Source organism: Bacillus sp. TSO22 (assembly GCF_020223595.1).
GTDB classification, from domain to species: Bacteria; Bacillota; Bacilli; order Bacillales; family Bacillaceae; genus Bacillus; species Bacillus inaquosorum.
Window position 1 is genome coordinate 114,699 of record NZ_JAHAWO010000001.1, and the last position, 461,373, is coordinate 576,071.

At 42.5% G+C, this 461,373-nt stretch carries 471 protein-coding genes, 1 tRNA gene, 1 other RNA gene, 27 pseudogenes, 1 riboswitch and 6 other annotated features (2 of these 507 running past the window's edge); of the genes and pseudogenes, 387 read left to right on the plus strand and 113 right to left on the minus strand.

Features of this window, described 5'->3' with window-relative positions; all coding sequences use genetic code 11:
• The 9 genes from KHQ79_RS00670 to motS form a co-directional block, all read left to right on the plus strand.
• Positions 1 to 1,830 carry the 3' portion of a DNA translocase FtsK gene (locus KHQ79_RS00670; RefSeq protein ID WP_225514021.1) on the plus strand. Its footprint begins 1,026 nt before the window's first position, so only the last 1,830 of its 2,856 coding nucleotides appear in the window; the start codon falls outside the window, past its left edge; it ends in the stop codon at positions 1,828 to 1,830.
• A gap of 250 nt (positions 1,831 to 2,080) precedes the next feature.
• Positions 2,081 to 3,379 (plus strand): UDP-N-acetylmuramate--L-alanine ligase, encoded by a 1,299-nt coding sequence (gene murC, locus KHQ79_RS00675; protein ID WP_003237911.1) that lies wholly within the window; start codon positions 2,081 to 2,083, stop codon positions 3,377 to 3,379.
• A 162-nt stretch (positions 3,380 to 3,541) separates the two neighbouring features.
• Positions 3,542 to 3,964 (plus strand): DUF948 domain-containing protein, encoded by a 423-nt coding sequence (locus KHQ79_RS00680; protein WP_003237910.1) that lies wholly within the window; start codon positions 3,542 to 3,544, stop codon positions 3,962 to 3,964.
• A gap of 30 nt (positions 3,965 to 3,994) precedes the next feature.
• Positions 3,995 to 4,450: a YtxH domain-containing protein gene (locus tag KHQ79_RS00685; protein ID WP_019259197.1), complete on the plus strand. Its 456-nt coding sequence runs from the start codon at positions 3,995 to 3,997 to the stop codon at positions 4,448 to 4,450.
• A 23-nt stretch (positions 4,451 to 4,473) separates the two neighbouring features.
• Positions 4,474 to 4,800: a bacillithiol system redox-active protein YtxJ gene (gene ytxJ, locus KHQ79_RS00690; RefSeq protein ID WP_003237908.1), complete on the plus strand. Its 327-nt coding sequence runs from the start codon at positions 4,474 to 4,476 to the stop codon at positions 4,798 to 4,800.
• Positions 4,801 to 5,035: 235 nt separating this feature from the next.
• Positions 5,036 to 6,112, plus strand: coding sequence for a bifunctional 3-deoxy-7-phosphoheptulonate synthase/chorismate mutase (locus KHQ79_RS00695; protein WP_003223454.1), 1,077 nt, complete (start codon positions 5,036 to 5,038; stop codon positions 6,110 to 6,112).
• Positions 6,113 to 6,387: 275 nt separating this feature from the next.
• Positions 6,388 to 7,392, plus strand: coding sequence for a catabolite control protein A (gene ccpA, locus KHQ79_RS00700; RefSeq protein ID WP_003237907.1), 1,005 nt, complete (start codon positions 6,388 to 6,390; stop codon positions 7,390 to 7,392).
• Positions 7,393 to 7,455: 63 nt separating this feature from the next.
• Positions 7,456 to 8,274 (plus strand): flagellar motor protein MotP, encoded by an 819-nt coding sequence (gene motP, locus KHQ79_RS00705; RefSeq protein WP_060400050.1) that lies wholly within the window; start codon positions 7,456 to 7,458, stop codon positions 8,272 to 8,274.
• Positions 8,264 to 8,986 carry a flagellar motor protein MotS gene (motS, locus tag KHQ79_RS00710; protein ID WP_019259195.1) on the plus strand — a complete coding sequence of 241 codons (723 nt, stop codon included), beginning with the start codon at positions 8,264 to 8,266 and terminating at the stop codon, positions 8,984 to 8,986. The genes motP and motS overlap by 11 nt, the downstream gene beginning before the upstream one ends.
• A gap of 11 nt (positions 8,987 to 8,997) precedes the next feature.
• Here motS and KHQ79_RS00715 read toward each other — a convergent pair whose 3' ends face one another.
• Genes KHQ79_RS00715 through acuA form a run of 3 tightly spaced genes read right to left on the minus strand, consistent with a single transcriptional unit; the run spans position 8,998 to position 11,464 of the window.
• On the minus strand, positions 8,998 to 10,164 hold the full coding sequence (locus KHQ79_RS00715) for an acetoin utilization protein AcuC (RefSeq protein ID WP_003237901.1): 1,167 nt from the start codon (positions 10,162 to 10,164) through the stop codon (positions 8,998 to 9,000).
• Positions 10,161 to 10,805: an acetoin utilization AcuB family protein gene (locus KHQ79_RS00720; RefSeq protein ID WP_084992905.1), complete on the minus strand. Its 645-nt coding sequence runs from the start codon at positions 10,803 to 10,805 to the stop codon at positions 10,161 to 10,163. Before KHQ79_RS00720 ends, KHQ79_RS00715 begins: the two co-directional genes overlap by 4 nt.
• Before the next feature lie 26 nt (positions 10,806 to 10,831).
• The gene (acuA, locus tag KHQ79_RS00725) at positions 10,832 to 11,464 is read right to left on the minus strand and encodes an acetoin utilization protein acetyltransferase AcuA (protein ID WP_003237895.1); all 633 of its coding nucleotides are present in this window, start codon (positions 11,462 to 11,464) and stop codon (positions 10,832 to 10,834) included.
• A 159-nt stretch (positions 11,465 to 11,623) separates the two neighbouring features.
• Here acuA and acsA point away from each other — a divergent pair, with 159 nt between their 5' ends.
• The 3 genes from acsA (at position 11,624) to sr7p (ending at position 15,211) form a co-directional block, all read left to right on the plus strand.
• Positions 11,624 to 13,342, plus strand: a complete 1,719-nt coding sequence (gene acsA / locus KHQ79_RS00730) for an acetate--CoA ligase (RefSeq protein ID WP_225514022.1) — start codon at positions 11,624 to 11,626, stop codon at positions 13,340 to 13,342.
• Positions 13,343 to 13,396: 54 nt separating this feature from the next.
• Positions 13,397 to 13,634: a binding site (T-box leader), on the plus strand.
• Between the two features lie 50 nt (positions 13,635 to 13,684).
• Positions 13,685 to 14,953, plus strand: coding sequence for a tyrosine--tRNA ligase (gene tyrS / locus KHQ79_RS00735; protein ID WP_019259191.1), 1,269 nt, complete (start codon positions 13,685 to 13,687; stop codon positions 14,951 to 14,953).
• 129 nt (positions 14,954 to 15,082) lie between these two features.
• Positions 15,083 to 15,211, plus strand: a complete 129-nt coding sequence (gene sr7p / locus KHQ79_RS22200) for a small protein SR7P (RefSeq protein ID WP_003237888.1) — start codon at positions 15,083 to 15,085, stop codon at positions 15,209 to 15,211.
• 21 nt (positions 15,212 to 15,232) lie between these two features.
• Here sr7p and rpsD read toward each other — a convergent pair whose 3' ends face one another.
• A complete protein-coding gene (gene rpsD / locus KHQ79_RS00740; RefSeq protein WP_003237886.1) occupies positions 15,233 to 15,835 on the minus strand; it encodes a 30S ribosomal protein S4 in 603 nt (200 codons plus the stop codon).
• Positions 15,836 to 16,130: 295 nt separating this feature from the next.
• On the opposite strand from rpsD, the gene KHQ79_RS00745 reads away from it, so the two are divergent.
• Positions 16,131 to 17,870: a diguanylate cyclase domain-containing protein gene (locus KHQ79_RS00745; RefSeq protein ID WP_225514023.1), complete on the plus strand. Its 1,740-nt coding sequence runs from the start codon at positions 16,131 to 16,133 to the stop codon at positions 17,868 to 17,870.
• 37 nt (positions 17,871 to 17,907) lie between these two features.
• Here KHQ79_RS00745 and KHQ79_RS00750 read toward each other — a convergent pair whose 3' ends face one another.
• Positions 17,908 to 18,399: a GAF domain-containing protein gene (locus tag KHQ79_RS00750; protein ID WP_003237879.1), complete on the minus strand. Its 492-nt coding sequence runs from the start codon at positions 18,397 to 18,399 to the stop codon at positions 17,908 to 17,910.
• A 126-nt stretch (positions 18,400 to 18,525) separates the two neighbouring features.
• Between KHQ79_RS00750 and refZ the strand changes: the two genes are divergently transcribed.
• Complete coding sequence (refZ, locus tag KHQ79_RS00755) at positions 18,526 to 19,149, plus strand: transcriptional regulator RefZ (RefSeq protein WP_225514024.1); 624 nt, start codon at positions 18,526 to 18,528, stop codon at positions 19,147 to 19,149.
• On the opposite strand, the gene hisJ is transcribed toward refZ, so the two are convergent.
• Positions 19,146 to 19,952 (minus strand): histidinol-phosphatase HisJ, encoded by an 807-nt coding sequence (gene hisJ / locus KHQ79_RS00760; RefSeq protein ID WP_003237875.1) that lies wholly within the window; start codon positions 19,950 to 19,952, stop codon positions 19,146 to 19,148. The genes refZ and hisJ overlap by 4 nt on opposite strands.
• 196 nt (positions 19,953 to 20,148) lie before the next feature.
• Here hisJ and ezrA point away from each other — a divergent pair, with 196 nt between their 5' ends.
• The gene (gene ezrA / locus KHQ79_RS00765; RefSeq protein WP_060399282.1) at positions 20,149 to 21,837 is read left to right on the plus strand and encodes a septation ring formation regulator EzrA; all 1,689 of its coding nucleotides are present in this window, start codon (positions 20,149 to 20,151) and stop codon (positions 21,835 to 21,837) included.
• 93 nt (positions 21,838 to 21,930) lie between these two features.
• On the opposite strand, the gene brnQ is transcribed toward ezrA, so the two are convergent.
• Complete coding sequence (gene brnQ, locus KHQ79_RS00770) at positions 21,931 to 23,268, minus strand: branched-chain amino acid transport system II carrier protein (protein WP_225514025.1); 1,338 nt, start codon at positions 23,266 to 23,268, stop codon at positions 21,931 to 21,933.
• A gap of 194 nt (positions 23,269 to 23,462) precedes the next feature.
• Between brnQ and KHQ79_RS00775 the strand changes: the two genes are divergently transcribed.
• The 5 genes from KHQ79_RS00775 to KHQ79_RS00795 all read left to right on the plus strand — a co-directional run bounded on the left by KHQ79_RS00775 (position 23,463) and on the right by KHQ79_RS00795 (position 29,493).
• The gene (locus KHQ79_RS00775) at positions 23,463 to 24,608 is read left to right on the plus strand and encodes a cysteine desulfurase family protein (protein WP_100275526.1); all 1,146 of its coding nucleotides are present in this window, start codon (positions 23,463 to 23,465) and stop codon (positions 24,606 to 24,608) included.
• A 3-nt stretch (positions 24,609 to 24,611) separates the two neighbouring features.
• Entirely contained in the window at positions 24,612 to 25,817 is a 1,206-nt protein-coding gene (thiI, locus tag KHQ79_RS00780; protein ID WP_225514026.1) for a tRNA uracil 4-sulfurtransferase ThiI, read from the plus strand.
• Positions 25,818 to 25,909: 92 nt separating this feature from the next.
• Positions 25,910 to 26,119 carry an alpha type acid-soluble spore protein SspA gene (sspA, locus tag KHQ79_RS00785; RefSeq protein ID WP_003223491.1) on the plus strand — a complete coding sequence of 70 codons (210 nt, stop codon included), beginning with the start codon at positions 25,910 to 25,912 and terminating at the stop codon, positions 26,117 to 26,119.
• A 177-nt stretch (positions 26,120 to 26,296) separates the two neighbouring features.
• The gene (gene mbcS / locus KHQ79_RS00790; RefSeq protein ID WP_019259183.1) at positions 26,297 to 27,886 is read left to right on the plus strand and encodes an acyl-CoA synthetase MbcS; all 1,590 of its coding nucleotides are present in this window, start codon (positions 26,297 to 26,299) and stop codon (positions 27,884 to 27,886) included.
• Between the two features lie 20 nt (positions 27,887 to 27,906).
• Positions 27,907 to 29,493, plus strand: coding sequence for an amidohydrolase (locus tag KHQ79_RS00795; RefSeq protein ID WP_225514027.1), 1,587 nt, complete (start codon positions 27,907 to 27,909; stop codon positions 29,491 to 29,493).
• Between the two features lie 35 nt (positions 29,494 to 29,528).
• On the opposite strand, the gene KHQ79_RS00800 is transcribed toward KHQ79_RS00795, so the two are convergent.
• On the minus strand, positions 29,529 to 30,332 hold the full coding sequence (locus KHQ79_RS00800; RefSeq protein ID WP_003237863.1) for an NAD kinase: 804 nt from the start codon (positions 30,330 to 30,332) through the stop codon (positions 29,529 to 29,531).
• 185 nt (positions 30,333 to 30,517) lie between these two features.
• Here KHQ79_RS00800 and sppA point away from each other — a divergent pair, with 185 nt between their 5' ends.
• From sppA to KHQ79_RS00860, 13 genes are all read left to right on the plus strand, one after another.
• Positions 30,518 to 31,525, plus strand: a complete 1,008-nt coding sequence (gene sppA / locus KHQ79_RS00805) for a signal peptide peptidase SppA (RefSeq protein ID WP_225514028.1) — start codon at positions 30,518 to 30,520, stop codon at positions 31,523 to 31,525.
• Between the two features lie 12 nt (positions 31,526 to 31,537).
• Complete coding sequence (locus tag KHQ79_RS00810) at positions 31,538 to 32,032, plus strand: RDD family protein (RefSeq protein WP_225514029.1); 495 nt, start codon at positions 31,538 to 31,540, stop codon at positions 32,030 to 32,032.
• A 74-nt stretch (positions 32,033 to 32,106) separates the two neighbouring features.
• A complete protein-coding gene (locus tag KHQ79_RS00815; protein WP_225514030.1) occupies positions 32,107 to 32,787 on the plus strand; it encodes a DUF2953 domain-containing protein in 681 nt (226 codons plus the stop codon).
• 13 nt (positions 32,788 to 32,800) lie between these two features.
• Positions 32,801 to 33,256 (plus strand): GerW family sporulation protein, encoded by a 456-nt coding sequence (ytfJ, locus tag KHQ79_RS00820; RefSeq protein ID WP_003237853.1) that lies wholly within the window; start codon positions 32,801 to 32,803, stop codon positions 33,254 to 33,256.
• A gap of 108 nt (positions 33,257 to 33,364) precedes the next feature.
• Positions 33,365 to 33,868: a thiol peroxidase gene (tpx, locus tag KHQ79_RS00825; RefSeq protein WP_003223506.1), complete on the plus strand. Its 504-nt coding sequence runs from the start codon at positions 33,365 to 33,367 to the stop codon at positions 33,866 to 33,868.
• 59 nt (positions 33,869 to 33,927) lie between these two features.
• Positions 33,928 to 34,914: a class I SAM-dependent methyltransferase gene (locus tag KHQ79_RS00830; protein ID WP_225514031.1), complete on the plus strand. Its 987-nt coding sequence runs from the start codon at positions 33,928 to 33,930 to the stop codon at positions 34,912 to 34,914.
• A 347-nt stretch (positions 34,915 to 35,261) separates the two neighbouring features.
• A complete protein-coding gene (locus KHQ79_RS00835; RefSeq protein ID WP_003223511.1) occupies positions 35,262 to 36,449 on the plus strand; it encodes an acetate kinase in 1,188 nt (395 codons plus the stop codon).
• Positions 36,450 to 36,534: 85 nt separating this feature from the next.
• Complete coding sequence (locus tag KHQ79_RS00840) at positions 36,535 to 37,047, plus strand: MogA/MoaB family molybdenum cofactor biosynthesis protein (RefSeq protein ID WP_003237846.1); 513 nt, start codon at positions 36,535 to 36,537, stop codon at positions 37,045 to 37,047.
• Positions 37,048 to 37,217: 170 nt separating this feature from the next.
• On the plus strand, positions 37,218 to 38,429 hold the full coding sequence (locus KHQ79_RS00845) for an argininosuccinate synthase (RefSeq protein ID WP_003229357.1): 1,212 nt from the start codon (positions 37,218 to 37,220) through the stop codon (positions 38,427 to 38,429).
• Positions 38,426 to 39,811: an argininosuccinate lyase gene (argH, locus tag KHQ79_RS00850; protein ID WP_225514032.1), complete on the plus strand. Its 1,386-nt coding sequence runs from the start codon at positions 38,426 to 38,428 to the stop codon at positions 39,809 to 39,811. Before KHQ79_RS00845 ends, argH begins: the two co-directional genes overlap by 4 nt.
• A gap of 64 nt (positions 39,812 to 39,875) precedes the next feature.
• A complete protein-coding gene (locus KHQ79_RS22205) occupies positions 39,876 to 40,007 on the plus strand; it encodes a hypothetical protein (protein WP_003237840.1) in 132 nt (43 codons plus the stop codon).
• A gap of 125 nt (positions 40,008 to 40,132) precedes the next feature.
• Positions 40,133 to 40,900 (plus strand): SDR family oxidoreductase, encoded by a 768-nt coding sequence (locus KHQ79_RS00855; protein ID WP_225514033.1) that lies wholly within the window; start codon positions 40,133 to 40,135, stop codon positions 40,898 to 40,900.
• 60 nt (positions 40,901 to 40,960) lie between these two features.
• The gene (locus KHQ79_RS00860) at positions 40,961 to 41,644 is read left to right on the plus strand and encodes a metal-dependent hydrolase (protein WP_003237834.1); all 684 of its coding nucleotides are present in this window, start codon (positions 40,961 to 40,963) and stop codon (positions 41,642 to 41,644) included.
• A gap of 67 nt (positions 41,645 to 41,711) precedes the next feature.
• Here KHQ79_RS00860 and KHQ79_RS00865 read toward each other — a convergent pair whose 3' ends face one another.
• Complete coding sequence (locus tag KHQ79_RS00865; RefSeq protein ID WP_225514034.1) at positions 41,712 to 42,638, minus strand: LysR family transcriptional regulator; 927 nt, start codon at positions 42,636 to 42,638, stop codon at positions 41,712 to 41,714.
• Positions 42,639 to 42,790: 152 nt separating this feature from the next.
• Here KHQ79_RS00865 and snaA point away from each other — a divergent pair, with 152 nt between their 5' ends.
• The 13 genes and pseudogenes from snaA to KHQ79_RS00930 all read left to right on the plus strand — a co-directional run bounded on the left by snaA (position 42,791) and on the right by KHQ79_RS00930 (position 54,284).
• Positions 42,791 to 43,327 (plus strand): N-acetyltransferase SnaA, encoded by a 537-nt coding sequence (snaA, locus tag KHQ79_RS00870; RefSeq protein WP_019259170.1) that lies wholly within the window; start codon positions 42,791 to 42,793, stop codon positions 43,325 to 43,327.
• 13 nt (positions 43,328 to 43,340) lie between these two features.
• Positions 43,341 to 44,150 carry a sulfur-containing amino acid ABC transporter substrate-binding protein TcyJ gene (gene tcyJ, locus KHQ79_RS00875; RefSeq protein ID WP_225514035.1) on the plus strand — a complete coding sequence of 270 codons (810 nt, stop codon included), beginning with the start codon at positions 43,341 to 43,343 and terminating at the stop codon, positions 44,148 to 44,150.
• 13 nt (positions 44,151 to 44,163) lie between these two features.
• Positions 44,164 to 44,976, plus strand: coding sequence for an amino acid ABC transporter substrate-binding protein (locus KHQ79_RS00880; RefSeq protein ID WP_029316878.1), 813 nt, complete (start codon positions 44,164 to 44,166; stop codon positions 44,974 to 44,976).
• Positions 44,977 to 44,997: 21 nt separating this feature from the next.
• A complete protein-coding gene (tcyL, locus tag KHQ79_RS00885; protein WP_225514036.1) occupies positions 44,998 to 45,717 on the plus strand; it encodes a sulfur-containing amino acid ABC transporter permease TcyL in 720 nt (239 codons plus the stop codon).
• A 29-nt stretch (positions 45,718 to 45,746) separates the two neighbouring features.
• Complete coding sequence (locus tag KHQ79_RS00890) at positions 45,747 to 46,454, plus strand: amino acid ABC transporter permease (RefSeq protein ID WP_225514037.1); 708 nt, start codon at positions 45,747 to 45,749, stop codon at positions 46,452 to 46,454.
• On the plus strand, positions 46,451 to 47,230 hold the full coding sequence (tcyN, locus tag KHQ79_RS00895) for a sulfur-containing amino-acid ABC transporter ATP-binding protein TcyN (protein ID WP_225514038.1): 780 nt from the start codon (positions 46,451 to 46,453) through the stop codon (positions 47,228 to 47,230). The genes KHQ79_RS00890 and tcyN overlap by 4 nt, the downstream gene beginning before the upstream one ends.
• Positions 47,227 to 48,231, plus strand: coding sequence for an LLM class flavin-dependent oxidoreductase (locus KHQ79_RS00900; protein WP_225514039.1), 1,005 nt, complete (start codon positions 47,227 to 47,229; stop codon positions 48,229 to 48,231). Before tcyN ends, KHQ79_RS00900 begins: the two co-directional genes overlap by 4 nt.
• Positions 48,232 to 48,245: 14 nt before the next feature.
• Positions 48,246 to 48,527 carry a glutaredoxin family protein gene (locus KHQ79_RS00905; protein ID WP_225514040.1) on the plus strand — a complete coding sequence of 94 codons (282 nt, stop codon included), beginning with the start codon at positions 48,246 to 48,248 and terminating at the stop codon, positions 48,525 to 48,527.
• Positions 48,524 to 49,849, plus strand: coding sequence for an LLM class flavin-dependent oxidoreductase (locus KHQ79_RS00910; protein WP_225514041.1), 1,326 nt, complete (start codon positions 48,524 to 48,526; stop codon positions 49,847 to 49,849). The genes KHQ79_RS00905 and KHQ79_RS00910 overlap by 4 nt, the downstream gene beginning before the upstream one ends.
• Before the next feature lie 46 nt (positions 49,850 to 49,895).
• Positions 49,896 to 50,588, plus strand: a complete 693-nt coding sequence (gene ribR / locus KHQ79_RS00915) for an RNA-binding riboflavin kinase RibR (protein WP_003237816.1) — start codon at positions 49,896 to 49,898, stop codon at positions 50,586 to 50,588.
• Positions 50,589 to 50,605: 17 nt separating this feature from the next.
• Positions 50,606 to 51,869, plus strand: a pseudogene (locus KHQ79_RS00920) (M20 peptidase aminoacylase family protein).
• An 18-nt stretch (positions 51,870 to 51,887) separates the two neighbouring features.
• Positions 51,888 to 52,790, plus strand: a complete 903-nt coding sequence (locus KHQ79_RS00925; protein WP_225514042.1) for a sulfite exporter TauE/SafE family protein — start codon at positions 51,888 to 51,890, stop codon at positions 52,788 to 52,790.
• Positions 52,791 to 52,964: 174 nt separating this feature from the next.
• Positions 52,965 to 54,284 carry a CBS domain-containing protein gene (locus KHQ79_RS00930; protein ID WP_003237809.1) on the plus strand — a complete coding sequence of 440 codons (1,320 nt, stop codon included), beginning with the start codon at positions 52,965 to 52,967 and terminating at the stop codon, positions 54,282 to 54,284.
• Positions 54,285 to 54,302: 18 nt separating this feature from the next.
• Here the strand turns inward: KHQ79_RS00930 and KHQ79_RS00935 are convergent, their stop codons facing one another.
• Positions 54,303 to 54,605, minus strand: a complete 303-nt coding sequence (locus KHQ79_RS00935) for a YtpI family protein (protein ID WP_003237807.1) — start codon at positions 54,603 to 54,605, stop codon at positions 54,303 to 54,305.
• Between the two features lie 130 nt (positions 54,606 to 54,735).
• Here KHQ79_RS00935 and nrnA point away from each other — a divergent pair, with 130 nt between their 5' ends.
• Entirely contained in the window at positions 54,736 to 55,677 is a 942-nt protein-coding gene (gene nrnA, locus KHQ79_RS00940) for a bifunctional oligoribonuclease/PAP phosphatase NrnA (RefSeq protein ID WP_003237803.1), read from the plus strand.
• Between the two features lie 17 nt (positions 55,678 to 55,694).
• Here the strand turns inward: nrnA and KHQ79_RS00945 are convergent, their stop codons facing one another.
• The 3 genes from KHQ79_RS00945 to ytrH all read right to left on the minus strand — a co-directional run bounded on the left by KHQ79_RS00945 (position 55,695) and on the right by ytrH (position 56,831).
• A complete protein-coding gene (locus tag KHQ79_RS00945) occupies positions 55,695 to 55,886 on the minus strand; it encodes a YtzJ family protein (RefSeq protein WP_003223533.1) in 192 nt (63 codons plus the stop codon).
• A 103-nt stretch (positions 55,887 to 55,989) separates the two neighbouring features.
• Complete coding sequence (ytrI, locus tag KHQ79_RS00950) at positions 55,990 to 56,493, minus strand: sporulation membrane protein YtrI (RefSeq protein ID WP_003237800.1); 504 nt, start codon at positions 56,491 to 56,493, stop codon at positions 55,990 to 55,992.
• A complete protein-coding gene (ytrH, locus tag KHQ79_RS00955; protein ID WP_003223537.1) occupies positions 56,490 to 56,831 on the minus strand; it encodes a sporulation membrane protein YtrH in 342 nt (113 codons plus the stop codon). The genes ytrI and ytrH overlap by 4 nt, the downstream gene beginning before the upstream one ends.
• Before the next feature lie 140 nt (positions 56,832 to 56,971).
• Here ytrH and dnaE point away from each other — a divergent pair, with 140 nt between their 5' ends.
• The 7 genes from dnaE to KHQ79_RS00990 all read left to right on the plus strand — a co-directional run bounded on the left by dnaE (position 56,972) and on the right by KHQ79_RS00990 (position 67,274).
• The gene (gene dnaE, locus KHQ79_RS00960; RefSeq protein WP_225514043.1) at positions 56,972 to 60,319 is read left to right on the plus strand and encodes a DNA polymerase III subunit alpha; all 3,348 of its coding nucleotides are present in this window, start codon (positions 56,972 to 56,974) and stop codon (positions 60,317 to 60,319) included.
• A gap of 135 nt (positions 60,320 to 60,454) precedes the next feature.
• Positions 60,455 to 61,687 (plus strand): NADP-dependent malic enzyme, encoded by a 1,233-nt coding sequence (gene ystJ / locus KHQ79_RS00965; RefSeq protein ID WP_003237796.1) that lies wholly within the window; start codon positions 60,455 to 60,457, stop codon positions 61,685 to 61,687.
• A gap of 332 nt (positions 61,688 to 62,019) precedes the next feature.
• A complete protein-coding gene (gene accD / locus KHQ79_RS00970; protein WP_225514044.1) occupies positions 62,020 to 62,892 on the plus strand; it encodes an acetyl-CoA carboxylase, carboxyltransferase subunit beta in 873 nt (290 codons plus the stop codon).
• Positions 62,877 to 63,854: an acetyl-CoA carboxylase carboxyl transferase subunit alpha gene (gene accA / locus KHQ79_RS00975; RefSeq protein WP_003237792.1), complete on the plus strand. Its 978-nt coding sequence runs from the start codon at positions 62,877 to 62,879 to the stop codon at positions 63,852 to 63,854. The genes accD and accA overlap by 16 nt, the downstream gene beginning before the upstream one ends.
• A 183-nt stretch (positions 63,855 to 64,037) precedes the next feature.
• Positions 64,038 to 64,997 (plus strand): 6-phosphofructokinase, encoded by a 960-nt coding sequence (pfkA, locus tag KHQ79_RS00980; RefSeq protein ID WP_003237788.1) that lies wholly within the window; start codon positions 64,038 to 64,040, stop codon positions 64,995 to 64,997.
• Positions 64,998 to 65,039: 42 nt separating this feature from the next.
• Positions 65,040 to 66,797, plus strand: coding sequence for a pyruvate kinase (gene pyk, locus KHQ79_RS00985; RefSeq protein WP_032731927.1), 1,758 nt, complete (start codon positions 65,040 to 65,042; stop codon positions 66,795 to 66,797).
• A 93-nt stretch (positions 66,798 to 66,890) separates the two neighbouring features.
• A complete protein-coding gene (locus KHQ79_RS00990) occupies positions 66,891 to 67,274 on the plus strand; it encodes an FxsA family protein (protein WP_003237784.1) in 384 nt (127 codons plus the stop codon).
• A gap of 31 nt (positions 67,275 to 67,305) precedes the next feature.
• On the opposite strand, the gene ytvI is transcribed toward KHQ79_RS00990, so the two are convergent.
• Entirely contained in the window at positions 67,306 to 68,421 is a 1,116-nt protein-coding gene (gene ytvI / locus KHQ79_RS00995; RefSeq protein WP_003237782.1) for a sporulation integral membrane protein YtvI, read from the minus strand.
• Between the two features lie 96 nt (positions 68,422 to 68,517).
• Between ytvI and KHQ79_RS01000 the strand changes: the two genes are divergently transcribed.
• The 10 genes and pseudogenes from KHQ79_RS01000 to coaE all read left to right on the plus strand — a co-directional run bounded on the left by KHQ79_RS01000 (position 68,518) and on the right by coaE (position 80,667).
• Complete coding sequence (locus KHQ79_RS01000) at positions 68,518 to 68,982, plus strand: DUF441 domain-containing protein (protein ID WP_029316876.1); 465 nt, start codon at positions 68,518 to 68,520, stop codon at positions 68,980 to 68,982.
• Between the two features lie 335 nt (positions 68,983 to 69,317).
• Positions 69,318 to 70,436, plus strand: coding sequence for a citrate synthase (gene citZ, locus KHQ79_RS01005; RefSeq protein ID WP_003237779.1), 1,119 nt, complete (start codon positions 69,318 to 69,320; stop codon positions 70,434 to 70,436).
• A gap of 163 nt (positions 70,437 to 70,599) precedes the next feature.
• A complete protein-coding gene (gene icd / locus KHQ79_RS01010; protein WP_019259153.1) occupies positions 70,600 to 71,871 on the plus strand; it encodes an NADP-dependent isocitrate dehydrogenase in 1,272 nt (423 codons plus the stop codon).
• 43 nt (positions 71,872 to 71,914) lie between these two features.
• Positions 71,915 to 72,853, plus strand: a complete 939-nt coding sequence (gene mdh, locus KHQ79_RS01015; RefSeq protein ID WP_003237775.1) for a malate dehydrogenase — start codon at positions 71,915 to 71,917, stop codon at positions 72,851 to 72,853.
• A gap of 212 nt (positions 72,854 to 73,065) precedes the next feature.
• Positions 73,066 to 73,788, plus strand: coding sequence for a two-component system response regulator PhoP (gene phoP / locus KHQ79_RS01020; RefSeq protein WP_003237772.1), 723 nt, complete (start codon positions 73,066 to 73,068; stop codon positions 73,786 to 73,788).
• The gene (gene phoR, locus KHQ79_RS01025) at positions 73,781 to 75,520 is read left to right on the plus strand and encodes a sensory box histidine kinase PhoR (protein WP_225514045.1); all 1,740 of its coding nucleotides are present in this window, start codon (positions 73,781 to 73,783) and stop codon (positions 75,518 to 75,520) included. Before phoP ends, phoR begins: the two co-directional genes overlap by 8 nt.
• 241 nt (positions 75,521 to 75,761) lie before the next feature.
• A complete protein-coding gene (gene polA / locus KHQ79_RS01030) occupies positions 75,762 to 78,404 on the plus strand; it encodes a DNA polymerase I (RefSeq protein ID WP_225514046.1) in 2,643 nt (880 codons plus the stop codon).
• Positions 78,405 to 78,426: 22 nt separating this feature from the next.
• Positions 78,427 to 79,257 carry a DNA-formamidopyrimidine glycosylase gene (gene mutM, locus KHQ79_RS01035; RefSeq protein ID WP_133486492.1) on the plus strand — a complete coding sequence of 277 codons (831 nt, stop codon included), beginning with the start codon at positions 78,427 to 78,429 and terminating at the stop codon, positions 79,255 to 79,257.
• 150 nt (positions 79,258 to 79,407) lie between these two features.
• A pseudogene (gene ytaF, locus KHQ79_RS01040) lies at positions 79,408 to 80,058 on the plus strand (sporulation membrane protein YtaF); the annotation flags it as partial.
• A gap of 15 nt (positions 80,059 to 80,073) precedes the next feature.
• Complete coding sequence (gene coaE / locus KHQ79_RS01045; protein ID WP_003237762.1) at positions 80,074 to 80,667, plus strand: dephospho-CoA kinase; 594 nt, start codon at positions 80,074 to 80,076, stop codon at positions 80,665 to 80,667.
• Positions 80,668 to 80,704: 37 nt separating this feature from the next.
• Here the strand turns inward: coaE and ytbE are convergent, their stop codons facing one another.
• A complete protein-coding gene (ytbE, locus tag KHQ79_RS01050; protein ID WP_225514047.1) occupies positions 80,705 to 81,547 on the minus strand; it encodes an aldo/keto reductase YtbE in 843 nt (280 codons plus the stop codon).
• Between the two features lie 23 nt (positions 81,548 to 81,570).
• Entirely contained in the window at positions 81,571 to 82,767 is a 1,197-nt protein-coding gene (locus KHQ79_RS01055; protein WP_225514048.1) for an MFS transporter, read from the minus strand.
• 183 nt (positions 82,768 to 82,950) lie between these two features.
• Between KHQ79_RS01055 and KHQ79_RS01060 the strand changes: the two genes are divergently transcribed.
• The 9 genes from KHQ79_RS01060 to thrS all read left to right on the plus strand — a co-directional run bounded on the left by KHQ79_RS01060 (position 82,951) and on the right by thrS (position 92,334).
• Entirely contained in the window at positions 82,951 to 83,331 is a 381-nt protein-coding gene (locus KHQ79_RS01060; RefSeq protein WP_003229458.1) for a winged helix-turn-helix transcriptional regulator, read from the plus strand.
• A gap of 201 nt (positions 83,332 to 83,532) precedes the next feature.
• Positions 83,533 to 84,555, plus strand: coding sequence for a glyceraldehyde-3-phosphate dehydrogenase (locus KHQ79_RS01065; protein WP_003237755.1), 1,023 nt, complete (start codon positions 83,533 to 83,535; stop codon positions 84,553 to 84,555).
• Between the two features lie 238 nt (positions 84,556 to 84,793).
• Positions 84,794 to 85,174 (plus strand): adenosylmethionine decarboxylase, encoded by a 381-nt coding sequence (speD, locus tag KHQ79_RS01070; protein ID WP_003223584.1) that lies wholly within the window; start codon positions 84,794 to 84,796, stop codon positions 85,172 to 85,174.
• Positions 85,175 to 85,447: 273 nt separating this feature from the next.
• Entirely contained in the window at positions 85,448 to 85,906 is a 459-nt protein-coding gene (nrdR, locus tag KHQ79_RS01075; protein ID WP_003223586.1) for a transcriptional regulator NrdR, read from the plus strand.
• 114 nt (positions 85,907 to 86,020) lie between these two features.
• Entirely contained in the window at positions 86,021 to 87,442 is a 1,422-nt protein-coding gene (gene dnaB, locus KHQ79_RS01080; protein WP_225514049.1) for a replicative helicase loading/DNA remodeling protein DnaB, read from the plus strand.
• Positions 87,443 to 87,469: 27 nt separating this feature from the next.
• Positions 87,470 to 88,405 carry a primosomal protein DnaI gene (gene dnaI, locus KHQ79_RS01085; protein WP_225514050.1) on the plus strand — a complete coding sequence of 312 codons (936 nt, stop codon included), beginning with the start codon at positions 87,470 to 87,472 and terminating at the stop codon, positions 88,403 to 88,405.
• 33 nt (positions 88,406 to 88,438) lie between these two features.
• A complete protein-coding gene (locus KHQ79_RS01090; protein ID WP_003237748.1) occupies positions 88,439 to 89,080 on the plus strand; it encodes a TVP38/TMEM64 family protein in 642 nt (213 codons plus the stop codon).
• A gap of 78 nt (positions 89,081 to 89,158) precedes the next feature.
• Positions 89,159 to 90,004: a putative sporulation protein YtxC gene (gene ytxC / locus KHQ79_RS01095; RefSeq protein WP_003237747.1), complete on the plus strand. Its 846-nt coding sequence runs from the start codon at positions 89,159 to 89,161 to the stop codon at positions 90,002 to 90,004.
• A gap of 398 nt (positions 90,005 to 90,402) precedes the next feature.
• Positions 90,403 to 92,334: a threonine--tRNA ligase gene (gene thrS / locus KHQ79_RS01100; protein WP_003237745.1), complete on the plus strand. Its 1,932-nt coding sequence runs from the start codon at positions 90,403 to 90,405 to the stop codon at positions 92,332 to 92,334.
• A 42-nt stretch (positions 92,335 to 92,376) separates the two neighbouring features.
• Here the strand turns inward: thrS and KHQ79_RS01105 are convergent, their stop codons facing one another.
• On the minus strand, positions 92,377 to 93,159 hold the full coding sequence (locus tag KHQ79_RS01105; RefSeq protein ID WP_019259141.1) for an HAD family hydrolase: 783 nt from the start codon (positions 93,157 to 93,159) through the stop codon (positions 92,377 to 92,379).
• Between the two features lie 175 nt (positions 93,160 to 93,334).
• Here KHQ79_RS01105 and lytS point away from each other — a divergent pair, with 175 nt between their 5' ends.
• The 4 genes from lytS (at position 93,335) to lrgB (ending at position 97,109) form a co-directional block, all read left to right on the plus strand.
• A complete protein-coding gene (lytS, locus tag KHQ79_RS01110) occupies positions 93,335 to 95,116 on the plus strand; it encodes a two-component system sensor histidine kinase LytS (protein WP_225514051.1) in 1,782 nt (593 codons plus the stop codon).
• Positions 95,094 to 95,819 carry a two-component system response regulator LytT gene (lytT, locus tag KHQ79_RS01115; RefSeq protein WP_019259139.1) on the plus strand — a complete coding sequence of 242 codons (726 nt, stop codon included), beginning with the start codon at positions 95,094 to 95,096 and terminating at the stop codon, positions 95,817 to 95,819. Before lytS ends, lytT begins: the two co-directional genes overlap by 23 nt.
• Before the next feature lie 133 nt (positions 95,820 to 95,952).
• Complete coding sequence (gene lrgA / locus KHQ79_RS01120; protein ID WP_003237738.1) at positions 95,953 to 96,393, plus strand: antiholin-like murein hydrolase modulator LrgA; 441 nt, start codon at positions 95,953 to 95,955, stop codon at positions 96,391 to 96,393.
• Between the two features lie 20 nt (positions 96,394 to 96,413).
• A complete protein-coding gene (gene lrgB / locus KHQ79_RS01125; protein WP_119914124.1) occupies positions 96,414 to 97,109 on the plus strand; it encodes an antiholin-like protein LrgB in 696 nt (231 codons plus the stop codon).
• Between the two features lie 29 nt (positions 97,110 to 97,138).
• Here the strand turns inward: lrgB and KHQ79_RS01130 are convergent, their stop codons facing one another.
• Positions 97,139 to 97,768 carry a hypothetical protein gene (locus KHQ79_RS01130; RefSeq protein WP_225514052.1) on the minus strand — a complete coding sequence of 210 codons (630 nt, stop codon included), beginning with the start codon at positions 97,766 to 97,768 and terminating at the stop codon, positions 97,139 to 97,141.
• A 116-nt stretch (positions 97,769 to 97,884) separates the two neighbouring features.
• On the opposite strand from KHQ79_RS01130, the gene KHQ79_RS01135 reads away from it, so the two are divergent.
• The 5 genes from KHQ79_RS01135 to KHQ79_RS01155 all read left to right on the plus strand — a co-directional run bounded on the left by KHQ79_RS01135 (position 97,885) and on the right by KHQ79_RS01155 (position 99,866).
• Complete coding sequence (locus KHQ79_RS01135) at positions 97,885 to 98,097, plus strand: hypothetical protein (protein WP_225514053.1); 213 nt, start codon at positions 97,885 to 97,887, stop codon at positions 98,095 to 98,097.
• A gap of 129 nt (positions 98,098 to 98,226) precedes the next feature.
• Positions 98,227 to 98,357 (plus strand) — a sequence feature (ribosomal protein L20 leader region).
• 58 nt (positions 98,358 to 98,415) lie between these two features.
• A complete protein-coding gene (gene infC / locus KHQ79_RS01140; RefSeq protein WP_010886591.1) occupies positions 98,416 to 98,937 on the plus strand; it encodes a translation initiation factor IF-3 in 522 nt (173 codons plus the stop codon).
• 12 nt (positions 98,938 to 98,949) lie between these two features.
• Entirely contained in the window at positions 98,950 to 99,150 is a 201-nt protein-coding gene (rpmI, locus tag KHQ79_RS01145) for a 50S ribosomal protein L35 (RefSeq protein WP_003222418.1), read from the plus strand.
• 31 nt (positions 99,151 to 99,181) lie between these two features.
• Entirely contained in the window at positions 99,182 to 99,541 is a 360-nt protein-coding gene (gene rplT, locus KHQ79_RS01150; protein ID WP_003222420.1) for a 50S ribosomal protein L20, read from the plus strand.
• A 55-nt stretch (positions 99,542 to 99,596) separates the two neighbouring features.
• Entirely contained in the window at positions 99,597 to 99,866 is a 270-nt protein-coding gene (locus tag KHQ79_RS01155) for a DUF1294 domain-containing protein (RefSeq protein WP_019259137.1), read from the plus strand.
• Between the two features lie 16 nt (positions 99,867 to 99,882).
• Here KHQ79_RS01155 and ysdB read toward each other — a convergent pair whose 3' ends face one another.
• A complete protein-coding gene (ysdB, locus tag KHQ79_RS01160; protein ID WP_225514054.1) occupies positions 99,883 to 100,275 on the minus strand; it encodes a sigma W pathway protein YsdB in 393 nt (130 codons plus the stop codon).
• Positions 100,276 to 100,458: 183 nt separating this feature from the next.
• On the opposite strand from ysdB, the gene KHQ79_RS01165 reads away from it, so the two are divergent.
• From KHQ79_RS01165 to KHQ79_RS01245, 17 genes are all read left to right on the plus strand, one after another.
• On the plus strand, positions 100,459 to 101,544 hold the full coding sequence (locus KHQ79_RS01165; RefSeq protein WP_148982138.1) for a M42 family metallopeptidase: 1,086 nt from the start codon (positions 100,459 to 100,461) through the stop codon (positions 101,542 to 101,544).
• Between the two features lie 203 nt (positions 101,545 to 101,747).
• The gene (abnA, locus tag KHQ79_RS01170) at positions 101,748 to 102,713 is read left to right on the plus strand and encodes an arabinan endo-1,5-alpha-L-arabinosidase AbnA (protein ID WP_225514055.1); all 966 of its coding nucleotides are present in this window, start codon (positions 101,748 to 101,750) and stop codon (positions 102,711 to 102,713) included.
• Between the two features lie 177 nt (positions 102,714 to 102,890).
• Positions 102,891 to 104,381: an L-arabinose isomerase gene (araA, locus tag KHQ79_RS01175; protein WP_060399249.1), complete on the plus strand. Its 1,491-nt coding sequence runs from the start codon at positions 102,891 to 102,893 to the stop codon at positions 104,379 to 104,381.
• Positions 104,382 to 104,396: 15 nt separating this feature from the next.
• On the plus strand, positions 104,397 to 106,082 hold the full coding sequence (araB, locus tag KHQ79_RS01180; RefSeq protein ID WP_225514056.1) for a ribulokinase: 1,686 nt from the start codon (positions 104,397 to 104,399) through the stop codon (positions 106,080 to 106,082).
• 13 nt (positions 106,083 to 106,095) lie between these two features.
• Complete coding sequence (gene araD, locus KHQ79_RS01185; RefSeq protein WP_003222433.1) at positions 106,096 to 106,785, plus strand: L-ribulose-5-phosphate 4-epimerase; 690 nt, start codon at positions 106,096 to 106,098, stop codon at positions 106,783 to 106,785.
• Entirely contained in the window at positions 106,763 to 107,581 is an 819-nt protein-coding gene (locus tag KHQ79_RS01190) for a sugar-phosphatase AraL (RefSeq protein ID WP_225514258.1), read from the plus strand. The genes araD and KHQ79_RS01190 overlap by 23 nt, the downstream gene beginning before the upstream one ends.
• Entirely contained in the window at positions 107,578 to 108,762 is a 1,185-nt protein-coding gene (gene egsA, locus KHQ79_RS01195; RefSeq protein ID WP_225514057.1) for a sn-glycerol-1-phosphate dehydrogenase, read from the plus strand. Before KHQ79_RS01190 ends, egsA begins: the two co-directional genes overlap by 4 nt.
• A gap of 30 nt (positions 108,763 to 108,792) precedes the next feature.
• On the plus strand, positions 108,793 to 110,094 hold the full coding sequence (gene araN, locus KHQ79_RS01200; RefSeq protein WP_019259130.1) for an arabinooligosaccharides ABC transporter substrate-binding protein AraN: 1,302 nt from the start codon (positions 108,793 to 108,795) through the stop codon (positions 110,092 to 110,094).
• A gap of 35 nt (positions 110,095 to 110,129) precedes the next feature.
• On the plus strand, positions 110,130 to 111,071 hold the full coding sequence (gene araP / locus KHQ79_RS01205) for an arabinooligosaccharides ABC transporter permease AraP (protein ID WP_003237710.1): 942 nt from the start codon (positions 110,130 to 110,132) through the stop codon (positions 111,069 to 111,071).
• Complete coding sequence (gene araQ, locus KHQ79_RS01210; protein WP_003237708.1) at positions 111,072 to 111,917, plus strand: arabinooligosaccharides ABC transporter permease AraQ; 846 nt, start codon at positions 111,072 to 111,074, stop codon at positions 111,915 to 111,917.
• A gap of 18 nt (positions 111,918 to 111,935) precedes the next feature.
• A complete protein-coding gene (gene abfA / locus KHQ79_RS01215; RefSeq protein WP_100275563.1) occupies positions 111,936 to 113,438 on the plus strand; it encodes an alpha-L-arabinofuranosidase AbfA in 1,503 nt (500 codons plus the stop codon).
• A gap of 145 nt (positions 113,439 to 113,583) precedes the next feature.
• On the plus strand, positions 113,584 to 113,910 hold the full coding sequence (locus KHQ79_RS01220) for a PadR family transcriptional regulator (RefSeq protein ID WP_019259126.1): 327 nt from the start codon (positions 113,584 to 113,586) through the stop codon (positions 113,908 to 113,910).
• The gene (locus KHQ79_RS01225; protein WP_060399243.1) at positions 113,907 to 114,461 is read left to right on the plus strand and encodes an HAAS signaling domain-containing protein; all 555 of its coding nucleotides are present in this window, start codon (positions 113,907 to 113,909) and stop codon (positions 114,459 to 114,461) included. Before KHQ79_RS01220 ends, KHQ79_RS01225 begins: the two co-directional genes overlap by 4 nt.
• Positions 114,458 to 115,351 carry a DUF4097 family beta strand repeat-containing protein gene (locus tag KHQ79_RS01230; protein ID WP_225514058.1) on the plus strand — a complete coding sequence of 298 codons (894 nt, stop codon included), beginning with the start codon at positions 114,458 to 114,460 and terminating at the stop codon, positions 115,349 to 115,351. Before KHQ79_RS01225 ends, KHQ79_RS01230 begins: the two co-directional genes overlap by 4 nt.
• 111 nt (positions 115,352 to 115,462) lie before the next feature.
• Positions 115,463 to 117,259 (plus strand): carbon starvation CstA family protein, encoded by a 1,797-nt coding sequence (cstA, locus tag KHQ79_RS01235; protein ID WP_225514059.1) that lies wholly within the window; start codon positions 115,463 to 115,465, stop codon positions 117,257 to 117,259.
• On the plus strand, positions 117,202 to 117,390 hold the full coding sequence (locus tag KHQ79_RS01240) for a hypothetical protein (RefSeq protein WP_225514060.1): 189 nt from the start codon (positions 117,202 to 117,204) through the stop codon (positions 117,388 to 117,390). The genes cstA and KHQ79_RS01240 overlap by 58 nt, the downstream gene beginning before the upstream one ends.
• Complete coding sequence (locus tag KHQ79_RS01245) at positions 117,305 to 117,673, plus strand: VOC family protein (RefSeq protein ID WP_225514259.1); 369 nt, start codon at positions 117,305 to 117,307, stop codon at positions 117,671 to 117,673. The genes KHQ79_RS01240 and KHQ79_RS01245 overlap by 86 nt, the downstream gene beginning before the upstream one ends.
• Before the next feature lie 36 nt (positions 117,674 to 117,709).
• On the opposite strand, the gene KHQ79_RS01250 is transcribed toward KHQ79_RS01245, so the two are convergent.
• From KHQ79_RS01250 to sspI, 4 genes are all read right to left on the minus strand, one after another.
• Positions 117,710 to 119,044, minus strand: a complete 1,335-nt coding sequence (locus tag KHQ79_RS01250; protein WP_225514061.1) for a (Fe-S)-binding protein — start codon at positions 119,042 to 119,044, stop codon at positions 117,710 to 117,712.
• Positions 119,041 to 120,453 carry a glycolate oxidase subunit GlcD gene (gene glcD, locus KHQ79_RS01255; protein WP_225514062.1) on the minus strand — a complete coding sequence of 471 codons (1,413 nt, stop codon included), beginning with the start codon at positions 120,451 to 120,453 and terminating at the stop codon, positions 119,041 to 119,043. Before glcD ends, KHQ79_RS01250 begins: the two co-directional genes overlap by 4 nt.
• Positions 120,454 to 120,555: 102 nt before the next feature.
• The gene (locus tag KHQ79_RS01260; RefSeq protein WP_225514063.1) at positions 120,556 to 121,662 is read right to left on the minus strand and encodes a CdaR family transcriptional regulator; all 1,107 of its coding nucleotides are present in this window, start codon (positions 121,660 to 121,662) and stop codon (positions 120,556 to 120,558) included.
• A 68-nt stretch (positions 121,663 to 121,730) separates the two neighbouring features.
• Positions 121,731 to 121,946 (minus strand): small acid-soluble spore protein SspI, encoded by a 216-nt coding sequence (gene sspI / locus KHQ79_RS01265; RefSeq protein ID WP_003222464.1) that lies wholly within the window; start codon positions 121,944 to 121,946, stop codon positions 121,731 to 121,733.
• Positions 121,947 to 122,065: 119 nt separating this feature from the next.
• On the opposite strand from sspI, the gene KHQ79_RS01270 reads away from it, so the two are divergent.
• A complete protein-coding gene (locus tag KHQ79_RS01270; protein ID WP_003237689.1) occupies positions 122,066 to 122,812 on the plus strand; it encodes a TrmH family RNA methyltransferase in 747 nt (248 codons plus the stop codon).
• Between the two features lie 66 nt (positions 122,813 to 122,878).
• On the opposite strand, the gene KHQ79_RS01275 is transcribed toward KHQ79_RS01270, so the two are convergent.
• Positions 122,879 to 123,085, minus strand: coding sequence for a hypothetical protein (locus KHQ79_RS01275; protein ID WP_019259117.1), 207 nt, complete (start codon positions 123,083 to 123,085; stop codon positions 122,879 to 122,881).
• 80 nt (positions 123,086 to 123,165) lie between these two features.
• Between KHQ79_RS01275 and pheS the strand changes: the two genes are divergently transcribed.
• On the plus strand, positions 123,166 to 124,200 hold the full coding sequence (pheS, locus tag KHQ79_RS01280; RefSeq protein WP_003237687.1) for a phenylalanine--tRNA ligase subunit alpha: 1,035 nt from the start codon (positions 123,166 to 123,168) through the stop codon (positions 124,198 to 124,200).
• Positions 124,201 to 124,215: 15 nt separating this feature from the next.
• Positions 124,216 to 126,630 carry a phenylalanine--tRNA ligase subunit beta gene (gene pheT, locus KHQ79_RS01285; RefSeq protein WP_225514064.1) on the plus strand — a complete coding sequence of 805 codons (2,415 nt, stop codon included), beginning with the start codon at positions 124,216 to 124,218 and terminating at the stop codon, positions 126,628 to 126,630.
• 35 nt (positions 126,631 to 126,665) lie between these two features.
• Here the strand turns inward: pheT and rnhC are convergent, their stop codons facing one another.
• On the minus strand, positions 126,666 to 127,607 hold the full coding sequence (gene rnhC, locus KHQ79_RS01290) for a ribonuclease HIII (protein WP_060399235.1): 942 nt from the start codon (positions 127,605 to 127,607) through the stop codon (positions 126,666 to 126,668).
• 133 nt (positions 127,608 to 127,740) lie between these two features.
• On the opposite strand from rnhC, the gene zapA reads away from it, so the two are divergent.
• The 14 genes from zapA (at position 127,741) to KHQ79_RS01360 (ending at position 144,129) form a co-directional block, all read left to right on the plus strand.
• A complete protein-coding gene (gene zapA, locus KHQ79_RS01295) occupies positions 127,741 to 127,998 on the plus strand; it encodes a cell division protein ZapA (RefSeq protein ID WP_003237682.1) in 258 nt (85 codons plus the stop codon).
• A gap of 6 nt (positions 127,999 to 128,004) precedes the next feature.
• Positions 128,005 to 128,538 carry a CvpA family protein gene (locus KHQ79_RS01300; protein ID WP_003237680.1) on the plus strand — a complete coding sequence of 178 codons (534 nt, stop codon included), beginning with the start codon at positions 128,005 to 128,007 and terminating at the stop codon, positions 128,536 to 128,538.
• Positions 128,539 to 128,610: 72 nt separating this feature from the next.
• Positions 128,611 to 130,323: a DNA polymerase/3'-5' exonuclease PolX gene (polX, locus tag KHQ79_RS01305; RefSeq protein ID WP_225514065.1), complete on the plus strand. Its 1,713-nt coding sequence runs from the start codon at positions 128,611 to 128,613 to the stop codon at positions 130,321 to 130,323.
• A gap of 20 nt (positions 130,324 to 130,343) precedes the next feature.
• Positions 130,344 to 132,701: an endonuclease MutS2 gene (locus tag KHQ79_RS01310; protein WP_060399233.1), complete on the plus strand. Its 2,358-nt coding sequence runs from the start codon at positions 130,344 to 130,346 to the stop codon at positions 132,699 to 132,701.
• 14 nt (positions 132,702 to 132,715) lie between these two features.
• On the plus strand, positions 132,716 to 133,120 hold the full coding sequence (locus KHQ79_RS01315; protein WP_003237674.1) for a DUF350 domain-containing protein: 405 nt from the start codon (positions 132,716 to 132,718) through the stop codon (positions 133,118 to 133,120).
• A 188-nt stretch (positions 133,121 to 133,308) separates the two neighbouring features.
• Positions 133,309 to 134,991 carry a long-chain-fatty-acid--CoA ligase LcfA gene (gene lcfA, locus KHQ79_RS01320; protein WP_225514066.1) on the plus strand — a complete coding sequence of 561 codons (1,683 nt, stop codon included), beginning with the start codon at positions 133,309 to 133,311 and terminating at the stop codon, positions 134,989 to 134,991.
• 110 nt (positions 134,992 to 135,101) lie between these two features.
• The gene (fadR, locus tag KHQ79_RS01325; protein ID WP_225514067.1) at positions 135,102 to 135,686 is read left to right on the plus strand and encodes a fatty acid metabolism transcriptional regulator FadR; all 585 of its coding nucleotides are present in this window, start codon (positions 135,102 to 135,104) and stop codon (positions 135,684 to 135,686) included.
• Between the two features lie 14 nt (positions 135,687 to 135,700).
• The gene (locus KHQ79_RS01330) at positions 135,701 to 136,477 is read left to right on the plus strand and encodes an enoyl-CoA hydratase (protein ID WP_003237668.1); all 777 of its coding nucleotides are present in this window, start codon (positions 135,701 to 135,703) and stop codon (positions 136,475 to 136,477) included.
• Between the two features lie 14 nt (positions 136,478 to 136,491).
• The gene (gene etfB / locus KHQ79_RS01335; RefSeq protein ID WP_060399230.1) at positions 136,492 to 137,265 is read left to right on the plus strand and encodes an electron transfer flavoprotein subunit beta; all 774 of its coding nucleotides are present in this window, start codon (positions 136,492 to 136,494) and stop codon (positions 137,263 to 137,265) included.
• Between the two features lie 35 nt (positions 137,266 to 137,300).
• Positions 137,301 to 138,278, plus strand: a complete 978-nt coding sequence (gene etfA / locus KHQ79_RS01340; RefSeq protein WP_084993007.1) for an electron transfer flavoprotein subunit alpha — start codon at positions 137,301 to 137,303, stop codon at positions 138,276 to 138,278.
• Positions 138,279 to 138,491: 213 nt separating this feature from the next.
• Entirely contained in the window at positions 138,492 to 139,979 is a 1,488-nt protein-coding gene (abfB, locus tag KHQ79_RS01345; RefSeq protein ID WP_060399228.1) for an alpha-L-arabinofuranosidase AbfB, read from the plus strand.
• A gap of 326 nt (positions 139,980 to 140,305) precedes the next feature.
• Positions 140,306 to 140,620: a thioredoxin gene (gene trxA, locus KHQ79_RS01350; protein WP_003222500.1), complete on the plus strand. Its 315-nt coding sequence runs from the start codon at positions 140,306 to 140,308 to the stop codon at positions 140,618 to 140,620.
• 135 nt (positions 140,621 to 140,755) lie between these two features.
• Positions 140,756 to 142,528: an excinuclease ABC subunit UvrC gene (gene uvrC / locus KHQ79_RS01355; protein WP_003237659.1), complete on the plus strand. Its 1,773-nt coding sequence runs from the start codon at positions 140,756 to 140,758 to the stop codon at positions 142,526 to 142,528.
• A 64-nt stretch (positions 142,529 to 142,592) separates the two neighbouring features.
• Positions 142,593 to 142,772: riboswitch (Lysine riboswitch) on the plus strand.
• A 127-nt stretch (positions 142,773 to 142,899) separates the two neighbouring features.
• On the plus strand, positions 142,900 to 144,129 hold the full coding sequence (locus KHQ79_RS01360) for an aspartate kinase (RefSeq protein WP_003237655.1): 1,230 nt from the start codon (positions 142,900 to 142,902) through the stop codon (positions 144,127 to 144,129).
• Between the two features lie 45 nt (positions 144,130 to 144,174).
• On the opposite strand, the gene KHQ79_RS01365 is transcribed toward KHQ79_RS01360, so the two are convergent.
• The gene (locus KHQ79_RS01365; protein ID WP_003237653.1) at positions 144,175 to 144,621 is read right to left on the minus strand and encodes a YslB family protein; all 447 of its coding nucleotides are present in this window, start codon (positions 144,619 to 144,621) and stop codon (positions 144,175 to 144,177) included.
• A gap of 291 nt (positions 144,622 to 144,912) precedes the next feature.
• Here KHQ79_RS01365 and sdhC point away from each other — a divergent pair, with 291 nt between their 5' ends.
• The 13 genes from sdhC to KHQ79_RS01430 all read left to right on the plus strand — a co-directional run bounded on the left by sdhC (position 144,913) and on the right by KHQ79_RS01430 (position 155,657).
• Positions 144,913 to 145,521: a succinate dehydrogenase cytochrome B558 gene (sdhC, locus tag KHQ79_RS01370; protein ID WP_003237652.1), complete on the plus strand. Its 609-nt coding sequence runs from the start codon at positions 144,913 to 144,915 to the stop codon at positions 145,519 to 145,521.
• 33 nt (positions 145,522 to 145,554) lie between these two features.
• Entirely contained in the window at positions 145,555 to 147,315 is a 1,761-nt protein-coding gene (sdhA, locus tag KHQ79_RS01375; protein WP_019259104.1) for a succinate dehydrogenase flavoprotein subunit, read from the plus strand.
• Positions 147,316 to 147,317: 2 nt separating this feature from the next.
• Positions 147,318 to 148,079 (plus strand): succinate dehydrogenase iron-sulfur subunit, encoded by a 762-nt coding sequence (gene sdhB / locus KHQ79_RS01380; RefSeq protein WP_003222517.1) that lies wholly within the window; start codon positions 147,318 to 147,320, stop codon positions 148,077 to 148,079.
• A gap of 59 nt (positions 148,080 to 148,138) precedes the next feature.
• The gene (locus KHQ79_RS01385; RefSeq protein ID WP_003237647.1) at positions 148,139 to 148,582 is read left to right on the plus strand and encodes an acyl-CoA thioesterase; all 444 of its coding nucleotides are present in this window, start codon (positions 148,139 to 148,141) and stop codon (positions 148,580 to 148,582) included.
• Positions 148,583 to 148,697: 115 nt separating this feature from the next.
• Entirely contained in the window at positions 148,698 to 148,922 is a 225-nt protein-coding gene (gene gerE / locus KHQ79_RS01390; RefSeq protein ID WP_003184172.1) for a spore germination transcription factor GerE, read from the plus strand.
• Positions 148,923 to 149,171: 249 nt separating this feature from the next.
• Complete coding sequence (locus KHQ79_RS01395) at positions 149,172 to 149,612, plus strand: MarR family winged helix-turn-helix transcriptional regulator (RefSeq protein ID WP_003237645.1); 441 nt, start codon at positions 149,172 to 149,174, stop codon at positions 149,610 to 149,612.
• Between the two features lie 7 nt (positions 149,613 to 149,619).
• Complete coding sequence (gene racE / locus KHQ79_RS01400; RefSeq protein ID WP_080030800.1) at positions 149,620 to 150,438, plus strand: glutamate racemase; 819 nt, start codon at positions 149,620 to 149,622, stop codon at positions 150,436 to 150,438.
• Positions 150,439 to 150,552: 114 nt separating this feature from the next.
• Positions 150,553 to 151,653, plus strand: a complete 1,101-nt coding sequence (gene gerM / locus KHQ79_RS01405; protein ID WP_003237641.1) for a spore germination protein GerM — start codon at positions 150,553 to 150,555, stop codon at positions 151,651 to 151,653.
• A gap of 110 nt (positions 151,654 to 151,763) precedes the next feature.
• The gene (gene rph, locus KHQ79_RS01410) at positions 151,764 to 152,501 is read left to right on the plus strand and encodes a ribonuclease PH (RefSeq protein ID WP_225514068.1); all 738 of its coding nucleotides are present in this window, start codon (positions 151,764 to 151,766) and stop codon (positions 152,499 to 152,501) included.
• Between the two features lie 12 nt (positions 152,502 to 152,513).
• Positions 152,514 to 153,110, plus strand: coding sequence for an XTP/dITP diphosphatase (locus KHQ79_RS01415; protein WP_225514069.1), 597 nt, complete (start codon positions 152,514 to 152,516; stop codon positions 153,108 to 153,110).
• Positions 153,111 to 153,124: 14 nt separating this feature from the next.
• A complete protein-coding gene (locus KHQ79_RS01420; protein ID WP_225514070.1) occupies positions 153,125 to 153,634 on the plus strand; it encodes a metallophosphoesterase in 510 nt (169 codons plus the stop codon).
• Between the two features lie 130 nt (positions 153,635 to 153,764).
• Positions 153,765 to 153,838 (plus strand) — tRNA-Arg (locus tag KHQ79_RS01425).
• Positions 153,839 to 154,439: 601 nt separating this feature from the next.
• Positions 154,440 to 155,657 (plus strand): Kelch repeat-containing protein, encoded by a 1,218-nt coding sequence (locus KHQ79_RS01430; RefSeq protein WP_250648160.1) that lies wholly within the window; start codon positions 154,440 to 154,442, stop codon positions 155,655 to 155,657.
• A gap of 415 nt (positions 155,658 to 156,072) precedes the next feature.
• On the opposite strand, the gene KHQ79_RS01435 is transcribed toward KHQ79_RS01430, so the two are convergent.
• The 3 genes from KHQ79_RS01435 to KHQ79_RS01445 all read right to left on the minus strand — a co-directional run bounded on the left by KHQ79_RS01435 (position 156,073) and on the right by KHQ79_RS01445 (position 158,044).
• Positions 156,073 to 156,885 carry a YsnF/AvaK domain-containing protein gene (locus KHQ79_RS01435; protein WP_225514072.1) on the minus strand — a complete coding sequence of 271 codons (813 nt, stop codon included), beginning with the start codon at positions 156,883 to 156,885 and terminating at the stop codon, positions 156,073 to 156,075.
• A gap of 189 nt (positions 156,886 to 157,074) precedes the next feature.
• Positions 157,075 to 157,530, minus strand: coding sequence for a GNAT family N-acetyltransferase (locus KHQ79_RS01440; RefSeq protein ID WP_148982113.1), 456 nt, complete (start codon positions 157,528 to 157,530; stop codon positions 157,075 to 157,077).
• Between the two features lie 187 nt (positions 157,531 to 157,717).
• Positions 157,718 to 158,044: a hypothetical protein gene (locus KHQ79_RS01445; protein WP_225514073.1), complete on the minus strand. Its 327-nt coding sequence runs from the start codon at positions 158,042 to 158,044 to the stop codon at positions 157,718 to 157,720.
• 445 nt (positions 158,045 to 158,489) lie between these two features.
• Positions 158,490 to 158,736, plus strand: a binding site (T-box leader).
• A gap of 122 nt (positions 158,737 to 158,858) precedes the next feature.
• On the opposite strand from KHQ79_RS01445, the gene ilvB reads away from it, so the two are divergent.
• The 13 genes from ilvB to yihA all read left to right on the plus strand — a co-directional run bounded on the left by ilvB (position 158,859) and on the right by yihA (position 175,951).
• The gene (gene ilvB / locus KHQ79_RS01450; RefSeq protein ID WP_225514074.1) at positions 158,859 to 160,583 is read left to right on the plus strand and encodes an acetolactate synthase large subunit; all 1,725 of its coding nucleotides are present in this window, start codon (positions 158,859 to 158,861) and stop codon (positions 160,581 to 160,583) included.
• Positions 160,580 to 161,098, plus strand: a complete 519-nt coding sequence (gene ilvN, locus KHQ79_RS01455) for an acetolactate synthase small subunit (protein ID WP_003237622.1) — start codon at positions 160,580 to 160,582, stop codon at positions 161,096 to 161,098. The genes ilvB and ilvN overlap by 4 nt, the downstream gene beginning before the upstream one ends.
• Positions 161,099 to 161,121: 23 nt before the next feature.
• Positions 161,122 to 162,150: a ketol-acid reductoisomerase gene (gene ilvC / locus KHQ79_RS01460; protein ID WP_003222549.1), complete on the plus strand. Its 1,029-nt coding sequence runs from the start codon at positions 161,122 to 161,124 to the stop codon at positions 162,148 to 162,150.
• Entirely contained in the window at positions 162,137 to 163,693 is a 1,557-nt protein-coding gene (locus KHQ79_RS01465) for a 2-isopropylmalate synthase (RefSeq protein ID WP_225514075.1), read from the plus strand. Before ilvC ends, KHQ79_RS01465 begins: the two co-directional genes overlap by 14 nt.
• Positions 163,694 to 163,713: 20 nt before the next feature.
• Positions 163,714 to 164,811 carry a 3-isopropylmalate dehydrogenase gene (gene leuB / locus KHQ79_RS01470; protein ID WP_225514076.1) on the plus strand — a complete coding sequence of 366 codons (1,098 nt, stop codon included), beginning with the start codon at positions 163,714 to 163,716 and terminating at the stop codon, positions 164,809 to 164,811.
• A gap of 49 nt (positions 164,812 to 164,860) precedes the next feature.
• The gene (gene leuC / locus KHQ79_RS01475; RefSeq protein WP_225514077.1) at positions 164,861 to 166,279 is read left to right on the plus strand and encodes a 3-isopropylmalate dehydratase large subunit; all 1,419 of its coding nucleotides are present in this window, start codon (positions 164,861 to 164,863) and stop codon (positions 166,277 to 166,279) included.
• A gap of 12 nt (positions 166,280 to 166,291) precedes the next feature.
• A complete protein-coding gene (gene leuD / locus KHQ79_RS01480) occupies positions 166,292 to 166,891 on the plus strand; it encodes a 3-isopropylmalate dehydratase small subunit (RefSeq protein ID WP_225514078.1) in 600 nt (199 codons plus the stop codon).
• 118 nt (positions 166,892 to 167,009) lie between these two features.
• Positions 167,010 to 168,014, plus strand: a complete 1,005-nt coding sequence (ddcA, locus tag KHQ79_RS01485; RefSeq protein WP_003237612.1) for a DNA damage checkpoint antagonist DdcA — start codon at positions 167,010 to 167,012, stop codon at positions 168,012 to 168,014.
• Between the two features lie 227 nt (positions 168,015 to 168,241).
• Positions 168,242 to 169,516 carry a trigger factor gene (gene tig, locus KHQ79_RS01490; protein ID WP_019259085.1) on the plus strand — a complete coding sequence of 425 codons (1,275 nt, stop codon included), beginning with the start codon at positions 168,242 to 168,244 and terminating at the stop codon, positions 169,514 to 169,516.
• 271 nt (positions 169,517 to 169,787) lie between these two features.
• On the plus strand, positions 169,788 to 171,050 hold the full coding sequence (gene clpX / locus KHQ79_RS01495) for an ATP-dependent protease ATP-binding subunit ClpX (protein WP_003222561.1): 1,263 nt from the start codon (positions 169,788 to 169,790) through the stop codon (positions 171,048 to 171,050).
• A gap of 153 nt (positions 171,051 to 171,203) precedes the next feature.
• Entirely contained in the window at positions 171,204 to 172,862 is a 1,659-nt protein-coding gene (lonB, locus tag KHQ79_RS01500) for an ATP-dependent protease LonB (RefSeq protein WP_003237608.1), read from the plus strand.
• Positions 172,863 to 173,042: 180 nt separating this feature from the next.
• On the plus strand, positions 173,043 to 175,367 hold the full coding sequence (gene lon, locus KHQ79_RS01505) for an endopeptidase La (protein ID WP_003237606.1): 2,325 nt from the start codon (positions 173,043 to 173,045) through the stop codon (positions 175,365 to 175,367).
• On the plus strand, positions 175,364 to 175,951 hold the full coding sequence (yihA, locus tag KHQ79_RS01510) for a ribosome biogenesis GTP-binding protein YihA/YsxC (protein ID WP_225514079.1): 588 nt from the start codon (positions 175,364 to 175,366) through the stop codon (positions 175,949 to 175,951). The genes lon and yihA overlap by 4 nt, the downstream gene beginning before the upstream one ends.
• Positions 175,952 to 176,179: 228 nt before the next feature.
• Here yihA and KHQ79_RS01515 read toward each other — a convergent pair whose 3' ends face one another.
• Positions 176,180 to 176,677, minus strand: a complete 498-nt coding sequence (locus KHQ79_RS01515) for a hypothetical protein (protein WP_225514080.1) — start codon at positions 176,675 to 176,677, stop codon at positions 176,180 to 176,182.
• Positions 176,678 to 176,908: 231 nt separating this feature from the next.
• On the opposite strand from KHQ79_RS01515, the gene hemA reads away from it, so the two are divergent.
• The 8 genes from hemA to cotN all read left to right on the plus strand — a co-directional run bounded on the left by hemA (position 176,909) and on the right by cotN (position 186,497).
• Positions 176,909 to 178,276 carry a glutamyl-tRNA reductase gene (gene hemA / locus KHQ79_RS01520; RefSeq protein WP_003237602.1) on the plus strand — a complete coding sequence of 456 codons (1,368 nt, stop codon included), beginning with the start codon at positions 176,909 to 176,911 and terminating at the stop codon, positions 178,274 to 178,276.
• 7 nt (positions 178,277 to 178,283) lie between these two features.
• On the plus strand, positions 178,284 to 179,114 hold the full coding sequence (locus KHQ79_RS01525) for a cytochrome c biogenesis protein (RefSeq protein ID WP_003222575.1): 831 nt from the start codon (positions 178,284 to 178,286) through the stop codon (positions 179,112 to 179,114).
• A 36-nt stretch (positions 179,115 to 179,150) separates the two neighbouring features.
• Positions 179,151 to 180,092, plus strand: a complete 942-nt coding sequence (gene hemC, locus KHQ79_RS01530) for a hydroxymethylbilane synthase (RefSeq protein ID WP_003237600.1) — start codon at positions 179,151 to 179,153, stop codon at positions 180,090 to 180,092.
• Positions 180,082 to 180,870 carry a uroporphyrinogen-III synthase gene (gene hemD / locus KHQ79_RS01535; protein ID WP_225514081.1) on the plus strand — a complete coding sequence of 263 codons (789 nt, stop codon included), beginning with the start codon at positions 180,082 to 180,084 and terminating at the stop codon, positions 180,868 to 180,870. Before hemC ends, hemD begins: the two co-directional genes overlap by 11 nt.
• Complete coding sequence (hemB, locus tag KHQ79_RS01540; RefSeq protein ID WP_084995801.1) at positions 180,867 to 181,841, plus strand: porphobilinogen synthase; 975 nt, start codon at positions 180,867 to 180,869, stop codon at positions 181,839 to 181,841. The genes hemD and hemB overlap by 4 nt, the downstream gene beginning before the upstream one ends.
• A 21-nt stretch (positions 181,842 to 181,862) precedes the next feature.
• Positions 181,863 to 183,155 carry a glutamate-1-semialdehyde 2,1-aminomutase gene (gene hemL / locus KHQ79_RS01545; RefSeq protein WP_225514082.1) on the plus strand — a complete coding sequence of 431 codons (1,293 nt, stop codon included), beginning with the start codon at positions 181,863 to 181,865 and terminating at the stop codon, positions 183,153 to 183,155.
• Positions 183,156 to 183,288: 133 nt separating this feature from the next.
• Positions 183,289 to 185,439, plus strand: coding sequence for a LysM peptidoglycan-binding domain-containing protein (locus tag KHQ79_RS01550; protein WP_225514083.1), 2,151 nt, complete (start codon positions 183,289 to 183,291; stop codon positions 185,437 to 185,439).
• A gap of 32 nt (positions 185,440 to 185,471) precedes the next feature.
• The gene (gene cotN, locus KHQ79_RS01555) at positions 185,472 to 186,497 is read left to right on the plus strand and encodes a spore coat protein CotN (protein ID WP_019259076.1); all 1,026 of its coding nucleotides are present in this window, start codon (positions 185,472 to 185,474) and stop codon (positions 186,495 to 186,497) included.
• Positions 186,498 to 186,515: 18 nt separating this feature from the next.
• On the opposite strand, the gene KHQ79_RS01560 is transcribed toward cotN, so the two are convergent.
• Complete coding sequence (locus tag KHQ79_RS01560; RefSeq protein WP_003222590.1) at positions 186,516 to 186,707, minus strand: hypothetical protein; 192 nt, start codon at positions 186,705 to 186,707, stop codon at positions 186,516 to 186,518.
• Positions 186,708 to 186,872: 165 nt separating this feature from the next.
• Positions 186,873 to 187,095: a binding site (T-box leader), on the plus strand.
• Positions 187,096 to 187,154: 59 nt separating this feature from the next.
• Between KHQ79_RS01560 and valS the strand changes: the two genes are divergently transcribed.
• From valS to rpmA, 16 genes are all read left to right on the plus strand, one after another.
• On the plus strand, positions 187,155 to 189,797 hold the full coding sequence (gene valS / locus KHQ79_RS01565) for a valine--tRNA ligase (protein ID WP_225514084.1): 2,643 nt from the start codon (positions 187,155 to 187,157) through the stop codon (positions 189,795 to 189,797).
• A 59-nt stretch (positions 189,798 to 189,856) separates the two neighbouring features.
• A complete protein-coding gene (locus KHQ79_RS01570) occupies positions 189,857 to 191,149 on the plus strand; it encodes a bifunctional folylpolyglutamate synthase/dihydrofolate synthase (RefSeq protein WP_225514085.1) in 1,293 nt (430 codons plus the stop codon).
• A 141-nt stretch (positions 191,150 to 191,290) separates the two neighbouring features.
• Positions 191,291 to 192,037, plus strand: a complete 747-nt coding sequence (locus tag KHQ79_RS01575; protein ID WP_225514086.1) for a prepilin peptidase — start codon at positions 191,291 to 191,293, stop codon at positions 192,035 to 192,037.
• Positions 192,038 to 192,170: 133 nt separating this feature from the next.
• A complete protein-coding gene (locus KHQ79_RS01580) occupies positions 192,171 to 193,169 on the plus strand; it encodes an SPOR domain-containing protein (protein WP_225514087.1) in 999 nt (332 codons plus the stop codon).
• A gap of 151 nt (positions 193,170 to 193,320) precedes the next feature.
• Positions 193,321 to 193,890: a Maf family nucleotide pyrophosphatase gene (locus tag KHQ79_RS01585; protein ID WP_003237578.1), complete on the plus strand. Its 570-nt coding sequence runs from the start codon at positions 193,321 to 193,323 to the stop codon at positions 193,888 to 193,890.
• Positions 193,891 to 193,926: 36 nt separating this feature from the next.
• Positions 193,927 to 194,622, plus strand: a complete 696-nt coding sequence (radC, locus tag KHQ79_RS01590) for a RadC family protein (protein WP_003237576.1) — start codon at positions 193,927 to 193,929, stop codon at positions 194,620 to 194,622.
• Between the two features lie 91 nt (positions 194,623 to 194,713).
• The gene (mreB, locus tag KHQ79_RS01595) at positions 194,714 to 195,727 is read left to right on the plus strand and encodes a cell shape-determining protein MreB (RefSeq protein WP_003237574.1); all 1,014 of its coding nucleotides are present in this window, start codon (positions 194,714 to 194,716) and stop codon (positions 195,725 to 195,727) included.
• 30 nt (positions 195,728 to 195,757) lie between these two features.
• Positions 195,758 to 196,630: a rod shape-determining protein MreC gene (gene mreC / locus KHQ79_RS01600; RefSeq protein WP_003237571.1), complete on the plus strand. Its 873-nt coding sequence runs from the start codon at positions 195,758 to 195,760 to the stop codon at positions 196,628 to 196,630.
• Entirely contained in the window at positions 196,627 to 197,145 is a 519-nt protein-coding gene (gene mreD / locus KHQ79_RS01605; protein WP_060399156.1) for a rod shape-determining protein MreD, read from the plus strand. Before mreC ends, mreD begins: the two co-directional genes overlap by 4 nt.
• 52 nt (positions 197,146 to 197,197) lie before the next feature.
• Positions 197,198 to 197,878 carry a septum site-determining protein MinC gene (gene minC / locus KHQ79_RS01610; RefSeq protein WP_225514088.1) on the plus strand — a complete coding sequence of 227 codons (681 nt, stop codon included), beginning with the start codon at positions 197,198 to 197,200 and terminating at the stop codon, positions 197,876 to 197,878.
• Between the two features lies 1 nt (position 197,879).
• Positions 197,880 to 198,686: a septum site-determining protein MinD gene (minD, locus tag KHQ79_RS01615; RefSeq protein ID WP_003237566.1), complete on the plus strand. Its 807-nt coding sequence runs from the start codon at positions 197,880 to 197,882 to the stop codon at positions 198,684 to 198,686.
• 140 nt (positions 198,687 to 198,826) lie between these two features.
• Entirely contained in the window at positions 198,827 to 199,621 is a 795-nt protein-coding gene (gene spoIVFA, locus KHQ79_RS01620) for a stage IV sporulation protein SpoIVFA (protein WP_060399154.1), read from the plus strand.
• The gene (gene spoIVFB / locus KHQ79_RS01625; protein ID WP_019259068.1) at positions 199,614 to 200,480 is read left to right on the plus strand and encodes a stage IV sporulation intramembrane metalloprotease SpoIVFB; all 867 of its coding nucleotides are present in this window, start codon (positions 199,614 to 199,616) and stop codon (positions 200,478 to 200,480) included. Before spoIVFA ends, spoIVFB begins: the two co-directional genes overlap by 8 nt.
• A 57-nt stretch (positions 200,481 to 200,537) precedes the next feature.
• Positions 200,538 to 200,613 (plus strand) — a sequence feature (ribosomal protein L21 leader region).
• A 13-nt stretch (positions 200,614 to 200,626) separates the two neighbouring features.
• Positions 200,627 to 200,935 (plus strand): 50S ribosomal protein L21, encoded by a 309-nt coding sequence (rplU, locus tag KHQ79_RS01630; protein WP_003229668.1) that lies wholly within the window; start codon positions 200,627 to 200,629, stop codon positions 200,933 to 200,935.
• 2 nt (positions 200,936 to 200,937) lie between these two features.
• The gene (locus KHQ79_RS01635; RefSeq protein ID WP_003237563.1) at positions 200,938 to 201,276 is read left to right on the plus strand and encodes a ribosomal-processing cysteine protease Prp; all 339 of its coding nucleotides are present in this window, start codon (positions 200,938 to 200,940) and stop codon (positions 201,274 to 201,276) included.
• Positions 201,277 to 201,288: 12 nt separating this feature from the next.
• Positions 201,289 to 201,573 carry a 50S ribosomal protein L27 gene (gene rpmA / locus KHQ79_RS01640; protein WP_003222623.1) on the plus strand — a complete coding sequence of 95 codons (285 nt, stop codon included), beginning with the start codon at positions 201,289 to 201,291 and terminating at the stop codon, positions 201,571 to 201,573.
• A gap of 120 nt (positions 201,574 to 201,693) precedes the next feature.
• On the opposite strand, the gene KHQ79_RS01645 is transcribed toward rpmA, so the two are convergent.
• Positions 201,694 to 201,816: a hypothetical protein gene (locus KHQ79_RS01645; protein ID WP_003229671.1), complete on the minus strand. Its 123-nt coding sequence runs from the start codon at positions 201,814 to 201,816 to the stop codon at positions 201,694 to 201,696.
• 77 nt (positions 201,817 to 201,893) lie between these two features.
• On the opposite strand from KHQ79_RS01645, the gene spo0B reads away from it, so the two are divergent.
• Genes spo0B through pheA form a run of 4 tightly spaced genes read left to right on the plus strand, consistent with a single transcriptional unit; the run spans position 201,894 to position 205,164 of the window.
• Positions 201,894 to 202,472, plus strand: coding sequence for a sporulation initiation phosphotransferase Sop0B (gene spo0B, locus KHQ79_RS01650; protein WP_225514089.1), 579 nt, complete (start codon positions 201,894 to 201,896; stop codon positions 202,470 to 202,472).
• A 33-nt stretch (positions 202,473 to 202,505) separates the two neighbouring features.
• Positions 202,506 to 203,792, plus strand: a complete 1,287-nt coding sequence (gene obgE / locus KHQ79_RS01655) for a GTPase ObgE (protein WP_225514090.1) — start codon at positions 202,506 to 202,508, stop codon at positions 203,790 to 203,792.
• A 57-nt stretch (positions 203,793 to 203,849) separates the two neighbouring features.
• Entirely contained in the window at positions 203,850 to 204,293 is a 444-nt protein-coding gene (thrR, locus tag KHQ79_RS01660; RefSeq protein WP_003222630.1) for a transcriptional regulator ThrR, read from the plus strand.
• Between the two features lie 16 nt (positions 204,294 to 204,309).
• Positions 204,310 to 205,164: a prephenate dehydratase gene (gene pheA, locus KHQ79_RS01665; protein ID WP_003237560.1), complete on the plus strand. Its 855-nt coding sequence runs from the start codon at positions 204,310 to 204,312 to the stop codon at positions 205,162 to 205,164.
• 24 nt (positions 205,165 to 205,188) lie between these two features.
• Here the strand turns inward: pheA and KHQ79_RS01670 are convergent, their stop codons facing one another.
• Positions 205,189 to 205,731 carry a transcription repressor NadR gene (locus KHQ79_RS01670; protein ID WP_032731919.1) on the minus strand — a complete coding sequence of 181 codons (543 nt, stop codon included), beginning with the start codon at positions 205,729 to 205,731 and terminating at the stop codon, positions 205,189 to 205,191.
• Positions 205,691 to 206,878 carry an IscS subfamily cysteine desulfurase gene (locus KHQ79_RS01675; protein ID WP_225514091.1) on the minus strand — a complete coding sequence of 396 codons (1,188 nt, stop codon included), beginning with the start codon at positions 206,876 to 206,878 and terminating at the stop codon, positions 205,691 to 205,693. The genes KHQ79_RS01670 and KHQ79_RS01675 overlap by 41 nt, the downstream gene beginning before the upstream one ends.
• Before the next feature lie 101 nt (positions 206,879 to 206,979).
• Between KHQ79_RS01675 and nadB the strand changes: the two genes are divergently transcribed.
• From nadB to KHQ79_RS01705, 6 genes are all read left to right on the plus strand, one after another.
• Positions 206,980 to 208,575 carry an L-aspartate oxidase gene (gene nadB, locus KHQ79_RS01680; RefSeq protein ID WP_225514092.1) on the plus strand — a complete coding sequence of 532 codons (1,596 nt, stop codon included), beginning with the start codon at positions 206,980 to 206,982 and terminating at the stop codon, positions 208,573 to 208,575.
• Positions 208,529 to 209,398, plus strand: a complete 870-nt coding sequence (nadC, locus tag KHQ79_RS01685) for a carboxylating nicotinate-nucleotide diphosphorylase (RefSeq protein ID WP_225514093.1) — start codon at positions 208,529 to 208,531, stop codon at positions 209,396 to 209,398. The genes nadB and nadC overlap by 47 nt, the downstream gene beginning before the upstream one ends.
• Entirely contained in the window at positions 209,385 to 210,491 is a 1,107-nt protein-coding gene (nadA, locus tag KHQ79_RS01690) for a quinolinate synthase NadA (protein ID WP_225514094.1), read from the plus strand. The genes nadC and nadA overlap by 14 nt, the downstream gene beginning before the upstream one ends.
• A gap of 115 nt (positions 210,492 to 210,606) precedes the next feature.
• Positions 210,607 to 211,779 carry a spore coat assembly protein SafA gene (gene safA / locus KHQ79_RS01695; RefSeq protein WP_119914098.1) on the plus strand — a complete coding sequence of 391 codons (1,173 nt, stop codon included), beginning with the start codon at positions 210,607 to 210,609 and terminating at the stop codon, positions 211,777 to 211,779.
• Between the two features lie 138 nt (positions 211,780 to 211,917).
• The gene (locus KHQ79_RS01700) at positions 211,918 to 212,517 is read left to right on the plus strand and encodes a YhcN/YlaJ family sporulation lipoprotein (protein WP_003237553.1); all 600 of its coding nucleotides are present in this window, start codon (positions 211,918 to 211,920) and stop codon (positions 212,515 to 212,517) included.
• Positions 212,518 to 212,620: 103 nt separating this feature from the next.
• A complete protein-coding gene (locus KHQ79_RS01705; protein WP_225514095.1) occupies positions 212,621 to 213,343 on the plus strand; it encodes a YebC/PmpR family DNA-binding transcriptional regulator in 723 nt (240 codons plus the stop codon).
• A gap of 40 nt (positions 213,344 to 213,383) precedes the next feature.
• Here the strand turns inward: KHQ79_RS01705 and KHQ79_RS01710 are convergent, their stop codons facing one another.
• From KHQ79_RS01710 to KHQ79_RS22150, 3 genes and pseudogenes are all read right to left on the minus strand, one after another.
• The gene (locus KHQ79_RS01710; RefSeq protein ID WP_225514096.1) at positions 213,384 to 214,838 is read right to left on the minus strand and encodes an alanine/glycine:cation symporter family protein; all 1,455 of its coding nucleotides are present in this window, start codon (positions 214,836 to 214,838) and stop codon (positions 213,384 to 213,386) included.
• A gap of 161 nt (positions 214,839 to 214,999) precedes the next feature.
• The gene (locus KHQ79_RS22350) at positions 215,000 to 215,128 is read right to left on the minus strand and encodes a hypothetical protein (protein WP_375294383.1); all 129 of its coding nucleotides are present in this window, start codon (positions 215,126 to 215,128) and stop codon (positions 215,000 to 215,002) included.
• A gap of 4 nt (positions 215,129 to 215,132) precedes the next feature.
• Positions 215,133 to 215,308: pseudogene (locus KHQ79_RS22150) on the minus strand (DUF5412 family protein); the annotation flags it as partial.
• A 200-nt stretch (positions 215,309 to 215,508) separates the two neighbouring features.
• On the opposite strand from KHQ79_RS22150, the gene KHQ79_RS01720 reads away from it, so the two are divergent.
• On the plus strand, positions 215,509 to 215,631 hold the full coding sequence (locus tag KHQ79_RS01720) for a hypothetical protein (protein WP_003237547.1): 123 nt from the start codon (positions 215,509 to 215,511) through the stop codon (positions 215,629 to 215,631).
• A 45-nt stretch (positions 215,632 to 215,676) separates the two neighbouring features.
• On the opposite strand, the gene KHQ79_RS01725 is transcribed toward KHQ79_RS01720, so the two are convergent.
• Positions 215,677 to 216,324: a phosphotransferase gene (locus tag KHQ79_RS01725; protein WP_060399147.1), complete on the minus strand. Its 648-nt coding sequence runs from the start codon at positions 216,322 to 216,324 to the stop codon at positions 215,677 to 215,679.
• Positions 216,325 to 216,560: 236 nt separating this feature from the next.
• Between KHQ79_RS01725 and iolG the strand changes: the two genes are divergently transcribed.
• The 9 genes from iolG to yajC all read left to right on the plus strand — a co-directional run bounded on the left by iolG (position 216,561) and on the right by yajC (position 224,014).
• A complete protein-coding gene (gene iolG, locus KHQ79_RS01730; protein ID WP_225514097.1) occupies positions 216,561 to 217,586 on the plus strand; it encodes an inositol 2-dehydrogenase in 1,026 nt (341 codons plus the stop codon).
• A 70-nt stretch (positions 217,587 to 217,656) separates the two neighbouring features.
• Positions 217,657 to 218,964 (plus strand): MFS transporter, encoded by a 1,308-nt coding sequence (locus KHQ79_RS01735; RefSeq protein ID WP_119914096.1) that lies wholly within the window; start codon positions 217,657 to 217,659, stop codon positions 218,962 to 218,964.
• A gap of 47 nt (positions 218,965 to 219,011) precedes the next feature.
• The gene (gene bofC / locus KHQ79_RS01740; protein ID WP_003237539.1) at positions 219,012 to 219,524 is read left to right on the plus strand and encodes a sporulation cell-cell signaling protein BofC; all 513 of its coding nucleotides are present in this window, start codon (positions 219,012 to 219,014) and stop codon (positions 219,522 to 219,524) included.
• 138 nt (positions 219,525 to 219,662) lie between these two features.
• Positions 219,663 to 220,268, plus strand: coding sequence for a Holliday junction branch migration protein RuvA (ruvA, locus tag KHQ79_RS01745; protein WP_064814390.1), 606 nt, complete (start codon positions 219,663 to 219,665; stop codon positions 220,266 to 220,268).
• 10 nt (positions 220,269 to 220,278) lie between these two features.
• On the plus strand, positions 220,279 to 221,283 hold the full coding sequence (gene ruvB / locus KHQ79_RS01750; RefSeq protein WP_019259052.1) for a Holliday junction branch migration DNA helicase RuvB: 1,005 nt from the start codon (positions 220,279 to 220,281) through the stop codon (positions 221,281 to 221,283).
• Positions 221,276 to 221,476, plus strand: coding sequence for a DUF2905 domain-containing protein (locus KHQ79_RS01755; protein ID WP_003222669.1), 201 nt, complete (start codon positions 221,276 to 221,278; stop codon positions 221,474 to 221,476). The genes ruvB and KHQ79_RS01755 overlap by 8 nt, the downstream gene beginning before the upstream one ends.
• 29 nt (positions 221,477 to 221,505) lie before the next feature.
• A complete protein-coding gene (gene queA / locus KHQ79_RS01760; RefSeq protein ID WP_019259050.1) occupies positions 221,506 to 222,534 on the plus strand; it encodes a tRNA preQ1(34) S-adenosylmethionine ribosyltransferase-isomerase QueA in 1,029 nt (342 codons plus the stop codon).
• 27 nt (positions 222,535 to 222,561) lie between these two features.
• Positions 222,562 to 223,707, plus strand: a complete 1,146-nt coding sequence (gene tgt / locus KHQ79_RS01765) for a tRNA guanosine(34) transglycosylase Tgt (protein ID WP_003237529.1) — start codon at positions 222,562 to 222,564, stop codon at positions 223,705 to 223,707.
• A 40-nt stretch (positions 223,708 to 223,747) separates the two neighbouring features.
• Positions 223,748 to 224,014 (plus strand): preprotein translocase subunit YajC, encoded by a 267-nt coding sequence (gene yajC, locus KHQ79_RS01770; protein ID WP_003237527.1) that lies wholly within the window; start codon positions 223,748 to 223,750, stop codon positions 224,012 to 224,014.
• Positions 224,015 to 224,076: 62 nt separating this feature from the next.
• Here yajC and KHQ79_RS01775 read toward each other — a convergent pair whose 3' ends face one another.
• Positions 224,077 to 224,466, minus strand: a complete 390-nt coding sequence (locus KHQ79_RS01775; RefSeq protein WP_032731974.1) for a TIGR04086 family membrane protein — start codon at positions 224,464 to 224,466, stop codon at positions 224,077 to 224,079.
• A gap of 197 nt (positions 224,467 to 224,663) precedes the next feature.
• Between KHQ79_RS01775 and KHQ79_RS01780 the strand changes: the two genes are divergently transcribed.
• Entirely contained in the window at positions 224,664 to 225,320 is a 657-nt protein-coding gene (locus KHQ79_RS01780; protein WP_060399142.1) for a DUF421 domain-containing protein, read from the plus strand.
• A 3-nt stretch (positions 225,321 to 225,323) separates the two neighbouring features.
• Here the strand turns inward: KHQ79_RS01780 and spoVB are convergent, their stop codons facing one another.
• The gene (gene spoVB, locus KHQ79_RS01785) at positions 225,324 to 226,880 is read right to left on the minus strand and encodes a stage V sporulation protein B (protein ID WP_003237520.1); all 1,557 of its coding nucleotides are present in this window, start codon (positions 226,878 to 226,880) and stop codon (positions 225,324 to 225,326) included.
• Positions 226,881 to 226,994: 114 nt separating this feature from the next.
• Between spoVB and comN the strand changes: the two genes are divergently transcribed.
• From comN to dtd, 8 genes are all read left to right on the plus strand, one after another.
• A complete protein-coding gene (gene comN / locus KHQ79_RS01790; RefSeq protein ID WP_003222684.1) occupies positions 226,995 to 227,291 on the plus strand; it encodes a post-transcriptional regulator ComN in 297 nt (98 codons plus the stop codon).
• 38 nt (positions 227,292 to 227,329) lie between these two features.
• On the plus strand, positions 227,330 to 229,543 hold the full coding sequence (secDF, locus tag KHQ79_RS01795) for a protein translocase subunit SecDF (RefSeq protein ID WP_225514098.1): 2,214 nt from the start codon (positions 227,330 to 227,332) through the stop codon (positions 229,541 to 229,543).
• A 154-nt stretch (positions 229,544 to 229,697) separates the two neighbouring features.
• A complete protein-coding gene (locus tag KHQ79_RS01800; protein ID WP_003237514.1) occupies positions 229,698 to 230,195 on the plus strand; it encodes a cation:proton antiporter regulatory subunit in 498 nt (165 codons plus the stop codon).
• A gap of 76 nt (positions 230,196 to 230,271) precedes the next feature.
• Entirely contained in the window at positions 230,272 to 230,595 is a 324-nt protein-coding gene (locus KHQ79_RS01805; RefSeq protein ID WP_019259046.1) for a LapA family protein, read from the plus strand.
• A gap of 66 nt (positions 230,596 to 230,661) precedes the next feature.
• The gene (recJ, locus tag KHQ79_RS01810; protein WP_119914087.1) at positions 230,662 to 233,022 is read left to right on the plus strand and encodes a single-stranded-DNA-specific exonuclease RecJ; all 2,361 of its coding nucleotides are present in this window, start codon (positions 230,662 to 230,664) and stop codon (positions 233,020 to 233,022) included.
• A 5-nt stretch (positions 233,023 to 233,027) separates the two neighbouring features.
• Positions 233,028 to 233,540, plus strand: coding sequence for an adenine phosphoribosyltransferase (locus KHQ79_RS01815; protein WP_003237508.1), 513 nt, complete (start codon positions 233,028 to 233,030; stop codon positions 233,538 to 233,540).
• A gap of 169 nt (positions 233,541 to 233,709) precedes the next feature.
• Entirely contained in the window at positions 233,710 to 235,914 is a 2,205-nt protein-coding gene (gene relA / locus KHQ79_RS01820) for a GTP diphosphokinase (protein WP_003237506.1), read from the plus strand.
• 11 nt (positions 235,915 to 235,925) lie between these two features.
• Positions 235,926 to 236,366 (plus strand): D-aminoacyl-tRNA deacylase, encoded by a 441-nt coding sequence (gene dtd, locus KHQ79_RS01825; protein WP_003237504.1) that lies wholly within the window; start codon positions 235,926 to 235,928, stop codon positions 236,364 to 236,366.
• Positions 236,367 to 236,391: 25 nt separating this feature from the next.
• On the opposite strand, the gene KHQ79_RS01830 is transcribed toward dtd, so the two are convergent.
• Positions 236,392 to 237,945, minus strand: a complete 1,554-nt coding sequence (locus KHQ79_RS01830; protein ID WP_225514099.1) for an N-acetylmuramoyl-L-alanine amidase family protein — start codon at positions 237,943 to 237,945, stop codon at positions 236,392 to 236,394.
• A 130-nt stretch (positions 237,946 to 238,075) separates the two neighbouring features.
• On the opposite strand from KHQ79_RS01830, the gene KHQ79_RS01835 reads away from it, so the two are divergent.
• The 5 genes from KHQ79_RS01835 (at position 238,076) to KHQ79_RS01855 (ending at position 242,794) form a co-directional block, all read left to right on the plus strand.
• Positions 238,076 to 238,246, plus strand: coding sequence for a YrzK family protein (locus tag KHQ79_RS01835; RefSeq protein ID WP_003237500.1), 171 nt, complete (start codon positions 238,076 to 238,078; stop codon positions 238,244 to 238,246).
• Between the two features lie 59 nt (positions 238,247 to 238,305).
• Positions 238,306 to 238,536: a binding site (T-box leader), on the plus strand.
• Positions 238,537 to 238,626: 90 nt separating this feature from the next.
• On the plus strand, positions 238,627 to 239,901 hold the full coding sequence (gene hisS, locus KHQ79_RS01840) for a histidine--tRNA ligase (RefSeq protein ID WP_003237495.1): 1,275 nt from the start codon (positions 238,627 to 238,629) through the stop codon (positions 239,899 to 239,901).
• 13 nt (positions 239,902 to 239,914) lie between these two features.
• Positions 239,915 to 241,693 carry an aspartate--tRNA ligase gene (gene aspS, locus KHQ79_RS01845; protein WP_225514100.1) on the plus strand — a complete coding sequence of 593 codons (1,779 nt, stop codon included), beginning with the start codon at positions 239,915 to 239,917 and terminating at the stop codon, positions 241,691 to 241,693.
• 60 nt (positions 241,694 to 241,753) lie between these two features.
• Positions 241,754 to 241,946, plus strand: a non-coding RNA gene (gene ssrS / locus KHQ79_RS01850) — 6S RNA.
• An 83-nt stretch (positions 241,947 to 242,029) separates the two neighbouring features.
• Positions 242,030 to 242,794, plus strand: coding sequence for a tRNA threonylcarbamoyladenosine dehydratase (locus KHQ79_RS01855; RefSeq protein ID WP_003237491.1), 765 nt, complete (start codon positions 242,030 to 242,032; stop codon positions 242,792 to 242,794).
• A 40-nt stretch (positions 242,795 to 242,834) separates the two neighbouring features.
• Here KHQ79_RS01855 and KHQ79_RS01860 read toward each other — a convergent pair whose 3' ends face one another.
• A complete protein-coding gene (locus tag KHQ79_RS01860) occupies positions 242,835 to 244,100 on the minus strand; it encodes a replication-associated recombination protein A (RefSeq protein ID WP_225514101.1) in 1,266 nt (421 codons plus the stop codon).
• A 201-nt stretch (positions 244,101 to 244,301) separates the two neighbouring features.
• Here KHQ79_RS01860 and cymR point away from each other — a divergent pair, with 201 nt between their 5' ends.
• The 8 genes from cymR to KHQ79_RS01900 all read left to right on the plus strand — a co-directional run bounded on the left by cymR (position 244,302) and on the right by KHQ79_RS01900 (position 251,086).
• The gene (gene cymR / locus KHQ79_RS01865) at positions 244,302 to 244,718 is read left to right on the plus strand and encodes a cysteine metabolism transcriptional regulator CymR (RefSeq protein ID WP_225514102.1); all 417 of its coding nucleotides are present in this window, start codon (positions 244,302 to 244,304) and stop codon (positions 244,716 to 244,718) included.
• Between the two features lie 18 nt (positions 244,719 to 244,736).
• Positions 244,737 to 245,879 (plus strand): cysteine desulfurase family protein, encoded by a 1,143-nt coding sequence (locus KHQ79_RS01870; RefSeq protein WP_225514103.1) that lies wholly within the window; start codon positions 244,737 to 244,739, stop codon positions 245,877 to 245,879.
• Between the two features lie 27 nt (positions 245,880 to 245,906).
• Positions 245,907 to 247,022: a tRNA 2-thiouridine(34) synthase MnmA gene (gene mnmA, locus KHQ79_RS01875; RefSeq protein ID WP_003237485.1), complete on the plus strand. Its 1,116-nt coding sequence runs from the start codon at positions 245,907 to 245,909 to the stop codon at positions 247,020 to 247,022.
• A gap of 85 nt (positions 247,023 to 247,107) precedes the next feature.
• Positions 247,108 to 247,728, plus strand: a complete 621-nt coding sequence (locus KHQ79_RS01880; RefSeq protein ID WP_250648165.1) for a tetratricopeptide repeat protein — start codon at positions 247,108 to 247,110, stop codon at positions 247,726 to 247,728.
• A gap of 24 nt (positions 247,729 to 247,752) precedes the next feature.
• Positions 247,753 to 250,149 (plus strand): SF1B family DNA helicase RecD2, encoded by a 2,397-nt coding sequence (gene recD2, locus KHQ79_RS01885; protein WP_225514105.1) that lies wholly within the window; start codon positions 247,753 to 247,755, stop codon positions 250,147 to 250,149.
• A gap of 56 nt (positions 250,150 to 250,205) precedes the next feature.
• Complete coding sequence (locus KHQ79_RS01890) at positions 250,206 to 250,730, plus strand: PRC-barrel domain-containing protein (protein WP_225514106.1); 525 nt, start codon at positions 250,206 to 250,208, stop codon at positions 250,728 to 250,730.
• Between the two features lie 11 nt (positions 250,731 to 250,741).
• Positions 250,742 to 250,933 carry a hypothetical protein gene (locus KHQ79_RS01895; RefSeq protein WP_003225893.1) on the plus strand — a complete coding sequence of 64 codons (192 nt, stop codon included), beginning with the start codon at positions 250,742 to 250,744 and terminating at the stop codon, positions 250,931 to 250,933.
• Positions 250,934 to 250,954: 21 nt separating this feature from the next.
• Positions 250,955 to 251,086, plus strand: a complete 132-nt coding sequence (locus KHQ79_RS01900; protein WP_003225895.1) for a YrzQ family protein — start codon at positions 250,955 to 250,957, stop codon at positions 251,084 to 251,086.
• A 35-nt stretch (positions 251,087 to 251,121) separates the two neighbouring features.
• Here KHQ79_RS01900 and KHQ79_RS01905 read toward each other — a convergent pair whose 3' ends face one another.
• From KHQ79_RS01905 to KHQ79_RS01920, 4 genes are read right to left on the minus strand one after another with little or no spacing between them, the layout of a single operon-like run.
• Positions 251,122 to 251,778, minus strand: coding sequence for an amino acid ABC transporter permease (locus KHQ79_RS01905; RefSeq protein ID WP_003237481.1), 657 nt, complete (start codon positions 251,776 to 251,778; stop codon positions 251,122 to 251,124).
• Positions 251,779 to 251,794: 16 nt separating this feature from the next.
• Positions 251,795 to 252,445 (minus strand): amino acid ABC transporter permease, encoded by a 651-nt coding sequence (locus tag KHQ79_RS01910; protein WP_225514107.1) that lies wholly within the window; start codon positions 252,443 to 252,445, stop codon positions 251,795 to 251,797.
• A gap of 60 nt (positions 252,446 to 252,505) precedes the next feature.
• Positions 252,506 to 253,327, minus strand: coding sequence for a glutamine ABC transporter substrate-binding protein GlnH (glnH, locus tag KHQ79_RS01915; RefSeq protein ID WP_225514108.1), 822 nt, complete (start codon positions 253,325 to 253,327; stop codon positions 252,506 to 252,508).
• A 21-nt stretch (positions 253,328 to 253,348) separates the two neighbouring features.
• Positions 253,349 to 254,077 (minus strand): amino acid ABC transporter ATP-binding protein, encoded by a 729-nt coding sequence (locus KHQ79_RS01920; RefSeq protein ID WP_060399132.1) that lies wholly within the window; start codon positions 254,075 to 254,077, stop codon positions 253,349 to 253,351.
• 209 nt (positions 254,078 to 254,286) lie between these two features.
• On the opposite strand from KHQ79_RS01920, the gene KHQ79_RS01925 reads away from it, so the two are divergent.
• From KHQ79_RS01925 to KHQ79_RS01985, 13 genes are all read left to right on the plus strand, one after another.
• Positions 254,287 to 255,348 carry an AI-2E family transporter gene (locus KHQ79_RS01925; protein WP_019259031.1) on the plus strand — a complete coding sequence of 354 codons (1,062 nt, stop codon included), beginning with the start codon at positions 254,287 to 254,289 and terminating at the stop codon, positions 255,346 to 255,348.
• A 333-nt stretch (positions 255,349 to 255,681) separates the two neighbouring features.
• On the plus strand, positions 255,682 to 258,318 hold the full coding sequence (gene alaS / locus KHQ79_RS01930; protein WP_225514109.1) for an alanine--tRNA ligase: 2,637 nt from the start codon (positions 255,682 to 255,684) through the stop codon (positions 258,316 to 258,318).
• A gap of 84 nt (positions 258,319 to 258,402) precedes the next feature.
• On the plus strand, positions 258,403 to 258,669 hold the full coding sequence (locus tag KHQ79_RS01935; protein WP_003225903.1) for an IreB family regulatory phosphoprotein: 267 nt from the start codon (positions 258,403 to 258,405) through the stop codon (positions 258,667 to 258,669).
• A 7-nt stretch (positions 258,670 to 258,676) separates the two neighbouring features.
• Positions 258,677 to 259,093: a Holliday junction resolvase RuvX gene (gene ruvX, locus KHQ79_RS01940; protein WP_003237472.1), complete on the plus strand. Its 417-nt coding sequence runs from the start codon at positions 258,677 to 258,679 to the stop codon at positions 259,091 to 259,093.
• A gap of 17 nt (positions 259,094 to 259,110) precedes the next feature.
• Complete coding sequence (locus tag KHQ79_RS01945; RefSeq protein WP_003237470.1) at positions 259,111 to 259,392, plus strand: DUF1292 domain-containing protein; 282 nt, start codon at positions 259,111 to 259,113, stop codon at positions 259,390 to 259,392.
• A gap of 136 nt (positions 259,393 to 259,528) precedes the next feature.
• Positions 259,529 to 260,611 (plus strand): endolytic transglycosylase MltG, encoded by a 1,083-nt coding sequence (gene mltG / locus KHQ79_RS01950; protein ID WP_225514110.1) that lies wholly within the window; start codon positions 259,529 to 259,531, stop codon positions 260,609 to 260,611.
• Positions 260,612 to 260,762: 151 nt separating this feature from the next.
• Positions 260,763 to 261,416, plus strand: coding sequence for an O-methyltransferase (locus tag KHQ79_RS01955; RefSeq protein ID WP_133486702.1), 654 nt, complete (start codon positions 260,763 to 260,765; stop codon positions 261,414 to 261,416).
• Positions 261,417 to 261,421: 5 nt separating this feature from the next.
• On the plus strand, positions 261,422 to 262,351 hold the full coding sequence (locus KHQ79_RS01960; RefSeq protein WP_225514111.1) for a peptidase U32 family protein: 930 nt from the start codon (positions 261,422 to 261,424) through the stop codon (positions 262,349 to 262,351).
• 18 nt (positions 262,352 to 262,369) lie between these two features.
• Positions 262,370 to 263,638 (plus strand): peptidase U32 family protein, encoded by a 1,269-nt coding sequence (locus KHQ79_RS01965; protein WP_225514112.1) that lies wholly within the window; start codon positions 262,370 to 262,372, stop codon positions 263,636 to 263,638.
• 5 nt (positions 263,639 to 263,643) lie between these two features.
• Positions 263,644 to 264,279: a uridine kinase gene (udk, locus tag KHQ79_RS01970; protein WP_003225916.1), complete on the plus strand. Its 636-nt coding sequence runs from the start codon at positions 263,644 to 263,646 to the stop codon at positions 264,277 to 264,279.
• 250 nt (positions 264,280 to 264,529) lie between these two features.
• The gene (gene greA, locus KHQ79_RS01975; RefSeq protein ID WP_003237373.1) at positions 264,530 to 265,003 is read left to right on the plus strand and encodes a transcription elongation factor GreA; all 474 of its coding nucleotides are present in this window, start codon (positions 264,530 to 264,532) and stop codon (positions 265,001 to 265,003) included.
• A 53-nt stretch (positions 265,004 to 265,056) separates the two neighbouring features.
• Entirely contained in the window at positions 265,057 to 266,811 is a 1,755-nt protein-coding gene (locus KHQ79_RS01980; protein ID WP_225514113.1) for a peptidoglycan D,D-transpeptidase FtsI family protein, read from the plus strand.
• Between the two features lie 64 nt (positions 266,812 to 266,875).
• Entirely contained in the window at positions 266,876 to 267,577 is a 702-nt protein-coding gene (locus KHQ79_RS01985; RefSeq protein WP_019259025.1) for a YrrS family protein, read from the plus strand.
• A 36-nt stretch (positions 267,578 to 267,613) separates the two neighbouring features.
• On the opposite strand, the gene KHQ79_RS01990 is transcribed toward KHQ79_RS01985, so the two are convergent.
• Entirely contained in the window at positions 267,614 to 267,817 is a 204-nt protein-coding gene (locus KHQ79_RS01990; protein ID WP_003225924.1) for a YrzA family protein, read from the minus strand.
• A gap of 191 nt (positions 267,818 to 268,008) precedes the next feature.
• Here KHQ79_RS01990 and KHQ79_RS01995 point away from each other — a divergent pair, with 191 nt between their 5' ends.
• The 5 genes from KHQ79_RS01995 to KHQ79_RS02015 all read left to right on the plus strand — a co-directional run bounded on the left by KHQ79_RS01995 (position 268,009) and on the right by KHQ79_RS02015 (position 271,806).
• The gene (locus tag KHQ79_RS01995) at positions 268,009 to 268,650 is read left to right on the plus strand and encodes a class I SAM-dependent DNA methyltransferase (RefSeq protein ID WP_225514114.1); all 642 of its coding nucleotides are present in this window, start codon (positions 268,009 to 268,011) and stop codon (positions 268,648 to 268,650) included.
• 20 nt (positions 268,651 to 268,670) lie between these two features.
• Entirely contained in the window at positions 268,671 to 269,366 is a 696-nt protein-coding gene (mtnN, locus tag KHQ79_RS02000; protein ID WP_019259023.1) for a 5'-methylthioadenosine/S-adenosylhomocysteine nucleosidase, read from the plus strand.
• A 62-nt stretch (positions 269,367 to 269,428) separates the two neighbouring features.
• Positions 269,429 to 270,352: an O-acetylserine dependent cystathionine beta-synthase gene (locus KHQ79_RS02005; RefSeq protein WP_133486713.1), complete on the plus strand. Its 924-nt coding sequence runs from the start codon at positions 269,429 to 269,431 to the stop codon at positions 270,350 to 270,352.
• A 1-nt stretch (position 270,353) separates the two neighbouring features.
• Positions 270,354 to 271,493 carry a bifunctional cystathionine gamma-lyase/homocysteine desulfhydrase gene (locus KHQ79_RS02010; RefSeq protein ID WP_133486715.1) on the plus strand — a complete coding sequence of 380 codons (1,140 nt, stop codon included), beginning with the start codon at positions 270,354 to 270,356 and terminating at the stop codon, positions 271,491 to 271,493.
• 82 nt (positions 271,494 to 271,575) lie between these two features.
• On the plus strand, positions 271,576 to 271,806 hold the full coding sequence (locus KHQ79_RS02015; RefSeq protein WP_003237358.1) for a YrhC family protein: 231 nt from the start codon (positions 271,576 to 271,578) through the stop codon (positions 271,804 to 271,806).
• Between the two features lie 35 nt (positions 271,807 to 271,841).
• Here KHQ79_RS02015 and KHQ79_RS02020 read toward each other — a convergent pair whose 3' ends face one another.
• Complete coding sequence (locus KHQ79_RS02020) at positions 271,842 to 272,324, minus strand: helical membrane plugin domain-containing protein (protein WP_225514115.1); 483 nt, start codon at positions 272,322 to 272,324, stop codon at positions 271,842 to 271,844.
• 18 nt (positions 272,325 to 272,342) lie between these two features.
• Entirely contained in the window at positions 272,343 to 275,285 is a 2,943-nt protein-coding gene (gene fdhF, locus KHQ79_RS02025) for a formate dehydrogenase subunit alpha (RefSeq protein ID WP_225514116.1), read from the minus strand.
• Between the two features lie 314 nt (positions 275,286 to 275,599).
• On the opposite strand from fdhF, the gene KHQ79_RS02030 reads away from it, so the two are divergent.
• The 7 genes from KHQ79_RS02030 (at position 275,600) to cypB (ending at position 282,613) form a co-directional block, all read left to right on the plus strand.
• Entirely contained in the window at positions 275,600 to 275,968 is a 369-nt protein-coding gene (locus KHQ79_RS02030; RefSeq protein ID WP_003237353.1) for a Na-translocating system protein MpsC family protein, read from the plus strand.
• 262 nt (positions 275,969 to 276,230) lie between these two features.
• Positions 276,231 to 277,031: a formate/nitrite transporter family protein gene (locus KHQ79_RS02035; protein ID WP_003237350.1), complete on the plus strand. Its 801-nt coding sequence runs from the start codon at positions 276,231 to 276,233 to the stop codon at positions 277,029 to 277,031.
• Positions 277,032 to 277,420: 389 nt separating this feature from the next.
• Positions 277,421 to 277,570, plus strand: a complete 150-nt coding sequence (locus tag KHQ79_RS02040; protein WP_003237348.1) for a YrzI family small protein — start codon at positions 277,421 to 277,423, stop codon at positions 277,568 to 277,570.
• A 160-nt stretch (positions 277,571 to 277,730) separates the two neighbouring features.
• Complete coding sequence (locus KHQ79_RS02045; RefSeq protein WP_133486717.1) at positions 277,731 to 277,889, plus strand: hypothetical protein; 159 nt, start codon at positions 277,731 to 277,733, stop codon at positions 277,887 to 277,889.
• Positions 277,890 to 278,079: 190 nt separating this feature from the next.
• Positions 278,080 to 278,622, plus strand: a complete 543-nt coding sequence (locus KHQ79_RS02050; protein ID WP_225514117.1) for a class I SAM-dependent methyltransferase — start codon at positions 278,080 to 278,082, stop codon at positions 278,620 to 278,622.
• A 223-nt stretch (positions 278,623 to 278,845) separates the two neighbouring features.
• Positions 278,846 to 279,436 carry a transcriptional regulator FatR gene (gene fatR, locus KHQ79_RS02055; RefSeq protein WP_225514260.1) on the plus strand — a complete coding sequence of 197 codons (591 nt, stop codon included), beginning with the start codon at positions 278,846 to 278,848 and terminating at the stop codon, positions 279,434 to 279,436.
• Between the two features lie 15 nt (positions 279,437 to 279,451).
• Positions 279,452 to 282,613: a bifunctional cytochrome P450/NADPH--P450 reductase CypB gene (gene cypB, locus KHQ79_RS02060; RefSeq protein WP_225514118.1), complete on the plus strand. Its 3,162-nt coding sequence runs from the start codon at positions 279,452 to 279,454 to the stop codon at positions 282,611 to 282,613.
• Between the two features lie 280 nt (positions 282,614 to 282,893).
• Here the strand turns inward: cypB and KHQ79_RS02065 are convergent, their stop codons facing one another.
• The 5 genes from KHQ79_RS02065 to KHQ79_RS02085 form a co-directional block, all read right to left on the minus strand.
• Positions 282,894 to 283,181 carry a YrhK family protein gene (locus KHQ79_RS02065; RefSeq protein WP_225514119.1) on the minus strand — a complete coding sequence of 96 codons (288 nt, stop codon included), beginning with the start codon at positions 283,179 to 283,181 and terminating at the stop codon, positions 282,894 to 282,896.
• Between the two features lie 124 nt (positions 283,182 to 283,305).
• Positions 283,306 to 285,222, minus strand: coding sequence for an acyltransferase family protein (locus tag KHQ79_RS02070; RefSeq protein ID WP_003237335.1), 1,917 nt, complete (start codon positions 285,220 to 285,222; stop codon positions 283,306 to 283,308).
• A 110-nt stretch (positions 285,223 to 285,332) separates the two neighbouring features.
• Positions 285,333 to 286,190: an anti-sigma-V factor RsiV gene (gene rsiV / locus KHQ79_RS02075; RefSeq protein ID WP_225514120.1), complete on the minus strand. Its 858-nt coding sequence runs from the start codon at positions 286,188 to 286,190 to the stop codon at positions 285,333 to 285,335.
• Positions 286,190 to 286,690 carry an RNA polymerase sigma factor SigV gene (gene sigV, locus KHQ79_RS02080; RefSeq protein ID WP_003237331.1) on the minus strand — a complete coding sequence of 167 codons (501 nt, stop codon included), beginning with the start codon at positions 286,688 to 286,690 and terminating at the stop codon, positions 286,190 to 286,192. Before sigV ends, rsiV begins: the two co-directional genes overlap by 1 nt.
• A gap of 203 nt (positions 286,691 to 286,893) precedes the next feature.
• Positions 286,894 to 287,721 (minus strand): TrmB family transcriptional regulator, encoded by an 828-nt coding sequence (locus KHQ79_RS02085; protein WP_003237329.1) that lies wholly within the window; start codon positions 287,719 to 287,721, stop codon positions 286,894 to 286,896.
• Between the two features lie 152 nt (positions 287,722 to 287,873).
• Here KHQ79_RS02085 and KHQ79_RS02090 point away from each other — a divergent pair, with 152 nt between their 5' ends.
• Positions 287,874 to 288,506, plus strand: coding sequence for a LysE family transporter (locus KHQ79_RS02090; RefSeq protein ID WP_225514121.1), 633 nt, complete (start codon positions 287,874 to 287,876; stop codon positions 288,504 to 288,506).
• A 92-nt stretch (positions 288,507 to 288,598) separates the two neighbouring features.
• On the opposite strand, the gene KHQ79_RS02095 is transcribed toward KHQ79_RS02090, so the two are convergent.
• Complete coding sequence (locus tag KHQ79_RS02095) at positions 288,599 to 289,987, minus strand: amino acid permease (protein ID WP_003237325.1); 1,389 nt, start codon at positions 289,985 to 289,987, stop codon at positions 288,599 to 288,601.
• A 372-nt stretch (positions 289,988 to 290,359) separates the two neighbouring features.
• Between KHQ79_RS02095 and KHQ79_RS02100 the strand changes: the two genes are divergently transcribed.
• From KHQ79_RS02100 to KHQ79_RS02135, 8 genes are all read left to right on the plus strand, one after another.
• Positions 290,360 to 290,986, plus strand: coding sequence for a hypothetical protein (locus KHQ79_RS02100; RefSeq protein WP_060399117.1), 627 nt, complete (start codon positions 290,360 to 290,362; stop codon positions 290,984 to 290,986).
• Positions 290,987 to 291,379: 393 nt separating this feature from the next.
• A complete protein-coding gene (levR, locus tag KHQ79_RS02105) occupies positions 291,380 to 294,187 on the plus strand; it encodes a transcriptional regulator LevR (protein ID WP_225514122.1) in 2,808 nt (935 codons plus the stop codon).
• Positions 294,188 to 294,377: 190 nt separating this feature from the next.
• Positions 294,378 to 294,818 (plus strand): PTS fructose transporter subunit IIA, encoded by a 441-nt coding sequence (gene levD / locus KHQ79_RS02110; protein ID WP_225514123.1) that lies wholly within the window; start codon positions 294,378 to 294,380, stop codon positions 294,816 to 294,818.
• Complete coding sequence (gene levE, locus KHQ79_RS02115; RefSeq protein WP_003237315.1) at positions 294,818 to 295,306, plus strand: PTS fructose transporter subunit IIB; 489 nt, start codon at positions 294,818 to 294,820, stop codon at positions 295,304 to 295,306. Before levD ends, levE begins: the two co-directional genes overlap by 1 nt.
• 16 nt (positions 295,307 to 295,322) lie before the next feature.
• Complete coding sequence (levF, locus tag KHQ79_RS02120) at positions 295,323 to 296,132, plus strand: PTS fructose transporter subunit IIC (RefSeq protein ID WP_003237312.1); 810 nt, start codon at positions 295,323 to 295,325, stop codon at positions 296,130 to 296,132.
• Positions 296,133 to 296,153: 21 nt separating this feature from the next.
• Positions 296,154 to 296,981, plus strand: a complete 828-nt coding sequence (gene levG / locus KHQ79_RS02125) for a PTS fructose transporter subunit IID (RefSeq protein WP_003237310.1) — start codon at positions 296,154 to 296,156, stop codon at positions 296,979 to 296,981.
• A gap of 84 nt (positions 296,982 to 297,065) precedes the next feature.
• A complete protein-coding gene (locus tag KHQ79_RS02130) occupies positions 297,066 to 297,209 on the plus strand; it encodes a hypothetical protein (RefSeq protein ID WP_119914074.1) in 144 nt (47 codons plus the stop codon).
• Positions 297,142 to 299,175 carry a glycoside hydrolase family 32 protein gene (locus KHQ79_RS02135; protein ID WP_225514124.1) on the plus strand — a complete coding sequence of 678 codons (2,034 nt, stop codon included), beginning with the start codon at positions 297,142 to 297,144 and terminating at the stop codon, positions 299,173 to 299,175. The genes KHQ79_RS02130 and KHQ79_RS02135 overlap by 68 nt, the downstream gene beginning before the upstream one ends.
• A 99-nt stretch (positions 299,176 to 299,274) precedes the next feature.
• On the opposite strand, the gene yraA is transcribed toward KHQ79_RS02135, so the two are convergent.
• From yraA to KHQ79_RS02155, 4 genes and pseudogenes are all read right to left on the minus strand, one after another.
• Positions 299,275 to 299,784, minus strand: coding sequence for a cysteine protease YraA (gene yraA / locus KHQ79_RS02140; RefSeq protein WP_003237304.1), 510 nt, complete (start codon positions 299,782 to 299,784; stop codon positions 299,275 to 299,277).
• 150 nt (positions 299,785 to 299,934) lie between these two features.
• Positions 299,935 to 300,984 (minus strand): NAD(P)-dependent alcohol dehydrogenase, encoded by a 1,050-nt coding sequence (locus tag KHQ79_RS02145; protein ID WP_225514125.1) that lies wholly within the window; start codon positions 300,982 to 300,984, stop codon positions 299,935 to 299,937.
• 165 nt (positions 300,985 to 301,149) lie between these two features.
• Complete coding sequence (locus KHQ79_RS02150) at positions 301,150 to 301,545, minus strand: cupin domain-containing protein (protein ID WP_225514261.1); 396 nt, start codon at positions 301,543 to 301,545, stop codon at positions 301,150 to 301,152.
• Between the two features lie 45 nt (positions 301,546 to 301,590).
• A pseudogene (locus KHQ79_RS02155) lies at positions 301,591 to 301,884 on the minus strand (carboxymuconolactone decarboxylase family protein); the annotation flags it as partial.
• A gap of 179 nt (positions 301,885 to 302,063) precedes the next feature.
• Between KHQ79_RS02155 and adhR the strand changes: the two are divergent.
• Together adhR and KHQ79_RS02165 are read left to right on the plus strand one after the other, a co-directional pair.
• Positions 302,064 to 302,471 (plus strand): aldehyde stress transcriptional regulator AdhR, encoded by a 408-nt coding sequence (gene adhR / locus KHQ79_RS02160; RefSeq protein ID WP_225514126.1) that lies wholly within the window; start codon positions 302,064 to 302,066, stop codon positions 302,469 to 302,471.
• Between the two features lie 126 nt (positions 302,472 to 302,597).
• The gene (locus tag KHQ79_RS02165; RefSeq protein ID WP_309247418.1) at positions 302,598 to 302,927 is read left to right on the plus strand and encodes a MerR family transcriptional regulator; all 330 of its coding nucleotides are present in this window, start codon (positions 302,598 to 302,600) and stop codon (positions 302,925 to 302,927) included.
• Between the two features lie 214 nt (positions 302,928 to 303,141).
• Here the strand turns inward: KHQ79_RS02165 and KHQ79_RS02170 are convergent, their stop codons facing one another.
• Positions 303,142 to 304,044 (minus strand): AraC family transcriptional regulator, encoded by a 903-nt coding sequence (locus tag KHQ79_RS02170; protein ID WP_225514128.1) that lies wholly within the window; start codon positions 304,042 to 304,044, stop codon positions 303,142 to 303,144.
• 165 nt (positions 304,045 to 304,209) lie between these two features.
• On the opposite strand from KHQ79_RS02170, the gene KHQ79_RS02175 reads away from it, so the two are divergent.
• Together KHQ79_RS02175 and KHQ79_RS02180 are read left to right on the plus strand one after the other, a co-directional pair.
• Positions 304,210 to 305,190 carry an aldo/keto reductase gene (locus KHQ79_RS02175; RefSeq protein WP_225514129.1) on the plus strand — a complete coding sequence of 327 codons (981 nt, stop codon included), beginning with the start codon at positions 304,210 to 304,212 and terminating at the stop codon, positions 305,188 to 305,190.
• Positions 305,191 to 305,224: 34 nt separating this feature from the next.
• Positions 305,225 to 305,506 (plus strand): HPr family phosphocarrier protein, encoded by a 282-nt coding sequence (locus tag KHQ79_RS02180; protein ID WP_225514130.1) that lies wholly within the window; start codon positions 305,225 to 305,227, stop codon positions 305,504 to 305,506.
• A 161-nt stretch (positions 305,507 to 305,667) separates the two neighbouring features.
• On the opposite strand, the gene KHQ79_RS02185 is transcribed toward KHQ79_RS02180, so the two are convergent.
• From KHQ79_RS02185 to KHQ79_RS02205, 5 genes are read right to left on the minus strand one after another with little or no spacing between them, the layout of a single operon-like run.
• Positions 305,668 to 305,967: a spore coat protein gene (locus KHQ79_RS02185; RefSeq protein WP_003237286.1), complete on the minus strand. Its 300-nt coding sequence runs from the start codon at positions 305,965 to 305,967 to the stop codon at positions 305,668 to 305,670.
• A 15-nt stretch (positions 305,968 to 305,982) separates the two neighbouring features.
• Complete coding sequence (locus tag KHQ79_RS02190) at positions 305,983 to 306,180, minus strand: hypothetical protein (RefSeq protein ID WP_225514131.1); 198 nt, start codon at positions 306,178 to 306,180, stop codon at positions 305,983 to 305,985.
• A gap of 19 nt (positions 306,181 to 306,199) precedes the next feature.
• Positions 306,200 to 307,336: a zinc-dependent alcohol dehydrogenase gene (locus KHQ79_RS02195; protein WP_019259000.1), complete on the minus strand. Its 1,137-nt coding sequence runs from the start codon at positions 307,334 to 307,336 to the stop codon at positions 306,200 to 306,202.
• An 18-nt stretch (positions 307,337 to 307,354) separates the two neighbouring features.
• Positions 307,355 to 307,723, minus strand: a complete 369-nt coding sequence (locus tag KHQ79_RS02200) for a spore coat protein (protein WP_225514132.1) — start codon at positions 307,721 to 307,723, stop codon at positions 307,355 to 307,357.
• A gap of 17 nt (positions 307,724 to 307,740) precedes the next feature.
• Positions 307,741 to 307,986 carry a hypothetical protein gene (locus KHQ79_RS02205; RefSeq protein WP_003237277.1) on the minus strand — a complete coding sequence of 82 codons (246 nt, stop codon included), beginning with the start codon at positions 307,984 to 307,986 and terminating at the stop codon, positions 307,741 to 307,743.
• A 437-nt stretch (positions 307,987 to 308,423) separates the two neighbouring features.
• On the opposite strand from KHQ79_RS02205, the gene KHQ79_RS02210 reads away from it, so the two are divergent.
• The 4 genes from KHQ79_RS02210 (at position 308,424) to KHQ79_RS02225 (ending at position 311,218) form a co-directional block, all read left to right on the plus strand.
• The gene (locus tag KHQ79_RS02210) at positions 308,424 to 308,783 is read left to right on the plus strand and encodes an SH3 domain-containing protein (RefSeq protein WP_225514133.1); all 360 of its coding nucleotides are present in this window, start codon (positions 308,424 to 308,426) and stop codon (positions 308,781 to 308,783) included.
• Between the two features lie 51 nt (positions 308,784 to 308,834).
• Positions 308,835 to 309,191 (plus strand): SH3 domain-containing protein, encoded by a 357-nt coding sequence (locus KHQ79_RS02215; protein ID WP_014664754.1) that lies wholly within the window; start codon positions 308,835 to 308,837, stop codon positions 309,189 to 309,191.
• Between the two features lie 261 nt (positions 309,192 to 309,452).
• Complete coding sequence (locus KHQ79_RS02220) at positions 309,453 to 310,013, plus strand: sugar O-acetyltransferase (RefSeq protein WP_225514134.1); 561 nt, start codon at positions 309,453 to 309,455, stop codon at positions 310,011 to 310,013.
• 329 nt (positions 310,014 to 310,342) lie between these two features.
• Positions 310,343 to 311,218: a DMT family transporter gene (locus KHQ79_RS02225; protein WP_148982053.1), complete on the plus strand. Its 876-nt coding sequence runs from the start codon at positions 310,343 to 310,345 to the stop codon at positions 311,216 to 311,218.
• A gap of 122 nt (positions 311,219 to 311,340) precedes the next feature.
• Here the strand turns inward: KHQ79_RS02225 and KHQ79_RS02230 are convergent, their stop codons facing one another.
• Complete coding sequence (locus tag KHQ79_RS02230) at positions 311,341 to 312,165, minus strand: alpha/beta hydrolase (protein ID WP_060399105.1); 825 nt, start codon at positions 312,163 to 312,165, stop codon at positions 311,341 to 311,343.
• A 136-nt stretch (positions 312,166 to 312,301) separates the two neighbouring features.
• Positions 312,302 to 312,565: a CD3324 family protein gene (locus tag KHQ79_RS02235; protein ID WP_003237267.1), complete on the minus strand. Its 264-nt coding sequence runs from the start codon at positions 312,563 to 312,565 to the stop codon at positions 312,302 to 312,304.
• Positions 312,566 to 313,010: 445 nt separating this feature from the next.
• On the opposite strand from KHQ79_RS02235, the gene csn reads away from it, so the two are divergent.
• Positions 313,011 to 313,847, plus strand: coding sequence for a chitosanase (gene csn, locus KHQ79_RS02240; protein WP_003237265.1), 837 nt, complete (start codon positions 313,011 to 313,013; stop codon positions 313,845 to 313,847).
• Positions 313,848 to 314,007: 160 nt separating this feature from the next.
• On the opposite strand, the gene KHQ79_RS02245 is transcribed toward csn, so the two are convergent.
• Positions 314,008 to 314,988 carry an aldo/keto reductase gene (locus KHQ79_RS02245; protein ID WP_003237263.1) on the minus strand — a complete coding sequence of 327 codons (981 nt, stop codon included), beginning with the start codon at positions 314,986 to 314,988 and terminating at the stop codon, positions 314,008 to 314,010.
• Positions 314,989 to 315,123: 135 nt separating this feature from the next.
• On the opposite strand from KHQ79_RS02245, the gene sigZ reads away from it, so the two are divergent.
• The 4 genes from sigZ to KHQ79_RS02265 all read left to right on the plus strand — a co-directional run bounded on the left by sigZ (position 315,124) and on the right by KHQ79_RS02265 (position 320,440).
• Positions 315,124 to 315,660, plus strand: a complete 537-nt coding sequence (gene sigZ / locus KHQ79_RS02250; RefSeq protein WP_003237261.1) for an RNA polymerase sigma factor SigZ — start codon at positions 315,124 to 315,126, stop codon at positions 315,658 to 315,660.
• A gap of 145 nt (positions 315,661 to 315,805) precedes the next feature.
• The gene (locus KHQ79_RS02255; protein ID WP_225514135.1) at positions 315,806 to 316,579 is read left to right on the plus strand and encodes a metal-binding protein ZinT; all 774 of its coding nucleotides are present in this window, start codon (positions 315,806 to 315,808) and stop codon (positions 316,577 to 316,579) included.
• 331 nt (positions 316,580 to 316,910) lie between these two features.
• Positions 316,911 to 318,692 carry an acid phosphatase gene (locus tag KHQ79_RS02260; RefSeq protein ID WP_225514136.1) on the plus strand — a complete coding sequence of 594 codons (1,782 nt, stop codon included), beginning with the start codon at positions 316,911 to 316,913 and terminating at the stop codon, positions 318,690 to 318,692.
• 425 nt (positions 318,693 to 319,117) lie between these two features.
• A complete protein-coding gene (locus KHQ79_RS02265) occupies positions 319,118 to 320,440 on the plus strand; it encodes a DUF418 domain-containing protein (protein ID WP_225514137.1) in 1,323 nt (440 codons plus the stop codon).
• A gap of 679 nt (positions 320,441 to 321,119) precedes the next feature.
• Here the strand turns inward: KHQ79_RS02265 and nikE are convergent.
• From nikE to nikA, 5 genes are read right to left on the minus strand one after another with little or no spacing between them, the layout of a single operon-like run.
• Positions 321,120 to 321,941: a nickel import ATP-binding protein NikE gene (nikE, locus tag KHQ79_RS02270; protein ID WP_133486759.1), complete on the minus strand. Its 822-nt coding sequence runs from the start codon at positions 321,939 to 321,941 to the stop codon at positions 321,120 to 321,122.
• 31 nt (positions 321,942 to 321,972) lie between these two features.
• A complete protein-coding gene (nikD, locus tag KHQ79_RS02275; protein ID WP_225514138.1) occupies positions 321,973 to 322,800 on the minus strand; it encodes a nickel import ATP-binding protein NikD in 828 nt (275 codons plus the stop codon).
• Between the two features lie 17 nt (positions 322,801 to 322,817).
• The gene (gene nikC / locus KHQ79_RS02280) at positions 322,818 to 323,648 is read right to left on the minus strand and encodes a nickel ABC transporter permease subunit NikC (protein WP_225514139.1); all 831 of its coding nucleotides are present in this window, start codon (positions 323,646 to 323,648) and stop codon (positions 322,818 to 322,820) included.
• Positions 323,645 to 324,589, minus strand: coding sequence for a nickel ABC transporter permease subunit NikB (gene nikB / locus KHQ79_RS02285; RefSeq protein ID WP_225514140.1), 945 nt, complete (start codon positions 324,587 to 324,589; stop codon positions 323,645 to 323,647). The genes nikC and nikB overlap by 4 nt, the downstream gene beginning before the upstream one ends.
• A 9-nt stretch (positions 324,590 to 324,598) precedes the next feature.
• The gene (gene nikA / locus KHQ79_RS02290; RefSeq protein WP_225514141.1) at positions 324,599 to 326,215 is read right to left on the minus strand and encodes a nickel ABC transporter substrate-binding protein; all 1,617 of its coding nucleotides are present in this window, start codon (positions 326,213 to 326,215) and stop codon (positions 324,599 to 324,601) included.
• A gap of 706 nt (positions 326,216 to 326,921) precedes the next feature.
• Here nikA and KHQ79_RS02295 point away from each other — a divergent pair.
• From KHQ79_RS02295 to KHQ79_RS02310, 4 genes are all read left to right on the plus strand, one after another.
• Entirely contained in the window at positions 326,922 to 327,830 is a 909-nt protein-coding gene (locus KHQ79_RS02295; RefSeq protein WP_225514142.1) for an arginase family protein, read from the plus strand.
• A 441-nt stretch (positions 327,831 to 328,271) separates the two neighbouring features.
• Positions 328,272 to 328,841 (plus strand): flavin reductase family protein, encoded by a 570-nt coding sequence (locus KHQ79_RS02300; protein WP_225514143.1) that lies wholly within the window; start codon positions 328,272 to 328,274, stop codon positions 328,839 to 328,841.
• Positions 328,842 to 329,573: 732 nt separating this feature from the next.
• On the plus strand, positions 329,574 to 329,729 hold the full coding sequence (locus KHQ79_RS02305) for a hypothetical protein (protein WP_019258976.1): 156 nt from the start codon (positions 329,574 to 329,576) through the stop codon (positions 329,727 to 329,729).
• Between the two features lie 47 nt (positions 329,730 to 329,776).
• Entirely contained in the window at positions 329,777 to 330,145 is a 369-nt protein-coding gene (locus KHQ79_RS02310) for a DUF2568 domain-containing protein (protein ID WP_225514144.1), read from the plus strand.
• Positions 330,146 to 330,304: 159 nt separating this feature from the next.
• Here the strand turns inward: KHQ79_RS02310 and KHQ79_RS02315 are convergent, their stop codons facing one another.
• The 3 genes and pseudogenes from KHQ79_RS02315 to KHQ79_RS22210 form a co-directional block, all read right to left on the minus strand.
• Positions 330,305 to 330,382: a YjcZ family sporulation protein gene (locus tag KHQ79_RS02315; RefSeq protein WP_080010850.1), complete on the minus strand. Its 78-nt coding sequence runs from the start codon at positions 330,380 to 330,382 to the stop codon at positions 330,305 to 330,307.
• Between the two features lie 123 nt (positions 330,383 to 330,505).
• A pseudogene (locus KHQ79_RS02320) lies at positions 330,506 to 330,616 on the minus strand (aldo/keto reductase); the annotation flags it as partial.
• A 71-nt stretch (positions 330,617 to 330,687) separates the two neighbouring features.
• Positions 330,688 to 330,864, minus strand: a pseudogene (locus KHQ79_RS22210) (sigma factor-like helix-turn-helix DNA-binding protein); the annotation flags it as partial.
• A 71-nt stretch (positions 330,865 to 330,935) separates the two neighbouring features.
• Here KHQ79_RS22210 and KHQ79_RS02325 point away from each other — a divergent pair.
• Together KHQ79_RS02325 and KHQ79_RS02330 are read left to right on the plus strand one after the other, a co-directional pair.
• Positions 330,936 to 332,324, plus strand: coding sequence for an aminotransferase-like domain-containing protein (locus KHQ79_RS02325; RefSeq protein WP_225514145.1), 1,389 nt, complete (start codon positions 330,936 to 330,938; stop codon positions 332,322 to 332,324).
• A gap of 111 nt (positions 332,325 to 332,435) precedes the next feature.
• Positions 332,436 to 333,716, plus strand: coding sequence for an MFS transporter (locus KHQ79_RS02330; protein WP_225514146.1), 1,281 nt, complete (start codon positions 332,436 to 332,438; stop codon positions 333,714 to 333,716).
• Between the two features lie 192 nt (positions 333,717 to 333,908).
• Here KHQ79_RS02330 and bltD read toward each other — a convergent pair whose 3' ends face one another.
• Complete coding sequence (gene bltD, locus KHQ79_RS02335) at positions 333,909 to 334,367, minus strand: spermine/spermidine acetyltransferase (RefSeq protein ID WP_225514147.1); 459 nt, start codon at positions 334,365 to 334,367, stop codon at positions 333,909 to 333,911.
• A 290-nt stretch (positions 334,368 to 334,657) separates the two neighbouring features.
• Here bltD and KHQ79_RS02340 point away from each other — a divergent pair, with 290 nt between their 5' ends.
• The 3 genes from KHQ79_RS02340 (at position 334,658) to KHQ79_RS02350 (ending at position 337,439) form a co-directional block, all read left to right on the plus strand.
• Entirely contained in the window at positions 334,658 to 335,161 is a 504-nt protein-coding gene (locus tag KHQ79_RS02340; RefSeq protein ID WP_003237230.1) for a DinB family protein, read from the plus strand.
• Between the two features lie 639 nt (positions 335,162 to 335,800).
• The gene (locus KHQ79_RS02345; protein WP_060399092.1) at positions 335,801 to 336,460 is read left to right on the plus strand and encodes a GntR family transcriptional regulator; all 660 of its coding nucleotides are present in this window, start codon (positions 335,801 to 335,803) and stop codon (positions 336,458 to 336,460) included.
• Positions 336,447 to 337,439, plus strand: coding sequence for a DMT family transporter (locus KHQ79_RS02350; protein WP_029878411.1), 993 nt, complete (start codon positions 336,447 to 336,449; stop codon positions 337,437 to 337,439). The genes KHQ79_RS02345 and KHQ79_RS02350 overlap by 14 nt, the downstream gene beginning before the upstream one ends.
• A gap of 419 nt (positions 337,440 to 337,858) precedes the next feature.
• Here the strand turns inward: KHQ79_RS02350 and KHQ79_RS02355 are convergent, their stop codons facing one another.
• Positions 337,859 to 338,743, minus strand: coding sequence for an AraC family transcriptional regulator (locus tag KHQ79_RS02355; RefSeq protein ID WP_225514148.1), 885 nt, complete (start codon positions 338,741 to 338,743; stop codon positions 337,859 to 337,861).
• A 113-nt stretch (positions 338,744 to 338,856) separates the two neighbouring features.
• Between KHQ79_RS02355 and KHQ79_RS02360 the strand changes: the two genes are divergently transcribed.
• Positions 338,857 to 339,798, plus strand: coding sequence for a DMT family transporter (locus KHQ79_RS02360; protein WP_375294384.1), 942 nt, complete (start codon positions 338,857 to 338,859; stop codon positions 339,796 to 339,798).
• Positions 339,799 to 340,305: 507 nt separating this feature from the next.
• Positions 340,306 to 341,403, plus strand: a complete 1,098-nt coding sequence (locus tag KHQ79_RS02365) for a glycosyl hydrolase (protein WP_225514149.1) — start codon at positions 340,306 to 340,308, stop codon at positions 341,401 to 341,403.
• A gap of 255 nt (positions 341,404 to 341,658) precedes the next feature.
• On the opposite strand, the gene KHQ79_RS02370 is transcribed toward KHQ79_RS02365, so the two are convergent.
• The gene (locus KHQ79_RS02370) at positions 341,659 to 342,525 is read right to left on the minus strand and encodes a LysR family transcriptional regulator (protein ID WP_119914054.1); all 867 of its coding nucleotides are present in this window, start codon (positions 342,523 to 342,525) and stop codon (positions 341,659 to 341,661) included.
• Between the two features lie 125 nt (positions 342,526 to 342,650).
• Between KHQ79_RS02370 and KHQ79_RS02375 the strand changes: the two genes are divergently transcribed.
• From KHQ79_RS02375 to KHQ79_RS02390, 4 genes are all read left to right on the plus strand, one after another.
• Entirely contained in the window at positions 342,651 to 343,616 is a 966-nt protein-coding gene (locus tag KHQ79_RS02375) for a DMT family transporter (RefSeq protein ID WP_003237215.1), read from the plus strand.
• A gap of 17 nt (positions 343,617 to 343,633) precedes the next feature.
• Complete coding sequence (locus tag KHQ79_RS02380) at positions 343,634 to 343,783, plus strand: YrzO family protein (RefSeq protein ID WP_119914052.1); 150 nt, start codon at positions 343,634 to 343,636, stop codon at positions 343,781 to 343,783.
• A 482-nt stretch (positions 343,784 to 344,265) separates the two neighbouring features.
• Positions 344,266 to 344,580, plus strand: a complete 315-nt coding sequence (locus tag KHQ79_RS02385; RefSeq protein WP_225514150.1) for a LysR family transcriptional regulator — start codon at positions 344,266 to 344,268, stop codon at positions 344,578 to 344,580.
• A complete protein-coding gene (locus KHQ79_RS02390) occupies positions 344,552 to 345,073 on the plus strand; it encodes a LysR family transcriptional regulator substrate-binding protein (RefSeq protein ID WP_225514151.1) in 522 nt (173 codons plus the stop codon). The genes KHQ79_RS02385 and KHQ79_RS02390 overlap by 29 nt, the downstream gene beginning before the upstream one ends.
• A 56-nt stretch (positions 345,074 to 345,129) precedes the next feature.
• On the opposite strand, the pseudogene KHQ79_RS02395 reads toward KHQ79_RS02390, so the two are convergent.
• Positions 345,130 to 345,258, minus strand: a pseudogene (locus tag KHQ79_RS02395) (ImmA/IrrE family metallo-endopeptidase); the annotation flags it as partial.
• Between the two features lie 267 nt (positions 345,259 to 345,525).
• On the opposite strand from KHQ79_RS02395, the gene KHQ79_RS02400 reads away from it, so the two are divergent.
• Positions 345,526 to 346,062: an ATP-binding protein gene (locus tag KHQ79_RS02400; protein WP_060399086.1), complete on the plus strand. Its 537-nt coding sequence runs from the start codon at positions 345,526 to 345,528 to the stop codon at positions 346,060 to 346,062.
• A 195-nt stretch (positions 346,063 to 346,257) separates the two neighbouring features.
• Here the strand turns inward: KHQ79_RS02400 and KHQ79_RS02405 are convergent, their stop codons facing one another.
• The 4 genes and pseudogenes from KHQ79_RS02405 to KHQ79_RS02420 form a co-directional block, all read right to left on the minus strand.
• A complete protein-coding gene (locus tag KHQ79_RS02405) occupies positions 346,258 to 346,800 on the minus strand; it encodes a PadR family transcriptional regulator (RefSeq protein ID WP_225514262.1) in 543 nt (180 codons plus the stop codon).
• Positions 346,797 to 347,639 (minus strand): sialate O-acetylesterase, encoded by an 843-nt coding sequence (locus KHQ79_RS02410; protein ID WP_014114503.1) that lies wholly within the window; start codon positions 347,637 to 347,639, stop codon positions 346,797 to 346,799. Before KHQ79_RS02410 ends, KHQ79_RS02405 begins: the two co-directional genes overlap by 4 nt.
• A 507-nt stretch (positions 347,640 to 348,146) precedes the next feature.
• Positions 348,147 to 348,398, minus strand: a pseudogene (gene sknR / locus KHQ79_RS02415) (transcriptional regulator SknR); the annotation flags it as partial.
• Positions 348,393 to 348,596: pseudogene (locus tag KHQ79_RS02420) on the minus strand (ImmA/IrrE family metallo-endopeptidase); the annotation flags it as partial. The pseudogenes KHQ79_RS02420 and sknR, both read right to left, overlap by 6 nt.
• A gap of 261 nt (positions 348,597 to 348,857) precedes the next feature.
• On the opposite strand from KHQ79_RS02420, the gene KHQ79_RS02425 reads away from it, so the two are divergent.
• The 6 genes and pseudogenes from KHQ79_RS02425 (at position 348,858) to KHQ79_RS02450 (ending at position 351,967) form a co-directional block, all read left to right on the plus strand.
• Positions 348,858 to 349,025, plus strand: a complete 168-nt coding sequence (locus KHQ79_RS02425) for a hypothetical protein (protein ID WP_225514152.1) — start codon at positions 348,858 to 348,860, stop codon at positions 349,023 to 349,025.
• Between the two features lie 199 nt (positions 349,026 to 349,224).
• Positions 349,225 to 349,623 carry a hypothetical protein gene (locus KHQ79_RS02430; protein ID WP_225514153.1) on the plus strand — a complete coding sequence of 133 codons (399 nt, stop codon included), beginning with the start codon at positions 349,225 to 349,227 and terminating at the stop codon, positions 349,621 to 349,623.
• Positions 349,624 to 349,882: 259 nt separating this feature from the next.
• Positions 349,883 to 350,491, plus strand: a pseudogene (locus KHQ79_RS02435) (phage portal protein); the annotation flags it as partial.
• Positions 350,492 to 350,536: 45 nt separating this feature from the next.
• Positions 350,537 to 350,957 (plus strand): annotated as a pseudogene (locus KHQ79_RS02440) (phage holin family protein).
• A 44-nt stretch (positions 350,958 to 351,001) separates the two neighbouring features.
• Positions 351,002 to 351,190, plus strand: coding sequence for a hypothetical protein (locus KHQ79_RS22275; RefSeq protein ID WP_225514154.1), 189 nt, complete (start codon positions 351,002 to 351,004; stop codon positions 351,188 to 351,190).
• A gap of 3 nt (positions 351,191 to 351,193) precedes the next feature.
• A complete protein-coding gene (locus KHQ79_RS02450; RefSeq protein WP_225514263.1) occupies positions 351,194 to 351,967 on the plus strand; it encodes a LysM peptidoglycan-binding domain-containing protein in 774 nt (257 codons plus the stop codon).
• Positions 351,968 to 352,450: 483 nt separating this feature from the next.
• Here KHQ79_RS02450 and KHQ79_RS02455 read toward each other — a convergent pair whose 3' ends face one another.
• Positions 352,451 to 352,648 carry a hypothetical protein gene (locus KHQ79_RS02455; RefSeq protein WP_003237189.1) on the minus strand — a complete coding sequence of 66 codons (198 nt, stop codon included), beginning with the start codon at positions 352,646 to 352,648 and terminating at the stop codon, positions 352,451 to 352,453.
• 310 nt (positions 352,649 to 352,958) lie between these two features.
• Between KHQ79_RS02455 and KHQ79_RS22355 the strand changes: the two are divergent.
• A pseudogene (locus tag KHQ79_RS22355) lies at positions 352,959 to 353,214 on the plus strand (peptidoglycan-binding domain-containing protein); the annotation flags it as partial.
• Positions 353,215 to 353,259: 45 nt separating this feature from the next.
• Here KHQ79_RS22355 and KHQ79_RS02465 read toward each other — a convergent pair.
• The 3 genes and pseudogenes from KHQ79_RS02465 to KHQ79_RS02475 form a co-directional block, all read right to left on the minus strand.
• Complete coding sequence (locus tag KHQ79_RS02465; RefSeq protein WP_003237183.1) at positions 353,260 to 353,550, minus strand: contact-dependent growth inhibition system immunity protein; 291 nt, start codon at positions 353,548 to 353,550, stop codon at positions 353,260 to 353,262.
• A gap of 16 nt (positions 353,551 to 353,566) precedes the next feature.
• Positions 353,567 to 355,450, minus strand: coding sequence for a ribonuclease YeeF family protein (locus KHQ79_RS02470; RefSeq protein WP_225514155.1), 1,884 nt, complete (start codon positions 355,448 to 355,450; stop codon positions 353,567 to 353,569).
• A gap of 224 nt (positions 355,451 to 355,674) precedes the next feature.
• Positions 355,675 to 355,804, minus strand: a pseudogene (locus KHQ79_RS02475) (phosphatase RapE inhibitor PhrE).
• Positions 355,805 to 356,513: 709 nt separating this feature from the next.
• Between KHQ79_RS02475 and KHQ79_RS02480 the strand changes: the two are divergent.
• On the plus strand, positions 356,514 to 357,641 hold the full coding sequence (locus KHQ79_RS02480) for a Rap family tetratricopeptide repeat protein (protein ID WP_003237178.1): 1,128 nt from the start codon (positions 356,514 to 356,516) through the stop codon (positions 357,639 to 357,641).
• Positions 357,642 to 358,279: 638 nt separating this feature from the next.
• On the opposite strand, the gene KHQ79_RS02485 is transcribed toward KHQ79_RS02480, so the two are convergent.
• The gene (locus KHQ79_RS02485) at positions 358,280 to 358,729 is read right to left on the minus strand and encodes a DUF1569 domain-containing protein (protein ID WP_003226084.1); all 450 of its coding nucleotides are present in this window, start codon (positions 358,727 to 358,729) and stop codon (positions 358,280 to 358,282) included.
• A gap of 360 nt (positions 358,730 to 359,089) precedes the next feature.
• Here KHQ79_RS02485 and KHQ79_RS22280 point away from each other — a divergent pair.
• Together KHQ79_RS22280 and KHQ79_RS02495 are read left to right on the plus strand one after the other, a co-directional pair.
• Positions 359,090 to 359,278, plus strand: a pseudogene (locus KHQ79_RS22280) (hypothetical protein).
• A pseudogene (locus KHQ79_RS02495) lies at positions 359,227 to 359,349 on the plus strand (recombinase family protein); the annotation flags it as partial. The pseudogenes KHQ79_RS22280 and KHQ79_RS02495, both read left to right, overlap by 52 nt.
• An 84-nt stretch (positions 359,350 to 359,433) precedes the next feature.
• On the opposite strand, the gene nfsA reads toward KHQ79_RS02495, so the two are convergent.
• Together nfsA and KHQ79_RS02505 are read right to left on the minus strand one after the other, a co-directional pair.
• Positions 359,434 to 360,174 (minus strand): oxygen-insensitive NADPH nitroreductase, encoded by a 741-nt coding sequence (gene nfsA, locus KHQ79_RS02500; protein ID WP_225514156.1) that lies wholly within the window; start codon positions 360,172 to 360,174, stop codon positions 359,434 to 359,436.
• Between the two features lie 394 nt (positions 360,175 to 360,568).
• The gene (locus KHQ79_RS02505) at positions 360,569 to 360,928 is read right to left on the minus strand and encodes a winged helix-turn-helix transcriptional regulator (protein ID WP_133486812.1); all 360 of its coding nucleotides are present in this window, start codon (positions 360,926 to 360,928) and stop codon (positions 360,569 to 360,571) included.
• 230 nt (positions 360,929 to 361,158) lie between these two features.
• On the opposite strand from KHQ79_RS02505, the gene KHQ79_RS02510 reads away from it, so the two are divergent.
• The 5 genes and pseudogenes from KHQ79_RS02510 (at position 361,159) to KHQ79_RS02530 (ending at position 365,636) form a co-directional block, all read left to right on the plus strand.
• The gene (locus KHQ79_RS02510) at positions 361,159 to 361,893 is read left to right on the plus strand and encodes an NADPH-dependent F420 reductase (RefSeq protein WP_225514157.1); all 735 of its coding nucleotides are present in this window, start codon (positions 361,159 to 361,161) and stop codon (positions 361,891 to 361,893) included.
• Positions 361,894 to 362,395: 502 nt separating this feature from the next.
• Positions 362,396 to 362,971: a TetR/AcrR family transcriptional regulator gene (locus tag KHQ79_RS02515; protein WP_003237173.1), complete on the plus strand. Its 576-nt coding sequence runs from the start codon at positions 362,396 to 362,398 to the stop codon at positions 362,969 to 362,971.
• 59 nt (positions 362,972 to 363,030) lie between these two features.
• Entirely contained in the window at positions 363,031 to 363,780 is a 750-nt protein-coding gene (locus KHQ79_RS02520; protein WP_225514158.1) for an SDR family NAD(P)-dependent oxidoreductase, read from the plus strand.
• 263 nt (positions 363,781 to 364,043) lie between these two features.
• A complete protein-coding gene (locus KHQ79_RS02525) occupies positions 364,044 to 365,057 on the plus strand; it encodes an NADP-dependent oxidoreductase (protein WP_032731893.1) in 1,014 nt (337 codons plus the stop codon).
• A 449-nt stretch (positions 365,058 to 365,506) separates the two neighbouring features.
• Positions 365,507 to 365,636, plus strand: a pseudogene (locus tag KHQ79_RS02530) (hypothetical protein).
• 114 nt (positions 365,637 to 365,750) lie between these two features.
• Here KHQ79_RS02530 and KHQ79_RS22360 read toward each other — a convergent pair.
• Both KHQ79_RS22360 and KHQ79_RS02535 read right to left on the minus strand, forming a co-directional pair.
• Positions 365,751 to 365,847: pseudogene (locus tag KHQ79_RS22360) on the minus strand (hypothetical protein); the annotation flags it as partial.
• 34 nt (positions 365,848 to 365,881) lie between these two features.
• A pseudogene (locus tag KHQ79_RS02535) lies at positions 365,882 to 365,998 on the minus strand (suppressor of fused domain protein); the annotation flags it as partial.
• Positions 365,999 to 366,167: 169 nt separating this feature from the next.
• Here KHQ79_RS02535 and KHQ79_RS02540 point away from each other — a divergent pair.
• From KHQ79_RS02540 to KHQ79_RS02580, 9 genes and pseudogenes are all read left to right on the plus strand, one after another.
• Positions 366,168 to 366,533 carry a hypothetical protein gene (locus KHQ79_RS02540; protein ID WP_019258964.1) on the plus strand — a complete coding sequence of 122 codons (366 nt, stop codon included), beginning with the start codon at positions 366,168 to 366,170 and terminating at the stop codon, positions 366,531 to 366,533.
• 18 nt (positions 366,534 to 366,551) lie between these two features.
• Complete coding sequence (locus KHQ79_RS02545; protein ID WP_003237170.1) at positions 366,552 to 366,812, plus strand: metal-sensitive transcriptional regulator; 261 nt, start codon at positions 366,552 to 366,554, stop codon at positions 366,810 to 366,812.
• 153 nt (positions 366,813 to 366,965) lie between these two features.
• Entirely contained in the window at positions 366,966 to 367,448 is a 483-nt protein-coding gene (locus KHQ79_RS02550; protein WP_019258963.1) for a DsrE/DsrF/DrsH-like family protein, read from the plus strand.
• A gap of 43 nt (positions 367,449 to 367,491) precedes the next feature.
• The gene (locus tag KHQ79_RS02555; protein WP_003237168.1) at positions 367,492 to 367,860 is read left to right on the plus strand and encodes a rhodanese-like domain-containing protein; all 369 of its coding nucleotides are present in this window, start codon (positions 367,492 to 367,494) and stop codon (positions 367,858 to 367,860) included.
• Positions 367,861 to 367,926: 66 nt separating this feature from the next.
• Positions 367,927 to 368,484: a sulfurtransferase TusA family protein gene (locus tag KHQ79_RS02560; protein WP_003237167.1), complete on the plus strand. Its 558-nt coding sequence runs from the start codon at positions 367,927 to 367,929 to the stop codon at positions 368,482 to 368,484.
• Between the two features lie 21 nt (positions 368,485 to 368,505).
• A complete protein-coding gene (locus KHQ79_RS02565) occupies positions 368,506 to 368,901 on the plus strand; it encodes a DsrE/DsrF/DrsH-like family protein (RefSeq protein ID WP_060399074.1) in 396 nt (131 codons plus the stop codon).
• Between the two features lie 35 nt (positions 368,902 to 368,936).
• Positions 368,937 to 370,068, plus strand: a pseudogene (locus KHQ79_RS02570) (MBL fold metallo-hydrolase); the annotation flags it as partial.
• A 34-nt stretch (positions 370,069 to 370,102) separates the two neighbouring features.
• Positions 370,103 to 370,330 (plus strand): sulfurtransferase TusA family protein, encoded by a 228-nt coding sequence (locus KHQ79_RS02575; protein ID WP_003237159.1) that lies wholly within the window; start codon positions 370,103 to 370,105, stop codon positions 370,328 to 370,330.
• 62 nt (positions 370,331 to 370,392) lie between these two features.
• Positions 370,393 to 371,169: a sulfite exporter TauE/SafE family protein gene (locus tag KHQ79_RS02580; RefSeq protein WP_225514159.1), complete on the plus strand. Its 777-nt coding sequence runs from the start codon at positions 370,393 to 370,395 to the stop codon at positions 371,167 to 371,169.
• 308 nt (positions 371,170 to 371,477) lie between these two features.
• Here KHQ79_RS02580 and KHQ79_RS02585 read toward each other — a convergent pair whose 3' ends face one another.
• A complete protein-coding gene (locus tag KHQ79_RS02585) occupies positions 371,478 to 372,479 on the minus strand; it encodes an LLM class flavin-dependent oxidoreductase (protein WP_032731960.1) in 1,002 nt (333 codons plus the stop codon).
• A gap of 262 nt (positions 372,480 to 372,741) precedes the next feature.
• Here KHQ79_RS02585 and lrpA point away from each other — a divergent pair, with 262 nt between their 5' ends.
• Positions 372,742 to 373,152: a transcriptional regulator LrpA gene (gene lrpA / locus KHQ79_RS02590; RefSeq protein ID WP_003237151.1), complete on the plus strand. Its 411-nt coding sequence runs from the start codon at positions 372,742 to 372,744 to the stop codon at positions 373,150 to 373,152.
• A gap of 143 nt (positions 373,153 to 373,295) precedes the next feature.
• Here lrpA and KHQ79_RS02595 read toward each other — a convergent pair.
• Positions 373,296 to 373,744, minus strand: a pseudogene (locus tag KHQ79_RS02595) (Lrp/AsnC family transcriptional regulator).
• A 115-nt stretch (positions 373,745 to 373,859) separates the two neighbouring features.
• On the opposite strand from KHQ79_RS02595, the gene KHQ79_RS02600 reads away from it, so the two are divergent.
• Positions 373,860 to 374,402: a cysteine hydrolase family protein gene (locus KHQ79_RS02600; RefSeq protein WP_148982014.1), complete on the plus strand. Its 543-nt coding sequence runs from the start codon at positions 373,860 to 373,862 to the stop codon at positions 374,400 to 374,402.
• Between the two features lie 229 nt (positions 374,403 to 374,631).
• Here the strand turns inward: KHQ79_RS02600 and KHQ79_RS22285 are convergent, their stop codons facing one another.
• Positions 374,632 to 374,754 carry a winged helix-turn-helix transcriptional regulator gene (locus KHQ79_RS22285; RefSeq protein WP_323135013.1) on the minus strand — a complete coding sequence of 41 codons (123 nt, stop codon included), beginning with the start codon at positions 374,752 to 374,754 and terminating at the stop codon, positions 374,632 to 374,634.
• Positions 374,755 to 374,954: 200 nt separating this feature from the next.
• Here KHQ79_RS22285 and KHQ79_RS02605 point away from each other — a divergent pair, with 200 nt between their 5' ends.
• From KHQ79_RS02605 to KHQ79_RS02620, 4 genes and pseudogenes are all read left to right on the plus strand, one after another.
• Complete coding sequence (locus KHQ79_RS02605; RefSeq protein ID WP_225514160.1) at positions 374,955 to 375,719, plus strand: MBL fold metallo-hydrolase; 765 nt, start codon at positions 374,955 to 374,957, stop codon at positions 375,717 to 375,719.
• A gap of 222 nt (positions 375,720 to 375,941) precedes the next feature.
• Entirely contained in the window at positions 375,942 to 377,246 is a 1,305-nt protein-coding gene (locus KHQ79_RS02610; protein WP_060399071.1) for an MFS transporter, read from the plus strand.
• Positions 377,247 to 377,493: 247 nt separating this feature from the next.
• Positions 377,494 to 378,708: an MFS transporter gene (locus tag KHQ79_RS02615; protein ID WP_225514161.1), complete on the plus strand. Its 1,215-nt coding sequence runs from the start codon at positions 377,494 to 377,496 to the stop codon at positions 378,706 to 378,708.
• A 125-nt stretch (positions 378,709 to 378,833) separates the two neighbouring features.
• Positions 378,834 to 379,012, plus strand: a pseudogene (locus tag KHQ79_RS02620) (hypothetical protein).
• A gap of 255 nt (positions 379,013 to 379,267) precedes the next feature.
• Here KHQ79_RS02620 and KHQ79_RS02630 read toward each other — a convergent pair.
• From KHQ79_RS02630 to KHQ79_RS02645, 4 genes and pseudogenes are all read right to left on the minus strand, one after another.
• A pseudogene (locus tag KHQ79_RS02630) lies at positions 379,268 to 379,666 on the minus strand (sigma-70 family RNA polymerase sigma factor); the annotation flags it as partial.
• Positions 379,666 to 380,184 carry an ImmA/IrrE family metallo-endopeptidase gene (locus KHQ79_RS02635; RefSeq protein ID WP_225514162.1) on the minus strand — a complete coding sequence of 173 codons (519 nt, stop codon included), beginning with the start codon at positions 380,182 to 380,184 and terminating at the stop codon, positions 379,666 to 379,668. The gene KHQ79_RS02635 and the pseudogene KHQ79_RS02630, both read right to left, overlap by 1 nt.
• Before the next feature lie 229 nt (positions 380,185 to 380,413).
• A complete protein-coding gene (locus tag KHQ79_RS02640; RefSeq protein ID WP_225514163.1) occupies positions 380,414 to 380,770 on the minus strand; it encodes a hypothetical protein in 357 nt (118 codons plus the stop codon).
• Between the two features lie 241 nt (positions 380,771 to 381,011).
• Positions 381,012 to 381,365, minus strand: a complete 354-nt coding sequence (locus KHQ79_RS02645) for a helix-turn-helix domain-containing protein (protein WP_225514164.1) — start codon at positions 381,363 to 381,365, stop codon at positions 381,012 to 381,014.
• Positions 381,366 to 381,520: 155 nt separating this feature from the next.
• Between KHQ79_RS02645 and KHQ79_RS02650 the strand changes: the two genes are divergently transcribed.
• From KHQ79_RS02650 to KHQ79_RS02900, 51 genes are all read left to right on the plus strand, one after another.
• A complete protein-coding gene (locus KHQ79_RS02650; RefSeq protein ID WP_032725214.1) occupies positions 381,521 to 381,760 on the plus strand; it encodes a helix-turn-helix transcriptional regulator in 240 nt (79 codons plus the stop codon).
• 2 nt (positions 381,761 to 381,762) lie between these two features.
• Positions 381,763 to 381,903 carry a hypothetical protein gene (locus tag KHQ79_RS02655; RefSeq protein WP_032679254.1) on the plus strand — a complete coding sequence of 47 codons (141 nt, stop codon included), beginning with the start codon at positions 381,763 to 381,765 and terminating at the stop codon, positions 381,901 to 381,903.
• Between the two features lie 72 nt (positions 381,904 to 381,975).
• Positions 381,976 to 382,545: a helix-turn-helix domain-containing protein gene (locus KHQ79_RS02660; RefSeq protein WP_015714341.1), complete on the plus strand. Its 570-nt coding sequence runs from the start codon at positions 381,976 to 381,978 to the stop codon at positions 382,543 to 382,545.
• Positions 382,542 to 382,799, plus strand: a complete 258-nt coding sequence (locus KHQ79_RS02665) for a YqaH family protein (protein ID WP_015714340.1) — start codon at positions 382,542 to 382,544, stop codon at positions 382,797 to 382,799. The genes KHQ79_RS02660 and KHQ79_RS02665 overlap by 4 nt, the downstream gene beginning before the upstream one ends.
• Complete coding sequence (locus tag KHQ79_RS02670) at positions 382,796 to 382,969, plus strand: hypothetical protein (RefSeq protein WP_138921987.1); 174 nt, start codon at positions 382,796 to 382,798, stop codon at positions 382,967 to 382,969. The genes KHQ79_RS02665 and KHQ79_RS02670 overlap by 4 nt, the downstream gene beginning before the upstream one ends.
• Positions 382,929 to 383,123, plus strand: a complete 195-nt coding sequence (locus tag KHQ79_RS02675; RefSeq protein WP_019715119.1) for a YqaI family protein — start codon at positions 382,929 to 382,931, stop codon at positions 383,121 to 383,123. The genes KHQ79_RS02670 and KHQ79_RS02675 overlap by 41 nt, the downstream gene beginning before the upstream one ends.
• Positions 383,124 to 383,300: 177 nt before the next feature.
• Positions 383,301 to 384,218, plus strand: coding sequence for a YqaJ viral recombinase family nuclease (locus KHQ79_RS02680; protein ID WP_225514264.1), 918 nt, complete (start codon positions 383,301 to 383,303; stop codon positions 384,216 to 384,218).
• Positions 384,219 to 384,220: 2 nt separating this feature from the next.
• A complete protein-coding gene (locus KHQ79_RS02685; RefSeq protein ID WP_225514165.1) occupies positions 384,221 to 385,075 on the plus strand; it encodes a recombinase RecT in 855 nt (284 codons plus the stop codon).
• Positions 385,076 to 385,151: 76 nt separating this feature from the next.
• Entirely contained in the window at positions 385,152 to 385,829 is a 678-nt protein-coding gene (locus KHQ79_RS02690; protein WP_225514265.1) for a DnaD domain-containing protein, read from the plus strand.
• A complete protein-coding gene (locus KHQ79_RS02695; protein WP_225514166.1) occupies positions 385,711 to 386,652 on the plus strand; it encodes an ATP-binding protein in 942 nt (313 codons plus the stop codon). The genes KHQ79_RS02690 and KHQ79_RS02695 overlap by 119 nt, the downstream gene beginning before the upstream one ends.
• Positions 386,643 to 386,792: a hypothetical protein gene (locus tag KHQ79_RS02700; protein ID WP_225514167.1), complete on the plus strand. Its 150-nt coding sequence runs from the start codon at positions 386,643 to 386,645 to the stop codon at positions 386,790 to 386,792. The genes KHQ79_RS02695 and KHQ79_RS02700 overlap by 10 nt, the downstream gene beginning before the upstream one ends.
• A gap of 94 nt (positions 386,793 to 386,886) precedes the next feature.
• Positions 386,887 to 387,315 (plus strand): RusA family crossover junction endodeoxyribonuclease, encoded by a 429-nt coding sequence (locus KHQ79_RS02705; RefSeq protein WP_225514168.1) that lies wholly within the window; start codon positions 386,887 to 386,889, stop codon positions 387,313 to 387,315.
• Between the two features lie 81 nt (positions 387,316 to 387,396).
• Positions 387,397 to 387,600, plus strand: coding sequence for an XtrA/YqaO family protein (locus KHQ79_RS02710; RefSeq protein WP_225514169.1), 204 nt, complete (start codon positions 387,397 to 387,399; stop codon positions 387,598 to 387,600).
• Between the two features lie 112 nt (positions 387,601 to 387,712).
• Positions 387,713 to 388,945 carry a PIN-like domain-containing protein gene (locus tag KHQ79_RS02715; RefSeq protein ID WP_225514170.1) on the plus strand — a complete coding sequence of 411 codons (1,233 nt, stop codon included), beginning with the start codon at positions 387,713 to 387,715 and terminating at the stop codon, positions 388,943 to 388,945.
• A 130-nt stretch (positions 388,946 to 389,075) separates the two neighbouring features.
• Entirely contained in the window at positions 389,076 to 389,531 is a 456-nt protein-coding gene (locus KHQ79_RS02720) for a sigma-70 family RNA polymerase sigma factor (RefSeq protein ID WP_225514171.1), read from the plus strand.
• Positions 389,532 to 389,674: 143 nt separating this feature from the next.
• Complete coding sequence (locus tag KHQ79_RS02725) at positions 389,675 to 389,971, plus strand: YjcQ family protein (protein ID WP_225514172.1); 297 nt, start codon at positions 389,675 to 389,677, stop codon at positions 389,969 to 389,971.
• 101 nt (positions 389,972 to 390,072) lie between these two features.
• Entirely contained in the window at positions 390,073 to 390,306 is a 234-nt protein-coding gene (locus KHQ79_RS02730; protein WP_153256259.1) for a hypothetical protein, read from the plus strand.
• Between the two features lie 96 nt (positions 390,307 to 390,402).
• On the plus strand, positions 390,403 to 390,876 hold the full coding sequence (locus KHQ79_RS02735) for a hypothetical protein (protein WP_225514173.1): 474 nt from the start codon (positions 390,403 to 390,405) through the stop codon (positions 390,874 to 390,876).
• 55 nt (positions 390,877 to 390,931) lie between these two features.
• Positions 390,932 to 391,126, plus strand: coding sequence for a ParB N-terminal domain-containing protein (locus tag KHQ79_RS02740; RefSeq protein ID WP_225514174.1), 195 nt, complete (start codon positions 390,932 to 390,934; stop codon positions 391,124 to 391,126).
• A gap of 65 nt (positions 391,127 to 391,191) precedes the next feature.
• Positions 391,192 to 392,388 carry a hypothetical protein gene (locus KHQ79_RS02745; protein ID WP_225514175.1) on the plus strand — a complete coding sequence of 399 codons (1,197 nt, stop codon included), beginning with the start codon at positions 391,192 to 391,194 and terminating at the stop codon, positions 392,386 to 392,388.
• Between the two features lie 46 nt (positions 392,389 to 392,434).
• Positions 392,435 to 393,229: a phage terminase small subunit gene (terS, locus tag KHQ79_RS02750; protein WP_225514176.1), complete on the plus strand. Its 795-nt coding sequence runs from the start codon at positions 392,435 to 392,437 to the stop codon at positions 393,227 to 393,229.
• Complete coding sequence (locus KHQ79_RS02755; RefSeq protein WP_225514177.1) at positions 393,222 to 394,517, plus strand: PBSX family phage terminase large subunit; 1,296 nt, start codon at positions 393,222 to 393,224, stop codon at positions 394,515 to 394,517. The genes terS and KHQ79_RS02755 overlap by 8 nt, the downstream gene beginning before the upstream one ends.
• A gap of 3 nt (positions 394,518 to 394,520) precedes the next feature.
• Positions 394,521 to 396,053 (plus strand): phage portal protein, encoded by a 1,533-nt coding sequence (locus KHQ79_RS02760; protein WP_046663727.1) that lies wholly within the window; start codon positions 394,521 to 394,523, stop codon positions 396,051 to 396,053.
• Positions 396,050 to 396,967: a phage head morphogenesis protein gene (locus tag KHQ79_RS02765; protein WP_225514178.1), complete on the plus strand. Its 918-nt coding sequence runs from the start codon at positions 396,050 to 396,052 to the stop codon at positions 396,965 to 396,967. Before KHQ79_RS02760 ends, KHQ79_RS02765 begins: the two co-directional genes overlap by 4 nt.
• Positions 396,968 to 397,043: 76 nt before the next feature.
• Positions 397,044 to 397,214, plus strand: coding sequence for a hypothetical protein (locus KHQ79_RS02770; RefSeq protein ID WP_188323164.1), 171 nt, complete (start codon positions 397,044 to 397,046; stop codon positions 397,212 to 397,214).
• 54 nt (positions 397,215 to 397,268) lie between these two features.
• Positions 397,269 to 398,243 (plus strand): XkdF-like putative serine protease domain-containing protein, encoded by a 975-nt coding sequence (locus KHQ79_RS02775; protein ID WP_225514179.1) that lies wholly within the window; start codon positions 397,269 to 397,271, stop codon positions 398,241 to 398,243.
• An 18-nt stretch (positions 398,244 to 398,261) separates the two neighbouring features.
• A complete protein-coding gene (locus KHQ79_RS02780; RefSeq protein ID WP_003229922.1) occupies positions 398,262 to 399,197 on the plus strand; it encodes a phage major capsid protein in 936 nt (311 codons plus the stop codon).
• 10 nt (positions 399,198 to 399,207) lie between these two features.
• Positions 399,208 to 399,519: a YqbF domain-containing protein gene (locus KHQ79_RS02785; RefSeq protein ID WP_101861100.1), complete on the plus strand. Its 312-nt coding sequence runs from the start codon at positions 399,208 to 399,210 to the stop codon at positions 399,517 to 399,519.
• 3 nt (positions 399,520 to 399,522) lie between these two features.
• On the plus strand, positions 399,523 to 399,918 hold the full coding sequence (gene yqbG / locus KHQ79_RS02790) for a protein YqbG (RefSeq protein WP_225514180.1): 396 nt from the start codon (positions 399,523 to 399,525) through the stop codon (positions 399,916 to 399,918).
• On the plus strand, positions 399,915 to 400,277 hold the full coding sequence (locus KHQ79_RS02795) for a YqbH/XkdH family protein (RefSeq protein WP_095713357.1): 363 nt from the start codon (positions 399,915 to 399,917) through the stop codon (positions 400,275 to 400,277). The genes yqbG and KHQ79_RS02795 overlap by 4 nt, the downstream gene beginning before the upstream one ends.
• Complete coding sequence (locus tag KHQ79_RS02800) at positions 400,274 to 400,777, plus strand: HK97 gp10 family phage protein (RefSeq protein WP_225514181.1); 504 nt, start codon at positions 400,274 to 400,276, stop codon at positions 400,775 to 400,777. The genes KHQ79_RS02795 and KHQ79_RS02800 overlap by 4 nt, the downstream gene beginning before the upstream one ends.
• Before the next feature lie 12 nt (positions 400,778 to 400,789).
• Positions 400,790 to 401,227 (plus strand): phage tail terminator family protein, encoded by a 438-nt coding sequence (locus KHQ79_RS02805; protein WP_225514182.1) that lies wholly within the window; start codon positions 400,790 to 400,792, stop codon positions 401,225 to 401,227.
• The gene (locus tag KHQ79_RS02810) at positions 401,224 to 401,415 is read left to right on the plus strand and encodes a YqzN/YkzM domain-containing protein (RefSeq protein WP_021480103.1); all 192 of its coding nucleotides are present in this window, start codon (positions 401,224 to 401,226) and stop codon (positions 401,413 to 401,415) included. The genes KHQ79_RS02805 and KHQ79_RS02810 overlap by 4 nt, the downstream gene beginning before the upstream one ends.
• A complete protein-coding gene (locus KHQ79_RS02815) occupies positions 401,416 to 402,816 on the plus strand; it encodes a phage tail sheath family protein (protein ID WP_225514183.1) in 1,401 nt (466 codons plus the stop codon).
• Between the two features lie 2 nt (positions 402,817 to 402,818).
• The gene (locus KHQ79_RS02820) at positions 402,819 to 403,262 is read left to right on the plus strand and encodes a phage tail tube protein (RefSeq protein WP_172850634.1); all 444 of its coding nucleotides are present in this window, start codon (positions 402,819 to 402,821) and stop codon (positions 403,260 to 403,262) included.
• Between the two features lie 692 nt (positions 403,263 to 403,954).
• Positions 403,955 to 404,392: a phage tail assembly chaperone gene (locus KHQ79_RS02825; RefSeq protein ID WP_172850636.1), complete on the plus strand. Its 438-nt coding sequence runs from the start codon at positions 403,955 to 403,957 to the stop codon at positions 404,390 to 404,392.
• A 41-nt stretch (positions 404,393 to 404,433) separates the two neighbouring features.
• A complete protein-coding gene (locus tag KHQ79_RS02830; RefSeq protein ID WP_021480099.1) occupies positions 404,434 to 404,571 on the plus strand; it encodes a hypothetical protein in 138 nt (45 codons plus the stop codon).
• Positions 404,572 to 404,573: 2 nt separating this feature from the next.
• Positions 404,574 to 409,325 carry a phage tail tape measure protein gene (locus tag KHQ79_RS02835; RefSeq protein ID WP_225514184.1) on the plus strand — a complete coding sequence of 1,584 codons (4,752 nt, stop codon included), beginning with the start codon at positions 404,574 to 404,576 and terminating at the stop codon, positions 409,323 to 409,325.
• Positions 409,318 to 409,977 (plus strand): LysM peptidoglycan-binding domain-containing protein, encoded by a 660-nt coding sequence (locus tag KHQ79_RS02840; protein ID WP_021480096.1) that lies wholly within the window; start codon positions 409,318 to 409,320, stop codon positions 409,975 to 409,977. The genes KHQ79_RS02835 and KHQ79_RS02840 overlap by 8 nt, the downstream gene beginning before the upstream one ends.
• A gap of 12 nt (positions 409,978 to 409,989) precedes the next feature.
• Positions 409,990 to 410,970, plus strand: a complete 981-nt coding sequence (locus KHQ79_RS02845; RefSeq protein WP_088679318.1) for an XkdQ/YqbQ family protein — start codon at positions 409,990 to 409,992, stop codon at positions 410,968 to 410,970.
• Complete coding sequence (locus KHQ79_RS02850) at positions 410,967 to 411,233, plus strand: DUF2577 family protein (RefSeq protein ID WP_024122153.1); 267 nt, start codon at positions 410,967 to 410,969, stop codon at positions 411,231 to 411,233. The genes KHQ79_RS02845 and KHQ79_RS02850 overlap by 4 nt, the downstream gene beginning before the upstream one ends.
• A gap of 12 nt (positions 411,234 to 411,245) precedes the next feature.
• The gene (locus tag KHQ79_RS02855; protein ID WP_017697465.1) at positions 411,246 to 411,671 is read left to right on the plus strand and encodes a DUF2634 domain-containing protein; all 426 of its coding nucleotides are present in this window, start codon (positions 411,246 to 411,248) and stop codon (positions 411,669 to 411,671) included.
• Positions 411,664 to 412,710 (plus strand): baseplate J/gp47 family protein, encoded by a 1,047-nt coding sequence (locus KHQ79_RS02860; RefSeq protein WP_088679317.1) that lies wholly within the window; start codon positions 411,664 to 411,666, stop codon positions 412,708 to 412,710. The genes KHQ79_RS02855 and KHQ79_RS02860 overlap by 8 nt, the downstream gene beginning before the upstream one ends.
• Entirely contained in the window at positions 412,694 to 413,272 is a 579-nt protein-coding gene (locus KHQ79_RS02865; protein ID WP_129508174.1) for a YmfQ family protein, read from the plus strand. The genes KHQ79_RS02860 and KHQ79_RS02865 overlap by 17 nt, the downstream gene beginning before the upstream one ends.
• A complete protein-coding gene (locus KHQ79_RS02870; RefSeq protein WP_010330114.1) occupies positions 413,269 to 413,541 on the plus strand; it encodes a hypothetical protein in 273 nt (90 codons plus the stop codon). The genes KHQ79_RS02865 and KHQ79_RS02870 overlap by 4 nt, the downstream gene beginning before the upstream one ends.
• A 3-nt stretch (positions 413,542 to 413,544) precedes the next feature.
• A complete protein-coding gene (locus KHQ79_RS02875) occupies positions 413,545 to 414,639 on the plus strand; it encodes a hypothetical protein (protein WP_088679315.1) in 1,095 nt (364 codons plus the stop codon).
• Positions 414,640 to 414,648: 9 nt separating this feature from the next.
• Entirely contained in the window at positions 414,649 to 414,984 is a 336-nt protein-coding gene (locus tag KHQ79_RS02880; RefSeq protein ID WP_129508175.1) for an XkdW family protein, read from the plus strand.
• Positions 414,981 to 415,145: an XkdX family protein gene (locus tag KHQ79_RS02885; protein ID WP_103750555.1), complete on the plus strand. Its 165-nt coding sequence runs from the start codon at positions 414,981 to 414,983 to the stop codon at positions 415,143 to 415,145. Before KHQ79_RS02880 ends, KHQ79_RS02885 begins: the two co-directional genes overlap by 4 nt.
• A gap of 87 nt (positions 415,146 to 415,232) precedes the next feature.
• Positions 415,233 to 416,126 carry a phage-like element PBSX protein XepA gene (gene xepA / locus KHQ79_RS02890; protein ID WP_129508176.1) on the plus strand — a complete coding sequence of 298 codons (894 nt, stop codon included), beginning with the start codon at positions 415,233 to 415,235 and terminating at the stop codon, positions 416,124 to 416,126.
• A 46-nt stretch (positions 416,127 to 416,172) separates the two neighbouring features.
• A complete protein-coding gene (locus tag KHQ79_RS02895) occupies positions 416,173 to 416,595 on the plus strand; it encodes a phage holin family protein (protein WP_032725170.1) in 423 nt (140 codons plus the stop codon).
• A gap of 44 nt (positions 416,596 to 416,639) precedes the next feature.
• Positions 416,640 to 417,458, plus strand: a complete 819-nt coding sequence (locus KHQ79_RS02900; RefSeq protein WP_129508177.1) for a peptidoglycan recognition protein family protein — start codon at positions 416,640 to 416,642, stop codon at positions 417,456 to 417,458.
• A 36-nt stretch (positions 417,459 to 417,494) separates the two neighbouring features.
• Here the strand turns inward: KHQ79_RS02900 and KHQ79_RS02905 are convergent, their stop codons facing one another.
• Positions 417,495 to 417,782: a hypothetical protein gene (locus tag KHQ79_RS02905; protein ID WP_014664698.1), complete on the minus strand. Its 288-nt coding sequence runs from the start codon at positions 417,780 to 417,782 to the stop codon at positions 417,495 to 417,497.
• A gap of 13 nt (positions 417,783 to 417,795) precedes the next feature.
• On the minus strand, positions 417,796 to 419,721 hold the full coding sequence (locus tag KHQ79_RS22295) for a ribonuclease YeeF family protein (protein ID WP_225514185.1): 1,926 nt from the start codon (positions 419,719 to 419,721) through the stop codon (positions 417,796 to 417,798).
• Positions 419,722 to 420,183: 462 nt separating this feature from the next.
• Between KHQ79_RS22295 and KHQ79_RS02915 the strand changes: the two genes are divergently transcribed.
• The 3 genes from KHQ79_RS02915 to KHQ79_RS02925 all read left to right on the plus strand — a co-directional run bounded on the left by KHQ79_RS02915 (position 420,184) and on the right by KHQ79_RS02925 (position 423,270).
• Positions 420,184 to 421,056 carry a LysR family transcriptional regulator gene (locus KHQ79_RS02915; protein ID WP_225514186.1) on the plus strand — a complete coding sequence of 291 codons (873 nt, stop codon included), beginning with the start codon at positions 420,184 to 420,186 and terminating at the stop codon, positions 421,054 to 421,056.
• 389 nt (positions 421,057 to 421,445) lie between these two features.
• Positions 421,446 to 422,114 (plus strand): aspartate/glutamate racemase family protein, encoded by a 669-nt coding sequence (locus KHQ79_RS02920; RefSeq protein WP_129508184.1) that lies wholly within the window; start codon positions 421,446 to 421,448, stop codon positions 422,112 to 422,114.
• 88 nt (positions 422,115 to 422,202) lie between these two features.
• Positions 422,203 to 423,270: an isocitrate/isopropylmalate dehydrogenase family protein gene (locus KHQ79_RS02925; protein WP_129508185.1), complete on the plus strand. Its 1,068-nt coding sequence runs from the start codon at positions 422,203 to 422,205 to the stop codon at positions 423,268 to 423,270.
• 406 nt (positions 423,271 to 423,676) lie between these two features.
• On the opposite strand, the gene phrE is transcribed toward KHQ79_RS02925, so the two are convergent.
• The 4 genes and pseudogenes from phrE to KHQ79_RS02940 form a co-directional block, all read right to left on the minus strand.
• Positions 423,677 to 423,811 carry a phosphatase RapE inhibitor PhrE gene (gene phrE / locus KHQ79_RS02930; protein WP_014114495.1) on the minus strand — a complete coding sequence of 45 codons (135 nt, stop codon included), beginning with the start codon at positions 423,809 to 423,811 and terminating at the stop codon, positions 423,677 to 423,679.
• Positions 423,801 to 424,929, minus strand: a pseudogene (gene rapE, locus KHQ79_RS02935) (response regulator aspartate phosphatase RapE). Before rapE ends, phrE begins: the two are co-directional and overlap by 11 nt.
• A gap of 385 nt (positions 424,930 to 425,314) precedes the next feature.
• A pseudogene (locus tag KHQ79_RS22365) lies at positions 425,315 to 425,627 on the minus strand (nitroreductase family protein); the annotation flags it as partial.
• A gap of 411 nt (positions 425,628 to 426,038) precedes the next feature.
• A complete protein-coding gene (locus KHQ79_RS02940) occupies positions 426,039 to 427,262 on the minus strand; it encodes a cytochrome P450 family protein (RefSeq protein WP_129508186.1) in 1,224 nt (407 codons plus the stop codon).
• A gap of 1,207 nt (positions 427,263 to 428,469) precedes the next feature.
• Between KHQ79_RS02940 and KHQ79_RS02945 the strand changes: the two are divergent.
• The 7 genes and pseudogenes from KHQ79_RS02945 (at position 428,470) to spoIVCA (ending at position 436,209) form a co-directional block, all read left to right on the plus strand.
• A pseudogene (locus KHQ79_RS02945) lies at positions 428,470 to 429,288 on the plus strand (MerR family transcriptional regulator).
• Between the two features lie 179 nt (positions 429,289 to 429,467).
• Positions 429,468 to 430,055 carry a TetR/AcrR family transcriptional regulator gene (locus KHQ79_RS02950; RefSeq protein ID WP_129508187.1) on the plus strand — a complete coding sequence of 196 codons (588 nt, stop codon included), beginning with the start codon at positions 429,468 to 429,470 and terminating at the stop codon, positions 430,053 to 430,055.
• Between the two features lie 1,120 nt (positions 430,056 to 431,175).
• On the plus strand, positions 431,176 to 431,712 hold the full coding sequence (gene pssA / locus KHQ79_RS02955; protein ID WP_044428814.1) for a CDP-diacylglycerol--serine O-phosphatidyltransferase: 537 nt from the start codon (positions 431,176 to 431,178) through the stop codon (positions 431,710 to 431,712).
• Positions 431,699 to 432,184 (plus strand): DedA family protein, encoded by a 486-nt coding sequence (locus tag KHQ79_RS02960; RefSeq protein WP_010330742.1) that lies wholly within the window; start codon positions 431,699 to 431,701, stop codon positions 432,182 to 432,184. Before pssA ends, KHQ79_RS02960 begins: the two co-directional genes overlap by 14 nt.
• Before the next feature lie 479 nt (positions 432,185 to 432,663).
• Positions 432,664 to 433,887, plus strand: coding sequence for an MFS transporter (locus KHQ79_RS02965; protein ID WP_010330741.1), 1,224 nt, complete (start codon positions 432,664 to 432,666; stop codon positions 433,885 to 433,887).
• Positions 433,888 to 434,612: 725 nt separating this feature from the next.
• Positions 434,613 to 434,791: pseudogene (locus KHQ79_RS22300) on the plus strand (hypothetical protein).
• Positions 434,749 to 436,209: a site-specific DNA recombinase SpoIVCA gene (gene spoIVCA, locus KHQ79_RS02975; protein ID WP_225514266.1), complete on the plus strand. Its 1,461-nt coding sequence runs from the start codon at positions 434,749 to 434,751 to the stop codon at positions 436,207 to 436,209. Before KHQ79_RS22300 ends, spoIVCA begins: the two are co-directional and overlap by 43 nt.
• Positions 436,210 to 436,236: 27 nt before the next feature.
• Here spoIVCA and KHQ79_RS02980 read toward each other — a convergent pair.
• Positions 436,237 to 436,587, minus strand: a pseudogene (locus KHQ79_RS02980) (sigma-70 family RNA polymerase sigma factor); the annotation flags it as partial.
• A gap of 194 nt (positions 436,588 to 436,781) precedes the next feature.
• Between KHQ79_RS02980 and KHQ79_RS02985 the strand changes: the two are divergent.
• Positions 436,782 to 437,192, plus strand: coding sequence for a NucA/NucB deoxyribonuclease domain-containing protein (locus KHQ79_RS02985; RefSeq protein ID WP_003237136.1), 411 nt, complete (start codon positions 436,782 to 436,784; stop codon positions 437,190 to 437,192).
• Positions 437,193 to 437,224: 32 nt separating this feature from the next.
• On the opposite strand, the gene KHQ79_RS02990 is transcribed toward KHQ79_RS02985, so the two are convergent.
• Positions 437,225 to 437,947: a YqeB family protein gene (locus KHQ79_RS02990; protein WP_225514267.1), complete on the minus strand. Its 723-nt coding sequence runs from the start codon at positions 437,945 to 437,947 to the stop codon at positions 437,225 to 437,227.
• Between the two features lie 312 nt (positions 437,948 to 438,259).
• On the opposite strand from KHQ79_RS02990, the gene gnd reads away from it, so the two are divergent.
• A complete protein-coding gene (gnd, locus tag KHQ79_RS02995; RefSeq protein ID WP_148982003.1) occupies positions 438,260 to 439,153 on the plus strand; it encodes a phosphogluconate dehydrogenase (NAD(+)-dependent, decarboxylating) in 894 nt (297 codons plus the stop codon).
• 18 nt (positions 439,154 to 439,171) lie between these two features.
• On the opposite strand, the gene KHQ79_RS03000 is transcribed toward gnd, so the two are convergent.
• On the minus strand, positions 439,172 to 439,798 hold the full coding sequence (locus KHQ79_RS03000; protein ID WP_003237129.1) for a TVP38/TMEM64 family protein: 627 nt from the start codon (positions 439,796 to 439,798) through the stop codon (positions 439,172 to 439,174).
• Between the two features lie 194 nt (positions 439,799 to 439,992).
• Here KHQ79_RS03000 and KHQ79_RS03005 point away from each other — a divergent pair, with 194 nt between their 5' ends.
• The 3 genes from KHQ79_RS03005 (at position 439,993) to KHQ79_RS22220 (ending at position 441,936) form a co-directional block, all read left to right on the plus strand.
• Positions 439,993 to 440,745, plus strand: a complete 753-nt coding sequence (locus KHQ79_RS03005; RefSeq protein WP_225514187.1) for a peptidoglycan recognition protein family protein — start codon at positions 439,993 to 439,995, stop codon at positions 440,743 to 440,745.
• Positions 440,746 to 440,997: 252 nt separating this feature from the next.
• Positions 440,998 to 441,729, plus strand: coding sequence for an SGNH/GDSL hydrolase family protein (locus KHQ79_RS03010; RefSeq protein ID WP_225514188.1), 732 nt, complete (start codon positions 440,998 to 441,000; stop codon positions 441,727 to 441,729).
• A 75-nt stretch (positions 441,730 to 441,804) separates the two neighbouring features.
• Complete coding sequence (locus KHQ79_RS22220) at positions 441,805 to 441,936, plus strand: hypothetical protein (RefSeq protein WP_268285145.1); 132 nt, start codon at positions 441,805 to 441,807, stop codon at positions 441,934 to 441,936.
• A gap of 138 nt (positions 441,937 to 442,074) precedes the next feature.
• On the opposite strand, the gene sda is transcribed toward KHQ79_RS22220, so the two are convergent.
• Positions 442,075 to 442,215 carry a sporulation histidine kinase inhibitor Sda gene (gene sda / locus KHQ79_RS03015; RefSeq protein ID WP_003226124.1) on the minus strand — a complete coding sequence of 47 codons (141 nt, stop codon included), beginning with the start codon at positions 442,213 to 442,215 and terminating at the stop codon, positions 442,075 to 442,077.
• Positions 442,216 to 442,576: 361 nt separating this feature from the next.
• On the opposite strand from sda, the gene KHQ79_RS03020 reads away from it, so the two are divergent.
• From KHQ79_RS03020 to KHQ79_RS03055, 8 genes are read left to right on the plus strand one after another with little or no spacing between them, the layout of a single operon-like run.
• Entirely contained in the window at positions 442,577 to 443,095 is a 519-nt protein-coding gene (locus KHQ79_RS03020; protein WP_003226126.1) for a YqeG family HAD IIIA-type phosphatase, read from the plus strand.
• Positions 443,096 to 443,098: 3 nt separating this feature from the next.
• Positions 443,099 to 444,199, plus strand: coding sequence for a ribosome biogenesis GTPase YqeH (gene yqeH / locus KHQ79_RS03025; RefSeq protein ID WP_003237122.1), 1,101 nt, complete (start codon positions 443,099 to 443,101; stop codon positions 444,197 to 444,199).
• 18 nt (positions 444,200 to 444,217) lie between these two features.
• Positions 444,218 to 445,060, plus strand: coding sequence for a shikimate dehydrogenase (gene aroE, locus KHQ79_RS03030; RefSeq protein WP_060399063.1), 843 nt, complete (start codon positions 444,218 to 444,220; stop codon positions 445,058 to 445,060).
• Positions 445,054 to 445,344 (plus strand): ribosome assembly RNA-binding protein YhbY, encoded by a 291-nt coding sequence (gene yhbY, locus KHQ79_RS03035; protein WP_225514189.1) that lies wholly within the window; start codon positions 445,054 to 445,056, stop codon positions 445,342 to 445,344. The genes aroE and yhbY overlap by 7 nt, the downstream gene beginning before the upstream one ends.
• A gap of 11 nt (positions 445,345 to 445,355) precedes the next feature.
• On the plus strand, positions 445,356 to 445,925 hold the full coding sequence (locus tag KHQ79_RS03040; protein ID WP_225514190.1) for a nicotinate-nucleotide adenylyltransferase: 570 nt from the start codon (positions 445,356 to 445,358) through the stop codon (positions 445,923 to 445,925).
• Positions 445,915 to 446,475 (plus strand): bis(5'-nucleosyl)-tetraphosphatase (symmetrical) YqeK, encoded by a 561-nt coding sequence (yqeK, locus tag KHQ79_RS03045; RefSeq protein ID WP_003237115.1) that lies wholly within the window; start codon positions 445,915 to 445,917, stop codon positions 446,473 to 446,475. Before KHQ79_RS03040 ends, yqeK begins: the two co-directional genes overlap by 11 nt.
• A gap of 17 nt (positions 446,476 to 446,492) precedes the next feature.
• Positions 446,493 to 446,849, plus strand: a complete 357-nt coding sequence (gene rsfS, locus KHQ79_RS03050; RefSeq protein ID WP_003237112.1) for a ribosome silencing factor — start codon at positions 446,493 to 446,495, stop codon at positions 446,847 to 446,849.
• Positions 446,846 to 447,589 (plus strand): class I SAM-dependent DNA methyltransferase, encoded by a 744-nt coding sequence (locus tag KHQ79_RS03055; RefSeq protein ID WP_225514191.1) that lies wholly within the window; start codon positions 446,846 to 446,848, stop codon positions 447,587 to 447,589. Before rsfS ends, KHQ79_RS03055 begins: the two co-directional genes overlap by 4 nt.
• A gap of 65 nt (positions 447,590 to 447,654) precedes the next feature.
• On the opposite strand, the gene comER is transcribed toward KHQ79_RS03055, so the two are convergent.
• Positions 447,655 to 448,476: a late competence protein ComER gene (gene comER / locus KHQ79_RS03060; protein ID WP_003237109.1), complete on the minus strand. Its 822-nt coding sequence runs from the start codon at positions 448,474 to 448,476 to the stop codon at positions 447,655 to 447,657.
• 83 nt (positions 448,477 to 448,559) lie between these two features.
• Here comER and KHQ79_RS03065 point away from each other — a divergent pair, with 83 nt between their 5' ends.
• From KHQ79_RS03065 to KHQ79_RS03075, 3 genes are all read left to right on the plus strand, one after another.
• Entirely contained in the window at positions 448,560 to 449,177 is a 618-nt protein-coding gene (locus KHQ79_RS03065; RefSeq protein WP_060399060.1) for a helix-hairpin-helix domain-containing protein, read from the plus strand.
• A gap of 66 nt (positions 449,178 to 449,243) precedes the next feature.
• Positions 449,244 to 449,813 carry a ComE operon protein 2 gene (locus KHQ79_RS03070; RefSeq protein ID WP_003237106.1) on the plus strand — a complete coding sequence of 190 codons (570 nt, stop codon included), beginning with the start codon at positions 449,244 to 449,246 and terminating at the stop codon, positions 449,811 to 449,813.
• 3 nt (positions 449,814 to 449,816) lie between these two features.
• The gene (locus KHQ79_RS03075; protein WP_225514268.1) at positions 449,817 to 452,147 is read left to right on the plus strand and encodes a DNA internalization-related competence protein ComEC/Rec2; all 2,331 of its coding nucleotides are present in this window, start codon (positions 449,817 to 449,819) and stop codon (positions 452,145 to 452,147) included.
• A 39-nt stretch (positions 452,148 to 452,186) separates the two neighbouring features.
• Here the strand turns inward: KHQ79_RS03075 and KHQ79_RS03080 are convergent, their stop codons facing one another.
• Positions 452,187 to 452,321: a YqzM family protein gene (locus KHQ79_RS03080; protein ID WP_003229983.1), complete on the minus strand. Its 135-nt coding sequence runs from the start codon at positions 452,319 to 452,321 to the stop codon at positions 452,187 to 452,189.
• Positions 452,322 to 452,361: 40 nt separating this feature from the next.
• Here KHQ79_RS03080 and KHQ79_RS03085 point away from each other — a divergent pair, with 40 nt between their 5' ends.
• Positions 452,362 to 452,511: a hypothetical protein gene (locus KHQ79_RS03085; protein WP_003229985.1), complete on the plus strand. Its 150-nt coding sequence runs from the start codon at positions 452,362 to 452,364 to the stop codon at positions 452,509 to 452,511.
• Positions 452,512 to 452,550: 39 nt separating this feature from the next.
• A complete protein-coding gene (holA, locus tag KHQ79_RS03090; protein WP_003237104.1) occupies positions 452,551 to 453,594 on the plus strand; it encodes a DNA polymerase III subunit delta in 1,044 nt (347 codons plus the stop codon).
• A gap of 14 nt (positions 453,595 to 453,608) precedes the next feature.
• On the opposite strand, the gene rpsT is transcribed toward holA, so the two are convergent.
• A complete protein-coding gene (rpsT, locus tag KHQ79_RS03095) occupies positions 453,609 to 453,875 on the minus strand; it encodes a 30S ribosomal protein S20 (protein ID WP_003229989.1) in 267 nt (88 codons plus the stop codon).
• Positions 453,876 to 454,077: 202 nt separating this feature from the next.
• Here rpsT and gpr point away from each other — a divergent pair, with 202 nt between their 5' ends.
• The 7 genes from gpr to grpE form a co-directional block, all read left to right on the plus strand.
• Positions 454,078 to 455,184: a GPR endopeptidase gene (gene gpr, locus KHQ79_RS03100; RefSeq protein ID WP_003237103.1), complete on the plus strand. Its 1,107-nt coding sequence runs from the start codon at positions 454,078 to 454,080 to the stop codon at positions 455,182 to 455,184.
• 62 nt (positions 455,185 to 455,246) lie between these two features.
• Positions 455,247 to 456,452, plus strand: coding sequence for a spore autolysin SpoIIP (gene spoIIP, locus KHQ79_RS03105; protein WP_003237102.1), 1,206 nt, complete (start codon positions 455,247 to 455,249; stop codon positions 456,450 to 456,452).
• A 16-nt stretch (positions 456,453 to 456,468) separates the two neighbouring features.
• Complete coding sequence (locus KHQ79_RS03110) at positions 456,469 to 456,807, plus strand: YqxA family protein (RefSeq protein ID WP_003237101.1); 339 nt, start codon at positions 456,469 to 456,471, stop codon at positions 456,805 to 456,807.
• A 132-nt stretch (positions 456,808 to 456,939) separates the two neighbouring features.
• Complete coding sequence (gene lepA, locus KHQ79_RS03115) at positions 456,940 to 458,778, plus strand: translation elongation factor 4 (RefSeq protein WP_003237100.1); 1,839 nt, start codon at positions 456,940 to 456,942, stop codon at positions 458,776 to 458,778.
• A gap of 52 nt (positions 458,779 to 458,830) precedes the next feature.
• Entirely contained in the window at positions 458,831 to 459,970 is a 1,140-nt protein-coding gene (gene hemW / locus KHQ79_RS03120) for a radical SAM family heme chaperone HemW (protein ID WP_060399057.1), read from the plus strand.
• Positions 459,971 to 460,050: 80 nt separating this feature from the next.
• Positions 460,051 to 461,082: a heat-inducible transcriptional repressor HrcA gene (gene hrcA, locus KHQ79_RS03125; protein ID WP_003237098.1), complete on the plus strand. Its 1,032-nt coding sequence runs from the start codon at positions 460,051 to 460,053 to the stop codon at positions 461,080 to 461,082.
• A gap of 71 nt (positions 461,083 to 461,153) precedes the next feature.
• Positions 461,154 to 461,373: the 5' end (the start) of a nucleotide exchange factor GrpE gene (gene grpE, locus KHQ79_RS03130; protein ID WP_003237097.1), read on the plus strand. 344 nt of this gene lie beyond the right edge of the window; the window shows 220 of its 564 coding nt (coding positions 1-220); its start codon is at positions 461,154 to 461,156; the stop codon falls past the right edge of the window.

Here is a 461,373-nt window from a genome sequence, read left to right on the forward strand (position 1 = left end):
TCTGTTCAAGAAGAACAAACGGAAATTCAACAGGAAGAGCCTTCCTTATTTGCTGACCAAGCATATGAGTCTCTGACTCAAGCGGAAACTGAGGCCAAAGAATCAGAAGAGCCATCAGATAGCATAATAAACAATCAGTACGAAATCCCAGCAGATGCTGAGGACACAAAGATAGACATTCAGGCAGAAAGCCTTACAGAATCGGAGCAGGGTTCCGAACCGTTTTCTGCAGCCCATGAAAATCACCAGGAAATCCATGCGGGAGAAACACATGCAGCTATAGCGGAACCGCAAAAAAAGCCTGTCATGCAGGAGAAACGTGCTGAACGAAGCGCATCTCCTCAAAAAGGGCCGTCCGTTCCTTTTAATGTCATGATGCTGAAAAGAGATACGCATAAACAGCAAAAAGCAGAGGAGCGCCGCGGCAGCTATGTGTTTCCGAATGTCGCACTGCTTGATGTCCCGCCAGCGCAAGTTCAGGACGATACTGCGTGGATCGAAGAACAGCGCCAGCTTCTTGATTTGACCCTGAAAAATTTCAATGTCCGCGCCAATGTGGTCCATGTGACCCAGGGGCCGTCTGTCACGAGGTTTGAAGTGCATCCTGAACCAGGCGTAAAGGTGAATAAAATCACCAACTTGTCTGATGATATTAAACTCAGCCTGTCTGCAAGAGATATTCGGATTGAAGCGCCGATTCCGGGGAAAAACACGATCGGAATAGAAGTGCCGAACCGCACGAGCAAGATGGTTGATTTGCGCCAGATGATTCGCAGCTCCGCTTTTAGGACAAGCAAGTCACCGCTCACGGCTGCGCTGGGATTGGATATCTCAGGAAATCCTGTCGTTATCGACTTAAAGAAAATGCCGCATGGCTTGATTGCCGGCGCTACGGGCTCGGGAAAAAGTGTATGCATTAACACAATATTAGTCAGCCTGCTTTATAAAGCTGATCCGAGTGAAGTAAAGGTGCTGCTGATTGATCCGAAAATGGTAGAGCTGGCCCCTTACAATAAAATTCCTCATCTCGTCAGCCCGGTCATTACTGACGCCAAAGCGGCTACCGCTGCTTTAAAATGGGTCGTTGAGGAAATGGAGCGGCGTTATGAGCTGTTTGCCCATTCCGGTGTACGCGACATTGACCGCTTTAATCAATTAACCGCTGATCACCAAATGGGCGAAAAGCTGCCGTATTTAGTGGTGGTTATTGATGAGCTTGCTGATTTGATGATGGTGGCTCCAAATGATGTCGAAGAGAGCATTGCGCGGATCGCCCAAAAAGCCAGAGCATGTGGAATCCATCTGCTCGTCGCGACTCAGCGGCCGTCAGTCGATGTCATTACAGGTCTGATTAAGGCAAATATCCCGACGAGAATCGCATTTTCTGTCTCAAGCCAGGTTGATTCACGAACGATCATTGACATAGCCGGTGCGGAAAAGCTTCTCGGAAAAGGGGATATGCTCTTTTTGGAAAACGGTTCAGGAAAACCTGTCCGCCTGCAGGGAAACTTTGTGTCGGACCGCGAAATCGACCGCGTCGTTTCCCACGTCAGAAACCAAATGCCGCCAACCTATTTATTTGAACAAGAAGAGCTGGTAAGACAAGGATCAGCCTTGAAAGAAGAGGATGAACTGTTTTACGAAGCATGTGAGTTTGTTGTTGAACAAAACAGCGCGAGCACTTCAAGCCTGCAAAGAAGATTCAGAATCGGATACAATCGCGCGGCAAGGCTGATCGATATGATGGAAGCGGAAGGCATGATCTCTGAGGCAAAAGGAAGCAAGCCTCGTGAGGTGCTGATCACAGCAAGTGATTTAATAAACGAATAATATGGGTTCATTTTCACACTAAACATGGTATGATAGTGTTTAGAGCATTTAACAGCTATGCCGCTTTACAGCAGATGCGCATAGACAAATCTTGATATTCAGGTTTAATCGGAAAGAAATAACCGGATACTGAACATAACAAAACATATAAAAATACGCCGCTAAGGGCGGCTTTTCAGCCGCCGCGGTCGCAAATTGAAATGAGCGTCATATACTGGGGAACAGATAGACGTTTGTTGGAGGTACAATTATGACTGTTTATCATTTTGTTGGAATAAAAGGGACCGGTATGAGTCCGCTTGCCCAAATACTTCATGATAATGGATATACTGTCCAAGGATCGGATATCGAAAAATTTATTTTTACGCAAACTGCGCTTGAAAAAAGAAACATTACAATTCTTCCTTTTAGCGCGGATAATATCAAACCCGGCATGACAGTCATCGCCGGAAACGCATTCCCAGACACGCATCCAGAGATTGAAAAAGCCATGTCTGATGGAATTCCGGTGATACGTTATCATAAGTTTTTAGGCGACTATATGAAAAAATTCACCAGTGTTGCTGTTACAGGCGCACACGGCAAAACGTCAACTACGGGTCTGCTGGCTCACGTGATCCAAAACGCAAAACCGACGTCTTTCTTAATCGGGGACGGAACAGGCCAGGGAAATGAAAACAGCGAATACTTTGTGTTTGAAGCGTGCGAATACCGCCGCCATTTCTTAAGCTATCAGCCTGACTACGCGATCATGACGAATATTGATTTTGATCACCCTGATTACTTCTCGAGCATTGACGATGTGTTTGACGCTTTCCAAGAGATGGCTCTTCAAGTCAACAAAGGCATTATTGCCTGCGGCGACGATGAGCATCTGCCGAAAATCCATGCGAACGTCCCAGTTGTGTATTACGGCACGGGGGAAGAGAATGATTTTCAAGCCAGAAACATCGTAAAAAGCACGGAAGGGACAACTTTCGATGTATTTGTCCGCAATACATTCTATGATACGTTTTATATTCCTGCGTATGGCCACCACAATGTCTTAAACTCATTGGCGGTCATTGCGTTATGCCATTATGAAGAAATCGATGCCAGCGTTATTAAGCACGGCCTCAAATCATTCGGCGGCGTCAAACGCAGATTCAATGAGAAACAGCTCGGAAACCAAGTGTTAATTGATGACTACGCTCATCACCCGACAGAAATAAAGGTAACGATTGAGGCGGCAAGACAGAAATACCCTGATCGTGAAATCGTCGCGGTATTCCAGCCTCATACTTTTACGCGGACGCAGCAATTCCTTGACGAATTCGCTGAAAGCCTGAGCGGGGCTGACTGTGTGTACTTATGCGATATTTTCGGTTCAGCCCGGGAGAATGCAGGAAAGCTGACGATCGGCGACCTGCAGGGAAAAATTCATAATGCCAAGCTGATTGAAGAAGATGACACATCTGTTTTAAAAGCTCATGATAAAGCCGTTCTCATCTTTATGGGAGCAGGAGATATCCAAAAATATATGAGAGCCTACGAAAACGTCATGGCATAATAAAAAGCAGTGATCTCACTGCTTTTTATTTATCTGATGGAAAAGCTTGTTAAAGGATTTTTTTACATAATGGAGAAATAATATGTATACAGCCCAGTACACATGTTTATGATTTAAGAAAACGGGTAAACAGCAGTATATCCTGCAGCAAGGAGGTTTGAGATGATTATTATTCTTTATTTAAGCGTTGCACTCATCGCAGTCGCATTTCTCGTATTAGTGATCTACTTGTCTAAAACATTGAAGTCACTGCAGCTGACACTAAAGCATGTTGCATCCACTCTCGAAGGGCTGGAGGGACAAATGAAAGGCATTACAACTGAAACAGCCGAGCTTTTACATAAGACCAACCGCCTGGCTGAAGATATTCAGGAAAAATCCGAAAAGCTGAACACGGTCGTTCATGCTGTTCAAGGGGTGGGAACTTCTGTACAGCAGTTCAATACATCCATGAAACAGGCGGCAGGGTCTGTATCGGCATCAGTAAGAGAAAATCAAGACAAGATCAATCAAGTTGTCACATGGAGCCAAGCAGCGATGGAAATTTGGGCGAAATGGAAGCAAAAGAAAAAATCAGCTCTATAAGAGAAAAAAACACTATGAGGAGGAATAATGATGAGCAAAGATGGAATTAATAGTAAAGATTTTTTAATCGGAACTTTAATCGGGGGAATCATCGGTGCCACTACCGCTCTTTTTCTAGCGCCTAAATCAGGCAAAGAACTTCGTGACGATCTTGGCAGCCAAGCTGTTGCTTTGCGGGACAAAACTGACAAAATGACGGCTGATGCGAAGGAAAAAGGCACGCAATATGTCAGCATCGCTAAAGACAAAACATCGAACATCACACAGCTTGTAGCGGATCAGTCAGGGCAGATCATGAACAAGGTGAAGGATTTAAGAGACCGTTCCAAATCTGCAAAAACGGATTCATCAACCGCAATGCAAGATATGAGAGAAGAAGCGATGCAGGCGGCCGACGAAACAAAAGATCAAGTCCTCCAAACGAAAGAAGATGTAAAAGACGAACTGAAAGATGCACAAAAACAGGCCGAGCATATCAATCGCTGAGCTGGGAAGGAAGTTCTTGAGTAATGGCAAAACAGCTTATTCAATCTGAGGAAGAATTTAAACGGATTGCAGAACAGGAAGGCACTTTCGTCTTCTTTAAACACAGCATCACATGCCCGATCAGCCAGGCAGCATTTCATGAGTTTGATGCCTTTGCAAATCAGCATGAGGATGTGCGGGCTTACTATCTGCAAGTACAAGATGCCCGTCCGCTGTCAAATTTCATCGCAGAAACATACGGTGTAAAGCACGAAAGCCCTCAGGTTTTCGTCATCCAAAACGGTGAAGTGAAATGGCATACCTCACATTCACAAATTACAGAAGCGGCCATTGAGCAGCATTTGTCATAGAAAAAAGCGTCCAGATATGATCTGGCGCTTTTTTTTTGAAAAAACCCTTGAACATTGCCCTCACATCATGTAGGATAACTTCATAGATTACTTTATCACTTAAAAGCGTTTGGGTAGTAAAGTAGAGTTTTTATAAAATTTTTTGTATTTCAGTATTTCCATTTGGAATTACTTATAGTAAGATGCATGATAACTACAAAATAAAAAATGAATGTGCAGGGAAAGGATGAAAAAAATGAGCAACACAGAATTAGAGCTTTTAAGGCAGAAAGCAGACGAATTAAATCTACAAATTCTAAAATTAATCAACGAACGCGGAAATGTTGTAAAAGAGATCGGTAAAGCGAAGGAAGCACAGGGTGTCAATCGATTTGACCCTGTCAGAGAACGTACAATGTTAAACAACATCATTGAAAACAATGACGGGCCGTTCGAAAATTCTACCATCCAGCACATTTTTAAAGAGATATTCAAAGCCGGTTTAGAGCTTCAGGAAGAAGATCACAGCAAAGCGCTGCTCGTCTCCCGCAAGAAAAAACCTGAAGATACAATTGTTGATATCAAAGGTGAAAAAATCGGAGACGGCCAGCAAAGATTCATCGTCGGTCCATGTGCAGTAGAGAGCTACGAGCAGGTGGCTGAAGTGGCTGCAGCTGCGAAAAAACAAGGAATTAAAATTTTGCGCGGGGGAGCCTTTAAGCCTCGTACGAGCCCATACGATTTCCAAGGGCTTGGAGTTGAAGGTCTTCAAATTTTAAAACGTGTAGCGGACGAATTTGATCTGGCAGTTATCAGTGAAATTGTAACACCGGCTCATATCGAAGAAGCGCTGGACTACATTGATGTCATTCAAATCGGAGCACGCAACATGCAAAACTTCGAATTGCTGAAAGCGGCCGGCGCAGTGAAAAAGCCAGTGCTTCTGAAGCGCGGACTTGCTGCAACGATCTCTGAATTCATCAATGCCGCTGAATACATCATGTCACAAGGAAACGACCAAATCATCCTTTGTGAGCGCGGTATCAGAACATACGAAACAGCAACGAGAAATACGCTGGATATTTCTGCTGTGCCGATTTTGAAACAAGAAACGCATTTGCCTGTCTTTGTTGATGTAACGCATTCAACTGGCCGACGCGACCTCTTGCTTCCGACAGCTAAAGCTGCTTTAGCGATCGGCGCAGACGGCGTAATGGCTGAGGTTCACCCTGATCCGTCAGTCGCACTTTCTGACTCTGCTCAGCAAATGGCGATTCCTGAATTCGAAAAATGGCTGAATGAATTGAAACCAATGGTGAAAGTCAACGCTTAATTGAACAATAAAAAAGGCCGCGTCTGCGGCCTTTTTTTATGCTTTCTCGTTTATTTAGTTATAAAACCCAAGTATACGTTTTCATCATCTATAAAAACGTGTATAATTTCATGAGAAGTATTTAAATTTGATGAATAATGAAAAATAATGTACACTACTGACTTACGCTTACAAATCATAAACGACATAAATTCGGACATTATGACATTTCTCTACATAAAGTGTTTATGCTATAGATAAGGATAAGTGTATCCAGTAAAAGGAGTGGTTTTAGGATGAGCAATATTACGATCTACGATGTAGCGAGAGAAGCTAATGTAAGCATGGCAACCGTTTCCCGTGTCGTGAACGGCAACCCGAATGTAAAACCGACAACGCGGAAAAAAGTCTTGGAAGCGATTGACCGTCTCGGCTACCGTCCAAACGCGGTGGCAAGAGGGCTGGCAAGCAAAAAAACAACAACTGTAGGTGTCATCATTCCCGATATCTCAAGCATTTTCTATTCAGAGCTTGCACGCGGAATTGAAGATATCGCGACAATGTATAAATACAACATCATTTTGAGCAACTCTGACCAAAACCTGGAGAAAGAGCTGCACCTGTTAAACACAATGCTCGGCAAACAAGTGGACGGCATCGTGTTTATGGGCGGTAACATTACGGATGAGCATGTTGCGGAATTTAAACGCTCCCCAGTGCCGATTGTACTTGCCGCTTCTGTAGAAGAGCAGGGGGAAACACCGTCAGTCGCCATCGATTACGAACAGGCGATTTATGATGCAGTGAAGCTTTTGGTTGATAAAGGACATACAGAAATTGCATTCGTATCTGGACCAATGACAGAACCGATCAACCGCTCGAAAAAACTGCAAGGCTACAAACGTGCGCTTGAAGAAGCGAACCTTCCGTTTAATGAACAATTTGTCGCTGAAGGGGATTACACATATGATTCCGGACTTGAAGCGCTGCAGCATTTGATGAGCCTGGACAAAAAACCGACAGCCATTCTTTCTGCAACGGATGAAATGGCACTCGGCATTATCCATGCCGCTCAGGATCAAGGCTTATCAATTCCTGAGGATCTCGACATTATCGGCTTTGATAATACAAGATTAAGCCTCATGGTTCGTCCGCAGCTTTCAACAGTTGTTCAGCCGACATATGATATTGGTGCCGTTGCGATGAGACTGCTGACAAAGCTCATGAATAAAGAGCCGGTTGAAGAGCATATCGTCGAACTGCCGCACCGTATAGAGTTAAGACAGTCAACCAAGTCATAAGAAAAACAAGAGAGCAAGCTTCACCTCTAAGGTGAATTCTTGCTTTTTTCATGGGGAGAAATGATGAAACGTTTTGATTATCTTACACCTGTTGGTTTTGTGTTAGGAACGATTATTATTGTTATCGGAATTATTTCGGGATCGGGAGTAAGCGGTTTCCGCTCTTTTCTTGATCTGACCTCTTTCTTCATCGTAACAGGGGGGCTTTGCGCCGCTGTTTTTATCAGTTTTCCGCCGAAAGAGCTGAAAAAAGCGCCGTCTGTGTTAAAGCAGGCATTTATCCGCCAGGAAGACAATGTGAAAGACCTTGTGAAAACCTTTGTCTCTCTTTCTGATCATGCGCGAAAACACGGGCTTTTATCATTGGATGATCAGGCTCGGGAGATCAAAGATCCATTTTTGAAAAAAGGGCTGCTTTTAGCAATTGACGGCTGGGATGAAGAAACGATTCGGCTCGTCATGGACTCAGAAATCGCAGCAATGGAGGAACGGCACCGCAAAGGACGGCGTGTTTTTGAAAAAGCGGGTGAATTCGCTCCGGCATGGGGCATGATCGGAACGCTCGTCGGGCTCGTGCTGATGCTCAAAAACTTAAATGATCCACAAATGCTTGGACCGAATATGGCCGTTGCGCTTCTGACGACCTTATATGGGTCATTGCTGGCAAACATGGTGTTCAACCCGATTGCGGCTAAGCTCGAAGAAAAAACAGAAAGTGAAATCTTCATCAAGCAGGTAATGGTTGAGGGCATTATCGGAATCCAATCCGGTAAAAACCCTCGCAATCTCGAAAGCCAGCTTGTCGTTTTCAGCTCCCGGGAAGAATGGCAGAAGCAGCCGAATCAAGTAAAAACAAAAAAGGGATCTGTACATGAAGCTTAGAAGAGAACGTTTTGAAAGAAGGAATGGAAGCGGGAAAAACAGTCAATCTTCATCCAGCTGGATGGTCACCTTTACAGATCTGATTACCTTGATCCTTGTGTTCTTTATTTTACTTTTTTCGATGTCCCAAATCGATCTGCAAAAATTTAAAGCCGCAGTCGATTCGATCCAAAAGGAAGGCGGCGGGCTCCAGCCGGACCAAACGTCCATAGAAAAAAAGGATACATCGCCAGCCGATGCGGAGAAGCAAGAGGATCAGCAGGATCAGCTTCTCAAGAAAGTAAATACATATATAAAAGACAATCATTTGAAGGCCACAGCCAAACGGGATGAACGCGGTGTCGTGCTCGTTCTGCAGGAGGCTGTGCTGTTTGATACAGGTGAGGCAAAGGTGCTGAAAAATGCCGAAACACTTCTCCACCAAATTGCCGTTCTTCTTCAAACCATTCCAAATGACATTCAGGTGGAGGGCCATACAGACAGCCGAAATATTTCGACATACCGATACCCGTCTAACTGGGAGCTGTCAGCAGCACGGGCGAGCGGAGTCATTCAATATTTCACATCAAAAGAGAATCTTCCATCGAAGCGCTTTATCGCTGTCGGTTATGCGGATACAAAGCCTGTAAAGGATAACAAGACAAACGAACACATGAAGGAAAACCGGCGTGTGGAAATTGTGATCAAAAAATCAAAAACGACCTCTTCGTGAAGGTCGTTTTTTTACTTTGTTCTTTGCTGCTGCTCAGATCGTATTGCATATAATGCTTTGCTGACAGTTTGAGCATTTTTTTCTGTAATTTCGGGCTTGCGGGGAATTGGAGGATATAAATCGTCCGGATCGCTCCAGCTGGACGGAAGGGTAACAGGGCATTGTTTTTGCCACTTAGCGATCCATTCGGGCGGGATATCGCGTCCGGGATCAATTCCCTTCATTTCAAGCCAGATTCTGGCCCAGGCGCGGGGCACAACACGCCAAATATCATATCCGCCGCCCCCGACTGCAATCCATTTCCCTCCGCAATATTGATGCGCTAAAGTGTGTGCAAGCCGGGGAATTTCTTCGTATATGTTGATAGTCGCAGATAAATGCGTCAGCGGGTCATAGTAATGGGCATCGGCGCCGTTTTGGCTGATAATGACATCCGGCTGAAAATAAGCCGCAACTTCTGAAGCTGCTGTCTGGTAAGCCTCAAGAAAAGAGTCATCCTCTGTAAAAGCGTCAAGCGGGATATTAAAAGAATAGCCATATCCTTTTCCACTGCCTTTTTCCTGGACTTGGCCGGTTCCGGGGAATAAATACCTTCCTGTTTCATGAATAGACAGCGTGCATACGTCAGGGTTATCGTAAAACGTAAATTGCACTCCGTCCCCGTGGTGGGCGTCGGTATCAATATAAAGTACCCTGGCGCTGTATTTTTTCTGGATATATTGAATCGCCACAGCGCTGTCATTATATATGCAAAACCCTGAAGCTCTCCCACGAAAGCCGTGATGAAGGCCTCCTCCAAGGTTGGCCGCATGCAGGGCTTGTCCCGACATTACCCAGTCTGCGGCCGTTAAGGTGCCGCCGACTAAGAGTGATGCAGCTTCATGCATGCCTGCAAAGACAGGTGTATCTTCTGTGCCGAGCCCGTAGCTTTCTCCTTCTTCAGCGGGAAGTTTTCCTCCACCTGCAAGCTTTACCGCCTGAATGTAATCGTCTGTGTGGACAAGGGCAAGCTCCTCTTCAGCCGCGAGTCTTGGACTGACAATGTCTCCATCATCAAAGGCATTGATCGTCTTAAGCAAATCGTATGTTAACAGAACCCGCTGCTGATTAAATGGATGTTCCTGATGAAACATATAGGTTTGATAGGATGGAGAATAGATAAATACGCTGTCTCTCATAGCAGATCCCTTTGCTCTGACGGCCAGACGACGTGGTGACCATTTCTTTGTAATGCCTGCAAAAACGGCAGCGGATTCATCGTTTTTACACGGAAGACAAGCACTTTCACACCGGGATCATCATGCGGATAGACAAGCACACTCAATATTTTCACTTGAAGGTCTTGGCAAAGGCTGCTGATTTGCGCAAGGCTTTTGGTGATGTCGTTTACTTTTATTTCAATTTGCGACCCCGGCTGGTCAGCGCCTGTCAATTTGACAAATGTCCGCAGCAAATCCGTTTTTGTCAAAATGCCTATTAATTTTTGATGCTGTACCACTGGAAGACAGCCGATGCCATGCTCGTAGAACACGGCAGATATTTCTTCGACAAAATCAAGCGGGTGGGCGCAGACGACATCTTTTTTCATAATTGAATCCACGCTTCGTGTGAGAAATCGGCTTCGTTTGCTTTCTTCAAAAATACTCGGGCTGGCCTGTTTCATGTCTCTGTCTGTAATCATGCCGATCACATGGCGGTCTTCATCTACAACAGGCAGATGCCTGATATGGAATTCCTTCAGTTTGCATATTGCTGTTTCAAGCGTATCCGTCTTCGTTAATGTAATGACATCCCTTTTCATGATTTGCTCAACAATCATTATTTTTTCCCCTTTGTCAGTGTCAGTTAGTACATAAAACGATGATAAAAACGGAGCCTGTCAAATTGTTCAATTGATTCCTGGCTGACGTTTTTTCCGATGCGTGCCATCAGACAGTTTGCAGGGTGGGAGCTGATTTCTGGCTCATCCGTCGCAAACCAGACCAATCCGCCTGCGTTCATCATCTTCTCCATGAGCTTTCTGTATTCCCACACATCTTTTTTCATTCCTTTTAAATCCCAATGCCAGTAATATTCCGTCGTCATCACAATGTAGTTTTCCATTTGCTCATCCATCATGCTGACGGTCAGAAGCGTCTTACCGACAGAACATCCACGATAGGCCGGCGCCACCTCGATGGCCCCGAGCTCAAGCAAATCCTCCATGTTTCCTTCAGACCATCTTTCGAGCGGGTCAGGATATAAATACGTCACATAGCCGACAATGGTTCGGCCGTCTCTGGCGATGATAATGCGCCCCTCGGGAAGGCCGGCAATGTCGACTAGCGCTTCATGCTGCTCGCGGGGCGGGCGAAATGCGGTTAAATCCTTATGAAACTCATAACCTGCCAAATCCTCTGGAGAGACAGGCCCTTCTATCAGTAAGGAGCCGGTTGCTGTTTTGATGTTTGCTGAATGGTATGTTTTATGATGTTCCACTGATCCACCGTCCCATCAATTCTTATAAAAATACATGCCTTCTTTAAGAATAACAAATTATAAAGCGTTTTCAATATGGTTTATATTTTAAAAATTGAGAAGAATATGAATATATACTATAATAAATGTGACAACTTCAGCAAAGGGGGATGTTTGGGCATGAATTTGAAAGCGTTACCAGCAGTGGAAGGGGATTATCATTTAAAAAACTATGAAGAAACGTACCGGCATTTTGATTGGGCCGAGGCAGAGAAACATTTCTCCTGGCATGAGACAGGGAAATTGAATGCGGCATATGAAGCGATTGACCGCCATGCCGAATCGTTTCGAAAAAACAAAGTAGCGCTTTATTATAAAGACGCAAACCGGGATGAAAAATACACATTTAAAGAAATGAAGGAAGAATCAAACAGAGCCGGGAATGTGCTGAAACGGTATGGAAATGTGGAAAAAGGGGACCGCGTTTTTATTTTTATGCCGAGATCACCCGAGCTTTATTTTATTATGCTGGGCGCTATCAAAATTGGCGCCATCGCCGGGCCGCTGTTCGAAGCATTTATGGAGGGAGCGGTGAAGGACCGGCTTGAAAACAGTGAGGCGAAGGTTGTTGTCACGACGCCTGAGCTGCTGGAGAGAATACCGGCTGACAAACTGCCTCACTTACAGCATATATTCGTAGTCGGCGGAGAGGCTGAGAGCGGCACAAACATCATCAATTATGATGAAGCAGCAAAGCGGGAGAGCACAAGACTGGATATCGAATGGATGGACAAAAAAGACGGCTATCTGCTTCACTATACATCGGGCTCTACCGGAACGCCAAAGGGTGTGCTTCATGTCCATGAAGCGATGATTCAGCAATATCAGACAGGAAAGTGGGTCCTTGATTTACAGGAAGAAGACATTTACTGGTGCACAGCTGATCCGGGCTGGGTGACAGGTACGGTATACGGCATTTTTGCACCGTGGCTGAACGGAGCGACAAATGTCATCGTCGGCGGACGTTTCAGCCCGGAAAGCTGGTATGGAACGATTGAGCAGCTTGGCGTCAATGTCTGGTACAGCGCGCCGACCGCTTTTCGGATGCTGATGGGTGCGGGAGATGAGATGGCTGCGAAATATGATCTAACCTCACTCCGGCATGTGCTCAGTGTCGGAGAGCCGTTAAATCCGGAAGTCATCAGATGGGGGCATAAAGTCTTTAACAAACGAATCCACGATACGTGGTGGATGACAGAAACGGGCAGCCAGCTCATCTGCAACTATCCTTGCATGGATATCAAACCGGGTTCAATGGGTAAGCCGATTCCCGGTGTGGAGGCAGCAATCGTTGACAATCAGGGCAACGAGCTTCCGCCGTATCGAATGGGCAATCTCGCCATTAAAAAGGGCTGGCCTTCCATGATGCATACCATTTGGAATAACCCTGAAAAGTACGAATCGTATTTCATGCCGGGCGGCTGGTATGTGTCTGGCGATTCTGCTTACATGGATGATGAGGGATATTTCTGGTTCCAAGGCAGAGTTGATGATGTCATTATGACCTCCGGTGAACGCGTCGGCCCATTTGAAGTGGAAAGCAAGCTTGTCGAACATCCGGCCATTGCAGAAGCGGGCGTGATCGGAAAGCCCGATCCGGTGCGGGGAGAAATCATTAAAGCCTTTATCGCACTCAGAGAAGGATTTGAGCCGTCCGATAAACTGAAAGACGAGATCCGCCTATTTGTAAAGCAGGGTCTTGCAGCCCATGCGGCTCCGCGTGAAATTGAATTTAAAGATAAGCTTCCGAAAACCCGGAGCGGAAAGATCATGAGACGCGTGCTTAAGGCGTGGGAGCTTAATCTGCCGGCCGGAGATCTGTCAACGATGGAGGATTAAAAGGCGACATTGACACGGGATTTTATTTATGTTAAAAATGAGATAGCTTCATATGAAAAGGTAAAGATTGAGACAAGTAGAATATCCTTACGTTCCAGAGAGCTGATGGCCGGTGAAAATCAGCACAGACGGATATATCGAATACACTCATGAACCGCTTTTGCAAACAAAGCCAGCCAGGCTTTCAGTAGTGAAAGAACGGACCTGATCCGTTATCAGGCAAAGTGATAAGACGAATGTTTTGCGTTCTCTTATTAGTAGGGTGGTACCGCGATAATCAATCGTCCCTTCGTGTAAACGAAGGGGCGTTTTTTATTTTAATCAAAAAAGGAGCTATATCTCATGACAAACTTACTTGAAGACTTATCCTTCCGCGGATTGATTCAGCAAATGACGGATGAAGAAGGATTAAATAAACAGCTGAATGAAGAAAAAATCCGCCTGTACTCAGGCTTTGATCCGACAGCAGACAGCTTGCATATCGGACACCTGCTGCCCATTTTAACACTCCGCCGTTTTCAGCTTGCGGGGCATCATCCGATTGCACTTGTGGGCGGCGCGACTGGTCTCATCGGCGATCCGAGCGGAAAAAAAGCGGAGCGTACATTAAACACTGCTGACATCGTATCCGAATGGTCCCAAAAAATCAAAAACCAGCTGTCCAGATTTCTTGATTTTGACGCAGCAGAAAACCCTGCTGTCATCGCGAACAACTATGACTGGATCGGCAAAATGAATGTAATCGACTTCCTTCGTGACGTCGGTAAAAACTTCGGCATCAATTACATGCTGGCAAAAGACACGGTCAGCTCAAGAATTGAATCCGGCATTTCATACACGGAATTCAGCTACATGATTCTTCAATCTTATGACTTCTTAAATTTGTACAGAGAGAAAAACTGTAAGCTGCAAATCGGCGGAAGTGATCAGTGGGGCAACATCACAGCGGGTCTTGAACTGATCAGAAAATCAGAAGAAGAAGGAGCAAAAGCGTTCGGCCTCACCATTCCGCTTGTCACAAAAGCAGACGGCACGAAGTTCGGAAAAACGGAAGGCGGCGCGATCTGGCTTGATAAGGAAAAAACATCGCCGTATGAGTTCTATCAATTCTGGATCAACACAGATGACCGTGACGTTGTCAAATACTTAAAATACTTTACGTTCCTATCAAAAGAGGAAATTGAAGCATACGCTGAGAAAACAGAAACGGCGCCTGAAAAGCGTGAAGCGCAAAAACGCTTGGCAGAAGAAGTGACAGCGCTCGTTCATGGACGCGAGGCGCTGAAGCAAGCCATCAATATTTCCCAAGCATTGTTCAGCGGCAATATTAAAGAGCTTTCTGCCCAAGACGTAAAAGTGGGCTTTAAAGATGTCCCTTCTATGGAAGCTGACATCAGCCAAGAGCTTTCACTTGTAGATGTATTGGTGCAATCTACATTATCTCCTTCAAAACGCCAAGCGCGTGAAGACATTCAAAACGGAGCTGTTTACATTAACGGCGAACGCCAAACGGAGATCAATTATATCCTATCGGCTGAAGACCGCATCGAAGATCAATTTACTGTTCTGCGCCGCGGAAAGAAAAAATACTTCCTTGTGACGTACAAATAAGAAAAAAGATCCTTTGCCTAACGGCAAAGGATCTTTTTTTTTTTATCGCATAGGAATGACAGGAAAAGAGTATATTAGATAGGGCAAACACGACCAATCACCACCTTTTAACAGAAAGGAGCGCTCACCGTGAATCTCATGTGCACGATTGCAAAAGAAAGGCTGCAGCGGGATTATTGGGAGCAGCAGGCGCAGGAAAGTGTTGGCCGGCAAGAGGCAAAAGACGAATCAGACGATAAAAAAACCCCGACCGCATAGCGGCAGGGGTTTTTTAAACGATTAACGAGAGTAGAACTCAACGATAAGCGCTTCGTTAATTTCCGGAGCAAGTTCAGAACGCTCCGGAAGACGAGTGAAAGTACCTTCAAGCTTTTCAGCGTCGAAAGTAAGGTATTCAGGAACGAAGTTGTTCACTTCTACAGATTCTTTGATGATAGAAAGGTTTCTTGATTTTTCGCGAACACCGATTGTTTGGCCAGGTTTCACTAGGTAAGACGGGATGTCAACGCGGCTTCCGTCTACAAGAATGTGACCGTGGTTAACCAATTGGCGAGCTTGACGGCGAGTACGTGCTAAACCTAGCTTGTACACAACGTTATCAAGACGAGAATCTAAAAGAATCATGAAGTTTTCACCATGTTTACCAGCTAGTTTGCCAGCTCTGTCAAACAAAGTGCGGAATTGGCGTTCGTTTACACCGTACATGTGACGAAGCTTTTGCTTTTCTTGCAATTGCAAACCGTATTCTGATAATTTTTTACGTTGTCCTGGACCGTGTGGGCCTGGAGCGTAAGGGCGTTTTTCTAATTCTTTTCCTGTACCGCTAAGAGAGATTCCTAGACGGCGGGACAGTTTCCAAGATGGACCTGTATAGCGAGCCATAATGTGACTCCTCCTTTGGTTTTATTTTTGTGGAAAATAAAAACCGTCTGCTCTATTCGACCATGCACATTTTGTTTTCATGTATCCTCGCTCCAGCAGCAGAGAGTTACACGATACACCTTATGGATAAGGAACAAAATGAAAACATAGAAGCTGAACAAAAAGGCTGCAATATTTCACACAAAGGTCATTATATAATTTATTTGTTTTGAAGTCAACCATTCCTCCATTATTGATTCGCCGTTTATGATATAATAAACAAAAATTTAGTGGTAAACTTTTAGGTGATAAAAACATGGTAGAACAAACAAAAGATCAATTATCCGCCTTTCATTATCATATGCTCGATTTTTTATTGACCAAATCTGAGAAAGTCACATTCACCGACTCTTTCATATGGCTGACTTCGGCTATTCAAACCTATTTTTCATCCCTTTGTATTTCGCTTACACCGTCACCATCAGACTCTGTGGCAAATTTGGCAGATGATGAAGTGCGTTTTTCCGCTTATAAAATAAACGCTTCATTTTATAAGATTGAGGACGTCTCTGGCAGGCGCTTTCACCTTACATGCAGACAGGATGGAGAGATTCCTGAAGGGCTTCCGGACGTGGTTGCTTCATTTTTAAACCAGTCAAAGAGACAGGAAAGACTCTATATCAAAACGATCTATCAAAAAAAGATATATAAAATGACTGAGCTGTTCCATTCACTGCTTGATCAGACAGAGGTGCTGAAGCAGCTTTTAGAAAGCTTAACCCGCACGTTTTCTCTGTTTGAGTTCTCTTTGTTTATATCGCACGACCAAGATCAATGTTTAGGCGTTCCTGCAAAAGAGCTGTATATGGAAGGGGAAAAATCCGATTCCTTCGCGCTCAAAGTGTATTTGACCGGAGATATTTTGCGGAAAAATGAATCTGCCGCCTACATTCCGATAAAAGGACAGCAGGGAACGTACGGAGTTTTGATGGCTGAAGGAACGGGAGGCAGTTTTATTACTGACGCCTATCTTGACGAAATGTCGCTGATAGCAAACGCGGCAGGAAAAGCGTTTGAAAATGCCCAGCTCTATGAACAATCTAAAGCAAGCATCGCAAATTTGGAATTGATCAATGAAACGTCACGCCGCCTGAATCAGCGGCTGACGCTGACCGATACGATGAATGATCTGGCTGTGAGAATGGCAGAATCGTTCCAAGCGGAAGAAGTCGGTTTTTTTCATATAGACCATTTTGAAAACCTAACATTGCTCCCCGGCAGCACAGCGTTTTTCAAAGAAGCGAAGCCATCTGATTTTTATCATGAATTGAAAGAAAAGCTGTATGAAGGGGAAAAAGGGGTTTTTATCGGAAATGGCCAGTCTGTTTTCGGGAAGGCCGGCTACGGCTCGCTGATGGCCGTTCCGATGATTGAGAATGACCGGCTTTTAGGCTTTGCGGTTTTATTGAAACAGGAGATGTACGCTTTTACATTTGAAATGTACAAGCTGTTTCAGGCGCTGATTCATCACGCAACGCTGGCTGTAACCAACTCAATGCTCCGGGATCGCCTTGAGCATCTTGTCAAAACAGATCAGCTGACTGAGCTGTATTCAAGGGTGTATTTAGATGAAAAAATTCAATACAGCATGAAAATCCACCAAAAGGGTGTTTTTATTCTTGTTGATATAGATAATTTCAAGAATGTAAATGATACGTACGGACATCAGACTGGGGACGAGATTTTAATTCAAGTCGCTTCGGTGATTAAAAGCAACATCCGCAAGCATGATGTCGGCGCCCGCTGGGGAGGCGAGGAGCTGGCGATTTATTTGCCGAATGTGACGGTTGCGGTGGGAAAACGGATTACTGAGAGACTGGTATATGCGGTCAGAAAAAACACGAAACCCGAGGTGACCATATCCTGCGGGATTTCCTGCTGGACGGCAGAAACAAGAAAGTCCCTGAAAGAGCTTGTGCATGAGGCTGATGAAGCGCTCTACAGCGCGAAACGAAACGGAAAAAACCGCATGATGGTTCACGAATCAATAAAATAAAAAAAGCCCAAAACAATATCAGTTTTGGGCTTTTATGTTACTGTGCTAACGCTTTTTCAAGCGTTTCGGCAAATTGTGATAAGTACTTTTCATCAATTTCGTCGAAACGGTTTTTTACTGGACTGTCGATGTCCAAGACGCCGACAACTTTTCCGCCTACATGAATCGGAAGCACAATTTCTGATTGAGAAGCAGCATCGCAGGCGATGTGTCCCGGAAACGCATGAACGTCCTCAACACGCTCCACTTTTCCGTTTGCATACGCTGTGCCGCAAACGCCTCTGCCGAAAGGAATCCGAACACATGCCGGCAGACCTTGGAACGGTCCTAACACAAGCTGTCCATCCTCTTCTTTGGCAAAATAGAAACCCGCCCAGTTCACTTCAGGCAACGTATGATAAAGGAGCGCTGAGGCATTTGCATAGTTTGCAATTTGATCTGTTTCGTCTTCGATCATGGCTTCGAGCTGTTTTAGCAGAAGCTGATAGTCTTTTTCTTTATCTCCAGATTGTTTTTCGACATGGAACATGGAAAACCCTCACTTTTTCTATAATATAAAACAAAGTTCCGGCTTTTCTGCCGGCATTTGTCGATAAGTTCTTACAGGAACAGCGCTCTTCTGCTTGAATAGTATCAAGAGGAAGGAGTGAGCCGAATGAAAGTAAGCACCAAAAACAAAATTATTGAATCTGCTGTCATGCTCTTTAACCAAAAAGGATTTTCTGGCACGTCTGTCCGTGAAATCGCAAAGTCAGCCGGTGTAAATGTTGCGCACATCTCCTACTATTTTAAAGGCAAAGGAGGTTTGATGGAACACTTAGTTTCAGAGTTTTACGAAGGCTACAACAAAACACTTGAAACAGCGGCAGGCAATATCTCTTCTCAAAGCACGCAGGAACAGCTGCTCCAATTGGTTTTCGATATTTTATCCTATCAGCATAATCATCGTCAATTAACTCGTTTTGTCTACCGGGAAGTCACGATCGACTCCACGTTAATCAGAGAAATTATGTCGACATATCTAATGAAGGAAAAGTATATCTTCCAGCTGATCATTGAGGAAGGAGAAAAACAGCGTGAACATTTAACGCTGCCGCTGCCTCATTTTATTCTCCAATTAAAATCTCTCTTGATGATGCCTTATCTCCAGCCTCAATATATTTCAGAAGTGCTCTACATGCAGCCGCACGAGCCGTACTTTTATAAAATGTATTTTGAAGAAATCAAGATTTGGATCAGAAGCGTCTTCCGGACAGGAGACGTGGCGCTCATCAATTAACACTGCTCCAAAAACGCCTCATATGCGTATCCGACATCTCCCGCTTGATGGGCATCAGACCCGAACACAAGCGGGATCTTCTTTTGCTTCGCTTCATTCAGCATCCAATCCTCGATATAAATACCGCCTGCGTATGTTTTTCTTAATCCGGAAGTATTGAAGTCGAGCTCCATTCCGTTTTCTTCAATGGCATGCAGGCACTGAGAAACGAGTCCGCGAATATGTTCAGACATGCTGTACGGAAACAGCTTGATGAATTTTTGGACGAGTGTGATGTGACCGACTCTTTTTGGCTTATAGCCGCCGAGAGATGCTACAATGGAAGAATAGATGCTGCGGTAATACTGTTCGTATACAGCTTCAATGCTTCCGCAGGCTGAAATCAGCTCTTGAAAGGTATGCTCATCATAATCAAGGCACAGATAGGAAGAACCTGCGCGCAAAAAATGAACGGATAAGATGCTGTCATCTAAATATGGCCCGTATGTGTCCAGAAATAATGTAATCTCATCTTCAAATTCAGCAATATAATCGACCTCAAGCCCCGTTCGTATGGTAAGCTGTCCGCGATATTCTTTTTTTAATCCAGAAATTTCATCGATATAGCGTTCCATAGAGGCTTGCGCCATCGCGCTGTCTTTTAGCGGCGTCGGATCAGTAAAAGAGGAAGGCAATGGGGCATGTTCGGTAAAAGTAATCGATTTAAAGCCTTTCTTTAAGGCTTCTTCTGCATATTGTCTGAGTGTGTCATTTGAGCCGTGAGGGCAAAATGGTGTGTGAATATGTCCGTCTCGCTTTTGCATTGGCGTCACCCCGTGAAAAAATAGTCAAATCCTGCCGATTTTGCACAAAAAGTTTTTGATTTCTGGTCAAAAAATGTTGGTTACATGGTATCATAATAACAATGAAAACGACAGTTTTTCTCAATACATATCCTGAAATCTTTCTGAATAAATAAAACACCCTGACAGATTAAGGTTAACAGCAAGGGGGCTCATTATGGAGTTTGTCATTGGATTATTAATTGTACTGCTTGCGCTGTTTGCGGCAGGCTACTTTTTCAGGAAAAAAATCTACGCCGAAATCGACCGGTTGGAATCGTGGAAGATTGAAATTCTGAACCGGTCGATTGTGGAAGAAATGTCCAAAATCAAACATTTGAAAATGACGGGTCAGACAGAAGAGTTCTTTGAGAAGTGGCGTGAAGAATGGGATGAGATTGTCACAGCCCATATGCCGAAAGTTGAAGAGCTCCTTTATGATGCCGAGGAAAATGCAGACAAATACCGATTTAAAAAAGCCAATCAAGTGCTCGTTCATATCGACGACCTGCTGACAGCGGCCGAATCGAACATTGAAAAGATTCTGCGGGAAATCAGCGACCTTGTCACAAGTGAGGAAAAGAGCCGTGAAGAGATTGAACTGGTGAGAGAGCGCTATTCAAAATCGCGAAAAAACCTGCTGGCTTACAGCCATCTTTACGGGGAGCTTTATGACAGCCTTGAAAAGGATCTTGACGAAATTTGGAGCGGGATCAAACAATTTGAAGAAGAAACAGAAGGCGGAAACTATATTACCGCACGAAAAGTGCTGCTTGAACAGGACCGCAATCTTGAAAGGCTTCAGTCATACATAGATGACGTGCCGAAGCTGTTAGCGGACTGCAAGCAGACGGTGCCCGGCCAGATTGCAAAGCTCAAGGACGGCTATCGCGAAATGAAAGAGAAAGGGTATAAGCTTGAGCATATCCAGCTTGATAAGGAATTAGAAAATCTGTCAAACCAGTTGAAACGGGCGGAACATGTCTTGATGACTGAGCTGGATATTGATGAAGCGTCCGCAATCCTGCAGCTCATAGACGAAAATATTCAATCTGTTTATCAGCAGCTGGAGGGTGAAGTCGAAGCCGGCCAATCTGTGCTTAGCAAAATGCCTGAATTGATCATTGCTTATGACAAGCTGAAAGAAGAGAAAGAGCGTACAAAGGCGGAAACTGAGCTGGTGAAGGAAAGCTACAGACTGACAGCTGGCGAGCTCGGCAAACAGCAGGCCTTTGAAAAGCGCCTTGATGAAATTGGCAAGCTGCTCTCATCCGTTAAAGATAAGCTCGATGCAGAGCATGTCGCCTACTCTCTTTTAGTAGAAGAGGTTGCTTCAATAGAGAAGCAGATTGAAGAAGTCAAAAAAGATCATGCCGAATACCGTGAAAAGCTGCAAGCGCTGAGAAAAGAAGAGCTTCAGGCGAGAGAGACGCTCAGCAATTTGAAAAAAACAATTTCTGAGACAGCAAGACTGCTGAAGACAAGCAACATTCCAGGCATTCCGAGTCATATTCAAGAGATGCTGGAAAACGCGCATCATCACATTCAAGAAACAGTCAATCAATTAAACGAACTCCCTTTAAATATGGAAGAAGCCGGAGCCCATTTGAAGCAAGCTGAGGATATTGTCAACAGGGCAAGCCGGGAATCAGAGGAACTTGTCGAGCAGGTGATCCTCATTGAAAAAATCATTCAGTTCGGAAACCGGTTCAGAAGCCAGAATCATATTTTATCTGAACAGCTGAAAGAAGCGGAAAGACGTTTTTATGCTTTTGACTATGAAGATTCTTATGAAATTGCAGCTGCCGCTGTAGAGAAAGCTGCGCCAGGTGCAGTTGCAAAAATCAAAGCTGATATATCCGCTTAATCAATCACGATATGAAAAAGAGCCCGCATTGTAATAAGCGGGCTCTTTTTCCATTATAAAACGCCTGCGCAATAACGCAGGCGTTCTGTGACATTAATTTATGTCTTTAAGCTGTTTGGATGGGCCAATAAATAAGGTAAGCACATAGCCGATAACCGCTCCGATGATTCCTGGAAGCAACCAGCCGATGCCGAGATTGTAAAGAGGAAGATTCGCACTTAGAAACGCATCTAATGATCCAAGTGAAAAGCCGGCTGCTTTGATGCCGTCTAAAATACTGAATAATCCTGTACCGATCATGCATGCGATGTACACTTCGCGTCTTTCCTTAAAGAGCTTATCAATAAATGAAAGAACAATAATGACAATGGCAAGTGGATAGATAGCTGATAAAATAGGAACAGAGAACGCGATAATTTGCGCGAGTCCGAAATTCGCAATGATCAAGCTGAATAACGTGACAATCGTAACGACAATTTTATATGATAATGCCGGGATAAGCTTTGAAAAGTACTGGCCGCAAGAAGTGACAAGGCCGATGCTTGTTGTTAAACATGCGACTGTAATCGCTGAACCGAGTACGATGTTGCCTAATGAACCGAATAAATAATGGGAAGACGCAGATAAAATTTTAGCTCCTTCGCCAACAGGACCGATGGCGTTCGTGCTTGTTGCACCCAAGTATGCAAGGGATACATAAATGAATGTCAGTCCTAAAGCGGCAATCACACCCGCTTTAATACATGCAGCGGCAAGAGCTTTAGACTGTGTAACGCCTTTGCTTTTTACAGCATTTACAACAACAACACCAAATACGATTGAAGCAAGTGCGTCCATTGTTTTGTAGCCTTCTAAAAATCCTTTAAATACCGGTGTTCCTTTATATGCTTCTGTAACTGCACCCAATCCGCCCATCGGTGTGAAAATGGCTTTAAGAACAATCACTAAAATAATGGTGAATTTGATTGGAGTAAGAATTTTTCCGACCCGGTCCACAACCTTGGATGGGTTTAACGCTAAATAGTACGTAATTCCGAAAAAGATCAGTGTGAATACAAATAAAGAAAGTCTTTCTGGTACGCCAGTCAAAAACGGAACAGCGCCGATTTCATATGAAACAGTTCCTGTTCTCGGGATAGCAAATAATGGACCGATTGATAAATAAAGCACGACAGTAAAGATTGTGCCAAAAACAGGGTGTGCTTTATCAGCAAGTCCTTTAGCGTCCTTGCCGGTTAATGCGATGGCGATAATACCGAGAAGCGGCAGGCCTACCCCAGTCAGTAAAAATCCGCCGATGGCCTTCCAGACGTTGTGTCCGGCTGCTTGTCCAAGTTCCGGCGGATAAATCATATTTCCTGCTCCAAAGAATAACGCAAATAGCATGAAACCAATAATAATGGTATCTTTGACAGGCAGTGAGTGTTTCATGAAAAAAATCCTCCTAATAATTATGTTAAAATATTCTGTCAATTAATTGTCAGATAATATGACGAAACGAACAAATCTTATTATATGGTAAAAAATTTAGAAGTCAATACTAGTTTTTCGTAATTTTCTATTAAAATTTGTTATGGTAACATAAATATCATACCTTGTACCGCTTTCATAAAGGAGTAAAAAAGATGATATATTTAGATAATAGTTCAACGACGAAGCCTTACGATGAAGTCTTGAACGTGTATGAACAGACAAGCAGCCGATATTTTGGCAATCCTTCATCTTTGCACCGATATGGAGCCGAAACGGAACAGCTGCTTCAGGCAGCCAAAAATCAAATCAAAAGGTCCTTAGGCCTAAAAAAATATGATATTGTATTTACGTCAGGCGCCACAGAAGCCAACAATGCGGCTTTAAAAGGAGCGGCGTTGTCAAAAATAAAAACAGGCAAACATATCATAGCCACTTCTATCGAACATCCATCCGTTACGGAATCGTTAGAACAGCTGACAGAGCTATTCGGGTTTGACGTCACTTATCTTTCAGTGAATGAAGACGGATTTGTTTCAATAGAAGAATTAAAAAAAGCCATCCGTCCTGATACTGTGCTTGTCAGTATGATGCATGTGAACAATGAAGTCGGTTCCGTGCAGCCGATTGAAGCGGCAGGGGAAGTGCTGAAGAAGCACCCGAACATTTTGTTCCACGTCGATTATGTGCAGGGCATCTATAAAGTGCCATTGGCAATTGAAAAGGCCGGCATTGATCTGTGTTCAATTTCCGGGCATAAATTTCACGGGCTGAAGGGGACAGGAGCGCTAATTGTAAAAGAAGGTACACGCCTTATCCCGCTGATAACGGGGGGCTCTCAGCAAAAAGGCATACGGGCCGGAACGGAACATACTGCGGGTGCGGTTTCGCTTGCCAAAGCCATTAATCTTGCTGCAGCTGACTTTGAGACCCGGCTTGACACAATGGCTGCCGCAAAGGAATTGTTTATGAAGAGGCTGAGTGAAACTGAAGGTGTCGTTGTCAACACGCCTCAACTAAATAGTGCGCCGCACATTATTAATTTCTCTGTTCCGGGGATTAAAGCAGAGGTGCTTTTACACATGCTTGAGGAACAGGATATATTCGTCTCAACAACATCGGCCTGCTCGGCAAAAGAACATAAACCCAGCAAAGTTCTCTTACAGATGGGTAAGGGAGAGCAAATTGCCGGAAGCAGCATTAGAATCAGCTTAAACTACAGCCAGACAAGCGATGTGGCAGAACCGTTTATGAACGCGCTGCGTCCTGGCATCAAAAAATTAAAGAAAATGATGAGGTAGAACATGAATTACGATCATATATTAATTCGTTTTGGGGAAATTTCGACAAAAGGCAAAAACAGAAAAAGCTTTATTGAGCGCTTAAAGCAAAACGTCAGACTCGTTTTGAAAGACTATCCGAACTTAAAATACTTTTCCAATCGGGACCGCATGACGATTACATTAAATGGAGAAGATCCAGAGGCTCTTTTTCCTCATTTAAAGCAGGTGTTTGGCATTCAAAGCTTCAGCCTGGCGATTAAGTGTGATAGCCGCCTTGATGATATTAAGGCAACTGCTCTTCAGGCGATCGAGGATCAGTATCAGCCTGGTGATACGTTTAAAGTCGCGACGAAGAGAGCCTATAAACAATTTGAATTAGATACAAATCAAATGAACGCTGAAATCGGCGGCCATATTTTGCGAAATACAGAAGGTTTGACAGTCGATGTCCGCAATCCTGACATCCCGCTCAGAATCGAAATCAGGGAGGAAGCGACCTTTTTGACGATTCGCGATGAAAAAGGTGCAGGTGGCCTGCCCGTTGGTTCAGCAGGTAAAGCGATGCTGATGCTTTCCGGCGGTTTTGACAGCCCTGTGGCCGGTTTTTATGCGATGAAACGGGGATTGTCGGTAGAAGCTGTTCATTTCTTCAGCCCGCCATACACAAGCGAGCGCGCAAAGCAAAAGGTAATGGATCTGGCAAAATGCCTGTCCCGCTTTGGGGGAAGCATGACGCTTCATATCGTTCCGTTTACAAAAACGCAAGAGCTCATCCAAAAACAAATTCCTGAGAACTACACAATGACGGCAACCCGCCGCCTCATGCTTCAAATTGCCGACAGAATCAGAGAAAAGAGAAACGGGCTTGCCATCATTACGGGAGAAAGCCTCGGTCAGGTAGCGAGCCAAACGCTTGAAAGCATGTATGCGATTAATGCGGTGACGACAACACCGATTTTGCGTCCGTTAGTCGGTATGGATAAAACAGAAATCATCGAAAAATCACGGGAAATCGGCACATATGAGACAAGCATTCAGCCGTTTGAAGACTGCTGCACGATCTTTACGCCGCCAAGCCCGAAAACACGTCCTAAAAAAGAAAAAATCGAACACTTTGAAAGCTTTGTTGATTTTGAGCCGTATATTCAAGAAGCGGTTGAAAACGTTGAGACAATGACACTGTATAGCGAACAAGAATCAAACGATAAATTCACAGAACTCTTTTAAATCAGCTCCGGTTCCTGTATACAATTACCAAAGTTTTTTTGAATGAAGCCATGTGTTTTAACACATTCTATACTCACAAGGAGGTGAGACACATGGCTAACAATAACTCAGGTAACAGCAACAACCTTTTAGTACCAGGAGCTGCTCAAGCTATCGACCAAATGAAATTAGAAATCGCTTCTGAATTCGGTGTAAACCTTGGAGCAGACACAACTTCTCGCGCTAACGGTTCTGTTGGAGGAGAGATCACAAAACGTCTTGTATCTTTTGCTCAACAAAACATGGGCGGAGGACAATTCTAATTTACAATTTCACATAATGGCTTAGGAGTGGGGTTATCCCCACTCTTTTTCATTTTATATAAAAAAATGGACCAGCGGCCTATAAAATCCTATGTTTACAGAGCTTGATTTTAGGCATATCCTTACGGAAAGAGCCTGTATTTATGTATAATGGGTGGAGAAAGTGAGGAGTTGTTCGTGTTAAAACGAGAAGATCTAATTGCCCCTAAGCAATATAATTTAGTAAATGAAATGGAAAAGTTCAGTGCCGCTGGACAAAAAACCGCCCTTCTATGGGAGGATGAGTCAGGCAAGCAAGAATCTTGGTCATATGAAAAGCTGATGGAAGAAACAAATAAAATCGGAGCGGCTTTGGCTGACCTTGGATTTAAAAAGGGAGACAAGCTGATTGTAATGGTTCCGCGGGTGCTTGAAGCCTATGCTGTTTATTTGGCTATCCTGAAATCAGGAATGGTAGTCATTCCATGCTCTGAAATGCTTCGTGCGAAAGATCTTGAATACCGGATTGAACATGCCGAAGTGAAAGGCGCTATCGTCTATTCTGCATTTATTGGCGCTTTCCGTGATGTCAGTACTGCTGACAAACTGATTAAGCTCTCTATTGGCGAAAACGATGCCGGCTGGAAAAATCTCTTATCGATTGAAGCGGACGGAAGCCAATTTCAAACAGCTGACACAACAAGAGATGATATGGCTTTCTTATCTTATACATCCGGAACAACAGGTCAGCCTAAAGGTGTTGTACATACACACGGATGGGCATTTGCTCATTTAAAAACATCTGCCGGCGCTTGGCTTGATATTTCTGAAAAGGATATCGTCTGGGCGACTGCTGCTCCTGGCTGGCAAAAGTGGGTGTGGAGCCCGTTTTTAGCGGTACTCGGCAGCGGAGCAACGGGTTTTGTGTACCACGGCAGATTCAAAGCAGAAAAATATTTAGAACTTTTAAACCGGTACAAAATCAATGTCTTCTGCTGTACGCCGACGGAATACCGCTTAATGGCGAAGGTCGAAGGCTTGGACCGCTATGATCTTTCTGCCCTGCACAGCGCCGTTTCTGCAGGTGAGCCGCTCAACCGTGAAGTCATTGATGTTTTTCAAAAGCACTTCGGCATTAAGGTGCGGGACGGATATGGCCAAACAGAAAGCACGCTTTTAGTCGGTGTCTTAAAAGATATGGATATTAAACCTGGAAGCATGGGAAAACCGACACCGGGAAATCAGGTGGAGATCATTAATGAAGACGGTGAAATCTGCAAACCTGGTGAGGTTGGAGATATCGCTGTTCACCTCAGCACGCCGGCGCTCTTTAAAGAATATTATAAAGATCCGGATAGAATGAAAACACAAATTCGCGGCGATTATTTCCTAACAGGAGACAGAGCAAAAAAAGATGAGGATGGTTACTTTTGGTTTGAAAGCCGAAATGACGATATCATTATCAGCTCCGGCTACACGATCGGGCCATTCGAAGTGGAAGACGCGCTCGTTAAGCACCCTGAAGTAAAAGAATGTGCTGTCGTCGCAAGTCCTGATGAAATCAGAGGCTCCATCGTTAAGGCGTACGTTGTCCTGCAAGATCACGAAAAACGCAGTGATGAGCTTGTCAAAATTCTGCAAAATCATGTGAAGACCATTACCGCTCCATACAAATATCCTAGAGAGATAGAATTTGTGGAAAGCCTGCCGAAAACGGCTTCTGCAAAAATCAGACGAGTGGAATTAAGAAAACGTGAAGAACAGCTCAAAGCCAATAAAAAGGCGTAAAAGAAAGAGAGTGAACGTGAATGAAGGCGATATGGCACGGCGGTTTCATTTATACGATGCTCGAAGAAGGCGATCGGACAGAGGCAGTTTATGTTGAGGATGGTGTCATAAAGGGCATCGGCAGTTATGAGCTTCTGAAGAAAAAGTACGGGTCTCCGGAAACAGAAGAAATCAGCCTTGACGGGGCAGTGATGTTTCCCGGATTTGTCGACAGCCATTTACATTTGATCGGCCACGGGGAGAAACAGCTTCAGCTCGATCTGTCTGCACTGACGTCGAAGGAAGCTATTTTGCAGGCTGCGAAGGAAAGAGAGCGGCAGCTGCCTGAAGGAGATTGGCTCATTGGAGAGGGCTGGAATGAAAATCAGTTTGAGACACCGGACTATTTGACTAAGCATGACCTTGATCGTTTATTTCCCGACAGGCCCGTCTTGCTCAAGCGAATCTGCCGGCATGCGATAGCTGTCAATTCTGCTGCGCTTCAAGCGGCAGGGATTTCACAAAACACTCCTGACCCTGACGGCGGAGTCATCTTAAAAGATACAAATGGCGAGCCGGCCGGGCTTTTGTTTGATAAGGCGCAGGATTTGATTCTGAAGGCTGTCCCGCCAGTCTCCCAGCACTATGTTGATGAGGCGCTTACGGTTGCGATAGAAGATTGCTGGACGAAAGGCCTGACGGGCGGACATTCGGAAGATTTGTCCTATTATGGTGATGCTTCGGTGCCGATGAAAGCTTATGGGAAAGCTGCCGCCAGCGGAAAGTATCCGTTCCGCTGTCATTTGCTCGTTCATCACGAAGCAGTCGATCGCTGGGAGCAGCTGGAGAAGCCATCCGGTCCGTATGTGGAGTTCGGTGCGATGAAAATCTTTGCTGACGGAGCGCTTGGCGGAAGAACGGCTTTATTAAAAGAACCATATCAGGACGATCCATCCACTAATGGTGTTCAAGTTCATGATGATGAAACCCTTGGCCGGCTCATTCAAAAAGCGAGAGAAAAAGGCATGGAGGTTGCCGTTCATGCAATCGGCGATTTAGCTTTTGAAAAAGTGCTGAATGCAATTGAGAAGCATCCGCCCAAAAACGGTCGGCATGATCGGCTGATTCATGCCCAAGTGCTGGATGATGAATTAATCGAAAAAGCAGCACGCATGCCGATCGCGCTTGATCTTCAGCCTCATTTCGTTGCCAGTGATTTTCCGTGGGTCATTGACCGTCTTGGAAAAGACCGGATGAACACAGCCTTTGCGTGGAAAACGCTCATGTCTAAAGGCATTTTATGCGCGGGCGGCTCTGACGCACCGATTGAGCCAGTTGACCCGCTTCTTGGCATTCAGTCCGCGGTGCTCCGGAAAAGCAGCCATGAGGTAAACGGTCCGAGCTATAATGAAAGCGAATGTTTAACTGTGTATGAAGCGATTAAGCTCTATACAGAGGGAAGCGCCGGGATCATTTATAAAGAGAAGACACGCGGAAAAATTGCCGAAGGCTATGACGCGGATTTTACGGTTCTCAGCAATGATCCGTTTACAATTGATCCTGCACAGCTTCATCTTTTAGATATTAAAAAAACCGTGATCAACGGCCAGATTGTATATGAGAAATAATAAAAGGACAGGCAGCTGCCTGTCCTTTTCATTTCCTATAAAAAAGTACGCTTCACTTTCTCCCAAAATGAATTATCCTTTAGTTTGACTGTTTTGATTTTCTTATCAGACAGTTTAATTTCGATCGTTTTCACGTTTCTCGTACTGAGTGCTTCATTGTCCAAGCCGATGATCGGGTGCTCATTGCCGTCTTGCACCACTCGAAGGGTCAGCTTTCGGTCAGAGCTAAGGACAAATGGCGAGCCGAGTGTCCGGTAGGTGTTATTGTTCAGGGAAGCAAGCTCAGATACCTGCATACATGGGAGCAGCGGATCAACAACCGCTCCTGCAACGGACTTGTTATATGCAGTGCTGCCTGTAGGTGTTGAGATAATCATTCCGTCTCCTCTAAATGTTTCAAAGTGCAGATCATCGATCAGCACGTCCATCACAAAGGTTTTTATGATGCTTGAACGGATGGAAACCTCGTTTAAGCAGTGAAAAGGGCTGGCGTTATCGACTGTCACTTCAATCAGCGGATATTTTCTGACTTCAATTTGTTCAAACGTCATCGCATCGACCATTTTTTCGCGCTCATCACTATGAAAGTCGCAATATAAATGAGCTTTCCCCTTTTTGGTAATGCCGACGTACAAGCAGTCGTCCCGGAAATTCGTCTTTCTGACTGCCTGCAAAAATGTGCCGTCCCCGCCAATGCTTGCGATAATATTGGCGTCTGAGTGTTGATTCACAACGGTAAATCCATACTCTTCAGCCAATTGCGTTAAGGAGCTGACTTGTTCGTTTGTTTCCTGGTCCTGCTTGTGAAAAAAATAAACATTACGGCGTTGATCGGTCATATCCCATTTCCCCTTTGCTGTCATATTTAAGTTTTTCTGCCATCCAGTATTTGTGATAAAATACCTTTGGCCATAAGTGTACCACGTTTACCGGCAGCCCGTTAAGCCGGAGCTTTCTCATCAATTGAAACATTTTTCATATTGAATCGTATAATGAGAGGGTTTGGGAAAAAGGAGGAGAAAAAATGAATGCAAAAAGATGGATCGCATTAGTTATTGCCTTGGGGATTTTCGGCGTGTCTATCATCGTCAGTATCTCAATGAGTTTCTTTGAAAGCGTCAAAGGGGCTCAAACGGATCTCACATCACTGACGGATGAATCGCAGGAAAAGACGCTGGAAAACGGCAGTCTCTCAAGTAAAATTGCCGTATTGGAGGTCAGCGGCACCATTCAGGATAATGGGGATTCAAGCAGTCTGCTCGGTTCAGACGGATATAACCACAGAACGTTCTTAAAAAACCTTGAACATGCAAAAGATGACAAGGCAGTCAAAGGCATCGTTCTGAAGGTGAATTCTCCGGGCGGCGGAGTATATGAAAGTGCTGAAATACATAAGAAGCTGGAAGAAATCAAGAAAGAAACGAAAAAACCGATTTACGTGTCGATGGGATCGATGGCAGCATCCGGCGGTTATTATATCTCAACGGCGGCTGATAAAATTTTTGCGACACCGGAAACTCTGACTGGGTCACTCGGCGTCATTATGGAAAGCGTCAATTATTCAAAGCTTGCTGATCACCTCGGCATTTCTTTTGAAACGATTAAGAGCGGGGCTCATAAGGACATTATGTCTCCTTCCCGTGAGATGACGAAAGAAGAAAAGAACATCATGCAATCCATGGTTGATAATTCGTATGAAGGCTTTGTTGATGTCATTTCTGAAGGCCGCGGCATGTCGAAAGCAGAGGTAAAGAAAATTGCGGACGGACGCGTGTATGACGGACGGCAGGCGAAAAAACTGAACCTCGTTGATGAGCTTGGTTTTTATGACGATACCATTTCAGCGATGAAAAAGGATCATAAGGATTTGAAAAACGCCTCTGTCATTTCTTACGAGGAAAGCTTCGGTTTAGGCTCACTGTTTACCATGGGCGCGAACAAAATGTTTAAGAGTGAAATCGATTTTCTGAACATGAGAGAAATTCTTTCACAATCCGGTTCGCCAAGAATGATGTATCTCTATGCGAAGTAGGAGGGATCAATAATGGACGCGACATATGAAGAGTTAGAGCGCAATGACATGAAAGGCCCGCAAGAAGCGGAGCAGCTGACACATGCCTATGCGGGCTTTTGGGTTCGTTTCTGGGCTTTCCTGCTTGATTGGCTTGTTGTATGGGGATTAAATCATTTACTTGTTTCTCCCCTCTTTACCGTATTGGATCTGCCGAAAACATCCGGCATGTTCACCTTCTCGGCCTACAGCGTGACAACGCTTGTTGTGTATCTTGCCTATTTTGCAGTGATGACAAAGTGCTTCAGGCAGACGCTTGGAAAAATGGTGTTCGGCCTCAAAGTGGTTTCTGTGAAGGCGGATCGTAAGCTGACATGGAGCACAGTGATTTTCCGTGAAGTGGTCGGACGGTATATCGATAAGATTTGGATTTTATATATTGTCGTTGCTTTTTCACCCACAAAGCAGGGAATTCATGATTACATTGCAGATACGACTGTTGTGCATGAAAAACTATACCGCAAATAACTGATAAACCCGGACCTCGTCCGGGTTTATTTTTTTCTGAATTGGCGATAATGCTCCTAGAGGAAGTGAAGAGTATGGTATATGTGCTGACAGCCATTCTTATTCTAATAGGTATCGTGCTGCTTCTCAGAATGAAAATTTATGTCGCTGCAGAGTATCTTCACGCTGATGATAACGACAAAATAACTTTGAAGATCACAGCGCTGTTTGGCCTGATCCGGGTTAAAAAAACAATTCCGGCGATTAAGGTGAACAAAAATGATGGAACAGTCGATCTCAAACAGAAATCAACATCTAAAGTGAAAAAAAGCAGCAGCAAGAAAAAAATTACGTTTGATGATGTGCAGCAAACTATCAAAAAAATTGAAATGCTTGTACATCAAGTTACTAATTTAAGGAAAACCGGCGCCTCTATTCTGGCGCATTTGCATATCACAAAACTCGAATGGGTTACAGTTGTCGGAATTCAGGACGCAGCAGTGACAGGTGTGTTAACAGGTGCTGTATGGGGTGTGAAAGGCGGTATCGCTGCCATGCTGTACGACCATCTGGACTTTGTGAATAAACCCGTCTATAAAGTGATTCCGTCGTTCCAGGTCCCTGTCTCCAAGACCCATTTTCAGTGTATATTCTTTTTTCGCTTTGGCCATGCTATGCTTGCAGCTTTCAAATTCGTCAAATACGGACGGGAGCTATCCGCATTAAAAAAGAATCCGTCGTCTCGAATGACTTCAAAGAATGATTCATCAGTTTAAGGAGGAAGCGTAAATGGCAGACCATCCCATCCAAGGTTTAATGAAAACCGCAATGGAAAACTTGAAGGAAATGATTGATGTTAATACCATCATCGGAGATCCGGTTGAAACGCCGGATGGAAGCGTGATTTTAACTGTTTCTAAAGTTGGATTCGGATTCGCCGCAGGCGGAAGCGAGTTTGGCCAAAAGCCGGCAGAAAAGAAATCAGAAGACGATGAGACAAGAGAACAAAAACTTCCTTTCGGAGGCGGAAGCGGGGGCGGTGTGTCCATTACGCCGATCGCGTTTTTAATTGTCGGATCGACCGGCATCAGAATGCTTCATTTAGATGAAAATACCCATTTGATTGAGAAAATTTTAGACGCTGCCCCCCAAACGCTTGAACGCATCCAGCAAATGTTCAAGAAAAATAACAAGAACCAAGGCCAGGGCCAAAATCAAAACCAAATGAACAATATGAATTATTAAAGAAGGTTAACTGCGCCGGCCGCAGTTAACTTTTTTTTGGCATAAACTTTGCAGTTTGCAGGAAACTTTACTATGATAGAGACATACATACAAAAGGGAGGAATTATAATGGCTGAAATTACATTTAAAGGCGGTCCGGTTACACTTGTCGGACAAGAAGTGAAAGTAGGAGATCAAGCCCCTGATTTCACAGTGCTGACTAACAGCCTTGAAGAAAAATCGTTAGCTGATATGAAAGGAAAGGTAACGATTATTTCTGTTATCCCTTCAATTGATACAGGTGTTTGTGATGCACAAACACGCCGTTTTAACGAAGAAGCTGCAAAGCTTGGAGATGTCAACGTCTATACAATCAGTGCAGACCTTCCATTTGCACAAGCGCGCTGGTGCGGCGCTAACGGAATTGACAAAGTGGAAACGCTGTCTGACCATAGAGATATGTCATTCGGCGAAGCGTTCGGTGTGTATATTAAAGAACTTCGTCTGCTTGCGCGTTCCGTATTTGTCCTTGATGAGAACGGAAAAGTCGTTTACGCTGAATATGTAAGCGAAGCAACAAACCACCCGAACTATGAAAAGCCAATTGAGGCTGCCAAAGCATTAGTGAAGTAAGCAGGGAAAAAGCTCCTGGCTGCCGCCGGAGCTTTTTTTATGGCAAGGAGGAACACAAGATGCAAAAAGACTATGTAGGCACGGTGTACGAGCTATTAGACGAAGCCGTGATCATCATAAAGAATGAATTGCAAATTTCATATATAGAGGCGTTGGCTGAAGCGGGAGAAATGTATTTTCTTGAAAAAGCGGATCAGCTGAAACTGCCGGATAAGAAAACCGAACAGCTTCAGGCGCTGCTTGAAAAAGCGGAATTCGGCACATATGAGCACGAGTGGGTGCGCAAAGCTTTTCAGCTTGCTGTCCTGAAAGGGCTGAAAGATATCTCCCATCCGAACAGACAAATGACGCCGGACACGATCGGGCTTTTCATCAGTTATTTGGTGAATAAGTTTATGGCGGACAAAAAGGAACTGACGGTTCTAGATCCGGCTGTGGGAACGGGAAATCTTCTGTTTACCGTGCTGAACCAGCTATCTGAAAAAACGGCGAATAGCTATGGCATTGAAATTGATGACGTGCTGCTGAAGATTGCGTATGCCCAAGCGAACCTTCTGAAAAAAGAGCTTGAGCTTTTTCATCAGGACAGCCTTGAGCCGCTGTTTATCGATCCTGTTGACACGGTCATATGCGATCTGCCGGTCGGCTATTATCCGAATGACGAAGGAGCAGAAGCGTTTGAGCTCAAAGCGGACGAAGGCCATTCCTTCGCGCATCATCTGTTTATTGAACAGAGCGTCAAGCATACCAAACCGGGCGGCTACTTATTTTTTATGATCCCGAATCAGTTGTTTGAGAGCTCCCAAAGCGATAAGCTGAAACAGTTTTTCAAAGATAATGTTCATATTAACGCGCTGTTGCAGCTGCCAAAATCCATTTTTAAAGACGAGGCTCATGCCAAAAGCATTCTTGTGCTTCAGAAAAAAGGAGAGGAGACGAAAGCGCCAAGTCAAATTCTGCTTGCGAATCTTCCGTCTTTCTCCAATCAGAAGTCGATGCTTGATATAATGGCTCAAATGGATACGTGGTTTAAAAAAGAAAAATAGATGTTAAATAGCAGCTTAGGCAGCCGTCATATGATGGATGCTTAGGCTGTTTTTATTATGGCTACTTGACGATCGGGCTGACGAATTGAATCCGTCTTTGAAACACAAAATACAGAAGGGTAAACCGCAAAATGTAAGCGTTCGCCAATAAGAAATCTATAGGTAATATGTCTGAAAATAACGACTTCTCTTTGTAAGCGTTATCAATACACAAGTTGACTTGAAATGCCGACATGACAATGTTTAAATGGAAAAGTCAGATATTTTTCGGAGAAGATGATGAGATTCACCGGGAAAAAGTACGAAAAAACGAAGTTGTTGATACAGAGTATAAAGGAGCGTCAATCATGTCCAAAATTATTGCAATTAACGCAGGAAGCTCGTCTTTGAAATTTCAGCTTTTCGAAATGCCTTCAGAAACCGTTTTAACGAAGGGTTTAGTTGAACGAATTGGTATCGCCGACAGCGTATTCACGATTTCTGTAAACGGCGAAAAAAATACAGAAGTAACTGATATTCCAGATCATGCGGTAGCTGTTAAAATGCTGCTGAATAAGTTAACGGAATTCGGCATTATTAAAGATTTGAATGAAATTGACGGAATTGGCCACCGCGTCGTGCACGGCGGAGAAAAATTCAGCGATTCTGTTTTATTGACTGATGAAACCATTAAGGAAATTGAAGATATTTCTGAATTGGCACCGCTTCACAACCCGGCAAATATCGTTGGAATTAAAGCGTTCAAAGAAGTGCTTCCAAATGTTCCTGCGGTTGCTGTTTTTGATACGGCATTCCACCAAACAATGCCTGAACAGTCTTACCTGTACAGCCTGCCGTATGAATACTATGAAAAATTCGGCATCCGTAAATACGGCTTCCACGGCACTTCACATAAATATGTGACTGAGCGCGCGGCAGAGCTTCTCGGCCGTCCGTTAAAAGACTTACGCCTGATTTCCTGCCACCTTGGGAACGGCGCAAGTATTGCTGCTGTTGAAGGCGGAAAATCAATTGATACATCTATGGGCTTTACGCCGCTTGCAGGTGTTGCAATGGGTACACGCTCTGGAAACATCGACCCTGCCCTGATCCCATACATCATGGAGAAAACAGGCCAGACAGCTGACGAAGTACTGAATACATTAAACAAAAAAAGCGGACTGCTCGGCATCTCCGGTTTCTCAAGCGATCTTCGTGACATCGTTGAAGCAACGAAAGAAGGAAATGAGCGCGCGGAAACTGCTCTTGAAGTCTTCGCAAGCAGAATCCACAAATACATCGGTTCTTATGCTGCAAGAATGAGCGGTGTTGATGCGATCATCTTTACTGCCGGTATCGGTGAAAACAGTGTGGAAGTCAGAGAACGCGTGCTTCGCGGCTTAGAATTCATGGGCGTATACTGGGATCCTGCGCTTAATAACGTGCGCGGCGAGGAAGCTTTCATCAGCTATCCGCATTCCCCAGTAAAAGTCATGATCATTCCGACTGATGAAGAAGTCATGATTGCGCGCGACGTTGTCCGTTTAGCAAAATAAATCGCATGAAAGCACATTCTCTTGAATGTGCTTTTTTGTTGATGCATGATAGTGACAGACAGAAAAAAATAAAAGAGGTGGGCCAATGAGCGTTCAAGAGCATAAACAGGAAGCTCCCGATATCGTTCGGTGCAAAGTGATTACAGTCAGTGACACGAGGACAGAAGAAACGGATAAAAGCGGCAAGCTGATGATGTCGTTTTTAGAAGAAGCCGGTCACCACATTGCTGCATATGAAATTGTAAAAGACGATAAGGATGCTTTGCAGCGGGCTGTGCTTGCGGGCTGCATGGATGAACAGACAGACGCGGTTCTCTTAAACGGAGGGACAGGCATAGCAAATCGGGATGTCACAATTGAAGCCATTACGCCGCTGTTTTCGAAAGAGCTGCCCGGCTTTGGAGAAATATTCAGGATGCTGAGTTATACAGAGGATATCGGATCTGCCGCAATCATGTCGAGAGCCACTGCTGGCGTCATCCAGCATACAGCCGTTTTCTCAACGCCAGGCTCAAGCGGCGCGGTAAAGCTGGCAATGAATAAGCTGATTATTCCCGAACTTGCACATGTAATTAGAGAAATCAGAAAAGACAAGTAAATGAATAAATACTATAAACTTCACCTGGAAATTTAGGTGAAGTTTTTTTTATAAAAGGCTTGAAAAAACGAAACGTAATTGTTAAAGTGTATACATACAAAATGTATTTTTATTAAATATAATTTATTTTTATACAAAAAAAGAAACACGGTTGAGAGGGGATTTTTATCATGTCAGAACAGAAAAAAGTCGTATTAGCATACTCAGGAGGTCTTGATACTTCCGTTGCAATAAAATGGCTTCAGGAACAAGGATATAATGTAATCGCATGCTGCCTGGACGTCGGTGAAGGCAAAGATTTGGCATTTGTTCAGCAGAAAGCGCTGGAAGTCGGCGCGACAAACTCCTACGTGATCGATGCGAAAGAAGAATTCGCACAGGACTACGCGCTTATCTCTCTGCAGGCCCACACGATGTATGAAGGAAAATATCCGCTCGTTTCGGCATTATCTCGACCGCTGATTGCAAAAAAACTGGTTGAAATCGCGGAAAAAGAAGATGCACAGGCGATTGCACACGGATGCACAGGGAAAGGAAATGACCAGGTTCGTTTCGAAGTCTCCATTAAATCATTAAACCCTGACCTTGAAGTCATCGCGCCGGTTCGCGAATGGCAGTGGTCACGTGAAGAAGAAATTGAATATGCGGCAAGCCGCGGCATTCCGATTCCGATCAATCTTGACAGCCCGTATTCTATCGACCAAAACCTGTGGGGACGCGCAAATGAGTGCGGCATTTTAGAAGATCCATGGGCGGCGCCGCCAGAAGGCGCATACGATTTAACAGCTCCGCTGGAAAAAACGCCGGACACGCCGGAAGTGATTGAAATTGCATTTGAACAAGGTGTGCCTGTCTCCATTGACGGCGTATCCTACTCGCTTTCTGAACTGATTTTGAAGCTGAATGAAATGGCAGGCGCACACGGTGTCGGACGTATCGACCATGTGGAAAACCGCCTTGTAGGCATTAAATCCCGGGAAGTATACGAATGCCCTGGTGCGATGACACTAATCAAAGCGCATAAAGAATTAGAAGATTTGACACTGGTTAAAGAGGTAGCCCACTTTAAACCGATCATCGAGCAAAAAATGTCAGAAATCATTTACAACGGCTTATGGTTCTCACCGTTAAAAGACGCGCTGCATGCTTTCTTAAAAGAAACGCAAAAACATGTTACAGGCATTGTCCGCGTGAAGCTGTTTAAAGGCCATGCGATTGTAGAGGGACGTAAATCAGAATACTCTCTATATGATGAAAAACTTGCAACGTATACAAAAGACGATGCGTTTGATCACCATGCGGCAATCGGCTTTATCGAGCTTTGGGGACTTCCGACAAAAGTGAACAGCATCGTGAAAAAGAAGGAGCAGATTAAAGCATGAAGAAGCTTTGGGGAGGCCGATTTCAAAAAACACCGGAAAAATGGGTCGACGAGTTCGGCGCGTCCATATCATTTGACCAAAATTTAGTCACTGAAGACATTACAGGGTCTCTCGCACATGCTGCTATGCTGAAAAAATGCGGTATCCTGACAGCGGAAGAAGAGCTGAAAATCCGTGAGGGACTGAAAACCCTTTTGAAAAAAGCAGAGGAGGGAGCATTGGAATTCTCAGTCGATTATGAGGATATACATTTGAACATTGAGAAAATGCTCATTGATGAAATCGGCCCTATCGGCGGCAAGCTGCATACCGGAAGAAGCCGGAATGACCAGGTCGCGACTGACATGCATTTATATTTGAAAAATCATGTCGGCCACATCATTGAACTGATTGAGGCATTCCAAAGTGCGCTGATCGATAAGGCGGAAGCGAATATCGAAACGATTCTGCCGGGCTACACACATCTGCAGCGTGCCCAGCCGATTTCATTCGCTCACCATCTGCTTGCGTATTTCTGGATGCTGGAGCGCGATAAGGAGCGTTTTCAGGATTCAATGAAGCGGATTAACAAATCTCCGCTCGGCTGCGGAGCACTCGCGGGAACAACCTTCCCAATCGACCGTGATTATTCAGCAGAACTGCTCGGTTTTGATTCCATTTATGAAAACAGCCTGGACGGCGTCAGCGACAGAGATTTCATTTTGGAGTTTTTAAGCAACAGCAGTATGCTGATGATGCACCTATCCCGTTTCTCTGAAGAAATCATTCTATGGTGCTCTCAGGAGTTTAAATTCATCGAGCTTGACGATACGTACGCAACGGGAAGCAGCATGATGCCGCAAAAGAAAAACCCTGATATGGCAGAGCTGATCCGCGGCAAAACGGGACGCGTATACGGCGATATGATGGGACTGTTTACGATTATGAAAGGTCTTCCGCTCGCTTACAACAAAGACCTGCAGGAAGACAAAGAGGGCATGTTTGACACGGTGAAAACGGTTGAGGGCAGCCTGCAAATCTTCACAGGCATGATCCAAACAATGACTGTAAACAAAGACGTCATGAAGCAAGCGACAAAACAAGACTTTTCAAATGCGACGGAATTGGCCGATTATTTAGCGAAAAAAGGAATGCCGTTCAGAGAAGCGCATGAAGTGGTCGGAAAACTTGTGTACACATGCATTGAAAAAGGGATCTATTTAAGCGATATGCCGTTTGGTGATTTTCAGCAGGCGAGCACGCTCTTCAAAGAAGATATTTACACTGTGTTAGACCCTTACCACGCAGTTGAAAAAAGAATGAGCGCCGGAGGCACCGGATTCAAACAGGTGGAGCAGGCGCTTGAAAAAGCGAAAGCTTGCGTGGCAGCAGGAGTTTGCTAAAATTTCCTTCATAAAATCCCGTCATTATAGCCAACCTACCTCTATAATGATGGGAGGCAGAAGGATGAAAAAAGAACCGGAACGCTATATTTATGATGAACAAGAAAGCCAGGAGACAACAAGGCTCATTTCAGAAGCATATCAAAGCGGTTATGTCGATATGCCTGATCAGGAGTCTTCATCTTCTGCAGAATAAGCTGTCTGTACAGGCAGCTTTTTTTGTATGTCAAAGTGTAAAAAGTGATATTGATGGGCTTTTATAGTAAAGTAGAAGAAGAAACACTTTATGAAAGCGGCGACGTTGCTTTGGGAGGTATTCATGTGCGACATGCTTTAATTACTGCCGGTTCGAAGGGTTTAGGCCGTAAAGTGACTGAGACGTTGCTTGCAAAGGGGTATTCAGTAACAGTCAATTACAGGCAGGATGAGGAGGCTGTGAGCCGCCTGAAGGAAGCCTGTCCTGATTGTCTTGACCGGCTGCAATTTGTAAAAGGAGATGTCACCAAAAAAGAAGATCTGCTGCGTATTGCAGAGACTGCTTTAAACCGCTTCGGAAGGATCGACTTTTTGATTAACAACGCGGGACCATACATATTTGAACGTAAAAAATTAGCCGATTATACTGATGATGAATGGTACGGTATGCTGGAAGGAAATTTAAGCGCCGTCTTTCATTTATTCAAAGCGGTTATTCCTATTATGAGAAAACAGCAATTCGGCCGCATCATCACGTACGGATTTCAAGGAGCGGCGCACGCACCCGGCTGGCTTCACCGATCGGCATTTGGCGCTGCGAAAGTGGGTTTGGCTTCTTTGACGAAGACCATTGCCATTGAAGAAGCCGAATTCGGCATAACCGCCAACATGGTTTGCCCGGGGGACATTGTCGGGGACATGAAGGAAGCGTCAATAGAGGAAGCCAGAAAGCAGATCGGCAAAGAAAAAACGCCGATAGGGAGATCCGGTACAGGCGAGGATATCGCCCGGATTATCGCCTTCTTGTGTGAAGAGAATTCAGACCTTGTGACAGGGACTGTCATTGAAGCCACCGGAGGCCTCAATGTCATTAATAAGAATCAAACAACATAAGTTTTTCAGCTTTTTGAAAAGGGAAATTAAAAAATTAAAATACGTGACGAGGTGAAAGAAATGAAAGTGACATATCACGGACATTCTGTAATCACAGTGGAAACCAAGGACCATCATATTATATTTGATCCGTTTTTGACAGGGAATTCGTTAACGGATGTAAAGCCGGAGGATGTAAAAGCAGACGTCATCTTATTGACGCACGGCCACAATGATCATGTCGGCGACACTGAGCAAATCGCCAAGCAAAACAACGCGCTGGTTGTAGCTCCGAACGAGCTCGCCGTGTACCTAGGCTGGAAAGGCTTGAATGTTCATCCAATGCACATCGGCGGCTCCCGCCAGTTCGATTTTGGAAAAGTGAAGCTCACACAGGCCTTTCACGGATCAGCCATCACAGATGAGGAAAACAAGACGATTACTTATACAGGCATGCCAGCTGGTATTTTACTGACAGTAGAAGATAAAACGATTTTCCACGCGGGCGATACGGCTCTTTTCTCTGATATGAAGCTGATTGGCGAATTGAATCATATTGACCTTGCCTTCCTGCCGATTGGCGATAACTTTACGATGGGGCCTGAAGACGCCAAGCTTGCCGCTGAATGGCTGCGGGCAAAACAGGTCGTGCCGGTTCATTACAATACATTCCCGGTTATCGAACAAGACCCTGAGGCATTCGCTGACAGCCTGCCGGGCGGAGTCGGTAAAGTCATGGCGGTCGGTGAGACGATCGAGCTTTAAACGGTGATAACATCTCCTGATTGTTCAGGAGATGTTTTTTATTTTTTGAGAAACAGGTGGCAGCTTGTTATCCTGTAATGGCTTTATCAGAGTTTCCTTCCAATTCTTTGCTGCGCTGATGTAAACGTTTGGTCAGCCGGGCAATCAAGTCCTTCGTGGCGCAGTCAAAATGATTTTCTTTTCGATTTGTTAACAGCCCTATAGGAGGTGCAATATCCATATTCAGAATGGGGATGACTTTAGTGCCGTTAAGCGTTTTAGAATGTGCAGTGCTGGTGAAGATTGAAATCCCAATGTTTTCCCGCACGTAATATTTATGCGCCATGCTGCTTGTGAGCTCCATTTTTCTGTAACGATTGCCGAGTTCTCTATGTAAGTGTTGTTCAATTTGTATGCGAATAGGGCAATTGGCAGGCGTAAATATAAAGCACTCTCCTTCTAAATCAGATAAATGAACAGCCTTCTTCTCAGCGAGCGGATGGCGATCAGATACAAGCACATTTAATGTGTCATAAAAAAATGGGTGATAGTAGTTTTCGAGAATCAATTCCGGCTCGCCGCACACTGCAAAATCAATCGTCCCGTCTAAGAGCTTTTGACTGCAGGTATTGGCGTCATCAACGTTGATATTAACCGTTATCTTTGGGTAATCCTTTAAGAAATCCTTTAAAATGTCAGGGAATATCAGACTGGCAGTCGGCTCTGAAACTCCTATGTTGATGATGCCTGCCTCTTCTTCCTTTAAGTCGGAGAGGTTGTGTTTAAGCGCCTCGTATTGAGTCAAAAGATCTCCTGTTCGTTCATAAAAAAGTTTCCCCGCTTTTGTCAGCTGCAGGTTTTTTCCTCTTTCAAACAACTGTACGCCTAAATCCTGCTCTAATTGCTTCATACGCATCGATATCGTCGGCTGCGAGTAGTTTAGTATTTCCGCAGCTTTATAGAAGCTTCCGAATTTTACAATCGTATGAAACGTTTTAATTGAGCGAAATTCCAAGGTGCTCCCTCCTGTTTTTCATCATCAAAATTACTGAAGTGAAGGTTTACTTTTTTTGATTAGTCAAAGATAAAAGTATGCTTTATAGTATAAACAATAAAAGCTTAGTAAACAAATGGGAATTGTATATTTTATGAAGGGGAGTGCCAGAAATGAGTAAGGATATTTTTCGATTGGCAACTGTTGAAGATGCACCGGAGTTGTTGAAATTGGTTAACAGCGCTTTTCAGCCAATTCGGCAGCTTGATATTGATTGGCCTTCCACGAGAGCTGACATCCATATGGTGTCAGAGAATATCGAAAATCATTCAGCGGTCGTGCTGGAGCGGGATGGGAAGCTAATTTCAACAATTACCATCAGGTTTCCATGGGAGAGTGAGACCCCTCCTTCAAAATATCCGTTTGTTTGGTGGTTTGCGACGCTTCCGGAATATAAAGGGCAGGGCGCCGGAAGCGAGCTGCTGACGTACGTAGAAGAAAAAGTGCTTCGAGATATGCTGAAGGCGCCTGCGCTGACGCTAGGCACTTCGGCGCGCAAGCATCCTTGGCTTGCCGACATGTACAGAAGGAGAGGGTATGAAGTGTACTTTGAGCAGGAAAAAGACGGGGACATAGGTGTGATGATGCATAAGGTTCTGATTCCGGAACGATTTAACCCGGCGCTTTTAGGTGCGCCAAGCTGGGCATAATGTGAGGCAGCCTATGAATAAGCGTATGGGAATGGTTTTGCTGCTGTCAGTGGTTGCGTTACTTGGCGGGTGCGGCTCGGAAGCAAATAATAAAACAGATCGTCAGGTTCAAACAGTCATAGTCGGTACCGGAACATATTTTCCGAATATTGCGTTTTTAAATAAAAAAGGCGATTTGACCGGGTATGACATTGAAGTGATGAAAGCCATCGATAAGGAATTACCGCAATATACATTTGAATTTAAAACGATGGATTTCTCAAATCTGCTGACGAGCCTCGGAAATAAAAAAATTGATGTGATCGCGCACAACATGGCCAAAAATAAAGAACGAGAAAAGCGTTTTTTATATCATAAAGTGCCGTATAACTACTCGCCGATGTACATCACGGTGAGAGAGGATAATAACAAGATTCATACATTAAAAGACTTACACGGAAAAACAGTCATTGTCGGTGCCACGTCAAATGCGGCCGATTATATAACGAATTACAACAAAACGCACGGCAGCCCGATTCATTTGAAATACGCAGGACAGGGAAGCAATGACACCGCCAATCAAATTGAAACCGGGCGCGCAGACGCAACGATATCAACACCGTTTGCCGTTGATTTTCAGAATAAAACGCACGCTTTCCGCCAAAAGACAGTCGGTGACGTGTTATTAGATACCGAGGTGTACTTTATGTTCAATAAAGGCAGCCAAACCTTGGCGGATGCCACGGATCAAGCGATTAAAAAGCTGGAGAAAAACGGAACGTTAAAAAAACTAAGCCGGAAATGGCTCGGTGCAGATTATTCAAAATCAAGTTTTGAAAAATAAATGGGGCGATGAGATGAGAACAAAAGCAGCATTTATAACAATATTATTTTCACTTATTACGGTTCTGTCGGCTTGCGGCGCAGACAATCAAACGACGGGAGCCGAGCAAAAGAAGATAAAGACAATCACGGTCGGAACCGGAACTCAATTTCCGAATATTTGCTTTATCGATGAAAAAGGCGATTTAACCGGTTATGATGTCGAACTGATCAAAGAGCTTGATAAACGCCTGCCAAATTATAAATTCACGTTTAAAACGATGGAATTTTCCAACCTGCTTGTCAGCCTCGGACAGCATAAAGTCGATATCGTGGCACACCAAATGGAGAAAAGCAAAGAGCGTGAGAAAAAATTTCTGTTTAACAAGGTAGCCTACAATCATTTTCCTTTAAAAATTACCGTGCTGCAAGATAACAATACGATTCAAGGGATTGAAGATTTAAAAGGAAAACGGGTGATTACGAGCGCAACCTCCAACGGAGCGCTTGTACTGAAGGAATGGAATGAGGAAAATGGACGCCCATTTAAGATTGCCTATGAGGGGCAAGGCGCGAATGAGACCGCGAATCAGCTGAAATCAGGGCGTGCGGACGCGACCATTTCAACGCCTTTTGCAGTAGATTTTCAAAACAAAACGAGCGCTATTAAAGAAAAAACCGTCGGTGATGTGCTTTCGAATGCCAAAGTGTATTTTATGTTTAACAAAAATGAACAAACGTTAAGTGACGATATTGATAAAGCCTTACAGGAAATCATTGATGACGGAACGCTGAAAAAACTCAGTTTGAAATGGCTTGGAGACGATTATTCCAAGGAGCAGTATTAAGTAAAAAGAGAGGGAGCAGTGATGGAAAAAGCGTTTGATGTCAATATGATTGCAGATTTTGTGCCGACATTAACCGGTTATTTGCCGGTTACATTATACATTTTAACACTGTCATTGCTTTTCGGATTTGTATTGGGGCTTTTTCTGGCGCTGCCCCGCATTTACAACATTCCTATTGTGAAACAATTGGCAAAAGTGTATATCTCGTTTTTCAGGGGAACGCCCATTATGGTGCAGCTTTTCATCGTGTTTTATGGAATCCCGGCGCTGACGGGGCTTATCGGGATTGATACATCAAAAATGGACCCGTTTTATGCTGCTGTCGCAACTTATGCGTTAAGCAATGCAGCGGCAGCCGCTGAAATCATTCGAGCGGGCGTGGGGAGTGTAGATAAAGGCCAAACGGAAGCGGCGTACAGCATTGGCCTGAGCGGAAGGCAGGCCTTCAGGCGCATCGTTCTGCCCCAGGCACTTGTGCAGGCTTTTCCGAATATGGGAAACATGGTGATCAGTTCTTTAAAAGATACGTCTCTTGCTTTTTCAATAGGTGTCATGGATATGTCCGGAAGAGGCCAAACCCTGATCACCTCAAGCAATCATTCTCTTGAAGTTTACATTGCGCTATCGATTGTTTATTATGCCGTTGCGGTTTTATTCGAATGGTTCTTTAGATTGGCCGAAAACCGAATCAAGAAGAATCAAACAAGGCTTGTTACCGTTTTTGACATGAACATACATTGACATATTTCTTGGGATGAGGAGGGAGAAGATTGCAATTTGACTTTCCATTTATCGCTTCCGCCATGAAAGAAATGATAAAGACCATTCCGCTGACATTGATAATGGCTGTTTTGCCGATCGTGTTTGGATTTCTCGTGGCTCTTGGAAATATAATTATTAGAATTTTCAGGATTAAAGGTTTGATGGCTTGCTCAAGGTTTTATGTGTCATTTTTTCGAAGTACACCTGCAATCCTTCACATTATGCTGATTTATTTAGGGATACCGCCGATTGTAGATCAAGTCAGCAGTTTTTTTCATCTTGGCTGGTCCGCCAATCAGATACCGGTCGCCGTGTTTGTCATCATGGCTTTGTCTTTAACTGCCGGAGCTTATCTGACAGAAATCATCCGGTCGGGCATTCTGGCGATGGATACCGGACAGGTCGAAGCAGCTTATTCAATCGGCCTGACACATAGCCAAACCTTTCGCCGTGTGATATTGCCGCAGGCGCTGATGGTTTCAATCCCGAACTTCACAAATTTGGGCATCGGCTTTTTGCATACAACCTCTATCGCGGCTATAGTGGCTGTTCCTGAGATAACAGGGACGGCGACTATCGTTGCTTCTGATAATTATGCATTTTTAGAAGCTTTTATCGGAGCGGCGATTATCTATTGGGCGCTGACTCTAATCTTGGAAACCGCAAATGGAGTATTAGAGAGAAAGGCAGCCAGATTTCAAGGAGGCGCATTATGATTGAGGTTAAAAATATCCATAAACAGTTTGGCATTCACCATGTATTAAAAGGGATAAATCTCACTGTACGCAAGGGAGAAGTTGTAACCATTATAGGCCCTAGCGGTTCAGGGAAAACCACCTTTTTACGCTGCCTGAATTTATTAGAACGGCCGGACGAAGGGGTCATTTCTTTACACGACAAAGTGATTAATTGCAGCTATCCGTCCAAAAAAGACATTCACTGGCTGAGAAAACAGACGGCAATGGTATTTCAGCAATATCATCTGTTTGCTCACAAAACGGTGATTGAAAATGTCATGGAGGGCTTGACGATCGCCCGGAAAATGAGAAAACAAGACGCGTATGCCATAGCTGAAAATGAACTGAGAAAGGTCGGGCTTCAAGACAAATTGAACGCTTATCCGAGTCAATTATCGGGTGGACAAAAACAGAGGGTCGGGATAGCGAGGGCACTTGCCATTCACCCGGATGTGCTGCTGTTCGATGAGCCGACGGCTGCGCTTGACCCGGAGCTGGTCGGTGAAGTCCTTGAAGTGATGCTGGATATCGTGAAAACCGGAGCCACCATGATTGTTGTTACACATGAAATGGAGTTTGCAAGAAGGGTCTCTGATCAAGTTGTTTTTATGGATAATGGAGCCATTGTTGAACAAGGAACTCCGGAAGAAGTCTTCCGCCATACCAAAAAAGAAAGAACGAGACAGTTTCTCCGCCGCGTTTCGCCGGAATATTTATTTGAACCAAAAGAACACATAAAGGAGCCGGTGATATGATCCGCTTAAGTATTTTAGATCAAAGCTTGATTGGTGAAGGGGAGACAGCAGCCGATACATTACAGCACACGGTGAACTTGGCAAAGATGGCTGAAGAGTGTGGGTATCATCGTTTTTGGGTGGCTGAACATCACAACAATGATGAAATCGCAGGCTCTGCGCCTGAGGTTCTTTTAGGCTATCTTGCCGCAAGCACAAAGAAAATTCTGTTAGCATCAGGCGGGGTGATGCTGCAGCATTACAGCCCTTACAAAGTGGCGGAGCAGTTCCATCTTCTGTCGGCGTTAGCTCCCGGCCGTATAGATCTCGGAGTGGGCAAAGCGCCCGGCGGGTTTCAGCTGTCCACAGACGCGCTGCAGGATGAATATGAAAAACCGGCGCGCCAGTTTGATGAAAAGCTGGAGGAGCTTACTCATTTCATTCGGGATGATTTTCCTGATAGCCACCGCTATGCGGCATTGCGTCCTGCTCCGCGGGTTGAACAGAAGCCGGGAATTTATCTGCTGGGAGGAAGCGCAGAGAGTGCCATTTCAGCTGCAAAACTGGGAATCTCTTTCGTCTTTGCATATTTTATTAACGGTGAAGAGGAAGTGCTGAAAGAAGCGCGCCGAGCCTTTGACGCACATTTGCCGCCAGGCTCTGAGGCCGAATTTCATCTTGCTCCCGCTGTTTTTGCGGCACATACAAAAGAAGAAGCTGAAAAACATATTGTGTCGCGTGAATCGATAAAAGTGGTTTTACAAGACGGGCGGAGGGTCAACGTCGGCACCCGTGAACAGGCTGAAGCCTATCTAGAAAACGTCAGCCAGCCGTATGAGATCCTCGTGCAAAAAACCGGGGTGATTGCCGGAACGAAGGAAGAAGCGGCAGAAGAATTAAAACGTTTATCAGACACATACGACATCAATGATTTTGTTGTTTTTACACCGATCAAAAATGCTGGCGAAAAACAGCTGTCTTATCAGCTGCTGAGCGATGCGGTTTTAGCTGCAAAACGTTAAGGGGGACGGGAAGCATGAGTGATGTTGTGAACATTGTGGTTTGGAGTAAAAAAGGCTGTTCATATTGCGAGGAAGTCAAGAATTATTTGAATGAAAAAGGATTGTCGTTCCAAAATATCGATGTTTCGGAGAAAGAAGAGCTGCGGGATATTTTACAGGCGAAATATGGGATACGCCATGTGCCTGTGGTCGAAATCGGTAACGGCAATCAGTATCAAGGGGTTACTGAAATCGGCATTGAACACCTTGAGCTTGCACTTGCCAAATATGCACAGATAAAGGAGGCAAGAAGATGACACGATCAGATTTTATTCAGTTTGGAGCCATGATTCACGGTGTCGGGGGAACAACCGACGGCTGGCGTCATCCCGATATCGATCCCTCGGCGAGTACGAATATTGAATTCTACAGGCAAAAGGCGCAAACAGCCGAAAAAGGCTTGTTCAGTTTTATTTTCATTGCAGATGGCTTATTTATTTCTGAAAAATCAATTCCCCATTTTTTAAACCGATTTGAGCCCATCACCATATTATCGGCGCTTGCATCGGTCACGAAAAATATTGGTTTAGTAGGAACGTTCTCTACATCTTTTACTGAGCCATTCACCATCTCCAGACAATTGATGTCGCTGGACCATATCAGCGGGGGCAGGGCCGGATGGAATCTGGTTACTTCTCCGCAGGAAGGAGCGGCACGCAACCATAGTAAGACCAGCCTGCCAGAACACACCGAGCGTTACGAGATTGCACAGGAGCATTTGGATGTTGTGCGCGGGCTGTGGAATTCCTGGGAGCATGATGCATTTACACACAATAAAAAAACAGGGCGATTTTTTGATCCGGCGAAGCTTCATCGCCTGAATCACAAAGGAAAGTATTTTCAAGTAGAGGGGCCCTTGAATATCGGGCGTTCTAAACAGGGGGAGCCAGTAGTGTTTCAAGCGGGTTCATCAGAAACAGGACGGCAGTTTGCCGCCAAAAATGCAGATGCGATTTTTACCCATTCCAATTCATTAGAGGAGACAAAAGCGTTTTATGCGGATGTGAAAAGGCGCGCTGCTGCAGAAGGGCGTGATCCTTCCAGTGTGCGGATTTTTCCGGGGATCAGTCCGATTGTGGCAGATACGGAAGAAGAGGCAGAAAAGAAGTATCGTGAATTTGCAGAGTTGATTCCGATTGAAAATGCTGTTACCTATTTGGCCCGTTTTTTTGATGATTATGATCTGAGTGTTTACCCGCTGGATGAACCGTTCCCCGATATTGGCGATGTCGGAAAGAATGCGTTTCAAAGCACAACAGACCGGATTAAGAGAGAAGCAAAAGCCAGAAATCTGACATTGCGGGAGGTAGCACAGGAAATGGCTTTTCCGCGGCCCCTATTCATCGGCACACCAAAGCATGTCGCATCCTTAATTGAGACTTGGTTTAACGCTGAGGCGGCTGATGGGTTTATCATCGGGTCGGATATACCGGGAACACTTGATGCTTTTGTAGAAAAAGTCATTCCGATTCTTCAAGAAAGAGGGCTTTATCGTCAAGATTATCGCGGCGGGACATTGCGGGAAAATCTCGGTCTCGGCATTCCCTTGCATCAGTCCGTGTTACATTCATCAAATTAGGTGCCGTTTGATCAGAAGCGGAAGCTGAGAGGGGAGGATGACTTTTTTGACAATCATTGCGGGTACGGTTGTGAAAGGAAAACAATTAGGCAGAAAGCTGGGATTCCCCACGGCAAATGTAGATGCGAAACTGAATGGGCTGCATGATGGGGTTTATGGGGTTCTGGCGGCAGTCAATCATCAATTTCATTTAGGGGTTATGAATATCGGCGTGAAACCGACGGTCGGCTCTCACCTTAAAAAGACATTGGAGATTTTTTTGTTTGACTTTCATAAAGACATCTATGGAGAAATGGTTGAATGCAGTATTCTCTTTAAAATTAGAGAAGAAAGAAGGTTTGATTCTTTGGAGTCTTTAAAAAAGCAAATCAAAAAAGATATTTCATGCGCGGCAAAACGCTTTGAACTGATTGGGATTACAACACAAAACAAAAAAGAAAACCTGCTTTTCCATCAGGAATTGAATCTTCCGGATCTTTGCTTTTACAAGAAATGTAACAATCTATATGGCATCAACCGAGGCGTTTACAATGTCATAGACAATTGGTTTTTTGAGTACGGAATTACACAAGTTGCTTACAGGCGTATCTATATTTTATCTTTTTTAAGCTATTTGAAAGAAGGCGATCAAAAAGTTTCCAGTAAATATATAAAATTTGGGGCGGGCGGTCTTGCTGACAAGTTGAGCCGCTTTGTTGCTGCTTATATTGAAGAAACTGAAGAAAATATATTGGGATAGGGAAAGGAGCGGGAAAGATGTCTTTGGATTATTGGAGAAATATAGAAGGCACATATCCATTTCAGGCAGAAAATGAAAATGACATGCTCAAGTTGAAAGAGGGGCATAATCCCGTGAATCTCTCAACGCTGGAAAAACAGCTCATCGGCATTCGCCGGCACCTGCACCAATATCCTGAACTGTCGAAAGAAGAGTTTAAAACAACTGATTTTATAAAAAAATGCCTTGCAGAAAAGGGGATACAGATTCGTCCAACTTCACTGAAAACAGGTGTATTCGCAGACATAGCAGGGGAATCAGAAGGCCCGTCAATTGCTTTGAGGGCTGATATTGACGCCTTGCCAATCGAAGAAAAAACAGGATTGCCTTATGCGTCTAAACATAAAGGAATCATGCATGCGTGCGGTCATGATTTTCATACGGCAGCGCTTCTTGGTGCGGCCTTTTTATTAAAGGAAAATCGAGACAGCCTAAAAGGAAAGATTCGTTTATTATTTCAGCCGGCAGAGGAATCAGGCGCCGGCGCTGCAAAAGTGATAGAGGACGGCCAGTTGGATGGTATTGATGCAGTGATTGGCCTTCACAATAAACCGGATATACCAGTGGGGACGATAGGGCTAAAAACAGGGCCGCTTATGGCTGCTGTTGACCGATTTAAAGTAGAGATACAAGGAAAAGGTGCTCATGCAGCATTGCCGCATAATGGTTTTGATCCCATTGTCGGCGCCTCTCAGCTCATCGTCGCCCTGCAAACGATTGTAAGCAGAAATATAAACCCGCTAAATAGCGCGATTGTCACCGTGGGGAAAATCAACGGCGGCAGCACATGGAATGTCATCCCGGATACTGTTGCAATCGAGGGCACTGTTCGTACATTTGATTCAGAGGTTCGTAATCAAGTGAAGCAGCGTTTTTTGGCTGTCGCAGTTCAGATTTCTTCTGCTTTCTCGTTAAAGGCAAATGTGAAGTGGCAATCCGGACCGCCGCCGCTTTGTAATGATGAGGCAATAACTGAGCTGGTGCGAGACGCTGCACATAAAGCAAGACTTCAGGTCATTGATCCCGACCCGTCAACTGCCGGAGAAGATTTTGCTTACTATCTGGAGCATATTCCCGGATCATTTGCGTTTTTTGGAACAGGCGGCGATCATGATTGGCATCACCCGGCATTTACAATTGATGAAACTGCCATTATAAAAGCCTCTTATTTTTTATATGAAAGTGCTAGGAGATTATTAGATTCATCCATGCAGGAATGAAGAGTCAAAAATATCTGATTGAGATAGATGGGGTGTTCTGATGAAGAAATTAATCGTTTTTGCATTTATAGGCTTGTTATCGCAATTAATAGACGGTTCGTTAGGTATGGCTTATGGGGTTACCTCAACTTCCTTGCTATTGGCTTTCAGCATCACACCTGCTGTGGCTTCGGCTTCTGTCCATTTAGCGGAAGTCGTAACGACTGCCGCATCGGGAGTATCGCATATTAAATTTGGCAATGTTGACAAACAAACCGTTTATCAGCTTGTCATTCCTGGTTCAATAGGCGCTTTTTTAGGCGCGGCATTTCTCAGCCGTTTACCTGGAGATGTGGCGAAACCCTATATTTCTTTGTTTCTGCTCCTGCTGGGCGGATATGTATTGATCAGAGTTTTATTTCAATACAAGCCTGCTCTTGAGAAAAAACACGTGCCGTTAAGCCGAAAACAATCCATCCCATTAGGAGTGATCGCCGGTTTTGCAGATGCCACAGGCGGGGGCGGCTGGGGCCCTGTCACCACTCCGATTCTATTATCCCGTAAAGGCTTAAGCCCGAGGAAAGTCGTAGGGACTGTAGATACAAGTGAATTTGCCATCGCAGTATCTGCAACTGCCGGTTTTCTTATTTCATTAGGATGGGAGGATGTCAATTGGTTATGGGTCGGCTCGTTAATGGCGGGCGGAATCATCGCTGCTCCTATCGCAGCATGGCTGGTGCAAAAATTTCATCCGCAATTGATGGGTGTGCTTGTAGGAGGATTTATTATTCTAGTAAACGCCAGAACATTGATAAATGAATGGATCGAAAACACAGCTGTTTATCCATTGATCTATACGGTGATAGGAGCAATATGGCTGTTTGCTGTTTTATTCGTTTTATCTAAAATAGGGAATCGAAATAGGGTTAAGACAGCGGTTGATGTCCATTTAAAAGAAAAATAAAGATTTTCCGCCTTATAATGTAAAAGGAATCACGAGGTCCTTGCGCTTGACTGGAACGAAACCAACGCTGTAAGAAGCCGGGCAGGCTTCTTTTTTTATTTTCCAGCCTCATTGCGTACAAATCCTCCGAGCCCTTATAATAAAAGCAGAAGACTGTCCTTAGAGGTGAAAGGCTTGGCAACGAAGCATGAACAAATATTAACGTATATTGATTCACTGCCTGTCGGTGAAAAAATTTCTGTGCGAAGAATTGCAAAGGAAATGAAAGTAAGTGAAGGGACCGCGTACAGAGCGATCAAGGAAGCAGAGAATAAAGGGTTTGTCAGCACAATTGAACGTGTGGGCACAATCAGGATTGAGCAAAAGAAAAAAGAGAATATTGAAAAGCTTACCTATGCAGAGGTTGTAAATGTCATAGACGGACAAGTGCTCGGAGGCCGGGCCGGACTCCATAAGACATTGAATAAATTCGTCATCGGCGCGATGGAGCTGGACGCAATGATGCGTTACACCGCAGCGGGGAATCTTTTGATTGTCGGAAACAGAATCAACGCACACAGACAGGCGCTTGAGGCGGGCGCGGCTGTATTGGTGACCGGGGGCTTCAACACGGATGACAGCATTGTGCAGCTGGCAGATGAGCTTGAGCTGCCGATTTTATCCACGAGCTATGACACGTTTACAGTCGCCGCAATGATTAACCGGGCGATTTATGACCAGCTGATCAAAAAAGAAATTGTCCTGGTGGAGGACATCCTAACGCCTGCTGACCGTACGGTATATCTTTCGCCTAAGGATAAACTTGAAAAGTGGTATGAGAAAAATTTTGAAACGGGACACGGCCGGTTCCCTGTTGTCGACGATCAGATGAAAATCCACGGCATCCTGACATCAAAAGATATTGCCGGCCATGACCGAAACGCACCCATCGAAAAGGTCATGACCAAAAATCCCGTTACGGTTATTGGGAAAACATCTGTCGCCTCAGCGGCGCAAACGATGGTATGGGAAGGGATCGAAGTGCTTCCCGTCACTGACGGCCACCAAAAACTGATCGGCATGATCAGCCGCCAAGACGTGTTAAAAGCCCTTCAAATGATTCAAAAGCAGCCCCAGGTCGGGGAGAAGCTTGATGATATCGTTTCAAGGGGATTTAAAGATGAGGATAATGATAAAGAGGATCAAACGGTTTACGAGTATGAAGTCACGCCGCAGATGACAAATCAGCTCGGAACCATTTCTTATGGTGTGTTTACAACCATTTTGACGCAAGCGGCAAACCGGTTTTTGCGCTCGAAAAAACGCGGCGAACTTGTAATAGAAAGCATCACCATTTTCTTTTTGAAGCCTGTGCAGATGGAATCGGTTATCGAAGTCAAACCGCGCATTTTGGAGGCCGGCAGAAAGTTCGGAAAAATGGAAGTTGAAGTGCACAGCCAAGGCCATATCGTGTCGAAAGCGATGCTGATGGTTCAGCTGATGGAAAGAAGCTAAGGGACGTTCAGGCGCCCCTTACGCGTGATCTCTTTCAGCTTCTTTGGCGTGAAGGGGATAGTAATGCCTGTAGGCTTTATAACCTGCCCAAGCGCTTCCTGCTCCTATGACGATAAAGATACCGCCGATTACTAACGTTAATACTGAATGGAATAATATCATTTGGTTAAGCCCGTAGAACAGGACCAGTGACCCTAAGGCCATGCTTGATTTTGCTGAACAGATTTCTTTTTCCAAAGATTGCTTTGACCGTACGCCTTTTACTTTATAGAACACATAAAAGCAGGCTGAAAGCCCAATCAAAAAAACAAGAACCAGCATAAATGAAATCCTCCATCGTAAAAGTTTACAAACCCATTCTATACAAAAACGGGCTTGGTTTTGACGTTATTTTTCTTTTCCGTCGGCAGAGAATGTGATTTAATGAATAAAAACAATAAAGGAGTATCAAATGAAAACAGAACTGATCAGAACCATATCATTATATGACACGATTATCTTACATAGACATGTGCGTCCTGATCCGGATGCCTACGGATCACAGTGCGGACTTACGGAAATCCTGCGGGAAACGTACCCTGAAAAAAATATTTTTGCGGTCGGCACGCCTGAACCGTCCCTCTCTTTCTTATATTCCCTCGATGAGGTGGACAATGAAACATATGAAGGCGCACTTGTCATTGTCTGCGATACGGCAAATCAGGAAAGAATCGATGATCAGCGTTATCCTTCAGGCGCCAAACTGATGAAAATCGACCATCATCCGAACGAAGATCCATACGGTGACCTTCTCTGGGTCGATACAAGCGCAAGCTCAGTAAGTGAAATGATTTACGAGCTGTATTTAGAAGGAAAAGAGCACGGCTGGAAGCTGAATACGAAAGCGGCAGAGCTGATCTATGCCGGCATTGTCGGAGATACCGGACGCTTCTTATTTCCGAATACAACGGAAAAAACATTAAAATATGCAGGCGAGCTCATTCAGTATCCATTCTCTTCCTCAGAGTTGTTTAATCAATTGTATGAAACAAAACTGAATGTGGTGAAGCTTAACGGCTTTATCTTTCAAAATGTGTCATTGTCCGAAAACGGCGCCGCTTCTGTTTTCATCAAAAAGGATACGCTTGAAAAGTTCGGCACAACGGCTTCTGAAGCGTCGCAGCTTGTCGGTACGCTTGGAAATATCTCAGGTATTCGCGCTTGGGTGTTTTTCGTAGAAGAAGATGATCAAATCAGAGTGAGATTCCGTTCTAAGGGCCCTGTCATTAACGGACTTGCCCGGAAATATAACGGCGGAGGGCATCCGTTTGCTTCAGGCGCCTCTATTTACAGCTGGGATGAAGCTGATCGGATTTTGGCTGATCTGGAAACATTATGTAAAGAACACAAGTAGAGGGGAAACCCTCTCTCTTAGTGTTCATCTGTGACGGGGATGAACCAGCAGCCGAAATCAGTAAGGTCCTCGTAGACTTGGAGATTGTGAGATTGAAGTTCTTTTTTGATGAGGGAAGCGAGTGAGTGTGTTTCGGCATATGCAGAAAAACCTTGTCTGAGCCGGGCTGCTTGATCTTTTGCTAACTGACGGTCACTGTAAACCTCCATTTCCCTTCCTCCTTCCTTTCGCCTTTAAGCCTCTCACATATAGTTTATAAAAAAGAATGGGAAAAAGCGACAGAAGTTTGGAGAATTTGAAAAAAATCCATAATTACGCGGCGAATGATATTTCAAGTTCTACTGTCAGTCTCGTATAAATAATTAATTCCTTGACGGTTGCCTCGTATTTTTTTTCATTAATCATATAGACTTTATTTTCGATTGTCCGTTTCAAAAGATCCTTTGTTTGATAGACGCTCTCTATGTCTTTTGTAATTACCTCTGAAATATTATCCTTTACATGCTCCTCGAATTTTGTTTCTTCCGGCTGCGATATTTTATATTTTTCCCCATTCACTAATTTGACGCTGACGCTTTGGATCAACAGTTTTCTTTTATTGTCTTCATTCAGTTTATGGAGGTCTTCCTGATAGATCGAAATTTGATTGTTTAAGTCTTTTACGTGCTCTTTTTGTTTTTCGATGAGGCTGACCTGCTCCTCTTGGAATGTTCCGTAAGTAAACAGGAAAAAGAACCAGCTGATTACGGCTCCGCACATCATGCCCGCGAAAAAACGCTGCCATCCCGGTTTTTTGTAATGCTGTGGGACCCTCATGAAGAAAGATGCTCCTGGGTCAGCCATGAAATAATGAGCCAGCCGCTTTGCGCGCCGCCCATGGCCGAAATAATCAAAAGAAGCTGCTTAAAGATATCTCTCGTATTGCCTTCAAGAATGCCCCGTTCAAAGCTGTATACCGCATCAAAGGTGCCCCCGATAGCTGCGACAAGCGCCCATATTTTTAACCGGTTTGCAAGCTTTGTAATGGCCGTAAGCGGGGCTTCGCCTGCCAAATATGCTCCGAGTCCTCCGATGAGTGCGCCGCCGATCAGCACCCCTAACGCAATGAAGTAGCTATTGATAAAATTCACCATAAATCCTGCTTCTTGATCCATCTTTATCACCTCACCTTTTATATCATATTGAGCTTTCAGGACAAGTATGATGATGAGTCAAAAAAGAACATTTGTTTCTTTTGAAAACCCGCCTTATAATGAAGAAAGAAATGGATCGTAATGGAGAAAGAGGTGATAGCATGTCTTTTGTTCACCTGCAAGTGCATAGCGGGTACAGCCTGCTAAACAGCGCCGCGTCCGTGGAAGAGCTCGTCAAAGAAGCTGACAGGCTCGGATATGCGTCTTTGGCGCTGACAGATGATCATGTCATGTACGGAGCTATTCAATTTTATAAAGCATGCAAGGCGAGGGGAATCAACCCGATAATCGGTTTGACGGCCTCTGTTTTTACTGATGATAACGAGCTTGAAGCCTATCCGCTCGTCCTGCTGGCCAAATCAAATACAGGCTATCAAAACCTGCTGAAAATCAGCAGCGTCCTGCAATCGAAATCAAAAGGCGGGCTAAAGCCGAAATGGCTTAACAGTTATCGAGAAGGCATTATCGCGATGACGCCCGGCGAAAAAGGATATATTGAAATGCTTCTTGAAGGAGGGCTGTTTGAACAGGCCGCTCAAGCCGCGCTTGAATTTCAATCCATATTCGGAAAGGGAGCTTTCTATTTCTCCTATCAGCCTTTTAAAGGGAATAAAGCCTTGTCTGACCAGATACTGCGGCTGTCTGAAGAAACGGGTATCCCTGTTACAGCGACTGGTGATGTGCATTACATAAGGAAAGAAGATAAGGCTGCCTACCGCTGTCTGAAAGCGATTAAAGCAGGGGAGAAACTGACGGATGAACCAGCCGGAGATCTGCCTGATCTCGATTTGAAGCCACTCGAAGAAATGCAAAACATTTATCGAGAGCATCCCGAAGCACTGCAAGCTTCTGTTGAGATCGCAGAACAATGCCGGGTTGACGTCAGCCTCGGACAGACCCGTCTCCCATCTTTCCCGACTCCAGACGGAACGTCCGCTGATGCTTATTTAACGGACATCTGTATGGCAGGACTCCGCAGCCGTTTTGGCACGCCTGATGAACGATATCTTCGCCGTCTTCAATATGAGCTTGACGTCATCAAGCGGATGAAGTTCAGCGATTACTTTCTGATCGTATGGGATTTTATGAAACACGCCCATGAAAAAGGAATCGTTACAGGACCGGGAAGGGGATCTGCGGCAGGCTCTCTTGTGGCTTATGTGCTGTATATTACAGATGTTGACCCGATTAAACATCACCTGCTGTTTGAACGGTTTTTAAACCCCGAACGGATCAGCATGCCGGATATTGATATTGACTTTCCGGATACAAGAAGGGATGAAGTCATCCAATATGTTCAGCAGAAATACGGTGCAATGCACGTCGCACAGATTATCACTTTTGGAACACTTGCGGCAAAAGCGGCACTCCGGGACGTCGGCAGAGTATTCGGCGTCAGCCCTAAGGAAGCAGATCAGCTTGCAAAACTCATCCCTTCAAGGCCGGGCATGACGCTGGAGGAAGCGAGACAGCAATCGCCGCAGCTGGATAAGAGGCTTAGGGAGTCAAGCCTGCTTCAGCAAGTCTATACAATTGCCCGAAAAATAGAAGGGCTGCCAAGGCATACCTCAACCCACGCAGCGGGTGTTGTCCTGAGTGAAGAACCGTTAACGGATGTTGTTCCGCTTCAGGAAGGGCATGAAGGGATATATTTGACGCAATACGCGATGGACCATCTTGAAGACTTGGGTCTTTTAAAAATGGATTTCTTAGGCTTACGCAACCTGACGCTTATCGAGTCCATCACTTCAATGATCGAAAAAGAAGAAAACATCAAAATAGATCTTTCAAATATTTCCTACCAGGATGACAAAACGTTCTCCTTGCTGTCAAAAGGGGATACGACAGGGATTTTCCAGCTTGAATCGTCGGGGATGAGAAGCGTCCTGAAGCGGCTAAAACCTTCAGGCCTCGAGGATATTGTGGCGGTCAATGCGCTGTACCGGCCTGGTCCGATGGAAAATATACCGTTATTTATCGACCGTAAACACGGCCGGGCGCCTGTTCAATATCCCCATGAAGATGTAAGGAGCATCTTGGAAGATACATATGGCGTCATTGTGTATCAGGAACAAATTATGATGATTGCTTCCCGGATGGCAGGGTTTTCTTTAGGCGAAGCAGACCTGCTGAGACGGGCGGTCAGCAAAAAGAAAAAAGAAATCCTGGACAAAGAGCGAAGCCATTTTGTTGAAGGGTGCTTAAAAAAGGAGTATTCTGTAGACACTGCAAATGAAGTCTACGATTTAATCGTCAAATTCGCAAACTACGGCTTTAACCGAAGCCATGCGGTGGCATACAGCATGATCGGGTGCCAGCTTGCGTATTTGAAAGCTCATTATCCGTTATATTTTATGTGCGGATTGCTGACAAGCGTCATTGGCAATGAGGATAAAATATCTCAATATCTTTACGAAGCAAAGGGGAGCGGGATTCGTATCCTTCCTCCGTCAGTGAACAAAAGCAGTTTTCCGTTTACAGTTGAAGACGGATCTGTCAGATACAGCCTCCGCGCGATAAAAAGTGTAGGCGTCTCAGCAGTCAAAGATATATATAAAGCAAGAAAAGAGAAACCATTTGAAGATCTTTTCGATTTCTGCTTTCGCGTGCCGTCAAAAAGCGTAAATCGCAAAACGCTTGAAGCACTAATCTTTTCTGGTGCGATGGACGAATTCGGCCAAAACCGGGCCACGCTGCTCGCATCCATTGACGTTGCTTTGGAACATGTTGAGCTATTTGCCGCGGACGATGACCAAATGGGATTGTTTTTAGATGAATCGTTTTCGATTAAGCCGAAGTATGTGGAGACGGAGGAGCTACCGCTTGTAGATTTGCTTGCGTTCGAAAAAGAAACGCTTGGCATTTATTTTTCAAATCATCCGCTCTCTGCCTTCCGTAAACAGCTGGCTGCGCACGGAGCAGCATCCATTCTGGAGGCCCAGCAGGCAGTCAAAAGGCAGCTTTCTCTCGGAGTCCTGCTGTCGAAGATCAAAACGATTCGGACGAAAACAGGTCAAAACATGGCGTTTTTAACGCTAAGTGATGAAACCGGCGAAATGGAAGCTGTTGTCTTCCCAGAACAATTCAGACAGCTTTCTCCCGTTTTAAGAGAAGGCGCTCTTTTGTTCACAGCGGGCAAATGTGAAATAAGACAGGACAAGGTCCAGTTCATTATGTCCCGGGCAGAATTGTTAGAAAATATGGATGCAGAAAAAGCGCCATCGGTTTATATAAAGATAGAAAGCAGTCAACACAGTCAGGAAATCCTGGCAAAAATTAAGCGCATTTTGCTGGAGCATAAAGGGGAAACAGGCGTTTATCTCTATTATGAAAGGCAAAAACAGACGATTAAGCTTCCTGAGTCGTTTCATATCGATGCGGATCACCAGGTGTTATATCGCTTAAAAGAGCTGTTGGGTCACCAAAACGTCGTTTTAAAACAGTGGTAACGATTCACTTTTTGTTATACAATTGGAGCAATTATGTGATCCTGTTTAAATATTCAGATAGATAACTCCGCAGAATGCAGCAATCAACGCAGCAGTATACGAATCAAAAAATATCCATAAGGAGTGTTTAGGACAATGTCATTAAGAGAAGAAGCATTACACCTGCATAAAGTCAATCAGGGAAAACTGGAGTCTAAATCGAAAGTAGAAGTCAGAAACGCGAAAGATTTAAGCCTTGCGTATTCCCCGGGTGTTGCAGAACCGTGCAAGGATATTCATGAAGACATTAACAAAGTATATGATTATACAATGAAGGGGAACATGGTAGCAGTTGTAACTGACGGTACAGCTGTGCTCGGCCTTGGAAATATCGGCCCTGAAGCTGCGCTTCCTGTTATGGAAGGAAAAGCTGTCCTTTTCAAAAGCTTTGCAGGCGTAGACGCGTTCCCGATTGCTTTAAGCACAAACGATGTAGATAAAATTGTTGAAACTGTTAAATTGCTTGAACCGACATTTGGCGGCGTAAACCTTGAAGATATTGCAGCGCCTAACTGCTTTATCATTGAAGAACGTCTCAAAAAAGAAACAAACATCCCAGTTTTCCATGATGATCAGCACGGTACTGCCATTGTAACTGTAGCAGGTCTTGTAAACGCGCTGAAACTGTCTGGAAAATCCATGTCTTCCATTAAAGTTGTCGCAAATGGAGCCGGTGCGGCAGGTATTGCGATTATCAAGCTTCTTCACCATTACGGCGTACGCGACATCGTAATGTGCGATTCAAAAGGAGCGATTTATGAAGGGCGCCCGAACGGCATGAACGATGTCAAAAATGAAGTGGCGAAATTCACAAACCAAGACCGCAAAGACGGTTCTCTGAAAGATGTCATCGTTGATGCTGACGTATTTATCGGCGTATCAGTAGCAGGTGCGTTAACAAAAGAAATGGTTCAAAGCATGGCAAAGGATCCGATTATCTTTGCAATGGCAAATCCGAATCCGGAAATTATGCCGGAAGATGCGCGTGAAGCTGGCGCAAGTGTTATCGGAACGGGCCGTTCTGACTTCCCGAACCAAGTAAACAATGTTCTTGCATTCCCTGGCATTTTCCGCGGAGCGCTTGACGTTCGCGCCACTCACATTAACGAAGAAATGAAAATCGCTGCGGTTGAAGCTATTGCTTCACTGGTTTCAGAAGAAGAGCTTAGCGCAGACTACGTTATCCCTGCACCGTTTGATAAACGTGTTGCGCCTGCTGTTGCGAAGGCTGTGGCAAAAGCGGCGATGGAAACAGGTGTCGCAAGAATCACTGTTGACCCTGAGGAAGTTGCTGAAAAAACGAGAAAACTTACGATTATTGGTGAATAATTTTAGTTCATTCCAAAAATGGCAGCGCGTTGGCGGAGACCGGCGCGCTGTTCTCAAGTTAAACTGGCGGCTGAAATTTTTTAATGGCTGGTCTTAAAAAAATTTCAGCCGAGTTTAATGTTATTTTTGAATACGCTGCCAATCCTGTTATTTCAACGTTTTATCTGAATTCATCCAAGCCTTTCCGAACGCGTCATTGTATAAAAAGTTGTCGAATTGAGGATGACAGCGTTTGACAAAAAAAGTACAATAGTTTCGGTAAAGTTATTAGCAAGTCTATCTGTTTGATGACATGCGGTGAAGAGAACCCTTCACAAAAGGGAGGTAATCATTTGTTAAAGGATATATTCACTAAAAAGAAAAAGTATGCTTCCGTACCGTCTGATCAAGCGAAGCACGATGTTCCGGAAGGTATTATGACAAAATGTCCCAAGTGTAAAAAAATCATGCTCACTAAAGAGTTGGATAAAAATATGCGGGTATGCATGAACTGCGATTATCATTTCCCGATGAACGCAAAACAGCGTATCGCAAGCTTAATGGATGAACAATCCTTTGAGGAATTCAATCAAGGAATGTTATCGGAAAACCCACTCGGTTTCCCGGGATATCTTGAAAAGCTTGAAAAAGATCGCGAGAAAACATCCTTAAACGAGGCTGTTGTGACAGGCAAGGGCACAATCGGCGGACACCCGGCTGTTGTCGCAGTCATGGATTCTTCATTCAGAATGGGCAGCATGGGTTCAGTCGTCGGTGAAAAAATCACGCTTGCGATTGAAAAAGCAACAGCTGATAAAGTTCCGTTTATTATTTTTACGGCTTCAGGCGGCGCGAGAATGCAGGAAGGCATATTAAGTTTGATGCAGATGGCTAAGACAAGCTCTGCTTTAAAACTGTTCAGTGAAGAACAGGGCCTCATTATCTCAGTTATGACGCATCCGACTACCGGGGGCGTATCAGCCAGCTTTGCATCCCTTGGCGATTACAATTTCGCTGAGCCTGGCGCGCTGATCGGTTTTGCCGGAAGACGGATTATTGAACAAACGATAGGGGAAAAATTGCCTGAGGACTTCCAAACGGCAGAATTTTTATTAAAACATGGACAGCTTGATGCGGTTATTCACCGCGAGGATATGAAACAAACGTTAGAAAATCTGCTGGATATGCATCAATCGGGAGGTGACTTTGAGTGGCTGCAAGATTAGAATTTGAAAAACCGGTGATTGAACTGCAAACCAAAATCGCCGAACTGAAAAAATTCACCCAAGATTCCGATATGGATCTGAGTGCAGAAATCGAACGGCTCGAAGACCGTCTCGCTAAGCTTCAGGATGATATTTACAAAAATCTGAAGCCTTGGGACCGTGTTCAAATCGCGCGTCTGCCGGACCGTCCGACAACGCTTGATTATATTGAACACCTGTTTACCGACTTTTTTGAATGTCACGGAGACAGAGCGTACGGAGACGATGAAGCCATTGTCGGCGGCATTGCGAAGTTCCATGGCCTTCCTGTAACGGTAATCGGGCATCAGCGCGGCAAAGACACAAAGGAAAATCTTGTCCGCAATTTTGGGATGCCGCATCCTGAAGGCTACCGAAAAGCGCTTCGTCTCATGAAACAGGCTGACAAATTCAACAGACCGATTATCTGTTTTATTGATACGAAGGGAGCATATCCTGGACGAGCAGCGGAAGAAAGAGGACAAAGCGAAGCCATTGCCAAAAACCTGTTTGAGATGGCCGGTCTCCGAGTGCCTGTTATTTGCATCGTCATCGGTGAAGGCGGAAGCGGCGGAGCCCTGGGTCTGGGTGTAGGAAACCACTTGCATATGCTGGAAAACTCTACTTATTCTGTTATTTCTCCGGAAGGTGCCGCGGCACTTTTATGGAAGGACTCCAGTCTTGCTAAGAAAGCAGCAGAAACAATGAAAATCACTGCGCCGGATTTAAAAGAATTAGGTATTATAGATCATATGATAAAAGAAGTAAAAGGCGGAGCGCACCACGATGTAAAGCTGCAGGCAAGCTATATGGACGAAACCCTTAAACAATCGTTAAAAACTTTGCTGAAGCTGAGCGAAGAAGAATTAGTTCAGCAACGCTACGAAAAATATAAAGCAATTGGCAAAGTCTCGATTGAAGATCAATATATCGGGGTAAACTAAATAAACGTGAAGCCTTTGGCTCACGTTTATTTTTTGTGACATTCCTTAAATTTTATTTAAAAACAATTTATTTAATTGTATAATAGGTAAGGTTTCATAGGGAGGATGGAGATCCCTTTTCATTGTTTTTAGGGCAATGATCATGTTATGTTTAATCATATATGTTGCTGAGGTGAATGGAGAATGAAACGTATAGGGGTATTAACGAGCGGCGGGGATTCCCCGGGAATGAACGCAGCAGTTCGCGCAGTAGTCAGAAAAGCGATTTATCATGACGTTGAAGTTTACGGCATTTACAACGGATACGCAGGATTGATCAGCGGAAAGATTGAAAAGCTTGAACTCGGATCTGTAGGCGATATTATACATCGTGGAGGAACAAAGCTTTATACGGCAAGATGTCCTGAATTCAAAACGGTTGAAGGCCGTGAAAAAGGGATAGAAAACTTGAAGAAGCTCGGTATTGAGGGCCTTGTTGTCATCGGCGGAGACGGTTCCTATATGGGTGCCAAAAAATTAACGGAACACGGGTTTCCATGTGTAGGTGTACCGGGTACAATTGATAACGACATTCCGGGTACTGATTTTACAATCGGCTTCGATACAGCTTTAAATACAGTAATTGACGCAATTGATAAGATTCGCGATACAGCGACTTCTCATGAACGTACATATGTGATCGAAGTAATGGGCCGCCATGCCGGCGATATCGCATTGTGGGCCGGTCTTGCAGGGGGCGCGGAATCAATCTTGATCCCTGAGGCAGACTATGACATGCACGAAATCATTGCCCGCTTAAAACGCGGCCACGAACGGGGCAAGAAGCACAGTATTATTATTGTCGCCGAAGGTGTAGGCAGCGGTGTTGAATTCGGGAAACGCATCGAAGAAGAAACAAATCTTGAAACTAGGGTATCTGTATTGGGCCATATCCAGCGCGGAGGTTCTCCGAGCGCTGCTGACCGCGTGCTGGCAAGCCGTCTTGGCGCATATGCAGTTGAACTGCTGCTTGAAGGAAAAGGCGGACGCTGTGTAGGTATACAAAACAATAAGCTTGTAGACCATGATATTATAGAAATACTGGAAACAAAACACACAGTTGAGCAAAACATGTATCAGCTTTCAAAAGAACTGTCTATTTAATGTGCAGCTGAAGGCTGAAGATTTCAGAAGGAAGTGAACCAAATGAGAAAAACTAAAATTGTTTGTACCATCGGTCCGGCAAGTGAAAGTATTGAAATGCTTACGAAATTAATGGAGTCAGGAATGAACGTGGCTCGTTTGAATTTTTCTCACGGAGATTTTGAGGAGCACGGTGCAAGAATAAAAAATATCCGCGAAGCAAGCAAAAAGCTTGGCAAAAACGTTGGTATCCTGCTTGATACAAAAGGTCCTGAAATCCGCACACATACAATGGAAAACGGCGGCATTGAGCTTGAAACAGGCAAAGAGCTTATCATTTCAATGGACGAGGTTGTAGGAACAACAGATAAAATTTCAGTGTCATATGAAGGTTTAGTCGATGACGTTGAACAAGGGTCAACGATTCTGTTAGATGACGGCCTTATCGGCCTTGAGGTGCTTGATGTTGATGCCGCTAATCGCGAAATCAAAACAAAAGTACTAAACAACGGAACACTCAAAAATAAAAAGGGTGTTAACGTACCGGGCGTCAGCGTTAACCTTCCTGGTATCACTGAAAAAGATGCGCGAGACATCGTTTTCGGTATTGAGCAAGGAGTAGATTTTATCGCAGCGTCTTTCGTACGCCGTTCTACGGACGTGCTTGAAATCCGTGAGCTTCTTGAAGAGCACAACGCTCAGGATATTCAAATCATCCCTAAAATCGAAAACCAAGAGGGCGTTGACAACATCGATTCTATTCTCGAAGTGTCTGACGGTTTAATGGTTGCACGCGGAGACTTAGGTGTGGAAATTCCAGCTGAAGAAGTGCCGCTCGTCCAAAAAGAACTGATCAAAAAATGCAACGCGCTGGGCAAACCTGTTATTACAGCGACACAAATGCTTGACAGCATGCAGCGCAACCCGCGTCCGACTCGTGCGGAAGCAAGTGACGTTGCAAATGCGATCTTCGACGGCACAGATGCAATCATGCTTTCTGGTGAAACAGCTGCCGGAAGCTATCCGGTTGAGGCGGTTCAAACAATGCACAACATCGCTTCCCGTTCTGAAGAAGCTTTAAATTATAAAGAAATTCTTTCTAAACGCAGAGATCAAGTAGGCATGACGATTACAGATGCTATTGGACAATCTGTCGCGCATACGGCGATTAACCTGAATGCTGCTGCAATCGTAACGCCGACTGAAAGCGGCCATACAGCACGTATGATCGCAAAATACCGTCCGCAGGCGCCGATTGTTGCGGTTACTGTAAATGACTCTATTTCCAGAAAGCTAGCGCTCGTATCAGGCGTATTTGCAGAAAGCGGCCAAAATGCGAACTCAACAGATGAGATGCTTGAGGATGCTGTCCAAAAATCATTGAACAGCGGAATTGTAAAACACGGCGATCTGATCGTCATTACAGCAGGATCTGTCGGTGAGTCTGGCACTACGAACTTAATGAAAGTGTACACTGTCGGCGATATCATCGCTAAAGGCCAAGGCATTGGACGCAAATCAGCTTACGGTCCGGTTGTCATTGCACAAAATGCAAAAGAAGCTGAGCAAAAAATGACTGACGGTGCGGTTCTTGTTACAAAAAGCACTGACCGTGATATGATTGCATCACTTGAAAAAGCGTCTGCCCTTATTACAGAAGAAGGCGGCTTGACAAGCCATGCTGCGGTAGTCGGATTAAGCCTTGGCATTCCGGTTATCGTTGGTCTGGAAAATGCGACGTCTATTTTGGCAGATGGCCAGGATATTACAGTTGACGCTTCCAGAGGCGCAGTCTATCAAGGACGTGCGAGCGTTCTTTAATCAGAGGTGAAAACGGAAGGGGCTTCCCTTCCTTTTCTCTTTATCTTGCCTTATGTTGAACAGAGGCGTGTTACACGTGTGGGGGGCTTGGATATGAGATTTTTATTTTTGCTTTTTATTGTGTTTCCGGCAATAGAAATCGGCATATTCCTATTTTCAGGCAAGCTGATCGGCATATTGCCGACGGTCCTTTTAATGATTCTGACGGGCATTATCGGCGCAGCAGCTGCAAAAAAACAAGGAACCGAAGTGTATTACAAGGTTCAGCGTGATCTTCAATATGGCAAAATGCCTGGCGAAGCGATTGCTGACGGCCTGTGCATTTTCATTGGCGGTCTTTTACTGATGCTTCCGGGCTTTTTATCAGATTTGGCCGGTGCCTGTCTGCTTATTCCGTTCACCCGCAGCTGGTGTAAGCCGATTCTGTTCAAATGGCTGAGAGGAATGTCGAAGAACAAGCGGATCATCATCAAATAAAAAACGGCAGCCATGCAACATGGGCTGCTTTTTATTTTTGCTGAACGGTGATATACGACCATATTTCCTTTAATGCGCCTGTTGTAATAAACGCCTGAATGATGACGAGAACAGCCGGTCCTGCAATTAGTCCTAAAAACCCGAATAATTTAAAACCGGCAAACAGGGCGATGAGCGTTGCCAGCGGATCGATACCGATTGATTTACTAAGTATTTTGGGTTCTGTCAGCTGCCTTTGAATAAGAACGACGAGGTACAGCACCCCGATTCCGATGGCCTGGGGCAGCTGGCCTGTAATCGATAAATACAAAATCCACGGCACAAATACCGAGCCAGCACCCAAATAAGGGAGAAGATCAACAAGCCCGATTAAAAAAGCAATTGTTGCGGCATGTTCAACTTTTAAGAGAGAAAGGCCGATAAATACAATCACCATCGTAATGAAAACGAGAACGGCCTGCGCTTTGATAAAACCGGTCATTGCTTTTTTTAATTCGCTGCTGATCGCTTTGCTGTTAGCTGTAACCCGATCCGGCAGAACCGAAACGAGCATGGCTTTCAGCTTGTGCCAATCCTTTGTCATAAAAAATGTTGCCAGAAGAGAAAAAATCAGAACCGCCGCTGTATTGGGAAGAAGCGCGAAAAACCTTGGGATCATTTCTAGAATGTGGGACAGCAGCAGCCCGGCATTTTTAGCAGCCGAATCACCAAGTGTCTGAATGTGGGTAACGATGGAAGCCTGCTGGTTGGTCTCCAATTCTTGAAACAAAAGGGTCAGTTCGTGATAGAGCGGCTGGATATGTGTTGTAAACAATTTTTCACAATATGAGATAAACGTGCTGATATGCGGAGGCAGCGTTTTTGCAAGATACGCTGTTCCCGTTATGATTTCGGCTACCAGAATGGTGAGCACGCCGAAGGCTGCGAGCAGAAAAAAAGCAAGCACGCCCAGAACGTTTATCGTTCGGGGGAATCCTGTCACTCTGTCCAAATAGTCAACAACAGGATGAATCGCTGATGAAAGAATAAGGGCGATCAGGAACGGATAAGTTAACGGAAACGAATAATAGGCCGCAGCTATCGATCCTGCGGTAATTGACATGACAAAGAGGGTTCTGAAAAAAATAGTGATATAAGATTGATTCACGAAAACGGTCCTCCTCTCGTCAGCATGTCCTATTTTTTATATGTATTCACGCTCCGGCTGAATATGAATACATTCATCTTAAAGGAGGGATGGCACGTGTTTACACAAGCGAATTTATTTTTAATATTACTCTTGGCTATCGCACTTATCGCAAAAAATCAATCATTGCTCTTTGCTGTATCCGTCCTTTTGATCATCAAAATCGTTGGACTTGACCAGAAATTATTTCCAACCATCCAGTCAAAAGGCATCAACTGGGGTGTGACCATTATTACAATCGCTGTTCTTGTTCCGATTGCAACAGGAGAAATCGGATTTAAGCAGCTTGGAGAAGCAATGCGGTCTTCCTACGCATGGATCGCCTTGGGAGCGGGAATCGCAGTGGCGCTGATTGCCAAAAACGGCCTGGCCCTGCTGGAAAATGACCCGCATATTACAACTGCTCTTGTGATCGGAACCATTCTTGCAGTCGCACTTTTTGGCGGAGTAGCGGTGGGTCCGCTGATCGGAGCGGGAATTGCTTATATTGCCATGCAGATCGTAAAATTGTTCACTTCATGAAAAAAAAGCGGCTTTAAGCCGCTTTTTTTTGTATGCAAAAACCCGCAAATAAAGGCGTTTTTTCGGGGAAATCACAGAATGAAAAAAAAAAATTATAGGTAAACATTTAACAAATGTCTGATTATTGTTTATAATGAGAATAGGCTTAAACTTAAATAAGCTTATAAGAATTTGTTATGTTCTTTCATAAGCAAAGGGTTTCATTACCAGCAGGCAGTAAAATGTAAGCATTTTCTTTTAGGGGGAGAGAAATACTTGCATCGTGCTTTTTAAGTAAGCCTCATGTTTTTACAACACTCTTAAAGGGGAAATTTATTGAAAAGGAGATGTTATATATGACAGCGACACGCGGTCTTGAAGGGGTTGTAGCAACAACATCATCTGTTAGTTCTATTATTGATGATACCCTTACATATGTGGGGTATGATATCGATGATTTAACAGAGAATGCAAGTTTTGAAGAAATCATCTACTTGCTTTGGCATTTAAGGCTGCCAAACAAAAAAGAGCTTGAAGAGTTAAAGCAGCAGCTTGCAAAGGAAGCTGCCGTTCCGCAAGAAATTATTGAGCACTTCAAATCTTATTCCCTCGAAAATGTTCATCCCATGGCTGCTCTTCGGACAGCAATTTCATTACTAGGCCTGCTTGACAGCGAGGCTGAAACCATGAACCCGGAAGCCAATTACAAAAAGGCGATCCGCCTTCAGGCAAAGGTGCCTGGTCTGGTTGCGGCGTTTTCCAGAATCCGCAAAGGCCTTGAGCCTGTTGAACCAAGAGAAGACTACGGCATTGCCGAGAATTTTCTCTACACATTAAACGGTGAAGAGCCTTCGCCAATTGAGGTTGAAGCCTTCAACAAAGCATTGATTTTACATGCTGACCATGAGCTGAACGCGTCAACGTTCACAGCGAGGGTCTGCGTCGCGACACTTTCTGATATCTATTCAGGCATTACTGCCGCAATCGGCGCGCTGAAAGGGCCTCTTCACGGCGGGGCGAATGAAGGCGTTATGAAAATGCTGACAGAAATCGGCGAAGTGGAAAACGCTGAGCCGTACATCCGCGCTAAGCTGGAAAAGAAAGAAAAAATCATGGGATTCGGCCACCGCGTTTATAAGCATGGCGACCCGCGCGCGAAGCATCTGAAAGAAATGAGCAAGCGCCTGACCAACCTGACAGGCGAAAGCAAATGGTATGAGATGTCGATTCGCATAGAAGAGATTGTCACATCAGAGAAAAAGCTTCCGCCTAACGTTGATTTCTATTCGGCTTCTGTTTATCACAGCCTCGGCATTGACCATGATTTGTTTACACCGATTTTTGCTGTAAGCAGAATGTCCGGCTGGCTCGCTCATATTCTTGAGCAGTATGACAACAACCGTCTGATCCGCCCGCGCGCAGATTACACGGGCCCTGATAAACAAGCATTTGTTCCGATTGAAGAAAGAGCCTAAAGAACCATTGGAGGCTGGCTTGCGTTAATGAGGTTAGCCTCTTGTTCAGAACATCAAAAGTGGTTTACACTTTAAATTGAATGTTGAGAAAAATCATTTTGTTTTCTATATAAGAAAAATAAAATGTTTTCTAATATGAATTACATACTGGGAGGTTTTTATTGTGGCACAAGGTGAAAAAATTACAGTCTCTAACGGAGTATTAAACGTACCAAACAACCCGATTATCCCGTTTATCGAAGGAGACGGAACCGGTCCTGATATTTGGAACGCGGCTTCGAAGGTTTTGGAAGCAGCAGTTGAAAAAGCATACAAAGGCGAAAAGAAAATTACATGGAAAGAAGTTTATGCCGGAGAAAAGGCTTATAATAAAACAGGTGAGTGGCTTCCTGCTGAAACATTAGATGTGATCCGCGAATATTTCATTGCGATTAAAGGGCCGTTAACGACACCTGTCGGCGGCGGTATCCGTTCTTTGAACGTAGCGCTCAGACAAGAGCTTGACCTATTCGTCTGCTTAAGACCTGTAAGATACTTTACTGGAGTGCCGTCACCGGTAAAACGCCCTGAAGATACTGATATGGTCATCTTCCGTGAAAATACAGAAGATATTTATGCAGGCATCGAGTACGCAAAAGGCTCTGAAGAAGTGCAAAAGCTCATCAGCTTCTTGCAAAATGAGTTAAACGTCAACAAAATCCGTTTCCCTGAAACATCAGGTATCGGCATTAAGCCTGTTTCTGAAGAAGGAACAAGCCGTTTGGTCAGAGCTGCAATTGATTATGCGATTGAGCATGGCCGCAAATCTGTAACGCTTGTTCACAAAGGAAACATCATGAAGTTCACAGAAGGCGCCTTCAAAAACTGGGGCTATGAACTTGCTGAAAGAGAATACGGCGAAAAAGTCTTCACATGGGCTCAATATGACCGCATTGCTGAAGAACAAGGAAAAGACGCTGCAAACAAAGCGCAAAGCGAAGCGGAAGCAGCAGGCAAAATCATTATCAAAGACAGCATTGCTGACATTTTCCTTCAGCAGATCTTAACGCGTCCGAACGAGTTTGATGTCGTTGCGACAATGAACCTGAACGGAGATTACATTTCTGATGCTCTTGCAGCGCAAGTAGGCGGAATCGGTATTGCTCCTGGAGCGAACATCAACTATGAAACAGGACATGCGATTTTCGAGGCGACGCACGGAACGGCTCCTAAATATGCAGGCCTTGATAAAGTAAACCCATCTTCAGTTATTCTTTCAGGCGTTCTGCTTCTTGAGCATTTAGGATGGAACGAAGCGGCTGATTTGGTTATCAAATCTATGGAAAAAACAATCGCTTCTAAAGTCGTAACTTACGATTTTGCCAGATTAATGGATGGCGCGACTGAAGTGAAATGTTCAGAGTTCGGAGAAGAACTGATTAAAAACATGGACTAAGCAAGGAAACAGCCTAAAACTAGCCATAAAGGAGAAGAGAGACATGGGAAATACTCGTAAAAAAGTTTCTGTTATCGGAGCAGGTTTTACCGGAGCGACAACCGCATTTTTAATCGCTCAAAAAGAGCTGGCAGACGTTGTTCTTGTTGATATTCCGCAATTGGAGAACCCGACAAAGGGAAAAGCGCTTGATATGCTTGAAGCAAGCCCTGTTCAAGGCTTTGACGCGAAAATTACGGGAACATCCAACTATGAGGATACAGCGGGTTCTGACATTGTTGTCATTACAGCCGGTATCGCAAGAAAACCTGGTATGAGCAGAGATGATCTGGTCTCTACAAACGAAAAAATTATGAGAAGCGTTACACGAGAAATCGTGAAATATTCTCCTGACTCTATCATTGTGGTGCTGACAAATCCTGTTGATGCAATGACTTACGCGGTGTATAAAGAATCAGGCTTCCCTAAAGAGCGCGTAATCGGCCAGTCCGGTGTGCTTGATACGGCAAGATTCAGAACATTTGTGGCAGAGGAATTAAACTTGTCAGTAAAAGACGTGACTGGTTTCGTTCTTGGCGGACACGGTGACGATATGGTGCCGCTTGTGCGTTATTCTTATGCTGGCGGTATCCCGCTTGAAACCCTTATTCCGAAAGAACGGATTGACGCAATTGTGGAGCGCACAAGAAAAGGTGGAGGCGAAATCGTGAATCTTCTTGGAAACGGAAGCGCGTATTATGCGCCTGCTGCTTCTCTGACAGAAATGGTCGAAGCGATCTTGAAAGATCAGCGCCGCGTCCTTCCTACAATTGCTTATCTTGAAGGTGAATACGGCTATGAAGGCATCTACCTTGGTGTTCCTACAATTGTAGGCGGCAACGGTCTTGAGCAAATCATTGAACTTGAACTGACAGACTATGAAAGAGCACAGCTGAATAAATCAGTTGAATCTGTCAAAAATGTCATGAAAGTATTATCTTAATAAAAAGAGAGAAAGGCTTGCTTGATAGAGCCTTTCTCTTTTTACTATAAATGAAAGCGCTGTCATCCACTCCTTTATTTCTTTTGAAAAATGATGTAAAAGGCGAATTGTCGGAATGTCCTGCTTTCGTTAAAATAAAATCATGAAACATGTTAAGATGACATAAAATAGAGAAATAGGATGTCGGGGAATTATAATACTGGAGGCACAGCATGAACAAGAAAATTTTAGTTGTGGATGATGAAGAATCTATTGTTACTCTTTTACAGTACAATTTGGAACGGTCAGGCTATGATGTCATTACCGCCTCAGACGGGGAAGAAGCACTCAAAAAAGCGGAAACAGAGAAGCCTGATTTGATTGTGCTTGATGTGATGCTTCCAAAACTGGACGGAATCGAAGTATGCAAGCAGCTGAGACAGCAAAAATTGATGTTTCCCATTTTAATGCTGACAGCGAAGGATGAGGAATTCGACAAAGTATTAGGGCTCGAGCTTGGTGCTGATGATTATATGACCAAGCCGTTCAGCCCAAGGGAAGTAAATGCAAGAGTCAAAGCGATTTTAAGGCGTTCCGAAATGGCTGCGCCCTCTAGTGAAATGAAGAACGATGAAATGGAAGGCCAGATCGTGATTGGCGATCTGAAAATCCTGCCTGATCATTATGAAGCGTATTTTAAAGAAAATCAGCTTGAGCTGACACCGAAAGAATTCGAACTGCTGCTCTATTTGGGCAGACATAAAGGCAGAGTGCTGACGAGAGATCTGCTGCTGAGCGCTGTCTGGAATTATGATTTTGCCGGAGATACGAGAATTGTTGATGTGCATATCAGCCATCTCCGCGACAAAATCGAAAACAATACTAAAAAACCGATCTATATTAAAACAATTAGGGGATTGGGGTATAAACTGGAGGAGCCAAAAATGAATGAATAAATACCGTGTGCGCCTTTTTTCTGTACTTGTTGTCTGTATGATTCTGGTGTTTAGTGTCCTCGGGCTATTTTTGCAGCAGCTCTTTGAATCATCTGATCAAAGAAAAGCAGAGGAACACATTGAAAAAGAAGCCAAATATATGGCCTCACTTCTTGATGCCGGCAATCTGAATGATCAAGCAAATGAGAAAATCATTCAAGATGCAGGCGGTGCGCTTGATGTGAACGCATCCGTTATCGATACAGACGGCAAGGTGCTGTACGGGTCAAACGGGAGTGCGGCAGATTCTCAAAAGGTGCAGGCGCTTGTTTCTGGCCATGAGGGTGTTCTCTCAACAGCAGATAACAAGCTTTATTACGGACTTTCGCTTAGAAGTGAAGGTGAAAAAACAGGATATGTGCTGCTTTCAGCCCCTGAACATAGCTCCGGCTTGAACGGCGAATTGTGGGGGATGCTGACGGCCAGTCTTTGTACTGCTTTTATCGTCATTGTTTATTTTTATTCCAGTATGACCTCACGTTATAAAAGGTCAATTGAAGCAGCGACAAACGTAGCAACAGAACTGTCTAAGGGGAACTATGATGCCCGGACGTACGGCGGCTATATCAGGCACTCTGATAAGCTCGGCCGTGCGATGAACAGCCTTGCTGTAGATCTGATGGAAATGACGAGAACGCAGGAAATGCAGCGGGACCGGCTGCTGACTGTCATTGAAAATATCGGCTCCGGGCTGATTATGATTGACGGAAGAGGCTTTATCAATCTCGTGAACAGGTCTTACGCCAAGCAGTTTCATATCAATCCGAATCAGATGCTGCGCCGTCTTTATCATGATGCATTTGTACATGAAGAAGTGATCCAGCTTGTCGAAGACATTTTTATGACGGAGACAAAGAAATGCAAGCTGTTAAGACTTCCGATCAAAATTGAGCGGCGTTATTTTGAAGTGGATGGCGTTCCGATTATGGGGCCGGACGATGAATGGAAAGGAATTGTGCTCGTTTTCCATGACATGACGGAGACGAAGAAATTAGAGCAGATGAGAAAGGATTTTGTGGCTAACGTTTCTCATGAACTGAAAACGCCGATTACCTCTATTAAAGGGTTTACGGAGACGTTATTGGACGGGGCGATGGAGGACAAAGAGGCGCTTTCTGAGTTTCTCTCTATTATTCTGAAAGAAAGCGAAAGGCTTCAGTCTTTGGTTCAGGATCTTCTCGATCTCTCAAAAATCGAGCAGCAAAATTTTACGCTCAGCATTGACACATTTGATCCAGCTAAAATGCTTGGTGAGATTGAAACGCTTCTTAAGCATAAGGCGGATGAGAAAGGCATCTCCTTACAACTGAATGTCCCGAAAGACACGCTCTATGTATCGGGAGACCCGTACAGGCTGAAACAGGTATTTCTTAATCTCGTAAATAATGCGCTAACCTATACGCCTGAGGGGGGCTCTGTAGCTATCAATGTAAAGCCCGGAGAAAAAGACATTCAGATTGAAGTTGCGGATTCCGGAATCGGAATTCAGAAAGAAGAAATTCCGCGCATCTTTGAACGTTTTTACCGCGTGGATAAAGACAGAAGCAGGAATTCGGGCGGAACAGGCCTAGGCCTCGCGATCGTAAAGCATTTAATAGAGGCTCATGAAGGGAAAATCGATGTCACAAGCGAGCTTGGACGGGGAACGGTCTTTACAGTGACGCTGAAACGGGCCGCTGAAACGTCCGCCTAATGTTTACAAAGGTTTAACAATATCTTCATGCACTGTTAAACCTATGCTGATAGGATGTAGTAGAACCCCTTCATCCAAGGAGCCAATTTTGACGGCGGGAACCATTTGTGTTCCCGTCCTTTTTTGTGTCTTCTCTTCAGTTCACGTATTTTCCTTTCAAATTGAACTTTGTTAAAATAAGAGGAGCTAATGACTATGTAAGAGATGAATAGAAGCCTGAGGCTTCTTAGGAGGATATTGAATGACGGAACGAAAAAAATTAGTGCTTGTAGACGGAAACAGTCTGGCTTACCGGGCGTTTTTTGCATTGCCGCTGTTAAGCAATGATAAAGGTGTTCATACGAATGCCGTATACGGCTTTGCGATGATTTTGATGAAGATGCTTGAGGATGAAAAACCGACACACATGCTGGTTGCATTTGATGCCGGGAAAACAACATTTCGTCACGGCACATTTAAAGAATATAAAGGCGGCAGACAGAAAACCCCGCCTGAGCTCTCCGAACAATTGCCGTTTATCCGCGAGCTGCTGGATGCCTATCAGATCAGCCGCTACGAATTGGAACAATACGAAGCCGACGATATTATCGGCACACTGGCCAAATCGGCTGAAAAAGACGGATTTGAAGTAAAGGTTTTCTCTGGAGATAAGGATTTAACTCAGCTGGCAACAGACAAAACGACGGTTGCCATTACGCGAAAAGGAATTACCGATGTTGAATTTTACACACCGGAGCACGTAAAAGAGAAATACGGGCTTACGCCTGAGCAAATTATTGACATGAAGGGTCTGATGGGCGATTCCTCAGATAATATTCCAGGTGTGCCCGGCGTAGGAGAGAAGACAGCGATTAAGCTATTAAAACAGTTCGATTCCGTTGAAAAACTGCTGGAGTCCATTGACGAGGTAAGCGGGAAGAAACTGAAGGAAAAGCTTGAGGAATTTAAAGATCAGGCATTGATGAGCAAGGAGCTTGCGACGATTATGACGGATGCGCCGATTGAGGTATCCGTTTCCGGCTTGGAATATCAAGGCTTTAATCGTGAACAGGTGATTTCCATCTTTAAAGATCTTGGTTTTAACACACTTCTTGAACGGCTAGGGGAAGACAGCGAAGAAGCAGAACAGGATCAGTCGTTAGAAGAAATTAATGTCGAAACTGTCACAGACGTAACAAGCGGCATCTTGGTTTCTCCATCCGCATTTGTCGTTGAACAGATCGGCGATAATTATCATGAAGAGCCGATTCTCGGTTTTTCGATCGTTAATGAAACGGGATCTTATTTCATTCCGAAAGACATTGCCGTGGAGTCTCAGGTGTTTAAAGAATGGGTAGAAAATGACGAGCAGAAGAAATGGGTCTTCGACAGCAAGCGGGCTGTTGTCGCTTTGCGCTGGCAGGGCATTGAGCTGAAAGGAGCGGAGTTTGATACGCTTCTTGCGGCTTATATCATCAATCCGGGCAATTCATATGACGACGTTGCGAGTGTGGCTAAAGATTACGGCTTGCATATCGTTCAAAGCGACGAATCAGTTTACGGCAAAGGAGCAAAACGGGCTGTTCCGTCGGAAGATGTACTGTCTGAGCACCTTGTCAGAAAAGCGTTAGCCATTCAAAGCCTTCGGGAAAAGCTCGTTCAGGAGCTGGAGAACAACGATCAGCTTGAACTGTTTGAAGAGCTCGAAATGCCTCTCGCGCTTATTCTCGGCGAAATGGAATCAACTGGCGTCAAGGTCGATGTTGACCGTTTAAAGCGGATGGGTGAAGAACTGGGCGCGAAGCTGAAGGAATATGAAGAAAAAATCCATGAGATTGCGGGAGAGCCGTTTAATATCAATTCTCCGAAACAGCTCGGCGTCATCTTGTTTGAACAGATCGGCCTGCCTGTCGTGAAGAAAACAAAAACAGGCTATTCAACGTCAGCTGATGTGCTTGAAAAGCTGGCAGACAAACATGATATTGTCGACTATATTTTGCAGTACAGACAAATTGGCAAGCTTCAATCGACATATATTGAAGGGCTTTTAAAGGTGACGAGACCGGATTCGCATAAGGTGCACACGCGCTTTAACCAAGCTTTAACGCAAACCGGCCGTCTCAGCTCGACTGATCCGAACCTGCAAAACATACCGATCAGGCTTGAGGAAGGACGTAAAATCCGCCAAGCTTTTGTTCCGTCTGAAAAAGACTGGCTCATTTTTGCAGCCGATTACTCACAAATCGAGCTGCGTGTGCTTGCCCATATTTCAAAGGATCAAAATCTCATCGAAGCTTTTACAAATGATATGGATATTCATACGAAAACGGCAATGGATGTGTTCCATGTCGCTGAGGATGAAGTGACATCTGCGATGAGACGCCAGGCGAAAGCGGTCAACTTTGGCATCGTATACGGCATCAGCGATTACGGGCTGTCACAGAATCTCGGCATTACCCGGAAGGAAGCCGGAGCATTTATCGACCGCTATTTGGAAAGCTTCCAGGGCGTAAAAGCGTACATGGAGGACTCAGTTCAGGACGCGAAGCAAAAGGGCTACGTAACAACGCTTATGCATCGCCGCCGCTACATTCCTGAGCTGACGAGCCGAAACTTTAATATCCGCAGTTTTGCGGAGCGGACGGCAATGAATACACCGATTCAAGGAAGCGCCGCTGATATTATCAAAAAAGCCATGATTGATATGGCTGCCAAGCTGAAAGAAAAGCAATTGAAGGCAAGGCTGCTGCTTCAAGTGCACGATGAATTGATTTTTGAAGCGCCGCAGGAAGAAATTGAAATTCTTGAAAAGCTTGTTCCTGAAGTGATGGAGCATGCGCTTGCATTAGATGTGCCGTTAAAGGTGGACTTTGCATCTGGCCCATCTTGGTACGATGCGAAATAAATAGAGATAGGAAGTGATGGATGTGCCGGAATTACCAGAGGTTGAAACCGTCCGGCGCACTCTGACCGGGCTTGTAAAGGGAAAAACAATTAAATCGGTAGAGATCAGATGGCCAAATATCATCAAACGGCCTGCCGAACCGGAGGAATTTGCGCGAAAACTAACAGGAGAAACGATACAGTCTATCGGAAGACGGGGAAAGTTTTTACTGTTTCATTTAGATCATTATGTCATGGTTTCCCACCTTCGAATGGAAGGGAAATACGGGCTTCATCAAGCGGAGGAGCCAGACGATAAACACGTGCATGTCATATTCACGATGACGGACGGAACTCAGCTTCGTTACAGGGATGTGCGAAAGTTCGGAACCATGCACTTATTTAAACCGGGAGAGGAAGCGGGCGAGCTTCCGCTTTCTCAGTTAGGGCCGGAGCCGGATGCAGAAGAATTTACGAGTGCATATTTAAAAGAACAGCTTGCTAAAACAAACCGTGCTGTCAAAACCGCCCTGCTGGATCAAAAAACGGTTGTCGGACTCGGGAACATTTATGTGGACGAGGCTCTTTTTAGAGCGGGTGTCCATCCCGAGACGAAAGCAAATCAATTATCAGACAAAACAATCAAAACACTTCACGCTGAAATCAAAAACACCCTGCAGGAAGCGATTGACGCGGGCGGCAGCACTGTCCGCTCATATATCAACTCCCAAGGGGAAATCGGAATGTTCCAGCTTCAGCATTTTGTGTACGGAAAAAAAGACGAGCCGTGCAAAAATTGCGGAACGATGATTTCAAAAATTGTCGTCGGAGGCAGGGGCACGCATTTTTGCGCGAAGTGCCAGAAAAAAAAGTAGCATAATGCTTCATCGTCCAAGCTGTCGGTGCATATATCAGTAATTCTGTAATAGAGGAATGCCATTTTCGAAACACGGATTTTTTACTTTTCCATATATATGATTGTGATGAATCCCGGGCATTTTTACATCTGATACAAGAGCACCAACAGAAAGGAAGAAACGGATATGCAAATGGTTTCTATACTGCTGCTGGCGTTGGCTGTCAGCTTGGACAGTTTTTCTGTCGGATTTACGTACGGATTGAGAAAAATGAAAATACCGTTTAAAGCGATTTTGGTTATCGCCTGCTGTTCCGGTGCTGTCATGTTTATATCCATGCTGATCGGAAGCTTTCTCACAAAGTTTTTTCCTGTATATGTGACGGAGAAGCTTGGCGGTTTGATATTGGTCGGAATCGGTGCGTGGGTTCTGTATCAATTTTTCAGGCCGGCAAAAGACAAAGAATACTTATTGCATGAAAAAACGCTGCTTAATTTAGAGGTTCGGTCATTAGGGATTGTGATTCATATTTTGAGAAAGCCCATGAGTGCGGATATCGACAAATCGGGTGTGATCAATGGGATTGAGGCGGTCTTATTGGGATTTGCCTTATCAATTGATGCCTTCGGAGCAGGTATAGGGGCAGCCATTCTCGGTTTTTCACCGATTGTGATGAGCATCGCCGTGGCAGTCATGAGCTCGCTGTTTGTATCAATCGGAATCAATGCCGGCCATTTTCTGTCTAAGTGGAAATGGATCGATAAAATGGCGTTTTTGCCGGGGCTTCTACTGATCACGATTGGGCTCTGGAAATTGTAAAAAGGAGTTGATCTCTTGACCTTAGTCATTGGTTTAACGGGAGGAATAGCTAGCGGCAAAAGCACGGTTGCCAATATGCTGATTGAAAAAGGAATAACAGTTATAGATGCAGATATTATTGCAAAACAAGCGGTAGAAAAAGGGATGCCGGCCTACCGGCAAATCATTGACGAATTCGGTGAAGACATTCTGCTCCCAAATGGCGATATAGATCGGAAAAAGCTTGGAGCACTGGTATTTACAAATGAACAAAAGCGTCTCGCTTTAAATGCAATTGTTCATCCCGCAGTCAGGCAGGAAATGCTTAAGCGCCGTGATGAAGCCATTGCAAATCGGGAGGCATTTGTTGTATTGGATATCCCGCTATTGTTTGAAAGCAAATTGGAATCTTTAGTTGATAAAATTATTGTGGTCAGTGTGACCAAAGAGCTTCAGCTGGAACGTCTTATGAAGCGCAATCAGCTGACGGAAGAAGAAGCCGTCAGCCGTATCCGCGCTCAAATGCCTTTAGAGGAAAAAACAGCAAGAGCAGATCAAGTCATCGATAACAGCGGCACGCTTGAAGAGACCAGACAGCAGCTTGATGAAGTCATCACTGGCTGGGCATAATACAAAAACACCGTTCAATATGAACGGTGTTTTTTCATTAAAAATCAAAGTTGTCCGGGTCAGGACCGACGCGCAGGTTTTCATTCAGCGCATCGATTCGGTTCATGTCATCCTGTGTTAATTCAAAGTCAAATACGCTGGCATTTTCTTTAATACGATGTTCTTTCGTTGATTTAGGAATCGTAATGATGCCATGCTGCAGATCCCAGCGCAAAATGATTTGCGCGACAGATTTGTTATATGTTTGAGCGATGTCTGCCAGTACAGGATGATCCAGCAGCTGCCCCTGCATTAAAGGTGACCAGGCTTCCATCTGGATGCCTTGTTTTTGGCAGTATGCCATCAGCTCTTTTTGTGTAAGGTGCGGATGGAATTCCACTTGGTTGATCATAGGTTTGATTTCAGCAGCCGTCATCAAATCTTCAAGATGATGGATTTGGAAGTTGCTCACGCCGATCGCTTTGACACGGCCTTCTTTATAAAGTGTTTCAAGCGCTCTCCATGCTTCTTTGTATTTTCCCTCTACAGGCCAGTGGATAAGGTATAAATCTAAATAATCCAAACCGAGTTTTGACAGGCTTGTTTCAAACGCGGCGAGTGTTTCCTCGTATCCTAAATCCGCATTCCACACTTTTGATGTAATAAATAGGTCCTCTCTTGAGATGCCTGCTTCGTCAATACCTTGCTGAAGTCCTTCTCCGACTCCAGCTTCATTTCCATAGATAGCGGCAGTATCAATACTGCGGTATCCGTGAACAATTGCGGTTCTAACGGCGTTTACCAGTTCAGTTCCTTCTTCCACTTGGAACACGCCGAGGCCGAACCAAGGCATTTTTACCCCATTATGAAGTGTTGCTGTAGCTTGTAAATGTGTTGTCATGTTGATTTCCTCCTTTGAAATTGTCAGGCTGCCTGCCGATCTCGTTTTTCCATCAAGCGGCTCCAGCCTGTTAAGATAACTGCACCGACTACCATTAATCCGCCTATCCAAGCGGTGTGAATCAGTCCGATTGAATCGGTAATCACACCTCCAAGGTATGAGCCAAGCGCAATCCCTGCATTAAAGGCAGCGATATTCATCGCGGATGCGACGTCAACTGCACTCGGGACAAAACGTTCAGCCAGCATAACGACATACACCTGAAGGCCGGGCACATTCATAAAGGCCAGCAAGCCCATACAGAGAATAGTAATGAGGCCAGCTGTTTGATATGGAGCCGTAAATGCTAGTGCGAACAGAACGAGTGCCTGTACGATAAACATATAGAATAAAGCGGCAATCGGATTTCGGTTTGACAGCCTTCCGCCGATCATATTGCCGATTGCGATGGCAATTCCGTATCCGAGCAGGATCACTGCTACAGTTCCGGCTTTGAAGCCTGTTACTTCCTGAAGCAAGGGAGACAGATATGTGAACACAACGAATGTTCCTCCGTATCCAAGCGCCGTAATGACAAATAAAAGCAATAACCGGCCGTTTGTCACAAGCTTCAATTGATCTCGCATCGTTGTTTTCGTCCCTTTTCGTAATTTGGACGGAACAAGGATGCCATTTGTAATGAAAGCAATAACTCCGACGGCGATAATAACCATAAAGGCAAAACGCCAGCCGAGCTGCTGACCGATAAACGTGCCGAAAGGAACACCGGTTACAGTTGCCACAGTGAGGCCTGTAAACATAATCGAAATCGCGCTGGCCCTTTTATCCTCAGGGACAATATCCGCTGCGATCGTCGAACCGATCGACATAAACACACCGTGTGAAAAAGCTGATATCACACGTGCTGCTAATAAAATCCCGATGCTTGAAGCGGTAGCTGCCATCGTATTCCCGGCAATAAAAATGAACATGATCCAAAGCAATAGCGTCTTTCGTGACATGCTTGACGTCAATGAAGTTAAAATAGGGGCTCCGAATGTAACGCCAAGCGCATATAGGGAAACGGTCAATCCCGCTGTTGTGACAGGAATGTCCAGATCATCAGAAATTAACGGCAAAAGGCCGACGCTGATAAATTCGGTTGTCCCTATGGCGAATGCACTTACAGCCAGAGCCAGGAGTGCAGGAATGCTGCTTTTGCTTTTATTGGCTGAAGTCATCATATTCCTCCTTTGTGTAATGTGTTGTATGATTGAAATTCTGCCGAGTAAGCTATATAAATAAAATAGAGCAGATTCAAATCAGCCGGCAAATGTGATTATGAAAGATATCATCAAGAAAGAAAAGTACGTACTTTTAAGTGCTATAGTCACTTTTTAGTGCCTGTAAGGAGAATGAACGGTATGGAGAAGAAAAAATATAACATTTCTGTTGAAGCGACTCTTGAAGTGATCGGCGGGAAATGGAAGTGCGTCATTTTATGCCACCTGACGCACGGAAAAAAACGCACGAGTGAATTAAAGCGCCTGATGCCTAACATCACGCAAAAAATGCTGACCCAGCAGCTGCGTGAGCTGGAAGCGGACGGTGTCATTAACCGGATCGTGTACAATCAGGTTCCTCCCAAAGTGGAATACGAGCTCAGCGAATACGGCCGCAGCTTAGAAGGGATTTTAGACATGCTTTGTGCTTGGGGAGCGAATCATATTAACAGAGTGTACGGGGATACATTTTCTGTGTTAGAAGAAAGTGTGCTCAATGATAAGTTAAAACAGGAATCATAAAAAGAGCAGTCAGTGCGGAGCGCTGGCTGCTTTTTGGTTCTTACGCCTGATATTGTGTGCAAGAAAACCTATAATGCATCATAAATTAGCGTTATAATCGTTGATTTTTATCAATATGTACTGGCGATTTCATTTTAATGTGTTATACTAATTTTAGATAGCAGTAAATTAGGATGGCATAATTGATAAGGGGTGTCCAACATGAAGGTAAAAGTAGCGATCAACGGGTTTGGAAGAATCGGAAGAATGGTCTTCAGAAAAGCAATGTTAGACGATCAAATTCAAGTAGTGGCCATTAACGCCAGCTATTCCGCAGAAACGCTGGCTCATTTAATAAAGTATGACACAATTCACGGCAGGTACGACAAAGAGGTTGTGGCTGGTGAAGACAGCCTGATCGTGAATGGAAAGAAAGTGCTTTTATTAAACAGCCGTGATCCAAAACAGCTTCCTTGGGGCGAATATGATATTGACATTGTCGTTGAAGCAACAGGAAAATTTAATTCAAAAGATAAAGCGATGGGCCATATAGAAGCGGGTGCGAAAAAAGTCATTCTGACTGCTCCGGGAAAAAATGAAGACGTTACCATTGTGATGGGAGTAAATGAGGACCAATTCGACGCAGACCGTCATGTCATCATTTCAAATGCGTCATGCACGACAAACTGCCTTGCGCCTGTTGTTAAAGTGCTGGATGAAGAATTTGGCATTGAGAGCGGGCTGATGACCACGGTTCATGCGTATACGAATGACCAGAAAAATATTGATAATCCGCACAAGGATTTGCGCCGGGCGCGGGCCTGCGGTGAATCCATCATTCCAACGACAACTGGAGCGGCAAAGGCGCTTTCGCTCGTACTGCCGCATCTGAAAGGAAAGCTTCATGGCCTCGCCTTGCGTGTCCCTGTTCCGAACGTCTCATTAGTTGATCTCGTTGTCGATCTGAAATCAGATGTAACGGCTGAAGAGGTAAACGAGGCATTTAAACGGGCTGCCAAAACGTCGATGTACGGCGTGCTTGATTATTCAGATGAACCGCTCGTTTCAACTGACTACAATACGAATCCCCATTCAGCGGTCATTGACGGGCTTACAACAATGGTAATGGAAGACAGGAAAGTAAAGGTGCTCGCGTGGTATGACAACGAATGGGGCTACTCATGCAGAGTCGTTGATCTGATCCGCCATGTAGCGGCACGAATGAAACATCCGTCTGCTGTATAGAATAAGGTCATGGACGCACTTTGAAGAAAAAACCCTTAACAGCATATTTCTGAAAAAACGCACCTTGCAAATTAGACTTAAACACAGTATACTATTTTTCGTGAACTTCTTGCTTGAGACTGTTTCGGAATTACTTAAAGGGTTAGGACCTCTCCGGACTAACTTTCCCCCGTGGTAAATGGCCGACCCAGTTGTTGGAATTTCACTTTTTAATTCTTGTTAAGGGGGGTCCATGACTATGGAAACAATGGGGCGTCACGTTATCTCCGAGCTATGGGGATGCGATTTTGATAAGCTGAATGACATGGATTTTATTGAAAAAACGTTTGTAAATGCTGCTCTAAAATCAGGTGCTGAGGTGCGCGAGGTTGCATTTCACAAATTTGCACCGCAAGGCGTAAGCGGAGTTGTGATTATTTCTGAATCACACTTAACAATTCACAGTTTTCCTGAGCACGGATATGCGAGCATTGATGTTTATACTTGTGGAGACTTAGATCCTAATGTCGCTGCTGACTACATCGCAGAGGCATTACATGCTGATACAAGAGAAAACATTGAAATACCGAGAGGAATGGGGCCTGTGCAAATTAAACAGGCGCAAGCGAAGGTACTATAAAGTAATCACGAACACAAAGGGAGCTGAAGCTAGAAAGCCGTTATGCGCTTTTTAGCTTATGCTCCTTTTATTTTTATAAAGAAACAAGAGTGGTCAGCTTTTTCTTTTTTCATTTTTTTTGTAAAATAAGAAAGAGATTTTCACAAACCACCTGATGCTGTAGAATGCTTTACACAACGGCTCTCCCGACAGATGGCTGTCACATTTATTTTGAAAAGGCGGAGGCTGCCGAAAATACATTGCAGGGAACGAAATAGTTGGGAGCTGATTTTATTGAAATGTCCTTCATGCCAGCATAACGGAACGCGAGTCCTTGATTCACGTCCTGTGGATGACGGAAAATCGATTCGCCGAAGACGTGAGTGCGAATCCTGCCACTACCGGTTTACGACCTTTGAGAAAGTGGAGGAAACCCCGCTCATCGTAGTGAAAAAAGAAGGCGTGCGTGAGGAATTCAGCAGAGAAAAAATGCTGCGCGGCCTCATAAAAGCATGTGAAAAAAGACCCGTTTCACTCAAAACGCTTGAAGACATGTGCTTTGATATTGAAAAAGAACTTCGCAATCAAGGCTGCTCTGAGGTAAAAAGCGAGCTCGTCGGAGAAATGGTCATGGACCGGCTGGCTAAGATTGATGAAGTCGCATATGTGCGGTTCGCGTCCGTCTATCGGCAGTTTAAAGATATAAATGTCTTTATCGACGAATTAAAAGACTTAATAAAGAAAGAGCGTTAAAAGAGCTAAGAGGATTCTTCTAGCTCTTTTCTCATGTGCAAAATTGGCATTTGATAGATATAAGAAACGGTGTAAAATGAAAGGTAGAAACAAATTCGGAAGGTTTGAGAATGTATGGCTGACTATTGGAAAGATGTACTGCCTGTAGATCCGTATGTGGTCAAAAGCAGATCGATGCTGCAGGATATAGACAGACAAATTATCACACAACTGTATCAGCCCTTAATCGGCCCTGTTGCATTCTCTCTTTATATGACATTGTGGGGAGAGCTTGAACAAAACCGTCTGTGGGGCGGAGAGTCCACACATAGACAGCTGATGGGGATGACACAGTCCAATTTAAAAACGATTCATCAGGAACAGGGGAAGCTCGAGGGCATAGGATTGCTAAAAGCATATATGAAAGAATCCGAGCGGCAGGAGCGCCTCTTTATATATGAACTCCTCCCGCCGCTCAGGCCAAATGAATTTTTTGAAGACGGAATGCTGAATGTTTTTCTGTACAATAGAGTCGGAAAAACAAAGTATCAGCAATTAAAACAATTTTTCACGCACCCGGCTATTTCAGAAGATGCGAAGGACATTACGCGGCCGTTTAATCATGCGTTTGAATCGTTGCAGCCGAGTGAATGGAAGCTCACACCTGATATGGAGGAAACGGTGAGACTTGCGCCGGGCACAGAATATACTTCTGTCGGACAAGCGCCGTCTTATACCATAACGGAGGAAGTGTTTGATTTTGATTTGTTTTTAGCGGGACTTTCTGAGACGATGATTCCGAGAAAAGCGATGACCCAGCAGGTGCGCGACACAATCAAAAAGCTTTCTTATCTGTATGGCATAGATCCTTTGCAGATGCAAAATGTCGTGATGAGTGCGATTGATGAGCGTGATGTGATTACGACGGAGGCTTTAAGAAAAGCGGCCAGCGATTGGTATCAAATCGAAAGAAACGGACAGCTGCCTGACTTAGTGGAAAAAACACAGCCGGTGCACCTCCGTGAAGGCGAAAAGCCGGTGGAAGAGGATTCACTGGACGGAAAGCTGATCGCATTGCTGGAGGCGATTTCTCCGAAGAAGCTTCTCCAGGACATTGCCGACGGAACAGAGCCGTCAAAAGCGGATCTGAAAATCATTGAAGAAATTATGTTTGAACAGAAGCTCGAGCCAGGCGTTACAAATGTGTTAATTTATTATGTCATGCTGAAAACTGACATGAAGCTGTCGAAAAACTATATTCAAAAAATCGCCTCGCATTGGGCGCGCAAAAAGGTAAAAACGGTCAGAGAAGCGATGAAGCTCGCGATAGAAGAAAACCGCCAATACCTTGAATGGGCTGAGGGAAAAGCAAATCAGCCTTCAAAACGAAACCAAAAAGTGATTCGCGAAGAAAAACTTCCTGATTGGATGAAAGAAAAAGAGACAGCGTCCGATTCAGAAGCCGGACAGCAGAAGCTGCAACCGCAGGATTTGGAAGAACAGAAGAAAAAGATGATGGAAGAAATGCAAAAACTGAAAAAATACTCTGCCTATTAAAGGCAGAGATGCGGGGTGAAGTAATAGATGGAACCAATCGGCCGTTCCCTGCAGGGCGTAACCGGCAGACCGGATTTCCAAAAACGCCTTGAACAAATGAAGGAAAAAGTCATGAATGATCAAGATGTTCAGGTATTTTTGAAGGAAAACGAACAAATAATTGACCAAAAAATGATCGAAAAGAGCTTAAATAAGCTTTATGAATATATCGGGCAAAGCAAGAATTGCTCCTATTGTTCGGAAGATGAAGATTGCAACAATCTGTTGGAGGGCTACCATCCGAAGCTTGTTGTCAATGGCCGCTCTATTGATATCGAGTATTATGAATGTCCGGTCAAACGGAAGCTCGACCAGCAGAAAAAACAAAAGTCTCTTATGAAAAGCATGTATATCCAGCAGGATCTCCTCGGGGCAACGTTCCAGCAGGTCGATATCAGTGACCCGAGCAGGCTCGCGATGTTCCAGCATGTTACAGATTTTCTGAAAAGCTATAATGAGACGGGAAAAGGGAAAGGACTGTACTTATACGGGAAGTTCGGGGTAGGAAAAACGTTTATGCTCGCTGCGATTGCCAATGAGCTGGCGGAAAAAGAGTATTCCTCTATGATCGTTTATGTGCCCGAATTTGTGAGAGAGCTTAAAAATTCGCTGCAAGACCATTCATTGGAAGAGAAACTCAATATGGTCAAAACAACACCCGTATTGATGCTTGATGACATCGGGGCGGAATCAATGACAAGCTGGGTAAGGGATGAAGTCATTGGAACGGTGCTTCAGCACAGAATGTCCCAGCAGCTGCCGACTTTCTTTTCTTCTAATTTCTCACCTGACGAGCTGAAGCATCATTTTACGTATTCGCAAAGGGGAGAAAAGGAAGAAGTAAAAGCGGCAAGACTAATGGAGCGGATATTATATCTGGCTGCTCCGATCCGTCTTGACGGAGAAAACCGCCGCCATCCGTAATCGCTGCGGTTCAAAGGGGAAGGAACTGAGGGTATGAAAATAAAAACGGCTGTTAAATGGCTGGCAGTGCTTGCAGGTGCAGGTTTAGTCTATTGGGGAAATAAAACGTATTTGAATTTATCGCCGAAAGAGATCAGAGTATGGGTATTGTCATTCGGGGTCTTTGCGCCGCTTATGTTTATCGGGATATCCATCGTCAGACCTCTTGTTTTATTTCCGGTATCTGTTATTTCTATAGCGGGCGGACTTGCGTTTGGCCCGCTTGTCGGCACGCTTTACACATTGTTCGGTTCGATGTGCGCTTCTGCTGTATCGTTTTTTGCGGCCGGTTTGTTTGCGGCGAAAAAGAACGGCCATTACGAAAAGCTGGAAGCCATTCAGAAGCAAATGGAGGATAACGGATTTTTTTATATCTTTCTTTTAAGAATCCTGCCGATCAATTTTGATTTCGTCAGCTATGCGGCAGGCCTTTCCAATGTCAAAGCGCTGCCGTATTTTGCAGCGACGGCCGTGGGAATCATCCCTGGAACCATTGCGCTGAATGTGCTGGGAGCGAGCTTTTTGACTGGGAATCTGCCCGCTTTCTTTATGGTGCTCACTTTGTATATCGTTTTTGTCTCGCTGCCATTTATCTTCAGAAAGAAAATGCAAAGCTTGTTTCAAGAATCAAATTAAGATTTGCCAGTGACCTTTACGTCTATTTTAAAAACATCCCCCATATACTTGTAACAGATGCCGTAAGGGGGGACAAACATGCTTGAAATAATCTTTGAAGATGACCATGATGCAGCCGCTTTTTTACATCTCATTCAGCATTCGGACGATCGGAACAACCTCATTGTCCGTGAAGGCATACGGAAAATCGGGATTGAAAAAGCGAAGCCGGCTTTCTCTATTCAGCGTTTTATGGAGCCGATTCTGGTCAAATTTTTTTTAGAATGCAAAGAAGACGAGCATATGCTGTCATTGATTGAGGGAACATACTGCTTCACGGACCAGGATGAACAGCAGCAAATCCTTCAGCTCGCACACAGTATTATTGAAGGAGAAGCAGACGATCTTCCTTTTGAGCCGCTAAAGCTTTCGCGGAAACAATCAATTTTGGATGAACTCCAAACGATCTGTTTAGAGGAAGGTGTATTTTCCATTCGTTCTTTTCAGACTTTCCGACTCGGACAATACTACAAACAGCTGAGAGACATTACGGAAGCGGCGATAGATGAATATAAGATGGAACAGGAATATCAAAACTTTATTCAAACACTCAGAGACTATGTAACAGCCAAACAGCCGCGAATCAAAAAGGTGCATATTGTCCATGATGGTTCATTTACATTATGGGAGCTGCGGTATGTGCCGGAACGGGAAAAAATGAAATACATAGACAGGCGATTTGTCCGGGATCATCCTATGTACATTGATTCTCATTTGCTTGCGCCGCTGATTTCCATCGCGCCTGATGAAGTGGTGCTTTACACCGACCAGCCCGAGCACATGATGGCAAGGACCATTCAAAACGTATTTCAAGAGCGATTGGAAATGCTTCCGCTGCACGCTTTTTCAGGTGCAGAAATACCGGTAAAGCACTCGGAAGGATAAGGGCCGGCAGCCTGTATATATAAGGCTGTCGGTTTGAAAAAAAGGAAATACGATCGTGTTGATTTTTTGGAATGAACAATTTATAATACATAGGAGATTAAGAAAGACACACGTATTGATAAGGACATGAAGGAATGATACCGGCTCAAAGAGAGGGAAGTCACGGCTGCAAGCTTCCCAGCTAAGGACCATTCGCTTTACCGCCTTTGAACTTCAGCTGTGAACTCCTTCATAAGGAACAGTAATGGCTGACGGGAACTCCCGTTACAGAGCTTAGAGCCGCAGGTGCCGGAGTATTGGCTATGCGGAAAAAAGGGTGGAACCACGATTCCGTTTATTCAACCTCGTCCCTTTCATAGGGGGCGGGGTTTTTATATGCAAAAAAAGGAGTGACAAAGATGTCAGATATGGTAAAAATCACATTTCCTGACGGAGCAGTCAAGGAGTTTGCGAAAGGAACAACAACAGAAGATATCGCGGCATCCATCAGTCCGGGATTAAAGAAAAAATCATTAGCCGGAAAACTGAACGGAAAAGAAATCGATTTGAGAACACCGATCAATGAAGACGGTACAGTGGAAATCATTACAGAAGGCTCAGAAGAAGGTCTTCAAATTATGCGCCACAGTACGGCTCATTTGCTGGCTCAAGCGATTAAACGCATCTACAAAGATGTTAAATTCGGTGTCGGTCCAGTCATCGAAAACGGTTTTTACTACGATGTAGAAATGGAAGAAGCGATTACGCCGGAAGATCTGCCGAAAATTGAGAAAGAAATGAAAAAAATCGTCAATGCGAACCTTCCGATCGTTCGAAAAGAAGTCAGCCGTGAAGAAGCGAAAGCCCGTTTTGCAGAAATCGGCGACGACCTGAAGCTTGAACTATTGGATGCGATTCCTGAAGGAGAAACGGTTTCGATCTATGAGCAAGGCGAATTCTTTGACCTGTGCCGCGGCGTGCACGTTCCTTCAACAGGAAAAATCAAAGAGTTTAAGCTGTTAAGCCTTGCAGGTGCATATTGGCGCGGTGACAGCAACAACCAAATGCTTCAGCGCGTATACGGCACAGCGTTCTTCAAAAAAGCTGATCTTGAAGAGCATCTTCGCATGCTTGAAGAAGCAAAAGAGCGTGACCACAGAAAGCTCGGCAAAGAATTAAAGCTGTTTGCGAATTCTCAAAAAGTCGGACAAGGCCTGCCGCTTTGGCTGCCAAAAGGCGCGACAATCCGCCGCGTCATCGAGCGCTATATTGTCGATAAAGAAATCAGCCTCGGCTATGAGCACGTATACACACCTGTGCTTGGAAGCAAAGAGCTGTATGAAACATCAGGACACTGGGATCATTATCAGGAGGGCATGTTCCCTCCGATGGAAATGGATAATGAAACACTTGTGCTCCGCCCGATGAACTGCCCGCACCATATGATGATTTACAAAAACGACATCCACAGCTACCGCGAGCTTCCGATTCGTATTGCGGAGCTGGGAACAATGCACCGCTATGAAATGTCAGGTGCGCTGTCAGGTCTTCAGCGTGTGCGCGGCATGACATTAAACGATGCGCACATCTTTGTGCGTCCGGATCAAATTAAGGATGAGTTTATCCGTACAGTCCGTTTAATCCAGGAAGTATATGAAGACTTCGGTTTAAGTGATTACACATTCCGTCTCTCTTACCGTGATCCGGAAGACACAGAGAAATATTTTGATGACGATGAAATGTGGAACAAAGCACAATCCATGCTGAAAGAAGCAATGGACGAAATCGGCCATGATTATTACGAAGCAGAAGGTGAAGCGGCATTCTACGGCCCTAAACTTGATGTTCAGGTGAAAACAGCGATCGGCAAAGAAGAAACATTGTCTACGGTTCAGCTTGACTTCTTATTGCCTGAACGTTTCGATCTGACTTATATCGGCGAAGACGGCAAGCAGCACCGTCCGGTTGTTATTCACAGAGGTGTCGTATCAACAATGGAACGTTTTGTTGCCTTCTTAATCGAAGAACACAAAGGCGCGCTGCCAACATGGCTTGCACCGGTTCAATTCCAAGTCATCCCGGTTTCTCCGGCTGTGCATTTAGACTACGCGAAAAAAGTGCAGGAACGCCTGCAGCGTGAAGGCCTGCGCGTAGAAGTCGACAGCCGTGATGAAAAAATCGGCTACAAAATCCGTGAAGCGCAAATGCAAAAAATTCCGTATATGCTTGTGGTCGGTGACCAAGAGGCAGAAAACGGAGCGGTAAACGTCCGTAAGTACGGAGAGCAGAACTCTGAAACCATTTCATTTGATGATTTTGTGAAAAAGGCAGTAGCTGAAGCGAAAAAATAACATAAAAAAGAGCATGATCTCATTGAAGAGATCATGCTCTTTTTATTTCTCTAATATAGGAAACAAATCATGAAGGCTGCTGATGATGTAATCAGGCGTCACGTCAGTTTCGTTTTTCTTATCCGTCCGGTTGATCCAAACGGTTTTCATTCCGGCTCTTGAAGCGCCTAAAATATCAGTATTCAAATTATCGCCGACCATGATCGCATCGTCTTTTTCAATATTCATCAGCTTAAGGCAGTGTTCAAAGATTGAAACATCCGGTTTCCCTTTGCCGAAAGCGCCCGAAATGACGATTTCATTGAAATAAGGAGCGAGTTCAGGCACGCCTGCGAGCTTTTCCTTTTGCAGACTCGGATCTCCGTTTGTCAAAAGCAGCAATTCATACTTGCCTTTTAATTGATCGAGTACAGCAAATGTCTCATCATATACAAACGGGCGTCTTCTGCGCTCTGCCGCAAAAAACTCTCCTAAAAATTCGCCGTATGCCGGATCATCGATGCCAAGCGCCTTCAGTCCGTTTGTCCATGCGTTTCTTCTATACTCCGGCACAATCTTGTTCAGCTTCTGAAATCCTTCACTGATCGGTTCTGAGAAATTGGACCACAGTCCTTCAAACGGGTTAATGCCGATCATCACAGTATATGGATACGTCTCATATGACATGTACAATTCTCTCGCCGCTTCGCGAACAGCTGCTTCGAATGCCTGATGGTCAAGGCCATATTTTTTCTCCGCTTGTAAACAAGTTTCTGCAAATGTTGTTCTGACGCTTTTTTCATCCCAAAGTAGTGTATCGTCTAAATCAAAAAATACGGCTTTCATGATCTTCTCCTCTGCTTCAGATTCAAATCTTTCTGTCAAAAGGCTCATGTTTTATTTTACAATAGATAATAGCCTTGTGAAATATGTTTTCAGACGATTTTAAAAAAACAGTCAGCCATGAAATTCATGGACCGAAAACATGCTAGAATGAAAATGGAAAGAACAGGTGACATGCATGATTCATTTAATGATTATGATGCTTGAGAGGGTAGGGATTATTGTTATATTGGGGTTCATTCTCGCCCATACAAAGCTGTTCAGACAAGCGCTGCAAAATCAGGACGGCTATAAAGGAAAAGCGGTTTTAATTTCTATTTTTTCTCTTTTCAGCATCATCAGCAATTATACAGGCATTGAAATTCAAAAAAATATGATTGTAAACAATGACTGGGTGTTTGCGATAGATCCGTCTGGCTCTATTGCGAATACCCGTATTTTGGGCGTGGAAATCGGAGGCCTTCTCGGAGGTCCGTTTGTAGGAGCGGGGATCGGTATACTGGCAGGCCTTCATCGTTTTTCGCTCGGCGGCAGCACGGCCTTAAGCTGTGCGGTATCATCCGTTTTAGCGGGTGTTCTTGCCGGCTTTATCGGCAGGTATTTTACGAAGCGCTACCGAATGCCGACACCGCGTGTCGCCGCTCTTGTGGGAATCGGCATGGAGTCACTGCAGATGGTGATTATTTTGCTGATGGCAAAGCCGTTCAGTGACGCTTGGGAGCTTGTCAGCATGATCGGAATTCCGATGATACTCATCAATGGGACAGGCAGTTTTATTTTCCTGTCGATTATCCAAGCGATCATTCGCAAGGAAGAGCAGGCAAGGGCGCTTGAAACGCACAGAGTGCTGACGATTGCTGACCAGACGCTTCCATTTTTTCGCCAAGGTCTAAATGAAAACTCCTGTAAAAGTGTAGCGTCTATTATCCATAAGCTGACCGGAACGGATGCGGTGTCTCTCACTGATAAAGAAAAGATCCTTGCGCATGTCGGCGCGGGAATGGATCATCACATCCCATCAAAAAGCTTGATCACTGGCCTGTCCAAAAAGGTGATTAAAACAGGGCAAATTATGAAGGCGATTTCACAGGAAGAGATTGAATGCACACATTCTGAATGCCCTTTGCACGCGGCAATTGTCCTGCCGCTGACATCAAACGGAAATACAATCGGCACCTTAAAAATGTACTTTAAAAACCCGGCAGGCCTGAGTCAGGTAGAGGAGGAGCTTGCTGAGGGGCTGGCCATGCTGTTTTCGACACAGCTTGAGCTTGGGGAAGCAGAGCTGCAAAGCAAGCTTCTCAAGGATGCTGAAATCAAAGCGCTTCAAGCACAGGTGAATCCGCATTTTTTATTTAATGCGATCAATACAATTTCTGCGTTATGCCGCACGGATGTTGAAAAAACCCGTAAGCTCTTATTGCAGCTCAGCGTTTATTTTCGTTCAAACCTTCAAGGAGCGAGACAGCTGCTGATTCCGCTCTCAAAGGAGCTGAACCACCTTCACGCCTATTTATCATTAGAACAGGCGCGTTTTCCCGGGAAATATAAGATTGAGCTCAATATCGACAGCAGGCTGGAGCAGATTGAAATCCCACCGTTTGTTTTACAGGTGCTTGTGGAGAACGCGCTTCGGCATGCGTTTCCGAAAAAACAAGACATGTGCAAAGTTACGGTCTGTGTCTTATCTGATGATACATCCGTCTATATGAAGGTGACGGATAACGGACGGGGAATTCCGCCGGACATCCTTCCGGAGCTGGGAAAGAAACCGTTTCCGTCTAAGGAGGGAACCGGTACAGCGCTCTATAACCTGAATCAGCGGCTGATTGGTTTATTCGGACAGCAGGCCGCACTAGATATCAGGAGTGAGGTTCAGAAAGGGACAGAGGTTTCCTTTCGAGTGCCAATGCAACATATGAAAGAGGGAGAAGAACATGCTCAGGGTGTTAATAGTTGATGATGAGATGCTGGCAAGGGATGAACTGGCTTACTTGCTCAAGCGGACCAATGAGGAAATGGAAATCAATGAAGCGGAAAATATTGAATCTGCTTTTGACCAAATGATGGATCAAAAGCCTGACTTGCTGTTTTTAGACGTTGATTTATCCGGAGAAAACGGTTTTGATATCGCAAAGCGGTTGAAGAAAATGAAGCATCCTCCTGCTGTTGTGTTTGCGACGGCATATGACCAGTATGCGCTCAAAGCATTTGAGGTGGACGCCCTTGATTATTTAACCAAGCCTTTCGATGAGGAAAGAATTCAGCAAACGCTGAAAAAATATAAAAAAGTCAATCGGGATATTGTTGAAACAGATCAGAGCAGTCATTCCGGCCAGCACAAACTCGCACTATCTGTAGGAGAATCAATAGTGATCGTAGATACGAAGGACATTATCTATGCCGGAACGGAAGATGGTCATGTCAATGTAAAAACCTTCGATACATCGTATACGGTCAGCGATACGCTCGTTGTCATTGAGAAAAAGCTGTCTGATGCTGGTTTTATCCGCGTCCATCGGAGCTTTGTCGTCAATACCGAATATCTTAAAGAAATTCAGCCGTGGTTTAATTCAACCTATAACCTGATTATGAAAGATGGATCAAAAATACCGGTCAGCCGGACATATGCGAAGGAATTGAAAAAGCTGCTCCATATTTGATGGGCGGCTTTTTGCATTTCAGCCATTTGTTTCTGCAACTCAGTCCCGCTATTCGGCATGTTATCTTGTAAGCGCTTTATAACAAGGGATTCTTATTTATAATGGGGGTACCAAAGAGAAAGAGGTGAAGAAAATGAGTGCTAAAAAAGTGTACGGGTTCTTAACACAAGCATTTATTTTTGCCGTCATTATGCTGGTTTCAAATATGATTGCCGCTATTGTCCCAATCCCTATCCCGGCATCGGTTGTAGGGTTGGTCTTATTATTTCTCCTATTATGTTTGAAAGTCATTAAATTGGAACAAGTAGAAACGCTCGGAACGTCTTTAACCTCTCTGATCGGATTTTTATTTGTTCCGTCTGGTATATCTGTTATGAATTCGCTTGGCGTGATGCAGCAATACGGTCTGCAAATTGTTCTTGTCATTCTGCTCGCAACGATTATTTTGCTGGGGGCTACGGGATTGTTTTCTCAGCTGATTCTTTCGCTGAGCGGAAAACGCAAAACCGCAGCGGACGTGAAAACAAAAACAGTGCAAAGCCCGCAGAACAATAAAGAACTCGTTCACCATTAAGGAAAAAGGAGGTTCTTCAGATGGAAAGCACAATGAGTCCTTATTTCGGAATTGTCGTATCACTTGCTGCATTCGGCATCGGCACCTTTTTATTTAAGAAAACGAAAGGCTTCTTCCTTTTCACTCCTTTGTTTGTTGCCATGGTGCTTGGGATCGCATTTTTAAAAATCGGCGGTTATTCCTACGCGGACTATAATAACGGGGGAGAAATCATTAAGTTTTTCCTTGAACCGGCGACGATCGCTTTTGCCATTCCTTTGTACAAACAAAGAGATAAGCTGAAAAAATACTGGTGGCAAATCATGTCCTCCATTATTGTCGGCTCTATCTGCTCTGTCACGATTGTTTATTTGCTCGCAAAAGGCATTCACCTCGATGCGGCCGTGATGAAAAGTATGCTCCCGCAGGCGGCAACAACGGCAATTGCGCTTCCTTTATCAAAAGACATCGGAGGCATTAGCGATATCACTGCCTTTGCGGTCATCTTTAACGCTGTCATTGTGTATGCGCTCGGAGCATTGTTCTTAAAGGTGTTTAAAGTAAAGAATCCGATTTCTAAAGGATTGGCACTCGGAACGTCCGGACATGCACTCGGTGTAGCCGTCGGGATCGAGATGGGAGAAGTTGAAGCTGCGATGGCAAGTATTGCTGTTGTCGTAGTGGGAGTGGTAACGGTTCTGGTCATCCCTGTGTTCATGCAGCTGATCGGAGGATAAGCCAAGGCTGAATGCCTTGGCTTTTTCTTTTATGGTGCGTCTTCGGGATCGATATACCCTTGTTTAATGCCCCATTCCACTTGATCGTCATGCCACTTTTTTCGTTCTTCATAACCATAACCATCGTCATCAGGAAGCTCTGAAGCTGGCTGTTGAATGGTTTTATCCGTCTGGCTCGAGGAAGAAGGTGGATCTTGACTATTAGATGAGGGTGCCTCGGTCTGCTGCCGTTGTGCCTGCGATTGCCGCTTTTTTTCAGCGTTCGCTTTCTGTTCTTTTTGGATTGCTGCCTGCCGCTGTCTTTCAAGTTCAGCTTGTCTTTCCGCTTCCGCAAATCGCTGTCTCTCCGCTGCTTCCTCCTGCTGTTTCTTTCGTTTCGCCTCCCGCTCTTTTTCACGTTTTTTCTCGGCTGCGATCTGTCTTTGCTTCTCGGCTGCTTCTTTTGCCTTCCGCTTTCCTAACTCAGCAGCGAGTGGACTCTCGAAATCCATGTCCAGTGAAACGGGTTTTAGTTTTTTCAGCTCTTTCTCTAGTTCCTTTTGATTAAATACTACGGCTGTCTTAACCGTTTCAGCTTTTGGTTCAGAAGATATGCTGCTATTCGAGCAACCGGTTAATATCAATGTGAAAAATAAAGCAAGCTGTATCAGTTTGTTCATGTGTCAGACTCCCTTCTGCTTCTTATATCGGTTAGGTATTAACTTTACTTTACATTTTTTCCTGTCAGTGGTTTTATTGGAAGCTGCGAAATAAGGAGAAGGATGGAAGGAGACTATTGATTCTATATACAATAGAATCAGGTGTTTACCATCCTCGGCTCATGGTCTTTATTCATGGCGGGGTGTCAGCGGCTGGATGTGGGAACAGCAAATCAGCTACTTTCAGCATTTCGGGGATCGGTCATGTAGCACCGCAGGCTGAATCGAGCTTATTCAACAGAACACTTGATGCGTGGCTAAGCGGTTCAGAAACTTTCCATTCTGGATGAGGATGAAAGATTTTCTTTTTCTCTCTTGCACTCATAGTAAACCCATGTTACAATATAAAAGTTGTTCCGGATAAGTCGTCCTTGACTAAAGATCCGGTATTGTGTAGAATAGTTATTGAATTGAATATAAATCACAAGCAGAAGCACCCGCTTCTCACCTGATTGACACATGCATGTAGTTGGCAGGTTGACCGTACATTTTTATTGATACAGATGTTCGTAGTGTGGGTGTTTTATAATGCCCGCACTTTTTGTTTGCCTGCAGAATGCAGTCAAAATGAGTTGTGAATCAATTCGAAGAAACTATGGAGGTGGCTCATTATTAGCAAAGATCAATTGGTTAATGAGGGTATCCGTGCACGTGAGGTCCGTTTAATCGGACAAAATGGCGACCAGCTGGGAATCAAGTCCCGTCAGGAAGCACTTGAAATCGCCGGCCGCGCAAATCTTGACCTTGTGTTAGTTGCAGCGAATGCAAAACCGCCTGTCTGCCGAATCATGGACTACGGTAAGTTCCGATTTGAGCAGCAGAAAAAGGAAAAAGAAGCACGCAAGAATCAAAAAATCATTAACTTAAAAGAAGTTCGGTTAAGTCCGACAATCGATGAGCATGACTTTAACACGAAATTGCGCAATGCGATTAAATTCCTTGAAAAAGGCGATAAAGTAAAAGCTTCTATCCGCTTTAAAGGACGCGCAATCACTCATAAAGAAATCGGTCAGCGTGTGTTAGACCGTTTTTCTGAAGCATGTGCTGAGGTTGCGACTGTCGAAACAAAACCAAAAATGGACGGCCGCAGCATGTTCTTAATGCTCGCGCCGAAAAACGAAAAGCAATAAGGAGGAAATCCCATGCCAAAAATGAAAACTCACCGCGGATCTGCTAAACGTTTTAAAAAGACAGGTTCTGGGAAGTTAAAACGTTCTCATGCGTACACAAGTCACTTATTCGCCAACAAATCTCAAAAGCAAAAGCGTAAGCTTCGCAAGAGTGCTGTTGTAAGCGCAGGAGACTTCAAACGTATCAAACAAATGCTTGCTAACATCAAGTAATCGGACAAGGAACAATTAGGAGGGAAATTTAATGCCAAGAGTAAAAGGCGGAACTGTTACACGTAAGCGTCGTAAAAAGGTTCTTAAATTAGCAAAAGGTTATTTCGGTTCAAAACATACATTATACAAAGTAGCTAACCAGCAGGTCATGAAATCTGGAAACTATGCTTTCCGTGACCGTCGTCAGAAAAAACGTGATTTCCGTAAGCTTTGGATCACTCGTATCAACGCAGCTGCTCGCATGAACGGTCTTTCTTACAGCCGTTTAATGCACGGTCTTAAGCTTTCTGGTATCGAAGTAAACCGTAAAATGCTTGCTGATCTTGCTGTAAACGATCTTACTGCATTCAATCAGCTTGCTGATGCTGCTAAAGCTCAATTAAACAAGTAATCATATAAGGCCGCTCTCCAGCAGAGCGGCTTTTTTATATAAAGGATGAGGCAACATGGTTATCGCTGTCTATTTGGTGCTGATGAATCTTTGCGGTTTTTGTGTGATGGGTGTTGACAAGCGAAAAGCGCAGCAGCATAAATGGAGAATTTCTGAAGACCGGCTGTGGCTGATTGCGATCGTGTTTGGAGCGCTCGGTGTATGGCTCGGCATGCAAACCTTCAGACATAAAACAAAACACGCGTCTTTTAAGTACGGAGTACCGCTTCTTCTGGTGATTGAAGCGATCTTGATCGGCATTTATTACAGCCCGCTTGATTTATAAAAAGCAGAAAAGCGTTTTAGCGCTCTTCTGCTTTTTTTGCGAGTTTAATGGGCTGGTCCCAGTCAATCTTACAATTTGGATATCGATCCAGCACTTTTTCTTCAATGTTTTCAAAATCTTTTACAGAGAAATGCTTCAGCTTCTCAGGAGATTCTGTCCAGACAAAGATCGTGTGGATAAATAGCGGATGATCCTTGGAAGGAATATGCTTTTCTCCTTCAAAAAGCACGCCTTTATACGTCAGCTGAAAGTTTTTTCGGGTATTGTTCTGTTCATCGATAATATAAAAATGTTCTTTTGATTGGGCCAGCTTGAGCCTTCTTTTTGGATTCGCGACATATTTGACCGCGGCATAAATACAATAAGCAAAAAGTGCAAGCAATATAATCCTTAGAACCATGACAAACATTGTGTGAAGGCACCCCCCTTATTGTGATGATCTGATGTAATACGAAGAGCATAGAAAAAGGTTTCACTTTTTCTAAAGAAAGTTCTAAAAACATATACCCGATTTTCAAGTGAAATAGTCGTATGGTTAGCGCCAGGTTTTGTATAATAAGAATGCAGGACTGATGAAGGAGGTTTTTAGAACATGGCAAAATTAGATGAAACATTGACCATGCTGAAAGATTTAACAGATGCAAAAGGCATACCGGGCAATGAGAGAGAAGTAAGGCAAGTGATGAAATCATACATAGAACCATTTGCTGATGAGGTCACAACAGATCGGCTGGGCAGTTTAATTGCCAAAAAAACAGGTGCGGAAAACGGCCCGAAAATTATGATTGCTGGACATTTGGACGAAGTCGGCTTTATGGTGACACAAATCACTGATAAAGGCTTTATCCGTTTCCAAACCGTTGGCGGCTGGTGGGCTCAGGTCATGCTGGCCCAGCGTGTTACCATCGTAACGAAAAAAGGGGACATCACAGGGGTTATCGGCTCTAAGCCACCGCATATTTTATCTCCTGAAGCGAGAAAAAAATCAGTAGAAATAAAAGAGATGTTTATTGATATTGGAGCGTCAAGCCGAGAAGAAGCCTTAGAATGGGGCGTGCTCCCGGGAGATATGATTGTTCCTCATTTTGAATTTACGGTCATGAATAATGAAAAATTCTTATTGGCGAAGGCATGGGACAACCGTATCGGCTGTGCGATTGCCATTGATGTGTTAAGAAATTTACAAAACACAGATCATCCAAACATGGTGTATGGCGTTGGAACCGTGCAGGAGGAAGTCGGCCTCAGAGGAGCGAAAACGGCTGCGCATACCATTCAGCCTGATATTGCGTTTGGTGTTGATGTAGGGATAGCAGGAGACACGCCTGGCATTTCCGAGAAAGAAGCGCAAAGCAAAATGGGTAAAGGCCCGCAAATTATCATTTACGATGCATCCATGGTCTCTCATAAAGGCTTGCGTGATATAGTCGTCGCTACTGCAGAGGAAGCGGGCATTCCGTACCAATTTGATGCCATTGCCGGCGGCGGCACTGACTCGGGGGCCATCCATTTGACAGCAAATGGCGTTCCTGCACTGTCCATTACCATTGCTACCCGCTACATTCATACGCACGCGGCCATGCTGCACCGTGACGATTATGAAAACGCGGTAAAATTAATTACAGAAGTCATTAAGAAGTTAGACCGAAAAACGGTTGATGAGATTACGTACCAATAAAGATACGGAGGAATCCGCCTGTTAGGGCGGGTTCTATTTTTTTGTCTGTACAAATTACAGCAGAGTGACTACAATAAAGAAGATACCGAAAATTTCCTGAATATGATGACATACGATACGCAGCTCATTTGTAAGGAAGGGAGGATAAAACAATCTTTATTTGTAAGCGCTTTCTAATTTAAAGGAGGTTAGACAAGTTAAAAATGAAAAAAACATGGAAACGCTTCTTTCGCTTTTCGAGCGCCGCTCTGGCTGCAGGACTGATATTCACTTCCGCTGCTCAAGCAGAGGCCGCATTTTGGGGGGCATCCAATGAGCTGCTTCACGACCCGACTATGATCAAAGAGGGAAGTTCGTGGTACGCGCTTGGAACAGGGCTTACTGAAGAACGGGGACTGCGGGTTCTGAAGTCTTCGGACGCTAAAAACTGGACCGTACAAAAATCCATTTTCAGCACACCGCTATCGTGGTGGTCCAATTATGTGCCGAATTACGGCCAAAACCAGTGGGCGCCGGATATCCAATACTATAACGGTAAGTACTGGCTGTATTATTCAGTCTCTTCTTTTGGAAGCAATACATCTGCCATCGGACTGGCATCTTCAACAAGCATCAGTTCGGGAAGCTGGAAGGACGAAGGCTTGGTAATCCGTTCGACAAGCTCCAATAATTATAACGCCATCGATCCGGAGCTGACATTTGACAAGGATGGCAACCCGTGGCTTGCATTCGGCTCGTTTTGGAGCGGGATTAAGCTGACCAAGCTAGATAAGAGTACGATGAAGCCGACAGGCTCGCTCTATTCGATTGCAGCCAGACCGAATAATGGCGGGGCACTGGAAGCTCCTACTCTCACGTATCAAAATGGCTATTACTATTTAATGGTCTCATTTGATAAATGCTGTGACGGAGTAAACAGTACGTACAAAATTGCTTACGGAAGATCTAAAAGCATTACAGGCCCTTATCTTGATAAAAGCGGAAAAAGCATGCTGGATGGCGGGGGCACCATTTTGGATTCCGGAAACGACCAATGGAAAGGTCCCGGAGGCCAGGATATTGTAAATGGAAACATTCTTGTTCGTCATGCCTATGACGCCAATGACAACGGCATTCCGAAGCTTCTCATCAATGATTTGAATTGGAGCTCGGGCTGGCCTTCCTATTGAATGAAAAAGCCGGGGCTGCGCCCGGCTTTTTTAAAAGAAAAGATTGACAGTATAATAGTCAATTACTATAATAAAATTGTTCGTACAAATTAATAGTTATTGATTTATTTTTCGTCATTAGTACGTATCTTTTTCGTGTTTGAAAGCGTTTTATTTTATGTGAAAGGGGCAGTTTACATGCTTCAGACAAAGGATTATGAATTCTGGTTTGTAACAGGAAGCCAGCACCTATACGGGGAAGAGACGCTGGAACTGGTGGATCAGCATGCGAAAAGCATTTGTGAGGGGCTCAGCGGGGTTTCTTCCAGATATAAAATCACGCATAAGCCCGTCGTCACTTCACCGGAAACCATCAGACAGCTGTTAAGGGAAGCGGAGTTCAGTGAGACATGCGCCGGCATCATTACATGGATGCACACATTTTCTCCTGCAAAAATGTGGATAGAAGGCCTTTCCTCTTACCAAAAACCGCTTATGCATCTGCATACTCAATATAATCGCGATATCCCGTGGGGTACGATTGATATGGACTTTATGAACAGCAACCAATCCGCACATGGCGATCGTGAATACGGTTACATCAACTCGCGAATGGGTCTGAACCGGAAAGTCGTCGCCGGCTATTGGGATGATGAAGAAGTGAAGAAAGAGATTTCCCAGTGGATGGATACGGCGGCTGCATTAAATGAAAGCAGACATATTAAGGTTGCCAGATTCGGAGATAACATGCGTCACGTCGCGGTAACGGACGGAGACAAGGTGGGTGCGCATATTCAATTTGGCTGGCAGGTTGACGGATATGGCATCGGAGACCTTGTTGAAGTGATGAACCGCATTACGGACGACGAGGTTGACACACTCTATGCGGAGTATGACAGGCTTTATGTGATCAGTGAGGAAACAAAACGTGACGAAGCAAAAGTAGCGTCCATTAAGGAACAGGCGAAAATAGAACTTGGCTTAACCGCTTTTCTTGAACAAGGCGGATACACAGCTTTTACAACATCGTTTGAAGTGCTGCACGGAATGAAACAGCTGCCGGGACTTGCCGTTCAGCGCCTGATGGAGAAGGGCTACGGGTTCGCCGGCGAGGGAGATTGGAAGACAGCGGCTCTTGTGCGGATGATGAAAATCATGGCTGAAGGAAAAAGAACGTCCTTCATGGAAGATTATACGTATCATTTTGAACCGGGAAATGAAATGATTCTGGGCTCGCACATGCTTGAAGTGTGTCCGACTGTCGCTTTGGATCAGCCGAAAATCGAGGTTCATCCGCTATCTATTGGTGGCAAAGAGGATCCTGCGCGTTTTGTGTTTAACGGGATCAGCGGTACAGCCATTCAAGCTAGCCTTGTTGATATCGGCGGGCGTTTCCGCCTTGTTTTGAATGAGGTCAACGGCCAGGAAATTGAAAAAGAGATGCCGAATCTGCCTGTGGCCCGTGTTCTCTGGAAGCCGGAGCCGTCATTGAAAACAGCGGCGGAGGCATGGATTTTAGCCGGCGGCGCACACCATACCTGCTTGTCTTATGAACTGACAGCGGAGCAAATGCTCGATTGGGCGGAAATGGCGGGGATCGAAAGTGTTCTCATTTCCCGTGATACGACAATTCACAAGCTGAAACACGAATTAAAATGGAACGAGGCGCTTTACCGGCTTCAAAAGTAGAGAGGGGGATGTCACTTGGCTTACACAATAGGGGTTGATTTTGGAACTTTATCAGGAAGAGCGGTGCTCGTTCATGTCCAAACAGGGGAGGAACTGGCGGCTGCTGTAAAAGAATACAGGCATGCTGTCATTGATACCGTCCTTCCAAAAACGGGTCAAAAGCTGCCGCGCGACTGGGCGCTGCAGCATCCGGCTGATTACCTCGAAGTTTTGGAAACAACCATTCCGTCATTACTCGAACAGACGGGGGTTGAACCGAAAGACATTGTCGGGATCGGAATTGATTTTACGGCATGTACGATCCTGCCTGTTGACAGTGCAGGACAGCCGTTATGCATGCTGCCGGAATATGAAGAGGAGCCGCACAGCTATGTGAAGCTCTGGAAGCATCATGCGGCCCAAAAACATGCTGATCGGCTCAATCAAATCGCGGAGGAAGAAGGAGAAGCTTTTTTACAGCGGTACGGAGGCAAAATTTCCTCTGAATGGATGATTCCGAAGGTCATGCAAATTGCCGAAGAAGCGCCTCACATTTATGAAGCGGCTGACCGGATCATCGAGGCTGCGGACTGGATCGTGTACCAGCTGTGCGGCTCACTCAAGCGAAGCAACTGTACAGCGGGGTATAAAGCGATATGGAGTGAAAAAGCGGGATATCCGTCAGATGATTTCTTTGACAAATTAAATCCTTTAATGAAAACGATTACAAAAGACAAATTAGCAGGTTCTATTCATCCAGTGGGCGAAAAAGCCGGCGAATTGACAGAAAAAATGGCACAGCTCACAGGCCTTCTTCCGGGGACGGCTGTTGCGGTTGCCAATGTTGACGCCCATGTTTCCGTGCCGGCGGTCGGCATCACAGAGCCAGGGAAAATGCTGATGATTATGGGAACCTCAACGTGCCATGTTCTTCTAGGCGAAGAGGTGCATATCGTGCCTGGTATGTGCGGTGTCGTGGATAACGGGATTCTTCCCGGCTATGCGGGATATGAAGCCGGGCAGTCCTGTGTTGGCGATCATTTTGACTGGTTTGTGAAAACATGTGTCCCGCGAGCGTATCAAGAGGAAGCAGAGGAAAAAAACATTGGCATTCATGAACTGCTGAGCGAGAAGGCAAACCTTCAAGCGCCGGGTGAAAGCGGTCTGCTTGCTTTGGATTGGTGGAATGGAAACCGTTCAACTCTTGTTGATGCTGATTTAACAGGAATGCTGCTTGGCATGACGCTGCTGACGAAGCCTGAAGAGATTTATAGAGCGCTAGTTGAAGCGACAGCTTACGGAACCCGGATGATTATCGAAACGTTCAAAGAAAGCGGAGTTCCGATCGAGGAGCTGTACGCAGCCGGCGGAATAGCTGAGAAAAACCCGTTTGTCATGCAGATTTATGCGGATGTGACAAACATGGACATTAAAATCTCTGGTTCCCCGCAAGCCCCTGCCTTAGGATCTGCCATTTTCGGCGCGCTTGCCGCAGGTAAAGAAAACGGCGGATACGACGACATCAAAGAGGCAGCGGCGCACATGGGAAAACTGAAAGATATTTCTTATTCGCCAAACGCCGAAAACGCTGCGGTGTATGAAAAATTATACGCTGAATATAAAGAGCTGGTTCACTATTTCGGAAAAGAAAACCATGTCATGAAGCGTCTGAAAACAATTAAAAATCTTCAATTTTCAACTGCCGCCAAAAAGAATTCATAAAGGGTGATAGAGCATGCTTGAAACATTAAAAAAAGAAGTGCTGGCTGCCAACCTGAAGCTTCAAGAGCATCAGCTGGTAACCTTTACATGGGGAAATGTCAGCGGCATCGACCGTGAAAAAGAAAGAATTGTTATCAAACCTAGCGGAGTCGAATACAGCGACCTGACAGCTGATGACTTGGTTGTTTTGAATCTTGAAGGAGAGGTCGTCGAAGGATCGCTCAAGCCTTCTTCAGATACACCTACTCATGTTTATTTGTACAAAGCCTTTCCGAACATCGGGGGAATTGTCCATACCCATTCTCAATGGGCGACTAGCTGGGCGCAATCGGGCAGAGACATACCGCCGTTAGGCACGACACATGCTGATTATTTTGACAGTGCGATTCCGTGTACAAGAGAAATGTACGATGAAGAAATCATTCATGACTACGAACTGAATACAGGAAAAGTCATAGCGGAAACCTTTCAGCATCATAACTACGAACAGGTGCCGGGTGTGCTCGTGAATAATCATGGCCCGTTCTGCTGGGGCACGGATGCCTTAAATGCCATTCATAACGCAGTTGTATTAGAAACAGTTGCGGAAATGGCCTATCACTCCATTATGCTGAACAAGGATGTAAACCCAATCAATACAGTCCTTCATGAAAAGCATTTTTATCGAAAACACGGAGCAAATGCGTATTATGGCCAGTCATGATTCCGTGGTGTCACCGGCCGGCATGCTGATTGACTTGGACGGTACTGTATTCAGAGGAAATGAACTGATTGAAGGGGCAAGAGAAGCGATCAGTACACTTCGGGAAATGGGGAAGAAAATCGTCTTTTTGAGCAATCGGGGGAATATCTCCCGTGCCATGTGCAGAAAAAAGCTTCTCGGCGCGGGGATTGATGCGGACGTAAATGACATTGTTCTGTCGTCAAGCGTGACAGCAGCTTTTCTGAAAAACCATTATCGGTTTTCAAAGGTGTGGGTGCTCGGAGAACAAGGCTTGGTTGACGAGCTGAGGCTGGCCGGCGTGCAGCACGCGAACGAACCGAAGGAAGCGGATTGGCTTGTGATCTCCCTTCACGAAACGCTCACGTACGAAGATTTAAATCAAGCCTTTCAGGCGGCCGCAGGCGGAGCGCGTATTATTGCTACGAACAAAGACCGCTCTTTTCCGAACGAAGACGGCAATGCCATCGATGTGGCCGGAATGATTGGGGCGATAGAGGCTTCCGCTCAAGCGAAGACGGAGCTTGTTGTCGGAAAGCCGTCATGGCTGATGGCGGAGGCTGCCTGTACAGCAATGGGGCTGTCCGCACAAGAATGCATGATTATCGGGGACAGCATTGAATCAGACATTGCGATGGGGAAGCTTTATGGCATGAAAAGCGCCTTAGTGCTTACTGGTTCTGCGAAACCGGGTGAACAGCGTTTGTACTCGCCGGATTACGTGCTGGAGTCCATTAAAGATGTAACCAAATTGGCTGAGGAGGGGATTCTGCTATGAATCATATCGCAGCTGACGTTCAGCGTGCTTTTGACAACGCCGGAGAAAAAACGTTTCCTATAGAAGTTGAAGAAATTGTTCTCGATAAACAAGCAGCTGATCCGTTATTGGATTATGTCAAAAGAAAAAACGGTAAGCATATCGTTCTTGTCTGCGACTCGAATACACACCGCATTGCGGGAATTGATCTGGAAAACCGACTGAATCAAGAAGGATTTCAGGCCGAGTGCCTGATCATTCCGGAAAATGAAGCCGGAGATGTGACGGCTGATGAACGGTCGCTCATTCATGTCCTGGTCCATACGAAAAAAGCAACGGATGTCATGATCGCTGTCGGTTCGGGTACAATTCATGATATCGTGCGCTTTGCAGCGTTTCAGAGGGATTTGCCGTTTATTTCTTATCCGACTGCTCCATCTGTAGACGGATTTACATCAGCCGGGGCGCCTCTTATTTTATATGGTACGAAAACAACCATCCAAACGAAGGCTCCGTCCGCGCTGTTTGCTGATCTGGATCTATTAAAAGCGGCACCCCAGTCAATGGTGGCGGCAGGATTTGGCGACATGCTCGGTAAAATAACGTCTTTAGCTGATTGGCAAATATCCCGCCATCTTGCCGGCGAGCCTTATTCGCCAGCAGGGGCTAAGCTCGTTCAGGAGGCGCTTGATGCCTGTATCGAACACACAGAAGACATTGCGATGAAAACGGAAACAGGCATACGGGTTTTGATGGAATCTTTAATTGTATCTGGGCTTGTCATGCTGGCCTTAGATCATTCCCGCCCGGCATCAGGCGGAGAGCATCATATTTCACATTGGATTGAGATGGAATTAATGGAGAAAAACCGGCCTCAGATTCTTCATGGGGCAAAGGTGGGATGTGCCGCTGTTTTATTAACAGACACATACAGAAAGCTCGCTCTGGATGACGGGCTGAACGAATTTTCTCAGCACCGGCGCCAAGCCATTCAATCGGCTTATGAAACGCTCCCGGAAGGAGAAGTGCTGGCCGATTGGCTGAGATCAGCCGGAGGCCCTGCGTCTTTTGACGAAATCGGTGTCGGGCAGGATTCCGTCAAGAATGCCTTTAGACACGCCCACACCTTAAGAGACCGCTGCACCGGTTTAAGAATTATCAATGAAAACAAAACGCTGATCAATCATGGTCTATATGAATAGCCCGCACCTCGAATGGAAGGGGTAACGCAGATGAAAAAAATGACTGCCTGTTTTCTTGTGCTGATGATGCTGCTGACATTATTCATTGCTGGGTGTTCAGCAGAACGATCATCCGGAAAATCGGGTGAAACTGAGCTGACCTTTTGGACATTTAACGGACTTCATGAGCAGTTTTATGTAGAAATGGTGAAGGAATGGAACAAAAAATATCCTGACCGCAAAATTAAACTGAATACGGTCGTTTATCCATATGGGCAAATGCACGATAACTTGTCTATCTCCTTAATCGCGGGAGAAGGCGTCCCTGATATTGCCGATGTCGAATTGGCCCGTTTTTCAAACTTTTTGAAGGGCTCTGACATACCGCTTGCCGACCTGTCTCCGCTGATTGAAAAGGACCGCGATAAATTCGTAGAGGCGCGGCTTACCCTGTACAGCAAAAACGGCAAGCTTTACGGGCTGGATACTCATGTAGGGACGACAGTCATGTTTTATAACATGGATGTTATGAAAAAAGCCGGCGTCAATCCTGATGATATTAAAACGTGGGATGATTACCATAAAGCCGGGCAGAAAGTGCGCAAAGTGACCGGGAAGCCGATGGGAACGGTGGAAACAAATGATTCCGGAACGTTCTTATCCATGATTTCACAGCAAAACTCAGGCTATTTTGATAAAAACGGCAAGCTGATCCTCAATAACGACACCAACGTCAAAACACTTCAATATTTAAAAGACATGATCAATGATAAAACGATGATTCCTGCGCCGGGCGGGGGGCATCACAGTGAAGAATACTACGGCTTTATGAACCAAGGCGGAGCCGCTTCAGTCTTGATGCCGATTTGGTATATGGGAAGATTCATAGATTATATGCCTGATCTGAAAGGGAAGATTGCTATCCGGCCGCTCCCGGCATGGAAAGAGGGAGGCGACCGTTCGGCAGGTTTGGGCGGTACGGCAACTGTTGTGCCGAAGCAAGCTAAGCATGTTGAATTAGCAAAAGAGTTTTTGGCCTTTGCGAAGGGCTCTAAAGAAGGAAACAAAAAGCTCTGGAGCGTACTCGGGTTTGATCCGCTTCGCTGGGATGTCTGGAGCTCCAAGGAATTAAAAGAGAAAAACAAATACACGGATTACTTCCAAAACGGAACAGGCATTTTTTCTGTGCTGCTCGATATCAAGGATGAAATCAATCCGATTTATTTACATGAGGATTTTGCCAAGGCTTCAGACCTTGTCAACAGAAGCGTATTGTTCGACGCACTTAAATCTCAGCAAAAAACGCCTAAACAAGCCTTGGACAGAGCGGCAGGTGAACTGAAACAGAAATAGAATCCCATTCAAAAAGTGAAAGCGGGGAGGTTCTCATGAAACCTGTGAAAACGGGAACGGTTCATCCCGTTCCTTCAGCTGCGAAACAATCAGGCTGGCGAGATCTTTTTTATTCGAAAAAAGCGGCGCCCTATCTGTTTACAGCGCCATTCGTTCTATCCTTTCTCGTATTTTTTCTATACCCCATCATTAGCGTCTTCATCATGAGCTTTCAAAGAATATTGCCGGGAGAGGTGACGTTTGTCGGATTGTCAAATTACACTGCGCTAAACAATCCGACGTTCTATACCGCCCTTTGGAATACGCTGAAATACACCTTTTGGACGCTGATTGTGCTGATTCCTGTCCCATTGCTTCTGGCCATATTCCTGAATTCAAAGCTGGTCAAATTCAGAAATATATTCAAATCAGCGCTATTCATTCCGGCATTGACCTCTACCATAGTGGCGGGGATCATTTTTCGGCTGATCTTCGGAGAAATGGAAACGTCGCTGGCCAATTCCATCTTACTCAAACTCGGCTTTTCACCTCAGAACTGGATGAACAATGAACATACCGGCATGTTTCTGATGGTGCTGCTTGCTTCGTGGAGATGGATGGGAATCAACATTCTTTACTTTTTGGCCGGCCTGCAAAATGTGCCGAAAGAGCTATACGAAGCCGCTGATATAGACGGCGCGAATACGATGAAAAAATTTATGCACATCACACTGCCGTTTCTCAAGCCTGTAACCGTATATGTGCTGACCATCAGCATCATCGGCGGATTCAGGATGTTTGAGGAAAGCTACGTCCTTTGGCAAAATAATTCCCCGGGTAATATCGGTCTGACGCTTGTCGGATATTTGTATCAGCAGGGGCTTGCTTACAATGAAATGGGATACGGAGCGGCCATCGGCATTGTGCTTTTGATTGTGATCCTTGTTGTCAGCCTGATTTCATTAAAGCTGTCAGGCTCGTTTAAGGGGGAAGGATAAATGTTGCGGCACAGTCCTCAGTTTAGCGTTTACAGAATCGCGCTGACCCTGTTTTTTATTATGCTGAGCCTATTGTATATTTTTCCGATTTTCTGTTTGCTTTTAGGATCATTAAAGCCGTCATCTGAACTTTTGCGTGTGGGGCTGAATCTTGACATTGATCCTAAAGTGATGAGTCTTGATAATTATACATTTCTGTTTAACGGCGGCAGCATTTATTTCAAATGGTTTTTTAACAGTCTTGTGCTTGGGCTTTTCACGACCGTGCTCACTCTGTTTTTTTCTTCGATGATCGGGTACGGGCTTGCGGTTTATGATTTTAAGGGCAGAAGTATCATCTTTGTTCTTGTGCTGATTATTATGATGGTTCCGCTTGAAGTGATGATGCTTCCTTTGTTTAAGCTTACTGTCGGGCTGCACTTGATTGATTCGTATACAGGTGTCATATTGCCGTTCATCGTTTCACCTGTTGCTGTTTTCTTTTTCAGGCAATATGCGCTCGGTCTGCCAAGGGATCTGCTGGACTCTGCAAGGATGGACGGCTGTACGGAATTCGGAATCTTTTTCAGGATTATGGCGCCGCTGATGAAACCGGCTTTCGGCGCGATGATTATCCTTCAGTCCTTAAACAGCTGGAACAACTTCCTATGGCCGCTGATTGTGCTTCGGTCGAAAGAAATGTTTACGCTTCCAATTGGGCTGTCCAGCTTGCTGAGCCCTTATGGCAACAACTATGACATGCTTATATCCGGCTCAGTATTTGCGATTTTGCCGGTCATTATCATTTTCTTGTTTTTCCAAAAGTACTTTATCTCCGGCCTGACGGTAGGGGGAGTCAAAGGTTAATGAAGGAGGAAACGTGTGATGAAAAAAGCGCGAATGATTGTAGACAAAGAATATAAAATCGGTGAAGTAGACAAACGGATTTACGGCTCGTTTATCGAACATATGGGGCGTGCGGTATATGAAGGCATATATGAGCCTGATCATCCTGAAGCGGATGAAGACGGGTTTAGAAAGGATGTGCAGTCGCTGATCAAAGAATTGCAGGTTCCGATTATCCGCTATCCGGGCGGAAACTTTTTATCCGGATACAACTGGGAGGACGGAGTCGGGCCTGTCGAAAACCGCCCGAGACGGCTTGACTTGGCATGGCAAACGACAGAAACCAATGAAGTGGGAACAAATGAATTTTTATCTTGGGCAAAAAAGGTGAACACTGAGGTCAATATGGCGGTCAACCTCGGCACAAGAGGCATAGATGCCGCCCGAAATCTCGTTGAATACTGCAACCACCCGAAGGGCTCTTACTGGAGTGATTTAAGAAGATCGCATGGCTATGAACAGCCGTACGGCATCAAGACATGGTGCCTTGGAAACGAGATGGACGGCCCATGGCAGATCGGCCACAAAACAGCTGACGAATACGGACGGCTTGCCGCAGAGACGGCAAAGGTCATGAAGTGGGTTGACCCATCAATTGAACTTGTTGCCTGCGGCAGCTCAAACAGCGGCATGCCGACCTTTATTGATTGGGAAGCGAAGGTGCTGGAGCATACGTACGAGCATGTCGACTATATATCTCTCCATACGTATTACGGAAACCGGGATAACAATCTGCCAAACTACTTGGCTCGTTCCATGGATCTGGATCATTTTATTAAATCTGTCGCTGCAACCTGTGACTATGTAAAAGCAAAAACACGCAGCAAGAAAACAATCAATCTCTCTCTGGATGAATGGAACGTCTGGTATCACTCAAATGAGGCTGATAAAAAAGTCGAGCCGTGGATTACTGCGCGTCCGATTTTAGAGGATATTTATAATTTTGAAGATGCCTTATTGGTCGGCTCTCTGCTCATTACAATGCTACAGCACGCAGACCGTGTGAAAATCGCGTGTCTTGCACAGCTTGTAAATGTCATCGCGCCGATCATGACAGAAAAAGGCGGGGAAGCATGGAGACAGCCGATTTTCTATCCGTACATGCATGCTTCTGTTTACGGAAGGGGCGAGTCACTGAAACCGCTTATTTCTTCTCCGAAGTACGACTGCTCAGATTTTACTGATGTGCCATATGTTGATGCCGCTGTTGTGTACGCCGAAGAGGAAGAAACACTCACCATTTTTGCGGTAAACAAAGCTGAGGATCAGATGGAGACGGAGATTTCGCTCAGAGGTTTTGAATCCTATCAAATCGCAGAGCACATCGTACTCGAGCATCAGGATATCAAAGCGACAAACCAGCATAACAGAAAAAATGTCGTCCCGCATTCCAACGGAACATCGTCTGTCAGCGAAAACGGCTTAACCGCCCATTTCACGCCGCTTTCCTGGAATGTGATCCGCCTGAAAAAACAGTCATAAGAGAAACAAAACCGGAGAGCTCTCTCCGGTTTTTCTTTTTTTCTTAGTAGATATGGTTCAGTACCTTGTAATGTTCAGTAGTAGATGTTACCATATGGGTAAGTGGTGGAAAATGTAAACAAAATGCCGCAGGGAGGATTTTATGATGAATGCTCAATTTAAAAAGGGAGCATTAGAGCTATGTGTGCTTGTATTAATATCCGAAAAAGACCAATACGGATATGAGCTATCTCAAAACATTTCCAGGTACATGGCGATTGCTGAAGGCACCTTATATCCTCTTCTCAGAAGACTGACGAAAGAAGAGTATTTAGAAACATATATGGCGCCGTCTTCCGAAGGGCCTGCCAGAAAATATTACACGATGTCAAAGCTTGGTTTCATGCGAATGAAACTGCTGCTGGCAGAATGGGATCAGTTCACAGCATCTGTCAATCAAATCATTGATACGGCAAGGGGAGGAGAACGATGAATCAAGAACTGTTTTTGCAGGAGTTGAGTAAAGCGTTAAAGCCGCTTTCAGAAAAAGAGCGGAATGAGGTCTTATTTGATTTTGAAGAACATATTACCGAAGGGATCAAAGAAGGCAGGCCAGAAGCGGACATCATCAGGGAACTCGGCTCCCCAAAACAAATTGCAAAGGAATTGATGCAAGATGTCACGGAAACTGCTTTAGCAGAGCAGCGCCCTAAAAAGAACCTCTTTCACATGGTATGTTCAGCAGCAGCGATAAGCTTCTTAAATATGATTTTCGTGCTGGGACCGGCTATTGGCATTTTAGGAGTGTACGTGGGAGTATGCGGGGCGGCGCTTGCACTTTCTGTGTCACCGATCATTTTTGTCGGCATGGTGATGTTTCAAATGAATACGCACATGATGCTGGAGTTCTTTTTATCACTCGTGTTTGGGAGTCTGGGGCTGCTCCTGTGTATAGGACTGTGGCACTTAGGCAAGCTGCTGTATGGCATGAGTTTACGATATATCAGATATAATCTAAAGCTGGTGACGGGGGCGCAGACATGAAAAAGATCATAATAGGATTGATCGCAGTATTTGCAGTCGGGGTAATCGGAGCTATTATCTCTGCAGCTGCCTCGGATTTTACAATAGATGAGGTGAAAGCTGCCGAAACATATGATGCTTCAGATATTAAAAAAATTAAGGTAACAACGACCTCCATGAATACAGAGGTCAAAAGCGGGCAAACGGATGATATTCAGGTAGCTGCTGAAGGAAAAGCCAGTGATAAAAGCAAAAAGCTGTTCGATGTGAGCCAGGATGGAAAATCATTAAAAATCAATCAAAAAGAACGCGAGAATATTATCTCTTTTATACCGTGGGGCAGCGAAAAGGATATGAAAATCACAATCACTATTCCGGAAAAGAAGTATGATGAGATAACCGTAACGACAACCTCTGGCGATATTCTGATAGAAAATGCGCAAACGGATCAATCAGCTGCTGACTCTACATCAGGAAATATTGAGGTGAAGAATACACGCATCAAAAACGAGCTAACGTTAAAAACAACGAGCGGAGATATTCAAGCTGACCAAAATTCATTCGGCCAAGGTGAGGTAAAGACAACAAGCGGATCAATAAAAAGCAGCGACACATCAGCTAAAAAGGTGAACTATAAGACAACCTCCGGGGATATTAATCTTCTTCAGGATAATCAGAACGAAGAAATCGACATCGTCACTACGAGCGGAAGTGTGTCCGTAGAATATCAGAAAGAACCTGCATCCTTGGCAGTGGATTTTCAGGCTGACTCCGGTGATGCCGCGGTCAATCTCGATCAAATCCTGTATAAAGAAAAATCAGAGCACCGTATTGTAGGTTATGTAGGTGATAGCGGGACATCTAACCATTTAAAAGTTCGTACAACATCTGGAGATATTGAACTAAACTAATTGTCTCAAGCCGGCCCATTCCAGCCGGCTTTTTTGTATAGGAAAAAATGACCGCTTTTCACTATGAAATTATGATATATTTATGAAAAACAGCAAAGGGGATGGGAGAAAATGAATGCGGTTACAATTGTGATAGCGTCAATGTGTATTTTGGCTATCGCCTATCGTTTATACGGAACATTTATGATGGTGAAGGTTCTCAAAGTGAATGATGACAAGCCGACGCCTGCTCACGCGCTTGAGGATGGAAAAGACTATGTGCCTACAAATAAATGGGTTTCGTTCGGCCATCATTTTGCGGCGATCGCAGCGGCCGGGCCGCTGGTCGGACCGATTCTGGCCGCGCAGTTCGGCTATTTGCCGGGATTATTATGGCTGTTAATCGGGGCGGTAATAGGGGGAGCCGTCCATGATATTGTTGTGCTCTTTGCATCGATGCGCAAAAATGGAAAGTCGCTGTCGGAAGTGGCGAAGGATGAGCTCGGCCCTGTTGCCGGATTTTGCACGGGACTGTCCATGCTGTTTATTATCACGATTACGATGGCGGGCCTGTCGATGGTTGTGCTGCACGCGCTTGAACGCAATCCGTGGGGAACGTTTGCGGTAGGGATTACGATTCCGATTGCGATGGGCGTGGGCTTATTTTATAAGAAAACAGGAAATTTAAAGCTCGCGTCAACAATCGGTTTTCTCTTTTTAATGGCAGGAGTCTTTATCGGCCCATGGGTGCAGACTACCGCGCTCGGTGACTTTTTAACGCTAGATACGAAAACGCTTTCAGTGGCGCTTCCTGTTTATGCGTTCTTTGCAGCGGCGCTTCCTGTTTGGCTGCTTCTCGCACCCCGTGATTATTTAAGCAGCTTTATGAAAATCGGTGTTTTTATCGCTTTGATTGCTGGGGTGTTTGTCGTCAATCCCTCCATCCCGTTTCCTGCGTTTACAGAATTCGTAAAAGGCGGAGGGCCGGTGCTGGCAGGGCCCGTCTGGCCATTCATTTCAATAACCATTGCCTGCGGTGCGATCTCGGGATTTCATGCTTTTGTCGGTTCAGGAACGACGCCGAAAATGCTGAATAAGTGGAGTGATATGAAGCCGGTTGCGTTCGGTGCAATGCTTGTCGAGTGTCTTGTCGGTATCATGGCACTGATTGCGGCAACCGCCTTACAGCCTGCTGATTACTTTGCGATTAACAGCACACCTGAGGTTTTCCGTACGCTCGGCATGGATGTCGTACATTTGCCTGAATTGAGCAGGGAAATCGGTTTGGACTTAGAAGGAAGAACAGGGGGAGCCGTCACGCTTGCGGTGGGAATGACTTATATTTTTACCGGAATGCCGTTTTTCAGCCATTTGGCCTCATACTTTTTCCAATTTGTCATTATGTTTGAAGCTGTATTTATTTTAACAGCGATTGACGCCGGCACACGTGTTGCCCGTTATTTGATTCAGGATTTCTTCGGAGAGGTGTATAAGCCGCTGAAGAAAACAGACTGGATTCCGGGATCTGTATTTGCCAGCGCGCTTGCCTGCTTGATGTGGGGTTATTTGCTGTATTCAGGGGATATCGGTTCCATTTGGGCGCTGTTCGGCGTGTCCAATCAGCTGATGGCTTCAGTGGGGCTGATTATCGGAGCGACGATAGTACTGAAAATCGCCGATAAACGCCGTTACATTCTGACCTGCCTTATCCCGCTTGCCTATTTATATGTCACTGTCAATTATGCAGGCTATTGGATGGTGCGCAATGTGTATCTCAATCCTGAAGCAGCAGGATATAGTGTATTGAATGGCGTATTATCGATCATCATGCTGGTATTAGGCTTCATCATTATCGTGGCGGCTGTGAAAAAATGGGCGCAGATGTGGAAAGATCCGAGCTTAAGGATGGAAGCATCTATACCGGGCTAGAAGGACTATTGAAAATGCTGAGGGGGGTTAGCAATGAATCTATCAATGAAATATCTTATTCTATACGTGTCAGACAGCAAGCGGGCTATTCATTTTTACCGGGATATTTTAGGACTGCCGATTCGTGCTGAACACGGCACGTATGTCGAATTTGATACAGGGTCTACGATATTGGCGCTTAATACGCGAGAGAGCGCCAGAGACATCACGGCGCTGGACATTCCGGATACATCTGCTTCAAACACATTTGAAATCGGGTTTGTGACTGAAAATGTAGAAGCAGTCATCAAAAGGGTGAGAGAACAAGGCGTCACGATTATTGGAGAGCCTAAAGTGAAGCCATGGGGGCAGACGGTCGCCTATATTGCAGACCCAGATGGACATTATATTGAAATTTGCAGTCCGATGGAATAACGAACAAGCCCAAAACAATTTCTGTTTTGGGCTTTCTTATGATGTTTTGTGTCCAGATGCTTCCAGCAGCAAATCAGCCAGGTGAACGGCTTTGACTTTACCGCTTAGTCCTTCGCGTTCAATGCCGAGTTTCATCTGCAGCAAACAGCCTGGATTTGCTGTCACAATGACGATCGCTTCGGTTGCTTTGACGGCAGCCATTTTACTGTCCAGTATTTTCATAGACATCTCAGCTTCCACGATGTTATAAATTCCCGCTGATCCGCAGCAGCTGTCCGCTTTATCCATCTCTCTGAATTCGGTTCCCTTGATGCTTTGAAGAAGCTGGCGGGGCTCGAGCGACGTATGCATCACATTTCTTAGATGGCATGAATCTTGATAGGTAATGATCTGCGGCGTCTCGAGTGCTAGGTCCATCTGATGGAAATCGAGCTCAACCAAAACGGACGAAAAATCTTTCAGCTTCTGAACAAACGCAGCAGCCCGTTCCGACCACTCGGGGTCATCCTTCAGCAAATGATCATATTCAGTGAGAAAGGCTCCGCATCCTCCTGCGTTTGTAATGACAGCATCCACGTCTAACGCTTCAAAAGCAGCGATATTTTGTTTCGCGAGCTCCTTGCCTGCGTTTTTTTCACCGCTGTGTCCATGCAGGGCACCGCAGCAAGCCTGTTCAGGCGGAATAACAATGTCACAGCCTGCCAGCTGTAAAAGTTTTAGTGTGGCATTGTTGGTCGGTAAAAACATTGTATCCATTAAGCAGCCCGAAAAAAAGGCAACCCGTTTTTTCATGGGGCCAATTGACGGCAGTAAACGCGGCCGATGCTTCATGTCTTTGCTTTTAGGAACATCAGGAAGAACCGCTTCCATCGTTCGCAAATGCTCAGGCAGGACGCGAAGCATACCGGTTTTACGCACAGCGTTTTGCAGTCCTGACCGCTGATACAAACCGATAAGGCTTACAGCTGAGCGCATGCGGTTTTGATGAGGAAACAGCTCGTGAAAAGCCGCCTTTCGCATGACACGTGCGCCGAGCGAGTGTTTTTTATTTTGGTGGATAATATCTCTGGCTTCCTCAAGCAGCTGTCCGTATTTCACGCCTGACGGGCATACAGGTTCACAGGCGCGGCAGCCGAGGCAAAGTGACAGCGACCGTTCGACATCTTCATCCGGTTCAATCATACCGTCGGCTACGGCTTTCATTAAGGCGATGCGCCCGCGCGGAGAGTGAGTTTCCTGAAATCCCGATTCGATATAGGTCGGGCAGGAAGGAAGACAGAAGCCGCAGCGCATACAATTCAAAAGCTCGCCTTCATCCATGCGCTCTTTAAACTCATTCTGGATCTGTTTCATTTCTTTATCTGTTGTCATCTTTCCGTCACCACACGTTTTCTGGCGTCTTTCGCAAACACTTTGCCGGGATTTAATATGTTACGGGGATCAAATGCCGCTTTCAGCGCTTTCATCGCGGCAATGCCTTCTTTTTTTAGCTTCATTTCCAAGTAAGGCGCTTTCATGGCCCCGACCCCGTGCTCTCCGGTTATCGTCCCGCCAAGTTCAATCGCTTTCTCAAAAATCTCGGCAAAAGCCTGTTCGACACGTTCCATTTCATCCTCATTTCTTATGTCTGTCGTGCATGTCGGGTGAAGGTTCCCGTCTCCCGCATGGCCAAAGGTGCAGATGGAAATATCATATTTAGCAGCAATATCATTAATCGCTTTTACCATATTGGCGATTTCTGAGCGAGGAACGGTCGCATCCTCTAAAATCGTCGTCGGCTTGAGGCGGGCTAGGGCAGAAAGTGCAGAACGCCGGGCTTCAGTCAGGGCAAACGCTTCCTCCTCTGTTTGTGCGGTCTGAACGGAAACGGCGTCGCCTTTTTTGCAAATCGCCTCAATCTTTTCCATATCCCGTGCTACGATTTCAAGCGGTCCGTCTTGCTCAATTAACAGAACCGCCTTTGCGTTTGTCGGAAGGCCGATTCTGGCATAATCCTCAATCACCAAAAGTGTAGGTTGGTCGAGAAATTCAAGCGTGGCGGGTATGATTTTTGCGGCAATGATGTCTGATACCGTTTGAGCAGCGGCGTCGATATTTTCATAAAGGGCAAGCAGCGTCTTCTTTGTTTCCGGCTTTGGAACGAGTTTGACGATTGCCTCTGTCACAATGCCGAGTGTTCCTTCTGAGCCGACAAAAAGACGTGTGAGATCGTATCCGGCCACATCCTTTGCGAGTTTTCCGCCGGTGCGGATGATGTCACCATTTGCGAGCACAACCTCCAGCCCAATAACATAGTCGCGGGTGACGCCGTATTTTAATCCGCGGAGCCCGCCGGAATTTTCATTGATGTTTCCGCCCATGGTTGATATTTTCATAGAACTCGGATCAGGCGGATAAAACAAACCCTTGCTTTCAACCGCGCGGATCATATCCAGCGTAATGACGCCCGGCTGGACTGTGGCGGTCAAATTTTCTTCATCAATCTCAAGAATCCGGTTCATATGCTTAAAGAGAAGAACAAGTCCGCCTTCAGTCGGGCACGTGCCGCCGCACAGGTTTGTCCCTGATCCTCTTGGAACAATCGGCACTTGATGTTCGCTGCAAATCGCTAAAATTCGTGATACTTCATCTGTATTCCTCGGTGCAATCACGGCATCAGGCATAGACTGAAACTGCGGCGTCGCATCATATGAATAGACGAGACGCCCGGCATTGGAGTCATCAAAGTTTTCCGGTCCGACGATTTGTATCAGCTGTTTTTTTAGATCTTTGGTGATCATTTCACCCATCCCCCTGTCAAAAAACGCTTTTAATCTATTGTAAGAGAAAAAAAGCAAAGCCTTCCATGGAGAAACATATAAATAATGAAACTGAAACTCTCTTTATTTTGTATCTTGATCTAAAAAATAGAGTGCAACATACATTGTGACGATGTCCTCAGTGCGGTCAAAACGCAAACCTGTCAGCTGTTCAGCCTTAGACAGACGATAACGCAATGTATTGATGTGTATATGCATGTCTTCAGCGGTTTGTTTCAAAGACAAATCGTGATGAAAGAAAGTCCGTATCGTATTCATAAGCTCCAGACGTTGAAGTGCCTCACGGAATACCCTTTGCGGAAATTCATTACGGGTACCAGGGCTGATCTCAGTCAGGCACATATCAAGCTTCAGATCCTCTTCGAAGATGGGCGTTTTTCGCTTAAGGCTGACAGCCAGCGCTTTTTCCGCTTGCTCGTATGAGTCTGTCAGGCTGGAGCTTGCAACAGCCCTTCCGGCGCCAGCTGCGGCATATCGGCTGTTTGCGGTATGAGCAAACGAACAAATGAGAAGAATCTGCCGTAAAAGCCGATCCCTCTGTTCATGTTTTGGCACTTCGTGATTAATCAGAATCCGTTCATTTCCCCACCTGATGAACAAATCCGAAGGGTACGCTGATTTCCAGATATGTGTCATTTGTTCAATTTCATAGCGTGACCACTCATAGCCTTGAATGAGAATCATTTGGTGCGGGGAGGCAAGGTCAATACCAAGAAGCTGGGCTTTCTCCAGAAAACCGGGTGACCATTCTTTTAATTGCAGCCAATCAATCATAAAGGACTCCAGCATTCTCTCACGCCACTGGGACTGCTCTAAATACCACGATTCCTTAATGAACAGTTCTGTCATTTTCCGAAGCAGCTCCCCGTATGGCTGAATCTCAGCGGGCTCGCCTGTCAGCCCGAAGACGGCGATCACATCACGGTCAGAAAATACAGGGAGATTCAGGCCTGCCTTCACTCCTTTTAATTTCTTTTCATCTTCTTTTGTAATAATGACATTGCGCTTCTCTTTTGCGCAGATGAGCGCTCCCTCATGAAAACGTCCGACCCGCTCATCATTTGTGCTTGCCATAATGAGACCGTCTGTGTTCACAATAATGACTTCACGTTCGTACATTTTTTTGACTTCAGCAATGATTTTTTTCGCTAATAACGGTTGTAAAAACATGGCGATCCCCCTCATCATGTTTTTATTATATAAGAAAAAAACCGGGCGCTGTCACCCGGTTTCATGTCTTATTGGGCGGGTTTTAATCCGCCTTCAAGCGTTTTTAGCATTTCGTTTTTCTCACTCTCGGATGCGTGCTGCCAAATGACTTCGAATAAAACGCCGAGCCCCGGAAGCATTTTTTCTTCACCGCTTTGAATCGCATCCACAATTGTATGTTCAAGCTGCTCCTGATTATTGCCGGTTACATTGGCAATGACGGCATGACGTAAATTAAGATCCATGTAAAAACGCTCCTTTTCCTAAAATGTTATACGTATATTCTAACCCTGCACCTGGTTTATTATGTGCTGTTCTTGCGATATAATAACATCATGTTAAAAAAAGGAGAGCCACACAGACAGTGAAACAAATAGAATCCGCAAAAAACCAAAAAGTGAAGGATTGGAAAAAGCTTCACACGAAAAAAGAACGAACAAAAACGAATACATTTCTGATTGAGGGAGAACATCTTGTTGAAGAGGCGCTCAAGAGCCCGGGCACGGTGAAAGAAATCCTTGTAAAGGATGAAACGAAAATTCCGTCAGAACTTGATGTAAGCATCCAGTGCTACGTGCTGAGTGAAGATGCGTTTTCAGCTGTTACTGAAACTGAAACGCCGCAGCAGATCGCCGCTGTGTGCCATATGCCTGAAGAAAAACTGGCGTCGCCTCAGCGGGTGCTGCTGATTGACGCTGTTCAAGATCCGGGAAACCTCGGCACGATGATTCGGACAGCAGATGCGGCCGGTTTAGATGCGGTTGTGCTCGGTGACGGCACGGCGGACGCCTTTAACGGAAAAACGCTTCGATCCGCACAAGGTTCTCACTTTCATATTCCTGTTGTGAGAAGAAACCTGCATACATATGTGGATGAATTGAAAGCAGAGGGGGTAAAAGTGTACGGCACGGCGCTGCAAAACGGAGCGCCTTACAGGGATATGCCTCAGGCTGAATCCTTTGCGCTCATTGTAGGAAATGAAGGGGCAGGGGTGGATGCCGCCTTGCTGGAAAAAACGGATTTGAACCTGTACGTGCCGCTTTACGGACAGGCTGAATCACTGAACGTTGCGATTGCGGCTGCCATCCTCGTGTATCACTTGCGAGGATAGTGTTGCGCGAAGCGTTGGATTTCTCTATAATAGAACATAATATTTGAAAAACCGTGACAGAGGACCTCAATTTCTGATCAACTGCTTTCCAGGGAGAAAATGCCGCTGACTGAGAGCATTTTTAACGCAGCCGGAAATTGTCTTCACCTCTTGAGTTGTCGCCGGGACCGCGCACACTGCGCGTAAAGGTGAACCGGAATCTGATTCCGTTATGTCAATGAAGCTGACGACAGCATCAGTCTGTCTGAAATAAGGGTGGTACCGCGGCCACAACTCGTCCCTTGTACAAGGGACGGGTTTTTTTTGTTTTCCAAAGACATATAACGGTTTGTTACATAAAAGGAGGATGCAAAATGGAAGAAAAGCTAAAACAGCTGGAACAAGAAGCTTTAGAACAAGTAGAAGCGGCAAGCTCATTAAAGATTGTCAATGATATTCGGGTGCAATATCTCGGAAAAAAAGGGCCGATTACAGAAGTGCTGCGCGGAATGGGCAAACTTTCTGCTGAGGAACGTCCGAAAATGGGCGCGCTCGCGAACGAAGTAAGAGAGCGTATCGCCAATGCGATTGCTATCAAAAACGAGAAGCTTGAAGAAGAAGAAATGAAGCAGAAGCTTGCGGGACAGACAATTGACGTCACGCTGCCGGGGAACCCTGTCGCAGTCGGCGGCCGCCATCCGCTCACAGTTGTCATTGAAGAAATTGAAGATTTATTTATCGGTATGGGCTACACTGTCGAGGAAGGACCTGAGGTTGAAACGGATTACTACAACTTCGAATCGCTCAACCTGCCGAAAGAACACCCTGCGCGCGATATGCAGGACAGCTTTTACATTACAGAGGAAACTCTGATGAGAACGCAAACTTCTCCAGTTCAGACACGGACGATGGAAAAGCACGAAGGCAAAGGGCCGGTTAAAATCATTTGTCCGGGTAAAGTATACCGCCGTGATAACGATGATGCGACGCACTCTCACCAATTTATGCAAATTGAAGGGCTTGTCGTTGACAAAAACATCAGCATGAGTGATTTAAAAGGAACGCTTGAACTCGTTGCGAAAAAAATGTTCGGGGAAGACCGCGAAATCAGACTCCGCCCAAGCTTCTTCCCGTTTACTGAGCCTTCAGTAGAAGTAGACGTGACATGCTTTAAATGCGGAGGAAACGGCTGCTCAGTATGTAAAGGAACAGGCTGGATCGAAATCCTCGGCGCTGGCATGGTTCACCCGAACGTGCTGAGAATGGCTGGCTTTGATCCGAAGGAATATCAGGGCTTCGCATTCGGAATGGGTGTTGAGCGTATCGCGATGCTGAAATATGGCATTGATGATATCCGCCACTTCTATACAAACGATGTCAGATTTATTTCGCAGTTTAAACAGGCGTAAGAGGAGGATGCTAGGATGTTTGTTTCTTATAAATGGTTAGAGGATTATGTTGACATAAAAGGCATGGCCCCGGCTGTTCTTGCTGAGAAAATTACAAGAGCCGGCATTGAGGTTGAAGGAATTGAATACAAAGGGGAAGGCATCAAAGGCGTTGTCATCGGCCACGTGCTGGAGCGCGAGCAGCATCCGAATGCTGATAAGCTGAATAAATGCCTTGTTGATATCGGAGCGGAAGCACCTGTACAAATCATTTGCGGCGCGCCGAATGTGGATAAAGGACAAAAAGTCGCAGTTGCAACAGTCGGAGCGGTGCTGCCGGGCAATTTCAAAATCAAAAAGGCAAAGCTTCGCGGTGAAGAATCAAACGGCATGATCTGTTCTTTACAGGAGCTTGGCATTGAAAGCAAGCTTGTGGCGAAGGAGTATGCGGAAGGCATTTTCGTATTCCCGAATGACGCTGAAACAGGAAACGATGCCTTAGCGGCTTTACAGCTTGACGATGCGATCCTTGAGCTTGGTTTAACGCCAAACCGCGCTGATGCCATGAACATGCTTGGTGTTGCTTACGAGGTTGCGGCAATTTTAGATACAGAGGTAAAACTTCCGCAAACGGATTATCCGGCTGCTTCAGAACAAGCGTCTGATTACATCGCTGTCAAAGTCGAAGATCAAGAAGCGAACCCGCTGTATACTGCAAAAATCATTAAAAACGTCACGATTGCTCCGTCACCGCTTTGGATGCAGACAAAGCTGATGAATGCAGGCATTCGCCCGCACAACAACGTTGTTGACATCACAAACTTTGTCCTGCTGGAATACGGACAGCCGCTTCATGCGTTTGATTATGACAGATTCGGCTCCAAGGAAGTCGTAGTAAGAAAAGCAGCTGAAAATGAAACGATCTTAACCCTTGATGATCAAGAACGTAAGCTGTCTGCCGATCACCTTGTCATTACGAACGGAACGAAAGCGCAAGCCGTTGCCGGTGTCATGGGAGGAGCAGAGTCAGAGGTTCAGGAAGATACGAAAACGATTTTGCTTGAGGCTGCGTACTTCAACGGACAGACGGTTCGCAAGGCTTCCAAAGATCTTGGTTTGAGAAGTGAATCAAGCGTAAGATTTGAAAAAGGCATTGATCCGGCGCGCGTACGTCTTGCGGCTGAACGGGCTGCACAGCTGATCCATCTGTATGCAGGCGGTGAAGTGCTCGCTGGAACTGTTGAGGAAGATCATCTGACAATCGAAGCGAATAACATTCATGTTTCTGCTGACAAAGTGAGCAGCGTCCTCGGCATGACAATCAGCAAAGAAGAACTGATCAGCATTTATAATCGTCTCGGCTTTACTGTCGGTGAAGCAAATGATTTGCTCGTCGTGACAGTTCCATCACGCCGCGGTGACATTACAATCGAAGAGGATTTAATTGAAGAAGCGGCAAGACTGTACGGCTATGATAACATTCCGTCTACGCTTCCTGAGACAGCGGGAACAACAGGCGGATTAACGCCATATCAGGCAAAACGTCGTAAAGTCAGACGTTTTCTTGAAGGCGCAGGCTTGTCACAAGCCATCACTTACTCACTGACAAACGAGAAGAAAGCGGCAGCGTTTGCGATTGAAAAATCACTGAACACTGTGCTTGCGCTTCCGATGAGTGAAGAAAGAAGCATTCTCAGACACAGTCTTGTTCCGAATCTGCTTGACTCCGTTTCTTACAACCTGGCGAGACAGACTGACTCAGTCGCACTGTACGAAGTCGGCTCCGTTTTCCTGAAGAAGGAAGAGGACACAAAACCTGTTGAAACAGAACGCGTGGCAGGAGCTGTTACCGGATTATGGCGCAAGCAGCTGTGGCAGGGCGAGAAAAAAACAGTTGATTTCTTCGTCGCCAAAGGAATTGTAGAAGGGCTGTTAGAAAAACTGAACGTCCTCGACAGCATTGAATTTGTTCAGTCTGAACGCAAACAGCTGCACCCAGGCAGAACAGCGAACATTCTATTGAATGGTTCTCTTATCGGCTTCATCGGCCAAGTCCATCCTTCATTGGAAAAAGAACTGGATATAAAAGAGACATACGTGTTTGAGCTTGATCTTCATGCGTTACTCGCAGCGGAAACAGCACCGCTTGTTTACACGGCGATTCCAAAATATCCGTCTGTGACACGTGATATCGCGCTTGTAACAGATAAATCCGTCACAAGCGGCCAGCTCGAAAGCGTCATTAAAGAGGCTGGCGGAAAGCTTCTGAAAGAAGTATCCGTCTTTGACGTATACGAAGGCGAGCATATGGAGGAAGGCAAAAAGTCAGTTGCTTTCTCACTTCAATATGTAAACCCTGAACAAACCCTGACTGAAGAAGAAGTGACAAAGGCGCACAGCAAAGTGCTGAAGGCGTTAGAAGACAAATATCAGGCCGTTTTAAGAGGCTAATAAAAAAGCTTGCAGATTTATCTGCAAGCTTTTTTCTATGAACGTTTTTTAGCGGCAAGGCGCTGCGCTTTCTGCGTATTGGCAAAATGGAGTTTTGTAAAGGCTCTGAGAGCGGATGCCCCTTTTTTAAGGATCAGCTTGGCAGCCGCCTCATCCACGTGCGGGCCGGCCCCTTTCGGAAGCGTCATTCCTGCCTCACGCGATAGTTTATCCATTTCCATTAAAAACGAATATCTTGCAATGATTGAAGCAGCGGCGACTGACAGGTGAATGCCTTCAGCCTTTGTGCTAAAATAGGTCCGCTCCTTCACAATGTCTCTGCCCTTTAAATGATTGAAGTAGACGCCAGGCTCAGCGAATTGGTCAATCAAAATGGCCTCAGGCTTTACCCCGTCCATTTTTCTTAACAAATGGGTGATGGCCTGATTGTGCAGCAAGGCTTTCATTTTCCCTTGGCTCATGCCTTTTTCCTGCATGCTGTTGTACTTTTCATTCTTTAACACAAGCAGGCTGTACGGAATGGTTTTGATCAGGTTTCGGGCAATCTCAATGATTTGCGGGTCCTTTAAGTCTTTAGAGTCCTTAACACCGAGTTCCTTCATTAAAGGAAGCATGGTTTTGTCGACGTACGCGCATACAACCGTCATCGGACCAAAGTAATCTCCAGTTCCGACCTCGTCAGAGCCGATAACAGACATTCCGGCGATATTTGCCGGAGGAACATAGCGGGGATCAGCCGGCTTTTTGGCCGTTTTCTTCTTTTCCTGCGGCTCTGCTGTTCCCCAGCGCGCGGATTCTGCCGCTGCGTTTTTGCCTTGAAACAAGACCTTGCCGGATTTATATGCTGTAATGGTACAGCCTGGCGGTTTCGCCTGAAAAACGGCTCCCTGCGGAACAGAGGCAGTAAGCGAACCGCTATACGTCATTTTCATTTGGTCAATAGCAGACAACGGTACTTTTATCACAGAATGGGACACGTAATAATCTCCTTTTTTTACACTTTTCACTGTATATACCAGTGTATCATAACAGCGGGAGGCTCGTCTTTCCATTCATTTAATAAACGTGTTATGATAAGAACTAGGATTCTCGCGGAATGGAGGAGAAACGTTGTCTGACGGCAAAAAAACAAAAACAACCGTTGACATTTACGGCCAGCACTTCACGATTGTCGGTGAAGAAAGCAAAGCCCATATGAGGTATGTCGCCGGAATTGTTGATGATAAAATGAGAGAAATCAATGAAAAAAATCCATACCTTGATATAAATAAACTTGCAGTGCTGACAGCGGTAAATGTGGTGCACGATTATGTCAAATTACAAGAGAAATATGAGAAACTGGAGCGTCAGCTTAAAGAAAAGGATTGAACAACTATGCTAGATATCATCATCTTAATCTTGCTCCTGATGGGGACTTTACTGGGATTAAAACGCGGTTTTATTCTGCAGTTTATCCGCTTGACGAGCTTTATTTTATCGATCGCCTTTGCGGCTTTATTCTATAAAAATGTGGCGCCGCATTTAAAGTGGATTCCCGCACCCGATTTTTCAGCGGGACAGCCGGCTCTTTCTTTTTTTACGGGAAATTTGGAAGCAGCCTACTATAATGCGATTGCGTTTATCGTTTTATTTATTATCGCTAAAATCTTACTGAGAATCATAGGCTCATTCTTGAGTATTGTAGCCGGCATTCCGGTGATTAAACAAATCAACCAGGTGCTGGGCGCCGTTCTCGGTTTTCTTGAAGTCTATTTATTTACATTTGTGCTGCTGTATGTTGCATCCGTGCTTCCGGTAGATGCTTTGCAGCAAATGATGGGGCAATCGTCTCTCGCAAATGTGATCATTAACCATACACCGTATTTGTCAGGGCTCCTACAAGAGCTGTGGACACAGTACGGGGCATAAAAAACTTCTCTTGTCCGGAGAAGTTTTTTTCAAGTATGATGGAAACATATGTGAACGTCTGGGGGTTATTGTATGCATAAAAAAGATATTATCCGGCTGCTTGAAACCATTGCAGTCTACATGGAACTCAAAGGGGACAACCCGTTTAAAGTATCCGCCTTCCGAAAAGCAGCGGCAGCCCTGGAACAGGATGACCGCAGTTTATCAGAAATGGACGATATGATGTCGCTGTCCGGCATTGGAAAAGGAACGTACAGCGTCATTAAAGAGTATATAGATGAAGGAAAGTCAAGTACACTCGAATCGCTGCAGAAAGAAGTGCCGGAAGGACTCGTGCCTTTATTGAAGCTGCCGGGCCTCGGCGGCAAAAAAATCGCAAAGCTGTATAAAGAGCTCGGCGTACATGATGCAGAATCTCTGAAGGAAGCCTGTGAACAGCAAAAGGTACAAGGTCTTGCGGGTTTTGGCAAAAAATCAGAAGAAAAAATATTACAGGCGCTCGGGGAAGCCGGAAAACAGCCTGAACGGTTCCCGATCGGCTACGCCCTCCGGATCGCCAGGGACATTGAAGAGCATCTTGCTCAATTTACGGATATCATCAAATTTTCCCGTGCCGGAAGTCTCCGCAGAGCGCGGGAAACGGTGAAGGATCTGGATTATATCATTGCCACAGATCATCCGGCTGAAGTAAGAGAGCAGCTGCTTGCACTGCCAAACATCAAAAGCGTGATCGCGAGCGGAGATACGAAGGTGTCCGTTATCCTTTCCTTTGAATATGAAACAAGCGTTGATTTCCGTCTTGTCACGGAAGAGCAGTTTCCGACAACACTCCATCATTTTACGGGATCAAAGGATCACAACATTAAGATGCGCCAAATCGCGAAAGAACGCGGCGAGCGGATCAGTGAATACGGCGTCGAGACAGTTGAAACCGGAGATATCAAAACATTTCCGAGTGAACGTGAATTTTATGCGCACTTCGGCCTGCCGCTGATTCCGCCGGAGCTCCGTGAAAGCGGGCAAGAAGTGGAAACCTACAGCGACAGCATTGAATTGATAGAGCCCGAGCAAATCAAGGGAGATCTCCACATGCACTCAACGTGGAGCGATGGGGCGTTTTCTATCAGAGAGATGGCTGAAGCATGCATGGAAAAAGGCTATCAATATATGGCGATCACCGATCACTCACAATATTTAAAGGTTGCCAACGGGCTGACTGCAGAAAGGCTCAAGCAGCAGGCAAAAGAAATTGACGCACTGAATGCTGAGTTCGAGAATTTCCGGATCTTGAAAGGCGTCGAGATGGATATTCTGCCTGACGGTACGCTTGATTATGATGACGACGTGCTGGCCGAAATGGATATCGTTATTGCATCGATTCATTCCAGCTTTAATCAGCCAGAACACGTCATTATGAAACGGCTTGAGACGGCACTGACCAACAAGCATGTTGACATTATCGCACACCCGACCGGACGCCTGATCGGCAGACGGGCCGGTTACGAAATCGATATTGATAAGCTGATTGAGCTTGCGAAGAAAACAAATACGGCGCTTGAACTCAACGCCAACCCTGCGCGCCTCGATTTGCGCACAGAACATTTAATCAAAGCAAACGAACAAGGGGTCACATTGGTCATTAATACCGATGCCCATAATATTGAGATGTTAGACGATATGAAAACCGGCGTTACTGCCGCGCGCAAAGGATGGACGGAAACGAAAAACGTTCTGAATGCCCGGTCGCTTAAAGACGTAGAGGCATTCCTGAAGCGCAACGATTAAGTAAGGAGGCTCACACAATCGTGCAGCAAAAAGTATTATCAGCTCTTGAATTTCATAAAGTGAAAGAACAGGTTATTGAGCACGCCGCTTCATCGCTCGGAAAAGAAATGCTTCTCGAGCTTAAGCCTTCTGCTTCTATAGACGAAATCAAAAAACAGCTTGATGAAGTAGATGAAGCTTCCGCCATTATCCGGCTGAGAGGGCAGGCGCCATTTGGCGGCCTTACTGATATTAGAGGAGCGTTAAGACGGGCGGAAATCGGCAGTGTTCTCAGTCCTTCAGAATTCACTGAGATCTCAGGTCTGCTTTACGCAGTTAAACAAATGAAACATTTTATCAGCCAAATGGCTGAAGACGGCGTCGACATTCCGCTGATCCATCAGCATGCTGAACAGCTTATCACGCTTTCCGATTTAGAACGGGACATTAATTCCTGCATTGATGATCACGGAGAAGTGCTTGATCATGCATCAGGAACATTAAGAGGAATCCGCACACAGCTCAAAACACTCGAATCGAGAATCAGAGACCGGTTAGAGTCCATGCTGCGCTCCTCCTCCGCTTCAAAAATGCTGTCTGATACGATCGTTACGATTCGGAATGACCGTTTTGTGATCCCGGTCAAACAAGAGTACAGATCAAGCTACGGAGGAATTGTGCATGATACCTCTTCCTCAGGCGCGACACTGTTCATTGAACCGCAGGCGATCGTAGATATGAACAACTCGCTTCAGCAGGCGAAAGTGAAAGAAAAGCAAGAAATTGAACGGATTTTGCGCGTGCTCACAGAGCATACGGCGGAGCACACAGAAGAGCTCTTTCAAGATTTGCAAGTGCTACAGACGCTTGACTTTATTTTTGCAAAAGCAAGATATGCAAAAGCGGTCAAAGCGACAAAACCGATCGTGAACGACAACGGCTTTGTCCGTTTGAAAAAGGCACGCCACCCATTGCTTCCGCCTGATCAAGTGGTTGCTAATGACATCGAGCTTGGCGGCGATTTTTCAACCATTGTCATTACAGGGCCAAACACCGGGGGGAAAACAGTCACCCTTAAAACGTTAGGCCTGTTAACCTTGATGGCGCAATCCGGACTTCATATTCCGGCAGATGAAGGGTCAGAAGCCGCCGTATTTGAGCATGTGTTTGCTGATATCGGCGATGAACAATCGATTGAGCAAAGCTTAAGTACGTTCTCATCCCATATGGTGAACATTGTCGGCATTTTAGAACATGTCAATGAAAACAGTCTTGTGCTTTTCGATGAACTGGGCGCAGGGACAGACCCGCAGGAAGGGGCGGCCCTCGCCATGAGCATCTTGGATGACGTGCATCGCACCAATGCTAGAGTGTTAGCCACGACGCATTACCCGGAATTAAAGGCATACGGCTATAACAGAGAAGGCGTCATGAATGCCAGCGTCGAATTTGACATTGAAACACTGTCACCAACCTATAAACTTTTAATTGGTGTGCCGGGACGAAGCAACGCCTTCGAAATTTCAAAACGCCTCGGACTCCCGGACCATATTATCGGGCAGGCCAAATCAGAAATGACGGCCGAGCATAACGAAGTCGACACGATGATTGCGTCGCTCGAACAAAGCAAAAAACGCGCGGAAGAAGAACTTTCTGAGACGGAATCAATCAGAAAAGAAGCAGAAAAGCTGCATAAAGAGCTGCAGCAGCAAATTATCGAGCTCAACAGCAAAAAAGACAAAATGCTCGAAGAGGCTGAACAGCAAGCGGCTGAAAAAGTAAAAGCGGCAACGAAAGAAGCCGAAGATATTATTCATGAATTGCGCTCAATAAAAGAAGAACACAAATCCTTCAAGGATCACGAGCTGATCAACGCGAAGAAACGGTTAGAAGGCGCAGTTCCTACTTTTGAAAAGTCCAAAAAACCAGAAAAACCGAAAACGCAAAAACGCGACTTCAAGCCTGGTGATGAGGTGAAAGTCCTCACCTTCGGGCAAAAAGGAACGCTGCTTGAAAAAACCGGCGGCAATGAATGGAATGTTCAAATCGGAATTTTAAAAATGAAAGTAAAAGAAAAAGACCTGGAGTTTATCAAATCAGCTCCAGAACCAAAAAAAGAAAAAATCATTACGGCGGTCAAAGGGAAGGACTACCACGTATCGCTTGAACTTGACCTTCGCGGCGAACGCTATGAAAATGCCCTCAGCCGTGTTGAAAAATACTTGGATGATGCAGTATTAGCCGGATATCCAAGAGTGTCAATCATCCACGGAAAAGGAACCGGCGCTTTAAGAAAAGGCGTGCAGGATCTCCTGAAAAACCATCGCAGCGTTAGAAGCTCCCGTTTCGGTGAAGCAGGTGAGGGAGGATCAGGCGTTACGGTTGTTGAACTAAAATAAAAGGGAGTATGGCCATGAGTGATTTTTGGGAAAACGAGCTTGTGGAAATCGCGGCATATTACAGTGTCGCGGTTCTCTGCCTCGTCCTCTTTTTGACTGTGTTTGAGCTGGTGACGGCTTATAAAAACTGGGAAGAGATTCAAAAAGGAAATCTTGCGGTGGCAATGGCGACCGGCGGAAAAATTTTAGGAATCGCAAACGTGTTTCAGCATTCCATCTCCCAGCACAATTCTCTGCTGCAAATGATCGGCTGGGGTGTTTACGGGTTTGTTATGCTTCTGATCAGTTACTTTATTTTTGAGTTTTTGACTCCGCGGTTTAAAATTGATCAGGAAATCGAGAATGATAACCGGGCTGTCGGCTTTATTTCATTTGTCATTTCTGTCGGGCTTTCATTTGTGGTGGCAGCCGGAATATAAGGGGACGGAGAATAGATGGAAAAGCTTGCAAAAGTACTGCTCGCCACGGCGGGAATCTTTTTGGTAATTGGACTTATATATCTGTTCGTATCATGAGAAAAAGAAAGATTTCCCTTTCTTTTTCTTTTTTTTGCCGTCCATCTGCTATAATGATAGGGTGGAACTCAAAAACCGAAAGGGGAGGTTTTATGCAGTCTCAAAAGCCGTGGCTTGCCGAGTATCCCGACGATATCCCGCATGAGCTTCCATTGCCGAACCAAACCCTGCAATCTATCCTGACAGACTCCGCCGCACGATTCCCTGAAAAAACTGCCGTATCTTTCTTTGGAAAAAAACTCACCTTTCATGACATTCTGACGGATGCTCTTAAACTCGCAGCTTTTTTGCAGAACAATGGCCTGCAAAAAGGAGACAGAGTAGCTGTCATGCTGCCCAATTGCCCGCAATCAGTCATTTCTTATTACGGTGTCTTATTTGCAGGTGGCATCGTGGTGCAGACGAATCCGCTTTATACCGAGCACGAGCTAGAATACCAGCTGAGAGATGCTGAGGCAAGCGTGATCATCACCTTAGATTTGCTTTTCCCGAAGGCAATAAAAATGAAAACGTTATCAATCGTCGATCAGATTTTGATAACCAGCATAAAAGACTATTTGCCTTTTCCGAAAAATATTCTTTACCCGCTGATGCAAAAACAAAAAGTGCACATCGATTTTGACAAAAAAGATCACATTCACACGTTCGCCTCCAGCATGAAGCAGGAAAAAATGGAGCTTCTGACAATCCCGAAGATCGATCCTGAACATGATATCGCTGTTCTCCAGTATACCGGAGGAACAACGGGGGCTCCAAAAGGGGTCATGCTCACGCACCGGAATATTTTGGCCAATACCGAAATGTGCGCGGCTTGGATGTACGATGTGAAGGAAGGCGCTGAAAAAGTGCTTGGCATCGTCCCGTTTTTTCACGTCTACGGGCTGACGGCAGTGATGAATTATTCGATTAAGCAAGGCTTTGAAATGATTCTTCTTCCTAAGTTCGATCCGCTCGAAACGCTTAAAATCATCGACAAACAAAAACCGACGCTCTTTCCAGGCGCACCGACGATTTACATCGGCCTTTTGCATCACCCCGAATTGCAGCAATATGATCTGTCATCGATTAAAAGCTGTCTTAGCGGATCTGCCGCGCTCCCTGTTGAGGTAAAGCAGAAATTTGAAAAGGTGACTGGCGGAAAGCTTGTGGAGGGCTATGGTTTGTCTGAGGCATCCCCAGTGACGCACGCCAATTTTATCTGGGGGAAAAACAAGCCGGGCAGTATCGGCTGTCCTTGGCCGGGTACTGACGCAGCGATCTATTCTGAGGAGACGGGTGAGTTTGCCGCTCCATATGAGCATGGAGAAATCATTGTAAAAGGTCCGCAAGTCATGAAAGGATATTGGAACAAACCGGAGGAAACCGCCGCTGTACTAAGAGACGGCTGGCTGTTCACCGGAGACATGGGCTATATGGATGAAGAGGGCTTTTTCTATATTGCCGACAGGAAGAAGGACATCATTATCGCCGGCGGTTATAATATTTACCCGCGTGAAGTCGAAGAGGTGCTTTATGAACATGAAGCCATCCAGGAAATTGTGGTTGCAGGTGTGCCCGATTCCTACAGGGGAGAAACAGTAAAAGCATTTGTCGTGTTAAAGAAAGATGCAAAAGCCGATGCAGAAGAACTGGACGCTTTTGCCAGATCTCGCCTCGCTCCTTACAAGGTGCCGAAAGCCTATGAGTTCAGAAAAGAGCTGCCGAAAACAGCGGTCGGGAAAATTTTAAGAAGGCGTTTACTCGAAGAAGAAATTGAAAATCATCACATCAAATAACAGAAGAAAAAGAGAACACCTGTGAATAAACTTGACAAAGCCGAAAATCCTTTTTATCATGAAATTATGAATGAATAGTCATTCATTTCTATAGGAAGGAACGATGAACATTGAAGCAAAAACGGCCAAAGTATATGCAGATTATTGATGCAGCAGTAGAAGTCATTGCGGAAAACGGCTACCACCAGTCACAGGTATCCAAAATTGCCAAACAAGCCGGAGTAGCGGACGGCACCATCTATCTCTATTTCAAAAACAAAGAAGACATTTTAATTTCTCTTTTCAAAGAAAAAATGGGCCAATTTATTGAGCGGATGGAAGAGGACATAAAAGAAAAGACAACAGCGAAAGAGAAACTGGCGCTTGTGATTTCAAAGCATTTTTCCCTTTTAGCCGATGACCATAATCTCGCGATTGTCACTCAGCTTGAGCTCCGCCAGTCAAACTTGGAGCTGCGCCAGAAAATCAATGAAATATTAAAAGGCTACTTAAATATTTTAGATGGCATCTTGACCGAAGGCATACAATCAGGCGAATTAAAAGAGGGCCTCGATGTCCGCCTCGCCCGGCAGATGATTTTTGGAACGATTGACGAAACTGTGACAACTTGGGTTATGAATGACCAAAAGTACGATCTCGCTGCCTTGTCAAACAGCGTTTTAGAATTGTTGGTGTCCGGAATTCACAATAAGTAAAGGGGTTCTGTCCTATGAATGCAATATCACTGGCAGTTGATCAATTTGTGGCAGTTTTGACGATTCACCATCCGCCGGCAAATGCGCTTTCCAGCCGGATATTAGAAGAGCTGTCCTCCTGTCTTGATCAATGTGAGACAGATGCAGGCGTACGAAGCATTATCATTCACGGTGAGGGAAGATTTTTCTCAGCCGGCGCTGATATTAAAGAATTTACATCACTTAAAGGCAATGAGGATTCCTCACTGCTGGCTGAGCGCGGCCAGCAGCTGATGGAAAGAATTGAAGGCTTCCCGAAACCGATTATCGCAGCGATTCACGGTGCTGCTCTTGGCGGAGGGCTGGAGCTTGCGATGGCTTGTCATATCAGAATTGCGGCAGAAGATGCCAAACTGGGGCTCCCGGAGCTTAACCTCGGTATTATACCGGGTTTTGCGGGGACACAGCGTCTACCAAGATATATCGGTACAGCCAAAGCGCTTGAGCTCATCGGATCTGGAGAACCGATATCCGGAAAAGAAGCGCTTGATCTCGGGCTTGTGTCAATTGGAGCAAAGGATGAAGCAGAAGTGCTTGAAAAAGCAAAAGCACTTGCCGCTAAGTTTGCAGAAAAAAGCCCGCAAACGCTGGCATCACTGCTTGAGCTTCTTTACTCAAACAAGGTGTATTCCTATGAAGGCAGCTTAAAGCTTGAAGCGAAGCGGTTTGGAGAAGCATTTGAGTCAGAGGACGCCAAAGAAGGCATCCAGGCATTTCTCGAAAAAAGAAAGCCTCAGTTCAAAGGCGAATAAAAGGGGATATGATCATGAATCTATTTGTACTGATGAAACGGACGTTTGACACAGAAGAAAAAATCGTCATTGAAGCAGGAAAAATTCAGGATGACGGAGCGGAATGGATCATTAATCCATACGACGAGTACGCAATAGAAGAAGCCATCCAGCTGAAGGAAAAGCACGGCGGCACGATCACCGCCGTCACTGTCGGCGGTGAAGATGCGGAGAAGGAATTGCGTACGGCGCTTGCCATGGGATGTGACCAAGCCGTTTTAATCAACATAGAAGATGATCTTGAAGAACCCGACCAATATTCCATTTCTCAAGTTTTATACCACTATATGAAGGATCAGGAGTTTGATTTGATTCTCGGCGGAAATGTTGCCATTGACGGAGGATCAGGACAAGTGGCGCCGCGGCTTGCCGAGCTTCTGGACATTCCGTGCATCACAACGATCACCAAACTCGAAATCAACGGCACTGATGCGGAAGCAGAAAGGGACGTCGAAGGGGATGTTGAAAAAATCAAAACGACACTCCCATTGCTTGTCACAGCTCAGCAGGGCTTAAACGAACCGCGCTATCCATCGCTTCCGGGAATTATGAAGGCCAAGAAAAAACCGCTTGAAGAGCTTGAACTTGATGATCTTGATCTTGACGAAGAGGATGCTGAACCAAAGATGAAAACGATCGAACGTTTTCTGCCGCCGAAAAAAGAAGCCGGGAAGCTTCTCCAAGGTGAGCCTGCCGAACAGGCAAAAGAGCTCGTCTCATTGCTCCGCAGCGAAGCTAAAGTCATTTAAAGCTTGGACATTCAAAGAAACAGGGGGATGTTAGAATGGGAAAAAAAGTGATCGTACTCGGAGAAATTCGCGACGGAGAATTGCGGAATGTCACCTTTGAAGCAATAGCTGCAGGAAGAACCATTTCAGGCGATGGAGAAGTCATCGGTGTTCTGATTGGAGAAAATGTACAAAGCGTTGCACAGGAGCTTATCCATTACGGAGCCGATAAAGTTCTCACAGCCGAGGATCCGAAGCTGAAAGCATATACGGCAGATGGATACAGCCAGGTCATGAGGGCCATTATTGACCAAGAAAAGCCCGATTCCGTTATATGCGGGCACACGGCAATGGGAAAGGACCTTTCACCGAAGCTTGCCGCCCGGCTGCAAACAGGCTTAATTTCTGATGCTACAGATGTAAGCGTTACCGGAGAAAATATCGTATTTACAAGGCCAATTTACTCGGGGAAAGCATTTGAACGCGTCATTTCAACCGATCCGCTGATTTTTGCAACGATTCGCCCCAATAACATTCAAGCTGCAGAAAAAGACGCCAGCAGGTCGGGGAGTATCGATAGCATTGATGTTTCTCTTACAGACCTCCGCACCGTTATCCAAGAAGTCGTGAAAAAAACAGCGGACGGCGTTGATCTCTCCGAAGCAAAAATTATTGTTGCGGGCGGCCGCGGAGTCAAAAGCAAGGAAGGATTTCAGCCGCTGCAGGAGCTTGCAGATGTGCTGGGGGCCGCAGTCGGGGCATCTCGCGGGGCATGCGACGCTGATTATTGCGATTACGCTCTCCAAATCGGACAGACCGGAAAAGTCGTTACCCCGGATTTGTATATTGCCTGCGGCATTTCCGGCGCCATCCAGCATTTGGCCGGCATGTCAAACAGCAAGGTGATTGTCGCCATCAATAAAGATCCCGAAGCAGATATTTTTAAAATAGCGGATTACGGCATTGTAGGCGATTTATTTGATGTCGTCCCGTTATTAACTGAGGAATTCAAACAATTAAACATACACTCGTAAAGAAAACCCCGGACTGCTGAAGTTCGGGGTTTTTACATTTTCAAATACATACGTACAAATATAAAGTTTAGAAAAAATATCATTGACATGTACGAACATATATAATATGGTTACTTTAAAAGCGCTTACATTCATGCTGACTCCTCAGGCAAAAGACAGATCACATATTTGACTGTGGTGCTTTTCATATTCGTATGAAAGGAATGATCAAGCATGTCTGAACATCAAGCAGTGATCCAGACGGATATTGTAAAAGGAACTATTAACAAAAATATATACGGTCATTTTGCGGAGCATCTAGGAAGAGGGATTTATGAGGGGATTTGGGTCGGAACGGAGTCAAGCATTCCCAACATAAACGGAATTCGAAAGGATGTGCTGGAAGCGCTCAAGCAGCTTCATATCCCTGTCCTCAGGTGGCCGGGCGGGTGCTTTGCGGACGAATACCATTGGGCAAACGGTGTCGGTGACCGTAAGACGATGCTTAACACTCACTGGGGCGGAACAATTGAATCAAATGAATTCGGAACGCATGAATTTATGATGCTTTGCGAGCTGCTTGAATGCGAGCCTTATATTTGCGGCAATGTCGGAAGCGGAACCGTTCAGGAAATGGCGGAATGGATCGAGTATATGACGTTTGAAGCCGGCACGCCGATGTCAGACTGGAGAAAACAAAATGGAAGAGAGGAGCCCTGGAAGCTGAAATATTTCGGCGTGGGCAATGAGAACTGGGGCTGCGGCGGCAACATGCATCCTGAATACTATGCCGATCTGTACCGGCGTTTTCAAACCTATGTCCGCAATTACAGCGGCAATGAAATATATAAAATTGCAGGCGGCGCAAATGTAGATGATTTTAATTGGACAGACGTGCTCATGAAAAAAGCTGCTGGCCTGATGGACGGATTGAGCCTTCATTATTATACGATTCCGGGTGATTTCTGGAAGGGCAAAGGATCAGCCACAGAATTCACGGAGGATGAATGGTTTATTACAATGAAAAAAGCCAAATACATTGATGAATTGATTCAAAAACACGGAACGATTATGGACCGGTACGATCCAGAGCAGCGGGTCGGGCTGATCATAGACGAATGGGGCACGTGGTTTGATCCTGAGCCAGGCACGAACCCTGGTTTCCTTTATCAGCAAAACACCATTCGTGATGCACTGGTGGCGGCTTCTCATTTCCACATTTTCCATCAGCATTGCCGCCGGGTGCAAATGACCAACATCGCCCAAACGGTAAACGTTCTTCAAGCGATGATTTTGACTGAGGGAGAACGCATGCTTTTGACACCGACGTACCATGTATTTGATATGTTTAAGGTACACCAGGACGCTTCTCTTTTAGAGACTGAAACAACGTCTGCTGACTATGAATGGAAGGGTGAAACGCTGCCGCAAATCAGTATTTCAGCATCGAAACATGCAGAAGGCGATATCAATATCACGATCTGCAACATCGACCACCAAAACAAAGCGGAGGCTGAGATTGAGCTGAGAGGCCTTCACAAGACAGCGGACCATTCCGGAGTCATTCTCACGGCAGAAAAAATGAATGCGCATAACACGTTTGACGATCCTCATCACGTCAAACCGGAGTCTTTCAGCCGATATACGCTTAACAAAAACAAACTGAAAGCAAAACTGCCGCCAATGTCAGTCGTCTTACTCACACTGCGTGCTGATTCTTAATCGAGCGAGAGCGCCGGAGCTTCATGCCGGCGCTCTCTTTCATGTTTTAAAACAGCTCCGGCAGGGCATGGTAAAGTACATGACAGTGAAGAGGAGATGTTATCCTATGCTTCGTACCATTTTAATGATCATCGGGGCTATTGTAGTGATCGGGGCCATTATCAGATTCGTGTTTTAATGAAAAGTGACATATCCCATTCAATCCAGATAAAAATGAGTAAACCGATTGTGATCAGGAAAAAATAATTTGCAAGCATTAAAATAGCGTGAACGAATGGGAGATGCTATACTAAAAATCATCATTTCACAATTGGAGGAATTCAATAATGGCTATCGTAAAAGCAACTGATCAATCTTTCTCAGCTGAAACAAGCGAAGGCGTCGTACTGGCAGACTTCTGGGCTCCTTGGTGCGGACCTTGCAAAATGATTGCACCTGTTCTTGAAGAACTGGATCAAGAAATGGGAGACAAACTGAAGATCGTAAAAATCGATGTGGATGAAAACCAAGAAACAGCCGGAAAATACGGCGTTATGAGCATCCCGACACTTCTTGTGTTAAAAGACGGAGAAGTAGTTGAAACTTCTGTCGGCTTCAAACCGAAAGAAGCGCTTCAAGAGCTTGTCAACAAACATCTTTAATTTTCGGCTGCTTACATGCCAGAGCGATTCCGATTGAGGGATCGCTTTTTTTATTCGCCAATCGTGAATCATAGAGAAAAACAAACGTTCGTGTTAAACTGGAAACAAAGGATTAAACATAAGGAAGGGTAACATATGAACAAACAACTGAAAGAAAAACTCGCCCTCCTTCCCGATCAGCCCGGATGTTATCTCATGAAGGACCGGCAGCAGACTGTGATCTACGTAGGAAAAGCAAAAGTGCTGAAAAACAGAGTGCGCTCCTATTTCACCGGTTCTCACGATGCGAAAACACAAAGGCTTGTGACGGAAATCGAGGATTTTGAATATATCGTGACGTCCTCCAATCTTGAAGCGCTTATTTTAGAAATGAATCTAATCAAAAAGCATGATCCGAAATACAACGTCATGCTCAAAGACGACAAAACCTATCCTTTCATAAAAATCACCCATGAACGCCACCCAAGGCTGATCGTCACCCGCAATGTCAAAAAAGACAAAGGGCGCTATTTCGGGCCGTACCCGAACGTGCAGGCCGCAAGGGAAACTAAAAAACTGCTCGACCGTCTGTATCCTCTCAGAAAATGCTCCAAGCTGCCGGACAGAGTATGTCTATACTATCATCTGGGTCAATGTCTCGCTCCGTGCGTAAAGGACATTTCCGAAGAGACGAATAGAGAGCTGGTTGAGAGCATTACCCGTTTCTTAAAGGGCGGCTATAATGAGGTCAAAAAAGAGCTTGAAGAGAAAATGCATGAAGCTGCCGAGAATCTTGAGTTTGAACGGGCAAAAGAGCTTCGTGACCAAATCGCTCATATCGAATCAACGATGGAAAAACAAAAAATGACGATGAACGATCTAGTCGACCGTGACGTATTCGCGTACGCATATGATAAGGGCTGGATGTGCGTACAGGTCTTTTTCATCCGCCAAGGAAAGCTCATTGAACGCGATGTCAGCATGTTCCCGCTCTACCAGGAAGCAGATGATGAGTTTCTTACGTTCATCGGACAGTTCTATTCGAAAAACAACCACTTCCTTCCGAAGGAAATTTTAGTTCCGGACAGCGTAGATCAATCTATGATTGAGCAGCTTCTGGAAACAAACGTCCACCAGCCGAAGAAGGGCCCGAAAAAAGAACTGCTCATGCTGGCTCATAAAAATGCGAAAATCGCGCTGAAAGAAAAATTCTCCTTAATCGAACGGGACGAGGAGCGCTCAATCGGGGCTGTGCAGAAACTCGGAGAAGCATTGAATATTTATACGCCTCATAGAATCGAAGCGTTTGATAACTCAAACATACAGGGGACAAACCCGGTTTCCGCGATGATCGTGTTTATCGACGGCAAACCGAACAAAAAAGAATACCGCAAATATAAAATCAAAACCGTTACAGGGCCGGATGATTACGGTTCTATGAGAGAGGTTGTCAGAAGGCGCTATACGAGAGTGCTTCGCGAAAACCTGCCGCTGCCTGATCTGATCATCATTGACGGAGGAAAAGGGCAGATCAACGCTGCAAGGGATGTCATTGAAAACGAACTCGGCTTGGATATCCCGATCGCCGGTCTAGCGAAAGACGAAAAACACAGAACTTCAAATTTACTAATCGGGGATCCGTTGGAGGCGGTGTATCTGGAACGGAACAGCCAGGAATTTTACCTCCTGCAGCGTATTCAAGACGAGGTGCACCGGTTTGCGATCAGTTTTCACAGACAAATCCGCGGAAAAAGCGCGTTTCAATCCGTCTTGGACGACATCCCGGGTATCGGAGAGAAAAGAAAGAAAATGCTGTTAAAGCATTTCGGTTCCGTAAAAAAAATGAAGGAAGCAAGCCTTGAGGACATCAAAAAAGCGGGTGTTCCCGCAGCGGCGGCTCAGCTGCTTTACGATAAATTGCAAAAATAATGTTGTCCTTTTAAAAAAGATCTGATAAAATGTGAACTAATTTCATAGTTAGATCGTGTTATATGGTGAAGATAGAGGTGCGAACTTCAAGAGTAAGCCTTTGGAGAAAGATGGATTCTGTGAAAAAGGCTGAAAGGGGAGCGTCGCCGAAGCAAATAAAACCCCATCGGTATTATTTGCTGGCCGTGCATTGAATAAATGTAAGGTTGTCAAGAAATCATTTTCTTGGAGGGCTATCTCGTTGTTCATAATCATTCAATGATGATTAATTGATAAGCAATGAGAGCAATTCCTCTCATTGCTTTTTTTATTGTGGACAAAGCGCTCTTTCTCCTCACCCGCACGAACCAAAATGTAAAGGGTGGTAATACATGGGTCTTATCGTACAAAAATTCGGAGGTACTTCCGTCGGCTCAGTTGAAAAAATTCAAAATGCGGCAAACCGCGCGATTGCAGAAAAACAGAAGGGCCATCAAGTCGTTGTTGTCGTTTCAGCTATGGGGAAATCCACTGACGAATTGGTCAGCCTTGCAAAAGCAATTACTGACCAGCCGAGCAAACGCGAAATGGATATGCTGCTGGCGACAGGCGAGCAGGTTACAATTTCCCTGCTTTCTATGGCGCTGCAGGAAAAAGGCTATGACGCTGTGTCATATACTGGGTGGCAGGCGGGAATCCGCACGGAAGCCGTTCACGGAAACGCCAGAATTACAGATATCGACACTTCGGTTTTGGGAGACCAGCTCGAGCAAGGAAAGATTGTCATTGTCGCAGGATTCCAAGGCATGACAGAGGACTGTGAAATCACGACATTGGGCCGTGGCGGGTCAGACACAACAGCAGTCGCTTTGGCTGCCGCATTAAAAGCGGATAAATGTGACATATACACGGACGTGCCCGGAGTGTTTACTACCGATCCGCGCTATGTGAAATCTGCGAGAAAGCTTGCCGGCATCTCATACGATGAAATGCTTGAGCTTGCCAATTTAGGCGCCGGCGTTCTTCATCCGAGAGCCGTTGAATTCGCGAAAAATTACCAAGTGCCGTTAGAAGTGCGTTCAAGTACAGAAACAGAAGCGGGAACATTAATTGAGGAGGAATCATCCATGGAGCAAAATTTAATTGTCAGAGGCATTGCGTTTGAAGATCAAATCACAAGGGTAACCATTTACGGGCTGACTGGCGGCCTGACAACTTTGTCTACTATTTTTACAACACTTGCCAAAAGAAACATTAACGTCGATATCATTATCCAAACGCAGGCCGGAGACAATCAGACCGGAATTTCCTTCTCTGTCAAAACAGAAGACACAGACCAAACCGTTGCGGTGCTTGAAGAGTATAAAGACGCGCTTGAATTCGAGAAAATCGAGACAGAAAGCAAATTGGCTAAAGTATCCATTGTCGGATCCGGCATGGTCTCAAACCCTGGTGTAGCCGCTGAAATGTTTGCTGTACTGGCGGAAAAAAACATTTTAATCAAAATGGTCAGCACATCTGAAATCAAAGTATCAACAGTCGTAAGCGAAAATGACATGGTGAAAGCAGTCGAAGCGCTGCACGATGCATTTGAGCTTTCAAAACACCCTTCAGCTGTGTAATGACAATCAAAAAAGGCGGGACTATGCAGTCACCGCCTTTTTTGATTACACTGGGTCTTTCATATCCCATTTCACAGTCAGAACCACTTTATCGGCTCTCTTTTTCACTTGTTCATATGATTCGGCAATTTGGTCATTCATCAATTGAATTTGTTCAGCAATAAAACCAGCTTCCAGCTGAAAGCATGGTTCTTTCTGATGTTTAAGCCGATTGGAAATGATCGGCCCTTCAAGTTCAAATTCAAGCTCTTGTTTTTTAGCGCTTACGTTGGTGAGGGTTCCCCAGCCCGCTTCTTCAAAGAAGGCCGGAAATTCCTCCCATGATTCAAGAGGAAACTTACGGGCGAGATGCTTCCCTGCCCAATACATCATGGAAGAGTAATCTTGGCCAAGCATATCTGGGAGAACGATCTCTCGTATTAGTTCGTAGGCATAGGCGTTCATTTCAAATTCTTTTAGATTGTCAATAGATGCTTCAAATTTAGACTTCATATCTGTCTCCCCTCTCTCCTTCGTATATTATAGCCCAAACAGGGGGGAGGATTACAGAATGATCCTGTAATTCTAATGAAAAATTAAGCAGAAATATATATTGATAAAATAAAATTTTTAAATCAACTATTCAATTCGGAAAATTATAATTTATGTACGCGTTTTCTTGACGCCCTTTTGAGGGAGGAGTAAAATGAAATTGTCAATAAATCTTAATAAAGTGCTTACAATTGAAAGAAGTGGGGGAAGAGATTTAGCACATTTCGCACTTATCAAACAGGGGGTAAAGTAATGTCTGGGAACAGAGAGTTTTATTTTCGAAGATTGCATTCCTTGCTTGGCGTCATACCGGTCGGCATCTTTCTCATTCAGCATTTAGTCGTCAACCAGTTTGCCGCAAGGGGCGCTGAAGCATTCAATAATGCTGCTCATTTTATGGATAGTCTGCCTTTCAGGTATGCCTTGGAAATTTTTATTATCTTCTTACCATTAATTTATCATGCAGTTTATGGTGTGTACATAGCGTTTACTGCAAAAAATAACGCAGGCCAATACAGCTATATGAGAAACTGGCTCTTCGTCCTGCAGCGTGTAACCGGTATCATCACCCTCATTTTCGTGAGCTGGCACGTGTGGGAAACCCGTATTGCAGCACAAATGGGCGCTGAGGTCAATTTCGACATGATGGCGAATATTTTGAGCTCTCCGGCTATGCTTGGCTTTTACATTGTCGGTGTTTTATCAACAATTTTCCACTTCTCGAACGGTTTATGGTCTTTCGCTGTTACATGGGGCATCACGGTAACGCCTCGTTCTCAAAGAATTTCGACATACGTTACGCTGATTATTTTTGTTGCACTGTCATACGTAGGCTTAAAAGCGATTTTTGCATTTGTATAAGAGTACTAGATTACTAGAGGGAGAGGGGCTATCATGAGTCAATCAAGCATTATCGTAGTCGGCGGGGGTCTTGCCGGCCTCATGGCGACAATTAAAGCAGCGGAATCAGGAATGGCGGTTAAGCTGTTTTCCATCGTTCCTGTCAAACGTTCTCATTCGGTTTGTGCCCAAGGCGGCATAAACGGAGCGGTCAATACAAAAGGGGAAGGCGACTCTCCGTGGGAACATTTCGATGACACTGTATACGGGGGAGACTTTCTTGCCAACCAGCCGCCGGTCAAGGCGATGTGTGAAGCGGCGCCTTCTATCATCCACTTATTAGACCGGATGGGCGTCATGTTTAACCGGACGCCTGAAGGGCTGCTTGATTTCCGCCGATTCGGGGGTACACAGCATCACAGAACAGCTTATGCGGGTGCGACGACGGGGCAGCAGCTGCTTTACGCACTGGACGAGCAAGTGCGCAGATACGAAGTTGCGGGTCTGGTCACAAAATACGAAGGCTGGGAATTCCTTGGCGCTGTATTAGATGATGACAGAACCTGCCGCGGAATTGTTGCGCAAAACCTGACAAACATGCAAATTGAATCCTTCCGCTCAGACGCGGTCATTATGGCGACGGGCGGACCGGGAATCATTTTTGGAAAATCAACTAACTCCATGATTAATACAGGCTCTGCTGCGTCGATCGTTTATCAGCAGGGAGCGTACTATGCAAACGGAGAATTCATTCAAATCCACCCGACAGCCATACCGGGCGATGACAAACTAAGACTGATGAGTGAATCAGCGCGCGGTGAAGGCGGACGCGTGTGGACATATAAAGACGGTAAACCATGGTATTTCCTAGAGGAAAAATATCCGGCTTACGGAAACCTGGTGCCGCGTGATATTGCGACACGCGAAATATTTGATGTGTGTGTCAACCAGAAGCTCGGCATTAACGGCGAAAACATGGTGTATCTCGATCTGTCTCATAAAGATCCGAAAGAGCTTGATATTAAGCTTGGCGGCATCATTGAGATTTATGAGAAATTCATGGGAGACGACCCGCGGAAGCTTCCGATGAAAATCTTCCCGGCGGTCCATTATTCAATGGGCGGTTTATGGGTGGATTACGATCAAATGACAAACATCCCGGGACTGTTTGCAGCTGGGGAATGTGATTACTCTATGCACGGCGGCAACCGTTTGGGAGCAAACTCCCTGCTTTCTGCGATTTACGGAGGAATGGTGGCCGGACCGAATGCAGTGAAATATGTAAACGGTTTGGAATCTTCAGCAGAAGACATGTCTTCCTCTTTATTCGACGCTCACGTCAAAAAAGAAGAAGAAAAATGGTCTGAGATTATGAGTATGGACGGAACCGAAAATGCCTATGTTCTTCACAAAGAACTCGGTGAGTGGATGACGGCGAATGTCACGGTTGTCCGCCATAACGACAAGCTATTGAAAACGGATGACAAAATTCAGGAATTAATGGAGCGGTTTAAAAAGATTAACATCAATGACACGACAAAATGGAGCAACCAAGGGGCAATGTTCACACGCCAGTTCTCGAACATGCTTCAGCTTGCAAGAGTGATTACCCTTGGCGCATACAACCGTAATGAAAGCCGGGGCGCCCATTATAAACCGGATTATCCTGAACGTAATGATGATGAATGGCTCAAAACAACAATGGCTAAACATGTAAGCCCGTATGAAGCGCCGGAATTTGAGTATCAGGATGTTGATGTATCACTGATAACGCCTCGGAAACGGGATTACTCGAAGAAGAAGGTGGCGAAATAATCATGAGTGAACAAAAAACCATACGATTTATTATCACACGTCAAGATACAGCCGACAGCACGCCTTACGATGAAGAATTTGAGGTTCCATACCGCCCGAACCTGAACGTCATTTCCGCTCTGATGGAAATCCGCCGGAATCCGGTTAACGTGAAAGGTGAAAAGACAACTCCTGTCACATGGGATATGAACTGTCTTGAAGAAGTATGCGGCGCATGTTCAATGGTCATAAACGGAAAACCCCGCCAGTCTTGTACGGCACTTATCGACCAGCTTGAGCAGCCGATCCGCTTAAAACCAATGAAAACATTCCCGGTCGTGCGTGATTTGCAGGTCGACCGAAGCAGAATGTTTGATTCATTGAAAAAAGTAAAAGCGTGGATACCGATTGACGGTACGTACGATTTAGGACCGGGACCGAGAATGCCGGAAAAACGCCGTCAATGGGCATATGAATTATCAAAGTGCATGACGTGCGGTGTCTGCCTCGAAGCCTGCCCGAATGTGAACAGCAAATCGAAGTTTATGGGGCCTGCACCGATGTCTCAAGTCCGCCTGTTTAACGCACATCCGACAGGCGCCATGAATAAGTCTGATCGGTTAGAAGCACTGATGGATGAAGGCGGCCTAGCAGATTGCGGCAACTCGCAAAACTGTGTTCAATCCTGCCCGAAAGGCATCCCGCTCACTACTTCGATTGCAGCCTTAAACAGAGATACAAACTTACAAGCGTTCCGCAATTTCTTCGGAAGCGACAGAGTATAAGAAGAAAAAACCTCTTCCGCATGGGAGAGGTTTTTTTAACAATAAGGAGATGAGGAAAGATGAAGCTTCCCGCTTATATTGATATGCCGTTTCAAGAATGGAAAACAACCTTTTCTTTTTTTTATGAAGTATCCGTGCGATTTTCCGAGACGGACATGTTTGGGCATATGAATAATGTAACTCCTTTTATATACTTTGAGGAGGCACGGATTTCTTATTTTAAAAAGCTGAATATGATGAATGAAAACAAACAGACCATGACAGTCGTGGCAAGCCAGCAATGCGATTATCTGCGCCAAGTCATGCCTTATGAAGAGTTGCGCATCTATGTGAAAACAAGTGCCGTCGGCAGCTCATCCCTTACCTTGCATTATCTCGGAGAGAACCGCAATGGCGAGCCCTGCTTTACCGGAGCAGTTGTGATGGTCCAGGTCTCAAAGGAAAGCGGCAAGGCTGTCAGCTGGACGAATGAGGAAAAAGAAACGCTTCTCCATACACCATAAACTAATTCTCTTGTAAACGTCACCTCCTGCGCCCTTCTTACATATGATATCTCGACTATATCAAAACCCATTCGTTTCTGATTCGCTCTCACCTTAGCAAGGAGGGTTACAATACTTGAAGGAGAAAGAATTTCAATCGAAGCCGCTGCTAACGAAAAGAGAAAGAGAAGTGTTCGAATTGCTCGTTCAAGATAAGACAACAAAGGAGATTGCAAGCGAGCTATTTATCAGTGAGAAAACCGTTCGAAACCATATTTCAAATGCCATGCAGAAATTGGGTGTGAAAGGGCGTTCGCAAGCCGTTGTTGAGCTTCTTAGAATGGGTGAGCTAGAGCTTTAATCCTTGCCGGTATTCCTTCTTTTCAGGAAGGAGCCGGTTATTGCTGTTTGTTTGGAAAGTTCAAAACCATATTTGGAATGCTATGCAAAACTTGGATAGCGAGGCATAAAACAAATTTTTTTATTTGATGTTGTTTGCCTAAATGTCCTCTATTTCTCTTCCGCGAGTCTTGCATTTTCTTCAAAAAAGAAGGAAAATAGACACGGAACGCTTTTGTGCGTAAGAGATCCTTGAGTGAGGGATGGACAAATGACATCAAAACCTTTGGAGCATGTTGCGGATATTGAAAAGTCACTCCGCCACATTGCCGCGATCATTAAGCAAAAAGGACGAGAAATCCTTAACCAATATGCGATTACGCCGCCGCAATTTGTCGGCCTGCAATGGCTTTATGAATTAGGAGATATGACAATCGGCGAACTATCGGGCAAAATGTATCTGGCATGCAGCACAACGACGGATTTAATCGACCGCATGCAAAAAAATCAGCTTGTCGAGCGGGTCAAGGACCCGGCGGACAGACGTGTTGTCCGGATACATCTGCTGCCTGAAGGAGAACGGATTATCCAAGAGGTCATTACAAAAAGGCAGGAATATCTGCGTGATATGTTCGAAACGTTTACAGATGAAGAAATAGCCATCTTCGAAAAATCATTGATGAAACTGCAGCATGAAATGAAGAGAAAATGAGGCGATTTTGTTGGAGCAACCAATAGGAGTCATTGATTCCGGGGTTGGCGGTTTAACCGTTGCAAAGGAAATCATGAGACAGCTACCAAAAGAGAATATTATCTACGTCGGGGATACGAAACGGTGTCCATACGGGCCGCGTCCTGAAGAAGAAGTGCTTCAATATACGTGGGAGCTGACGAATTATTTACTCGAAAACCACCACATCAAAATGCTCGTGATCGCCTGCAACACAGCAACAGCGATCGCATTGGAAGACATCCAGCGCAGCGTTGGCATACCGGTGGTCGGAGTGATCCAGCCGGGTGCGAGAGCAGCGATAAAAGTGACGGAGAACCAGCATATCGGTGTCATCGGCACAGAGAATACGATTAAGAGCAATGCGTACGAAGAGGCGCTTTTAGCATTAAATCCTGATCTGAAGGTTGAGAACCTTGCCTGTCCGCTGCTTGTGCCTTTTGTGGAAAGCGGAAAGTTTCTCGACAAAACAGCAGACGAGATTGTCAAAACATCGCTGAATCCGTTAAAAGACACATCGATTGATTCGCTGATTCTAGGCTGCACCCACTATCCTATTTTAAAAGAATCCATTCAGAGATATATGGGAGAGCACGTGAACATTATATCATCCGGCGATGAAACAGCCCGGGAAGTCAGCACAATTCTCTCATATAAAGGGCTGCTGAACCAGTCTCCGTTTGTCCCGGATCATCAGTTCCTGACAACAGGAGCACGTGATCAGTTTGCGAAAATCGCAGACGACTGGTTTGGCCATGAGGTGGGTCATGTGGAATGCATCTCACTGCAAGAACCGATTAGAAGATAGTTTTCCCCCGCAACGGTATGTTGCGGGTTTTTTCTGTTTTGCCGGAATTCTTCGGTCTATTTCCTAAAGAGGCTCGTATACATAATAGTACAAACAGCCTTAGGAGGGAAAAGTATGCTGAAAAAAGGACCTGCAGTCATTGGTGCCACTTGTCTCACCTCTGTCTTGCTTTTATCCGGATGCGGTTTGTTTCAATCTGATAAGGCAGCCGAGGAAATTGATCCGCCTCAAGACGTTACATACGTGAACGATGAAGCGGGGGCCGATTCAAATACAACAGCAGCCGAAAAAACAGAAAGTGAAAAAAGCGATACCGCCAAAGCGGATCAAGCCTCATCTGCAGTCATGAGGGAGCTTTATCTCATTGATAAAAACGGGTATGTCGTTGCGCAAACGCTGCCCCTTCCGAAAAGTGAAGGCACGGCCAAACAGGCGCTTGAATACCTCGTTCAGGGTGGACCTGTGTCAGAAATTCTTCCGAATGGCTTCAGAGCCGTATTGCCGGCTGACACAACCGTTAACGTTGACATCAAAAAAGATGGGACTGCAATAGCTGATTTCTCTAATGAATTTAAAAATTACAAGAAGGAAGACGAACAGAAAATTGTTCAATCTGTGACGTGGACGCTTACACAATTCAGTTCGATAGATAAAGTGAAGCTGAGAATAAACGGCCATGAACTGAAGGAGATGCCTGTAGGCGGGACGCCGATCTCAGATGATTTAAGCCGTAAGGACGGCATTAATTTGGAAACAGCCGGTGTAAATGATCTCACTGCGACCCATCCGCTGACAGTCTACTATTTGGCGGAAAACGATGACAGTGAGTACTATGTGCCGGTGACAAAACGGATCGACAATTCGGAAAAAGACGACATCACAGCAGCTATCAATGAATTGGCTAAAGGCCCAAGCAAGGTGAGCGGACTGTTAACAGACTTCAGTGAAGACGTAAAGCTGGTCAGCAAGCCGAAGATCAAAGACGGACGGGTGACGTTAGATTTTAATCAATCTATATTCGGCAGCGCCGATGAAAAGACGAAAATGATTTCTTCAGAAGTGCTGAACAGCATTGTGCTGACGTTGACGGAGCAGCCGGATGTAAAAAGTGTCTCTGTTAAAGTAAACGGGAAATCAGAGCTTGTAAATGAAAAAGGTGAAAAACTCACAGAACCGGTCTCCAGACCTTCTCAAGTGAATACGGGTAGTTTTTAAATTGGGATTTTTGATATACTAGAAAGAAAGAGGTTAGCGTTCCGGCTGCCTCTTTCTTTATTCAATTCCGGGACAAAAATGGTTTATGTACATATAATCGGAGGTAAAACATGAGACATGACGGAAGACAACATGATGAGCTGCGTCCAATCACATTCGATTTGGATTTTATCAGCCATCCGGAAGGTTCTGTTCTAATAACAGCGGGACATACAAAAGTAATCTGCAACGCATCTGTTGAGGATCGCGTGCCGCCGTTTTTGCGGGGCGGGGGAAAAGGCTGGATTACTGCTGAATACAGCATGCTGCCGCGGGCAACAAACCAAAGAACAATCAGAGAATCTTCAAAGGGGAAAATTTCCGGCAGAACAATGGAAATTCAGCGCCTGATCGGCCGCGCGCTTCGGGCAGTGGTAGATTTAGAAAAGCTCGGTGAACGGACGATTTGGATTGACTGCGATGTCATTCAGGCTGATGGCGGAACAAGAACCGCTTCCATTACAGGAGCATTTCTTGCGATGTCGATTGCGATTGCCAAGCTGCTCAAAGCGGGAACAATCAAGGCAAACCCGATCACTGATTTTCTCGCCGCGATCTCTGTCGGAATTGATAAGGAACAGAGAATTTTGTTAGATTTAAACTATGAAGAAGATTCCTCCGCAGAAGTTGACATGAATGTCATTATGACAGGCAGCGGCCGTTTTGTGGAACTGCAGGGAACCGGGGAAGAGGCGACTTTTTCAAGGGAAGATCTAAACGGACTTCTCGGTCTTGCAGAAAAAGGCATTCAAGAGCTGATTGACAAGCAAAAAGAAGTGCTGGGTGATTCTCTGCCAGAACTGAAATAAAGACAGAAAGGCTTGATCATCATGAAAGAAGCAATTATTGCGACACATAATCCGGGAAAAGTAAAGGAATTTAAAGAAATCCTTGAGCCAAAAGGCTATGATGTCAAATCGTTAGCTGAAATTGGATTCACTGAAGAAATTGAGGAAACAGGCCATACGTTTGAAGAAAATGCCATTCTGAAAGCAGAAGCTGTTGCCAAAGCAGTGAACAAAATGGTGATTGCGGACGACTCCGGTCTGTCCATCGATAATCTTGGCGGCAGACCCGGGGTTTATTCAGCCCGTTATGCAGGGGAGCAGAAAGACGACCAGGCAAATATCGATAAAGTGCTCAGCGAGCTGAAAGGGATCGAAAAAGAACAGCGCACGGCCCGTTTCCGATGCGCACTTGCTGTGAGTATCCCAGGAGAGGAAACAAAAACAGTCGAAGGCCATGTTGAAGGGTATATTGCAGAAGAATCGAGAGGGGAATACGGCTTTGGCTATGACCAGATCTTTATCGTGAAGGATAAAGATAAGACAATGGCCGAACTGACAAGTGATGAAAAAAATAAAATCAGCCATAGGGCTGACGCGCTTAAAAAGCTGGCTAAGCTTTTGGAGGCATAAGGGGGAACCTTGTAATGAACGTGCTGATTATCAGTGACAGCCATGGCCTTGAAGAAGAACTCCAAACCATCGCGAAACGACATGAAGCAGAAGTTGATCTCATGATTCATTGCGGAGACTCTGAACTTGAAACCGGTCATCCGGGATTAGAGCCTTATGCGGTTGTCAAAGGCAATTGCGATTTTACTGGCGATTTTAAGGACGAGCTTCTTCTGACTGCCGGTTCAAAAAAAATATTGGTCACGCACGGCCACCTTCACGGTATAAAACAGACCTTGTTAAACGTATACTATCGTGCAGAGGAGCTCGGAGCGGATATCATCTGCTTCGGGCATTCGCACATCGCGGGAAGCGAAGTGCTGCGCGGAAAACTGATGATTAATCCAGGAAGCATCAGGCTTCCGAGGGTGCGCAGGACAGAAAGCTATGCTATACTGACATTAGAAAATGATGCCGCAACCGTGCGTTTTTACGACCAAGCAGGCCATGAAATTGAGGATCTGCAAAACCGAGTCACACTATGAAAATGTCATGAGGAAGAAAATTTTCTTCCTCATGAAAAAAATTCTAAAAAACCGTTGACTTATTGTTGTATCCCATATATAATAAATCTTGTCGCTGATAGTTAAAGCGAAAAACGAAAAAACAAAACATGTCCCAGTAGCTCAGCTGGATAGAGCAACGGCCTTCTAAGCCGTCGGTCGGGAGTTCGAATCTCTCCTGGGACGTACCGAAAAGTCTTAAACCTATAATAGGGTTTGAGGCTTTTTTTATTTTGGGTAATGTTAAAAATTCTTATGTTTAATAGACTGAAAAACAGAGGATGCGCTTGAAAATGTAGTGAAGAAAATGAAATTTTCAGATCTTAATTTTGACAAGCGAGAAACAATCGGACCATTGCATCTGCAACTTTTAAAATGTCATTCCAGATGCGTCAAAGGATGAAAACAATACCTTTTCAAGTAATATTGAAGTGTTGATTAAAACCATTAAATGTTTGAAAGCGATAATGGATTACTGAGGAAAGATTACACTGTGGCTTATGGTACTCAAAACTGTTGCCTTATGATACGCCTTGTATACAAACAGGCTTTGGTGATAAAGGAGATCATGGATATAATAGAACAGTTTGATCGGGTTAGTTTTATCTTTTATAGAAGACGCCCTGAATTTTAGGTAATGGGTTGAATAAAGGATTAACGATAAACTTCAAAAATTAAACCTTTAACAAGATGAGACGATATAATCAAAGTATTGCCTAATTTTATTAAAGGAGTGATATTTTCGAAAAAAATAATCTTGTTGTTTGCATTGACTATTTGCTCAATCATGAGCCCTTGTTATCAAGCGCATGCAGCTGAAGAGGAAAAAGGCTGGGTGAGTCAGGCTGATTTACCGGAACCAAGAAGCCATGCAGCTACAGCTGTTGTCGGAGACAAAATATATGTTATTGGTGGGTATGGAAAAAATATAGCCACAAATACTACATTTGTTTATGATTCTAAAAAAAATGAATGGTCAAAGAAATCGGATATGCCAATAAAATTAGCTGGATCGGCTGTTGCGGTAATTAAAGATAAGATTTATGTAATGGGAGGAAACACATATACAACCAGTCATACTGAAAATTCTTCGAAACTATTAATTTATGATACCAAAGCCGATAAATGGGAAGAAGGAGCAGATGTCCCCAAAAAAAGCTTCTTAGGGACAGCGGTAGCTATTGATAATACTATTTATCTAATGACGCAGCAAGAAACATCTACACCTAGACATTTTGCTTATAATACCGCAACAAATAAATGGGAAAATAAATCGAGTGGACAACCAAATTCAAAAGCTGCAGCATCTGCGGTTGTGAACGGAAAAATTTATTATATTGGTGGCAATAGTACTTCGAACTCTGGAAGTAATACCATTTATGAGTATAATCCGTTGAATGATTCATGGGTTAAGAAAGGGTTTGTAAGGAATGTTTGGCATGCTTCTGCTGTAGCTTACGGCGGCAAGATTTATATAATTGGAGGCTTCTTCGCGACGAATACCAACGCAACTAATTTCGTCCAAGTGTACGATCCTGTAACTAATACAACAAATGCTATGGATGAAAAAATGCAGTTTGCTCGCGCGGGGGCAGGAGCTGTAGTAATAAATAATGATCTTTATGCGGTTGGAGGAGCTACAAAGAGTCCTTCTGAAAGTAACTTTTTTAACTCTGTTGAAAAATACACAATCAAAGATACTTCAACTACTCCTGATCCTGGAACAGACAACGGTAACGGACCGAAGCCAGATGAGGAAACACCATCTGACGACGGCGACGCCCTGCTTGTCATCACCATGGTCAACGGCTTGCAAAAAGAGTACCAGCTCTCCATGAAAGAAGTTAACGCTTTCCTTAATTGGTACAAGCAGCGTGATGCTGGAGAGGGACCAGGCTTTTATGAAATTGATGAACATGAAAACAACAAAGGGCCTTTCGAAAGTAAAAAGGACTATGTTGTGTTTAAAAATATTTTGATGTATGAAGTAAATAAATACAAATAATAAACAACCATCCAGTATAGTGCTGGTGGATGTTTTGTAGTGTCTTCACTGTTGAGGAAAATGGATAGAAAGTGTGTGTAACTAACGAACGTTAGCTGGAGATATTTAAGGCAATTCAAATGATAGTACTCTGCCGTTTCACTTGTACTTTTAATGAGGTTCTTACCTCGTGGTATAGCGTCGAAGAAAGCATTGAAAAAATGTCCAAATTATGTTCGCTTTTACTTAAAAGATACTATTCAGTCTTCAACATAGTTTGTAATAGGCTTGTAATAACCTGTTAATTGAAGCTCTCACACAATGGTTTGGAACAAGCCTCTCTATTGTATTGAATAACTCGTGTAGCAACACCTTTTCTATAGTTTTTTAAAAGGCTGACCTAAAATTACATCAAGTCAGCCTTTTGTGAATATTTTTATTTGTTATTTAACGTATCATCATCCAAGCCGTCAACTTTTCCTTCTTTATTCAGGCGAGGTTCTTCTTTCTTCACAGTTTCAGAAATATGTTCATTTTCTTCAACAGTACGTTTTCCAACAACTACTTCATCAGTGACAACAGGTTTTTTAGTCACTTCCAGCTTTTCCTCAACGATTGGAACTCTGACCGTTTCTGAATCATTGACAGGAGAAGCGTCCGTTGTGTTTTCATCCACTGGGCGGCGTTCAACATAAATTTCATCGTGTCTCACTGGGATGTCCATATCTCTTTGTTCTGTTTTCACTTCTTTTCCTATCTCTACTTCTCCAGTTTGAACGTCTTCCTTACCGACTTTTAGCTGTTCTTCGCGCAGCGGCATGGTTTTTTCTTCTTTCGTTGTATAATCCGCCATTTCATTTGTGCTTGAAAAGCCGCCTGAAATATCAATAGGAGTATTTACATCTGCATCTGTATCAACGGCCACAAGGAGTTTTCCGTCATCCAGATCCTCTTGATACTTGTCGATTTCGTCAGTTGTGATATCCAAATCGGATAATGCCTTGCTATGTGCAGCAGTATCATCCATGGTGAAATAATCTTTCAGTTTATCGAAAAAAGATTCAGAATCGCCCTCATGTGCATCGATGGCCTGATTGACTTCTGTTCCTGTGCGTGATTCAAGATAATCTGTATCTCGACGGCTTGTCACAACAGAAATGTCGTCAGAATCATACCCTTTTGTTAATAAGCCTTCAATTGCTGCGATTGTTTCCTGCGGAGTTTCGTATACACCAACTATACTTTTCATATCAATCTCCTCCTTTATCAATTTTACATTTTATCGTTCATGTCGTTTGTAATTCCCGCTGCTCTTTAAAATAAACAAAATTGAAAACACCGGGTGTGTTTTAAAACAAGGCGGATTAGGTGTGAAAGACAAAAAAGGATAGATAAGACAGATCACCCTCTGCACTTATCTACCCTCATAAAAAATGCCTCACAATTCCTTCGTCATAAACACACTGTTCGGATCTTCAACATAGTCTGCAAACGGTTCACAGTACTGAAAACCGAAGCTTTCATACAATTTTCTTGCCGGCTCAAATGATGCCATTGAACCCGTTTCTAAGCTTAACCGCTCATAGCCTCGCTTCCCAGCCTCCTCTAGGATGTGCTGAAGAACTTGTTTGGCAACGCCTTTTCTTAAATGGGATGCAGACGTCCGCATTGATTTGATTTCTCCATGCCGGCTGTCCAGTTCTTTAAGCGCTCCGCAGCCGGCTAGTTCATCACCCTCCCATGCGCTCCAAAATGTTATTTCAGGCTTTCTCAGTCTTTCTAAGCCTAAGGCGTGGATGCTTTCGGGCGGGGACATGAGTGTCATGCTATGTAAATGCTCCTTCACAAGTGAGATCACTTGATGTCCAGTTAAATCATCTATTTTTATATACAATTCTAGTTCCTCCTCAGAAACTTGTTGATTTGCAGAACGTATTTTCATTTCATTTTAATCATATTCCGTTCTGTTTCCAAATAGAAAGACAGAAAATCTGACAGTATGGGATTATTGTTTAGAATGATAAGACGTTTCAAAGCAAAAAAAAGAGCCGAAATAGATGTTCGGCCCCTTGTGGTTTTCTTTAATATCTAAAGCCTCCGTGTACACCGGCTGCTCCGCTGAATCCGCCAGCGTGCGTTGCCGGGATACTGAAACCGCCGCCGTGACCGCTATAGCCGCCACCTGCAAATTGCTGTCCGTAAAATCCTGAAGCATATGGAAATGAGGAGTACATAGCAGATGGAGTGCTTAGCGGGCTGTATGCTTGGCTGTACGGCTGTCCGTATCCATAGCCTCCAAACGGCTGATAGCTTTGCTGATAAAAGGCAGGAGCCGTCGGATAATATGGCTGCGGAAAGCTTGGAAAACCTCCGGGCAATCCTTGGATGTCTGCTAATGATTTATTCATCGTATCACCTTTTCTATGCAAGATATCACCAGTCTATGCCGGGAATTGATGAAAGAGCCTATCCGAATTGAAAATGTTTGCAAGAAGATCTTTCATACATATATCTCATCGAAATAATAGCACGTCATATTTTATGACATGTTTATATCAGATTAAAAAATTCTGGTGTATCCTTGATAGATTAATAAAAAAATTATAAAAACTTTTAACATTTGCAATTCCTTACATACCAATAATGAAAGCGTATACAATATAGATTGATTAATCAAAATTGTCTAATAATTTTAAAAAATGCTGTTGACACTGCGTCCAAAGCGGCGTAATATGAGTTCAACAAAAGATAAACGCAAGCTTCACAAGCAAAAATGATCGCAATATGATTCTGAAAAATCAAAAAACAATTGACCCTCTTGAACTGCTGAAAAGCCGTTCAGGAGACTGAATATGAAAAGCGCAGATGAGGATAAGTAGCCTTGCTGAAGTTTTCCACAGAGAACCGGGTTAGCTGAGAACCGGTGAAGCTTTACAAGGTGAACTCGCCTCAGAGTGCCAGTCTGAAATCATAGTAGGACTTGGCCGGGTGAACTTGATTCACTCGTTATTAAAGCGGATAGAAATATCCATGAGACGGCCGATTTTAAGGCCGTAAACAAGGGTGGTACCGCGGAAAGAAGAGCCTTTTCGCCCCTTTTAGCTATCGCATTCACTGCGCGGCTGATTGTGGGCGGAAGGGCTTTTTTTATTGAATAATCAGCTATCAAGCTAATTTAAAGATGATCTTTAGAGGATGAAAATCCAAAAGGAGGAACTGAAAATGGGGACTAATGTACAGGTGGATTCAGCATCTGCCAAATGTACACAGACGATGAGCGGAGCATTAATGCTGATTGAATCATTAAAAAAAGAGAAAGTAGAAATGATATTCGGTTATCCGGGCGGGGCAGTGCTTCCGATCTACGATAAACTCTACAATTCAGGGATGGTACATATCCTTCCCCGTCACGAACAAGGTGCGATTCATGCAGCGGAAGGATACGCAAGAGTATCTGGAAAACCTGGTGTCGTCATTGCCACGTCAGGTCCGGGGGCGACAAACCTCGTTACAGGCCTTGCGGATGCCATGATTGATTCATTGCCATTAGTGGTCTTTACAGGGCAGGTAGCGACCTCCGTTATCGGCAGCGATGCATTTCAGGAAGCGGACATTTTAGGAATTACCATGCCGGTGACAAAACACAGCTACCAGGTTCGCCAGCCGGAAGATCTGCCGCGCATTATTAAAGAAGCGTTCCATATTGCAACAACTGGGAGACCCGGACCTGTACTGATTGATATTCCGAAAGATGTAGCAACAATCGAAGGAGAATTCAGCTACGATCATGAGATGAATCTCCCGGGATACCAGCCGACAACAGAACCGAATTATTTGCAGATCCGCAAGCTTGTAGAAGCCGTAAGCAGCGCAAAGAAACCGGTGATCCTGGCGGGTGCGGGCGTACTGCACGGAAAAGCGTCAGAAGAATTAAAAAATTATGCAGAGCAGCAGCAAATCCCTGTGGCACACACCCTTTTGGGGCTCGGAGGCTTCCCGGCTGACCATCCGCTTTTCCTTGGAATGGCCGGAATGCACGGTACTTATACAGCCAATATGGCCCTTCATGATTGTGATATTTTAATCAGTATCGGCGCCCGTTTTGATGACCGCGTCACAGGAAACCTGAAGCACTTTGCAAGAAACGCAAAGATTGCCCACATCGATATTGATCCGGCTGAAATCGGAAAAATCATGAAAACACAAATTCCTGTAGTCGGAGACAGCAAAATTGTCCTCCAAGAGCTGATCAAACAAGACGGCAAACAAAGTGATTCAAGCGAATGGAAAAAACAGCTTGCCGAATGGAAAGAAGAGTACCCGCTCTGGTATGTAGATAATGAAGAAGAGGGCTTTAAACCTCAGAAATTGATTGAATATATTCATCAATTTACAAATGGCGAGGCCATTGTCGCAACGGATGTCGGCCAGCATCAAATGTGGTCAGCGCAATTTTATCCGTTCCAAAAAGCAGATAAATGGGTCACATCAGGCGGACTTGGAACGATGGGATTCGGCCTTCCGGCAGCGATTGGCGCACAGCTGGCAGATAGAAATGCTACTGTAGTCGCGGTACTCGGAGACGGCGGTTTTCAAATGACGATCCAAGAACTAGATGTCATTCGCGAATTGAATCTTCCCGTCAAAGTCGTGATTTTAAATAACGCTTGTCTCGGAATGGTCAGACAGTGGCAAGAAATTTTCTATGAAGAACGCTATTCAGAGTCTAAATTTGCTTCTCAGCCTGACTTCGTCAAATTGTCAGAAGCATACAGCATTAAAGGCATCAGAATTTCATCCGAAGCGGAAGCGAAAGAAAAGCTGGAAGAGGCATTAACATCAAAAGAACCGGTTGTCATTGACGTGCGGGTTGCCAGCGAAGAAAAAGTATTCCCGATGGTGGCTCCGGGAAAAGGGCTGCATGAAATGGTGGGGGTGAAACCTTGAAAAGAATTATCACATTGACTGTAGTGAACCGTTCCGGCGTGTTAAACCGGATTACCGGTCTATTTACAAAAAGACATTACAACATTGAAAGCATTACAGTTGGACACACAGAAACAACCGGCGTTTCCAGAATCACCTTTGTTGTTCACGTTGAAGGAGAAAATGATGTTGAACAGCTGACAAAACAGCTCAACAAACAGATTGATGTGCTGAAAGTCACAGACATCACTAATCAATCGATTGTCCAGAGGGAACTGGCCTTAATTAAGGTCGTTTCCGCACCGTCAACGAGAACAGAGATAAATGGAATCATAGAGCCGTTCAGAGCCTCTGTCGTTGATGTCAGCAGAGACAGCATCGTTGTTCAGGTGACAGGCGAATCTAACAAAATTGAAGCGCTTATTGAACTGTTAAAACCTTATGGTATTAAAGAAATCGCGAGAACAGGTACAACGGCTTTTGCGAGGGGAACCCAGCAAAAGGCGTCATCCAATAAAACAATATCTATTGTATAAAACTTAACAAGGGAGAGATTGAAATGGTAAAAGTATATTATAACGGTGATATCAAAGAAAACGTATTGGCTGGAAAAACAGTAGCGGTTATCGGGTACGGTTCGCAAGGCCACGCACATGCCCTGAACCTAAAAGAAAGCGGCGTTGACGTTATCGTCGGTGTTAGACAAGGAAAATCTTTCACTCAGGCCCAAGAAGACGGACATAAAGTATTTTCAGTAAAAGAAGCGGCAGCTCAAGCCGAAATCATCATGGTTCTGCTTCCGGATGAACAGCAGCAAAAAGTATACGAAGCTGAAATCAAAGATGAATTGACAGCTGGAAAATCATTGGTGTTCGCTCACGGATTTAACGTTCATTTCCATCAAATTGTTCCTCCGGCGGATGTAGATGTATTCTTGGTAGCGCCTAAAGGTCCGGGACACTTGGTAAGAAGAACATATGAGCAAGGAGCTGGCGTACCGGCATTGTTCGCGATTTATCAAGATGTGACTGGAGAAGCAAGAGACAAAGCCCTTGCATATGCAAAAGGAATCGGCGGCGCAAGAGCAGGCGTTTTGGAAACGACATTTAAAGAAGAAACAGAAACAGATTTGTTCGGTGAGCAAGCAGTTCTTTGCGGCGGATTAAGCGCGCTTGTAAAAGCCGGATTTGAAACATTAACTGAAGCAGGTTATCAACCTGAACTTGCATACTTCGAGTGTCTTCACGAGCTGAAATTAATCGTAGACCTTATGTACGAAGAAGGACTGGCAGGAATGAGATATTCAATCTCTGACACAGCGCAGTGGGGAGATTTTGTATCAGGACCTCGCGTTGTTGACGCTAAAGTAAAAGAATCTATGAAAGAAGTATTAAAAGATATCCAAAACGGTACATTCGCAAAAGAGTGGATCGTCGAAAACCAAGTAAACCGTCCTCGTTTCAACGCCATCAATGCGAGCGAGAACGAACATCAAATCGAAGTGGTGGGAAGAAAGCTTCGTGAAATGATGCCGTTTGTGAAACAAGGCAAGAAGAAGGAAGCGGTGGTCTCCGTTGCGCAAAATTAATTTTTTCGATACGACGCTTCGTGATGGTGAACAGTCCCCTGGCGTGAACTTAAATACTCAGGAGAAACTTGCCATAGCAAAGCAGCTCGAAAAACTCGGGGCAGATATCATTGAAGCGGGGTTTCCCGCTTCGTCCCGAGGTGACTTTTTAGCTGTTCAGGAAATCGCAAGAACCATTAAAAATTGTTCGGTGACTGGTCTTGCCCGTTGTGTAAAAGGTGATATTGATGCTGCTTGGGAAGCGTTAAAGGACGGTGCTTACCCTAGAATTCATGTATTTATCGCTACATCGGACATTCATTTGAAACACAAGCTGAAAATGACTCGTGAGCAAGTGATTGAAAGAGCGGTTGAAATGGTGAAATACGCAAAAGAACGTTTTCCTGTTGTGCAATGGTCAGCTGAAGATGCCTGCCGCACTGAACTGCCGTTTTTAGCGGAAATCGTTGAGAAAGTCATTGACGCAGGCGCAAGTGTTATTAACCTTCCGGACACGGTCGGCTACCTGGCCCCAGCGGAATACGGAAATATCTTTAAATATATGAAGGAAAACGTTCCGAACATTCATCAAGCAAAGCTTTCGGCCCACTGTCATGATGATTTGGGAATGGCAGTCGCAAACTCTCTTGCTGCGATTGAAAATGGCGCTGATCAAATTGAATGCGCTGTGAACGGAATCGGTGAAAGAGCTGGAAACGCGGCATTAGAGGAAATTGCCGTTGCCCTTCATATCAGAAAAGATTTCTATCAAGTTGAAACAGGCATTACATTGAACGAGATTAAGCGAACAAGCGATTTAGTAAGCAAGCTGACAGGCATGGCTGTTCCGCGCAATAAAGCGGTTGTGGGCGATAATGCATTTGCTCATGAATCAGGCATCCATCAGGACGGCTTCTTAAAAGAAAAATCGACTTATGAAATTATTTCACCGGAGCTTGTCGGCGTAACAGCAGATGCGCTTGTCCTAGGGAAACATTCCGGACGCCACGCATTTAAAGACCGGCTGACTGCTTTAGGATTCCAATTTGATAGTGAAGAGATTAATAAATTCTTTACGATGTTCAAAGAGTTGACTGAGAAGAAAAAAGAAATCACTGATGAGGATCTTGTTTCTCTTATTTTAGAAGAAAAAGTAACAGATCGCAAGATTGGGTATGAATTTCTTTCCCTGCAAGTACATTACGGAACAAGTCAGGTTCCTACGGCTACACTCTCTTTGAAAAATCAAGAAAACGCAGAGCTTATTCAGGAAGCGGCAACTGGAGCCGGAAGCGTGGAAGCGATCTACAACACGCTTGAGCGCTGCATCGATAAAGACGTGGAGCTCTTGGACTACCGCATTCAGTCCAACAGAAAAGGCGAAGACGCATTTGCCCAGGTTTATGTAAGAGTTTTGGTGAACGGAAAAGAATCAGCAGGGCGGGGCATAGCGCAAGACGTATTAGAAGCTTCAGCGAAAGCCTATTTGAATGCAGTCAACCGTCAACTGGTTTTCCAGTCGAATATGAGCGGACTTAAAAACCATACAGCTGTCGGATCATAAAAGAAAGGAGAACGGTTAACTTGAAGAAACGTATTGCTCTATTGCCCGGAGACGGGATCGGCCCTGAAGTATTAGAATCAGCGACAGACGTACTGAAAAGTGTTGCCGAACGCTTTAACCATGAATTTGAATTTGAATATGGCCTGATTGGAGGGGCGGCGATTGATGAACATAACAATCCCCTTCCGGAGGAAACAGTTACGGCTTGTAAAAAAGCGGACGCTATATTGCTTGGCGCTGTCGGCGGACCGAAATGGGATCAAAATCCTTCGGAGCTGAGACCTGAAAAAGGGCTGCTCAGCATCAGAAAACAGCTTGATTTGTTTGCGAATTTGCGGCCTGTGAAGGTGTTTGAAAGCCTTTCTGACGCTTCGCCTTTGAAAAAAGAATATATAGATAACGTTGATTTTGTTATCGTCCGTGAGCTGACAGGCGGCTTGTATTTCGGCCAGCCGAGCAAACGCTATGCAAACACTGAAGGTGAGCAGGAAGCTGTAGACACGCTGTTTTATAAGCGGACGGAAATTGAACGCGTGATCAGAGAGGGCTTTAAAATGGCGGCAGCCAGAAAAGGCAAATTGACCTCTGTTGATAAAGCGAACGTACTTGAATCAAGCAGGCTTTGGCGTGAAGTGGCTGAAGACGTTGCAAAAGATTTTCCTGATGTGAAGCTGGAGCACATGCTTGTGGATAACGCGGCCATGCAGCTGATTTATGCGCCGAATCAATTTGATGTCGTGGTGACTGAAAATATGTTCGGTGATATTTTAAGCGATGAAGCGTCCATGCTTACAGGCTCACTCGGAATGCTCCCGTCAGCCAGCCTATCAAGCTCAGGCCTTCATCTGTTTGAGCCTGTTCATGGCTCCGCGCCTGACATAGCCGGCAAAGGGATGGCTAATCCATTCGCGGCCATATTGTCAGCGGCAATGCTTTTGAGAACATCTTTCGGACTTGAAGAGGAAGCGAAAGCTGTAGAGGATGCGGTTAACAAAGTCTTGGCTTCCGGAAAAAGAACAAGAGACTTGGCACGAGGCGAAGAGTTCAGCAGCACTCAGGCCATTACAGAGGAAGTTAAGGCAGCAATAATGAGTGAAAATACAATTTCTAATGTGTGACAGCTTTGTTAAGCGGTCTTAGTTCATAGGTAGAGGGAGGAAATAAAAGATGATGCCTCGAACAATCATCGAAAAGATTTGGGATCAGCATATTGTAAAACATGGTGAGGGAAAACCGGATCTTCTCTATATTGATTTGCATCTTATTCATGAGGTGACGTCTCCTCAGGCATTTGAAGGGTTGAGACAAAAGGGAAGGAAGGTCAGAAGACCGCAAAACACATTTGCGACAATGGACCACAACATCCCGACCGTTAATCGTTTTGAGATAAAGGATGAAGTTGCGAAACGCCAGGTGACGGCGCTTGAACGAAACTGTGAAGAATTTGGCGTGCGCCTTGCCGATCTTCACAGTGTGGATCAAGGGATTGTCCATGTCGTCGGTCCTGAACTGGGCTTAACACTTCCGGGGAAAACGATTGTATGCGGCGACAGCCATACATCAACCCATGGCGCATTCGGCGCCCTTGCATTCGGAATCGGGACGAGTGAAGTTGAACATGTTCTTTCCACACAGACACTGTGGCAGCAGCGTCCGAAAACACTTGAAGTGCGCGTAGACGGAACGCTTCAAAAAGGGGTAACGGCAAAGGATGTCATTCTTGCTGTCATCGGCAAATACGGTGTGAAATTCGGCACTGGCTATGTCATTGAATACACTGGGGAAGTATTCAGAAATATGACGATGGATGAGCGGATGACCGTTTGTAACATGTCAATTGAAGCAGGGGCAAGAGCAGGTTTGATTGCACCTGACGAGGTGACATTTGAATATTGCAAAAACCGCAAGTACACGCCAAAAGGCGAAGAATTTGACAAGGCCGTAGAGGAATGGAAGGCGCTGCGCACAGATCCGGGCGCTGTTTACGATAAATCTATCGTCCTTGACGGCAACGAAATTTCTCCTATGGTGACATGGGGCATCAACCCGGGAATGGTTCTTCCTGTCGATTCTGAGGTTCCTGCCCCGGAAAGCTTTTCCGCGGAAGATGACAAAAAAGAAGCGATTCGCGCTTATGAATATATGGGGCTGACTCCTCATCAGAAAATAGAAGATATCAAAGTGGAGCACGTATTTATCGGTTCCTGCACAAATTCTCGCATGACTGACCTGCGCCAGGCTGCTGATATGATCAAAGGGAAGAAGGTAGCTGACAGCGTAAGAGCCATTGTTGTTCCCGGATCTCAAAGCGTGAAGCTACAGGCTGAGAAAGAAGGGATTGACCAAATTTTCTTGGAAGCTGGATTTGAATGGAGAGAGTCAGGCTGCAGCATGTGTTTAAGCATGAATAATGACGTTGTTCCTGAGGGAGAGCGCTGTGCGTCAACCTCTAACCGCAACTTCGAGGGCAGACAAGGAAAAGGTGCGAGAACACATCTCGTCAGCCCGGCAATGGCTGCGATGGCCGCCATTCACGGACACTTCGTTGATGTCAGAAAGTTTTATCAGGAAAAATCAGTTGTGTAAGGAGTGCGCGAGATGGAACCTTTGAAAACACATACGGGGAAAGCGGCCGTATTAAATCGAATCAATGTTGACACAGACCAAATTATTCCTAAGCAATTTTTGAAGAGGATTGAAAGAACAGGCTACGGCCGTTTTGCATTCTTTGACTGGAGATATGATGCGAACGGTGAACCGAACCCTGAATTTGAATTAAACCAGCCGGCTTATCAAGGCGCTTCCATTTTAATAGCAGGAGAAAACTTCGGCTGCGGATCATCACGTGAACACGCTCCGTGGGCGCTGGATGATTATGGATTTAAAATCATTATTGCGCCGTCATTTGCTGATATTTTCCACCAGAACTGTTTTAAAAACGGTATGCTGCCGATTCGCATGCCGTATGACAATTGGAAAAAGCTTGTCGGCCAGTATGAAAACCAGTCATTGCAGATGACTGTTGACCTTGAAAATCAGCTTATTCATGATAGTGAAGGCAATCAAATTTCATTCGAAGTGGATCCGCATTGGAAAGAGATGCTCATCAACGGCTATGATGAAATTTCATTAACGCTTTTGGTTGAAGATGAAATCAAGGAATTTGAATCACAAAGAAGCTCTTGGCTTAAAGCCTGAAAAAGCTGCCGGCATCTGTCCGGCGGCTTTTTTTGCCTGATGAAACCTTTCATTTCTTGTGTTTGTTCACAGGTGTTGATACACTTGAACAAAATAAATGCCTGAAAGGAATATAGGTATGACGCATGACAAGAAGAACGCAAAAATTATTCCTTTTCCTCATCTGAAAGACCGTCTTGTGGAAAAAGGGATGGCATCACTGAAGGAAAAAAAGTATCAAGAAGCGCTTGAGCTGTTTTCGGAAGCAATGAAATATGATGATACTGAATCCGATCTTCACTTAGGGATGGCCATCTGCTTTTTAGAGCTGGGCGAATTGGAAGAGGCAAAAAGAGTGTGCGAGAAGATGCTCAAAGAAGGCTATGGCCATTATTTTACGGTTTTGCAGGTGTACATGACCATCTTAATTCAGCTCAAAAAATACGAAGAAGTCAAAAGCACCATTGAAGCCGTTTTAGAAGAAAACCAGCTGCCTGCAGAAAGTGCAGAGCAATTTTATAAGCTGCTTGATTTCAGCCGTAAAATGACTGATCCGGAGCGTGAGGACGAGGCTTGGGCCGAGGAATATGAGGATACCATTGACACTGAGAAAGTGCTGGCAAGCCCTGAGGAGCAAATGAATTTAATTCATTCCTTAAAAGACCGCAATGTAGCGAAGTATACAGGACTGCTGAAAACAATCCTTCAAGACCCTTCAGCTCACCCGATTATCAAAACGATGATTGTCATGCTATTGGCGGAGCACGAGTATAGCAAACCGGTGCACATTACTAAATTTGGCGAGTCTTTGACAATTGAACCGTCTGAGATTGTCCCGCCTGATGCCGCTCCGATTTTACACCGTGTGCTCCGGGTGCTGGATGAGACGCTTGGAAATGAAAATCCAACCTTATACGCGGCAGTAGAAGAACTGTGGAGAAGACATCTGTACGTTTTATATCCGTTCCAGCCGAAATTGCTGTCGGCCGATCTTTGGGCGGCTGCCCTGCATAAAGTCGGTTACGAGATGCACGGGATTGAAATTGAAAGAGAAGAACTTCATATGATGTATGAGTTTACCGACAGAGAACTCGATGAAGCGTGCACAATGATAAAAGATATTGAAGAAATTTCTTATTTGTAAATCGCGCCATATAGTTGAAAGCGCTATGTGTTATGTTATAATATAATGGTTGTATTTGTGTATAACGGGTTATAAGAAATACGGTTGGACAGGCTTTGCAGTTCATTATTAACATCTATACATAATGATTCTGATCTTTGGCAGCTTTGTTTTTGTTGGACGAAGCCGAATGATTGCTTTAGAATGGAAGACCGACACAACCTGAATAGATTTTTGGAGGGAAACACATGTCTGTAAAATGGGAAAAACAAGAAGGCAACGAAGGCGTTTTAACGGTTGAAGTTGATGCTGAAACGTTTAAAACAGCACTTGATGATGCATTTAAAAAAGTAGTAAAACAAGTTTCAATTCCTGGATTCCGTAAAGGTAAAATTCCTCGCGGATTATTCGAACAGCGCTTTGGCGTAGAAGCTCTTTACCAAGATGCTTTGGATATTCTTCTTCCTGTAGAATACCCTAAAGCGGTTGAAGAAGCTGGAATCGAGCCGGTAGACCGTCCTGAAATCGATGTTGAAAAAATCGAAAAAGGCGAAAGCTTAATCTTCACTGCGAAAGTAACAGTAAAACCTGAAGTGAAGCTTGGCGATTACAAAGGCTTAGGCATTGAAAAAGACGACACAGCTGTAACTGACGAAGATGTTCAAAACGAACTAAAAGCGCTTCAAGAGCGTCAAGCTGAGCTTGTTGTAAAAGAAGAAGGCGCTGTTGAAGAAGGAAACACAGTTGTTCTTGATTTCGAAGGATTCGTTGACGGCGAAGCGTTCGAAGGCGGAAAAGCTGAAAACTACTCTCTAGAAGTTGGTTCTGGTTCATTCATCCCTGGCTTCGAAGATCAGTTAGTCGGCCTTGAAGCAGGTGCTGAGAAGGATGTTGAAGTGACATTCCCTGAAGAGTATCACGCTGAAGAGCTTGCAGGCAAACCAGCTGTGTTCAAAGTGAAAATTCACGAAATCAAAGCGAAAGAGCTTCCTGAGCTTGACGATGAATTCGCAAAAGATATCGATGAAGAAGTGGAAACACTTGCTGAATTAACTGAAAAAACAAAGAAACGTTTAGAAGAAGCAAAAGAAAACGAAGCTGACGCTAAATTGCGTGAAGAGCTTGTTCTGAAAGCTTCTGAAAATGCTGAAATCGATGTGCCGCAAGCAATGGTCGACACTGAGCTTGACCGCATGCTGAAAGAATTCGAACAGCGTCTGCAAATGCAAGGCATGAACCTTGAGCTTTACACTCAATTCTCAGGCCAAGATGAAGCTGCGTTAAAAGAGCAAATGAAAGAAGATGCTGAAAAACGCGTAAAATCTAACCTGACTCTTGAGGCGATTGCGAAAGCGGAAAACCTTGAAGTATCAGATGAGGAAGTTGATGCTGAGCTTTCTAAAATGGCTGAAGCATACAACATGCCTGTTGAAAATATTAAACAAGCCATCGGTTCTACTGACGCGATGAAGGAAGATTTAAAAGTTCGCAAAGCAATTGATTTTCTTGTAGAAAACCGTTAATATGGTGCATAATAATAGTAATAATAAAACAGGGCGCGAATGATTCGTGCCTTGTTTTGTACAATTATGATATATCTCTTTTTCTTGGGGCAAGATAGTTAATGCAAGGCTGTTTTTTGTCATACATATAGAATGTGCAAGTCAGAAACACATTGTTACCGTCTTTTTGGAAAGTATGGTAAAATGCAATACATACTCGTTCGTTTCAAGAATCATTTTCTTTTGCTCTGCCGGTAAAAGAAAAAGTGAGACAAGATTAAGGGGTGAAAGAATGTTTAAATTTAACGAGGAAAAAGGACAATTAAAATGCTCGTTCTGTGGAAAAACACAAGATCAGGTTCGTAAGCTTGTAGCCGGACCTGGTGTATATATATGTGACGAATGTATCGAACTCTGCACTGAAATTGTGGAAGAAGAACTCGGAACTGAAGAAGAAGTAGAATTTAAAGACGTACCGAAGCCTCAGGAAATCCGCGAAATTCTGAATGAATATGTCATCGGCCAGGATCAAGCGAAGAAATCACTCGCTGTTGCTGTGTATAACCACTATAAGCGCATTAACTCCAACAGCAAAGTTGATGATGTTGAGCTTTCGAAAAGTAATATTTCATTAATCGGTCCTACAGGAAGCGGTAAAACCCTTCTGGCGCAAACATTGGCTCGCATTTTAAATGTGCCGTTTGCGATTGCGGACGCTACGTCTTTGACTGAAGCTGGATACGTGGGTGAAGATGTAGAGAATATTCTCTTGAAGCTCATCCAAGCTGCTGACTATGATGTAGAAAAAGCCGAAAAAGGCATTATCTATATTGATGAAATCGATAAAGTGGCAAGAAAATCAGAAAACCCGTCTATTACACGTGACGTGTCAGGTGAAGGTGTTCAGCAGGCGTTGCTTAAAATTCTTGAGGGTACAGTGGCAAGCGTGCCGCCTCAAGGAGGACGTAAGCATCCTCATCAAGAATTCATTCAAATTGACACAACAAATATTTTGTTCATTTGCGGCGGTGCTTTCGATGGTATCGAACAAATCATCAAACGCCGTTTAGGCCAGAAAGTGATTGGATTCGGTGGGGACAATAAAGCTGCTGATCTGGAGAAAGAAGACCTTCTTTCAAAAGTGCTTCCTGAAGACTTGCTTCGCTTCGGGTTAATTCCTGAATTTATCGGACGTCTTCCGGTTATTGCAAGCCTTGAAAAGCTCGACGAGGAAGCGTTGGTTGCGATCTTAACAAAACCGAAAAACGCTCTTGTTAAGCAATTCAAGAAAATGCTTGAGCTTGACAATGTTGAGCTTGAGTTTGAAGAAGAAGCACTTTCTGAAATTGCTAAAAAAGCAATTGAACGCAAGACTGGAGCGCGCGGACTCCGTTCTATCATTGAAGGTATTATGCTTGATGTGATGTTTGAGCTGCCATCCCGTGATGACATTGAAAAATGTGTGATTACCGGGGCAACTGTAACACACGGAGAGCCTCCTCGCCTCTTATTAAAAGACGGCACTGAGGTAAGCCAAGATAAAACATCTGCATAAAGATAAGCACGAACCTCCTGAGTGGTGACATTCAGGAGGTTTTTTTGTCCTGCAAACTCTTCCGGAAAAACGTTTATTCCCGTCTTCTATGGGAGATACTAGCAATCAGAGGAATGAATTGGATACATAAATTGTTTTTCAGGAGGGACCATCATGAGTTGGACAGGGATCGCGTTATTTATTCAGCTGTTTTTTGGGATCATCATTGGTTTGTATTTTTGGAATTTGCTTAAAAATCAAAGGACACAAAAGGTCACGATAGATAAGGAATCAAAGAAGGAAATGGAGCAGCTTCGGAAAATGCGCGCTATCAGCTTGTCCGAGCCATTATCTGAAAAGGTCCGCCCCAAAAGCTTTCAAGATATCGTCGGACAGGAAGACGGCATTAAAGCATTAAAGGCGGCTTTATGCGGGCCGAATCCACAGCATGTCATTGTCTATGGACCTCCTGGCGTCGGGAAAACAGCTGCTGCACGGCTTGTGTTAGAAGAAGCGAAAAAACATAAACAATCACCGTTTAAAGAACAGGCTGTTTTTGTGGAACTCGATGCGACAACAGCTCGTTTTGATGAAAGAGGAATTGCCGATCCGCTCATCGGCTCTGTTCATGATCCCATATACCAAGGGGCCGGAGCAATGGGACAGGCGGGGATTCCGCAGCCGAAACAGGGAGCTGTTACCCATGCCCATGGCGGTGTGCTGTTTATTGATGAAATAGGGGAGCTGCATCCTATTCAAATGAATAAAATGCTGAAGGTGCTTGAGGACAGAAAAGTCTTTTTAGACAGTGCGTATTACAGTGAGGAAAACACACAAATCCCGAATCATATTCACGATATTTTTCAAAATGGGCTGCCGGCTGATTTTCGTCTGATTGGCGCGACGACAAGAATGCCGAACGAAATTCCGCCAGCTATCCGATCCCGTTGTTTAGAGGTGTTTTTCCGTGAGCTTGAAAAGGATGAGCTGAAAACCGTTGCCAAAACAGCAGCGGATAAAATTGAAAAAAACATTTCCGATGAAAGTCTGGATCTGCTGACCAGCTATACACGGAACGGGCGGGAAGCTGTTAATATGATTCAAATCGCAGCGGGAATGGCGGTAACGGAGAATCGGAAAGACATTACGATTGAGGATATTGAATGGGTCATTCATTCCAGCCAGCTTACTCCAAAGCACGAGCAGAAAATCGGTGCTGAACCGCAGGTCGGCATTGTAAATGGGCTTGCCGTATATGGACCTAACAGCGGGTCGCTGCTGGAAATCGAAGTGAGTGTAACCCCGGCTCAGGATAAAGGGTCAATTAATATCACGGGAATAGCTGAAGAAGAAAGCATCGGCAGCCAATCAAAATCAATCCGGCGAAAAAGCATGGCGAAGGGTTCGGTTGAAAATGTGTTAACCGTGCTCCGGACAATGGGAATGAAGCCGTCTGATTATGATATTCACATCAATTTCCCAGGAGGGATTCCAATTGACGGTCCGTCGGCGGGCATCGCGATGGCTGCAGGAATTTTCTCGGCGATTCACAAAATTCCAATTGACAATACCATTGCCATGACGGGTGAAATCAGCTTGAACGGTCTTGTGAAACCCATTGGAGGCGTGATTCCGAAAATAAAAGCGGCCAAGCAGTCCGGTGCGAAAAAGGTGATTATCCCATATGAAAATCAGCAGTCGATTTTAAAGCAGATTGATGGAATCACGATTATTGCAGTAAAGACGTTCCAGGAAGTGCTTGATGAAATTTTAGTGAATCCGCCAACGGAACAAAAACCGTTTAATATTGAAATCAATAAAGAATCCGTTTAACCCTATTTTTTAAAATAGGGTTTTTTTCATGAAGGACATCTTTTCCTTTTTCATATCAGAAAGAAAGGGTATACTACGAGGAGACTGTTTTATAGAAAATGGAACCATGCCGTTTATTGTACAAGGATGAAAAAGTTGTATTATAATGGTTCATACTAAAGTCACGGAGGTGTCAGTCACATGGCAGAAGAATTAAAACGCAGCATCCCGCTCCTCCCTTTAAGAGGTTTATTAGTGTACCCGACGATGGTTTTGCATTTAGATGTAGGACGTGACAAGTCGGTTCAGGCCCTTGAACAGGCAATGATGCATGATCATATGATATTTTTAGCCACTCAGCAGGATATTTCGATAGACGAACCGGGTGAAGATGAGATTTTTACTGTCGGCACCTATACAAAAATTAAGCAAATGCTGAAGCTTCCGAACGGTACGATTCGTGTGTTGGTTGAGGGCCTCAAGCGCGCCCAAATCGTCAAATACAATGAGCATGAGGATTACACGTCGGTCGACATTCAGCTGATTCATGAAGATGAATCGAAAGATACAGAAGACGAAGCATTGATGCGGACTTTGTTAGATCACTTTGATCAGTACATAAAAATTTCTAAAAAAATCTCGGCCGAAACATACGCCGCGGTTACTGATATCGAAGAGCCAGGGAGAATGGCAGACATCGTTGCTTCTCACCTGCCCCTTAAACTCAAGGATAAGCAGGATATTTTAGAAACGGCTGACGTCAAAGACAGGCTGAACAAGGTTATTGATTTTATTAATAATGAAAAAGAAGTGCTTGAGATCGAGAAAAAGATCGGCCAGCGCGTCAAACGTTCGATGGAGCGTACGCAGAAGGAATACTACTTGCGTGAACAGATGAAGGCGATCCAAAAAGAGCTTGGCGATAAAGAAGGCAAAACAGGCGAAGTTCAGACACTGACGGAAAAAATCGAAGAAGCAGGCATGCCTGACCATGTGAAGGAAACCGCGCTTAAGGAATTGAACAGATACGAAAAAATTCCGTCAAGTTCCGCAGAAAGCTCTGTGATCCGCAACTATATCGACTGGCTGATTGCTCTCCCGTGGACGGATGAGACAGATGATAAGCTTGATTTGAAAGAGGCAGGACGTCTCTTGGACGAAGAGCATCACGGACTTGAAAAAGTGAAAGAACGTATCTTAGAATATTTGGCTGTCCAGAAGCTGACAAAATCCCTGAAAGGTCCGATTCTCTGCTTGGCGGGACCTCCTGGTGTCGGGAAAACGTCTTTAGCCAAATCAATTGCAAAAAGCTTGGACCGGAAATTCGTCAGAATCTCACTCGGCGGCGTGCGTGACGAATCAGAGATCCGCGGACACAGACGGACCTATGTCGGAGCAATGCCTGGACGCATTATTCAAGGCATGAAAAAAGCCGGCAAGCTGAATCCGGTCTTCTTATTAGACGAAATTGACAAAATGTCATCTGATTTCAGAGGCGACCCGTCATCTGCTATGCTTGAAGTGCTTGATCCAGAGCAAAACAGCACCTTCAGTGATCACTATATTGAAGAAACCTTTGATTTATCAAAAGTGCTGTTTATCGCAACGGCGAACAATTTGGCCACGATCCCGGGCCCGCTTAGAGACAGAATGGAAATTATTAATATTGCGGGTTATACAGAAGTAGAAAAGCTCGAAATTGTAAAAGACCACCTGCTTCCAAAGCAAATCAAGGAACACGGGCTCAAGAAAAGTAACTTGCAGCTTCGTGACCAGGCGATTCTCGATATCATCCGCTACTATACGAGAGAAGCGGGTGTGAGAAGTCTTGAACGCCAGCTTGCCGCGATTTGCCGTAAGGCCGCAAAAGCCATTGTTGCTGAAGAGCGAAAACGGATTACGGTCACTGAGAAGAATCTTCAGGACTTTATCGGAAAACGCATTTTCAGATACGGACAAGCTGAAACAGAAGACCAGATAGGTGTAGTTACAGGGCTTGCCTATACAACCGTCGGCGGAGATACGCTGTCTATTGAAGTATCGCTTTCTCCGGGGAAAGGAAAATTGATCCTGACAGGAAAGCTCGGAGATGTAATGAGAGAGTCAGCTCAGGCTGCATTCAGCTATGTGCGTTCAAAAACAGAAGAACTTGGCATTGAACCTGACTTTCATGAGAAGTATGATATTCATATACATGTACCTGAGGGTGCGGTGCCTAAAGATGGTCCGTCAGCCGGTATTACGATGGCGACAGCGCTTGTTTCTGCTTTAACTGGGCGGGCGGTTTCACGGGAAGTCGGCATGACTGGGGAAATCACGCTACGCGGACGTGTGCTGCCGATCGGCGGATTGAAGGAAAAAGCGCTTGGTGCGCATAGAGCGGGATTAACGACCATCATTGCGCCTAAAGAGAATGAAAAAGATATAGAGGATATTCCGGAAAGCGTCAGAGAAGGGCTGACATTTATATTGGCGTCCCACTTAGACGAAGTTTTGGAACATGCCTTAGTAGGAGAGAAGAAATGAAAGTCACAAAGTCAGAAATCGTGATCAGTGCAGTTAAGCCGGAACAGTACCCTGAGGGCGGGCTTCCGGAAATTGCACTGGCCGGAAGATCGAACGTGGGAAAATCGTCTTTTATCAATTCATTAATCAATCGCAAAAATCTTGCGAGAACATCATCTAAACCGGGAAAAACACAAACGCTCAATTTCTACATTATCAATGATGAGTTGCATTTTGTGGATGTACCGGGTTACGGTTTTGCTAAAGTGTCAAAATCTGAGCGTGAAGCTTGGGGCAGAATGATTGAAACCTACATCACAACACGCGAGGAATTGAAAGCAGTGGTGCAGATCGTTGATTTGCGGCATGCGCCGTCTAATGATGATGTGCAGATGTATGAATTCTTAAAGTATTACGGCATTCCTGTTATTGTTATCGCTACAAAGGCGGATAAGATCCCGAAAGGAAAATGGGACAAACACGCGAAGGTTGTCCGACAGACATTAAATATTGATTCGGAAGACGAGCTGATTCTCTTCTCCTCAGAAACGAAAAAGGGGAAAGATGAAGCTTGGGGAGCGATCAAAAAAATGATAAACCGGTAGAGAATACTCTCTGCCGGTTTTAAATTGTGAAAAATCCTAAAATGATTTCAGTTTTAGGATTTTGTCATCTTTTTTCAGCGTGATTGAAAACCTTTGAAGTCTAGGAAAGGCGAGCATTGGAGCGGAGCGAATGTTCTAATTCGTGAGCACCGACGCGCAGGCTTGACAACGAATGCGAGGGTTTGTCAACACGCTGAACCGGTAGAGAATACTCTCTGCCGGTTTTATTTATCGTATAGATTTTTTTCGTTTTATCAATAATAACAATAAACTGATTCCAATAAAGACAAACGGCCAATACTCTTTCAGAAGCGCTGTCGGAATACGAGCAGACTCAAGCCACGCCATAATTTGTTTGAAAAAGTACAAAAACAGGGAAAAACAAATCATCGACACAGCTTCATATACATATTCTTTTTTCTGAACGGTTGAAATCAAGAGCGAGAAACCGATCAGAAAGAGAAGCATTTCAAAATCATCCGGCCACCATGTCCATTTCGGCTTTGCAAAAAAGTGCAAACCAATTCCGAAAAGAAGCAAACCGATAAAAAAATGGGGTGTGACGGCTTCTTTTTTTCCTTGATATACAAAGGCAGCGCCTAACAGCATGAGGAGAACAGGCCATTGACCCTGCCCTGAAAACAGTTCGGCTTGGCCGCTTTCAAGCCATGCATATACAGAAGCGGCAAGGAGCAGACAAGGGAATAAAATTGATTTTTGTTTCATGCAAATATCACCTTCTTGTTTTTTAGAGCTGATGTGTAGTAAAAATCTGCTGTTTTTGGTATTGTCAATAGGAATGCTTCTTTTGCGTGAAGCTTTTTCTAATATAGCATAAGAATTTTAAAATCTGTTCACATTTTACGAAAGAAACTATGTTATAATTATTATAAATAATGAGTTCTATGTTAGAATGATTATAAATAAAGATTGGGTGTTGGGGGTGTAATTAAAGCGATGCATATACTTGTTGTGGGAGTAGATTATAAATCCGCCCCTATTGAGATACGTGAAAAAGTAAGCTTTCAGCCAAATGAGCTGGCAGAAGCGATGGTGCAGCTGAAAGAAGAGAAAAGCATTCTTGAAAACATCATCGTTTCCACCTGCAACCGCACCGAAATTTATGCGGTAGTCGACCAGCTCCATACCGGCCGTTATTATATAAAAAAGTTTTTAGCTGATTGGTTTCAACTAAGCAAAGAAGAGCTGTCACCGTTCTTAACATTTTACGAGAGCGACGCGGCTGTTGAGCATTTATTCCGTGTAGCCTGCGGACTTGATTCGATGGTGATTGGCGAAACGCAGATTCTCGGCCAGGTGCGCGACAGCTTTAAAACAGCTCAGCAAGAAAAAACGATCGGGACGATTTTTAATGAGCTGTTTAAGCAGGCTGTTACGGTGGGCAAACGGACTCACGCTGAAACAGACATTGGCTCAAATGCAGTGTCAGTAAGCTATGCAGCAGTTGAACTTGCGAAAAAAATCTTCGGAAACCTTTCAAGCAAGCACATATTGATTCTCGGTGCGGGAAAAATGGGCGAGCTTGCAGCGGAAAACCTGCATGGACAGGGAATCGGCAAGGTTACTGTCATTAACCGAACTTACTTGAAAGCGAAGGAGCTTGCAGACCGTTTCTCCGGTGAAGCGAGAAGCTTGAATCAGCTTGAAAGCGCGCTTGCGGAGGCCGATATTCTTATCAGTTCAACCGGCGCAAGTGATTTTGTCGTGTCCAAAGAGATGATGGAAAACGCGAATAAGCTTCGTAAGGGACGTCCGCTGTTTATGGTGGACATTGCTGTGCCAAGAGATCTTGATCCGGCGCTAAATGACCTTGAAGGTGTTTTCCTTTATGATATCGATGATCTGGAAGGCATTGTAGAGGCGAACATGAAAGAGCGGAGAGAAACCGCTGAAAAAGTTGAACTGTTAATTGAAGAAACCATTGTGGAGTTTAAACAATGGCTAAATACACTTGGGGTTGTGCCAGTTATTTCCGCATTGCGCGAAAAGGCGCTTGCCATCCAGTCAGAAACGATGGACAGTATCGAGCGGAAGCTGCCGCACTTGAGCACAAGAGAGAAAAAACTGTTGAACAAACATACCAAAAGTATCATTAATCAAATGCTGCGCGATCCGATATTAAAGGTGAAAGAGCTTGCAGCAGATGCTGATTCTGAAGAAAAGCTGGCCTTGTTTATGCAGATCTTTGATATTGAAGAAGCTGCGGGCCGTCAAATGATAAAAACTGTCGAAAGCAGCCAAAAGGTCCATTCTTTTAAGAAGGCTGAATCAAAAGCGGGCTTTGCCCCACTTGTAAGTGAGTGAATGCTGAATGATTGATACTGCAATGGCAAGACTTAATGAGGGAACAATCGTCATTTACGCATTAAGTGTACTCTTTTATTTTATAGATTTTCTTCAACACAACCGGAAGGCTGGAAAAATGGCCTTCTGGTTGCTTTCTATTGTCTGGACTCTGCAAACCGTGTATTTGGCCTATTTTATGTGGGTGACGGGGCGGTTTCCAGTATTAAATGTGACGGAGGCGCTTTATTTTTATGCCTGGGTGCTTGTCACGCTGTCACTTGTTTTAACAAAGCTGTTACGAGTTGACTTTATCGTGTTTTTTACAAATGTAATAGGATTCTCTATGATCGCCATTCATACCTTTTCACCGACAGAGCAGCAATCAGCTGCTTTTTCCGGACAGCTAGTATCCGAGCTTTTGGTGATTCATATTACAATGGCGATTCTTTCATACGGCGCTTTTTCCCTTTCTTTCGTTTTTTCTGTGCTATATATGTTTCAATATCATCTGCTGAAAAAGAAAAAATGGGGAAAATGGCTGTTGAGAATAGAAGATTTGTCTAAGCTTGATTATATGGCATATGTTCTGAATGTCATCGGGGTTCCGATGCTGTTGCTGAGTTTGATTCTCGGCGTCATTTGGGCGTATGTCTCACTAGAAACGCTGTATTGGTTCGATGCCAAAGTGCTTGGTTCGTTTGTCGTCCTGCTGCTGTACAGCTACTATCTTTATATCAGGCTGATTAAAGAGCTGCAAGGAAAGGTCGCTGCACTGTGGAATACGGCTTGTTTTCTCGTGCTGATGATCAATTATTTCCTGCTGGGAAGCCTGTCGCAATTCCATTGGTTCAGTTAAATGATGTCCCAAGCAGATTCGGGAGGAAAGAAAAATATGAGAACGATTAAGGTAGGTTCCAGACGGAGCAAACTCGCTATGACTCAAACAAAATGGGTCATTCAAAAACTAAAAGAAATCAATCCTTCGTTTACCTTTGAAATAAAAGAAATCGTGACAAAGGGCGACCGGATCGTCGACGTTACGCTCTCAAAAGTGGGCGGGAAAGGGCTGTTTGTCAAAGAGATTGAACAAGCGCTTTTAAATGAAGACATTGATATGGCGGTACACAGCATGAAGGACATGCCTGCTGTTTTGCCTGAAGGACTTGTGATCGGCTGTATTCCTGAACGGGAAGACCCTCGTGACGCCCTTATTTCAAAGAATCGCGTAAAGCTTTCAGAAATGAAGGAAGGCGCTGTTATTGGCACAAGCAGTTTAAGAAGAAGCGCACAGCTTTTGATCGAGCGTCCTGACATTACAATTAAATGGATTAGGGGTAATATAGATACGAGACTTCAAAAGCTGGAAACTGAGGATTATGACGCGATTATTTTAGCTGCTGCCGGCCTTTCCAGAATGGGCTGGAAGCAAGATGTCGTAACCGAATTTCTCGAGCCTGAGCGCTGTTTGCCTGCTGTGGGCCAAGGAGCACTGGCAATTGAGTGCCGAGAATCTGATGAAGAGCTATTGGCGTTGTTTTCTCAGTTTACAGATGAATATACAAAACGGACCGTGTTGGCGGAACGTGCTTATTTAAACGCGATGGAGGGCGGCTGCCAGGTTCCGATCGCAGGATACTCAGTGTTAAACGGACAGGATGAAATTGAATTGACAGGGCTTGTCGCTTCTCCTGACGGCAAAATCATTTTTAAAGAAACCGTCACCGGAAACGATCCGGAGGAAGTCGGAAAGCGCTGTGCCGCTCTTATGGCTGACAAAGGAGCCAAAGAATTAATTGATCGTGTAAAACGGGAGCTTGATGAGGATGGAAAATGATTTTCCGCTGAAAGGAAAAACAGTGCTAGTCACCCGGAATAAGGCGCAGGCAAAATCGTTTCAGCAAAAAGTGGAGGCGCTTGGCGGAAAAGCGGTTTTGACCTCTTTGATTACGTTTCGACGCGCTTTGCCGAATGATGTTGCGAAACAGGTGAAAGAGGATCTTGCTGCGCCTGGCTGGCTTGTTTTTACAAGTGTGAACGGAGCGGACTTCTTTTTTTCTTATCTACAGGAAAATCAGCTTTTTCTTCCTGCTCATAAAAAAATTGCGGCTGTCGGTGAAAAAACGGCTCGCCGCTTGGAAACGCATAACGTATCGGTTGATGTAATGCCTAAGGACTATATCGCTGAACAATTGGCGGAGGCCCTTAAGCAGCATGCTGAACCGGCGGAACGAATTACAGTGATTAAAGGCAATTTGTCACGTGATGTGATCAAACAAGAGCTTGTCCCGCTCGGTTTTGAAGTGAAGGAATGGGTTGTTTACGAAACGATTCCGGATGAAGAAGGCATCAAGGCACTGAGAGAGGCTGCGAGTCATTATTCATTTGACTATGTGACATTTACGAGTTCATCAACCGTACATACGTTTATGCATGTTTTAGGAGAAGAATTGAAAAAGTGGCAGGCGAACAGGACGTCATGTATTAGCATCGGACCTTTAACAAGGGACGCCCTGCTGACGTATGGCATCACATCACATACGCCTGACACATTTACAATAGACGGCATGCTTGAGTTAATGTGCAGCATGTCAAGAGAGGAAGAGAGAATATGAGTCAATCATTTAACAGACACCGCCGCCTGCGGTCCTCAAAAGCAATGAGAGAGATGGTAAAGGAAACACGTTTGCATCCATCAGATTTTATTTATCCGATTTTTGTCGTTGAAGGGCTGGAAGGTAAAAAAGCTGTTCCGTCAATGCCTGATGTTTACCATGTATCATTAGATCTATTGAAGGATGAAGTGGCAGAGTTGGTCAAACTGGGCATTCAATCTGTCATCGTGTTCGGCATCCCGGAAGAAAAAGATGATTGCGGAACGCAAGCGTACCATGATCACGGCATCGTTCAAAAAGCCATCACAGAAATTAAAAAACACTTCCCTGAGATGGTTGTTGTCGCTGATACATGCTTGTGCGAATATACAGACCACGGCCATTGCGGACTTGTCAAAGACGGAGTCATCCTCAATGATGAATCGCTGGAGCTTTTGGCGCAGACAGCTGTCAGCCAAGCGAGAGCTGGTGCGGATATCATTGCGCCATCAAACATGATGGACGGATTTGTTACAGTGATAAGAGAGGCGCTTGATAAAGAAGGATTCGTCAATATTCCAATCATGTCTTACGCTGTAAAATATTCAAGTGAGTTTTACGGTCCGTTCCGTGATGCAGCAAACAGCACGCCGCAATTCGGGGACCGCAAAACATATCAGATGGACCCTGCCAACCGTATGGAAGCACTCCGCGAAGCACAATCAGATGTTGAGGAAGGCGCGGACTTTTTAATTGTCAAACCTTCACTTTCATATATGGATATCATGCGTGACGTGAAAAATGAGTTTGCTTTGCCGCTCGTCGCTTATAATGTAAGCGGAGAGTATTCTATGGTGAAGGCTGCAGCGCAGAACGGCTGGATCAAAGAAAAAGAAATTGTGCTAGAAATTTTGACAAGCATGAAGCGCGCAGGTGCCGATCTAATTATTACGTACCATGCGAAAGACGCAGCGAAATGGCTTGCGGAGTAATTTTGACAGGAGTTGAGGCAGATGAGAAGCTATGAAAAATCAAAAGCGGCTTTTAAAGAAGCGCAAAAACTCATGCCGGGCGGTGTGAACAGTCCCGTTCGCGCATTTAAATCGGTAGACATGGACCCGATTTTTATGGAGCGCGGAAAAGGCTCAAAAATCTTTGATATTGACGGTAATGAATATATTGACTACGTCTTGTCATGGGGACCTTTAATTTTAGGGCATACAAATGACCGCGTCGTAGAGAGCCTCAAAAAAGTGGCTGAATACGGGACAAGCTTCGGGGCTCCGACTGAGGTGGAAAATGAACTGGCACAACTCGTCATTGATCGTGTGCCATCTGTAGAAATTGTACGAATGGTCAGCTCCGGAACAGAGGCCACAATGAGTGCCCTTCGTTTGGCAAGAGGCTATACAGGCCGCAACAAGATTTTAAAATTTGAGGGCTGCTACCACGGGCACGGCGATTCTCTCTTGATTAAAGCAGGTTCAGGAGTGGCCACTCTTGGTCTGCCTGACAGCCCTGGTGTGCCTGAAGGCATTGCGAAAAACACCATCACCGTTCCGTACAATGATTTAGAAAGTATAAAGCTTGCTTTCCAGCAATTCGGTGAAGACATTGCGGGTGTTATCGTAGAGCCGGTTGCCGGAAATATGGGGGTTGTTCCGCCGCAAGAAGGCTTCCTGCAAGGTCTGCGTGATATCACTGAGCAATACGGTTCCCTGCTGATATTTGATGAAGTGATGACAGGCTTCCGGGTCGATTATAACTGTGCTCAAGGCTATTTCGACGTAGCGCCTGATCTGACTTGTTTAGGAAAAGTGATCGGGGGCGGACTTCCTGTCGGCGCTTATGGAGGCAAGGCTGAAATCATGGAGCAGATCGCTCCGAGCGGTCCGATTTATCAGGCTGGTACATTGTCAGGCAACCCGCTTGCGATGACGGCTGGCTTAGAAACATTAAAACAGCTGACACCTGATTCCTACAAGAATTTCATCAAAAAAGGTGACAGGCTGGAAGAAGGCATTTCAAAAGCGGCTGAGGCTCATGGCATTCCGCATACCTTTAACCGCGCAGGTTCGATGATCGGTTTCTTCTTTACAAACGAACCTGTCATCAATTATGAAACAGCTAAATCATCTGATTTAAAGCTGTTTGCTAAATATTATAAAGGGATGGCAAATGAAGGTGTATTCCTTCCGCCATCACAATTCGAAGGCCTTTTCCTTTCAACGGCCCATACTGATGAAGATATTGAAAAAACAATCCAGGCAGCTGAGAAAGTATTCGCTGAGATCAGCCGCGGATAAGAGTGAAAAACCGGTATCAAGGACATCCTTGTACCGGTTTTTTCTGTGCTCTCCCACTCATATTTTCCCCAGTTCATACATACACCTTTAGTGACATCTAATTTTAAGGATTAGATGAAAGGAGGATATGAACTTGCCGCAAAATCATCGATTGCAATTTTCTGTAGAAGAATCGATCTGTTTCCAAAAAGGACAGGAAGTTTCTGAACTGCTTTCTATTTCATTAGATCCTGATATTAGGGTTCAAGAAGTAAATGATTATGTATCAATCAGAGGATCGCTTGAACTTACAGGTGAGTACAACATAGATCAAAACAAACATACTGAAGAGTTTTATACAGATAAGCGGTTTGTTGAAGAAGTCAGAAAGAGAGAGGATGGAAGTGCGGAACTGACTCACTGTTTTCCTGTGGATATTACCATTCCGAAAAATAAAGTGAGTCATTTACAGGATGTCTTCGTCTTTATTGACGCATTTGACTATCAATTAACGGATTCGCGCATTTTAACGATTCAGGCTGATTTAGCGATCGAAGGGCTTTTGGATGATACGGCAGATAAAGAGCCGGAGATTCCTCTATATGAAGCTCCTGCGGCATTTAGAGAGGAAGAGCTTTCTGAGCCGCCGATACACAGTGCATTAGAAACGGATGCAGCTCCGGCAGAGGAAGCAATTCTGCAGGATGAACCGCCAGAACTTTTTGTCTCGAAAACCGGGCTTCGTGAAGAGTTGGAAACAGAAAAAGTAGAATCTGCGCCGCCGGAATCAGTTGCTTCAGAACCAGAGACGCGAGAAGGTGTGAAAGAAGAAGCCGAGCCAGCAGAGCTTGTAGTGCCGGAAGAGGAGTCTCGTGAAGAATCAGAAACAGAAGAAGCTGAGCCAGAACCTAATGCATCAGAAATAGAAATTCAAGAGATCGTTAAAGCAGAAAAAGAAACGCCAGAGCCAGCAGCTGCATTAGCAGATGTTCGGATAGACGCGGACTCTCCAGCAGAGGCAGAGCTTCGTGAAGGTTCTGGAGCAGAAGAATCGCCTGCTTTGGAAGCTGAGCTACAAGAAGAGACTGCAATTGAAGAGGAAAAAGCAGAAACACCAGTGTCCTCTATTCTTGAATATGCGTTGCGTCAAGAGGCTCAAAATGAAGAAGCAGATCAACCGGAGCAGGCTGAGCCTGTACTTCGTCAAGAAGCAGATCAATCGGAACAGGCTGAGCCCGTACTTCGTCAAGAAAAGAAAGAAGCAGATCAACCGGAGCAGGCTGAGCCAGTACTTCGTCAAGAAGCAGATCAACCGGAACAGGCTGAGCCCGCACTTCATCAAGAAAAGAAAGAAGCAGATCAATCGAAACAGGCTGAGCCAGTACTTCGTCAAGAAAAGAAAGAAGCAGATCAACCGGAACAGGCTGAGCCCGCACTTCGTCAAGAAGAGAAAGAAGCAGATCAACCGGAACAGGCTGAGCCTGCACTTCGTCAAGAAGAGAAAAAAGCAGATCAACCGGAACAGGCTGAGCCTGCACTTCGTCAAGAAGAGAAAAAAGCAGATCAACCGAAACACGCTGAGCCTGTACTTCGTCAAGAAGAGAAAGAAACAGATCAACCGGAGCACGCTGAGCCCGCACTCCGTCAAGAAGCGGATGAAGCTTCGGAGACTGTGACTGAGGCGGTTCTCTCTATAGAGGAAAGTAGAGAGAGGAAACCAGCATCAGCTGCATATGCAGAGAATGCCGAAGCCGATTCACATCATCCTACTAATCAAAAAGCAAGCTCGGAGGAGGCATCTCAAGAAGAAGAGCTTGCACCGGCATACCGCACCTTCCTGCCCGAACAAGAAGATGGGGATTCTTTTTATTCAGCGCCTAAACTATTGGAGGAGGAAGAACAAGGGGAAGAAAGCTTTGAAATTGAAGTGAGAAAAATACCTCCGGCTGAAGAGCCTGAGGAAGAAACACCTTTTCAATCCTTCCAGCTGCCTGAAACATCTGAGACTGAAAGGAAGGAAGCGGATGCTGTTCCTAGGGTTACTCCTGCTGCTGAAACGAAGGAATCTCAAACAAAAGAAAGTAATAATTCTCTTTATTTAACAAAACTCTTTACGAGAGAAGAAGATGAGTTTTCGAGAATGAAAATATGCATTGTTCAGCAGGAAGACACGATCGAACGTTTATGCGAACGGTATGAAATCACCTCCCAGCAGCTGATCAGGATGAATTCCTTAGCCTTGGATGATGAATTGAAAGCAGGCCAGATCCTTTATATTCCTCAATATAACAACAGCCATGCGTAAGCCGTAAGCGATCGGAAAATGTGGTGAATGGAATGGAAGAAACCCAATCGGTTCTTCAGGAATACGGACTGACTGCTCAATTTATTGAGCCTGTCAGTCCTCTTGTATGGAAAGTGTATACAGACTACGGCGTATTCGCCTTGAAAAAATTGAAATCGGTTCGCAGCAAACAGTTTACAGATCATATGGTGGCGATTGAGGAAAAAGGTTTTCGTTCATTTGTTCCCGTTTACAGAACAAATAGCGGTGAGTTTTTCTCAGCGGGCGTACAATCAGGAGATTCCTATTATTTAATGCCTTGGCTCCAATTTGACCAAGAGGAAGAACGGGATCAGAAACATGCTTATTTATTTAGAGAAGCAGCCCGTCTTCACGAGAGAACTGCGCAGGAAATGAAGGTCAGCCGTGATGATATTGAACGTTATTACGGACAAACGAAAAAAAAGTGGGAAAATGATAAAATTTTCTATGAACAGTTTGTGGACAGAGCGGAGAAGGAATGGTACCTTTCCCCTTTTGAACTCCAAGCCGTAACCTATTTTTCAGAAACCATTTCCGCGGTGAACTTTGCACTGGAGCGGTTGGAGGACTGGTATGAGTCGGCAAAAGAAAAGGGCATCTCAAGGGTTGTGATGAACCACGGCAGCCTATCTATACACCATTTTCTGTATAATGACGCTGGGACCGGGTATTTCACAAACTTCGAAAGAGCGTCTGCCGGCCCGCCGCAAAACGACTTGCTCGGCTTTTATACAAAAATGTTCAGAGGCTTTCCGAAAGCTTGTCCGGAATGTGTCGAATGGTTTTATGCATACACGAAATCATTCCCTTTGCGTGAAGCCGAAGTCAGTCTTTTTCTCAGCTATATGGCATATCCGGCAGCCATGTACAAGGTGCTGAACCGTTATCAAACCGGGAAAAGACAGCATGAAAAAGATGAATGTGCGCATTTATTAAAGGCTTACTGGCAAATGAAAAATATAGAGCCGTTTGTGATGAAAATTCATCAGATTGAACAAGAGAAAAAATTTCAGGCTGAAAACGAGTCCACGTCTTAATGGCGCGGACTTGTTTGTTTATATCCATTCTAAATGAAGAGCGCAAGCTAAAAAGATTAGGATTGCGAGTAGCAAAACATCAAAGGTTGTCGGAAAGAAAATAGTTCTGATCCCTTGAAAAATTGTAATGGGGATAATCACTTGCGCGGATACAAGCCGAATTTGCCTGACCCACGGCGGCAGTGAATAAGAGCTGAATCGTTTCTTCACGGTGCATCCTCCTCTACGCATTTATAAGCATCATATGTAAACTTGGGCAATAGGTGCCTGCCCATTTGTATAGAAAGCGGTGTTTTTGGAAAAGATGATTGACGAATCAAAAACACTTTTACTATAATAAAGAACATAAATAATGTATATAATGAGCTGATAAATACACCTGCTTAGAACGGGAAGAGTACAAAAAAGGCGCATGCAGAGAGAGAAGCCGTTTGCTGAAAGGCTTCTTATGTTGTCTGATTGGAAGGTCGCCCGGGAGCATAATTTCTTGAAAGAAGAGTAGAGAAATTCGGGAAACACCCGTTATCCGTTATAAGTGCATGAACTGATAGAGTTCATGAAAAAAGGTGGTACCGCGAAAGAGCTTTTCGTCCTTTTATAGGGATGAAAAGCTCTTTTTTCGTTCTCAGCCATTTTTAAACATGCTGGAGGGTTATCATGGAAACAAATGAACAAACAATGCCGACGAAATACGATCCGGCAGCGGTTGAAAAAGACCGATATGATTTTTGGCTAAAAGGCAAATTTTTTGAAGCGGGCAGTGACCAGACAAAAGAGCCATATGCTGTTGTCATTCCGCCGCCAAACGTAACAGGAAGACTTCACCTTGGCCACGCGTGGGACACAACACTGCAAGACATTGTAACAAGAATGAAACGCATGCAGGGCTATGATGTGCTGTGGCTTCCGGGTATGGACCACGCCGGCATCGCGACACAGGCTAAAGTGGAAGCGAAACTTCGTGAAGAAGGCAAATCCCGCTACGATTTGGGGCGCGAGAAATTCCTCGAAGAAACATGGAAGTGGAAGGAAGAGTACGCTGACTTTATTCGCAGCCAGTGGGCCAAATTAGGGCTTGGCCTTGATTATTCCCGTGAACGCTTTACGCTGGATGAAGGCTTAAGCAAAGCAGTTCGCGAAGTTTTCGTTAAGCTTTATGAAAAAGGCCTGATCTACAGAGGCGAATATATTATTAACTGGGACCCTGCAACAAAAACAGCTCTATCCGACATTGAGGTTATTTACAAAGATGTTCAGGGCGCGTTCTATCATATGAGCTATCCGCTCACAGACGGTTCAGGCTCGATTGAAATTGCGACGACACGTCCTGAAACGATGCTCGGTGATACAGCTGTTGCCGTTCACCCTGAAGATGAGCGCTATAAGCACCTTATCGGAAAAACGGTAATCCTGCCGATTACAAATCGTGAAATTCCGATTGTCGGTGATGACTATGTAGATATGGAATTTGGTTCAGGTGCAGTGAAAATTACGCCTGCTCATGATCCGAACGACTTCGAGCTTGGAAACCGCCACAATTTAGAAAGAATTCTTGTCATGAATGAAGACGGAACGATGAATGAAAATGCCCTGCAATATCAAGGTATGGATCGTTTTGAATGCCGCAAAAAGCTCGTGAAAGATTTACAGGATGCGGGAGTTCTCTTCAAAATCGAAGATCATATGCACTCTGTCGGCCATAGTGAACGAAGCGGGGCTGTTGTGGAGCCCTATCTTTCAACACAATGGTTTGTGCGCATGCAGCCGCTTGCTGATGCAGCGATTGAGCTGCAAAAGAAAGAAGAAAAAGTTAACTTTGTGCCTGACCGTTTCGAAAAAACGTATTTACACTGGATGGAAAACATCCGCGACTGGTGTATTTCCCGTCAGCTGTGGTGGGGCCACCGCATTCCTGCTTGGTATCATAAAGAAACAGGCGAGTTACATGTTGGGCTTGAAGCGCCTGAGGACAGCGAAAATTGGGAACAGGATACAGATGTACTGGATACATGGTTCAGTTCTGCCCTCTGGCCTTTCTCCACTATGGGCTGGCCTGATGTAACGGCTGAAGACTTTAAACGCTACTATCCGACAGATGTTCTCGTTACAGGGTACGACATCATTTTCTTCTGGGTGTCTCGCATGATTTTCCAAGCGATTGAATTTACAGAAGAGCGCCCGTTCAAAGATGTTTTAATTCATGGCTTAATCCGTGACGAGCAAGGCCGGAAAATGAGTAAATCTCTTGGCAACGGTGTCGATCCGATGGATGTCATTGACAAGTATGGAGCCGATTCTTTACGTTATTTCCTTGCAACTGGAAGCTCTCCTGGCCAGGATCTGCGCTTCAGCTATGAAAAAGTGGAATCGACTTGGAATTTTGCCAATAAAATTTGGAATGCCTCCCGTTTTGCATTAATGAACATGGATGGCATGACGTACGATGAGCTTGATCTGTCAGGCGAAAAATCAGTAGCTGACAAGTGGATTTTAACGCGATTAAATGAAACGATCGAGCATGTGACCCAGCTTGCTGATCGATATGAATTTGGTGAAGTCGGGCGCCATTTATATAACTTTATTTGGGACGATTTCTGTGATTGGTATATTGAAATGGCGAAGCTTCCGCTTTACGGAGAGGACGAAGCGGCTAAGAAAACAACCCGTTCTATCCTTGCTTACGTACTGGATCAAACGATGCGCCTCCTCCATCCGTTTATGCCATTCTTAACGGAAGAAATTTGGCAGCACCTTCCTCACCAAGGGGAATCGATTACAGTAAGTCAATGGCCTGTTGTAGTGCCGGAACATACTGATACTGAAGCGGCAGCTGACATGAAGCTTCTCGTTGAGCTGATCCGTTCTGTACGTAATATCCGCAGTGAAGTCAATACGCCAATGAGCAAGCAGGTTGAACTGTATATTAAAACAAGCACAGACGAAATAGCAGCCCGCCTCGAGGTGAACCGTTCATACGTTGAACGCTTTACGAATCCGAGCGTACTTAAAATCGGCACTGATATCGAAGCTGTTGATAAAGCGATGACGGCTGTTGTCACAGGAGCAGAGGTTATTCTTCCGCTAGAAGGCTTAATTAATATTGATGAAGAAATTGCCCGTCTGCAAAAAGAATTCGATAAGCTGACGAAAGAAGTCGAGCGTGTCCAAAAGAAACTTGGTAATGAAGGATTTATGAAAAAAGCGCCTGCGCACGTAATTGATGAAGAACGTGAAAAAGAAAAAGATTATGTGGCAAAGCGTGACGCTGTTCAAAAACGAATGGCTGAGCTGAAGGGCTAATGAAAAGCCGGGGCGGTTTCTATAGAAACCGCCTTGTCTTATAAAAGAGGGGATTATCATTGTTTACTGCATATGAAGAAGCGCGCAGCTGGATTCACGGGCGGCTGAAATTCGGAGTGAAGCCCGGACTCGGCCGAATGAAGCAGCTGATGGCGCGGTTAGGCCATCCTGAAAAAAAAATCCGCGCGTTCCACGTAGCAGGAACAAACGGCAAAGGATCAACCGTCGCTTTTATCCGTTCTATGCTGCAAGAAGCCGGATATTCGGTTGGAACGTTTACGTCACCTTATATCATTACGTTTAATGAACGGATCAGCGTAAACGGGACACCGATTTCAGATGAGGAATGGACAACACTCGTCAATCAGATTAAACCGCACGTTGAAGCATTAGATCAAACGGACTACGGCCAGCCGACAGAATTTGAAATTATGACGGCTTGTGCATTTTTATATTTTGCTGAGTTTCATAAGGTCGACTTTGTTATTTTTGAAACAGGTTTGGGCGGTAGATTCGACTCTACCAATGTGGTTGAACCGCTTTTAACTATGATCACAAGCATTGGACACGACCATATGAACATTTTGGGAAACACTATTGAAGAAATTGCTGGGGAAAAGGCCGGAATTATTAAAGAAGGTATTCCTATCGTTACAGCTGTTACTCAGCCGGAAGCCCTACAGGTCATTCGTCATGAAGCTGAACGACATGATGCGCCGTTCCAGTCATTACATGATACATGTGTTATTTTCAATGAAGAGGCTCTGCCTGCCGGAGAACAGTTTTCATTCAAAACGGGCGAGAAGTGTTATGAAGATGTTCGAACATCTCTGATCGGCACCCATCAAAGACAAAATGCGGCTTTGTCCATTTTGGCTGCGGAGTGGCTCAATAGGGAGGATATTGCCCATATCAGTGATGAAGCGCTAAGAAGCGGGCTGGTAAAGGCTGCTTGGCCGGGACGGTTAGAGCTTGTTCAAGAACATCCGCCCGTATACTTAGACGGTGCGCATAACGAAGAAGGCGTTGAAAAGCTGGTGGAAACGATGAAGCAGCGTTTCCCTAATTCCAGCATTTCTGTGGTGTTTAGCGCGTTAAAGGACAAACCATATCACAATATGATTAAGAGGTTGGAAACCATAGCGCATGCGATCCATTTTGCTTCTTTTGATTTCCCGCGTGCTTCTCTTGCAAAAGATCTCTATGATGCAAGTGAAATCAGCAATAAAAGCTGGAATGAGGACCCGGACAATGTGATTGAATTCATAGAAAGCAAAAAGGGCTCAAATGAAATTGTGCTCATTACCGGATCGCTTTATTTTATTTCTGAAATCCGCAAAAGGTTGCAATAAAGGCATCCACCCGGCAGTATCGAAAATGAGATTCTGCCGGGGTTTTTTATGTGTAAAATTGAATATTCCCGATTAGAGTTCAGGCCGCTCACTCTGCTACAATCCATACCAGAATCTACAGTGAGTAAAGGTGTGTTGTCTATGCTTCCCATTCTCTTTATCCTCGGGCTTATCCTTGGTTCATTTTATTATACGGCCGGGTGCCGTATCCCCTTACATATATCCATTATCACGCCCCGTTCGGCATGCTCGTTTTGCCGGCGGACATTAACCCCGGCAGAATTAATCCCCATCCTGTCATTCCTTTTCCAAATAGGCAAATGTAAAAGCTGCGGGCACAGAATTTCTTTTATGTATCCTGTGGCAGAGCTTGTGACAGCGTGTTTATTTGCGGCAGCAGGAATACGCTTTGGCCCGTCTCCGGAACTGTTTCCCGCTCTCGTGTTTATCTCTCTTCTCATCATCGTTGCAGTGACAGATATTCATTTTATGCTGATACCAAATCGGATATTAATTTTCTTTGTTCCCGTTCTGGCCGCTGCAAGATTGATTTCTCCACTTGATTCCTGGTATGCCGGCCTGTTAGGTGCGGCCGCCGGATTTCTATTCCTGGCCTTAATTGCCGCAATCACCCATGGGGGAATAGGGGGAGGAGATATTAAATTATTTGCGGTGATTGGCTTTGTACTTGGTGTGAAAATGCTGGCAGCTGCCTTTTTCTTTTCTGTTTTGATAGGTGCATTGTATGGAGCGGCAGCTGTCCTGACTGGAAGACACGCCAAAAGACAGCCGCTTCCCTTTGCCCCCGCAATTGCTGCAGGGAGCATTTTAGCTTATTTATACGGTGACTCTATCATATCTTTTTATATCAAAATGGCATTGGGCTGACTGCTGAAAAATTTGACGAACGTTTTTTGGACAAGACGACAAAAGTCTTGTTCTTTTTTTTTTCGCCTGTGCTAAAGTGTGTAGCATGAAAAGCCGACAAGAACGGTCAAGCAAATGAAGGGAGGAAGCGGAATTGAAAAAAAGAAAGAATAAAAAAAACAGTAAAGCCGCAGAAAAAGCCCTCAAGGTGACGATTAATGGAAAAGAAGAGACGGTTTACGAACAGGAGACGCCTGAGACTGAGACGGAAAAAAGCATGACATTTTCAAATTGGGAGGAAAAGAGAAAGGCAGAGCAAGAGGTTGCGGCATCCCATGAACATCCTGATGAAGATGAATTTAACTGGGATTCCGAGGAGGACAAGGTGTTTAAAGAGGATCCAAAAGTCGTTCCGTCCTATCAAAAGAAAAAAACAAAGCTGTATTCAAAAGGAAAGGCCGGGGCGGCCAAGCCGGTAAAAAAAGTGGCGGCGACGATTGCCTTTGCGGCCGTCATAGGCACTGGATTAGGGTTATTCGCGTTAAACATCTCGGGCAATAAAGAAGCGTCGGCACCGGCCTCTCTAGATGATTCTCTAGGAAGCCAAACAGCAAAAGCCGGAGATACATCTGCTGAAAAACAAAGCTCAGGCGCAGAAAAACAAGCGGCACAAACTGAAGGTACATATAAAACGTACGCTGTACAAGCCGGAAAATTCTCAAATGAAAAGGGTGCCGAAACGTTAACTGAACAACTGACCGCAAAAGGCTACTCCGCCGTGTCACTGTCAAAGGATGACGGGTATACGTACGTCATCGCAGGCTTAGCCGGTGATAAGGAAGTGTCACAGCAGTTAGGACAGCTTTTGATCGACAGCGATTTTGAAGCTTGGGGAGGCAAGGAGCTTTCCTTATCAATAGAGTCAGATATGACAGATTCGTTCAAGGAAACAGCGGAGCTTGCAACAAAGGCGATTCTTGGTGAAGACATTACAAAAGCGAGTGTAGAGAAAATAGAAAAGTCGCTTGGCAAAACAGAAGCGTCTGAAGGAGGAGAGAAAAAAGCGATTTTGCAGGCATTAAAGGAATTAGAGGACCCAAGTGCTGAAGCCGGGTGGAAGGCTCAGCAGGAGCTGTTAGCCGTCATTAAATAAGAGAAAATACCTGAGCCTTCGTCCTTTAGTGACAGGCTTTTTTTATTTTGTCATGAAAAAGTTATTTTTCTGAAATTGTGACAAGCCTCGTGATTTGGTAGGATAAACGAGTATCTTTTTTTCTTAAGCAAACCCTGAAAGGATGACAAACATGACAAAGCCGCTAATACTTGCATCACAATCTCCGCGCAGGAAAGAACTCCTCGATCTTCTCCAGCTGCCCTACTCCATTATTGTCAGTGAAGTAGAGGAAAAATTAAATCGAAACTTTTCACCTGAAGAAAACGTCCAATGGTTGGCAAAACAAAAAGCTAAGGCTGTAGCTGATCTCCATCCGCATGCAATCGTTATCGGCGCTGATACAATGGTATGCCTGGACGGCGAATGTCTCGGCAAACCGCAAGATCAAGAAGAAGCCGCTTCTATGCTGCGGAGGCTTTCAGGCCGAAGTCATTCAGTGATAACTGCGGTCAGCATACAAGCCGAAAATCACAGCGAAACTTTTTATGATAAGACAGAAGTTACGTTTTGGCCCCTCAGTGAAGAAGAGATTTGGACTTATATTGAAACAAAAGAGCCGATGGATAAAGCAGGTGCATACGGCATCCAAGGAAGAGGCGCGCTTTTTGTAAAGAAAATAGACGGAGATTATTATTCAGTCATGGGCCTTCCTATATCAAAAACGATGAGAGCTCTTCGCCATTTTGATATGAAGGGATGACAGTTCTATAAACGGGAAGGGAAAGAAAAGGAGTGCTTGATCATACACGATCTGCCATTAAAACTCAGAGATTTCCCAACGAAAGAAAAGCCAAGAGAAAGGCTTCTGAAAGTCGGAGCCGAGAACTTAGCGAATCATGAACTTTTGGCTATATTATTGCGGACAGGCACTAAACACGAATCTGTTATGGACCTGTCAAACCGGCTGTTGCGCTCTTTTGACGGGCTGCGTCTGCTGAAAGAAGCGTCAGTTGAAGAGCTGTCAAGCATTCCGGGAATCGGTATGGTAAAAGCGGTCCAAATACTGGCGGCAGTTGAGCTTGGAAGCCGGATTCATAAATTAGCCAACGAAGAACATTTCGTCATTCGCTCCCCGGAAGACGGCGCAAATCTTGTCATGGAGGATATGCGCTTTTTAACCCAGGAGCATTTTGTCTGTTTATACTTAAATACAAAAAACCAAGTCATCCATAAACGCACCGTATTTATCGGAAGCCTGAATTCATCTATTGTCCACCCTCGGGAGGTGTTTAAAGAAGCGTTTAAACGATCTGCCGCTTCCTTTATCTGTGTTCACAATCATCCTTCTGGAGATCCGACGCCGAGCAGGGAAGATATTGAAGTGACAAGACGGCTGTTTGAATGCGGAAACCTGATTGGCATCGAGCTGCTTGACCATTTGGTGATCGGGGACAAAAAATTTGTGAGTTTAAAGGAAAAAGGATATTTGTAACACTTTTTTTTTCGTCGAATTAAGCTATAATAGAGTTTATGAGTTTTTCCCTTTAGGGTATTTTTGCTTTAAGAAAGGAAGATACATACATATGTTTGGAATTGGTACAAGAGACCTTGGTATAGATCTTGGAACTGCGAATACGCTTGTTTTTGTAAAAGGAAAAGGAATTGTTGTCAGAGAGCCTTCAGTTGTCGCTTTGCAAACGGATACGAAGTCGATTGTTGCTGTCGGAAATGATGCGAAAAATATGATCGGACGGACACCTGGCAACGTGGTAGCTCTTCGCCCGATGAAAGACGGCGTTATCGCTGATTATGAAACAACGGCTACGATGATGAAATATTACATCAATCAAGCTATAAAAAATAAAGGCATGTTTGCCAGAAAACCATATGTGATGGTTTGTGTTCCATCAGGCATTACAGCTGTTGAGGAACGCGCTGTCATCGATGCGACAAGACAGGCGGGAGCGCGTGATGCGTATCCGATTGAGGAGCCGTTTGCCGCAGCAATCGGAGCCAATCTGCCAGTTTGGGAACCGACTGGAAGCATGGTTGTTGATATCGGGGGCGGTACGACAGAGGTTGCGATTATTTCCCTCGGAGGCATTGTAACGTCTCAATCGATCCGTGTAGCCGGTGATGAGATGGATGATGCGATTATCAACTACATCAGAAAAACGTACAATCTAATGATCGGTGACCGTACGGCTGAAGCGATTAAAATGGAGATCGGATCTGCAGAAGCTCCTGAAGAATCCGATAATATGGAAATCCGCGGACGCGATTTACTGACAGGTCTGCCGAAAACAATCGAAATTACAGGAAAAGAAATTTCTAATGCTCTGCGTGACACTGTATCTACAATTGTTGAAGCAGTGAAGAGCACACTTGAAAAAACACCGCCTGAGCTAGCAGCTGATATTATGGACAGAGGTATTGTGTTAACCGGCGGCGGAGCGCTTCTTCGCAATTTGGATAAAGTCATCAGCGAAGAAACAAAAATGCCGGTCCTTATCGCCGAAGACCCGCTTGATTGTGTAGCGATCGGAACAGGGAAAGCACTGGAGCACATCCATCTTTTCAAAGGAAAAACTAGATAATCGGGAGTTCAATAGAAGAGGTGTAACACGATGCCGAATAAACGGTTAATGCTATTACTTCTGTGTATTATCATATTGGTGGCTATGATTGGATTTTCGCTGAAGGGCGGCCGCAATACCACCTGGCCTGAGAAAGTGATCGGCGATACGACGGGAGTATTTCAAAATATTTTTCATACGCCTGCCGAATTTTTTGCAGGGATATTTGAGAACATTGATGATTTAAAAAACACATACAAAGAAAACGAGCGTCTGAGAGAGAAACTGGACGGACAGACACAATATGAAGCCAAGCTTCAAGAACTTGAAGAAGAAAACAAATCCTTGCGTGACGAGCTTGGCCATGTCAAATCGATTAAAGATTACAAGCCGATTTTAGCGACGGTTATTGCCAGAAGCCCTGATAATTGGGCGAAACAGGTCACAATTAATAAAGGGTCTCAGCAAAATGTAGCGAAGGATATGGCTGTTACAAACGAAAAAGGCGCATTAATCGGCAAGATCAAAAGTTCCGGACTTAACAATTTTACGTCTACGGTTCAGCTTTTAAGCGATACTGATCGCAATAACAGAGTCGCGACGAAAATATCCGGAAAAAAAGGCAGCAAAGGCTACGGCCTGATCGAAGGATATGACAAAGACAAAAAACGTCTTAAGATGACCATTATTGAGCGCAAGGATAAACAAGACGTGAAAAAAGGCGATCTTATTGAAACATCAGGCACAGGCGGCGTTTTCCCAGAGGGGCTGACAATCGGTGAAGTGACTGATATCGAGTCAGATTCCTATGGATTAACGAAAGTTGCTTATGTAAAACCTGCGGCTGACCTTACCGATTTAAATAATGTGATTGTTGTTAACCGGGATGTGCCGACTGTCGATACAGAGGAGGAAGGATCGTGAAGCGTTTCCTTCTCCCTTTCGTTATGATGCTTGTTTTTTCTGCGGAAAGCATTTTTACAGATCTGGTGCATTTTCCGTTCGTTACAGATGATCAGGTGCTCGTCCCGCGTTTTCTGATGCTTGTACTGATATTTATGTCGGCTTTCATCAACCAAAAACACGCGATGATTTACGGCTTTATTTTTGGTCTTCTATATGACATGAATTATACAAGTCTATTAGGCGTTTATATGTTTGGTTTTGCCGGGTTATGCTATTTGGCTTCAAAAGCGTTTAAAGTGCTGCATACAAACGCATTTGTGGTGATATTGATAGCTGTTCTCGCTGTCTGCCTGCTCGAATTTTACGTATTCGGCATTCAGTCTTTGATTCATAAAGACATCATGACGTTTAACGGATTTGTACTTGACCGGTTTATACCGACAATTTTATTAAATATTGCAGCCGCTCTTATTCTGGTTCTGCCATTTAGATTATTTTTTATGAGTCTAAAGAAAGAATTGAGAGATGAGTAAAAAGGATTTTATCTTTTTTTGACGAAATGAGTATGTTGTTGAGGTGAATATTGTGAAGACCAAAAAGCAGCAATATGTAACAATAAAAGGAACAAAGAATGGGTTAACATTGCATCTGGATGATGCGTGTTCTTTTGATGAGCTTCTCGATGGTCTTCAGAATATGCTGTCAATTGAACAATATACGGATGGAAAAGGCCAGAAAATCAGCGTCCATGTTAAGCTGGGAAATCGCTTTTTATATAAGGAGCAAAAGGAACAGCTGACAGAATTGATTGCGTCAAAGAAAGATTTGTTTGTTCATTCTATTGACAGTGAAGTCATTACTAAAAAAGAAGCACAGCGTATGAAAGAGGAAGCTGAAATTATTTCTGTTTCAAAAATTGTCCGTTCAGGCCAAGTGCTGCAGGTGAAAGGCGACTTGCTCCTGATCGGTGATGTGAATCCCGGCGGAACAGTCAGGGCCGGAGGGAACATTTTTGTTCTGGGCTCACTTAAAGGAATCGCGCACGCCGGATTTAACGGAAATAATCAAGCGGTCATCGCCGCCTCTGAAATGCTGCCGACACAATTAAGAATCAATCACGTGTTAAATCGCTCCCCAGACCACATTCAAAAAGGGAACGAAATGGAATGTGCTTATTTAGATACAGACGGAAATATGGTCATTGAACGCCTTCAACATTTGGCTCATTTAAGACCTGATCTAACAAGGCTTGAGGGAGGAATGTGAATTGGGTGAGGCTATCGTAATAACTTCGGGAAAAGGCGGAGTAGGTAAAACAACAACATCTGCGAACCTCGGTACCGCCTTAGCCATTTTAGGGAAGCGTGTATGCTTAGTAGATACTGATATAGGGCTGCGCAACCTTGATGTTGTAATGGGTCTTGAAAATAGAATTATTTACGATCTTGTAGACGTTGTAGAGGGCAGATGCAAAATGCATCAGGCGCTCGTAAAAGACAAACGTTTCGATGATCTGCTCTATTTAATGCCCGCTGCTCAAACGAGCGATAAGACAGCTGTTGCTCCTGAACAAATTAAAAATATGGTCCAAGAGCTTAAACAGGAATATGACTATGTCATCATAGACTGTCCTGCCGGAATTGAGCAAGGATACAAAAATGCCGTTTCCGGAGCAGATAAAGCGATTGTGGTCACAACGCCTGAAATCTCAGCTGTTCGTGATGCTGACCGTATTATAGGGCTGCTGGAGCAAGAGGAAAATATTGAATCGCCGCGGCTCGTTGTAAACAGAATCAGAAATCATTTGATGAAAAACGGTGACACGATGGATATCGACGAAATCGTACAGCATTTGTCGATCGATTTGCTCGGAATTGTGGCTGATGATGATGAAGTCATTAAAGCTTCCAACCACGGCGAACCGATTGCGATGGACCCGAAAAACCGCGCTTCCATTGCATACCGCAATATTGCCCGCCGCATCTTAGGCGAATCTGTTCCTTTGCAGGTGCTTGAAGAGCAAAACAAAGGAATGATGGCTAAGATTAAATCATTTTTCGGAGTAAGATCGTAATGTAATAGAATCAAAGAGAAGAATCTGACAAAGCAAATGCTGTGTCAGGTTTTTTTGTTTTTGTCTGCTTTGAGTAACGAATATTTGCCGTGGACAAGACATATGATGTACAAACCCAACGAATGCAAAGGATGATGGCAATGAGTCACAGAGCAGATGAAATCAGAAAACGATTAGAGAAAAGAAGAAAACAGCTTTCCGGCTCGAAACGTTTCTCTACTCAGACAGTTTCTGAAAAGCAGAAACCCCCGTCCTGGGTGATGGTCACGGATCAAGAAAAGCATGGAACTCTTCCGGTCTATGAAGATAACATTTCAACATTTAATGGAAAACACCCTCTGGTTAAAACAGATTCAATTATCCTGAAATGTCTTCTGTCGGCCTGCCTTGTTCTCGTATCCGCCATAGCCTATAAAACAAACATTGGGCCCGTCAGCCAGATTAAACCCGTTGTTGCCAAAACCTTCGAAACTGAATTTCAATTTGCCTCAGCAAGCCATTGGTTTGAAACGAAATTTGGCAATCCGCTCGCTTTTCTGGCTCCTGAACATAAAAATAAGGAACAGCAGGTCGAAGTGGGCCAAGACCTGGTCGCGCCTGCATCCGGGAAAGTGCAGCAGGATTTTCAGGACAACGGGGAAGGGATTAAAGTCGAAACAAGCAGCGATACAATTGATAGCATAAAGGAAGGCTATGTAGTTGAAGTCAGCAAAGACAGCCAGACGGGACTGACAGTTAAGGTGCAGCATGCTGACAACACCTATAGTATTTATGGCGAGCTCAAAGATGTCGATGTTGCTTTATATGATTTTGTAGATAAAGGCAAAAAGCTCGGTTCGATTAAACTTGATGATCATAATAAAGGGGTCTATTATTTTGCCATGAAAGACGGCGATAAATTTATTGATCCGATTCAGGTGATTTCATTTGAATAAATGGCTCGACCTTATCTTGAAGATTCATGTGCACCCTTTTCTTTGGATTATCGCGGCGTTGGGACTGCTCACAGGCCATATGAAAGCATTATTATGTCTGCTCCTGATTGTACTGGTCCATGAGCTGGGGCATGCTGCTCTGGCCGTGTTTTTTTCTTGGAGAATCAAGCGTGTTTTTTTGTTGCCGTTTGGTGGAACCGTTGAAGTGGAAGAGCATGGGAATCGGCCGTTAAAGGAAGAGTTTGCGGTGATTATTGCCGGCCCTCTTCAGCACATCTGGCTTCAGCTTGCTGCCTGGATGCTTGCAGAATTCTCAGTGCTTCATCAGCATACCTTTGAACTCTTCACCTTTTATAACCTTTCTATTTTATTTGTGAATCTGCTGCCGATCTGGCCGCTTGACGGGGGAAAACTGTTATTTTTGTTGTTTTCCAAGCAGCTGCCTTTTCAAAAGGCTCACCGACTCAATTTAAAAACGTCGCTCTGCTTCTGCCTGTTGCTCGGGTGTTGGGTTTTATTTGTGATTCCTCTGCAAATCAGCGCATGGGTTTTGTTTGTCTTTCTGGCTGTTTCTTTGTTTGAGGAATACAGGCAAAGGCACTATATCCATGTGAGATTTCTCCTTGAAAGGTATTACGGAAAAAACCGTGAGCTTGAAAAGCTGCTGCCGCTGACTGTAAAGGCAGAGGACAAAGTCTATCATGTGATGGCCGAGTTCAAACGCGGCTGTAAACATCCTATTATTATAGAGAAATCAGGACAGAAACTCAGCCAGCTTGACGAGAATGAAGTGCTGCACGCTTACTTTGCCGATAAGCGGACGAATTCCTCCATGGAGGAACTGCTGCTGCCTTACTAAAATCAATTGACAAACGTCTTGTATTTTGGTATATTTTTTAATGTTATGGATGTAGCACCATTGCTACAACCGCTCAGTACAGGTGTTAAGAGCTTTTACAGCCCCCTGGTGTCTGGCGAGTCTTAGTCTAATAGGAGGTGCAGAGAATGTACGCAATCATTAAAACAGGCGGAAAACAAATCAAAGTTGAAGAAGGCCAAACTGTTTACATCGAAAAACTTGCTGCTGAAGCAGGTGAAACAGTTACTTTTGAAGACGTTTTGTTTGTTGGCGGAGACAACGTGAAAGTCGGCAACCCTACAGTTGAAGGCGCAACAGTAACGGCTAAAGTTGAAAAACAAGGCCGCGCGAAAAAAATCACTGTTTTCAGATACAAACCAAAGAAAAACGTTCATAAAAAACAAGGTCATCGTCAGCCTTACACTAAAGTGACGATCGAAAAAATCAACGCGTAAGCATGATTCAGGCAACAGTCAGAAGGTCTCATGATAAAGGCATATTGTCTTTTGAAATGACGGGCCATGCGAATTTTGCTGAACATGGACAAGATCTTGTTTGTGCCGGAGTGACAGCTGTTGTGTTTGGAGCCGTTAACGCGGTCATTGTGCTCGCGGGTTTCGAGCCGCTTCTTGATATAGGGGAGGACGGGGGTTATTTTTACTTTGAATTCCCTGAATCTCTTGATCCGGAGGCGCGCCAAAAAGCTCAGCTGCTGATTGAAGGCATGATTGTTTCGCTGGATACAATCGAACGGGATTACAAAGATAACTTGCGTGTGACCACAAACATAATATAGGAGGTGAGCTACATGCTTAGATTAGATCTTCAGTTTTTCGCTTCTAAAAAAGGAGTAGGTTCTACAAAGAACGGACGTGACTCTGAGGCTAAACGTTTAGGTGCTAAACGTGCTGACGGTCAATTCGTAACAGGCGGTTCTATCCTTTACCGTCAACGCGGAACAAAAATTTACCCAGGTGAAAACGTGGGCCGCGGCGGAGATGACACTCTATTTGCGAAAATCGACGGAACTGTTAAATTCGAACGTTTCGGCCGTGACCGCAAAAAAGTGAGCGTATATCCTGTAGCTCAATAATGATTCAAAAAACTCCGGTCGATGATGACTGGAGTTTTTTTTGCAATATGCGGAGTAAACACCAAGAATGAAATGCAGAGTATGTGCGAGCAGACCCCGCCAAGAATGAGAATAAACGTCTCAAACCCACTGGATATGTTCCCCAAGCAGTAATACATAAAATGTTCTGCCTGGCTGCAAATCAACCAAAGCCAGAAAAAAGGAACATGATATTTCTGGGAAAAACAATTGTTTTTCTAACAAAGCCTTCTCTGTTATAATTCATAATACACACTTATACAGACTCCTAAATAAGAAATTAAATGATTGGGAGTGCGAAAATGAAGGATGTTTCAAAAAATCAAGAAGAAAATATAAGCGACACGGCATTAACAAACGAACTGATTCATCTGCTCGGCCATTCCCGGCATGATTGGATGAATAAGCTGCAGCTGATTAAAGGAAACTTAAGCTTGCAGAAGTATGACCGCGTCTTTGAAATGATTGAAGAAATGGTTATAGACGCAAAGCACGAATCAAAGCTCTCAAACCTGAAAACACCGCATTTGGCATTCGATTTTCTTACATTTAATTGGAAAACCCATTATATGACGCTTGAATATGAAGTTCTTGGAGAAATTAAGGATTTGTCGGCTTATGATCAAAAGCTGGCGAAACTGATGAGAAAGCTGTTTTATCTGTTTGATCAAGCAGTCAGCAGAGAGAGCGAAAATCATTTAACGGTTTCGCTTGAAACGGATCATCCTGACAGACAGCTGATTCTGTACCTTGATTTTCACGGCGCCTTTGCCGATCCATCTGCTTTTGATGAAATTCAGCAAAATGGATATGAGGACGTTGATATCATGCGTTTTGAGATCACAAGTCACGAATGTCTGATTGAAATTGGGTTGGACTAGCGGAGTTTTTAACGGTTTAGAACGGAGGACATTATGTTTGTAGATCAGGTCAAAGTATATGTAAAAGGTGGCGACGGCGGCAACGGGATGGTTGCGTTTCGCCGTGAAAAATATGTGCCGAAAGGCGGCCCTGCCGGCGGTGACGGAGGAAAGGGAGGAGACGTCGTTTTTGAAGTGGATGAAGGTCTCCGCACCCTGATGGATTTTAGATACAAAAAACACTTTAAAGCGATTCGCGGGGAGCATGGCATGTCCAAAAACCAGCATGGGCGAAATGCTGATGATATGGTCATTAAAGTTCCGCCAGGCACCGTTGTGACAGACGATGATACAAAGCAGGTCATCGCTGATTTAACAGAGCATGGACAGCAGGCTGTCATTGCAAGGGGCGGAAGAGGCGGAAGAGGGAATTCCCGCTTTGCTACACCGGCTAATCCCGCGCCTCAGCTTTCAGAAAACGGCGAGCCGGGAAAAGAACGCTACGTTGTTCTTGAATTAAAAGTGCTTGCGGATGTCGGACTTGTCGGGTTCCCGAGTGTTGGAAAATCCACTTTGCTGTCTGTTGTCTCATCTGCAAAACCGAAAATTGCGGACTATCACTTTACAACGCTTGTCCCAAATCTCGGCATGGTTGAAACGGATGACGGACGCAGCTTTGTCATAGCTGATTTGCCGGGACTGATTGAAGGCGCACACCAAGGGGTCGGACTTGGCCACCAGTTTTTGCGCCATATTGAACGGACGCGGGTTATCGTTCACGTCATTGACATGTCCGGTTTGGAAGGCCGCGATCCGTATGAGGATTACGTCACGATTAACCAGGAGCTGAGCGAGTACAATCTGCGTCTCACTGAGCGTCCGCAAATTATCGTTGCCAATAAAATGGACATGCCGCAGGCTGCGGAAAATCTTGAAGCCTTTAAAGAAAAGCTGACGGATGATTACCCGGTATTCCCGGTCAGTGCGGTGACAAGAGAAGGCCTTCGTGAGCTTCTGTTTGAAGTCGCCAATCAGCTGGAGAACACGCCGGAATTCCCGCTGTATGACGAAGAAGAGCTTACACAAAACCGTGTCATGTACACGATGGAGAATGAAGAAGTGCCGTTTAACATTACACGCGATCCGGACGGTGTATTTGTACTTTCAGGAGACAGTCTTGAGCGGTTATTCAAGATGACTGATTTCTCGCGTGATGAATCGGTTAAACGGTTTGCAAGACAGATGCGCGGAATGGGTGTTGATGAAGCGCTCAGAGAACGCGGAGCCAAGGATGGAGATATTATCAGGCTTCTGGAATTCGAATTTGAATTTATTGATTAATGATGGCTGAGAGGAGAGCCTGGATGTCAGGCTCTCTATTTTAAAGGGGGGATGCAAATGAAAGAGGAGACATTTTATCTTGTCCGTGAAGATGTATTGCCCGATGCGATGAGAAAAACATTGGAAGTCAAAAAGCTGCTCGACCGAAAAAAAGCAGATTCAGTGGCAGATGCCGTTCAAAAGGTGGATTTAAGCAGAAGTGCGTTTTATAAATACAGAGATGCTGTTTTTCCGTTCTACACTATGGTTAAAGAACAAATTATCACACTTTTCTTTCATTTGGAGGATAGATCAGGTGCACTATCTCAGCTCCTGCAGGCGGTAGCTGATTCTGGAAGCAACGTTCTTTCCATTCACCAGACCATCCCGCTTCAGGGCAGAGCAAATGTGACACTGTCTATCAGTACGTCTGCAATGGAAGAGGACATTCATACGTTAATGAATAAGCTCAGGAAGTTTGATTTTGTAGAAAAGGTTGAAATATTAGGTTCAGGTGCATAAGGGAGAGAAGATCGTCATGAAAGTCGGTTATTTAGGTCCAGCAGCTACATTCACACATCTAGCAGTCAGTTCTTGTTTTCAAAACGGCGCCGAACATGTTGCTTACCGCACCATACCGGAGTGTATAGATGCGGCAGTTGCAGGCGAAGTTGATTTCGCTTTTGTTCCTTTAGAGAATGCATTAGAAGGATCAGTAAATTTAACGATAGACTATTTAATACATGAGCAGCCCTTGCCAATCGTGGGTGAAATGACATTGCCGATTCATCAGCACTTGCTTGTCCATCCTTCCAGAGAGAGTGCATGGAAAGAGCTCGACAAAATTTATTCACACTCACATGCGATTGCGCAATGTCATAAATTTCTCCATCGTCATTTTCCTTCCGTTCCATATGAATACGCCAACTCAACTGGGGCGGCAGCAGAATTTGTCAGTGACCATCCTGAGCTGAATATCGGGGTCATTGCCAATGAAATGGCAGCTTCTACATACGAATTAAAAATCGTGAAACGAGATATACAGGATTATAGGGACAATCATACGAGATTTGTGATCCTGTCTCCTGATGAAAACATATCATTTGAAGTGAATTCAAAATTGAGCTCAAGGCCCAAAACGACCCTGATGGTGATGCTTCCGGATGATCAATCCGGGGCGCTGCACAGAGTGCTGTCTGCTTTTTCTTGGAGAAACTTAAACTTGTCAAAGATTGAATCACGTCCGACTAAAACCGGATTGGGCCATTATTTCTTTATTATTGATATTGAGAAAGCGTTTGATGAGGTATTGATTCCAGGTGCCATGCAGGAGCTCGAAGCGCTCGGCTGCAAAGTGAAGCTTCTTGGTGCATATCAGTCCTACCAATTATAAAAAAAGCCCAATAAAGGGCTTTTTTTAGTCTTTAATTAAAATACCGGCTTCCTCGAGTGCTTGGCAAGCTTGGTCGATGCGGTGTTCATCCGGTGCTGTCAGTGTATGAAGATGCACGCCGTCCGTCAGCTGTGATAAATAGGCGGCATTCGTAGAATTGATTTTTTTGATGAAATTGCTAACTTCCTTCCGGGTGCCTACTTGGATAGCTGCAGTTAAATCTCCGTATACGGGATGTTCAATTTTTACGTCTTTTACTGTAACACCTTCGTCCACGATAAGCTGCAGTTCCTCTTCTGTCCGTTCAGGACCGTGCAGACAAGCTATGATTCTTTCGGCCTGCTGGTGCTGCTGAGCGGCTGCATCCATGTATACATATCCTTGGCTTGTGGCGATAATCGGTTCATTTTTCGCTTTCAAGAGCGATATATCCTGAACAATTACCTGTCTTGAAACGTTCGCTTTTTTTGCGAGTTCTCCCCCTGTCAGCGGTGATGTGGATTCCTTCAGCCACAGAAGAAGCTGGTCACGCCTGTTGGCGCCCATGAGCTTTAATTCTTCGGTCAATATCAAGTTCTCCTTTCTTTTGTTCCCAAAGCGCTGTAAACGTATGTAATAACTTATCCAGCTGTTCCTCCGTTGTATGCCTTCCAAAAGAGATGCGGATAAATTGCAGGGCTTCTTGGTCTGTTTTTCTTAATGCTTTCATCGCTGCAGACGGACCGTGATAACCGGCAGAACAAGCGCTGCCCGTTGATATGCAAATATTGCTCCGATTACATTCTAACATAACATATTGTCCTTCAAATGCGTGAAAAAAACACCCGACAATATGCGGAAGACATTTCGTTTTTGAAGTGTCTGCCGCAAGAGTTACAGGGAGAGACCGAATGCTGATTTGGTCTAAAAGGTATGTTCTTAATGTCTCATTGCGGGATATTTGTTTATCCATTTCGCTTACAATCAGCTCAGCAGCGGCAGTAAAGGCTCCGATCCCGGGAACATTCACGGTACCGGCTCTGAATCCGTGTTCGTGAGAGGTAAGAGGGTAAACGGGCTTCCAAGGGACATCTGAACGAATATAGACCGCGCCCACTCCTTTAGGACCGTGGACTTTATGACTGGACACTGAGAGTGCATCCACCCCCAGTTCTTCTGTACTGATAGGGATTTTCCCAAATGTTTGAACAGCGTCGCAATGAAGAAGAATGTCCCTATTATGCAGGTATGAAGACAGACGTTGAATGGGCTGAATGATCCCGGTTTCAGAATTGGCATGCTGAATAGATACCAGGCCTGTTTCCTGGCGGATATGAGCTGCTAATATTTCCTCGGTAATAAGCCCGTATTCATCCGGTTCAATGATTGTTACATCAAATCCATGCTGTTCCAGAAAAGCAGCACAGTTATGAATGGACTGATGCTCCATGGCAGTCGTAATGAAATGTCTTTTTGTTTTTGGCAGGCCGTTTAACAGTGATTGAATAGCCAGAAAATTGGATTCAGTGCCGCCGCTTGTAAAATAGATGCCGCTTGCTTCTCCGCCAATGATGTCAGCGATTTTCTCACGGCAGTACTCCAGTATGTGCTTAGCTTTTCCTCCTGCATCATGCAGGCTGCTGGCATTACCGTACATATCCATACTGAGCTTCTGATATACGTTAAGGGCTTCCTCGCAAATAGGGGTTGTCGCTGCATAATCTAAATAAATCATGGGGTCGTTCCTCCATCCGTTCTCCAAAAAACTCTTGAGTTTATTTTATCCTTGTGTAAATATAGGTGTCAAGACAGGTGTAAACAACAGGAGGGTGGCATATGTCTAAAAAGACGATTGCAGTCATCGGTTCAGGGGCGGCGGCACTTTCCTTAGCGTCCGCTTTCCCGCCCTCATACGAAGTGACTGTCATCACAAAGAAAAGCACCAAAAACAGCAATTCAGTCTTTGCACAAGGCGGGATTGCTGCGGCTTATGAAAAAGGTGACTCGATTGAAGCACATCTGGAGGATACGTTATACGCCGGGTGCGGACATAACGATCTAGCTATTGCAGCAGACGTTTTACATGATGGGAAAATCATGATTCAAAGCTTATTGGAGAGTGAATTTCCATTCGACCGCAATGAACAAGGCGATGTTTGTCTTGGCAGAGAAGGAGCCCACTCATACAACCGCATTTTTCATGCAGGCGGAGACGCAACAGGCAGACTGCTAGTTGATTATTTGCTGAAACAGATCGACAGCAATATCGAGCTAATTGAGCATGAAACAGCAGCAGATTTGCTGATGGAGAATGGGCACTGTATCGGTGTCATCACAAAAGACAGCCAAGGGCGGATCAAGGTAAGACATGCGGATGCAGTTGTGCTGGCGGCCGGCGGCTGCGGAAGCCTGTTTCTTCACCATACGAACGATCCATCTGTCACAGGTGACGGCCTTTCTTTAGCTTACCGGGCCGGAGCGGAAATAACTGATTTAGAGTTTACCCAGTTTCACCCGACATTGCTTGTGAAAAATGGTGTTTCCTATGGGCTTGTTTCAGAAGCTGTTAGAGGGGAAGGCGGATGTTTAGTTGACGAAAACGGCCGCCGGGTTATGGCTGGACGGCACTCTTTAGGTGACTTGGCTCCAAGGGACATCGTCTCCCGGGTTATTCATGAAGAAATGGCAAAAGGAAACCGTGTTTATATCGACTGCAGTGCGATTTCTGATTTCGAAGCACGTTTCCCTACCATCACCGCTATTTGTGAAAAAGCAGGGGTGAAGATCCAAAGCGGAAAAATACCTGTTGCCCCGGGAATGCACTTCTTAATGGGGGGTGTTTCAGTTAATCGCTGGGGGGAAACGACAGTGCCGGGGCTTTATGCAATAGGCGAGACGGCATGCACCGGTTTACACGGAGCCAATCGGCTTGCAAGCAATTCCTTATTGGAAGCGCTGGTGTTTGGAAAAAGAGCAGCAGAGCATATCATGCAAAAACCGGTTTATAACATGCAATATCAATCAGCACTAGAAAACAGTGTAATCTATGAGGTACCGCACACAGAGGTGTATGAACTGCAAAGCAGAATGACAAGCCACATGTCTATCTTGCGGGAACAAGGCAGTCTGATTGAGCTGAGCATCTGGCTTCATACGCTTCCTTTTCAGGAAGTGAATGTGAAGGATATCACAATTCCGCAGCTGGAACTTTCTCATTTATGGCAAACTGCAAAGCTGATGACATTTTCTGCGCTTTTGAGGGAGGAAAGCAGAGGGGCTCACTTCCGCACCGATTTTCCTCAAGCTGATGTACGCTGGCAAGGAAGACAAATTGTTCATACAAAAAAGGGAACGAAGATTAGAAAAAACGAGGGGATTTGGAAAAATGAATCATTTACAGCTGAAAAAATTGCTGAATCACTTTTTTCTTGAGGACATAGGGATGGGGGATATTACATCGCAGTCAATCTTTGGAGAACAGAGCTGTGAAGCGGAGATTGTTGCAAAATCAGACGGCATCTTTGCCGGAGCTGCAGTGATAAAAGAAGGCTTTGCTTTATTAGACGAACATGTTCAAATCATTTTGCATAAAACAGATGGGGACATTTTACGAAAAGGTGAGGTGATTGCCGTGTTATGCGGTCCGGCGGCTGCGCTTCTTTCAGGAGAGAGGGTCGTATTAAATCTCATTCAGAGGATGTCAGGAATTGCGACGATGACAAGGGAGGCTGTTCGGCGGCTGGATGATGAACAGATTAAAATTTGTGACACGAGAAAAACAACACCGGGGCTGAGAATGCTGGAAAAATACGCTGTCAGAGCCGGGGGCGGATATAATCATCGATTCGGTTTGTATGACGGCATCATGATTAAAGATAATCATATTGCAGCATGCGGCTCTATTTTAAAGGCATGCCAAAAAGCTCGTCAGGCCGCAGGGCATATGGTGAATATCGAGGTGGAAATTGAAACGGAGGAACAGCTGCGGGAAGCAATTGAAGCAGGAGCAGATGTTATTATGTTTGACAACTGCCCGCCTGATACGGTCCGACATTTTGCAAATCTCACACCGAACCATATAAAAACTGAAGCTTCGGGCGGGATTACGTTAGAATCTTTGCCTGCTTTTAAAGGGACGGGCGTGAATTATATTTCATTAGGATTTCTGACTCATTCCGTCAAAAGTTTAGATATCAGCATGGATGTTACATTATCAAATGAATCTGCGGAGGAATGCCGTTATGTCAATTCTTGATGTAATAAAACAATCGAATGATATGATGCCTGAAGGTTATAAAGGAATGTCGAGAAAGGATATGGAAACGCGTGTTGCCGCCATTAAGAAAAAGTTCGGCAGCAGGCTCTTTATACCGGGCCATCATTATCAAAAAGACGAAGTGATACAATTTGCTGATCAAACAGGCGATTCCCTGCAGCTGGCCCAAATTGCGGAAAAAAACAAAGAAGCGGATTATATCGTATTTTGCGGCGTGCATTTTATGGCAGAGACCGCTGATATGCTGACCGGTGATCAACAAACGGTCATCCTGCCTGATATGAGAGCAGGATGTTCTATGGCAGACATGGCTGACATGCAGCAGACCAATAGGGCGTGGGAGAAGCTTCAGCATACATTCGGAGATACGATCATACCATTAACTTATGTGAACTCCACTGCGGAGATCAAGGCTTTCGTCGGTAAGCATGGCGGAGCGACTGTAACTTCTTCGAATGCGAAAAAAGTGCTTGAATGGGCGTTTACGCAGAAAAAAAGAATTTTATTTTTGCCTGATCAGCATTTAGGGAGAAATACGGCTTATGATCTGGGCATCTCGCTTGAGGATATGGCTGTGTGGGACCCGATGATAGATGAATTAGTGACTGAGTCTGATCATAAGAATGTAAAAGTGATTTTGTGGAAAGGGCATTGCTCTGTTCACGAAAAATTCACCGCGAAAAATATCCATGATGTGAGAGAGCGTGACCCTGACATTCAGATCATTGTACATCCGGAATGCTCACATGAAGTTGTGACGTTAAGTGACGACAGCGGATCAACGAAATATATTATCGATACAATCAACAAGGCTCCAGCGGGAAGCAAGTGGGCAATCGGAACAGAAATGAATCTTGTCCAGCGGATCATTCAAGAGCATCCTGATAAACAAATCGAATCACTCAATCCTGACATGTGCCCGTGTCTGACAATGAATCGAATTGATTTGCCGCATTTGCTGTGGTCTTTGGAACAAATAGAAAAAGGAGAACCTTCAGGCGTGATCAAGGTGCCAAAAGCCATTCAGCAAAATGCCCTCCTTGCCTTGAATCGAATGCTTGCGATCACGTAAATCAGAAATATTTCCCCTCCTTTACTCATAACTTCTTTTGTTCAGGCATATGTTGTGAAGAAACATATTGTAATCACAGCTGAACTGTTCACGTTTTGCATAGGAGGGGAAAACGTTGAAAATCCATATCGTTCAAAAAGGCGATTCGCTCTGGAAAATAGCTGAAAAGTACGGAGTTGATGTTGAGGAAGTGAAGAAACTCAATACACAGCTCAGCAGTCCAGACTCAATCATGCCTGGAATGAAAATAAAAGTGCCGTCCGAGGGTGTCCTGGTCAGAAAAGAGCCAAAAACGGGCCCGGCGGCCGGGAGTGTGAAGCAAGAACATCCAGAACACCCATATGCGAAAGAGAAGCCTAAATCTGTTGTCGACGTGGAAGACACAAAGCCGAAAGAAAAGAAGTCTGTGCCGTATGTCCCGCCGATGCCTAATTTGCAGGAAGATGTGTATCCTGAAGCTGATGTGAACGATTATTATGATATGAAACAGCTTTTCCAGCCTTGGTCGCCTCCTAAACCGGAGGAGCCAAAACATCATGACGGAAATAATGATCATATGTATCACATGCAAGATCAATTTCCACAACAGGAGGCTATGAGTAATATGGAAAATGCAAATTATCCGAATATGCCTAATATGCCAAAGGCGCCAGAGGTAGGCGGTATGGAAGAAGAAAACATTCATCACACAGTTCCGAATATGCCGGCTGTTCAGCCTTATTTTCATTATCCGGCTCATTTCGTGCCGTGTCCGGTTCCTGTTTCACCAATTCTTCCGGGTTCAGGATTATGCTACCCGTTCTATCCGGCACAACCTTATCCAATGTATCAGCCTCATGGATACCAGCCAAGTTTTGTATCGCCTCAGTATGATCCGGGTGAATATGAAAACCAGCATCATGAAAACAGTCATCACGGACATTACGGTTCATTCGGAGCGCCTCAATACGCATCACCGGCTTTTGGATCTCCGTATGGACATATGCCGTATGGCCCTCATTATGGCACACCTCAAGTAATGGGAGCATACCAGCCGGCTGCTGCTCCAGGATACATGCCGTACAAAGATCATGACGACTGCGGCTGTGATGATGGTCATCAGCCATATTTCTCCGCACCTGGATATTCGGGACTTGGAGCTTATGGAAGTCCTAATTTGCCTTACGGCGCAGCTAACCCAAATCCTAATCCTAATCAAAATCCATATGCGGCCGGAGTTTCAATGCCGATGACGAATCAGCCTTCAGTAAACCAAATGTTTGGCCGGCCGGAAGAAGAAGATGAGTGATTGTTCGGAACGATGTAAATCGTTCCTTTTTTTGTTTCACTGCTAAATGGACAGAACTTACAAGCTTAACATGCCCCTCGGACGCACATGATAAAAACGAGCAAACATGCTCAAATTCGTCCACGGGGGGCTTTTCCATTGGGTAAAAAAATGACGATCGCTAGCTTGATTCTAATGACAGCCGGCTTAACAGCATGCGGAGCAAACGATAATGCTATGAATGATACGCGCAATAACGGCAATACCCGTCCAATCGGATATTATACAAATGAAAATGACGCTGACAGGCAGGGGGAAGGAATCGTCGACAATGACGGTCCTGTTACTGAATTAATGGAGGACCAGAACGGCGGTAACCGAAACACTACTAATGTAAATAACCGTGACCGTGTTACTGCTGACGATCGCGTTCCTTTGGCAACTGACGGAACATATAACAACACGAATAACAGAAACATGAATCGGAACGTGACGAACAACGGATATGACAACCAAGAAAACAGAAGACTGGCTGCAAAAATTGCCAACCGTGTGAAACAAGTGAAAAACGTCAATGACACACAAGTTAAGGTAACGGATGACCGAGTGGTCGTTGCAGTCAGAAGCCACAGAGAGTTCACAAAGTCCGACAGGGAAAATGTTGCAAAAGCGGCACGCAACTATGCGAATGGCCGTGACGTCCAAGTGTCCACAGACAAAAGGCTGTTCACGAGACTTCATAAAATGAACTCCCGCTAGGACGGAAAGGCTGCCGGAAATGATATTCGGCAGCCTTTTTCTTTGCATCAGCGAACAATACCTATTAAAGTGTACATAGAAAATGTCAAAAGAAGGTGAAAACATGGCAGGCCATTCCAAGTGGAAAAACATACAAAAAAGAAAAAATGCACAGGATGCAAAGCGCGGGAAAATCTTTATGAAACTCGCGAAAGAAATCTATGTGGCAGCGAAAGAAGGCGGAGCTGATCCAGAGGCAAATTCAGCATTGCGTCTTGTTATTGAAAAAGCAAAAGGCGCCAATATGCCGAATGAAAATATAGACCGTGCCATTAAAAAAGCCGCAGGGAACCAAGACGGAAGCAGCTATGAGGAAATCACCTATGGAGGCTATGGTCCATCAGGGATCGCCGTTATGGTAGAATGTGTAACGGATAACAAAAACCGAACGGCGTCAAATGTGCGTACAGCATTTAATAAAAATGGCGGAAGTCTGGGAGAAAGCGGATGTGTAGCCTTTTTATTTGAACGGAAGGGATTCATTGCAATCGACCGTACAGAACGGCAAATAGAAGAAGATGAGCTTATGCTTGATGTGCTGGAAGCAGGGGGAGAAGAGCTGCAGACAGAAGAAGAGCAATATGAGGTATTAACAGAGCCCGAGCGTTTTGATGAGGTAAAAACAGCTCTAGAATCGAAATATCCCATTTCTTCGGCAGAGGTGACCATGCTTCCGAAAACCTATGCAGATGCCGATGATCAGGCTGTTGAGAAGCTGGAAAAACTGATTGACATCCTTGAAGATGACGATGATGTTCAAGAAGTCTATACCAATTACCGCTTATAAAAAACCGGCACGATGTTATATCGGGCCGGTTTTTGTATATTCAAGAGACACGCTCATTTTCCTGTGTGTATTCCTTCTCCCAGAAATCAGCGTTTTTGATGCCCAACGCCTTCGGATCAAAGACTGGGTCTAAGCCTTGCTTCTTTTGGTGCTCGTAATCCTTTAAGGCGAGAAGCGCGGGTTTGGCAAGCAGCACGATGGCTATGACGTTCAGCCATACCATAATGCCAAGCCCTGCATCGCCTAATGCCCAAGCCAGTGAAGCGGTTTTCACAGTTCCATAGAACGTCGCGGCTAAAATAATCAGTTTTAAGCCGAGCATTGCCCATTTGCTTTCTCTGCCTCGGGCTAAATAAGCGATATTTGTTTCTGCGATGTAGTAATACGCTATTATTGTTGTAAATGCGAAGAAGAATAAAGCGATGGCGACAAAGCCTGCACCGAATCCGGGAAGCACGCTGTCAATGGCCGCTTGAGTGAAGCCAGGCCCCGCCTCTACGCCTTTAAGTTGTTGAACAATAAAGGAACCATCTGCAGCTTGAGTATTATACATACCGGTAAATAAGATCATGAATGCTGTAGCGGAACATACAAATAGGGTGTCAATATAAACGGAAAATGCCTGAACCAATCCCTGCTTGACCGGATGGGAAACTTCTGCAGCGGCGGCCGGATGCGGGCCTGTTCCCTGGCCGGCTTCGTTTGAGTAAATGCCCCGTTTAACACCCCAAGAAATCGCCATGCCGATCAGGCCGCCAAAAGCGGAATCTAATGCAAAAGCGCTTTTGAAAATCAATGAGATGACAGCAGGCAGTTCAGATATATTCATGGCAATAATAATCAATGACAGCAGAATATATCCAATAGCCATAAACGGAACAATCATTTGCGCGGCATTGGCAATTCGTTTGACGCCGCCAAAAATAATAAACCCTAATAATAAAACGAGAATACAGCCTGTGATGGCAGGAGAGATGCCGAATGCATTTTGGACGCCAGCTGCAATGGAGTTGGACTGTACGCCCGGCATCAGAAGGGCCATTGCAATAAGGGCAGCAGCGGCAAATAGGACGGCAAACCATTTAATGCCTAAGCCTTTTTCTATATAATAAGCGGGGCCCCCTCGATATTGGTCGCCTTGTTTCACTTTGTAAATTTGAGCAAGAGTTGATTCAACAAAGGCGCTCGCAGCACCGATAAAGGCAATCGCCCACATCCAGAACACTGCGCCGGGTCCGCCGAATGCAATCGCTGTCGCCACACCCGCAATGTTTCCTGTTCCCACTCGGCCGGACAGCGCAATCGATAATGCTTGAAAAGAAGAAACGCCGGCTTCAGAGCTCTTTCCCTGGAACATCAGAACTATCATTTCTTTCAAATGCCTGACTTGTAAAAAACGGGTCATAATAGAAAAGACTAATCCAATTCCCAATAAAATATAAATGACGGGCGTACTCCATAAAACCGCATTCAAACTAGCAACAAAATCTCCCATCAAGCTTCCCCCTCACTTCATTTCGAATACATGTATAAAAAGGATTTTGGTCTAATCGAACTATTTCTACAATCGATTTGTCACATTATATGACCGGTAATTATCAATGAGAAGAGAAGGGGAAAAAGAAAACGCGGCATATCGATTACGCCGCGTTTTTCTTACAGAGGCAAACTGATGGCAATTGTAAAAAGGTCCTTCAACAACAAATAGACAAGCTCTGTCAATCCGTATATAAAAGGAAAAGCAATCAGGAATTGTTGGAATCGTTTTTCATTTGTTTCGTTCATCACATGGGCTGCTGTCAGGATAATTCCAGTAAATTGTTTTTTATTCACAAGTTCGCCTCTGTCTGCATCTAAGCTTAAGGTATTTCGGGATACATACGTGTGTAACATATAGCTGCCGTCCGGCGATTCAATCGATTGGACGAGACTGCCTTTTGGAACGTTTTTCAGTGAAAATAACATCCAATAGACGGCGCCGCCGAAGAATATCAGAAGTGCAAATATGATAATTGGATTTTGCTGCGTATATTGATGTGACTCTCTCCCTTTTTTTCTCATTTTACCATATACCGGGTTTATGCTATCTTTACATTTCCTTAAAATTCCCTCAATAAACTGATGGTATGATGAAATAAAACAAATAAAGGGTGGGGGAGACAGAGATGGAGAAAACATATTGTCATTCCGGCGAGAAGGGCTCAGAAGCGGTTTACTTAACTGTGAGAGGCTATCGAATTAAGCTGTCACCTGAACAAATGAAACTGATTTCTGCTGTCAGAAAGTAAATATAAATGGACAAAGGCAGCCGCTTGAGCGGCTGCCTTTTCGAATTAAGAATACTTTCTTTTCCGTTGTGCGAAACGCTTTTGGAACCAATCTTTCTTATATAAAAATGCAATAATCTCAAGCCAAAAACCCGGAATCTTTTTGGGGAATATCGGTTTTTTATAGAGTGCATGATATGCTGATTTTAAATCGTCCCACTGAGTGCACGTTTTTGTCTGTTCAAATCTCGCAACATCAATCACCCGCACCGCTCCGGTTTCTGTCAGAATCAGATTCCGCAAATGAATGTCTGACGGGTTCAGACCGGCTCCCCGTGCGTCAGAGAGTGCTTCTTCAACCTGCTGAATCATGTCATCACTGATCGCAATGCCTTTCTTTAGACAGTTATAAAAGGTTTCACCTTTAATATATTCCATGAGAATAAATGAATCACCAGTTTCGTAAATGTCAGGGTAGAATGCGGACCCGGCTAATTTTTCATAGATCGCGGCTTCTTTGACGGCTGTCGCTTGATATTCCGGAAAAAATACTTTCAGCGCCATTTTTCGATCACCTTCTGTTAAGGCGAACACATAGGCGCTTCTTCCTTTGCCGATGAGGGTCAATTCCTCGGACTTTTCTTTGACTTTATCAAATCTGCTGTTCTTGCGGTATATGACTGAATGGGCCAGTGCCTCTGCTTTTGTCAGCATTTCATTCACCTTCTTTGCTCTATTTTATGCAGTTGTTTATAGGAAAATCATAAACTGTTCGGGAAAAAGAGCCTATTTCTAGTGTATCTGGTCTTGAAGAAGAAGGCTACCTATAAGCCTTGATTGTGATAAAAGAGACATAAAGCGATCATTTCCATTCTTGAAAAGCGCTTACAAATGGGATAGTATTAATTTTAAATAAAGCGCTTTCGTAAATGTTCAAGGAGGAACAAGCTATGACAAAACAGATTGTGACAGGGATTATCGGTGCGGGGCGCATCGGCAAACTTCATGTTCAAAATATACGCCGGATTCCTCACATGAAAATAAAAGCGGTCTCTGATATTCAGGCAAGCCGTATAAAAAGCTGGGCTGACAGTCATCAGATTGAATACATAACCTCTGACTTTCGTGATTTATTACATGACCCTGATATTGACGCTGTTTTCATTTGCTCACCGACAGCTGCACATGCGCAGATGATCAGAGAAGCGGCCGAGGCGAAAAAGCATATTTTTTGTGAGAAGCCCGTCAGTTTTTCTCTAGATGAAACAAAAGAAGCGCTCGCAGCCGTCCGAAAACACGGGGTTGCACTTCAAGTCGGATTTAACCGCCGTTTTGATCCTCATTTTAAGAAAATCAAAACGATTGTTGAAAATGGTGAAATCGGTACGCCCCATTTATTAAAAATTACTTCTCGGGACCCAGAACCCCCGAATATAGATTATGTCCGTACCTCGGGCGGCTTGTTTATGGATATGTCGATCCATGATTTTGATATGGCCAGATATATTATGGGAAGCGAAGTGACGGAAGTGTATGCAAAAGGAGCGGCTTTGGTGAATCCTTCTTTTGCAGAGCTGGGAGATATTGATACGGCTGTCATTACATTGACTTTTGAAAACGGTGCCATGGCTGTAATTGACAACAGCCGCCAAGCTGTCTACGGATATGACCAGCGGATTGAGGTCTTCGGGACGAAAGGCTCGGCAGCAGCGGACAACAGCAGGCCGACGACGGTCGAAGTGTCAACAGCTGATTTTGTGATGAAGGATAAACCGCATTTCTTTTTCCTGGAACGCTATAAGGATTCGTATGAGGAGGAGATTCTACGGTTTGCGGAAGCGATTGATACAAACCGGGAGACTGCCTGCACCGGCAACGACGGTTTTCAGGCGGAACGGATCGCCAGAGCGGCTCAGCAATCGCTTGCTATTGGCATGCCTGTCAGTATTGAGCACACTGAAAAAATCGTTTTTTGATCAAGCAGGATTACATTTCAGCAAGCTTGGGTATATACTCCATTGATACTTTAAGTAGGCGGTGGAGAAAATGAATACAGCACATGCTAAAGGAAATGTTTTGAACAAAATCGGAATTCCTTCTCACATGGTTTGGGGTTACATTGGCGTTGTCATCTTTATGGTTGGAGACGGCCTCGAACAAGGCTGGCTGTCTCCTTTTCTCGTTGATCATGGTCTCAGTATGCAGCAATCCGCATCGTTATTTACCATGTACGGCATTGCTGTTACCATCTCGGCTTGGCTTTCAGGCACGTTTGTCCAAACTTGGGGACCAAGAAAAACGATGACTGTCGGCTTGCTTGCATTTATCCTCGGTTCGGCCGCTTTTATCGGCTGGGCGATTCCTCATATGTATTATCCGGCTCTCTTAGGTAGCTATGCTCTTAGAGGCTTGGGATATCCGCTGTTTGCATACTCTTTTCTTGTGTGGGTGTCATACAGCACCTCTCAAAAGATTCTTGGAAAAGCCGTCGGCTGGTTTTGGTTTATGTTTACGTGCGGCCTTAACGTGCTCGGTCCATTCTATTCAAGCTATGCGGTTCCGGCATTTGGGGAAATCAATACGCTTTGGAGCGCTTTACTGTTTGTAGCGGCAGGCGGATTTCTCGCCCTATTTTTTAACAAAGATAAATTTACACCTGTGCAAAAACAAGATCAGCCGAAATGGAAAGAGTTGTCGAAGGCATTTACAATTATGTTTGAAAACCCTAAAGTCGGCATCGGCGGAGTGGTCAAGACAATTAATGCCATAGGACAATTTGGATTTGCCATCTTTCTCCCGACTTATTTAGCGCGTTACGGATATTCTGTTTCAGAATGGCTGCAAATATGGGGAACGCTGTTTTTTGTTAATATTGTGTTTAATATTATTTTCGGTGCAGTCGGAGATAAACTTGGCTGGCGCAATACCGTGATGTGGTTTGGAGGTGTGGGGTGCGGCATTTTTACGCTGGCGCTTTATTACACGCCTCAGTTAATCGGGCATCAGTATTGGGTGCTGATGATTATCGCCTGCTGCTACGGTGCGGCATTGGCAGGCTATGTGCCATTAAGTGCGCTTTTGCCGACGCTTGCTCCTGATAATAAAGGCGCTGCCATGTCTGTGTTAAACTTGGGGTCCGGATTATGTGCGTTTATTGCACCGGGTATTGTGAGTCTTTTCATTGGACCGCTCGGAGCTGGCGGCGTCATTTGGATCTTTGCGGCGTTGTATTTTTTCAGTGCTTTTCTGACACAATTTTTGACGATTTCTGAGCAAAGCGCTGATGTGTATACGGAAGAACGGCTGGTCAGGGAAAACGTGCAAACAAATTTCGAGAAAACGGTTAAGCAGTAGCCTCTTTGGTCAAACTAATCATAAACGTGTGCAAAGAGGTGTAGAGGGTGAAACGATTCAGCACGGCGTATCTGTTGCTGGGCATTCTTTGCTCAGCCGCAGCATTTCTAATAGGTGCTCCTCCCCGCGCACTTGGGGCGGAAGTGGAGCACTATGAACCGCTGCAGGTGCATGTGCAGCTTGAAAAAGTGTATTTGGACGGAGATGTCAGCATTGAGCATAAGCGTGAAAAAGTGCTTTCTATGGATGATTTTTGGGCAGCTTATGCCGGCTGGACACTGGTCGAACAAAAAAAGGGTTATGTGCTCTTCCGGAAGCAAATGGACGATATTTCTCCGCTCAGCAAGGTGAACGGGTATATCGGTGTATCGGATAATGGAGTGATTTCCACTTTTCATGGTCGGCCTGAGTCAGCTTCCGAACCGATTCAGTCTTTTTTCCAAATTGATTTAGAAAGGCTGGAAAGCCATATGCAAAAAAATCTGCTGAAAGGCATTCCATTTCGGACAAAAGCGGAGTTTGAGGACGTCATAGAACATATGAAGACATACAGCGGGTGACGTCCGCTGATTGAAGACATGTATTCATGTCTTTTTTTTCGTGGAAGAATGAGAGAGAAGCGAACATATGTTAACTTTTCTATAAGACTTTGGCTGTTTTTATGGTACAATGAAGAACAGTCAAAGAGGTGAATTTGCGTGATCGAATTTGTTAAAGGGACGATTGATTATGTATCTCCCCAATATATTGTGATAGAGAACGGCGGCATTGGCTATCAGATTTTCACGCCGAATCCGTTTATATATAAGGAGAGAAGTCAAGAAACGATTTTTACGTACCATCATATCAGAGAGGATGCTTTTTCGCTCTACGGTTTTTCAACAAGAGAGGAGAAGGCGCTCTTTACAAAGCTCTTAAACGTGACCGGTATCGGTCCAAAAGGCGCACTCGCCATTTTAGGCTCAGGTGATCCGGGAGCGGTTATCCAAGCAATTGAAAATGAGGATGAAGCCTTTTTGGTCAAGTTTCCTGGTGTAGGAAAGAAAACCGCGCGCCAGATTATTCTTGATTTAAAAGGAAAGCTTGCTGATGTTGTGCCTGAAATGATTGAAAATCTGTTTAATCATGAAGAAAGGCTTGAAAAGCAAACAGCAGAAACGGCTCTCGAAGAAGCGCTTGAGGCCCTCAGGGTTCTCGGATATGCTGAAAAAGAAATCAAAAAGGTGCTTCCTCACTTAAAAGAAGATATTGGGCTGACAACAGACCAATACGTGAAAAAAGCATTACAAAAACTATTGAAGTAAGGTGATGTTCATGGATGAACGGCTCGTCTCAAGTGAAGCAGACAACCATGAATCAGTGATAGAGCAAAGCCTGAGGCCGCAAAATCTGGCGCAGTATATCGGGCAGCATAAGGTGAAAGAAAATTTGCGCGTGTTTATAGACGCGGCAAAAATGAGGCAGGAGACGCTGGATCATGTTCTTCTGTACGGGCCGCCCGGACTCGGGAAAACCACGCTTGCTTCCATCGTTGCCAATGAAATGGGAGTGGAATTGCGGACGACATCAGGGCCTGCGATTGAAAGACCTGGTGACTTGGCTGCCATATTAACGGCGCTGGAGCCGGGAGATGTATTATTTATTGATGAAATACATAGGCTGCACAGATCGATTGAAGAAGTGCTTTATCCTGCGATGGAGGACTTTTGTCTGGATATTGTGATCGGCAAAGGTCCCTCTGCCCGCTCGGTCCGGCTTGACCTGCCGCCTTTTACGCTGGTAGGCGCCACGACGAGGGTAGGGCTTTTGACTGCGCCGTTAAGAGATCGATTCGGCGTAATGTCGCGCCTTGAATACTATACGCAAGAAGAGCTGGCGGATATTGTCACAAGAACTGCAGATGTATTCGAGGTTGAGATTGATAAACCGTCCGCTCTTGAAATTGCAAGAAGATCGAGAGGTACGCCCCGCGTAGCGAATCGTCTCTTGAGAAGGGTCCGCGATTTCGCCCAGGTGCTGGGTGACAGCCGGATTACGGAAGAGATTTCGCAGGATGCGCTTGAGCGGCTTCAGGTTGACCGTCTCGGTTTGGATCATATTGATCACAAGCTGCTGATGGGCATGATCGAAAAATTTAACGGCGGCCCGGTGGGTCTTGATACCATTTCAGCCACAATCGGCGAAGAACCGCATACGATTGAAGACGTGTACGAACCGTACCTCCTGCAAATCGGATTTATCCAAAGAACGCCGCGTGGAAGGATCGTGACACCGGCCGTTTATCATCATTTCCAAATGGAGGCTCCCCGATATGACTGAATTCCCTAAGATCATTATGATTCTTGGTGCTGTTTTGCTTATCATTGGAGCAGTTTTGCATTTTGTCGGCAAGATGCCGGGAGATATTTTTGTGAAAAAAGGAAATGTCACATTTTTCTTCCCGGTTGTCACTTGTATCATCATAAGTGTGGTATTATCAATTTTGCTTAATCTTTTCGGCAGAATGAAATAACAAAAGACTAGAATAAAGGTGAAATCATCATGAAAGTCGATTTATTTGATTTTGAACTACCCGAACGTTTAATTGCACAAGTGCCGTTGGAGCAGCGTGATGCTTCAAGGCTGATGGTGCTTGATAAACATACAGGAGAGCTGACTGACAGCTCGTTTAAACACATTATCAGTTTCTTTAAAGAAGGAGATTGTCTTGTACTGAACAATACCCGTGTGCTGCCTGCGCGGTTATTCGGGACAAAAGAGGATACCGGCGCGAAAGTGGAACTGCTTTTGCTGAAACAGGAAGCTGGTGACAAGTGGGAAACACTTGCCAAACCAGCGAAACGGGTAAAAAAAGGAACCGTTGTGACATTTGGAGACGGAAGATTGAAGGCTGTCTGCACGGAAGAGCTTGAGCATGGCGGCAGAAAAATGGAATTCCAGTATGACGGTATTTTCTACGAAGTGCTGGAATCCCTTGGAGAGATGCCGCTCCCGCCATATATTAAAGAACAGCTCGATGACAGAGAGCGCTACCAGACCGTATATTCTAAAGAAATTGGCTCTGCGGCCGCGCCTACTGCGGGACTTCACTTCACGGAAGAAATCTTGCAGCAATTGAAAGATAAAGGTGTGCAAATTGAGTTCATCACTCTGCACGTAGGCCTTGGAACGTTTCGCCCTGTGAGTGCCGATGACGTTGAAGAGCATAATATGCATGCAGAGTTTTATCAAATGTCAGAAGAAACGGCGGCAGCCTTAAACAAAGTAAGGGAAAATGGCGGCCGGATTATTTCTGTCGGCACGACATCGACACGCACGCTTGAAACGATTGCCGGAGAACATGACGGGCAATTTAAAGCATCAAGCGGCTGGACATCTATTTTTATTTATCCGGGCTATGAATTTAAAGCCATTGACGGAATGATTACAAACTTCCATTTGCCGAAATCGTCATTGATTATGCTGGTCAGCGCGCTTGCGGGAAGAGAAAACGTTCTCCGCGCTTATAACCATGCGGTGGAAGAGGAATACCGTTTCTTCAGCTTCGGAGACGCGATGCTGATTATATAATTTTGAGAACAGGAGGCCTCATCAAAAGTGGCTGAACAACCAATACGCTATGAATTTATAAAAGAATGCAAACAAACAGGGGCTCGGCTGGGCAAAGTGCATACCCCTCACGGCTCCTTTGAAACACCAGTGTTTATGCCGGTCGGCACACTGGCGACAGTCAAAACGATGTCACCTGAAGAGCTGAAAGCAATGGATGCAGGCATCATTTTAAGCAACACTTATCACCTATGGCTCCGCCCGGGTCACGATATTGTCAAGGAAGCAGGCGGGCTCCACAAATTTATGAATTGGGACCGCGCGATTTTAACAGATTCAGGCGGTTTTCAGGTCTTTTCCTTAAGCAAGTTTCGTAATATAGAGGAAGAGGGCGTCCATTTCCGCAATCACCTAAATGGAGACAAGCTGTTTTTATCTCCGGAAAAAGCGATGGAAATCCAAAACGCACTCGGCTCTGATATTATGATGGCGTTTGACGAATGTCCGCCGTACCCGGCAGAGTACGATTATATGAAGCGATCAGTTGAGCGGACAAGCCGATGGGCGGAACGCTGCCTGAATGCCCACAACCGTCAGGATGAACAAGGGCTGTTTGGCATTGTACAGGGCGGAGAATATGAAGATCTGCGTACACAAAGTGCGAAGGACTTGATCTCCCTTGATTTCCCGGGATATGCTATAGGCGGATTATCAGTCGGAGAGCCGAAGGATGTCATGAACCGTGTACTCGAGTTTACAACACCGCTCCTGCCGAAGGATAAACCGAGATATCTGATGGGAGTCGGTTCTCCGGACGCACTGATCGACGGAGCGATCCGCGGGGTCGACATGTTTGACTGTGTGCTGCCTACCCGGATTGCAAGAAACGGCACAGTGTTTACAGCTGAAGGCCGTCTCAATATGAAAAATGCGAAATTCGAAAGAGATTTCCGTCCGATTGATGAAGAGTGTGATTGCTATACATGTAAAAACTACACTCGCGCGTATATCAGACACTTGATCCGCTGCAATGAAACATTTGGCCTTCGATTAACAACTTACCATAACCTTCATTTTCTGTTACACTTAATGGAGCAGGTAAGACAGGCTATTCGTGAGGATCGTCTGGGTGATTTCAGAGAAGAGTTCTTTGAGCGTTACGGCTACAACAAGCCAAATGCGAAAAGCTTCTAAATAAAAATGAAAAACAGGCTTACAGAAAGGGGTGAAAATCATGACAGGCACTTTAGGTACATTGGTTCCTATTATTTTAATGTTTGCGGTCCTTTACTTCTTGCTGATTCGTCCTCAGCAAAAACAGCAAAAGGCAGTACGCCAAATGCAGGAGGAACTGAAAAAAGGCGATTCAGTAGTGACAATCGGGGGATTGCACGGTACTGTTGACTCTATCGACGAAAGCAAAGTCGTCATTAAGACTGGTGAAAACACACGTCTTACGTTCGACCGCCGCGCGATCAGAGAAGTTTCTGCTGCTGAATAACAGCAGGAGCTATACATAGCAAACAAAAAAAAGAGCGGGTGAACCCGCTCTTTTTTTTTTTTTTATGTGGAAGACCTGTTTCCCCTCATGTTCACGCCGAAAATCCCGCCCAGCATGCATACCCCTAAAAATCCAAGATGGAATAGCAGCTGTTCTGCTGTAAATGTCTTTCCGAATCCTAAATACTGAAACAATAAAATAATCAGAGAAAAGCTTAAGGCAGTCAATGCCCCGATCATCCAGCCTCTTTCTTTCCCTTTCCCCCCTGAAATAAACCCGCCGATAAATAAAGAAAGAAATGAGATGGCGTTGATCAGCCAGTTGAATGATGCCTCTTCAAGCGAGGTTGCTGTCAGTAAAAGTGAAACGGCTAAACTCGTCAGGAGCATGGCTGAGAATATGGCGATTAAGCCGTAAAGAATGCCTTTTCCAACTTGTTTCGTTTCCTCCATGAATGTCTCCTCTCTGCCTGTATTAAAAGGCTTCTGATCTTTTTGAACAAAGCCGTCAGACATGCTGATGGCTCGTCTTTGTAAAAATGTATTCCCTTATCCCATGAATTAGACGTAAAAGCTTTATGAAATACGATCGGTTTTCCTTACATAAATTGTTCGTTTTGTTGCATCCTATGATGAGTTGGAGGTGCATGATGGAAGAGCTTCTCACTATTGCGTTTCGCACAATCGTATTATATTTTGTGATACTGGTCATTTTTCGTTTCATGGGCAAACGGGAAATCGGGGAGCTTAGTATTTTAGATCTCGTTGTCTTTATCATGATGGCTGAAATTGCCGTTTTAGCCATAGAAAACGTAGAAGATCATCTATTTCACACCATTTTGCCAATGCTTGTATTAATGATCATCCAAGTGACATTCGCATACTTATCTTTAAAAAACCGAAAAGTTCGCCAGCTTTTGGACGGCAAGCCGACCATTATTATTAAATACGGAAAAATTGACGAAGACGCCATGAAATCACAGCGTTATAATTTTGATGATTTAATGGTTCAGCTCAGAGAAAATAATATCGACAGAGTATCTGATGTATCATTTGCTATTTTAGAGCCGTCAGGCAAACTGACTGTTGTAAAGAAAGAAAACAGCGGAGAGCATCGGCAGCTCGAAATGCCGCTGATTATAGACGGCTCTATTCAAACAGAAAACCTGTCCAGAATCGGCAAAGACAAACAGTGGCTGCATGAAAAGTTACGAAAACACGGATATACAAACCCTTCAGACATTTCTTTTTGCTCGTTTACTGACGGAGAGTTATTTATTGATGAAAAAGATGGGCACCGCACGTGACCTTTACCGGACGATCAGACGTCCGATAATAGGAATGCGGCGAAGCTCATCTTTTTTAATTAAACCGAATGCGAGCAGGAGGATGATATAGATGCCTGCACTCATCGCAATCCATCCGGCGACATTCACAGCCTCGGACGCTCCAAAGCTTACACATTGTTTGATGGCGGAACTGATGAATCCGGAAATCACAATAACAGCAAAACTGAGTGCGTACTCCTTGATTTTAATACTGATCGGCAGTACCTTGCTTACTGTTGCCGCGTGCAAAAGCGTGACGAGCACCATACCTGTCACAATGGCTAATGCTGCGCCCATAATGCCGAGGGACGGTCTGGTGGCAAGGACGAAAATAAGGCCTGTTTTGACAAGCGCTCCGATTAGGCTGTTCATCATCGCAGCCCCGGCTAAATTAAGCGCCTGCAGCACTGCTTGAAGAGGGCCTTGGAAATAATAAAGCAGAAAAAACGGGGCCATCACTTTTATAAATACAGCAGCGCCTGAGGACCCATACATCACCCTCATCAGCTCATCCGCAAATACGAATAAAATGACAACTGAAATGCCTCCGCTAAGCAGGCAGAGCCGCATGGCTTGTTCCAAGCGGTATTCCACCACCTGCAATTTTTTCTGCTCCATTCCTTCACTGATCGCAGGAACAAGCGCGGTCGACAAAGAATATGTAATAAAGCTGGGCAGAGTCAGCAGCGTCATGGCAAAGCCCGTCAGTTCGCCGTATTGCTTTGTTGCGGCAACTGTCGCCACGCCGGCAATGGCAAGGCTTTGGGCGACGACAATCGGCTCAAAAAACCAAGAAAGATTTCCGATAAAACGGCTTCCGGTCGTTGGAAGGGATACGCTCATTAACTGGGAAAAAGTTTGTTTTCCGTTTTTTATTGACTGGAAAAAGTGCTTTCTGATTTTAATTGTCTTTTTATACTTAAAGCAAATGAATAAATAAAGGAGTGACGCCAGTTCCCCTGCGACTGAGGAGATCATTGCCCCCGCTGCAGCATATTCAATTCCGTAAGGGAGAAAAATCGTCGTGCATACAGCGACAAGTGAAATCCGGACGACCTGTTCAAGGACTTGAGACACGGCAAGCGGGTTCATATTCTGTTTTCCTTGAAAGTAACCCCTCAGTACACTCGATATAGCGATAATCGGTACAACTGGCGTAATGGCCAGAAGCGGGTACAATGTTCTCTTATCTGTCAGCATCGTTTCAGCCATAACCGGGGCGAAAAACAGAAACAGCGGTGTAAAGATCAGGCTGAGCACTCCTGTGATGGTCAGAGACATGACTAAAATATTTTTCGTTTTTTGATGATCGCCGCGCGCGCTGGCTTCAGCCACAAGCTTACTGATCGCCACCGGCAGACCGAATTGAGTTAATGTAGTGGCTAAGAAAAAGGTAGGCACCGCCATCATGTAAAGCCCGACTCCTTCTTCACCGATAAAACGGGCGATAACCACCCGGTTGACAAACCCGAGCATTCTTGTAACCATTCCTGCTGCGATAAGGATAAGAGTGCCCTTTAAAAACGTCTGTTTCGCCATTTTTACCCCCTGCCTTCTCAAACTACCTGTAATCATATACAATAAAGATATGCGTATATATCGTCCAAGCATGACAAGTCTTCTTGAAAAACAATAAAAAGGAGCGTGGAATTCATGGAGAAGCATCCCGCCGATCTATATAAAGACCACGTCAGGCCGTTTCTTTACAGCAAACTGGAAGAGTTTAAGATTCTCGGGTATGATGATGTTGAACTCGAAAGTTTGTGGTCATACTTAACAGGTAAGAAGTGGAAAAAGAAAACGGAACTGCACATTTATGAGATGACGAGCGATATTTTATCAGTGAAAATTGGCGAATTTATGAACTATGCAACCGTTGAGTCATTTAAAACGTCTAATTGGCTGGGAAGTGAAGAAGGCCAGGAAGCATTGGAAGAACTGCTGAGATAGCAGGTTGATTCGCACAGGTTTAAGGGAGGATATACATAATGAAAAAAGGACGCTTGATTGCGTTTTTCCTTTTCGTTTTATTGATCGGCACGGGCTTGGGCTACTTTACGAAGCCTGCCGCTAACAATATTACGTTAGGATTGGATTTGCAAGGCGGATTTGAGGTGCTGTATGATGTACAGCCCGTAAAAAAAGGTGACAAAATCACAAAAGACGTTCTGGTCAGCACAGTAGAGGCGCTGAACCGCAGGGCCAACGTTCTCGGTGTCAGCGAACCGAACATCCAAATTGAAGGAAATAACCGGATTCGCGTTCAGCTCGCTGGGGTGACAAACCAAAACAGAGCGCGTGAAATCTTGGCGACTGAAGCCCAGCTTTCTTTCAGAGATACGAATGACAAAGAATTGCTGAATGGCTCTGACCTCGTCGAAAACGGAGCCAAACAAACATATGATGCCAAAACAAATGAACCGATTGTCAGTATTAAACTGAAAGATGCTGATAAATTCGGTGAAGTGACCAAAAAGGTCATGAAAATGGCGCCAAATAACCAGCTTGTCATTTGGATGGATTACGAAAAAGGGGACTCCTTCAAAAAAGAAGTTCAAAAAGAGCATCCTAAATATGTATCCGCTCCAAATGTAAGTCAGGAATTAAACACAACAGACGTTACAATTGAAGGACAATTTACCGTTCAAGAAGCGAAAGATTTAGCCAGCATTTTAAACGCCGGCGCGCTTCCTGTGAAACTGACTGAAAAATATTCGACATCAGTAGGCGCACAATTCGGCCAGCAGGCACTCCATGATACGGTGTTTGCCGGTATTGTCGGTATTGCAATTATTTTCTTATTTATGCTTTTCTATTACCGCCTGCCGGGATTAATCGCTGTGATTACGCTATCAGTTTATGTATACATTACACTCCAGATTTTTGACTGGATGAATGCTGTACTTACACTTCCGGGAATTGCCGCTCTCATTTTAGGTGTCGGGATGGCTGTTGACGCCAACATCATCACCTATGAGCGGATTAAAGAAGAGCTCAAGCTAGGAAAGTCAGTCCGCTCTGCCTTCCGTTCAGGAAACAGACGGTCATTTGCGACGATTTTTGACGCGAATATTACAACGATTATTGCAGCAGTTGTGCTCTTTATCTTCGGGACAAGCTCTGTTAAAGGGTTTGCGACGATGCTGATTCTGTCGATTTTGACAAGCTTTATCACTGCCGTTTTCTTATCGAGATTTCTTCTCGCTCTCCTTGTGGAAAGCAGATGGCTTGATCGGAAAAAAGGCTGGTTCGGCGTCAACAAGAAGCATATCATGGATATTCAGGATACGGACGAAAATACAGAGCCGCATACACCGTTCCAAAAATGGGATTTCACGAGCAAACGCAAATATTTCTTTATTTTCTCCAGTGCGGTCACGATAGCCGGGATTATTATCCTGCTTGTGTTCAAGTTGAATCTTGGCATTGACTTTGCAAGCGGTGCACGTATTGAAGTGCAAAGCGACCATAAGCTGACGACAGAGCAGGTGGAGAAGGATTTTCAATCTCTGGGCATGGAACCTGATACTGTAGTTCTGTCAGGCGAAAAGAGCAATATCGGTGTTGCCCGTTTTGTTGGAGTGCCAGATAAAGAAACCATTGCAAAAGTCAAAACGTATTTCAAAGACAAATACGGATCAGAGCCAAATGTCAGCACAGTTTCACCGACAGTCGGCAAAGAGCTGGCAAGAAATGCGCTGTACGCAGTTGCTATAGCTTCAATTGGCATCATCATTTACGTTTCGATCCGATTCGAATACAAAATGGCGATTGCCGCAATAGCTTCACTGCTTTATGACGCTTTCTTTATCGTCACGTTCTTTAGCATTACAAGGCTTGAGGTAGATGTTACGTTCATCGCGGCCGTCTTGACGATTATCGGGTATTCTATTAACGATACTATCGTTACATTTGACAGGGTTCGCGAGCATATGAAAAAGCGCAAACCGAAAACATTTGCCGACCTGAATCATATTGTAAACCTGAGCCTGCAGCAAACCTTTACACGATCTATTAACACAGTATTAACTGTCGTGATTGTTGTCGTGACATTACTGATCTTTGGGGCATCTTCTATTACAAACTTCTCAATTGCTCTATTGGTCGGGTTGTTAACAGGCGTTTATTCTTCTCTCTACATTGCCGCACAAATTTGGCTTGCATGGAAAGGAAAAGAACTGAAAAAAGATTCGGCACAATAAAAAAACAGGCTGTCCTTTGCAGGGCAGCCTGCTTTTTTGAAGTTTCATTGAACTTAAAATAGACATTTGCTATAATGACATACGCTTACATTTAAACATATAAATGGTGTTAAGAGTGTTTGTGACAGGTTTTCAGAATGTGGGAGGGTTATATATGAGGGTTCGCGAATCAGAGCTGCCGGGCATAGGGCAAAAAGTTGAAATGATTACTAGAAACCACGATAAAATTTCAATTATTATTCATCATGACGGCCGGAGAGAGCTATACTATTTTGACGAAAACGATCATGAAGAATGTGTTGCCTCCGTGCAGTTAGATGACGCTGAAGCTAGGCAAATTTCTGCAATTCTCGGCGGAATGGCATATAAACCGAAAGCATTAGAAAGCGTCGAGGCAGCCCTTGGTGATTTGATCATAGAATGGTTTAAAGCAGAGACTGGAGCGCCTGCCATTCATCATACAATTGGTGATTTGGATGCAGGGCAGGAATATCATGTGACTGTCATTGCGATCATTAAGAAGAATCAAGAAAAACAATTAAATCCGGGATCTGAAACAGTCATTGATGAGGGCGATACCCTTGTGATTTCCGGTGAGAGAAACGGACTGAAGAGGCTGATCCGGGAAAAATTAACTGCAAATGAGGCTTGACCTAGCGTCAAGCCATGTTTAAAACCAGTCTTGATAGGGAAAGTTACCTCAATAAGTGAAGTTTGGGGGAAAGAGAATGAATAAACAATGGACCATTATTTTCGCACTTATTTTTACCTTAATTGTCGCTATTTTTGCAGTCATTAATGTCAGATCGGTAGAAGTTGATTACCTGTTTGGCAGATCAGAATGGCCGCTCATTCTTGTCATTTTAGGCTCAGTTTTAATGGGAGCGCTGATCGTGTTTTCTGTTGGGATTTTTCAGGTGATGAAATTAAAGCGGGAAATAAAAGCGCTGCGGAAAGAAAACAAAACTGCGATACATAAACAAGAGGATACTCAACTTGCTGATCAGACCGATACACAGGATGCATCAGCCGTGATTGAGAAAAAAGACTAGTTTTCGAATAATATTTGAAACCCCTCAGCTTGCTCTAGTATAATAGGGTGGTTGAGGGGTGAATTTATGTTAGCGTCAAAAATGCGATGGGAAATCCAGCGACCAGATCAGGATAAGGTCAAATCACTCACAGAACAATTGCATATAACACCTCTTGTTGCGTCCCTGCTTGTAAAAAGAGGCTTTGATACGGCAGAAAGCGCAAAGCTGTTTTTACATACAAAGGATGCCGATTTTTATGACCCTTTTGAAATGAAGGGCATGAAAGAAGCGGCAGAGCGTATAAAACAGGCGATTTCACAACAAGAACAGATTATGATATATGGCGATTATGACGCCGATGGAGTTACCAGTACGTCAGTGATGCTGCACACACTGCAAAAGCTGTCGGCTCAAGTTGATTTTTATATACCTGACCGCTTTAAAGAAGGATATGGCCCTAATGAACAGGCGTTCCGTTCGATTAAAGAACGGGGCTTCTCTCTGATTATTACGGTTGATACAGGAATTGCCGCCGTGCATGAAGCAAAGGTGGCAAAGGAACTTGGGCTGGATGTCATTATAACCGATCACCATGAGCCGGGACCGGAGCTCCCGGATGTTCACGCGATCGTCCACCCGAAGCAGCCGGGCTGCACCTACCCGTTTAAAGAATTGGCCGGGGTCGGAGTCGCGTTTAAGCTTGCTCACGCTTTATTGGGCGAACTTCCAGATGAACTGCTTGACTTGGCGGCAATCGGTACTATTGCCGATCTTGTCCCGCTGCATGACGAAAACAGATTAATTGCAACACTAGGACTTGAAAGGCTTCGGCGGACGACTCGGCTGGGTTTAAAAGAGCTGATCAAGCTGTCAGGCGGAGACATCGGAGAAGCGAACGAAGAAACAGTCGGTTTCCAGCTTGCACCAAGGCTGAATGCCGTCGGAAGAATTGAACAGGCTGATCCCGCAGTTCATTTGCTCATGTCAGAGGATCCGTTTGAAGCGGAAGAGCTTGCCGCTGAAATTGATCAGCTGAACAAAGAACGCCAAAAGATGGTCAGCAAAATGACGGATGAAGCGATTGAAATGGTTGAACAGCAAGGTCTCAATCAAACTGCAATCGTCGTGGCCAAAGCCGGGTGGAATCCGGGAGTCGTCGGGATTGTGGCTTCAAAGCTAGTGGACCGTTTCTACAGACCGGCCATTGTGCTCGGCATTGATGAAGAAAAAGGGATTGCTAAAGGTTCGGCCCGAAGCATCAGGGGCTTTAATTTATTCGAGAGCCTTTCTGAATGCAGAGATATTCTCCCTCATTTCGGCGGCCATCCAATGGCGGCGGGGATGACGCTGAATGCCGAAGATGTGCCGGATTTGCGTAACAGGCTGAATGAAATAGCGAACAACACGCTTACGGAAGAAGATTTTATTCCTGTACAGGAAGTCGATCTTGTCTGCGATGTCGAGGACATTACAGTTGAAAGCATCACAGAGATGAACCAGCTGTCCCCATTTGGCATGCTGAACCCGAAACCGCACGTTCTCGTAGAAAACGCTGTGCTGGAAGATGTCCGCAAGATCGGGGCTAATAAAAATCATGTCAAAATGACGGTCAGAAACGAGTCATCCCAGCTTGATTGCGTCGGTTTTAATAAAGGTGAGCTTGAAGAAGGCATCGTCCCGGGTTCAAGAATTTCAATTGTCGGTGAGATGTCAATCAACGAATGGAACAATAGAAAAAAACCGCAGCTTATGATTAAGGATGCCGCTGTTTCTGAATGGCAGCTGTTTGATTTAAGGGGAAAACGGATGTGGGAAGACACAGTTTCCGCCCTTCCATCTGCTAAACGGGCCATTGTCTCTTTCAAAGAAGACTCAACAACACTTCTTCAGACTGAAGACCTTCGCCGCGAAGTGCACGTCATTAGCTCTGTAGATCAAGCGAAGGCGTTTGACCTCGATGGTGCATATATTGTATTACTTGATCCGCCGCCTTCGTTGGACATGCTTGCACGTTTGCTGGAAGGCAAGGCGCCTGAGCGGATATATTTTATTTTTCTCAATCATGAGGACCACTTTTTATCAACTTTTCCCGCAAGAGACCACTTTAAATGGTATTATGCGTTCTTGCTGAAAAGAGGCGCTTTTGACGTAAAAAAACACGGTTCAGAGCTTGCAAGACATAAAGGCTGGTCCGTTGAAACAATCAATTTCATGACAAAGGTGTTTTTTGATCTAGGTTTTGTTAAAATAGAGAATGGTGTGCTGTCTGTGGTTAGCGGAGTAAAGAAACGCGACTTAACAGACTCACAAACATATCAGGAGAAACAGCAGCTGATGGAACTGGATCAAAAGCTGAATTATTCTTCTGCTGAAGAGCTGAAGGAATGGCTGAATAAGCTGATGAAACAAGATTCAGAGGCTTATGAAAGTACGAGGAGGACATAAAACAGATGGATTTAAAACAATACGTAACAATTGTACCGGATTACCCGAAAGAGGGCGTGCAATTTAAAGATATTACGACACTGATGGATAAAGGCGATGTATACCGCTATGCCACAGATCAAATTGTTGAATATGCGAAAGAAAAACAAATTGATTTGGTCGTCGGCCCTGAAGCGCGCGGCTTTATTATCGGCTGTCCCGTTGCTTACGCGCTAGGCGTAGGTTTTGCGCCGGTCCGCAAAGAAGGCAAACTGCCACGTGAAGTGATCAAAGTGGATTACGGCTTGGAATACGGAAAAGACGTATTAACGATCCACAAAGATGCCATTCAACCGGGGCAGCGTGTGCTTATTACAGACGACCTGCTTGCGACAGGCGGCACAATTGAAGCCACAATCAAACTTGTTGAAGAGCTTGGCGGCGTTGTTGCTGGTATCGCTTTCTTAATCGAGCTTTCTTACCTTGATGGCAGAGAAAAACTTGATGATTATGACATTTTAACATTAATGAAATACTGAGGATAATCGCATAACGGAAAAAGCACTCCATGTCAGGGTGCTTTTTTCCTATTGTTTTGACATTTATTTTATATAATATTTGGCTATTTGAACTTCTGCTCTTTACATCTTTCGTTTTTTTCTTGATAATAAACTACAATACAGTTTACATTTTAAAAAAGGTGATTCCATGGCGAACGAACAAGTATTGACTGCCGAGCAAGTTATTGATAAAGCGCGCAGCTATCTATCTGATGAGCATATCGCATTTGTCGAAAAAGCATATCTGTACGCTGAAGGTGCTCATCGCGAGCAATACCGCAAATCGGGCGAGCCATATATAATTCATCCGATTCAGGTTGCGGGCATTCTCGTTGATCTTGAAATGGACCCTTCCACGATCGCAGGCGGATTTTTGCACGATGTCGTGGAAGATACAGATGTGACGCTCGATGACCTGAAAGAAGCATTTTCGGAAGAAGTGGCAATGCTTGTGGACGGCGTAACGAAGCTCGGCAAAATTAAATATAAATCTCAAGAGGAACAACAGGCGGAAAATCATCGCAAAATGTTTGTCGCTATGGCTCAAGATATCCGGGTCATACTGATCAAGCTGGCGGATCGTCTTCACAATATGCGGACGCTGAAACATCTTCCTCAGGAAAAACAGCGGAGAATTTCAAATGAAACGCTGGAAATTTTTGCTCCTTTGGCGCATCGTCTCGGGATTTCAAAAATTAAGTGGGAATTGGAAGATACGGCGCTCCGTTATTTGAATCCTCAGCAATATTACAGAATTGTCAACCTCATGAAGAAGAAACGCGCAGAACGTGAGCTTTATGTCGAAGAGGTTGTCAATGAAGTGAAGAAACGTGTCGAAGAAGTGAATATCAAGGCTGACTTCTCGGGACGTCCAAAGCATATTTACAGTATTTATCGAAAAATGGTGCTGCAAAATAAGCAATTCAACGAAATTTACGATTTGCTGGCTGTCCGCATTCTTGTGAATAGCATAAAGGACTGCTACGCGGTGCTCGGCATCATTCACACATGCTGGAAACCGATGCCCGGCAGATTCAAAGATTATATCGCAATGCCGAAGCCGAATATGTATCAATCGCTTCATACAACGGTTATCGGGCCTAAAGGCGATCCGCTTGAAGTGCAGATCCGCACCTTTGAAATGCATGAAATTGCGGAATACGGGGTTGCGGCTCACTGGGCTTATAAAGAAGGGAAAGCGGCCAATGAAGGCGCAACCTTTGAGAAAAAGCTTTCTTGGTTCCGTGAAATTTTAGAATTCCAAAATGAATCAACTGATGCAGAAGAATTTATGGAATCGCTCAAAATCGATTTGTTTTCTGACATGGTGTATGTCTTTACGCCGAAAGGAGATGTAATCGAGCTTCCGTCCGGTTCTGTTCCGATTGATTTTTCTTACCGGATTCACTCTGAAATCGGCAATAAAACAATCGGTGCCAAAGTAAACGGAAAAATGGTAACGCTGGACCATAAGCTTCGGACAGGTGATATCGTTGAAATTCTCACCTCTAAGCATTCCTACGGTCCGAGCCAGGATTGGGTGAAGCTTGCCCAAACATCCCAGGCGAAGCATAAGATCCGTCAATTCTTTAAGAAACAGCGGCGCGAAGAAAATGTCGAAAAAGGCCGTGAACTGGTAGAAAAAGAAATTAAAAATCTGGATTTTGAAGTGAAGGATGTCTTAACGCCGGAGAATATCCAGAAGGTTGCTGACAAGTTTAATTTCTCAAATGAAGAGGATATGTACGCAGCGGTCGGCTACAACGGCATTACAGCCTTGCAGGTGGCAAACCGCCTGACGGAAAAAGAGAGAAAGCAACGCGATCAGGAAGAACAGGAAAAGATCGTTCAGGAAGTCACTGCGGAATCTAAGCCATACCCGCAAGGAAGAAAACGGGAAGCGGGCGTTCGCGTCAAGGGCATCGACAATCTTCTTGTCCGTTTATCAAAATGCTGCAATCCTGTACCGGGTGACGATATTGTCGGATTTATCACAAAAGGCAGAGGGGTTTCGGTCCATCGTGAAGACTGTCCGAATGTCAAAACGAATGAAGCCCAGGAGCGGCTGATCCCGGTAGAGTGGGAACATGAGTCACAGGTTCAAAAGCGCAAGGAATACAATGTTGAGATAGAGATTCTTGGTTATGACCGCCGCGGATTGCTGAACGAGGTGCTTCAGGCAGTGAATGAAACGAAAACAAATATTTCATCTGTCTCTGGCAAATCGGACCGCAATAAAGTGGCAACCATTCATATGGCGATTTTCATTCAGAATATTAATCACTTGCATAAAGTCGTCGAGCGTATTAAACAGATAAGAGATATCTATTCTGTGCGCCGCGTCATGAACTAGAGGGGTTAAAAATGAGATTAGTTGTTCAGCGAGTAACAGAAGCAAACGTTACTGTGGATGAAGAGGTTGTCGGTCAAATTGGACAAGGCCTCATGGTGCTGGTCGGCATCACTCACGATGATACAGAAGAGGATGCAGCTTACTTAGCCGATAAAGTTGTTCATCTACGTATTTTTGATGACAGTGAAGGAAAAATGAATCTGTCTCTTTTAGATATAGGAGGAGAGATTTTATCTGTCTCACAGTTTACGCTTTACGGAGATACGAAAAAAGGGCGCCGGCCGAACTACATGAACGCCGCCAAACCTGATAAAGCTTTAGGGCTTTATGAAAAATGGAATGACCTGCTTCGTGAAAAAGGAATCAAGGTGGAGACCGGAACGTTTGGAGCAATGATGGATGTTCAGCTAACAAACTCCGGACCGGTCACGCTCATTATGGATTCAAAATAAAAAAGCTGCCAAGAGGCAGCTTTTTTTATTGGAAATATTTCTCTAATCCACTTTCAATCCCGTCTGTTACTTTTTCTTGGTATGAATTGCTATGTACAATGGCTTCTTCCTGCGGATGGCTTACATATCCCAGCTCATACAGCATAGCGGGCTGCCTGTTTTCCCTGAGCACAAAATAATCTCCGAATAACACGCCGCGGTCAGGAATGGAAGAACGCTTTACCACTTCAGAGTGTACATCTGATGCCAGTTCCTGATCTTTGGCAGGACTGTAGTAATAAGCAGTGCTGCCTCTTGTGGAAGTATCTGCATAGCTGTCATAGTGAATGCTTATAAAGGCGTCAGCGTTGCGATAGTGAGACGTGGAGACCCGTGACTGTAAACTGACAAAGGTATCATCCTGGCGTGTCACATACACATCTGCTCCAGCTGATCTGAGTTTACTGGCGAGCAGCTTTGCCGTCTTGATCGTCAGGTTTTTCTCAAATTTGCCCGAATAGCCGATCGTTCCGCTGTCTTTTCCTCCGTGTCCCGGGTCAACAATAATCGTTTTATTGTTCAGAGAGCCGTTTCCGGACGGGGAATCAGAGACAGGCGGCTCACCTGCTTCTTCTGCGCTTTTAGACGTTTGGACCACCCAATTGGCTACATAAGCAGTCTGCCCGTTATCAAGCTTAATTTCATACCAGCTTCCCTTTGAACCAGTAATGGTATACGAATCGCCTTTGGCAGCACGTTCAACGATCGAAGCTGATGTTGACGCTTCACTTCTTAAATTCGTTCCTCCGTATACGATATAGGCTTTTTTAGCGGTGGATGAACTGCCGGCATTTGCTGAATCTTCAGCTGGATCAGAACTAGTCAAAAGGTAATGACTTGCAACCCAGCCTTTCAGCCCATTCACCTCGATGTGAGCCCAGCCATTTTTCTCGTTGAGAATCGTCAGTTTCATTCCGCGGTCAAGTTTTGTTATAATCGCCGCGTCATGTGAGGCGGAGGCTCTTACATTAAGTGAAGAAACACCGACTGTGCCCGTTGATGCCCCGGAAGATTCGGTTTGATCGCTCTCATCAGCTGCTGAACTGCTTCCGCCTGACGTGACATATTCAGATGACACCCATCCGGTGGCATTTTGATAGGATATCTTGATCCAGCCGGAATCTTTATCAATGACAGATGCTTGGCTGCCTTGAGGGAATTTGCCGATGACTTCGTATGAAGTGCCCGGTCCGGTTCTCATCCGCAGATCGGGGTCTGTTGATGTCACAGTGCTACTGCTTTCTGAAGAACTTGAGCTGGCCTGGTCTTCCTTTGTAATAAGCCAGGAGACCACCCATCCTTTTTCTCCGGAACTAAGCTGTATCTGCACCCAGTCCCCGTCTTCCTTTAAAATCGGGTAGTGCTCTCCCTTTTTCACTTCCGCTGTAATGCCGTAGCTAAGCCCCGGGCCGCTTCTGACGTTCATTTCATCTGTTGCGATGACCGCTTCTCCCTGAGCGGCTGTAACAGATGAAAAAGGCGGGAAAAGCGCCCCGGCGACGATAATACATACAATAAGAACAAAGTATTTCTTGCTCATTGTGTCCTCCTTTCGATGATCATAAAAAAAGCATTCTTGCTTAATATCGTAAAGTCCTTTCTGATTTTTAAATAAAAATAAAATGATTTGTTTATACTAGGCGTAAATAAATCAAAAAGGTGTGCAAATCATGAAATATCATCCAAAAATGGGACGCGCATTTCACGACGGTGAAGCAAATCTGCATTACAGCGATCACGCTGACCCCGATACGACCGGTTATCTAACGGAAACAGCTTCTGAATTTGGTCTTATGTCCAAAGAAGCAGCGATGAGGAAAAACAACCGGAATAAAGCTTGACAGAGAACCCCAATCCCATTATTATAATAGAAATTGAGTACATAGCAAATGATGAATGATTTGAACCAATAATGGAGAAGAGTAGGTCAGATTGCATGGCTAGAGAGGAACCGCCCCGGCTGAAAGCGGATCCCATTGCGTCTTTCTCGAAACAACACTCCGGAGGTTTCCTGCTGAACGCGTTAATCCCGTCATTAGGCAGTGAACGTGAACCTGCGTTAAAGGATCGAGCGGGAATATGAACATATTCCAACTAGGGTGGCACCACGGGTATAACTCTCGTCCCTACTATACATGTATAGTAGGGGCGGGGGTTTTTTTCATTTTCATCATTAACGATAATTGTATATTTTATAAGGAATACATAAGGAGGTCTACATATGGGATATAACATTCCGAGAGGAACACAGGATATTCTGCCTGGAGAATCAGATCGCTGGCAGTTTGTTGAACAAATTATGAGAGACACTTGCCGCACTTATCAATATAAAGAAATCCGCACACCGATTTTTGAGCATACAGAACTGTTTGCCAGAGGTGTCGGGGAGTCAACGGATATCGTACAAAAAGAAATGTATACCTTTCAGGACCGCAAAGGCAGAAGCCTGACGCTTCGTCCAGAGGGAACCGCTGCAGCGGTTCGCGCGTTTAATGAAAACAAGCTATTCGCAAATCCTGTTCAGCCGACAAAGCTTTATTATGTCGGGCCGATGTTCCGTTACGAACGTCCGCAGACGGGTCGCTTCCGCCAGTTCTATCAATTCGGAATTGAAGCGATTGGCTCGAAAGACCCTGCGATCGATGCAGAAGTAATGGCGCTTGCGATGAGTATTTATCAAAAAGCAGGCTTGCAAAACGTTAAGCTTGTTCTAAACAGTCTCGGCGATCAAGAAAGCCGCAAAAGCTACAGAGAAGCGCTCGTGAAACATTTTGAGCCTCGCATCGAAGAGTTTTGTTCAGACTGCCAGTCACGTCTGCACACGAACCCGCTCAGAATCTTGGACTGCAAAAAAGACCGAGATCATGAGCTGATGAAATCGGCACCTTCGATTTTGACCTATTTAAATGAAGAATCAGCCGCTTATTTTGAAAAAGTGAAACAATACTTAAACGACCTTGGCATTTCGTATGAAATCGATCCTAACCTTGTGAGAGGATTGGATTATTACAACCACACCGCATTTGAAATCATGAGCAATGCGGAGGGCTTTGGCGCGATTACGACACTTGCCGGCGGCGGACGCTACGACGGACTTGTCGAACAGATCGGTGGACCTGAAGCGCCGGGCATCGGATTTGCGATGAGCATTGAACGCCTGCTTGCCGCAATTGATGCTGAAAAAAGAGAACTGCCTGTTGATCAGGGAATCGACTGCTATATTGTCACACTCGGTGAAAAAGCGAAGGATTATTCTGTTTCATTGGTGTACAAACTGAGAGAAGCAGGCATTTCCAGCGAAATTGATTATGAAAATAAGAAAATGAAAGGCCAGTTTAAAACAGCTGACCGCCTGAATGCCAGATTTATTGCGATTTTGGGTGAAGATGAGCTTGCCCAAAATAAAATCAATGTAAAGGATTCACAGACGGGCGAACAGATTGAAGTAGCACTTGATGAATTTATACATGTGATGAAGGCAAACCAAAAGGGATAAGGAGTGGAACGCATTGTTTGGAAGAACATATTATTGCGGTGATATAACTGAAAAAGCAATTGGTGAATCTGTAACGCTGAAAGGCTGGGTCCAAAAAAGACGGGACCTCGGCGGATTGATTTTTATTGACTTGCGTGACCGTACAGGAATTGTTCAAGTCGTTTTTAACCCTGATGTGTCAAAAGAAGCGCTTGCTATTGCAGAAGGCATCAGAAACGAATACGTCCTTGATGTTAAAGGGAAAGTGGTAGCGCGTGAAGAAGGCACGGTCAATGCGAATTTGAAAACAGGCGCAATCGAAATTCACGCTGATGGAGTGACAGTATTAAGTACTGCAAAGACACCGCCATTTGCGATTTCTGATCAAGCAGAAGACGTATCAGAGGACGTCCGTTTAAAACACCGTTACTTAGATTTGCGCAGACCGGCTATGTTTCAAACGATGCAGATGCGGCATAACGTGACGAAAGCAGTCCGCAGCTTTTTAGATGATAACGGGTTTCTTGATATTGAAACGCCGATTTTAACAAAAAGCACACCTGAGGGAGCACGTGACTACTTGGTGCCGAGCCGTGTGCACGAAGGTGAGTTCTATGCGCTGCCTCAGTCTCCGCAGCTATTTAAACAGCTTCTGATGGTATCCGGCATTGAACGCTATTATCAGATTGCCCGCTGTTTCCGCGATGAAGACTTGCGTGCGGACCGCCAGCCTGAGTTTACGCAGATCGATATTGAAATGTCCTTTATGAGCCAGGAGGACATTATGTCATTGGCTGAGGATATGATGGCAAAGATTATGCGTGAAACAAAAGGGGTGGAGCTTAAGCTTCCTCTTCCTCGAATGACGTATGACGAGGCAATGAACAAATACGGTTCTGATAAACCTGATACGCGTTTTGACATGCTGTTGACAGATGTGTCTGACATTGTGAAGGATACAGAATTTAAAGTATTCTCATCAGCTGTGGAAAACGGCGGCGTTGTCAAAGCGATTAATGTAAAAGGCGGAGCCGGCGATTACTCCAGAAAAGACATCGACGCTCTTGGCGCTTTTGCTGCAAACTACGGGGCAAAGGGACTTGCCTGGGTGAAAGTTGAGGCAGACGGAGTGAAAGGCCCGATCGCCAAATTCTTTGATGAAGAAAAGCAGTCTAAGCTGATTGAATCACTTGATGCTGCTGAAGGTGATTTGCTGCTGTTCGGAGCGGATAAATTCGAAGTTGTAGCCGCATCACTCGGCGCCCTGCGCTTAAAGCTTGGAAAAGAGCGCGGACTGATTGACGAAAACCTGTTTAATTTCTTATGGGTCATCGACTGGCCGCTCTTAGAGCATGATCCGGAGGAAGGCCGTTTTTACGCAGCACACCATCCGTTCACAATGCCTGTCCGTGAAGACCTTGAGCTGATTGAAACAGCGCCTGAAGACATGAAAGCACAAGCCTATGACCTCGTCTTAAACGGCTATGAGCTTGGCGGAGGTTCGATCCGTATTTTCGAAAAGGATATTCAGGAAAAAATGTTTGCGCTTCTTGGCTTCTCACAAGAGGAAGCTGCTGAGCAGTTCGGATTCCTTTTAGAAGCATTTGAATACGGCGCTCCTCCGCACGGCGGAATCGCGCTCGGCTTAGACCGACTCGTTATGCTTCTCGCAGGACGTACGAACCTAAGAGATACGATCGCATTCCCGAAAACGGCAAGTGCAAGCTGCCTGATGACAGAAGCGCCAGGGGAAGTAAGCGACGCCCAGCTTGATGAGCTTCATCTTTCTATTAAGAAAAAAGTTAAGAACTGAATGAGCAGTTCGATTCTTGAAAATCAAAATCGTCTGTGATATGATTTTGACAAGTTAAATAAAGTCCTGATGTGTTAGTTGTACACCTAGTTTTGACCGAACATTTTTTTGATTTGGGAGCCCGCATTTTTAAATGGCGTACATGCCTCTTTTCATTCGGTAAAGAGGACTTACAAGATTTAAAAGAGGGCACCCACCTGCTGAGAGCGGGTTCAAAACAAAGGAAAGCTGCAACGGCACTATTGGGACTTTATTTTTTGTGCGCAGAAAAAACGGCTGCTCATGGATCAGCCATTTTATAGATGAAAACCAGAATACGAATGTGGAGTGAGGTTCTTGTTACACCAGTTTTCACGCAATGAATTAGCTATCGGAAAAGAAGGCCTTGAAACGCTGAAAAACAGCACGGTTGCTGTTCTTGGGGTCGGCGGAGTCGGATCGTTCGCAGCGGAAGCTCTCGCGCGGTCAGGCGTCGGCCGCATTCTGCTTGTCGACAAAGATGATGTGGACATTACAAATGTAAACCGCCAGCTTCACGCGCTTCTTTCAACAGTCGGACAGCCGAAAGTTGATTTAATGAAAGCGCGGATCGCAGACATTAACCCAGAGTGTGAAGTGATCGCGTTAAAAATGTTCTATACTGAAGAAACGTATGAGCAATTTTTTGAATATAATCTTGACTATGTCATTGATGCGTCAGACACCATTCATTATAAAATTCATTTAATGAAAGAATGTCTAAAACGGGATATTCCGCTCATTTCCAGTATGGGTGCAGCGAATAAAACGGATCCGACACGCTTCCAAATCGCAGATATTTCAAAAACGCACACTGATCCAATTGCAAAGGTCGTCCGTACGAGATTACGCAAAGAGGGCATCAAAAAGGGCGTTCAAGTGATTTTCTCTGACGAAAGCCCGATTGTCATTCGGGAAGATGTCAGAAAAGAAGTGGGAAATGATGAAGCGAAAATCCGCAAAGCAAAAATGCCGCCATCCTCTAATGCTTTTGTGCCGTCAGTTGCAGGTTTGATTATGGGCGGACATGTTGTCATGGATCTTTTGAAAGACATTGAAATCAAACGTGTGAAAGATAAATAACCCGTAAAAAACAGCCTTGAGTCATCAAGGCTGTTTTTTCTTATTTTCTTTTCATTAATTTGTCGTATACCTGCTTTAACGCGGATTCGAACTTGCCCGTTTGCTTCGGCTTGTAATATTGCTTGTTCTTTAAAGGATCAGGGAGATATTGCTGTTCGACCCATCCGTTGTCGTAATTGTGCGGGTATTTATAGTCGATTCCTCTTCCTAATTCCTGTGCTCCTTTATAATGCGCGTCCTTTAAATGCTTCGGGACATCCCCGATTTTTCCGGCTCTGATATCCGCCAGCGCCTCATCGATTGCGAGAATGGCTGAGTTTGATTTCGGTGAGAGGCAAAGTTCAATGACTGCGTTGGCCAGCGGGATTCGTGCTTCGGGAAATCCGACACGCTCAGCGGTCTGAACAGCGTGCAGGACTCTTGGACCGGCTTGCGGGCTTGCTAAGCCGATATCTTCATAGGCGATAACAAGCAGTCGTCTTGCGATGCTTTCCAGGTCGCCAGCTTCAATTAATCTTGCCAAATAGTGAAGAGCGGCGTTGGCATCAGAGCCGCGGATTGATTTTTGAAAGGCGGACAAAACATCATAATGCGCGTCACCATCTTTATCGTGAGAAAAGCTCTTTTTCTGCAAACATTCTTCCGCGGTTTCTAATGTAATGTGAATTACGCCGCCAGCTGACTCCTTCGTTGACAAGACGGCCAGCTCAAGCGCATTTAAAGCGGATCGGACGTCTCCTCCGCATCCGTGGGCAAAATGCTCCATCGCCTGATCATCAATGGATACAGAATATGTGCCAAGGCCCCGATGCTCATCATGAAGCGCCCGTTCCAGAGCCTGTTTAATCAGTTCCGGTGTTAACGGCTCAAGCTCAAAAATCTGTGTCCGGCTTCTGATCGCAGGATTAATGGCATGATACGGGTTAGCCGTGGTTGCTCCGATCAAAATGATCATCCCGTTTTCTAAATAGGGCAATAGAAAATCTTGTTTCCCTTTATCCAGCCTGTGAACTTCATCCAGAATCAAAATCACCTGACCTGACATTTTAGCTTCCTGGGCTACGATTTCCATATCTTTTTTATTGTTAATGACAGCATTCAGCTTCCGAAAAGCAATACTTGTTGAACCGGCGATTGCTGTTGCGATTGATGTTTTTCCAATTCCGGGAGGCCCGTACAAAATCATGGATGACAAATGTTTTGCCTGAACCATTCTGCCGATAATTTTATCTTCAGCCACCAGATGCTGCTGGCCGATAATATCCTCTATTTTTGTCGGACGCATCCGATATGCCAATGGCTTCATCATCATCTCTCCTTACTTAATTACAGGGTAACGGAAAACTGGACATTAGAAAAGAGGGAAAGCCCGTTTCCGCCTGCCTCAATGAAAATTTACTGAAGATATGTTATAATAACAGTTGGTCTATTAGATAATAAACGGACGAATCATATAGAAATTACCATTATAAATGTGGAAAATCATGAAATAACAGAGGTGTTCATGTTGAAAATATCAACTAAGGGAAGATACGGGCTGACCATTATGATCGAGCTTGCAAAAAAGCATGGTGAGGGTCCGACTTCATTAAAAAGCATCGCACAGACGAATAATTTGTCCGAGCATTATTTGGAGCAGCTGGTATCGCCGCTCAGAAATGCCGGTTTAGTGAAAAGTATCAGAGGCGCATACGGCGGATATGTATTAAGCAGCGAGCCGGATGCAATTACGGCGGGAGATATTATCCGTGTACTTGAGGGGCCGATCAGTCCTGTTGAAGTGCTGGAAGACGAGGAGCCTGCCAAGCGTGAACTCTGGATTCGCATTCGGGATGCTGTGAAAGAGGTTTTAGACAGTACAACACTAGAGGATCTTGCAAGCTATACAGACGGAGAGCAAGAAGCTTATATGTTCTATATTTAGATCAGAGGTGTAAACATAATGGAACGGATTTATTTAGATCATGCCGCAACGTCTCCGCTGGATGAGCGCGTGCTGGAAAAAATGATACCGCATTTCTCCGGCAATTTCGGCAATCCATCCAGTATTCATTCATTTGGAAGAGAATCACGAAAATGGGTGGACGAAGCAAGAGCGCAGATTGCAGCTGAAATCGGAGCTACAGAGCAGGAGATCATTTTTACAAGCGGGGGCACGGAAGCTGATAACTTGGCTATCATGGGAACCGCGCTTGCAAGAAAAGATTTGGGCAGACATATCATCACGACAAAAATTGAACATCATGCCGTGCTTCACACGTGTGAAAAACTTGAGGAAGACGGATTTGAAGTAACGTATCTGGACGTTGACCAAAATGGAAGAGTCGGTGCAAATCAGGTGAAAGAAGCACTGCGTGATGATACAATCCTTGTGACAGTGATGTATGGAAATAATGAAGTCGGAACAGTGCAGCCGATCGATGAAATCGGTGAGCTGCTGAAGGAACACCAGGCTTATTTTCATTCGGATGCTGTTCAGGCATTCGGGTTGCTGCCAATTCATGTGAAAAACAGCCATATTGACCTTCTGTCTGTTTCTGGGCACAAGCTCAACGGGCCAAAAGGGACAGGCTTTTTATATGCAAGTAAAGATGTGAAGCTTTCCCCGCTCTTATTCGGAGGTGAGCAAGAAAGAAAACGCCGTGCCGGAACAGAAAATGTTCCCGGTATTGTCGGGCTGAAAGAAGCCATCAAGCTGTCAACTGAAGAACGGGACGAAAAAAACGAGAAGTATCAATCGTTTAAAACAATTATTGCCGACACGCTTGAAAAAGCCGGTGTGGCATTCGAGATCAACGGGGATAAAGAGCATAGTTTGCCGCATGTACTGAACCTGTATTTCCCCGGTGTATCAGTAGAAGTGCTGCTGGTAAATCTTGACATGGCGGGAGTCGCTGTCTCAAGTGGATCAGCGTGCACCGCCGGTTCGGTCCTGCCGTCACATGTGCTGACTGCCATGTTCGGGGATGAGAGTGACCGGCTGACGTCCTCGATTCGGATCAGCTTCGGCTTCGGCAATACGGCTGAGCAAGTGAAAACCGCTGCCAAACATGTGGCCGACGTTGTCAAACGGCTGACACAATAAGGCGGCTTAGTTATTGGAGTGAATAAAATGGAAAAACGGCCGGAGGATACAAGAGTCGTCGTCGGCATGTCCGGCGGAGTAGACTCATCTGTGGCGGCCCTGCTGTTAAAAGAACAGGGCTATGATGTAATCGGAATCTTTATGAAAAACTGGGATGATACGGACGAAAACGGTTTTTGCACGGCGACAGAGGATTATGAAGATGTGATCCGCGTCTGCAATCAAATCGGAATTCCGTACTATGCCGTTAATTTTGAAAAGCAATATTACGAGAAGGTATTTCAATACTTCCTCGATGAATATAAAGCAGGCAGAACACCAAACCCGGATGTGCTGTGCAACAAAGAAATTAAATTCAAGGCATTTTTGGAGCATGCCCTGTCACTTGGCGCCGACTATTTAGCGACTGGCCACTATGCTAGGGTCGACAGAAGCGGCGGCAAAGTCAGAATGCTGCGCGGCATTGATGAAAACAAAGATCAAACGTACTTCTTGAATCAGCTGACAGAAGATACGCTAAGCAAAGTCATGTTCCCGATCGGCGAGCTTCAAAAAAGCCGTGTGCGTGAAATTGCCAAAGAAGCAGATCTTGCAACGGCAACGAAAAAAGACAGTACGGGCATCTGTTTTATCGGCGAACGCAACTTCAAAACGTTTCTCAGCCAATATCTCCCTGCACAGCCGGGCGATATGATGACGATGGACGGCGAAGTAAAAGGACGCCACGACGGGTTAATGTACTACACGATCGGACAGCGTCACGGCCTTGGCATCGGCGGAAGCGGCGAGCCTTGGTTTGCGGTTGGTAAAGATCTTGAAAAGAACATCCTCTACGTGGATCAAGGGTTCCATAACCCGCTTCTTTATTCCGACAAAATTACAGCTACGAATATTAGCTGGGTTCGTTCGGATATCATGAAGGGCGAAGAGATTTCCTGCACGGCTAAATTCCGTTATCGCCAAGAAGATCATAAAGTGACGGTGCGCATGACAGGTGAAGGCGAAGCGGAAGTCATCTTTGATGAACAAGTCCGCGCTGTGACGCCGGGACAAGCCGTTGTCTTCTATGATGGCGAAGAATGCCTTGGCGGCGGAACTATTGATGATGTGTACAAAGACGGAACAAAATTGTGGTACGTATAAAAGATGAAAAACCTCAACACTGAGTTGGGGTTTTTTAATGAAAGGAAGATGGTCGGTGGATTATAATCAACTCGGTATAGAGGCGATGCAAAAAGGCGATTACGAGAAAGCGGCAGAGGCATTTACAAAAGCGATTGAAGAAAATAAAGAAGACGCGATTCCGTATATTAACTTTGCTAACCTGCTTTCATCCGTGAACGAGCTGGAACGGGCTTTAGCGTTTTATGATAAAGCGCTTGAATTAGACAGCAGCGCCGCCACTGCTTATTATGGAGCAGGAAATGTCTATGTTGTAAAAGAAATGTACAAAGAAGCGAAAGACATGTTTGAAAAAGCGCTTCGTGCCGGGATGGAAAACGGCGACCTGTTTTATATGCTCGGAACGGTTCTTATCAAGCTCGAACAGCCTAAGCTTGCACTGCCATATTTACAAAGAGCGGTCGAACTGAATGAGAACGATGCAGAAGCGCGCTTTCAATTTGGGATGTGCTTAGCGAACGAGGGCATGCTGGACGAAGCGCTCAGCCAATTCGCAGCTGTAACAGAGCAAGATCCTGGGCACGCTGATGCATTTTACAATGCCGGTGTTGCTTATGCTTATAAAGAAAATCGAGAAAAAGCGCTGGAAATGCTGGACAAGGCGATTGACATCCAGCCAGATCATATGCTTGCGCTTCATGCAAAAAAACTGATCGACCCATCATAACAGGCAGAGGAGGAGGGACAGCTCGTGCAGCAGCATCCGGATCAGCTTAAACTGGAGGAAGAGCCCTATTTAAAAGGGACAGTCAACACAGTCATCTATCATAATGACACCAATTTATATACGGTTCTGAAAGTGAAAGTCACAGAGACCTCCGAAGCTATTGAAGATAAAGCCGTATCCGTGACGGGCTACTTCCCTGCGCTTCAAGAAGAAGAGACCTACACGTTTTACGGAAAGATCGTAACTCATCCAAAATTCGGGCTCCAATTTCAGGCGGAGCATTTCAAAAAGGAGATTCCGACGACTAAGGAGGGCATCATTCAATATTTATCGAGTGATTTGTTCGAGGGAATCGGCAAAAAAACAGCCGAAGAAATTGTGAAAAAGCTGGGCGACAGCGCTATTAATAAAATATTGGCTGACGCTTCAGTGCTTTATGACGTTCCCAAGCTGTCAAAAAAGAAAGCTGATACGCTGGCCGGCGCCTTGCAGCGTCATCAGGGACTGGAGCAAATCATGATTTCCCTGAATCAGTTTGGTTTCGGCCCTCAGCTGTCTATGAAAATCTACCAAGCCTATGAATCCGAGACGCTTGAAAAGATTCAGGAAAACCCTTATCAGCTTGTGAAAGATGTAGAAGGCATCGGATTTGGGAAAGCGGATGAGCTGGGCAGCAGAATGGGCCTTTCGGGTAATCACCCTGAGCGGGTAAAAGCCGCCATATTGTACACGCTTGAAACGACTTGTCTGTCAGAAGGGCATACGTACATAGAAACGGAGAAGCTGATTATTGACACCCAATCTCTGTTAAATCAATCAGCTCGGGAGGGACAGCGCATCACTGAAATGGATGCCGCTAACGCGATTATTGCCCTTGGAGAAAATAAAGACATTGTCATAGAAGATGGCCGCTGTTATTTTCCATCGCTGTTTTACGCTGAACAAAATGTTGCTAAGCGAGTGAAACATATCGCAAGCCAAACTGAATATGATGACCAGTTTCCCGAATCAGAATTTCTGCTCGCTTTAGGAGAACTGGAAGAACGGATGAACGTTCAGTATGCCCCTAGCCAGAAGGAAGCGATTCAAAAAGCCCTTTCCTCACCGATGCTTCTTTTAACGGGGGGACCGGGAACAGGGAAAACGACGGTAATCAGAGGGATTGTCGAACTGTACGGAGAGCTTCACGGTGTGTCACTCGACCCGTCAGCGTATAAAAAGGATGAAGCTTTTCCGGTTGTATTGGCCGCACCGACAGGAAGAGCGGCGAAACGGATGAGTGAATCAACGGGGCTTCCGGCAGTGACGATTCACAGGCTGCTTGGCTGGAACGGCGCTGAAGGATTTACCCATACAGAGGATGAGCCGATTGAAGGGAAGCTGTTAATAATCGATGAAGCCAGCATGCTTGATATATGGCTGGCGAACCATTTGTTCAAGGCGATCCCTGATCATATTCAAATCATCATTGTCGGTGACGAAGATCAGCTGCCTTCTGTCGGTCCGGGCCAAGTGCTGAGAGACCTTTTGGCATCCCAAGTGATACCGACTGTGAGACTGACAGACATCTACCGCCAGGCGGAGGGTTCATCGATTGTCGAGCTTGCCCACCAAATGAAAAATGGGTTGCTGCCAAACAATTTGACTGCCCCGACGAAGGACCGTTCCTTTATTCGCTGCGGAGGCTCGCAAATTAAAGAGGTAGTTGAGAAGGTTGTCGCTAATGCATTGAAAAAAGGCTATACGGCAAAGGACATTCAGGTTCTCGCCCCGATGTACAGAGGAAAAGCCGGGATCAATGAACTGAATGTGATGCTACAGGATATTTTGAATCCTCCTAGAGAAAAACGGAGGGAAATAAAGTTCGGGGATGTTGTCTACAGAACCGGGGATAAAATTTTGCAGCTCGTCAATCAGCCGGAAAACAATGTGTTCAACGGAGACATTGGCGAAATTACATCGATATTTTATGCGAAGGAAAATACAGAAAAAGAAGATATGGCCGTCGTTTCTTTTGACGGCAATGAAATGACGTTTACGAAAAAAGATTTTAACCAGTTTACCCATGCGTATTGCTGCTCTATTCATAAATCGCAGGGAAGTGAATTTCCGATTGTGGTTTTGCCTGTTGTGAAAGGCTATTATAGAATGCTCAGAAGAAACCTTCTTTATACCGCTATTACAAGAGCAAAGAAATTTCTCATTTTATGCGGAGAAGAGGAAGCGCTGGAGTGGGGCGTGAAAAATAACGACGCAACTGTCAGACAGACTTCTTTGAAAAACAGGCTGTTATTACAGGTTGAGGAAATGGATGCTGAGCTTGAAGCTTTGCAAAAGGAGCTCCCATTCAGCGTACACGATGCCAATATTGGCATGGAAGGCATTACACCATTCGATTTTATGAAAGAAGAACAGCTGTAAAAAGGCTCCCGTGATAGCGGGAGTTTTTTTATTTGCGGTGGAAGTGATTTCATCGTATGAGTCAAAGGCGCAAAGCAAAACCTAAGCCTGTTCAACAAAAGGTGGTTGATCACACTTTGAGAACATGCCATGAAGTAGAAGGGTTCCCAGTATACTCAGAACGAACTTCTTATTATCTCGGGACAATATCCGATATTTGTTTTTCTCTTAAGGGAGATTGTCTTGGGTTTATTCTTGCACAAAAACGGTTTTTGCATCATCATCATGCGCTATTAAGGGCGTGTGATATCTCTTGTATTCTTGATGACCGCATATTGGCCTCGGTCAGTTCAGATCAGCTTTTGCCTCTTCCGAAATCATGCTTCACATATGAGCAGATGAAAATGAAGCTTGTGAAATCGCAAGAGGGAGATATATTGGGGATGCTGGAAGATGTATACTTTTGTCTGGACAGGGGCATAATCGTAGCATATGAACTCTCGGACGGTTTCTTTTCTGACCTGGCGGGAAGCAAGCGCCAGATCCAAAGAGCGGATTCGCTTGTCGAGGTGCGGAAAGACGAGATCGTTCTGAACGGATAGAGGTGTGAGATATGCTTATATGCCCGAACTGCAAAAGTAAGGATATCGGGAAAATCGGCGTGAACCAATATTATTGCTGGGGCTGTTTCATTGAACTGACAGTGGCGAAAGGGAAGATTGCAACTCATCAAGTGGAAGAAGACGGAACGTTAAGCAGCTTGGATGATTTGTTTTCTGAGGATGAACGCAGCATCAATTTTTAATCATGAAAGGAGATGCGCAGGATGAATCGGACGATGACTTCTCTTTTGGCATTGGGAGCCGGAGCTCTCGTATACCGAATGGCGACTCAATCCGACATGCTGAATAATCGAAGCATGAAGCGGATGAGAAGAAGAATAACGAAAATGTTTTAATGCGAAAAAGGATACTCTCCGAAGAGTATCCTTTTCTATGTTTGCCGTGCCTCAAGGCGCCTTGCTGCGAGTGAAAGGCTGTAGTTGACTGCAAAATACATAAGTGCCGCAAGTAAAAAGATCGGGAAAAAATAACTGCCGTCTGCGCTTTGGCCGTTTAAAATCTGCGCGTTATGAATCAGTTCGGGCAGGGCGATCACTACAGCAAGCGATGTATCTTTTAATAAAGAAATAAACTGGCTTACGATTGGCGGAACCATGCGGCGAAGCGCTTGCGGCATGACAATGAAGAACAGGGCCTGTGTATAGCTCAGCCCGGAGGAGCGCGCCGCTTCAATTTGTCCTTTATCAATTGATTTCAGCCCGCTTCGGATAATTTCAGATAGCATAGCGGATTCGAAAATCGTTAATGCTGTAATTGCTGCAGCTGTAATTTCAAGCTTAATCCCGATTTCCGGAAGGGCAAAGAACGTAAAGAAAATAATTAATAGCAAGGGGAGGTTTCTGATCGTTTCAACGACAACCGCAATCAATTGAGAAAGAACGGGAACTTTCGCATAGCGCAGGGTGCCTGCGATTAAACCGAAGAAAAAGCTCAGAATGATGGAGATGAAAGCAACGTACAAGGTGACGAGAAAGCCATCCCATAAAAACGTTAAATGCTCTCGCGAATAAGCTCCGATAAAATCCAATGTATCTCACTCCTTATCAATAGCTTCTTTCCAGCCGTTTTTCCAAATAGTTAACACCGATGCTAAGCGGTATCGTCAGCACTAAGTAAAAAAGCGCCACAAAAATATAAACATCAAATACAACGAGTGTGCTCGAAGAGACCAAATCGGCCTGATACATAAGATCCAATCCGGCTACAACTCCGAGAATCGAAGAGTTTTTGACTAAGTTTAAAAATTGATTGCCCAATGGCGGAATAACGATTTTGATTGCCTGCGGCAAAATGATATGGAGCATGGCCTGGCTGTAGGTAAAGCCTGACGAACGCGCCGCTTCCATCTGTCCTATTGAAACAGATTGGATGCCTGCTCTGATGGCTTCTGCGATAAACGCAGAGGTATAAATGGTGAGTGCGACCGTTCCCGCTTGAAAACCGTCAAGTCTCAGGCCTGCGTTTGGAAGGCCGAAATAGAAAACAAAGGTAATTAAAAGAAGAGGGATGTTGCGGATAAATTCCACATATGCGGTCCCGAGCCATTGCAGCGGCTTAAAGACTGTAATTCTCATAACCGCTACAACAACGCCGAGAACAAAACTGCCGGCCAGCGCGATGATGCTTGCGAGCAGGGTATGGTAAAAACCGTCCATATACATGCCGAAGTTATCGAAAAGAATTGACACATTCATCTGCCTATTCACTCCTTATCAAATCGGGATGAGCATCACCTGCTCATCCCGGGATGGTCGTTATTCAGCTGGGTCTTCTTTGATCCATTTTTTATAAATATCATCATATCTGCCATCTGACTTCATCTTTTTGAGTGAAGCGTTAATTTCCTTCGCGAGAGCAGATTGCCCTTTTTTTACGGCGATCCCGTAAGGCTCATCTGTAAAAGGCTCTCCTGTTAATTGATAATTTTTATTTTCGTCAGCCATCCCGTATAAAATCGCATTATCCGTTGTGAGGGCATCGCCTTGCCCTGATTTGAGCGCCGTAAAGGCTTCTGCGTAGTTTTCAAATTCTAAAACAGATGCTTCAGGCGCTTTTTCACGAATGTTTTGAGAGGAGGTGGAGCCTTTTACTGCAAGAACTTTTGAGCCTTTGCCAAGATCTTCAACACTCTTGATTTTGCTGCCTTTTTTCACGAGCAGCGATTGCCCAGCCTCGAAATAGACATCAGAAAAGTCAACTTCCTTTTTTCGTTCTTCAGTGATCGTCATTGTGGCGACAATAGCATCGATATCCCCGTTTTGCAGCATAGGAATCCTTGTTTTTGAGGTGACCTCTTTAAATTCAGCTTTTTTTTCGTCACCTAAAATGTCTTTAGCGATTTGCTTGGCAATATCGATATCGAAACCCTCAATCTCACCTGATCTCGGGTTTTTAAGACCGAACAGTCTGGTGTCTGTTTTTACGCCGAAGACAATTTTGTCATTGTCTTTAATGGCGGCTAGCGTATCTTTTTTGCTTTCCTTTGAGGCTTCTCCGTTTGACCCCTTGCTGCCGCAAGCGGCAAGCAAGATGACAGCGAATAAAGAAATGAATGCTAAAGATAAAATCTTTTTCATACAAGTTCCCCCATTTCTGTTTTAATGATTTAAAATACGGCTTAAGAATAAGCGGGCCCGTTCTTCCTTCGGATTCGCGTAAAACTCAGCCGGTGCTGCTTCTTCTAAAATTTTTCCTCCGTCAATGAAGACAATGCGGTCGGCAACTTCTTTGGCAAACCCCATTTCGTGCGTCACGACAACCATTGTCATGCCTTCTTTCGCAAGTGTTTTCATGACATCAAGCACCTCGCCGATCATTTCGGGATCAAGTGCTGATGTCGGCTCGTCAAACAGCATGACCTCCGGCTTCATCGCAAGTCCTCTTGCGATGGCTACACGTTGCTGCTGTCCGCCAGAAAGCTGGGAAGGGTAGGCGTCAGCCTTGTCTGGAATGCCGACTTTTTCAAGGTAATAACGCGCCGTTTCCTTTGCTTGTTCAGGTGATTGTCCGAGCACTTTTACAGGCGCCAGCATGATATTTTGCATCACTGTTTTATGCGGATATAAATGAAAGTGCTGAAATACCATCCCGATGTTCCGCCGCACTTTATTAATGTCAGTTTTTCTGTCGTTAATGACAGTGCCGTTTACTGTCAGCGTCCCCTTACTGATCGTCTCCAGCCTGTTGATGCATCTGAGCAATGTGCTTTTACCGGAGCCGGATGGGCCGATGATGACAACAACTTCGCCTTTTTCGATTTGAAGATTAATTTGCTTTAACACGTGAAAATCTCCGTAATGCTTGTTTACATTTTGAAATGTGATCATCGCAATCCTCCTATCAGAACTTCAGACAAGTTGTTTGAAAATAACTACCTTTTAATGTAATCAAAAGTAATATACATATTTGTAACCTCAAACGTCAAACTTTTCTGAAAATTTTAATGTGAAAAATTGTCCATGACTTCTGACCGACTGAAGAAACATAAAGAATAATTCCTTATAAACCTCAAAAGATATAGAAGAGGTGAAAGCAGATGCTTCAAAAACCGGTGCAGCTTTTGTTATGGGTGGCAATTTGTTTGCTGGTCCTGTTAACAGTCTATGTCTTTTTTATGCTTGATATGTTATGGTCGCCCTTTTGGCTCGTTATAAAAACGATCTTTATCCCCTTGATTATTTCCATTTTTATTTCTTATTTATTACTTCCGGTCACGGAGTGGCTGCACAGCAAAGGATTACCAAGGACTTTGAGCATCTTGGTGATTTATGTTCTTTTTTTTGGCGGACTTGGCTGGGCGCTGTATAAAGGGGTACCTGTTTTAATCGTGCAGCTGACGGATTTATCAGAAAATATACCTATGTTTGCCGAAACGTACAACGGGCTTCTTCTTCATGTGCATAACCATACTGATGACTGGCCTGACGGCATGCATCATCGTATAGACAAAATGATCCGCCAGACGGAGGCGTTTTTCGCGGGAACGATCGAGGGTGCAATCAGCGGAATCCGCAACGTGCTTGATTATTTCTTAATAGCGGCAACAATTCCTTTTCTCGTGTTTTATATGGTAAAGGATATTGAGTTGATGAAAAAAACGGTATGGTACTTGACTCCGAAGTCGTGGAGAAAGCGGGGCAGCGACTTCTTGCGGGATGTGGATGACTCCCTTGGCGATTACATCCGCGGACAGCTTCTGGTCTGCTTGATTCTCGGCGTGATGGCGGGCATTACGTTCTGGATATTTGGGCTTCCATATCCGCTGATCTTGGGACTTATTTCTGGGATAACGAATGTCATACCATATTTCGGTCCTTTCATTGGAGCGGTTCCTGCGCTTTTAATTGCAATGACGATCTCAGTGAAAGCAATACTTGTTGTGGTGATTACAGTATTTATTCTGCAGTTTATGGAAGGGAATATCCTCAGTCCGTTCATTGTGGGCAGAAGCCTTAAAATGCATCCTGTCGTCATCATGCTTGCGCTCCTTGCCGGGGGAGAGCTTGCGGGAATCGTCGGAATGATTCTGGCTGTTCCTGCGACGGCTGTTTTAAAAGTGATGATGATCCATTTTTTGCGGATGAGGACGGAGCATTGACATTGGCGTGCTGCTTGTCTATAATTTCTCGTAGAATACATACGAATCTCGAGTGACGGATCTGAGTACGCCGAAGCCCTGTTAAAGAGAGAAGCTCCGCAAGCTGAAAGGAGCTTTATCAGAAGATCGGAGGAAGCTAATCCTGAGTGCAGTTAATCACTGCCGCACATCCTGCGTTACAGGGTAAAAGGTGACGGGCGAATGATAATGTCCGTAATCAGGGTGGTACCGCGAGACAGCTCTCGTCCCTGTGTAAACGTGTGGTTTGCATAGGGGGAGGGCTTTTTTGCTGTCACTGAAGAGAATTTCGATTTTTATAGAGGAGGAAATACAATGAAACACTTAACTTCTGCTGAAGTGCGTCAAATGTTTTTGGATTTCTTTAAAGAAAAAGGACATGCGGTAGAGCCAAGCGCGTCATTAGTGCCTCATGAGGATCCTTCACTGCTTTGGATCAACAGCGGTGTTGCGACGCTGAAAAAATATTTTGACGGCCGTGTTGTTCCGGAAAATCCAAGAATCGTAAACGCTCAAAAAGCGATCAGAACAAACGATATAGAAAATGTAGGTAAAACTGCGCGCCATCACACATTCTTTGAAATGCTCGGAAACTTTTCCATCGGCGATTATTTCAAAGAAGAAGCCATTACATGGGCTTGGGAGTTTTTAACGAGTGACAAGTGGATTGGTTTCGACAAAGAGCTTCTCTCTGTTACGGTTCATCCTGAAGATGAAGAGGCGTATGAGTTCTGGGCGAAAAAAATCGGTATTCCTGAAGAAAGAATTATCCGTCTTGAAGGGAACTTCTGGGACATCGGTGAAGGGCCGAGCGGACCGAACACGGAAATCTTCTACGACCGCGGTGAAGCATATGGTAATGATCCAGAAGATCCGGAGCTTTATCCTGGCGGAGAAAACGACCGTTACTTAGAAGTATGGAACCTTGTGTTCTCTGAGTTCAACCATAACCCTGACGGCACGTACACGCCGCTTCCGAAGAAAAACATTGATACGGGCATGGGACTTGAAAGAATGGTATCTGTCATCCAAAATGTTCCGACAAACTTTGATACCGATTTGTTTGTTCCGATCATCAAAGCAACAGAAACCATTTCTGGTGAAACATACGGCAAAGACAATGTGAAGGACACTGCGTTTAAAGTGATTGCCGACCACATCAGAACGGTTGCCTTTGCTGTCAGTGACGGGGCGCTTCCGTCAAATGAAGGCCGCGGCTATGTATTAAGACGCTTATTGCGCCGGGCCGTGCGTTATGCCAAAACGATCAACATCCATCGTCCGTTCATGTACGATTTAGTGCCGGTTGTCGCTGAAATCATGGCAGATTTCTATCCTGAAGTGAAAGAAAAAGCGGATTTCATCGCAAAAGTCATCAAAACCGAGGAAGAGCGCTTCCACGAAACACTTAATGAAGGGCTTGCTATCCTGTCAGAAATGATCAAAAAAGAAAAAGACAAGGGCAGCAGCGTTATTTCAGGTGCCGATGTGTTTAAGCTGTACGACACGTATGGATTCCCAGTTGAGCTGACGGAAGAATACGCAGAAGACGAGAACATGACGGTTGACCATAAAGGCTTTGAAGAAGAAATGAACCAGCAGCGTGAACGGGCAAGAAACGCCCGCCAGGATGTCGGCAGCATGCAGGTGCAGGGCGGCGCATTGCGCGACGTGACCGATGAAAGCACATTTGTCGGCTATTCTCAAACAAAAGCTGATGCCAATGTCATTGTGCTTCTTCAGGACGGCCAATTAATTGAAGAGGCTCATGAAGGAGAAAGCGTTCAAATTATTCTTAATGAAACCCCGTTCTATGCAGAAAGCGGCGGCCAAATCGGCGATAAAGGCTATCTCCGCAGCGAACAGGCAGTGGTGAGAATTAAAGATGTGCAAAAAGCGCCGAACGGCCAGCATGTACATGAAGGTGTTGTGGAGAGCGGCACTGTTCAAAAAGGCCTGCATGTTACTGCTGAAGTTGAAGACCATATGAGAAGCGGCGTCATTAAAAACCATACGGCAACGCATTTATTGCATCAGGCACTAAAAGACGTTCTTGGAACTCATGTCAATCAGGCAGGATCTCTTGTGACTGAAAACCGTCTTCGTTTTGACTTCTCACACTTTGGCCAAGTGACAAAAGAAGAGCTTGAACAAATTGAAAGAATCGTAAACGAAAAGATCTGGGCGAGCATCCCGGTCAGCATTGATTTGAAACCGATCTCTGAAGCAAAAGAAATGGGCGCGATGGCTCTGTTCGGCGAAAAATACGGCGATATTGTCCGGGTCGTTCAAGTCGGAGATTACAGTTTAGAGCTGTGCGGCGGCTGCCATGTCAGAAACACAGCAGAAATTGGCCTGTTTAAAATCGTTTCTGAATCCGGAATCGGAGCAGGTACAAGACGGATTGAAGCTGTAACAGGACAAGGCGCTTACGTCGAAATGAACAGCCAGATTTCAGTATTGAAGCAGGCTGCTGACGAGCTGAAAACAAATATCAAAGAAGTGCCGAAACGGGTTGCGGCTCTGCAGACTGAACTGAAGGATGCACAAAGAGAAAATGAATCTCTTCTTGCGAAACTCGGCAATGTTGAAGCAGGAGCGATCCTGTCAAAAGTTAAAGAAGTTGACGGCGTGAGTGTGCTTGCGGAAAAAGTAAATGCGAAAGACATGAACCATCTCCGCACAATGGTGGATGAACTGAAAGCAAAGCTTGGCTCTGCGGTGATCGTGCTTGGTGCGGTACAAAATGATAAAGTCAATATCTCTGCCGGAGTCACAAAGGATCTCATTGAGAAGGGCCTTCATGCCGGCAAGCTGGTCAAACAAGCTGCGGAAGTTTGCGGCGGAGGCGGCGGAGGCCGTCCGGATATGGCGCAGGCAGGCGGCAAACAGCCGGAAAAATTAGAAGAAGCTTTGGCTTCTGTAGAAGATTGGGTAAAATCCGTTTTATAATTTGCCCATGTAGTGTAGAATGATGGTAAGATTAGGACCCCAGGCTGAACTTTGCCTGCGAATTTGGGAAAGAGGTGCAAAACGGTGAGCTCGTTTGATAAAACGATGAAATTTAATTTCTCCGATGATTCTGCTGAGACTAACGTAAATGAGGTGCTGATTACAGTGTATGACGCGCTTCAGGAAAAGGGCTACAATCCAATCAATCAGATTGTCGGATACTTGCTGTCAGGTGATCCCGCTTATATTCCTAGGCATCGTGACGCTCGCAATTTAATTCGCAAACTTGAAAGAGACGAATTAATCGAGGAATTGGTAAAGTCTTATTTAGAACAGCATAAAGAGGCGTAAATAAAGAATGAGAATATTAGGACTCGATTTAGGAACCAAAACACTCGGTGTTGCTCTGAGCGATGAAATGGGCTGGACTGCTCAAGGCATTGAGACCATAAAGATAAATGAAGCGGAAGGCGATTATGGTTTATCCCGTTTATCTGAACTGATAAAGGACCATACTATAGATAAAATCGTGCTCGGCTTTCCTAAGAACATGAACGGAACAGTCGGGCCGAGAGGCGAAGCCAGCCAAACATTTGCGAAAGTGCTTGAAACAACGTACAATGTTCCTGTTGTGCTGTGGGACGAGCGTCTTACCACAATGGCGGCTGAAAAAATGCTGATTGCCGCTGATGTCAGCAGGCAAAAACGAAAAAAAGTCATTGATAAAATGGCGGCTGTTATGATATTGCAAGGATATCTCGACAGCTTAAATTAAAGCCAGAGGTGAAGAAAATGGAACACGGCGAAAAAAATATTACAATTGTTGACGATCAAGGAAATGAACAGCTTTGTGAAGTGCTGTTTACATTTGAAAACGAAGAGTTTGACAAGTCTTATGTGTTGTACTACCCAATTGAAACAAAAGATGACGAAGAAGTAGAAATTCTTGCTTCCAGCTTCACGCCAAACGAAGACGGTGAAAACGGTGAGCTATTCCCGATCGAAACTGATGAGGAATGGGATATGATCGAAGAAACACTAAACACATTCTTAGCGGACGAAGACGAAGAATAAAACACCGCGCCAAAGCCGGAGCCATACTGCTCCGGCTTTTTTTCTGCTGTATGAAGGCCTCTTTCACCCTTTTTTTGTAATAAATTGCCGAAATACAATGAATCATGTAGTATAAGAGCTGATGGGAGGAGACCTAATGTATATCAATCAGCAAAAAAAATCATTTTTAAATAAAAAAAGAATCATACTGTCTTCCATTATTGTGCTGCTTCTCATCGTTGGCGGGGCATTTTTATATGGGAAATCATTGCTTGAACCTGTTGAGGAAAACAGTAAAACGACAGTTAATATTAACATTCCGAGCGGATCGTCTGTTTCGGCCATCGCATCGATATTGAAGAAAAACGATGTCATAAAAAGCGAGAAGGCATTTCAGTATTATGTGAAATATAAAGGTGCTTCCGGGTTTCAGGCGGGATTCTATCACCTGAATAAAGGAATGGATTTAGATGCCATTATTCATAAGCTGACAAGCGGGGCTACAGGCTACGCCTTTCAAATCACGGTAACTGAGGGAGAACAGCTGACACAAATCGCAGCCGCTATTGCTGATGAAACGAAATACTCTAAAAAACAAGTCATAGCGAAGCTGGACGATGAAACATTTATCAATCAGCTGAAGAAAGAATTTCCGGACACTGTTACAAACGATGTTTTCAATAAAAACATTAACCATCCGCTGGAAGGGTACCTATTCCCGGCTACATACCCTTTTAACGATCCGGATACATCACTTGAAGACATTATTACTGCAATGGTCAAACAGACAAACTCTTATGTGGAAACTTATAAAGCAGAAATGAAAAAAAATAAACTTTCTGTGCATAAGCTGCTGACGATGGCTTCTTTAATTGAAGAAGAAGCAACTGAAAAAGCCGATCGCCATAAAATTGCGAGCGTCTTTTATAACCGCCTGAAAGAGAAAATGCCGCTTCAAACAGATCCGACCGTGCTATACGCGGCAGGCAAGCATAAAGACCGGGTTCTTTATAAGGATCTGGAAATCGAATCACCGTACAATACGTATAAAAACACGGGACTGACGCCAGGGCCGATTGCCAACGCCGGCATGTCGTCATGGGAAGCGGCGCTGCATCCGGATAAAACAGACTATCTGTACTTCTTGGCCAAATCAAATGGTGAGGTTGTATTTACAAAAACGCTAAAAGAACATAATAAAGCAAAAGAAAAATACATTTCCTCAAAAAATGAGAAATAAAAGGAGAGCAAAAAGCTCTCCTTTTGTTCGCTTTCCGCAAGGTTTTATGATAAAATATATCGGGTTGTTTACCGATGTATCATGATGTATTCAGAGAGTGTCCTGTGTTAAAGACTGGGGCACTCCTTTTTAGAACGGGAGGCTGTTTGTTGTGACTGACCGCTATGAACAAATAAATGACTATATAGAAGCATTATTGAAGCCTCGGCCGGAAAACGTGAAGAAGCTTGAAGCATATGCAGAAGAACATCATGTCCCGATTATGGAAAAAGCGGGCATGGAGGTACTGCTTCAAATTTTGTCTGTGAAACAGCCGAAAAAAATACTAGAAATCGGAACGGCCATTGGTTATTCCGCCATTCGAATGGCGCTGGAGCTGCCGTCTGCTGAAATATATACAATTGAACGCAATGAGAAACGGCATGAAGAAGCGGTAAACAATATCAAGGAGTTTCAGCTTGATGACCGGATTCATGTTTTTTACGGAGACGCGCTTGAATTAGCTGACGCCGTTCGTGTGACCGCGCCTTACGATGTCATTTTTATTGACGCTGCAAAAGGTCAGTATCAAAACTTTTTTCATTTATATGAACCGATGCTTTCACCGGACGGGGTGATTATAACAGACAACGTGCTGTTTAAAGGTCTGGTGGCAGAGGATTACAGCAAAATAGAACCGAAAAGAAGGCGCAGGCTGATAACAAAAATTGATGAATATAATCATTGGCTGATGAATCATCCAGATTATCAAACTGCGATTATTCCTGTCGGGGACGGACTTGCGATTAGTAAAAAGAAGAGGTGAACGTCATGAAAAAACCAGAGCTCTTAGTGACGCCGACGAGTACAGCGGACATTTTGCCGCTGATACAGGCGGGGGCAACTGCGTTTTTAGTTGGGGAACAGAGATACGGCTTGAGATTAGCCGGAGAATTTTCTCGTGAAGATGTAACAAAAGCTGTAGAGATCGCTCACAAAGAAGGGGCAAAAGTATACGTTGCTATAAATGCAATTTTCCATAACGATAAAGTGGGAGAGCTTGGCGAATATCTGGCTTTCTTAGCGGAAACCGGTGTCGATGCAGCGGTGTTCGGCGATCCTGCCGTGCTTATGGCTGCCCGTGAATCTGCGCCTGGCCTGAAGCTTCATTGGAGCACAGAAACAACAGGCACCAACTACTATACATGCAATTACTGGGGACGCAAAGGCGCGGCGCGTTCTGTGCTTGCCAGAGAGTTAAATATGGACAGCATTGTGGAGATTAAAGAAAACGCTGAAGTCGAAATTGAAATCCACGTGCATGGAATGACATGCATGTTCCAATCGAAACGTTCTTTGATTGGAAACTATTTTGAATACCAAGGCAAAGTCATGGACATTGAAGGAAAGAAAAAAGAATCGGGCATGTTTTTGCACGATAAAGAACGCGATAACAAATATCCGATTTTCGAAGATGAAAACGGAACGCACATTATGAGCCCGAACGATGTGTGCATCATTGATGAGCTAGAAGAATTAATAGATGCAGGCATTGATTCTTTCAAAATCGACGGTGTCCTGAAAACGCCTGAATACCTAATAGAAGTCACCAAAATGTACAGAGAAGCCATTGATCTGTGTGTGGAAAACCGTGACGAATACGAAGCGAAAAAAGAAGACTGGATTGAACGCATTGAAAGCATCCAGCCAGTTAACAGAAAAATCGATACCGGATTCTTCTTCAAAGAAACGGTTTATTAATCAAAAGGAGGTTAAGCTATGACTGCCGTAAATGATAAAATATCCACAAACGTCAATGGTAAACGTGTGATTACGAAAAAGCCGGAGCTTCTCGCACCTGCGGGTAATCTTGAAAAGCTGAAAATTGCTGTTCATTACGGAGCGGACGCGGTCTTTATCGGGGGACAGGAATACGGGCTGCGCTCGAATGCCGATAACTTTACGATCGAAGAAATTGCAGAAGGCGTTGAATTCGCGAAACAATATGGCGCGAAGATCTACGTAACGACGAATATTTTCGCCCATAATGAAAACATGGACGGGCTTGAAGAATATTTAAAAGCGCTCGGAGACGCCAACGTTGCCGGCATCATTGTGGCAGATCCGCTTATTATCGAAACATGCCGCAGAGTGGCGCCGAATGTTGAGGTTCACTTGAGCACGCAGCAGTCTCTTTCAAACTGGAAGGCTGTCCAGTTCTGGAAGGAAGAAGGCCTTGACCGCGTCGTGCTGGCACGTGAAACAAGCGCACTCGAAATCAGAGAAATGAAAGAAAAAGTAGATATCGAAATCGAATCCTTTATTCACGGCGCGATGTGCATCGCATATTCCGGCCGCTGTGTCCTGAGCAATCACATGACAGCGCGGGATTCCAACCGCGGAGGCTGCTGCCAGTCATGCCGCTGGGATTATGATCTCTATCAAACAGACGGTGCTAACGCCGTTGCTTTGTATGGTGAAGAAGATGCGCCATTTGCGATGAGCCCGAAAGATTTGAAGCTGATTGAATCCATTCCGAAAATGATCGAAATGGGCATCGACAGCTTAAAGATTGAAGGTCGCATGAAATCAATTCACTATGTAGCAACAGTAGTCAGCGTATACCGCAAAGTAATTGACGCTTATTGTGCTGATCCGGATAACTTTGTGATTCAAAAAGAATGGCTTGAAGAGCTTGATAAGTGCGCCAACCGGGACACTGCGACAGCTTTCTTTGAAGGAACGCCAGGCTATGAAGAGCAAATGTTCGGCGAGCATGCCAAAAAAACGACGTTTGATTTTGTCGGCTTAGTGCTGAATTATGATGAAGACACACAAATGGTCACGCTTCAGCAGCGCAATTTCTTCAAAAAAGGCGACGAAGTGGAATTTTTCGGTCCGGAAATCGAAAACTTTACACACACGATTGAAACCATTTGGGACGAAGACGGAAATGAGCTAGATGCTGCCCGCCATCCCCTGCAAATTGTCAAATTCAAACTAGACAAAAAGATTTATCCGAGCAACATGATGAGAAAGGGGAAGTAACACCCATGGGTAAGAATCCAGTAGTCATTGGAATCGCAGGAGGTTCCGGTTCAGGAAAAACGAGTGTCACACGGTCAATTTATGAACAATTTAAAGGACACTCGATTTTAATGATCCAACAAGACCTTTATTATAAAGACCAAAGCCATCTTCCATTTGAAGAAAGGCTGAACACAAACTATGATCATCCGCTTGCGTTTGATAATGACTATTTAATCGAGCATATTCAGGATCTATTGAATTACCGTCCGATTGAAAAGCCGATTTACGACTATAAGCTTCACACACGTTCAGAAGAAACGGTTCACGTAGAGCCCAAGGATGTTATTATCCTTGAAGGCATTCTTGTTCTTGAAGACAAAAGGCTCCGTGATCTGATGGATATCAAGCTTTACGTTGATACAGACGCTGACTTGCGTATCATCAGACGGATTATGAGAGATATTAATGAGCGCGGCCGCTCTATTGATTCTGTTATTGAACAATATGTGTCAGTTGTCCGCCCGATGCATAACCAATTTGTCGAGCCGACGAAACGATACGCTGATATTATTATCCCGGAAGGCGGACAGAATCACGTCGCAATTGATCTGATGGTCACAAAAATCCAAACCATTCTTGAACAAAACGCGATTTTGTAATACCATAGCATAGACATAAATAACTCTGACCATATTATGTATAGGTAGGAAGGGAATGTGCGAATTCCCTTCTTTCCCTGTTTATAAACGCGAAATATTTGCAGAACGACAAGATTCAGTTTAAGATAAACAGTACCTATATGGGAGAGAAGAACGAGGACTGCCCTGTGTTCTCATTCTTGTATTTTTTAGTTTATGCTCTCATACATAATCGAAGATGTTGAGGGACAACCAGAAGGAGTGAAGGGACATGGCACAAGAGAAAGTTTTTCCTATGACTGCAGAAGGAAAACAAAAACTTGAACAAGAATTAGAATATTTGAAAACGGTTAAACGAAAAGAAGTAGTAGAGCGCATCAAAATTGCGAGAAGCTTCGGAGACCTTTCCGAGAACTCTGAATACGATTCAGCAAAAGAAGAGCAGGCATTCGTAGAGGGCCGTGTGACGACTCTTGAAAATATGATCCGCAATGCGAAAATCATTGAAGATGACGGCGGCTCTAACGTTGTCGGTTTAGGTAAAACGGTCACTTTCGTCGAACTGCCTGACGGTGACGAAGAATCCTATACAATTGTTGGAAGCGCTGAAGCTGATCCGTTTGAAGGAAAAATCTCAAACGATTCACCAATCGCCAAAAGCCTGCTGGGCAAAAAAGTAGATGATGAAGTGACAGTTCAAACACCGGGCGGAGAAATGCTCGTGAAAATTGTGAAAATTTCATAACATCCGTTTAGCAAAGAAACACCTCGTCCACAATGTGGGTGAGGTGTTTTTTTATGAAGATATCGAAACGAATGAAGCTGACAGTCATCGCTTTTTTGATCGTGTTTTTTTTCCTTCTGCTAAGGCTGGCGGAAATCCAGCTGTTTTTCACAGAATCATTTTCTAAAAAGAAAATCAATTTGATCCAAGAAAGCGTGAAACAACGGACGGAGGAAGTGCTCATTTCTGATGGAAGAGGTTCCTTTTTAGATCGAAACGGGCAGGCGCTGACCGGCAAAAGTGAGCCTGCGGTTGTTTTGTTCCCTTTTCTGCTGACGCAGGATTGGCCGATCAAAAAGGTTGCAGACATCCTTGGCATGTCTGAAGATGAACTGCACCAGACACTCGCAAAGGCAAAAAAACCGGTCATTTTGCAGCAAAAGAAAATCAAAACACTTTCGAAACAATCCATCACAAAAATCAATTCTTTGAAATATCCCGGAATTTACGGCGTATATATGGAGAATGAAGACAAGCCCAGCCTTGCTTCACATACGATCGGGAGCACGAATCAAGATCCGGCGCTTCTCCGCAGGAAATATCCTGATAAGGAGAGCCTTCCGGTTACAACGGAAATCGGAACTACCGGATTAGAACGGACATTTGATGAGTTTTTGCTTCCGGAACAAGACACAAAACTTTTATATCATGTGGACGGAAAAGGAAACCCTTTGTTTGGCATGGACGTCAAATACACAGCTGAAGCCAATACGTTTTATCCGCTCCAGGTCAAAACAACGATCGACCAAAGCTTTCAAAAAGCGATGGAGGAGGTATTGGATAAACAGGGGCTGAAAAAAGGAGGAGCCGTGCTGCTGGACATCGAAAATAGCAGTGTTCTGGGAATTGTAAGCAAACCGGATGCCGATGTGTCTCAGCAAAACACGCTTCAAAATTACATGCTGACGCCAATCTATCCCGGCTCTGTTTTTAAAACAGTCATTGCCGCAGCTGCGATCGAAAATGATACAGCGAAGCCGAGCCAAACCTTTAATTGCAATTTAAACCTGTACGGGGAACCGGGCGACGACAAAGGAACCTTGTCTTTTGATGAAAGTTTTGCCCAAAGCTGCAATTACACATTTACGAGTCTTGCTGAACAATTAATGAAAAAAGACAGCTCAGTTATTGAAGACATGTCCGAAAAGCTGGCTCTCACTGATCGGGCAGGCTGGGAAGGAAAACTGTATCACGAAACAGATTTCCGCCAGTTGTATAACGAAAAAAGCGGCGTGATTTGGGGGGATGAAAAAGACAAATCAGTCAAAAAAGCCATTGCGCAAACAGCAATCGGGCAGAAAAATGTAAAGGTAACGCCGCTCGAGGTAGCCAATATGATGGCAACGATCGCCCGCGGCGGAGAAAAGCGGCAGGTGAAAATCGCTGAACAGATTGAATATAAAAACGGCACAACGCTCGTCAAGTTTAAAGACCAGAAGCTCAAAGGAGAAACGATAGACAAATATACGGCACAGCAGCTTCAAAAAATGCTGCGGCGGGTGGTGGAATCTCCTTCCGGAACGGGCAGAAGGTTTCAGGATCTTCCGTATACTGTAGCAGGGAAGTCAGGCACAGCCCAGACAGGCAAGCTTTCAAAAGAGAAAGAAACGCTTTATGAAAAATGGTTTGCCGGATATTTTCCTGCGGATAAGCCGAAATACGCTCTTGTCGTTTTACACATGGATACACCGGGGGATAAGGCTCTGACAAATTCGGTGTTTTATGATATTGTTAAAAAAGTACACGAAATTGAAATCAATCAGAAATAGAACAACTTCTCAGCACATGGTAAAATATATGCTGAGCCAAGAGGGATAAAGGAGTGCAGAATTATTGAGCAATAATCAATCTCGTTATGAAAACCGTGATAAGCGCAGGAAAGCTAATTTAGTGCTTAACATTTTAATCGCAATCGTATCCATACTAATTGTCGTAGTAGCAGCTAATCTATTCATTAACAGTCCTTCTAGCAAAGATGTCAGCAAGGATTCTGAAACGGCGCAAAAACAGGAATCTCCGGCTTCAGGAAAGACGGAAAAGAAATCGGATGAGGATATAAAAGACAGCAAGAAAGATACATCTGACAGCGAAAAGGATTCTGAGAAGTCTTCTGACTCAGATTCAGATTCCAAAAAAGATGATTCTTCTAAAAGTGATGAATCAGATTCTGATTCAGACTCAAGCTCAGACGACCCGCTTAAAGACGCAAAAGTAACAGAAGGCGGCTCATCAAGCGATGTGGAAAAAACGTATGAAAACCCTGACTGGAAAGCAGTCGGAACTGAGCAGACGGGCGAGCATGCCGCCACTTATGACTCAAGCTCACAAGACTGGGCTGAGATGCTTAAAGCCATTTCATATGCAACGGGTGTCTCAACAGATCACATGACGGTGCTCTGGCTCGGAAATAACGGCAGCCCGCAGGATGCCAAAGGCAAGATTTTAGACAAGACGACTGGAGATAAATATCAAGTCACGATTACATGGGTTGATGAAAAAGGCTGGAAGCCGACAAAAGTAGAAAAACTAAAATAAACAAAAGCAGCCGGATTAGAACCGGCTGCTTTTGTTTTAGGCTTCAGCTGCGAAATGAACAACCGCGCTGTACAATATTCTTCCGTCTGCCACAGCGGTTTGGTGTGAAACAGATTTCACCCGGAGCATGATGGCTTTATTGTTTTCAATTTGTGTATTGATTTTCTTTTCAAGCTCCTGCAATGAAGCCGCTTCAAAAAATTCCACTTTGTCTTTTATCAGATCTAATTGAAAATTCATATCTCGACCCTCCAGCTTTCACAAGTCATATGAAGTATAAGCTTTTTGACGGGTAACGCGCAATATAGATGGCATAAAATACACAAAGTGTTTTAGTACCTGCTTTCCAGAAGATGTGGTATGATAGGAACTGTTCCATCATTAATTCATAGTATGCTTATAGGAATTATAAAATATGGAGTGTGACAAATATGGGACGTGAATTTATCCCTCTCTTTGAAGATTGGGCAGCAACTTATGATCAAACAGTACAAGGTTTTGATATTCAGTATAAAGAAGCGTTCAGAGGCTATGATGATATTCTTGATGCCATCGTCAGCAGGTCTGGAACGCATGTGTTAGAATTTGGCCCGGGGACCGGGAATTTGACAGCCAAGCTGCTGGATGCGGGCAAATCTGTATTTGGAATCGAACCGTCTCCCGCAATGCGCAAATTGGCTTCTGACAAGCTTTCAGGCAGGGCAGAATTCGTTGACGGAGACTTCCTGACATTTCCTGAGCCGCCATTTCAAGCTGACACGATTGTCAGTTCATATGCTTTTCATCATTTGACCGACGAAGAAAAGCGGGCTGCCATAAAGCAATATGGCAAATACCTTCACTTGCATGATAAAATAGTGTTTGCCGATACCGTCTTTGAAGATGTGCAAGTATATCAACAGGCTATTGATAAAGCACGTTCTCAAGGCTTCTATCAGTTGGCAAATGATTTAGAGACGGAGCATTATCCTACATTGGATGCGTTGAAAGAGATGTTTACAGCTGAAGGTTTTGCAGTCCAATTCACTCAGCACAACGATTTCGTGTGGATAATGGAGGCGATCAAACGGTAAAGTGAAGGGAATGTGAATAGATGAAACTAGCAGTCATCGGAGCAATGGAAGAGGAAGTCACCATCCTAAGAAGCAAACTTGAACATGCAAAAACAGAAACAATCGCACATTGTGAATTTACAACAGGCGAATATGAAGGAACCGAAGTGATTCTTTTAAAATCAGGAATTGGAAAAGTAAATGCTGCGATCAGCACGACGCTTTTGCTTGATCGTTACAAGCCTGATTATGTCATTAACACAGGCTCAGCGGGCGGATTTCATCATACATTGAATGTAGGAGATGTCGTCATTTCCACTGATGTTCGCCACCATGATGTAGATGTAACGGCCTTTGACTATGAATACGGGCAGGTGCCGGGTCTTCCGGCTGCTTATGCCGCGGACGAAAAGCTGATCAGCATCACTGAAGAAGCAATTTCTGAACTCGACGGCATTCAGGTTGCAAAAGGAACGATTGCAACAGGCGATTCTTTCATGAACGATCCGAAGCGGGTTGAAGAAGTGCGCGCGAGATTTTCTGATCTGTACGCGGTTGAAATGGAGGCTGCGGCAGTAGCTCAAGTGTGCCATCAATTTAAAACGCCGTTTGTCGTCATCAGAGCGTTATCCGATATCGCAGGAAAAGAATCACATGTATCATTTGACCAATTTTTAGAGCAGGCAGCTGTCAATTCAACAGAGCTTGTGTTAAAGGTGATCAAACGAATTCATTAAAACGGGGGAGAGTTCTCCTCCGTTTTCCCTAAAAACAACCTCTATCAAGGAGGAGGACATATATGACTGTCATTACGGACATTACCGAGCTGATTGGGAATACACCGCTTCTCCGCCTGAAGAACTTTGATGTTCCTGAAGGAGTCGCAGTGTATGCCAAGCTTGAAATGATGAATCCCGGCGGAAGCATTAAAGACAGACTGGGAGATATGCTGATCCGTGACGCGCTGGATTCAGGCAAGGTGAATCCTGGCGGAGTAATTATAGAAGCTACGGCAGGCAATACAGGAATCGGCCTTGCGCTGAGTGCCAGAAAATATGGGTTAAAAGCGATTTTCTGTGTCCCTGAACATTTCAGTACAGAGAAACAGCAAATTATGCAAGCGCTTGGAGCATCAATCATTCATACACCGCGTCAAGACGGAATGCAGGGAGCCATTCAAAAAGCCATGCAGCTGGAGACTGAAATTGAAAATTCTTATTGCGTTTTGCAATTTAAAAACCGAGTAAATCCATCGACTTACTACAAGACGCTTGGACCTGAAATATGGGAAGCGTTAGACGGCAATATCCATACGTTTGTCGCAGGGGCAGGATCAGGAGGCACATTCGCAGGAACTGCTTCTTTCTTGAAAGAAAAAAATCCAGCAGTCAAAACAGTGATTGTCGAACCGGAAGGCTCCATTTTAAACGGAGGAGAGCCTCACGCTCATAAAACAGAAGGCATCGGCATGGAGTTTATCCCCGACTATATGAATGAAAGCCATTTTGATGAGATCTACACTGTAACAGATGAGAATGCGTTTAGACTTGTGAAAGAAGCGGCAGAAAAAGAAGGTCTGCTGATCGGAAGCTCTTCAGGTGCAGCGCTTTATGCAGCATTGGAGGAAGCGAAAAAAGCAGCCGCAGGAACAAACATTGTCACAGTATTCCCTGACAGCAGCGATCGATATATCAGTAAACAAATATATGAAGGAGGCATCTGATATGAAGAAAAAAACATTGATGATTCACGGCGGAATCACAGGTGATGAGAAAACAGGCGCGGTTTCTGTGCCTATTTATCAAGTAAGCACGTACAAGCAGCCGAAAGCAGGGCAGCATACAGGCTATGAGTATTCAAGAACGGCCAATCCGACTAGAACCGCTCTCGAGGCACTTGTGACAGAGCTGGAAGGCGGGGAAGCAGGTTATGCGTTCAGTTCTGGAATGGCTGCCATTACAGCAGTTATGATGCTGTTTAACAGCGGAGATCATGTCGTGTTGACTGATGATGTGTACGGCGGAACATACCGCGTAATGACAAAGGTGCTCAATCGTCTTGGCATTGAATCAACATTTGTCGATACAAGCAGCAGAGAAGAAGTGGAAAAAGCGATTCGCCCTAACACGAAAGCGATTTATATTGAAACACCGACAAACCCGCTGCTCAAAATCACCGATCTGTCGCTCATGGCTGATATCGCAAAAAAAGCCGGTGTTCTGCTTATCGTAGACAATACCTTTAACACCCCTTATTTTCAGCAGCCACTTACTTTAGGAGCTGATATCGTGCTTCACAGTGCGACAAAATATCTTGGCGGACACAGTGATGTCGTCGGCGGTTTAGTTGTGACAGCTTCAAAAGAGCTTGGGGAAGAGCTTCATTTTGTGCAAAACTCCACAGGCGGCGTGCTTGGCCCTCAAGATTCCTGGCTGTTAATGAGAGGAATCAAAACATTGGGACTCAGAATGGAAGCGATCGATCAAAACGCGCGGAAAATCGCAAGTTTTCTTGAGAATCACTCTGCTGTCCAAACGTTATATTATCCTGGTTCTTCAAATCATCCCGGACACGAGCTCGCAAAAACTCAAGGATCTGGCTTCGGCGGCATGATCTCCTTTGATATCGGCAGTGAAGAGCGAGTTGATGCGTTTTTAGGAAATCTGAAACTGTTTACCATTGCTGAAAGCCTGGGCGCGGTAGAAAGCTTAATTTCTGTTCCGGCAAGAATGACACATGCCTCTATTCCGAGAGAACGCCGGCTTGAGCTCGGCATTACGGACGGCTTAATCAGAATTTCTGTAGGGATTGAAGATGCGGAAGATTTGCTGGAAGATATCGAGCAAGCGCTTAAAAATGTATAACAAATGGATAGAATTACTTTCTCTGTAAGCTGCCAGATTATATTATAATAGTCGTATACTATGAATCTGGCAGGTGATTCTTTTGAACAAAAATAGAATGAAATCTTTAAAAGAAGACTACAAGCATTTTGCTTTTACATTGCTTGCAGTCAGCACTTTTTTATATATAGGCGCAGTTCTCCCCGATCAAGGCTTAACGTTAGGGCAGAAATCGACGATGTTTTTAGCGGACTGCGTATTTTTAGCCGGTGCTTTCTTTTGCGCTGATCGTTCATTGATTTACAAGAAGCGTTTGGAAGAAGCCGACGAATAAAAAACAGCCATCAACTCAGCGATGGCTGTTTTTTGTTATTTTTCTTGCAGTTCTTTTCCCATGCCTTTTAAAAACTGAAGGCCGAAGCCGACGGCTCTGTTGATATCAGGATCGTTCATTGCTTTTAAAAGGTCGAGAATCCCGACTTTCTTGTCTTCTTTTAAAAAGCTCTGCGCCTGTTCAGTACCAGCCATCACGCTTTCTAAAAGCTTTCCTGTAAACTCTGGATCGGCTTTAGTTAATGCGCCTCCGGCGGCCATCATCGTGTTAATGAGATTGGTGACAGGCTCACGTGAAACTTGGCCAAGTGCAATCTTGGCGATGTCTTCCTTCGCTCTCAGCATGCTTGTTGCTGCGTCAAAGATTCCAAGTTCATTGAGTTCATTCATTAATGTCATCGTTTTTGAGACGGCATCCTCATTTTCCGCCAGCAGCTCTTTCAGCTCTTCTATTTTTTCAAGCTTGATTTGTTCTGGTGTTTTTGTTTCTTTTTTGATCGTCGTAATCGGAGTGGCCATTCGTTTTCCTCCTTTCGTTTAATCAGTCAGATGGACATAGCCCGGACGGTTCCATTTTCTTTCTGCTTCGCCCCCGTTTTGCGGGTGCCGTTTTTTGTTGCGCGGATTTGTTTTCGGAAGCGGCGCTGTTTCACAGCCTCCAAGCACCTCCATGCGGACCTTTGTCTGTTTATAAGCAGGCGTGTTCGTCCGTTTATCAGCTGCAGGCCCCGTCAGGAAGTTAATCGCTGACTCCTTGTCTGTTGAGTTCATTGGCAGATAGAGTTCATTTTTCCGCACACGGTCTGTGACCAGCGCGTTTAATTTGACTGCTCCGAACGGAGAAACGAGCCGTACAAGCGAACCGTCACAAACCCCTCGCTCCTGTGCAAGCTCAGGCGAGATTTCAACGAATACATTCGGCACTTTTGCTTGAATGCCTTTCGATTTATTTGTCATATTTCCTTCATGGAAATGCTCCAGCATCCGGCCGTTATTGATATGAAGATCATATTCTTCAGGAAATGCCGCTGGCTCAGTCCAATCAGAAAGGGCAAAGCGGGCTTTTTTGTCAGGGAAATTAAACCCGTCTTCATACAGAAGCGGTGTGCTTTCACCTGAGTAGCTGCCCCATAGGAAGCTGTTCCAGCCTTCAAGCACCTCATAGCTTGCTTTACCAAACAGAGGTGAAAGGCTCGCCATTTCTGAGAAAATGTCACTTGGATGGCTGTAATTCCAGTTCGCTCCTAAGCGGTTTGCCACCTCTTGAATAATCCACCAGTCCGGTTTCGCGTCACCAAGCGTCGGAAGCGCCTGATATAATCGCTGCACACGGCGTTCTGTATTGGTAAATGTTCCGTCTTTCTCAAGTGAAGGAGTGGCTGGCAAGACGACATCGGCATATTGAGCTGTTCTTGACAGGAAGATGTCCTGCACCACGAAGAAATCAAGGCTTGATAAAATATCATGCACATGGTTTGCGTTTGAATCGACAAGTGCCATATCCTCGCCGACAAGATACATAGCCTTCATTTTGCCTTCTTCAATGGCATGAAGCATTTGAATATTATCTAAACCAGGCTTTCCGTCAATCTTGACACCATAAGCCTCTTCAAATTTAGCGCGGGCATTGTCATCTGTAATATGCTGATATCCCGGCAGCCAGCCAGGCAATGTTCCCATATCGCAAGCGCCTTGCACGTTATTGTGTCCGCGCAGAGGATAAGCGCCGGCACCCGGACGGCGATAGTTGCCCGTAGCGAGAAGCAGGTTTGAAATCGCTGCTGACGTATCAGAACCGCCTGTATTTTGTGTGACACCCATTCCCCAAAGGACACAAGTGCCGTCAGCGTCACGAATCATTTCGGCTATTCGAATGATATTTTCTTTTGGAAGGCCTGTGATGCGTTCCGCATAATCAAGCGTATAGGTTTTAAGCGTTTCTTTATAATCTTCAAAGTAATTCACGTTTTCATCAATAAACGCCTGATCGTGCCAGCCTTGGTCGATCATATATTTCGTAACAGCCATCAGCCAAACTTGGTCTGTGCCTTGTTTAGGGCTGATGAACAAATCAGACCGCTCAGCCATCTCATTTTTACGCAGGTCGGCAACGATCAGTTTTTGACCGTGGAGCTTGTGTGCCCGTTTGACACGTGTTGCAAGCACGGGATGTCCTTCCGCCGGATTGGCGCCGACAATGATGACGAGACCGGCTTTGGCAATATCTTTAATCGTGCCGGCGTCACCGCCCATGCCGACAGTGCGGAACAATCCGTCTGTGGCAGGAGACTGGCAGTAGCGTGAGCAGTTATCGACGTTGTTTGTTTCAAAGACCTGACGCGCTAATTTTTGAATGACATAGTTTTCTTCATTCGTAATTTTAGAAGAAGAAATAAACCCGACAGAGCCTTTGCCGTACTGCTCTTTAATCGATCCTAATCTGCTTGCGACAAGATCGAGGGCTTCTTCCCAAGAAGATTCAACAAAAGCCCCGTTTTTACGGATTAAAGGTTTTGTGATCCGTTCTTCAGAATTGACGAAATCCCAGCCGAATTTTCCTTTCACACATGTAGAAATCGCGTTAACCGGAGCGTCAGAAACAGGCTGGATCTTTAAAATATCCCGTCCTTTTGTCCAGACTTCGAAAGAACAACCGACACCGCAGAACGTACATACAGTTTTTGTTTTTTTCGTTCTCGTTTCACGCATTGCCGCTTCAACTTCAGAAATGGCAAAAATGCTGCCGTACCCCGGTTCAACGTTTTTCACGAGATCAATCATCGGCTCCATGACATCCTCTTTAATGCCAGTCATAAAACCTGCTTGCCCAAGCATTGATTTTTCCATCAGCGCATTACATGGGCATACTGTGACACACTGGCCGCAGCTGACACAAGAAGATTCATTGATCGGAACTCCCTCATCCCAAATCACGCGAGGGCGTTCGCGTTCCCAATCGATTGAAAGTGTTTCATTTACCTGAAGGTTTTGGCACACCTCAACACACTGGCCGCAGGCAATACATTGATTTGGGTCATAGCGGTAAAACGGATGAGACATATCAACCGCGCAAGACGGATCTTCTTTTGGCGTGTATGGGTATTTTTGATGCTCGATCCCCATCATTTCCGCTGTATTATGCAGTGTACAGTTCCCATTGTTGTTATCGCAAACCGTACAATACAGCAAGTGATTTTCAAGAAGGCGGTCCATCGCTTCGGTTTGCGCCTCTTTCACCCGATTGCCCGAAAGATCAATTGACATTCCATTTTCTGCGACAGTAGAGCATGAACGGACCAGCTTGCCATTTGCCTCTACAATACATGTATCACAAGTTTGAATCGGGTCAACCTCTGGAACGTGGCAAATCTGCGGGTACTCAATCCCGTTTTCATTTAAAATATCTAAAATTGTGGCCCCTGCTCGTGCTTGAATTTCTGTTCCGTCTACACGGACATTGATCGACTTAACGTCCATCATCTTCATATTCCCCTCCATCTTTCTTTCAAGAAGTCAAAAAAGCCATGTATAGATACACCTGTCCTAAAATTCTTGAAGGTGTAAACACACATGGCGGAATAGTTCACTAGCAAGTCTTACTAACAGACCAATCCTTGATTTTTATAAAACGATAGACTCATAACAAGATCCTATTACAAATCCATCAACACTGCTTTTATTATAAAGTGATATTTATTATAATACAATATGGCAGGAAAATTTTAACCAAGTGAAATGTCCTAAGGGGAACCGGGAAAAGCCTTTATGAGGCAATATCGGAAGGGGTAATCAGCATGTCTAAAAAAATTCATGAGTTCAATGATATTATTCGAAAACTTCGCAAAGAATTGTTCGGCAAAGGGCCTGAACGGATTCATACTGTATTTGTAGAAAACATGGCAGTCTCAACATTATACGGAAATCTGAGTGCAAGCGAGCAGTTTATCGCCCGCACGCCTGAAGGAAGAGAAATGGTACATGCAGCCCGGACAAGCCTGATTCAAGATCTTTATTCCAAACAAACGCCAGAAGGAATGGAGGAGCTGATGGGGGCTAAGCTTGTCCATTTGTTTTCTGATATTAAAATTGAGGAAAATATCGCTGTATCTGTGTTTGTCTTTGACAAAAAAATAGATGATCAAAAAGAAGCCCTGCAAAGCTAGCATATTTGTCATTGACACAAATTTGTCACATTTGATATGATGTTGCTACAGTTATAGAAGGCAAAAAGCGATGGGAATGTATGCACGAACTGTATATATTCTCTTTCAATATCTTAATTCTGCTTGATATTGTTGTATGGGTATGCATACAAGTTAGGCAGCATTCAAACGCCTGGTTGACACAGGTTATTTGAGTGCTGCCTTTTTTATTGCCTTTCTGCCATAACTGTAAGAAAAGAAGAAATAATGGAGGCGTTTTAGTATGGCTTTTCGGAAACCGGATGAAATAGCGGATGCAGCAATTGAAGCAGGGATGAACAAAGTAAAGCTCCCGCTGCCGTCTCTGCTTGTGCTGGGGTTTTTAGGCGGCGCATTTATCGCGCTCGGGTACTTGCTTGATATCAGGGTAATCGGCGACCTTCCGAAAGAATGGGGAAGTCTGTCCAGCTTGATCGGGGCTGCAGTATTTCCTGTCGGTCTGATACTTGTGGTTCTCGCTGGCGCTGAACTGATCACAGGAAATATGATGTCCGTTGCGATGGCTTTATTTTCAAGAAAAATATCTGTTAAAGAATTGGCGGTTAACTGGGGAATCGTCACGATTATGAACCTAATCGGCGCATTGTTTGTTGCTTACTTTTTCGGGCATTTAGTTGGATTGACTGAAACAGGCCCTTATTTAGAAAAAACGATCGCCGTGGCGCAGGGAAAGCTCGATATGAGCTTCGGCAAGGTTCTTATTTCTGGCATCGGCTGTAACTGGCTTGTATGTCTTGCCGTTTGGCTCTCTTTCGGTGCTCAAGACGGAGCAGGGAAAATTCTTGGCATCTGGTTCCCGATTATGGCATTTGTGGCAATCGGATTTCAGCACGTTGTCGCCAACATGTTTGTGATTCCCGCTGCCATTTTTGCAGGGTCATTCACGTGGGGGCAGTTTATCGGAAACATCATTCCGGCTTTTATCGGCAATGTCATCGGCGGAGCGGTGTTTGTCGGTCTCATTTATTTTATTGCATATCATAAGAAAGAACGCTCCAGAAAAGAAATGAAACAGGTGTCATGAACAAAGGGCAAATCCACTCGATGATTTGCATAATTTCCGTCCATTTTTAGAAAAAGATGTTTACAAAATGGAATTTGGTGGATATACTTACAAAGTAAGAAAAAAGCAAAGGAGGCTGAACAAAATGACAATGAGACAACGACGTCAACCTGTACGTGAAACACAAGTAAAAGTTCATGGTTCATTCAGCCTGTGGAAGAGTTCGTGTCCTTCCTTAACCGATGCTTATCGCACGCATTAAATTGGGAATAGTCGGACATACGCAACTCCCCGCAGGCAGTAGAGGCATTGGTGTCTTCTTTTGTCTGCGGTTTTTATTTGCCCGCGGCAGAAGGAATGATGCCGCGGGTTATTTCGCTTGAAGCGGAATTTGAAAGGGGGTGAGTGATATGACGATTAACCTATTCTTTTTAACGTTAACGATTAACAAACGGTTTAAAAGCCCGGAAGAATTCGAACGAGAACAGCAGATTGAGCAGATTTATGATGAAATGAAAGAGTCTCAGTTAAAGCATCTTTATTTGACAAACTGGCGCTAAAAAACAATGAAAAATACTGAAGGGGGAGATGGCATATGCTTAGAATGGAATTATTGATGCATTATACGATGGAGAAGGACCAAGTTTAGCAAAAACAGCTGTCAAGAAAATGCCTGCCTGCATATGATAGATCAACGTTACGGGTAAGGCAGGTGATGGCATGATGAACGATTATCAAAAAAGGCTGCCGTCGATTGGCCATGGTTATGCGTCCATGCCGCATTCCTTCAAACATGGTTATGGAAATCCATTTCGCCAGCAGAGGCTGATGGCCATGCAGCAGCATAGGCAGTATGTATTCCCTTATTATTGGCATTAGAAAGAGGGCAGAAAACATTTTGTTTTCTGCTTTTTTTTTGCGGAAAAAAATGAAAAAGTTCAGTTCTATTGAAACATTATTAAACACATTGCCGTCTAGTTGATATCTTCATTCACATTTTAAAATGAAGGTGATGTTTATTTTTTTAATATAATAAATAAGCATAGGAAACCAAAAGCAGGTGTTTAAAATGCTAGAAAATAGACTCTATAAACGATCGAATCTTTTGAAATTATTTTCTCGGAAATATAAGCAAACAAAAACCATTGAGCATATGATGATTGACTCTATAGACATACAGGAAAATGACAGAATTTTAGAAATTGGAATTGGAAATGGCACTGTCTTTAAGAACATAACCGAGAAACTGGAAAAGGGAAGCTTAAAAAGCATTGACCCGTCAAAGCGAAAGGTAAGACAGATATCACGAGCGAATCGAAAGAATATGGGGAAAGGGGAGATTTTTCATGGCTATCCTGAGAACATTCCCTTTGATGACCGTACCTTTAATAAAGTGTTTTCCTTACATACGGTTCAGAGCTGCACTGATATGAGGCTTGCATTAAGAGAAATTTATCGGGTGCTTCAAATTGACGGCCGGTTTTACATCAGTATTGATACAAATACCGGTGAGAAAGAGAAAATGTATATTCAGCTGCTGAAAGATCAGCATTTTAGGGATCTTTCCGTCATCAGGCGTGATTCCTGTCTGTGCATTGTGGCTGTTAAATAAAAAAATTTCTCGGGAAATATATCCAGGGCCCTCATTTTGGTTTTGGGTATATTTTCTTAATTTTTTATTTTTTGCATATACTTTATATTAAAAAAAGTTTTTTTCATATAAACTGATAACATAAGCAAGGGTAAAGAGGTGATATCAGACAGATCGGACATGTTTATTATGAACAAAAGGAATGAATGTTCATTCCGCGACGAATCGGAGGTTGCAACATTACATGTTATCCGCATCCAGCAGTAAATACGACATGATTATGAAAGCGTCGGTCTCACTATTTACGGAAAGGGGATTTAACGCTACCACTATCCCTATGATAGCTGAACGAGCTCATGTTGGGACAGGAACGATCTACCGCTATTTTGACAGCAAAGAAACGCTCGTCAACGTATTGTTTCAAGAAAGCATCCAGCGCTTTACGGAAAAGCTGAAGCAGGATTTTTCGGAATTGCCTGCCAGAGAAGGCTTTCGCCACGTATTTTGCTGTCTCGTTCAATTTACGAAAGAGAGCGACTATGCGCTTTTTTTTCTTGAAACGAAAAAAGACGCTCATTACTTAAACGACACAAGCAGAAAAATGATAGAAAATCTGACTCAAATGCTTGATGACTATTTTAACAAGGGAAAATCAGAAGGCGTGATACGCGGCCTGCCCTCTAATGTGTTAATTGCAATTGTGTTAGGGGCGTTTCTCAAGATATATCAGCTTGTCCAAACGGGTGATATAGAGATGGACACTGATTTAATTACTGAATTGGAACAATGCTGCTGGGACGCCATTAAGCTTCATTCATTTACTTCACAAAAATAAGAGAGGAAGATGTTAATGAAACAGGCAAGCGCCATACCTCAGCCCAAAACATACGGACCTTTAAAAAATCTTCCGCATCTGGAAAAAGAGCAGCTTTCTCAATCCTTATGGAGGTTAGCTGATGAATTGGGACCGATTTTCCGCTTCGATTTTCCAGGGGTGTCCAGTGTTTTTGTATCCGGACACAATCTTGTGGCTGAAGTGTGTGATGAAAGCCGTTTTGACAAAAACCTTGGCAAAGGCTTGCTAAAGGTGCGCGAGTTCGGCGGAGACGGCTTATTTACAAGCTGGACCCACGAACCGAACTGGCAAAAAGCCCACCGCATTTTGCTGCCAAGTTTCAGTCAAAAAGCGATGAAAGGCTATCATTCTATGATGCTGGATATCGCAACCCAGCTGATTCAAAAATGGAGCCGGCTTAATCCTAATGAAGAAATTGATGTAGCGGACGACATGACCCGTCTGACGCTTGATACGATCGGATTATGCGGGTTTAACTATCGCTTCAACAGCTTTTACCGTGATTCTCAGCATCCGTTTATCACCAGCATGCTCAGTGCCTTAAAAGAGGCGATGAATCAATCGAAAAGATTGGGCCTGCAAGATAAGATGATGGTGAAAACGAAGCTGCAGTTCCAAAAGGATATAGAAGTCATGAACTCCCTTGTCGATAGAATGATAGCGGAGCGAAAAGAGAATCCGGATGAAAACATTAAGGATCTTTTATCGCTCATGCTCTATGCAAAAGATCCTGTAACAGGTGAAACGCTGGATGATGAAAATATTCGATACCAAATCATCACATTTTTAATTGCAGGGCATGAAACAACAAGCGGTTTGCTTTCCTTTGCGATTTACTGTCTGCTTACACATCCGGAAAAACTGAAAAAAGCGCAAGAGGAAGCCGATCGCGTGTTAACAGACACGCCGGAATATAAACAAATCCAGCAGCTGAAATACATTCGGATGGTGTTAAATGAAACACTCAGGCTGTATCCAACAGCTCCGGCCTTTTCTCTCTATGCGAAGGAGGATACTGTTCTAGGCGGGGAATACCCGATCAGCAAAGGTCAGCCTGTCACTGTTTTGATTCCGAAGCTGCACCGGGATCAAAATGCTTGGGGCGAAGATGCAGAAGATTTTCGTCCGGAACGGTTTGAAGACCCTTCGAGTATTCCTCACCATGCTTATAAGCCGTTTGGAAACGGGCAGCGCGCTTGTATTGGCATGCAGTTTGCTCTCCAAGAAGCGACGATGGTTCTGGGTCTTGTATTAAAGCATTTTGATTTGATGAACCATACTGGATACGAACTGAAAATCAAAGAGGCATTAACGATCAAGCCGGATGAATTTAAAATTACTGTGAAACCGCGGAAAACAGCAGCAATCAATGTACAGAGAAGAGAACAGGCTGACAACAAAACAGAAACGAAGCCAAAAGAAACAAAACCTCAACACGGCACACCTTTACTCGTTCTTTACGGTTCAAACCTTGGGACAGCGGAAGGAATAGCCGGAGAATTGGCTGCTTACGGCCGCCAGCTGGGATTTACAGCCGAAACAGCTCCGCTTGATGATTATATTGGCAAGCTTCCTGAACAAGGCGCTGTCGTCATCGTTACGGCTTCTTATAATGGGGCGCCGCCTGATAATGCTGCCGGCTTTGTAGAATGGCTGGAAGAGCTTGAGGAAGGCCGATTGAAAGGGGTCTCCTATGCGGTATTCGGCTGCGGAAACCGGAGTTGGGCCAGCACGTATCAGCGGATTCCGCGCCTTATAGATGACATGATGCAAGCGAAAGGGGCATCACGTTTAACACCGATTGGGGAAGGTGATGCCGCCGATGATTTTGAAAGCCATCGCGAGTCTTGGGAAAACCGCTTCTGGAAGGAAACGATGGAAGCATTTGATATAAGCGAAATATCTCAGAAAGAAGACAGGCCTTCATTATCGATTACTTTTCTCAGTGAAGCGACGGAAACGCCGCTTGCCAAAGCATATGGTGCGTTTGAAGGGATTGTCTTAGAGAACCGGGAGCTCCAGACAGCTGATAGTCCGCGTTCCACCCGCCATATTGAATTGCAGGTTCCTGACGCCAAAACATATAAAGAAGGCGATCATATCGGAATATTGCCGAAAAACAGCCAGGAGCTTGTTCAGCGGGTTCTCAGCAGATTCGGTTTGCAGTCCAATCATGTGATAAAAATGAGCGGAAGCCCTCATATGGCTCATCTTCCGATGGATCGGCCGATCAAAGTGGCGGATTTATTGTCGTCCTATGTGGAGCTGCAGGAACCGGCTTCAAGGCTTCAGCTTCGGGAGCTGGCTTCTTATACAGTCTGTCCGCCGCATAAAAAAGAGCTGGAACAGCTCGTTTCAGAAGATGGCATTTATAAAGAGCAGGTACTGGAAAAACGTCTCACCATGCTTGATCTTTTAGAGGATTACCCTGCCTGCGAAATGCCGTTTGAGCGGTTTTTAGAACTTTTGCCTTCACTAAAACCGCGATATTATTCCATATCGAGCTCACCGAAAGTGCATGCCAATATCGTGAGCATGACAGTAGGAGTTGTTAAAGGCTCAGCCTGGAGCGGGCGCGGAGAGTACCTGGGAGTCGCCTCTAATTATTTAGCAGAGCTGAATAAAGGTGATGCCGCAGCCTGCTTCATCCGAACGCCGCAATCCGGATTCCAAATGCCAGATGACCCTGAAACGCCTATGATTATGGTCGGGCCGGGTACAGGAATTGCGCCATTCAGGGGCTTTATTCAGGCAAGATCTGTTTTGAAGAAGGAAGGAAACACGCTTGGTGAAGCTCTTTTATATTTCGGCTGCCGGCGCCCCGATCATGACGATCTTTACAGAGAAGAGCTGGATCAGGCGGAACAGGATGGTTTGGTTACAGTCCGCCGGTGCTATTCACGCGTCGAAAACGAATCAAAAGAATATGTCCAGCACTTGCTCAAACTAGATGCACAGAAGCTGATATCACTCATTGAAAAAGGGGCTCACATTTACGTATGCGGTGATGGATCGCGAATGGCTCCTGATGTAGAGAATACTTTGCGACTGGCGTATGAAGCTGAAAAAGGAGCAAATCAGGAAGAATCAGCTGAATGGCTGATGAAGCTGCAAAACCAAAAACGCTATGTCAAAGACGTTTGGTCAGGTATGTAATAAAAAATCGAACCCCGCCATCAATCAGAATGGCGGGGTTATTTTGCATATGAAAAAGCCGGCACGATATTGAAATCTACTGAAAAGGATGTTATAGGGAGTATCGCGCCGGCCTTATTGTTAATATCGTCATACAGGGACAAAGGTTTAGGTTTTTTGCCTTATTTTTAAAAATAAATAGTCAAAAAGTCTTGTTTTTATATATTGTGCTTCAGATTTTCTTGTCAGTTTGTTTTCGTTAAGCAAATATTTCTATTCCTCAAGACCACAAGCATGAGGATTAATCGGCTGAAGGTCGATGTTTAAATTGGCGCTCCACATGTTTTCGGTAATGAAAGTCATGAATCAGCCGAATTGTGGGCCTTACTAACAGCAGCAAGCTCCCAATAGCAAACAGCCATATCCCTGCCGACATCAACTGGTCATAAAAAAAGAAAAAGCTTCCGACAAGAAACAAAGCACCAATGATAAAATCATTTACTGTATAAAGAACCTTATATCGTTTTTTGAAAAAAAGCTCGTATCGATTGAGTTCTTTTTTGATGTCATGTTCTTCATTAGCTGCCACTATCATCCCTCCATTCTATTTTGGCTTACCCTCACGTAAACGACATGTAAACATAAGAATTGTTTTGAAAAAATGGAGATGATGAGAGAAAGATCAACAATGTTTTTAAATAGGACCTCTTATCTTACAAAAACGATTTCATCGCCTGAACAATAAGACCAGTCAAAGCTTTAGCCCCTTGAGGAACCAAGTGTACGCCATCAGGTGTAAAGTATTCTGGGTGCTGAAGAGCTTCTGTGTGCCAGTCAACTAACGTAACATTTTGATGTGCGTGCGCCTGTTGCTGCAAAGATTCATTTACCTTGCTTTCCCATTGGCGGGGAACTCGTGTATTGACAAGATAGATATGAGCTTTTGAGAAAGATTGAAGCAATTGTTCGATTTGGCTGTTTGTAAAGTAGCCATTGGTTCCCAGCTCAATGATGACAGCCTTGTTCGGCTGATTAAAAGACTTGTATTCATTTGCGAGTTCCAGAGCTTGAGACATTTGTCTCCCCACCTTTCCATCAATCGTAACATGTGAAAGTGACTGGCGGAGGTGTGAGGCAATATCAAGCATGACGGAATCTCCTATAGCTAACACTTCTTTATCAGAGTCTGCTGGTTCTTTCGCCTGCTGAGATTGCTTGTCTTTATTTTTACTAGTCTCTTGATCATTATTTTTGTTTTCCTTTTGATCTTGATTGGAGTCTGTTGTCTTTTGTTCAGGATTGTTTTCCCTGTCTTTATCAGCTTCAGCTTTCTTTCTATCCTCAGAAGCCTGGCTGGTATCAGCGTTTGTTTTTTGTGAGCTATACGTCCATTTGGTGGGGTGCTTTTGCTCTCCGGCTAGCCCAGACAGCCCTCCCGCAAAAATTAGTATAGCGAGAATGACGAAACCAATTGACGTTTTGCTGATGACAGATGTCGTTTTCCATTCTCTGATTCTATGTATAAAAATACGGCGGAAAAATGATCTAAATCCCTGTGTCCGTATCGGCTTCTCAATAAAATGATAGGAAAGCTCGGCGAGTATAAATGTAACAATGACCTTTAGCACAATATGCCAAAAAACAGGGTTTCCGATTTCTTGAACTGGCGTGCTTAACACAATAACAGGGTAGTGCCAAAGATAAATACCGTAAGACCTCGTTCCAAGCCAACGGAGCGGCCTCCATGAAAGCAGATTGCCTAAAAAGCTGCTCGGATGGCATACACATGCAATAAGGATTGCGGCAATCATGCTAATCAAAAGCATTCCGCCTCTGTAAAGAAAAGGCTCATATTCATCTGTGAAATAGACACACAACACTAAAATACAAAACGCCGAAAGTTCAGTAGCGTGCAAAGTGTGCTTCAGTTTGTTTGACAGCCTGTTGGAAGACAGTCTTTTCATCGGCCATACAAGAGCCAGGGCACACCCGATGAGAAGCGCAAACGAACGAGTATCTGTGCCGTAGTACACGCGGCTCGGATCTCCGCCGGGTTCATACAATATGCTCATCATCACGGCTGAACAAAGCGCTAGCAATGACACCGCCGCCGCCAATCTGGCGCGGTTTTTAAATATGTACATTCCAACAACCAAGAACATCGGCCATATCATATAAAATTGTTCTTCAATCGCCAGCGACCAAAGGTTTTTCAGAGGTGATGGGGAACCGAAACTATCAAAATATGATAGTTTGTGAAAAATAAACCACCAATTACTCATATAAAAAAGAGAGGAAATGGCATCTCCGCGTATAGTGTGCAATAGTTCCCTGTCAAACAATACAACCCAAATAACAGTAAAAAAGATCATGAGGTAAGCCGCTGGCAGAAGCCGCCGAATTCGGCGCACCCAAAAGTCCCGAAAATCAAGGCTGATATCATTTCCATGTGCCGGCAATAGAATGGATGTAATTAAATAGCCGGATAAAACAAAAAAGATATCAACTCCAATGAAGCCTCCGTTAGCCCAGCTGAAGTTTAGGTGATAAGCGATAACTGACAGGACGGCAAAAGCCCGAAGGCCATCGAGTCCAGGGATATATCGATGATGCTTTGTCTTGTGATACATGGGTATTCCTCCAATAGTGTGCAGAGATTCTCGTTGTTTTGGCAGCGAGGTTACGACCTCAAATAGAGAAGAGAGAAAACATCCATGATATGAGATGGATGTTTTTTATATTATCGAACATAACGTTCTCCCACGAGCAAGCTTGAAATGACGCTGGTTGGAATTTTAAACTCGGTAACGCCCATATAGCCGGGGGCAACTTCATATTCATCAAATGAGATCACAAGTTTATGGTCTTCAGTAATATAAAACGTTTGATCAGGCAGAATCGTTTTGAACGGTTCTGCATCTTCGTCAGTGAGCCAATATATTTTATTTGGATCTTCCTTCATTTGCTGTTTCATTTGTTCTTTGATGTTTTGGCTGATGACTTTAATATAGCTTTCATCTTTGAACAAGCTTTTTAATGTCAGTAAAATATCATTCTTTTTGTCAATCGTGATATAGCGGCTTTGTGTGTAAGATGATGCTTGTGTTTTTTCAATATCACGCCGAATAGAGAGTAAATCTGGCGTGTCTGTTACTGTCTCGTAATCACTGTAGATACTGAGATGTCCTTTTTTGTTTTTGGATGTAGACTGTATAAATTCTTTGTACAGCTGCTTGCTTTCTTTCAAGTATTTCTGGTTAATGCTGTTTTCAAGCTCTTTATTAGAGAGTCCGGACAGAGCAGGTGTTTTGACATCGATGCTCGATTGATCTTTCTCCTCTTTGATCTCAATAAAAGTGATGGCCTTGACAATCTTGCCGATGACAGGGATTCTTGACATCGCTTGAGCTGCGTCTGGGTTGATATTGACAAGTGCAGTGAATAAAATAGCCGCCGCGATAGCTGCTGATGTCGGCCACATGACGATTCTTTTCTTTTTTGGTTCTTGTTGAAGGGCTTTTTCAACAATGATATCAAGTTCCTTAGGAATCTGAACACTTTTATATTCTTCTCTTAATTGCTGCAATCTCTTATCCATTAAGAAAGATCCTCCTTCGTCAACTGAATGCGCATCAGCTTCAATGCTCTGTATAAGCGCGTTTTGACGGTATTCATGTTTTCCCCTGTAATTTCCGCAATTTCTTCTAACTTTAGGTCTTCAAAAAAGCGCAAAATAATAATGGTTTTATAACGGTACGGCAATGCATCAAGCGCCTCATGAAGATCAGTGTCCTTGTAATGGTCTTCCTTTCCGTTGCTTAAAAACTCTAACGTTTCGTCATCCATCACTTTTACCTTTTTTTGTTTGCGCAAAAAATCAATAGCTGTCCGTACTAAAATTTTATAAAACCAGCTTTTTATCGTCTCAGGGTTTCTGACCGTTTCAACTGAGCTCAGTGCTTTTTTTATAGATTCCTGAACAATATCTAATGCGTCATCTTGATTTTTTACATAACTGAAAGCCAACCTGTAGAAATCTTGCTTATGATCAGTTATGCATGTGACAAGCAACGCTTTTGTTGTTTGTTTTTTCTTCATTGCAATAAAGGGCTCCTTTTTGAATATACGTATATCATAGGCTGTTACCTAGGATAGACGCGGCAGGCTGAAAAATAGTTTGCGCAGAATCACATTTTTTTAAAGAAGTGATCAGAACGGGGGAAGATCGCAAAAACTTTGCAGAAAGGAATGCATATAAAAACATGGCTTGTTGATACAAGCCATGTTTTTATACTATTGCTCTATTCCAGATAATGTTTTTTGAAATCTGAGTGGATAGAAAATTTGCGGCGCAGCTGGATGAGATTTTTTCCAAAGCTTTCTTCTAAAAGCCCTCTATGCTTTTTCAAAATTTCCATGAGGTACAGATCATGAATGATCACTTCAGTAATAGGCATGACTAAACCTACATGCATCGTCCATGCAGCACGGCTGTCGTTACCAAGAGAGACGATGCCCGCTACAACTTCTGAATCATCTCCGCTATATACAAGCCACCGCCCGTCATACTCTTCTGTAATTTCACTGCTCATATCATGAAGGTACACAGTAGCAAAATCAGATGCGATATCTCCGTACGCAATGATGGTGACATTTACACCTTTAGTTGCCGCCTGTCTCAGCTCTGTTTCTATTTCTTCATAATCCTCTTTCCAGATTTCTAAAAGAATTCTTTTTTTTGCGGATAAAATACAAGCCTTCACCTTTTCAAGAATTTCACTGCGTCCGGTGATATTCCAGATATTTTCCCGGTCATTTGCGGTCTGCTCGAAGTTTTCAAAGTATTTCTCAGCCTGGTCAAAATGCTCTTCCGCTTTGAGCCGGCGGTTTTTAATCAGTTCTTTAGCGGGGACAGGCACATACTGAGGCGTATTTCCGTGACTTACAAAAACATCTCCCCTTAAGACAAGGCTTTCCAAAACTTCATAAATTTTTGAGCGGGGCACTCCGGAATTTTTGGCGACGGCATAGCCTGTTAAAGGCGATTCTTGCAATAAAGCAAGATATGCTTTCGATTCATATTCGGTAAAATTGAGGTTTTTTAAAATGTCTAACATATTTTCCTTCATATATCCTCCAATATAAAGAGCAGTCGCCTGCCTTTGTAATCGCTATTTTAACAAACCATATTGATTTATTCCAAACGTATTGATACAATTTTTTTAAGTAGTTACTTTCGTAGTCACTATATGTCGGAGAGATTTTTAAAGGGGGAGAAGAAATGCATAGCTTACTCGCATACATTCCGATCGCTGCCATGATGGTTATCATACCGGGAGCAGATACGATGCTTGTTATGAAGAATACCCTTAGATATGGCGCAAAGGCTGGGCGTTATAACATTCTCGGATTGGCAACAGGACTTTCCTTTTGGACGGTTATTGCCATTTTAGGATTATCAGTGGTGATTGCAAAGTCAGTGATTCTTTTCACAACGATTAAATATTTGGGAGCAGCATACCTAATTTATTTAGGTGTAAAAAGTTTTTTTGCCAAAAGTATGTTTTCTATAGATGACATGCAATCCCAAGTAAACACCACGGCAAATTCTCCGAAACGTTATTATAAAACTTCCTTTATGCAGGGATCACTTAGTAACATTCTCAATCCTAAAACTGTTTTGGTTTATGTTACAATCATGCCCCAATTTATCAATCTGAAGGGAAATATAAACCAGCAACTCATTATTTTAGCTTCAATCTTAACCTTAATAGCGGTGTTGTGGTTCCTCTTTCTCGTTTATATTATTGATTACGCAAAAAAATGGATGAAAAACTCGAAGTTTCAGAAAGCTTTTCAAAAAGTAACTGGCATTATATTAGTTGGTTTCGGCATCAAAACTGGTTTGAATTAATTTTCGGTTCCGTTGGTGTTGGAGACCAAAATGAATTTAGTGTTTGGCGCATACAAAAAAGACAAGGGAGTGAGTATCCCTTGTCTTTTTTGTTATTTTATCTTATGTCCCCTGATGGTTTGCACCTTATACAAAATAATCAATAAAACAAACCAGACCGGAGTGACAAACAAAGCAACACGTGTATCATTCGCCAGTGCCAATACGACAAGAATGAACGCGAGAAATGCAAGTGTTAAGTAGTTGGATAATGGGTAAAAAGGCATTTTAAATTTGCTTGCTTTCGCTTCATGCGGCCTTGTTTTTCGATATTTCAAATGGCAAATCACCGTAATGCCCCAAATGAAAATGAAGCATATTGTAGAAACACTAGTAATCAGTGTAAAGACTTGCTCCGGCATTATATAATTCAGGCTAACGCCAATCAGAATGGCGATGGTTGAGAAGAACAGCGCATTGCTTGGAACTTTAGATGAAGTCAGTTTCTTTAGCAAGCCAGGTGCGTGATGATCCTTGGCAAGAGAATAGACCATGCGGCTTGTGCTGAATAAAGCGCTATTGGCCGCTGATGCAGCTGATGTTAATACAACAAAATTGATCATACTGGCAGCGGCAACAATGCCTACAGCAGAGAACACTTGAACAAACGGGCTTTCATTTGGATTCAAAACATTCCAAGGATAGATACACATAATCACAAAAAGTGCGCCGACATAAAAAAGTAAAATCCGGGCAGGGATTTGATTGATGGCTTTAGGGATCACTTTTTGGGGATTTTCAGTTTCACCTGCTGTCAGTCCGACAAGTTCAATTCCCACAAAAGCGAAGACAACCATTTGGAATGAAAGAATAAATCCATGCCATCCATTTGGAAACATGCCGCCATGGCTCCAAAGATTCGTGAGGCTGGCTGAGCTGGAAGCTGCAGAAAAACCTTTCGCAATCAAGAAAATACCAGTTACGATAAGAGCCAGTATGGCAATGACTTTGATTAATGCAAACCAGAATTCTAATTCCCCGAAAAGTTTAACGGTGGCAAGGTTCATGATCAGCAGGATGATCAGCGCAAGAAGACCCGGCAGCCATTGAGGCACATCGGGAAGCCAATATTGCATATAAATACCGACCGCCGTTAAATCAGCCATCGCGAGAGAAATCCAGCAGAACCAGTAGGTCCAGCCAGTGATAAACGCTGCCATGTCGCCTAAATAGTCCCTTACAAAATCAACGAAAGAGTGATACCCCGCATTTGATAAGAGCAGTTCTCCGAGCGAACGCATAATGAAAAAGCAAAAGACTCCCGTGATCAAATAAGCAAATAAAATGGATGGTCCCGCAAAGTGGATGGATTTCCCTGAACCTAAGAATAAGCCTGTTCCGATTGCACCCCCAATCGCCATTAATTGTATATGCCTGTTTTTAAGGCCTCTAGACAATTTTTGCTGTTGTCCCAAATTGTCTTTGTTAGAATTGCCTGTCAATTTTATTTTCCTCCAATAATAAAAGATGAATAAAGTTTTATCGGATATTATACCATTTAAGAGAATATAATGTTTAATTTTTTAATTTTAAAAATAAATTTCCCTTGTTCGTAAAGCTGTTAAATGCCTTTTACTTTCTATTATTACTTGCCAGTTATATTGAATAGTAGAAAAACATGAAAATCATCAGTGTTGTGCATATGAAAAAAATGTAAAATATTCTTAGCCAGAAAAGGAGGAAACCAATCAAAAAGACATCGTTTTGATGGTGTCTTTTTTGTTTTGCTAGGATATATGATGACAGTATGCTTATGAGGGCCAGCTCATTTATAAGGATACAGGCGAAATGTATGACACGAGGCAGGGCGTAGAATGAAATTACAAACAGCACAGCTATTGACTATCTTATCTGAATACCAGTTTTTTGATTGGGAGCATCATGAGAATAATAAACATCGCATCATGATTGGTTTCCCGGAGAATATGCTTATCATAAAAGATTTTTATCAATCATTCGGTTTTGACTCAGTCGAGAATCCGTATTCAAACATAAAAATCTCAAAAAAACAGTGGGTCCATATGGAGGATCTATTTTTTCAATGGATATCTCCTTATCTATCAACTTTCAGACTAACGATTGTTACGCCATTTCTAAGTAATGACTGGGAGGGAGAATGTCATCTGGACGATATAATGGATGATGAGTTTGCTGATGCTTATAAAGCGTACAAGGCTTTTTTAATAGGTAACGGATTATATGGTCTTACGCCCACTTTGATTGAAAACTGCAGGGGATATCAAATCGATCATATCGGTGATTTTTCAATCCTGGGCAAGATGGCTGCAAGGAATTATCATTATTTATTCTTTGCTGATGGAGATAAAGTTTTTATGTTTACAGATTCATTGACCTTCCAGATGTATTGTAAGGATGGAGAAGTTTTGCACAATGAAAAGAGAAAGATCGAGCAGCTGCTGAATCCTGATTTTTTATTGTGAATCACTGTGGCGGACACATAAAGTGTCTGCCTTTTTTTGTTATTCAATTGATGTCATGGATGGGAATGTATTTTGGGAAGTTTGTCCTGGTTCATAAGTTTTGTTTTTTGTCATTCATGATTTTGCCATCATTACGTTCCTGAAGAATGATAAACTGTTTACTGATTATTACTTTGGAAGGGGCGCAGGCTTGAAGAACTGCGAATCTAAAATACTAATATGAAATATAAATGATTCGAAGTGATAAACACATAGGCATAAAAGGTCAGTATGTCAATCTGCTATAAAGACCTTTCTGGAAGTATATCAATAGATAATTTCAAGGCTGCTTGCCGTAAAAAATCGGAATATTCTTGTTAAGGCTTTATCTAATAAGGACAAAGGATGATAGACGTGAAAAGAATAGAGAAAATATACCTTCAGCTCATGCATAATTTTCATGACTCCAGCTTAGATCATCTTTTAAAAGTACAGGGGAATTCAGCAAAGGAAATTGCTGAGCAGCTGAAAATGGAGCGGTCTAATGTCAGTTTTGAATTGAACAATCTCGTTCGGTCCAAAAAGGTCATAAAAATTAAAACGTTTCCTGTACGATACATCCCAGTCGAAATAGCGGAAAGGTTATGTAACAAGAAATGGGATACAGAGATGATGGAAGTGAAAGACCTTGAGCCGTTTTCCGGGAATCCAAAACAGAATCATCAACATATTTCCACGAATCCTCTAGAACTTATGATTGGGGCAAAAGGCAGTTTGAAGAAAGCAATTTCCCAGGCAAAAGCAGCTGTCTTTTATCCGCCAAACGGTCTGCATATGCTCCTCTTAGGGCCTACAGGTTCCGGTAAATCCCTTTTTGCGAACCGGATTTACCAGTTTGCCATTTACTCTGACATTTTGAAGGCGGGCGCACCGTTTATTACATTTAACTGTGCAGATTACTACAACAATCCTCAATTATTACTTTCTCAATTATTCGGGCACAAAAAAGGTTCATTTACAGGCGCAGGGGAGGATAAGGCTGGTTTAGTCGAACAGGCTAATGGGGGCATTCTTTTTATGGATGAAATCCACCGTCTTCCTCCTGAGGGACAAGAAATGCTGTTTTATTTTATTGACAGCGGTTCTTATAACCGGCTTGGAGAATCTGAACATAAACGAACATCGAACGTATTGTTTATTTGCGCTACTACAGAAAATCCGAGTTCTGCACTATTGAAAACATTTTTGCGAAGAATCCCAATGACCATTCATATTCCTTCGCTTGAAGAACGATCGCTTAAAGAAAGAGTGGATCTGACGACGTTTTTATTAGGGAAAGAAGCAGAGCGAATTAAGAAAAATCTGAGTGTGCACATAGATGTCTATAATGCGCTTATTCATTCTGCAAAATTTGGGAATGTGGGGCAGCTGAAATCAAATGTCCAGTTAGTTTGCGCACACGGATTTTTGCACAACCTTGACCGAGATGAGGTTATTGAACTGACTGTCCGGGATCTGCCAGATGAAATCAAGCAAGAATGGATGTCCAGCAGCAAAAACATGCAAAGAAGCAAAGCCATTTCTGAATATGTCAATATTACAACGATCATATCTCCGATTGTAGAAGATGAAACAACAAAAATTGACGAAGACCTCTCATTTAACTTGTATCATTTGATCGAGGAAAAAGTGAAAACCCTCATGAAAGAAGGATTATCCAAAAAGGATATTAACCAATACATCTTGACTGATGTCCATTTGCATGTCAGAAGTTTTTTTCAACACCGGGCGTTTCAAAAGGACAGCCTGCTGACATTCGTTGAAGACGACGTGATTCAAATGACAAAACAATTAAAAGAAATAGCTGAACATGAGCTTGATTGCTCATTTGACCGTAAATTTATTTATTTCTTGAGTATGCATATTGACGCGTTTTTAAAGCGCGGAAAGCAAATTGATGTTTTAAATACACAGGAGACTGATGAAATCCGTGAGACTCATGTGAAAGAATATCGGGTGGCGATGATTTTTAAAGATAAAATTCAGGAATATTTTAAAGTCGCCATTCCGGAAATAGAAGTCATCTACTTAACGATGCTGATTCATTCCATCAAATCGTTAAAAGAGAACAAAAGAGTAGGGATTATCGTGGCTGCTCATGGAAACAGCACGGCGAGTTCAATGGTTGAAGTCGCAACAGAACTGTTAGGCAGCACTCCAATCGCAGCAGTTGATATGCCGCTTACTGTTTCACCTTCGGAAATTATCGAATGCTTGGCGGAAAAAATGAAACACGTTGATGAAGGCGAAGGTGTTTTAATGCTGGTAGACATGGGGTCACTTGCAATGCTGGAAAGCAAGCTGGAGGAAAAGACAGGCATTGCCGTCAAAACAATCAGCAATGTTACAACCTCAATGGTGCTGGATGCCGTCAGAAAGGTGAACTATTTGAATTTAAATTTGCATGCAATATATCAATCGGTCACGAAAGATTTTATCGAGTTATGGGAGCGGCAGCCAGCGGCATCCGGCAAACAGAAGGCATTGGTCTCCATCTGCACGACAGGCAGCGGAACGGCCAAAAAGCTGGAAGACATCCTGACAACGATCGTCAACAAGGCCTCCGATACCCCGATTCACATACTGACCGTTTCATCCATTAAATTGGCAAACAGCATTAAAGAAATTGAAAAAGAGTATGAGATCCTTGCGACAGTCGGAACAAAAGACCCTAAAATCAATGCTCCGCATGTATCTTTAGAAGTGTTAATTGAAGGGGAGGGAGAGAAGCTGATTCAACAGGCGATTACAAAAGGCAGCATTCCGTTAAGCCGCGGATTAAACAGAGCAAATATCATTGTCAGGGAGCTTTGCGAGGATAGCTTGAAAAAGTATCTTGTCTTCTTGAACCCTCACCATATTATTGAAATGTTATTAGAGTGGCTGCAAACCGTTCAGGATGAGCTGGGAGTCATTTTCAATAATGCAGTTTTGATCAAAGTCATCATGCATACGGCTTTCGCCTTTGAAAGGGTAATTAAGCAGAATCCGATTGCTTTCTCAGAGGAAGAAGAAATAAATGATCAGCTGAAAGAAATGTTTAACGTGACAGAGCGGACATTAGCCCCATATGAACAAAAGCTTGGACTTCGCATAAGTGATGATGAAAAATTATTTATTGCCGCCATATTCGCTGAAGAAGTGCATGGCCAGCTGTTTTAAAAGCGGTTTTTTCAAGTGAACCTGTATTAAATGGAACGCCATTTTAATACAGGTTTATTTTTTTGATCTCAAGTGTTTCAACAGCAGACTGTCATTGGCTGAAATTTAAATGAAAACGCTTAACACAACTTTGTTGGCACGATCCTTGCATTATAAATGGATGTACAAAACAAAGAAAGGAGCAATGGATATGATTTCAGTTATTATCAGTGGCCATGGAGATTTTCCCATAGCATTAAAAGAATCATCAGGGATGATATTCGGTGAAGAAAATAATCTAATCGCAGTGCCGTTTTTTAAAGGAGAAGGCATTCAAACGCTGCAAGAAAAATATCATCAGGCGCTCAAGGACATTCCGGAAGAAAATGAAGTGCTATTTTTAGTTGATATTTTTGGAGGGACCCCATATAACGCGGCAGCTTCCTTCATTGCTGAGGATCAAAGAATGGATATGGCAGCCGGCGTAAACCTGCCGATTCTGCTGGAGGTATTAAGCCTGAGAGAACGTGTGACTCTCAAAGATTTGCTGAACAACTTAAAAACAATGAGCCAGCAAAGCTTTCAAGTGTGCAGTGAACATTTAGAAAAAGTGAAAACAGCCAATCAAGAAACAAGAGAGGATGAATTGTGATGAACATTGTGTTAGCAAGAATTGATGACCGCTTTATTCACGGCCAAATCCTGACAAGGTGGATTAAAGTCCATGCGGCAGACCGAATCATCGTTGTCTCCGATGATGTTGCACAGGACGAAATGAGAAAAACGCTGATCCTTTCTGTTGCGCCTTCAAATGTAAAGGCGAGTGCCGTTTCGGTTTCAAAAATGGCAAAAGCGTTTCATAGTCCGCGATATGAAGGGGTAACGGCAATGCTCTTATTTGAAAATCCGTCCGATATTGTATCTCTTATAGAAGCAGGCGTGCCGATCAAAACCGTAAACGTCGGGGGAATGCGTTTTGAAAATCATCGCAGGCAAATCACAAAATCAGTCAGTGTCACAGAACAAGACATAAAGGCGTTTGAAACATTAAGTGACCTGGGTGTGAAACTGGAATTGAGGCAGCTGCCTTCAGATGCCAGCGAGGACTTTGTACAGATTTTACGGAACGTAACAAAATAATCAAGGGGATGAGAATATGTCTTCATTACAAATTATTTTGTTGTTAATCATTGCAGCAATCACCGGCATCGCAAGTGTATTGGATGAAGGGCAGACACACCGGCCGCTTGTGGCCTGCACGCTAGTCGGCTTGGTGCTTGGGGATTTAAAAACAGGAATTATTCTTGGAGGCACACTAGAGCTGATGGCGCTGGGCTGGATGAACGTCGGCCTTGCCATGGCGCCTGATACAGCGATCGCCTCTGTCATCTCTACCATTTTAGTCATTACCGCTGATCAGGGAATTGGCGAAGGCATTGCCGTCGCTGTTGCTTTGGCAGCTGCGGGTCAGGCGCTGACTATTTTTGTGCGGACGATCACTGTCTTTTTCATTCACCGCGCTGATCGATATGCAAAAGAAGGGAATATAAAAGGAATTGAAATTATGCATATTACCGCGATGGTGTTTCAAGCGCTGCGCGTCATGATTCCTACATTGATTGTAGCTTTGATTAGTGTCAGCGCTGTTCAGGCGTTCCTGGGAAATATTCCAGATGTCATTACAAAAGGGCTGCAAATAGGCGGAGGCATTATCGTTGTTGTCGGATATGCCATGGTGATCAATATGATGAATATTCCTTACTTAAAGCCATTTTTCTATATTGGATTTTTATTAGCGGCGTTTACTGATTTCAACTTAGTAGGATTTGGAGCACTTGGTCTCTGTCTGGCGCTTTTATACCAGCAGGTGATGCAAAGACATAACGCGCACGGAGCGGTGGCCGCCGCTTCAGACAGTGGGAATGTTGCTGTTTATGATGACGATGATGACGATCTTGATGCCTAAACAATGAGGGGTGATGAAAAGATGGAGAAAGAAAAACGATTAACGAAAAAAGAAATTTTCAGCATGTTTATTCGTTCAAATTTTTTGCTCGGCTCCTTTAACTTCGAACGTGTGCAGGCCATGGGATATTGCTATGTCATGATACCTGCGATCAAAAAATTGTACGGTCCCGGAGCGAAAAGAAATGAAGCATTGCAGCGGCATTTGGAATGGTTTAATACACATCCGTGGCTGACAGCGCCTATATTTGGCGTGACGGCAGCCATGGAAGAAGAAATGGCGAACAATAAAGGAATTGATGGAAAAGCAATAAGCGGAATGAAAATCGGTTTGATGGGCCCGATAGCGGGTGTAGGCGACCCGATTTTCTGGGGAACGATTCGCCCAGTCTTAGCTGCGTTAGGGGCATCGCTTGCTTTAGGAGGAAACATTGCCGGCCCTTTGCTGTTCTTTTTCTTGCTGAACGCCATTAGATTAAGCACAAAATATTATGGATTAAAGTATGGCTATGTAAAGGGAATGGAGATTCTTCAGGATTTAGCGGGGAATCGCATTCAAAAGCTTACAGAAGGCGCTTCGATTCTCGGATTATTTGTAATGGGAGCTCTCGTTTCCAAATGGACCACCATCAACATTCCAATCGTTGTGTCCAGGATTAAGGATGAAAGCGGAAAAGTGGATGTTCAAACCGTACAAAATATATTAGACAGCATCATGCCGGGTGCGCTGCCTCTAGGTTTAACGTTATTGGTGGCGTGGATGCTGCGCAAAGGGGTGAATCCTCTTCTCATTATATGCGGCATCTTTATCATCGGGATTCTTGGGTATTGGGCTGGATTCTTAGCATAAGCTGTGTGACGTAAGAAAGAAGAGGGAAACTGCAGCCGTCTTTTCATATATGAATCATTCAGATAGCAGCGAAACAGAGAAAGAGTGCCAGAAACGGATCAACTTGCGCAGCAGTCTCTCTTGAAATTGTTCAAACATGAAGAGAGGAGCGAAGAAACAAATGAAAAAAAGACTTATTCAAGTCGTCATCATGTTCACCCTGCTGTTCACTTTGGCATTTCCAGTTGAGGCAGCCGATTCAAGCTACTATGATGAGGATTATCGTCCTCAATATCATTTCACGCCGGAGGCAAACTGGATGAATGATCCAAACGGAATGGTCTATTATGCTGGAGAATATCATTTGTTCTACCAATACCATCCATACGGTATGCAGTGGGGCCCCATGCATTGGGGGCATGCCGTGAGCAAAGATTTGGTTACGTGGAAGCATCTTCCTGTTGCGCTGTATCCGGATGAAAAAGGCACGATCTTTTCCGGAAGCGCAGTTGTAGATAGGAATAATACAAGCGGTTTTCAGACAGGCGAAGAGAAGCCGCTTGTGGCCATTTATACACAGGATCGGGAAGGCCATCAAGTGCAAAGCATTGCTTATAGCAATGACAAAGGAAGAACATGGACGAAATACGCAGGCAACCCTGTCATTCCGAACCCGGGAAAAAAAGATTTTCGCGATCCAAAAGTCTTTTGGTATGAAAAAGAAAAAAAGTGGGTGATGCTGCTTGCGGCCGGTGACCGAATCCTTATTTATACATCCAAAAATCTGAAGCAGTGGACTTATGCAAGTGAGTTTGGCCAGGGGCAAGGAAGCCATGGGGGAGTATGGGAATGCCCAGATTTGTTTGAGCTTCCGGTAGACGGAAACCCGAATCAAAAAAAATGGGTGATGCAGGTCAGTGTAGGAAACGGAGCGGTCTCGGGAGGATCAGGCATGCAGTATTTCGTAGGGGACTTTGATGGAACACATTTTAAAAACGAAAATCCGTCAGACAAAGTTCTCTGGACAGATTACGGCAAAGACTTTTATGCGGCTGTATCCTGGTCCGATATTCCGTCCTCAGACGGCCGGCGGCTTTGGTTAGGCTGGATGAGCAATTGGCAATATGCGAATGATGTTCCTACATCCCCATGGAGAAGTGCAGCGTCCATTCCAAGAGAGTTAAAATTGAAAACGCTTACTGAGGGAGTTAGGGTCGTCCAAACACCAGTAAAAGAGCTGCAAACCATTCGCGGGACCTCTAAGAAGTGGAAGAATCAGACCATATCGCCCGCAAGCCAAAATGTGTTAGCAGACCTGTCTGGAGATGCGTATGAATTACATGCAGAATTTCAAGTATCTCCAGGTTCAGCTCCTGAATTTGGTTTTAAGGTTCGAACAGGCGAAAATCAATTCACGAAAGTCGGCTATGACCGAAAGAATACCAAACTGTTCGTTGACCGGAGCGAATCGGGAAACGTCACCTTTAATCCAACATTTAACACTGGGATACAAACAGCTCCGCTCAAGCCGGTAAATGGAAACATAAAGATGCGCATTTTTGTCGACCGCTCTTCAGTTGAGGTATTCGGGAATGACGGACAGCAGGTCATAACCGATATCATTCTCCCGGATAGATCAAGCAAAGGTCTTGAATTATATGCTGTAAATGGAGGTGTAAAGCTAAAATCTTTAACGATATATCCTTTAAAAAAGGTGTGGGGAACGTCGCCTTTTATCTCTAATTTGACTGGCTGGACGACTGTAAATGGCACGTGGGCCGACACAATTGAGGGGAAACAAGGGAGGTCGGACGGCGATTCCTTTATCTTGTCTTCAGCATCCGGATCAGACTTTACCTATGAAACTGATATCACCATTAAGGATGGAAACGGAAGAGGGGCAGGCGCGCTTATGTTTCGCTCTGACAAAGATGCCAAAAACGGTTATCTTGCCAACGTGGATGCGAAGCATGACCTAGTGAAATTCTTTAAATTTGAGAACGGTGTTGCTTCTGTCATTGCCGAATACAAAACGCCGATAGACGTAAATAAAAAGTATCATCTGAAAACTGAGGCCAAGGGCGATCACTTTAAAATCTATTTAGATGATCGTCTTGTGATTGATGAGAATGATTCCGCATTCTCAGAAGGTCAATTTGGCTTGAATGTGTGGGATGCGACTGCTGTCTTTCAGAATGTAAACAAGGGGTCCTAAAATAGCGGGATTTTCATGTGACATATCAAGTTCAATTCCCTGACCTGCAACATTTTCTCTTGCAAAAAGGCACAGACCCAAACGGTCTGTGCCTTCTCGTTATTTCAACAAATTCAATGATTCGCGGTTAAATGCTTCCAAATCATCAGGTGTTCTGCTTGTGACAATGTTGTGGCTGACGACTACTTCTGCATCTTTGTAGTTTGCGCCGGCATTGATTAAATCTTTGCGGATGCTGCGGTAGCCTGTGATATCTTTGCCTTTCAGAAGATCCGTATCAATCAATACTTGCGGGCCGTGGCAAATAGCGAAAACAGGTTTTTCATTTTCGACAAAGGCTTTAGCAAATTCACCCGGACGGTCATCTGCACGAAGCAAATCCGGAGAGAATCCCCCAGGAATTAAAAGTGCATCAAATTCACTAGCATCCACATCAGAGATTGCTTTGTCGATCTTTACTTTCTCGCCATGCTTCCCGGTAACTTCTTTTTCTGCTTCTAAATCGATAGCTACGACACTGTAGCCAGCTTCCTCGTATGCTTTTACCGGACTTGTATATTCGATATCTTCGAATTGGTCTGTAACGAGAACTGCAATTTTTTTGCTCATATAAAAACCCTCCTATAACCTCTCTATGCCTATAGGATAACAGGTAGATTGACCGGCCTTCAAAACATTTGCTTAAGGAGATCGTTTTTCCGTGAGGTCCATTAAATAAAAACGGGTCAGCCCATGGAAGGACTAACCCATTTTTTAGACTTATAATGTGGAAATATCAATCACAAATCGATATCTGACATCGCTTCGGAGGATACGTTCGTATGCTTCGTCCACTTGGTCAGCGCGGATCACTTCGATTTTAGGTGCGATGCCATGCTCAGCGGCGAAATCCAGCATCTCTTGAGTTTCTGAAATTCCGCCGACAAGAGAACCTGCTAGGCTGCGGCGGCCCATGATTAAGGAAAACACACTGTATGTGTCCTGCTCGGCAGGTGCACCGACATTTACAAGTGTTCCGTCTATACGAAGCATTGATAAATAGGCATCTACATCAAGATTCGCGGATACTGTATTTAAGATTACGTCAAACCGCCCGGCTAATGCAGTGAATGTAGCTGGGTCACTTGTTGCAAAGTAATGATCTGCCCCAAGTTCCAGAGCTTCCTCTTTCTTATTCATGGAACGGCTCAGGACGGTTACCTCTGCACCCATTGCATGTGCAAATTGAATTGCCAAATGTCCAAGACCGCCCACGCCTACGATGGCAACCTTTTTACCAGGCCCAACATTCCAGTGTTTCAGCGGGGAATAAGTTGTGATGCCTGCACACAATAGCGGACTGGCAACATCCATTTCCAAACTGTCTGGAATTCTAACAACAAATCTGTCAGTGACAACGATTTTTTGGCTGTACCCGCCATACGTCGGATTTCCATCGTAGTCTAGTGAGTTGTAAGTTTGAACAACACCCTTTGTGCAGAACTGTTCCTCACCGCTGAGACAGTATTCGCATTCTCCGCAGGAGTCAACAAAACAGCCGACACCGACGCGGTCCCCGACAGCAAACTTCGTCACTTCTGTCCCAACAGCTGCGACAACCCCGGCAATTTCATGTCCGGGCACCATTGGGAAGATGCCACCGCCCCATTCATCAAATGCACTATGGATGTCGGAATGGCAAATACCGCTAAATTGAATATCGATTAAGACGTCATGCGGCCGTAATTCTCTTCGCTCAATCGTTGTTTGTTCAAATTTAGCTTTTGCATGTGATACGCGTAATACACGGGTTTGATGTTGATTACACATATGAACCTATCCTTTCTTCATCATAAGTGGTGTAAATAAAAAACATGCACTTATTTATGTTTTATGGTGTCTTCAACATAACGATAAACCTTAAAGTCCGCTTTAAGGCAAGGGGTTTTTTGAAAAAACTTCATCTTAATTGCTGAACGCAAAACGAGAACAATTTTATAAGGTATGATACAGCTCATCATGAACAGGCTCTAACCAATCCGTTTCCCCCGGCGTAATGGCTAAGTGCACAAACCATCTGTCTTTCGTCGCCCCGTGCCAATGTTTTACACGGGGCGGAATATTGATGACATCTCCAGTTTTGAGTAATTGAGCTGATTTTCCTTCTTCTTGATACCAGCCTTCACCGCCTGTCACTAACAAAACTTGCCCAACTTTATGAGAATGCCAGTGATTGCGGGCTCCCGGAGCAAAAGTGACATTCCCGATTGAGGCATTGAGGGGCGTCTCATCGGTAAATATCATTTGTAAATATGCATCCCCGATAAAGTTCGCTTCAATTTTTTCACCTAACGGAAAGATTGTGCTGTTGCTTAATTGATCAAATGTCATCAGTTGACCTTCTTTCTTTTCATTTTTAAAGATTTCTTTTGCGATATGAAATGCTGACCAAGCTTTGGGCCATCCGGCATAGAACGAGAGGTGAGTGATGATTTCTGCAATTTCCTCTTTTGTTAATCCGTTTTCCTTCGCTTTTTGAAGGTGCGGAGTTAATTGTTCGATGTTTCCTCCAGCAATTAACGCAGAAACTGTAATCATGCTGCGATCGCGCGGAGACAATTCTTCCTCTCTTGCCCAAATGGCACCGAACAGGACATCATCGTTAAGTTCAGCAAACTTTGGCGCAAATTCTCCTAGTATATCTCGTCCAGCAGTTTGTTTTTTTGCCATACAATAATCCCTCCGTCTAAACTGTTTTTATTGCATGGAGAAGTATAGAGCTTAAAGTGTGCTTTAAGGCAAGTCCTGGTTTTTAAAAAAAGTTCAGCAGCTAAAACTTGTTTGATGCTTGACTTAAAGTTAACTTTAAGTGTTACCTTCAAAACATACAGGACAGTGAGGTGAAGAGTATGAATATTGCGCAGGTAGCCAAGCAGTTTGGCCTGACAGCGGCGACACTCAGATATTACGAACGTGTCGGGTTGATCCCGCCGGTAAAACGAAAAGAAAGCGGCATTCGCGATTATGATGAAGAAGATATCAAATGGATTGAATTCATTAAATGCATGCGAAATGCGGGCCTATCAATAGAAGCGTTAATTGAATATACAACGTTATTTACTGAAGGAGACCGTACGGTAGAAGCCCGCAAAAATATCCTGGCTGATGAAAGACAGCGGCTGATAGAGAAGCGGAAAGAAATTGATGAAACAATTAAAAGATTAGATACAAAAATTGAAGATTATGATGGGAAATTGCGTGAAAATGAGGCTCGGCTCAAAAGCAGGCCAAAAACGGAAAGTCTTCAGGATAAGTGACCCAAGATAGCATTCTTTGCGTCCGAGGGGGCAGGATAAAAATAAAAATTTACCCCGCAAGAAATCATACCAAAAGAGGTGGTTACGATTCCTTATTCCATTGGAGAATTTGCAAACATCATCGGTGTGACAACAAGTACCCTCAGGTATTATGAAAAGGAAGGGCTCCTGACTCCTCATCGAAATGAGAATAATATACGGGAATTTACGGATCATGATATCGGATGGGTGCGGTTTTTGCTCCATTTGAAAGATTCAGGAATGTCGATGACAGAGCTAAAACAATATACAACATGGCGAGCAATGGGTGATGAAACGATTCATGATAGGATCCATTTACTTGAAAAGCGTAAGCACTTTGTAGAATTAGAAATTCAAGCTTTACAGCAAAACCTGCATGTATTAAACCGTAAGATTGAATTCTACAAGGACCAGATAAAGGGGGGATCAATATGAGTTTGTCCTTTATCCAAATGAAGAGGGAAAGCCATAAAAACAAATGGTTTAAGGCTGAAGGTGATTTTTAAAAATAAAAAATCTCTTCAGCCTTTATTGTTTAGGAATGAGGAGGAAAGCAGCTTTTATATTTGACGTTAAGTCGAAAACTTACTTTAGCTATCAAAAAAATAGTTAGTATGGTTTTTAAAAATTATAAATCCCCGTTGCTCATTTAGTCAGATTTTCCCCTCAGCCGTTTAATATCTTCTTTAGGCGGAAAACCAAACATGCGGGAATATTCACGGCTGAATTGTGATGGGCTTTCATAGCCGACCCGGAATGCAGCATCTGCGGCATCTGTTGACTTCGTTAATAACAGGCGTCTGGCTTCCTGAAGTCTCAGCTGTTTTTGGAACTGAATCGGGCTCATAGCCGTCACAGCTTTAAAGTGCCTGTGCAGGGAGGAAACACTCATATTCGCTATATCTGCAAGTTCCTCAGTTCGAAGGGGCCGGTCAAATTCCCTCATGATGTGTTCGATGACATCTTTGATTCGATAGGTATAGCTCTCCTCAATCGCAATTTGCTCCAGAGTTCGTCCGTGCGGCCCTTGCAGAACCCTATAGAGAATTTCCTTTGTAAATATAGGGGCAAGTACCGGGATGTCTTTCGGGGTGTCCAGCAAAGAGGCTAACCTGAGAACTGCATCCAGCAAAGCCGGCTCTATTTTACTGACAAACATAGCCCTCTCCGTGTGTTTTTTCGGCCCTGCTTGAAAGTCAGAATCACTTAAAACCTCTAAGACTTGGCTGGGAGTAAATTCTAGCTTAAGGGCCAAATAAGGCTCATCACATGAGGCTTTTATCACTTGCCCGGCAACCGGCAAGTTAACAGATGCGACAAGGTAATCAGCAGGACTGTACCTCATGCGCTCCTTTGCAAGTAATACTTCTTTTTCACCTTGAACAATCACACAAAATGATGGCTTGTAAACGCTATAAACCGGTTCGGAAGCATGAGATTCACTGATGAAAAATAAAGACGGAACAGCAGTCTTGTGAACACCGTCCCGGCATGAATAACGTTCAATGAGTTTGGCAAGCTCTTCCTGTTGTTGGGCTATTCGTACAGACATACGTCGCTCTCCTTCACTTGATATTTATCATTATAATGCTTGTTTGCAAGTGGTGTCATTGGCTGTGAGAGGATTAGGCAATCATTTGATACAAATGGGATAACGGCTGCTTTTGCATTCATTGCATAATGAGAAGCAGATAAAAGGAAAGAGGGGACTCAAGAAATGGATTATGTAAAACTTGGACATTCCGGTTTAGATGTCTCCAGGCTTTGTCTGGGGTGTATGAGCTTTGGTGTAGCAGAAAAGTGGGTTCATCAATGGGTACTAGATGAAGAAAAGAGCCGCCCCATCATCAAAAAAGCGCTTGAGCTTGGCATCAATTTTTTTGATACGGCGAATGTGTATTCAATGGGAGCAAGTGAAGAAATACTTGGCAGAGCGTTAAAGGATTATGCCAATCGAGATGAAATCGTGCTTGCAACGAAGGTTCATCAGCGAATGCATGAGGGCCCAAATGGTGCCGGCCTCTCACGAAAGGCGATCATGAGTGAAATTGATAAAAGTCTTAAGAGACTGGGAACAGACTATGTAGACCTTTACATCATCCACCGCTGGGATTACCATACACCCATTGAAGAAACGATGGAAGCATTGCATGATGTGGTGAAGGCCGGGAAGGCAAGGTATATTGGCGCTTCTGCGATGTATGCGTGGCAGTTCCAGAAGGCGTTACATGTTGCAGAGAAGAATGGATGGACCAAATTTGTGTCGATGCAGAATCACTTAAACCTGATATACCGAGAAGAGGAGAGGGAAATGCTGCCGCTTTGCAAAGAAGAAAAAATGGGAGTGACTCCGTACAGCCCGCTCGCATCTGGAAGATTGACACGTGAATGGTCTGAAACAACGCATCGCTCCGAAACCGATCAAATCCAGAAATCCAAATACGATGCGACTGCTGATGCTGACTGGCTGGTCGTGGAGCGGCTTGCGGCAATCGCAGAAAAACACGGAGTTTCCCGAACCCATATCGCGATTGCTTGGCTGCTGCAGAAGGAACCAGTAACAGCTCCTATTATTGGTGCTACGAAAATGTCACACCTCGAAGATGCTGTCAGAGCTCTATCTGTTAAGTTAACATCTGAAGAAATCGCACTTTTGGAAGAACCATATGTACCCCATCCGATAGTCGGCCACCATTAAATGCCGTTACTATGGGGATAAGGAGCATGGGAGCATGATTGAAAAACAGTATACAATTATTGCAAGTACAGGGTTTGCCCGTGCAGCAACCTTGCTGGTTCGTGCAGCCTGCAAGTTTCATTCTCACGTATTTCTTCTACATCATAAGAAATGCGTTAATCTGAAAAATCCGCCCAAGGCCCTTATTGATGTGATGTCATTAGGCATTACACCTGGAACTCACATTCAAATCAGAGCTGAAGGGATTGACGAGGAACAGGCCTTGCAAGCGATTGAAGATCAGATGAGAAAAAGCGGGTTCATGAACAGCTCATGAATCGGGCGGAGAAGGAGAAGCGGAAGAAATCCAAAGGAAAAAGAATTATTATGATTCCTCATAGTCGCCCTCACTTCTATTCAGCTTTTTCTTAACATACAGAAGCTGAGGCACAGTTATGGTCAATCAAGACTGTTCCTCAGCAAATCAATCATTGTCCGTTAAAGGGTTGGCAATTGAATCGCCGTATCAATATTTTGTAAATTCAGCTTGACTTGTTCGTCTGTATTCCAAGGATGGTACCAGCCCTTTTCCATCATATAGCTTGAGATTTGTTCGTGCATATCGAGGGCTTCCTCTAAATGACGGATAAGGATCTCTTTCACTTCAGGCGTTCCCGCTTCCGTTGCGGCCATCGCATAATTTCTGACTCCGTTTTTTGCTGCAATCAATAAGTCCATGGCGATGATTTGGTCTGTTAGAACATTCATACCGGTCAGATATTCAATGATAGGATTCATTATTCACTCATCTCCTCATTCTTGCTTTGCATTAGATAAAATAGAGGCAAATTCCTGCAGCTGCCGTGTGGTGATGTCAACGTCTTGCTGCATGATTGCTTTAAGCTTCGGATCAGACACCAGCGCCTTCATTGTTTTGGATTTCGTTAAACAAAGTGTCTTAAATGCAGTCATTTCTTGGACTTCTAGCACTTCATGTAAGGCGTATTCCATTCCCGTCACCTCCGTTTTCTTAAGGTTTTAACACAACTTTTATACAATCATCCATTTTGGTATCAAAAATGTCATAGCCATGCTTGGCCTCACTGAGCGGCAGCACATGACTTACAACGTCTCCCGGATCAATTTTACCTGTCGACACTAATTCAAACATGTATGGCATATAGTGGATCACTGGGGCTTGTCCAGAGCGTATATTGACGTTTCGCTGCATAATATCACCTAATGGAAAACCGTTATATCTGCCGCCATACACACCTGTAATTTGTATCGTTCCTCCTTTGCGAACGGCCTGGGAAGCAATGACCAATGCACTCATCGTTCCGCCATGAAGCTTTAATCCGCTGGCAAGGAACTCGAGGTCGCTCATTTTCCCATCCATCCCAACAGCGTCAATAACTACATCCGCTCCGCCTTTGGTGATTTCCTTCAAGTAACTCCCTGTATTCTCATGGTCTTCAAAATTAACGATTTCTACTTTGTTTGTTCGTTTGGCATGCAGTAAGCGATAGTTTACATAGTCAACTGCTATGACGCGTTTTGCGCCCTTTAGCCAACAAAACTTTTGAGCAAACAGGCCGACTGGTCCGCAGCCGAGAACAATAACTGTATCGCCGTCTTTAACCCCGGCATTGTCAACACTCCAAAAGCCGGTGGTCATGGCATCCGCAATCACGCTTAATTTTTCATCGGGTTCCTCACAGGTTTCAGGAATTTTAAAATGGGTAAAATTCGCAAACGGCACTCTTAAATACTCAGCCTGCCCGCCTGGATAACCGCCGGTATGCCCTGAATAGCCGAAATAGGCGCCCATTTCTCCATTGTCATTAGATTGATCACATTGGCTTTCCAGTTGGTTTTTACAAAAAAAGCATTCACCGCAGGCGATAGTAAAAGGAATAATGACGCGGTCACCTTTTTTCACCTGTGTAACCCCTGGTCCAACTTCTTCCACGATTCCCATCGGTTCATGGCCGATGACATAGTCTTCTTGCAGATTAGGAATCAATCCATGGATTAAATGTAAATCTGATCCGCAAATGGCTGTACTTGTGACTTTTATAATCATGTCATCGGACTTTTCAATCTTTGGATCTGGCACATCTTTGACAACAACATTTTTAATGCCTTGATACGTTACTGCCTTCATGCTGTAAAACCTCCAGTGTTAGTGTTCATCAGGTGTCCGGTCAAACATCTCTTTTCGATTTGTGTCCTCAGGAAAGAGGTTCATGTTGCCGACCATGATCGTGTTTTTTGCAGAGAGCTGATCCAGCTTATACTGTTCGCTTAGTTCATATGGATGGAACCATTTTTTGCTTATCATCAGTTCCGTAATTTCTTGGTGCATTGCGATTCCTTGCATCAGCTGCTTCCGCAACAAAGCTCTTACATCTGGTGATGCGGTTTCAGTCAAGGCAACAGCAGTATTCCTCACGCCTTCTTTTGCTCGAATAAGAAAATCCATCGCAAATGTGGTATCTGCAAGTTCAGGCACATTTAGCGAATTAATTGGGTCTAAGTGATCATGATTCAAAGGGGCTTACCTTCCTTTCAATTGATGATTGGCGTTGGACGGCTTTGAGGGACGGGGGCTTGAAATGGCGCACGCTCATAAACCGCTTGTAAATCAGTAAGGTCTTGAATGGATTGCTGCACATCTTTTTGCATCAAGTCCTTAAGGTCTTGGTCAAACACAAGTCCCTGCATTAATTTCGATTTCGCTACACAAAGTGTTTTAAAGTTAACGATTTCATGTAAGTCTACAGCCTCGTGAGCAGCTAATGTTTGATGATCCATCTTTAATTACCCTCCTTTAATCAACGTTACATTTCCCGAAAATAAGATGAAGCATACAGAAAGAACTTTTCTCCGATAAAAATGGCATATTCGGAATGGTCACAAGTCGCTTTATTCTCATCAAACACACAAAGCGCTTTTACGCAGTGACGTTTATTCTCGTTTCTAATTAAACAGCTTCTGTTGCACAGTTAATGAAATGATCACAAAAAAGTGATTTACTGCCTTGTCTCATATAAAATGGATAGGTCATATTTGCAAATTTTGAAAATGCACGATGTCACGAGTTTTTTGTCGAAAACATAGGAATAATTCCACTTTTGAAAGATCTAGTTTATGGTACATTGATAAATATATGGCAGAGAGAGGGGGCGCGGTTTTTCCTTAACTGGATGTAAGAAAGTCAAACGCACGACATTAAAGGGGGAGGATATAAGGTGAAGAAATTAAAAACGCTAAGTACACTAACGGTGATGATTGCATCATTGCTCATTTTTTCTAGCCATGCACTTGCCGCTCAGTATTATACGGTCTCAACAAGCAGCGGTGCGCCTGTAAATATGCGCAGCGGCCCAGGTACAAGTTGGGGGATCGTAACGACTATTCCGAGCGGAACCCGCATCCCGATCTATTGCTACAAAACCGGTACAACTGTAACTGGAAAGTATGGAACGAGTAATATTTGGAATTACACAGAGCGGACGCTTGCCAGCGGGGAGATCATTCCTGGATTTGTCTCTGATACATATATGTATACAGGCTCAGACGGTCCGGTTGTTCCTAAATGCAGCTGGTAGCATATGTTCTATCATTCTTAAAATGAAGGAATTGAAGAAAGAGGGATGACATTGACTAAACTGAAAATGCTGAGTATGTTAACCGTTATGATTGCATCATTATTCATTTTTTCCAGTCAAGCACTTGCCGTTCAGTACTTTACTGTTTCAACAAGCAGCGGTGCGCCTGTAAATATGCGCAGCGGTCCAGGTACAAACTATCCTATTATGCTTTCCATTCCTAGCGGCTCGCGTGTTCCTTACTATTGTTACGCTTATGGAACGACTGTTACTGGGAAGTATGGAACGAGTAATATTTGGGACCAAATCCAGTGGAAAGATTCCCGGGGGATCGTGAATATTGGATATGTTTCTGACACATATGTGTACACAGGTTCAGACGGCCCTGTCGGTTACAAATGCAATTAACTTCGGATCAAAAGTAATATTGAGATAACCGGCCCTCTCTTAGGTGGCCTACTTAAAGAAACCATACCAAGTATTATCGGTATGGTTTTTTATGTTTATATATTTGGATTTGCCAGAACAGCTGAGACGTTTAATAAGCAGATCAAGGAGAGGCTTGAGCATAAAAAACATGTTATCGGTACTCTGAAAACTTGAATTAACTTGTATATACAAGTTAGAATATAGCAGTATGAATAGTGAAAAGGTTAAGGAGATTACATCATGAAAACTGAAAAACAAAAAATGTTAGATGGCGAACTTTACAACGCAGACGACCCTGAATTAAGAAGGGAAAGAATGAATGCTAGAAGATTAACTAGAATTTTTAATGATTCACTTGAAACGGATAGCAAGAAAAGAACCCGTTTATTAAAAGAATTGTTTGGTTCTACTGGGGAACATGTTTACGTAGAGCCGACATTTCGTTGTGATTATGGCTACAACATACACGTTGGAGAAAATTTCTTTGCTAATTTTGATTGTGTGTTTCTTGACGTTCATGAGATTCGAATAGGGGATAACTGTTTTATTGCACCAGGAGTTCATATTTATACTGCGACTCACCCGCTCCATGCACATACAAGAATATCGGGAGCGGAATACGGAATTCCAGTCATAATCGGTCATAATGTCTGGATTGGCGGGAGAGCTGTTATTAACCCAGGGGTAAAAATCGGCAATAATGTTGTAATCGCTTCGGGTGCAGTTGTCACAAAGGATATACCAGATAACGTCGTGGCGGGTGGAAATCCTGCGAAGATACTTAAGCGGATTGTAGAATAGCTGGATAGGGTATATCCTCAAAAAACTCATCATGTTTTAATGACAAAAAAACGTATAGAAGGTAAAAAATAATTACGAAGAAATTATGATTTAACTGGCAAGCAGATTCGTTAAATAATCAATATAAGATTCTCTCATTTACTTCATTACGTTTTTCTTTTAAACTATCAATACCTTCATTTTTTGACAGAGGTGAATAAACATGTTCTGGGCTCCATTATTTGAAAATGATGTACCAGTAGCACTTCTCCGCCCTTAGTGGAGTAAGGTGACTACTTCTCTCCGTTAGGGGCATTTATTGACCTAAATGAAAAACGGAGGGTGCAAAAATGAAAAACACTTTGTTAGGTTCTATATATTTGGCTTTAGCCGCCAGCATTTGGGGTGGTATGTACGTTGTCGTAAAGGTTGTCGTATCGGTTATACCCCCATTAGAGCTGGTATGGATGCGATATGCTGTAGCAATTCTCGCATTGCTCATTATCGGTTTGGTAAAAAGGCTATCCTGGCGAATTCACAGACGTGACCTTTTATTAATCATAGGCATTGGGATCATTGGTAATACAATTTCAATCGTTACACAGGAAGTTGGCACTAACCTATCTTCGGCACAAATGGGAGCCATTATTACTTCTTCCACACCTGCATTTATGGTGATCTTTGCTAGGCTTTTGCTAAAAGAACGGTTGAATGTAAAAAAGGGAATATCTGTGGCTTTGGCGACTATCGGCGTTTTAATGATTGTAGGGAACGGTCACATTGACATGACGAATCAAATGGGCGGAATTTCGCTGCTAATTGCTGCTTTAACATGGGCGCTGATGTCTGTTCTTTTAAAACGTGTTCCAAATCATTATTCTCCCATTGTGGTGACAACTTACTCAATCTTGGTTGCCATGATTATTTTGACTCCTTTTGTATGGATGAACGTAAATGAAGTTCATTTCTCGCAGCTGGCTCATCCGACAATATGGGGCGGGCTATTATACTTGGGGATTGTTTCAACAGCTTGTGCATTTATACTTTGGAATCGCGGATTACAAATGCTGAATGCATCAAGTGGAGGTTTATTTTTCTTTTTTCAGCCTCTCGTTGGAACATTGCTCGGATGGCTTTTGTTAGGAGAACGTATAGGCGGAACCTTCTGGGCAGGTTCAACTTTGATTCTAGTTGGTGTGCTATTAGTTATCCGGGAAAAAAAGTAGATGAATAAAAAAGAAACCTGCGGATTCACAAAGTCCAAAGGTTTCTTTTTTATTTTAAGATCATATAACAAAAATAGCTAAAGAGTAAAAAACGCTCCTGTGAAATTCTCCGATAATCTGAGTTAGTTGTACATGGTCCTATGTTTATTTTCTAACATATCGTGTAACCTCTCAGCGAATTCTTTATGATGAATTGTGTTATAACCTGCATGGTTTCCGGGAAATTCAACAATTTCTGTTTCCAAATGTTCCGCTAAGGCGTTTGCGCAACGATAAGGAAAAAAATCCCGTGAAGCACTTCCGCCAGCTGGGAGTACCTTCATCGGAGCAGATGTAAACACCATCTTTAATGCTTCGATATCTAATGTATAGTTGAGAATTCCCTGAATTTCATATTCAGTGAAATACGTTGAATTACCGAGAAGCCGCTCTGCCAGCACATCCTTTGATTGTTCGTTTGTTTCTAAACTTGACAATAATGTAATGACCTCATTTCGGTGATTTTTCTTAAGGTCTTCCATGAATTGGTTGGCTTGTTTCAGCTCATTTCCATTTAAAAACTGCAATAAGACTGGTTCGTGAGGGATCATGACACTTACCTGTTCGGGATGGCGTATGCACAGATCAAGCCCGATAACAGCGCCGGAGCTGCTTCCAAATACGTATGCCGGCTTGTTGGTGAGTTTGGCTAGAAGACGGTGGGCGTCATCACTGTGTGTTTCCACACGGTAATCCTCAGTCTGATTGGCGAGATTGCTGCGGGAATGGCCTCGGCGATCGTAAGTAACGACCGTGTACCAGTTAGCCAGATGGTCTGCAACATGATGGAACTTGTCGGCATCACCGCCTCCGCCATGAATCAAAAGAATGATTGGACCTGTGCCACGCAACTTATAGTGGATGTTCGCTCCAGGTACTTGCAATGTTCCATTGTTTACTATATTCATTTGTAAATCCTTCCTTTCTTCTCATCTCCCTTAACTCTACACAATTGGCCAATGATATCATATGCAGGAAATAACTAAGAAACAAACTCGCCATATCAAAAGCACTGATTACATTTCATCAGTGCTTCCGTTTTGTTTATTTAGAGTAGACAATTTTTTTTATTGTTTCAGTAGAGAGGTGATATTCATCAGATAATTGATTAATTGTTTTGCCGTTTTTAAATGCTTGTTTAATAGAAGTGTTTCTGTCATCGATTAGCTTTCTTGTTCCTGAACACGCACCCCATTTTTGATGAGAGGTTTCAGGCTTAGGGATATATATTGTTTTTCCTTGAACGTACTTTTGAATTTCCGATATCAGCTTTTCAGGTAAAATAGCGGTTGCTTTTACATATGCCATATCTGCCAGCTCCTTATTTTTTTATAGCCAAATAAGGTGCAAAGCCACTATATCAGAAAAGCTTACTTGGGCGATCTTTTAGAAAGTCTACCCCATGCAAAGTATCGCCTTTCCAATCATAGGCTTTGCATGGGACGTTGCGGAATCTAGCATTCTTATCTTACTTGCCATTTTCATCACCTCCCAACTATTCGATGATCATTTCCATTATAAAATAGATTAAAGCCTTATTGCATTTTGTTAAATAAAGTTGTAGCAAAAGGGCTTTTCCTAGAGAGAGGGGCTAAGGCTGATTGGCAATAAAAAAAGAGTAAGATTCAAGCCGAAAGCTTTTTATTATTACTTTAGATTCAAAATATTGACAAAACGATGTATTTTCAACAATAGAGCAGCTCCTTGATGTATACTGTGTCTGTATTTACAATATTTAGAAGGAGGTAATCGAATGAAAATCAGTTTGAAGAAAAATGCGGGTTTCTGGAAGAAAGCAGCGATTTCATCACTTGTTTTCATCATGTTTTTTACCCTGATGATGAGTGAAACGGTTTTTGCGGCGGGACTGAATAAGGATCAAAAACGCCGGGCAGAACAGCTGACCAGTATCTTTGAAAACGGCACGACGGAGATCCAATACGGATATGTCGAGCCATTGAATGATGGAAGAGGCTATACATGCGGACGGGCAGGCTTTACAACAGCTACCGGGGATGCATTGGAAGTAGTGGAAGTATACACAAAGGCGGTACCGAATAACAAACTGAAAAAGTACCTGCCTGAATTGCGTCGTCTGGCCAAGGAAGAAAGCGATGACATCAGCAATCTCAAGGGATTCGCTTCCGCCTGGGAGTCGCTTGGAAATGATAAGGACTTCCGCGCTGCTCAAGACGCAGTAAATGACAGCTTGTATTATCAGCCTGCCATGAAACGATCCGATCATGCCGGACTGAAAACGGCACTGGCAAGAGCTGTGATGTACGATACAGTTATTCAGCATGGCGATGGTGATGACCCCGACTCCTTTTATGCCTTGATCAAACGCACGAACAAAAAAGCGGGCGGTTCACCTAAAGACGGGATTGATGAGAAGAAATGGTTAAATAAATTCCTGGATGTGCGATATGACGACCTGATGAATCCGGCAGATCCTGACACCCGTGATGAGTGGAGAGAATCGGTTGCCCGTGTGGACGTGCTTCGCTCAATCGCCAAGGAGAACAACTATAATTTAAACGGACCGATTCATGTTCGCTCAAACGAATACGGTAATTTCGTAATCAAATAAGCATTGAGTGAATAAAGCGGCAGCGTTTCTTGTCGATGTTTAGTCAGAATTCTTCGCATGATTTGGAAAAGACAAGAGACAAACAAGCTCTTGTCTTTCCTATATATGATTGTTCAGCATAAAGATTTTAGAAAAATGTCAGTTATTGATCATGAAAGAATCACCAGGCATAAGCCTCAGGTGTCTCTCCTCCAGGTCCGGGAAAGATATCATTCAACATGTGGAGAATGTCCTCATCCAGACTGATTTCAACGGCTTTTATCGTATCACGCAGCTGCTCAACCGTTCTTGGTCCGATGATCGGCGCAGTTAAAACTGGATTTGCTAGCACCCATGCCAAAGCCACGTTTGCTTCTTTTTCTCCTAGTTCTTTGCATAAAGTTGAAAATTTCTCGAGTTGTGAGCGATGTTTTTCGATTAAATCTGCTCTTTTTGCTGTACGGGTTCCGGCATTGCTTTTCAGTGCCTTCCCGCCAAGAAGTCCTCCTGCAAGGGGACTCCACGCCACTACCCCTAAACCAAGATCCTGTGCAGCCGGCAGCACTTCCATCTCAGCTGTACGTTCTAATAAACTATACTTGTGCTGTTCGGTGACGAGTCCCATGAATCGCCGTTTTTCAGCTTCAGCTTGCGCTTTAACCAAATGCCAGCCTGCAAAGTTACTGGATCCAATATAGTCTACTTTGCCGGAGCGAACCTGAGCCTCAAAAGCTTCCCATACCTCATCCCACGGCGTCCGCCTATCGATATGATGCATTTGGTATAATTCTATATGATCTGTCTGAAGCCGCTTCAGCGATCCTTCCAGATGGCGTCTGATTTTGTATAGAGACAACCCCCTCCTATCATTTGGTCCGTCATTCGGATCAGAAATCGGTTCATATACTTTTGTCGCCAGAACGACTTTCTCGCGGCGCTGTCCTCCTTGTGCAAACCATTTTCCAATGATGCTCTCTGTCAAACCTGCATTTTCGCCCCAGCCGTAAATATTGGCAGTATCAAAAAACTGAATGCCGTTATCGAGCGCTTCATCCATGATACGGAACGCCGTCTTTTCATCTGTATCAACTCCAAAATTCATCGTGCCTAAACATAAACGGCTCACCCGCAATCCTGTTCTTCCTAAAAAGGTATATTCCATAACAAATCTCTCCTCATCATTTTTTTTTGCAACAGCTGCAATTCAATTGATTCAACAATTGTTTCATTCTCTGTTACGATTACAAAGACGATACAAACGTAAAGCAGACGCAAAAATAATAGGAGGTTTTTTCAAATGAATATTGAGGATCTATGGGATCAATTTCACCAGCCGTTAAAAACATTTATTTCGCATAGGGTTAACGATCAATCTATGGTTGACGACATATTGCAAATCGTATTTATGAAAATACAAGTTCATCTCCCAAATCTGATTGATGAACAAAAGATTCATAGCTGGATCTATCAGATTACTAGAAATACAATTATTGATTTTTACCGCACCAAAAAATCAAGCGAAATACTGCCTGATCCTCTGCATTTTGATGACAATGCAGAGGAAGAAAATTTCACTAAAGAAGCAGCGGGTTGTATTCGCTCGACCATCAAAAGGTTGCCGGAAAAGTATCGAGAGGCGCTCGAACTGACTGAATTTCAAGGGTTATCACAAAAGGAGTTAAGTGAAAAGCTCGGCATTTCTTACTCGGGCGCAAAATCAAGGGTACAACGCGGACGGGGAAAATTAAAACAACTGCTTGAAGGATGCTGTCATATTGAAGCCGATCGATATGGAAATATCGTAGACTTTCGTATTGTAAAGGAAACTGACTAACAAAGTCAGTTTTTTAATGAAATTGGCCATCCGCTGCCAGATACGATTCAGTAATATGAGGAGCATTTTCCCTTTGAATTTTCCAAGGGATATATGTATAATATAAATCGTAATGTTTTCGATTTAATGAAAAAGGAGTGTTGGAATGAAGATTTTATTTACAAAGAGGTTAGGTATATTAACTATTGGTTCATTACTCGTATTGGCAGGATGTCAGACTTCCGGTTCATCAAAAGGTGAGTCTAATAAAACAACGTCATCTTCGGCTGTTGCAGAAGACTCTTCCAAAACGCAAGAGCAAGCATCTGAAAGTCACACACACGAAAGTGCTCACGCTCATGATCATGAGCACGATCATAGTCATGCACATGATGAAGAAACAGAAAAAATTTATGAAGGCTATTTTAAAAACAGCCAAGTAAAGGATCGTTCACTTTCTAATTGGGAAGGAGACTGGCAATCTGTATATCCATACCTGCAAGATGGTACTCTTGACGAAGTATTTTCATATAAATCAGAACATGAAGGTGACAAGACAGCTGAAGAATATAAAGAGTACTATAAAAAAGGGTATAAAACAGATGTTGACCGTATCTTAATTCAAAAAGATGCTGTAACGTTCTTCAAAAATGGAAAAGAATATTCTGGTAAGTATACCTATGACGGGTACGAAATTTTAACATATGATGGGGGCAATAGAGGGGTAAGATACATATTCAAACTAGCTAAAGAAGCTGAAGGACTCCCTCAGTATATTCAGTTTAGTGATCATAGTATCTATCCGACTAAAGCTAGTCATTACCATCTGTATTGGGGTGATGACCGTGAAGCTTTACTTGATGAAGTCAAACACTGGCCTACCTACTACCCGTCAAAAATGGATGGACACGATATTGCCCATGATATGATGGCGCATTAAATGATGATTACCATGAAATATGGTGTTCTTTTATAATAAAGTTGTTCTGTAATTTATAGAATGCGGAAACACGCCTAGTCCTTTATGAATGCTTAGATGCCCCTGTGTTAGCTGCTGGCTCCTCGTCAGCAGCTTTTTGCTTCTGTAGTTTTCTTCCGTTTCTTTCTCTCAGCTTGTAGGTGACTTCTATTTCATTGACGCCTAGAAAAAATAAACAAAACATTAATAAAACAACGCTATTTCATTAATAAATGTAAGATACGATCAATAATAACTTGACGGTTGGGGAAAAGCTTTTTGAGATAAGAGTAAGGGAGAGTATGATGAAAAAATGAAATTACTAAGGATGAAGAAGCATTTAGTAGTGGCTTTATGTTCTCTGGTATTATTTCAGAGTTCTGTGAGTGAATGTTATGCGAGCACAACAACAAAAGCCAAAACTGTAACACTGCCGCCGCCCCCTCCTTCAGGATATTTCGTAGATCATTACAAAAATAACAGCTCTGCTAATACTACAGTGAATTCCAATCCCACGATCGGGGTACTTTCCGAATTTAATAAGCTTTGGACTCCCGGAAGTACTTGGGATAGTGATGCCAAACTGAACAGCAGCGTGTTGGATGCCAACATTCAAAAAGTTGTTGACATTGCTGAACGCCGTACGATTAGTGAGGAAAATGCCGCATATTTTGATGATCGCAGGAATCAGAGCTACAGTGTGATTGACGGTCTTGGTCCGCTTACTGATGTATATCGGTTAAATGCGGGCGCGACGACAACGATCAACAGTATCCCGGCAGATGCCACAATAAAAAAATATATTGACGAAGGAACCAATTCTGGCAGCACGAGTTCCAGTCTCGGCAGCATCGTGAGTTTGGTCAATACGTTACGCGGCCCCTATTCTTCAACGAACCCGGCTAAGGGATACTTCCTTTATCCCCGCCCGTTTCGCTGGGAAAGCAACTCTATTCTTGTTCCAACCCTTGTTCCCGCTATCAATCCTGATCCAAGCAAAGACGGGGGTTTTCCGAGTGGACATACGAATGCTGCATACCTCAGCGCTTTTGCTATGGCTTATGCCGTACCGGAGCGTTATCAGGAGCTCCTTACCCGGGCTTCGGAGCTCGGCAATAACCGCATTGTTGCCGGTATGCATTCCCCGCTTGATGTAATGGGAGGACGTGTCATGGCAACTGGCTTGGCGGCTGCAATTTTATCTGATCCAGCCAATAAAAGTTTGAAAAAGGCTGCTTATGATGAAGCCCACAGTAAGTTGTTAACGCAAACTGGTACAGCAGAAGATCGATTCAGCGATTATGACATGAATAAAAAACAATATATTCAACGATTGACATACGGATTTGGGCAAATCAATTCACCTGCTAAACCAATGATGGTTCCTAAGGGAGCTGAAGTCCTGCTGGAAACTCGTTTTCCTTACCTTGACAACACGCAGCGCCGTTGGATTTTAGCCACTACCGGTCTTCCTTCCGGCTATCCTGTTCTTGATGATCCTGAAGGGTGGGGACGGCTTGATCTCTATTCCGCCGCCGATGGATATGGCGCTTTTGCGAGAGACGTTACCGTGAGTATGGATTCTTCAAAAGGCGGTTTCCATGCATTGGATCGCTGGCGCAACGATATCTCCGGCACCGGAAAGCTGACTAAAAAGGGGACAGGCACATTAAAGCTGGAGGGGAATAATACATATTCCGGCGGTACACGGATTGATCAGGGAACACTTGAGGGTGACTCGAAGACAGCCTTTGGGAGAGGTGATGTTTCAAACAACGGAGGCACCCTGAAGGAAGAGGTATCAGGAAAACTGGTCATCGGAGGAGACTACAAACAATCTGCCAAAGGTATACTTGAGCTGAATCTCAGCGGAAAAAATGATCTGTTACACATTAAGGGCAAGGCAAAAATGAAAGGGACATTACGTCTCAACTTTTCGGACAATTATGCACCAGCTGACGGATCCACGATCATCACCTATGATAAGCGTCAAGGATCATTTTCTTCAATCGAGACCGTAGGATTGCCAAGCAAGTACAAAGTGAAGATCATCTATAAGTCCAACAGTATCCAATTAAAAGTCAAAGTAAATTAGGTTTGCGTCCCAAGCATCTGCTAGCTTAAAAAGCAGTTTATCATTGGGTGTGTTGCCGGGGAGTTCACTCTATAAAGAATATGTTTTCAAGCTGGTGCTAATTGCCGCCAGCTTGTTTTATGTTTAGCTGTTGGGTCGGTTGAGTGAGAATACAAGAAATATTATTAACCCTAGAGTTTTTTGCCTTACAAGGCTCTGTCATTGACAAGGTGTTTTTATTTGTTTAGACATGATTCGCAACGCAATTGTTTGGATCACTATTGTATAGGTTCTTATCCTGACAGGAATAGCGTCTTTTTACGTTTTGTTTACAAGTTGATCAAACTTTAGATACAACTGCCCGCTATATTGAATACAGTTAGGTCTCATCCAAATATAGGCAATGGAACAAGGGGAACATTGATCTTTTTAAGGAGGAATACAAGTTGTCAATCAGTATTAAACTGCCTAACGTATCTGTCAGAGAATACGAAAAGGAAGCAAACATCAAGGATGTCGAGGCTTCCATTAGCAGCGGGCTGGAAAATGAGGTTGCAGGTAAATTAAATCGAAAGCTGGTAGATTTATCAACTCCACTTCAGGACGGTGCATATGTTGAAATCGTTACCCGTGATTCAGCCGAAGGGCAGAAGATCGTTAAGAGGAATTCACGGGGGGCAGGTCGTCTTATTGCACTTGACGCAGCGCGGGGGCTGGCGGTTCTAGGAATGTATTTGCAGCACTTCGCCTTGAATGAGACGAATGCTTCCATCGTCTCCGGGAACACGACGTTGCTATTTGTGCTCTGCGGCGGCATCTCTTACTCAATTATGACTGGGCGCATGATGGATCGAGGAACGGAGCCGACTGCATTCCGGGCACGGATGCTCGCTCGCGCGGTGTTCGTCGATATCATTGGATATCTTCTCATCATGCTGAATACTCCGTACGGGGTGATCTTGCCCGCTTATGCGGCATTGTTCGTGCTGGCGTTAGTGCTGGTTCGCCGTTCGACTCGTGTACTGATTGCGACATCAGCAGCTCTAATGGTAGTGAGCCCGCCACTGATGATTCTCGGAGGGAGTGTCCTGCCAAAAGCATACTTACTTAGTGATATTGCAGGCGGCCCGCTGTCCGCGCTTGCACTTGCTCCCGCTTTCGTCGCCGGTATGGCGATCGGACGCTTCGACCTTACTAAGATCCGCACTGCACTTTCGCTTGCGGGCAGCGGTGCAATCATGCTCGCCGTCTCTAAATTGCTGGGTATTTTCGTTCTGCCGGGGCTGAGCCGTTCCTTCGAAGAATGGCTCGTAGGCGTTCAAGGCACCGCCAGCGCCCAGTCGGACCAGTATGCAATCTGGCCGCACAACGTGGAACCACCGCTGTGGCATAATCTTCTTTCGATAGCCCCGCACAGTGCGTCAACATTCCAGACACTGCTGGGGATGGGTGCTGCATTCATGGTGCTCGGATTGGTATGTCTCGTGCCGAAGAAGACCTCTGGCGTGTTAATGCCATTCGCAGCAGTTGGTCGCGTGGCGTTAACGATGTATGCAGCTCAGTTTGTCTTCATATGGGGTCTCGAAATAGCTGGGGTCACGTATGATCTCGGAGCGATTCCATTTGGTGATCTGCTCGTTGCAACAGTTGCGCTGGTGATGGGGTGGTTGATCGCACGATTCCCTACTGGTCCGCTTGAAACGTCGATGCGACGCTTCGACCGGATATTCAGTGCTTTGCGACCAGTCACGGAACCGGCATCGAAGTAGGCAGTGTCTTCAACATCTCGTAAGTATTGCCTGAAGGAAAATATCTGAGCTGAATATGGACAGTTTTCCGGCCTTTAGGCTTCAATCTCATAAGCAGAACTCCGAGATATAACAGAGCAGAGTGAGAAGTTTTCGAAATTGAATTTTTCCAAGGTTCTCCATATGTTAAACCCGATTTTGTTCGTCACAGTGTTTTATGGAAACGTGCAGTCTGGAGAAATTGTATGGGATCCTGGAAACCTTGGAAGGGCTTCATGGCTTGGTTAAATTTAATAGAATCCTCATTCATGGACGAAATCTATTAAAAGTACGAAGAGATTATGAGGAGCCTAATCCACCTTGCTATTTTCTCCTAATGAGGCATGAAAAACATTTTGTCGTTTAAACATAAAATAATAAACGGTTAGAGGGTGTAGAAAAAGAACCAATGGTTTAAAGCCAACGGTTCTTTTTCTATGTCATATTTAAAGCAGGAAAAATGGTTGAAATGCGGCATGTGTAGCCGTGAGTTGAAGGAATGTAACAGATCGCAGTCATCATTTGATGCAGTTAACGGTGCAACCGTTCTATTGATATCAGCACTCCATGCTTTGAACAACAAAAGACATGCCGTACTTGTTAAAGCAAATATCATGAAAAAACGATGTAACCGGGAATGCTATATCTACACGCGATTTTCTTATTGTAGCATCGTCCCTCTTCCTATCGAACGAAAGCGCGGGTGTTCTGCAAGTATGGAGCTTCTCATTTCTTTTACTGCTGGATGGTCTGATGCAAAGAACTGAGGTTTGGACTCGTAAAGCTCAACTAATTTTCCGTTATCCAGTACACCTAGTGTGTCACTCAATTGATAAGCGGCTTTCAAATCATGCGTAATAAAAAAATACGATAACCCAAACTCGTCTTTGAGCTCTTTTAACAAATCGAGTATAAGCGTTTGGGTAACCATGTCCAGACTGCTGACTGATTCATCTAATACGATCAGTTTCGGTTTGAGCGAGATTGCTCTGGCGATATTGATCCGCTGCAATTGACCGCCGCTGAATTGGTGCGGATATTTTGTTAAATCACTTTCGCTTAGGCCTACCCTTTCCAACAACTCGATAATAGTTCGTCTCTGTTCAGCCGTAGTGAGGGTTTCATAGTTTTCTAATGGTTCTGCAATAATCCGTTCCGCCGTCATTCGCGGGTTGACGGACGAGTATGAATCTTGAAAGACAGCTTGAAGGTCACGACGGATTTTTCGCCGGATCGATTTATCTGCGCTATACATATCATGGCCTTGAAAAAGGATTTGACCTGATTGTGGCCGTTCTAAACCAAGCAACACTTTTCCCAATGTACTTTTACCGGCTCCACTTGCCCCAATCAAGCCTAAGCATGTACCTTTCTCAATCGAAAAGCTGACATCGGATAGGACTTGTTTAGATTGAAATTTCCATTTGAACAATGAACGCTCCGCATAACGATGAGAGACTTCTTTCACTTGTAATAAACTCACTTGTTCACCTCATTAAAATGCCGCTCTTTTGTCAAATTGACCCAATGGCACGTTCATCAATTGGCAATGTCAAACGTGCACTTAATAGCTTTTTTGTATATTCATGCTTTGGTGCATCAAACAGCTGAAACACATCTGCTTTTTCTGCGATTCTCCCTTTCTGCATCACAGCGACTTCATCCGCCATTTCAGCAATGACGCCCAGATCATGAGATATAAGCAAAATCGCCGTTCCACATTCAGAGCGCATGGCGTCTAAATGTTTCAACACGGTCTTCTGATTATTTACGTCTAATGCAGTTGTGGGTTCATCCGCAATGAGAATGCTTGGATGTAAGCATACAGCGGTTGCAATCATCACCCGTTGAAGCATTCCGCCGCTTAATTGAAAAGGGTAAGATTTTAAAAGTTTAACAGGATTGGATAAGCTCACATTATGCAATGCTTCTATTGCAAGCTCCTTTGCCTGCTTTTTGTTAAAAGACGTATGAGAGCGAATCGTTTCAATCATTTGATGACCAATCGTAAAAGCGGGTGTAAAAGCGTTCATCGGATTTTGCATAATATAGGCAATATCTTTGCCGCGTATCTTGCGCATTTCTTTATCTGCCAATCCGTTTAATTCTCGGCCTAGTATTGAAATGCTTCCTTCCACCTTGGTTGTTTTCTGATGAAGCATCTGAAGAATGGACATACCTGTTACTGTTTTTCCGCATCCGCTCTCACCAATCAGGCCAAGGACTTGACCGCGCTTCAGTTCGAAATTGACGTGTTGCACTAGAGTTGAAACTCCTTTGTGCGTTTTGGCCTGTACATGCAAATCTCTAACTTGCAGCACCGGTGATTGTTCTGTTCCCAACTTCCTCATTCCTTTTATCATCGACGTTTGATTCCGTATTTTTCTGATAAGCTCTCGCCCAATAAATTGAACGTTACAACCACAATCATGATCATCATCCCTGGATAAATCATCAACTCAGGGTTCGTCCGGATATACGATTTACCTTCATGAATCATCGCTCCCCATTCCGCAGTCGGTGGCTGAACGCCTAATCCAAGAAACGACATAGCGGATATGTCCATAATGGCCCAGCCCATTTCCAATGTACCCATGACAACGAGGGGAGGGAGCACATTAGGTATGATATGTTTTTTCAGAATCTTCCATTGTGATGATCCATTGATTTTTGCGGCTTTAATAAAGTTTTCCTCTTTCAGACTAAGCACCATTCCTCTAAAGATTCTCGCATAGTAGACCCATTGCACAAGCATGAGGGCAAGAATGACTTGAGGAAGTCCAGGTCCGAATATGCCTACTAGACCAAGAACTAAAATTAAGTTCGGAAAGGCCATCACACCATCACAACATCTCATTAACAAATGATCAATCCATCCGCCTTTATATCCCGAAATCGTACCGACGATGAGACCGATCACAAGTGAGGAAATAAAAATGAGCACTGCAAATCCCAAAGAAATTCGTGTTCCGTACAAAAGGCGGGATAAGTTGCATCTTCCTAAATGATCAGTTCCTAAAGGGAACTCCATGGATGGAGGGTGCAGCTTATATGCCAAATGAACAGCAACAGGGTTATTCGGCGCAATCCAAGGGGCAAATACAGCGATGAGAAATAGGATTGATAATATGATGATACATGCCGTTATCACTTTTTGACTTTTATATATCATGCGTATGCTTGTGATCATCGATACTGCCCTTCTTTCCTGGAAATGCGCGGATCAATATACATTTGAATGAGATCAACGATTAAGCTGCTCAATATATAAAATGTGGCGGCTATGAACACATAACATTGAATGACAGGGATGTCACGATTGAAAATGGCCTCAATAAAATAACGGCCAAAGCCAGGCCAAGAAAAAACCACTTCAACAATAATTGTTCCGGTGAGAAGTTTGCCAAGATTCATTCCTAGGCCTGTAATCATCGGAGAAATGGCCATTTTCAATACATGCTTAGCCATAATGCTTTTATTCTTCAGTCCTCTGATTTTTGCGTATTGTACATACGGTTCTTGCAGGTTTTCTATAACACTGGCGCGCAAAAGCCTTGTATACATTGCAATTAAAGGAAGCGCCAGCGTCATTGACGGCAGTACGAGGTGCTGCCATGTTCCAATTCCTTCTACTGGAAAAAGATCTAATTGAACAGAAAAGAAAAAAACCAACATATACCCTAACCAAAAAGTTGGAATGGATGCCCCGAAAAAGGAAATGAAGCGACTGATATGATCAATTGCGCGATTTCTTTTGATTCCCGCAAAGAAGCCGAGAGGCACACTGACAAGCACCGCGATCAATAAACTCCCAAGAGCAAGTTCGATCGTTGCTGGCATTCGGAGTGTAACCTCGTCCCAAACCGGCTTATTCGAAACATAAGAAATGCCGAAATCCAATTGGCATATCTTCAAAATAGAGTTTACATATTGAATAAAGAATGGTTGATCTAAGCCAAACTCATGTCTTTTTTGCTCTAGAATGTCATCGGTTGGCTGGATATGCGCTGCGGCTACATATGCTTCAGCCGGGTCAACCGGTGAGAGTTGAATCATTCCTGTTGTCAGAAGCGTAGCTAAAAGAAACACTGGTATGATGGACATGATTCGTTTTAATATATAGATGCCCATAAAAGCCTCCTATTGCTTAATGCGAATACCTGTAAATGGATGTTCGTCACGGTTGGCAGGGAAAGTAAAGTCTGTAATATTCTTTTGGTAGATCGCTGTCTTTTTTATATAAGAGATAGGCACGATGGCTCCCTGATCTTGAAGGGATGTTAAAATAGATGAGTAAAGATGTTGACGCTCTTTTTTATCAGTTGTTTTGGGAACTCTTGCCATCTGCTTCAATAGCTCATCCTTGTTTGGATATGCCGAAATCGCTTCATTAAATCCAAATCCTTTTGACGCGACAATGTTTACAAATGTATGCGGGTCATAAGGCGCGCCATAGTTGCTAAAGAAGTTCATATCAAATTCATTCGCTTTGAACCGTTTAACCTGAGTTGCCAATTCTACTCCTTCAAGATTCAACTTCACCCCAATCGCTGCCCACTCTGCTTGCAGCGTTTCTGCCATTGCTTTTTGAATGGATTCCGCTGAATCATACATTAAACTAAATTCAAGAGGCTTTCCGTCTTTCTCACGCACCGTCTTGCCATTAGGAAGCTTCCAACCTGCTGCATCTAATAACGCTGCCGCTTTTTCCGCATCATATTTCACTGGCTTTACATCAATATCAGACGTGTATGGGAAGGTTGTCGGCAAAATATAATCTGCTTTTTCTTCTAACCTGGAGGTAATGCCTTCCACCATGGCGTCTTTATTAAAACCATAGTGCAGGGCTTGGCGAACACGTTCATCAGAAAGCTGTTCTTTTTTCGTATTCATGACAAGCTGTCTCGTCGCCACCGGTTCGGAAAGGCTTGTTTCATATTGTCCTGTCGATTGCAGCTGCTTATATGCATCCAAACTGATGACGCCTTCACCGTAAATTAAGTCCAGTTCACCTTTTTCAAATGCGAGTACTCTTGTTTCTGCGTCTGGGATGACTTTCACCTTGATTTTCTCGACTTTAGGCTTTTCACCCCAATAATTTTCATTGCGTTTAAAAATCGCATATTCATCGGTTTTATGCTCTTCCAATACCCATGGACCCGTCCCAACCGGTTTTGCTACACCTTTTGATGTATCGCCATCTTTAGGGAATCCAGCCTCTCCTAAAAACCGAACAGGCCGTACAACTGCCAGCTCCTGAATGGTTGGATAATATGATTCAGTCAGTGTCAATTGAAATGTATGATCATCGATCACTTTTGTTTGAGCTATTTTTGTAATAAATCCTAACCAGCTATGTAACTCAGGATGTTTTAAAATGGAGTCAAAATTCTTTTTCGCGATTTTTGCATTAAATGTTGTCCCATCAGAAAATGTTACATTCTTACGCAAATGAAACGTATACACTTTGCCGTCATTAGATATATCCCAAGACTCAGCTAAATGCGGTTTAAGCTTTCCGCCCGCTTCATAAGAGACCAAAGGCTCATACACCATTGACTGTGTAAACAATTGGGAAGGATTATAGACATGTGGGTTTATTTCTCCTATATCTCTAGGCCAAGCAATTGTGACCATATTGTTAGGATCTTTTTTCTCTGTTTGTCCTGCATTTGTACATCCTGCTAATAAAATAGAAAAGATGAGCATCGATAAGAAAGTAAATTTAATTTTCAAACGAATCTTCCCGCTATGCATCTGTATTTCCTCCTAAGTGATGTTGATAATCATTTTCATTTTATGGAGGCAGCATACCCTTGTCAATGTAAGAATATAGGTATTGATTTTGAACCCGATGTTCTGCCGACGGCTGCGGGTAGTAATCGCAACAAAAACAAGTAATTGATTTCGAAAAGGGTAACAAGTAATCCTTCGAATGATTAAGATGTAACCGACTAAGCATCACTAATCCCCCATCGTTCTTGAAGAGGTTTAATTAAGACGTTCCGATAATGTTGTAGTTGACGGTAATCCAGCCAAAATTATAAAACAAATAACCAGATGAGCTAACTGTGAGATTTAGTTCCCTTTTTGGAATTTTGGTGTGATTTTAATACTTATTCAGAGTCCAAACCTGACTCATATAAAAATACACTTTTGTTCCATTTTCATATAAAAAATTATATAACGTGTAAAACTGTCGAGCTTAAAGGAATTCTCACACATGACGGGCATTCTTATAAAGCGAAAAGTATAGAACATTGTAAAGAACTTTAAAGGCATTTACCAACAACCAACAAGCAGCTCAACCCGTTCGATAACAGCGGTACACTTGCAGAAGGCATTGCGATTGCCAAACGAATTAAAAGTGCTGAAAAAATAACAAACACTTGCCCCTATACTTGCTATAGGGTTTATAATTTGTGCATCATACTTATGAATATTTGAAAGGAAGGTGTATAAGATGACAAATAAAGAAGATAAGACGCTTCGATTACTCATGCCGCAATGGCAAGGCGGCAACAACCCTCCGTACGTACTCGGAGCACACTTATTAAACTGGCTTGCTCCTAAAACGAAAGGTCCATTTGAAGAAGTACCTGTCGATTTAGATGTGAGCCTTGAAAAAGAGCAGGGGATTGTTGGCAGGAGTGTTTTATTAAAGCAAGCTCGATCTGCCAAAAGCTTAATTCAAAAGCACAGGCCTGATCGTGTTATCGTTCTTGGCGGCGATTGCGGTGTAGAACTTGCTCCTTTTGCATACTTAAACGAAAAATACGATGGAGATACTGCTTTGTTATGGGTCGATTTACACCCTGATGTGTCCATTCCTGAGGATTGGCCAAACCACCATGCTCATGTACTTGCTAATTTAATGGGTATCGGTGATAAGGAATTCGTCGCTGAGGTACCTCGTCCATTTAAACCGGAACAGGTATTGTTTGTCGGGTTGAACGATATGATGGAAGCACTTCACTCTAAACCGTTGCAGAATATGAAATTCGATATTGCAACCCCAGATGATATTGAAGAAGACAGTTCCAAGGTACTTCAGTGGCTGGATTCACGCAAACTTTCTAAGGTTATCGTTCATTTTGATTTAGATGTACTGGACCTAAGGGAATACCGTTCTCTCTTAATTGCGAATCCTGATACTTACGATGAAATGGTTGGAAAAGCTCCAAAAGCATCCAGCATCAAAACAATTATACGGGTGCTTCAAGATGTAGCCAAAGCCCATGATGTTGCAGGATTAGGGATTACAGAACATTTTCCATGGGATGCGTATAACTTACAAAATATGTTGCAGCGACTTCCATTACTGGGGGATATCAATAAAAAGGATAAAGCCCCATTTAACTGGATCTTTTAAACATGATGAAAAAAACAACCTAGAATACTTAGAACCAACTAATTTCTACATGATCGTCAAGTGAAACGGGATTTTAAGTTTTCCGTTTCGCCGTTAATAAAGGGAAAAGGCTTTACCTGCCCAAAACGAGAATGATTTACATGACGCAGAAGGTTGTTGTTTACTTAAATATCTGTTCGTTGTGTCATTAATGGACGTAATGAATGAGAGAAGAAGTTATTTAACAGTTCACTGCTGTTAATAAAAGCCTAATTAAAGCACACCAGCTCTTGAAGTGACAAATTAGCTCAAAAGTATGGTGAAGGAAGATAGACTCCAGAACAATGAAGTTAATCATATTAGAGCTGTACGTGCTGCTTTAGCTTTTGATAGCGTTTACATTGAAACGCGTTTATCGTATCTCAAATTCTAATAAAAATGAAAACAAAAGGAGCGATGAATATGAGAGCACCGATAGATGAACCAATTTGGTACGCCTACCCTGGAATGGTAGCTGTAGTTACGGCTCAATATGAAGGTGAAAAAAACGCAATGGCTTCCGGTTGGCATACGTATATCGGATCTTCTCCTGGAATGTATGGGATATCAGTAAACAAAGAGACATATACTTACAAAATGATTGAGAAAAGTGGTGTTTTCGGTGTGAATTTCCTTCCAGGGAGATGTTCGGAATTCATCCAAGCATTAGGCACCCACAGTGGCAGAGATATAAATAAGTTTGAAGAATTTAATATTCAATACGAAGAAGGGCTAAAAGCTGAGATACCGATTTTAACTGATGCGTATTTTGCTTATGAGTGTAAAGTACACAGTATATCCACTTTGGGCGATCAAGAGTGGATTGTGGGAGAAGTTTTACAGAGATATCAAGATAAAGAGCTTTTCTTAAAAAATGGAATGCCAAATTTAGAAAAATTGGATATTCCGCTTCATATTGGAAAGTCTAGCTACCGAATATTAAATAGTAAAGCAGAGGAACGTCAACACGACTTTTATCCCAAAACTGATTGAAACATTCAGGTTCCTCCACATTCATTGTTACGTGGCATACATGCTCATAAAACCACTATGCCTTGGGGTGCAGTGGATTCCGCTGGAAATCCATTGACTTAAACTAAGCAAAAAGAAACCTTAAACCGCAAAGCTTCTTCAAGAAAGCTTTGCGGTTTATATTTCTAAGCCCCGATTCATCTCACTCTGAAAAGGTATTTCAACTTTCTCTTTCATCAACAAAGTCCATAAAGAACATTCCCTCACAAAATGAAAAGAAGGATCATGTAATGCGTTATTTCTCTTATCTATTAGCGTTTCTAGCAGGAACAGCTCTTAGCTTTGAAGGAGGCATATATTCCGAAAAACAATAGGGAAATTGGAAACTAGTTTTTACAACTTCTCTATGGAGTCCGAAAAAAGAGGGGAGAGATCCAGTATTTGATCCGGAAAAACTCGGGATAAAGAATGTACATTTTTGGGAGAAAGAGTATCAAGTAATAGAAAACGATGAAGAAGGAAGTAAGGTCAAGGAAATGCTTTAATATTCTAGGTGAACGAACGACATCGTTGGAATATTCTGGTTAGCTAAAGAACCAAGGGTTTTTAGCCATTGGTTCTTTTACTATTAGATGTTATTAATATGAGGACCAACAGATTATGGTTTTATTTCATAGTATCGTTCGACAAATTCCGTGAATTGTAGACAACTTCCCGATTATTTGGATAATTATCTGGATAGGAGGGGAAAAGTTGTCATATTTCATTATACTTATATTTGTTGCATTAATCGGAGCATTGGTAACAGCAGCAGTCGGTGTCATATCTTTAAAAGTGGAGATGATCTCTCCGAAAACTCCAATAGAGTCTAAAGAGGAAGAACAGAAAAGCTTTTATACGCTGAAATAAAGTAGAGAAAGAGCATCTCCTACGGGGTGCTTTTTAATACAGAGGAGTTGGGAAAACTGAATCAAACGAATTTACTTTTAAGATTCGCCCTTGAAACCGCTGCACTCATTTCCATAGGTGTGTTTGCATGGACCCACTTTAATGGTTTTTTTAAATATGTTCTAACATTAGTTTTACCGATTGCAGTTATGATCTGGTCCGTGTTTGCAGTGCCTAATGATCCTAGTCGAAGTGGACAAACTGTGATAGCTGTAAACGGGGTAACAAGATTAGTTATTGAATTATTGATCTTTGCAATGGCTGTTGCAGCGCTTTATTTTAGTCATGTAAAAGCGGTTGGTATTATGTTTTTATGTCTAATATTGCTACACTACATAATTTCAGCTGATCGTATAAAATGGCTTCTAAATCAATAGTAAATTAGCAAACACAGTGGACGATTTTTAAAAACATATAGCTCAATATACAGTAATTTCCTTGGTTCAGAAACTTTGCAGGGTGAGTTAGACACATAACAAAACAGACGCCATAAAGATTTCTTATGGCGTCTGATGGATATGGGGTAAGGTGAGTTCTTAACAGCTACCGAAGAAAGATGTCCCAACGATAATTAATAGGATGAATAGCACCACAATTAATGGAAATGACCGCATAACATCACCTTCCTTAAAAGAGGATAGTACATGATATGCTGATCGAGCTCATTCGATAGTGATGATAGTTTATTTGATTATTAAAATGAGTTTTTAGTCTAATCTGTACTACTAACTGATCATTGCATCATACGTATCTTTTTGAATTTGTTCCTTTTCAAAATGATGTGTTGTTTCCGACCAATCTCTTGTTAATCTTCCTGATGCAAGTGGGCTATATGAGGTCACCCCGATTTAGTAATGGAGATGAAGGAAGCATGTTCATCATAAACGCAGATGAAAAAAATGAGTAGATATGAATGAAATTAAAGCCGACTGGCTTTCTTCCTTTTCTCCTTCTCTGCCCGATAAAACTTATGAAACATCTTCATCAGCGCCCGCTTTTCAATCCGCGATACATAGTTGCACGAAATACTGAGTTCTTTGGCAATCTCCCGCTACGTTTTTTCCTTCTTTAAATCAAGTCCAAACCGCCCGACAATCCTATGATAGAGTATTATCATTGTATTATAAACAGCACCTTCTTATAATTGAGTGAAAAAGGATGCGTATCATGCCGATTAATTCTTTTGAAAACTATCCGATGAGCTGGAAGCCATCGATTGATAAAACGGAAAAGCCTATCTATAAAGCACTTGCAGGGCAATTGGAACAGGATATCGTAAACGGAGTTTTATTACCTGGAACAAAACTTCCTCCACAGAGAGAACTGGCTGATTATTTGGATTTAAACGTAAGTACCATTTCAAAAGCGTTTAAAGTTTGCGAGTTAAAGGGCTTGCTAAGTGCATCTGTAGGAAGCGGCACATTTGTATCATACGATGCGTTATCAAATGCGTATTTACTTGAGGATACAAAGCCGAAACATTTAATTGAAATGGGAGCTACACTGCCTGATAATGCTTCTTACGAGCCCCTGTTACTTCAACTAAAAAACATGCTGCAAGATGAAGATTACGGAAAATGGTTTGGTTATGGTCGGGCAGGCGAAAGCCTTTGGCAAAAGGATGCAGCTGTAAAGCTAATCCGAAGAGGCGGATTTGAAACAGCCGTTGATCACATTTTATTTGCAAATGGGGGGCAAAATGCGATTGCTGCTGCATTGGCTAGTCTTTGTAAGCCTGGAGATCGCATTGGTGTTGACCATCATACGTACCCTGGATTAAAAACTGTTGCATCAATGCTTAGTGTGCAAATCGTACCGATAAAATCAGAGAACTATGAAATGAGTCCGGAGTCACTTGAATATGCGTGTAAAAATGAAAATATTAAAGGCATTTATTTGATCCCAGATTATCATAATCCGACAGCTTCCTTTATGTCTGTTGAGAAACGAAGAATGATTGCAGAAATTGCAAAGAAATATAATCTGTTTGTTATTGAAGATGCATCGTACCATCTTCTCAACAAAAATCCACTTCCAGCACTTGCATCATTCGCGCCGGAACAGGTTATCCATATTGCAAGCTTATCAAAATCGTTAGCACCAGGGCTGCGACTGGCCTATGTAGCAGTGCCGAGTCAATTTAAGGAGCAAATGTCAAAGGCGCTCTATAATTTAAATATAACCGTTTCCCCGCTATTAGCTGAACTTACTGCACGCACGATTGTATCAAATCAATTTGAAGTCTTAATTGAGGGGCATCGGGAACAAACCATTCGCAGAAACCAAATCGTCAACCGATATTTTGCGGACTATACATGTTTAGGTGTGGAAACAGGCATTTTTCGTTGGTTGTTGTTGCCGGGTAAAATGACTGGTGCTGCATTTGAAGAATTAGCTGCACAGCATGGAGTGCAAGTGTATGCGGCTGAACGCTTTGTAGTGGGAAATAGTTGTCCGGAAAGGGCTGTAAGGGTTTCTGTATGTGCACCAAAAACAATCGAAGAGCTTGAGCAAGGATTAATGATCCTTAAACGTTTGATAAACGGTATTACCTAATATTGTTCGCCATACAATTATTATATTGTATGGCTTTTTTGTGCGTGTTATGATGATCCACATCTAGAGGGAGGTTTATATAATTAGGCTTTACGAAAGGCAGGTCAGAGTATGTTAAAAACAACAGACGTTCAAACAGCTTCATTACAAAGTTACATCAGTTCTCCAGATAAACAAAAAGCATTATACAAGCGTACATTATTCGTTGTAAGTATTTCACAAATTTTTGGTGGTGCAGGGCTTGCGGCAGGAGTTACTGTCGGAGCGCTTATAGCACAGCAAATGCTTGGTACAGATGCGTTTGCTGGTCTGCCTTCTGCTTTATTTACTTTAGGATCAGCAGGATCTGCATTATTTGTTGGGAGACTATCTCAACGCTATGGCCGCCGTACAGGTCTTTCAGCTGGCTTTGTGATTGGCGGACTTGGAGCAATAGGAGTCATCATTGCAGCCATCATAAATAGTATTTTCTTGTTATTTACTTCATTGCTTATTTACGGTGCTGGAACAGCGACAAATTTACAAGCTCGTTATGCAGGTACAGACTTAGCAAATAATAAACAGCGGGCGACTGCTGTTAGTATTACGATGGTTTTTACAACATTTGGCGCAGTTGCGGGTCCAAGTTTAGTGAATGTCATGGGGAATTTTGCTCTTTCTATTGGTATTCCATCACTTGCTGGCCCTTTCATTTTAGCAGCAGCAGCATATATCTTAGCTGGTGTTGTCCTTTTCATCATGCTTCGTCCAGATCCATTAGTGATAGCAAGAACAATCGAAGCGACCAACCCAGAACCTAGTGATAAAGGACATTTGGAAACAACCGAGCACACAGAAAACAAAAGAGGCATAATTGTTGGTGCTGCGATTATGGTTCTTACCCAAATTGTAATGGTGGCTATTATGACAATGACACCAGTCCATATGAGTCATCATGGACATGGCTTGGGTGCAGTCGGTCTTGTCATTGGTTTTCATATAGGTGCCATGTATCTCCCTTCACTGGTTACTGGTGTTCTTGTTGATAAGCTGGGACGTACTGCAATGGCGATTGCTTCTGGAACGACGTTGCTTCTGGCAGGCTTAATGGCAGCATTTGCACCAGGAGATTCTATGGTTCTTCTCGTCATTGCTCTTTCTTTACTTGGATTAGGATGGAATTTTGGTTTGATAAGTGGGACTGCACTTATTGTTGATTCAACTGAAACGGCCACACGTGCTAAAACTCAAGGTACAGTGGATGTTCTGATTGCGTTGTCAGGAGCTGCTGGCGGTGCATTGTCTGGAATGATTGTGGCAGGTTCAAGTTTCCTAGCATTATCATTTACTGGAGGGATTTTAGCCTTATTGCTCATTCCAGTGGTGGTATGGTCTCGTGGAGGTAAAAAATAAGCCCAAATTGTTTTGTGAACAGTAAAATTGTGGAACTGGTTGGCTGCGATAGTTGTTTAGGAATGGGGATTACATATTAGTCTTCTTAAATATGTAATCTCCTGTATAAGAAATAGAGAAAGCCAGAATACTAAATCTTTTTTTATTAATTTGCTTAATTTTGAAATGGCTTTATGGAAACCATCTAAGAACCTATAGTTCTTTTACCATTACCTTCTCGCCGTTAAAATCGAGTTCACCATTAAAGTGAAAACCAAACCTCTGATAAAGGCATAGAGCATGAATATTATTTTCAAATATACTTAAATAAATTCTCCTACATTTATATAGCTCAGCAAGGTGCTGAATAAGAGCTTTAAGCATTTTCTTTCCTAATCCCTTTCCCTGATAGTGTTCGTCAATAAAGAATCGATCAAGCCAGACTCTCCCATTCTCATTGTCTTCATCATACTCAGGAAACAATCCATACATTGCAAAACCGACTAGATCTCCTTCATAGTAAAGTCCGACAGGTTTATAATAGTGACATTCTTTTGCATCCTCTAAACATACTTTTGTTGATTCAATATATGATGCTTGATTCTCGCTGACATGCAAAGCAAGAATAGCGGCACGATTAACATCAGTTACTGCTTTTATTTCGATACTCATACTACACTCTCCTTATTTTTCTTATTCTGCAAAGGATAATATACATTCACGGGTTTATATGCATGTTGGAGTGAGTATGGAGACTTTCAGCGATTAATCCACTGGGTAGTCACCATGTTTGTAAAAATAGATGCGATGTTTAAAAATTAATTCGTGACTTTTATAAGAATGTCGTGATGCCATTTTTCCTTAGATAATTTTTGTTAAAGTATGTTCTTTTTAACTAAACGGGGCACTATAATTGAATTATAGGTTCATAGAAAAACAAAAAATTTATAAGGAGGGTTTTTGTGTTTCAAACCTTAGACCATTTTTTAAAATCTTGGGAGTTCGAAGCCGATGCTACACAAAAACTACTAAATAGTCTAACTGATGAATCGCTTAAACAAGAAATAACTTCACAAAATTGGACTTTAGGCCGTATAGCTTGGCATACTGTTGCTGCTATTCGCATCATTACCTCAAACACAAACTTAACGTTTCACGCTCCAGCTGAAGATTATCCTGTTCCTTCTTCAGCTCAGTTTATAGCTGACAGCTATCATCAAGCAAGTAATGCATTTGTACAGGCGTTAAAAGACCAGTGGACTGACCATACACTTCAAGAACGTATCAACTTTATTGGTCAACAATTGCCAAATGGTTCACTTTTGATGTTTTTAATTCAACATCAAAATCACCACCGAGGACAAATGACTGTTCTTATGAGACAAGCAGGTTTAACTGTTCCAGGTATTTATGGTCCAGCAAAAGAGGAATGGACAAAATTCGGTTTGGAAGCCCCGAAAATGTAATCAAACTTTTTTATAAAGAAGTTAAGCCATTACAACATGTTCTTTCCTTTTGTTCGTTTATTACTGTTATTAACATCATTTTGATTAATTTTTATTCGAAATACTTCAAATTCTTGAAATAACAGGCTTTTGTAACTGGAAATATACCTCAACTTTAAAGAGACTCGAACTAACAAAGAAGATACAAAACGATACTTTGTATCTTCTTTGTTTTTTCTTTAGAGTTATATACCCTTATATGGTATCCATGACATCGCACCAATTTCAAGTAAGAAGTAGTTAACTAGGGGTTTCAGGGATAGAAAAAGAACAAAGTTTCCTTAAGAATTAACGAGGCAAGATTATCAATATGAAGATAACTAGAGAAAAATTAGAAAAACAACAAATTTGGATATATGGTATATCTCTTATTTTCGTAGGAGATACCAGGAGTAGCATCAGCCATTTTAGTTAGACCAATGTTAGTTCCCATCGCCATCATTGCAGCGGGGTTTTGGTACTTAAAATGGATGAGTTTTTAGGGCTTTTGTTTAAAATAACCAAGTACCATAAACAGTCGTTTTTAGAACTTGCTAATTGAATGTATCTTATTGAAAAATTACAGTTGACCATAAAACCAATATCCGATATATTGGTTTTATGAAAAAAGATATTATTAAACCCATTAAACGTACGTCATTAAGAGATGAAGTATATCTAACTTTGAAAAAAGCAATTGTTACATTAGAGCTGCAACCGGAGCAACGCTTAAATGACAAAGAGTTAGCAGAAGAATTCGGAATTAGCCGTACTCCGGTTAGAGAGGCTCTAAAACGTCTTGAAGATGAAGGACTGGTTGAATCTATTCCTGGTTCAGTGACTCGCGTTGCACCATTAAATCCTGAGGAGGCAAAACACGCATTTACTGTGGTAGCAGCTTTACATTCATTAGCAGCTCGTTTAGCAGTACCATTACTCAAAGAGGCAGATATTCAAGAATTAGAGTTCAGTAATAAAGCCTTACTACTATCTATTGAGAAAAAAGATATTATAAAAGCAATTGAAGCCGATGAGTTATTCCACAATGTTTTTCTAGATGTGGCGGGAAATCCTGAAATCATTCGCGCGCTAGAACGAAGTATATCTAAGATTCAACGCCTTGAAATTTCTCAGTTCACTTCTATAAATGGTTTGAAATCAGTAGAACAACATCAGCACATTATAGAAGCATGCAAAAATAAAGATAAAGAAACAACAGCACATCTTGTAGAACAAAACTGGTTAAGTCTGGGTGAATTACTGACTTATGAGACAGATTGAGGTGAGAAATTTGCGCCCTATTTTTTTAGGTATATGTGCTGCTTTCTTTTTTGCTTTCACATTTATATTGAATCGAGCAATGGAATTATCAGGTGGTAGCTGGATATGGAGTGCCTCATTACGATTTGTTTTCATGCTTCCATTTCTTTTACTTCTTGTTATGAGTAGGAAAAAATTAAAAGTATTATTACAAGTTATGAGAGAGAATTTAAGAGCATGGTTTTTATGGAGTTTCGTAGGTTTTGGTCTATTTTACGCTCCATTATGCTTTGCCGCTGTACATGCACCAGGATGGATAATTGCTGGGACATGGCAAATTACTATTATATCAGGATCTTTGTTAGCTCCTCTTTTTATTCAAACCATTGAAACACCAGATGGAATTCTTAAGAAAAGAGGAAAAATCCCAATGAAAGGTATGGGGATGTCATTAATTATTCTTCTTGGTATTTTCTTTATGCAAATGGAACAAGCAAAATCGCTTGCTGTAAAAGATATTTTGTTAGGTATTATCCCTGTTATTGTAGCATCTTTCGCTTACCCGCTCGGGAATCGTAAGATGATGGAGGTTTGTGGAAATCGTCTAGATGCTTATCAACGTGTCCTTGGAATGACATTAGCTAGCTTACCATTTTGGTTTTTACTATCCCTGTATGGTCTTTTTACAGAAGGATTGCCTAGTAAAGAGCAAACTATGCAATCTATTTTAGTTGCTATTTGTTCGGGTGTAATTGCAACTATCTTATTTTTTAAAGCGACTGATATGGTTAAAGGAGATATGCAGAAACTTGCAACTGTTGAAGCAACACAATCCATGGAGGTACTTTTTGCTGTTATCGGAGAACTAATTTTATTACATTCTTCATTTCCTTCTATTTTATCTTGGTGTGGTATGTTTGTAATAATGCTAGGAATGATAGCACATAGTTATGTTTCCCATAAAGGTGAAACGGCGCATAACCCAAATATTAGTGCTTAATTGATATTTTAAAATGTATAGTATGAACCCTTTTCTAGTTAGTATAGGTAATTTTATTACTTTTTGAAAAATGTAGCACTCTAAGTTTTATGTCAAAATTTAATAACTAAGTAAAAGGATACGAACAAAAACCGATGTCCCGCACATATAGGAACATCGGTTTTTTCTTTATGAAATGAAATTTTGCTTTAGCGTACGAAATTCGCGTTTTGTTGGTGCTTCCCCATTGACATCCAATTCAAAAACGAAATTACATTACAGCAATGGGGAACAAATCATTCTATGCCGAGATCCTCTTGGACTATCAGGTATGTGTAGCTATACGAACTTGACACCAATGGCTAGTTGAACAGCTTATTAAAAAATTAGAAGGGAGCACCTTAAACAAGGACTTTATTTCAAATCGTAAAATAACCTTATCAATTAATTCCCATATGAATTTTTTTGTATGAGAATGGTGTCATATTCATAGCTTGTTGAAATTTACTTATGAAATAACTGGTACTGTTAAATCCAACTTGATAAGACACTTCTGTAACATTGGTTTCCGGGTGTTGCAGTAACAATAAGCTTTTTTGGATTCTATAATCCAGTACATAACGTAACGGCGTCTTATTCAGCATTCGTTTAAAATAACGGCAGCACTCAGATCGGCTCAATTGGCCAGCTTTTGCAATGTCCTCTAATGTAATTTTTTCAGCATAATGGAGATGTATCCAGTTTAACATTTGTTTCATTCGATGACTTTTTATCATTTCAAATTGATCATACTCTAATTGAAAACCATTAAAAATCAAATTTTTCCACATCAAAGTTAATTGCATGGTAATGTCAATTTCATAAAGCGATTTCTTTTGTTGAACCAATTGATTTATTGTTTTTACAGCTTTTAGAATGTTTTTTGCCCAATGCTGATTTCCATCCAAAAATAAATAGGATAAATTGGTTGAAAAAATATAGGGCTGAACATAGCTTGAAAACAGTTCTTGAGATAACACGAAATGGGGTGAAACATTTAAGCAAATATACGTACAATCTGAGCCATCCTTTTCTTCTGCCATGTGCAGGCAGCCACTATTGATAAATAATCCATCCCCTTCTGGAACCACTATTTTTTCTTCATTTATTTGAAAGACAGCTTCCCCTTTTCGTATCAAAACAAATTGAATTTCATCATGCCAATGAAGCGGAATATAGCCATTTATATTTTGATTGATTCTTGTCTCGTAACATGCAACTGGTAATTCTACCGTTCGGTGCTCTGTTAATTCTTTTAAGTTTTGATCAATCATAAAACTTTTCATTTGGGCATTCTCACCTCAATATATTTATATTTTTTCATTCAATTTGAGTATTTTTTATGTATATCTGCATTTATTATAACACTATTATTATATTTATTAGTGAGGAGTCATGTATGAATACTTCTAAAAGAAGAATGGGATTGTTCTATGTTATAACAGGAGCGACATGTTGGGGAATTGGGGGTACAGTAGCAAAAAAACTTTTTCAAGATGATCAAGTTGATGTAAATTGGCTTGTAACGATACGCTTGCTTACGGCAGGCATTTTACTCTTAATGCTCCAATTGTTCAGAAAGAATCGGTCTCAGGTTATTGAGGTTTGGAAAAACAAAGCGTCAGCTGGTCAGCTTCTAATTTTCGGGTTGTTTGGAATGCTTGCTGTGCAGTACACATATATGGCATCCATTCAACATGGGAATGCTGCTGTTGCTACGTTATTACAATATTTATCCCCAGTAATCGTCATTATCTACTCGGTTTTGCGAAAAAGAACTGTTCTGACCAAACAAGATATCATAACAGTATTGCTTGCGCTGGCGGGGTGCTTTTTTCTGCTAACAAATGGTTCCATTTCTCAACTTTCAGTACCGGAAATTGCAGTAGTATGGGGAGTTTTATCAGGATTCGCGGCAGCTTTTTATACTTTATATGCCGTTGGTTTATTAAATAAATTTGATTCCCTTGTTGTTGTAGGTTGGGCTATGGTTATTGGCGGTTTTGCATTAAGTTTTATTCATCCGCCATGGCAACTGGATTTTAAAAGCTTAACTTCTGAGGCATATGTATATATTTTATTTGTTACGATATTTGGAACAATGATTGCGTTCTGGTTCTTTATAAAAAGTTTGCAAAGCCTTTCACTCAAAGAGACAAGCCTGTTAGGCAGCTTAGAGCCTCTATCAGCAGTAGTAACAACTGTCGTTTGGCTAAAAGAACCATTTGGTTTTTTTCAATGGGTTGGTGCTTTCTGTATTATAGGTATAACTTTAATATTGGCTTTAAATAAAGAGCCTTCTATGCAGAGTGAAAAATCTATATTGAAGATTGGGGAATAATGCAAATAAGTTTCTGTCTATAAAAAGGTCGTCGTGATGTTGGTGTCAAGTCGTAAAAGTTGTTAGCTGCTATTGGGGAGTATTGTTTTTTTAAAATAATTTCGAAGTGATGATAAAAAAGAGAGTAAAAATCATCCACCTCTTTATATCGTAAATAATTTAACCAGATAAATAGGGGAAAAGTCTCCAATGTAAAAGGAACAGTTTATTTTATAGACTGTTAGGCATATGACAAAAATAGGAACACTGTCTGATGAAAGAAGGTAGTTTTCGGTTTAATATAATTAATGCCCAAAAAATGGAGAATCACGATGGGTAAATGTAAATATCTCGAAGGAAAGGTCTCTCTTATTTAAAACTGAAAGGGGAATGATACTCCAAACAACTAATAATTAGAAGAGGAGAGATAGATTAAAAAGGTAAATGACTTAATGGATTCTGTGCTTTATAAATTCTTAAGAGAACTAATGATTAGAATAATAAAAATAAAGAAGACGGAGAATATGAATGTTTAAAAAAACTAGTGTTTTTATATTACTTTCTTTATTAATCATTTCAGCTTTTTCACAGACGGCATCTGCACATACAGTTAACCCTGTGAATCCTAATGCTCAGGCGACAACGAAGGAGTTGATGAATTGGCTGGCTCATTTGCCAAACCGATCTGAAAATCGCATACTGTCAGGTGCATTCGGCGGATTCACAAATGCTTCGTTTTCCATGAAAGAAGCCAACCGAATAAAGACTGCTACAGGCCAGTTACCCGCAATTTATGGTTGTGACTATTCCAGTGGATGGTTGGAGAAGCCATATATTTCTGATATTACTGAGACGATCGACTATAGTTGTAACAGTGACTTAATCTCATATTGGAAAAGTGGTGGAATACCACAGATTAGCTTACATTTAGCTAATCCCGCATCAAGTATTTTTGGGAAAAATGCTTCCCATATCTCAAACAGTGAGTATGAAAAAATCTTAGACTCATCAACTACAGAGGGTAAGCGATTAGAGGCTGTTCTGAGCAAAGTTGCAGATGGTCTCGATCAGTTGAAAAATGAAGGTGTTCCTGTTCTATTCAGGCCTCTTCATGAAATGAATGGAGAATGGTTTTGGTGGGGACTAACCGAATATAACAAAAAAGACAGCCAGCGCTTCTCACTTTACAAACAACTTTATCAAAAAATCTATCATTATATGACTGATACAAGAGGTTTGGACAACCTGATGTGGGTTTACTCACCGGACGCCAATCGAGACTTTAAGACTGACTTTTATCCTGGATCTTCATATGTTGATATTGTTGGATTAGATGCGTATTTCTCAGACAATTTTACAATTCAAGGATATGATGAGTTAACAGCTCTTAATAAGCCATTTGCATTCACAGAAATCGGTACGCAAAAACAAGATGGTAATTTGGATTATTCTGCTTTTCTTAATACAGTCAAACAAAAATATCCGAAAACCGTTTACTTTCTAACTTGGGATGAAGTTCACAGCCCTTCGGTTAATAAAGGTGGTTCTAGTTTTTATAGTGATAGTTGGACACTCAATAAGGGAGAAATGTGGGAAGGAAGTTCACTTACACCAATAGTTGAATAAATAGAACTAAAAGCACCATGAAGATACAACTGTTTCTTCATGGTGCTTTTTTGAAAAACTTGTGAAATTTTATCGAGAAGCTTAATCATCAATGGAAAAATGAAGGAGCAGACCATGAGTTTCCTCTTTTTTCTGTGTGTATAAAATTTGGATAATAGTGTGCGAAATCCGCATGCTTAAAAGTTTTACATTGTATTATAGGAAAGCAGAGATGTGACTTCTCATTTATATGTAAGAAGCAGGGGAAAAATCTCTTCAAGACATACTCATATTTTTATGCTCAACAATAGTCTTAAGTAGGCTGCGCATCGAATTTGTCAGGTAAGCATCTTTGTGCCGTATAAAGACTGTTGAGATACAACTATATTTCTCAGGTAATGGGTGGCAATAAACCTTACCTGCGGTAGAAAGATGCCTAACAGCAGATTCCGGTACGACTGTTATGCCAAGACCGAGTGCAACACTATTTAAAATTGTCTCTAGAATGTTAAATTCCAAAATTCTGTTTGGAAGTAAGCCTTCATCCTGAAGCCAATGTTCCAACCTAGAACGATACCCGCATCCTCGATTAGAAACAAGAATGGGCGTTGTTAAAAAATCCTCTATATTAAACGTTTTGTTAGTCGTTACTAGTGTAAGCTTTTCGGTATAGACATCATATTGTTCAAGAATTGAATGTTTAATAGGCCCTGATATAAAAGCCCCGTCTAATTCCTGATTTGTTACCTTTTTAATAAGTTCCTCTGTTAAACCAGCCTGCAATGATAAATCCACGTTAGGATACTTTTTATAATAAGAGGCTAAGATGGTCGGTAGTATCCTCACTGTTTCTACTGTACCAATTTTTAATATTCCGGATGGTACATCACTATCAAGAAAGGCTTGTTTCAATTCTTCAACATCTTTCAAAATTTTGTTAACGTGTTCAATCATTTTTCGGCCCTCTGGGCTTAATGACACCCCTTTTTTATGGCGATTGAAAAGAGGTGTTTTGAGCTCATTCTCTAATTGCTTAATCCGTGCCGTTACATTAGATTGTACATAACTTAATTCCTTTGCAGCACCGGTTATACTTTTGTGATGTACAACGCTTTTGAAAATTTGTAAGTCTCGCAGTTCCATTTAGATCCCTCCTTCATTAAAGTATCATTATAAATGATGTTTTTCATCATTTTTGTTCATTTTACATGATGTATTCTTCTTTTTATAATTCTCATTGTAATGATAAAGAAAAGGAGGGGAATTCAATGAAAAAAGGTCAATTATTCATTGGTGTCCTCACATGTTTAGTAGCAAGTATGTCTTGGGGCGCAATGTTTCCAGTTGCAGATCATGCATTAGAATATGTTGATCCATTTTATTTTTCATTTATTCGCTACGGTGTGGTAGCAGTTATCTTAGTGTTTTTATTATTGGCGAGGGAAGGGAAGAAATCATTTCGTTTAGAGGGTAAAGCAAAATTGCTCATTTTATTTGGGGTGATGGCGTTTACGATATACAACGTTCTTATTTTTTTAGGTCAAAGGTTGATGGGGAAGTCTGGAATTATGACTGCGTCTATTGCGGAGGCACTCATGCCGATGCTTTCAATTGTTATTCTATGGGGATATAAACATGTGAAACCCAAAAAATATACAATTATAAGTATGTTGATTGCCTTTTTTGGAGCTTCGTTCGTTATTACGAAAGGTAATATGAACTTCTTTTTTTCATTGGGAGATAATCTATTCCCATTAACTTTTATATTGATTGGTGTTTTAGGGTGGGTAGTCTACACAATGGGAGGACAGATATTTCGAGAATGGTCTACACTTCGCTATTCAACTTTGACATGTTTATTCGGTACAGCTATAACAGGAGTCATTACAGCTATACTTACTGCGCAAGGATATGTGTCTATACCGAGTATAGAAGTGATTGCAGAAATTAAGTATGATTTTTTATTTATGATTACTTTACCAGGTATCATAGCTCTCCTTAGTTGGAACTATGGTATTAAAATCTTATCACCCATTAATGGGATTTTATTTATTAACTTTGTCCCCATTACTACATTGTTAATCATGATGATACAAGGATATAAAATAACTACTTTTGATGTAATAGGAACACTGTTTGTAATTACTGCACTTATTCTAAATAACATATATCAGCGTAAAGAAAGTTATAAGCAGGTTTTAAAAAATGAACAAACACATCTGACTATCTCTTAGACGTTGGAGGATAAGGTATGCTTGAAGGTTTATTGTTTTTCATTTCAGCCGGAATTGTCTGTGAACTTGCGGCAATTAATCGAAATGGCCGCAAAAATATAAAGCAACAGGAGGAATTGATTCAAGTTCTAAAAGAATTCCTTAACAAAGACATCAAATCCAAATAAGTTGAGGTTTGTTATTAGGCTAAAACAGTGCTCATTTTGTGTCCAAAATAGATATAAAATGATGCAAATGAGTGTAATGCATGACCTAAAATGCTTGAAATAACAGGATTTTTTAACTGAAGATATACTTTCATTTAATGAAGGGCTCGAATTAATTGAAAAAGATACCAACCTATTTTGGTATCTTTTTTTGCTTTGAAATTAATAATTTTTTCTAAGGTATGCATAACTTAGTCTAAAAGCCCTTATGAATTGAATAATTTTACTCTCTTGACAATCTATTGTTTTTTACCGCTGTGTTTTGTATTTAACATTAAAATCATCTAAATATTAAAATGGACGCATTCTATTGACGTTTGAGAAAAAGTTCAAATATAGTCAGAAAACTGTTTTGGATTATTTTTAAATGTAATGTAGCTTAAAATAGATAAAACATTATAGGTTGAAAATATATGATTTAAAAATCAAAGAGGAGAAGGAACGTGGAAAAAAGAGACTGGATCATTTTAAAAACTGTTTATGAAGAAAAAAATATTACAAAGGCAGCAGAACGGTTATTTATTGCACAGCCAACTTTAACGTACCGCCTTCAGCAAATTGAAAAAGAATTTAATATTAAAATTTTAAATAGAGGCAGAAGAGGTGTGGAATTCACGCAGCAAGGAGAATATCTTGTTACCTATGCAAAAGACATGCTAAGACAATTAAAAATAATGGAAGAGAACTTATGGAATATAGGGGACCATATTCACGGAACCATTCGTTTATGTGTATCCACGAGCTTTTGCTTTATATAAGCTGCCGCATATCGTAAAACAATTTACTGATATACATCCATTTGCGCAATTTTCCATCAAAACTGCATTAAACTTGGAGGTCATTAAAGCAGTTTATAAGCAAGATGCACATATTGGTTTTGTCAGAGGAGAACATCATTGGAGCAACGAAAAGAAAATGATCAGTCAGGAGACCATGTGTATTATTTCTAAAGAAGAGATAGAGTTTCATCAAATTCAAAGGCAAAACAGAATTACTTATAATACGGATCCAGCATTAAACATGGTGATCGATAATTGGTGGAATCAACATTTTAATAAACCTTCGAATGTCTTAGTTCATACCGATAATATGGAAGTGGCAAAAAAATTGGTTATGAAAGGTATTGGATACGCAATTGTTCCGAGTACCGTTTTAGAAGGTTGTGACTCACTGCACACAATCGTTTTAAAAGATAAAGAAGGCAACCCTTTAATGTGGCGGACTTGGATGCTCTATCTAAAAACAATTTAAATTTATCTATGGTAAATGAGTTTGTTATTCAAGTTGAAAGGTTTTCAAATATAGATTCTGTATAAATAATGGATATCTAAAGCCTCGGCAATCCGTTCAAAATTAATTTGTTCTGGTTCTGTAATATCAATCTTCCTGTATAAGTTTTCAATCCAATCCTCTAAATGACTGTTTGTATACCTCAAGATGAAAAACCTCCTTAAAGACGACAATCTAAAAATTGGATTCGTTAAATATTATAGGGAAAGCAAGACTTTTTTCATAGGAAAATGCGTCTAAGGAGATGGAAGATGAATCCGTTTAATAATGACTGTTTTCGTAAGTATTATGATTTTAACACGCATCTGGATTTCTCTAGAAAAGTAAAGGTCTTTAGGGATTTATGTCAAAATAATAGTAAGTACCTTATGCAACAAACAGGGAGTTTGGTTGCTTAATAAAGAGGGGGAAGTATGAAAAAAAATATTCACATATTGGGAGCCTCTGGTGTCGGAACTTCAACATTGGGTGCTGCATTGTCAAAGTGTTTGCCTCATACGCATCTTGATACTGATAATTACTATTGGTTAGATAAATTCACTAAAAAAAGAGAAATTCCTGAAAGAAGAAAGTTGCTTGAAAAAGACTTAACAATAAATGAGAAATGGATTCTTTCTGGTGCAGTGTGTGGCTGGGACGATAATCTAAAAAGTTATTTTGACCTTGTCGTCTTCTTATGGATTCCACAGGAAATACGGCTTGAGAGATTAAGGCATAGGGAATTTCAGCGTTATGGAAATGAAGTGTTAGCCGGTGGCAGTAAATATGAACAATCAAAAGCATTTTTAGAGTGGGCTTCTTTATATGATAATGCTGGAATGGAAGTTAGAAGTAAAGCTTTGCATGAACATTGGATGGAAGATTTATCTTGTCCAGTGTTAAAAATTGAAGGCGATTGCTCAGTCAATGAAAGAGTTGACCGTGTCTTGGATTTTTTGAATTCTAATTAAACTAACGGCTAGTGATTGAAAAAGAAGAACACGCAGCAGATTCGCTTGCTCTTGTTGGGGGCAAGTGTTGACAACCCTATTACTGGTTTAATTAAAGAAGGAGTATAAAACCTGTATCAAAGATGTTACTAGATATCTACGACACAGGTTTTATATTTAGGTAACTAATATTCTTATATTTAACTTTGCATTTTTTTATTCTGCAATAGTTGATTCTATTTCTGTTTTCAATTTTTCAAACCACTCTAAATTAACCAAGTGATGCGAACGGGAATTTTCGTTCATACGGCGAAAGTAATTGATTGTGCCGGGAGTTTCTTGAGTGATGGACAGATATTCATCAAGGAGCTCGATTCGAGTTTTAGTCTGATCGATTTGTGATTGGATCAGATCCAGTAATTTATTTTTGTCGAATTCATCGGCAAAGAGTAACGCCCCATAAAATTGCAGGTTCACATATTCCGATTTGGTGCCGTATTTGATCATTAATTTTTCGAATTCTGCCCTTCCCGATTCTGTGACTTTAAAGTTACGGATTTCACGCCCACTGGTTGAGGGTTTCTGCTGAATCTGTTCAATAAAACACTTTTCTTCAAGTTGCTGCAGATTGTAATAAAATGAACCTTTCGTGAAGTTAACAATGTATTTGTAATGACGTTTTTCCATTAAGGCCAAAAGTTCATAGCCGTGAGCTCCGGGGTTTTGGATTAGCAAGCCAAGGATAAGTAAGGGAATTATGGTTTCATCACCTTCGCCATCCGCGCCTCAAATTCCGCGTACGTGATTTTACCCGAAGCCAAATCCATACTATGAAGGTAAATCTGTTCTGTTTTAGAATAGTCACCATTCACTTTCAGTGATTGCTCCTCTCCCGAAATGGGTTTCAGGATATGGTGCTTTTTGGAAAAAGCCTCGAAATAGCGGTAACCGAATTTGCGTTGTGAAGCTGCGTCTAAATGAATGCCATCAGGATTCGCAGTCAAACCTGCTGCAGTAACAAAATAACAATTCTGTTGTTCATTAGCAAAACGCAGCAATTGTTCATTAACCTGTCGAAATTCAGTCGCGTGCTGTCCAAAACCGGTCTTCCCAAGAAAGTCACCAAGCCCTCCAATAATCAACGGTACCTCATCAAGTTTCAATTCGTTTCTTAGCGTCTCGATGATAAGGGTTAATTTCTCGTAATAAGTTTCATGTAGCGAACGATAACTGTCACTCTCACCCTGGTGCCAAAGGATTCCACAAATTTGGCTGGACCGGAGGGCGAAGCGGGCTTCGGACAAAGCATGCTGAAAAAGGATGCCTTCCGGATGCCAGTCATTCAATGAACTGCCACCTTCCGCACAAGGGATCAAGCCAATTTCTTCATCGGGATGAGCTTTCGACCATGCATCTGCAAAAGATGCCGCCAGGCCAACGCCGGAAACCGGACGGTCGTAATTAATCGGCTCTGTCATCATCTGCCACTGTCCATTGCGCAGCATTTTTATTTTTTCATTATAGATAGGGTCTACTTCATTCAAAAATCCACGGCCCGCCATATTCGACTGCCCCAACATTAAAAAAGACTTTATCATCTAATTTTCACTTCTTTACATCAATATTTTGGTCTAATTAGACTATAGTCAATTCAGTTTGTCTTGTAAAGCTTTAACAAGGTTTTATTTTTTTATTAGTATGTATGAAAAACAAACTAGCATTGAAAACTTGGTGGATGTATTTGAGAAATAGCAAGTTCTTTTGCTTTTTCTTATTCAACTATCGGGGGCGGGGGCTTTAGTTCAATAACGATCTTCCCCAATCGGGCGCGATTATTGAACAAGAACTAAAGGAGTTATACATATTAGTCATGTAAAAAATGTATAACTCCTTATTTTTTATGACTTTTTTTGATTTAGGTCTTGATAAATAATGAAAATATAAATGAGAAAAACAACAAAAACCCTTGTCTTGTAAGGGTTTCTAAGGGGTTCAAAAATCACATTATAAATGAGGATATGATTGAAATATAAATGAGAATCTAAATCTTATTAGTAAACAGAATTAAACATAATAAACAGAAATAAATAATAAACAAACGGCGTTTATTTATCTGATTTCCGTCTTTCTTTTAATTGCTCCGTTATAATCTCCAAAGCAGCCTGTAAGATCTCATCTGTTACCTCACCGTCTTTTGCTGCAAGGAAAGTTTCAGGATCGTTTAATACTTTTTTCGCTTGATCTTGGAATTCTTTTTCATTGCTTTCTCCTTTAAGAAGATAATCCAAAGAAACATCAAGTATGTTTGAAATATTAATTAAGGTTTTATAGTCAGGCTCACGACTACCTAGTTCATATCGGCTTTTTCGGCTGTCCAAGCATATATTATAAATTCCGCTGTGTTTAAGTGCGAAGCTTGTAACAGGTTTAAATGAAAGCCTGATATCTAATGACTCGGCAATACGTTCAAAATTAATTTGTTCAGGCTCTGTAATATCAATCTTCCTGTATAAGTTTTCAATCCAATCCTCTAAATGACTGTTTGTATACCTCAAAATGAAAAACCTCCTTAAAGACGATAATCTAAAAATTGGATTCGTTAAATATTATAGGAAAACCACGACTTTTTTCATAGGAAAATGCGTCTAAAGGTGATGGAATATAATAAAAGAGAGCCCACTGCCGTACTTAAAGAGCTGCACCATTGAGTGTAAAGCATTGCTAATCCTTTTTTTGCTGGTGTAATTATTTGTAAAGTATTAAAATTGCAAGTGAAAGGGGCATGTAAACCAAATGGACTTCAAAGGAGTTTAATCATGAAAATGAATGAAAAGATGAAAGAGGTTCAAAGAAAATATAGAGAAGAGATAAAAAAAAAGAAACAAGAGCATGAAGATGATAAAAATTATATTAAAGAAACAATTATTGTCGTAACGATAATTGTATTGTTTATTTTTTTCACTTACACCTTACAAGGTTTTTAACAAGAAGATCCCTTTTTCCTCACAATAAACGCTCTTTTTTTATATGAGAACATAAATAAAAATATAAATAAGAAAAACAACAAAAACCCTTGTCATGTAAGGGTTTCTATGAGGTTCAAAAATCATTTTTCATAGGAAGTACGTTCAAATGATGGGGGTGTATCCCAAATGAAATGTATTGTTAAACGGAGTTTTCTTGTTGGAGGGGTTTAATATCAATAAAAAATTACTAAAAAGGTTAATGATTGTGCCAATTTTATTCATCTGTTATGTTTTATTTTTAAATCCTGAAGTTATACTTGAAGAGCAATGTCCTAATAAGCCTTATAGTTTAACAATCGTAAAGCACGGGACAGGTATATTCGATAAGAAAATTGTTTTAATATATTACAAGATCAACGGAAAAACAGTAGCTGTTGGGAATTTGGTGTTTTTTGAGAATTTCGGCAGAGATATAGAGGTTACTTGGGATACGAATACCGATGATGGAACTTGGTGGATAGATAAAAGCGTACATTTAACCATGACTTTTGCTAAAAATTTTAAGGGGGATTTAGACAAGAAAGATATTGATTTTGATTATGGTACTGTCCAATAATAATGAATCAGTTTATTTAAAATAGGAATATACACTAAAAGAACCGCAAGTCGCGGTTCTTTTATGTTCAGGTTCAAACTGATTTAGGAGCGATTTTTTCTTTCCTTAGAAATACCATGATTCCAGGGATGGTCATAAGTATAGCTGGTATTAAGTAGAACTCAATGTATATAAGTCCTCCAATCCCTGAAATAAAAAGTAAAACACTGCTCAACTTTGGTTTGAATAAGACAACAATTGAAGCGGTAAAACCAACGCAGTCTCTTCATTGGTTGTTAAAGCAAATACACTTGGCGAGACTGAATGGGTTCATTTAACTAAACGCTATTTCCGTTTCAGATACGCAAATGGTAACCTGCAGCAATCTGAATTTTTACTATACCAGTCATTGGGCGCAGGTGAAGAGGATATAAACATTAACCACACTGTTCCTATTAAAGCAGTTGCTCCGTTCTCAGTCCAGTTAGATAAAAGTGGGTTAACTAATGATGGTCGTTTAAAAGTTCAAACTGAAGGCCTGAATCTTAGCTCATTAGACACTCAAGCAAAAACAATGGATATTGTCTTTCACGATAAAACAGAAACCATAGGTGAGGGTAACCAATTCACCGTTGGATCATTCAAAACGTTACTCATTGAGGTTTATGGAACGGCTGAGACAAGTGAGTTGGTGTTCTGGGGTAAATCCTTATCGGGAACAAAAAGAGCCCTTAAAGGGCAGAAAGTAGATGACGGAACATTTGCCACTAGCACAAAAGGGAAATCAGAAGCTTGGACTTTTAACATTACTGGTTTTAAAGAAATTGTTATGGAGCTAACAGCTTTAACAAATGGTAACTTTTCAGTTAGAGGGACGGCCGTCTCATAAGATCCGGCTGTCCCTTTTTATTTGCCTCTGAGGAGGTGATTAGAAATGGAGGAGACAAGTTTGTTTATCAATTTTGAAACATTAGATTTAGCAAGAGTATATTTATTTGGAGGGGTGAAGTACCTTGATTTACTTCTAGTACTTAGCATAATTGACGTTTTAACAGGAGTAATTAAGGCATGGAAATTCAAAAAACTGCGAAGCCGGAGCGCATGGTTTGGCTATGTCCGCAAGCTACCAATTTCTTTGCAGTCATTTTAGCAAACGTTGTTGATACAGTCCTCAATTTGAACGGTGTCCTAACCTTTGGTACCGTTCTTTTTTATATCGCTAATGAAGGTTTGTCAATAACTGAAAACTTAGTACAGATCGGTGTATAATCCCTTCAACGATAACAGATCGATTACAAACAATTGAGAACGAAAAAGAACAGAGTAAGAATAACGCAGACAAAGCTGCTGGCTAAGCCAGTGGCTTTTTTTATTATACAGACAGAAGGAGAGAGGGTATATGGCCATTAAAGTTGTTAAGAATCTAGTCTCTAAATCGAAATATGGATTGAAATGTCCTAACCCTATGAAAGCTGAATACATCACTATTCACAACACTGCGAATGATGCTTCAGCAGCCAATGAAATTTCATATATGAAGAATAACTCTAGCTCAACGAGCTTTCACTTTGCAGTAGACGATAAGTAAGTCATTCAAGGTATTCCAACGAATCGTAATGCTTGGCACACAGGAGATGGAACAAACGGTACAGGGAATCGTAAGTCGATTGGTGTCGAAATTTGTTATAGCAAGTCTGGAGGCGCACGATATAAGGCAGCGGAAAAACTCGCTATTAAGTTTGTGGCGCAGCTACTTAAAGAACGCGGCTGGGGCATTGATCGTGTCCGCAAGCATCAAGACGGGAACGGGAAGTACTGCCCACATCGTATTTTGTCAGAGACCAGGTGGAATGCGGTAAAAGCTGCAATTGAAAAAGAACTAAAGGCCTTGGGAGGGAAGACTAATAGTTCTTCAAGTAGCTCTTCAGGATCGACTTACACAGTCAAAAAAGGCGATACTCTTTCCGGAATTGCAAAGTCGGAAGGGGTAAGTGTGGCAAACCTCCAGAGCTGGAATAACATTAAGGATCCAAATAAAATCACAGTTGGCCAAAAGTTGAAACTGAAAGGCTCAAATTCTTCCAGCACTAAAACAAGCAGTAAAAAATCATCATACTCCTTGCCTTCTGGTGTCTTTAAAGTGACAAGCCCAATGATGAAAGGCTCGTCTGTTACAGAGATTCAGAAAGCGCTGGCAGCTCTATACTTCTACCCGGATAAAGGGGCAAAGAATAACGGTATAGATGGTGTTTATGGACCGAAAACAGCAAATCCGGTTGAACGGTTCCAGTCAGTAAATGGTCTGAAAGCGGACGGTATTTATGGACCTATGACGAGAGCGAAAATTGAATCTCTCTTGAAATAATTAAGAGGAAGAATAGGGCGGCAAAATACCATTTATACCTGTCTCCTTTTTCTTTATATGTCACTCCTGCTTGTATATTATGTTCTAAGTAGGAGGTGATTATTTTTTATATCTCCAATGCTATTACACTCCATAAAATAACCTTTTGACAATGAGAACTACATTACGAAGCCTAGGTATATTTGAAAACTTGTGTGTACGTTATTAATAAAATAATTCCTCACCAGTACCATGAGTTATTATATAAAAATCATTTGTACATAAATGTCATATCTATATAAATAGCCTAAGTGAGCAGTTATTTTATACAGTTTATTTTAATAAGAATCCCATGAGGCTTATTAGACCCAAGCCGCACGACCTACGAGTTAAAGCCTTGTTTGCTACTGTAGGCTCTTTTGTTATTCAATTAACGGGGCATGTTTGTGCAAGAAGCTTAGGATGGCAAAAATCGCACAAATAGTACACTATCTGGTCTGCTTTCTACTCTGAAACCTCACTCCAGATAATAGTCAACAAAACTAATAAAATGCGTATTAAATGATCTTTTGTAACCGTATTTAAAAGGACAACAAGTACAATTTTTAAAATTTGATTATCTTTACTTTGGATGATCACTAGAATGTCTAATAACGAAATAACAGTCCCAATAATATAATCCTCATATTGGTTATCTTTCATGATTTTTCCTCCATTTTTTATAAAGTATTACTTTACTGTTAAAATGGTGCGTGGATTTGTACAAAGTAATTTTTTTGCACAGTTCGAAACAAAAGCATTTAGGTGAAAATGATTGTTGAATAAGCGGGCGCACTGAGACGGCACAAACGGCACAGGGAACCGTAAGTCGATTGGTGTAAGAGGAACATGGAATTAAGTTAAAGCTACCATTGAAAAAGAATTAAAGGCGTAAGGTGGGAAAACAAGCTCAAGTAAAACAAGTGCAAGTGCAGCTAAAAAGAAAACAACAAACTCAAGCAGCAAAAAAACGTCTTACGCGCTGCCTGCTGGCGTCTATTAAAGTGACAAGCCCGATGCGAAAAGGAGACGACGTAAGGCAGATTCAGAAAGCGTTGGTGGCTCTTTATTTTTACCCAGACAAAGGGGCGAAGAATAACGGCATTGACGGTGTATATGGTCCGAAAACAGCAGATGCAGTTAGACGATTTCAGCTGATGAATGGTTTAAAAGCAGATGGCATTTATGGTCCTAAGACTAAAGCGAAAATTGAAGCGAAATTGAAGTAATATAAAAAGGCCCTCTCATAAAATGGGGGCCTTTCAGTGTTTCTTTTAAATAGCTTCTTTTAGTTGTTCTATTACACTTTTCAACCATTCTATAGGTGGTAATCCAATTGTCGGGAAATATATTTCTGCATTACACTTTATAATGTCTTCCTTTTCTTCTTTAGTTAGATCGCTATTTAGAAACTCTTCGCAGTACTTTACTGTAAATAGCAAACCTTCTTTACTAATTTCCTCAATAAATTCATCTAATGCGTGTTCAGGGGATCGGATATCTTGATGAAATGTTGCACCTAAAAAATTTTCTAATTCGTCTAAGAAATCATAACTTTCATCCATGATACTTCCTCTCTTTCTATTTGGTTGGATATCCTGTAAGAATAAAGTTACCGTTGTTATCTTTTTTGAGTATAATTTTTGCGTTTGTAACGTTTTCTACTAGTTCTGAATTTCTTGATACACTTCTGCCGATTATTTCTCCATCGCCCTTGTATCTTAACATTAATTTAGGTTTTTTAGGATCATCAATCCAATTTTCGATTTTCTTTATATTTTTTGGATCGTTTAAAACTGAATTAGCAATTCTCTCAGCCGTAGCCCTATCTTTAAAAGTAGATGAAGCTGTAATATGTGGGTTAGGATCAGTTCTCAGTCTTTCTATTAATTCTTCGTCTGTTTTCCCAACATGTCTTTCTATAAGATGCCCGCCTTTTGCCTCATGAGCAGCTAATCCTCCACCAGGTGCGAGAGGGGTACTATCACCTTGCTTGACATTACCTATACCCATGTTGTTAGAAGTCTCAGATTTTCTAAGTACACTCTCTTTTTTATCTTCAATAATACTTTTTAGTAGAGGAGTGTTTTTTGAGTTATACGTATTATCGATGTCTTGGGCAATCCCGACAAGTGCAAGATCATTCTTATTTCTCACAATAGAATTGATGTAAGCTTTGCCTTTGTTTATCCCTTTATTGACATGAGCAGCAGCTGTTCCACCTTCAACCACTTTACCTACTTTAGAAAGCTTAGTAGTGGTTTGCACTGCAGCACCTGCACCTTTTGGACCAACGATATTACCGACCGCATAACTGATATAATGTGCTCTTGTATATGCATCGCCATTTATCATTTTATCATTCCATGAATCGACGATGTTTGTCCAAATTATTTTAGGGTAGGAGGGGACACTTAAGACTGTTGTAATTGTTTTTGCAAGTTTTAGTTCCATAGGAAGCTGTGAAAATTCCCATGCGCCTACAACCAAGTCCTTGATGCCATATATCGTATCATCAATCGCATCGTTAAGCCCATCATTAACCCCATCGATGATATCCAATGCCGTTTTACCTGCATTGATTACACTTTCACCGACGGACTTCAGCTGTTTTGCTTGTTCTAGCTGCACCACATACTGTAACTGTGCAGGTTCAAGGTTCTCATATCCGATTTTCTTCGCAATTTCTAAATACTCATCCGGATCTGAGACACCATTCGCAAGCTTTTTCTTTAAGTCTTTTATCTCTCGTTCCTTCGCTTCTTCTTTCTTAATCTTCAAATAGGCTTCAGTCTGTTTCTCAATATCACCTTTTTTCTTATGTATATCACTCTCACGGTACGCCTTAGCGTTGTAGTGGATGGGCGTAGCATTTTTGCCTTTGCCCGTTGCTTCTTGGAGCTTTTGGAAATCTGACTTGATGAATTGTTCATTTGGTTCTGATAGGGCATATTCTGTCAGTAAATCTTCGTCAAGGTCACCTAGTTTTTCAATTGTTTTTTTGCGTTTGTCATTGGCATCCGCAAGCTCATCCTTGAAGGTTTCTGTTGAAAACAGGTCGAGCGGGAGGATGTCGTCAATATCGTTAAGGATATCTTTCATGGCCTTTTTCTGTTCAGACATGATGGACTTTGATTTTTTATGGGCGTTAGCCAGTTCATGTTCTAAAAAAGACTCTTCAATATAAGCATCAGAGAGACCTTTGTCCTCTACAGCTCCGGCAATGCTATTAAAAAATGCGATTTTCATATCAATGTAGTCGATCCATTGATCAGTGACACCAACATGATCGTGATAGAATGCTTTAATGTTATTAGCACCTTTACCTGAGAATTCGCTGTCGTCCAGTTCAGCGACGCTTTGTAAAGCTTTTCTCAAGTTGACCATTTGCGTCCTTAGATCTTTATATTCTTTGGCGCGGTCTGTAGCTTCAGACATAAGTGATTTAGCTTCAAAGACTTTCATAATCATACCCTCTCATTTAATCGTATAACAAAATATTACCATGGAAGAATGATGAAACTAACTGTTATGTGGATCAAATGGTGGAAATGAATCATTCGATCTGTGTCTTTTGATCTAGTTTTTGGGGTTTGACCAGCTTTTGTGAAATGCTTTTCATGGCTAAAATAAGAAAAAGCCGTTATTAAAACGGCTAAAGGGAATTACAACTAATGTTGTTTATCGAATCAAACAAGGAATTCATGAGTAGGTGCGGGAGTTACATTCCGGGATGCTTCCTCCATTTCGCCTTAGACATAGATCCGAAAAAGGCAAGTCCGATTAAAACGGCGGATAAATGATAAACAATTTAGATATTTGCTTTTTAGTATATACACTATCTTTTTGGAAGGATAGTCCTACTGCTGTTCGGTCTGCGCATATCATGTTGCATCTTTTATGATGAAAACATTTTCAGAATGTTTGTGAATAGTATTATACTATAAGTAATTCTTTAATGAGGATTATCACAGTAAGGTGCAACAGATAAAATGCGTGAATAGCCAATTTTATAAAAGTACTTGAATAACCTTCTTTACCGTTATAAAGAACGGGAAAACGAAAAATTGATAGTCATATAGAAACAACCTGGTAAAACAAGTCCGGTGCACCTAAATTGGTCAGTTAAAGGAACAAGCTGAACAAGATATAAGTGATAATTTTTTGGCCTTTGATTTATCTTAGAAGTAGAATTCATTATATCGGTGATTAAAAAGGTAAAGGAGATGTTCTAACATGAATAGTATGAAGTACATATTGTTTTTCCTGGTCTCTTTAATTTTACAAGCTATTTTGTTTTTTGGAATAAAAAGAGATTCTGGGATTACTATACTCGACATGTTAGTTATGTCCTTGTTATTCAGTTTATTTATGTTTTTAATTGATAGAGTCCTTACAAAAAAGCAGGCATAATGCCTGCTTTTTTATTATGAACGAACCGAATAAAAAGTTTGCGGTTTTTTTGCGGTTCAAACACTTTTTGGAAATGTTAGAATATTACATAAAAAGACATAAAAGGAGGGGTCCTGTGAATCCGGTTTTATCATCGTCAGAAGTTGGCGTAAAGATCAATGAATGGTATAAAATGATACGTCAATTTAGTGTCCCGGATGCAGAGATTTTAAAGGCAGAGGTGGAGCAAGAAATCCAACGGATGGAGGAAGATGAGTATTTACTCATTTACTTCTCCCTAATGAAATTCCGTCATCAACTCATGTTAGATTATTTGGAACCCGTAACAACACGCATAAGACCAACTATTGACGAACTTCTTGAAAAAATTGAGACTTCAAATAAAGGCATATCTGGTCTTTTGTCGTATTATTCTCTGTTTTTCAGAGGGATGTACGAGTTTGATAAGAAGCAATACATGAAAGCTATCTACTATTATAGAGAAGCCGAAAAGCAGCTTATACATGTCCCTGATGAGATCGAAAGGGCAGAGTTTCATTTTAAGTTAGCTGAAGCATATTATGGTATGAAGCAAAGTCATGTGTCTATGCATCACGTTAAACAAGCATTGGATATTTATAATCAATATGAACTTTATAAGGTGCGGAAAGTTCAATGTATGTTTGTTATTTCAGGGAATTATATAGATTTTAAACGTTATGAAAAAAGTCAGCCGCATCTTGAAAAAGCATTAGAGTTATCTAGGGAATTGAATAACAAGAGGTTGATTAGTTCTGCGTTATATAATTTAGGCACAAATTTTGCTGACAGTGGCGATTACGAGCAAGCGGAAGTATTCATGAAGCAAGCTGTGGAGATAACAGAAAAAGAAAAGCTCACAAACTTGCCACATTCTTTATTTTCTTATGCAAAAATCCTTTTTAAACAAGGAAAAATGAATGAAGCTATCCAAGTAAGTAAGAAAGGTTTGTCAGCAGCTCTTTATCAAGGTGATGAGCTTTTTGCAAAATTACAGGGTTATTTAAAAGCTCTTTACGTCGATGCGGTGGATCAACATGGAGTTAATCAAACCATAGAATACTTAGAGAAGAATAAGAACTATTCTTATGTTGAAGACATTGCCTGTGAGACCGCAGCTGCTTATGCAAACTCAAAAGAATTTGAAACATCTTATGTTTATCATCAGAAAATGGTTGAAACTCAAACACAAATTCAAAGGGGAGAATGCCTGTATGACTTTTAAAAAGAGGTTAAGCATTATCCTGGGTTTGTCATTTGTTTTAGTATGTGGTTTCGGTACCGACTTTACAGAGAACCAAACTCAAAACACATTTCATATTGCTTCAGATCGTCTTCAAACTTGATAATACTACCCTAAACCTCCTTCATAAATGGAGGTTTTTTTATTTGATATCAACAGAAACAATTGAATCAAATGCGATATAATTAGTATCCCCTTTTAAATACTTGAGGCATAACCTTATTTTTTTGGGAGAGGAAAAGGCAATAGGGCGGCACCGTAATTTAAATTTTCGGTGAGACCGCAATAACTTTTTGTTTCTCAGGGAAAATCTCTCGATGGAGGATTAAGTGCTTTTGGGGATTAGCTCATTATAGTAGATGAAGATAGTGCTTCAAATGGTGGTTTCAAAATTGCTGAAGATCGAGTTGGTGCATAAAAAGGAAGGGGATTAGGCCCTTCCTTTTTACGTTTAATATATTTACTTTATAATAGACAAAGTGTTTGTTTGAACACTAAAGCACTCTTTAGTTGAAGAAGAATTTTCTTTTTAAAAATAGGATGATTATTTATTTCTAAGCAGTTAAAGCATTGCGTTACTGTTCTCTTTGGTCATCATTTATTTATATTTCTAAATCTAACTAAACTCCAAATTGTTTCAAATGATGGTCAAGGTGCTTGTATATCCCTTTTCCCCATTGCTCAGAAGTCAGTTTACCGAAAAAAGGATGTGGATGAGTCGTACACTTCTCTGGACCATTATTTTGGAAAGTTATAATTTTTTGTTTCAGTATTTCCTTCTCTGTTTCAAATTCTTTTTCATCTACAATCAAAATGTCAGGAATCGTGGACATATTTTGGGCTAATGGCTTGTCATTATAAAAAATTGGTTTCACAAAGTTTCCTATTAATATTCCTAACCAACCTCTCGCTGGAAAAGAAAGTCCCATTGCAATGTCTTGAAAGGATGAGCAATGTGCTAACATTTGGGAAACATCCATTTTACCCCATTGGGGCTTGGAAATTGGGCTTAATTTGTCAATACGATTTAAAATTTCCTCTAAATGCAATTGATTAAAAATATTTTTCATTTATGCATCTCCCCCTATTCTACACCTGCTAATAAAATGATACCTAGTGTACCCAGCAAGCCCAAAATGAAATTTCGTACTGGAAAACCTTTTCCTCTTACTCATATGTATAATATATCCTAAAATTTCTGCCGATGTAATCACCTTGTTAAGTTAAACTTTTGAACCTTTTATCTGTCTGTGAAAATTTAAGAGACATAAGAGAGGGAAATGGAAATTCTGAGAGGATTTACCATGTGAGGACCTAATGAGTGTAGTGAAAAACCGTTAGCTTTTTTACTGCTTTTTTATACTCATTGAAAATCACTTTATTAGGACAAACAGTTATTACATAGCATTACCCAAGGGGTGATGCATTTTATGAAGGTGATAATCATCGAGGGACCGCAAGCTGACAAATGCATTAACGATTGCTATCATTATTTAATAAAACTTTATAGGAAGGAGATCCAGGGTGATAGCAAATATATGTAAGGGTATCGACCGAGGAACAAACGATCAAGGGATCGAGCATCGACAGCCAGCTCGAGGCCTCTAAGGATGTGCTGAAGTATGCCGATGAAGGATTTTCTGGAGAGCTTTTGGAACGTCCGGCTTTGAATCGCTTAAGGAAGGATTCAAAATTGCCGCAGTTCGAGTTGGTGCATAAAGAGGAAGAGTGTCAAAACTCTTCCTCTTTTATTTGGATTGCAAAAATATCTAATTTATTTTTTAGCAAATCCCTGTTTATTTAAATACTCAAGCATGAAGGGGAGTTTGCTTCTTTCGAGATGGTCCTCAATATGATCTTTCCATCCCTTTACTTTTTTCACTGTGAAAGGCGCTTTAACAGGACGATCTCGGTAGTACTCACGCATCCGTTGATCATAGGTTGCTAATTTTTCATTATCTAGTGGTTGATACTGATTATCAAACATGACCATTGATTGAGGCAAGCGTGGTTTTAGTCCAGGTTTCTCTTCAGCAGGATGACCTATGCATAGCCCTACTAAAGGAACCACATGTTTTGGTAAATGTAATACCTCAGTTAATTCTGTAATATTAAGTCTTATTCCGCCAATATATACACCACCGAGTCCCATTGATTCGGCTGCAGTCAAAGCATTTTGAGCCATTAGCCCAGCATCAAATGTACCTATTAAAAGGTATTCAATATACTCAAGATCTACATCGGGAGCGATTTGATGATTTCGGTTAAAATCTGCACAAAAAATCCAAAACTCTGCTGCCTCTTCAATATAAGGCTGGTTCGCAGAAAGCTCCATCACTTTTTTTCGAAGATCTGGATTTGTAATTCTAATGATAGAAACGGCCTGAAGAAGGCTGAAAGATGAAGTTTGATTAGCTGCCTTAAAGATTGCTTCTCGTTGCTCCTCTGTCAGTGGTTGATTTGTAAAAGAACGTATGGATGCATGATTACTAAGTAATTCAATTGTAGTATTCATATATTGATATTCTTCCTTTCTTTCTTAAAAATTAGATTCAAGGCTAATTTGTCATACTTATTTGAAAACTAAGTATGGCTTGCATAGATTATAATAAAATCATTACTCATAATTTATGAAGAGGGCAATTTAAATGTCCGTAGTACATTTTTTTGTACTTAATAGCAAAAAACAGGTAAAAAGATGGCAAGATTTTATTAAGACGGATTTGAAAAAGAATGTAAATGGAACAAACAAAAGAGTATTAAGCCGGCTAATGTCCTAAAAAAAGGAAGCTGTTGTTGTGTTATCCTGCTTAGTTAGTAAAAAAAAGCTGCCACATTCGACAGCTTCTGATCTTTTAACTCTTGCCCCGTTACTTTAATACATTTCTTCACAAACTCTTATCATATAATTAGTCTACCTGCTCCCCAAACTTCTTCCCGAACTCTTCCATCAAATCAATTATAGGAATGAATTCTTTCCCTTTTGAGGTTAGTGAATACTCTACACGTGGAGGTACCTCAGGAAAAACCTCTCGCTTAATTAATCCATCTGTTTCTAGTTCTCTCAACTGTTTTGTAAGAGAACCTTGTGAAATGTCCCATAAAAAAGCTTTAATTTCGCTATAACGACGTTCTTTTGTTTTTAAAAACCAAAGAATAATATACTTCCAGCGTCCTGAAAGCATATTTTGGGCATAGGCAATTCCATATACTTCTCTATGTTCCTTTATGCACTCTTTGTCAAATCCATCCTTACATATTCTAGACACCTTTTCACCTGCTTTCTACTGTTAAGTACAAAAAAATGTACTACGGCAATTATAATTGCCCGCTTTAAAAAGATGAGAAATGGTTTTATTCTAGTATATGTAAAAGAAATATTCAATACTCAATTCGTTTTTCATATCTAATGATTATAGGGTTACGATTTGGTAAACACATAATTGTGTAACTTTATGCAGAATTATTCTTATATACAAATTCTTTAGGAGGAAAAATAGTGAAATTCGGAATTATAGGTGCAGGAACAATTGGGTCAATTATTTCTAAAAAATTAGTTGAGAATGGGCATGATGTCAAAATTGCAGATGCAAGGGGAATTGAATATGTAGAAGGAAAAGAGCTTGCTGGAACACCTGTGCGCGTAGAGGATGCAATTAAAAATATTGATGTTCTTATAATATCTCTTCCTACAAAAGCAATGCCAAGCATTCGGAACATCATCGATCAAGTCGGAGAGGAAGTAATCATTGTAGATACTTCAAATTATTATCCTTTTAGAGACGACAAAATTGAAGAAATCGAGAACGGGATGGTTGAAAGTGTTTGGGTTTCAAATCAATTAGGCAGACCTGTCATTAAAGCGTTCAACAACTTATTAGCCTATACTTTAGAAAATGAAGGAACATCCGCAGATTCTAGTGAACGAATCGCGATGGCAGTTTCCGGTAATGACGCATCGCAAAAACAAGTAGTTATGAACGTAGTATCCGAGTTAGGCTTCGATGCAGTAGACAGTGGTTCTTTAAGTGACTCTTGGAGACAGCAGCCAGGAACTCCTGCTTATTGCACAGAGCTAACAAAAGATGAACTCACGAAAGCGTTGAAAAAGGCGAATAAAGAAAAAGCACCATTACTACGCGACAAAGTGATGGAAATATTTGCAGAGAAAAAGGATGTTGAATTTTTACACGAGGATGTTGTGAATCTAAACAGAGAAATATACAATTCATAAAAACAAGCTATCAAAGGAAGAAATTAAAAATTAATCATATAAAAGATGAAAGGTTAGACGTTTATTGTTTTGGCTCAACATTTTTTACCATAATTGATATAAACGTATAGAATTGATGACAAATGAGTAAAAAGAGTGTAATGAAAACAAGCTTTCATAACCAGTGATAAGGATTTACTATGTTGAGGGACTCGGTTTAGATGAAGATACCAAATCATATTGGTATCTTTTTTGTTTTTGCTTCAGAGATTATTAAATCTTCTTTGATTATTTTAAAGTTTTGCCTTAAGACTTAAAATACATAACATATGAATAAGTTCTAAATTCTTTACCGATCGTTCTCAAATTTGATATACTTGAGACAGGTTAGATCTAACTGTTTTGCTACTCAAATGAGAATGATCATTCTTTAATGATTTAAGAATGAGGGAGGGATGAATGCATCAATGATTCTCAGTCCTTTCTCAGTATAAAGAGGTAATACGTTCTAAGGTGGGATTACATGGCTAGAAATAAAGAATTTGATGAAAAAAAAGCATTAAGAAAAGCAATGGAGCTTTTCTGGGAACAGGGTTATGAAAAAACATCCATGCAAGACTTGGTGGACCGTATGGGCGTTCACCGCAGAAGTATCTATGATACATTTGGCGACAAACATACTTTATTTATGCGAGCCTTATGTCACTATGTAGAAATAATGGAAGTAAGAATGAAGAATGAAGTGAAAACAGAATTAACGGTTAAGCAGGCTATACGAAAATTATTTGAAATGGTTATTTACCCAAAAGAAAATCATCCAAAAGGATGTTTAGCTGTTAATGCAGCTGTTGAATTATCCCTAATAGATGAAGAAGTAGCTAAGAAAATTACAGAGATTTTTATAAATGCGGAAGCATTATTATTTGATCTGCTAAAACATGGTCAAGAACAAGGAGAAATTCCTAAACACTATGACATCAAAGGGCTTTCTCAATTTATTCATAATTCACTCGTAGGGATACGAGTATTAGCAAAAACGACAAATGATAAGGGAAAATTAGAAAACATTATTGATTTGACTTTGTCGACACTAGACTGAATCTATTTTGTTATACGGGTTAACTAATTAAAAAAATTTGTTTTCGAGGAGAGAATAATATGAAGTACACAGTTATTACAGGAGCAAGCTCAGGTATAGGATATGAGGCAGCATTAGCGTTTGCTGCTCGCGGCAAAAACTTAATTATTGTAGCTAGAAGATTAGATAAATTAGAAGAGCTTAAATCAACAATTCAGAATATTCATCCTGATTTGGATGTTATTATTCGTACAAGTGACTTATCTATCACAGCTCAGGCATATACACTGTATGACAATTTAAAGGAATATCAAATTGAGACTTGGATTAATAATGCCGGGCTTGGTGAATCTTCTTCTGTCACGGATCAGAATTTAGATAAAGTGGAAACCATGTTACGTGTCAACGTAGAATCCTTAACGATTCTTTCTACACTATTTGTACGTGATTATTCGGATGTAGAGGGAACTCAGTTAATTAACGTATCATCAGCACTCGGATATGCAATTGCTGTTGGCAGTATTACTTATTCTGCATCTAAATACTTTGTTAGTGCATTTACAGAAGGGCTTGCAAAAGAACTGGAACGCAAAGGTGCGAAAATGAAGGTGAAAGTTTTAGGACCAGCAATCACGGAAACAGAATTCATGAAAAATGCATCTGATACGAAAGAATTTGATTACAAAGCAAATATCCCGATGTACCACACAGTTGAGCAAGTGGCGAGTTTTATGATGAAGCTTTATGATAGTAATCAAGTAGTAGGAATTGTAGACGAAAACTATGAATTTCAATTAATAGATCAAATCTATCCGATTCTAGAGATGTAATATTTCAAGTTATTAAACCTATATAACGATGCTCTATATCACTAACATTAGGAAGATGAAAAACATTTATTTACAGTATCGGTTCTGAAAAATTTAATCATTTGAGAATGATCGTTCTAAAAATCACTAATGTTTAGGTGGCCGGTTAATCATAAAATAGGAAGTCAGACTTCGCTTAAAGTAAGATTCCCCTCCACCTAAACGATTATATAAAAAGGTAAAAACCTAATAAATGTAATATGATAGAGGATGCTGATAAAAAAATGAAAACACTCATGAAAGCAGCTCAGATCACCAAGTACTCTAAAGATCTCTATGCCCAAATCAATGACATTCCAATTCCTGAAATCGATGACAACGAAGTCTTGGTAAAGGTCAAAGCTGCGGCGGTCAATCCACTCGAAATGTTAATTATTGCAGGCAGCGTCAAACTGATTCAAGATTATGAATTCCCATTAACGCTTGGTAATGAATTGACAGGTGTTATCGAAAAAGTCGGAAAAAATGTGACAGAATTTCATGTAGGAGATGCCATCTATACACGTCTCCCTCTAGAAAATATTGGTGCTTTTGCGAAATATGCCGCAATTGACGCTGCCGCAGTTGCACCCATGCCAAAAAATTTGTCCTACGTGGAAGCCGCTGCTGCACCACTGGCTGGACTCACAGCGTATCAAGGTCTGCATGAAGAACTTGAGGCACAGTCAGGTAAATCTGTTTTCATTCCAGGTGGATCAGGCAGTTTTGGTCAAATGGCTGTACCAATCGCAAAGGCAATGGACCTAAATGTCATTGTTAGCGGTAGCTCAGAAGCGCGCGAACGCATTTTGGAAATGGGTGCAGATCAATATTTGGATTATTCAACAGAAAACTATGTTGACTTGTTGTTGAATGTGGATTACGTGATTGATACACTGGGACCTAAAGAATTTGACAGTGAATTGAGTATTATCAAACCGGGGGGAAGATTGCTCTCCCTCCGTACAGGACCAAATAAACGCTTTGGAAAGGACCGAAATTTTCCATTGTGGAAACAAATGCTATTTTCCCTTGCTGGCGCAAAGTATGACCGCAAAGCCAAGAAACAAAACGTGGAATACCATTTTATCTTCGTTCGTTCTGACGGCGCACAACTTAAAGAAATTACAAAAATCATTGAAGAAAACAACATTGTTCCAGCAATTCATCCAACACTATTTACCATAGACAACGTAAATGAAGCGCTAAAACTAGTCGCAAATGGGCGATCAAAAGGGAAAGTGATTATTAAATTTTAAGGGGAATATGAAGAAAGCAGTCAAAAAGTTGAGATCATTTATGTAAAGGATTTTGAAAGGCAATAATAAAGTTACAAACCGCGAGATCTGCTATTAAGAAATGGAAAAGATAAAGAGCTAGGTCAGATCATAGAAAAACTTCAGCAAGCCGGAGTCCTGTAGCAGTAATGATAAAACATGGAGAACTAGACATTTCAATTGTTTCTTATAGAAAATGTTGGAATGAAATTGAGACAGGTGCTTTCTCTAACAGACATGTCACTAGTGGCATGTTATTTACCTAGTTATAAAAGAAAACTCTTTATTGGGGACTTAGGCATTAGTAAATGTCAATAAAAACCGATGGTTTTAACTATCGGTTTTTTTTAGTGCATTTTTCACACTCATTGAAAATGATCTCATTAGGACAAACACTTATTACATAGCATTACCAAGGGGTGATGCATTTTATGAAGGTAATCATCATCGAGGGACCGCAAGCTGAAAAATGCATTAACGATTGCTATCATTATTTAATAAAACTTTATAGAAAGGAGATCCAGGGATCGAGCATCGACAGCCAGATCGAGGCCTGTATAAATAGGTGTGTTGAAGCATGCTATGAAGGGGTTTCTAGTGCGAGCTTTTATAACGTCCGGCTTTGGATTGCTTGAGAGAGGATGCAAGTAAAGGGCTTATAAGTAAAGTCATCTGTTTCTCGGAGAGCTTATCGGCGATGACAAAAAATGATTTTCATAACTCTTTCATATATTCTTTCTCTATTTTTTTTAAAAAGAAACTTTAATGAAATAGAGAAAGCCGGAATGTTAGATCCGGCCTCTGCCTGAAATAGGTAAAGCCATTAGCCAAGTAACATTTTTGTTACTAAATTCAAGTAGTTCTAAATCTTCCTCCCATAAAAATGGGGGAACGAACATAACATGTTTCATATCGGTTTCTTCTTTATTTGAGTTACTTTTAATCGAATTGGCATTAGCGAAATGTGAGTGTTTTTCAGTCTTTAGAGGTTAAAATTAATTAATAGCTCAAAGAAATTAGCTTTCACACTTGACTATATACCTATAAGGGTATATTATTGCGTTATGAATAACAAGGGATTAATAAGGTGGTGTGGTTAGTATCAATTATTTAGTTGTTGCATTTCTGCTTATTTTTGTTATTATCCATGCAACGTATAGACGTTATTATCCTATAACCGGAATCTCTTGTACCCATAAAGATAAATTAGAGACCATGGACATAACAATATTAGATATTCGCCATTATAACGATGTACCCAATTTTTCGGATGGTATTATTTTAAACATCCCATATGCGTATCTAAAACGTTTTTATTTAGAGATTCCACGTGATAAAATACACATAATAGCCCATGATAGGGTGGAATTAAATTTAGGAGTGCGTTTTCTGAAGAGCAAAGGTATCCATGTAAATAGTTATGAATTGGCAACATGTAAATGTAAAAATAAATTATAGAAAGGATTTCATCGATATATGGAGTATGATCAAAAGATTAAAAACCGCTTACGCCGAATAGAAGGACAAATTAAAGGTGTATTGACTATGATGGAACAAGGAAAAGATTGTAGAGAGGTTGTGACCCAACTAGCAGCTTCACGTAATGCTATCGATCGAGCAATGGGTTTAATTGTGAGCACAAACCTTGAACATTGTGTTCGTGAAAGTTTAGAAAAGGGCGAAGACACACAAAACTTAGTAAAAGAAGCAGTCGACTTATTGGTAAAGAGTCGATAAAAAATTCATCAACCTATATTTAAGGTTGACGAATTTTTATATGTGTTATATTATACCCCTGCCGGTATTTAATGAGTTGAATAATAGCAGATCTTTCGAAAAAATTTTTTGATCTCGATATACCCCCATGGGTAATTGGTTAGGAGAATAAACATGACAGAACAAACAAAACGCACAACAATTGTTTTATTTAGCGGGGATTATGATAAAGCAATGGCAGCCTATATTATTGCAAATGGTGCTGCTGCCTACGATCATGAAGTGACGATTTTCCACACTTTTTGGGGATTAAACGCTTTGCGTAAAGAAGAACCTGTTCCAGTGAAAAAAGGGTTTCTTGAAAAAATGTTTGGTAAAATGATGCCTCGCGGTGCTGATAAGATGGGTTTATCTAAAATGAACTTTGCAGGTATGGGTCCTAAAATGATTAAAAATGTGATGAAAAAGCATAATTCACTGACATTGCCTCAGTTAATTGAGACGGCTCAAGAACAGGATGTAAAGCTTGTAGCTTGTACGATGACAATGGATCTTCTTGGTTTACAGGAAAAAGAACTATTAGATGATATCGACTATGCTGGAGTAGCAGCTTATTTGGCAGATGCTGAAGAAGGCAGTGTCAACTTATTTATCTAACGTTACCCATTGCAAATTCAATAAATGAAAGGGGGGGGACACTATGGACAGTGGCGTACTTATCAATACCTTACTTATTTTATTTTTACTTTGGATTGTATTTCGACGTTTTTTACCAGTGCAAGGTGTTAAACAAATAACAACTGCTGATTTAAAGTCAGAGCTTAAAAATAAAGGCAAACAGTTTATCGATGTACGAACACCTCATGAATTTCGTACAAGACATATTCAAGGGTTTAAAAACATTCCCTTGTCAAATCTGCTTCGTCAAACCAATCAACTTTCGAAAGATAAAGAAGTTTTTATTATTTGTCAAAGTGGAATGAGAAGTCTAAAGGCGAGCAAGGTATTGAAAAAACAAGGATTTAAAAATATCACAAATATTAAAGGTGGTATGAATACATGGTCATAAAACCTTAGATAGTATTTTTTTTGTATATTTATATACCCCCACCCCTATTTAAAAAGGAGGAAAAAAATGGTGAAGGCAAATATTGTGTTAGACGCTAAAGGTTTGACGTGTCCAATGCCCATTGTAAAAACGAAGAAGAAAATTAAGGATTTAAAAGCTGGTGAGATACTAGAAATTGAAGCAACAGATAAAGGCTCTACGGCAGATTTGCAAGCATGGGCAAATAGCACAGGTCATGAATATCTAGGTACTGAAACAGAGGGAGAAATACTTCATCATTTTCTTCGTAAAGGAGGAGAACATTCATCAGAAAGCACACCTTCTATTCCTGAGGTTTCACTAGAAGCTTTCAAACAGAAAGTTGAAAGTGAGGAGTCTCTTAACATTTTAGATGTCCGGGAGTTAGATGAGTATGAAGAAGCTCATATCCCGGGAGTTGTGCATATCCCTCTTGGGGAAGTGGAAAAGCGCTCTAACGAGTTAAACAAAGATGATGAAATTTATATCATTTGCCATTCTGGAAGAAGAAGTGAAATGGCAGCCCAAACGATGAAAAAACAAGGTTTTAAAAAGGTTATTAATGTTGTCCCTGGTATGCGTGATTGGACAGGTAAAACAGAATAAATAAGAAAAGGGTGATAACAAATGAGTACAAGAGTAGCAATTATTGCGGCAAATGGTGGTCTATTTGATGCCTATAAAGTTTTTAATATTGCGACTGCCGCAGCAGCAAGTGATCAAGAAGTATCTATCTTCTTTACATTCGAGGGATTAAATCTGATTCATAAGCAAGCACATCAAGAATTAGAAATGCCGAAAGGAAAAGAACACTTTGCGGAAGGATTTAAGAAAGCAAGCGTGCCGTCTATTCCTGAACTGATTGAAATGGCACAAGAAATGGGAGTTACATTTATTGGTTGTCAAATGACGATGGACGTTATGGGTTTAACAAAAGATGATTTTGTAGAAGGAATTGAAGTAGGCGGGGCTGTTACCTTTTTAGATTTTGCTAAAGATGCTGATGTATCCTTAACATTTTAGTCTCGTTAAAAATAGATTCGATATAGGAGGTATTTAAACATGACCGTAAAGGCACTGACCCCAAAAGAAGTGACAAAAAAAATCTTTAACAAAGAACCTTTATTTATTTTGGATGTGCGTAATGAAAATGATTTTAGTGATTGGAAGATTGAAGGGCATGACTTTGACCATTTGAATGTTCCTTATTTCGATCTTTTAGATGGAGTAGAAGATATATTGGAGAAAATTCCTTCTGATAAAGAAGTGCTAGTCGTTTGCGCAAAAGAAGGTTCATCCGTAATGGTATCCGAGATGCTTTCAGAAGCAGGTCTTTCTGTATCCTATCTTAAAGGCGGAATGAAAGCATGGAGTGAACATTTAGAGCCGGTAAAAGTCGGAGATTTAAAAGATGGTGGTGAAATTTATCAGTTTGTTCGAATTGGGAAAGGTTGCCTATCATACATGATATTCTCCAATGGAGAAGCAGCCATAGTAGACGCTACGCGTATGGCAGAAGTGTTTATAGATTTTGCAAAGGAGAAAGGTGTAACGATTACTCACGTATTTGATACACATCTTCACGCAGACCATATTTCAGGTGGGAGAGTAATTGCCGAAAAAACAAAAGCAACCTACTGGTTACCGCCTAAAGATGCTGAAGAAGTGGTATTCGATTATCAGCCGTTGGAAGAAGGAAATGATATTATCATTGGAAATATAAAGATTAGAATTCAACCGATTTATTCTCCAGGGCATACCATTGGCTCCACTTCTTTCATTGTCGATGATCAGTATCTTCTTTCAGGTGATATCTTATTTATCGATTCAATCGGCAGACCGGATTTAGCCGGTATGGCAGGAGATTGGGTAGGAGATTTAAGAAAAACTCTTTATAGCCGTTACAACGCGTTATCAAAGGATTTAATTGTATTACCGGCACACTTTATGATCATTGATGAGCTAAATGATGATGGAAGTGTTGGTAAAAAACTAAGTACATTATTTGCCGAGAACCATGGTTTGAACATTGCTGATGAAGCAGAATTTAGGCACTTAGTGACAGGTAATTTACCTCCACAACCCAATGCATATCAAGAGATTCGCGAAACAAATATGGGGAAAATCAACCCAGATGAAGAAAAACAGCGTGAAATGGAGATTGGGCCAAATCGTTGTGCAATTCGATAAAAGATGATTATTACCAAACAGAGGAGAGATGAACATGAAATCAGATAAAGTATTAGATGCTAAAGGGCTGGCATGTCCAATGCCAATCGTCAAAACAAAGAAAGCTATGAATGAAATAGAATCAGGTCAAATATTAGAAGTGCATGCAACCGATAAAGGATTCAAAAGTGACCTAGCGGCTTGGTCTAAATCAGGTGGGCATGACATCTTAGAGCAAGCTCAAGAAGGAGATGTACTGAAATTCTGGATTGAAAAAGGCTAATGAATGTGAAAGGGTATCGAATAAAAAGATACCCTTTTCCTTTGAAAAGGAGGAAAACCAAATTGGATATTGCCTTTATCACAACTCTTTTCATTATAGGGTTTATTGGTGCCTTTCTTTCCGGATTGATTGGTATTGGCGGTTCAGTAATTAATTATCCAATGTTATTGTACATTCCTTCTTTAGTAGGGGTGATGTCATTAACTGCCCATGAAGTTTCAGGGATAGGGGCTATTCAAGTTTTCTTTGCGACACTTGGCGGTGTTTGGGCTTATCGTAAGAGTGGTCTTTTAAATAAAGCATTAATTATTTACATGGGAAGCAGCATCCTTTTAGGGAGTGTATTGGGGAGTTATTTTTCTCATCACTTATCTGAAAAAGGAATTAACTTTATATACGGAATTCTGGCTATTATAGCTGTTATTCTAATGTTTATACCTAAAAAAGGACAAGCACATAGAGACGGCAAAGAAGTGATATTTAATAAATGGTTGGCTTCGTCCCTAGCGTTTATCATTGGTGGCCTATCAGGTATTTTAGGAGCTGGCGGCGCCTTTATCCTAGTCCCCATTATGTTATCGATTTTAAATATTCCTGTTAGAATCACCGTCGCTTCATCTCTTGCGATTACACTTCTTTCATCTATTGGAGCAACAGTTGGAAAGGTGATTACAGGTCAGGTACTTTTTTTACCTTCTTTGATTCTTATTATCTCAAGTTTAATCGCTTCGCCTCTAGGAGCAAAACTGGGACAAAAAGTAAATGAAAAAATCCTGCGGTGGATCTTAGCTTTACTGATTTTGGTGACGGCTGTTAAAATTTGGTTGGATATTCTGTAACAGATCACTTTCTTACGTATGATTAAAAGAAAGACCAACAGAGTGTTTCAAATGTTGGCCTTTCTTTTTTATGTTAAGACATTTACATAATGTTCAATAAATGTTTGTACAGGATGAAATTCTTTTTGATAATGGATGACTCGTACCAATCTATATGATAGCCCATAAAAAGTATTTGAATTAGTATTGTCTACTGTCGATTAGCATTTTTATACACGGATAGTGAAGAATTTGAGTATTTTAAAAGAAGGATAAAGCTACGAGGAATACGAACTCACATAACTCGACTTCTAAAGTTGCTCCATTCTTTATTCAAACAACTCATCCACAACATGTTTTAAAATCTCGTAAGACTGAATTTCCTTGCTCAATTCGTAAATATTAGATAATACAATTAATTCATCTACTTGATACATTTGTTGGAATTCAATTAGTTCGCGACGAATTGTTTCTGAATCACCCATGATTGTATACCCCAGTCGACTATGGAGAATTTCTAATTCAAACTGTGATAACGATTCTAGGAAGTTTTCAGTGGGTGGAATAAGCTTACTTAAATTATTTGTGTAAATATCAATATACACCTGCAAATGACTTGCAGAAATAAAAGATGCCTCTTCCATAGATTCTGCTGCAATCACATTAATACAAGCAATCACATAAGGCTCTTGTAAATAAGAAGACGGTTGGAAATTTTCTCGATAAATAGCGAGCGCTTCTTCCATCGCATGAGGTGAAAATTGAGCGCCAAATGCATAGGGTAAACCAAGCTTTGCAGCAATTTTCGCTGAATCCGTTGAGGATCCTAACACAAATACAGGCACATGCGTTCCAATACCTGGATAAGCGCGAACCTCTCTCTGCACACTCTTATCCCCAACAAAACGCAAAATATCATTTACTTCTCTTTCAAAGAAAAACACTCCATTATGGTTGGAACGACGAATCACATCGGCCGTTTTTTGATCCGTTCCCGGTGCGCGTCCTAATGCCAAATCTACACGATTTGGATATAATGTTTCAAGTGTTCCAAATTGCTCCGCTACGACTAATGGGGAATGATTTGGCAACATAATACCCCCTGAACCTACGCGAATGTCCTTTGTATTTGCTAATATATGTTGTACAATTGATACGGTTGCTGCACTTGCATAAGCGTCGTGATTATGATGCTCTGCAAACCAAATCCGTTTATAGCCCATATTATCTACAGCTTTAGCCAATGAAACTGCAGAATCAATCCCTTGTTTCATTGTTTCTCCTTGTCTTAATGGAGCAACTGATAAAACAGATATATCAAATTTTTTCATAATTTCACCTCTAAAAATAATGAACTTATACAAAATCAATGGAAAAACCATTTTAAATAAATGTCTCATATTAAATGGTGTACATTCCTCTTTTGTTTTGTATGCAAATAAATATATACTTTCTCAATCGATCAATACATAGGGAAAATAAAGTTATTTCACAATTTCACTTTATTTTTAAAGTTTTAAGCATACATAAAAAATTGCACAGCGAACAGACTATGTAAAATACATCTTATTTTTTCAGAAAGGATACTAGAAAATGATTGATGAAATAGATAAAAAAATACTTGATGAGCTGTCTAAAAATAGTCGCCTTACAATGAAAAAATTAGGGGAAAAAGTACATCTCACTGCACCAGCAACCGCATCAAGAGTAGTAAAGTTATTAGACAATGGCATAATAAAAGGATGTAGTATTGAAGTGAATCAAGTGAAATTAGGCTTCTCTATACATGCTTTTCTTAATATTTATATCGAAAAAATCCATCATCAACCCTATTTAGCTTTTATAGAAACACAAGGTAACTATGTAATAAACAATTATAAAGTTAGTGGAGACGGTTGTTATTTGCTTGAATGTAAATTTCCTTCAAACGAGGTATTAGATCAATTTTTAAATGACTTAAACAAACATGCAAACTATAAAGTGTCGATTGTTATTGGTAAATAGTTAACTTTATAAAACGGAGATGTGTGGTCATATAACATGATATATATCTGCTCTAAAAAAGCCCTAGTTTGGATATGAAATTTACCAAGCTAGAGCTTTTTTTATACATGATTTAACACTTATACATTATGATAACAAGCACATTATTCATCAGACATTAATGACGTATTATAATGATTTTTTACTTCCTTAATAGACAAATAAAGCTGATAGTTTCCATATTTCAATAAATCATTCAAAAGGTGATTTAAAACTTCTTGTGAATGAACCTTTACCTTCAGAAGATAACATGCGTCTCCTGAAATACGATGTGCTTCGCTAATTTCATTACGAGTAGCAATAAATTTCAATAAATCATTATGCTTATATGCATTCATGAAAAAGATGACAAAGGCTGTAAAAGAAAGCCCCACCCTCAATTCATCAATCACAATCGAATATGCCTTAATGATACCGTTATCCTCCATTTTTTGATGCGATTGCCTACCGCTTGTCCTGTCATATGAATTTTTTCACCGATTTCTTTCCATTGTATCCGAGCATTTTTATTTAATAATTGGAGAATTTGAAAATCAATTGAATCAATTTGCATAGTAACTACTTTCACAGTGAAAAAGTTTTACATAATAGTATTTCATGAGACCATCGAAAATTCAATGGAAATTATATATCCTTATACAGTATAAAAATTTTAAGAGGTGAAAAAAATGACAACAGCTTTATTAGTGATTGATATTCAAAATGATTACTTTCCAAATGGGAAGATGGCTTTAACAAACCCTGAGAAAGCAGCACAAAATGCGGCTAAACTACTTTCACACTTCAGAAACACAGGCGCACCAGTCTTTCATGTACAGCATATCACAGAAGGTAACATGGCTCATTTTTTCCATCCAAATACAGAAGGTGTCGAAATTTATGAGTCAGTACGTCCATTAGAGAAAGAGACAGTTATTGTAAAATATATGCCGAATAGCTTTTTCAATACAGATTTACATGAAAAGCTACAAGAACAAGGGGTTAAAGAATTAGTTGTTTGCGGTATGATGTCCCATATGTGTATTGATGCAACAGTTCGTTCTGCAGTTGAACATGGTTATGTATGCCAAGTGGTAGAAGATGCTTGCGCAACAACAACATTGCAAATTGAAGATAAAATCGTTCCTGCTGAACATGTCCATTACGCATTTATGGCCGCATTAAATGGTGTCTATGCAACAGTGAAAACCACAGAGGCATTTTTAAAATAAAAGAATTTCCTTTGCGAACATAACGTCTTTCTTTTCACAAGAAAGATGATTCAACAACTTAAAAAAGGATGTTCAGAAAAATAACTTCTGGACATCCTTTATTCATTATCTTTATTTTGTTTTTCGGTATCATTATTCCCATCTGATAAAAGATCAAGATGTCCTGTTTTTGATCCATAGTAAGACCATGTACAGGAATTGTTTTTGCCATATAGATATTGATGAAGGTTTACATAAAGCACCTAATTGCTTGATTTACTTTAATGTTAGATCCCTCAATAACTCCATTCTCTTCTAATTTCTCTACTCTAGCTGTAGCTGCTGGCCATGTTAAATGTACTCTCTCCCAGATCTTTCATTGTAATTCGGCTATTATACATAATTTCTCTATGATTTTTTATCTGTTTGATCTATTTGAACGTTAATTCCTTTCGAAAATAAAGTCAAAGAGTTAAAACACTTTTTTTTATCTATGTATTTGAACACTGCTGATATTATACACTTAACTCTGTCGAACTAAGACAAATAAAAAAAAGAAAGTGAGTTGTAAATATGAATATTACACAAATTCGAAATGCAACAATTGTTGTAAAATACGCAAATAAAAAATTTTTAATAGATCCTATGTTAGCAGAGAAAGGTACGTACGCTACTTTCCCTGAAACGATCAGACAAGATCTATTTAATCCTTTGGTGAGTTTGCCAACGTCAATTGATAACATTCTGGATGGCGTAGATGCAGTCATTGTTACTCATCTACACCTAGATCACTTTGATGATGTGGCAAGAAACGTATTGCCGAAAAATATCAAAATGTTTGTTCAAAATGAAGCAGATGCAAAAGAAGTAAAATCAAGTGGTTTCAAAAATGTAGAAGTACTACAACAAGACACAGTTTTTGAAGGGATCCAATTAGTAAAAACAAAAGGTGAACATGGTAGAGGAGAAGAGTTATTAAACTTAATGGGTGAAGTTTGTGGATTAGTATTCAAGCACCCAAGTGAAAAAGTTTTATATGTAGCTGGTGATACAGTTTGGTATGATGCTATCGAAGACGAGATTCATACACATCAACCAGAAATCATTGTTGTTAATGGTGGAGACAATCAAAGATTAGAATTAGGTTCACTCATCATGGGAAAAGAAGACATCTATGAAGTTCACAAGGCTGCTCCTAATGCTAAGATTATATCTGTTCATATGGAAGCTGTTAACCATTGGACACTATCTAGAAAAGAATTAAAAAACTTTAGTAAGGAAAAAGGATTCTCAAGTAATATTTTAGTACCAGAAGATGGCGAGTCTTACACATTTTAATATGAACACCGACAAACAATATTGTCTTGTTCATATTAAAAAATAAGAAATAGAAGAAGCTCATAATATAAAAACTAATCATGAGCTTCTTCTAATGATGAATATAAAGAAATTTTAAATATATCGAAAATCCTAAATATATGGAATAACAAAAATGGAATTTCCAATGATGACAAAAAAACTTGAACAGCAACAGAGATATGTCGTTAGGAGGTAGAGATAATGACAAAAAAAGATACAAATATATCAACACAGCAGCCTGTTTGGTTACAAGGTTATATTGATTCACCAGAAAAACAAAACCAACTTTATAAAAAAACATTAAAAATCTTGATGGTTTCACAAATTTTTGGGGGAGCAGGACTTGGTGCTGGGATAACAGTTGGGGCGCTTCTTGCACAAGATATGATAGGATCGGAAAATGTAGCAGGAATTCCAACTGCCCTCTTTACTTTTGGATCTGCCGTAGCTGCCCTACTTATAGGAGCATCCTCACAACGTTTTGGTCGTAGAGCCGGACTTGCAGGTGGTTTCCTTATAGGTGGATTAGGTGCTATAGGTGTTATAATTGCGGCTTTAATCAACAGCGTTGCCCTATTATTTGTTTCCCTTCTTATTTATGGAGCAGGTATGGCTTCTAATCTTCAAGTTCGGTATGCTGGGACAGACCTTGCAAATGAGAAACAACGGGCAACTGCTGCAAGTATGGCCTTAGTTTCTACTACTTTAGGAGCTGTAGTGGGTCCTAACTTAGTTAATACGATGGGGGAATTTGCAGATTCAATTGGTGTTCCCAATTTAGCTGGTCCGTTTATCATGTCAGGAGCAGCTTTTATAATTGCTGGATTTATTCTCTTAATTTTTCTTCGTCCAGATCCGCTGTTTGTATCAACAGCTATTGCGAATGCTGAGAAAAAAGACGATAAAGTACAGATAGGAGGATGTCTAAAAAATCCTGCTATAAACAAAAAAGGAATAATGGTAGGAGCTGTAATTATGATTTTAGCTCAACTAATCATGACAGCTATTATGACAATGACACCAGTTCACATGGGTCATCACGGTCATGGTTTAAGCGAAGTGGGATTAGTTATAGGGCTCCATATTGCAGCGATGTATCTTCCTTCACCATTGACTGGTTTATTAGTAGATAAGTTTGGTCGCACTACTATGGCTATTGCTTCAGGTGCTACACTTCTTGCCGCTGGATTGGTGGCAGCTATTGCACCGGCAGACTCATTATCATTACTAATCCTAGCACTAGTATTACTAGGGGTAGGTTGGAACTTTGGTTTACTAACGGGAACTGCCCTCATTATAGATTCAACACATCCATCTCTACGTGCAAAAACACAAGGAACATTCGATGTCTTAGTAGCACTATCAGGAGCAGCGGGTGGAGCCTTGTCAGGAATGGTTGTTGCACATTCTAGTTATACAATACTATCAATTTCTGGAGCCGTTTTATCATTGTTACTCATTCCAGTAGTTATTTGGTATTTTAAAGGGATTCAGGAAAAAGCATAAGCTTATATAACTTTCCTATACATTTGAAGAACCTAAGTAGACATTACTCTAAGGTGTCTTGGGTGTTATGTAACTTCAAGGTATAAGCGGAGATGTAACAAAACTTCGACTTAGGTGTAGTCGATTCCATTGTTGTGCTGGATACGGTAATGATGAAAAACGCCTGAGTGATAAATTAGAAGTCTCTTGGACATTATTTTGGAGAGGCACTGTAGATCAATGATTATATAGAAAGGGGTGTTTATATATGAAGAAAACAATTAAAGAACAAAAGTTGGTATTAATTATACTTCTTAGCAATATATTCATTGCATTTCTAGGTATAGGTCTCATCGTCCCCGTTATGCCGTCTTTTATGAATATCATGCATTTATCGGGAAAAACGATGGGCTATCTTGTCGCCGTACTTGCGGTAGCACAACTGCTTATATCACCGCTCGCAGGACGATGGGTTGACCATTATGGCAGAAAGAAAATCATCATAAGCGGTTTGTTTCTTTTTGGTGTTTCAGAACTTATCTTTAGTTTAGGCACGACTGTATCAGTGCTTTATATATCAAGGATTCTAGGGGGGATTAGTGCTGCCTTTATTATGACAGGCGTTACTGCATTTGTTGCAGATATTACATCCGTTCAGGAACGTCCAAAAGCGATAGGCTATATTTCTGCCGCCATTAGTACTGGCTTTATTATCGGACCTGGCATCGGTGGCTTTATTGCAGAATACGGTATACGTATGCCCTTCTTCTTTGCGGCAGGCATTGCCTTTTTAGCATGCATTTCATCCATATTTATTTTAAAAGAGCCGCTAACAAAGGAGCAGATTGCAGAAATTTCTGCAAATACAAAGCAAACAAACTTAATAGGCGATTTCAAAAGATCACTTAATCCACGTTACTTTACTGCCTTTATCATTGTATTTGTACTTGCTTTCGGATTATCAGCATATGAAACAGTTTTCAGCCTATTTTCTGATCATAAATTTGGCTTCACGCCGAAGGAAATTGCAACTATTATTACAATCAGCTCAATCTTCGGAGTTGTTATTCAATTATTTATGTTTGGAAAAATGGTAGATATACTTGGTGAAAAGAAACTAATTCAATTATTGTTAATTATAGGTGCAATATTGGCAGTGGCATCTACTGTAATCTCTAGCTTTTTAGCAGTGCTAGCGGTAACTTGCTTCATCTTCCTCGCATTTGACTTGCTTCGCCCGGCATTGACGACTTTTTTATCAAAAGCTGCCGAGAAAGAGCAAGGATTTGTTGCTGGAATGAACTCAACCTATACGAGCTTAGGTAATATCGGAGGGCCAGCCATGGGTGGAATATTATTTGACGTAAACATCCACTATCCTTATCTTTTCGCTGCTGTCATTATGGTCATTGGCTTCGGTATTACAATTATGTGGAAAGAAAACCGGTTGGGAGAAAGCTTAGCGAAAAACTTGAGATCCTAGTGGGGATAGTAAAAAAAACCGATGATTTAAACCTCGGTTTTTTTATTTGTTTTCATATTCTTTGAAAATGACCTCATTTGGACAAACAGCTGTCACATAGCATTACCCAAGGGGTGATGCATTTTATGAAGGTAATCATCATCGAGGGACCGCAAGCTGACAAATGCATTAACGATGTCTATCATTATTTAATAAAACTTTATAGAAAGGAGATCCAGGGTGATCGCAATATATGTAAGGGTATCAACCGAGGAACAAGCGATCAAGGGATCGAGCATCGACAGCCAGATCGAGGCCTGCATAAATAGGTGTGTTGAAGTATGCTATGAAGGGGTTTCTAGTGCGAGCTTTTATAACGTCCGGCTTTGGATTGCTTGAGAGAGGATGCAAGTAAGCAAGTAAAGGGCTTATAAGCAAAGTCATCTGTTTCTCGGAGAGCTTATTAGCGATGACAAAAAATGATTATCATAACTCTTTCATATATTCTTTCTCTATTTCTTTTAAAAGAAACTTTAATGAAATAGAGAAAGCCGGAATTTTAGATCCGGCCTCTGCTAAATTATTTCCCCTTCGCCTTTTTCCGCTTTTCCTTCTCCGCCCGATAAAACTCATGAAACATCTTCATCAGCGCCCGTTTTTCAATCCGCGATACATAGCTGCGCGAGATACCGAGTTCTTTGGCAATCTCACGCTGCGTTTTTTCCTTCTTCAAATCAAGCCCAAACCGTCCGACAATCACTTCCTTCTCACGGTCATCTAAAATATCAATGTATTGCTTCACTTTTTCAAGCTCCATATTGAGCTGGATCGTATCAATCACGTCTTCATTTTCTGATTTTAGTACATCGATCAGGCTTATTTCATTCCCTTCCTTATCCTGCCCGATCGGATCATGAAGGGAAACGTCTTTTTTTGTTTTTTTCAATGCGCGTAAATGCATGAGAATCTCATTATTAATTACAAAAGGGGGGTGCACAGATTTCCCGTCACTGATTGATTAAATAAATGTTGAGTCAGCTTCCTGTAATAAATGCTCAAACGTTTCTTCGCAAACGAAGGGGATACCTTAAATAACCAAGCTACATTTTCAATTGCATGTGATTGTATGTACGAAAGATTAATATTACGCAACATGAAAGTTGGAATGCAAAAGTGATATGTAAAATAATTAGACTGCCACTCTAAATAATCAGTCCAAGTTGCAGGCATTGTTTTTTTATCGCCTTCATGTCTATATATATGGCAAAATTCATGAGCGAAATCATACCATTGTTCAGTTCGGCTTTTTCGGCTGTCCAAGCATATATTATAAATTCCGCTGTGTTTTAATGCGAAGCTTGTAACAGGTTTAAATGAAAGCCTGATATCTAAAGCCTCGGCAATCCGTTCAAAATTAATTTGTTCAGGCTCTGTAATATCAATCTTCCTGTATAAGCTTTCAATCCAATCCTCTAAATGACTGTTTGTATACCTCAAGATGAAAAACCTCCTTAAAGACGACAATCTAAAAATTGGATCTGTTAAATATTATAGGGAAACCGAGACTATTTTCATAGGAAAATGCGTCTATGTGAGGGGGTATCCTGTTGCATGGATACTTGCAAATGATGGTTTGTTTCTAGGGGATTATCTACAAAAAGTTTATTTAAAGTATGAATTGCAACATAAAAAAGAACCGCGACTGGCGGTTCTTTTGTTTTCAAATTCAAACTGATTTAAGAGCAGATTTTTCTTTCCTTACAAATACCATGATCCCGGGGATGATCATAAGTATAGCTGGTATTAAATAGAGCCAATCAATACATATAAGTCCTCCCCCTGAGACAAATAGTAGAACACTGCTCAACTTTGGCTTAAATAAGACAACAATTGAAGCTGTAAACCCAATACATGAAAGGATCAAAGATACCCATGCCTCAACAAGAAGGTCGCTTGTCATTTCAAAGTATCTAATTAAATGAAAAAATAAATCAAGATAGGCGATAATTAAAGCAAAAATAGATGCTACAACACCCAATAGGCTCCCTGTCAAACTTAAAAAAAACTCAATGGTTCTCTTCACAATAAACGCTCCTTATGTAATCAGGCCACTTCATTTTTATATATGAAAATGTAAAAGAAACATAAATGAAAATATAAATGAGAAAAACAACAAAAACCCTTGCCACGTAAGGGTTTGTATGGGATTCAAAAGTCAATTTATAAATGAGGGTATGATTGAGATATGAATGAGAATCTAAATCTTATTAGTAAACAGAATTAAACATAATAAACAGAAATAAATAATAATAAACTAACTGCGTTTATTTATCTGATTTCCGTCTTTCCTTTAATTGCTCCGTTATAATCTCCAAAGCAGCCTGTAGAATTTCATCAGTTACTTCACCGTCTTTAGCTGCAAGGAATGTTTCAGGATCGTTTAACACTTTTTTTGCATCGTCAGTAATTATAGTGGATGATTTATCTTTTCCTCTTAAAAGGTAGTCTGTAGATACATCAAAAAAGTCGGCTATTTTGATTAATGTTTCGTAATCAGGTTCGCGAGTGCCTTGTTCATAATTAGCAAGTTTTCCTCTTGAAAAGCCTAATCTATCTGCGAGTTCATATTGGCTTAGACCTTTTTCTTTTCTTAAAGCTGCTATCCTTTTACCTAACATATACACTCACTCCTTGTTATTAATTATAACTTGGAAACTAAGCGTTTCTACATTTAGAAACAAAAAGTTTCTAAAAACACTTGACGGACACGTTTTGTGTCCTGTATATTATAAATCGTAAAAGGAAACAAAACGTTTCTAAGGGGGTGTTATGAGTGGAAAGGGAAGTTTTGTTTTCCTTACGTGGAAACACGTCAAGAACAGTTGTTGCTAATGACTTAAACATAACTCCACAGATGCTAGGGGCTATTGAAAGAGGGGATAGAACTCCCTCCTTAAGTCTGGCCAAAAAGATTGCAGACTATTATGGAACAACTGTAGATGAAATTTTTTTTACTCAAAGTAGACACAAAATGTGTCCTAAATATAAGACAAGGACAGATAAGGGGGCTTAATTATGAAAGTCATCTTGAAAAAAGGACCGCTGTTTGAACAGGCAGAGGCCAAAGCTTACAAATACCTCAGTGGCATACTTGTTCAGCGAATGAATGAACATCAAGAAAAATTAGCACAACAAAAGAAAAAGGAATCAGCTTAACTCATTAATAAACAGTATGATCTTTTAACTCAATTTTAAAACGGCAAATCCAATATATCAGGAGGCAAACATATGGAGAACAACCCATACAACATGCGGAATTTACCGCAGATTATGCGTAGTGCCAGAAAGGCAGCAGGTCTTTCCCAATACCAAATCGGAAAGCTAATCGGAGGTAAGGATCAAAGGTATGTTTCAGATGTTGAAAATGGACTTGCCAAGCTTACTCCGGAGTTATGTATTAAATGGTTTGAGAAGTGCGATGCCTATGAACATATTGATCTTGTCCATTACTTATTCAAACTTCACCCAACAGCCGCTGCTCCAATAGATCCGGCACTTAATGAATGTGCAAGTAATGCGGTGATTAATATGGTTCACCAATTGGAGGAAGCACTGCAAGCAACCAAACATTTAGCCCGTTGGCTTACGGATAACCGACCAGGTAAAACAGAGGAGCTGCCGATGGCCGATATTAAGCAGATTTTTGATTTGATTGCGGCTAACAAAACATTGATTTATTCACTTGTTCGTACTCACGGGTTGAAAATGCAGGAGCTTGCAGATAGGTGGACGCGGAAAGCTCTAGTTGATCAAGTTGCTATGGCAAAACAAGAAGGAAGGCAGGCGGTTTCAGTATGAATACTAATCATTTCTTGAAGTCAGATGTTCCTATCGCAAAAAGAAAAATCGAATCAGCAGAAGAGCTATCAATCATGCTGTCAGAGGCATTACGTGATGGTGATTATGAAGAAGCGATTAGTCTTGCTGGAAGCATCAAGGTTCTTACTGAGGATATTAGCCGGCTTGCAAACAAAGGACGTCTTTATGAAACGGCATTGAAAATGCAACAGCAAGGTATCAACTTAACTGTAGTGAGCAGGTGTATAGGATGATGGTTCATTTTGTTCATAAACCGGCAACTGTTCTGGAAGTTCGTAAATGGTGTGCGATGATTCGTAACAATAGTGAATTCCATCTGTTATGGGATAGACGTGCAGACAAATTCAGAGAGGAGAATATGAATGGTCGAAAACCCAATGGTCATAAACAACTGGCACGATAAGCTGACTGAAACGGATGTGCAAATAGACTTTTACGGTGATGAAGTAACACCAGTTGATGATTATGTAATTGATTGCGGCGAAATCATTCTGAAAGAGAACTTGGAAAGATATCTAAGGGAGCAACTTGGTTTTGAGTTTAAAAATGCACAATAGAAAAGCCCACTGGGCAGAGTGAGCTTTTCGGGGTGTTACACAACAAGTATTGTGCCCTCATTATAACAAGTTACAAACAAAATACAATAATCTAGCTTGTAATTAAGAAGAAATTAAGCAGGAGTTAAGAAAGGGAGATTTTTGTTGAAACCAAAGGTTCTTGCTAAGACTTCTGAAATGAGCCGTGATGAATGGCTTATTGAAAGGAGAAAAGGAATTGGTGGCTCAGATGCATCTGTTATCTTGGGGTTAAACAAGTGGAAGACACCTTTTGAATTATGGTTAGACAAAACAGGACAGGTCCCTGTTAGTGAATCGCAAAGTGAAGCTGCTTACTTTGGATCATTGCTTGAAGACATTGTTGCAAAAGAATTTGAAATACGTAGTGGCAAGAAGGTTAGACGTAAAAAAGCAATACTCAGACATCCGGAATATGGTTTCATTTTGGCTAATGTTGATCGAATGATTGTTGGTGAAAAAGCGATCCTTGAGTGTAAAACTACATCCGCCTACAACTTAAAGGAATGGGAAGACGAAGAAATCCCCGAGAGCTATATCGTTCAGGTCCAGCATTATCTGGGTGTGCTTGGACCTGAATATCAGAAAGCTTACTTTGCTGTGTTGATCGGCGGAAACAAATTTGTCTGGAAAGAGATTGAGAGAGACGACGAGTTAATTGACATGATCTTTGAAGCAGAGATTGAGTTCTGGAATGACAAGGTCTTAGGCGGTCAAGCTCCTGCTTTAGATGGTTCAAGTGCTGCGGAGGCATACCTCAAAAAACGATATGTCGAAACGGAAAATAACAAAGCTATTGACTTAACTGCGGCTAATCGAGAACGTATTCAACAATATTTGCAACTTAAAGAGCAGATCTCAGAGCTACAAAGCCAGGCAAAAGAATTAGAGAACCAAATCAAACATGAAATGAAGGAGGCAGAGTATGGGTTTATCGGAAACTATCAAGCTTGTTGGAAGCCAGTTGTCTCAAATCGAGTTGATACGAAAAAACTGAAAGAGCAGTTTCCGGATATTTACGAGAAGGTCAAAAAGGAAACTCATTTCAGACGTTTTGGAATCAAGGAGGTTAGCTGATTATGGCTACTAATCAATCAATTAAAAACAACATCCAAAAAAAACAAAAAAGCGCTCCTGTTCAGCAACAAGGAGCAACCATGAAAGGCTTGCTTTCCTCACCATCCGTTATTAAGCGATTTGAGGAAGTGTTAGGGAAGAGGGCTACACAGTTTACTGCTTCTATACTGAGCCTTTATAACAGTGAGCAGATGCTACAGAAAACAGATCCTATGAGCGTCATTTCATCTGCGATGGTGGCAGCTACACTCGATCTGCCTATAGATAAAAACTTAGGGTATGCCTGGATAGTTCCTTATGGAGGAAAGGCTCAATTCCAGCTAGGATACAAAGGATATATCCAGCTTGCCTTGCGAACAGGCCAATATAAGTCCATCAATTGCATACCGATCCATGAAGGCGAATTGCAGAAGTGGAATCCGCTGACTGAGGAAATTGAAATCGATTTTGAAAAACGAGAATCAGATGCAGTGATTGGTTATGCAGCTTATTTTGAGTTGATAAATGGCTTCCGAAAAACAGTGTACTGGACAAAGGCACAAGTAGAGAAGCACAAAAAGAAATTCAGTAAATCTGATTTTGGATGGAAAAATGATTGGGATGCGATGGCTCTTAAGACTGTATTAAAAGCAGTTTTGAGTAAGTGGGGGATTCTCTCTGTGGAAATGCAAAAAGCCGTTATTGAAGAAGATGAAACAAGGGAACGGATTGACATTACCAATGAAGCAGACAGTTCAGAAATTATCGATTCCGAGCCTTCAGATAAAGAAGAAACAGAAAAAACAACCTCGCAGGAAGCTGATCCTTTTGACGGCAAGCCTGTAGATATAAAAGAAGATGAACTTCCGTTCGATTGAGGTCGGCATCCGTGACATAACTGCATTCTGTGAAAGGAAGTAGGTGAGTGACTTGGACATAAAAGCAATGGGGTATGTGGTCATACCCCGACTACCATTCAAAGAGTTTAGGGATGAAAAAATTTATGACCACTTGTTCAAAAGAGCTGAATACAGGACAAATCAAGAGCTAGAACTTGGGCAGACCATTATCAAAGTTGTGGAACTTGCAAAAGATTTTAACTGGTCAGCTGCACAGATCAAATACTCACTAGACCGAATGGAGAAACAGGGATATATCAAATTGCACCGTCTTCCACAAAAAAGAGGGTTCATCGTCACCATACTTCATTATGCAGACTACATACAACTAGGAAATTACATGAAGAAAAAAGCTTTGGAACCAGCTGAGATTGAACATCAGGAGGTCGATGACAAAATGAAAAATGCCTTTGAGCTATATGAAAACAAAGTTGCTCGGTCAGTCGGCCCGATGGAGGCACAGCGGATCAGCTACATGGTCGACGATTATGGTGAAGAAAAAGTGATGGAGGCTATCAAGACAGCGTTTCAGCTAAAGGGGAATTCAGCAAGTTTGTCATATGTTCAAGCCATCTTATCAAATCCATTCACTCAAAAGAGAAAGGAGAAACAATATGGCTATAAACAAAGCAGTCAGTATAGACACCGCATTTCAAACGATCATGCAGGAACTTCGGGAAAAGTCAGCCCGCTTTTCGGGAACAAAACAGGCCGTATCCGGAGAAAAGGCTGAATTTGATTGTCCTTATTGTAAGGATCGTGGAATTGTCGTTTATCGGGTACATAAGGACACTCCTTGGCATTTGGATGATCAGTTAGACCTTATGGTTCCAGACGATATGGTAACGGAAGATGATTTTCTGTTAGGTAAGATTTGCACGCCGGACAAAGCTAGTGAATGGAAAGATACTTATTCAAAACAGTGTGAATGTGTGAGACGAAAGAAAATTGCCAGACTCATGGCAGCTAGTGGCATTACAGAAGAATTTGAAAAGCTTCTCTTTGGTAACTTCATTACAGACGGTAAGCCAGACATGATCAAAGATGCTTATGAATGTGCAGTGGAATACTATAAAGATTTTCAAAAAATCAAAGGAGAACGGCAAAACAGTATCGCATTACTTGGACAGCCAGGTAGCGGTAAAACTCATTTGCTCACGGCGATAATGAATAATCTGATCAAGAAAAAATCAGTACACTGCATGTATTTCCCTTATGTAGAGGGCATGGGTGATTTGAAAGCTGACTTTGACAATTTAGAAGCAAAACTCGATGCCATGAGAAAGGTCCAAGTTCTATTCATTGATGACTTATTCAAACCAATAAACGGGCAGCCAAGGGCAACCGATTGGCAGGTTGAACAAATCCAGTCAGTCTTGAACTATCGGTATTTAAATCACAAACCTTTGCTGATTTCTTCGGAGTTAACAATCGATGAGATTTTGGATATAGACGAGGCTCTTGGTTCACGAATTCACCAGATGTGCCGTGATTACATAGTGATTATTAGAGGCGATCGAATGCAATTAAATCATAGGTTAGGTGATTGGGAATGAAAAAGAAAACTGATATAAAAGCAGCTGATGGACTTTATATATTCGGACCTCTAAGTCCTACAGAAGGTAAAGATCTTACGCCAACTATCCGTTTACTTGAGGAAAAAATAAAGCAAATGGAGCGGATGCTGAGTGCTTAAAGCAGTCGTGTCTCTGCTGGCAATTTTACACTCGGTATCGAGAATAGAAAAAGAAATTCAGCTATGGGAACAGCTTGACGGGAGGTAAGAGCAGTTGGATTGCATTAAGTTCACTGTTTATGGTGAGCCAGTCGCACAAGGGCGGCCGCGTGGATCAATACGAAATGGGAAGGTGCATATGCGAGATCCAGCGAAATCAAAGTACTTTAAGCAGTATGTGGCATTAGTTGCGTCTCAGCATCGGCCAAAAACAGTTATTACTGGTCCTGTCTCAATGGATGTCAAAGTGTACAGACCAATGCCAAAATCAGTTTCAAACTCAAAAAAGAAGAAAGAAAAAGCTGAAAAGGGTCTTCTGCGACCGATTACAAAGCCCGACGTTGATAATTATGTAAAAGGCGTGAAAGATGCTTTGAATCATCTTATTTACAAAGATGATAGCCAGGTAGTGGACCTAAAAGTTAGCAAGTTTTATAGCGAAGAGCCGAGGGTGGAGATCAAGATAAAAGAGGTTTCTGCCTAAAAATAAAAAACACCGAAGCGCTTAGCCTCAGTGTTCTTGATATGAACTGGTACTTCTATCATAACACAGGGGGCGCTTTGAGTGTACAATCCAAGAGAAATAAACATCAAAAAAGACTTCACTATTCAGCAGAAAATTGACCCAGGAAAAGTTCAGATCATTGTTTTAGATGGGAATCAAGGTACTGCCCATGTCTTAGATGCTCCTGAGCACGGTAAAACTGTTATTCAAACTGTAAAGGGGAGCTTTGCGCGGGTTGATCATGAGATAGGATATAAAATTTAATTGAGTCTGTAATATTAAAAATACGCCAAATGAAAAATTTGACTTTAATTCCATATCAAGTACAATTATCCTTATATGACTACAAAATATATTTGAAAATTGGGGCGACAAAATGAGAGATTCTTTTAGAGAATTTTATTTAGAAAAAGATGATGATAAGATTTGGGAAAATTCAATCATTGTGTTAGATACTAATGTTCTTCTAAATTTGTATAGATATTCTAGAGCTACAACAGATCAAATATTAACATTGTTAAAAAAATATAAAGATCAACTTTGGTTACCTCATCAAGTAGCTCTTGAATATCAATACAATAGAAAAAATGTGATAATTGAACAAAAAGATTCATATAAAAAGGTTTGTGAATCCTTCAATAAAATTCCGGATATTATTAGAGATAGTTTGAACGAGGAACTAAAAGATTTTAAGAAAAGACATAAGGAAGATATAGAATTATTTATTAACAATTTGAGAAAAGTAAGTGAGAAACAAGTTAAAGAACTTGAAGAAAAAATTAAACATGAGCCAGATCTGTTAGAAAAAGATTTTATAAAGGAAAATATCACTGAACTTTTTGAGGGCAAGGTTGGTCAACATTACGATAAAGACAAAATTCAAGAACTTGAAAAGCAAGCGGAAACACGTTTTAAGAACAACATACCACCAGGGTATGAGGACTTTGAAAATAAGAATGGTCGTAAGTTTTTTAACGAAATTATTTTACAAGATAAATATGGAGATTTTATATTATGGAAACAAATTATGGACTATGCAAAAGAAGAGCAAGTCAATGTAATTTTTTTAACTGATGAGCAGAAAGTAGATTGGTGGTATAAATTAAAGGGGAAGGTTATAGGTCCTCGTATAGAGTTACTTAATGAGTTTTATTTTAATACTAAAAAACAATTTTACATGTTTAGCTCTATCGGATTCATCGAAAGGAATAAAGATATCGTCAATGATATTGCTGCTTCTGAAGTAAGAGAGCTAAATGAAGAATTTAATCTAAAAAAGCAGAAAAAAGAAAAAAGAAATTTTGTTAATACGATGTTAAAGGAACAAAGTCAAAATAAGATTTATGTATTTACAATCAAGTCATTTAATCCGATTGATATATTGAATATACAAAGTTCAATACTCTTGAATAGAGATTATTTGTTAGAATGGACACTAGTAAATGAGTATTCTATAAGTGAAGAGGTTTTCTATTCTGCATTTCTTATAGAATTAGACAATAATGAAAGAAACAAGATGGAAATTTACAAATATTTACTAAAAGAATTTAATGAAATATTGGATGTGAAAGTAAGAGAATTAAATGTATCTAAACGTAATAAAAATTGAATTGATTTTATATTTGAAAAATAATTTTATAAGGGTTAGTCTAAGACGGAAAGCCTGCGGACACTGAACTTACAGCATTTAAGCTGTATGTTTGGTGTCCGTTTTTTATTTTGAAAAGGAGGATACTTTCATGAATCGAAAAGAAATTGAAAATCTAATCAATAGCTATCACTGGATGGTGAAAGAGGTTCGTCGATTGCAAAGGGTACTCTATGGTTCAGTAATTCCCATGAAGAATTGGGGTGTTGCTCAATATGGATTAGAAGCTACTATGCCAAAAGGAAGTCCTGGGAAGAGTCAGGCAGAGCTTCGTCAAATGGATATGCGAGAGGAACGTCTTTTCAAACGCCTTAAGTATTATGAAGAACGAGTATATGCGGTGGAGGTAGGTGCCGAAAAGATCAAAGGTGAGCAGCACAAAGTTATTTATGATTGCATGATGGAGGGGATGAGCTACCGTGCTATTGCTCTTCACTTAGGTATCTCACGGGAAACTGTACGCAAAATGAAAGACGAGTTGATTAGCCAATTATGCCAAGATTGTCACTTCGAGCGTTTGTTGAATCTGAAAAAATTTGTAGTGTAAAATGGGAGGCAGGTCGGTGCGGCAGAATTATTATTGAGCCACCTCAAAAATATAGTCTCACGGGATAATAAATCATTCGACAAATTTTGCAAATGGTTCCTTTGTCAACCGCCTTAACCGATAATAAGGTGGGAGGTGAGGAAATGGATCGCAGGAAATTAGTTTATAGTATTTTAAAAGAAATTGATCAAGGCAATGAGCCAAAATATACTGATTATGATGTAGAACTTCAATTTTTCGGTGAAGTTCTAGAAATGATGAAAGGAAAAAATTTAATTGAAAATGCAACTGTCATCAGAGGTGGAATGGGGAACCCAGTAAAGATGACATTGCTAAATCATGCAAAAGTTACTTTTGATGGTATGGAGTATCTCGAACAAAATAATGCTTGGGCTAAAACGTATAAAACAGTTAAAGAATTAAGAGATTGGATTAAATAAAATTGAGCATCCTATCCTAAGGGATGCTTTTTTGTTCGACAAATTCTGCAAAATGTTCTTTGTCAAAATATCTTGCCGATATTAAGGTAGGAGGTGAAAGCATGACAAGAACAATTAATGTTAATCAACAACATTTGTTAGAACAGTTGGCAGGCGGATCGGTAAACCGTCAATGCACTTTAGAAGCTCTAATTGATATTCTCATCGATAAAAAGGTGTTTACTGAAGAAGAATTCGTTAAGTACCAAATACATCATTTAGAACAGTCGGCTGATGAGCATTCTGCGGAGCTTTTAGGAATCAGTAAAGAGGATTATATAAAAAGCAGAAAATAAATAGCATGCTATAGGAGTGTTTTGAGGAAGGGGATTTATGAAAAAACTCCAATGCAATTTGTTTTCACTGTTATTAGTTTTGGAGGTGGTGATTTTATGAACGAAGCAAACGAAATAATTGAATTTGGTGAAATTAAAAGCGTCCTAGATTATTTGGAACAAATTAAAAGTGACTTACATAATAAAACTTTATCTGAACAAAGTAAATTCAAAGAAGAATTAAAAAATAAACTTGATAAAAGACAAATACAAATGCTTCTAGGGAGGCTTGAAGATCAGTTCGAAATTAGAAAAGCTTTAAGTTATTTAGTTACAGCTCTTTTTGCAATTGTATCTTTTGCTATAGGAAGTCTTACGAAATTTTTTGTGAGTAACCTAGCGGAGACAGGATTGAAGTCTTATACAGCCCCTGTAATAATATTTCTATTTTATATACTTGCCTTGGTAGCATGGATTGTTCTATCCTATGCCGAATCAAATAGATTAAGGAAAATAAGTCGTTACAAAAGATTATTACAAGAGTGTTTAGATGAAATGCCAGACAAAAAATATTTTAGAAGAAGAGTATAAAAAAGCTCCAGACACCTTACTAAATAAGGTGTTTTTTTATTGGAGGAGATAAATCATGGATATTAGAACTTTACCAGAAGAAAAGATTAACTCCGCTACAAACAATCCTCGTATTGATCTTCAGCCGAGCGATCTGGAATATGATGCCCTGAAAAATCACAGATCAATTCGATACATTGACCCCACTTTATCTGTAAAGAAGATCAGTAAAAAGCTCATAGAGCTTGATATAGAACTTCATGAAATTTAAACCATTATTCCCTAATTAAGGACTTTGATGCATAATATTATTAAAAAGCTGTAAGGGAGAGAATAATGGTTAATTTAATTGACAATAGAGAAAAGTTTCTCAAAAAGTATAGAATTAAAGAGGAAGAATTTGAGGATACAGGACTTGATTGGAGTACCTTAAAAGAAATATATGATGATTATCTCGGAAGTTTCAATTTACTCAAAAGTACAGGGGAAACAATAGCTGGAATTCTGAGAACTCACCCAAATGTTCATTCTGTAAGGATGAGAATAAAAGATCCTGAACATCTAATTGAAAAATTAATTAGAAAAAGTAAAAATAAAGAGTTCTCTTTTAATATAAATGATTATAAAGAGAAAATCACAGATCTTATTGGGCTAAGAGTTTTGCATCTGTCTAAAGGAGATGCTTATTTAATTGATCCATTTATAAAGAAAAATTGGGATCTACATGAACCAGTTACGATCTATTATAGAAAAGGAGATTTTAGTAAAGAAGACATAGCTACAGAAGAACTAGAAGATATTCAGAATTTTGTTTTGAAAGAACACCCTGCTGGTTATCGATCATGGCATTATTTGATTGAAACTAACCTAACCAAAGAAAGGTATATTGCAGAAATTCAGGTTAGGACCATATTTGAAGAAGGTTGGAGTGAAATAGATCACTGGCTCCGTTATCCTTACAATTTAGATGATGAGATTTTAAATAACCAATTGATGGTGTTAAATAGGCTGGCAGGTAGTGCGGATGAAATGGTTAACTCGATTATAGAGACTGTTGAACAGCTCAATAAATTGAGTGAAGAAAACGAAAAATCGAAAAATGAAATTTTTCAATTGCGCAAAAAAATACAAGAAATGGATGTTGAGCAGAAGGAGAAAGACTCTTTAATTGAAAGCTTAGATAAAATTGAAGATAAAACAGTTTCAGTGTCTAGCTCAGGTTCAATGAATAAATGTGCACCTTACATAAGCCCAACGCCAAGTTCCATAGCATCGATGGTGAGTCGATATCAAAATCAAGTTCCTAGCTCCATAGCATCGATGGTGAGCCGATATCAAAATCAAGTTCCTAGCTCCATAGCATCGATGGTGAGTCGATACCAAAATCAAGTTCCTAGTTCAATTGCGACAATGGTGAGGGGATTACATAACCCTGTGGCTGGTACAATAATTAATGATACAAAATTGTCATCGGATCCTAATAAACTTAGCAATGAAAATGAAACGAATCAGAAAGTAAAGGAAGAAGAGTAAAACAAACACAAACTCAAACATGACATCCGGAGGTGGGTGAGATGTAATGCCAAGACCACGAGATCCACGCAGAGACAAAGCTTTTCATTTGTGGGAAGAGAGTGGCGGGAGCAAGAAGTTAAAAGACATTGCTGAGCAATTAAACGTAACAAGCAGCACTGTCCGCAAATGGAAAGCAAACGATAAATGGGAAGAAAAAATTAATGAGAGCGCTCCTATATCGAAAGGGAGCGCTCCTTTTCGTCCAGGCGCTCCGAAAGGTAACAAAAATGCAAAAGGGAACAAGGGAGGAAGGGCACCGCTTGGTAATAAAAATGCAATAGGGAATAAAGGCGGTGCTGCTCCACTAAGAAATCAAAACGCTGTGACTCATGGATTCTTCTCAAAGTTCCTGCCAGAAGAAACGCTATCCATCATGGAAGGGATTCAAGAACGTTCGCCTGTAGATATGATATGGGATCAGATACAGATCCAATATGCTGCAATTATAAGAGCACAAAAAATCATGTTCGTTTCTGATAAGCAGGAAATGATTAAAGAACTGAAAAAGAAAAAGTCTGTTCTATCTGAGACAAACGAAGTCGAAGAGGAAGAATACGAATTCCAATTTTCTTGGGAACGTCATGCCACGTTCTTGAACGCTCAATCTCGGGCCATGGCAGAACTCAGAAACCTTATAAAGCAGTTTGACGAATTAGCCCATTCGGAAGATGAACGACGCCTTAAATTGGAGGATATGCGTTTAAATATAAATAAGAAAAAATTAGAGATTGAAGAACTTACAGAAGAAGATAAACCTTTTGAGATCACCATTGTGAACAAAGGTGATGACAGTGATTAAACAAGTAAATCCTCATTTTAAAGAATTTCTTTTTGACTGGAATCAAAAGTTTCAGTTTCTCGTTGGTGGTTATGGATCATCCAAAAGCTATCATGTTGCTTTGAAGATTGTTCTGAAATTGCTCAAAGAAAAGCGTACTGCACTCGTTATCAGAGAGGTATACGACACACATAGGGACTCAACATTTTCTCTTTTTGATGAAATTGTAAGTGATCTGAAATTAGATCATATCATTAGGTGTGTATCTTCTCCTATGCAGATTCGATTTTCAAATGGCAGCCGCATCATCTTTAAAGGTATGGATAAGCCAGCTAAACTGAAATCAATCAATAATATTTCTCTCATTTGGATTGAAGAGTGTTCTGAAGTGAAGTATGAGGGATTCAAGGAGCTGTTAGGACGCCTTCGTCATCCGTCATTGCCGCTTCACATGATACTTTCGACAAATCCAGTCGGAGAGGACAATTGGACTTTTAAGCATTTCTTCAAGGATGATAGGGAAAAGCGTTTTGTACTGGATGATAAGGAACTTTATGAAAAGCGGATAATTGTTAGCAACGACACCTATTATCATCACTCAACGGCAGATGATAATCTTTTTCTGCCAGAAAGCTATGTCCAGCAACTTGAAGAATTGAAGGAATATGACCCTGACCTTTACCGAATTGCTCGGAAAGGTCATTTTGGCGTGAATGGAATTCGGGTACTACCGCAGTTTGAAGAATGGCCTCATGAAGAGGTTTTGAAGGCTATCACAGATATTAACCGCCCGCTTAGACGAGTTGGCATGGACTTTGGTTTTGTGGAGTCGTATAACGCTGTTGTTAGGGTTGCTGTGGATCATGAAAAGAAATATCTCTATATCTACTGGGAGTATTACAAAAATGGACTAACGGACGATAAGACGGCCGAAGAACTCAAGGAATTTGCAGAGACTAAGGAATTAATCAAAGCGGATTCTGCGGAGCCTAAGACAATCCGATATTTTCAGCAACACGGTTTCAATATGGTGGGTGCCCGTAAGTATCAGGGTTCACGCCTCCAATACACAAAGAAGGTCAAACGATTCAGGAAGATCATTTGCTCTGATCGTTGCGAGAACACGATTTATGAGCTTAAGCCGCTCACTTATGCTACTGATAAGCTGGGGAACATCATAGAAGACGAGTTTACTATAGACCCGCATACACTATCAGCTATCTGGTACGCTCTCGATGATTATGAGGTAACTGATTTGAAAGAAGAATCTAAAGAGAGACCGCAAAGATTAAGACCAGGAAGGAGGTAAAGCATGTCAAAACAATCTGTTAAAGCGCAAGTAATCAAAGCTTCTCCACCTACTGAATCAACGAAACAAATTTATGAAGATGAATTTGCTGACAGCTATGACAGCAATATTTTGCCTCCTCCGTATAACCTAAAGGAATTAAAAATGATTGCTGAGTATTCAACAATCTTACAGCAATGTGTTGATGCCTACAGGACAAATATTGTGGGCTTTGGATTTGATTTTGAGTATTCGTTTGATGTAAATTCGCCAGATGTGACAAACAATGAAAAAACAGAAGCTGAAAGTGAATGGACAAAGCTTGAAGAGTTCGTTAAATATCTTCACTTTGATGAGTCAGCTGAGACTTTACTCGGCTTTGTTATTGAAGACCGAGAAAAGACCGGTAATGGATTTATTGAGGTTATCCGAAACGGTGAAAATAAGCCAGCCGGCATTGAATACATGGATGTTCAAAATGTACGAGTTTGCAAACTGTCTGAACCAATCGAAGTTGATTTTACATACTTCGAACAAGGACAAATGAAATCAATCAAAAGAGAAAAACGATTTCGTAAGTATGTTCAGATGATTGACGGCCGTATGGTTTACTTTAAGGAGTATGGTGATCCTCGTACTTTAAATCTGGAGACAGGCCAATATGATGAGCAGACTCCATTCGAGAAACGAGCTAATGAAGTGGTGCATTTCAAAATAGGAAGCGGTACTTATGGAAAACCACGATGGATTGGCCATATTGTTAATCTGTATGGAGCTCGTAAAGCAGAAGAGCTGAACTTCATGTATTTCAAACAAGGAAGACATATTCCCGCTGCCATTACAATTGAAAACGGAATGTTGTCAGAGGATTCATACACACAATTGCAGGATTACATGAATGGGCTTGAAGGAGTGGAGAACGCACATAAGTTTCTTTTACTTGAAGCGGAAGGCATAGCGAAGGGGAAAAACATTCATGGTGATGAAGAGATTGCTCCCGTGAAAGTCGATATTAAATCACTTGCTGAGATCCTTCAAGAAGATGCCTTGTTTCTTGAATATGACCAAAAGAGCCGAGACAAAATTAGATCGGCTTTTCGTTTGCCTCCACTTTATACAGGTGAAGCTCAAGATTACAACAGAGCGACTGCAGATACAGCAAGGAAGATTACTGAGGAACAAGTCTTTCAGCCAGAAAGAAAATTAATCACAGGTAAACTAAATGCTTTATTTCTAAATGACCTTGAAATTCATAAGGTTCGTCTTATGTTGAAAGGGCCAGACTTTAGAGATCCTTTAGAAATTGCTAAGGTTCTAACACCGTTTATAACAGCAGGTGCAGTTTCTCCGAATGACCTACGTGATTTGGCTGGAAGGGTACTCGGTAAGACACTTGAAGAATGGCCAGAAGAAGAATACAACAGGCCGCTTGATAAAACTAACGAGTCGTCCGCTTCCGATCCTTTGGCTGCGCTGTTTAAATCTAAGAACGGTACTCCTGATATGATCGGGTTATTAAAAGATATGCGGGATGTTCTGGAGGATTTGAAGAGATGAACAAAACGGATAAGCTATTGGACAGTCTGAACGCATTTATTCAAAAAGCCGAGGAAAATCAGTATAAGCAATTGGGGGAGATGGTACCTGACTTTCCTGGCAAATCTAATATACCCAAGTATGTGGAGGAATATGAAAAAGGCATCGCTAGATTACTCAGGTGCCAGCGTAAGGAGTTTTTAGATGGTCTTAAAGGTTTTGTAAGCAAAGATTCGAAAGAGACGTTAGAAGCCCTTTTGATGTTTTTTACTAAGAACCTTTTTGCGGAGGATGACTTCGAGGAAGAATTTCAGGAACTGACTGAGGGATTCCTGCAACAAACCATTGAAGAACTGGCCGAAGTGATCATGGACTCTATAGATCCAGAAGTGCCTTTTAAAGTCTTATCCAATCGTACGATTAATTGGATTAAGGGTTGGTCAAAGAAGCTGGCTGAGATCATGAAGTTAAACACACATGAAGCGGTGGAAAACGTACTGACAGATGCTATTGAAAACGGCTCTTCCATTCAGGACATTGAGCTGACGCTCAAAGACATGCCGCAGTTTGATAGGGACCGTGCCCGGACAACGGCCATCACTGAAGTGCTTGCCGCTTCCTCTGCCGCACAGCATGAATCTTATGCACAATCGCCGGTAGTAAAGAAAAAGAAATGGCGGCACAGCGGCGGGAAGAAGAACAACCCGCGTAAAAATCACATCGATCTTGACGGCACAGTCATTGGAGTGGATGAAGAATTTCAGATACCAGGTAGCAGTGAGACCTGCATGTTTCCAAGGGATCCTAAACTATCACCAGGCGAGCGGGTTCATTGCCATTGTGTTCTATCGCCTGTGGTAGATAACGAGATCTTAGATTTGTCAGCCGAGGAAAAAGAAAAGATTAGAAGAGAAGCCTTAGAAAAATTAAAATAGTTTTGTTATGGTGGGATAGCGAACTGGATATAATAGGGTTATAGAACATCTATTATATGAGAGGGAGATGGATAATGTGGGCCAAGCGAAAAAAGAATTAGCAGAGCAAGAAGCAAATGAGTACAGACAGCGTGCAGCAATGAAAGGAAAGGGTTATAGCTTTTGCCAACACTGTGACCTACCTTTTAAGGCAATAGATGGTGAACTATTGTGTAAAGGTTGTTGGAATGAAGTAACAAAAGGATGACACGAAAGACCTTCTAACATGAAGGTCTTTTTATTTTGAAAGGAGGTGAACAACATGCCAAGAGAATTGGTAAACGCAAAAATCACGCATGTTTCATACGTAGACAAGGCTGCTAATCAAAAGCAGTTCTTTTTTATGAAATCAGAAAAACAGCCAGACTTTTACAAGGAAGTAAAGGTTCTTGCGAAAGAAGCGGACGAGCAAAAACTTGTTTATGGAATCGTATATGAACCAGATACAGTGGACGCCCACGGGGATTTCATGACAGCTGCAGAAATCGAAAAGGCCGCTCATGGATTCTTGAAAGATGCCCGTGAAATTGATAAGCAGCATGACTTTCAGGGCGGTGTCGGGGCAGTGGTAGAATCCTATGTTGCACCTGCTGACTTTGACATGAATGGGGAAACCATCAAAAAAGGTTCATGGGTCCTCGTTACCAAAGCTTCTGATGAAGTTTGGGAACAAATAAAAAAAGGTGAAATTACAGGTTATTCAATGGCTGGTACCGCTGAGACAATTGAAAAACAAGAAGAAAAGCCCAGTTCTCAAGAGAAAACAGATGAGAAAGGGCTTTTTAATTTGCTCAAAAACTTTTTTGTTGGAAAACAACAGCAATCATATGAAGAGCCAGTTGAAAAGGCGGGCAGAAAGTTTTCTGCTTCAAACCTACAAGAAATTAAAAATGCTCATACTGCTCTCGGTAACTTGCTGAGTCAGGTTGAGACAGAAGAGGAGGAAAAAGAAATGACTTCGGAGGAAGTAACGAAATCCATTCAAGCCGCTTTAGAGCCAATTGAGAAGCGGCTGGCAGATCTAGAAAAAGAAGAAGATCCTAAAAAGAAAGATAAAGAAAAAACAGAAGAAGCGGCTGAAAAAGAAGCTGAGAAGTTGAAAAAAGCTATTACTGATGCTGTTCAACCGCTCGCTGATCGTATTGAAGCAATCGAAAAAAGTCGCGGAACATCTAAGCAAACTGAAGAATCAGGTTCTGAACAAGTTCAAAAATCAATCTGGTCAGGGTTGTTTTAATGTATAAGGAGGATACGAATGAGAAATCAAGAGGTTATTAATAAAGCAGAAATGACGCTTTCTACTTTAGAGAGCGGTGGGATTATGAATCCTACTCAAGCTTCAACTTTTATTCGAATGGTTCAAGATACGCCAACTATTTTAAGAGATGCGCGAGTTATTCAAATGGATCATGACACACAGAAAATCGAGAAGATCGGCTTTGGTCAGCGTATTTTAAGAGCAGCCCAAGAGGGAGTGGCGCTAACTAAGGATCAAAAGTCAGTTCCATCAACTAGTACAGTTAACTTAAGCACAAAAGAAGTAATTGCTGAAGTTAACATCACTTATGACACACTTGAAAACAACATCGAAAAAGATGGACTTCAAAATACAATCATGCAAATGATAGCTGAGCGTGCTGCGGTTGATATTGAAGAGTTGCTAGTAAACGGAGATACCAGTTCGTCAGATTCATACTTAGCTCAGCTTGACGGTATCCGTAAACAAGCTACATCTCATATTGTCGATGCTGCAGGTGAGGAACTGACACGCCAAACGTTCAAGCGAGGATACAAAGCTGTACCTCCAAAATATTTGCGAATTCCACAGGAGTTCCGTTTCTATACATCGCCTGGTATTGAGGTTGAATGGAAAGATCGTGTAGCTGACCGTCAAACAAATTTAGGGGATGCAGCTGTTCAAGGTGGCCTTTCATCTGCTTTTGGTGTTCCGATCAAAGGTATTGCAAATTTACAGCCTTATACGATTGGAGAGGGAGATACTGCAGCCGATGTTTCTGATATCATCCTAACTCATCCGAAGAATATTATTCTCGGATTCTCTCGTAACATTCGAATTGAAGTAGATAAGGACATTCGTCGCCGTATGTTTATCATTGTTCTGACAGCGAAATTGGATAGTGTTTTTGAAGAAGAGGACGCCGTAGCCAAGATCGTGAAAGTGAAGGAGTAGGTGGTCTGGCGTGTATACTGCAAAGCTTATTAAAGGCAAAACGTACAATGTTATGGGAATAACCTTTCGAGCAGGTGTCAGTCAAACAGTATCGAAAAAGCTCTATGAGTATTTAAATGAAAATCCATATTTTGTGCTGGATAAAGATCTTAAGAATCAAAAAGATGATCCGATAAATTATACTGAATCGGAATTGAAAGGTATGAATAAAGCAGAGCATGAATCCATTATTTCTAATCTTGGTGGCAATCCGTCTGACTTCAAAAACGCAGATGAAAGAATTGCCTACATCCTTAAGCAATTAGATAACAAAGGGGAGTGACCTATGCTGTTAATCACTCCCGATGAATTAAAGAATTATTCAGTTTTTGAGTCTGTAAAGACCAGACCTGACGAGTTGTTAAAACAGGATATACTTGAGGCAACTGCCGATATCATTCTTAAAGTTGGACATGATTTTTCAGATGCAGAGTATATTCCTTTGCCTGAAACGGTTCGACTGGCCCTATTAAAGTTGTCTCAGTTTTATGCTCTTATAAATGGCGACGAGTCAATTATTAAAGGATATACAACTGAAAAAATTGGTGATTATTCTTATACTCTAGGGGATGGCAGTTCTCTTCAAAAACCTGATGTGTATGCATTAATAAAAGATTATGTAAAACCGGCTGACCCTGATTTAGAAGGGGTTGAAGCGAAAGTGCGGATGAGATCAATATGAGTTATCGATCTTTACTGACTCACAGATGTGACATTTACCATCTGCAGGAGAAAAAAGAAAATAGAAAGCAAAAATTCGGGGTGCCGGTTGAAGATGTTCAACCGGTTTTTTCGTACCCTGATGAGCCGGACATAGAAAATCAGCCGTGTTATTTTACAGAAAAGAGTCAGTCCATTATCCAACAGGAACCGAATGTAGCTATTTATCAATCATTCCTTGTGCATTTCCCTGCTACTGCTGATATTCGAGTAAATGACAGGGTGGTTTGGGATGGTACTGCTTATAAATTACAGAAGCCCAGCAAAATCAGGAACCACCATTGGGAGGTTACAGCAGTGCGGGAGGTTGAATATTTGTGAAGATCAAAGGTCTTGATCAGTTCATTCAGTCATTAAACCATGCTTCTCGTGGAGGATTGAAAGGGAAATACGAAGAGTGGCTTGAAGCTATGGGTTTTGAGTTCCTAGACATTATCCAAGATGAAATTATCAGGACGAAGACGGTGGACACACGCCGCTTGCTTAACTCTTTTCAACGAGGTGACCAGGATAATATCTTTTCAATGACAAAAGGCAGCTTAAAGTTGGATGTTGGAACAAATCTGGAATACGCCTCATACGTCAATGACGGGCACTTTACTATCGATCCGTCTAAAAATCAGGATAGACGGTGGGTCCCGGGGCGTTGGAAAGGCGACCGTTTCGAATATGACCCTGCCGAAAGAAATTTCGGTATGCTACTGAAGTTCCAATGGGTCGACGGTTCTGGCTTTTGGGATAACGCCATGGCTATATTTCAGTTGATGTTTGAGAGAAGCCTTGAGCGGAAGCTGCAGCAATGGATTGATGAAGAATTTTAAGGCGGTGTTGCCATGAATCAAGAATTAGGTTCAATTATGGGCTATCTATACAAACTGTATCCTGTTCAAGTGTATGAAGAAGAAATACCGCAGGACTTTGCTGTTCCGTCCCTTTACTTTCCACCGGCTTCCACGGTCGATGGGGTGGATACAGTATCCACGTTTCAGAAAGCCTATATTTTAAACGTAAAACTCTTTCACGAAAACGCACAGAAGGCTCATAACGAAGCAGAAAGGATTGCAGATACACTTAGAAGCAAAAGGAGCATGATTCCGCTTATACAAGAATCTGGCGAGGATACGGGGGATTTTATTCGCCTATCTCGAATAGAAACGCGGGTATCAGATGATTACGCGACCATTGTCTTAAACTGGACGAGCCGCTATTGGTATGAGCGGGAAGAACAGCGTTCAATGGATGGTTTTAAATTTAAAAGTGGGGTGAAATGATGGCCACTAAAAAAGAGAAAGCAGAAAATGCTTTTTATATTAAGGATTTGCGAGAGCACAGTCGAGAGCTCTTTGGGGTAAAACCCGAGGTGTTTGACGGTGCTCTTTTTCATGTTCATAAAACGAGTATTACAAAATCGGAAGCGAAGAAGTTAATTAATCAGTTTCTTCAAAAGGAGGTCAAATAGATGAACGGCGGAACATTCACACCCGGCAAGGAAAAAGAGCGTGCCGGTATTTACTTTAACTTCAAAACGACCGCGGAGAACCGTGTTTCTGCCGGAGAACGTGGAACAGTTGCGCTGCCGATAGCGTCCAGCTGGGGTGAGGTTAAGAAATTCATTTCTATTTCTTCAATCGAGGACCTGAATAAAAAAGTGGGGTTGAACATTGATGATCCTTCGCTGTTGCTTTTACGTGAAGCAATGAAAAAGGCAAGTACAGTCTTGCTTTATCGTCTGACGGAAGGTCTTCGTGCTTCAGCAGACATTAGCGAAGGTGTAAAGGCTACTGCTCTTTATGGCGGTACTAAAGGAAATGACATCATTATCAGCATTACAGAAAACGTTATTGACTCTTCAAAAGTGGATGTCACTACCTACCTTGATCAGTCAGAAGTTGATAAACAAACAGTTTCTAAAGCTGAAGAGCTTAAACAAAATAACTATGTCACGTTTACAGGGAAAGGGGATTTAACAGTCACTATTCCGTTAACTGGTACGGCCCCTGAAGACGTCAGCGGTGCTCTTCCGGCAACTTCCGGAATCCGCTTGTCAGGTGGAACAGACAAAACACCGACCAATGCTGATTATACAGCTTTCTTGGAAGCGGCTGAAACGGAATACTTTGACACAATCGCTTTACCTGTAGAGGATAACGAGCAATTAAAAGCAACGTTTGTTGCGTTTATCAAACGGCTGAGAGACAACCAAGGGCAAAAGGTTCAAGGTGTTCTATCAAATTATAAGGGAGACCATGAGGGTATTATCAATGTAACTGGTGGTGTCCTACTTGAAGATGGAACGGAAATCACTCCTGAAAAAGCTACTGCTTGGGTTGCAGGTGCAAGTGCTGGGGCTACATTTAATCAATCACTTACATTTGTAGAATACGAGGGAGCTGTAGATGTCCTTAACCGAATTGACAACGACGAAATCGTTGAACGATTGTCAAATGGGGAATTCTTGTTTACTTATGATTCTCGTGATAAATCAGTATCGGTTGAAAAGGACATTAATTCACTCACAAGCTTAACAGCAGAGAAAAATAAGATGTTCCAGAAAAACAAAATTGTCCGTGTACTTGATGCAATCAATAACGATCTGACAACTCAACTGAAAGCATTGATCAAGTCTCGAAAAGCGAGTGGCAGTGATGTTCCCGCTACAAATGACGGACTGCAGTTTGTAAAAACGCTAATTACTCAATACTTGAGTGTTCTTCAAGATAACGGGGGCATTACTGATTTTGATTCAGAGAATGACATTACAATTGCTCTGAATAATGATCGTGACGGCTTCCTGATTGATCTTGCAGTTCAACCGGTGGATGCAGCTGAAAAATTCTACTTTAATGTTGAGGTGAAATAGGAATGGCATTAAAAGCTCAAAACACCATTTCCGGTAAAGAGGGTAGGCTGTTTCTTGATGGAGAAGAAATGGCTCATATCAAAACTTTTGAAGCCAATGTGGAGAAAAATAAATCCGAGGTAAATATCATGGGGCGTCGGATGACAGGGCATAAAACGACTGGAGCAAACGGAACAGGGACAGCCACTTTTTATAAAGTGACTTCTCAATTTGTTCTTATTATGATGGACTATGTGAAAAAGGGAAGTGATCCTTACTTCACCTTACAAGCTGTTCTGGATGACGCCTCTTCAGGCCGCGGCACTGAACGAGTCACCTTGTATGATGTGAACTTTGACTCTGCGAAAATCGCTGGACTTGATGTTGATTCTGAAGCATTGGAAGAAGAAGTGCCGTTTACCTTTGAGGATTTTGATGTTTCTGAGAAGTTGAAATCAACTTTTTAATTAATATCTAAAGGCATATAGCTTTTATGCGCCTTTTATTTTATTTTGTAATTTTACTTTTTTTATTTTGTTACTTTTTTTATCAGTTTTCTGTTTGCATTGCAAACAGGACCAATGTATACTGAATATATATTTACAACGGTAAACTATAATATTACTAACGTCAAAAGGGCCGCGGCCACGATTAACAGCTTAGATTTTTGCATATAATATGAAAAAGCCAGAGTGTGGGGCACTCTAGCTTTTTCAAAGAATGATGAAGCTACCGGTTACTATACGGACGAATCTTCCGTTTATATCTACGTTTAATTCTTTTATACGGTTGACTCCTTCGTCCCTTTTGTTGACACAAACATACTTTAGACACGGTAATGTCTTTTGATACGTTTGTGTCTTTCTTTCTTAAATATCTATCTGCAAGATATTTTAATGCTATCGGTGCTAAAACTCGCAGAAAGTGATCAGTGATCATTGTTTTCACCTCCCCTCTGGAGGTGTTTACATGAACTCATTATCTACCACCTTCCTAATATTGTAGTTAGGAAAAGGTAGCTTCAAGAATATTATACATGAATATTATGGTAAGCACATCCCCTAAATAAATTGATCTTTTCTTTCAATTTATTTGCTCAGGAGAATGTGCTTTTTTTATTGTCAAAAACTTTAAATCGAAAATAGAAGGAGCTAATAAAATGAGCGAAAAAACATACGATCTTTCATTCTTTATGCCAGGACAAACAAACGAAGTTGAAGAAGTAAAAGTGCCGATTTCTAAACGTTTTGTAGACAAAGAAGGCAATATTGTTCCATTCATTTTCAAAGCAATCACGACTGAACGCATTGACGAGCTGGAGAAAGAGAATACGACTTACAAAAATGTAAAAGGCCGCGGTCGCGTAAAGGAGTTGGACAACCAACGTTTTTATGCTCGTATTGCGGTTGAAACGACTGTTTACCCGAACTTTAAAGCTAAGGAACTACGTGAGGCTTACAAAACAGAAGATCCAGTGGAAGTTGCAAAACGTGTTCTTTCAGTCGGCGGTGAGTATGCGAACTGGCTAAACAAAGCAATTGAAATCAACGGTTTTGATGATGATCTCGAAGACCTTGAAGAAGCGGCAAAAAACTAGTAAAGGACGGGGACAAAGAGGCTGTATATCTTTATTACGCGATGCATGAGCTCAAATACGCCCCGTCAGAATTAAGAGAACTATATGAGGCTCCGAAAGAATTCAAGGCGCTCTTATATGGGTTAATCGGTTATAAGCTTGAGCTGTTAGAAAAAGAAGCGAAGAAGGGAGGTAATTAACTATGGCTAAACTAACAGCCACGTTTGAATTACATGATAAGATTTCCCGCAAGCTTCGAATGATACAAGGCAATGCTGAAAGACTTAAGAGGGCCGCTAATGGCCCTCTTATTTTTGAGGCTGAAGACCGGACTGAGAGAGTTATGCGGCGGATTGACCGATCGGCCAACCGTTTGACCGGACGGGCTCGATCGCTTGAAGTGGATTTAGATGATCGTGCTTCGAATGGCTTACATTCTATACGTCAGCAAGCTGAGGATCTTACCGAGGGCAGGCATGAGGTGACGGTTTCCGTAAATGATCAAGCTACACCGCGTTTCCGCTTAATCCGTGGAGGTCTTTCTGATTTAAGTCGCTCGCACGCTGAGCCAACTGTTTCAGTTCGTGATCATGCTTCAAACCAATTAGATGAGATCCGTCGTCATGTGTCCGATGTAGACAGCGAACATGCTGAGCCAACCGTCTCTATTAAGGACAGAGCTTCAGCTGCTCTGGATGCTATTGAAGCGAAAATAGACAGCTTGAAGAATGCTACCATTACTCTGGCAGTTGCAGGTGGTTTTTCTGCAGGTTCAATTATGGGTTCTGGTAAAAGTACAATGTCTCAGGATGCCTATGTGTCAGCAACTTCAAACGTTAATAAGAAAGATGTTGCAAGAATGACGGATCAGATCTATTTCAACAATAAAGTGGGCAGTTCTCGGGAAGAAGTCAGTTTATCTTTGAGAAACTTATCGCAACAGACAGGGGCGTCTAAAAAAACTCTTGCTGAATTGACTGAGTCGTCAAGTAAGATTGCCCAGCTTATGAATGCTGATCAGGCAGAGGTAGATCGTGCTTTTAGTTCAATGTATAACAACTTGAAATTGTCTGGGAAACAAAGCGGAGACTTAATTGCTTATGTATATCGGAATGCCGGTGACCAAGCTGACGATTTATTGGACACGATGAATGAATACAGTTCCACCTTTAAAGACTTGAAGCTCACAGGCGGCCAAATTGCAAACGCCATGATAAAAGGAACAAAGGGTGGCGCCAGAAACTTCGATAACCTAGCCGATAGTATGCGTGAGTTTAACATCCGCCGAACCGAAATGTCTGATAGCCAAGTGGACGCATTTAAAACGCTGTTCGGGGTCAAGGAAACTAAGAAAATGTTCAAGGGCTTCAAAGATGGTTCAATAAGTGGAGAGGAAAGTTTATTTAGGGTGGCAAAAGCCCTTTCTAAAGTGAAAGACAAAACAAAGCGGGCTGCCATTGCGACTGAGCTTATCGGTACACAATATGAAGACCTTAAGCAGCCTATTTTAGATATGGCTGAGGGAATTGGTACAAGTGCCAAAACAAGCGGTGAATTGGAACGAAGCTTTACGAAACTTCGGGATAATAACCCGATGACACCGGTTAATGATGCCATGAGAGATTTTGAAAGCATATCTAAGGATATGGGAACCTCTCTGCTAACTGGATTAGGGCCAGCCTTTGATAAAATCAGCTCGTTCATTAACAGTAAGGAAGGTCAGGAAAAACTTAAAGAGATCAAAAAAGATATTGCCGATCTTGGTGAGGAGATAGGTGATAAGTTAAACGTAGCCATTGAGTGGAGCGTTAACCATTGGGATGATTTGAAAACAGCGATTAAGGTTGTGATCCCTTCTTTAATTGGGTTGATTGGTTATTTGAAAATACTACGTCCATTGTTAAAAGGTATAGGTACTGTCGGAAGTGATGCAGCAGGCGTAATCCGAAAATTAATTCCAAAACGTACTCCTAAAGCTGCCACTAATACGCAAAGTGAAAGGAGGAACAGAAACAGTAATCGTAATGCCAGCACAAGAACATCCAAAACTGCCACAGGTCCAACGAGTTTACCTCTAAGCGGCAGCTTAACATGTTGCTGTTGTAGCGATGGAGGTAAAAATGATCGCATTCGTAAAAGACGAGGGAAAAGAGTTTTAGGTCGACGTGGTAATCCAAACCGAATGAACCCTTCTGACAGATCAATTACTGTGTCATCTGGACGATTAGAGAGAAGGCGTTCCAGTAGAACTGTAGGTACTAATCCAACCAGAGGATCAAGACCAGCAATAACCACAACGAGATCGGAGTTATACTCACCTGGTAGAGCTGCAGGCCGAGCATCGAAGTTCGGGAAAGTCTTAAGTCCTCTGAAAAGTGTTGGCAAGTTTGCAAAGGGAGTCCCTCTTTTAGGAACAGCGTTAGCGGCAACAGATTTAATTGGTATGAATAAAGACAATGTTGGTGAAAAAATTGGATCAGCTGGCGGTGGTCTTGCTGGAGCGGCTACAGGAGCAGCTATTGGCAGCGTAGTTCCTGGAGTGGGAACAGCCATTGGGGGAATAGTTGGTGGTATAGCAGGCACCATGGGTGGTTCAAGTTTAGGTAAAGCGTTTGATGGTTCAGAAATAAAGAAGAAACTAAACAGTACATTATTTGATCAAAAATGGTGGTCTGAAAAATGGTCCGGCATTAAGAGTAATGCGAAGACTTCTCTCAATGGGTTAAGTGATACATGGTCTCATGTAAAAGAAAAGGTGAAGTCTACTTTATTTAATAGTGAATGGTGGTCTGAAAAGTGGTCTGGTGTTAAAAGCTGGGCACAGGACAAATGGAATAGTGCATCATCTGTTTGGGAGTCAGTAAAGGGAAAAATAAAATCCACTTTATTTAGTGAGAAGTGGTGGTCAGGAAAGTGGGAAGGCGTAAAAAGTTGGGCTCAAAGTAAGTGGGACAGCGCGTCTTCTGTTTGGCAATCTGTTAAAGGAAAGCTGAAATCCACTTTATTTAGCGAGAAATGGTGGTCAGGAAAATGGGAAAGTGTAAAGAGCTGGTCAAAAAATAAATGGGACAATGCTAAATCAATATGGAAAAGTGTTAAGAGTTCCATTTCAGAAACCCTTTTTAGTAAGAAGTGGTGGTCTGAAAAGTGGCAGAGTGTAAAGGAATTGGGAAGCAGTATTTTAGGCGGAGTAAAAGAAGTTGGTGGTAAAGTAGCTTCAAGTGCGAAAAAAACTGCTGGTAAAGCGTGGGGATATGTGAAGAGTGGCGTAAATTATTTATTTGGTTCGGGAAAAGAAAAGCCAAAGAAACATGCTACTGGTGGTTACATTACGAAGCCAACAATATCTTGGATTGGTGAAGCTGGTAAAGAATTCGTTATCCCTGTTGAGAATAATAAAGGTCGCGGCAAAATGCTCCTTTCTCAAGCTGCTTCGAAATTAGGGATGAGTGTGGTTGATGATATAGCGTCTGCTTCATCTGCAGGAGGTGAACCAGCAACTTCCCCGCTAATCAGTAGAGCGGCGGTGACTGCTTCTGTATCTCCTATCATTGACACATCCAGTCTGGATGAACAAGCGACTTCATTTGGTCAACAGTTCACTAAAGGCTTTAATCAAGGAATTGGAGATCATGTTGTTTCTATTGACGCTTGGAAACAGAAAAACGTTGGCCAGCCAATGAACAATTTAATCTCTTATTCTCCGAATTATGGAAAGCAAGTGGTTAATGGCTATGCTAAAGGTCAGAACAGTACTTTAACTGGTACAGATGGCTTCTTGCAGAAGAAGGTTAAAACACCATTCCAGAACACCGTAAATAAATCCTCTTCATGGGGAAGTGGAACGGTCAAAGGTTTTGCTTCAGGACAAAATAGTACTCAAACTGGTACTGATCAATATGTCAGCACTCATATTAACAAACCGTTTATCCGCTCTAAAGAATCATCAAACGGATGGGGAAGCGGTATGATCGGTAATTTTGTTTCAGGCATGACTTCTAAGGCAAGTGAAGTCCATGAGACTGCCAAGGAACTGGCGAAAAAAGTTGAGAAGGCATTTCGTGAAGAGCTGGATATTCATTCACCTTCCCGTGTCATGATGAGTCTCGGTCGTTTTGCCTCTATTGGTATTGTAAAAGGTCTGGATTCTGTGGATGTGAAAAAGTTTGCTGAAAAACAAGCAGGTTCACTGGCTGCTGCTTATTCCGGAATGGGAGCAGTTAGCGGAAATGTGAAGCAATGGCTTATGGCAGCTATCATGGCAACAAAGACACCAATGAGCTGGCTCCCAGGGCTGATGACAATTGCTCAGCATGAGTCAGGCGGTAATCCAAAGGCAATTAACTTATGGGATAGTAATGCGAAAGCAGGGCATCCATCTCAGGGACTCATGCAAACAATCCCAAGTACCTTCAACGCACACAAATTGCCGGGCATGAATAACATTCTTAACCCGATTCACAACGCTGCTGCTGCGATTGGCTATATCAAAAGCAGATATGGATCAATTAATAATGTACCAGGCATTAGAAGCATGAGACACGGAGGTCCATATGTTGGCTACGCTAACGGCGGACTTATTACCAAAGAGCAGATTGCACGTGTCGGTGAAGGAAACAAAAGGGAATGGATCATTCCGGAGGAGCGAGGCATCCGTGGACGTTATTTATTAGCCCAAGCAGCTAAGGCACTCGGAATGGAAGTCACAGACCCATCTCAAAAAGGTCAAACTGAATTATCTTCCGGTCAGGTAACAGCAGCTACAACAGGTAGTCAGCAAACAACTGTTACAGCATCAGGAGGTAAAGAGGTTATTATTCAATTTAATGGCGATCAGCATTTTCACAATGACAAAGACATGAACAGCCTTGTAGCTAAGATTAAGCAGGCCCTTGTCGATGAGCTTGAACAGGATATCAACATTGGAACGAAGGGAGTCGTTGCTTTTGACTAAATCCATATATGAATTCTGGATTTCGCAAGGGAAGGACAAGCTGCGGCTTCCTGTCCTTCCTGAACAAATTGATATTTCAAACACAATTCAAAATGAATCAGTAAAAGTGGCTAGTTTTGGGGAGATCACTTTTATTGATAAACCGGGAGCGAAAGAAATTTCGTTCTCTTCTTTTTTTCCAAAGAAACACAGTCCGCTTGCTGAGTATAAAGGATTTCCTTCTCCTGAAAATGCTATTGCAAAGATCGAGAAATGGGTGAAATCTAAAAAGCCGGTTCAATTCTTAATTACTGGAACGAAAATTAATTTAACTTGCAGTATCGAGGTTTTTTCTTATAGCGAGGGCCAAAAAGATATAGGTGATCGTGATTATGAAATAAAGCTGAAGGAATACAAAACTGCTTCGCCGCGGAAGATCAAGCAGAAGAAAAAGACGAAGAAGAAACGGCCATCTAAATCAGCTCCTAAAACGTACACCGTTAAGAAAGGCGATACACTGTGGGACCTTGCCGGCAAATTTTATGGAGACAGCACAAAATGGCGCAAGATCTGGAACGTCAATAAAAAGGCTATGATCAAACGAAGCAAACGGAATATCAGGCAGCCAGGGCACTGGATCTTTCCTGGTCAAAAATTAAAGATACCGCAGTAAGCAGGTGATGACATGATAGAACTTTTCGTCATTAAAGAAACGGAGTGGCTTGAGCTGGTAACTGAAAGTGTTTCTCTTGAGGGACAAAGGTATCAGGCACCTCGATCGATCACAGCAAAGATCATAACGAAACAAGGAACCCATTCATATTACAGCGTATCAGAAGGGGATACGGTTCTGTTTAAGTGGAAAGGGAAAGAGCTGTTTCGAGGTATTGTGTTTTCTCGCAATCCGGAAGAACATGGGCTGACCTTTACGGCTTATGACATGCTGCAATATCTGGTTAAGAACAAAGATGTTTATGTGTTCTCCAATAATCGTGCAGACGAGATTATTAAGCGCCTGGCAAGAGATTTTCAAATTCCAACGACATCCATTGCAAATACAGGTTACACCATTAAATCATTAGTGTTTAAAGATGATACGAGCCTTTATGACATGATTCTGAAAGCCTTGAAACAAACGAAGAGCCAAACCGGAAGGAATTATCAATTATATTCGGCGAAGGGGAAGCTCGGCCTTCGCGCTTGGCCTGATCCGTCAGAAGTATGGGTGCTAGAATCGGGTGTGAACATTACTGGTTATCAATACAGCACTTCCATTAATGACACAGCCACAAGAGTAAAGCTGCGGCGTCAGAAAGACAATAAAACTTATACGGCTACCGTAAGTGACAACACGGGTATCAGCAAATACGGCGTGCTTCAGTATGTTGAAACAATATCAGATAACATTAACCAAGCACAGCTTCAGCAGCGTGCGAAAGTTAAACAGGCACAGAAGAAAGGCGTCAAAAAAGAACTCAAAAGTATTCAAGCAATTGGGATTCCAGATCTTCAGAGCGGTTTGCCCGTCTATATTTCAATTCCGGAAGTCGGGGTTAAGAAAACATACTGGATTGATACAGATAAACACGAATTTAAAGGATCGACACACACGATGACCATTGATGTGGTTGAGAAAAATTCTATCCCTGATGGTGTTTCCTCATGAGATTAAGTGAAGCAATCAAACATTTGGCTGTCGGTGCAGTTGATTCTGAGTCACCAGTGGATATTATGCCGGCTGAAGTGGTTTCCGTTTCACCTATTGAAATAAAGCTTAATGAAAGTGACAAATTAATAATACCTGCCGATTTGATTATTGTTCCAAAGCGGCTGCGGGCCGGTGAAGAAGAAGCATTGAATACAGGTGAGCGTGTGATGATTGTCTCCTTAAAAGGCGGGCAATCATTTTTTATTCTCGACAAAATATAGGAGGTGTTTGGAATGGCTTTGTCTCCGGAAATCGAGTTTGAGGATATAGAGGATGACAGCGAGGTCATAGAGACCTCGCAAACCTACAAAATAGATTTTGAAAATGGCTGTATCACAAATGAAATTATCACAGGCCTTGAAGCGATTAAGCAGTTTGTATATCTGTCTCTCCATACTGAGCGATATGCCTATTCTGTTTACAGTCATGACATTGGAAATGAGCTTCAAGACGTGCTGGCAGATAACGAAACAACAGACGCATATAAGAAAATGGAGATCCCTCGGCTGATAGAGGAAGCACTGATCTATGACGACCGAATTTCTGCTGTTACAGATTTTGAAATAGATAAACAAGGCGAATCGTTCCGTGTCTCCTTTACAGTCGAAACTGACGAAGGAACATTGGAGATCGAGGAGGTGCTTGGCGAAGATGTTTGAAGATCAAACCTTTGAAGTGATTATGGATCGTATGTTGAACAGCATTTCAGCGGACATTGATACAAGGGAAGGCAGCGTGATTTATAATGCCTTAGCTCCTGCAGCCGCAGAATTGGCCAAGTCTTACATTTGGCTCGATACGGTGCTGGAACTTGTCTTCTCGGACACAGCACAAGGAGAATTCTTAGATCGTCGTGCTACTGAAGCCGGCATCGAGCGAACGGCTGCCACAAAAGCAGTCCGGGCAGCGGAGTTTACTGAAGGTGTGACCATTCCTGTAGGCTCTCGCTTTTATGTTGATAATCTTTATTTTCAATACACAGTTGACGGGACGTTGGAATGTGAAACAGCCGGAGAAGCGGGGAACGCAAATATTTCCGGCCAGAATCTATTGTCATTAGACACCGTACCAGGACTCCAAAAAGCGATTGTGAAAGAGATTTTAATCCCTGGAAGAGAAGAAGAGGATGATGACAGTTTAAGAGCTAGATATTTTACCCGCGTGCGTCGGGAAGCTGTCAGTGCCAATAAAGCTCACTATAAACAATGGGCTGAAGAAGTAGACGGAGTAGGAAAGGTAAAGGTCTTTCCGCTTTGGAACGGGGACGGCACAGTCAAAATTGTCGTGACCAATGCTAACTTGGAACCTGCTTCCGATATTTTAATATCAAAGGTGAAAAACTATATTGATCCTGAACCCGGACAAGGTGAGGGACAAGCGCCAATAGGTGCCTTTGTCACAGTGGAGAGTGCGGTATGGAAAGAGGTTGAGATTTCAGCCGAGGTACTTCCCGAGATCAATAACTCTATCGATCAGGTAAAGCAAGAAATCGAATCAGGTGTTTTAAATCTTTTTAAAAAGATTGCTTTTGAAGATAACGTCATCCGTTTATCGCAGATTAATAATATCGTCTACAATTCACCTTCAGTAAGTGATTACGCAGATATTAAAATCAATGGCGTAGCCGAAAATTTGGTTCTGAGTGACGTCGAAATCCCTAAATTGGGGCAGGTGAACATCATTGAGCAAACTCGATGAAATGGCTGCTTACCTGCCGCCGTTCCTTATCAAGTTAAAGGAAATGGCTGAACTTCTTAAAGCGGAAGCTCCGGAATTTGAGAAGCAAAATAACAGCATCTTTGATCTGACAGATCAGCTGTTTGTTACTACAGCAACCTGGGGGCTTGAACGATGGGAAAAGATTTTGAACGTACCGCGGGAATCAGGTGACACCGATGAGATCCGCCGATTGCGCATAATCTCTAAAATGTCCAATATACCGCCGGCAACATATAAGGCTATTGAACAGGCATTAAATCGGTTCCTGAAAAATCCGTCTGCTCAGGTCAGGCTACTTCAAGGACAGTACCGTTTTAATGTTGATATTGATATAGATGATATGCAGCATATGAGCGAGCTCATAGAGACACTGGAGAACATGAAACCGGCTCACTTGGCGTATACTTTGCGAGCTGCTTTAAATGAGCCGCTCCAGATAAAAGATACTGTCATTTTGAATAACAGACGATATCGAAAGGTAAGTGAGCTGATGGTGGGTTATTCCGTCACGCTCAATAATAACGAGGTGGTTTTACCATGATTACGCAAGTTTATAGAGAGCGTACAGCTGCAGATTTGAAAAGTAGAATATCGAAAGTGCTGCTGAATGGGAATGAAACAAAGATTGTGGAAATAACCATTCAGGGCGCAGTTGTTACAGTGCTTACCCATCGGGAAGAAGATATCAAACACATTGAAAGTGTTCAGGTCCTTGATGAACAGAACAACGTGATTACGGAAAGAACTACAGATTTAGATGTAAGTAACAATAGAACGCTGGACTTTAGATTTACTTTTGAGGTGGTGTAATAAATGGCATATGAAGCAAAAACAGACTGGCTGCCGGACGATCCGATTAATGAAGATGATGTGAACCGTTGGGAGAAAGGTATTCAAGATTCGCATAAAGATTTAGCTGTACATAAAAATGACATGAACAACCCTCACAATACAACAAAGGCGCAAATTGGGCTAGGGAACGTAGATAATGTACAGCAAGCTTCAAAAAAAGAATTTGAAGAGCATCATAATGATTTACAACGGCACATAACACCAGTAGAGCGGGAGAATTGGAATGCGAAAGAAACAACTGTCGGAGCCCAGGAAAAAGCTGATAAGGCTTTATCGGATGCAAAACATTACGTGGATACCAACTACAAAAATAACAATCTAACATTAATTTCTGGAGACAATGCTATTCAAGATGCAAGAACAGGAGGGGAAGAATATCCGTTAGGACTGACATTAATGGACATTGGTCAGGGCAATAATACGGGCTATCCTTTGGGTTATGGCATTGTCAAAAATGAAAAATATAATAATTACCGATTTACGCAATACTTTTATGGGACAGGAAATGAGTCTGGGACTTACTACAACAGTACAGGAGTTTGGATTAGACACTGGTGGAGTGGTTCAGGCTGGACAAAATGGGAGAAAATATCGGGTTTTGCCCATGCAAATGTGGGAACTACAGGTATTCAATACTTAAAAAAAGTTGACCATACTAAAATAGCCTTCAATAGAATAATCAAGGACAGTCACAATGCTTTTGACATTAAAAATAACCGGTTTATTGCACCGAATGATGGGATGTATTTAGTTGGTTCAGGAATTTATGTGATAAACTCTCCTTCTTATATTAACCTTCATTTAAAAGTTTATTTAAATGGAAAAAAATACAAAACTCTACATCATATTCGAGGGTACTATGAAAATAGAGATAATGAAATGTACCTTGGTTTAAATGGTAATGCAACTGTCCCAATGAACAAAGGTGATTACTTAGAAATCTGGTGTTATTGTAATTACGTAGGAAATGATCAAAGGGGCGTGGACGATAAGGATGGATCGTTTAACTTTATTGACATACAGGAATTAGGCGGGAGAAATTATCCAAGATTTTAGGAGGTAACGATGAATATAGGCGAAGCTATCCTTTTTAAATACCCAACAGCTGATCCCACAAAGGATTTTATTGTCCAGAATAATGGTGATGGAACTCCCTCATATATAGCGGAGTGGAGTATTAGGGCACCTATACCAACTGAAGCAGAGTTAAAATCTTGGTGGGAAGAGCTTCAGAATACATCTGCATATGAACCACCAGTTCAAGTGGATCTACTCGCGAAAGAGTTATCTCAGGAGAAGCTAGCTCGTAAACAGCTTGAAGAATTAAACCAAACTTTGGGAAGCGAGCTCTCAAAAATAAAGTTGCAACTGCTTACTCTACAAGGAGGGAAAGATTCATGAATTATTGGGTGCTGGCTTTGCATTATAACTGGGCTTCTTTTGAAATGGTGAAACAGGCAATTCATTATAAAGATTGCTCGCCTGAGGATTTACAAAAAGGGGTAGAGAAAAAACTCATTACAGCTGAGCAGTATAAAGAGATCACAGGAGAAGCCATTTAGGGCTTTTTTATTTTGCCTTAAAGGGGGTGGTTCCGTTGTAAACCCATGCTCACCACTAATGATCTACTATAGCAAGGAGGATTTTCTATGGCATCATATAGTTTTCAATTCCCAACAGATGCAACGGGTAAGCCAGGAGCGGCTAAACCGTACAGAGAAGGGAACCAGGATTTTATAGTACCCGTGGCTACTATTTCAGGTAATGCGGAGCTGCTAACGAACGCAGTTTTAAAAGCGACTGAAGCATACACGCAATATGGCCAAGATCGATTAGGTCAGGTTTTAATTTCAAAAGTGAAAGGTCATGCTTATTCTGATCGTGAAGGCACCTTATTCATTGAAGAAAGTAACGATATGAATTCATGGACCACAGTCTCTTCATTGGTCGTTAAAGCAAATACGCTAGGCGAGACTGAATGGATTCATTTAACTAAACGCTATTTCCGTTTCAGATACGCAAATGGTAACCTACAGCAATCTGAATTTTTACTGTACCAGTCATTGGGCGCAGGTGAAGAGGATATAAATATTAAACAAGCTGTTCCTATTACAGCAGTTGCTCCGCTGTCAGTCGAGTTAGATAAAAGCGGCTTAACTGATGATGGTCGTTTAAAAGTTCAGACTGAAGGCCTGAACTTTAGCTCATTAGACACTCAATCAAAAACAATGGATATTGTCTTTCACGATAAAACAGAAACCATAGGTGAGGGTAACCCATTCACCGTTGGATCATTCAAAACGTTACTCATTGAGGTTTATGGGACGGCTGAGACAAGTGAATTGAAGTTCTGGGGTAAATCCTTATCGGGAACAAAAAGAGCCCTTAGAGGGCAGAAAGTGGATGACGGAACGTTTGCCACTAGCACAAAAGGAAAATCTGAAGCCTGGTCTTTTGACATTACCGGTTTTAAAGAAATTGTTATGGAGCTTACAGCTTTAACAAATGGAAACTTTTCAGTTAGAGGGACGGCCGTCTCATAAGATCCGGCTGTCCTATTTTTATTTGCCTCGGAGGAGGTGATTAGAAATGGAGGAGACAAGTTTGTTTATCAATTTTGAAACATTAGATTTAGCAAGAGTATATTTATTTGGAGGGGTGAAGTACCTTGATTTACTTCTAGTTCTTAGCATAATTGACGTTTTAACAGGAGTAATTAAGGCATGGAAATTCAAGAAGCTGCGAAGCCGGAGCGCATGGTTTGGATATGTCCGCAAACTACTCAATTTCTTTGCGGTCATTTTAGCAAACGTTATTGATACAGTCCTCAATTTAAACGGTGTCCTAACTTTTGGTACCGTTCTTTTTTATATTGCTAATGAAGGCTTGTCAATAACTGAAAACTTAGCACAGATCGGTGTTAAAATTCCTTCAACAATAACAGATCGATTACAAACAATTGAGAACGAAAAAGAACAGAGTAAGGATAACGCAGACAAAGCTGCTGGCTAAGCCAGTGGCTTTTTTTATTACACAGACAGAGGGGGAGAGGATATATGGCCATTAAAGTTGTAAAGAATTTAGTCTCTAAATCAAAGTATGGATTGAAATGTCCTAATCCAATGAAAGCTGAATATATCACTATTCACAACACTGCGAATGATGCTTCAGCAGCCAATGAGATTTCTTACATGAAGAATAACTCTAGCTCAACGAGTTTTCACTTTGCAGTAGACGATAAACAAGTCATTCAAGGAATTCCAACAAATCGTAACGCTTGGCACACAGGAGATGGAACAAACGGTACAGGGAATCGTAAGTCAATTGGTGTCGAAATTTGTTATAGTAAGTCAGGAGGGGCGCGATATAAGGCAGCGGAAAAGCTTGCTATTAAGTTTGTGGCGCAGCTGCTTAAAGAACGCGGCTGGGGCATTGATCGTGTCCGTAAGCATCAAGACTGGAACGGTAAGTATTGCCCGCACCGTATTTTGTCAGAGGGAAGATGGGACGAGGTTAAGGCTGCCATTGAAAAAGAATTGAAGGCGCTAGGTGGGAAAACAAGCACAAGTAAAACAAGCACAGCCAAAAAGAAAACAACAAGCTCAAACAGTAAAAAATCGTCCTACCAGCTCCCGCCCGGTATTTTCAAAGTGAAGAGCCCAATGATGAGAGGGGAAAAGGTAACTCAGATTCAGAAAGCTCTAGCGGCTCTTTATTTCTACCCGGATAAAGGAGCGAAAAATAACGGCATAGACGGCTTTTATGGTCCGAAAACAGCAGATGCAGTTAGACGATTCCAGTTAATGCATGGCCTTTCTGCTGATGGAATTTATGGACCTAAGACTAGAGAGAAAATTGAAGCGTTAATGAAATAAAAAAGGCTCTCTTTTCAAGAGGCCTTTTTTATAATATTAATCCTCAATATTTTCGATTACCTGTCTAACCATCTCATGTATTTGGTCAAACTGCCATTCTATATCACCTATTACTAAATGTAACTGTAGTAATTCAGAAGTTAGTTTTTCTTTATCTTCAATTTGACTTAAATTAGCTAAAATTTTATTCATTCTTTCATCTATTTGCGGAAGTTCTTTAATATTTTCCTCTTCCTCTAAAAGTTCTTCTGTTGAAATTAATGTACTATTATATTTTTCATTTAATTCTTTTAAAGCACTAAAGATTTTATCAATATTTTTCATCTATTTTAACCACCTATTTTAATTTTCTTCCAATGGCATTCTTAGTCTTAACTTCGTTCAATGTTCCATCCAAATTCAACACTACTCTTAAATTTCCTCTTTTATCGAAAACTTCTAAATGATCCTTGTGCAAATTATCTAAATAAAATCTATCGCCTTTTTTCAGATACGGATTATCCAATTTTTTATTAACTTCATAGATTGATTGGCCTTGGAATTGATTTTTTGTTTTTGTAACATTGTTTTTTATAGTCTTTCCAAATCCATCATTAAAAAATTCTTTCATATTCGATACGGATTTAGCTTCACTGGTTATCTTACTACTATTAGCATTCCCCTTAGAACCATGATCAACATCAAAAGACTTTTTAATTTGTTGAATTGTATCTTGTCCAGATTTTTGTAAGTTTAGCACATTTATAGGAACATCACTAGCTAACAGAAGTTCTTTAGCAAAAGGATTTGGTATTGACTCTAAACCTTTTTTTAAAAGTTTCCCAAAGTCTTTGGTGTCTTTTACTACTTTTTTTGATGCAGATTTACCAACATTTCCGGCACTGTTTACCCCTTTTTTACCCGACTTGCTGATTCCCTTCTCTGCGACTTTCCCGACCTTTGAAACGACGGATCCACTCTTTGTAACAGCACCACCGCCGCCTGATATGAATAGGCTGGCTACATTCAAAGTGAAATATGTGGTGTAGTGCGATTGTGAATACATATCTCCGTGTACAAAGTTTTTGTCCCAGCTTTCTTTTACCTCATCCCAAGTAGAATCCCAGGCTTTTTTATAGTCGAATTCAAAAACGGACTTTATCGTTCCTTTTGGATCTAAACCGAGATCGATCCCGAATTTTGCAATTCCTAAAAGTCCTTTACCAGTTTCCTTCGAAAAATCATAATATGCCATTTGTTTGCCTTTATAGTATTCATATACTGGACCTAGATATTTTTTACCCGCTGCATCTATAGGGGCTAAATATTCTTTAACCGTCTTCTCTGTATCATCTATACCGGCTAATAAACCTTCATATACACCGTCAATCTGTTCTTTCAAAATATCCTTGGTCGCTCGAAGAGGATTATCCCAAAACTCGAGGGATTTAACATACTCCTGTTGTTCAGTGGTGAGGTTGTCGTATCCAATCTCTTTAGCAACTTTTAGATACTCGTCAGGATCATCAACCAACGTATTGAGCTTTTTCTGTAATTCTTTGATTTCCCGTTCTTGTTCTTCTTTCTTCTTAATCGTCAAATAAGCTTCCGTTCGCTTCTCAATATCGCCTTTTTTCTTATGTATATCACTCTCACGGTACGCCTTGGCGTTGTAGTGAATGGGTGTAGCGTTTTTGCCTTTGCCCGTTACTTCTTGGAGCTTTTGGAAGTCTGACTTGATGAATTGTTCATTTGGTTCTGACATAGCATATTCTGTCAGTAAATCTTCGTCAAGGTCACCTAGTTTTTCAATTGTTTTTTTGCGTTTATCATTGGCATCTGCAAGCTCATCCTTGAAGGTTTCTGTTGAAAACAAGTCGAGCGGGAGGATGTCGTCGATATCGTTTAGAATATCTTTCATGGCTTTTTTCTGTTCAGACATGATGGACTTTGATTTTTTATGGGCGTTAGCCAGTTCATGTTCTAAAAAAGATTCTTCAATATAAGCATCAGAGAGACCTTTGTCCTCGACAGCCCCGGCAATGCTATTAAAAAACGCGATCTTCATGTCAATGTAGTCGATCCATTGATCAGTTACACCAACATGATCGTGATAGAATGCTTTAATGTTATTAGCGCCTTTACCTGAGAATTCGCTGTCGTCAAGTTCAGCAACGCTTTGTAAAGCTTTTCTCAAGTTGACCATTTGCGTCCTTAGTTCTTTATATTCTTTGGCGCGGTCTGTAGCTTCAGACATAAGTGTTTTAGCTTCAAAGACTTTCATAATCATACCCTCTCATTTAATCATATAACAAAATATTACCATGGAAGAAAGATGAAACTAACTGTTATGTGGATCAAATGGTGGAAATGAATCATTCGATCTGTGTCTTTTGACCTATTTCGGGGGATTGGGATAATTGGTCGAGAGTTTCTTGATGTCTCCTGAAACTCGCTTTCTCTACTTAAATTAAAAGAAAAAGATCAAACTTGTTGGTATTCAAAGTCAAGTCATTACCTATGAATTATTTGTGGTATACCTATTGATTAATAAAAAACTTCATATTAAAAAAGAAGAAGGAACAAAAAAATACGCATTTAAAAGGGTTCTGGTGCAAAAAATTAAGTGGGCCCACACTATTGAAATATGAAAAGAAGTTCCGACATAGTCAGATAACTTTTAGATTATGAAATATAATGTGAATCTTTAAAATATTTGATTGAAAAATCAAAGAGGAGAAGGAAAGTGGAAAAAAGAGATTGGATCATTTTACAAACCGTTTACGAAGAAAAAAACATTACAAAGGCAGCAGAACGTTTATTTATTTCACAGCCAACTTTAACTTACCGCCTTCAGCAACTTGAAAAAGAATTTAATATTAAAATTTTAAATAGAGGTAGAAGAGGTGTGGAATTTACTCAGCAAGGAGAATATCTTGTTACCTATGCAAAAGACATGCTAAGCCAATTGAAAATAATGGAAGAGAACTTATGGAATATAGGGGACCATATTCATGGAACCATTCGTTTAAGTGTCTCCAGAGCTTTTGCTTTATATAAGCTGCCGCATATCGTGAAAAAATTTACTGATATACATCCATTTGCGCAATTTTCCATCAAAACTGCATTAAACTTAGAGGTCATTAAAGCAGTTTATAAGCAAGATGCACATATTGGTTTTGTCAGGGGAGAGCATCATTGGAGCAACGAAAAGAAAATGATCAGCCAGGAGACCATGTGTATTATTTCTAAAGAAGAAATAAAGTTTCATCAAATTCAAAGGCTAAACAGAATTACTTATAATACGGATCCAGCATTAAACATGGTGATCGATAATTGGTGGAATCAACATTTTAATAAACCTTCGAATGTCTTAGTTCATACAGATAATATGGAAGTTGCAAAAAAATTGGTTATGAAAGGTATTGGATACGCAATTGTTCCGAGTACAGTTTTAGAAGGTCGTGACTCACTGCACACAATCGTTTTAAAAGATAAAGAAGGCAACCCTTTAATGTGGCGGACTTGGATGCTCTATCTAAAAGACAATTTAAATTTATCTATGGTAAATGAGTTTGTTAATCAAGTTGAAAGGTTTTCAAATATAGATTCTGTTTAGAAACGAACTTAGCTTCAGCAAAAGCAGTAGGCTATAACAGCACTATTATTGCGTCAGACAGAGGTCAAATTGAAAACCCTCTTTGGAAGGATTATATTAATGAGTATATACAATACTTTAAAGACAATGGTGTCTCTTAACAAGATATTGATGCCATGACAAACAAACCTAGAAAAACTATTAGGGTATGCTAACGAATAATGCAGTAACCATCGAAAAATTCTATCGGATTTCATTATAAAGTGATATTTTATCTATTTCATAGTTTGTCTTACAGTAAAGATAATAGGGTGGCTTATATAAATTTCAATAACGTACACTCTGTTTTTTAAGGAATTGTAAGCGTTATATAAAAATGAATGCTGTGGGACACAAAAGGAGGGACATCATTGACAAAACTTCGCATTGGATTAATCCATGCCACAATGAATTCAGTTGCTCCAATCCATCGGGCTTTCTCCATGCATTCAGAAGACGTAGATCTCATCAATTTTATGGATGAAGGATTGATTTACGAGCTGAATACAACAAATAAAATTACAACACGGATGATCTTGCGGCTTTGTGAATTAGCTGGAAAAGCAGTAGAAAGTAACGTGGACGCTATACTATTTACATGTTCATCTTTTACGCCTTACATAAGCAGAATAGCGTCTTTGCTTCCTGTTCCTGTTCTGCCATCTGATATTAGTATGCTTCAGGAAGCAGTGAAAAGAAGTGCAAATATAAGTATTGTGGCAACTGTTCAGACTGCAGCCCCGACAACAAAAGAAATGCTGTTCGAACTGGCAAAAATGCACAAGAAAAAGATAAAGGTTAACACGTATTTCATTCCTAAGGCATTTCATGAGCTTCAGAAAGGTAATGAATCAGGTCATGATAAACTCATTCAAGAAAAAATTGACGAAATAGACGCCTCCAGCGAAGTGATTATTCTAGCTCAATATTCAATGGCTCGTGCAGTTGAGAAAATAGAAAATCAAAAGGTTTTAACGGGACCACGAATAGGTGCTGATCACGTTATTCGATTGGCAAAAGAATTTAAATCAGGTTCATAGTTAGTGGGACGGTTAAAGAGCCGTCTAAACTGTTTACAGCTTTTTATTTTATATTTTGTAAGCGAATTAGTATCAAGGAGATGGTTATATGACAACATATCGCATTGGAGTTTTACATGGAGATGGAATTGGACCGGAAATTGTAAAAGCGACAACTTTGGTGCTGAAGGCCGCAACTCAAAAAGCAGATATGTCTTTGGATTTGGTTGATTTACCAATGGGATGGGATGCAATAAAAAAATATAATGATCCAATGCCAGATGTAACCGTAAAAGAATTAGAGAAGTGTCATGGATGGATATTAGGCCCACATGATTCTGCTGCTTATCCAGAAGAACACAAAGAAAAACGTAACCCAAGCGGAGAACTTCGTCACCATTTTGACCTTTATGCAAATATAAGGCCGGCAAAGACAATACCTGGAACGAAAAGTGTTGTAGGGGAAGCAGATTTGGTCATTTACCGTGAAAATACTGAAGGCTTCTATGCTGACAGAAATATGTATATTGGTGTAGGAGAATGGCAAATTACGCCGGAGGTGGCTGTATCAACAGGGGTTTTTACTAAAAAAGCTATTTCACGTATCGCACATGTAGCATTTCAAAGTGCGATGGAGCGCCGTAAGAAAGTTACCATCGTCCACAAAGCGAATGTAATAAGACTTGGATCGGGTCTCTTTTTGAATACGTGTCGTGAAGTCGCAGAACAATACCCGGAAGTAGAAGTAGATGATTATCATATTGATGCAATGACCGCGCATTTAGTTCGTCGTGCAAAAGATTTTGATGTTATTGTGACGGAAAATATGTTTGGGGATATTCTTTCGGATTTAGCAGGCGAGTTAGTTGGCAGCTTAGGACTTGCACCGTCAATTAATTCAAACGCAAAGCAGGCAATGGCACAGGCTGCTCACGGTTCGGCACCTGATATTGCAGGGAAAAACATCGCAAACCCTATTGGAATGATGCTTTCAACAGCTATGTTGTTTGAATGGCTTAATACTCAACACCATGATAAAAAACTGAAAGAAGTTGCAGAACTAATAGAAAATTCACTTTTTGAAACCGTTAGGGCTGGAATCAAAACAGGAGATCTTGGTGGTAAATCTTCAACATCAGAGTTTGCAGAAGCAATTGTAGAGCGGTTCAGCCTTTAAGATGGGAAAAATGATAGTTTAGTAAGAGATTTAGTAGATTATTATCAAAACACCAATGGTTTGAGGCTATTGGTGTTTTTTTAAATCAAGTTTAATATTCTTTAAACAATTTAACATCATGTATTTAAATATTTTGGACAAACAGCTGTTACATAGCATTACTCAAGGGGTGATGCATTTTATGAAGGTGATAATCATCGAGGGACCTCAAACTGACAAATGCATTAACGATTGCTATACATAGGAATAGAATTTCTGCTGTTTTTTATTTGCTCGGGCAGAGGAGACAATAGTGAAAAATTTATACTATTGTATGTAGGTCAACAATTAGCTTATCTTTCTTAGAAATAAGAAAAAGCCGTTATGAAACGGCTAAAGGGAATTAGAACTAATGTTGTTTATCGAATCAAACAAGGAATTCATGAGTAGGTGCTAGAGTTACATTCCGGGATGCTTCCTTCATTTCGCCATTAGACATAGATCCGAAAAAGGCAAGTCCAATTAAAACGGCGGATAAACTGATAAACAATTTAGATTTCATACATGCATTCCCCTTTCGATATTTGCTTTTGAGCATATACCATCTTCTTGAAACAGATGATACTATCCTCTATTTTTCCATTATAATCGAAAAGGTTTCCTCCTAACAATGCCAGCTCTTCCAGATAAGGGTATCCTTTGCCGTTCTCTAAACGAGAAAAAATGTTGAGGAGTTTAGGTGTATCGCCATTTCTTATATAAAGAACGTCTAATGCTTCAAATAAGTTCATAAAAAGTTCGTCTTTAAAATCTACAGCACTTCTGATTCCTTTGCGGAAACACTCTAATGCCTGTTCTTTTTTGCCTTGTTTAAAATAAATCAACGCTAGATCATGATAGGCCTGTGGAAGTACGTCAGAGTTTATTTTTCTGTATTGTACCAAGGCTTGTTCGATGTAACGTGCAGCCTTATTTAAGTTGTCCATTTTGTGATAGCAGTTACCGAGATTGAAAAATGCGGTGGCATAGATGTGAGTATTTTTACTTTTAAGCAGCTCAGCACCTTTTAAAGCTTCTTGAAGGTGGGGGAGAGCTTTTTCATGGTTTTTCAAGGTCATCGTAGTTACCGGCAATGACAAAATGGCACTGAATACGCCGAACAGAATAAAGTTCATGTTTTTTATAGATGTTGTATGAAAGTTCAGCGTAGTGCATTGAGATATGAGTCATTTTCATATGATAATAGACTTCGGATAACTTAAAATAAAACTCAGCTTTTTCAATCTTGTCGGAGATCGTTGGAATTTTACGTTCAGCTTTTTTGTAATATGTAATGGCCTTCGTGTATTCACCGTTTCTAAACTCATACATCCCGCGGAAGAAGTTATAATAATATGCCCGCATATTGTCTAGCTTCTTCTTATGCCCTTCAATTTTCTTTAAATATTCTGAAAGTTCCATTCGATTTTCATCAGATGGCAGCGTGTATTCCAACATAATTTTATGGCGAAAGGCCATTAATTGATAATAAATAAGCAAATCTTGATCTTCTTCCATAACCTCTATATCACGTTCGATTTCAGCTTTTAACATTTCAGCATCAGTAACGTTGAATTTTTGAATATGCCTATGCCATTCATTAATCTTCATTCCCACTTCAGCTGATGTGATTGATATCAAGATATTCACCCTTCCCTTATGACTACTAGTAATGTAAATATTAACAAGTTTTCTTTCGCGGAAAAAGGCAATAGGGCACCGCAATTTAAATTTTCGGTGAGACCGCAAGAACTTTTTAGTCTCAGTTAAATCAAAATAGTTATGGAGATGGCTCATTAAAAATAACCTCTTTTTCTGAGAGATAGGGGCAGATTTCAGAATAATAGTTAGAAAGGAGAGATTATTAATGACAATCTGCCGAATTCTATTTACAATAATGGTATTAAGTAGCATCGTAACATTTACTCACTTTGTAGATGAAGATAGTGCTTCAAATGGTGGTCAAAATTGCCGCAGATCGAGTTGGTGCATAAAAAAGAGGAAGAGCGTCAAAACTCTTTCTCTTTTATTTGGAGTGGATTGCAAAAATATCTAATTTATTTTTTGCAAATCCCTGTTTATTTAAATACTCAGCAAGTGGGGGAGTTTGCTTCTTTCGAGATGGTCCTCAATATGATCTATCCATCCCTTTACTTTTTTCACTGTGAAAGGCGCTTTAACAGGACGATCTCGGAATACTCACGCATCTGTTGATCATAGGTTGCTAACTTTTCTTCATCTAGCGATTGATACTGATTACCAAACATGACCATTGATTGAGGCAAACGTGGTTTTAGTCCAGGTTTCTCTTCAGCAGGGTGACCTATACATAGCCAGACGTCTTTAGTAATTTATAAAATGTTGTACTCTTCAAAGTTTATATTGTTAATTTTTTAAAAGAGTTAAGTTGACAACCTCCTTTCTTATTTATCATCAAAGACGTTCGTAAATGTGTATGTATTTATAGAGTGTCCTAAAAGTATCTTCTAACTTTTTTGTTGGTGTTCACTTTGTACGGAATATAAAGGTGTTTAAGGGATCTGGAAACTACATTCGTTCATATAAAAAAAGCGCCAAACTCGTTGTTATTAAACAGGTTTGCGCTTTTTTACTTTTTAGATATATTTATTGACTTATTTCTGGTAGATGTAAGTATTTAAACTCGTATGCCATTTTTCTATTTTTATTTTGAATTCTTAGGAAATGTATCCTTGTATTATTTTGTTTTGGATTATCTGTCTCCAGAATTTTTAAGGATTTGTTCTTACTAAGGGTAAAGAATTCATCCCTCTAAACGCTAAATTCTCTCTCCAATCTATTTCTTTCTGAGGTTCTTTAAAGCTTATTGTTGGAAGTTCTTCAATGAAATGCTCTAATGCTGTTTTACCTTCCATGCGTGCTAAGGGAGCTCCTAAACAATAATGAATCCCCTTTCCAAAAGCAAGGTGTTTGTTTGATTCCCTATGAAAATTCACTTGATCTGGATTTTTAAAGACATCGGGATCACGATTTGCTGATCCGAGAGAAAGTAACAGTAGATCACCTTTTTCAAAATGAAAACCTTTGTAAATATGATTTTCTACTACAAAACGAGAATCCATTGAAACTGGACTTTCATACCTTAGTAATTCTTCCACAGCAGCATCTAATAATTCAGGGTTATGTCTAAGTTCTTCTATTTTTTCTGGATTTTTTAATAATGTAAGCAACCCATTACCTATTAGATTAACTGTTGTTTCATGGCCAGCAACTATTAAAAGAACAACCATTGAAAAGAGTTCACTTTCAGAAAGCGAATCTCCTTCCTCCTCTACTTTTACAAGTTTGCTAATTAAATCTTCTCGGGGGTTTGAACGCCTTTTATCAAATAATTCTGATAGATAATCGGTGAATTCTTTTGCTGTAATCTGAATTTCTTGGTAAACAGAAGTATCCTGGTAGGGAAGTATACTATCAAATTTAATTAATGTATTTGACCAAACTCGGAATTTTTGATGGTCCTCATACGGTATCCCTAAAATCTCACTTATTACTATAATTGGGAGAGGGAAAGCATAGTCGTTAATTAAGTCAAATTCTTTTTTATTTTTAATTTCTCTTATTAACTTAAGAGAAACTTCCTTTATTCTAGAATCCATTTGTTTAATTATTTTAGGAGTAAAGGCTTTATGAACTAACTTTCTGAGTCTACCATGATCAGGAGGGTCAACTTCTAACATATTATTACCATATAGTAAATCTATTTCTTTACTAATAAAAAATGATGCTTTTTCTTCTGGAGACATGAATTTTCTTGTGTCACTTGAGTACTTTTTAGGATTAGTAAGAATATAGTCAATATCTTTATATTTAGTTAAAAGCCATGTTTTCTGCCCTTTATGTTCTTCTAACATGTATATAGGGGAGCTTTCTCTCTTTTCTGTTAAATAGGGATACGGATTTTGAAAAAAGTCTTCTGACAATTTATATTCCATGTTTATACACCTCGTATATCTAGAATAAAAAATTCAAAATTTATCTATCTTACTCTTATTGCACGTCTTTCATTTACCTTCGTGCATGATTAATTATAAAGTTTATTTATTAAACTAAGCTGAGTATATGGAGACTTTAAGTTCAATTTCCCTCACCTTTTTTCATAATGCACTTCAATGTCTCTATTATAGACTTTGTCTAAAGCGCTCATTAAATAAGAGCTAGCTACGTAAAACATAGAATGTTTTCATCAATAAAATAACTTGAAGACATGAGGGAACCCTTCATACTTCATCTCTTAATAGCCTTTGTTTCCTAACTATCTTGAAGAACCCTATCTCTTATCCCTAACTGTTCCAACATTCTGGTTGCACTAGCATTAAGTAAAAAGGTTGCTCCGCATTTTCCCATCACGGATAGCTCTGCTAAACAGACCTTTGTTTTAAGAAAATGACCAATGATACTTGCAATGTCTACGCCTATTATAACTTGACTCCCTGTCCCCACCCCCTTTTTGAAAAAATACAGACCGTCCGGTTTATTATACAGTTAATTCTGAATGATTTCAACCCTCGATCCAAGTTGAGTATATGTTTACTTATTCAATATATTCACAGTTAAAAAATCAGTAGAACAAATTAGAATGGTGGAAATTCAGTAATATATGTCGATCCCTCAATTCTCAACGTTACGAATAAAAATACTTATTATTAACAATATAAAAAAGGATGAATAGCGATACAATATTGAAATAACTGGTTAAGTAGAGGGGGTTTTCCTGTTGCCCAAGTGGTAGGGCATTTGATCCCACATAAGGTAAGCGAGCGTTACCAATATGATAATAATCACTAAGATGAACAGAAACGTTCTGAGCTTTTTTATTTTTCCTTCTCTTAGGGGAATAGAATAAAGTGCTCCCTCATTATTTTAATCTTGAGTGCAAGGGAATAAAACACATAGTAAATGGGGATGATCATGTTGAGTAGCTAGCCCTTTTGTCCATAGCACATGGCTGACAAATAAACTATGTTCATAAAACATTCCTATTGCAGAGGTAATTAAATACGGAAAAATAGTGGGATGGAATTCTCACTTTATCTAATAGTGAAATTATTTTTATCTCTATTTGATTGTGTGCTAAACTTTTTTTCGTTACAATAAGCAGCATAAAGTATATGGTTACTATATAGTAAGGAGGTGTTCACGATTGAAGGTAAAAAAAGATATTTTAAAACAGGGGAATTTGCATACCTCTGTCGCGCAAAGAAACAAACGCTCTTTCATTATGACGGGATTGGCCTTCTATACCCCGAAATTAAAAAAGTGAACGGATATAGGTATTATTCTTATATAATCAATTAGAGCTCTTTCAAATTATTGTGTCATTCAAAGAAGTTGGTATTCCATTAAAGGAAATAAAGTTATTTTTAAATGGAAAAACAGCAGGAACTATGATTAATCTTCTTAAAGAAAAATCTATTGAAATTGAAAATAAAATCAAGGAACTTCAACAACTTAAAACGATTATACAAACGAAAGTAGGACTAGCAGAAGAAGCTATGCAAACTGATTTTTCTTCAATTTCTCTTCAGTATTTAGAGGAGAAGGAATTCATGATAGGAGAAAAGGTGTTAAATTTTCCTGAACGAAAATACATTACAGCTATTTCAGATCTTATCCATTATGCTCAATCACATAAAGTTGATATAGGATATTCAGTTGGTGCCATTTTTGCACGTGAACAAATATTAAAAAAGGACTTCTATAATTACAGACATTTTCATCTCAAAATAAAAGGTGGAAGAGAAAATGCGTATTCTCATATAAGACCCAAAGGTCTGTATGTTGTCGGATATCAAAAAGGTGAGGAAGCTGAAGTAGCTTATAATAGAATTATTGAATTTATTAAGAATAAGGGACTAAAGGTGGGTGAATATGCATGAGGACTATATAATTAATGAAATAATGGTAAGTGGCTTCAACAATCAAATCACTAAAATTCACCTACAGGTTCAATCCGAGTAAAATTAAAACTACAGGGATATAGATGAATGGAACGAACTATTTATTTCGAAATAATCGTAATACCTACATATAAAAAACTTTAGAATTTTATGAAGATACAGTTGCTGAATACCACGATATAATAAAAAGCATTTACTGCGAATAACATTCTTCAATTAGATAGGAAGTGAAGAGCAACCATGGCACGGCAGGCAGAGGCGAGTAAAAAAACAAAAGATAAGATAGTAAAGGTAGCACGAGAATTATTTATTAAAAAAGGATACTCGGAGACATCTCTACAAGAGATTCTAACGGCTGGAAAGATAAGTAAGGGTAATCTTTACCATCATTTTAAAGGAAAAGAATTTCTTTATTTATATATTATTGAACAAGATTATCTTGAATGGGAACTTCAGTGGAAAAAAAGAGAGAGTCATTGTAAGAATGCTATTGAAAAGCTATATGATCTCACTGATTTCTCACTTCAGATGAATTTTAACTCTCCCCTTATTCATGTGGCTGAAGAATTTTTTGCTAGTGCTTTTAAATCGAAAGAAGTAATTGAAAGAATCCTTGAAATTGATAGCAAGTATTCTAAGATGATAAGAAACATTTTAGAAGAAGGAAACCACGATGGTAGTTGGTCAATTTCTAATTTAGATTTAACTACTCAAATAGTGAGTTCACTATTCTATGGTTTGGAGATTACAGCTCAGGGCAGTTTAGATGAAGAAAAGGAAAAACTCTATCGAGAGTCTGCAAGGGTACTTATTGAGGGCTTAAAATAATCTTTAGTTCGATATCATGAGGAATCCTATTTATTGTAAATGCATAGAAATTTTCAGGCTTCTAGATCTATAAACGAGGTGAATCTGGGAGAAGGATTAAATTATATAAAACAACTATTGATAAAAAGATCATGCATTTATATTTCAAGGGTATTTACTTCTGTTAACTTGATCACGAAGTGATAACTTGATATATCTAAGCCCCTTAAGTATAAACTTCCAAAAAATTAGATAATTTATATTTAAGCAACCTCCAATTGGTTAGTTTATGTCTAACAATTGGGGCACAGTTCAGTATAAAGGGGGGTTGGTTACTCTAAAATTCTTAAAATATTTTTAGAATAAATGTCTTGTATATGATGAAGCTAATTAAGTTTTATTTTTCTTATGTTAAGACAAACCCTTATCGATTATTCGCTTTTACTTACTGCATTTTAATAAATGCAGTAATATTCAAGATAATCGTCTTTACAACTGTCCACTTAAACCATCTTAATCTCACTAGTTTATTGATGAATTCATCATTTGTTTTAAATAAACAAGGGAGTTCTTCTGCAAAATAGTTAATTTGTTTAATAATGATGGTACTCATGTTCCAATTAGAAGACCAAACAATTCAATAAAAACAAGATAAATAATGAGAATGGCCGTAATCTTTGGTGCTTTTCTTTTAAAATTAAAAATGTAACAACAGGTTTTAGTAAATAAAAAAGAAAGTTTGATGTAAAAATTGGAAAAAACAATTTAAAAACAAAAGTTACAACAGGATTAAATAAAAATGCAATCTTTGTACTAACATAGATAAGGATACCAATTAATAAAAACGATTTTGATTTAAACAAAATATCTCCTCTTAAAAAATAAACGGGACAGTGTGAAACATTAAACATAAATAATGGGATTCAAAAATGGCTTTTTAAATTAGGTAATCCTCCTATCTCAACATCACCCTCCTATATGAAATAATCTTTTGTTTAATCCTTATTTCAAGGTTGCGAGGACTTAATTATTTAAAAACTTTCTTATTTAGTTTATAATAAACCGTACGGTCTGTTTATTTTTTAAAAAGGAAATTTTATAATATTATTAAGTATTTAATTAGAAAGGAAGTTGAATATATTTGATTTATATACCTAATATAATTACAATTGGTAATTTAATTTGTGGACTTCTGGCTATTTACTCATTATTAGTTCAGGATATTTATTCTGCAGCAACTCTTATTTTTATAGGTCTGTTTTTTGATTTCTTTGATGGTATGATTGCCCGGAAACTTAATGCTGTTTCGGATATAGGTAGAGAATTGGATTCGATGGCTGATATGGTAACCTTTGGCGTAGCCCCATCCATATTTGCCTATTATACATGTCTTTATGAATTATCCATCACCGGAGTTTTATGCATGATAATTTACAGTATTTGTAGTTTACTTCGTCTCGCTAAATTTAATGTTAAACAAAGTAAGCTCTCTACATTTGTTGGAATGCCTACGCCACTTGCAGGAATTTGTCTTGTCACATTGAGTACAATGCATAACCAAATACTCTTGGTAGTAGGGATAGGTATTATTTCTTGTTTAATGGTAAGTAACATCAAATTCCCACAATTTAAAAAAAATACAATGGAAAGTTTGGGGTCAAAAAATGGAGCAAATTGAAGAATTTATTACGAGTTATGGATACATCGCTATTTTTTTGATGTTAGTTCTTGGAATTGTAGGATTACCCATACCTGATGAAGTGATGATGACAATCGTTGGTTTCTTCACTCATACTGGAGTATTGAATTATCCCCTTGCTATTATAGTAAGCTTTTTGGGGGCGTTGTCAGGTATGATGATTAGTTATCTCATCGGTAGAAAAGCAGGGCGTCCTTTTATTGATAAATTCGGGAAATGGATTGGGCTGAAAGAAAAGAGAATGCTGAAAGTAGAAAATTGGCTAAAAAAGTATGGACCATATTCTCTGATATTTGGATATTTCATTCCAGGAATCAGACATGTAACGTGTTACTTTTCAGGTATTGGCAAGATGGAATTGAAGACATATACACTATTCGCTGCAATTGGTGCCTTTATATGGTGCTTTATTTTTATTACGATTGGAAGAATGGTGGGAATTCTTTATTAAAGAAAGAGTACACGTCCGTTGTAACTTAACGGGTTTGTGCTTCTGATATCCTTATGTGAAGGAGAAAGATTTAAAATATCTTTTTTTATCTTTGATCTTAAATACCTCCTTGACTATACGGTAACTGTATACTTTAAGATATTGATTATATTCCTAAAAAAATTTAATTAACGAATAAGAAATACAGTAGTTACTGTATATTTCCTGGTTTAGTTGAGTTAACTGATTTGAAAGTTAACAGGTGAAATTTATGGAAACTTTGTTGCAGGACTGAGAATATCAACAACATTACCTTTTGTGTAAGTTTTTTTAGGTAGGTTATGGTTAACACTTTTCTGGTACGTAGTTGATAATCACAATACTTGGTTTGATTATTGTAGCCACCTCTAACCGAAGGATGATTATGATAATAATTAAGGGCATGCTAGCTAATCGATATAATCAGTGGATCAGAAATGTAAGGTAAGGAGGTCTATCTATTGAATCAACTTTTAAGAAATAGGGTTTTTGTAATTGTTGCAACAGCCGATTTATTACAGCAAGCCGGCATATGGATTCGGAATATGGCCTTGCTGTTTTATATTATGAACCAAACCAATAATGATCCAACAGCTGTTTCATTACTTACGGCACTTGAATACCTTCCGATTTTCGTATTTTCCTTACTAGGTGGAACATTTGCTGACCGTTGGAATCCAAAAAAAACTGTAATATTAGGGGATACATTGAGTGCAATATCGATGTTGATAATATTAGCTCTCGTATCATTAGGTTTATGGCAGGCTGTATTTGCTGCTACCGTAGTCTCAGCAATTGTTAGCCAATTTTCTCAGCCTTCTTCCTCTGTATTATTTAGGAAACATGTACCAGCCGAACAAGTTGGGGCAGCTATTGGTATTACCCAAAGCCTTATGTCTGTATTTACGATATTTGGTCCGATTGCTGGCACATTTATATATACCCAGTTAGGGCTTAAGTTCTCTCTCATTATATTGTTTGTAATTTTTCTGCTGGCAGCTTTTATTCAGTTATTTTTACCTCCTTCATCAAGAGAAGAAACAGTTAAAAAAAGACCAGCTATGGAGGATCTCAAAGACGGAATTCAGTATGTAATTAAACATTCAAACTTGCGTCTTATCGCTGGGATGTTTCTTCTTACAGGGATGGCAATAGGATTAACCCAACCGTTAGATGTATTTGTCACAATGGAGCGTTTGGGATTACCTAAAGAAGCCGTACAATGGTTTGCAGCTTGCGAAGGTGTGGGCATGCTAGTTGGTGGGATTTTGGCAGCTACCTCTTCAAAATGGGTGGATCGACATCGTAATAATGTCATAACAAGCACGTTAATCCTATGGTCAATCATAACCATTATCGAGGTATTATCCATATTTCCTCTTTTAACAGCTGGGGTTCGCATCATTTCTGGGATTACGACAGCCTTCTTTCAAGTTGTCTTTAATACCCTTATGATAAAAGAAGTACAGGTAGAATACATTGGGAGAACGAATGGAGTTATTACTCCTTTGTTAATGGGAGGCATATTAGTCGGGACACTTGTTTCTGGTTTTATAGTTAATTCTCTTACACTGTTTGGAGTTTACGGACTATCTGCAGTTTTAATTATGTTGTGTACGATTTTAACAGCGAAATTAAAAGTTTACGATGAAGGGGACAATACAAGAGAATCTGAAATTAAGTAGGAAATTTTGCTATAGAAGAGTTTGAATAAACGAAAAAGGTTATCAAATTATTTTATTTATAATTTGATAACCTTCTGGTTGGAAGTACAATAACCACTATATTAGAAAGTAAAGAAACAGTAAAATGAATAACCCTGAATTTAAAAGATACCCCTTGGTATCTTTTTATCTAATCGTGATAATCCGATTTTTTTTGAATCCAAATTTATTTTTAGAAATTACTTTTTTTAAAAGGAAAGGACATAGAATACTTCCGGCTAACCCGATGCATTCGTAAAAAACATTATTTTTATATTTAAAAATCCAATATGCTGTCGACCCTATGATCATTTCGAAAATCAAAAATTCTTTTAATTGTTTTTTTGATAAAGAGATGATTAAAATTCTTGTTAGTTTCAGTTTATTCATGGTGATCACCGCCTCATTGAACAAATATATTCAGGAATTTTATAATAAATTACAAGTATGAACCAACTGGTCGGTTCTGTTGGCAGAAAGTCACTGAATGTATTTTTTGGCTACTCTAACAGACATTGCACCAGTGGCATTTTATTTGCCTAGTTAAAAAAACTCTTTATTGGGGACACTTAGGCATTAGTAAATGTCGGATAAAAACCGATGGTTTCAAACTATTGTTTTTTTATAATGTTTTCATACTCATTGAAAATGATCTCATTAGGACAAACACTTGCTACATAGCATTACCCAAGGGGTGATGCATTTTTATGAAGGTAATAATCATCGAAGGACCGCAAGCTGACAAATGCATTAACGATTGCTATCATTATTTAATAAAACTTTATAGGAAGGAGATTAAGGGTGATAGCAATATATGTAAGGGTATCCACAGAGGAACAAGCGATCAAGGGATCGAGCATCGACAGCCAGATCGAGGCCTGCATAAAGAAAGCAGGGACTAAGGATGTACTGAAGTATGCCGATGAAGGATTTTCTGGAGAACTTTTAGAACGTCCGGCTTTGAATCGCTTGAGGGAGGATGCAAGCAAGGGACTTATAAGTCAAGTCATCTGCTACGATCCTGACCGTCTTTCTCGGAAATTAATGAATCAGCTTATCATTGATGATGAACTGCGAAAGCGAAACATACCCTTGATTTTTGTAAATGGTGAGTACGCCAATTCTCCTGAAGGTCAATTATTTTTCGCTATGCGTGGAGCAATCTCAGAATTTGAGAAAGCCAAAATCAAAGAACGGACATCAAGCGGCCGACTTCAAAAAATGAAAAAAGGCATGATTATTAAAGATTCCAAACTATATGGCTATAAATTTGTTAAAGAGAAAAGAACTCTTGAGATATTAGAAGAGGAAGCAAAAATCATTCGGATGATTTTCAACTATTTCACCGATCATAAAAGTCCTTTTTTCGGCAGAGTAAACGGTATTGCTCTACATTTAACTCAGATGGGGGTTAAAACAAAAAAAGGCGCCAAAGTTTGGCACAGGCAGGTTGTTCGTCAGATATTGATGAACTCTTCTTATAAGGGTGAACACAAGCAGTATAAATATGACACTGAGGGTTCTTATGTTTCAAAGCAAGCAGGAAACAAATCTATTATTAAAATAAGACCTGAAGAGGAGCAAATCACTGTTGCAATTCCAGCGATTATTCCAGCGGAACAATGGGATTATGCTCAAGAACTCTTAGGTCAAAGTAAAAGAAAACACTTGAGTATCAGCCCTCACAACTACTTGTTATCGGGTTTGGTTAGATGCGGGAAATGTGGAAATACCATGACAGGAAAGAAAAGAAAATCACACGGTAAAGACTACTATGTGTATACATGTCGGAAAAATTATTCTGGAGCAAAGGACCGCGGCTGCGGAAAAGAAATGTCTGAGAATAAACTAAACCGTCATGTATGGGGGGAGATTTTTAAATTCATCACAAATCCCCAAAAGTATGCTTCTTTTAAAGAGATTGAACAATCAAATCACCTATCTGACGAATTAGAACTTATTCAAAAAGAGATAGAGAAAACAAAAAAAGGCCGTAAGCGTCTTTTAACGCTAATCAGCCTAAGCGATGACGATGATTTAGATATTGATGAAATCAAAGCACAAATTATTGATCTGCAAAAAAAGCAAAACCAGCTTACTGAAAAGTGTATCGAAATTCAATCAAAAATGAAAGTCCTGGATGATACAAGCTCAAGTGAAAATGCTCTAAAGAGAGCCATCGACTATTTTCAATCAATCGGTGCAGATAACTTAACTCTTGAAGATAAAAAAACAATTGTTAACTTTATCGTGAAAGAAGTTACCGTTGTGAATTCTGACACCGTATATATTGAAACGTATTAAAGAGGGGGGTATGCACCCCCCTTTTGTAATTACAATCTCATTTTCAATACACCGCGCAGCATACGTCGCCAGCTTTGTCCCTTTTCCGGCGGAATAGCTTTCAATTCCTTTGATCAGCCCGATTGTTCCGATGGAGATTAAGTCCTCTGCATCCTCACCTGTATTTTCGAACTTTTTCACAATATGGGCGACCAAGCGAAGATTATGCTCAATCAGCATGTTTCTGGCATGTTCATCTCCTTTAGCCATGAGCTCTAAGTATTTTTTTTCCTCGCTGCTTGAGAGCGGTTGTGGAAAGGCATTGTTTTTCACGTAAGATACTAAAAAGACAAGCTCTTTAACAACAAAGCCGAACGCTGCGAAAACACCTGTCACCATCGTCACCTCCACAAAAGTATGTAGGCAAAAGCCTATATGTAAATGTATGTGAGCAGGAGGCTGTCTGTGTCTGTACCGGGAAATTTCTCGCAGGGGAGCCTGGCTTTCGTGAGCAGCAGGCCAACTTCAAATTTTAAAAATAATCTTTATCATGCGCCCATACATTGAAATGAACGATGTATGGGGGGATGGGAATGAAAAAATGGATGGCAGGCCTGCTTCTTGCTGCAGCAGTTTTTCTTTGTTTAGTGGTTCCGCAGCCGATCAAGAGCGCTTCTTTGTATGACAAAGTGTTGTATTTTCCGCTGTCTCGTTATCCGGAAACAGGGGATCATATTAGAGATGCGATAGCAGAGGGACATTCTGATATTTGTACCATCGACAGGGATGGAGCGGACAAAAGGCGAGAGGAATCATTAAAAGGAATTCCGACGAAGCCGGGCTATGACCGGGATGAGTGGCCAATGGCGGTTTGCGAGGAAGGCGGCGCAGGAGCTGACGTCCGATATGTAACGCCTTCTGATAATCGCGGGGCCGGCTCGTGGGTAGGGAATCAAATGAGTGGTTATCCTGACGGCACCAGAGTGCGGTTTATTGTGCAGTAATCAAGAAGAGGCTCTTTCTTGAGCCTCTGTGGTTACGATCCTTCGCGATGCTGAATGTTCGGAGGATAGGTTTCTGCTTTTCGCCAATACTGGCGTGTGCCTTCGTCTCGAACAACGATGCCCAGCTGTGCAAGCTCGAGACGGAATTCTTCCACATCGTCTGTTTCCTCGTCTTTCAGTGCTTTGTGACGAGCTTTCAATAATGCATGGGCACCAGGAGAGAGTTCTGGTGCATCAGGTATCCACCGGCGAAATTGATCTTTAAACGGATCACCATCTGCTGCCCAATCGTAATTGTGCTTTCTAAAGGCCTTCTCGACCTTTTCAGGTTTTTCATCAATTTCTTCTCGTGCCAATTCATATCCGGCTGTTCCTAGGAGGACAAGCCGTTTGTGATCGATAAACACAAGAGCGATGTCGTCGGAACGAATCGTTTGTACTTTCTTTCCTTTGATTAATTCCACTGTGTCATCTGTAATTTTTACAGACAGCAGCATTGCAATAATAGAATGAGCGAACCAAATCCCTGCACACATGCCAAGCAGCGCAGTGATGAATGCAGCTGGTGATCCCTGAAAAGAGGTGACGAGCCGAAGCGGTCCTTCAAAAGGAATCCACGGAAGGGATAATGCCCATTTCGCAAACTGCGGGATAAAATACCCGATCGTAAGTCCGATGATTGCAAGTGCGGTGTATAAAAGAGATGCAGCGGTTTTCGTAACTCCAATGAGAGTATGAGATTGATCCTGCAATATGCCACCTTCTTTTACTGAATAAATCGAATTCTCCCCCATATTTTAACTTAAATAGATGGTAAATCAAGGATAAAATGATGGTTTTTGATATAAAGGGAGAGTCGGTTATGGGGGAACAAAAAACATAAGCAACGCACCTGATTTTACAGTCGTGCAATTAGAGCTGTTTCGAAAAAAACAAGCGGAAGAACATACAAATCACAAAGGAGAGGGGACAGTTAAATCCTTTCGGCCTCATTTTATACGTATCACAATACAGTTCACAGGGAACATAAAGAATAAAGGCTTTTTAAACAACCGGGAGGAACAGACATGAAAATCGGATTAATCGGCTTAGGGAAAATGGGCATAAACATAGGAAAGCAATTCATTGACCGCAGTCATCAAGCGGTCGGATATGATGTAAATCAAGCGGCTGTCGATGAACTGAAAGCATATGGGGCCGAGGGGACAACGAATCTAAATGAGTTGATTTCTTTATTAGACACGCCGCGTATACTATGGGTTATGGTACCGCATGGCGTTGTCGATGCTGTTTTGCGTGATGTGACACCTTTATTAAGCAAAGGCGATATTATCATTGAAGCCGGAAACTCTCATTATAAAGAATCGATTCGCCGCTACAATCAAATGAAAGAAGCGGGTATATATTATTTCGATGCCGGAACGTCGGGCGGAATGGAAGGCGCGCGCCATGGAGCCTGTTTTATGGTGGGAGGTGACCCCGAGGCATGGGAGATTGTAGAGCCGCTGTTTCGAGACACTGCCGTCAGAAACGGATATCTTTACGCTGGTGAAGCGGGGAGCGGACATTTCTTGAAAATGATTCATAATGGCATTGAGTACGGAATGATGGCGGCAATCGGTGAAGGATTCGAAGTGCTGGAAAACAGCCAATTTGATTTTGACTACGAAAAGGTTGCCAGAGTGTGGAATCATGGCTCTGTCATTCGCTCTTGGCTTATGGGGCTGACTGAGCGTGCTTTCTCTAAAGATGCGAAGCTGGATCAGATCAAAGGCATTATGCATTCCTCAGGTGAAGGAAAATGGACGGTGGAAACAGCGCTTGATCTGCAGACCGCAACTCCGGTAATCGCCATGTCGCTACTGATGAGATACCGTTCTTTAACAGACGATACGTTTACAGGAAAGGTTGTCGCTGCGCTTCGAAATGAATTTGGAGGCCATGCGACAGAAAAAAAGTAAGGGGGCGAACAGGCCACCTTATTTTTTTTGCACGTTCAGCAGATGAGGGAACTTTTTATAAATGATCAGCATAATGATCAGAATGTAGGCTCCGTAAATGCTGAAAGACAGTAATTTATTGCTGGTAAAATTGGCACCTGCAATGGTGACAACGACAATATTCGGGATTTTCCCTATGAAAGACGCGAAGAAAAAAACATGCCAGCGAACCTGACTCAGCCCGCATATCACATTCATTACAAGAGAAGGAATGACCGGGATGAGCCTTCCTAATAAAACAGCGGTAAAAGCATTTTTGTGAAAGGAAGCCTCGTAGCTTTGGATGGCAGGATAGGCCTGAACTTTTTTTCTGGCCCAATCTCTAAGGCTGTACCTGGCGAGAAAAAACAGCATCATCGTACCAAGCATTGAGCCGGTCAGTGTAATCCAGATCCCATTTGCCATTCCGAACACAGCGCCATTTAAAGCCGCAACCAAAGCAAACGGCACAATTGGGAAAAAAACATCGGCAGCAATCAGCAGCATACTGAATAAAACAGAAAACATTCCTCCTGCTTTAATCGCATCAAGCCAAGCTTCTTTCTGAAAAAAACCGACTGCAATGATAGTAATAATTATGATGATACCTAGTATCTTTTTTAACATTTCTATGGTCACTCCCAACTAAGATGATGTCAGGAGCCAAAACCTCCGTCATCTAGAGTTAGTATAACTGGTGTCATTTCAGCGGTTCAACTGAAAACCATGTTTAGGTTGAGAACACAATTCTTTTTTATCTTGTAAAATAGGCTGTCCATCTTTCTGTTTTCTGCATTTTTTAATAGTAGGGAGGGATGGAAATGGTAACGATAAAAAAGGATTTTATACCGACATCGAACGATAATCGTCCTGGCTATGCGATGAGTCCTGCTTACATTACGGTGCATAATACAGCAAATACCGAAAAAGGCGCGAATGCGAAAATGCACGCCAATTATGTGAAAAATCCAAGCACATCTGTCAGCTGGCATTTTACAGTTGATGATTCAGTCATCTATCAGCATCTTCCGATAGATGAAAATGGCTGGCATGCGGGCGACGGCACAAATGGGACAGGGAATCGCAAATCGATCGGGATTGAGATCTGCGAAAATGCTAACGGCGATTTTGAAAAAGCAACAGCAAATGCCCAGTGGCTGATCCGGAAACTAATGAAGGAAAACAATATTCCGCTGAAACATGTCGTTCCCCACAAAAAATGGTCCGGAAAAGAATGTCCGCGCAAACTCTTGGATCGCTGGAATTCTTTTGTAAACGGAATTTCTTCTTCCGATACACCTCCAAAAGAGTCGTCTCCAACATATCCGCTGCCGTCAGGTATTATCAAACTCACTTTGCCTTATCGTAAGGGCACGAAAGTCCTGCAGCTGCAAAAGGCTTTAGCCGCGCTTCATTTTTATCCTGATAAAGGTGCCAAAAATAATGGGATAGACGGAGTTTACGGACCGAAAACTGCAAATGCCGTCAAGCGTTTTCAGCTCATGAACGGATTAACTGCTGACGGCATCTATGGACCAAAAACAAAGGCCAAGCTTAAATCGAAGTTAAAGTGAATGCAGGGGTAAGGATAACCTGTTTCCAGTGCGGATACAGGTTATTTTCTTTCCTATTGCTTGCGGGTTTTTTCGATTGAGAAGAAGGGAATTTTAAAAGAATCACCTGATATGCAGAAATGAAAGCAGAATGATTTTCACTAAGGGGGACACGTTAACAATAGGAAAAAAACAGTGATAACGAAAAAACTCTTCGTTGAACGAAGGGGAACAGAGGTATAACATTAAGATGAGGCTTTTGGGGGTGTAAAGATGAAGCATTTTTTCATCCTTTTCCTTCTGCTGTTCGTTACAGCAGGATGCGATGGAAAGGGATACGAAGACGTTGTAGCATTTGGAGACAGCAACACGCGAGGCTCAAATTGGGATTATCGCGATTATCCAAAAGCACAGCAGTGGGTCAATATATTAAAAACGGCTGAACGCGGAAAGCTTGATATACTCAATGCGGGAATTGGCGGACAGACGACAGAGGATGCCCGTTTGCGGTTTCAGACAGATGTGCTGGATCAAAAACCGAAGTATTTGTTTATTATGTTCGGTACGAATGACGCAGCGATACTGACTGAGGGGAAACCGAGAGTGTCAAAGCAGCGTTTTAGAGAAAATCTGATTTATTTTATTAAAGAAAGCAGAAAACACGGTATCAAGCCAATCTTGATGACGTGTATCCCAATTATTGAAGGAAACGGGAAGCACCACCTGTTTTACTATTCCAGATATAAAGCAGCTGCTTTTGAATCGAAAGGCGGGGCGAGGAAATGGCACAACTCATACAATGATATTACAAGAGATGTGTCGAAGCGCCTGGACGTCCCTCTTGTAGACAACTGGCAGCATTTTGTAGAAGAAGACGGCGGAAAAGCAACTGATGAAGCGCTTATCCAATCCGGTCTGATAGATCCTTCAGGCAATCATATGACACCTAAAGGGGCAAGGATTATATATGAAGGAATACAAGATGGGCAGGTTCTGAAGCGCTGAGCCTGACAACGGCCTAAGCCGTTTTATTTCACCTACATAGGCTGTTAAAAAACCTTATTAAAGGAGGCACTTCACATGTGCAGCGGTTATTCCTATTCGTATCCTTTCGGCAGCTGGCCATACGCCAGTCGGACATATGGATACGCTTTTATCGTTGTTTTAGTTGTTGTTCTCCTGGTTGTGGGCGGCATATATTGGTTAGCATAGTAACCGTCCCTTTAAAACACCTCTTTTTAGGGGTGTTTTTTGCTGAAAACAGTAGTAAAGCGCGTAACCGAAGTGATATAATATCAGTCATCTGAGTAAAAAAAGGAAATACGCCCGGAAAAAATAGACAAATTCCTATTAAGAAGATACGGAAATAATATGTCCGAGCGATCTTCTTTTTATTTCGTTTTCAATTAACTCGATAAAGTCACGGTTTAAATTCATTTCGGTGGCTTTGAAATAAGACTCTATTAGTAATTCATCAGACAGTTTTCTCATGCTAGGAACCCAATTAATGGGAGAGACACCTCCTTAAAAGTTGGAATCATTCATGATTTTAACGCATACATTGATAAGTTGCGTTCCTCTGAGGCTGAAGTTATCTTTAATCTACCATGAATTTCATATAAGAACAATCGTTCTGTTATCCACACCAGAAAGTGGATAACTTGTGAGTATCGTGTTTATAATTTGTCTAAAGAGTGATGTAATAAGAGTGGATAGTGTGTGTAATTTTATCCACACCTGGTGAAGAAACCCAATTTTTGTCGAAATTTTTTTGCTCAGTTTTTCTTTAGGCGCAAGTTCGATTTTTTTCGACAATCATTTTAAAGAGAAAGAAAAGGGAAGGGTGCGGGTTTTGTTAAAAAAGTTTTTTTTACCTGACGAGTTTGTAAAAAATATTTTTCATATTACACCTGAGAAATTAAAGGAACGAAATGTAAAAGGAATTATAACTGACCTGGATAATACGCTTGTTGAGTGGGACAGACCGAATGCGACGCCGCGTTTGATCGAGTGGTTCGAAGAAATGAAGGAGCACGGCATTAAAGTGACGATTGTCTCTAATAATAATGAAAGAAGAGTAAAACTTTTCTCAGAACCGCTTGGAATCCCATTCATCTATAAAGCAAGAAAACCGATGGGCAAAGCCTTTAACAGAGCGGTGCGCAATATGGAGCTGAAAAAAGAGGACTGCGTTGTTATCGGAGACCAGCTTCTGACCGATGTACTCGGGGGAAACCGAAACGGCTACCATACGATTTTGGTCGTACCTGTCGCTTCCTCTGACGGATTCATTACGCGCTTTAACCGCCAGGTCGAACGCAGAATACTGAGTGCTCTCAAACGAAAAGGGCACATTCAGTGGGAGGAGTAAGAAATGGAAAAGGTTGTTTGTATCGGCTGCGGAGTTGCAATCCAAACCGAGGACAAAACAGGTCTGGGATACGCGCCGCCTGCATCGCTTACGAAAGAAAATGTGATTTGCCAGCGCTGTTTCAGACTGAAAAACTATAATGAAATACAAGACGTCTCCTTAACGGATGATGATTTTTTAAACATTCTTCATGGAATTGGGGAAACAGATTCTCTCGTTGTTAAAATTGTTGATATTTTTGATTTTAACGGCAGCTGGATCAATGGGCTGCAGCGCTTGGTGGGAGGAAACCCTATCTTATTGGTTGGCAATAAAGCCGATATTTTGCCTAAGTCACTGAAAAGAGAACGTCTGATCCAGTGGATGAAGCGTGAAGCGAAAGAGCTTGGCTTAAAACCGGTTGACGTATTCTTAGTCAGTGCTGGACGCGGCCAGGGGATCAAAGAAGTCATTGATGCAATTGAGCATTACCGCAACGGCAAAGACGTCTATGTTGTCGGGTGTACCAATGTAGGGAAGTCAACCTTTATTAACCGGATTATTAAAGAAGTGTCAGGTGAAGAAGATATTATTACGACATCCCAATTTCCGGGCACAACCCTTGATGCAATTGAGATCCCGCTGGACGATGGCTCAGCGCTTTATGATACGCCGGGAATTATCAACCACCATCAAATGGCGCATTATGTTAATAAAAAGGATTTAAAAATATTATCTCCTAAAAAGGAGCTGAAGCCTCGCACATTCCAGCTTAATGATCAGCAAACACTGTATTTTGGCGGACTTGCAAGGTTTGATTATGTGTCCGGGGAAAGATCTCCTTTTATTTGCTATATGCCAAATGAGCTGATGATTCATAGAACAAAGCTGGAAAATGCAGACGCGCTTTATGAAAAGCATGCAGGGGAATTGCTCACACCTCCGGGAAAAGACGAAATGGATGAGTTTCCGGAATTAGTGGCCCATACGTTTACGATCAAAGACAAAAAGACAGATATCGTTTTCTCTGGGTTAGGCTGGGTAACAGTGCATGATGCCGATAAAAAAGTAACTGCTTACGCGCCAAAAGGCGTTCACGTATTTGTTCGGCGCTCATTAATTTAATGAAAAGGGGAGAGGAGTATGAAAAAGCTGTACGGGGTTATCGGAAATCCGATTGGCCATTCCATGTCACCTGATATTCATAATGCATCATTGAAAGATCTCGGTTTAGACGGACATTACCATGCCTTCAAAGTAGAAGAAGATGATCTGGAAGATGCGGTAAAAGGAATAAGAGCACTTGGTATACAAGGAATCAATGTGACTGTTCCGCATAAGGTTTCCATTATGGATTATCTGGATCATATTGATGAAAGTGCAAAAGTGATCGGTGCCGTAAACACGGTCAGAAGAGAGGGAGACAAGCTTGTCGGATACAATACCGACGGGGAAGGCTTTGTAAAGTCATTAATGAAGGTATTGGACAAGCCCATCTCTGAACTGTCATTCTTAATGATCGGTGCGGGCGGAGCGGCAAGAGCCATCTTTACAACAATCGCCCGTAATATCCCAAAAAAGTTTGACATCTGCAATCGGACGTTAGAAAAAGCAAAGCAGCTTACAGAATCCACTCCCTCGTTCCATAATAAAGAAGTGTTAAGCATAAAAGAAGCAGAAGAGCGGCTTGAACAGTATGATGTTATTATCCATACAACGTCTGTGGGCATGTACCCGAACGTGGACGATGTGCCGCTTTCATTACAGCGTGCTGCAAGCAGTGCCGTTGTTTGTGATATCGTGTATAATCCAATTCAGACGGCCCTTTTAAAACAAGCAAACCAAAAAGGCCTGAAAACACTCGATGGAGTGGGCATGTTTGTTGAACAGGCGGCATTGTCTTTTCAATTGTGGACTGGGCGAGAGCCTGATATTGAAAAAATGAGATCAATTGTAATAGGAAAATTAGGAGGAAAAGAATGTTAACAGGTAAACAAAAACGTTTTTTGCGTTCAAAAGCGCATCATTTAACGCCGATTTTTCAAGTAGGTAAAGGCGGAGTAAACGACAACATGATTAAACAAATTGCCGAGGCGCTTGAAGCGAGAGAGCTGATTAAAGTCAGTGTTCTTCAGAATTGTGAAGAGGATAAAAACGATGTTGCGGAAGCTCTCGTAAAAGGAAGCCGCTCTCAATTGGTGCAGACAATCGGCAATACAATTGTATTATATAAGGAATCAAAGGATAATAAACAAATCGAGCTTCCTTAAAGGTGGTTGAAATGAAGAAAATCGGAATTTTTGGAGGCACGTTTGATCCTCCGCATAACGGTCACCTCTTAATGGCGAATGAGGTGCTGTATCAGGCGGGGCTTGATGAAATTTGGTTTATGCCTAATCAAATTCCGCCCCATAAACAGGATGAAGACTATACGGACAGCTTTCACCGAGTGGAGATGCTGAAGCTTGCAATTCAGTCTAATCCGTCCTTTAAGCTGGAGCTGGCTGAAATGGAAAGAGAAGGGCCTTCATATACCTTTGATACCGTTTCTTTACTGAAGCAGCGTTATCCGAATGATCAGCTGTTCTTTATTATCGGTGCTGATATGATTGAATATTTGCCGAAATGGTATAAGCTGGACGAGCTGCTGAACCTCATTCAATTTATTGGAGTAAAGCGCCCCTGTTTTCATGTTGAAACCCCTTATCCGCTTCTCTTTGCAGACGTTCCGGAATTTGAGGTATCATCAACTATGATAAGGGAACGGTTTAAAAGCAAGAAGCCCACTGACTACTTAATCCCTGATAAAGTGAAGAAGTATGTAGAGGAGAATGGTTTGTATGAATCGTGAGGAGGCACTTGCCTGCGTTAAGCAGCAATTGACCGAACACCGATATATCCACACAATTGGCGTGATGAACACGGCGATCGAACTTGCGGAGCGTTTTGGAGCCGACTCTAAAAAAGCGGAAACAGCGGCTATCTTTCATGATTACGCTAAATTCCGCCCGAAAGAAGAAATGAAACAAATTATTGCACGGGAAAAAATGCCTTCGCAATTATTGGACCATAATCCGGAGCTGTGGCACGCTCCGGTCGGCGCTTATTTGGTCCAAAGAGAAGCGGGGATACAAGATGAAGACATTCTTGACGCCATCAGGTATCATACCTCTGGACGGCCTGGCATGACACTTTTAGAAAAAGTCATTTACGTTGCCGATTACATTGAGCCCAACCGGGCATTTCCCGGTGTCGATGAGGTGCGTAAGCTTGCTGAGACAGATTTGAATCAAGCGCTGATTCAATCCATCAAAAATACAATGGTTTTTCTTATGAAAAAAAATCAACCGGTTTTTCCAGACACATTTTTAACGTATAACTGGCTTGTGTCTGGCAACTGAACAGGAGGAATTTGTGAATGAACCAAAAGTCCATTTTAAAGATCGCAGCTGCGGCTTGCGATGATAAACGGGCAGAGGATATTTTAGCACTGGATATGGAAGGTATATCTCTGGTTGCTGATTATTTTCTGATCTGCCACGGAAATTCAGATAAACAGGTGCAGGCGATTGCCCGTGAAATCAAGGATCAGGCTGAAGAAAACGGCATTCAAGTCAAAAAGATGGAAGGCTTCGATGAAGCAAGATGGGTGCTCGTTGACCTTGGCGATGTGATTGTCCATGTCTTCCACAAGGATGAAAGAAGCTACTACAACCTAGAAAAGCTGTGGGGAGACGCTCCGCTCGCGGATCTTGAGCTTGGAATGAACCAATGATTTACCAAGGCTTTGCAAGCGTGTATGACGAGTTAATGTCTCACGCACCTTACGATCAATGGACAAAGTGGATTGAAGCATCTCTCCCGGAAAAAGGCCGTATCCTTGATCTGGCATGCGGTACGGGAGAAATCTCAATCCGGCTTGCCGAAAAAGGCTTCGAGGTCACGGGCATTGATCTCAGTGAGGAAATGCTTTCTTACGCCCAGCAAAAGGTCTCTGGTAACCAGCCGATTCTTTTTCTTCAGCAGGATATGAGAGAGATTGCCGGCTTTGATGGCCAGTTTGACGCTGTTGCGATATGCTGTGACTCATTAAATTATTTAAAAACGAAAAATGATGTGATCGAAACCTTTAAAAGTGTATTTCGGGTGTTGAAGCCTGAAGGCATTTTGCTGTTTGATGTTCATTCATCTTATAAAATTGCTGAAGTCTTTCCGGATAGCACATTTGCTGACCAGGACGAAGATATCAGCTATATTTGGCAGAGCTTTGCCGGAAGTGAAGAGCTTTCTGTCATTCATGACATGTCGTTTTTTGTGTGGAACGGAGAAGCGTATGACCGTTTTGATGAGACGCACGAACAAAGGACGTTCCCAGTGGATGAATACGAAGAAATGCTGAAGAGCTGCGGCTTTCAGCTTCACCATGTGACAGCTGATTTTACGGATTCAGAGCCATCAGGACAATCAGAACGCCTATTTTTCAAGGCGCAGAAGTCAAAAACCATCGTTTCCTAAAACGATGGTTTTTTAAAATGCTTTTTTAAGCTTTTGCAGTACAGACAAAAGCATGACATACTCGTTTACACATGAAACTGCTTCTTCACTGCAGAAATATCCTCTTCGTACTTCAAATGAGTATTTTGAAATACCCGGTGAAACATATCCTGCACACCGCTTTCCAGCGCTTTAATGCCTTCTCCTGTCACACCGCCTTTAACGCAAACCTTTTCCTGTAACGCAGGCAGGGTATACAATTCGGTTTCTAACAGTTTTCCCATTCCGACAAGCATTTCCTTACACATCAGAATAGCGTCCTGTTTAGACACTGACGTTTCCGAAACGGCTGCATCTATAAACCGCTGAATCAGATAGCTCATAAAAGCGGGACCGCAGCTTACAATATCTGATGCCACCCTCGTGATATCACTTTCAATTTCTAGCGGTTGAGAGATGTGCTCCATCAGCTCATTGATTTTCATTTTTGCAGATTCTTCGCAGCTTGTGCCGAAAGTGACGAGAGAAACGCCTGCCAGCGCTCTGTTCGTAATACTTGGGATCACTCGCGCCACTTGACACGGCACATACTGTTCGAGCTGTTCAGTTTGAACTGGGCTTGTAATTGAAATGAGAATATGATCCTTTCTTAAATAAGGCACCGCTCTTGCCAGTAAAGGATATATATCAAGCGGCTTAACACAAATAAAAATCATCTCGTTTTCAGAAACAAGCTTTTCCAGACTTTCTGTTACGTTTATGCTGTTGTATCGGTTTTTTATGTGCAACGCTTTTTCAATTGTGCGGTTTGTGATTGTTATGTTTGAGGGATCGGCTGCTTTTGATTCAATAAATGATTCTATAAGGATCGTACCCATATTTCCTGTGCCGATAAAGCCTATCTTCAATGATTTCCCCTCCTTTGAGCTATTATCCTCTAAACCATATGTGTTATCGAAATAAAATATGACGAAAGCGGGGAACATGCGCGATGAATTGGTTGAATCAGTATAAAAAAACAATAATTTTAGCGGCTTCTGCGGCTGTTTTCATAGCGGCTATTTTCATCTTTGCCAGCGGAAAAAACAAAGGGCCGGTGAAGCAGGCTGTATCAACTGAGACAGAAAATGCGGAGGTAAAGCAGGAAGCAGTCAAAGACGAGTCAAACAAAACAATAGTGATAGACATTAAAGGTGCTGTTCTGCATCCTGGCGTTTATGAAATGCGAACAGGGGACAGAGTATCTCAGGCAATTGAGAAAGCGGGCGGGGCCAGTGAACAAGCAGACGAAATGCAAGTGAACTTGGCGGAGCTGCTTCAGGACGGGACAGTGGTGTACATCCCGAAAAAGGGAGAGGAGACGGCGGTGCAGCAAGGAGCCGTAGGCGCTGTTCAAAGCGATGGAGGGAAGGGAGCGCTCGTAAATATCAATACAGCCACCTTAGACGAATTACAAGGCATCTCAGGGGTGGGACCGTCAAAAGCTGAAGCTATTATTGCATACCGGGAGGAAAACGGGCGTTTCCAGACAATTGAAGATATCACTAAGGTTTCAGGAATAGGTGAAAAGTCGTTTGAGAAAATAAAGTCTTCCATTACAGTAAAGTGATTTGACGGTCATGCATAATGATAGGTAAACTAAAGGTCAGGCAACACAACATTTGGAGGGAACGACGTGGAACGAATTTCATGGAATCAATACTTTATGGCTCAAAGCCATTTACTGGCGCTGCGCAGCACCTGTCCGAGATTGTCTGTCGGCGCTACTATAGTCAGAGACAAACGCATGATTGCAGGAGGCTATAACGGGTCAATCGCGGGCGGCGTGCATTGTGCAGACGAAGGATGCCTGATGATAGATGATCATTGCGCAAGAACGATTCACGCTGAAATGAATGCAATTCTCCAATGCTCTAAGTTCGGGGTGCCGACTGATGGAGCGGAGATTTATGTGACGCATTATCCGTGCATTCAATGCTGTAAATCTATCATTCAAGCTGGTATCAAAACGGTTTATTATGCTGAGGACTACAAAACAAATCCGTATGCACAGGAATTATTTGAACAGGCGGGTGTAACTGTTGAACAGGTTGAACTCGATGAAATGATCGTTGATTTGAAAAACAGGGAAAAGCTTTCATTTGTAGCTGGTCTTTTAGAGAAACTAGCGGATGCTGGTCTTGCAGAGGAAGATTTGAAGAAAATACATGAACAGGCGAATACACTTTTTACGAGCTACGTGTGATTGATGCGTAATTCGCGTTTGTTATTGCCTTTGGCGGCAGCTTCGGCAACGGCTGGAATTACTGCCGCCGCTTATTTCTCCGCTGTTTTTCTTTTCTTCCTCTTTCTCCTCATCATTTTCATCAAAACGAGACACGCTTTTCTCATTTTTGTTTGTTTCTTCTCTTTTATATTGTTTTTTGCACTGTATACGGTCACAGATTCCCGGAATGTCTCTTCATATCAGCAGGGCACTTATAAATCCAAGGCAGTGATTGACAGTATTCCTAAAATTGACGGAGACCGTATGTCTATGGTGATTAAGACACCTGATAGCGAAAAATGGGCCGCTTCATATCGCATTCAGTCTTCTGATGAAAAAGATCAGCTGTCATACATAGAACCAGGAATGTCATGTGAGTTGACGGGTACACTGGAAGAGCCCAAACACGCAACTGTGCCGGGCACATTTGATTATAACGAGTATCTTTACCGGCAGCATATTCACTGGAATTATTCTGTCACATCTATCCATAATTGCAGCGAACCTGTAAATTTCAAGGATAAACTGCTCAGTTTGAGAAAATACATCGTATCATTCACAAACAGCCTGTTGCCTCCTGATTCGGCAGGAATTGTACAGGCACTTACAGTCGGTGACAGATTTTATGTAGAAGACGAGGTGCTTAACGCATATCAAAAGCTTGGTGTCGTCCATCTCTTGGCGATTTCAGGACTCCATGTCGGCATTTTGACAGCCGGGTTGTTTTATATCATGATTCGTCTAGGCATAACAAGAGAAAAGGCGTCACTCCTGTTGCTGTTATTTCTGCCGCTCTATGTAATTTTGACAGGGGCTGCTCCTTCAGTGCTTCGCGCCGCTCTGATGTCGGGTATTTACTTAGCTGGAAGTCTTGTTAAATGGCGGGTACATTCTGCAGGTGCAATCTGCCTTTCATACATCGTCCTCTTGCTCTTCAATCCTTACCATCTCTTTGAAGTTGGTTTTCAACTGTCATTCGCCGTCAGTTTTTCTTTAATTCTATCCTCTTCTATTTTTCAACAACTCAAAACCTCCCTGGGCCAGCTGACAATGGTATCAATAATCGCTCAGCTGGGATCACTTCCTATTCTCTTGTATCATTTCCAGCAGTTTTCGATAATCAGCATACCGATGAACATCTTGATGGTTCCTTTTTATACATTCTGTGTTTTGCCGGGGGCTATAGCAGGTGTTTTTCTATTAAGCCTTTCCGCTTCGGCTGGTCGATTTTTCTTCTGTTGGTTTGATTTCTTGATGAGCTGGACCAACAGGCTGATCACAAGAATTGCAGATATTGATGTATTCACGATCATCATTGCACGTCCCGCACCTGCTCTGCTCTTTTTATTCACGGTTACAATCATCCTATTGCTTATGGCGATTGAAAAACGTTCCTTTTCGCAGCTGGCGATTACTGGGGGTCTTTGCTGCGCGGTGCTCTGTCTTCTTCTTATTTATCCGCGTCTTAGCTCCGAGGGAGAAGTCGATATGATTGATATTGGGCAGGGTGACAGCATGTATGTCGGTGCTCCGCATCAGCAGGGACGTGTCTTAATTGATACAGGCGGCACTTTGTCTTACTCGTCAGAGCCTTGGCAGGAAAAACAGCACCCGTTTTCACTTGGGGAAAAGGTGCTGATGCCGTTTTTAACCGCCAAGGGAATCAAACAGCTTGATGCTTTAATTCTGACGCACGCTGACCAAGATCATATCGGAGAGGCGGAGACTCTGCTGAAGCACCATAAAGTGAAGCGCCTTGTGATTCCGAAAGGGTTCGTTTCTGAGCCTAAAGACGAGAAAGTGCTGCGGGCAGCCAGAGAAGAGGGCGTGACAATAGAGGAGGTGAAGCGAGGCGATGTATTGCAAATAAAGGATTTGCAGTTTCAAGTACTGTCACCGGAAACACCTGATCCGGCAAGCAAAAATAACTCTTCTCTCGTTCTGTGGATGAAAACGGGCGGTATGAGCTGGATCTTGACGGGTGATCTGGAGAAAGAAGGGGAACAGGAGGTGATGAACGTGTTTCCGAATATAAAAGCAGACGTGTTAAAGGTGGGGCACCATGGAAGCAAAGGCTCTACCGGTGAAGAATTCATCAAACAGCTTCAGCCGAAAACGGCCATTATCTCAGCGGGAGAAAACAATCGGTACCATCATCCCCATCAAGAGGTTCTGCAAATATTACAGAGACATTCCATCCGCGTACTGCGTACCGATCAAAGCGGAACGATCCAATATCGATATAAAAACAGAGTTGGAACCTTTTCTGTCTATCCTCCATATGATACATCAGATATAACAGAGACGAACTAAAAAAGACTGCCGAGAAATCAGCAGCCCGGGCAGTCGCTGTTATGAACCAACCAGGTGAATAACCGTTGCCATAACAAACAAGAAGGCGAAAAATCCGAAGGACACAACAAAACCAACAGCTGAATCTACAGCATCATTTCGTTTGCTTTGAACGTTTTTTTCAAAATCATTCAACTTTATCCCTCCTGACTGCTTTAAGTATAATGGAATCGTTTTGAAAAATCTAGAAGCGAAGGTAACGTTTTCTGTTCTGGTGATTATCGCCTTTTTACAAGCTGTCCCGGGGGCTTGCGAACAGGCGTTTAATATAAATGGGGAAGCAGCAGTCAGGCTTCCTCTTTACTATTTTGCAAACTCAATTTAGGATAGAAGGGGATGACGAAAGAGAGGAAGTCGTACAACAATGGTATTTGATGTGTGGAAAAGCCTGAAAAAAGGAGATGTCCATCCGGTTTATTGTTTATACGGAAAAGAGACGTATCTGCTGCAAGAAACCGTCAGCAGGATCAGACAGACGGTCGTTGATCAGGAGACAAAGGATTTCAATCTATCCGTTTTTGATCTGGAAGAGGACCCGCTGGATCAAGCGATTGCAGATGCTGAAACGTTTCCGTTTATGGGGGAGCGACGTCTTGTCATTGTGAAAAATCCATATTTTTTAACAGGTGAGAAGAAAAAAGAAAAAATTGAGCACAACGTCAGTGCGCTTGAAACATATATACAATCGCCTGCGCCTTACACGGTCTTTGTCCTGCTTGCCCCGTATGAAAAGCTGGATGAGCGGAAAAAACTGACGAAAGCGCTAAAGAAGCACGCGTTTATGATGGAGGCGAAGGAATTAAACGCAAAGGAGACCACAGACTTTACTGTTAACCTTGCAAAAACCGAGCAGAAAACAATCGGCACTGAAGCGGCGGAACATTTGGTTCTGCTTGTGAATGGACATCTTTCATCGATTTTTCAGGAGATTCAAAAGCTCTGCACGTTTATTGGAGATCGTGAAGAAATTACGCTTGATGATGTGAAAATGCTTGTTGCGAGAAGCTTGGAGCAAAATATTTTTGAGCTGATCAATAAAATCGTCAACCGCAAACGGACAGAGAGCCTGCAAATTTTTTATGATTTGCTCAAACAAAATGAAGAACCGATCAAAATCATGGCGCTTATTTCGAACCAGTTCCGGCTGATTCTGCAGACAAAATACTTCGCGGAGCAAGGATACGGACAAAAACAAATCGCTTCTAATTTAAAAGTTCACCCATTTCGGGTAAAGCTGGCGATGGATCAAGCAAGGCTTTTTTCAGAGGCGGAGCTCCGGTCAATTATTGAACAGCTTGCCGTAATGGACTATGAGATGAAAACAGGGAAAAAGGACAAGCAGCTCCTGCTCGAACTGTTCCTTTTACAGCTGTTAAAGAGAAACGAAAAAAACGATCCCCATCATTGAGGATCGTTTTTATATTATGCAGAAAGTCCGTTCACTTTTTTCGCTAGTCTTGATTTGTATCGAGCTGCGGTATTTTTGTGTACAAGACCTGTTTTCACTGCTTTATCAATACGTTTAGCTGCTTCAGTAAGAGCAGTTTTCGCTTTGTCAGCTTCGTTGTTAGCAACAGAAGCTTCAACTTGTTTGATTGCAGTACGCATAGCAGATTTGATTGTCGCGTTATGAACGCGGCGTTCGTTGTTTGTTTTTGTACGTTTAATCGCTGATTTAATGTTTGGCATGTGTTTCACCTCCTAAGATACAACCTGTAGCACAGTGTCTTAAGGTTAAATCTTCTTCACAATAGAACAAATTTTATTCTATCAAACACATCTTTAGATTGCAATATAAATGTAAAGTATTTTTCATTGAAGGATCTCTTTTTAGCATGATTCATACACCAAATGGCAACAATATAGGTACTGAATGTGAAGGAGGCCCCTGATGAAAAAGAGTGAACTGGATGTTAATCAGTATTTGATACGTACCGATTTGGCAGTGGAAACGAAGGAAGCAATGGCCAATCAGCAGGCTGTGCCGACAAAAGAAATTAAAGGTTTTATCGAAAAAGAACGAGATCGCGGCGGCATTAAAATCCGCACTGTTGATATTACAAAGGAAGGCGCGGAGCTATCGGGAAAAAAAGAAGGGCGCTATTTAACGCTTGAGGCGCAAGGAATCAGAGAGAATGATTCGGAAATGCAGGAAAAAGTCTCTGCTGTCTTTGCGGAGGAATTCTCGGCTTTTCTTGAAAGCCTTAATATCTCAAAAGATGCGAGCTGTTTGATCGTCGGGCTCGGCAACTGGAACGTGACACCTGACGCGCTGGGACCGATGGCTGTAGAAAATCTATTGGTAACAAGGCACTTGTTCAAGCTTCAGCCGGAAAACGTCCAGGAAGGGTACAGGCCTGTCAGTGCGTTTGCACCTGGTGTGATGGGGATTACGGGAATCGAAACAAGCGACATTATTAAAGGCGTGATAGAGCAATCGAAGCCTGATTTTGTCATTGCCATTGATGCACTGGCGGCGCGGGCCGTGGAAAGGGTCAACACAACCATTCAAATATCGGATACAGGCATTCACCCGGGATCAGGTGTGGGAAATAAACGAAAAGATTTAAGCAAAGACACGCTTGGCGTACCGGTGATCGCCATCGGAGTTCCGACGGTTGTTGACGCGGTGACGATTGCCAGCGACACGGTGGACTACATATTAAAACATTTTGGCAGAGAAATGAAGGATGACAGGCCGTCAAGATCGCTTGTTCCGGCTGGCATGACGTTTGGGAAAAAGAAAGTGCTCACTGAAGAAGATCTTCCTGATCAAAAGCAGCGTCAATCGTTCCTCGGCATCGTCGGAACCCTTCAAGAAGATGAAAAACGGCAGCTCATTCACGAGGTGTTGTCGCCTTTAGGCCACAATTTAATGGTCACGCCGAAGGAAGTTGATTCTTTTATCGACGATATGGCTAATGTGCTGGCGAATGGATTAAACACAGCGCTTCATGAAAAAGTGTCACAAGAAAACAAAGGCTCCTATAATCACTAAACGGTTCTACTTCCTCTAGCTTGTTCATAGAGTAATTACTAGACAAGCGCTGGAGGGATTCAATGAGAAATAAACGCAGAAACAGACAAATTGTTGTTGCGGTAAATGGCGGGAAAGCGGTAAAAGCCATCTTTCTATTTATCGCAAGCCTTATCGTGATTTTTGTTCTATCCGGTGTGCTGACGTCTCTCCGGCCGGAACTCAGGCCGTCGTCTGACTCTTTTTACGGGATTGCTGAAGAATTGCCGGGAGACATGTTTGCACACTTGCTTCGGATGGAAAACCATTATTTCGCTTCTGACCTTTCTCAAACCGACAGCTCATTCCATCTTTCACGTCTTTCTTTGAAGCTGGCGACAAGCATTAACCTCGAAGATCCGCGGAGTTTTCTCGGCCGGGAGCTGCCGGGGTTTGCACAATTTGATACCGAGATCCTGTTAGCTGGACAAGGCACGGATTATACGAATATGCCGGCGGAATCGCCGCCGCCGTCAAAGGTGATGGAGGAAGAAAGAGAAGCGAATTTGGCAGAGATTGAAAAACAGCAAACACAATCAGATCATGCGCAAAAAGATCCGCCGAAACAAACAACCGGTGATAAAAAGGTCGTCTTTATCTATCACACACACAATACGGAATCATATCTCCCTCTATTAAAAGGCGAGACCGATCCTGATATGGCGCGCCATTCTAAAGCCAACGTCACGCTCGTAGGAGATATGTTCGGAAAAGCGCTTGAATCCCAAGGCATCGGAGCCACAGTGAATAAAACCGATATACAGGCAAAACTGAACAAAAAAGGCTTAAACTATGCCAGATCCTATGATGAATCAAGGCCGGTTGTCAAAGATGCGCTCACCTCAAACAAAAATCTGCAATATATCATTGACATCCACAGAGACTCACGGCGCAAAAAAGATACGACAGCAACGATTAATGGGAAAAGCTATGCCCGGGTCGCCTTTGTCGTCGGCAAAAAAAGCAAGAATTTCGAAGAAAACTATAAAATTGCAAGCGAGCTTCATAAGCTGATGGAGAAAAAATACCCCGGACTCAGCACAGGTGTCTTTTCAAAAGGCTCGCCAGGCGATAACGGTGTTTACAATCAGGATTTAACCGACAGAGCGCTTTTGCTCGAATTTGGCGGAGTAGATAATAACCTCGAGGAGCTGCAGCGTGCAGCTGACGCAGCCGCAGACGTATTCAGCGAAATATACTGGGATGCTGAAAAGGTCAACGCAGAGAGCGGCGAGACGAAAAAACAATAAGAAATAGGTGGTTGATTTGATTGCATACTTTGGCAAATGCTTACTGCTTGTCACGATCATGTTTTTAGGCGTACTGTTCGGCATGCAGCAGGCGAATAACGGGATGCTGAGTATGAAAGGCTATCATGACCCTTCACTTAAGGGAGCGTTTACGCTAACCGACGGAAAAAATAATGAAAAAGAAGCCTCGATCTTAGGAGAAACAGTTACGGCGAAAGATTTAGAAGAAAAACAAAAAGAGCTGGAACAGGTGGAAACGTTCAATATGTTCTCTAAAGCCGGAAAAGCGCTTTCGGACACCGTAACCAACACTGCCCAGTCAATGTATGAATGGATACGGGATCTGAATCAATAGTGCGTGAAAGAGAAAAGCAGCCCAGGTTTGACAGGGAACTTTTCTCTTTCTTGTTTTACATTGAATCTTTACAATCCTATTGATATAATCTAAGCTAGTGTATTTTGCGTTTAATAGTAGGAGTGATAGATTGTGACAGATAAAGAAAAGCGTTTAGAGAGGCAGTCGAGAATACGGAATTTCTCTATCATTGCCCATATTGACCACGGAAAATCGACCTTAGCGGATCGTATTTTAGAAAAAACGTCGGCAATCACTCAACGAGAAATGAAAGAACAATTGCTCGATTCTATGGATCTTGAACGTGAACGGGGCATAACGATTAAGTTAAACTCTGTTCAGCTTAAATACAAAGCAAAAGACGGAGAGGAATATATTTTCCATCTGATTGATACGCCGGGACACGTCGACTTCACGTACGAAGTATCCCGAAGCCTTGCTGCCTGCGAAGGAGCGATTCTTGTCGTGGATGCAGCACAGGGAATTGAAGCGCAGACGCTCGCCAATGTCTACTTAGCGCTTGATAACGATCTTGAAATACTTCCAGTCATCAATAAAATCGATCTACCGAGCGCCGAGCCTGAACGTGTGCGCCAAGAGGTAGAGGACGTCATCGGCCTTGACGCATCAGAAGCCGTGCTTGCGTCAGCAAAAGCCGGTATCGGGATTGAGGAGATTTTAGAACAGATCGTAGAAAAGGTGCCCGCTCCGACAGGAGATCCAGAGGCGCCGCTCAAAGCACTGATCTTCGACTCGCTTTATGATGCCTATCGCGGTGTCGTGGCGTATATCAGAGTCGTTGAAGGAACGGTAAAACCGGGACAAAAAATCAAAATGATGGCAACCGGCAAAGAATTCGAAGTAACAGAAGTCGGCGTATTCACGCCGAAAGCGACTCCGACAAATGAACTGACGGTCGGTGATGTAGGCTTCCTGACTGCCTCTATCAAAAATGTCGGTGACACGCGAGTCGGTGATACAATAACGAGCGCTGCCAATCCTGCAGACGAAGCACTGCCGGGATACCGAAAGCTCAACCCGATGGTGTACTGCGGATTGTACCCAATTGATACAGCAAAATATAATGATTTAAGGGAAGCCCTTGAAAAACTTGAGCTGAATGATTCCGCGCTTCAATATGAAGCGGAAACTTCACAAGCGCTTGGATTCGGGTTCCGCTGCGGATTTTTAGGCATGCTCCACATGGAGATCATTCAGGAGCGGATTGAGCGTGAGTTCAACATCGACCTGATTACGACAGCGCCAAGCGTTATCTATGATGTGTATATGACAGACGGCGAAAAGGTCGTTGTCGACAACCCGTCCAACATGCCGGACCCTCAAAAGATCGAACGGATTGAGGAGCCGTACGTAAAAGCGACAATGATGGTGCCGAATGACTACGTCGGCGCTGTAATGGAGCTTTGCCAAGGCAAGCGCGGCAATTTCATTGATATGCAATATTTGGACGCAAACCGTGTCAGCATCATTTATGACATGCCGTTAGCGGAAATCGTATACGAGTTTTTTGACCAGCTGAAATCAAGCACAAAAGGCTATGCGTCCTTTGATTATGAACTGATCGGCTACAAACCGTCTAAGCTTGTGAAAATGGACATTATGCTGAACGGTGAAAAAATCGATGCTCTGTCCTTTATCGTGCATCGTGATTACGCATATGAACGCGGAAAAGTGATCGTTGAAAAACTGAAAGAGCTCATTCCGCGCCAGCAGTTCGAGGTTCCGGTCCAAGCCGCAATCGGCCAGAAAATCGTGGCCCGCTCTACCATAAAAGCAATGCGTAAAAACGTATTGGCTAAATGTTACGGAGGGGACATCTCGCGTAAACGGAAACTTCTTGAAAAACAAAAAGAAGGAAAACGCCGAATGAAGCAGGTAGGCTCAGTTGAGGTGCCGCAAGAAGCATTCATGGCAGTTCTGAAAATGGACGACAGTCCGAAAAAACAATAGAAGCCGCCGCAGTCCTGTACTGCGGCTTCTTTCTGTAAAGAAGGTGAATTCGTTGAAATCAGCTTATATCCATATCCCATTTTGTGAGCACATTTGCCACTACTGCGATTTCAATAAATATTTTATTCAAAGCCAGCCTGTCGATGAGTATTTAAACGCGCTCGAACAGGAAATGATAAATACAATTGCAAAAACAGGGCAGCCTGACCTTAAAACGATCTTTATCGGAGGAGGCACGCCGACCTCCCTGTCAGAGGAACAGCTCAAAAAGCTGATGGACACGATCATCCGAGTGCTGAAGCCCTCAAGCGCCTTGTCGGAATTTGCGGTTGAAGCAAATCCGGACGACTTGTCCGCAGGGAAATTAAAAATTTTAAAAGAAGCAGGCGTAAATCGCCTCAGCTTCGGTGTCCAAACATTCGAAGACGATCTGTTAGAAAAAATCGGCCGAGTGCACAAACAAAAAGATGTATTTGCCTCTTTTGAAAGGGCGCGGGAAATCGGATTTGACAATATCAGTCTTGATTTAATGTTCGGACTTCCGGGACAAACCCTCAAGCATCTGGATCATTCTTTAAATACTGCTTTATCGCTGGACGCCGAGCATTATTCCGTGTACTCACTCATTGTAGAACCGAAAACGGTATTTTATAATCTGATGCAAAAAGGTCGTCTGCATCTGCCGCCACAGGAGCAGGAAGCTGAAATGTATGAAATGGTGATGAGCCGGATGGAAGCTCACGGCATTCATCAATATGAAATCAGCAACTTTGCCAAGGCAGGCATGGAATCTAAGCACAATCTGACGTATTGGAGCAACGAGGAATATTTCGGTTTCGGAGCAGGGGCCCACGGATATATCAGCGGTACACGGACAGTAAACGTCGGACCTGTCAAACATTACATTGATCTGATAGCAGAAAAAGGCTTTCCGTACAGAGATACACATGAAGTGACAATAGAAGAACAAATTGAAGAAGAAATGTTTTTAGGCCTGAGAAAAACAGCCGGTGTCAGTAAAAAACGATTTGCAGAAAAATACGGGCGTTCCCTGGATGAACTTTTCCCAAGTGTATTAAAAGACCTTGCTGAAAAAGGACTGATTCACAATTCGGAGTCTGCCGTTTGTTTGACTCATCAGGGGAAATTATTAGGTAATGAAGTTTTTGGCGCTTTTTTGGGTGAGTTATAATTGACATTTTTCTTGTGGTTTGATACTTTTGTTATAGAATTAGCACTCGCTTATCGAGAGTGCTAACAGAGGTGATGATGATGTTAACAAATCGTCAGCTGCTGATCCTTCAGGTCATAATCAACGATTTTATTAAATCGGCGCAGCCGGTAGGGTCAAGAACTCTTTCGAAAAAAGATGAAATCACATTTAGCTCTGCAACAATAAGAAACGAGATGGCTGACTTGGAAGAATTGGGCTTCATTGAAAAAACCCATTCATCCTCAGGACGTGTTCCGTCAGAAAAAGGGTACCGGTACTATGTTGACCATTTGCTGTCACCCGTCAAACTGACAAAAAGCGATCTGGACCAAATCCACTCGATCTTCAAAGAGAAAATTTTCGAGCTGGAGAAGACAGTTCAAAAATCAGCGCAAATTTTGTCCGATCTGACGAATTATACATCCATCGTACTCGGGCCGAAGCTGAGTGAGAATTACCTTAAACAGATTCAAATCATACCGATTCAGCCCGATATGGCAGTAGCGATTCTCGTTACCAATACGGGGCATGTGGAAAACAAAACGATTAATTTTCCAGCCAAAATGGATCTGTCTGATATTGAAAAACTGGTAAATATACTAAACGACCGTTTAAGCGGCGTTCCAATGGATGAACTGAATGAGCGCATATTTAAGGAAGTCGTCATGTACCTAAGACAGCACATTACGAACTATGACAATATTCTTGACGCGCTTCGTTCAACCTTTCATTCCACAAGCCACGTCGAAAAATTGTTTTTCGGCGGAAAAATCAACATGCTGAACCAGCCGGAGTTCCATGATATTACTAGAGTTCGGTCGCTGCTCTCATTAATCGAAAAAGAACAGGACGTTTTAAAGCTTGTTCAATCCCCACACACGGGAATTTCGATTAAAATCGGGAAAGAAAACGACTATGAAGAGATGGAAAACTGCAGTCTGATTACGGCTTCTTATTCTGTCGATCAGAAGCAGATCGGCTCAATTGCGATCATCGGCCCGACCCGCATGAATTATTCCAGGGTTGTCAGCCTGCTTCAGCATGTGACTTCGGACTTGTCAAAAGCATTAACAAGTTTGTATGATGAATAAGGGAATTTTGGCAAATTTTATCGAAGGGCAGCACCCGCCCTTCTCCTTACACTTTGAGGGAGGTGAACACAATGTCAGAAGAAAAACAAACCGTTGAACAAAACGAAACAGAAGAGCAAGAAGTCATTGAAGAACAAGCAGCCGCTGAAGAACAGCAGGAAGAAACAAATGAAAGCGAACTTCTTCAAAATCAAATTAACGAATTGCAAGGTTTGCTTGAGGAAAAAGAAAACAAACTTTTGCGTGTTCAAGCAGACTTTGAAAACTATAAACGACGCAGCCGTTTAGAGA

What these genes read in the sequence shown, in the direction of transcription:
- murC (WP_003237911.1), top strand. Translation starts at nt 2,081, where the DNA reads ATGACTGTTTATCATTTTGTTGGAATAAAAGGGACCGGTATGAGTCCG.
- KHQ79_RS00680 (WP_003237910.1), top strand. Translation starts at nt 3,542, where the DNA reads ATGATTATTATTCTTTATTTAAGCGTTGCACTCATCGCAGTCGCATTT.
- KHQ79_RS00685 (WP_019259197.1), top strand. Translation starts at nt 3,995, where the DNA reads ATGAGCAAAGATGGAATTAATAGTAAAGATTTTTTAATCGGAACTTTA.
- ytxJ (WP_003237908.1), top strand. Translation starts at nt 4,474, where the DNA reads ATGGCAAAACAGCTTATTCAATCTGAGGAAGAATTTAAACGGATTGCA.
- KHQ79_RS00695 (WP_003223454.1), top strand. Translation starts at nt 5,036, where the DNA reads ATGAGCAACACAGAATTAGAGCTTTTAAGGCAGAAAGCAGACGAATTA.
- ccpA (WP_003237907.1), top strand. Translation starts at nt 6,388, where the DNA reads ATGAGCAATATTACGATCTACGATGTAGCGAGAGAAGCTAATGTAAGC.
- motP (WP_060400050.1), top strand. Translation starts at nt 7,456, where the DNA reads ATGAAACGTTTTGATTATCTTACACCTGTTGGTTTTGTGTTAGGAACG.
- motS (WP_019259195.1), top strand. Translation starts at nt 8,264, where the DNA reads ATGAAGCTTAGAAGAGAACGTTTTGAAAGAAGGAATGGAAGCGGGAAA.
- KHQ79_RS00715 (WP_003237901.1), bottom strand. Translation starts at nt 10,164, where the DNA reads ATGAGAGACAGCGTATTTATCTATTCTCCATCCTATCAAACCTATATG.
- KHQ79_RS00720 (WP_084992905.1), bottom strand. Translation starts at nt 10,805, where the DNA reads ATGATTGTTGAGCAAATCATGAAAAGGGATGTCATTACATTAACGAAG.
- acsA (WP_225514022.1), top strand. Translation starts at nt 11,624, where the DNA reads ATGAATTTGAAAGCGTTACCAGCAGTGGAAGGGGATTATCATTTAAAA.
- tyrS (WP_019259191.1), top strand. Translation starts at nt 13,685, where the DNA reads ATGACAAACTTACTTGAAGACTTATCCTTCCGCGGATTGATTCAGCAA.
- rpsD (WP_003237886.1), bottom strand. Translation starts at nt 15,835, where the DNA reads ATGGCTCGCTATACAGGTCCATCTTGGAAACTGTCCCGCCGTCTAGGA.
- KHQ79_RS00745 (WP_225514023.1), top strand. Translation starts at nt 16,131, where the DNA reads ATGGTAGAACAAACAAAAGATCAATTATCCGCCTTTCATTATCATATG.
- KHQ79_RS00750 (WP_003237879.1), bottom strand. Translation starts at nt 18,399, where the DNA reads ATGTTCCATGTCGAAAAACAATCTGGAGATAAAGAAAAAGACTATCAG.
- refZ (WP_225514024.1), top strand. Translation starts at nt 18,526, where the DNA reads ATGAAAGTAAGCACCAAAAACAAAATTATTGAATCTGCTGTCATGCTC.
- hisJ (WP_003237875.1), bottom strand. Translation starts at nt 19,952, where the DNA reads ATGCAAAAGCGAGACGGACATATTCACACACCATTTTGCCCTCACGGC.
- ezrA (WP_060399282.1), top strand. Translation starts at nt 20,149, where the DNA reads ATGGAGTTTGTCATTGGATTATTAATTGTACTGCTTGCGCTGTTTGCG.
- brnQ (WP_225514025.1), bottom strand. Translation starts at nt 23,268, where the DNA reads ATGAAACACTCACTGCCTGTCAAAGATACCATTATTATTGGTTTCATG.
- KHQ79_RS00775 (WP_100275526.1), top strand. Translation starts at nt 23,463, where the DNA reads ATGATATATTTAGATAATAGTTCAACGACGAAGCCTTACGATGAAGTC.
- thiI (WP_225514026.1), top strand. Translation starts at nt 24,612, where the DNA reads ATGAATTACGATCATATATTAATTCGTTTTGGGGAAATTTCGACAAAA.
- sspA (WP_003223491.1), top strand. Translation starts at nt 25,910, where the DNA reads ATGGCTAACAATAACTCAGGTAACAGCAACAACCTTTTAGTACCAGGA.
- KHQ79_RS00795 (WP_225514027.1), top strand. Translation starts at nt 27,907, where the DNA reads ATGAAGGCGATATGGCACGGCGGTTTCATTTATACGATGCTCGAAGAA.
- KHQ79_RS00800 (WP_003237863.1), bottom strand. Translation starts at nt 30,332, where the DNA reads ATGACCGATCAACGCCGTAATGTTTATTTTTTTCACAAGCAGGACCAG.
- sppA (WP_225514028.1), top strand. Translation starts at nt 30,518, where the DNA reads ATGAATGCAAAAAGATGGATCGCATTAGTTATTGCCTTGGGGATTTTC.
- KHQ79_RS00810 (WP_225514029.1), top strand. Translation starts at nt 31,538, where the DNA reads ATGGACGCGACATATGAAGAGTTAGAGCGCAATGACATGAAAGGCCCG.
- KHQ79_RS00815 (WP_225514030.1), top strand. Translation starts at nt 32,107, where the DNA reads ATGGTATATGTGCTGACAGCCATTCTTATTCTAATAGGTATCGTGCTG.
- ytfJ (WP_003237853.1), top strand. Translation starts at nt 32,801, where the DNA reads ATGGCAGACCATCCCATCCAAGGTTTAATGAAAACCGCAATGGAAAAC.
- tpx (WP_003223506.1), top strand. Translation starts at nt 33,365, where the DNA reads ATGGCTGAAATTACATTTAAAGGCGGTCCGGTTACACTTGTCGGACAA.
- KHQ79_RS00830 (WP_225514031.1), top strand. Translation starts at nt 33,928, where the DNA reads ATGCAAAAAGACTATGTAGGCACGGTGTACGAGCTATTAGACGAAGCC.
- KHQ79_RS00835 (WP_003223511.1), top strand. Translation starts at nt 35,262, where the DNA reads ATGTCCAAAATTATTGCAATTAACGCAGGAAGCTCGTCTTTGAAATTT.
- KHQ79_RS00840 (WP_003237846.1), top strand. Translation starts at nt 36,535, where the DNA reads ATGAGCGTTCAAGAGCATAAACAGGAAGCTCCCGATATCGTTCGGTGC.
- KHQ79_RS00845 (WP_003229357.1), top strand. Translation starts at nt 37,218, where the DNA reads ATGTCAGAACAGAAAAAAGTCGTATTAGCATACTCAGGAGGTCTTGAT.
- argH (WP_225514032.1), top strand. Translation starts at nt 38,426, where the DNA reads ATGAAGAAGCTTTGGGGAGGCCGATTTCAAAAAACACCGGAAAAATGG.
- KHQ79_RS22205 (WP_003237840.1), top strand. Translation starts at nt 39,876, where the DNA reads ATGAAAAAAGAACCGGAACGCTATATTTATGATGAACAAGAAAGCCAG.
- KHQ79_RS00860 (WP_003237834.1), top strand. Translation starts at nt 40,961, where the DNA reads ATGAAAGTGACATATCACGGACATTCTGTAATCACAGTGGAAACCAAG.
- snaA (WP_019259170.1), top strand. Translation starts at nt 42,791, where the DNA reads ATGAGTAAGGATATTTTTCGATTGGCAACTGTTGAAGATGCACCGGAG.
- tcyJ (WP_225514035.1), top strand. Translation starts at nt 43,341, where the DNA reads ATGAATAAGCGTATGGGAATGGTTTTGCTGCTGTCAGTGGTTGCGTTA.
- KHQ79_RS00880 (WP_029316878.1), top strand. Translation starts at nt 44,164, where the DNA reads ATGAGAACAAAAGCAGCATTTATAACAATATTATTTTCACTTATTACG.
- tcyL (WP_225514036.1), top strand. Translation starts at nt 44,998, where the DNA reads ATGGAAAAAGCGTTTGATGTCAATATGATTGCAGATTTTGTGCCGACA.
- tcyN (WP_225514038.1), top strand. Translation starts at nt 46,451, where the DNA reads ATGATTGAGGTTAAAAATATCCATAAACAGTTTGGCATTCACCATGTA.
- KHQ79_RS00900 (WP_225514039.1), top strand. Translation starts at nt 47,227, where the DNA reads ATGATCCGCTTAAGTATTTTAGATCAAAGCTTGATTGGTGAAGGGGAG.
- KHQ79_RS00905 (WP_225514040.1), top strand. Translation starts at nt 48,246, where the DNA reads ATGAGTGATGTTGTGAACATTGTGGTTTGGAGTAAAAAAGGCTGTTCA.
- KHQ79_RS00910 (WP_225514041.1), top strand. Translation starts at nt 48,524, where the DNA reads ATGACACGATCAGATTTTATTCAGTTTGGAGCCATGATTCACGGTGTC.
- KHQ79_RS00925 (WP_225514042.1), top strand. Translation starts at nt 51,888, where the DNA reads ATGAAGAAATTAATCGTTTTTGCATTTATAGGCTTGTTATCGCAATTA.
- KHQ79_RS00935 (WP_003237807.1), bottom strand. Translation starts at nt 54,605, where the DNA reads ATGCTGGTTCTTGTTTTTTTGATTGGGCTTTCAGCCTGCTTTTATGTG.
- nrnA (WP_003237803.1), top strand. Translation starts at nt 54,736, where the DNA reads ATGAAAACAGAACTGATCAGAACCATATCATTATATGACACGATTATC.
- KHQ79_RS00945 (WP_003223533.1), bottom strand. Translation starts at nt 55,886, where the DNA reads ATGGAGGTTTACAGTGACCGTCAGTTAGCAAAAGATCAAGCAGCCCGG.
- ytrI (WP_003237800.1), bottom strand. Translation starts at nt 56,493, where the DNA reads ATGAGGGTCCCACAGCATTACAAAAAACCGGGATGGCAGCGTTTTTTC.
- ytrH (WP_003223537.1), bottom strand. Translation starts at nt 56,831, where the DNA reads ATGGATCAAGAAGCAGGATTTATGGTGAATTTTATCAATAGCTACTTC.
- dnaE (WP_225514043.1), top strand. Translation starts at nt 56,972, where the DNA reads ATGTCTTTTGTTCACCTGCAAGTGCATAGCGGGTACAGCCTGCTAAAC.
- ystJ (WP_003237796.1), top strand. Translation starts at nt 60,455, where the DNA reads ATGTCATTAAGAGAAGAAGCATTACACCTGCATAAAGTCAATCAGGGA.
- pfkA (WP_003237788.1), top strand. Translation starts at nt 64,038, where the DNA reads ATGAAACGTATAGGGGTATTAACGAGCGGCGGGGATTCCCCGGGAATG.
- pyk (WP_032731927.1), top strand. Translation starts at nt 65,040, where the DNA reads ATGAGAAAAACTAAAATTGTTTGTACCATCGGTCCGGCAAGTGAAAGT.
- KHQ79_RS00990 (WP_003237784.1), top strand. Translation starts at nt 66,891, where the DNA reads ATGAGATTTTTATTTTTGCTTTTTATTGTGTTTCCGGCAATAGAAATC.
- citZ (WP_003237779.1), top strand. Translation starts at nt 69,318, where the DNA reads ATGACAGCGACACGCGGTCTTGAAGGGGTTGTAGCAACAACATCATCT.
- mdh (WP_003237775.1), top strand. Translation starts at nt 71,915, where the DNA reads ATGGGAAATACTCGTAAAAAAGTTTCTGTTATCGGAGCAGGTTTTACC.
- phoP (WP_003237772.1), top strand. Translation starts at nt 73,066, where the DNA reads ATGAACAAGAAAATTTTAGTTGTGGATGATGAAGAATCTATTGTTACT.
- phoR (WP_225514045.1), top strand. Translation starts at nt 73,781, where the DNA reads ATGAATAAATACCGTGTGCGCCTTTTTTCTGTACTTGTTGTCTGTATG.
- polA (WP_225514046.1), top strand. Translation starts at nt 75,762, where the DNA reads ATGACGGAACGAAAAAAATTAGTGCTTGTAGACGGAAACAGTCTGGCT.
- ytbE (WP_225514047.1), bottom strand. Translation starts at nt 81,547, where the DNA reads ATGACAACACATTTACAAGCTACAGCAACACTTCATAATGGGGTAAAA.
- KHQ79_RS01055 (WP_225514048.1), bottom strand. Translation starts at nt 82,767, where the DNA reads ATGACTTCAGCCAATAAAAGCAAAAGCAGCATTCCTGCACTCCTGGCT.
- KHQ79_RS01060 (WP_003229458.1), top strand. Translation starts at nt 82,951, where the DNA reads ATGGAGAAGAAAAAATATAACATTTCTGTTGAAGCGACTCTTGAAGTG.
- KHQ79_RS01065 (WP_003237755.1), top strand. Translation starts at nt 83,533, where the DNA reads ATGAAGGTAAAAGTAGCGATCAACGGGTTTGGAAGAATCGGAAGAATG.
- speD (WP_003223584.1), top strand. Translation starts at nt 84,794, where the DNA reads ATGGAAACAATGGGGCGTCACGTTATCTCCGAGCTATGGGGATGCGAT.
- dnaB (WP_225514049.1), top strand. Translation starts at nt 86,021, where the DNA reads ATGGCTGACTATTGGAAAGATGTACTGCCTGTAGATCCGTATGTGGTC.
- dnaI (WP_225514050.1), top strand. Translation starts at nt 87,470, where the DNA reads ATGGAACCAATCGGCCGTTCCCTGCAGGGCGTAACCGGCAGACCGGAT.
- KHQ79_RS01090 (WP_003237748.1), top strand. Translation starts at nt 88,439, where the DNA reads ATGAAAATAAAAACGGCTGTTAAATGGCTGGCAGTGCTTGCAGGTGCA.
- ytxC (WP_003237747.1), top strand. Translation starts at nt 89,159, where the DNA reads ATGCTTGAAATAATCTTTGAAGATGACCATGATGCAGCCGCTTTTTTA.
- thrS (WP_003237745.1), top strand. Translation starts at nt 90,403, where the DNA reads ATGTCAGATATGGTAAAAATCACATTTCCTGACGGAGCAGTCAAGGAG.
- KHQ79_RS01105 (WP_019259141.1), bottom strand. Translation starts at nt 93,159, where the DNA reads ATGAAAGCCGTATTTTTTGATTTAGACGATACACTACTTTGGGATGAA.
- lytS (WP_225514051.1), top strand. Translation starts at nt 93,335, where the DNA reads ATGATTCATTTAATGATTATGATGCTTGAGAGGGTAGGGATTATTGTT.
- lytT (WP_019259139.1), top strand. Translation starts at nt 95,094, where the DNA reads ATGCTCAGGGTGTTAATAGTTGATGATGAGATGCTGGCAAGGGATGAA.
- lrgA (WP_003237738.1), top strand. Translation starts at nt 95,953, where the DNA reads ATGAGTGCTAAAAAAGTGTACGGGTTCTTAACACAAGCATTTATTTTT.
- lrgB (WP_119914124.1), top strand. Translation starts at nt 96,414, where the DNA reads ATGGAAAGCACAATGAGTCCTTATTTCGGAATTGTCGTATCACTTGCT.
- KHQ79_RS01130 (WP_225514052.1), bottom strand. Translation starts at nt 97,768, where the DNA reads ATGAACAAACTGATACAGCTTGCTTTATTTTTCACATTGATATTAACC.
- rpmI (WP_003222418.1), top strand. Translation starts at nt 98,950, where the DNA reads ATGCCAAAAATGAAAACTCACCGCGGATCTGCTAAACGTTTTAAAAAG.
- rplT (WP_003222420.1), top strand. Translation starts at nt 99,182, where the DNA reads ATGCCAAGAGTAAAAGGCGGAACTGTTACACGTAAGCGTCGTAAAAAG.
- KHQ79_RS01155 (WP_019259137.1), top strand. Translation starts at nt 99,597, where the DNA reads ATGGTTATCGCTGTCTATTTGGTGCTGATGAATCTTTGCGGTTTTTGT.
- ysdB (WP_225514054.1), bottom strand. Translation starts at nt 100,275, where the DNA reads ATGTTTGTCATGGTTCTAAGGATTATATTGCTTGCACTTTTTGCTTAT.
- KHQ79_RS01165 (WP_148982138.1), top strand. Translation starts at nt 100,459, where the DNA reads ATGGCAAAATTAGATGAAACATTGACCATGCTGAAAGATTTAACAGAT.
- abnA (WP_225514055.1), top strand. Translation starts at nt 101,748, where the DNA reads ATGAAAAAAACATGGAAACGCTTCTTTCGCTTTTCGAGCGCCGCTCTG.
- araA (WP_060399249.1), top strand. Translation starts at nt 102,891, where the DNA reads ATGCTTCAGACAAAGGATTATGAATTCTGGTTTGTAACAGGAAGCCAG.
- araD (WP_003222433.1), top strand. Translation starts at nt 106,096, where the DNA reads ATGCTTGAAACATTAAAAAAAGAAGTGCTGGCTGCCAACCTGAAGCTT.
- KHQ79_RS01190 (WP_225514258.1), top strand. Translation starts at nt 106,763, where the DNA reads ATGCGTATTATGGCCAGTCATGATTCCGTGGTGTCACCGGCCGGCATG.
- egsA (WP_225514057.1), top strand. Translation starts at nt 107,578, where the DNA reads ATGAATCATATCGCAGCTGACGTTCAGCGTGCTTTTGACAACGCCGGA.
- araN (WP_019259130.1), top strand. Translation starts at nt 108,793, where the DNA reads ATGAAAAAAATGACTGCCTGTTTTCTTGTGCTGATGATGCTGCTGACA.
- araP (WP_003237710.1), top strand. Translation starts at nt 110,130, where the DNA reads ATGAAACCTGTGAAAACGGGAACGGTTCATCCCGTTCCTTCAGCTGCG.
- araQ (WP_003237708.1), top strand. Translation starts at nt 111,072, where the DNA reads ATGTTGCGGCACAGTCCTCAGTTTAGCGTTTACAGAATCGCGCTGACC.
- abfA (WP_100275563.1), top strand. Translation starts at nt 111,936, where the DNA reads ATGAAAAAAGCGCGAATGATTGTAGACAAAGAATATAAAATCGGTGAA.
- KHQ79_RS01220 (WP_019259126.1), top strand. Translation starts at nt 113,584, where the DNA reads ATGAATGCTCAATTTAAAAAGGGAGCATTAGAGCTATGTGTGCTTGTA.
- KHQ79_RS01225 (WP_060399243.1), top strand. Translation starts at nt 113,907, where the DNA reads ATGAATCAAGAACTGTTTTTGCAGGAGTTGAGTAAAGCGTTAAAGCCG.
- KHQ79_RS01230 (WP_225514058.1), top strand. Translation starts at nt 114,458, where the DNA reads ATGAAAAAGATCATAATAGGATTGATCGCAGTATTTGCAGTCGGGGTA.
- cstA (WP_225514059.1), top strand. Translation starts at nt 115,463, where the DNA reads ATGAATGCGGTTACAATTGTGATAGCGTCAATGTGTATTTTGGCTATC.
- KHQ79_RS01240 (WP_225514060.1), top strand. Translation starts at nt 117,202, where the DNA reads ATGGGCGCAGATGTGGAAAGATCCGAGCTTAAGGATGGAAGCATCTAT.
- KHQ79_RS01245 (WP_225514259.1), top strand. Translation starts at nt 117,305, where the DNA reads ATGAAATATCTTATTCTATACGTGTCAGACAGCAAGCGGGCTATTCAT.
- KHQ79_RS01250 (WP_225514061.1), bottom strand. Translation starts at nt 119,044, where the DNA reads ATGACAACAGATAAAGAAATGAAACAGATCCAGAATGAGTTTAAAGAG.
- glcD (WP_225514062.1), bottom strand. Translation starts at nt 120,453, where the DNA reads ATGATCACCAAAGATCTAAAAAAACAGCTGATACAAATCGTCGGACCG.
- KHQ79_RS01260 (WP_225514063.1), bottom strand. Translation starts at nt 121,662, where the DNA reads ATGTTTTTACAACCGTTATTAGCGAAAAAAATCATTGCTGAAGTCAAA.
- sspI (WP_003222464.1), bottom strand. Translation starts at nt 121,946, where the DNA reads ATGGATCTTAATTTACGTCATGCCGTCATTGCCAATGTAACCGGCAAT.
- pheS (WP_003237687.1), top strand. Translation starts at nt 123,166, where the DNA reads ATGGAAGAAAAGCTAAAACAGCTGGAACAAGAAGCTTTAGAACAAGTA.
- pheT (WP_225514064.1), top strand. Translation starts at nt 124,216, where the DNA reads ATGTTTGTTTCTTATAAATGGTTAGAGGATTATGTTGACATAAAAGGC.
- KHQ79_RS01300 (WP_003237680.1), top strand. Translation starts at nt 128,005, where the DNA reads ATGCTAGATATCATCATCTTAATCTTGCTCCTGATGGGGACTTTACTG.
- polX (WP_225514065.1), top strand. Translation starts at nt 128,611, where the DNA reads ATGCATAAAAAAGATATTATCCGGCTGCTTGAAACCATTGCAGTCTAC.
- KHQ79_RS01315 (WP_003237674.1), top strand. Translation starts at nt 132,716, where the DNA reads ATGAGTGATTTTTGGGAAAACGAGCTTGTGGAAATCGCGGCATATTAC.
- lcfA (WP_225514066.1), top strand. Translation starts at nt 133,309, where the DNA reads ATGCAGTCTCAAAAGCCGTGGCTTGCCGAGTATCCCGACGATATCCCG.
- KHQ79_RS01330 (WP_003237668.1), top strand. Translation starts at nt 135,701, where the DNA reads ATGAATGCAATATCACTGGCAGTTGATCAATTTGTGGCAGTTTTGACG.
- etfB (WP_060399230.1), top strand. Translation starts at nt 136,492, where the DNA reads ATGAATCTATTTGTACTGATGAAACGGACGTTTGACACAGAAGAAAAA.
- etfA (WP_084993007.1), top strand. Translation starts at nt 137,301, where the DNA reads ATGGGAAAAAAAGTGATCGTACTCGGAGAAATTCGCGACGGAGAATTG.
- abfB (WP_060399228.1), top strand. Translation starts at nt 138,492, where the DNA reads ATGTCTGAACATCAAGCAGTGATCCAGACGGATATTGTAAAAGGAACT.
- trxA (WP_003222500.1), top strand. Translation starts at nt 140,306, where the DNA reads ATGGCTATCGTAAAAGCAACTGATCAATCTTTCTCAGCTGAAACAAGC.
- uvrC (WP_003237659.1), top strand. Translation starts at nt 140,756, where the DNA reads ATGAACAAACAACTGAAAGAAAAACTCGCCCTCCTTCCCGATCAGCCC.
- KHQ79_RS01360 (WP_003237655.1), top strand. Translation starts at nt 142,900, where the DNA reads ATGGGTCTTATCGTACAAAAATTCGGAGGTACTTCCGTCGGCTCAGTT.
- KHQ79_RS01365 (WP_003237653.1), bottom strand. Translation starts at nt 144,621, where the DNA reads ATGAAGTCTAAATTTGAAGCATCTATTGACAATCTAAAAGAATTTGAA.
- sdhC (WP_003237652.1), top strand. Translation starts at nt 144,913, where the DNA reads ATGTCTGGGAACAGAGAGTTTTATTTTCGAAGATTGCATTCCTTGCTT.
- sdhA (WP_019259104.1), top strand. Translation starts at nt 145,555, where the DNA reads ATGAGTCAATCAAGCATTATCGTAGTCGGCGGGGGTCTTGCCGGCCTC.
- sdhB (WP_003222517.1), top strand. Translation starts at nt 147,318, where the DNA reads ATGAGTGAACAAAAAACCATACGATTTATTATCACACGTCAAGATACA.
- KHQ79_RS01385 (WP_003237647.1), top strand. Translation starts at nt 148,139, where the DNA reads ATGAAGCTTCCCGCTTATATTGATATGCCGTTTCAAGAATGGAAAACA.
- KHQ79_RS01395 (WP_003237645.1), top strand. Translation starts at nt 149,172, where the DNA reads ATGACATCAAAACCTTTGGAGCATGTTGCGGATATTGAAAAGTCACTC.
- gerM (WP_003237641.1), top strand. Translation starts at nt 150,553, where the DNA reads ATGCTGAAAAAAGGACCTGCAGTCATTGGTGCCACTTGTCTCACCTCT.
- rph (WP_225514068.1), top strand. Translation starts at nt 151,764, where the DNA reads ATGAGACATGACGGAAGACAACATGATGAGCTGCGTCCAATCACATTC.
- KHQ79_RS01420 (WP_225514070.1), top strand. Translation starts at nt 153,125, where the DNA reads ATGAACGTGCTGATTATCAGTGACAGCCATGGCCTTGAAGAAGAACTC.
- KHQ79_RS01430 (WP_250648160.1), top strand. Translation starts at nt 154,440, where the DNA reads ATGAGCCCTTGTTATCAAGCGCATGCAGCTGAAGAGGAAAAAGGCTGG.
- KHQ79_RS01435 (WP_225514072.1), bottom strand. Translation starts at nt 156,885, where the DNA reads ATGAAAAGTATAGTTGGTGTATACGAAACTCCGCAGGAAACAATCGCA.
- KHQ79_RS01445 (WP_225514073.1), bottom strand. Translation starts at nt 158,044, where the DNA reads ATGAATAAATCATTAGCAGACATCCAAGGATTGCCCGGAGGTTTTCCA.
- ilvB (WP_225514074.1), top strand. Translation starts at nt 158,859, where the DNA reads ATGGGGACTAATGTACAGGTGGATTCAGCATCTGCCAAATGTACACAG.
- ilvC (WP_003222549.1), top strand. Translation starts at nt 161,122, where the DNA reads ATGGTAAAAGTATATTATAACGGTGATATCAAAGAAAACGTATTGGCT.
- leuC (WP_225514077.1), top strand. Translation starts at nt 164,861, where the DNA reads ATGATGCCTCGAACAATCATCGAAAAGATTTGGGATCAGCATATTGTA.
- leuD (WP_225514078.1), top strand. Translation starts at nt 166,292, where the DNA reads ATGGAACCTTTGAAAACACATACGGGGAAAGCGGCCGTATTAAATCGA.
- ddcA (WP_003237612.1), top strand. Translation starts at nt 167,010, where the DNA reads ATGACGCATGACAAGAAGAACGCAAAAATTATTCCTTTTCCTCATCTG.
- tig (WP_019259085.1), top strand. Translation starts at nt 168,242, where the DNA reads ATGTCTGTAAAATGGGAAAAACAAGAAGGCAACGAAGGCGTTTTAACG.
- clpX (WP_003222561.1), top strand. Translation starts at nt 169,788, where the DNA reads ATGTTTAAATTTAACGAGGAAAAAGGACAATTAAAATGCTCGTTCTGT.
- lonB (WP_003237608.1), top strand. Translation starts at nt 171,204, where the DNA reads ATGAGTTGGACAGGGATCGCGTTATTTATTCAGCTGTTTTTTGGGATC.
- lon (WP_003237606.1), top strand. Translation starts at nt 173,043, where the DNA reads ATGGCAGAAGAATTAAAACGCAGCATCCCGCTCCTCCCTTTAAGAGGT.
- yihA (WP_225514079.1), top strand. Translation starts at nt 175,364, where the DNA reads ATGAAAGTCACAAAGTCAGAAATCGTGATCAGTGCAGTTAAGCCGGAA.
- KHQ79_RS01515 (WP_225514080.1), bottom strand. Translation starts at nt 176,677, where the DNA reads ATGAAACAAAAATCAATTTTATTCCCTTGTCTGCTCCTTGCCGCTTCT.
- hemA (WP_003237602.1), top strand. Translation starts at nt 176,909, where the DNA reads ATGCATATACTTGTTGTGGGAGTAGATTATAAATCCGCCCCTATTGAG.
- KHQ79_RS01525 (WP_003222575.1), top strand. Translation starts at nt 178,284, where the DNA reads ATGATTGATACTGCAATGGCAAGACTTAATGAGGGAACAATCGTCATT.
- hemC (WP_003237600.1), top strand. Translation starts at nt 179,151, where the DNA reads ATGAGAACGATTAAGGTAGGTTCCAGACGGAGCAAACTCGCTATGACT.
- hemD (WP_225514081.1), top strand. Translation starts at nt 180,082, where the DNA reads ATGGAAAATGATTTTCCGCTGAAAGGAAAAACAGTGCTAGTCACCCGG.
- hemB (WP_084995801.1), top strand. Translation starts at nt 180,867, where the DNA reads ATGAGTCAATCATTTAACAGACACCGCCGCCTGCGGTCCTCAAAAGCA.
- hemL (WP_225514082.1), top strand. Translation starts at nt 181,863, where the DNA reads ATGAGAAGCTATGAAAAATCAAAAGCGGCTTTTAAAGAAGCGCAAAAA.
- cotN (WP_019259076.1), top strand. Translation starts at nt 185,472, where the DNA reads ATGGAAGAAACCCAATCGGTTCTTCAGGAATACGGACTGACTGCTCAA.
- valS (WP_225514084.1), top strand. Translation starts at nt 187,155, where the DNA reads ATGGAAACAAATGAACAAACAATGCCGACGAAATACGATCCGGCAGCG.
- KHQ79_RS01575 (WP_225514086.1), top strand. Translation starts at nt 191,291, where the DNA reads ATGCTTCCCATTCTCTTTATCCTCGGGCTTATCCTTGGTTCATTTTAT.
- KHQ79_RS01585 (WP_003237578.1), top strand. Translation starts at nt 193,321, where the DNA reads ATGACAAAGCCGCTAATACTTGCATCACAATCTCCGCGCAGGAAAGAA.
- mreB (WP_003237574.1), top strand. Translation starts at nt 194,714, where the DNA reads ATGTTTGGAATTGGTACAAGAGACCTTGGTATAGATCTTGGAACTGCG.
- mreC (WP_003237571.1), top strand. Translation starts at nt 195,758, where the DNA reads ATGCCGAATAAACGGTTAATGCTATTACTTCTGTGTATTATCATATTG.
- spoIVFA (WP_060399154.1), top strand. Translation starts at nt 198,827, where the DNA reads ATGAGTCACAGAGCAGATGAAATCAGAAAACGATTAGAGAAAAGAAGA.
- rplU (WP_003229668.1), top strand. Translation starts at nt 200,627, where the DNA reads ATGTACGCAATCATTAAAACAGGCGGAAAACAAATCAAAGTTGAAGAA.
- KHQ79_RS01635 (WP_003237563.1), top strand. Translation starts at nt 200,938, where the DNA reads ATGATTCAGGCAACAGTCAGAAGGTCTCATGATAAAGGCATATTGTCT.
- rpmA (WP_003222623.1), top strand. Translation starts at nt 201,289, where the DNA reads ATGCTTAGATTAGATCTTCAGTTTTTCGCTTCTAAAAAAGGAGTAGGT.
- spo0B (WP_225514089.1), top strand. Translation starts at nt 201,894, where the DNA reads ATGAAGGATGTTTCAAAAAATCAAGAAGAAAATATAAGCGACACGGCA.
- obgE (WP_225514090.1), top strand. Translation starts at nt 202,506, where the DNA reads ATGTTTGTAGATCAGGTCAAAGTATATGTAAAAGGTGGCGACGGCGGC.
- thrR (WP_003222630.1), top strand. Translation starts at nt 203,850, where the DNA reads ATGAAAGAGGAGACATTTTATCTTGTCCGTGAAGATGTATTGCCCGAT.
- pheA (WP_003237560.1), top strand. Translation starts at nt 204,310, where the DNA reads ATGAAAGTCGGTTATTTAGGTCCAGCAGCTACATTCACACATCTAGCA.
- KHQ79_RS01675 (WP_225514091.1), bottom strand. Translation starts at nt 206,878, where the DNA reads ATGATTTATTTAGATTATGCAGCGACAACCCCTATTTGCGAGGAAGCC.
- nadB (WP_225514092.1), top strand. Translation starts at nt 206,980, where the DNA reads ATGTCTAAAAAGACGATTGCAGTCATCGGTTCAGGGGCGGCGGCACTT.
- nadC (WP_225514093.1), top strand. Translation starts at nt 208,529, where the DNA reads ATGAATCATTTACAGCTGAAAAAATTGCTGAATCACTTTTTTCTTGAG.
- nadA (WP_225514094.1), top strand. Translation starts at nt 209,385, where the DNA reads ATGTCAATTCTTGATGTAATAAAACAATCGAATGATATGATGCCTGAA.
- KHQ79_RS01705 (WP_225514095.1), top strand. Translation starts at nt 212,621, where the DNA reads ATGGCAGGCCATTCCAAGTGGAAAAACATACAAAAAAGAAAAAATGCA.
- KHQ79_RS01710 (WP_225514096.1), bottom strand. Translation starts at nt 214,838, where the DNA reads ATGGGAGATTTTGTTGCTAGTTTGAATGCGGTTTTATGGAGTACGCCC.
- KHQ79_RS22350 (WP_375294383.1), bottom strand. Translation starts at nt 215,128, where the DNA reads ATGAACGAAACAAATGAAAAACGATTCCAACAATTCCTGATTGCTTTT.
- KHQ79_RS01720 (WP_003237547.1), top strand. Translation starts at nt 215,509, where the DNA reads ATGGAGAAAACATATTGTCATTCCGGCGAGAAGGGCTCAGAAGCGGTT.
- KHQ79_RS01725 (WP_060399147.1), bottom strand. Translation starts at nt 216,324, where the DNA reads ATGCTGACAAAAGCAGAGGCACTGGCCCATTCAGTCATATACCGCAAG.
- iolG (WP_225514097.1), top strand. Translation starts at nt 216,561, where the DNA reads ATGACAAAACAGATTGTGACAGGGATTATCGGTGCGGGGCGCATCGGC.
- KHQ79_RS01735 (WP_119914096.1), top strand. Translation starts at nt 217,657, where the DNA reads ATGAATACAGCACATGCTAAAGGAAATGTTTTGAACAAAATCGGAATT.
- ruvB (WP_019259052.1), top strand. Translation starts at nt 220,279, where the DNA reads ATGGATGAACGGCTCGTCTCAAGTGAAGCAGACAACCATGAATCAGTG.
- KHQ79_RS01755 (WP_003222669.1), top strand. Translation starts at nt 221,276, where the DNA reads ATGACTGAATTCCCTAAGATCATTATGATTCTTGGTGCTGTTTTGCTT.
- queA (WP_019259050.1), top strand. Translation starts at nt 221,506, where the DNA reads ATGAAAGTCGATTTATTTGATTTTGAACTACCCGAACGTTTAATTGCA.
- yajC (WP_003237527.1), top strand. Translation starts at nt 223,748, where the DNA reads ATGACAGGCACTTTAGGTACATTGGTTCCTATTATTTTAATGTTTGCG.
- KHQ79_RS01775 (WP_032731974.1), bottom strand. Translation starts at nt 224,466, where the DNA reads ATGGAGGAAACGAAACAAGTTGGAAAAGGCATTCTTTACGGCTTAATC.
- KHQ79_RS01780 (WP_060399142.1), top strand. Translation starts at nt 224,664, where the DNA reads ATGGAAGAGCTTCTCACTATTGCGTTTCGCACAATCGTATTATATTTT.
- spoVB (WP_003237520.1), bottom strand. Translation starts at nt 226,880, where the DNA reads ATGGCGAAACAGACGTTTTTAAAGGGCACTCTTATCCTTATCGCAGCA.
- comN (WP_003222684.1), top strand. Translation starts at nt 226,995, where the DNA reads ATGGAGAAGCATCCCGCCGATCTATATAAAGACCACGTCAGGCCGTTT.
- secDF (WP_225514098.1), top strand. Translation starts at nt 227,330, where the DNA reads ATGAAAAAAGGACGCTTGATTGCGTTTTTCCTTTTCGTTTTATTGATC.
- KHQ79_RS01800 (WP_003237514.1), top strand. Translation starts at nt 229,698, where the DNA reads ATGAGGGTTCGCGAATCAGAGCTGCCGGGCATAGGGCAAAAAGTTGAA.
- KHQ79_RS01805 (WP_019259046.1), top strand. Translation starts at nt 230,272, where the DNA reads ATGAATAAACAATGGACCATTATTTTCGCACTTATTTTTACCTTAATT.
- recJ (WP_119914087.1), top strand. Translation starts at nt 230,662, where the DNA reads ATGTTAGCGTCAAAAATGCGATGGGAAATCCAGCGACCAGATCAGGAT.
- KHQ79_RS01815 (WP_003237508.1), top strand. Translation starts at nt 233,028, where the DNA reads ATGGATTTAAAACAATACGTAACAATTGTACCGGATTACCCGAAAGAG.
- relA (WP_003237506.1), top strand. Translation starts at nt 233,710, where the DNA reads ATGGCGAACGAACAAGTATTGACTGCCGAGCAAGTTATTGATAAAGCG.
- dtd (WP_003237504.1), top strand. Translation starts at nt 235,926, where the DNA reads ATGAGATTAGTTGTTCAGCGAGTAACAGAAGCAAACGTTACTGTGGAT.
- KHQ79_RS01830 (WP_225514099.1), bottom strand. Translation starts at nt 237,945, where the DNA reads ATGAGCAAGAAATACTTTGTTCTTATTGTATGTATTATCGTCGCCGGG.
- KHQ79_RS01835 (WP_003237500.1), top strand. Translation starts at nt 238,076, where the DNA reads ATGAAATATCATCCAAAAATGGGACGCGCATTTCACGACGGTGAAGCA.
- hisS (WP_003237495.1), top strand. Translation starts at nt 238,627, where the DNA reads ATGGGATATAACATTCCGAGAGGAACACAGGATATTCTGCCTGGAGAA.
- KHQ79_RS01860 (WP_225514101.1), bottom strand. Translation starts at nt 244,100, where the DNA reads ATGAAGCCATTGGCATATCGGATGCGTCCGACAAAAATAGAGGATATT.
- KHQ79_RS01870 (WP_225514103.1), top strand. Translation starts at nt 244,737, where the DNA reads ATGGAACGGATTTATTTAGATCATGCCGCAACGTCTCCGCTGGATGAG.
- mnmA (WP_003237485.1), top strand. Translation starts at nt 245,907, where the DNA reads ATGGAAAAACGGCCGGAGGATACAAGAGTCGTCGTCGGCATGTCCGGC.
- KHQ79_RS01880 (WP_250648165.1), top strand. Translation starts at nt 247,108, where the DNA reads ATGCAAAAAGGCGATTACGAGAAAGCGGCAGAGGCATTTACAAAAGCG.
- KHQ79_RS01890 (WP_225514106.1), top strand. Translation starts at nt 250,206, where the DNA reads ATGAGTCAAAGGCGCAAAGCAAAACCTAAGCCTGTTCAACAAAAGGTG.
- KHQ79_RS01895 (WP_003225893.1), top strand. Translation starts at nt 250,742, where the DNA reads ATGCTTATATGCCCGAACTGCAAAAGTAAGGATATCGGGAAAATCGGC.
- KHQ79_RS01900 (WP_003225895.1), top strand. Translation starts at nt 250,955, where the DNA reads ATGAATCGGACGATGACTTCTCTTTTGGCATTGGGAGCCGGAGCTCTC.
- KHQ79_RS01910 (WP_225514107.1), bottom strand. Translation starts at nt 252,445, where the DNA reads ATGAATGTGTCAATTCTTTTCGATAACTTCGGCATGTATATGGACGGT.
- glnH (WP_225514108.1), bottom strand. Translation starts at nt 253,327, where the DNA reads ATGAAAAAGATTTTATCTTTAGCATTCATTTCTTTATTCGCTGTCATC.
- KHQ79_RS01920 (WP_060399132.1), bottom strand. Translation starts at nt 254,077, where the DNA reads ATGATCACATTTCAAAATGTAAACAAGCATTACGGAGATTTTCACGTG.
- KHQ79_RS01925 (WP_019259031.1), top strand. Translation starts at nt 254,287, where the DNA reads ATGCTTCAAAAACCGGTGCAGCTTTTGTTATGGGTGGCAATTTGTTTG.
- alaS (WP_225514109.1), top strand. Translation starts at nt 255,682, where the DNA reads ATGAAACACTTAACTTCTGCTGAAGTGCGTCAAATGTTTTTGGATTTC.
- ruvX (WP_003237472.1), top strand. Translation starts at nt 258,677, where the DNA reads ATGAGAATATTAGGACTCGATTTAGGAACCAAAACACTCGGTGTTGCT.
- KHQ79_RS01945 (WP_003237470.1), top strand. Translation starts at nt 259,111, where the DNA reads ATGGAACACGGCGAAAAAAATATTACAATTGTTGACGATCAAGGAAAT.
- mltG (WP_225514110.1), top strand. Translation starts at nt 259,529, where the DNA reads ATGTATATCAATCAGCAAAAAAAATCATTTTTAAATAAAAAAAGAATC.
- KHQ79_RS01960 (WP_225514111.1), top strand. Translation starts at nt 261,422, where the DNA reads ATGAAAAAACCAGAGCTCTTAGTGACGCCGACGAGTACAGCGGACATT.
- KHQ79_RS01965 (WP_225514112.1), top strand. Translation starts at nt 262,370, where the DNA reads ATGACTGCCGTAAATGATAAAATATCCACAAACGTCAATGGTAAACGT.
- udk (WP_003225916.1), top strand. Translation starts at nt 263,644, where the DNA reads ATGGGTAAGAATCCAGTAGTCATTGGAATCGCAGGAGGTTCCGGTTCA.
- greA (WP_003237373.1), top strand. Translation starts at nt 264,530, where the DNA reads ATGGCACAAGAGAAAGTTTTTCCTATGACTGCAGAAGGAAAACAAAAA.
- KHQ79_RS01980 (WP_225514113.1), top strand. Translation starts at nt 265,057, where the DNA reads ATGAAGATATCGAAACGAATGAAGCTGACAGTCATCGCTTTTTTGATC.
- KHQ79_RS01990 (WP_003225924.1), bottom strand. Translation starts at nt 267,817, where the DNA reads ATGAATTTTCAATTAGATCTGATAAAAGACAAAGTGGAATTTTTTGAA.
- KHQ79_RS01995 (WP_225514114.1), top strand. Translation starts at nt 268,009, where the DNA reads ATGGGACGTGAATTTATCCCTCTCTTTGAAGATTGGGCAGCAACTTAT.
- mtnN (WP_019259023.1), top strand. Translation starts at nt 268,671, where the DNA reads ATGAAACTAGCAGTCATCGGAGCAATGGAAGAGGAAGTCACCATCCTA.
- KHQ79_RS02005 (WP_133486713.1), top strand. Translation starts at nt 269,429, where the DNA reads ATGACTGTCATTACGGACATTACCGAGCTGATTGGGAATACACCGCTT.
- KHQ79_RS02010 (WP_133486715.1), top strand. Translation starts at nt 270,354, where the DNA reads ATGAAGAAAAAAACATTGATGATTCACGGCGGAATCACAGGTGATGAG.
- KHQ79_RS02020 (WP_225514115.1), bottom strand. Translation starts at nt 272,324, where the DNA reads ATGGCCACTCCGATTACGACGATCAAAAAAGAAACAAAAACACCAGAA.
- fdhF (WP_225514116.1), bottom strand. Translation starts at nt 275,285, where the DNA reads ATGATGGACGTTAAGTCGATCAATGTCCGTGTAGACGGAACAGAAATT.
- KHQ79_RS02030 (WP_003237353.1), top strand. Translation starts at nt 275,600, where the DNA reads ATGTCTAAAAAAATTCATGAGTTCAATGATATTATTCGAAAACTTCGC.
- KHQ79_RS02035 (WP_003237350.1), top strand. Translation starts at nt 276,231, where the DNA reads ATGGCTTTTCGGAAACCGGATGAAATAGCGGATGCAGCAATTGAAGCA.
- KHQ79_RS02040 (WP_003237348.1), top strand. Translation starts at nt 277,421, where the DNA reads ATGACGATTAACCTATTCTTTTTAACGTTAACGATTAACAAACGGTTT.
- KHQ79_RS02045 (WP_133486717.1), top strand. Translation starts at nt 277,731, where the DNA reads ATGATGAACGATTATCAAAAAAGGCTGCCGTCGATTGGCCATGGTTAT.
- KHQ79_RS02050 (WP_225514117.1), top strand. Translation starts at nt 278,080, where the DNA reads ATGCTAGAAAATAGACTCTATAAACGATCGAATCTTTTGAAATTATTT.
- fatR (WP_225514260.1), top strand. Translation starts at nt 278,846, where the DNA reads ATGTTATCCGCATCCAGCAGTAAATACGACATGATTATGAAAGCGTCG.
- cypB (WP_225514118.1), top strand. Translation starts at nt 279,452, where the DNA reads ATGAAACAGGCAAGCGCCATACCTCAGCCCAAAACATACGGACCTTTA.
- KHQ79_RS02070 (WP_003237335.1), bottom strand. Translation starts at nt 285,222, where the DNA reads ATGTATCACAAGACAAAGCATCATCGATATATCCCTGGACTCGATGGC.
- rsiV (WP_225514120.1), bottom strand. Translation starts at nt 286,190, where the DNA reads ATGGATAAGAGATTGCAGCAATTAAGAGAAGAATATAAAAGTGTTCAG.
- sigV (WP_003237331.1), bottom strand. Translation starts at nt 286,690, where the DNA reads ATGAAGAAAAAACAAACAACAAAAGCGTTGCTTGTCACATGCATAACT.
- KHQ79_RS02085 (WP_003237329.1), bottom strand. Translation starts at nt 287,721, where the DNA reads ATGAAGGAAAATATGTTAGACATTTTAAAAAACCTCAATTTTACCGAA.
- KHQ79_RS02090 (WP_225514121.1), top strand. Translation starts at nt 287,874, where the DNA reads ATGCATAGCTTACTCGCATACATTCCGATCGCTGCCATGATGGTTATC.
- KHQ79_RS02100 (WP_060399117.1), top strand. Translation starts at nt 290,360, where the DNA reads ATGAAATTACAAACAGCACAGCTATTGACTATCTTATCTGAATACCAG.
- levD (WP_225514123.1), top strand. Translation starts at nt 294,378, where the DNA reads ATGATTTCAGTTATTATCAGTGGCCATGGAGATTTTCCCATAGCATTA.
- levE (WP_003237315.1), top strand. Translation starts at nt 294,818, where the DNA reads ATGAACATTGTGTTAGCAAGAATTGATGACCGCTTTATTCACGGCCAA.
- levF (WP_003237312.1), top strand. Translation starts at nt 295,323, where the DNA reads ATGTCTTCATTACAAATTATTTTGTTGTTAATCATTGCAGCAATCACC.
- levG (WP_003237310.1), top strand. Translation starts at nt 296,154, where the DNA reads ATGGAGAAAGAAAAACGATTAACGAAAAAAGAAATTTTCAGCATGTTT.
- KHQ79_RS02135 (WP_225514124.1), top strand. Translation starts at nt 297,142, where the DNA reads ATGAAAAAAAGACTTATTCAAGTCGTCATCATGTTCACCCTGCTGTTC.
- yraA (WP_003237304.1), bottom strand. Translation starts at nt 299,784, where the DNA reads ATGAGCAAAAAAATTGCAGTTCTCGTTACAGACCAATTCGAAGATATC.
- KHQ79_RS02145 (WP_225514125.1), bottom strand. Translation starts at nt 300,984, where the DNA reads ATGTGTAATCAACATCAAACCCGTGTATTACGCGTATCACATGCAAAA.
- KHQ79_RS02150 (WP_225514261.1), bottom strand. Translation starts at nt 301,545, where the DNA reads ATGACATTTGATCAATTAAGCAACAGCACAATCTTTCCGTTAGGTGAA.
- adhR (WP_225514126.1), top strand. Translation starts at nt 302,064, where the DNA reads ATGAATATTGCGCAGGTAGCCAAGCAGTTTGGCCTGACAGCGGCGACA.
- KHQ79_RS02170 (WP_225514128.1), bottom strand. Translation starts at nt 304,044, where the DNA reads ATGTCTGTACGAATAGCCCAACAACAGGAAGAGCTTGCCAAACTCATT.
- KHQ79_RS02175 (WP_225514129.1), top strand. Translation starts at nt 304,210, where the DNA reads ATGGATTATGTAAAACTTGGACATTCCGGTTTAGATGTCTCCAGGCTT.
- KHQ79_RS02180 (WP_225514130.1), top strand. Translation starts at nt 305,225, where the DNA reads ATGATTGAAAAACAGTATACAATTATTGCAAGTACAGGGTTTGCCCGT.
- KHQ79_RS02185 (WP_003237286.1), bottom strand. Translation starts at nt 305,967, where the DNA reads ATGAATCCTATCATTGAATATCTGACCGGTATGAATGTTCTAACAGAC.
- KHQ79_RS02190 (WP_225514131.1), bottom strand. Translation starts at nt 306,180, where the DNA reads ATGGAATACGCCTTACATGAAGTGCTAGAAGTCCAAGAAATGACTGCA.
- KHQ79_RS02195 (WP_019259000.1), bottom strand. Translation starts at nt 307,336, where the DNA reads ATGAAGGCAGTAACGTATCAAGGCATTAAAAATGTTGTTGTCAAAGAT.
- KHQ79_RS02205 (WP_003237277.1), bottom strand. Translation starts at nt 307,986, where the DNA reads ATGGATCATCAAACATTAGCTGCTCACGAGGCTGTAGACTTACATGAA.
- KHQ79_RS02220 (WP_225514134.1), top strand. Translation starts at nt 309,453, where the DNA reads ATGAAAACTGAAAAACAAAAAATGTTAGATGGCGAACTTTACAACGCA.
- KHQ79_RS02225 (WP_148982053.1), top strand. Translation starts at nt 310,343, where the DNA reads ATGAAAAACACTTTGTTAGGTTCTATATATTTGGCTTTAGCCGCCAGC.
- KHQ79_RS02230 (WP_060399105.1), bottom strand. Translation starts at nt 312,165, where the DNA reads ATGAATATAGTAAACAATGGAACATTGCAAGTACCTGGAGCGAACATC.
- KHQ79_RS02235 (WP_003237267.1), bottom strand. Translation starts at nt 312,565, where the DNA reads ATGGCATATGTAAAAGCAACCGCTATTTTACCTGAAAAGCTGATATCG.
- csn (WP_003237265.1), top strand. Translation starts at nt 313,011, where the DNA reads ATGAAAATCAGTTTGAAGAAAAATGCGGGTTTCTGGAAGAAAGCAGCG.
- KHQ79_RS02245 (WP_003237263.1), bottom strand. Translation starts at nt 314,988, where the DNA reads ATGGAATATACCTTTTTAGGAAGAACAGGATTGCGGGTGAGCCGTTTA.
- sigZ (WP_003237261.1), top strand. Translation starts at nt 315,124, where the DNA reads ATGAATATTGAGGATCTATGGGATCAATTTCACCAGCCGTTAAAAACA.
- KHQ79_RS02255 (WP_225514135.1), top strand. Translation starts at nt 315,806, where the DNA reads ATGAAGATTTTATTTACAAAGAGGTTAGGTATATTAACTATTGGTTCA.
- KHQ79_RS02260 (WP_225514136.1), top strand. Translation starts at nt 316,911, where the DNA reads ATGAAATTACTAAGGATGAAGAAGCATTTAGTAGTGGCTTTATGTTCT.
- nikC (WP_225514139.1), bottom strand. Translation starts at nt 323,648, where the DNA reads ATGATCACAAGCATACGCATGATATATAAAAGTCAAAAAGTGATAACG.
- nikB (WP_225514140.1), bottom strand. Translation starts at nt 324,589, where the DNA reads ATGGGCATCTATATATTAAAACGAATCATGTCCATCATACCAGTGTTT.
- nikA (WP_225514141.1), bottom strand. Translation starts at nt 326,215, where the DNA reads ATGCATAGCGGGAAGATTCGTTTGAAAATTAAATTTACTTTCTTATCG.
- KHQ79_RS02295 (WP_225514142.1), top strand. Translation starts at nt 326,922, where the DNA reads ATGACAAATAAAGAAGATAAGACGCTTCGATTACTCATGCCGCAATGG.
- KHQ79_RS02300 (WP_225514143.1), top strand. Translation starts at nt 328,272, where the DNA reads ATGAGAGCACCGATAGATGAACCAATTTGGTACGCCTACCCTGGAATG.
- KHQ79_RS02315 (WP_080010850.1), bottom strand. Translation starts at nt 330,382, where the DNA reads ATGCGGTCATTTCCATTAATTGTGGTGCTATTCATCCTATTAATTATC.
- KHQ79_RS02325 (WP_225514145.1), top strand. Translation starts at nt 330,936, where the DNA reads ATGCCGATTAATTCTTTTGAAAACTATCCGATGAGCTGGAAGCCATCG.
- KHQ79_RS02330 (WP_225514146.1), top strand. Translation starts at nt 332,436, where the DNA reads ATGTTAAAAACAACAGACGTTCAAACAGCTTCATTACAAAGTTACATC.
- bltD (WP_225514147.1), bottom strand. Translation starts at nt 334,367, where the DNA reads ATGAGTATCGAAATAAAAGCAGTAACTGATGTTAATCGTGCCGCTATT.
- KHQ79_RS02345 (WP_060399092.1), top strand. Translation starts at nt 335,801, where the DNA reads ATGAAAAAAGATATTATTAAACCCATTAAACGTACGTCATTAAGAGAT.
- KHQ79_RS02350 (WP_029878411.1), top strand. Translation starts at nt 336,447, where the DNA reads ATGAGACAGATTGAGGTGAGAAATTTGCGCCCTATTTTTTTAGGTATA.
- KHQ79_RS02355 (WP_225514148.1), bottom strand. Translation starts at nt 338,743, where the DNA reads ATGAAAAGTTTTATGATTGATCAAAACTTAAAAGAATTAACAGAGCAC.
- KHQ79_RS02360 (WP_375294384.1), top strand. Translation starts at nt 338,857, where the DNA reads ATGAATACTTCTAAAAGAAGAATGGGATTGTTCTATGTTATAACAGGA.
- KHQ79_RS02365 (WP_225514149.1), top strand. Translation starts at nt 340,306, where the DNA reads ATGTTTAAAAAAACTAGTGTTTTTATATTACTTTCTTTATTAATCATT.
- KHQ79_RS02370 (WP_119914054.1), bottom strand. Translation starts at nt 342,525, where the DNA reads ATGGAACTGCGAGACTTACAAATTTTCAAAAGCGTTGTACATCACAAA.
- KHQ79_RS02375 (WP_003237215.1), top strand. Translation starts at nt 342,651, where the DNA reads ATGAAAAAAGGTCAATTATTCATTGGTGTCCTCACATGTTTAGTAGCA.
- KHQ79_RS02380 (WP_119914052.1), top strand. Translation starts at nt 343,634, where the DNA reads ATGCTTGAAGGTTTATTGTTTTTCATTTCAGCCGGAATTGTCTGTGAA.
- KHQ79_RS02400 (WP_060399086.1), top strand. Translation starts at nt 345,526, where the DNA reads ATGAAAAAAAATATTCACATATTGGGAGCCTCTGGTGTCGGAACTTCA.
- KHQ79_RS02410 (WP_014114503.1), bottom strand. Translation starts at nt 347,639, where the DNA reads ATGATAAAGTCTTTTTTAATGTTGGGGCAGTCGAATATGGCGGGCCGT.
- KHQ79_RS02425 (WP_225514152.1), top strand. Translation starts at nt 348,858, where the DNA reads ATGAAAATGAATGAAAAGATGAAAGAGGTTCAAAGAAAATATAGAGAA.
- KHQ79_RS22275 (WP_225514154.1), top strand. Translation starts at nt 351,002, where the DNA reads ATGGCCATTAAAGTTGTTAAGAATCTAGTCTCTAAATCGAAATATGGA.
- KHQ79_RS02455 (WP_003237189.1), bottom strand. Translation starts at nt 352,648, where the DNA reads ATGAAAGATAACCAATATGAGGATTATATTATTGGGACTGTTATTTCG.
- KHQ79_RS02465 (WP_003237183.1), bottom strand. Translation starts at nt 353,550, where the DNA reads ATGGATGAAAGTTATGATTTCTTAGACGAATTAGAAAATTTTTTAGGT.
- KHQ79_RS02470 (WP_225514155.1), bottom strand. Translation starts at nt 355,450, where the DNA reads ATGAAAGTCTTTGAAGCTAAATCACTTATGTCTGAAGCTACAGACCGC.
- KHQ79_RS02485 (WP_003226084.1), bottom strand. Translation starts at nt 358,729, where the DNA reads ATGAAAAATATTTTTAATCAATTGCATTTAGAGGAAATTTTAAATCGT.
- nfsA (WP_225514156.1), bottom strand. Translation starts at nt 360,174, where the DNA reads ATGAATACTACAATTGAATTACTTAGTAATCATGCATCCATACGTTCT.
- KHQ79_RS02515 (WP_003237173.1), top strand. Translation starts at nt 362,396, where the DNA reads ATGGCTAGAAATAAAGAATTTGATGAAAAAAAAGCATTAAGAAAAGCA.
- KHQ79_RS02520 (WP_225514158.1), top strand. Translation starts at nt 363,031, where the DNA reads ATGAAGTACACAGTTATTACAGGAGCAAGCTCAGGTATAGGATATGAG.
- KHQ79_RS02525 (WP_032731893.1), top strand. Translation starts at nt 364,044, where the DNA reads ATGAAAACACTCATGAAAGCAGCTCAGATCACCAAGTACTCTAAAGAT.
- KHQ79_RS02545 (WP_003237170.1), top strand. Translation starts at nt 366,552, where the DNA reads ATGGAGTATGATCAAAAGATTAAAAACCGCTTACGCCGAATAGAAGGA.
- KHQ79_RS02550 (WP_019258963.1), top strand. Translation starts at nt 366,966, where the DNA reads ATGACAGAACAAACAAAACGCACAACAATTGTTTTATTTAGCGGGGAT.
- KHQ79_RS02555 (WP_003237168.1), top strand. Translation starts at nt 367,492, where the DNA reads ATGGACAGTGGCGTACTTATCAATACCTTACTTATTTTATTTTTACTT.
- KHQ79_RS02560 (WP_003237167.1), top strand. Translation starts at nt 367,927, where the DNA reads ATGGTGAAGGCAAATATTGTGTTAGACGCTAAAGGTTTGACGTGTCCA.
- KHQ79_RS02565 (WP_060399074.1), top strand. Translation starts at nt 368,506, where the DNA reads ATGAGTACAAGAGTAGCAATTATTGCGGCAAATGGTGGTCTATTTGAT.
- KHQ79_RS02575 (WP_003237159.1), top strand. Translation starts at nt 370,103, where the DNA reads ATGAAATCAGATAAAGTATTAGATGCTAAAGGGCTGGCATGTCCAATG.
- KHQ79_RS02585 (WP_032731960.1), bottom strand. Translation starts at nt 372,479, where the DNA reads ATGAAAAAATTTGATATATCTGTTTTATCAGTTGCTCCATTAAGACAA.
- lrpA (WP_003237151.1), top strand. Translation starts at nt 372,742, where the DNA reads ATGATTGATGAAATAGATAAAAAAATACTTGATGAGCTGTCTAAAAAT.
- KHQ79_RS02600 (WP_148982014.1), top strand. Translation starts at nt 373,860, where the DNA reads ATGACAACAGCTTTATTAGTGATTGATATTCAAAATGATTACTTTCCA.
- KHQ79_RS02605 (WP_225514160.1), top strand. Translation starts at nt 374,955, where the DNA reads ATGAATATTACACAAATTCGAAATGCAACAATTGTTGTAAAATACGCA.
- KHQ79_RS02610 (WP_060399071.1), top strand. Translation starts at nt 375,942, where the DNA reads ATGACAAAAAAAGATACAAATATATCAACACAGCAGCCTGTTTGGTTA.
- KHQ79_RS02615 (WP_225514161.1), top strand. Translation starts at nt 377,494, where the DNA reads ATGAAGAAAACAATTAAAGAACAAAAGTTGGTATTAATTATACTTCTT.
- KHQ79_RS02645 (WP_225514164.1), bottom strand. Translation starts at nt 381,365, where the DNA reads ATGTTAGGTAAAAGGATAGCAGCTTTAAGAAAAGAAAAAGGTCTAAGC.
- KHQ79_RS02655 (WP_032679254.1), top strand. Translation starts at nt 381,763, where the DNA reads ATGAAAGTCATCTTGAAAAAAGGACCGCTGTTTGAACAGGCAGAGGCC.
- KHQ79_RS02660 (WP_015714341.1), top strand. Translation starts at nt 381,976, where the DNA reads ATGGAGAACAACCCATACAACATGCGGAATTTACCGCAGATTATGCGT.
- KHQ79_RS02665 (WP_015714340.1), top strand. Translation starts at nt 382,542, where the DNA reads ATGAATACTAATCATTTCTTGAAGTCAGATGTTCCTATCGCAAAAAGA.
- KHQ79_RS02670 (WP_138921987.1), top strand. Translation starts at nt 382,796, where the DNA reads ATGATGGTTCATTTTGTTCATAAACCGGCAACTGTTCTGGAAGTTCGT.
- KHQ79_RS02675 (WP_019715119.1), top strand. Translation starts at nt 382,929, where the DNA reads ATGGTCGAAAACCCAATGGTCATAAACAACTGGCACGATAAGCTGACT.
- KHQ79_RS02680 (WP_225514264.1), top strand. Translation starts at nt 383,301, where the DNA reads ATGAGCCGTGATGAATGGCTTATTGAAAGGAGAAAAGGAATTGGTGGC.
- KHQ79_RS02685 (WP_225514165.1), top strand. Translation starts at nt 384,221, where the DNA reads ATGGCTACTAATCAATCAATTAAAAACAACATCCAAAAAAAACAAAAA.
- KHQ79_RS02695 (WP_225514166.1), top strand. Translation starts at nt 385,711, where the DNA reads ATGGCTATAAACAAAGCAGTCAGTATAGACACCGCATTTCAAACGATC.
- KHQ79_RS02715 (WP_225514170.1), top strand. Translation starts at nt 387,713, where the DNA reads ATGAGAGATTCTTTTAGAGAATTTTATTTAGAAAAAGATGATGATAAG.
- KHQ79_RS02720 (WP_225514171.1), top strand. Translation starts at nt 389,076, where the DNA reads ATGAATCGAAAAGAAATTGAAAATCTAATCAATAGCTATCACTGGATG.
- KHQ79_RS02725 (WP_225514172.1), top strand. Translation starts at nt 389,675, where the DNA reads ATGGATCGCAGGAAATTAGTTTATAGTATTTTAAAAGAAATTGATCAA.
- KHQ79_RS02730 (WP_153256259.1), top strand. Translation starts at nt 390,073, where the DNA reads ATGACAAGAACAATTAATGTTAATCAACAACATTTGTTAGAACAGTTG.
- KHQ79_RS02735 (WP_225514173.1), top strand. Translation starts at nt 390,403, where the DNA reads ATGAACGAAGCAAACGAAATAATTGAATTTGGTGAAATTAAAAGCGTC.
- KHQ79_RS02740 (WP_225514174.1), top strand. Translation starts at nt 390,932, where the DNA reads ATGGATATTAGAACTTTACCAGAAGAAAAGATTAACTCCGCTACAAAC.
- KHQ79_RS02745 (WP_225514175.1), top strand. Translation starts at nt 391,192, where the DNA reads ATGGTTAATTTAATTGACAATAGAGAAAAGTTTCTCAAAAAGTATAGA.
- terS (WP_225514176.1), top strand. Translation starts at nt 392,435, where the DNA reads ATGCCAAGACCACGAGATCCACGCAGAGACAAAGCTTTTCATTTGTGG.
- KHQ79_RS02760 (WP_046663727.1), top strand. Translation starts at nt 394,521, where the DNA reads ATGTCAAAACAATCTGTTAAAGCGCAAGTAATCAAAGCTTCTCCACCT.
- KHQ79_RS02765 (WP_225514178.1), top strand. Translation starts at nt 396,050, where the DNA reads ATGAACAAAACGGATAAGCTATTGGACAGTCTGAACGCATTTATTCAA.
- KHQ79_RS02775 (WP_225514179.1), top strand. Translation starts at nt 397,269, where the DNA reads ATGCCAAGAGAATTGGTAAACGCAAAAATCACGCATGTTTCATACGTA.
- KHQ79_RS02780 (WP_003229922.1), top strand. Translation starts at nt 398,262, where the DNA reads ATGAGAAATCAAGAGGTTATTAATAAAGCAGAAATGACGCTTTCTACT.
- yqbG (WP_225514180.1), top strand. Translation starts at nt 399,523, where the DNA reads ATGCTGTTAATCACTCCCGATGAATTAAAGAATTATTCAGTTTTTGAG.
- KHQ79_RS02795 (WP_095713357.1), top strand. Translation starts at nt 399,915, where the DNA reads ATGAGTTATCGATCTTTACTGACTCACAGATGTGACATTTACCATCTG.
- KHQ79_RS02805 (WP_225514182.1), top strand. Translation starts at nt 400,790, where the DNA reads ATGAATCAAGAATTAGGTTCAATTATGGGCTATCTATACAAACTGTAT.
- KHQ79_RS02810 (WP_021480103.1), top strand. Translation starts at nt 401,224, where the DNA reads ATGATGGCCACTAAAAAAGAGAAAGCAGAAAATGCTTTTTATATTAAG.
- KHQ79_RS02815 (WP_225514183.1), top strand. Translation starts at nt 401,416, where the DNA reads ATGAACGGCGGAACATTCACACCCGGCAAGGAAAAAGAGCGTGCCGGT.
- KHQ79_RS02820 (WP_172850634.1), top strand. Translation starts at nt 402,819, where the DNA reads ATGGCATTAAAAGCTCAAAACACCATTTCCGGTAAAGAGGGTAGGCTG.
- KHQ79_RS02825 (WP_172850636.1), top strand. Translation starts at nt 403,955, where the DNA reads ATGAGCGAAAAAACATACGATCTTTCATTCTTTATGCCAGGACAAACA.
- KHQ79_RS02830 (WP_021480099.1), top strand. Translation starts at nt 404,434, where the DNA reads ATGCATGAGCTCAAATACGCCCCGTCAGAATTAAGAGAACTATATGAG.
- KHQ79_RS02835 (WP_225514184.1), top strand. Translation starts at nt 404,574, where the DNA reads ATGGCTAAACTAACAGCCACGTTTGAATTACATGATAAGATTTCCCGC.
- KHQ79_RS02845 (WP_088679318.1), top strand. Translation starts at nt 409,990, where the DNA reads ATGATAGAACTTTTCGTCATTAAAGAAACGGAGTGGCTTGAGCTGGTA.
- KHQ79_RS02850 (WP_024122153.1), top strand. Translation starts at nt 410,967, where the DNA reads ATGAGATTAAGTGAAGCAATCAAACATTTGGCTGTCGGTGCAGTTGAT.
- KHQ79_RS02855 (WP_017697465.1), top strand. Translation starts at nt 411,246, where the DNA reads ATGGCTTTGTCTCCGGAAATCGAGTTTGAGGATATAGAGGATGACAGC.
- KHQ79_RS02860 (WP_088679317.1), top strand. Translation starts at nt 411,664, where the DNA reads ATGTTTGAAGATCAAACCTTTGAAGTGATTATGGATCGTATGTTGAAC.
- KHQ79_RS02870 (WP_010330114.1), top strand. Translation starts at nt 413,269, where the DNA reads ATGATTACGCAAGTTTATAGAGAGCGTACAGCTGCAGATTTGAAAAGT.
- KHQ79_RS02875 (WP_088679315.1), top strand. Translation starts at nt 413,545, where the DNA reads ATGGCATATGAAGCAAAAACAGACTGGCTGCCGGACGATCCGATTAAT.
- KHQ79_RS02880 (WP_129508175.1), top strand. Translation starts at nt 414,649, where the DNA reads ATGAATATAGGCGAAGCTATCCTTTTTAAATACCCAACAGCTGATCCC.
- KHQ79_RS02885 (WP_103750555.1), top strand. Translation starts at nt 414,981, where the DNA reads ATGAATTATTGGGTGCTGGCTTTGCATTATAACTGGGCTTCTTTTGAA.
- xepA (WP_129508176.1), top strand. Translation starts at nt 415,233, where the DNA reads ATGGCATCATATAGTTTTCAATTCCCAACAGATGCAACGGGTAAGCCA.
- KHQ79_RS02895 (WP_032725170.1), top strand. Translation starts at nt 416,173, where the DNA reads ATGGAGGAGACAAGTTTGTTTATCAATTTTGAAACATTAGATTTAGCA.
- KHQ79_RS02900 (WP_129508177.1), top strand. Translation starts at nt 416,640, where the DNA reads ATGGCCATTAAAGTTGTAAAGAATTTAGTCTCTAAATCAAAGTATGGA.
- KHQ79_RS02905 (WP_014664698.1), bottom strand. Translation starts at nt 417,782, where the DNA reads ATGAAAAATATTGATAAAATCTTTAGTGCTTTAAAAGAATTAAATGAA.
- KHQ79_RS22295 (WP_225514185.1), bottom strand. Translation starts at nt 419,721, where the DNA reads ATGAAAGTCTTTGAAGCTAAAACACTTATGTCTGAAGCTACAGACCGC.
- KHQ79_RS02925 (WP_129508185.1), top strand. Translation starts at nt 422,203, where the DNA reads ATGACAACATATCGCATTGGAGTTTTACATGGAGATGGAATTGGACCG.
- phrE (WP_014114495.1), bottom strand. Translation starts at nt 423,811, where the DNA reads ATGAAATCTAAATTGTTTATCAGTTTATCCGCCGTTTTAATTGGACTT.
- KHQ79_RS02940 (WP_129508186.1), bottom strand. Translation starts at nt 427,262, where the DNA reads ATGGAATATAAATTGTCAGAAGACTTTTTTCAAAATCCGTATCCCTAT.
- KHQ79_RS02950 (WP_129508187.1), top strand. Translation starts at nt 429,468, where the DNA reads ATGGCACGGCAGGCAGAGGCGAGTAAAAAAACAAAAGATAAGATAGTA.
- KHQ79_RS02960 (WP_010330742.1), top strand. Translation starts at nt 431,699, where the DNA reads ATGGAGCAAATTGAAGAATTTATTACGAGTTATGGATACATCGCTATT.
- KHQ79_RS02985 (WP_003237136.1), top strand. Translation starts at nt 436,782, where the DNA reads ATGAAAAAATGGATGGCAGGCCTGCTTCTTGCTGCAGCAGTTTTTCTT.
- gnd (WP_148982003.1), top strand. Translation starts at nt 438,260, where the DNA reads ATGAAAATCGGATTAATCGGCTTAGGGAAAATGGGCATAAACATAGGA.
- KHQ79_RS03000 (WP_003237129.1), bottom strand. Translation starts at nt 439,798, where the DNA reads ATGTTAAAAAAGATACTAGGTATCATCATAATTATTACTATCATTGCA.
- KHQ79_RS03005 (WP_225514187.1), top strand. Translation starts at nt 439,993, where the DNA reads ATGGTAACGATAAAAAAGGATTTTATACCGACATCGAACGATAATCGT.
- KHQ79_RS03010 (WP_225514188.1), top strand. Translation starts at nt 440,998, where the DNA reads ATGAAGCATTTTTTCATCCTTTTCCTTCTGCTGTTCGTTACAGCAGGA.
- KHQ79_RS22220 (WP_268285145.1), top strand. Translation starts at nt 441,805, where the DNA reads ATGTGCAGCGGTTATTCCTATTCGTATCCTTTCGGCAGCTGGCCATAC.
- sda (WP_003226124.1), bottom strand. Translation starts at nt 442,215, where the DNA reads ATGAGAAAACTGTCTGATGAATTACTAATAGAGTCTTATTTCAAAGCC.
- yqeH (WP_003237122.1), top strand. Translation starts at nt 443,099, where the DNA reads ATGGAAAAGGTTGTTTGTATCGGCTGCGGAGTTGCAATCCAAACCGAG.
- aroE (WP_060399063.1), top strand. Translation starts at nt 444,218, where the DNA reads ATGAAAAAGCTGTACGGGGTTATCGGAAATCCGATTGGCCATTCCATG.
- yhbY (WP_225514189.1), top strand. Translation starts at nt 445,054, where the DNA reads ATGTTAACAGGTAAACAAAAACGTTTTTTGCGTTCAAAAGCGCATCAT.
- KHQ79_RS03040 (WP_225514190.1), top strand. Translation starts at nt 445,356, where the DNA reads ATGAAGAAAATCGGAATTTTTGGAGGCACGTTTGATCCTCCGCATAAC.
- yqeK (WP_003237115.1), top strand. Translation starts at nt 445,915, where the DNA reads ATGAATCGTGAGGAGGCACTTGCCTGCGTTAAGCAGCAATTGACCGAA.
- rsfS (WP_003237112.1), top strand. Translation starts at nt 446,493, where the DNA reads ATGAACCAAAAGTCCATTTTAAAGATCGCAGCTGCGGCTTGCGATGAT.
- KHQ79_RS03055 (WP_225514191.1), top strand. Translation starts at nt 446,846, where the DNA reads ATGATTTACCAAGGCTTTGCAAGCGTGTATGACGAGTTAATGTCTCAC.
- KHQ79_RS03065 (WP_060399060.1), top strand. Translation starts at nt 448,560, where the DNA reads ATGAATTGGTTGAATCAGTATAAAAAAACAATAATTTTAGCGGCTTCT.
- KHQ79_RS03075 (WP_225514268.1), top strand. Translation starts at nt 449,817, where the DNA reads ATGCGTAATTCGCGTTTGTTATTGCCTTTGGCGGCAGCTTCGGCAACG.
- holA (WP_003237104.1), top strand. Translation starts at nt 452,551, where the DNA reads ATGGTATTTGATGTGTGGAAAAGCCTGAAAAAAGGAGATGTCCATCCG.
- rpsT (WP_003229989.1), bottom strand. Translation starts at nt 453,875, where the DNA reads ATGCCAAACATTAAATCAGCGATTAAACGTACAAAAACAAACAACGAA.
- gpr (WP_003237103.1), top strand. Translation starts at nt 454,078, where the DNA reads ATGAAAAAGAGTGAACTGGATGTTAATCAGTATTTGATACGTACCGAT.
- spoIIP (WP_003237102.1), top strand. Translation starts at nt 455,247, where the DNA reads ATGAGAAATAAACGCAGAAACAGACAAATTGTTGTTGCGGTAAATGGC.
- hrcA (WP_003237098.1), top strand. Translation starts at nt 460,051, where the DNA reads ATGTTAACAAATCGTCAGCTGCTGATCCTTCAGGTCATAATCAACGAT.